Annotated in this window: 411 protein-coding genes and 13 tRNA genes (2 of these 424 only partly in view); 212 read left to right on the top strand and 212 right to left on the bottom strand. The window is 39.5% G+C overall.

Annotated elements, in window-relative coordinates:
• Positions 1–1,657, bottom strand: partial view of a translation elongation factor 4 gene (gene lepA / locus HW120_RS02570; protein ID WP_177730497.1) — the 5' portion only. Its footprint begins 140 nt before the window's first position; 1,657 of the gene's 1,797 nt are visible here — the first part of the coding sequence; its start codon is at positions 1,655–1,657; the stop codon falls past the left edge of the window.
• Positions 1,658–2,115: 458 nt separating this feature from the next.
• On the opposite strand from lepA, the gene dusB reads away from it, so the two are divergent.
• A complete protein-coding gene (gene dusB / locus HW120_RS02565; protein WP_177730495.1) occupies positions 2,116–3,108 on the top strand; it encodes a tRNA dihydrouridine synthase DusB in 993 nt (330 codons plus the stop codon).
• Between the two features lie 33 nt (positions 3,109–3,141).
• On the opposite strand, the gene HW120_RS02560 is transcribed toward dusB, so the two are convergent.
• From HW120_RS02560 to rbfA, 3 genes are all read right to left on the bottom strand, one after another.
• The gene (locus HW120_RS02560; protein WP_177730493.1) at positions 3,142–4,569 is read right to left on the bottom strand and encodes an MATE family efflux transporter; all 1,428 of its coding nucleotides are present in this window, start codon (positions 4,567–4,569) and stop codon (positions 3,142–3,144) included.
• A 161-nt stretch (positions 4,570–4,730) separates the two neighbouring features.
• Positions 4,731–5,930, bottom strand: a complete 1,200-nt coding sequence (locus HW120_RS02555; protein ID WP_177730491.1) for an ABC transporter permease — start codon at positions 5,928–5,930, stop codon at positions 4,731–4,733.
• Positions 5,931–6,323 carry a 30S ribosome-binding factor RbfA gene (gene rbfA / locus HW120_RS02550; RefSeq protein WP_177730489.1) on the bottom strand — a complete coding sequence of 131 codons (393 nt, stop codon included), beginning with the start codon at positions 6,321–6,323 and terminating at the stop codon, positions 5,931–5,933.
• 127 nt (positions 6,324–6,450) lie between these two features.
• Here rbfA and mce point away from each other — a divergent pair, with 127 nt between their 5' ends.
• The 3 genes from mce (at position 6,451) to HW120_RS02535 (ending at position 8,522) form a co-directional block, all read left to right on the top strand.
• Entirely contained in the window at positions 6,451–6,855 is a 405-nt protein-coding gene (mce, locus tag HW120_RS02545; protein WP_177730486.1) for a methylmalonyl-CoA epimerase, read from the top strand.
• 46 nt (positions 6,856–6,901) lie between these two features.
• Positions 6,902–6,975: transfer RNA gene (locus HW120_RS02540), tRNA-Ile, on the top strand.
• Between the two features lie 578 nt (positions 6,976–7,553).
• Positions 7,554–8,522 carry a DPP IV N-terminal domain-containing protein gene (locus HW120_RS02535; RefSeq protein WP_177730484.1) on the top strand — a complete coding sequence of 323 codons (969 nt, stop codon included), beginning with the start codon at positions 7,554–7,556 and terminating at the stop codon, positions 8,520–8,522.
• Positions 8,523–8,577: 55 nt separating this feature from the next.
• Here the strand turns inward: HW120_RS02535 and HW120_RS02530 are convergent, their stop codons facing one another.
• The 9 genes from HW120_RS02530 to HW120_RS17715 all read right to left on the bottom strand — a co-directional run bounded on the left by HW120_RS02530 (position 8,578) and on the right by HW120_RS17715 (position 19,573).
• Positions 8,578–9,282, bottom strand: a complete 705-nt coding sequence (locus tag HW120_RS02530; protein ID WP_177730482.1) for a hypothetical protein — start codon at positions 9,280–9,282, stop codon at positions 8,578–8,580.
• Positions 9,279–12,392 carry an Eco57I restriction-modification methylase domain-containing protein gene (locus HW120_RS02525; protein ID WP_177730481.1) on the bottom strand — a complete coding sequence of 1,038 codons (3,114 nt, stop codon included), beginning with the start codon at positions 12,390–12,392 and terminating at the stop codon, positions 9,279–9,281. Before HW120_RS02525 ends, HW120_RS02530 begins: the two co-directional genes overlap by 4 nt.
• 431 nt (positions 12,393–12,823) lie before the next feature.
• Positions 12,824–15,733: a type 2 lanthipeptide synthetase LanM gene (gene lanM, locus HW120_RS02520; protein ID WP_177730479.1), complete on the bottom strand. Its 2,910-nt coding sequence runs from the start codon at positions 15,731–15,733 to the stop codon at positions 12,824–12,826.
• A 156-nt stretch (positions 15,734–15,889) separates the two neighbouring features.
• A complete protein-coding gene (locus tag HW120_RS02515; RefSeq protein WP_177730477.1) occupies positions 15,890–16,216 on the bottom strand; it encodes a hypothetical protein in 327 nt (108 codons plus the stop codon).
• Between the two features lie 792 nt (positions 16,217–17,008).
• Complete coding sequence (locus tag HW120_RS02510) at positions 17,009–17,269, bottom strand: hypothetical protein (RefSeq protein ID WP_177730474.1); 261 nt, start codon at positions 17,267–17,269, stop codon at positions 17,009–17,011.
• Positions 17,270–17,275: 6 nt separating this feature from the next.
• The gene (locus HW120_RS02505) at positions 17,276–17,515 is read right to left on the bottom strand and encodes a ParB/RepB/Spo0J family partition protein (protein ID WP_177730472.1); all 240 of its coding nucleotides are present in this window, start codon (positions 17,513–17,515) and stop codon (positions 17,276–17,278) included.
• Between the two features lie 334 nt (positions 17,516–17,849).
• Positions 17,850–18,215 carry a hypothetical protein gene (locus HW120_RS02500; protein ID WP_177730470.1) on the bottom strand — a complete coding sequence of 122 codons (366 nt, stop codon included), beginning with the start codon at positions 18,213–18,215 and terminating at the stop codon, positions 17,850–17,852.
• A gap of 61 nt (positions 18,216–18,276) precedes the next feature.
• A complete protein-coding gene (locus tag HW120_RS02495) occupies positions 18,277–18,822 on the bottom strand; it encodes a hypothetical protein (protein ID WP_177730468.1) in 546 nt (181 codons plus the stop codon).
• 532 nt (positions 18,823–19,354) lie between these two features.
• On the bottom strand, positions 19,355–19,573 hold the full coding sequence (locus HW120_RS17715; protein ID WP_177730466.1) for a CPCC family cysteine-rich protein: 219 nt from the start codon (positions 19,571–19,573) through the stop codon (positions 19,355–19,357).
• Positions 19,574–20,240: 667 nt separating this feature from the next.
• Between HW120_RS17715 and HW120_RS02480 the strand changes: the two genes are divergently transcribed.
• Positions 20,241–20,753, top strand: coding sequence for an O-acetyl-ADP-ribose deacetylase (locus HW120_RS02480; RefSeq protein WP_177730464.1), 513 nt, complete (start codon positions 20,241–20,243; stop codon positions 20,751–20,753).
• 25 nt (positions 20,754–20,778) lie between these two features.
• On the opposite strand, the gene HW120_RS02475 is transcribed toward HW120_RS02480, so the two are convergent.
• The 5 genes from HW120_RS02475 to HW120_RS02455 form a co-directional block, all read right to left on the bottom strand.
• The gene (locus HW120_RS02475) at positions 20,779–21,057 is read right to left on the bottom strand and encodes a hypothetical protein (protein ID WP_177730462.1); all 279 of its coding nucleotides are present in this window, start codon (positions 21,055–21,057) and stop codon (positions 20,779–20,781) included.
• A gap of 4 nt (positions 21,058–21,061) precedes the next feature.
• A complete protein-coding gene (locus HW120_RS02470) occupies positions 21,062–28,282 on the bottom strand; it encodes a TreTu family toxin (protein ID WP_177730460.1) in 7,221 nt (2,406 codons plus the stop codon).
• Between the two features lies 1 nt (position 28,283).
• On the bottom strand, positions 28,284–28,736 hold the full coding sequence (locus HW120_RS02465) for a T9SS type A sorting domain-containing protein (protein ID WP_177730458.1): 453 nt from the start codon (positions 28,734–28,736) through the stop codon (positions 28,284–28,286).
• 441 nt (positions 28,737–29,177) lie between these two features.
• Positions 29,178–29,339: a hypothetical protein gene (locus tag HW120_RS02460; RefSeq protein ID WP_177730456.1), complete on the bottom strand. Its 162-nt coding sequence runs from the start codon at positions 29,337–29,339 to the stop codon at positions 29,178–29,180.
• Positions 29,340–29,415: 76 nt separating this feature from the next.
• The gene (locus tag HW120_RS02455) at positions 29,416–30,006 is read right to left on the bottom strand and encodes a riboflavin synthase (protein ID WP_177730454.1); all 591 of its coding nucleotides are present in this window, start codon (positions 30,004–30,006) and stop codon (positions 29,416–29,418) included.
• Between the two features lie 58 nt (positions 30,007–30,064).
• On the opposite strand from HW120_RS02455, the gene pdxA reads away from it, so the two are divergent.
• The 6 genes from pdxA (at position 30,065) to accC (ending at position 35,038) form a co-directional block, all read left to right on the top strand.
• Positions 30,065–31,114, top strand: coding sequence for a 4-hydroxythreonine-4-phosphate dehydrogenase PdxA (pdxA, locus tag HW120_RS02450; RefSeq protein WP_177730452.1), 1,050 nt, complete (start codon positions 30,065–30,067; stop codon positions 31,112–31,114).
• A gap of 70 nt (positions 31,115–31,184) precedes the next feature.
• Positions 31,185–31,718 (top strand): YceD family protein, encoded by a 534-nt coding sequence (locus tag HW120_RS02445; protein ID WP_177730450.1) that lies wholly within the window; start codon positions 31,185–31,187, stop codon positions 31,716–31,718.
• Positions 31,719–31,727: 9 nt separating this feature from the next.
• Positions 31,728–31,922 carry a 50S ribosomal protein L32 gene (rpmF, locus tag HW120_RS02440; protein WP_082482157.1) on the top strand — a complete coding sequence of 65 codons (195 nt, stop codon included), beginning with the start codon at positions 31,728–31,730 and terminating at the stop codon, positions 31,920–31,922.
• Positions 31,923–32,084: 162 nt separating this feature from the next.
• A complete protein-coding gene (locus HW120_RS02435; protein WP_177730448.1) occupies positions 32,085–33,083 on the top strand; it encodes a beta-ketoacyl-ACP synthase III in 999 nt (332 codons plus the stop codon).
• A gap of 27 nt (positions 33,084–33,110) precedes the next feature.
• Positions 33,111–33,596, top strand: coding sequence for an acetyl-CoA carboxylase biotin carboxyl carrier protein (gene accB, locus HW120_RS02430; protein ID WP_177730446.1), 486 nt, complete (start codon positions 33,111–33,113; stop codon positions 33,594–33,596).
• A gap of 92 nt (positions 33,597–33,688) precedes the next feature.
• Complete coding sequence (gene accC, locus HW120_RS02425; protein WP_177730444.1) at positions 33,689–35,038, top strand: acetyl-CoA carboxylase biotin carboxylase subunit; 1,350 nt, start codon at positions 33,689–33,691, stop codon at positions 35,036–35,038.
• A 51-nt stretch (positions 35,039–35,089) separates the two neighbouring features.
• Here the strand turns inward: accC and HW120_RS02420 are convergent, their stop codons facing one another.
• The 4 genes from HW120_RS02420 to HW120_RS02405 all read right to left on the bottom strand — a co-directional run bounded on the left by HW120_RS02420 (position 35,090) and on the right by HW120_RS02405 (position 40,944).
• On the bottom strand, positions 35,090–36,286 hold the full coding sequence (locus tag HW120_RS02420; protein ID WP_177730442.1) for a DoxX family protein: 1,197 nt from the start codon (positions 36,284–36,286) through the stop codon (positions 35,090–35,092).
• A 104-nt stretch (positions 36,287–36,390) separates the two neighbouring features.
• Positions 36,391–37,587: a C1 family peptidase gene (locus HW120_RS02415; RefSeq protein WP_177730440.1), complete on the bottom strand. Its 1,197-nt coding sequence runs from the start codon at positions 37,585–37,587 to the stop codon at positions 36,391–36,393.
• A gap of 443 nt (positions 37,588–38,030) precedes the next feature.
• Positions 38,031–38,738 carry a hypothetical protein gene (locus HW120_RS02410; protein WP_177730438.1) on the bottom strand — a complete coding sequence of 236 codons (708 nt, stop codon included), beginning with the start codon at positions 38,736–38,738 and terminating at the stop codon, positions 38,031–38,033.
• 355 nt (positions 38,739–39,093) lie between these two features.
• Complete coding sequence (locus HW120_RS02405) at positions 39,094–40,944, bottom strand: T9SS type A sorting domain-containing protein (RefSeq protein WP_177730436.1); 1,851 nt, start codon at positions 40,942–40,944, stop codon at positions 39,094–39,096.
• A gap of 204 nt (positions 40,945–41,148) precedes the next feature.
• Here HW120_RS02405 and HW120_RS02400 point away from each other — a divergent pair, with 204 nt between their 5' ends.
• From HW120_RS02400 to HW120_RS02390, 3 genes are all read left to right on the top strand, one after another.
• Positions 41,149–42,513 (top strand): T9SS type A sorting domain-containing protein, encoded by a 1,365-nt coding sequence (locus HW120_RS02400; RefSeq protein ID WP_177730434.1) that lies wholly within the window; start codon positions 41,149–41,151, stop codon positions 42,511–42,513.
• A gap of 98 nt (positions 42,514–42,611) precedes the next feature.
• A protein-coding gene (locus HW120_RS02395) for an IS3 family transposase (protein ID WP_394353019.1) occupies positions 42,612–43,837 on the top strand; the annotation gives its coding sequence in 2 pieces (ribosomal slippage) (positions 42,612–42,960 and positions 42,960–43,837; 1,227 coding nt in all).
• Positions 43,838–44,033: 196 nt separating this feature from the next.
• Positions 44,034–44,876, top strand: coding sequence for a T9SS type A sorting domain-containing protein (locus tag HW120_RS02390; protein WP_177730430.1), 843 nt, complete (start codon positions 44,034–44,036; stop codon positions 44,874–44,876).
• A 55-nt stretch (positions 44,877–44,931) separates the two neighbouring features.
• Here the strand turns inward: HW120_RS02390 and HW120_RS02385 are convergent, their stop codons facing one another.
• Together HW120_RS02385 and HW120_RS02380 are read right to left on the bottom strand one after the other, a co-directional pair.
• Complete coding sequence (locus HW120_RS02385; RefSeq protein ID WP_177730428.1) at positions 44,932–46,833, bottom strand: S9 family peptidase; 1,902 nt, start codon at positions 46,831–46,833, stop codon at positions 44,932–44,934.
• A 130-nt stretch (positions 46,834–46,963) separates the two neighbouring features.
• Positions 46,964–50,317, bottom strand: coding sequence for a GEVED domain-containing protein (locus HW120_RS02380; protein ID WP_177730426.1), 3,354 nt, complete (start codon positions 50,315–50,317; stop codon positions 46,964–46,966).
• A gap of 258 nt (positions 50,318–50,575) precedes the next feature.
• Here HW120_RS02380 and HW120_RS02375 point away from each other — a divergent pair, with 258 nt between their 5' ends.
• From HW120_RS02375 to mtgA, 5 genes are read left to right on the top strand one after another with little or no spacing between them, the layout of a single operon-like run.
• Entirely contained in the window at positions 50,576–52,075 is a 1,500-nt protein-coding gene (locus HW120_RS02375) for a dicarboxylate/amino acid:cation symporter (protein WP_246297023.1), read from the top strand.
• A gap of 38 nt (positions 52,076–52,113) precedes the next feature.
• Positions 52,114–52,800: a DedA family protein gene (locus HW120_RS02370; protein WP_177730424.1), complete on the top strand. Its 687-nt coding sequence runs from the start codon at positions 52,114–52,116 to the stop codon at positions 52,798–52,800.
• Complete coding sequence (locus tag HW120_RS02365) at positions 52,800–53,915, top strand: NAD(P)/FAD-dependent oxidoreductase (protein ID WP_177730422.1); 1,116 nt, start codon at positions 52,800–52,802, stop codon at positions 53,913–53,915. The genes HW120_RS02370 and HW120_RS02365 overlap by 1 nt, the downstream gene beginning before the upstream one ends.
• 4 nt (positions 53,916–53,919) lie before the next feature.
• Positions 53,920–58,692, top strand: coding sequence for a T9SS-dependent choice-of-anchor J family protein (locus HW120_RS02360; RefSeq protein WP_177730420.1), 4,773 nt, complete (start codon positions 53,920–53,922; stop codon positions 58,690–58,692).
• Between the two features lie 20 nt (positions 58,693–58,712).
• Positions 58,713–59,456, top strand: coding sequence for a monofunctional biosynthetic peptidoglycan transglycosylase (gene mtgA / locus HW120_RS02355; RefSeq protein WP_177730418.1), 744 nt, complete (start codon positions 58,713–58,715; stop codon positions 59,454–59,456).
• A gap of 76 nt (positions 59,457–59,532) precedes the next feature.
• Here mtgA and HW120_RS02350 read toward each other — a convergent pair whose 3' ends face one another.
• On the bottom strand, positions 59,533–59,973 hold the full coding sequence (locus tag HW120_RS02350; protein WP_218618737.1) for a DUF1842 domain-containing protein: 441 nt from the start codon (positions 59,971–59,973) through the stop codon (positions 59,533–59,535).
• Between the two features lie 214 nt (positions 59,974–60,187).
• Between HW120_RS02350 and HW120_RS02345 the strand changes: the two genes are divergently transcribed.
• The gene (locus HW120_RS02345) at positions 60,188–60,991 is read left to right on the top strand and encodes a TIGR00266 family protein (protein ID WP_177730416.1); all 804 of its coding nucleotides are present in this window, start codon (positions 60,188–60,190) and stop codon (positions 60,989–60,991) included.
• A gap of 86 nt (positions 60,992–61,077) precedes the next feature.
• Here the strand turns inward: HW120_RS02345 and HW120_RS02340 are convergent, their stop codons facing one another.
• From HW120_RS02340 to HW120_RS02305, 8 genes are all read right to left on the bottom strand, one after another.
• Positions 61,078–63,162: a prolyl oligopeptidase family serine peptidase gene (locus tag HW120_RS02340; RefSeq protein WP_246297073.1), complete on the bottom strand. Its 2,085-nt coding sequence runs from the start codon at positions 63,160–63,162 to the stop codon at positions 61,078–61,080.
• A 153-nt stretch (positions 63,163–63,315) separates the two neighbouring features.
• The gene (locus HW120_RS02335) at positions 63,316–63,891 is read right to left on the bottom strand and encodes a type 1 periplasmic binding fold superfamily protein (protein ID WP_177730413.1); all 576 of its coding nucleotides are present in this window, start codon (positions 63,889–63,891) and stop codon (positions 63,316–63,318) included.
• Positions 63,892–63,904: 13 nt separating this feature from the next.
• Positions 63,905–66,289, bottom strand: coding sequence for a TonB-dependent receptor (locus tag HW120_RS02330; RefSeq protein WP_177730411.1), 2,385 nt, complete (start codon positions 66,287–66,289; stop codon positions 63,905–63,907).
• Between the two features lie 78 nt (positions 66,290–66,367).
• A complete protein-coding gene (locus HW120_RS02325) occupies positions 66,368–66,715 on the bottom strand; it encodes a hypothetical protein (protein WP_177730409.1) in 348 nt (115 codons plus the stop codon).
• A 99-nt stretch (positions 66,716–66,814) separates the two neighbouring features.
• Positions 66,815–67,804: an aspartate-semialdehyde dehydrogenase gene (locus HW120_RS02320; RefSeq protein WP_177730407.1), complete on the bottom strand. Its 990-nt coding sequence runs from the start codon at positions 67,802–67,804 to the stop codon at positions 66,815–66,817.
• Positions 67,805–67,931: 127 nt separating this feature from the next.
• On the bottom strand, positions 67,932–68,309 hold the full coding sequence (gene mscL, locus HW120_RS02315) for a large conductance mechanosensitive channel protein MscL (protein WP_177730399.1): 378 nt from the start codon (positions 68,307–68,309) through the stop codon (positions 67,932–67,934).
• A gap of 83 nt (positions 68,310–68,392) precedes the next feature.
• The gene (locus HW120_RS02310; protein ID WP_177730397.1) at positions 68,393–70,828 is read right to left on the bottom strand and encodes a bifunctional UDP-N-acetylmuramoyl-tripeptide:D-alanyl-D-alanine ligase/alanine racemase; all 2,436 of its coding nucleotides are present in this window, start codon (positions 70,826–70,828) and stop codon (positions 68,393–68,395) included.
• Between the two features lie 3 nt (positions 70,829–70,831).
• Positions 70,832–71,449 carry a thymidine kinase gene (locus HW120_RS02305; protein ID WP_177730395.1) on the bottom strand — a complete coding sequence of 206 codons (618 nt, stop codon included), beginning with the start codon at positions 71,447–71,449 and terminating at the stop codon, positions 70,832–70,834.
• Between the two features lie 103 nt (positions 71,450–71,552).
• On the opposite strand from HW120_RS02305, the gene HW120_RS02300 reads away from it, so the two are divergent.
• From HW120_RS02300 to HW120_RS02275, 6 genes are all read left to right on the top strand, one after another.
• Positions 71,553–72,611: a hypothetical protein gene (locus HW120_RS02300; RefSeq protein WP_177730393.1), complete on the top strand. Its 1,059-nt coding sequence runs from the start codon at positions 71,553–71,555 to the stop codon at positions 72,609–72,611.
• A 73-nt stretch (positions 72,612–72,684) separates the two neighbouring features.
• The gene (gene rsmI / locus HW120_RS02295; RefSeq protein WP_177730391.1) at positions 72,685–73,389 is read left to right on the top strand and encodes a 16S rRNA (cytidine(1402)-2'-O)-methyltransferase; all 705 of its coding nucleotides are present in this window, start codon (positions 72,685–72,687) and stop codon (positions 73,387–73,389) included.
• A gap of 13 nt (positions 73,390–73,402) precedes the next feature.
• Entirely contained in the window at positions 73,403–73,825 is a 423-nt protein-coding gene (locus tag HW120_RS02290; protein WP_177730389.1) for an OsmC family protein, read from the top strand.
• Between the two features lie 33 nt (positions 73,826–73,858).
• Positions 73,859–75,556, top strand: a complete 1,698-nt coding sequence (gene recJ, locus HW120_RS02285) for a single-stranded-DNA-specific exonuclease RecJ (protein WP_177730387.1) — start codon at positions 73,859–73,861, stop codon at positions 75,554–75,556.
• Positions 75,557–75,623: 67 nt separating this feature from the next.
• Positions 75,624–76,637 (top strand): LLM class flavin-dependent oxidoreductase, encoded by a 1,014-nt coding sequence (locus HW120_RS02280; RefSeq protein WP_177730385.1) that lies wholly within the window; start codon positions 75,624–75,626, stop codon positions 76,635–76,637.
• A 161-nt stretch (positions 76,638–76,798) separates the two neighbouring features.
• Entirely contained in the window at positions 76,799–77,152 is a 354-nt protein-coding gene (locus tag HW120_RS02275; protein WP_177730383.1) for a hypothetical protein, read from the top strand.
• On the opposite strand, the gene HW120_RS02270 is transcribed toward HW120_RS02275, so the two are convergent.
• From HW120_RS02270 to aspS, 18 genes are all read right to left on the bottom strand, one after another.
• Complete coding sequence (locus HW120_RS02270; protein WP_177730381.1) at positions 77,149–77,586, bottom strand: LexA family protein; 438 nt, start codon at positions 77,584–77,586, stop codon at positions 77,149–77,151. The genes HW120_RS02275 and HW120_RS02270 overlap by 4 nt on opposite strands.
• Positions 77,577–78,845, bottom strand: coding sequence for a Y-family DNA polymerase (locus HW120_RS02265; protein ID WP_177730379.1), 1,269 nt, complete (start codon positions 78,843–78,845; stop codon positions 77,577–77,579). Before HW120_RS02265 ends, HW120_RS02270 begins: the two co-directional genes overlap by 10 nt.
• Before the next feature lie 142 nt (positions 78,846–78,987).
• Positions 78,988–80,355: an NADH-quinone oxidoreductase subunit N gene (locus HW120_RS02260; RefSeq protein WP_177730376.1), complete on the bottom strand. Its 1,368-nt coding sequence runs from the start codon at positions 80,353–80,355 to the stop codon at positions 78,988–78,990.
• A 15-nt stretch (positions 80,356–80,370) separates the two neighbouring features.
• Positions 80,371–81,804, bottom strand: coding sequence for a complex I subunit 4 family protein (locus HW120_RS02255; RefSeq protein ID WP_177730374.1), 1,434 nt, complete (start codon positions 81,802–81,804; stop codon positions 80,371–80,373).
• Between the two features lie 10 nt (positions 81,805–81,814).
• The gene (gene nuoL / locus HW120_RS02250; protein WP_177730372.1) at positions 81,815–83,701 is read right to left on the bottom strand and encodes an NADH-quinone oxidoreductase subunit L; all 1,887 of its coding nucleotides are present in this window, start codon (positions 83,699–83,701) and stop codon (positions 81,815–81,817) included.
• A gap of 6 nt (positions 83,702–83,707) precedes the next feature.
• Complete coding sequence (gene nuoK / locus HW120_RS02245) at positions 83,708–84,028, bottom strand: NADH-quinone oxidoreductase subunit NuoK (protein WP_136403880.1); 321 nt, start codon at positions 84,026–84,028, stop codon at positions 83,708–83,710.
• Positions 84,029–84,034: 6 nt separating this feature from the next.
• A complete protein-coding gene (locus HW120_RS02240) occupies positions 84,035–84,541 on the bottom strand; it encodes an NADH-quinone oxidoreductase subunit J family protein (RefSeq protein WP_177730370.1) in 507 nt (168 codons plus the stop codon).
• Positions 84,542–84,543: 2 nt separating this feature from the next.
• On the bottom strand, positions 84,544–85,089 hold the full coding sequence (gene nuoI / locus HW120_RS02235; RefSeq protein ID WP_177730368.1) for an NADH-quinone oxidoreductase subunit NuoI: 546 nt from the start codon (positions 85,087–85,089) through the stop codon (positions 84,544–84,546).
• 13 nt (positions 85,090–85,102) lie between these two features.
• Positions 85,103–86,134, bottom strand: coding sequence for an NADH-quinone oxidoreductase subunit NuoH (gene nuoH, locus HW120_RS02230; RefSeq protein WP_177730366.1), 1,032 nt, complete (start codon positions 86,132–86,134; stop codon positions 85,103–85,105).
• Positions 86,135–86,140: 6 nt separating this feature from the next.
• Positions 86,141–87,169 carry a 2Fe-2S iron-sulfur cluster-binding protein gene (locus HW120_RS02225; RefSeq protein WP_177730364.1) on the bottom strand — a complete coding sequence of 343 codons (1,029 nt, stop codon included), beginning with the start codon at positions 87,167–87,169 and terminating at the stop codon, positions 86,141–86,143.
• An 18-nt stretch (positions 87,170–87,187) separates the two neighbouring features.
• Positions 87,188–88,555, bottom strand: coding sequence for an NADH-quinone oxidoreductase subunit NuoF (gene nuoF, locus HW120_RS02220; RefSeq protein WP_177730362.1), 1,368 nt, complete (start codon positions 88,553–88,555; stop codon positions 87,188–87,190).
• 4 nt (positions 88,556–88,559) lie between these two features.
• On the bottom strand, positions 88,560–89,090 hold the full coding sequence (locus tag HW120_RS02215) for an NADH-quinone oxidoreductase subunit NuoE family protein (RefSeq protein WP_177730360.1): 531 nt from the start codon (positions 89,088–89,090) through the stop codon (positions 88,560–88,562).
• A 5-nt stretch (positions 89,091–89,095) separates the two neighbouring features.
• Positions 89,096–90,331 carry an NADH-quinone oxidoreductase subunit D gene (locus HW120_RS02210; protein WP_177730358.1) on the bottom strand — a complete coding sequence of 412 codons (1,236 nt, stop codon included), beginning with the start codon at positions 90,329–90,331 and terminating at the stop codon, positions 89,096–89,098.
• 33 nt (positions 90,332–90,364) lie between these two features.
• Complete coding sequence (locus tag HW120_RS02205; protein WP_177730356.1) at positions 90,365–90,886, bottom strand: NADH-quinone oxidoreductase subunit C; 522 nt, start codon at positions 90,884–90,886, stop codon at positions 90,365–90,367.
• Between the two features lies 1 nt (position 90,887).
• Positions 90,888–91,439, bottom strand: a complete 552-nt coding sequence (locus HW120_RS02200; protein WP_177730354.1) for an NADH-quinone oxidoreductase subunit B — start codon at positions 91,437–91,439, stop codon at positions 90,888–90,890.
• Positions 91,440–91,504: 65 nt separating this feature from the next.
• Positions 91,505–91,870: an NADH-quinone oxidoreductase subunit A gene (locus HW120_RS02195; RefSeq protein ID WP_177730352.1), complete on the bottom strand. Its 366-nt coding sequence runs from the start codon at positions 91,868–91,870 to the stop codon at positions 91,505–91,507.
• A 233-nt stretch (positions 91,871–92,103) separates the two neighbouring features.
• Positions 92,104–92,304 carry a cold-shock protein gene (locus HW120_RS02190; protein WP_177730349.1) on the bottom strand — a complete coding sequence of 67 codons (201 nt, stop codon included), beginning with the start codon at positions 92,302–92,304 and terminating at the stop codon, positions 92,104–92,106.
• Between the two features lie 171 nt (positions 92,305–92,475).
• Positions 92,476–94,230: an aspartate--tRNA ligase gene (gene aspS / locus HW120_RS02185; RefSeq protein ID WP_177730347.1), complete on the bottom strand. Its 1,755-nt coding sequence runs from the start codon at positions 94,228–94,230 to the stop codon at positions 92,476–92,478.
• Positions 94,231–94,460: 230 nt separating this feature from the next.
• On the opposite strand from aspS, the gene HW120_RS02180 reads away from it, so the two are divergent.
• On the top strand, positions 94,461–94,808 hold the full coding sequence (locus tag HW120_RS02180) for a toxin-antitoxin system YwqK family antitoxin (RefSeq protein WP_177730345.1): 348 nt from the start codon (positions 94,461–94,463) through the stop codon (positions 94,806–94,808).
• A gap of 133 nt (positions 94,809–94,941) precedes the next feature.
• Here the strand turns inward: HW120_RS02180 and HW120_RS02175 are convergent, their stop codons facing one another.
• From HW120_RS02175 to HW120_RS02160, 4 genes are read right to left on the bottom strand one after another with little or no spacing between them, the layout of a single operon-like run.
• Positions 94,942–98,115 carry an efflux RND transporter permease subunit gene (locus HW120_RS02175; protein ID WP_177730343.1) on the bottom strand — a complete coding sequence of 1,058 codons (3,174 nt, stop codon included), beginning with the start codon at positions 98,113–98,115 and terminating at the stop codon, positions 94,942–94,944.
• Between the two features lie 51 nt (positions 98,116–98,166).
• Positions 98,167–99,231 carry an efflux RND transporter periplasmic adaptor subunit gene (locus tag HW120_RS02170; protein ID WP_177730341.1) on the bottom strand — a complete coding sequence of 355 codons (1,065 nt, stop codon included), beginning with the start codon at positions 99,229–99,231 and terminating at the stop codon, positions 98,167–98,169.
• 15 nt (positions 99,232–99,246) lie between these two features.
• Complete coding sequence (locus HW120_RS02165; RefSeq protein WP_177730339.1) at positions 99,247–100,578, bottom strand: TolC family protein; 1,332 nt, start codon at positions 100,576–100,578, stop codon at positions 99,247–99,249.
• 14 nt (positions 100,579–100,592) lie between these two features.
• Positions 100,593–101,186, bottom strand: a complete 594-nt coding sequence (locus tag HW120_RS02160; protein ID WP_177730337.1) for a TetR/AcrR family transcriptional regulator — start codon at positions 101,184–101,186, stop codon at positions 100,593–100,595.
• 136 nt (positions 101,187–101,322) lie between these two features.
• On the opposite strand from HW120_RS02160, the gene HW120_RS02155 reads away from it, so the two are divergent.
• Entirely contained in the window at positions 101,323–102,297 is a 975-nt protein-coding gene (locus tag HW120_RS02155; protein WP_177730335.1) for a polyprenyl synthetase family protein, read from the top strand.
• A 22-nt stretch (positions 102,298–102,319) separates the two neighbouring features.
• Positions 102,320–102,670 carry a hypothetical protein gene (locus tag HW120_RS02150; RefSeq protein ID WP_177730333.1) on the top strand — a complete coding sequence of 117 codons (351 nt, stop codon included), beginning with the start codon at positions 102,320–102,322 and terminating at the stop codon, positions 102,668–102,670.
• Here the strand turns inward: HW120_RS02150 and HW120_RS02145 are convergent.
• Positions 102,654–103,199, bottom strand: a complete 546-nt coding sequence (locus tag HW120_RS02145; protein WP_177736137.1) for a hypothetical protein — start codon at positions 103,197–103,199, stop codon at positions 102,654–102,656. The genes HW120_RS02150 and HW120_RS02145 overlap by 17 nt on opposite strands.
• A gap of 114 nt (positions 103,200–103,313) precedes the next feature.
• Between HW120_RS02145 and HW120_RS02140 the strand changes: the two genes are divergently transcribed.
• The 3 genes from HW120_RS02140 to HW120_RS02130 all read left to right on the top strand — a co-directional run bounded on the left by HW120_RS02140 (position 103,314) and on the right by HW120_RS02130 (position 108,750).
• Positions 103,314–106,085: a 2-oxoglutarate dehydrogenase E1 component gene (locus tag HW120_RS02140; protein ID WP_177730331.1), complete on the top strand. Its 2,772-nt coding sequence runs from the start codon at positions 103,314–103,316 to the stop codon at positions 106,083–106,085.
• Positions 106,086–106,140: 55 nt separating this feature from the next.
• Positions 106,141–107,361 (top strand): 2-oxoglutarate dehydrogenase complex dihydrolipoyllysine-residue succinyltransferase, encoded by a 1,221-nt coding sequence (odhB, locus tag HW120_RS02135; protein ID WP_177730329.1) that lies wholly within the window; start codon positions 106,141–106,143, stop codon positions 107,359–107,361.
• A 171-nt stretch (positions 107,362–107,532) separates the two neighbouring features.
• Positions 107,533–108,750, top strand: a complete 1,218-nt coding sequence (locus HW120_RS02130; protein WP_177730327.1) for a TCR/Tet family MFS transporter — start codon at positions 107,533–107,535, stop codon at positions 108,748–108,750.
• A gap of 37 nt (positions 108,751–108,787) precedes the next feature.
• On the opposite strand, the gene HW120_RS02125 is transcribed toward HW120_RS02130, so the two are convergent.
• From HW120_RS02125 to HW120_RS02115, 3 genes are all read right to left on the bottom strand, one after another.
• Positions 108,788–109,618, bottom strand: a complete 831-nt coding sequence (locus HW120_RS02125) for a hypothetical protein (protein ID WP_177730325.1) — start codon at positions 109,616–109,618, stop codon at positions 108,788–108,790.
• 416 nt (positions 109,619–110,034) lie between these two features.
• Positions 110,035–111,627 (bottom strand): T9SS type A sorting domain-containing protein, encoded by a 1,593-nt coding sequence (locus HW120_RS02120; RefSeq protein WP_177730323.1) that lies wholly within the window; start codon positions 111,625–111,627, stop codon positions 110,035–110,037.
• A 61-nt stretch (positions 111,628–111,688) separates the two neighbouring features.
• On the bottom strand, positions 111,689–112,129 hold the full coding sequence (locus HW120_RS02115) for a retropepsin-like aspartic protease (RefSeq protein WP_177730321.1): 441 nt from the start codon (positions 112,127–112,129) through the stop codon (positions 111,689–111,691).
• A 65-nt stretch (positions 112,130–112,194) separates the two neighbouring features.
• Here HW120_RS02115 and HW120_RS02110 point away from each other — a divergent pair, with 65 nt between their 5' ends.
• From HW120_RS02110 to HW120_RS02055, 12 genes are all read left to right on the top strand, one after another.
• Positions 112,195–112,962: a TatD family hydrolase gene (locus HW120_RS02110; protein WP_177730319.1), complete on the top strand. Its 768-nt coding sequence runs from the start codon at positions 112,195–112,197 to the stop codon at positions 112,960–112,962.
• 64 nt (positions 112,963–113,026) lie between these two features.
• Positions 113,027–114,160, top strand: coding sequence for a 1-acyl-sn-glycerol-3-phosphate acyltransferase (locus tag HW120_RS02105; RefSeq protein ID WP_177730317.1), 1,134 nt, complete (start codon positions 113,027–113,029; stop codon positions 114,158–114,160).
• A complete protein-coding gene (locus tag HW120_RS02100; RefSeq protein ID WP_177730314.1) occupies positions 114,153–115,181 on the top strand; it encodes an asparaginase in 1,029 nt (342 codons plus the stop codon). Before HW120_RS02105 ends, HW120_RS02100 begins: the two co-directional genes overlap by 8 nt.
• Positions 115,182–115,241: 60 nt before the next feature.
• Positions 115,242–115,329 (top strand) — tRNA-Ser (locus HW120_RS02095).
• 449 nt (positions 115,330–115,778) lie between these two features.
• On the top strand, positions 115,779–116,459 hold the full coding sequence (locus HW120_RS02090; protein WP_177730312.1) for a MarR family winged helix-turn-helix transcriptional regulator: 681 nt from the start codon (positions 115,779–115,781) through the stop codon (positions 116,457–116,459).
• On the top strand, positions 116,456–117,949 hold the full coding sequence (locus HW120_RS02085; RefSeq protein ID WP_177730310.1) for a phytoene desaturase family protein: 1,494 nt from the start codon (positions 116,456–116,458) through the stop codon (positions 117,947–117,949). The genes HW120_RS02090 and HW120_RS02085 overlap by 4 nt, the downstream gene beginning before the upstream one ends.
• The gene (locus HW120_RS02080; protein WP_177730308.1) at positions 117,933–118,769 is read left to right on the top strand and encodes a phytoene/squalene synthase family protein; all 837 of its coding nucleotides are present in this window, start codon (positions 117,933–117,935) and stop codon (positions 118,767–118,769) included. The genes HW120_RS02085 and HW120_RS02080 overlap by 17 nt, the downstream gene beginning before the upstream one ends.
• The gene (locus tag HW120_RS02075; protein WP_177730306.1) at positions 118,766–119,239 is read left to right on the top strand and encodes a hypothetical protein; all 474 of its coding nucleotides are present in this window, start codon (positions 118,766–118,768) and stop codon (positions 119,237–119,239) included. The genes HW120_RS02080 and HW120_RS02075 overlap by 4 nt, the downstream gene beginning before the upstream one ends.
• A gap of 192 nt (positions 119,240–119,431) precedes the next feature.
• The gene (locus HW120_RS02070) at positions 119,432–119,887 is read left to right on the top strand and encodes a sterol desaturase family protein (protein ID WP_177730304.1); all 456 of its coding nucleotides are present in this window, start codon (positions 119,432–119,434) and stop codon (positions 119,885–119,887) included.
• Complete coding sequence (locus HW120_RS02065; RefSeq protein ID WP_177730302.1) at positions 119,887–120,573, top strand: lycopene cyclase domain-containing protein; 687 nt, start codon at positions 119,887–119,889, stop codon at positions 120,571–120,573. Before HW120_RS02070 ends, HW120_RS02065 begins: the two co-directional genes overlap by 1 nt.
• Before the next feature lie 269 nt (positions 120,574–120,842).
• Complete coding sequence (locus tag HW120_RS02060) at positions 120,843–121,100, top strand: hypothetical protein (RefSeq protein WP_177730300.1); 258 nt, start codon at positions 120,843–120,845, stop codon at positions 121,098–121,100.
• Positions 121,101–121,388 carry a hypothetical protein gene (locus HW120_RS02055; protein ID WP_177730298.1) on the top strand — a complete coding sequence of 96 codons (288 nt, stop codon included), beginning with the start codon at positions 121,101–121,103 and terminating at the stop codon, positions 121,386–121,388.
• 173 nt (positions 121,389–121,561) lie between these two features.
• Here the strand turns inward: HW120_RS02055 and HW120_RS02050 are convergent, their stop codons facing one another.
• The 4 genes from HW120_RS02050 to HW120_RS02035 all read right to left on the bottom strand — a co-directional run bounded on the left by HW120_RS02050 (position 121,562) and on the right by HW120_RS02035 (position 125,514).
• Complete coding sequence (locus tag HW120_RS02050; RefSeq protein ID WP_177730296.1) at positions 121,562–122,038, bottom strand: hypothetical protein; 477 nt, start codon at positions 122,036–122,038, stop codon at positions 121,562–121,564.
• 14 nt (positions 122,039–122,052) lie between these two features.
• A complete protein-coding gene (locus HW120_RS02045) occupies positions 122,053–124,089 on the bottom strand; it encodes a tetratricopeptide repeat-containing sensor histidine kinase (RefSeq protein WP_177730294.1) in 2,037 nt (678 codons plus the stop codon).
• Between the two features lie 123 nt (positions 124,090–124,212).
• Positions 124,213–124,464 (bottom strand): hypothetical protein, encoded by a 252-nt coding sequence (locus tag HW120_RS02040; protein ID WP_177730292.1) that lies wholly within the window; start codon positions 124,462–124,464, stop codon positions 124,213–124,215.
• Between the two features lie 300 nt (positions 124,465–124,764).
• Positions 124,765–125,514 carry a LytR/AlgR family response regulator transcription factor gene (locus tag HW120_RS02035; RefSeq protein ID WP_177730290.1) on the bottom strand — a complete coding sequence of 250 codons (750 nt, stop codon included), beginning with the start codon at positions 125,512–125,514 and terminating at the stop codon, positions 124,765–124,767.
• A 62-nt stretch (positions 125,515–125,576) separates the two neighbouring features.
• Between HW120_RS02035 and HW120_RS02030 the strand changes: the two genes are divergently transcribed.
• Both HW120_RS02030 and HW120_RS02025 read left to right on the top strand, forming a co-directional pair.
• A complete protein-coding gene (locus HW120_RS02030) occupies positions 125,577–126,251 on the top strand; it encodes a response regulator (RefSeq protein WP_177730288.1) in 675 nt (224 codons plus the stop codon).
• A gap of 76 nt (positions 126,252–126,327) precedes the next feature.
• Complete coding sequence (locus tag HW120_RS02025; RefSeq protein WP_177730286.1) at positions 126,328–127,032, top strand: porin family protein; 705 nt, start codon at positions 126,328–126,330, stop codon at positions 127,030–127,032.
• On the opposite strand, the gene HW120_RS02020 is transcribed toward HW120_RS02025, so the two are convergent.
• The 6 genes from HW120_RS02020 to HW120_RS01995 form a co-directional block, all read right to left on the bottom strand.
• Positions 127,027–127,641 carry a hypothetical protein gene (locus tag HW120_RS02020; RefSeq protein WP_177730284.1) on the bottom strand — a complete coding sequence of 205 codons (615 nt, stop codon included), beginning with the start codon at positions 127,639–127,641 and terminating at the stop codon, positions 127,027–127,029. The two genes, HW120_RS02025 and HW120_RS02020, sit on opposite strands and share 6 nt — an antisense overlap.
• 30 nt (positions 127,642–127,671) lie before the next feature.
• A complete protein-coding gene (gene rpoN / locus HW120_RS02015) occupies positions 127,672–129,135 on the bottom strand; it encodes an RNA polymerase factor sigma-54 (protein ID WP_177730282.1) in 1,464 nt (487 codons plus the stop codon).
• Positions 129,136–129,334: 199 nt separating this feature from the next.
• Positions 129,335–130,768, bottom strand: a complete 1,434-nt coding sequence (asnS, locus tag HW120_RS02010; protein WP_177730280.1) for an asparagine--tRNA ligase — start codon at positions 130,766–130,768, stop codon at positions 129,335–129,337.
• Between the two features lie 188 nt (positions 130,769–130,956).
• Positions 130,957–131,520 carry a ribosome recycling factor gene (gene frr, locus HW120_RS02005; protein ID WP_177730278.1) on the bottom strand — a complete coding sequence of 188 codons (564 nt, stop codon included), beginning with the start codon at positions 131,518–131,520 and terminating at the stop codon, positions 130,957–130,959.
• A gap of 24 nt (positions 131,521–131,544) precedes the next feature.
• Complete coding sequence (gene pyrH, locus HW120_RS02000; RefSeq protein WP_177730276.1) at positions 131,545–132,252, bottom strand: UMP kinase; 708 nt, start codon at positions 132,250–132,252, stop codon at positions 131,545–131,547.
• A gap of 131 nt (positions 132,253–132,383) precedes the next feature.
• Positions 132,384–133,163: a patatin-like phospholipase family protein gene (locus HW120_RS01995; protein ID WP_177730274.1), complete on the bottom strand. Its 780-nt coding sequence runs from the start codon at positions 133,161–133,163 to the stop codon at positions 132,384–132,386.
• Positions 133,164–133,271: 108 nt separating this feature from the next.
• Here HW120_RS01995 and HW120_RS01990 point away from each other — a divergent pair, with 108 nt between their 5' ends.
• Positions 133,272–133,871, top strand: coding sequence for a thioredoxin family protein (locus tag HW120_RS01990; RefSeq protein WP_177730272.1), 600 nt, complete (start codon positions 133,272–133,274; stop codon positions 133,869–133,871).
• A gap of 83 nt (positions 133,872–133,954) precedes the next feature.
• Here the strand turns inward: HW120_RS01990 and truB are convergent, their stop codons facing one another.
• Genes truB through HW120_RS01970 form a run of 4 tightly spaced genes read right to left on the bottom strand, consistent with a single transcriptional unit; the run spans position 133,955 to position 136,637 of the window.
• Entirely contained in the window at positions 133,955–134,644 is a 690-nt protein-coding gene (truB, locus tag HW120_RS01985; protein WP_177736134.1) for a tRNA pseudouridine(55) synthase TruB, read from the bottom strand.
• 10 nt (positions 134,645–134,654) lie between these two features.
• Positions 134,655–135,464, bottom strand: coding sequence for an undecaprenyl-diphosphate phosphatase (locus HW120_RS01980; RefSeq protein WP_177730270.1), 810 nt, complete (start codon positions 135,462–135,464; stop codon positions 134,655–134,657).
• Between the two features lie 11 nt (positions 135,465–135,475).
• Positions 135,476–135,730 carry a DUF3098 domain-containing protein gene (locus tag HW120_RS01975; RefSeq protein WP_177730268.1) on the bottom strand — a complete coding sequence of 85 codons (255 nt, stop codon included), beginning with the start codon at positions 135,728–135,730 and terminating at the stop codon, positions 135,476–135,478.
• Positions 135,731–135,761: 31 nt separating this feature from the next.
• A complete protein-coding gene (locus HW120_RS01970) occupies positions 135,762–136,637 on the bottom strand; it encodes a cell division protein FtsX (protein ID WP_177730267.1) in 876 nt (291 codons plus the stop codon).
• Between the two features lie 264 nt (positions 136,638–136,901).
• Between HW120_RS01970 and leuS the strand changes: the two genes are divergently transcribed.
• Complete coding sequence (leuS, locus tag HW120_RS01965) at positions 136,902–139,715, top strand: leucine--tRNA ligase (RefSeq protein ID WP_177730265.1); 2,814 nt, start codon at positions 136,902–136,904, stop codon at positions 139,713–139,715.
• 98 nt (positions 139,716–139,813) lie between these two features.
• Positions 139,814–140,509, top strand: coding sequence for a zinc metallopeptidase (locus tag HW120_RS01960; RefSeq protein WP_177730263.1), 696 nt, complete (start codon positions 139,814–139,816; stop codon positions 140,507–140,509).
• Between the two features lie 55 nt (positions 140,510–140,564).
• Here the strand turns inward: HW120_RS01960 and HW120_RS01955 are convergent, their stop codons facing one another.
• On the bottom strand, positions 140,565–141,035 hold the full coding sequence (locus tag HW120_RS01955) for an Lrp/AsnC family transcriptional regulator (RefSeq protein ID WP_177730261.1): 471 nt from the start codon (positions 141,033–141,035) through the stop codon (positions 140,565–140,567).
• Positions 141,036–141,123: 88 nt separating this feature from the next.
• Complete coding sequence (locus HW120_RS01950; RefSeq protein WP_177730259.1) at positions 141,124–142,476, bottom strand: saccharopine dehydrogenase family protein; 1,353 nt, start codon at positions 142,474–142,476, stop codon at positions 141,124–141,126.
• Between the two features lie 128 nt (positions 142,477–142,604).
• On the opposite strand from HW120_RS01950, the gene HW120_RS01945 reads away from it, so the two are divergent.
• The 3 genes from HW120_RS01945 (at position 142,605) to HW120_RS01935 (ending at position 145,290) form a co-directional block, all read left to right on the top strand.
• Entirely contained in the window at positions 142,605–142,991 is a 387-nt protein-coding gene (locus HW120_RS01945) for a DUF423 domain-containing protein (RefSeq protein ID WP_177730257.1), read from the top strand.
• A 79-nt stretch (positions 142,992–143,070) separates the two neighbouring features.
• Positions 143,071–144,684, top strand: a complete 1,614-nt coding sequence (gene pckA, locus HW120_RS01940) for a phosphoenolpyruvate carboxykinase (ATP) (protein WP_177730255.1) — start codon at positions 143,071–143,073, stop codon at positions 144,682–144,684.
• Positions 144,685–144,999: 315 nt separating this feature from the next.
• Positions 145,000–145,290, top strand: coding sequence for a hypothetical protein (locus tag HW120_RS01935; protein WP_177730253.1), 291 nt, complete (start codon positions 145,000–145,002; stop codon positions 145,288–145,290).
• 96 nt (positions 145,291–145,386) lie between these two features.
• Here the strand turns inward: HW120_RS01935 and HW120_RS01930 are convergent, their stop codons facing one another.
• Both HW120_RS01930 and HW120_RS01925 read right to left on the bottom strand, forming a co-directional pair.
• Complete coding sequence (locus HW120_RS01930) at positions 145,387–146,145, bottom strand: uroporphyrinogen-III synthase (RefSeq protein ID WP_177730251.1); 759 nt, start codon at positions 146,143–146,145, stop codon at positions 145,387–145,389.
• Positions 146,146–146,165: 20 nt separating this feature from the next.
• Positions 146,166–146,831, bottom strand: coding sequence for a DUF4271 domain-containing protein (locus tag HW120_RS01925; RefSeq protein WP_177730249.1), 666 nt, complete (start codon positions 146,829–146,831; stop codon positions 146,166–146,168).
• A 105-nt stretch (positions 146,832–146,936) separates the two neighbouring features.
• On the opposite strand from HW120_RS01925, the gene HW120_RS01920 reads away from it, so the two are divergent.
• From HW120_RS01920 to HW120_RS01910, 3 genes are read left to right on the top strand one after another with little or no spacing between them, the layout of a single operon-like run.
• Entirely contained in the window at positions 146,937–147,659 is a 723-nt protein-coding gene (locus tag HW120_RS01920; protein ID WP_177730247.1) for a polyprenol monophosphomannose synthase, read from the top strand.
• A gap of 15 nt (positions 147,660–147,674) precedes the next feature.
• On the top strand, positions 147,675–149,015 hold the full coding sequence (locus HW120_RS01915) for a dihydroorotase (RefSeq protein ID WP_177730245.1): 1,341 nt from the start codon (positions 147,675–147,677) through the stop codon (positions 149,013–149,015).
• A 4-nt stretch (positions 149,016–149,019) separates the two neighbouring features.
• A complete protein-coding gene (locus tag HW120_RS01910; protein ID WP_177730244.1) occupies positions 149,020–149,400 on the top strand; it encodes a DUF4296 domain-containing protein in 381 nt (126 codons plus the stop codon).
• On the opposite strand, the gene HW120_RS01905 is transcribed toward HW120_RS01910, so the two are convergent.
• A complete protein-coding gene (locus HW120_RS01905; protein ID WP_177730241.1) occupies positions 149,393–150,391 on the bottom strand; it encodes an NAD-dependent epimerase/dehydratase family protein in 999 nt (332 codons plus the stop codon). The two genes, HW120_RS01910 and HW120_RS01905, sit on opposite strands and share 8 nt — an antisense overlap.
• 125 nt (positions 150,392–150,516) lie before the next feature.
• Here HW120_RS01905 and tyrS point away from each other — a divergent pair, with 125 nt between their 5' ends.
• Positions 150,517–151,809 carry a tyrosine--tRNA ligase gene (gene tyrS, locus HW120_RS01900; protein ID WP_177730239.1) on the top strand — a complete coding sequence of 431 codons (1,293 nt, stop codon included), beginning with the start codon at positions 150,517–150,519 and terminating at the stop codon, positions 151,807–151,809.
• A gap of 32 nt (positions 151,810–151,841) precedes the next feature.
• Here tyrS and HW120_RS01895 read toward each other — a convergent pair whose 3' ends face one another.
• From HW120_RS01895 to HW120_RS01870, 6 genes are all read right to left on the bottom strand, one after another.
• Positions 151,842–152,822 carry a LuxE/PaaK family acyltransferase gene (locus HW120_RS01895; protein ID WP_177730237.1) on the bottom strand — a complete coding sequence of 327 codons (981 nt, stop codon included), beginning with the start codon at positions 152,820–152,822 and terminating at the stop codon, positions 151,842–151,844.
• An 82-nt stretch (positions 152,823–152,904) separates the two neighbouring features.
• A complete protein-coding gene (locus HW120_RS01890; protein ID WP_177730235.1) occupies positions 152,905–153,735 on the bottom strand; it encodes a T9SS type A sorting domain-containing protein in 831 nt (276 codons plus the stop codon).
• A gap of 152 nt (positions 153,736–153,887) precedes the next feature.
• Positions 153,888–154,895 (bottom strand): T9SS type A sorting domain-containing protein, encoded by a 1,008-nt coding sequence (locus HW120_RS01885; protein WP_177730233.1) that lies wholly within the window; start codon positions 154,893–154,895, stop codon positions 153,888–153,890.
• 110 nt (positions 154,896–155,005) lie between these two features.
• A complete protein-coding gene (locus HW120_RS01880) occupies positions 155,006–155,332 on the bottom strand; it encodes a T9SS type A sorting domain-containing protein (RefSeq protein ID WP_177730231.1) in 327 nt (108 codons plus the stop codon).
• Between the two features lie 111 nt (positions 155,333–155,443).
• Positions 155,444–156,631, bottom strand: coding sequence for a hypothetical protein (locus HW120_RS01875; protein WP_177730229.1), 1,188 nt, complete (start codon positions 156,629–156,631; stop codon positions 155,444–155,446).
• A 197-nt stretch (positions 156,632–156,828) separates the two neighbouring features.
• Complete coding sequence (locus tag HW120_RS01870) at positions 156,829–159,579, bottom strand: TonB-dependent receptor (protein WP_177730227.1); 2,751 nt, start codon at positions 159,577–159,579, stop codon at positions 156,829–156,831.
• Between the two features lie 183 nt (positions 159,580–159,762).
• On the opposite strand from HW120_RS01870, the gene HW120_RS01865 reads away from it, so the two are divergent.
• Entirely contained in the window at positions 159,763–160,446 is a 684-nt protein-coding gene (locus HW120_RS01865; RefSeq protein ID WP_177730224.1) for a response regulator transcription factor, read from the top strand.
• Positions 160,447–161,490, top strand: coding sequence for a sensor histidine kinase (locus HW120_RS01860; RefSeq protein ID WP_177730222.1), 1,044 nt, complete (start codon positions 160,447–160,449; stop codon positions 161,488–161,490). It begins immediately after the preceding gene.
• Here HW120_RS01860 and HW120_RS01855 read toward each other — a convergent pair.
• On the bottom strand, positions 161,455–162,531 hold the full coding sequence (locus HW120_RS01855) for a glycosyltransferase (protein ID WP_177730220.1): 1,077 nt from the start codon (positions 162,529–162,531) through the stop codon (positions 161,455–161,457). The two genes, HW120_RS01860 and HW120_RS01855, sit on opposite strands and share 36 nt — an antisense overlap.
• A 255-nt stretch (positions 162,532–162,786) precedes the next feature.
• On the opposite strand from HW120_RS01855, the gene trmB reads away from it, so the two are divergent.
• From trmB to HW120_RS01840, 3 genes are read left to right on the top strand one after another with little or no spacing between them, the layout of a single operon-like run.
• Positions 162,787–163,461, top strand: coding sequence for a tRNA (guanosine(46)-N7)-methyltransferase TrmB (trmB, locus tag HW120_RS01850; RefSeq protein WP_177730218.1), 675 nt, complete (start codon positions 162,787–162,789; stop codon positions 163,459–163,461).
• Entirely contained in the window at positions 163,462–164,100 is a 639-nt protein-coding gene (locus tag HW120_RS01845; RefSeq protein WP_177730216.1) for a LysE family transporter, read from the top strand.
• The gene (locus tag HW120_RS01840) at positions 164,100–164,432 is read left to right on the top strand and encodes an MGMT family protein (RefSeq protein ID WP_177730214.1); all 333 of its coding nucleotides are present in this window, start codon (positions 164,100–164,102) and stop codon (positions 164,430–164,432) included. Before HW120_RS01845 ends, HW120_RS01840 begins: the two co-directional genes overlap by 1 nt.
• On the opposite strand, the gene HW120_RS01835 is transcribed toward HW120_RS01840, so the two are convergent.
• Positions 164,429–165,790 (bottom strand): sensor histidine kinase, encoded by a 1,362-nt coding sequence (locus tag HW120_RS01835; RefSeq protein WP_177730212.1) that lies wholly within the window; start codon positions 165,788–165,790, stop codon positions 164,429–164,431. The two genes, HW120_RS01840 and HW120_RS01835, sit on opposite strands and share 4 nt — an antisense overlap.
• An 11-nt stretch (positions 165,791–165,801) precedes the next feature.
• Positions 165,802–167,154, bottom strand: coding sequence for a sigma-54-dependent transcriptional regulator (locus tag HW120_RS01830; RefSeq protein ID WP_177730210.1), 1,353 nt, complete (start codon positions 167,152–167,154; stop codon positions 165,802–165,804).
• Between the two features lie 147 nt (positions 167,155–167,301).
• Here HW120_RS01830 and HW120_RS01825 point away from each other — a divergent pair, with 147 nt between their 5' ends.
• From HW120_RS01825 to HW120_RS01755, 15 genes are all read left to right on the top strand, one after another.
• Positions 167,302–168,543, top strand: a complete 1,242-nt coding sequence (locus HW120_RS01825) for an efflux RND transporter periplasmic adaptor subunit (RefSeq protein WP_177730208.1) — start codon at positions 167,302–167,304, stop codon at positions 168,541–168,543.
• Between the two features lie 234 nt (positions 168,544–168,777).
• Positions 168,778–169,491, top strand: coding sequence for an ABC transporter ATP-binding protein (locus HW120_RS01820; RefSeq protein WP_177730206.1), 714 nt, complete (start codon positions 168,778–168,780; stop codon positions 169,489–169,491).
• Positions 169,492–169,509: 18 nt separating this feature from the next.
• The gene (locus tag HW120_RS01815; protein ID WP_177730204.1) at positions 169,510–170,253 is read left to right on the top strand and encodes a head GIN domain-containing protein; all 744 of its coding nucleotides are present in this window, start codon (positions 169,510–169,512) and stop codon (positions 170,251–170,253) included.
• A 165-nt stretch (positions 170,254–170,418) separates the two neighbouring features.
• On the top strand, positions 170,419–172,830 hold the full coding sequence (locus tag HW120_RS01810) for an ABC transporter permease (RefSeq protein ID WP_177730202.1): 2,412 nt from the start codon (positions 170,419–170,421) through the stop codon (positions 172,828–172,830).
• Between the two features lie 326 nt (positions 172,831–173,156).
• On the top strand, positions 173,157–174,287 hold the full coding sequence (locus HW120_RS01805) for an Mrp/NBP35 family ATP-binding protein (RefSeq protein WP_177730200.1): 1,131 nt from the start codon (positions 173,157–173,159) through the stop codon (positions 174,285–174,287).
• A 1-nt stretch (position 174,288) separates the two neighbouring features.
• Positions 174,289–174,528 (top strand): NifU family protein, encoded by a 240-nt coding sequence (locus HW120_RS01800; protein WP_177730198.1) that lies wholly within the window; start codon positions 174,289–174,291, stop codon positions 174,526–174,528.
• A gap of 179 nt (positions 174,529–174,707) precedes the next feature.
• Positions 174,708–175,766 (top strand): NAD(P)/FAD-dependent oxidoreductase, encoded by a 1,059-nt coding sequence (locus tag HW120_RS01795; protein WP_177730196.1) that lies wholly within the window; start codon positions 174,708–174,710, stop codon positions 175,764–175,766.
• A gap of 40 nt (positions 175,767–175,806) precedes the next feature.
• Entirely contained in the window at positions 175,807–176,139 is a 333-nt protein-coding gene (locus HW120_RS01790; RefSeq protein ID WP_177730194.1) for a 2Fe-2S iron-sulfur cluster-binding family protein, read from the top strand.
• Between the two features lie 94 nt (positions 176,140–176,233).
• Positions 176,234–176,596, top strand: a complete 363-nt coding sequence (locus tag HW120_RS01785) for an S-adenosylmethionine decarboxylase family protein (protein WP_177730192.1) — start codon at positions 176,234–176,236, stop codon at positions 176,594–176,596.
• Positions 176,597–176,599: 3 nt separating this feature from the next.
• Positions 176,600–177,832, top strand: coding sequence for a DUF4178 domain-containing protein (locus HW120_RS01780; protein ID WP_177730190.1), 1,233 nt, complete (start codon positions 176,600–176,602; stop codon positions 177,830–177,832).
• 6 nt (positions 177,833–177,838) lie between these two features.
• Entirely contained in the window at positions 177,839–178,021 is a 183-nt protein-coding gene (locus tag HW120_RS01775) for a hypothetical protein (RefSeq protein ID WP_177729786.1), read from the top strand.
• 18 nt (positions 178,022–178,039) lie between these two features.
• Positions 178,040–178,255, top strand: a complete 216-nt coding sequence (locus tag HW120_RS01770) for a DUF350 domain-containing protein (RefSeq protein ID WP_177730188.1) — start codon at positions 178,040–178,042, stop codon at positions 178,253–178,255.
• Between the two features lie 31 nt (positions 178,256–178,286).
• Positions 178,287–179,765, top strand: coding sequence for a polyamine aminopropyltransferase (locus HW120_RS01765; protein WP_246297022.1), 1,479 nt, complete (start codon positions 178,287–178,289; stop codon positions 179,763–179,765).
• Positions 179,743–181,368 carry an NAD(P)/FAD-dependent oxidoreductase gene (locus HW120_RS01760; protein WP_177730184.1) on the top strand — a complete coding sequence of 542 codons (1,626 nt, stop codon included), beginning with the start codon at positions 179,743–179,745 and terminating at the stop codon, positions 181,366–181,368. The genes HW120_RS01765 and HW120_RS01760 overlap by 23 nt, the downstream gene beginning before the upstream one ends.
• Entirely contained in the window at positions 181,346–182,362 is a 1,017-nt protein-coding gene (locus HW120_RS01755) for a hypothetical protein (protein WP_177730181.1), read from the top strand. The genes HW120_RS01760 and HW120_RS01755 overlap by 23 nt, the downstream gene beginning before the upstream one ends.
• 31 nt (positions 182,363–182,393) lie before the next feature.
• Here the strand turns inward: HW120_RS01755 and HW120_RS01750 are convergent, their stop codons facing one another.
• From HW120_RS01750 to HW120_RS01725, 6 genes are all read right to left on the bottom strand, one after another.
• Complete coding sequence (locus HW120_RS01750; RefSeq protein WP_177730179.1) at positions 182,394–183,179, bottom strand: DUF3050 domain-containing protein; 786 nt, start codon at positions 183,177–183,179, stop codon at positions 182,394–182,396.
• A gap of 94 nt (positions 183,180–183,273) precedes the next feature.
• Entirely contained in the window at positions 183,274–183,768 is a 495-nt protein-coding gene (locus HW120_RS01745; RefSeq protein WP_177730177.1) for a DinB family protein, read from the bottom strand.
• 96 nt (positions 183,769–183,864) lie between these two features.
• Entirely contained in the window at positions 183,865–185,043 is a 1,179-nt protein-coding gene (locus tag HW120_RS01740) for an acyl-CoA dehydrogenase family protein (RefSeq protein WP_177730175.1), read from the bottom strand.
• A gap of 263 nt (positions 185,044–185,306) precedes the next feature.
• Positions 185,307–186,014, bottom strand: a complete 708-nt coding sequence (locus tag HW120_RS01735; RefSeq protein WP_177730173.1) for a tRNA1(Val) (adenine(37)-N6)-methyltransferase — start codon at positions 186,012–186,014, stop codon at positions 185,307–185,309.
• 23 nt (positions 186,015–186,037) lie between these two features.
• A complete protein-coding gene (gene rimM / locus HW120_RS01730) occupies positions 186,038–186,568 on the bottom strand; it encodes a ribosome maturation factor RimM (RefSeq protein ID WP_177730171.1) in 531 nt (176 codons plus the stop codon).
• A gap of 17 nt (positions 186,569–186,585) precedes the next feature.
• A complete protein-coding gene (locus HW120_RS01725; RefSeq protein WP_177730169.1) occupies positions 186,586–187,131 on the bottom strand; it encodes a 30S ribosomal protein S16 in 546 nt (181 codons plus the stop codon).
• Positions 187,132–187,359: 228 nt separating this feature from the next.
• Between HW120_RS01725 and HW120_RS01720 the strand changes: the two genes are divergently transcribed.
• The 9 genes from HW120_RS01720 to HW120_RS01680 all read left to right on the top strand — a co-directional run bounded on the left by HW120_RS01720 (position 187,360) and on the right by HW120_RS01680 (position 198,862).
• Positions 187,360–188,043, top strand: coding sequence for a DUF6252 family protein (locus HW120_RS01720; RefSeq protein WP_177730167.1), 684 nt, complete (start codon positions 187,360–187,362; stop codon positions 188,041–188,043).
• Positions 188,044–188,111: 68 nt separating this feature from the next.
• Positions 188,112–189,554, top strand: coding sequence for a TolC family protein (locus tag HW120_RS01715; RefSeq protein ID WP_246297021.1), 1,443 nt, complete (start codon positions 188,112–188,114; stop codon positions 189,552–189,554).
• Between the two features lie 41 nt (positions 189,555–189,595).
• Complete coding sequence (locus HW120_RS01710; protein ID WP_177730165.1) at positions 189,596–190,636, top strand: HlyD family secretion protein; 1,041 nt, start codon at positions 189,596–189,598, stop codon at positions 190,634–190,636.
• A gap of 2 nt (positions 190,637–190,638) precedes the next feature.
• Positions 190,639–192,222: an efflux MFS transporter permease gene (locus tag HW120_RS01705; protein ID WP_177730163.1), complete on the top strand. Its 1,584-nt coding sequence runs from the start codon at positions 190,639–190,641 to the stop codon at positions 192,220–192,222.
• A 102-nt stretch (positions 192,223–192,324) separates the two neighbouring features.
• Positions 192,325–196,836, top strand: a complete 4,512-nt coding sequence (dnaE, locus tag HW120_RS01700; protein ID WP_177730162.1) for a DNA polymerase III subunit alpha — start codon at positions 192,325–192,327, stop codon at positions 196,834–196,836.
• Between the two features lie 149 nt (positions 196,837–196,985).
• Positions 196,986–197,303: a thioredoxin gene (gene trxA, locus HW120_RS01695; RefSeq protein WP_177730160.1), complete on the top strand. Its 318-nt coding sequence runs from the start codon at positions 196,986–196,988 to the stop codon at positions 197,301–197,303.
• Between the two features lie 108 nt (positions 197,304–197,411).
• Positions 197,412–198,338 carry a DUF58 domain-containing protein gene (locus HW120_RS01690; protein WP_177730158.1) on the top strand — a complete coding sequence of 309 codons (927 nt, stop codon included), beginning with the start codon at positions 197,412–197,414 and terminating at the stop codon, positions 198,336–198,338.
• Positions 198,339–198,424: 86 nt separating this feature from the next.
• Positions 198,425–198,501: transfer RNA gene (locus HW120_RS01685), tRNA-Asp, on the top strand.
• 284 nt (positions 198,502–198,785) lie between these two features.
• Positions 198,786–198,862, top strand: a tRNA-Asp gene (locus HW120_RS01680).
• Positions 198,863–198,954: 92 nt separating this feature from the next.
• On the opposite strand, the gene HW120_RS01675 is transcribed toward HW120_RS01680, so the two are convergent.
• The 3 genes from HW120_RS01675 to HW120_RS01665 form a co-directional block, all read right to left on the bottom strand.
• Positions 198,955–199,803 carry an EamA family transporter gene (locus HW120_RS01675; protein ID WP_177730156.1) on the bottom strand — a complete coding sequence of 283 codons (849 nt, stop codon included), beginning with the start codon at positions 199,801–199,803 and terminating at the stop codon, positions 198,955–198,957.
• 24 nt (positions 199,804–199,827) lie between these two features.
• Entirely contained in the window at positions 199,828–200,640 is an 813-nt protein-coding gene (gene dapB / locus HW120_RS01670) for a 4-hydroxy-tetrahydrodipicolinate reductase (protein WP_177730154.1), read from the bottom strand.
• 129 nt (positions 200,641–200,769) lie between these two features.
• Positions 200,770–201,483, bottom strand: coding sequence for a S24 family peptidase (locus tag HW120_RS01665; RefSeq protein WP_177730152.1), 714 nt, complete (start codon positions 201,481–201,483; stop codon positions 200,770–200,772).
• 123 nt (positions 201,484–201,606) lie between these two features.
• On the opposite strand from HW120_RS01665, the gene HW120_RS01660 reads away from it, so the two are divergent.
• The 5 genes from HW120_RS01660 (at position 201,607) to HW120_RS01640 (ending at position 207,856) form a co-directional block, all read left to right on the top strand.
• A complete protein-coding gene (locus tag HW120_RS01660) occupies positions 201,607–201,801 on the top strand; it encodes a hypothetical protein (protein WP_177730150.1) in 195 nt (64 codons plus the stop codon).
• 551 nt (positions 201,802–202,352) lie between these two features.
• Positions 202,353–203,822 carry a hypothetical protein gene (locus tag HW120_RS01655; protein WP_177730148.1) on the top strand — a complete coding sequence of 490 codons (1,470 nt, stop codon included), beginning with the start codon at positions 202,353–202,355 and terminating at the stop codon, positions 203,820–203,822.
• Positions 203,800–205,272: an RNA polymerase sigma factor sigma-70 region 4 domain-containing protein gene (locus HW120_RS01650; RefSeq protein WP_177730147.1), complete on the top strand. Its 1,473-nt coding sequence runs from the start codon at positions 203,800–203,802 to the stop codon at positions 205,270–205,272. The genes HW120_RS01655 and HW120_RS01650 overlap by 23 nt, the downstream gene beginning before the upstream one ends.
• A gap of 147 nt (positions 205,273–205,419) precedes the next feature.
• The gene (locus HW120_RS01645; RefSeq protein ID WP_177730146.1) at positions 205,420–206,862 is read left to right on the top strand and encodes a T9SS type A sorting domain-containing protein; all 1,443 of its coding nucleotides are present in this window, start codon (positions 205,420–205,422) and stop codon (positions 206,860–206,862) included.
• Between the two features lie 136 nt (positions 206,863–206,998).
• On the top strand, positions 206,999–207,856 hold the full coding sequence (locus HW120_RS01640; protein WP_177730145.1) for a DMT family transporter: 858 nt from the start codon (positions 206,999–207,001) through the stop codon (positions 207,854–207,856).
• Here the strand turns inward: HW120_RS01640 and HW120_RS01635 are convergent.
• Entirely contained in the window at positions 207,853–208,353 is a 501-nt protein-coding gene (locus tag HW120_RS01635; protein ID WP_177730144.1) for a DUF456 domain-containing protein, read from the bottom strand. The two genes, HW120_RS01640 and HW120_RS01635, sit on opposite strands and share 4 nt — an antisense overlap.
• Positions 208,354–208,458: 105 nt before the next feature.
• Between HW120_RS01635 and HW120_RS01630 the strand changes: the two genes are divergently transcribed.
• Complete coding sequence (locus tag HW120_RS01630; RefSeq protein WP_177730143.1) at positions 208,459–208,938, top strand: hypothetical protein; 480 nt, start codon at positions 208,459–208,461, stop codon at positions 208,936–208,938.
• Between the two features lie 9 nt (positions 208,939–208,947).
• Here the strand turns inward: HW120_RS01630 and HW120_RS01625 are convergent, their stop codons facing one another.
• Both HW120_RS01625 and HW120_RS01620 read right to left on the bottom strand, forming a co-directional pair.
• Positions 208,948–210,078 carry a glycosyltransferase family 2 protein gene (locus tag HW120_RS01625; protein ID WP_177730142.1) on the bottom strand — a complete coding sequence of 377 codons (1,131 nt, stop codon included), beginning with the start codon at positions 210,076–210,078 and terminating at the stop codon, positions 208,948–208,950.
• Positions 210,066–211,010, bottom strand: a complete 945-nt coding sequence (locus HW120_RS01620) for a lysylphosphatidylglycerol synthase domain-containing protein (protein WP_177730141.1) — start codon at positions 211,008–211,010, stop codon at positions 210,066–210,068. Before HW120_RS01620 ends, HW120_RS01625 begins: the two co-directional genes overlap by 13 nt.
• 23 nt (positions 211,011–211,033) lie before the next feature.
• Here HW120_RS01620 and ruvC point away from each other — a divergent pair, with 23 nt between their 5' ends.
• The 7 genes from ruvC to HW120_RS01585 all read left to right on the top strand — a co-directional run bounded on the left by ruvC (position 211,034) and on the right by HW120_RS01585 (position 215,631).
• The gene (gene ruvC / locus HW120_RS01615; RefSeq protein ID WP_177730140.1) at positions 211,034–211,588 is read left to right on the top strand and encodes a crossover junction endodeoxyribonuclease RuvC; all 555 of its coding nucleotides are present in this window, start codon (positions 211,034–211,036) and stop codon (positions 211,586–211,588) included.
• A 10-nt stretch (positions 211,589–211,598) separates the two neighbouring features.
• Positions 211,599–212,726 (top strand): radical SAM family heme chaperone HemW, encoded by a 1,128-nt coding sequence (hemW, locus tag HW120_RS01610; RefSeq protein ID WP_177730139.1) that lies wholly within the window; start codon positions 211,599–211,601, stop codon positions 212,724–212,726.
• A 135-nt stretch (positions 212,727–212,861) separates the two neighbouring features.
• Complete coding sequence (locus tag HW120_RS01605; protein ID WP_177730138.1) at positions 212,862–213,629, top strand: cyclase family protein; 768 nt, start codon at positions 212,862–212,864, stop codon at positions 213,627–213,629.
• Positions 213,626–213,988 carry a DUF4260 domain-containing protein gene (locus HW120_RS01600; RefSeq protein ID WP_177730137.1) on the top strand — a complete coding sequence of 121 codons (363 nt, stop codon included), beginning with the start codon at positions 213,626–213,628 and terminating at the stop codon, positions 213,986–213,988. The genes HW120_RS01605 and HW120_RS01600 overlap by 4 nt, the downstream gene beginning before the upstream one ends.
• A 1-nt stretch (position 213,989) precedes the next feature.
• Entirely contained in the window at positions 213,990–214,361 is a 372-nt protein-coding gene (locus HW120_RS01595) for an MmcQ/YjbR family DNA-binding protein (protein ID WP_177730136.1), read from the top strand.
• A gap of 99 nt (positions 214,362–214,460) precedes the next feature.
• Positions 214,461–215,192 carry a PH domain-containing protein gene (locus tag HW120_RS01590; RefSeq protein WP_177730135.1) on the top strand — a complete coding sequence of 244 codons (732 nt, stop codon included), beginning with the start codon at positions 214,461–214,463 and terminating at the stop codon, positions 215,190–215,192.
• 10 nt (positions 215,193–215,202) lie between these two features.
• Entirely contained in the window at positions 215,203–215,631 is a 429-nt protein-coding gene (locus HW120_RS01585) for a 3-hydroxyacyl-ACP dehydratase FabZ family protein (RefSeq protein WP_177730134.1), read from the top strand.
• 49 nt (positions 215,632–215,680) lie between these two features.
• Here HW120_RS01585 and HW120_RS01580 read toward each other — a convergent pair whose 3' ends face one another.
• From HW120_RS01580 to HW120_RS01555, 6 genes are all read right to left on the bottom strand, one after another.
• Positions 215,681–216,781 (bottom strand): DUF4407 domain-containing protein, encoded by a 1,101-nt coding sequence (locus tag HW120_RS01580; protein WP_177730133.1) that lies wholly within the window; start codon positions 216,779–216,781, stop codon positions 215,681–215,683.
• A 165-nt stretch (positions 216,782–216,946) separates the two neighbouring features.
• Complete coding sequence (locus HW120_RS01575; RefSeq protein ID WP_177730132.1) at positions 216,947–218,395, bottom strand: M56 family metallopeptidase; 1,449 nt, start codon at positions 218,393–218,395, stop codon at positions 216,947–216,949.
• Positions 218,392–218,763 (bottom strand): BlaI/MecI/CopY family transcriptional regulator, encoded by a 372-nt coding sequence (locus HW120_RS01570; protein WP_177730131.1) that lies wholly within the window; start codon positions 218,761–218,763, stop codon positions 218,392–218,394. Before HW120_RS01570 ends, HW120_RS01575 begins: the two co-directional genes overlap by 4 nt.
• A gap of 6 nt (positions 218,764–218,769) precedes the next feature.
• The gene (locus HW120_RS01565; RefSeq protein ID WP_177730130.1) at positions 218,770–219,189 is read right to left on the bottom strand and encodes a hypothetical protein; all 420 of its coding nucleotides are present in this window, start codon (positions 219,187–219,189) and stop codon (positions 218,770–218,772) included.
• Positions 219,190–219,267: 78 nt separating this feature from the next.
• Positions 219,268–219,816, bottom strand: a complete 549-nt coding sequence (locus tag HW120_RS01560; RefSeq protein ID WP_218618736.1) for a class I SAM-dependent methyltransferase — start codon at positions 219,814–219,816, stop codon at positions 219,268–219,270.
• 18 nt (positions 219,817–219,834) lie between these two features.
• A complete protein-coding gene (locus HW120_RS01555; RefSeq protein ID WP_177730129.1) occupies positions 219,835–221,223 on the bottom strand; it encodes a dipeptidase in 1,389 nt (462 codons plus the stop codon).
• A 134-nt stretch (positions 221,224–221,357) separates the two neighbouring features.
• On the opposite strand from HW120_RS01555, the gene HW120_RS01550 reads away from it, so the two are divergent.
• Both HW120_RS01550 and HW120_RS01545 read left to right on the top strand, forming a co-directional pair.
• A tRNA-Leu gene (locus HW120_RS01550) sits at positions 221,358–221,439 on the top strand.
• A gap of 142 nt (positions 221,440–221,581) precedes the next feature.
• Positions 221,582–222,124: an N-acetyltransferase gene (locus HW120_RS01545; RefSeq protein ID WP_177730128.1), complete on the top strand. Its 543-nt coding sequence runs from the start codon at positions 221,582–221,584 to the stop codon at positions 222,122–222,124.
• Here HW120_RS01545 and HW120_RS01540 read toward each other — a convergent pair.
• On the bottom strand, positions 222,121–222,516 hold the full coding sequence (locus HW120_RS01540; RefSeq protein ID WP_246297020.1) for a winged helix-turn-helix transcriptional regulator: 396 nt from the start codon (positions 222,514–222,516) through the stop codon (positions 222,121–222,123). The genes HW120_RS01545 and HW120_RS01540 overlap by 4 nt on opposite strands.
• Positions 222,517–222,588: 72 nt before the next feature.
• On the opposite strand from HW120_RS01540, the gene HW120_RS01535 reads away from it, so the two are divergent.
• Complete coding sequence (locus HW120_RS01535) at positions 222,589–223,197, top strand: FMN-dependent NADH-azoreductase (protein ID WP_177730127.1); 609 nt, start codon at positions 222,589–222,591, stop codon at positions 223,195–223,197.
• A gap of 88 nt (positions 223,198–223,285) precedes the next feature.
• On the opposite strand, the gene HW120_RS01530 is transcribed toward HW120_RS01535, so the two are convergent.
• Positions 223,286–223,723, bottom strand: coding sequence for a hypothetical protein (locus HW120_RS01530; protein WP_177730126.1), 438 nt, complete (start codon positions 223,721–223,723; stop codon positions 223,286–223,288).
• A 93-nt stretch (positions 223,724–223,816) separates the two neighbouring features.
• Between HW120_RS01530 and HW120_RS01525 the strand changes: the two genes are divergently transcribed.
• From HW120_RS01525 to HW120_RS01505, 5 genes are all read left to right on the top strand, one after another.
• Positions 223,817–224,497, top strand: a complete 681-nt coding sequence (locus HW120_RS01525; RefSeq protein ID WP_177730125.1) for a glycerophosphodiester phosphodiesterase — start codon at positions 223,817–223,819, stop codon at positions 224,495–224,497.
• Positions 224,494–225,705: a BaiN/RdsA family NAD(P)/FAD-dependent oxidoreductase gene (locus tag HW120_RS01520; RefSeq protein WP_177730124.1), complete on the top strand. Its 1,212-nt coding sequence runs from the start codon at positions 224,494–224,496 to the stop codon at positions 225,703–225,705. Before HW120_RS01525 ends, HW120_RS01520 begins: the two co-directional genes overlap by 4 nt.
• An 88-nt stretch (positions 225,706–225,793) precedes the next feature.
• Positions 225,794–228,361 (top strand): ligand-binding sensor domain-containing protein, encoded by a 2,568-nt coding sequence (locus HW120_RS01515; RefSeq protein WP_177730123.1) that lies wholly within the window; start codon positions 225,794–225,796, stop codon positions 228,359–228,361.
• A 102-nt stretch (positions 228,362–228,463) separates the two neighbouring features.
• On the top strand, positions 228,464–229,627 hold the full coding sequence (locus HW120_RS01510) for a T9SS type A sorting domain-containing protein (RefSeq protein WP_177730122.1): 1,164 nt from the start codon (positions 228,464–228,466) through the stop codon (positions 229,625–229,627).
• A gap of 220 nt (positions 229,628–229,847) precedes the next feature.
• Complete coding sequence (locus tag HW120_RS01505; protein ID WP_177730121.1) at positions 229,848–230,486, top strand: fascin domain-containing protein; 639 nt, start codon at positions 229,848–229,850, stop codon at positions 230,484–230,486.
• 31 nt (positions 230,487–230,517) lie between these two features.
• Here the strand turns inward: HW120_RS01505 and HW120_RS01500 are convergent, their stop codons facing one another.
• The 3 genes from HW120_RS01500 to HW120_RS01490 all read right to left on the bottom strand — a co-directional run bounded on the left by HW120_RS01500 (position 230,518) and on the right by HW120_RS01490 (position 232,554).
• Positions 230,518–231,039: a hypothetical protein gene (locus tag HW120_RS01500; protein WP_177730120.1), complete on the bottom strand. Its 522-nt coding sequence runs from the start codon at positions 231,037–231,039 to the stop codon at positions 230,518–230,520.
• A gap of 17 nt (positions 231,040–231,056) precedes the next feature.
• Positions 231,057–231,962 (bottom strand): OmpA family protein, encoded by a 906-nt coding sequence (locus HW120_RS01495; protein ID WP_177730119.1) that lies wholly within the window; start codon positions 231,960–231,962, stop codon positions 231,057–231,059.
• Between the two features lie 115 nt (positions 231,963–232,077).
• Positions 232,078–232,554 carry a TspO/MBR family protein gene (locus tag HW120_RS01490; protein ID WP_177730118.1) on the bottom strand — a complete coding sequence of 159 codons (477 nt, stop codon included), beginning with the start codon at positions 232,552–232,554 and terminating at the stop codon, positions 232,078–232,080.
• Between the two features lie 97 nt (positions 232,555–232,651).
• Between HW120_RS01490 and HW120_RS01485 the strand changes: the two genes are divergently transcribed.
• The 5 genes from HW120_RS01485 (at position 232,652) to HW120_RS01465 (ending at position 237,127) form a co-directional block, all read left to right on the top strand.
• Positions 232,652–233,737, top strand: coding sequence for a diphosphomevalonate/mevalonate 3,5-bisphosphate decarboxylase family protein (locus tag HW120_RS01485; protein WP_177730117.1), 1,086 nt, complete (start codon positions 232,652–232,654; stop codon positions 233,735–233,737).
• Between the two features lie 79 nt (positions 233,738–233,816).
• The gene (locus HW120_RS01480) at positions 233,817–234,755 is read left to right on the top strand and encodes a mevalonate kinase family protein (RefSeq protein WP_177730116.1); all 939 of its coding nucleotides are present in this window, start codon (positions 233,817–233,819) and stop codon (positions 234,753–234,755) included.
• Between the two features lie 66 nt (positions 234,756–234,821).
• Positions 234,822–235,742, top strand: a complete 921-nt coding sequence (locus HW120_RS01475; RefSeq protein WP_177730115.1) for a geranylgeranylglycerol-phosphate geranylgeranyltransferase — start codon at positions 234,822–234,824, stop codon at positions 235,740–235,742.
• Between the two features lie 79 nt (positions 235,743–235,821).
• A complete protein-coding gene (locus HW120_RS01470) occupies positions 235,822–236,721 on the top strand; it encodes a pseudouridine synthase (protein WP_177730114.1) in 900 nt (299 codons plus the stop codon).
• 43 nt (positions 236,722–236,764) lie between these two features.
• A complete protein-coding gene (locus tag HW120_RS01465; RefSeq protein ID WP_177730113.1) occupies positions 236,765–237,127 on the top strand; it encodes a nuclear transport factor 2 family protein in 363 nt (120 codons plus the stop codon).
• Positions 237,128–237,176: 49 nt separating this feature from the next.
• Here HW120_RS01465 and HW120_RS01460 read toward each other — a convergent pair whose 3' ends face one another.
• Positions 237,177–239,321: a M3 family metallopeptidase gene (locus HW120_RS01460; RefSeq protein WP_246297019.1), complete on the bottom strand. Its 2,145-nt coding sequence runs from the start codon at positions 239,319–239,321 to the stop codon at positions 237,177–237,179.
• Positions 239,322–239,465: 144 nt separating this feature from the next.
• On the opposite strand from HW120_RS01460, the gene HW120_RS01455 reads away from it, so the two are divergent.
• On the top strand, positions 239,466–242,306 hold the full coding sequence (locus tag HW120_RS01455; RefSeq protein ID WP_177730112.1) for an AsmA family protein: 2,841 nt from the start codon (positions 239,466–239,468) through the stop codon (positions 242,304–242,306).
• A 201-nt stretch (positions 242,307–242,507) separates the two neighbouring features.
• Entirely contained in the window at positions 242,508–243,506 is a 999-nt protein-coding gene (locus HW120_RS01450) for a hypothetical protein (RefSeq protein WP_177730111.1), read from the top strand.
• 58 nt (positions 243,507–243,564) lie between these two features.
• Here the strand turns inward: HW120_RS01450 and HW120_RS01445 are convergent, their stop codons facing one another.
• The 5 genes from HW120_RS01445 to HW120_RS01425 all read right to left on the bottom strand — a co-directional run bounded on the left by HW120_RS01445 (position 243,565) and on the right by HW120_RS01425 (position 249,840).
• Positions 243,565–245,322: a flavin monoamine oxidase family protein gene (locus HW120_RS01445; protein ID WP_177730110.1), complete on the bottom strand. Its 1,758-nt coding sequence runs from the start codon at positions 245,320–245,322 to the stop codon at positions 243,565–243,567.
• Positions 245,323–245,339: 17 nt separating this feature from the next.
• On the bottom strand, positions 245,340–246,536 hold the full coding sequence (locus HW120_RS01440; protein WP_177730109.1) for an FAD-dependent oxidoreductase: 1,197 nt from the start codon (positions 246,534–246,536) through the stop codon (positions 245,340–245,342).
• A gap of 312 nt (positions 246,537–246,848) precedes the next feature.
• A complete protein-coding gene (locus HW120_RS01435) occupies positions 246,849–247,754 on the bottom strand; it encodes a hypothetical protein (RefSeq protein ID WP_177730108.1) in 906 nt (301 codons plus the stop codon).
• Entirely contained in the window at positions 247,741–248,841 is a 1,101-nt protein-coding gene (locus HW120_RS01430) for an RNA polymerase sigma factor (protein ID WP_177730107.1), read from the bottom strand. Before HW120_RS01430 ends, HW120_RS01435 begins: the two co-directional genes overlap by 14 nt.
• Positions 248,842–248,844: 3 nt before the next feature.
• Positions 248,845–249,840, bottom strand: coding sequence for a hypothetical protein (locus tag HW120_RS01425; protein WP_177730106.1), 996 nt, complete (start codon positions 249,838–249,840; stop codon positions 248,845–248,847).
• 460 nt (positions 249,841–250,300) lie between these two features.
• Here HW120_RS01425 and HW120_RS01420 point away from each other — a divergent pair, with 460 nt between their 5' ends.
• From HW120_RS01420 to HW120_RS01410, 3 genes are read left to right on the top strand one after another with little or no spacing between them, the layout of a single operon-like run.
• Positions 250,301–251,335, top strand: a complete 1,035-nt coding sequence (locus HW120_RS01420) for a ComEC/Rec2 family competence protein (protein ID WP_177730105.1) — start codon at positions 250,301–250,303, stop codon at positions 251,333–251,335.
• A complete protein-coding gene (locus HW120_RS01415; protein WP_177730104.1) occupies positions 251,332–253,788 on the top strand; it encodes an RNA-directed DNA polymerase in 2,457 nt (818 codons plus the stop codon). The genes HW120_RS01420 and HW120_RS01415 overlap by 4 nt, the downstream gene beginning before the upstream one ends.
• A gap of 6 nt (positions 253,789–253,794) precedes the next feature.
• Positions 253,795–255,378 (top strand): DNA polymerase, encoded by a 1,584-nt coding sequence (locus tag HW120_RS01410; RefSeq protein ID WP_177730103.1) that lies wholly within the window; start codon positions 253,795–253,797, stop codon positions 255,376–255,378.
• A 122-nt stretch (positions 255,379–255,500) separates the two neighbouring features.
• Here HW120_RS01410 and HW120_RS01405 read toward each other — a convergent pair.
• Both HW120_RS01405 and HW120_RS01400 read right to left on the bottom strand, forming a co-directional pair.
• Positions 255,501–255,573 (bottom strand) — tRNA-Phe (locus HW120_RS01405).
• A gap of 126 nt (positions 255,574–255,699) precedes the next feature.
• Positions 255,700–258,003, bottom strand: a complete 2,304-nt coding sequence (locus HW120_RS01400) for a GH92 family glycosyl hydrolase (RefSeq protein ID WP_177730102.1) — start codon at positions 258,001–258,003, stop codon at positions 255,700–255,702.
• A 167-nt stretch (positions 258,004–258,170) separates the two neighbouring features.
• On the opposite strand from HW120_RS01400, the gene HW120_RS01395 reads away from it, so the two are divergent.
• The gene (locus HW120_RS01395; RefSeq protein ID WP_177730101.1) at positions 258,171–258,365 is read left to right on the top strand and encodes a hypothetical protein; all 195 of its coding nucleotides are present in this window, start codon (positions 258,171–258,173) and stop codon (positions 258,363–258,365) included.
• A 12-nt stretch (positions 258,366–258,377) separates the two neighbouring features.
• Positions 258,378–259,238 (top strand): AraC family transcriptional regulator, encoded by an 861-nt coding sequence (locus tag HW120_RS01390; RefSeq protein WP_177730100.1) that lies wholly within the window; start codon positions 258,378–258,380, stop codon positions 259,236–259,238.
• Positions 259,239–259,331: 93 nt separating this feature from the next.
• On the opposite strand, the gene HW120_RS01385 is transcribed toward HW120_RS01390, so the two are convergent.
• Positions 259,332–259,404, bottom strand: a tRNA-Phe gene (locus HW120_RS01385).
• 99 nt (positions 259,405–259,503) lie between these two features.
• Here HW120_RS01385 and HW120_RS01380 point away from each other — a divergent pair.
• From HW120_RS01380 to HW120_RS01355, 6 genes are all read left to right on the top strand, one after another.
• Positions 259,504–260,235 (top strand): type III pantothenate kinase, encoded by a 732-nt coding sequence (locus tag HW120_RS01380; RefSeq protein WP_177730099.1) that lies wholly within the window; start codon positions 259,504–259,506, stop codon positions 260,233–260,235.
• A complete protein-coding gene (locus HW120_RS01375; protein ID WP_177730098.1) occupies positions 260,232–261,503 on the top strand; it encodes an outer membrane protein transport protein in 1,272 nt (423 codons plus the stop codon). Before HW120_RS01380 ends, HW120_RS01375 begins: the two co-directional genes overlap by 4 nt.
• Positions 261,504–261,525: 22 nt before the next feature.
• Positions 261,526–262,080 (top strand): LPS export ABC transporter periplasmic protein LptC, encoded by a 555-nt coding sequence (lptC, locus tag HW120_RS01370; RefSeq protein WP_177730097.1) that lies wholly within the window; start codon positions 261,526–261,528, stop codon positions 262,078–262,080.
• Between the two features lie 3 nt (positions 262,081–262,083).
• Entirely contained in the window at positions 262,084–262,260 is a 177-nt protein-coding gene (locus HW120_RS01365) for a hypothetical protein (RefSeq protein ID WP_177730096.1), read from the top strand.
• Between the two features lie 20 nt (positions 262,261–262,280).
• A complete protein-coding gene (locus tag HW120_RS01360) occupies positions 262,281–263,537 on the top strand; it encodes a hemolysin family protein (RefSeq protein WP_177730095.1) in 1,257 nt (418 codons plus the stop codon).
• 112 nt (positions 263,538–263,649) lie between these two features.
• Positions 263,650–265,749 (top strand): peptidylprolyl isomerase, encoded by a 2,100-nt coding sequence (locus HW120_RS01355; RefSeq protein WP_177730094.1) that lies wholly within the window; start codon positions 263,650–263,652, stop codon positions 265,747–265,749.
• Between the two features lie 60 nt (positions 265,750–265,809).
• On the opposite strand, the gene HW120_RS01350 is transcribed toward HW120_RS01355, so the two are convergent.
• Both HW120_RS01350 and HW120_RS01345 read right to left on the bottom strand, forming a co-directional pair.
• Positions 265,810–266,727, bottom strand: coding sequence for a GYDIA family GHMP kinase (locus HW120_RS01350; protein WP_177730093.1), 918 nt, complete (start codon positions 266,725–266,727; stop codon positions 265,810–265,812).
• 5 nt (positions 266,728–266,732) lie between these two features.
• A complete protein-coding gene (locus tag HW120_RS01345; RefSeq protein WP_177730092.1) occupies positions 266,733–268,049 on the bottom strand; it encodes a hydroxymethylglutaryl-CoA reductase, degradative in 1,317 nt (438 codons plus the stop codon).
• Positions 268,050–268,258: 209 nt separating this feature from the next.
• On the opposite strand from HW120_RS01345, the gene HW120_RS01340 reads away from it, so the two are divergent.
• The 7 genes from HW120_RS01340 to HW120_RS01310 are packed head-to-tail and all read left to right on the top strand — an operon-like array spanning position 268,259 to position 278,089.
• Positions 268,259–270,430, top strand: coding sequence for a S9 family peptidase (locus tag HW120_RS01340; protein ID WP_177730091.1), 2,172 nt, complete (start codon positions 268,259–268,261; stop codon positions 270,428–270,430).
• Positions 270,431–270,465: 35 nt separating this feature from the next.
• Positions 270,466–272,142: a peptide MFS transporter gene (locus tag HW120_RS01335; RefSeq protein WP_177730090.1), complete on the top strand. Its 1,677-nt coding sequence runs from the start codon at positions 270,466–270,468 to the stop codon at positions 272,140–272,142.
• A gap of 23 nt (positions 272,143–272,165) precedes the next feature.
• On the top strand, positions 272,166–273,824 hold the full coding sequence (locus HW120_RS01330) for a peptide MFS transporter (RefSeq protein WP_177730089.1): 1,659 nt from the start codon (positions 272,166–272,168) through the stop codon (positions 273,822–273,824).
• A gap of 3 nt (positions 273,825–273,827) precedes the next feature.
• Complete coding sequence (locus HW120_RS01325) at positions 273,828–275,339, top strand: peptide MFS transporter (protein WP_177730088.1); 1,512 nt, start codon at positions 273,828–273,830, stop codon at positions 275,337–275,339.
• 24 nt (positions 275,340–275,363) lie between these two features.
• Positions 275,364–277,133, top strand: a complete 1,770-nt coding sequence (locus HW120_RS01320; protein ID WP_177730087.1) for a peptide MFS transporter — start codon at positions 275,364–275,366, stop codon at positions 277,131–277,133.
• A 15-nt stretch (positions 277,134–277,148) separates the two neighbouring features.
• Complete coding sequence (locus tag HW120_RS01315; RefSeq protein WP_177730086.1) at positions 277,149–277,622, top strand: thioredoxin family protein; 474 nt, start codon at positions 277,149–277,151, stop codon at positions 277,620–277,622.
• Between the two features lie 8 nt (positions 277,623–277,630).
• Positions 277,631–278,089, top strand: a complete 459-nt coding sequence (locus HW120_RS01310; RefSeq protein ID WP_177730085.1) for a thioredoxin family protein — start codon at positions 277,631–277,633, stop codon at positions 278,087–278,089.
• Here the strand turns inward: HW120_RS01310 and HW120_RS01305 are convergent.
• The 5 genes from HW120_RS01305 to surE are packed head-to-tail and all read right to left on the bottom strand — an operon-like array spanning position 278,086 to position 283,064.
• Entirely contained in the window at positions 278,086–280,116 is a 2,031-nt protein-coding gene (locus HW120_RS01305) for a ComEC/Rec2 family competence protein (RefSeq protein ID WP_177730084.1), read from the bottom strand. The two genes, HW120_RS01310 and HW120_RS01305, sit on opposite strands and share 4 nt — an antisense overlap.
• 42 nt (positions 280,117–280,158) lie before the next feature.
• The gene (locus HW120_RS01300; RefSeq protein WP_177730083.1) at positions 280,159–280,821 is read right to left on the bottom strand and encodes a C40 family peptidase; all 663 of its coding nucleotides are present in this window, start codon (positions 280,819–280,821) and stop codon (positions 280,159–280,161) included.
• A 44-nt stretch (positions 280,822–280,865) separates the two neighbouring features.
• The gene (lpxB, locus tag HW120_RS01295; RefSeq protein ID WP_177730082.1) at positions 280,866–281,978 is read right to left on the bottom strand and encodes a lipid-A-disaccharide synthase; all 1,113 of its coding nucleotides are present in this window, start codon (positions 281,976–281,978) and stop codon (positions 280,866–280,868) included.
• A gap of 23 nt (positions 281,979–282,001) precedes the next feature.
• Positions 282,002–282,277, bottom strand: a complete 276-nt coding sequence (locus HW120_RS01290; RefSeq protein ID WP_246297018.1) for a hypothetical protein — start codon at positions 282,275–282,277, stop codon at positions 282,002–282,004.
• A gap of 10 nt (positions 282,278–282,287) precedes the next feature.
• Positions 282,288–283,064: a 5'/3'-nucleotidase SurE gene (gene surE / locus HW120_RS01285; protein ID WP_177730081.1), complete on the bottom strand. Its 777-nt coding sequence runs from the start codon at positions 283,062–283,064 to the stop codon at positions 282,288–282,290.
• A gap of 186 nt (positions 283,065–283,250) precedes the next feature.
• On the opposite strand from surE, the gene HW120_RS01280 reads away from it, so the two are divergent.
• Together HW120_RS01280 and HW120_RS01275 are read left to right on the top strand one after the other, a co-directional pair.
• The gene (locus tag HW120_RS01280; protein ID WP_177730080.1) at positions 283,251–285,464 is read left to right on the top strand and encodes a carboxy terminal-processing peptidase; all 2,214 of its coding nucleotides are present in this window, start codon (positions 283,251–283,253) and stop codon (positions 285,462–285,464) included.
• Entirely contained in the window at positions 285,464–286,573 is a 1,110-nt protein-coding gene (locus tag HW120_RS01275; RefSeq protein ID WP_177730079.1) for an ABC transporter permease, read from the top strand. The genes HW120_RS01280 and HW120_RS01275 overlap by 1 nt, the downstream gene beginning before the upstream one ends.
• Positions 286,574–286,614: 41 nt before the next feature.
• Here the strand turns inward: HW120_RS01275 and HW120_RS01270 are convergent, their stop codons facing one another.
• Positions 286,615–287,133, bottom strand: a complete 519-nt coding sequence (locus HW120_RS01270) for a hypothetical protein (protein WP_177730078.1) — start codon at positions 287,131–287,133, stop codon at positions 286,615–286,617.
• A 92-nt stretch (positions 287,134–287,225) separates the two neighbouring features.
• On the opposite strand from HW120_RS01270, the gene HW120_RS01265 reads away from it, so the two are divergent.
• On the top strand, positions 287,226–288,044 hold the full coding sequence (locus tag HW120_RS01265) for a DNA/RNA non-specific endonuclease (RefSeq protein ID WP_177730077.1): 819 nt from the start codon (positions 287,226–287,228) through the stop codon (positions 288,042–288,044).
• Here the strand turns inward: HW120_RS01265 and rodA are convergent, their stop codons facing one another.
• The 6 genes from rodA to purH are packed head-to-tail and all read right to left on the bottom strand — an operon-like array spanning position 288,045 to position 295,106.
• On the bottom strand, positions 288,045–289,301 hold the full coding sequence (rodA, locus tag HW120_RS01260; RefSeq protein ID WP_177730076.1) for a rod shape-determining protein RodA: 1,257 nt from the start codon (positions 289,299–289,301) through the stop codon (positions 288,045–288,047).
• Complete coding sequence (gene mrdA, locus HW120_RS01255) at positions 289,301–291,163, bottom strand: penicillin-binding protein 2 (protein WP_177730075.1); 1,863 nt, start codon at positions 291,161–291,163, stop codon at positions 289,301–289,303. Before mrdA ends, rodA begins: the two co-directional genes overlap by 1 nt.
• Complete coding sequence (locus HW120_RS01250) at positions 291,160–291,666, bottom strand: rod shape-determining protein MreD (protein WP_177730074.1); 507 nt, start codon at positions 291,664–291,666, stop codon at positions 291,160–291,162. The genes mrdA and HW120_RS01250 overlap by 4 nt, the downstream gene beginning before the upstream one ends.
• A complete protein-coding gene (gene mreC, locus HW120_RS01245; RefSeq protein ID WP_177730073.1) occupies positions 291,659–292,486 on the bottom strand; it encodes a rod shape-determining protein MreC in 828 nt (275 codons plus the stop codon). Before mreC ends, HW120_RS01250 begins: the two co-directional genes overlap by 8 nt.
• Positions 292,487–292,497: 11 nt before the next feature.
• Positions 292,498–293,526 (bottom strand): rod shape-determining protein, encoded by a 1,029-nt coding sequence (locus HW120_RS01240; RefSeq protein WP_177730072.1) that lies wholly within the window; start codon positions 293,524–293,526, stop codon positions 292,498–292,500.
• Between the two features lie 53 nt (positions 293,527–293,579).
• Positions 293,580–295,106 carry a bifunctional phosphoribosylaminoimidazolecarboxamide formyltransferase/IMP cyclohydrolase gene (gene purH, locus HW120_RS01235; RefSeq protein WP_177730071.1) on the bottom strand — a complete coding sequence of 509 codons (1,527 nt, stop codon included), beginning with the start codon at positions 295,104–295,106 and terminating at the stop codon, positions 293,580–293,582.
• 309 nt (positions 295,107–295,415) lie between these two features.
• Here purH and HW120_RS01230 point away from each other — a divergent pair, with 309 nt between their 5' ends.
• Complete coding sequence (locus tag HW120_RS01230) at positions 295,416–296,666, top strand: ABC transporter permease (protein WP_177730070.1); 1,251 nt, start codon at positions 295,416–295,418, stop codon at positions 296,664–296,666.
• A gap of 67 nt (positions 296,667–296,733) precedes the next feature.
• Here the strand turns inward: HW120_RS01230 and fabD are convergent, their stop codons facing one another.
• The 7 genes from fabD to HW120_RS01195 all read right to left on the bottom strand — a co-directional run bounded on the left by fabD (position 296,734) and on the right by HW120_RS01195 (position 303,611).
• On the bottom strand, positions 296,734–297,609 hold the full coding sequence (fabD, locus tag HW120_RS01225) for an ACP S-malonyltransferase (protein ID WP_177730069.1): 876 nt from the start codon (positions 297,607–297,609) through the stop codon (positions 296,734–296,736).
• Between the two features lie 171 nt (positions 297,610–297,780).
• Positions 297,781–298,311 carry a YceI family protein gene (locus HW120_RS01220; RefSeq protein WP_177730068.1) on the bottom strand — a complete coding sequence of 177 codons (531 nt, stop codon included), beginning with the start codon at positions 298,309–298,311 and terminating at the stop codon, positions 297,781–297,783.
• A gap of 48 nt (positions 298,312–298,359) precedes the next feature.
• On the bottom strand, positions 298,360–299,082 hold the full coding sequence (locus HW120_RS01215) for a pirin family protein (RefSeq protein ID WP_218618744.1): 723 nt from the start codon (positions 299,080–299,082) through the stop codon (positions 298,360–298,362).
• Between the two features lie 265 nt (positions 299,083–299,347).
• Positions 299,348–299,923, bottom strand: coding sequence for a Crp/Fnr family transcriptional regulator (locus tag HW120_RS01210; RefSeq protein ID WP_177730066.1), 576 nt, complete (start codon positions 299,921–299,923; stop codon positions 299,348–299,350).
• A gap of 3 nt (positions 299,924–299,926) precedes the next feature.
• The gene (purT, locus tag HW120_RS01205; RefSeq protein WP_177730065.1) at positions 299,927–301,093 is read right to left on the bottom strand and encodes a formate-dependent phosphoribosylglycinamide formyltransferase; all 1,167 of its coding nucleotides are present in this window, start codon (positions 301,091–301,093) and stop codon (positions 299,927–299,929) included.
• A gap of 177 nt (positions 301,094–301,270) precedes the next feature.
• Positions 301,271–302,473, bottom strand: a complete 1,203-nt coding sequence (locus HW120_RS01200; RefSeq protein ID WP_177730064.1) for a pyridoxal phosphate-dependent aminotransferase — start codon at positions 302,471–302,473, stop codon at positions 301,271–301,273.
• Between the two features lie 43 nt (positions 302,474–302,516).
• Positions 302,517–303,611 carry a fatty acid desaturase family protein gene (locus HW120_RS01195; RefSeq protein ID WP_177730063.1) on the bottom strand — a complete coding sequence of 365 codons (1,095 nt, stop codon included), beginning with the start codon at positions 303,609–303,611 and terminating at the stop codon, positions 302,517–302,519.
• Between the two features lie 116 nt (positions 303,612–303,727).
• Here HW120_RS01195 and rsmG point away from each other — a divergent pair, with 116 nt between their 5' ends.
• Positions 303,728–304,357, top strand: a complete 630-nt coding sequence (gene rsmG / locus HW120_RS01190) for a 16S rRNA (guanine(527)-N(7))-methyltransferase RsmG (RefSeq protein WP_177730062.1) — start codon at positions 303,728–303,730, stop codon at positions 304,355–304,357.
• A gap of 57 nt (positions 304,358–304,414) precedes the next feature.
• On the opposite strand, the gene pruA is transcribed toward rsmG, so the two are convergent.
• The 5 genes from pruA to map all read right to left on the bottom strand — a co-directional run bounded on the left by pruA (position 304,415) and on the right by map (position 309,600).
• Positions 304,415–306,040: an L-glutamate gamma-semialdehyde dehydrogenase gene (pruA, locus tag HW120_RS01185; RefSeq protein WP_177730061.1), complete on the bottom strand. Its 1,626-nt coding sequence runs from the start codon at positions 306,038–306,040 to the stop codon at positions 304,415–304,417.
• A 104-nt stretch (positions 306,041–306,144) separates the two neighbouring features.
• Complete coding sequence (gene apaG, locus HW120_RS01180; protein WP_177730060.1) at positions 306,145–306,531, bottom strand: Co2+/Mg2+ efflux protein ApaG; 387 nt, start codon at positions 306,529–306,531, stop codon at positions 306,145–306,147.
• 78 nt (positions 306,532–306,609) lie between these two features.
• Positions 306,610–307,875 (bottom strand): type IX secretion system plug protein, encoded by a 1,266-nt coding sequence (locus HW120_RS01175; protein WP_177730059.1) that lies wholly within the window; start codon positions 307,873–307,875, stop codon positions 306,610–306,612.
• 79 nt (positions 307,876–307,954) lie between these two features.
• Positions 307,955–308,719, bottom strand: coding sequence for a class I SAM-dependent methyltransferase (locus HW120_RS01170; RefSeq protein ID WP_177730058.1), 765 nt, complete (start codon positions 308,717–308,719; stop codon positions 307,955–307,957).
• Between the two features lie 62 nt (positions 308,720–308,781).
• Positions 308,782–309,600 carry a type I methionyl aminopeptidase gene (map, locus tag HW120_RS01165; protein WP_177730057.1) on the bottom strand — a complete coding sequence of 273 codons (819 nt, stop codon included), beginning with the start codon at positions 309,598–309,600 and terminating at the stop codon, positions 308,782–308,784.
• 125 nt (positions 309,601–309,725) lie between these two features.
• Between map and HW120_RS01160 the strand changes: the two genes are divergently transcribed.
• A complete protein-coding gene (locus HW120_RS01160; protein ID WP_177730056.1) occupies positions 309,726–311,000 on the top strand; it encodes an acetyl-CoA hydrolase/transferase family protein in 1,275 nt (424 codons plus the stop codon).
• Positions 311,001–311,035: 35 nt separating this feature from the next.
• Here HW120_RS01160 and gpmI read toward each other — a convergent pair whose 3' ends face one another.
• Both gpmI and HW120_RS01150 read right to left on the bottom strand, forming a co-directional pair.
• Positions 311,036–312,568, bottom strand: a complete 1,533-nt coding sequence (gene gpmI, locus HW120_RS01155) for a 2,3-bisphosphoglycerate-independent phosphoglycerate mutase (RefSeq protein WP_177730055.1) — start codon at positions 312,566–312,568, stop codon at positions 311,036–311,038.
• Positions 312,565–314,994 (bottom strand): DUF5916 domain-containing protein, encoded by a 2,430-nt coding sequence (locus HW120_RS01150; RefSeq protein ID WP_177730054.1) that lies wholly within the window; start codon positions 314,992–314,994, stop codon positions 312,565–312,567. Before HW120_RS01150 ends, gpmI begins: the two co-directional genes overlap by 4 nt.
• A gap of 201 nt (positions 314,995–315,195) precedes the next feature.
• Here HW120_RS01150 and HW120_RS01145 point away from each other — a divergent pair, with 201 nt between their 5' ends.
• Entirely contained in the window at positions 315,196–315,906 is a 711-nt protein-coding gene (locus tag HW120_RS01145) for a murein L,D-transpeptidase catalytic domain family protein (protein WP_177736116.1), read from the top strand.
• Here HW120_RS01145 and HW120_RS01140 read toward each other — a convergent pair.
• Together HW120_RS01140 and HW120_RS01135 are read right to left on the bottom strand one after the other, a co-directional pair.
• Positions 315,895–317,487, bottom strand: a complete 1,593-nt coding sequence (locus HW120_RS01140) for a L,D-transpeptidase family protein (RefSeq protein WP_177730053.1) — start codon at positions 317,485–317,487, stop codon at positions 315,895–315,897. The genes HW120_RS01145 and HW120_RS01140 overlap by 12 nt on opposite strands.
• 46 nt (positions 317,488–317,533) lie before the next feature.
• Positions 317,534–317,989, bottom strand: coding sequence for a GNAT family N-acetyltransferase (locus HW120_RS01135; protein ID WP_177730052.1), 456 nt, complete (start codon positions 317,987–317,989; stop codon positions 317,534–317,536).
• A 170-nt stretch (positions 317,990–318,159) separates the two neighbouring features.
• Here HW120_RS01135 and HW120_RS01130 point away from each other — a divergent pair.
• Together HW120_RS01130 and HW120_RS01125 are read left to right on the top strand one after the other, a co-directional pair.
• A tRNA-Gly gene (locus HW120_RS01130) sits at positions 318,160–318,235 on the top strand.
• Positions 318,236–318,268: 33 nt separating this feature from the next.
• Positions 318,269–318,344 (top strand) — tRNA-Gly (locus HW120_RS01125).
• A gap of 44 nt (positions 318,345–318,388) precedes the next feature.
• Here the strand turns inward: HW120_RS01125 and pepE are convergent.
• Entirely contained in the window at positions 318,389–319,096 is a 708-nt protein-coding gene (gene pepE / locus HW120_RS01120; protein WP_177730051.1) for a dipeptidase PepE, read from the bottom strand.
• 166 nt (positions 319,097–319,262) lie between these two features.
• Here pepE and HW120_RS01115 point away from each other — a divergent pair, with 166 nt between their 5' ends.
• The 7 genes from HW120_RS01115 (at position 319,263) to HW120_RS01085 (ending at position 325,358) form a co-directional block, all read left to right on the top strand.
• Positions 319,263–320,009 carry a carboxypeptidase-like regulatory domain-containing protein gene (locus HW120_RS01115; RefSeq protein WP_177730050.1) on the top strand — a complete coding sequence of 249 codons (747 nt, stop codon included), beginning with the start codon at positions 319,263–319,265 and terminating at the stop codon, positions 320,007–320,009.
• 37 nt (positions 320,010–320,046) lie between these two features.
• Complete coding sequence (locus tag HW120_RS01110; protein ID WP_177730049.1) at positions 320,047–320,790, top strand: carboxypeptidase-like regulatory domain-containing protein; 744 nt, start codon at positions 320,047–320,049, stop codon at positions 320,788–320,790.
• Complete coding sequence (locus HW120_RS01105; RefSeq protein ID WP_177730048.1) at positions 320,780–321,574, top strand: peptidase associated/transthyretin-like domain-containing protein; 795 nt, start codon at positions 320,780–320,782, stop codon at positions 321,572–321,574. Before HW120_RS01110 ends, HW120_RS01105 begins: the two co-directional genes overlap by 11 nt.
• A gap of 15 nt (positions 321,575–321,589) precedes the next feature.
• On the top strand, positions 321,590–322,093 hold the full coding sequence (locus HW120_RS01100; RefSeq protein ID WP_177730047.1) for a DUF6702 family protein: 504 nt from the start codon (positions 321,590–321,592) through the stop codon (positions 322,091–322,093).
• Between the two features lie 23 nt (positions 322,094–322,116).
• On the top strand, positions 322,117–324,387 hold the full coding sequence (locus HW120_RS01095) for a M1 family metallopeptidase (RefSeq protein WP_177730046.1): 2,271 nt from the start codon (positions 322,117–322,119) through the stop codon (positions 324,385–324,387).
• Between the two features lie 111 nt (positions 324,388–324,498).
• Positions 324,499–324,792, top strand: a complete 294-nt coding sequence (locus HW120_RS01090; protein WP_177730045.1) for a Sec-independent protein translocase subunit TatA/TatB — start codon at positions 324,499–324,501, stop codon at positions 324,790–324,792.
• Positions 324,792–325,358 carry a phosphatase PAP2 family protein gene (locus HW120_RS01085; protein ID WP_177736113.1) on the top strand — a complete coding sequence of 189 codons (567 nt, stop codon included), beginning with the start codon at positions 324,792–324,794 and terminating at the stop codon, positions 325,356–325,358. The genes HW120_RS01090 and HW120_RS01085 overlap by 1 nt, the downstream gene beginning before the upstream one ends.
• A 355-nt stretch (positions 325,359–325,713) precedes the next feature.
• Here HW120_RS01085 and HW120_RS01080 read toward each other — a convergent pair whose 3' ends face one another.
• The 9 genes from HW120_RS01080 to HW120_RS01040 all read right to left on the bottom strand — a co-directional run bounded on the left by HW120_RS01080 (position 325,714) and on the right by HW120_RS01040 (position 335,359).
• A complete protein-coding gene (locus tag HW120_RS01080; RefSeq protein ID WP_177730044.1) occupies positions 325,714–326,391 on the bottom strand; it encodes an ABC transporter ATP-binding protein in 678 nt (225 codons plus the stop codon).
• 25 nt (positions 326,392–326,416) lie between these two features.
• Entirely contained in the window at positions 326,417–327,658 is a 1,242-nt protein-coding gene (locus HW120_RS01075) for an ABC transporter permease (RefSeq protein WP_177730043.1), read from the bottom strand.
• Positions 327,659–327,710: 52 nt separating this feature from the next.
• Positions 327,711–328,820, bottom strand: a complete 1,110-nt coding sequence (locus HW120_RS01070) for an efflux RND transporter periplasmic adaptor subunit (RefSeq protein WP_177730042.1) — start codon at positions 328,818–328,820, stop codon at positions 327,711–327,713.
• A 23-nt stretch (positions 328,821–328,843) separates the two neighbouring features.
• The gene (locus HW120_RS01065) at positions 328,844–330,160 is read right to left on the bottom strand and encodes a TolC family protein (RefSeq protein WP_177730041.1); all 1,317 of its coding nucleotides are present in this window, start codon (positions 330,158–330,160) and stop codon (positions 328,844–328,846) included.
• A gap of 122 nt (positions 330,161–330,282) precedes the next feature.
• Complete coding sequence (locus HW120_RS01060) at positions 330,283–330,648, bottom strand: DUF2147 domain-containing protein (protein ID WP_177730040.1); 366 nt, start codon at positions 330,646–330,648, stop codon at positions 330,283–330,285.
• Between the two features lie 381 nt (positions 330,649–331,029).
• Positions 331,030–331,794, bottom strand: coding sequence for a LytR/AlgR family response regulator transcription factor (locus HW120_RS01055; RefSeq protein WP_218618735.1), 765 nt, complete (start codon positions 331,792–331,794; stop codon positions 331,030–331,032).
• On the bottom strand, positions 331,791–332,789 hold the full coding sequence (locus tag HW120_RS01050; RefSeq protein WP_177730039.1) for a sensor histidine kinase: 999 nt from the start codon (positions 332,787–332,789) through the stop codon (positions 331,791–331,793). The genes HW120_RS01055 and HW120_RS01050 overlap by 4 nt, the downstream gene beginning before the upstream one ends.
• 313 nt (positions 332,790–333,102) lie before the next feature.
• On the bottom strand, positions 333,103–333,804 hold the full coding sequence (locus HW120_RS01045) for a VIT1/CCC1 transporter family protein (protein WP_177730038.1): 702 nt from the start codon (positions 333,802–333,804) through the stop codon (positions 333,103–333,105).
• Positions 333,805–334,717: 913 nt separating this feature from the next.
• Positions 334,718–335,359: an O-methyltransferase gene (locus HW120_RS01040; RefSeq protein ID WP_177730037.1), complete on the bottom strand. Its 642-nt coding sequence runs from the start codon at positions 335,357–335,359 to the stop codon at positions 334,718–334,720.
• Positions 335,360–335,438: 79 nt separating this feature from the next.
• Here HW120_RS01040 and rlmN point away from each other — a divergent pair, with 79 nt between their 5' ends.
• Positions 335,439–336,482 carry a 23S rRNA (adenine(2503)-C(2))-methyltransferase RlmN gene (gene rlmN, locus HW120_RS01035; protein ID WP_177730036.1) on the top strand — a complete coding sequence of 348 codons (1,044 nt, stop codon included), beginning with the start codon at positions 335,439–335,441 and terminating at the stop codon, positions 336,480–336,482.
• Positions 336,483–336,522: 40 nt separating this feature from the next.
• Here the strand turns inward: rlmN and HW120_RS01030 are convergent, their stop codons facing one another.
• Positions 336,523–337,362 carry a hypothetical protein gene (locus HW120_RS01030; protein WP_177730035.1) on the bottom strand — a complete coding sequence of 280 codons (840 nt, stop codon included), beginning with the start codon at positions 337,360–337,362 and terminating at the stop codon, positions 336,523–336,525.
• A gap of 113 nt (positions 337,363–337,475) precedes the next feature.
• Between HW120_RS01030 and HW120_RS01025 the strand changes: the two genes are divergently transcribed.
• The 5 genes from HW120_RS01025 to dnaG all read left to right on the top strand — a co-directional run bounded on the left by HW120_RS01025 (position 337,476) and on the right by dnaG (position 343,023).
• Positions 337,476–338,456: a polyprenyl synthetase family protein gene (locus tag HW120_RS01025; RefSeq protein WP_177730034.1), complete on the top strand. Its 981-nt coding sequence runs from the start codon at positions 337,476–337,478 to the stop codon at positions 338,454–338,456.
• A 138-nt stretch (positions 338,457–338,594) separates the two neighbouring features.
• On the top strand, positions 338,595–339,155 hold the full coding sequence (locus tag HW120_RS01020; RefSeq protein WP_177730033.1) for an RNA polymerase sigma factor: 561 nt from the start codon (positions 338,595–338,597) through the stop codon (positions 339,153–339,155).
• Positions 339,142–339,828, top strand: a complete 687-nt coding sequence (locus HW120_RS01015; protein WP_177730032.1) for a hypothetical protein — start codon at positions 339,142–339,144, stop codon at positions 339,826–339,828. Before HW120_RS01020 ends, HW120_RS01015 begins: the two co-directional genes overlap by 14 nt.
• A 35-nt stretch (positions 339,829–339,863) precedes the next feature.
• Positions 339,864–340,922, top strand: coding sequence for a hypothetical protein (locus tag HW120_RS01010; RefSeq protein WP_177730031.1), 1,059 nt, complete (start codon positions 339,864–339,866; stop codon positions 340,920–340,922).
• Between the two features lie 118 nt (positions 340,923–341,040).
• Entirely contained in the window at positions 341,041–343,023 is a 1,983-nt protein-coding gene (gene dnaG, locus HW120_RS01005; protein ID WP_177730030.1) for a DNA primase, read from the top strand.
• Here dnaG and HW120_RS01000 read toward each other — a convergent pair.
• Both HW120_RS01000 and nadE read right to left on the bottom strand, forming a co-directional pair.
• On the bottom strand, positions 343,020–343,649 hold the full coding sequence (locus HW120_RS01000) for a LuxR C-terminal-related transcriptional regulator (protein ID WP_136402182.1): 630 nt from the start codon (positions 343,647–343,649) through the stop codon (positions 343,020–343,022). The genes dnaG and HW120_RS01000 overlap by 4 nt on opposite strands.
• A 76-nt stretch (positions 343,650–343,725) precedes the next feature.
• Entirely contained in the window at positions 343,726–344,532 is an 807-nt protein-coding gene (gene nadE / locus HW120_RS00995; protein ID WP_177730029.1) for an NAD(+) synthase, read from the bottom strand.
• 165 nt (positions 344,533–344,697) lie between these two features.
• On the opposite strand from nadE, the gene gldB reads away from it, so the two are divergent.
• Both gldB and gldC read left to right on the top strand, forming a co-directional pair.
• Positions 344,698–345,657 (top strand): gliding motility lipoprotein GldB, encoded by a 960-nt coding sequence (gldB, locus tag HW120_RS00990; RefSeq protein WP_177730028.1) that lies wholly within the window; start codon positions 344,698–344,700, stop codon positions 345,655–345,657.
• The gene (gene gldC, locus HW120_RS00985) at positions 345,657–345,992 is read left to right on the top strand and encodes a gliding motility protein GldC (RefSeq protein WP_177730027.1); all 336 of its coding nucleotides are present in this window, start codon (positions 345,657–345,659) and stop codon (positions 345,990–345,992) included. The genes gldB and gldC overlap by 1 nt, the downstream gene beginning before the upstream one ends.
• Before the next feature lie 27 nt (positions 345,993–346,019).
• Here the strand turns inward: gldC and yihA are convergent, their stop codons facing one another.
• Both yihA and HW120_RS00975 read right to left on the bottom strand, forming a co-directional pair.
• Complete coding sequence (gene yihA, locus HW120_RS00980; RefSeq protein ID WP_177730026.1) at positions 346,020–346,637, bottom strand: ribosome biogenesis GTP-binding protein YihA/YsxC; 618 nt, start codon at positions 346,635–346,637, stop codon at positions 346,020–346,022.
• A gap of 72 nt (positions 346,638–346,709) precedes the next feature.
• Positions 346,710–347,474 carry an alpha/beta fold hydrolase gene (locus HW120_RS00975; RefSeq protein WP_177730025.1) on the bottom strand — a complete coding sequence of 255 codons (765 nt, stop codon included), beginning with the start codon at positions 347,472–347,474 and terminating at the stop codon, positions 346,710–346,712.
• Between the two features lie 412 nt (positions 347,475–347,886).
• On the opposite strand from HW120_RS00975, the gene mraZ reads away from it, so the two are divergent.
• The 15 genes from mraZ to HW120_RS00900 all read left to right on the top strand — a co-directional run bounded on the left by mraZ (position 347,887) and on the right by HW120_RS00900 (position 364,377).
• On the top strand, positions 347,887–348,357 hold the full coding sequence (mraZ, locus tag HW120_RS00970) for a division/cell wall cluster transcriptional repressor MraZ (RefSeq protein ID WP_177730024.1): 471 nt from the start codon (positions 347,887–347,889) through the stop codon (positions 348,355–348,357).
• Positions 348,332–349,240, top strand: a complete 909-nt coding sequence (rsmH, locus tag HW120_RS00965; RefSeq protein WP_177730023.1) for a 16S rRNA (cytosine(1402)-N(4))-methyltransferase RsmH — start codon at positions 348,332–348,334, stop codon at positions 349,238–349,240. Before mraZ ends, rsmH begins: the two co-directional genes overlap by 26 nt.
• Before the next feature lie 24 nt (positions 349,241–349,264).
• Positions 349,265–349,609 (top strand): FtsL-like putative cell division protein, encoded by a 345-nt coding sequence (locus HW120_RS00960; protein WP_177736106.1) that lies wholly within the window; start codon positions 349,265–349,267, stop codon positions 349,607–349,609.
• Complete coding sequence (locus tag HW120_RS00955; RefSeq protein ID WP_177730022.1) at positions 349,600–351,600, top strand: penicillin-binding protein; 2,001 nt, start codon at positions 349,600–349,602, stop codon at positions 351,598–351,600. Before HW120_RS00960 ends, HW120_RS00955 begins: the two co-directional genes overlap by 10 nt.
• Complete coding sequence (locus HW120_RS00950; protein WP_177730021.1) at positions 351,597–353,060, top strand: UDP-N-acetylmuramoyl-L-alanyl-D-glutamate--2,6-diaminopimelate ligase; 1,464 nt, start codon at positions 351,597–351,599, stop codon at positions 353,058–353,060. Before HW120_RS00955 ends, HW120_RS00950 begins: the two co-directional genes overlap by 4 nt.
• Positions 353,061–353,066: 6 nt before the next feature.
• Positions 353,067–354,299, top strand: coding sequence for a phospho-N-acetylmuramoyl-pentapeptide-transferase (mraY, locus tag HW120_RS00945; RefSeq protein ID WP_177730020.1), 1,233 nt, complete (start codon positions 353,067–353,069; stop codon positions 354,297–354,299).
• Between the two features lie 2 nt (positions 354,300–354,301).
• Positions 354,302–355,633 carry a UDP-N-acetylmuramoyl-L-alanine--D-glutamate ligase gene (murD, locus tag HW120_RS00940; RefSeq protein ID WP_177730019.1) on the top strand — a complete coding sequence of 444 codons (1,332 nt, stop codon included), beginning with the start codon at positions 354,302–354,304 and terminating at the stop codon, positions 355,631–355,633.
• Positions 355,634–355,682: 49 nt separating this feature from the next.
• Entirely contained in the window at positions 355,683–356,978 is a 1,296-nt protein-coding gene (locus HW120_RS00935; protein ID WP_177730018.1) for an FtsW/RodA/SpoVE family cell cycle protein, read from the top strand.
• Between the two features lie 4 nt (positions 356,979–356,982).
• Complete coding sequence (gene murG, locus HW120_RS00930; RefSeq protein WP_177730017.1) at positions 356,983–358,077, top strand: undecaprenyldiphospho-muramoylpentapeptide beta-N-acetylglucosaminyltransferase; 1,095 nt, start codon at positions 356,983–356,985, stop codon at positions 358,075–358,077.
• Positions 358,078–358,112: 35 nt separating this feature from the next.
• Positions 358,113–359,474, top strand: coding sequence for a UDP-N-acetylmuramate--L-alanine ligase (gene murC / locus HW120_RS00925; RefSeq protein ID WP_177730016.1), 1,362 nt, complete (start codon positions 358,113–358,115; stop codon positions 359,472–359,474).
• Positions 359,475–359,488: 14 nt separating this feature from the next.
• Positions 359,489–360,214 (top strand): cell division protein FtsQ/DivIB, encoded by a 726-nt coding sequence (locus HW120_RS00920; protein ID WP_177730015.1) that lies wholly within the window; start codon positions 359,489–359,491, stop codon positions 360,212–360,214.
• Positions 360,215–360,217: 3 nt separating this feature from the next.
• Positions 360,218–361,618: a cell division protein FtsA gene (gene ftsA / locus HW120_RS00915; RefSeq protein WP_177730014.1), complete on the top strand. Its 1,401-nt coding sequence runs from the start codon at positions 360,218–360,220 to the stop codon at positions 361,616–361,618.
• A gap of 12 nt (positions 361,619–361,630) precedes the next feature.
• The gene (ftsZ, locus tag HW120_RS00910; protein ID WP_177730013.1) at positions 361,631–363,613 is read left to right on the top strand and encodes a cell division protein FtsZ; all 1,983 of its coding nucleotides are present in this window, start codon (positions 361,631–361,633) and stop codon (positions 363,611–363,613) included.
• Positions 363,614–363,803: 190 nt separating this feature from the next.
• Complete coding sequence (locus HW120_RS00905) at positions 363,804–364,253, top strand: GatB/YqeY domain-containing protein (RefSeq protein WP_177730012.1); 450 nt, start codon at positions 363,804–363,806, stop codon at positions 364,251–364,253.
• A gap of 50 nt (positions 364,254–364,303) precedes the next feature.
• A tRNA-Arg gene (locus tag HW120_RS00900) sits at positions 364,304–364,377 on the top strand.
• A gap of 43 nt (positions 364,378–364,420) precedes the next feature.
• On the opposite strand, the gene HW120_RS00895 is transcribed toward HW120_RS00900, so the two are convergent.
• The gene (locus tag HW120_RS00895) at positions 364,421–364,672 is read right to left on the bottom strand and encodes a hypothetical protein (protein ID WP_177729784.1); all 252 of its coding nucleotides are present in this window, start codon (positions 364,670–364,672) and stop codon (positions 364,421–364,423) included.
• Between the two features lie 36 nt (positions 364,673–364,708).
• On the opposite strand from HW120_RS00895, the gene HW120_RS00890 reads away from it, so the two are divergent.
• The 6 genes from HW120_RS00890 to HW120_RS00865 all read left to right on the top strand — a co-directional run bounded on the left by HW120_RS00890 (position 364,709) and on the right by HW120_RS00865 (position 372,627).
• On the top strand, positions 364,709–365,362 hold the full coding sequence (locus HW120_RS00890) for a zinc-dependent peptidase (RefSeq protein ID WP_246297017.1): 654 nt from the start codon (positions 364,709–364,711) through the stop codon (positions 365,360–365,362).
• 175 nt (positions 365,363–365,537) lie between these two features.
• A complete protein-coding gene (locus HW120_RS00885) occupies positions 365,538–366,596 on the top strand; it encodes an efflux RND transporter periplasmic adaptor subunit (protein ID WP_177730011.1) in 1,059 nt (352 codons plus the stop codon).
• A gap of 48 nt (positions 366,597–366,644) precedes the next feature.
• Positions 366,645–369,722 carry an efflux RND transporter permease subunit gene (locus tag HW120_RS00880; RefSeq protein ID WP_177730010.1) on the top strand — a complete coding sequence of 1,026 codons (3,078 nt, stop codon included), beginning with the start codon at positions 366,645–366,647 and terminating at the stop codon, positions 369,720–369,722.
• A 2-nt stretch (positions 369,723–369,724) separates the two neighbouring features.
• Positions 369,725–371,026 carry a TolC family protein gene (locus HW120_RS00875; RefSeq protein WP_177730009.1) on the top strand — a complete coding sequence of 434 codons (1,302 nt, stop codon included), beginning with the start codon at positions 369,725–369,727 and terminating at the stop codon, positions 371,024–371,026.
• Positions 371,027–371,114: 88 nt separating this feature from the next.
• Positions 371,115–371,534, top strand: a complete 420-nt coding sequence (locus tag HW120_RS00870) for a CBS domain-containing protein (RefSeq protein ID WP_177730008.1) — start codon at positions 371,115–371,117, stop codon at positions 371,532–371,534.
• 73 nt (positions 371,535–371,607) lie between these two features.
• Positions 371,608–372,627, top strand: coding sequence for a T9SS type A sorting domain-containing protein (locus tag HW120_RS00865; RefSeq protein ID WP_177730007.1), 1,020 nt, complete (start codon positions 371,608–371,610; stop codon positions 372,625–372,627).
• Positions 372,628–372,685: 58 nt separating this feature from the next.
• Here the strand turns inward: HW120_RS00865 and rpe are convergent, their stop codons facing one another.
• The 3 genes from rpe to HW120_RS00850 all read right to left on the bottom strand — a co-directional run bounded on the left by rpe (position 372,686) and on the right by HW120_RS00850 (position 375,515).
• Positions 372,686–373,348, bottom strand: a complete 663-nt coding sequence (rpe, locus tag HW120_RS00860) for a ribulose-phosphate 3-epimerase (protein WP_177730006.1) — start codon at positions 373,346–373,348, stop codon at positions 372,686–372,688.
• Positions 373,349–373,612: 264 nt separating this feature from the next.
• Positions 373,613–374,476, bottom strand: coding sequence for a sigma-70 family RNA polymerase sigma factor (locus tag HW120_RS00855; protein ID WP_020212501.1), 864 nt, complete (start codon positions 374,474–374,476; stop codon positions 373,613–373,615).
• Positions 374,477–374,555: 79 nt separating this feature from the next.
• Complete coding sequence (locus HW120_RS00850; protein ID WP_177730005.1) at positions 374,556–375,515, bottom strand: hypothetical protein; 960 nt, start codon at positions 375,513–375,515, stop codon at positions 374,556–374,558.
• Between the two features lie 103 nt (positions 375,516–375,618).
• Here HW120_RS00850 and HW120_RS00845 point away from each other — a divergent pair, with 103 nt between their 5' ends.
• Both HW120_RS00845 and HW120_RS00840 read left to right on the top strand, forming a co-directional pair.
• Positions 375,619–376,404 carry an LA_2272 family surface repeat-containing protein gene (locus HW120_RS00845; RefSeq protein ID WP_177730004.1) on the top strand — a complete coding sequence of 262 codons (786 nt, stop codon included), beginning with the start codon at positions 375,619–375,621 and terminating at the stop codon, positions 376,402–376,404.
• Between the two features lie 3 nt (positions 376,405–376,407).
• Positions 376,408–377,016 carry a CDP-alcohol phosphatidyltransferase family protein gene (locus HW120_RS00840; protein ID WP_177736101.1) on the top strand — a complete coding sequence of 203 codons (609 nt, stop codon included), beginning with the start codon at positions 376,408–376,410 and terminating at the stop codon, positions 377,014–377,016.
• A gap of 92 nt (positions 377,017–377,108) precedes the next feature.
• Here HW120_RS00840 and HW120_RS00835 read toward each other — a convergent pair whose 3' ends face one another.
• The 8 genes from HW120_RS00835 to HW120_RS00800 form a co-directional block, all read right to left on the bottom strand.
• Positions 377,109–378,839 carry a hypothetical protein gene (locus HW120_RS00835; protein ID WP_177730003.1) on the bottom strand — a complete coding sequence of 577 codons (1,731 nt, stop codon included), beginning with the start codon at positions 378,837–378,839 and terminating at the stop codon, positions 377,109–377,111.
• Positions 378,836–380,014, bottom strand: a complete 1,179-nt coding sequence (locus HW120_RS00830; RefSeq protein WP_177730002.1) for a DUF4249 domain-containing protein — start codon at positions 380,012–380,014, stop codon at positions 378,836–378,838. Before HW120_RS00830 ends, HW120_RS00835 begins: the two co-directional genes overlap by 4 nt.
• 79 nt (positions 380,015–380,093) lie before the next feature.
• Entirely contained in the window at positions 380,094–381,272 is a 1,179-nt protein-coding gene (locus tag HW120_RS00825; protein WP_177730001.1) for a DUF4249 domain-containing protein, read from the bottom strand.
• Positions 381,273–381,289: 17 nt separating this feature from the next.
• Positions 381,290–384,067 carry a TonB-dependent receptor gene (locus HW120_RS00820; RefSeq protein ID WP_177730000.1) on the bottom strand — a complete coding sequence of 926 codons (2,778 nt, stop codon included), beginning with the start codon at positions 384,065–384,067 and terminating at the stop codon, positions 381,290–381,292.
• Positions 384,068–384,069: 2 nt separating this feature from the next.
• Positions 384,070–384,819 carry a hypothetical protein gene (locus HW120_RS00815; RefSeq protein ID WP_177729999.1) on the bottom strand — a complete coding sequence of 250 codons (750 nt, stop codon included), beginning with the start codon at positions 384,817–384,819 and terminating at the stop codon, positions 384,070–384,072.
• 605 nt (positions 384,820–385,424) lie between these two features.
• Complete coding sequence (locus tag HW120_RS00810; RefSeq protein WP_177729998.1) at positions 385,425–387,587, bottom strand: polyribonucleotide nucleotidyltransferase; 2,163 nt, start codon at positions 387,585–387,587, stop codon at positions 385,425–385,427.
• 154 nt (positions 387,588–387,741) lie between these two features.
• Positions 387,742–388,011 (bottom strand): 30S ribosomal protein S15, encoded by a 270-nt coding sequence (gene rpsO / locus HW120_RS00805; RefSeq protein ID WP_177729997.1) that lies wholly within the window; start codon positions 388,009–388,011, stop codon positions 387,742–387,744.
• 105 nt (positions 388,012–388,116) lie between these two features.
• Entirely contained in the window at positions 388,117–388,572 is a 456-nt protein-coding gene (locus HW120_RS00800) for a GAF domain-containing protein (protein ID WP_177729996.1), read from the bottom strand.
• Between the two features lie 69 nt (positions 388,573–388,641).
• Here HW120_RS00800 and xrtF point away from each other — a divergent pair, with 69 nt between their 5' ends.
• The 8 genes from xrtF (at position 388,642) to HW120_RS00760 (ending at position 396,461) form a co-directional block, all read left to right on the top strand.
• Positions 388,642–389,199 (top strand): exosortase family protein XrtF, encoded by a 558-nt coding sequence (gene xrtF / locus HW120_RS00795; RefSeq protein WP_246297016.1) that lies wholly within the window; start codon positions 388,642–388,644, stop codon positions 389,197–389,199.
• Entirely contained in the window at positions 389,174–389,617 is a 444-nt protein-coding gene (locus HW120_RS00790) for an exosortase F system-associated membrane protein (protein WP_177729994.1), read from the top strand. The genes xrtF and HW120_RS00790 overlap by 26 nt, the downstream gene beginning before the upstream one ends.
• Before the next feature lie 44 nt (positions 389,618–389,661).
• The gene (locus HW120_RS00785; RefSeq protein ID WP_177729993.1) at positions 389,662–390,519 is read left to right on the top strand and encodes an ATP cone domain-containing protein; all 858 of its coding nucleotides are present in this window, start codon (positions 389,662–389,664) and stop codon (positions 390,517–390,519) included.
• Positions 390,520–390,522: 3 nt separating this feature from the next.
• A complete protein-coding gene (locus HW120_RS00780) occupies positions 390,523–391,878 on the top strand; it encodes an MBL fold metallo-hydrolase (protein ID WP_177729992.1) in 1,356 nt (451 codons plus the stop codon).
• A 55-nt stretch (positions 391,879–391,933) separates the two neighbouring features.
• The gene (locus HW120_RS00775; RefSeq protein WP_273245129.1) at positions 391,934–392,356 is read left to right on the top strand and encodes an HYC_CC_PP family protein; all 423 of its coding nucleotides are present in this window, start codon (positions 391,934–391,936) and stop codon (positions 392,354–392,356) included.
• Positions 392,357–392,420: 64 nt separating this feature from the next.
• Entirely contained in the window at positions 392,421–394,664 is a 2,244-nt protein-coding gene (locus HW120_RS00770; RefSeq protein ID WP_177729990.1) for a TonB-dependent receptor plug domain-containing protein, read from the top strand.
• A 22-nt stretch (positions 394,665–394,686) separates the two neighbouring features.
• Positions 394,687–395,025, top strand: coding sequence for a heavy-metal-associated domain-containing protein (locus HW120_RS00765; RefSeq protein WP_177729989.1), 339 nt, complete (start codon positions 394,687–394,689; stop codon positions 395,023–395,025).
• A gap of 125 nt (positions 395,026–395,150) precedes the next feature.
• Positions 395,151–396,461, top strand: a complete 1,311-nt coding sequence (locus HW120_RS00760) for a hypothetical protein (RefSeq protein WP_177729988.1) — start codon at positions 395,151–395,153, stop codon at positions 396,459–396,461.
• Between the two features lie 41 nt (positions 396,462–396,502).
• Here HW120_RS00760 and HW120_RS00755 read toward each other — a convergent pair whose 3' ends face one another.
• The 19 genes from HW120_RS00755 to HW120_RS00665 all read right to left on the bottom strand — a co-directional run bounded on the left by HW120_RS00755 (position 396,503) and on the right by HW120_RS00665 (position 417,904).
• Positions 396,503–398,893: a hypothetical protein gene (locus HW120_RS00755; protein WP_177729987.1), complete on the bottom strand. Its 2,391-nt coding sequence runs from the start codon at positions 398,891–398,893 to the stop codon at positions 396,503–396,505.
• A gap of 98 nt (positions 398,894–398,991) precedes the next feature.
• Positions 398,992–400,623, bottom strand: coding sequence for a chaperonin GroEL (gene groL / locus HW120_RS00750; RefSeq protein ID WP_177729986.1), 1,632 nt, complete (start codon positions 400,621–400,623; stop codon positions 398,992–398,994).
• Positions 400,624–400,691: 68 nt separating this feature from the next.
• Entirely contained in the window at positions 400,692–400,967 is a 276-nt protein-coding gene (locus HW120_RS00745; protein WP_177729985.1) for a co-chaperone GroES, read from the bottom strand.
• Positions 400,968–401,108: 141 nt separating this feature from the next.
• Positions 401,109–401,510 carry a preprotein translocase subunit SecG gene (secG, locus tag HW120_RS00740; protein WP_177729984.1) on the bottom strand — a complete coding sequence of 134 codons (402 nt, stop codon included), beginning with the start codon at positions 401,508–401,510 and terminating at the stop codon, positions 401,109–401,111.
• An 11-nt stretch (positions 401,511–401,521) separates the two neighbouring features.
• The gene (locus HW120_RS00735) at positions 401,522–402,403 is read right to left on the bottom strand and encodes a tetratricopeptide repeat protein (RefSeq protein WP_177729983.1); all 882 of its coding nucleotides are present in this window, start codon (positions 402,401–402,403) and stop codon (positions 401,522–401,524) included.
• 18 nt (positions 402,404–402,421) lie between these two features.
• Positions 402,422–402,928: an LptE family protein gene (locus tag HW120_RS00730; protein WP_177729982.1), complete on the bottom strand. Its 507-nt coding sequence runs from the start codon at positions 402,926–402,928 to the stop codon at positions 402,422–402,424.
• A 14-nt stretch (positions 402,929–402,942) separates the two neighbouring features.
• Positions 402,943–404,211: a sigma-54 interaction domain-containing protein gene (locus HW120_RS00725; RefSeq protein WP_177729981.1), complete on the bottom strand. Its 1,269-nt coding sequence runs from the start codon at positions 404,209–404,211 to the stop codon at positions 402,943–402,945.
• 51 nt (positions 404,212–404,262) lie between these two features.
• Positions 404,263–405,708: a tRNA (N6-isopentenyl adenosine(37)-C2)-methylthiotransferase MiaB gene (gene miaB, locus HW120_RS00720; protein WP_177729980.1), complete on the bottom strand. Its 1,446-nt coding sequence runs from the start codon at positions 405,706–405,708 to the stop codon at positions 404,263–404,265.
• A gap of 151 nt (positions 405,709–405,859) precedes the next feature.
• Complete coding sequence (locus tag HW120_RS00715; protein ID WP_177729979.1) at positions 405,860–407,155, bottom strand: HlyD family secretion protein; 1,296 nt, start codon at positions 407,153–407,155, stop codon at positions 405,860–405,862.
• 29 nt (positions 407,156–407,184) lie between these two features.
• Positions 407,185–409,380: a peptidase domain-containing ABC transporter gene (locus tag HW120_RS00710; RefSeq protein WP_177729978.1), complete on the bottom strand. Its 2,196-nt coding sequence runs from the start codon at positions 409,378–409,380 to the stop codon at positions 407,185–407,187.
• A 173-nt stretch (positions 409,381–409,553) separates the two neighbouring features.
• Complete coding sequence (gene gwsS / locus HW120_RS00705) at positions 409,554–410,627, bottom strand: grasp-with-spasm system SPASM domain peptide maturase (protein WP_177729977.1); 1,074 nt, start codon at positions 410,625–410,627, stop codon at positions 409,554–409,556.
• On the bottom strand, positions 410,624–410,830 hold the full coding sequence (locus tag HW120_RS00700) for a hypothetical protein (RefSeq protein WP_177729976.1): 207 nt from the start codon (positions 410,828–410,830) through the stop codon (positions 410,624–410,626). The genes gwsS and HW120_RS00700 overlap by 4 nt, the downstream gene beginning before the upstream one ends.
• A complete protein-coding gene (gene gwsG / locus HW120_RS00695; RefSeq protein ID WP_177729975.1) occupies positions 410,823–411,791 on the bottom strand; it encodes a grasp-with-spasm system ATP-grasp peptide maturase in 969 nt (322 codons plus the stop codon). The genes HW120_RS00700 and gwsG overlap by 8 nt, the downstream gene beginning before the upstream one ends.
• Before the next feature lie 4 nt (positions 411,792–411,795).
• On the bottom strand, positions 411,796–412,806 hold the full coding sequence (locus HW120_RS00690; RefSeq protein ID WP_177729974.1) for a hypothetical protein: 1,011 nt from the start codon (positions 412,804–412,806) through the stop codon (positions 411,796–411,798).
• A gap of 63 nt (positions 412,807–412,869) precedes the next feature.
• Complete coding sequence (locus tag HW120_RS00685; protein ID WP_177729973.1) at positions 412,870–413,073, bottom strand: hypothetical protein; 204 nt, start codon at positions 413,071–413,073, stop codon at positions 412,870–412,872.
• A 553-nt stretch (positions 413,074–413,626) separates the two neighbouring features.
• Positions 413,627–414,517, bottom strand: a complete 891-nt coding sequence (locus HW120_RS00680; protein WP_177729972.1) for an ATP-grasp domain-containing protein — start codon at positions 414,515–414,517, stop codon at positions 413,627–413,629.
• Positions 414,511–415,467 (bottom strand): hypothetical protein, encoded by a 957-nt coding sequence (locus HW120_RS00675; protein ID WP_177729971.1) that lies wholly within the window; start codon positions 415,465–415,467, stop codon positions 414,511–414,513. Before HW120_RS00675 ends, HW120_RS00680 begins: the two co-directional genes overlap by 7 nt.
• A gap of 26 nt (positions 415,468–415,493) precedes the next feature.
• A complete protein-coding gene (locus tag HW120_RS00670; RefSeq protein ID WP_177729970.1) occupies positions 415,494–415,718 on the bottom strand; it encodes a hypothetical protein in 225 nt (74 codons plus the stop codon).
• A 620-nt stretch (positions 415,719–416,338) separates the two neighbouring features.
• Entirely contained in the window at positions 416,339–417,904 is a 1,566-nt protein-coding gene (locus HW120_RS00665; RefSeq protein ID WP_177729969.1) for a vitamin K epoxide reductase family protein, read from the bottom strand.
• 425 nt (positions 417,905–418,329) lie between these two features.
• Between HW120_RS00665 and topA the strand changes: the two genes are divergently transcribed.
• The 7 genes from topA (at position 418,330) to HW120_RS00630 (ending at position 427,968) form a co-directional block, all read left to right on the top strand.
• The gene (gene topA / locus HW120_RS00660; protein ID WP_177729968.1) at positions 418,330–420,849 is read left to right on the top strand and encodes a type I DNA topoisomerase; all 2,520 of its coding nucleotides are present in this window, start codon (positions 418,330–418,332) and stop codon (positions 420,847–420,849) included.
• 2 nt (positions 420,850–420,851) lie between these two features.
• Positions 420,852–422,003, top strand: a complete 1,152-nt coding sequence (locus tag HW120_RS00655; protein ID WP_177729967.1) for a formimidoylglutamase — start codon at positions 420,852–420,854, stop codon at positions 422,001–422,003.
• A gap of 142 nt (positions 422,004–422,145) precedes the next feature.
• A complete protein-coding gene (porK, locus tag HW120_RS00650; RefSeq protein ID WP_177729966.1) occupies positions 422,146–423,546 on the top strand; it encodes a T9SS ring complex lipoprotein PorK/GldK in 1,401 nt (466 codons plus the stop codon).
• 88 nt (positions 423,547–423,634) lie between these two features.
• Positions 423,635–424,285, top strand: a complete 651-nt coding sequence (porL, locus tag HW120_RS00645) for a type IX secretion system motor protein PorL/GldL (RefSeq protein ID WP_177729965.1) — start codon at positions 423,635–423,637, stop codon at positions 424,283–424,285.
• 41 nt (positions 424,286–424,326) lie between these two features.
• Entirely contained in the window at positions 424,327–425,871 is a 1,545-nt protein-coding gene (gene porM / locus HW120_RS00640) for a type IX secretion system motor protein PorM/GldM (protein WP_177729964.1), read from the top strand.
• Between the two features lie 53 nt (positions 425,872–425,924).
• Positions 425,925–426,836, top strand: a complete 912-nt coding sequence (gene porN / locus HW120_RS00635) for a type IX secretion system ring subunit PorN/GldN (RefSeq protein ID WP_177729963.1) — start codon at positions 425,925–425,927, stop codon at positions 426,834–426,836.
• Positions 426,837–426,903: 67 nt separating this feature from the next.
• Positions 426,904–427,968, top strand: coding sequence for an NAD(P)/FAD-dependent oxidoreductase (locus tag HW120_RS00630; protein ID WP_177729962.1), 1,065 nt, complete (start codon positions 426,904–426,906; stop codon positions 427,966–427,968).
• 4 nt (positions 427,969–427,972) lie between these two features.
• On the opposite strand, the gene HW120_RS00625 is transcribed toward HW120_RS00630, so the two are convergent.
• Positions 427,973–428,365, bottom strand: coding sequence for a DUF983 domain-containing protein (locus tag HW120_RS00625; RefSeq protein WP_177729961.1), 393 nt, complete (start codon positions 428,363–428,365; stop codon positions 427,973–427,975).
• A 65-nt stretch (positions 428,366–428,430) separates the two neighbouring features.
• Here HW120_RS00625 and HW120_RS00620 point away from each other — a divergent pair, with 65 nt between their 5' ends.
• Positions 428,431–430,341: an ABC-F family ATP-binding cassette domain-containing protein gene (locus HW120_RS00620; protein WP_177729960.1), complete on the top strand. Its 1,911-nt coding sequence runs from the start codon at positions 428,431–428,433 to the stop codon at positions 430,339–430,341.
• Positions 430,342–430,377: 36 nt separating this feature from the next.
• Here the strand turns inward: HW120_RS00620 and HW120_RS00615 are convergent, their stop codons facing one another.
• Both HW120_RS00615 and HW120_RS00610 read right to left on the bottom strand, forming a co-directional pair.
• Positions 430,378–431,526, bottom strand: coding sequence for a GNAT family N-acetyltransferase (locus tag HW120_RS00615; protein ID WP_177729959.1), 1,149 nt, complete (start codon positions 431,524–431,526; stop codon positions 430,378–430,380).
• Between the two features lie 66 nt (positions 431,527–431,592).
• Positions 431,593–432,075: a DUF1761 domain-containing protein gene (locus HW120_RS00610; protein WP_177729958.1), complete on the bottom strand. Its 483-nt coding sequence runs from the start codon at positions 432,073–432,075 to the stop codon at positions 431,593–431,595.
• 764 nt (positions 432,076–432,839) lie between these two features.
• On the opposite strand from HW120_RS00610, the gene HW120_RS00605 reads away from it, so the two are divergent.
• Positions 432,840–433,556 carry a DNA alkylation repair protein gene (locus HW120_RS00605; RefSeq protein WP_177729957.1) on the top strand — a complete coding sequence of 239 codons (717 nt, stop codon included), beginning with the start codon at positions 432,840–432,842 and terminating at the stop codon, positions 433,554–433,556.
• Positions 433,557–433,607: 51 nt separating this feature from the next.
• Here HW120_RS00605 and HW120_RS00600 read toward each other — a convergent pair whose 3' ends face one another.
• Together HW120_RS00600 and HW120_RS00595 are read right to left on the bottom strand one after the other, a co-directional pair.
• Positions 433,608–434,243, bottom strand: a complete 636-nt coding sequence (locus HW120_RS00600) for a response regulator transcription factor (RefSeq protein WP_177729956.1) — start codon at positions 434,241–434,243, stop codon at positions 433,608–433,610.
• Entirely contained in the window at positions 434,236–436,248 is a 2,013-nt protein-coding gene (locus HW120_RS00595; RefSeq protein WP_177729955.1) for a sensor histidine kinase, read from the bottom strand. Before HW120_RS00595 ends, HW120_RS00600 begins: the two co-directional genes overlap by 8 nt.
• A gap of 227 nt (positions 436,249–436,475) precedes the next feature.
• On the opposite strand from HW120_RS00595, the gene HW120_RS00590 reads away from it, so the two are divergent.
• The 3 genes from HW120_RS00590 (at position 436,476) to HW120_RS00580 (ending at position 438,168) form a co-directional block, all read left to right on the top strand.
• Complete coding sequence (locus HW120_RS00590; RefSeq protein ID WP_177729954.1) at positions 436,476–436,874, top strand: hypothetical protein; 399 nt, start codon at positions 436,476–436,478, stop codon at positions 436,872–436,874.
• 34 nt (positions 436,875–436,908) lie between these two features.
• Positions 436,909–437,532 carry a hypothetical protein gene (locus HW120_RS00585; protein WP_177729953.1) on the top strand — a complete coding sequence of 208 codons (624 nt, stop codon included), beginning with the start codon at positions 436,909–436,911 and terminating at the stop codon, positions 437,530–437,532.
• A 270-nt stretch (positions 437,533–437,802) separates the two neighbouring features.
• Complete coding sequence (locus HW120_RS00580) at positions 437,803–438,168, top strand: hypothetical protein (RefSeq protein WP_177729952.1); 366 nt, start codon at positions 437,803–437,805, stop codon at positions 438,166–438,168.
• 58 nt (positions 438,169–438,226) lie between these two features.
• Here the strand turns inward: HW120_RS00580 and HW120_RS00575 are convergent, their stop codons facing one another.
• The 7 genes from HW120_RS00575 to HW120_RS00545 form a co-directional block, all read right to left on the bottom strand.
• The gene (locus HW120_RS00575) at positions 438,227–438,673 is read right to left on the bottom strand and encodes a KTSC domain-containing protein (RefSeq protein WP_177736098.1); all 447 of its coding nucleotides are present in this window, start codon (positions 438,671–438,673) and stop codon (positions 438,227–438,229) included.
• 190 nt (positions 438,674–438,863) lie between these two features.
• Positions 438,864–439,793 carry a ClpXP adapter SpxH family protein gene (locus tag HW120_RS00570; RefSeq protein WP_177736096.1) on the bottom strand — a complete coding sequence of 310 codons (930 nt, stop codon included), beginning with the start codon at positions 439,791–439,793 and terminating at the stop codon, positions 438,864–438,866.
• Between the two features lie 515 nt (positions 439,794–440,308).
• Entirely contained in the window at positions 440,309–440,707 is a 399-nt protein-coding gene (locus HW120_RS00565) for a VOC family protein (RefSeq protein WP_177729951.1), read from the bottom strand.
• A 346-nt stretch (positions 440,708–441,053) separates the two neighbouring features.
• Entirely contained in the window at positions 441,054–441,596 is a 543-nt protein-coding gene (locus HW120_RS00560) for a hypothetical protein (RefSeq protein WP_177729950.1), read from the bottom strand.
• Between the two features lie 227 nt (positions 441,597–441,823).
• Positions 441,824–441,896, bottom strand: a tRNA-Met gene (locus HW120_RS00555).
• A 33-nt stretch (positions 441,897–441,929) separates the two neighbouring features.
• Positions 441,930–442,002: transfer RNA gene (locus HW120_RS00550), tRNA-Met, on the bottom strand.
• Between the two features lie 34 nt (positions 442,003–442,036).
• Positions 442,037–442,109: transfer RNA gene (locus HW120_RS00545), tRNA-Met, on the bottom strand.
• 117 nt (positions 442,110–442,226) lie between these two features.
• On the opposite strand from HW120_RS00545, the gene era reads away from it, so the two are divergent.
• The 10 genes from era to HW120_RS00495 all read left to right on the top strand — a co-directional run bounded on the left by era (position 442,227) and on the right by HW120_RS00495 (position 452,717).
• Positions 442,227–443,120 carry a GTPase Era gene (era, locus tag HW120_RS00540; protein WP_177729949.1) on the top strand — a complete coding sequence of 298 codons (894 nt, stop codon included), beginning with the start codon at positions 442,227–442,229 and terminating at the stop codon, positions 443,118–443,120.
• A gap of 77 nt (positions 443,121–443,197) precedes the next feature.
• Positions 443,198–444,508: a ribosome biogenesis GTPase Der gene (gene der / locus HW120_RS00535; RefSeq protein ID WP_177729948.1), complete on the top strand. Its 1,311-nt coding sequence runs from the start codon at positions 443,198–443,200 to the stop codon at positions 444,506–444,508.
• Between the two features lie 98 nt (positions 444,509–444,606).
• Positions 444,607–447,393 (top strand): outer membrane beta-barrel protein, encoded by a 2,787-nt coding sequence (locus HW120_RS00530; protein ID WP_177729947.1) that lies wholly within the window; start codon positions 444,607–444,609, stop codon positions 447,391–447,393.
• Positions 447,394–447,492: 99 nt separating this feature from the next.
• Entirely contained in the window at positions 447,493–447,993 is a 501-nt protein-coding gene (locus HW120_RS00525; protein ID WP_177729946.1) for a hypothetical protein, read from the top strand.
• A 90-nt stretch (positions 447,994–448,083) separates the two neighbouring features.
• Positions 448,084–448,371, top strand: a complete 288-nt coding sequence (locus HW120_RS00520) for a hypothetical protein (protein WP_177729945.1) — start codon at positions 448,084–448,086, stop codon at positions 448,369–448,371.
• Between the two features lie 341 nt (positions 448,372–448,712).
• A complete protein-coding gene (locus HW120_RS00515) occupies positions 448,713–450,203 on the top strand; it encodes a hypothetical protein (RefSeq protein ID WP_177729944.1) in 1,491 nt (496 codons plus the stop codon).
• Positions 450,204–450,231: 28 nt separating this feature from the next.
• Complete coding sequence (locus tag HW120_RS00510) at positions 450,232–450,879, top strand: DUF6705 family protein (protein ID WP_177729943.1); 648 nt, start codon at positions 450,232–450,234, stop codon at positions 450,877–450,879.
• Entirely contained in the window at positions 450,879–451,490 is a 612-nt protein-coding gene (locus HW120_RS00505; protein WP_177729942.1) for a DUF6705 family protein, read from the top strand. Before HW120_RS00510 ends, HW120_RS00505 begins: the two co-directional genes overlap by 1 nt.
• On the top strand, positions 451,490–452,101 hold the full coding sequence (locus HW120_RS00500; protein ID WP_177729941.1) for a DUF6705 family protein: 612 nt from the start codon (positions 451,490–451,492) through the stop codon (positions 452,099–452,101). The genes HW120_RS00505 and HW120_RS00500 overlap by 1 nt, the downstream gene beginning before the upstream one ends.
• A 121-nt stretch (positions 452,102–452,222) precedes the next feature.
• Positions 452,223–452,717, top strand: coding sequence for a DUF6705 family protein (locus HW120_RS00495; RefSeq protein ID WP_317168423.1), 495 nt, complete (start codon positions 452,223–452,225; stop codon positions 452,715–452,717).
• Positions 452,718–452,931: 214 nt separating this feature from the next.
• Here HW120_RS00495 and HW120_RS00490 read toward each other — a convergent pair whose 3' ends face one another.
• The 5 genes from HW120_RS00490 to HW120_RS00470 all read right to left on the bottom strand — a co-directional run bounded on the left by HW120_RS00490 (position 452,932) and on the right by HW120_RS00470 (position 456,229).
• Positions 452,932–453,741 carry a TPM domain-containing protein gene (locus HW120_RS00490; protein ID WP_177729939.1) on the bottom strand — a complete coding sequence of 270 codons (810 nt, stop codon included), beginning with the start codon at positions 453,739–453,741 and terminating at the stop codon, positions 452,932–452,934.
• On the bottom strand, positions 453,742–454,179 hold the full coding sequence (locus HW120_RS00485) for a TPM domain-containing protein (RefSeq protein ID WP_177729938.1): 438 nt from the start codon (positions 454,177–454,179) through the stop codon (positions 453,742–453,744).
• 3 nt (positions 454,180–454,182) lie between these two features.
• Positions 454,183–454,773, bottom strand: coding sequence for a LemA family protein (locus tag HW120_RS00480; RefSeq protein WP_177729937.1), 591 nt, complete (start codon positions 454,771–454,773; stop codon positions 454,183–454,185).
• Between the two features lie 149 nt (positions 454,774–454,922).
• Positions 454,923–455,252, bottom strand: coding sequence for a MerR family transcriptional regulator (locus HW120_RS00475; RefSeq protein WP_177729936.1), 330 nt, complete (start codon positions 455,250–455,252; stop codon positions 454,923–454,925).
• Positions 455,252–456,229 (bottom strand): M23 family metallopeptidase, encoded by a 978-nt coding sequence (locus HW120_RS00470; protein WP_177729935.1) that lies wholly within the window; start codon positions 456,227–456,229, stop codon positions 455,252–455,254. Before HW120_RS00470 ends, HW120_RS00475 begins: the two co-directional genes overlap by 1 nt.
• Before the next feature lie 267 nt (positions 456,230–456,496).
• On the opposite strand from HW120_RS00470, the gene alaS reads away from it, so the two are divergent.
• The 4 genes from alaS to HW120_RS00450 all read left to right on the top strand — a co-directional run.
• On the top strand, positions 456,497–459,124 hold the full coding sequence (gene alaS / locus HW120_RS00465) for an alanine--tRNA ligase (RefSeq protein WP_177729934.1): 2,628 nt from the start codon (positions 456,497–456,499) through the stop codon (positions 459,122–459,124).
• Between the two features lie 100 nt (positions 459,125–459,224).
• On the top strand, positions 459,225–459,977 hold the full coding sequence (locus HW120_RS00460) for a hypothetical protein (protein ID WP_177729933.1): 753 nt from the start codon (positions 459,225–459,227) through the stop codon (positions 459,975–459,977).
• Between the two features lie 164 nt (positions 459,978–460,141).
• Positions 460,142–461,101 (top strand): GSCFA domain-containing protein, encoded by a 960-nt coding sequence (locus HW120_RS00455; protein WP_177729932.1) that lies wholly within the window; start codon positions 460,142–460,144, stop codon positions 461,099–461,101.
• A 40-nt stretch (positions 461,102–461,141) separates the two neighbouring features.
• Positions 461,142–461,373: the 5' portion of a DUF4230 domain-containing protein gene (locus HW120_RS00450; protein ID WP_177736093.1), read on the top strand. Its footprint extends 416 nt past the window's final position; only the first 232 of its 648 coding nucleotides appear in the window; the start codon lies at positions 461,142–461,144; its stop codon lies off the right edge, out of view.

Raw genomic sequence — 461,373 nt, 5'->3', positions numbered from 1 at the left:
CGGTTACGTCTTTACGCAACGCTTTAATGGTTTCACGGGCGATAATTTTGGCGCCGATAGCAGCCTGAATCGGAATATCAAATTGCTGGCGCGGGATTAATTCTTTCAGCTTTTCACACATTTTTTTACCAATGTTATATGCATTGTCTTCGTGAATCAGCGCAGAAAGGGCATCCACAGAATTCGCATTCAGCAGGACATCCAGTTTTACTAATTTTGACGTACGCATTCCAATCGGAGAGTAGTCAAAAGAAGCATATCCTTTGGATACCGTTTTTAAACGGTCGTAAAAATCAAATACAATTTCGGCCAGCGGCATGTCGAAATTCAATTCCACACGCTCGGTCGTTAAATATGTCTGGTTGGTAATCAAACCACGTTTTTCAATACACAAAGACATTACGTTACCCACAAAGTCCGATTTGGTAATGATTGTCGCCTTGATATACGGCTCCTCTACACGGTCTAATTTTGAAGGCTCCGGTAAATCCGAAGGGTTGTTTACAATCAGCGCCGTTTCCGGATCTTTTTTGGTGTAAGCCAGGTACGAAACGTTCGGAACCGTTGTAATAACCGTCATGTTGAATTCACGCTCTAAACGCTCCTGGATAATTTCCATGTGTAACATTCCTAAGAATCCACAACGGAAACCAAACCCTAAAGCCGCCGAACTTTCCGGTGTGAACACCAGAGAAGCATCGTTTAGTTGCAGTTTCTCCATAGAGTTACGCAATTCTTCATAATCTTCCGTATCAACAGGATAAATACCGGCAAATACCATTGGTTTCACATCCTCAAAACCTTTAATCATGTTTTGCGTCGGCGTTTTGGCATCGGTAATAGTATCACCCACTTTTACTTCACGGGCTTCTTTAATTCCGGAGATCAAATACCCAACATCGCCTGTAGAAACAACCTGTTTGGGAACCTGATTTAATTTTAAAGTACCAATCTCGTCAGCATAATATTCATTGCCGGTAGCCATGAACTTGATTTTCTGTCCTTTTTTGATTTCACCGTTAATAACACGGAAAATAACTTCAATACCGCGGAACGGATTGTAAACCGAGTCGAAAATCAAAGCCTGAAGCGGTTCTTCTTTATCGCCTTTCGGAGCAGGGATACGCTCAATAATAGCTTCTAATATTTTGTCTACGCCAAGACCTGTTTTTCCGGAAGCCGGAATGATCTCGTCGTGTTTGCAGCCTAATAAATCTACGATGTCATCGCTCACTTCTTCTGGATTTGCACTTGGTAAATCCACTTTGTTCAGGACCGGGATAATTTCCAGGTCATTTTCCAAAGCAAGGTATAAGTTGGAGATCGTTTGCGCCTGTATACTCTGTGCAGCATCTACAATTAATAAAGCACCTTCGCAGGCAGCAATGGAGCGGGAAACCTCATAGGAGAAATCCACGTGTCCCGGAGTATCAATCAGGTTCAGGATATATTGTTCCCCTTTATAGGTATATTCCATCTGGATGGCGTGGCTTTTAATCGTGATTCCACGCTCACGCTCCAGGTCCATGTTGTCCAGTAACTGCGCCTGTTGCTCACGGGCCGTTACGGTTTGGGTGGCATCAAGCAATCGATCGGCTAACGTACTTTTTCCGTGATCGATGTGTGCAATAATGCAAAAATTTCTAATATGCTTCATCTTCGTTTAGTATCAAGTTTATTTGGGCGTATCCTGCCGGAAGCAGGCCAGGCTTTCCGCTGTATCTTTTGCTCACTTCGTGAGACAAAAGGATGCCGCTGCAATCCTTTACGCATCCAATCAGCAGCTTATACGCTCCGATTAGTCATCATTCACCATGGTCCAACATATAAAGGTAGTGAAATAATCGGCAAATATAATTTAAAGTTAAACAGTTACAAACGATTAATTTTTAAATCGGCACCTTTTTTGCCGCTAACCGTAAAAATAACGGCAGCATAACACTGTTTCGCCCGGATTTGCAGGAAAACTGCCCGGCTCAACGGAGTATTAAGGCTGTTTTTTATGCCTTCGGAAAGCGTTAATGCTTTCCTGTAAAGCAGCTTAAAAAAGCTTTAAACATTTCTTAAGAAAAAGAATCGCTGAAAAATTCGTAATTTTGCGCCAAAATGTAGAAGATGGTCAAGATTGGCAACATAGAATTACCCGATTATCCGTTATTGCTGGCACCTATGGAAGATGTGAGCGATCCGCCTTTCCGCAGGCTGTGCAAACTTCATGGCGCAGATTTGATGTATTCGGAGTTTATCTCTTCGGAAGGACTCATACGCGATGCAATGAAAAGCCGTAAAAAACTGGATATTTTCGATTATGAAAGACCGGTTGGGATTCAGATTTTCGGTGGTGATGAAGAAGCCATGGCACTTTCGGCAAAGATCGTGGAAACGGTCGAGCCGGATTTGGTGGATATCAATTTTGGATGTCCGGTAAAGAAAGTGGTATGCAAAGGAGCCGGAGCCGGAGTGTTGAAAGATGTCGACCTGATGGTGCGCCTGACGAAAGCGGTTATTAAAAGTACCCATCTTCCGGTAACGGTAAAAACAAGACTGGGCTGGGATGAAGATTCGATCAATATTGATGAAGTGGCCGAAAGACTACAGGATGTAGGCGTACAGGCGCTGACGATTCATGCCAGAACCCGTGCCCAGATGTATAAAGGGCATTCCGACTGGAGCCATATTGAACGCGTGAAAAACAACCCGAGAATTACGATGCCTATTTTTGGTAACGGCGATATCGACAGTCCGCAAAAAGCACTGGAATATAAAAACCGCTACGGATTGGACGGTATTATGATCGGGCGTGCTGCAATTGGATATCCATGGATATTTAACGAGATCAAACATTATTTTAATACCGGGGAATTACTGCCAACGCCAACCATACAGGACAGAGTGGAAGCAGCAAGAAACCACCTTACCTGGTCAATGGACTGGAAAGGGGAACGTGTTGGTATTGTAGAAATGCGCCGTCATTATACCAATTATTTTAAAGGAATCCACGGATTTAAAGAATACCGTCAGAAACTGGTAACTACCGATGACGGGGAAACCTTATTCCGGATACTGGATGAAATCCAGGAAGCCTATTCGGATTATCAGATGTTATAAAAAAGGAGCAACACAGTTGCTCCTTTTTGTTTGTTATACTTCAATGCGTTTCCAGCGCCCTTTTTTATACAAAATAATACTGGCAATCGTGATCGCGGTTTCCGATACCGGAATGGCGATAAAAACACCGGTAGGACCCATCTGGTAGTATTTGGCTAGCAAATAGGCCAGTGGGATCTGGAACAGCCAGAATCCGAAAAAGTTTACCCACGTTGGTGTCAGGGTATCGCCGGCACCATTAAAGGTGTTGATCAATACCATCCCGATTCCGTAAAATACATAGCCCAGGCAGATGATGTGCAGAGCTTCAACGGCGATGTCTTTTACCTGAATATCGTTTGTGAAAAAACCAATGATATAGTTGGCAAATAAAAACGTAACTACGGTAATCGTTACCATAAATATGACATTATATTTTGCGGTTGTTAAAACCGATTTTTCAGCACGTTCCACTTGCTTGGCGCCCAAATTCTGCCCTACCAGGGTAGCGGCGGCATTACTTAGTCCCCAGGCCGGAAGGATAAAGAACATCATGATCCGCAAAGCGGTCTGGTAACCGGCAGAGCCGTGATCGCCTCCGGTGGTTGCAACCAGCTGTGCTAAAAAGATCCAGCTGCAGGATGCAATTACAAATTGTAAAACGCCCGGAGCGGCGATTTTAACTAAAGCTTTAATCTGCTCAACATCCGGAATAAAATAAGACGGGATGATTTTTAAAATACCTTTTCCGCGGAATAAATGATACAGCTGGTATACAACACCAAGGCTTCTTCCGGTAGTGGTGGCAATAGCCGCGCCGGTTAATCCGAATGCCGGAATGGGGCCGAATCCGTTAATTAATATCGGGCATAAAATGATGTTGCAAATATTGGCAATCCATAGACTTTTCATTGCAATCGCTGCATTTCCGGCTCCTCTGAAAATACCGTTGATCAGGAAAAGCAGCATGATGCATAAGCTTCCGCCCATCATGATACGGGTGAAATTCACGCCATAGGCAGCCGCTTCTTCCGATGAGCCCATCAGCAGCAGGATCTCTTTGGCAAAAATAAAGCCTAAAATACTGATAACGGTATTGATCGTTACGGCAATAACAATCGCCTGCATACCGGCTTTGGCTGCGGCAACGGGATCTTTTTCACCAATACGGCGTGCTACCACGGCTGTGGCTGCCATACTGATTCCGATGGCTAACGAGTAAATAATCGTAATTACCGATTCGGTAAGACCAACCGTTTGTATAGCATAGCTGCTGTGCTCCAGGTGGCCAACAAAATACAAATCGACTAACGCAAAAACGGATTCCATCAGCATTTCCAAAACCATTGGAATGGCTAACAGGATGACTGCTTTTTTAATGCTTCCGGATGTAAAATCGAAAGTTTCGTCGCCTTTAACGGCTTGTTTTATAGTACTGAAAATTTTAGAGAATAAACCTTGTGATATAGGGGTTTCTGTCATAACAAATTAGGATTAATGATTAATGAGCCCTGAGAATAGGGCGGAAAAAACAAATCGGAATGTCCTAATCAGCAATGGATACCTTTAGGACTGTACAGAAACAATCATCGGCTTTCAATTTTGAGAGTGACAAATGTACGATTTATTTTGTACGGCAATAATTATTGCAGTAATTTTTTACTGACACGGCTCGAAGCGATTAATGATGCCAGGAAGCCTAAAACCATAATGGTCAGTAAAACAATAAGGATGTTGGTAAAGCTGAAAACAACCGGATAAGCCATGCTTGGTGTAACCATGATCAGCGAGAACTGCTTTTGGAGAATGACAATTATAATTCCTAAAAGAAGTCCGATAACGCCTCCTGTAAAGGTGAGCAGGCTGCCCTGTAACAGGAAAATGCCTCTCAGATGCCGGATTTCGGCACCCAGATTAAAAAGGGTTTTCAGGTTGCCTTTTTTATCGAGGATCATCATGATTAAGGCGCCGACCAGATTGAATAAGGCTACAACAATTACCAGTGTAAAGATGAGGTAAACGGCAATGTTTTCGGTGTTCAGCATTTTGTATAAACTGTCGTTTAGCTGCGCACGTGTTTTTACGGTGACCTTGTTTTTAAAGATGGTTTTTAATTCGGCTATAGCCGCATCATCCGTAGTATTCGGTTTCAGTTTTACTTCCATTGCAGAAACCTGGTTGGGTTTGTATTGCAGTAATTCCTGTGCCAGGCCAAGGTCGGCAAAAACATATTTGTTGTCCAGATCTTCGTTAATGGCATAAATCCCGATGGGTACCAGAACCGCTTTGTTGAAAGCGTCGTTCGGACTTTCGATAGTGCCTTTTCCGGGTTTCGGGACAAAAACCTCGAAAGGATTGTTGTAATCGAATAGTCCCATTGAAAGCTTGTTGGTGATCCCAAGTCCTACCACTACCTGGCTGGTATTTGGATTGAGCCATTGTCCGCCGTAGAATTTCTTGTCAAAAGGATTGATGCTTTTAAAAATACTGTCCACACCTTTCAGGTAAGCCACCTGTTCTTTTCCGTTAAAATAGAAAAGAACCCGTTCTTCCACAACTTTACTGTATAAGGCAATGGTTTTGGAGTTTTTAAGCTGTGTGTCCTGTTCCGGACTGATTTCAAATGATTTTCCGGTGGTGCCCGATATCTTCAGATCGGGATCGGTATCATTCGCAAAGGAAAGGCTGAATTCCCGCAAACCGCTAAATACGGATAGCACAACAAACAGGGACATGGCGCTGACAATAATGCCCAGCGACGCAATCCCGGTAATAATGTTAATGGCAGTACTCTTACTGAAACTAACCGTATAACGTTTTGCTATGTAAAACGGGAAATTCAATTATGATTTCTTTCTTTTGATTAAAAGTTCCGGGTTTTCAATCGGGTTTTCTTCTCCAGTAAGGGCTTTGTCTATCTTTTCGATATAGTCAAGGCTGTCGTCGATATAAAAAGAAAGGTTCGGCACTTTACGCAATTGTAATTTTACACGTTGTGATAAGTCGTGTTTGATTAAAGGGGTATTGGTGCGGATCGCATTTAAAAGTTCCGGTCCTTTTTCGGGCGGGAAGATGCTTAAATATACTTTTGCGATGGATAAATCCGTCGTAACGCTCACTTTTGATACAGAAATAATTAGATTGCTAATTCCGTTTTTACGCACTTCGCCCTGCAAAATATCTACAAGATCTTTTTGCAAAACGGTTCCTATCTTTTTTTGTCTATTTGTTTCCATGCTGCAAAAATACGATTTTTTGAGTAGTAAATTTTTAAAGTTGCAGCCGGATAAAGTTTTTTATCTTTGTTTTAAGAATAAAAGCAGAATCTCCGGCGGGATTTAAAGAAATTTTTGAAATATTCAGATGAGAAAAATTGAACATATCGGTATAGCCGTAAAAGACTTGGAAGTGTCCAATCTTGTTTTTGAAAAGCTGTTTGGAGCTCCGGCTTACAAACAGGAAGAAGTAGCCAGTGAAGGTGTAAAAACCGCTTTCTTTATGAACGGGCCCAATAAAATTGAATTGCTGGAAGCGACCAATCCGGATAGCCCTATTGCGAAATTTATTGAGAAAAAAGGGGAAGGCATTCACCATATTGCTTTTGATGTGGAAGATATCGTATCGGAAATTGCGCGGTTAAAAGCAGAAGGTTTTACGGTGCTAAACGAGATCCCTAAAAAAGGGGCCGATAATAAATTGGTAGCGTTTCTTCATCCTAAGGGAACGAACGGGGTTTTGGTAGAATTATGTCAAGAAATTTCGAATTAAGCTTGCACTAAATAAAAAATAATAGTAATATTGCAACCTCAAAACCGGTCCTATAGCTCAGTTGGTTAGAGCACCTGACTCATAATCAGGTGGTCCCTGGTTCGAGCCCAGGTGGGACCACATATTTAAGACGTAAGCCCTTGAAAATCAAATAGATTTTTGAGGGTTTTTTGTTAGAGCTCGAACATATGCTCAAACTTTCTCCGAAAGCCTTGCCTGTATTGGGATAGATTGGAATCGGTTTTTACAGAAAACACTTTTTGAAGTGAAGACGTGATTGTTGTTTCAGTAAACTACATTTACTGTTTTTTTTCATTGTTCTACTTTGTCTAAAGAGCTTAAAAATATTTCCGAATTCATCAACTGCATATTTCTAATTCAATATATAATGTAGTCCCTTTAATAAAACTTTTATGAGTAGAGATAGTCGTATTTCGCTTTATTTATCTGATTTGCCATTAGAATCAGTTGTGAAAAAATTAAAAATATACAATCTACATTTGAAGAAGAAATTGTAAAAGATTTTAGAATCCCACTTTATTTTGTGCCAAAAACTATAGATGAATATCAGAAATCAAAAAAAACGTTCTCTAAACTATGCACAAGGTCAGAATTTAAGCAAGAGGTTTTTAGCATTTTAAGGAGGTTTTATATGAACGTGATATAGAGTGTTTTTTTTAATAATTCTTTTAATATAAATGAAAAAAAATCTTTTTGGAACTTTTCTATTATCCTTAACATTATTCACAAGTTGTAGTAGTGATGATTCAAACTCTACACCTATCGACCCTGTTGGTCAGAACAGGAAAATCCTCTTTGAGGTATCCATTGGAAACAGTAATGATTATCATCTGTTTGTAATGAATACTGACGGAAGTAACGGAATTCAATTAACCAACTTTACAAATAGCAACGGAATTTATACAGGAGATGCCTCTTGGAGTCCTGATGGCTCTAAAGTTGTTTTTATAACAGGTAAAGACAATGACGGAGGTAGTGGCATCTACATTATGAATTCAAATGGTTCGAACATTACAAGAATAAATCACACATTTATCGGAGAGGGAGAGCAAAATCCAAAATATTCTCCAAATGGCAATAAAATCCTTTTTGAAACACAAATCGGAAATGATTCCCATATTTTTGTAATGAACACAGACGGAAGTAATGAAATTCAATTAACCAATTTTACTAATACTGACGGAGTTTATACAGGCGATGCTTCTTGGAATTCTGACGGTTCTAAAATAATATTCCAAACCAACAAAGACAATGACGGAGGTAGTGGTATCTATGTAATGAACTCTGACGGTTCAAATGTAGTAAGAGTAAATCATAGTACCGTTGGGGAGGGAGAGCAAAACCCGAAATTCTCACCTGACGGAACAAAAATATTATTTGAAACTCAAATCGGAGATAATTCCCATATTTTTGTAATGAATGTGGATGGAACAAATGAAATTCAACTAACAAACTTCACAGATAGTAACGGGGTTTATACAGGAGATGCCTCGTGGAATGCTAATGGTTCTAAAATTATCTTTATAACAGATAAAGATAACGATGGTGGTAGTGGAATTTATACAATGAATACAGATGGTTCAAATTTAACAAGAGTAAACCATAATTTTATTGGAAACGGAGAACAAAATCCTGTTTGGAAGTAAGGGAAATTCTTATTTTGATTGTCTTAACTAAAATCCTCTAAAAATGAGGATTTTTTTAATTTATTACTATTTCAGAATAGTTAAAAAATAGATGAAGAACAGTAAAGTCTGCATTGTTTTTCTTCTTATGACCAGATAAGTAAGAAGCATCAAAACTGTCTTTTAATTTATATGGTTCTAACTGCTTAATTGTTACTATTTCCGTATTTGATGAAAGATTTTCGTTGATTTTTTCTGAAATTGATATATGATTTAAAGAAGAATTTTCTACAAATCCTAACTGCCCCTCAAAAGGAAGTCTTAATTTCGTATAATCCCGTTCTGCAAACTTTTTTGTGTCTTTGACATAGTCCGATACAGATGACACGATTCTTTTACATTCAATTGCAAAATATGGTTTAGTATCTTTACCCCAAGATTCTTGTTGAGCTTTATCTACTATATGTATGTCAATGGGGTCGTTATGTAAAACATTATCAATTAAACTACTGTATTCTTCAGAAGTCTCTTTGTTTATAGTGAATCTCTCTGTTCCCAACTCCAAAGACCTAAGTTCAGACTCTAAATAATCATCTACCAAGCGATTTCTTAAAAAGTCTTCTTGTTTTATTTTCCCTCGTTTAGAATAATCAAACACAACTCCGTCAGAAATTATTTTTTCATAGCTGTTGATTACACATACCAAAACTTCTTTAATTCGCTTTCGTGATAAAGATAATTTTTGTCTGTTTTTTATATAATTTGAAGCATCCAAACTCATTCAGCAATTCCATTTAAGTCATTTATCTCTGCTTTTTGAATAGCTTCTTTGAATTCTGCCACATCATACCAAGCCATTGCACGATGCCAGCATTTATATTCATTTGGCTTAATTATATAAAAGGAATCCTTTTCAAAACCTTTTATGTCCTTTTGAATAAATAAGTTCTTATCCGTATCGTGAGTGCTTACTATTTCAGAAACACTTAATGTATTCGCCAACGTTTTTAAAACGCTTTCTATATCTTTATTTTTTGAATAAATTATGGCCTCATTAGGCTTTTCGTCCTTCATTACAAAATTCATTGCAATAAAGTGTTTCAAAGGGTAAACCTCGACCTGTATAAATTCATCTGAATAAATATCAGAAAACTCGGTTAAGTAAACATCTGCGTATTTTTTGAGGAAATCTAAATCTTTATCAATAGCTTTAGTGTATCTATTTTGTTCACTCTCTTTAAATTGATATCTTGAAACATTTAAAACATAATCTATTAAATCTTTTTCGTAATCTTTTATACTATATATATTATAGATTATATCATTAATTTTACTTAAAACATCTTGGTTTATAGAAGGGGTGCTATCTTTTTGATTAGGAGACGTTAATTCGAATTCTGATTTATCTTCTTTAAAAGAGTTCTTATAAAATTCCTTTAACGGGTTTAATAATTCATTTACTAAATTGATTAATTGGTTACTAACTTCTAAATCAATTTCTATTATTGGAAAAGCGAGGTATTCTTCTTTCCACCTTGTTTGAGGTCTCGTAGCTACACCCCACCCACTTGATATAGAAAAAATGTAATATGTATATATGTCTGAAATTAAGTATGAGAATATCTGCTTTAATAATTCTTCATTATTAGAGGATATTCCATTAACCCCATTTTTATATACAGCTCTATTATCGCAATAAGAGATAACCAATTGAGACCAATTTTTAGCCTGTTCTTTAATAAGAATCTTTTTATTTAAAAACAATTGTCTGTTTCTTCCACTCTCATACCAAACATCTTCAGGCAATAAAACTCTATTATTATTGCTTATAGGAGTGAAAAAACAATTAATATCATTGTTTTCTACTAATGGTAATCCTATTAATTCTTCTGCATAATCATTTCCATAATTAGATTTTATACCAGCACCTCCAAACAATGTCGTATTATTAATTAGCTTCTCAAGTGCTTTTCCTTGTTGAGAAATTCTGTTAAGAAAATGATAGTCTAAAGTATTGCCATACAAAGCAACTTTAAACATCCATTGATTGTCAATAAAATATTTCTGAGAAATCTCTTTTTGGTCAAACTTTTCAATAACCAACATTTTGAAGTTTTTCAAAAAAGAATTGACTTTCAAACTGTGATGTTTTACAATATTAGTTAAGTGTTCATTCTCTTTTGATAATCTAAAAAAGATAATGGATGTAGGACTTTCTTGTGTTTCAAAAAGAGACTGTTTAACAGCAGATAAGTCAAAAAACTTATCAATGCAATACGTATGTAATACCTCTTTTTTAAATTTTCGTGTTGGTAAAGAAACATTATAAAACATTGTGCTTGTTAAAATCAAAGCACTTTTTGATTCATCAGACATAAAATCCTTAACTCTCAACAAAAAAGATTGAGCAATTTCAAAATACCCTACAGTTTTATTGTTGCCTTTTATCCATTTGGTGTGAATTAGGTCATCTTTTTTGCTTTTCCATGGGGGATTCCCTAAGACAAATTTTGGTTTTATCTTCTTTATTATTTCTTCAAAATCAGCAGGTTGTAACTCATTTTTATCATTTAATTTCCCAAAGAAGTTAGATTCAAAAAGATTGTTATCTATGAGCTTCGGAAATTGGTATATATTAATGTCTGCTGGTTCCAAATAGTCTAATAAAGCAATATAAATAGAGAAACAGGTAACTTTTAATGCTTGTGGATTAATGTCAATTCCATAAAGATTCTTTTCTGCAAAACTTTTAATTTTCTCACTAAAAAGTATTTTATCTTTATTTCCGTTTAAATCAATTTCTTTCTCAATCATTCTTCGAAGAGATTGAACGAGAAATATCCCTGACCCCACAGCTACTTCAAAAACGGTACATTCTTCTGGACTATTATTTTTCAGATATTCATCAACAGTATCTTTTAAAATATAATCAACTAAAAAAGAAGGAGTATATACTGCCGAGTCTAATTTTCTTTTTTCGTCATCTATCAAAGATTCATATATGCCTGAAATTACCTCTACAGGAATTATAGAGAAGTCAAAGATTTCAAAGAAAAAATCCTTAAATAAAGAATTATCTCCGTCTAACTCTCCTGCAAAAACCCCCGCTAAATAATCCGATTGACTTTGTGTTAATACAAAATCATTTTCTTTAAACAAAACACCATTAAAGCGATTATTTAGTTTCGTGAAAAGTTCATTTAGTTTTTGGGGCTCTCTGATAAGTTGAATAAAACTTTTACGTCTGTCATTCAAATTTTCAACATCCCCTGGTATTAGTGTGTCATCTATTTTAATCTTTCTGTCAATCAGATAACGAATAAAAATTATTCTTAAAATTAATGAGTTAGATTCATTATCATTTAAATTTTCATTATTGGTTAAATAATTTCTAACCTCTTTTATATTGCTGAAAAGACGCTCGTTTACTCTTTTTCGATGTGTTTTCCCTTTTTGTTTTTCGATGTATTCTTTTTGAAACCACTTCCAAGTATTACCACTCTCTAATTCCCAAATATTAAACAGTTCTTTTATTTTTTTGTCTGATAAATTGATTGGTTCAAGAGTATTTTCTTCTTTAATATAGTTTAAAGCATTGAACACTTCAATACCTGTATCTTTTATAAGAAAAATAATTGAAGTGTTATCAAAAGACCAAACTTTTTTATATAATGTATTAATGTTCCGACTACTCTGAATAGTAAGGTCAAAAAATAAAATAAGAGGCTGAGAATTAAAAATATAAACAGCATCAGGCAGAATAGATTCAATTCTTTGTTTTATATCTTTATGAAAATCAACCGCATAGGTGTTTTTATCCTTATCTCTAAAGACAACTTTCTCTTCTAATTTGAGTTGAGATAAAAAAATATGTAATTGACTATTTTTCAAAAAAAAATTTTCACAAATTTATTCCTTTTTAAGGAACTTTTCCTCTTAGGTCGGAAATATCTTTGACATAAAATCTAAATATACTAAAAAATTTAATTCTCAAAAATGGCATAAAAATTTGAGAAGATAATACAATCAACGCTCAAACCCATCTACATCTATTTAACTCTATAGGACTATAAAGTTTTAAAAGTGTTGTGATTGATAGTATGAACAACCACAGATGGCTACAAATGAATACATTATAAAAGATACAGGTGGGACCACAGGTTTTTAATGGAAAGCGCTACATTACTGTAGCGCTTTTTTTGTTTTTTACGGCAGCGGTATTGCACCTGCTGCTATCTGGATCGAAAATAGAATATATATCAGTAAATCCACAACAAAAAACTTAAAATCAATTATGTTAAAGATCTCGTAGCGTTTCAGGATTATTCAAAAAACAAGACCGATTTAACGACATCCGGTTTAGCAGCCCGCATTAAGCTAAATGCCAGACTGGAAGAACCGGTAAATAGGGACGATGTTAAGGTGGAATAATGGCTGCAAGGCGATTTTGTTGCGATTGCTTTTACGGCATGCTCCAATGTTGCGTCTACATGATGATTACAGCAATGATGTTTCACTTCCAGCATGGCGTCAATTACGCCGGCCGTACCGCAGCACAAACCGGAGGAGACATCTTCCAGTACGTCTGTTTTTTCGGCCTGTATGGAATCGGAGATCATTGCGTTGCTTTCAAAGGGAATGCCCAGTGCCTGGGCAATCGATAATCGGGATAAAATAGCTCCGGAGCGGCCGTTGCACCAACTCCAGTTGGTTTTCTTGTCGTGGTCTAAATGAAGGAAACGCGCATCGTCCCAGCCTTTTTCTTTTTCATTCCAGAAGTTATCGTCAAACTGCATGGCTTTTAAAACAATTTGTGCAGCGGCATCATCGCCTCTCAATGCTGCCCATCTGGCTAAAGCCATTGCTATTCCGGAATTTCCGTGGCTTACGTGTGGAAGCGGTTTGCCGTTTGGAACCTGCCAGTAAGCCTCTTCACTGTTGCTAATGACGTTTCTTTTTAAGGTGATCGCAATGTCGTCTATTATTGCCAGTAAGCGGGCATTCGGGTTTACTTTGTATAACGACAATAAGGACAGCAGTAATCCGGCGCGACCATATAAAACCTCATTCAGCACCTCTTTTTCGTTGATTTCAGGAGCATATTGTGTGGCAATGGTAGTCGCGGTGTTTAAAAGCTGATCGCTGTCTGCCGACTGGGCAATTCTTGTCATCGAGTAGAGGAGACCGCCGAGTCCTCTGGCGATTCCGGCACCCCGATGGACGGCAACAGGTTTTTCGCCGTTTAGCAAAGGATCAAAAACATTTACAGCCAGTTGCTGCCATTCCCGCTGACCGCCGAGACGCCCGGCTTCGGCTAAAACTAAAGCCGTTCCGGCAGCTCCCTCATAGAGCGATTCCCGGTCAATATGTGCCATGGTTGCAGCAAAACCGGGGGCATAACTGGTGTATACCCAGTGTGGCGCTTTGTTTTTGGAAATAGCGGAATCATAAAGCGAAGCGGCTATTTCAAGGCCGTGTTGTAATAAATCCCCGGATTGAAATGCAGTGGGTTTGTTGGTAATAACATTCTTTTCTCGCTGTAATAATCGTTCCTTTATACTGGTAACCTGCAGCATTTTGTCGAAACTGTCCATAGCCTGCCATCGGCTTTTGGCACAGTCTAACGGAGTGGACAACAATGCCGATGCTTTGTATTGCAGTACATTGGAAGGCAGTTCAAAAAGAGGAATATCCCCGCCCAATATACTGTTCAGTTCGGTTTCCAGCAAGCCGTCTATAGTGTCCATTCTTTGACAGGATGTAATTTCCAGATCGGTTTTTATGAGCTCTTTACGGGCTTCATAGTCGTTTAAAACCTCCGGACTCAGGGAACGGGATAATATGTTGGTATAATCCATTGTTGGTCGTGCCAACATCCGGATTTTAGCGGTTTCGAAATTTTTTAAAAAGCCGTCATCGGAAAGAAAATCGTCTTTGTGCTGTTCCAGATACTCATAGGTAGCGGTAAAGCCATTGATGATTTCATCAAGATAATCTTTTGGCAGCTGAACGGTGCCGTTTAAATAAGGCAGGTTCGGAAAAGAGGAGGCTTTTACTTTGATAGGTCTTATTTGCAGGTCGTCGCTGTCTTTTGCGCAGGGAAGCATATCGTAAAAAGACTCCAGGCCGTAAGGAACCAAAGCTCCGATTTCATGCTCTGCCTGAATGTCTTCATTTTCTTCATTTTTTAATGGTGATTTCATGACCAAAGGAAGGATTCCCAATTCTAAAACGGATTCCTTTACGTCTAAACCTTCGAGCGACAGGTTTCGTTCGAATTTTAGCCGGTCTTCACCGCTTTGGGAAATGCCGAGGCGTGCGCGGAATAAGGGTTCGGCATCAATAACAACCGGATGAGCACCGGAAACGATGATGTTTTCATGATGCAGATCGCAGGTGCCGATCACGTGTGCGATAGCCAGGATGGCGCCGTATCGTTCGTAGCACAATTGTATCTCATCGGTATGGGAGCAGTCTTCGGAGCCGATAAACTCCATAAAGCCGTAACCATCGCCTTTGATGATCTTAGGGACAAGCACTGCTTTTTTCATCCGGGTATTCAGGACTTCGTTTACAATGGCATTCCAGCCTTCTTCTCCGTCAAGAGAACGGGGTTTGTATACTATTTTTCGATCGCCAAAAGACAAAATAGCGGCGGTTTGACCGTTATTGTGTGCGTCGGATATTCCGAATTTTGCCGATTTAAGATTTCCTAATGCTGTTGTTGTGATGCCCATCAGCCGGGCGATTTCTTCATGATGCAGTGCAATGCGTTCCAGCATTATGCGGGTGTTTTCCAGCCAGTTTTTCTTCGTCAGGGCGACTAAGCGGCCTAATTCGGGATACGGTCCTTCTGTTGAAAGTAATTTCAGGGTTTCTTCCCAGTTAATGTAAGCATCCAGAATGGTTCTGGAGCTCCCTGTTGCCGCTTTTCCGGGTGCTGCTTTCCTGGGTCTCCATAAAGGGTTTAACGCCAGGTGAAAACTGGAAAAACGCTGCAGGATGGTAAGATTGGTAAGCCGCGCCAGGTGCTGCTCGTAGCATAGGATAAAGTCGGGTAAGGCACTTTTAAATAACGCTGTAGAAATGCTTGTGGTGGCAACCAGTTCTTTTTCGGCAGTTTCCAGTAATTCCTGGAATAATTCCGGTACTATGGGAGATCGGGCCAGTACACCGGCTTCTTCCATGTCAATACAGGTTTCTTTTGGTACAAATTTTTTTGTAACAAGCATACTATAGGATTTTAAAAGTGAGTAAAGAGAAAGCGAATAAATGAGGTTGTTTTCACAATGGAAAACAACCTCATTTGAATACAATATAGATATTACGGAAAAGATTTTCTTTTCCGTGTTTTAGCTCAGGTATAATTAACAATGCGATGCCGTTAATTATGCACAAGTAAGAGAAGCTAAAGAACCTGCACAAATCGGAGAAGTTGGTGTACATGTAGTACATTCCCATGTAGAGGCATTGGATGCTTTTTGTAAAGGTGCTTTAGATAGATCGCTTCCTACAAATGGTAATAAAGCAAAAGTGTGGCTCTTATCGGTATCTTCAACAACATTTAGCGATACTCCAGCCGGAACGTCTATTCCTCTTTCTTTAAAAACAACTTCCGGCTCGCTTAATAAGCGTTTTCTTAATTGTCCGTTAGTTGCACTTTCGATTTTTAGTTTGTCTAATTCGGACAAAGCAATAGTTTTGGGCCAATTCATAATTGTTATTTTTTAATTGTTTTTACCTACTCTTATTAGCTTTTCGGTTTCCGCTTGTCAAAAAAATGAAGCTTCGGAATGACACTACTAAGTAAGGATTAAAAATGTGGTTAAAAAAGGGTGATATTACGGGTTTTAAAAACTAAGTAATTTTACCTTATAATGTTGTTAATCAGTATTTTGTTTGGTTGTTTTTGCCGGTTAACAGAGTGTAATGAAAGGCTGCTGTAAAAAGGAATAGCCCCGGATTCAGGCGGTTTTTAGGGCAGCTCGGATTTTATAACCTTTTTGAGATTTCTTTGTTTTGAATACGATAGTTGAAGTATTTGAAATAGATCTATTCAGTCTTGGATTAAGAATGTTAAAAGAGTTCTGAACATTTTCCGGATTTCAATAAGGAATTTGCCTTTAGTATTCGATAATGCATTCCGATTTTAAGAAAATAAATTTATTTGACAATAATCAGTGGAGTACTGGTTTGAGACTAAGTGGTTCCTCAGGTTTTTAATGAAAGGCGTTACATTACTGTATCGCCTTTTTTTGTCAATTTATTTTAGAGCGAGACATATAAAAAAAGCCCCGATTTATTCAGGGCTTTGACTTTTTTTATTTGGTTATACTTTCTTACTTGTGGTGCATTTTCTATTAGACTTCTTATTGATTCAAAATTTAAAGGTACAAGTTGTAATTCTTCATCCAAGACTATCAAGCCTTTTGAAATACAGAATTCTATTATGCTATTAAGAACCATCTCATAATCTGATGTGAAATTTATCCTGAAAGAAACAGATGTTACATCATCTGTTTTGCCATCAAAAAAACCTCAAAACAATTTGATTCCTGATTACCATATAAATCAATTTCCTCAGACCACGACTTACTTTTTTGCAATATGTTTCCTATTCTTTCAAAATAGGATTTGTTGAAAGGTTTAATCTGCCAATATGTTGTTTCATCAAACATATTATCATCCAAAGAAATTTTGAAGCTTTGAAAAAAAGCTTCAAAACTTTCTTTAGGTAAAATCTGAAATGTATATTGCCAAAGTGCCATACTTAGTTATTTCATAAAATTCCAAAATCCAGGATGCTTCCCTGGCTCCTTAATCAAATCCATTACACCCATATATCCACCATGTGGTAACTGAACCTGCTGAACAGGAATATTTTGTATTCCTAATCTTTGAGCAGCGTAAAATCTATGATGTCCATCAACGATATATTTAACACCATCATGTTCAACGTACTTTATAGATTCTTGAATACCGTTAGCACGAATGTCATTTAATAAAGCCTGCATCTGAGTTTTTGACTTTGTAATAAATGTGTTGGATTGAGAGAACATGTAGGAAGATTGCCTCCCCCCTTAGCGGCAACCAGATCGGATCTCACAGCCATCATTTTGCCGTCCGTAGTTGTTATTCTTACGAAGGTTCTTGAGTCGCTGGTGTTTTTAAAGCTAATGGTGCTTCTTGTACTTGTAACTCGGAGATTGTTGGTTGTAACGGTTGATGTCTGACTACGTCTTTGGGTTGAATGCTTACCGCATTTGCTTTTGGATGGACTCCGGTCCAAAAGCCATCGCCTTTGGTAGCGGAACTGGCACCACTAAAGACACCTCCGAAACTGCTGCTTTACAATTTGTCAACCTTAAAAGTTTTCGCAATAATTTTTATTTTTCCTCCTGTAGAACTTAATAAAACTTCATAAACATTAAGCTTTATATCATCCATATGACCATTCCATTTCAAATAAAAATTATTCAAATCATCATCGCTCTTTTGTAAGAGAAAGGCTTGAGCAATATTTTCGTTGGAAACAATTCCAAAATTTAAATCCATTTTTGCCCAATATACGTCTTCAAAAATAAAATTAACCCTTTCTTTATTTTCAGGCCATACAATTTCCATTTCTATCTCATCTCTAATACCAGGATTATTCCGATTTATTTTAATGTTTTTTATAATGGCGTCGTGCCAGTCATATTCGTTAAATTCCATAACTTGATTTATTTTTATTCCCACCACCATAACCAGTTTGTTAAATGTTTGCCACTTCCATTTAAATGAAAATGACTATAATTAGGGCCTTTAAAACCAGGAGCTGTTGGGGGTCTATTCTTAATTTCTCTACAAATTTTCCATTTTCAAGAATTCCGTAACTAGAACTTCTATAGGGATTTTGTATAAATTGACTTGGTATTTTTGCACCCTTAGGTAATACAACTCCCTCTTTGGTAACAGTGAAAACATTTTTCCCCACATTCGTTTCCGTTTTAGCGGCAACCAAGTCGGTTCTCACAGCCATCATTTTGCCGTCCGTAGTTGCTATTCTTACGAATGACAAAGGTTCTTGAGTCGCTGGTGTTTTTAAAGCTAATGGTGCTTCTTGTACTTGTAACTCGGACATTGTTGGTTGTAACGTTTGATGTCTGACTACGTCTTTGGGTTGAATGCTTACCGCATTTGCTTTTGGATGGGCTCCGGTCCAAAAGCCATCGCCTTTGGTAGCGGAACTGGCACCACTAAAGACACCATTAATGACACTTCCAAATACTGCTGCTTTAAAACCGGAACTCAAAGGATTCCCTCCTCCACCAGGCAGCATAGCTGTACCAAAACCAGATATAAACCCTCCAACAGAGCCTCCGATTGCACCTGAGATAAATCCACCTATACCAATCTTAGCTGCTACGGTTGCTGTAACAGCAGCGCCAACTCCGGCCGATACACCTCCAATTGCTGTGCCCCCAATTATTCCTACCCATGTGTCGCTGCTGGACCAGTTCCATTTGGTTGGATTCCAGCTTCAGTTACATTAACTGTTCAGAAATATTGTCCCTTTAGCAGCATTCGTCTTAATACTTGTACTCCACGCGCTATAAGTTACTACTTTTTCTTCATTTGGAAAAGAATTTTTAGAATGATTTTCAAAATCAAAAGAACTTGATTCAACTTCTTGAAAAAGTAAAACCGGAATTTCCTCTTATGGAAGATTCTATTTTTCCTATATTGGTAATGAGAATTGTAAGAATAAAGAGTAATATTTTTAAGAATAATTTCATCTGTCTTTTCTTTATTAAAACCAGTTGAAAGATTTGGTTGTTTTTCTTCTTCTAATGTAGGTCGAACATATTTTTTTATCTATTCTCGATTGCTTCAAAACGCTTAAAAATTTCCTTTGCTTGTATTAGACTAACCTGATTTGCTCCTCTTTCATAATAAGGATTATTAAATTGTACTCCATCATCTTCCCGGTAACATACTGGGCAAATTTGAAATGTATTATGAGCTTTATCATTCAAAGTATAAAAGCCGCAATATGGGTACTTATATTTTCCGAAAATATTAATGGCCATATAATTGTGCTTACTATAGATAATATGTAGGGCGGAAAAATATTTCTATGTAACCGTCAGTTCCCGTTAAAGCAAAACACCGTGTTGGTTTCGGGATAGATTTGCAACTTGGGTGCTTGTCATTGTGGAATGGACAGGGCACCATTTTGTTTTTGTTTGGTCAGATATCATAATGTTTCAATATGGTTGTGACACTTATTTGCTGTTTTATCTCTGCTATTTCCTTTTTTGCATTATTTTGAAATTATATTGTAAATATAATTTCAAAAAAGAACAATAAAGTGACTAAAACTGGTATATTGTAGTAAGTTTTTAGGCAACAATAGAACTTTACAGTATGAAGTTTAACGAGAAGATTAAGACTTTACGAAAGGCTTCCGGTATAAACCAACAGGACTTAGCCGACAAGTTGCATATACATGTTACACACCAGTCCAAAATGGATTAATATTGTATAAGGATTGATGAAGGTGTTTGCTGTGAGTGCCGATAACCTTTTGCATGATGATGAAGACAGCATGGTAGAGCTTAAGAACCACAAACTAAACGAATAGCTTATCTGATTAACCAACTTGATGAAGATAAAAAACGCGTTGGTTAAAATTATTAACTGAATGTTGGTCAAAAAAAGAATGAAAGATTTATTGGGTTAAAGTAAAGGTATAAAATGATTGAACTAATAAAAGGCGATATTACTAAAATAGAAGTTGATGCCATTGTAAACGCTGCAAATACATCTTTACTTGGCGGTGGTGGTGTAGATGGCGCAATTCATAAAGCTGGAGGTGAAGCTATACTTGAAGATTGTCAAAAAATCAGAAGAAAACAAGGCGGTTGCAAGGTAGGTGAGGCGGTTATTACTACTGCTGGAAAACTCCCCGCAAAATTTGTTATTCATACTGTCGGGCCTGCTTGGAATAATGGCAAAAGTAATGAGGAAAATTTATTGTCATTAGCATATTTCAATAGTCTTAAACTTGCATTAAACAATAAAGTAAACTCTATTTCATTTCCTAATATCAGCACAGGTATTTATAAGTTTCCTAAGGAAAAAGCGGCTAAAATTGCTATTCAAACTGTCACTAGTTTTTTAGCAACTACAGACAAAATAGAAAAAGTAATCTTTGTTTGTTTTGATGAAGAAAACTATAAAATTTATGATGAACTCCTAAAAAAATGAAGCCCCGATTTTTGGGGCTTCATTACTATAAAAACTCTTGTAATCTTTTAAAGGCATTTTCCTTTTCTTCTTCTTGATGTGGTTCTAAAAAAACATTCAAGAGTTCCTTCCCTTTTATGTAATCCACTAAATGAACTCCTAACCAACCAGTACTCCAAAAATCAATTTCTCCGCCCAGTTTTTCAGCATTAAATTCTACCTGATTTAATGAACCAAAATCCCCTTTCTCAAAGAATTTATATTTTATTTCGTAACCTTCTAAGTAAGGCTCTATCTCCTCCTTAAACCAATTTATATCTTTCATAGGATTACTTTACTTTAATAATTGATGATAGATTTTGTATTTGCGGAAGAACTTGTCCTCCTTGCTTTTGCAGCATAAATAATTGAGATTTACTTGCGTTAGGCCCAAGAATACTAAACCAATTAGATTGACCTCCTTGTATTAAACTATTGGTTGGAACTTGAAACTCTGCATATACTGAGCCTTTTGCAGCACCCGTAAATGAATTAAAACCTCCTGTAGCTACTGATGTTTTGCCTCCAGCGCCTTCAACCATTCGCCCTGTATTCTTCATTATATCATATTCAGCTTTTGACATCCAACGTCCTACAGTTGTCATTCCCGTTTTGCTTACAACCAGATCGGATCTCACAGCCATCATTTTGCCGTCCGTAGTTGCTATTCTTACGAATGACAAAGGTTCTTGAGTCGCTGGTGTTTTTAAAGCTAATGGTGCTTCTTGTACTTGTAACTCGGACATTGTTGGTTGTAACGTTTGATGGCTGACTACGTCTTTGGGTTGAATGCTTACCGCATTTGCTTTTGGATGGGCTCCGGTCCAAAAGCCATCGCCTTTGGTAGCGGAACTGGCACCACTAAAGACACCGTTAATGACACCTCCAAATATACCTCCGAATACTGCTGCTTTAAAACCGGAACTCAAAGGATTCCCGCCTCCTCCAGGTAGCATAGCTGTACCAAAACCAGATATAAACCCTCCAACAGAGCCTCCGATTGCACCTGAGATAAATCCACCTGCAAATCCGCCTATACCAATCTTAGCGGCGACGGTTGCTGTAACAGCAGCGCCAACTCCGGCCGATACACCTCCAATTGCTGCGCCCCCAATTATTCCTACCCAGGTGTCGCTGCTGGACCAGTTCCATTTGACTGGATTCCAGCTTCCGTTAGCAGCAACTCCTCCAAAATATGCACCGATTATAGCAGCACCGACTATAATTAATGGCGCAATTTCTCCCGATGGATCGCTAAATTTCAGAGGATTATTCCAAGCATACCCAAACCTGTTATAGCTTTGTGTATCAAATGCATCCGGGACATAATTGTCCGGAGAAAGGAATCGGTGTAATTTAGGATCGTATAAACGACCATTCATATTAATGATTCCGATACTCTGAATGTGCTCATGCCCGGTATATCCTCTGTCTAGAACGGTTAATCCTGCTAAAATATTGCCTTGGCCATCCTGAACTTTTACAATATTTCCCCAAGGATCAAAAAGACGTTTTTCAACGATATTGCCGGTTTGGTTAGAAATCGCTAAAATACTTCCCTGGTAATCACGATGTAAATACAGATATTCCTGAACGGTTCCATTGTCTTTATACACTACCGGAGCATCATAGGCATTACCACCAACAAAGAATATAAAGGTAGATTCTCCTGAGGTATTATTGGTAATTATTTCAGCACTACCATCATAAGAATAGTCTTTACGGAATTGACGTTGTGTCATGTCATTCTGTAGTCCTCCATAATGCATGGTTGTTCTAAGTTGATCCGGATTGTATTTAAAACTAACTTTATCGACTCCGGTTTCTTCAATTTTAAGAGGTTTTTTAAACATGTTGTAAACAATGTTTAATTCCCTTAGTGAAGTAGCCGGATTAGTAGTTTTTTTAATTCGGATATCGTCAAACCAAACATTTCCGGAACCATTATTGTCCAATCGGATGTTTAATTTTGTGATATGTGCCGGTACGTTGAATGTTTTTTCAACATATACCCATTGGTTTTTAGTGCCAACAAAGTAATTATCTACATTAGTGAAATATTCTGGTTCACCGTCTTTTTTCATAAAGAACTGTATCTGTGCATCCGGACCATCACTATATACCCAGCCAGAATAAGTATATTGAGTAGTGGCAGTATTACTTATAGAAATCCACTTATCCGTGTGAACCGATTTAAGGGAAGTTGTAGGGTTGTACAGTTTTAAAGAGTATTTCCCGGTTTTGGATTTGGAATCATCATATACCGGTTTGGTAAATATTTCCCAGCCTAATCCTAAGTCAGACCAACCTTTTTGTTCTTCCATTCCATCATTAAAGAGGCCTTCCCTGTTTTTGTAATAGACATCCGTTTCAGGGTTAAGATCAATGGACGTATTTTGATATGCTTTATTTGTATTGGTATAATTATATTGACCTAAGTTGTTTTCTGTGATACGGCCACGTTCATCATATTGTTGTGTTTCCGTAATCATTTTACCTACCCATAAATCATCAACATAGAAATTAGTAGCCGTGCCAACATCGTTACTGGTACCATCTTTATCAATGTTTAATGTAATATATGGATATTGAGAAACGGTATGCTCAAATTCGATGATTCCATTTTGGGCATATCCAATAAAAGATTCGTTACCAGCTCCATTGGCAGGGTTATATTCAACGATTAAAACACGAACTTTGTTAGTGGTTCCTTTATCTACTTTAACCCTAACGGATAAATTATCGCCTATTTTAGCCTGCGTTAAAAGTGTTTTTTTAACACCGGCATAGGCTTGTGTAGCGGTTACTTTTAATTGGCCGTTTTGGTTTGCTGTAGTTGCACCAAACTGTGTACCGAATTCTTCTGTCCCGGCATTAAAATTGGTATTGATAATGGAAACAATTTCTTTGTTCCATTTTACCAATCGGTCCTGGTTGTCGTACTCAAATGGTTCGTAAGTGTTGAACAAACTATTGGAACGATTGCTCAGATTTCCTCTGATCGGATCGAAATTGGTTGTGAAATTAAACAATGATCCTGTTTGATTTTTCGTTTCAAAAGCGGAAGGGAAACCATATTGGTTGTAAGTGTTTGACTGTGTTAAACCATTGCCAAAAGTACCTTGGGTTAATTGCCCGCGCTCATTAACACTATCCGTTGTCCAAAGTATTTGGTTAGAGGCATCGTCTAAAATTTGATATCTATCACCATTTTTATAAGTGTATCTAAATGTTTTAGTACTGGTTTTGTTATTTGTTAATGATTTAGCAGTCTGTTTTTCTTTTTCAATCCTACCAAAACTATCATATGTTAATTCCTTTGTAAATTCGGATGTCGAATTACCGTAAATAATTTTTTTCTGTCTTTTAAAGTTGTCGTATTCATAAATCTCAATGCTTTGGTAATCATCATGAATATAATCATCAGTGGCAATATTTGCTAAGCTACCATCTGCGTTGTATTCATAATAATAATACGGGGCTGTTCCGTCATTAGTCTCGATTTCTGTTTTGTAAATTCTGCCGAAATTATCCCGGAAATAGATGCTTTTTCCTTTTGGTGTGATTTCTTTAGTGGTTTCTCCGAATAAATTGTATTCGTATTGATGTATGCCTGCAGAGGGGTCTGTTAGTTTTGTTTTTCTTCCCCATCCATCATATTCAATAAAAGTTTTTACACCATCATAATTTGCTTCTTTGATACCACCATGGGCATAATATTTATAATTAATAGTACCTCCATTGTCAGTTGACGAGATGAGCTTGTCAATGGCATCTCTTGTTTTTATGGTTGTTTTAATTCCATCACTAATTGTAGTGGTCAATCCAGAATATGAGAAAGAATTTATTTTACCTGTAGGTTCCGTGATTTTTAAGATTCTTCCGTACTCATCATATTTTGTTGTAGTATACAGTGAAGGTCCAGAACTAATGCTAATATATGGTTCACTCACGCTTATCGGCCTGTCATAAATGTCATAATTAGTTTTTATATATGACCAGGACCCGTTTACATTATTTTCTCCTTTTAATATTTCTCTGTCTAAATCATCAAAATGACTGATACTTAGACTGTTATCTTCGTTAACTTTGAAAATGTAATAATAGAAAGGACTGTTTACAATCCAATTATATTGATATGTTATGTTCTTTCCTAAATAATCAGTCATCTTGATTTTTTTACCCCAGGAATCATAATTATATGTAGTAACCAATCCATAAGGATTCGTTTCGGTTGTTAATAAACCAGTACTGCTATTATATGTGTATTGATTGGTCGATCCGTCTACATTGGTTTTTTTTGTTAAAAATCTACCTGAAGAATCATATTGAAAACTAGTAATACGAGGTTCTAGGTTTGGAACCGTTAACTTTTTCTGTATAATATTGGCATAGGCATCATATTCGTTACTTTCAATGATGTATTCTGTATTATGAGCTTTCTTTTTTATTTGTGAAACTAAATGGTTCGGATTATAAAAGAACTGTTCCTCTGATGAACTTACATCCTGATCTGCTTGACCGGGATTAATAGTTGTCTCCACATTTTTTTGTTTAGGTAGTCCAATAATGTATGGAGAAGATAAAGGAGCTTCGTATGAAATGGTAACACTTTCAGATTCTTTGATAGCATTTCCTAATTTGGTTTTAGAAACGCTTGTTAGTGGATAGTTGAAAGAATCATAAGTAGTTGTTATTTCTTTTGATGTGCTATCTAGGCTGTTAAAGCTGGTAGATGAAGTATTTTTAATCTTAAATACCTTATTGCTTAATAACTGACTATCATAACTCATTGTGGATTTGACGATATAATCGGTCGGGCTAAGACTAATATCAAAAACAATATGTCTTGCTGAATATTCTTCTAAGACAGTACCTCTTTTTTGAACATCATATTTTGTAACATAGGAAGTAATTGGCTCGTCATCATTAAACCAATTTGTCTTTAGAATATTTCTGAACCCTAAAAAGCCAAGTCCTTCCACATTTGAAACAGCACCATGGTATGCAAATACCTGTTTGGCATAAGATGTTTGACTTCTTTTTTCGATTTTTGAAACGACATGATAAGTAGAAGAGTTTTTAATATCGAAGTTTGGATAGTTTTCTACTCCTGTTGAAGGCTTATAGAAGTTAATAACCTCTGTATCGCTTTCGGATAAATCGTCTAAGGGCTTATAACTTATAGTTTCAATAAGACCATTGCCTGTGGTAATGTGCTTTAAGAGTTTTTCTTTATTGGTGTTTTTTTGTGATTCAAATAAATGAATTTTATTATTATTGATAAAAGCAATATCAAACCCTTTGTTGGATTGTAATGGCGTAAAAAAGATAGGAACAGCAAACTTATCTATTTCTGCTTGATTGCCAGAAGAAGTAGAAGAATAATTGCCGGATGTTCTTTTAAAGGTTTCATTTTTGTTATAATAACATTCAACAGTTACAAATCCATAAGTATCATCACCGTATCTTGAGCAGGAGATATTAATTAAATCTGCTTTTCCGTCATTATCATAGTCAGTAGCTATCCAATGTCTTATTTGAAGATTTAAAAAAGAACTGGAATAAATTAACCCATTGAATTCCTGGCTTGTTCTTACAAATGAAGCTCCGGTTGCAATGTATTTATGCCAGAGTGTAGAATTTTCGGCATCAGGAATAATAAAATCCATTTTTCCATCACCGTTATAATCACCGAGTAAAGCAGGAAGATTAGTTCTAATATATGGATCGACATATGCGAATACCTGATATATTTGATTGTTCTCGTTTAGGGAATACACCCTAAGAGCTCCTTGATCAAAAACTAAAAGATCAGTTTTACCATCACCATTTACATCGGCTATATCTATTTTTGAATTTACTCCGATATAAGTTGATAGTTCACCGGCCAGATTAAAGTAATTGGGATTGTCTCTTTTTAAGTCAATAAAGTATACTTTTCTACTAGATAGTGTTATTGTGCTTCCTACACATTCATCATAAGGAGGAGTTTCACGGTATTCACGATAACTAATATCTCCACTGTCCACCACTAAGACATCTGTTAAGCCGTCACCATTAAAATCGCCTGAAAACGTTTTTTTTGGGAACATTACTTGTTCATACTGGTCGTAACCACAATATGAAGCGGTAGAAATTTGAACTGTTGGGAAAGTTACGGTTCTGTCATATTGAGGTTGAATTCCGGTAGAGCCTTTTGCGTAAATTGAAAAGGAGTATTGTGAATTGTTAACTAATTTGGTAACAGCCCATCCTTGATTTGGCATTAATTTATATCCATATGTAGCACTACCTCCTAACCAATTAACAGGAAATATATTTTCAAATTTTCCTGTATTGTGTTGAATAGGAAAGTTTGGTACATCTGAAGGCTTGATGTTATTGAAAAGATAATACGAGGATTTACTTCCTGAGCCAGTATTTGGATATAGAATGAAATCCAGTTTTCCATCACCATCATAATCGCCGGATACTATTGCTGAATTGTCTATTCGTATATTACTAACAGTTAAATTAGTATTAGACGAACTATATGCAATACTTGTAGGGGTGTATTCATAATTGAATACTGTAGGATTATAACTTTTAGAGTTGTCTCCATTTTTTTCGGTAATACTGCTTAATCTCTCATAGCCCATGTCTGTAGTAGTATGTGCTAAATAATAATTCCTAAATCCGGTAGAACTACCTAAAACTTTAACTTCACTTAAAATTACATTTTTGATGAAGTTGTATCCGTTTATATAAGCGCTTTCGGGGCGTAACCTGTTTTTGTAAACGAATTGAATTTCATTAATTGACGGGTTATTTCCTGTAGTTCCATATTTAATGCTGCTAATGCTTAAGTTATTGTTAGCGGCTGTGTAACTGTAATTGATACGAACACCTTGTGCGTTTTCCCAATAAGTTATGGCCCAGTCGTTTATTGTTCGGGAATTTACATTACTTCCATAATAAGCTTTTGAGCCATCGGGATATTCAACAGTGAAATACTCGGGTCCAAAATTAGTGCCATTCGGATGAACTCCATATGAGGTTATTTTTATATTAGAGTAATTTTCTGTTTCATAAACAGAGCCACTTAAGCCGTATCCTCCTGAAGTCCCATTTTTTATTACCAGACGTTGTCCGTCTAGAGCAAAACGATCTAAGTTGTCAAAATCTACTGCATCAATTTTTCCATCATGAAACATTGTTGAAGATACTCTTGTTATAACGGAAACTCCGGAGATATTCCATCCTAAACCGGCTAAACCATTAGAACTTTGACTATTGTAAACTAGGTTTATTTCTGGAGCGACATTGTTAATCCCTGGAGGTACCGAAATAGGAATTGAATAATTTGAGCCTCCTGTAAGAGTTACAGATAGTTCCCCTTTGGTTACTCCTACCTCTAGGGAATTGCCGGTTGGACTACCGGGTTCGAAAGGAGCTGATACTTCTGCAGTTTGTGAGTGGGTTAAATGGGTTATGAATAATAAGCTAAATAAAAAGTATAATTGCTTCATGCTATTTTTTTACAATTTTAATTGTTTTCTGTTCTCCGTTAGAGTAATAAAGTACTATAGTATAAATGCCTTCCGGAAAACTATAAAAAGCAAGTGTCTTTGTGTTTAATGAAGTTAAGTTTTTGAAACTTTCAACCAGTGATCCGCTTATAGCGAAAATGTCTATTGAAGTAACATTTTTGTTTTCAATGAGTTCCCATTTTAAAAATAATTCTTCTTTCACAGGGTTTGGATAATAGGAGATTTTATCCTCTGCACTGAATTTTAAAAGATCGCTGTCTTTTAAATCTGTAAACTCTTTAATAGGTGTATTGTCATTTTTGCTTGCACAATTAATACAATACTCTCTTTTTTTCTGATTTCCTGCTTCATCGTACTCAAATCGTATTTTTTGTTGAGAATAGACACTTAGACCTGCGAGGAGCAATATTAATAAAGTAAAGTTTTTAATCATATTAATGATTTTTTTCAAATTTTGGGCAAAAATATAAAATTGAAACAAATGTTTTAAAGAGATCTTGTTTACTGTCTGAAAATTAATACGATATCGGTATTATTGTAATAATTATAGAAAGTTTTTTTTGTTGAAATTATTGCTTTATTTGTGGTTTTATATTGAAAGTTGATAACAACTGTTAATTGTTTTGATGTAAATTGAAAAATGAAAATGTTTTGTGTTATTCAATAAGCCTTTAGTGTTGTTTGTGGATAAAAGATGTCTTTTTCTCTATTTTTTTTTAAAAAAACATTGTTTTGTTAAGAAAACTTGCTACATTCGTGTCCGATAGGTTAATTATGGCTTAATGTAAAAATATGAATAAGTTGGTGCTTGTGACTTAAGGTTAACATTAACTTATGAAAGATTTTGTATTCACATTAAGAATATTTTTTACTTTTACCAAATGAAAGACAGTGCATTAAAGATAGGAGTCGTTTCCTGTTTCGTTTTAAATACATTCACAATAATGGGAGCACCTGTACCGCCACCGCCGGCACAAGGAGCGCCGCCGCCGCCGGGAGCACCGATTGACGGAAGTGTGTATTTTCTGTTAGGCATTGGATTGATTTATGCATTCTATTACTTTAAAAATATAGCTATAAAAAAAGCGTCCCGTTAATCAGGACGCTTTTTTTTATTTTCGCAGCTCGTGCAGTCGGCTGACATATTTGCCGATTACATCAAATTCCAGATTGATTTTTGAGCCAACCTTGAAATTCTTGAAATTAGTGTGTGCCAGTGTGTACGGTATGATCGCCACGCTGAATTCATTTTCTTTTGAATTGACAACTGTAAGGCTTACACCATTAACAGTGATGGAACCTTTTTCGATGGTGATATTATTCTGCTTTGAATCGTATTCGAAAGTAAAATAATGACTTCCGTTAGCATCTTCAATGCTTTTGCAGATACCGGTCTGGTCCACATGTCCCTGAACGATATGCCCGTCAAGACGATCACCCAGTTTCATGCCGCGCTCTAAATTGATCGTATCGCCAATGTGCCACTCGCCTAAATTGGTCTTTTCAATAGTCTCTTTAATTGCGGTAACGGTATAGGTGTCTTCATTAATGGCAACAACGGTCAGGCAGACACCATTGTGGGAAACACTCTGGTCAATTTTTAACGCGCCGGTTATAGAAGATTTTACGGTAACGTGTATATTATCGTTTTCTTTTTGAATGTCCTGAACGGTGCCAAGAGTTTCAATAATTCCTGTAAACATAACTGATTTATTTTGCTAAATTTGCATATCCAAAAATAGCAATAAATAACTAGTGGACATGGTGAAAAAAGCAGAAAATATAATTGTAGGAATTTCTATTGGAGATTTAAACGGAATTGGGAGTGAGGTTGTATTGAAAACTTTTGAAGATACACGCATGTTGGAGTTATGCACGCCGGTGATTTTTGCAAATGTGAAAATACTTTCCTTTATCAAGAAAACCTTGCGGTTGAATTCGAATCTTCAGGGGATTGATAAATTAGAACAGGTAGTACCCGGAAAAATAAATGTACTGAATGTCTGGAGAGAAGGCGTTAATCTTGAATTTGGAGTGAATGACGAAACGGTAGGGAAATATGCTATTAAATCGTTTACAGCGGCAACTGCGGCATTAAAAGACGGTTTGATCGATGTGTTGGTGACCGCTCCTATTAATAAGTATAATATTCAATCGGAAGAATTTCATTTTCCGGGACATACAGATTATCTGGATCAGGAACTGGAAGGTGATGCGCTTATGCTGATGGTTCAGGACAATTTAAGAGTAGGGTTATTTACGGACCACATTCCGGTAAATGAAATATCCAGTCACCTGACGGAAGCCCTTATCCGGAAAAAAATCGAAACCGTACATAAATGCCTTATTGAAGATTTTGGGATCACAAAGCCGAAAATAGCCGTTTTGGGATTAAATCCACATTGTGGTGATAACGGCGTGATTGGTAAAGAAGATGATGAGGTGGTAAAACCGGCACTGAAAAAATTGTTTGATGAAGGTATCCTGGTTTTCGGGCCTTTTTCGGCAGACAGCTTTTTTGGACTGAGTCAATATGAAAAATATGATGCGGTTATTGCTAACTATCACGACCAGGGATTGGTGCCTTTTAAAACACTATCTTTCGGAAACGGAGTGAATTATACGGCTGGACTGAATAAAATAAGAACCTCGCCCGATCACGGAACGGCCTATGAAATTGCCGGAAAAGGAGAGGCGGATTATAACTCGTTTAAAGAAGCCGTTTATCTGGCACTGGATGTGTATCACAATAGAAATGAACACAAAGAGCTGGTTAAAAACCCTTTAAAAACAAAACAAAAGCAGTTATAAACAAAAAAATGTTTACAACTCGTTTGGATTTACAATAATTTTATATCTTTGCACGCTCAAAACTGTTGTTATGAACAATGATAAAGAATTTTTAATCCCGTTTGTAGGATTGAAGCAAGGTAAGCATCAGTTTGAATATCAGATAGATAAAAAGTTCTTTGAGAACTTTGATTTTGATGAATACAACGATGTCAATATCAAAGTAGATGTGGTTTTGGATAAGAAAAGCACGATGCTTGAACTCAGTTTTAAACACAAAGGCACTGTAAACGTTCCTTGTGATTTGACAAGTGAGGAATTTGATTTGCCAATAAAAGGTAAGATGAATTTGATTGTAAAATTCGGTGATACCTATAATGATGAGAACGATGAGTTGCTAGTGTTGCCTCATGGCGAATTTCAGGTCAACATCATGCAGTACATTTATGAACTAATTGTACTTTCCGTACCGTCAAAAAGAATTCATCCCGGAATAAAGGATGGAACATTAAAGTCGGAAGCAATTGAAAAATTGAATGAACTGGCTCCAAAAGAACAAAACAAAGAAGAAGAAAATATTGATCCCCGATGGGATAAATTAAAACAACTATTAACGGATAAATAATATAGTAAGATGGCACATCCTAAGAGAAAAACCTCGAAAACAAGAAGAGATAAGAGAAGAACGCATTATAAAGCGTCTGTTCCTCAAATTGCTACATGTCCTGTAACAGGAGAGGCACATTTATATCACAGAGCTTACTGGCATGAAGGTAAAATGTACTACAGAGGTCAAGTTGTAATTGATAAGCAAGAAGCTGTTGCTTAATCAAAGAAAATAATAGAGAAAACTCTCACTATGTGGGAGTTTTTTTTGTTAAAAACCCTTTGGAACGAATTAAGTAGCAATAAAAGAGGTTGGGTTTCGGATTTTTTTTGTAATTTCCACCACTTTTTTTAGCTAAAATTTCAAAAAGAAAAAGTAACCCTTATGACTAAAATTACAGCAGCCATTACAGCAGTTGGATCCTACGTTCCGGACTATGTTTTATCGAACAAGGTACTGGAAACTATGGTGGATACGAACGATGAATGGATTACCACTCGTACGGGAATTAAAGAAAGACGTATTCTCAAAGAAGAAGGGCAAGGCACTTCTTTTCTGGCAATAAAAGCAGCCCAAAATCTGATTGAAAAATCTGGAATTGATCCTAAAGACATTGATTTAGTATTACTGGCTACAGCAACACCGGATATGCCGGTGGCTTCTACAGCCGTATATACCGCAACACAAATTGGAGCGACAAATGCATTTGCCTACGACTTACAGGCAGCATGTTCCAGTTTTCTATATGGTTTATCGACAGCTTCCGCTTATATTGAATCCGGAAGATATAAAAAAGTATTATTAATAGGAGCCGATAAAATGTCTTCTATTATTGATTATACCGACAGAGCTACCTGCATCATTTTTGGTGACGGTGCCGGAGCGGTACTTTTTGAACCCAATACGGAAGGACTTGGTTTTCAGGATGAATTTTTAAGAAGTGACGGTGTAGGAAGAGAATTTTTGAAAATCGAAGCAGGAGGATCTATCCTGCCACCTTCGGAAGAAACCGTAAAAAACAAACAACACTTTGTACACCAGGATGGAAAAACCGTTTTCAAATATGCGGTTTCAGGAATGGCAGATGTAAGTGAGAAAATAATGGAACGTAACAATCTTTCCAAAGAAGATGTTAACTGGTTGGTTGCTCATCAGGCTAATAAAAGGATAATTGATGCGACGGCAAGCCGAATGGAACTCGACGAATCTAAAGTGTTGGTAAACATTCAGAAGTATGGCAATACCACTTCTGCAACGTTGCCATTACTACTTTCCGATTTTGAGAACTCTTTCAAAAAAGGAGATAATATAATTTTTGCTGCATTTGGTGGTGGCTTCACTTGGGGAGCGATCTACTTAAAATGGGCTTATAACAAACAATAAACTAACTAAATCAAAATTCCGAACAAGATGGATATTAGAGAAATTCAAAACCTAATCAAATTTGTAGCGAAGTCTGGTGCTACCGAAGTAAAATTAGAGATGGATGATTTTAAGATCACCATTAAAACTACAGAGGCAGGAGCAGCTGAAACAACATATGTTCAACATGTTCCAATGCAGGCTGCAGCACCTCAGGTTGCTGTACCGCAAGCTGTAGCTCCGGCAACACCTGTTGCTGTAACTGAAGCTCCGGCAGCTGATGAAAATGCAAAATACATTACTATTAAATCGCCTATCATCGGTACCCTATACAGAAAACCATCTCCGGATAAAGCACCATTCGTTGAAGTAGGAAGTACAATCAATAAAGGAGACGTAGTTTGTGTGATTGAAGCAATGAAATTGTTTAACGAAATTGAATCGGAAATTTCCGGTAAAATCGTTAAAGTATTAGTGGACGACGCTTCTCCAGTTGAATTCGATCAACCGTTATTCTTAGTAGACCCATCATAAGAAATTTTAAATGCTAAATTTTGAATGATGGTTTTTTTATGCCTCATTTAGAATGATTTAAAATTTAGAATCCAAATTTAAAGTTTCAAGAGATGTTTAAAAAAATATTAATTGCAAACAGGGGAGAAATTGCACTTCGTGTTATTAGAACCTGTAGAGAAATGGGAATAAAAACGGTTGCGGTTTATTCTACAGCTGACGCGGAAAGCTTACACGTTAAGTTTGCTGATGAAGCAGTATGTATAGGACCACCACCAAGTAATTTATCCTATTTGAAAATGTCAAATATCATTGCTGCTGCAGAAATTACAAATGCAGATGCGATTCATCCGGGTTACGGTTTCCTTTCTGAAAACGCTAAGTTTTCAAAAATTTGTGAGGAACACGGCATTAAATTCATCGGAGCTTCTGCAGAAATGATTGACAAAATGGGTGATAAGGCTACGGCTAAAGCAACCATGAAAGAAGCTGGTGTTCCAACTATTCCAGGTTCTGAAGGATTATTAGAATCGTTCGAACAAACTAAAAAACTGGCTAAAGAATTTGGTTACCCGGTAATGTTAAAAGCTACTGCCGGTGGTGGCGGTAAAGGGATGCGTGCTGTGTGGAAAGAAGAAGATCTTCTGAAAGCATGGGAAAGCGCCCGTCAGGAAGCTGGGGCTGCCTTCGGAAACGATGGTATGTATATGGAAAAACTGATCGAAGAGCCTCGCCATATTGAAATCCAGATTGTTGGAGATTCTTATGGAAAAGCCTGTCACCTTTCTGAAAGAGACTGCTCGGTTCAACGTCGTCACCAAAAATTAACGGAAGAAACACCTTCGCCATTCATGACCGATGAATTGCGTGAAAAAATGGGTGAAGCAGCCGTTAAAGCAGCCGAATATATTAAATATGAAGGTGCCGGTACAGTAGAGTTCCTTGTTGACAAACACAGAAACTTCTACTTTATGGAAATGAATACCCGTATTCAGGTAGAGCACCCTATTACAGAACAGGTAATTGATTATGACTTAATCCGCGAGCAGATTTTAGTAGCTGCGGGTGTGCCGATTTCCGGTAAAAACTATTTACCGCAATTGCACTCTATCGAATGTCGTATCAATGCGGAAGATCCTTATAACGATTTCCGTCCGTCACCTGGAAAAATCACGACTTTACATTCCCCTGGAGGACACGGAGTACGTTTGGATACTCACGTTTATGCAGGATATACCATTCCGCCAAATTATGATTCAATGATTGCCAAGTTAATTACAACGGCACAAACCAGAGAAGAAGCGATCAATAAAATGAAACGTGCTTTGGATGAATTCGTAATCGAAGGAATTAAAACTACCATTCCGTTCCACAGACAATTAATGGATGAGCCGGATTATGTAGCGGGTAACTATACTACAAAATTCATGGAGAGTTTTGTAATGAAAGATCCAACAGAATAAAAACAACTTGTTGTTATAAAAAAGCCTCACAAATTCGTGAGGCTTTTTGTTTTAACGGTTAAAAGGCGTTTCATTTATCCAATGAAATCCCCTGTTTGTAAGCAGGAAATCTTCTTTTGTTTTTAGCTTTAACTCTATTTTGACCGTATCTTTTGTGTTCAGTATTAAGCCGTCTTTGGTTTTCGTATACTGAAAGCTCACTTCTTTGGGCGTTACGGTGCTGTCCTTTTCAATAGAAAACAATTGGATGGTATGCGCAATACTGTCAATCTTTGAATTGAATTTTTGCTCTTCATTATTGGTATAGCGAATCTGTGCACCGTTATAGGTTTCAAAAACGAAACTCACATAAGGTACCGGTTTGTCGGAGGCCTTCACTTCATAGAACCCGAATAATTCCGGATTGTTTTCTTCCTGATTTGACATTTTTATATACGAAAGGGTATAGGCGGTAAAAATACCGGCAAACAATAATAATTTAAACCCTGTTTTTACCATTTCCAGGAGCTTCTCTGTTCGTTTGTCTTTAAGATTATAAGGAGCTTCGTATGCTACGGTTGGTTTGTTCTGTATAAAAAACGAAAGCAGCCGCTTGCGGTCATTCAATAACAGGATCAGGGCAGCAAGCAGCATGTGCATCGAATTCAGCTTTACCGGAATATCATAGCAGAAATTCATCATCACAATATTCGAAATAACTCCGGTAAGGATAACAGCGCCCAGTGTGACGGTTTTCCGGTGCAGCAACAGCAACCCTCCGATTATTTCTGCAAGGCCGGTAAAAGCCGTGTAATAGGGAGAATACTGCATAAAGGTCCAGGCAAGACCCATTGGTGACGATTCGCCATAAGGCTGCGCCAGTCTGAAATAATGAACAGGAGGAAATTGAAAAGGAAACACCTTGCTGAATCCATAAACAAGCATATAAAAAGCAAGGTAAACCCGAAGCAACACCAGGAAAAAATAGGCCAGTGCTTTATAGATATTCTTGTCCTTAAGCTGGCTGAGCTGCATGCTTAACGGAAAGGCCAGGATAAAACTCAGGCAAAGATGCCAGAACGTTTCAATGTATTTATAAGTATAATCACCGCTACCGTAACCTCTTGCCTCAAAAGTATAACCGATATGGAAAAGGTTTTTAGCCGACCAGAAAACGATTGGGTTTAAGACCAATGCAAACAGGAAGCTGAAAAGATGAAAAATGAAATAAATAAGCAAAAAACACAGGAAATATTTTTTTATCCGCATATACTAAAGTTTTGTATAAATATAACTGCATTTTTTTAGAATTAGTATTAAAGAAAAATCCCGGAGCATGCCCCGGGATTTTTCTTGATTGATGATGATAGTATTTATACTTTTAATTTTTTTGCGATAGCCGCCGGTAAAGCCGATTTGTGAACCATGAAGTCTGTAGTTTTGTATTTCACAAAATCTTTGCTCATATACAAATACCCTTTATAGTCATTGCTAACACCCCATGAATTTTTCACGATATAGTATTCTTTACCGTTCTGGTCTTTAGCGATTCCAACGATGTGCATACCGTGGTCGTCTGTAGTTGTATAATTGTCAAAAGCTTTCTGACGTAATTCCTCGGTAATTTTCATTTCCGGTTTTGGACCGTTAAACATGTCTGCTTTTTCTTCTGCTGTCATGTCTGCAAAGTTTTTCTCCGGTACAAAGGCAACACCATTTTTCCAGCTGAATCCTTTTTCGCTCACGTCACCAGCCCATGCAACAGTGTATCCTTTTTTAACAGCGTTGTCAATGATCTCTGTTAATTCGTCCATTTTAACATTGTAAACCTGGTCAAAAGCCCAGTTGTCCGGTACTAACAAAGTGAATTTAGTATAATAAGGATATTCCTGTAAAGAAGAGATTTCTACATAATCGTCAGGATTAATACCTACAACTTCTTTAGCGAAAGATTGCGGGGTATATTTTTTTCCTTTGTAATCAAAAGAAGCCGGAACCTGGCCTAAATAAGAATCTACAACAGAAGTATATGCTTTTTCCCAGTTTGGTGTTAATTCTCCGTTAGGATTCTTTACAACCGCCTGTAATACGCCTTCCATGATAGCGCTCATTTCTGAGAATTTATTTTTGTCAGTTCCGTAGTTTAACCCGGTATAAACACTTTGCGGAACAGCACCATATTTACGGTACATGTTCATAACATCGTGAAAAGCACCACCATCACCTAAAGTAACGGCACCATGCATACGAACATACATTTTTCCCTTTTCTACATACGCATTACGCGCAGAGAAAATCTGGGATAATTCAACCGGCTGTTTTCCCATTCGGATCATTTCTGATTCGATAAAAGAGTTAGCCGAATAACTCCAGCAAGTACCGGATGAACCCTGGTTCTTGATAGAAGTGTTCTCAAGATTAATTACGTCTGTAAATTTAAACGATTCTTTACTGTTTGAACTCGCGTTATTCTTTAAAGCATTTACTAAGTTGTCCTGTGCGAATCCGGAACTTAAACCCATCAGTAAGGCAGAAGCCAATACAACCGGTTTAATTGAAAAATTGTACATAATTTAATTTTTTTGATTTCTCTAATTGGAGTCCGAAATTATAATCTTGTTACACGGGAAACTAAAATTTAACAGTTATTTATGCTTTTGTTCACTTTTGTGAAAAGTATTTTCTTTCATTTAATACAACTGATAAAACGATAAAGTGATAACGCGATGCACAAGTTGCTTTTGATAATGCAATGATTTGCTGAGAAAGTGTATGAGAAAATGATAACAATGCACAACAATTTTTAGCAATGCAAGGAATGATTGTTTTTATGCAGCTGAAAGTTATGATGATGCATAACAATATCTAAATCATGTAAGTATTGATTAAGGGAATGTAGTGGTTTGTTAAAGAGAAGTGATGTTTTAGGTCAGGGATGCTTCCTTAAAAATATCCGGAAAACAAACTACCGGTAGTATCAGGAATACTACCGGTAGTTGTAACACTTTAAGAACTATATTTTGAATCCTTTAATGAGCCGGTATTCTGACTTTTGGGTTCCGTATTGTGCTTTAACACTGTCCTTGATGCCCTGTGCGGTGGCAGACAGTTCTGCATGGGCAGTAATGCGGTTCCTGTTTGCCTGACGTAGTTCGGTATAAACAGCCATCAGCAGGTTATTCGCTTCGGTAGCCTCAGCCAGTAGGTTTTTTAAGGCGGTAATGGACAAATTACTGTTGGAAGGCGTATAAGCCGCTCCGAAATTTTCAAGATTAACAATCAAATCAGAGAAGAACTGTGCCTGCGAACCAAACGATCGGTAAGACAGGCTGACGTTGTTTTCAATACTGCTCCTGTCAACATTGTAGGTTTTATTGGTTCCCCTGATTTTTGCAATGATGCTATTAATGTCATGTGCCTGTTTGGACGTTTTTCCAAAACTGGCCCGGATGGTAGCTCTGATAGGGGAAAGTAGTTTGCGGATGGCATTTTCGCCGCTTGTAAAAAGCTGCTTTCGGTTTTCGACCGCCAGCGAATAGTTTTGCCTTTTTTCGGCAACCATACGATTCTTTTCTTTTACAATCAGCAGTAACGCGCTGAATGCAGCAAAACCCTGGCCGGGCTTTTGTGGCTGATAGTTGTCAAAATACTGTAAGGCAGTTACTAACTTTTCGGCATTAGCCGCCCGGGCTCCAAAGCCTGATTCGGAAGATGATTTCATGGTGTATAGATTAAATATTAATATTCCGGCTTTTATGTTCTTCGTTTATAGTCTTTTAAATCAGAAAAGAGGTTTGTGTCCTTCCTGTGTTATTTGCGAGGGGCGCTGATAATGATATACAACCATGCTGTCCGTTTAACAGTGGATAAACGGATTAAAAAGGGAGCGGTTGTGTTGGTTGGGGGAGCGTTGCTGTGATCCGGTAATACCGGATGATCAACGCGATAAATATAGGAATAATTTTGAATTAACTATTCCGGAAAGTACTGTGTGCTTAGCTTTTTAAAAACGGAATATTTTGAAAGCCAATGCGGAGTACTGTATTCCGCATTGGCTATAGGCAGGCTGAAAGCCGTTATTTTTTGATGATTTTTTCGATTATACTTCCTCCCTGCCGGGTTAGCAGTTTTACAAAATAAGTGCCGGAAGCCAGATTTTGCAAAGAAATGCTTTGCTCATTTTGCGCCAGCGTATTGCTGTATAAACGCTGTCCTAAAAGATTGTAAAGTTCATAGCGGAGTATTGTTTCCGGGCTGTCAATATAAACCACATCAGTCGATGGGTTAGGATACAATGTTGCGGATGTTTTTCCAAACGCTTTACTGCTCAGCGGTACGCCGCATTCGGTTGCGGCCAGTTTTGCAAAAAAGAAATCGGTATAACTACCGGTACCGGCTGTGTTGAGTAATGTCGGGATACTATTCGGATTGTTGGAAAAAAGATTATACCGGAAATAACCGCCCACGGCATAGTTGCCGTCATTATCGGCAGTAACCGCTGTGATAGCGTCGTCAAACCCCGGCATACTCATAATATCGTGCAGGCCGATGACGTTTCCGTTTTGTTTGCTGAACCGGATCAAAACCGGATCTGTCCGGTGTCCCTGCGGTCTGTCAATAGAAAAAGCATCCCAAACCGATGACCGGCCATGAGTAGCCAGAGCAACTTCATTGCCATTCAGCGCTACTTCATAGGCAGCATGCCGCCCCGTTGCCACTAAAGGATCAATATAGGCACTCGGAACTTTACTCCATTGTACATCGCCGTTGCTGTTCATTTTTAAAATAAAAGGAATGTTGCCGGTAAGATTATTGCTGAGTGTATGCGTGCCGAAAAGCAAGGGCGCATTACCGGTATTAAAGAATTTACCGCCAATATAAATGTCATTATTCGAATCTATTTTAAGATCATAAATACGACTGTCGTCAAATTGCGTATCGGTAGTATTCATTTCTTTGCGCCATCTTTCGGAACCGTTTGCAGCATTTATAGCCAGTACATACGATCGGCCTTCTATAGTGATGTTGTTGTATGCCAGCGGCAGAAAAGTACCGCCACCATTGTTTCGGGTACCGGCTATATAATAGGTGTTCAGGTTTTCATTGTATCTGAAATCGGTATGGTAATCCAGAAAAGTACCGGCTGCCGGTAATACTATAGGACTTCCCTGCAGATTTCCCTGTGCGTCAAATTTTACAATATAGTACTGGTAGGTAGTGCTAAAGGTATCGGGAACGGTAATGGCGCCATTTAAATGAGTTCCTTTGCTATAGCCTACCATCAGGTGTAGGATGCCGTTGCTGTCAATCGCTACCTGGTAGGCATTGGCATTGCGGTTTTGGCTGTTTACGGCGCCCTGCAAATTTTTACGCCACAATAAGCTGCCGTCAGCAGCATTGTATTTTAATAGAAAACTGGTTTTCCAGGCCTCGCTGATCTGGCTGTTGTCAATCGGGGTGTAAGGCAGGCTGTTGTTGTCGCTAAAACGGGGTGGGAATAAATTGGAGCCTTCATAGGCGCTGTTCAGCACATTAACGGCTGTATAAATTCCGCCATGGTTGTCTACTGCCAGTTTATAGGCAGTGTCCTGCTGACTGCCGCCGATTATCCGGCTCCATAAATATTCCCCTTCACAATTCGTTGCGAATATTGCGATGTCATTACCGGCTACTGCGCCGTTGTATGTAGTAACAGGCTGACCGGCAATATGGGTATTGCCCTGTGAAATAGTTGCCAGGTAATAGTAATTGTTTTCACTATCGGTAATGATGTCGAAAATCTGTTCCGAAGATTGCCAGTAAGCATCCGGGGATTCGTTGAGGCCTCTGGCATTTCCGCCGCCGCTTTTCGCCCATTGCCATTGGTAATTTTGTGAAAAAGCCAGGGTGTTTAACAGCAAACAGCTACAGAGTAGTATTCTTTTCATTCATTTAAAATTTGATTGTTATAAGTGTATAGGTTGAAAATAAAAATGTATATAAAAATGTGAATATTGTGTCATTTTAAAGGAATTAATTCTTTTTTGTTGTGTAAAATAGTGATTTTATTTTTAAACATTGCATAATATGTAATACATTGCATAGCTTTTTTGTTAAAAAAGTACGAAGTGTAACCTTAATAACGATCGATTTTGAAAATAAAACTACTCTTATTATTAACGGCAACCTTTGCTGTCAGCGGGTATGCACAATGTGTCACAACGATATTTTCTTCGGATGAAAATTCTTTTGCTTTTCGGCCGGATGGCACGTTATGGACATGGGGGAGAAATCAGTACGGACAATTGGGTGACGGGACAAAACTGGAACGATTAGCACCCATTCAGGTTGTATCGGCTGTTGGCTGGAAAGAAATTGCACCGGCGCGTATGCATACTGTCGGGTTAAAACAGGACGGTACTTTATGGTCCTGGGGTAATAACGAAGTAGGGCAATTAGGAGCCGGTACTGCTCCGGAAGGGCTGGTTCCCGTTCAGGTGGGAACGGCAACAGACTGGAAAACGATATCCGGAGGAAACCTGCACACATTAGCACTGAAAAATGACGGTACGTTATGGGGCTGGGGCAATAACGGAGCAGGTGAATTGGGGAATTACCAGAATAATACCAATCTTTTTGCACCCACCCAGATAGGAACGGCAAATGACTGGAAGGCAATTTCAGCCTCCTATTTCCGTTCATTTGTCATAAAAAATAACGGTACTTTATGGGGCTGCGGCGGTAATCAGTTCGGTCAGCTTGGAAACGGGAATAATGGCTCTCAGTATGTGCTCACACAGATAGGAACCGATAATGACTGGTTGAAAATTTCGGCAGCAAGAGGAACTCATACGCTGGCATTGAAAACAAACGGAACCTTGTGGGTTTGGGGACAAAACGACCAGCGGCAATTGGGTGACGGAACCACGACTAATAGAAATACGCCTTTTCAGCTGGGTACAGATACCTGGCTGGATATTGCCAACGGTACATTTCATTCGGTTGCTGTAAAATCAGACGGGACCTTATGGCAATGGGGCAATACAATTGCTACCCAGAACGGACATAATTCCGTTAACTTACCGGTTCCTACTCAGGTTGGAACGGAGAATGACTGGAAAAGTGTTTCGGCTGGTAGCTTTTGCTCGTTTGCAATCAAAAACGATAACTCCCTATGGGCATGGGGCTATAACGGCAATGGCCGTTTTGGCGACGGAACGACTACAAACCAGCTGCTTCCGAAACTCGTGTTGGGATGTCCGCTGGGAACCGGCGAATTTACGGCTGCGGATCTGAATCTTTATCCGAATCCCGTTAAAGATAAATTGTATTGGGAAAATGCTCCGGCATGGCATCAATATGAAGTGTATTCGTTGCTGGGACAGAAAATAAAAGGCGGTGCAATCGCTTCCGGAGAACAGGCAATAGGACTTGACAATCTTTCTTCCGGGTTGTATCTCGTTACGTTTTATACCGAAAACGGACAATCTCAGACATTTAAAATACTTAAAGATTAAAATTGCCTGTTAAAGAAAAAAGCCTCAAAGGAACACTTTGGGGCTTTTTTCTTTATAATGTCCCGTCCTGAAATAAGTTGACACAAAATCGACTTATTATGAAAGACACAACAACAACGCGAGTTAAGCGTACTCAAAAGGATTATAATATGGCTTTTAAATTAGCTGTAGTTTCCCGAGTTGAACAAGGCGAAATGACCTATAAACAGGCTCAAACTGTTTACGGTATCCAAGGCAGAAGTACTGTTTTGGTTTGGCTTCGAAAATATGGTAACTTAGACTGGAGTAAACCAAATCTGTTATTTATGTCTAAATCTAAAGAAACCCCGGCTCAGATTATTAAACGATTAGAGAAAGAACTGGCAGATGAGAAGCTTCGAAATAAGATCCTCAATACGATGATCGACATTTCTGATAGTCAGTACGGAACCCAGATCCGAAAAAAGTTTTCTCCCAAACCATCTTCCGACTCCGGGAAGGAGCAGGAATAAGTTTGTCCAAAAGTTGCCGATTGTTTGGGATAAGTAGGCAAGCTATATATCAGGAACAAAAAAGAATCCTCGATCGGGAATCTGAGTTACTCAAAGTAAAGCATCTGGTTCTTTCTTTGCGATTGGAAATGCCACGTATAGGGACACGTAAACTATATTACCTACTTTCGAAGCAATTTGATCAACAGGGTGTAAAGATAGGTCGTGATGCCTTATTTGGTTATCTAAGAAGGGAGAAGTTACTTGTTAAACCAATGAAGAGTTACACTAAAACTACCTATTCTAAACATTGGCTACACAAGTACGAAAATCTTTTGAAAGAGTGTGAGATTAAACGTCCTGAACAGGTATATGTAAGCGACATCACTTATGTCAAATCATCCCGGAAAACCCATTATCTGTCTTTAGTTACTGATGCTTATAGCAGAAAAATAATGGGGTATAAGCTGAGTGATGATATGAGTTCTGAAAATGTGGTACAGGCATTAAAAATGGCTATACAGAATAGGAAATCAACATTACCCCTGATACATCACTCCGATAGAGGATTACAATATTGTTCTAAAATTTATCAGGAAGTATTAGCTAAAAACGGTATTACACCCTCTATGACTGACGGATATGATTGTTATCAAAATGCTTTAGCTGAAAGAATAAACGGAATTTTAAAAAACGAATTCTTGTTTTATAAATGCAAAGATGGTCAGACTTTAGGAAAGCTTATAAAAACAGCGATAGAAACGTATAATGCTAAAAGACCTCATTTGAGTTTAATGATGAAAACGCCTAATTTTATACATGAAAAAACCAGCCAGGTAAACCTGACTGGTTAATATATTTTTATTCTAAAATCTGTCAACCTATTTTAGGACGACTCATAAAAACAATGTTTTGGGACTATTCTTTAGAGTTTTGTGATTTTTGTGAATTGTTTTTTATTGATAGTTTATGAAAAAGTTTGTTTTTCTGTTGTATTATAAAAATTTTAATACATTTGAAATAATATTAATAAATTAAAAATCATTAATTATGAAGCAAAACTATCCCAAGCATTTGTTTTTTACCCCTTTCTTAAAACAGTGCAGCCTGACTGTTTTACTATTTGTTTTTACTGTTGCGGCGAATGCCCAGATTTCCACTTTTCCCTGGATGGAAACATTTGAAGACAGTTCGCCAACCCGCGGCAGCTGGACTCAGATTTATGAAGTGAATAATATGTCATGGACATTTGCTACCTCGCCTTCTACAGGCGGAACAGGAGTGAGTGCTTATGAAGGCGTGAAATTTGCCAATTACCCGGGAACTTCCCATCTTTTTGATAAGACGAAATTAGTGAGCCCGGTATTGAACTTATCCGGTGTGACAAACCCTACGGTAAGTTTCCATTTCAGAAATCCTTATTGGAATCCGGATCAAAACTGGTTGCGAATCTTTTACAGAACTTCTGCTACTTCTGCCTGGGTACAAATTGCAGAATTCCATTCTAATGTTACTGCCTGGACTTCTTCGGGAGATATTGCACTTCCGGATCCTTCTGCAACATATCAGATCGCTGTTGAGGTAGAAACCGATTATGGTTATTCGACTACAGTAGATGCTTTGGTGGTGAATGGTGTTCTTGCAACCAGCGAATTCGAAAAAGCAGCAGTCGTTAAATATTATCCGAATCCGGCAGAAAATGTATTGCATTTTTCCAGTCATGAAACGGTTTCAGACGTAGCGGTGTTTAACCTTTTAGGTCAAAAAGTACTTGAAACGAAAGTGAATGCTAATGAAGGACAAATCGACATTTCCGGTCTGGCCAGCGGTAACTACGTTGTTCAGGCAAATACCGGAGCCGGTAAAGAGACGTTCAAGATGGTTAAAAAATAGTTGAATACAACCTTAAAAAGAAATCCCTCAGGAATTACCTGAGGGATTTTTTATTTTATAATGTTTCTTTTAACCATTTAAAGAATTCACGCTGCCATACCAAAGCATTTTGAGGTTTTGTAACCCAGTGGTTTTCTTCCGGGAAATACATAAAACGGCTCTTAATACCTTTTAGCTGTGCTGCCTGGAAGGCTTCCTGTCCTTGTCCGATCGGCACACGGTAATCTTTTCCTCCCTGGATAATCATGATTGGAGTATTCCAGTTGTTTACCAGTTTTATAGGGTTAAACTGGTTGTAAGCCTTTTGTGCAACTACATTGTTTTCCTGCCAGTAAGGCCCGCCATGATCCCAGTTGTTGAAGAATACTTCTTCGGTGGTACCATACATGCTTTCCAGGTTGTACACACCACAGTGTGAGATGAATGTTTTAAAACGGTTTTTGTGAATACCGGCAAGGTAGAATACCGAATATCCTCCGTAGCTCGCGCCAACAGCTCCCAAACGGGTTTTGTCCACATAAGACTCTTTTGCCATATCGTCAATAGCCGAAAGATAATCGTCCATTACCTGTCCGCCCCAGTCTTTACTGATCTGTTCATTCCACTGCACCCCATGGCCCGGCATACCGCGACGGTTAGGCGCTACAATGATATAACCCTGTGAAGCCATCAGGGAGAAATTCCAACGGAAAGAATAGCTTTGTGTTAAAGCCGATTGCGGTCCGCCCTGGCAATATAATAACGTAGGGTATTTTTTAGTCTTGTCGAAGTTTGGCGGTAAAATCACCCATACCAGCATTTTTTTACCGTCTGTTGTGGTTACATAACGTCTTTCGGTTTTACCTAAAGTCAGTTTGCCATAAAGATCGTTGTTAACAGTAGTTAGCTGTTTCCATGTTTTTTTCTTTAAATCATAAGCATAAATTTCCGGCGCATGATTCATGTCGGTTCTCGTAACAATAGCATTGTTTCCGGAAACACCAATAAGTTCGCTAACATCGAAATCACCATTTGTAATTTGCGTCACGCGAACAGCGATTTTAGTCAGTCCCGGGAAGTTTACTTCAAAAAGTTGTTTGGTTCCGTCAACAGCGGCAATGAAATATACCTTTTTACCATCGGCACTCCATTTAAAACTGTCCACAGTTCCGTCCCAGGCTGCGGTTAAATTGATGTCTTTTTCTTTGTAGCGTACGATAATGTCATTTTTATCGGCCTCATAGCCGTCGCGCTTCATTTGCAGCCACGTTAAGTCACCATTTGGTGAAAGCATCGGATGCGTATCGTATCCCATGTTTTCATCGGTAAGGTTTCTTGTTTTTTTAGTGTTGATGTCATATTCGTACAGATCAGTATTGGTGCTGATCGCATAGTTGGTTCCGTATTGTTTTTTGGAAACATAAATGATTTTTGAACCGTCATGTGACCAGATATAATCTTCATCACCACCGAAAGGTTTTTGAGGTGAATCATACGGTTCGTCTTTCATGATGTCGATCGCTTTTGCCTTATCGGCATTTTCAGCATAAAAAACGTGGTTGTGTGTTCCGTCATTCCAGGTATCCCAATGGCGGTAATCCAGTTCGTTATAAATTTGAGCTTCCGATTTTTTTAGTTCCGGATAAAAATCTTTTCCTAATACCCGGGATACTTTTACTTCTTTGTGTGACAGGATGTATTTGCCATCCGGCGACAGGTTTTTGTCGGCAACCAGGTCTTTTACATCCGGAACTTCTGTTGCAACACCGCCATTAACAGGAATGGTGTAGTATTTAGCGTTGGATTTGTTCTCTTCAATAGAAGGAGTTGCCACTTTATAAACAATATTCTTCCCGTCTTTAGAAATCCCGATAGGGGAAAGTCTGCCTAATTTCCAGAGTAAATCCGGTGTTAAGGTCTCTTGTGCTGCGGCTGTTAGTCCCATCATACCAAGGGTTAAAATAAGGAGTTTTTTCATTGGGTATTTATTTTTTTAAAAAGAAACCTTAAAAGTAAACATTTTATTGCTATCCGAAAGGAGGTTGTGCCGTAAAAAAAAGCGACCTTATGTAGTTAAGGTCGCTTTCAGGAATCAATCGGTTTTAAACTTATCGCTTGATAAAACGTTTGCTGACAACAGTGTTGTTATCATTTATTTCCAGAATATAATTTCCGGAAGTGATGGTGTTCACATTAACAATGTTGTTGTTTATGCTTCCGTTCATTACTTCCTGTCCTAAAAGGTTGAAGATTCGGAACGTTGCTTTTTCTGAAACAGCTGTGATGTTTAAAATATCGCTGGTTGGATTCGGATACAGCTGGATGTCGGCTATGGTATTGCCTCTTCCGAAGCCGTCTTCTTTAGCCGCGTTTACGATATTCACCGTGTAATCTTCCACTTCTCCGTAAGAGAAGGCCTCGCAGGATGTTGGAACAGCATTGTATTTCATTGAAACACGCATTCTGGTCGCGCCGCTCAAAGCCGTAGCCGGAACGGTGAATGAACCGGTTGCCGGTGTGGCGGTAGAAGCGGTTTTGCTCCATACTAACTCTCCGCTGTCGGCAAAATCACCATCCTGATTGTAGTCGATCCAAACGGCATATCCTTCGGAATAAGCGGTACCGGTCCATGTTGGTGTTACCGTAATGGTATTGGAAGAACTTTTTACAAGATTTGTGGAAATGCTGGTGAAATCGGAATAACCCGTTCCTCCGGTCGAAGCGTTGTTGATGGTTCCTAGCTGCACACGTCCGATATATTCGTCGGAAACACTGTTTCCTTTAGAAGTACAATAAGTAACCGGTGTGGTGCCTCCGGTTTGCAGGTTCACGGTATAATCTTCCACTTCTCCGTATGAGAAGGCTTCACATGCTGTTGGAACCCCGTTGTATTTCATTGAAACACGCATTCTGGTTGCTCCGGTAATTGCTGTTGCCGGTATTGTGAAAGTTCCGGTTGCCGGTGTGGCAGTCGAAGCGGTTCTGCTCCAAACCAATTCTCCGGCATCGTCAAAGTCCTTGTCGCCATTATAGTCAATCCATACAGCGAAACCTTCCGCATAGGCCGTTCCGGTCCATGTTGGTGTTACGGTAATGGTATAGGCAGTTCCTTTTGACAGGTTTGTGGAAATACTGGTGAAATCGGAATACCCCGTTCCTCCGGTCGAAGCGTTGTTGATGGTTCCTAACTGCACACGTCCGATATATTCGTCGGCAACGCTGTTTCCTTTAGAGGTACAATACGCAGCAGTAGCCGGTAAGGTGGTTACGTTTACGATGTTGCTTTCTGCAGAGATATTCCCGGCTGCATCTTTTGCTTTTACGGAAAAAGTATAGGCCGTATTCGCAGTAAGTCCGGTAGCAGTATAGGTAGTTGTGGTTACCGTTGTTAACAATGTTGTTCCTCTGTAAACATCATATCCGGTTACGGCTACGTTATCTGTAGCGGCTGTCCAGGAAAGATTGGTTGTGGTTTGCGTTGTTCCGGAAGCGGCTAAGCTTGTTGGCGCAGTAGGAGCCTGAGTATCGCCGCCAGTGCCGCCGGTAATGGTAAAGTTTACATTGGAGATATCAAAGAAGATATGATTGGAGCCTTTTACCATGATCCGGTTTTGTGTTCCCGGATTATTCGGTACGGTGATGGCTTGTGTACCGTCGTTTGGTGTTCCTGCCAGTATTGTGATAGGGTAGGTATTACCGCCGTCTGTTGATAACAGGATGTCCACATTGGCAGCATTTACACCATTAGCGGTTGTTCCGGCTACATTCCAGGTTACGGTTTGTGTCGAACCGGCTGCCCAGGATACGGCTGTATTGGGTGCGCTTACGGTAAATGGTCCGGCTGTGGCATTAACGGTAACGACCATATCGTCACTGTTGTTTGCCGGTCCGCCGGCGCGATTGTCGCGAACGGTTAGACGGAAGTTCATTGTTCGGGCAACATTTGGTACTGCTTCCCATTTCCATGAGGTGGCTCCGGTTTTAACGGTAGACAGCTGCGGGAAATAACGTACGCCCGATGTGGTTGGTATAAATGATTTAAAGGCTGGTCCGGATGTAGCGGTTACACTCGGGTATGTTGTGGTTGAGGTTCCGGAATTCATTTGTTCCCAGCAGTAGGTCAAAGTGTCGCCATTGGCATCGGTTCCGGCTCCGGTTAGCATAAAAGGCGTTCCTTTCGGAATCGTATAGTCGGCTCCGGCATCGGCTGTAGGAACCGCATTTCCGGTTGCGGTATTGGTCTGACAGGTTGTTGTTTTGATATAATTGGTTACCTGCTGTATGCTTACGGCATGGAAGAACGGGTCGCTGTGTGCCTGTACATCGGTTGCTCCGGTAATTCCGGCATAGCCCATGATGGTGGTTCCGCTTCCCGGTTCGTTTTGTACACCGGTTCCTTCATTGCTGAATGTAAAGGTGTGGTTCGCACCAAACTGATGTCCCATTTCGTGGGCTACGAAATCAATATCAAAATTGTCACCCACCGGAATGGTACTGGTGGTAAACCCGCTTCCTTTATTGGATTTACAAACACAGCCAATACAGCCGGCATTACCGTTGTTTCCGATAGCCGACATTAAATGCCCGATATCATAATTGGCTGCTCCGATAACACTGGTTAGAGTGGATTGTAATTCAGAGTTGTAATTGGCATCGGTACTTCCGTACGGATCGCTGCCTGCACTGGTGTAGATTACCGCATCGGTATTGGCAATTAAAACCATCCGTACGCCGAAATCCATTTCAAAAACACCGTTCACACGGGTCATGGTGTTGTTAATAGCGGCTAAGGCCAGGGCTTTTGTTCCGCCGTGGTAAGTGGTGTATTCTCCGGTTACAGACATGGCCAGGCGGTAAGTCCGCAACGTGCTGTCGTCTGCATTAGGACGTAAAGCTTCTCCGGAGCCGCCAACTTTGGACATGGCATGATCCAGCACTTCACATTCAAATTTTGTAAATCCGGCTACTTTGTCGGAACGTTTGTAAATGGAATATGTTTTTAAATCGGTAGAAAAAGGCTCTATAAAAACCGTTTGCTTATCGGCAGCTGTTCGCATACTCTGGATGCCAAGTGGCGAAACGCTGATGCGGATAATGGCAGACGGATCGTCGACTCCCTGACCAATATATGATTTTATTTCCGGATAACGCGCGGCAAGTTCCGGTGCAAAAACGGAGGCTTCGGTCATGCGGAATCGCTCCAGTTCACCATCGGCATTTGGAAAGGCGATTATTACCGTTGATTTTGCATAGGTTAAGGATCTGTCCGGCGATTTTAACAAGGCTGTTTTTAGTCCGCTGACATCAAGATCAAACAAGTTTTTTGTAGGAAGTGGTGCTCTTTTTTCAAAAGTAGTCTGGCTACTTTTTTTTGAAGACACTTTCCAGAAAGAGTTTCCGCTTTGGGCAAAGGAAAAACTTGTTATTGCTAATAAAGCAAACGAAAGTAATTTACGCTTCATAAGTTGGTAGTGTTTTAGGTTAATTCATGGTATAACAAAGGTATTTTAACATTTTCATTTAATTAAAATAAAAAAGCGCATAAGTGAACCTTATCTTAATCTTATCTTTTTGTTTTGGTAAATTGGTATAGGGGGCTTTTTTTTAAATTAGTTGTAAAAAAAGAAGCCAAAAGAGGGTGTTAAATTCGCTTTTTATGAAAACAGGGGCGGAAAGTTTGGAAAAATATAACTATTTTCACGGACTAAAATTATCGGCACGTGAAAAGTAACAACAAACTGTTTATTGCGATTATCATATCATTAATATTAGGGATACTTCTGGGGTTTCTGGTAAACTCTTTCGGAAAAGGAAATACGCTGCGGTATACCCCTGCAAAACAAGGTGAAGATGAACTTGTTTTTTTAACAAATGATGGGGTAAAACATACTCAAAAAGTGTTTGTCGTAAAAGACAGTCTTGAATATAAAGAATTTCAAAAAACGCTTGCTCCGGATGCTGAGGTGATGCCTTTGGTGGTAACCGGAAAAAAGATCGCTTTTGTTCCTGCAATTCTGGCAAAGAACAACAATTTAAAATTAGATAAAACGTTTAAGTCAAAAAACGAATCGGTTACCGCAATCGATAATATTGATTCATTTTCTGAGAAGATAAAATTACTGGGAACGATCTTTATCCGCCTGGTTCAGATGATTATTGCACCGTTAGTATTTTCCACACTTGTGGTGGGGATTGCGAAAATGGGCGATATGAAAATGGTAGGCCGTGTAGGCGCAAAGGCAATGGGATGGTTTATTTCGGCTTCCCTGATGTCGTTACTGTTGGGGATGATCTTGGTAAACTGGCTTAAACCCGGGAAAGGAACATCCATTCAAATGGAGGACACTTCATCGGCGGGAGAGTTATTGGAAAAAACACAGTCTTTTTCATTGGAAGAGTTTGTGAAACACGTGGTTCCGAAAAGTATTTTTGAAGCGATGGCAACCAATGAGATTTTACAGATTGTAATTTTCTCGATCCTGTTCGGAATTGCACTGGCATCATTGGGCCGTGTGGCGAAACCGATGATCAAATCACTGGATGTTATTTCGCATGTTATTTTAAAAATGGTTACCTATATTATGTGGGTAGCGCCTTTGGGAGTTTTTGGAGCAGTGGCGGCGGCAGTAGCCAGTTACGGATTCGAGATCTTCGGGCTTTATGCCAAATATTTACTGGATTTTGCAATAGGAATAGCTTTACTGTGGGTAGTATTGCTAACCGTTGGCTATATTATTTTAGGAAAACGCCTTTGGGAATTACTGCGACGCATTAAGAGTCCGTTGCTGATTGCCTTTTCTACGACAAGCAGTGAAGCGGTTTTCCCGAAACTGGTTGAAGAACTGGAGCGTTTTGGCTGTCAGAGCAGAATCGTGTCTTTTACCTTACCATTGGGATATTCGTTTAATCTTGATGGTAGTATGATGTATATGACCTTTGCCAGTATTTTTATTGCCCAGGTTTATGGTATTGATATGCCAATAGAAAAACAGTTGACCATGCTTCTGGTATTGATGTTAACCAGTAAAGGCGTTGCCGGAGTACCCAGAGCATCCCTGATTGTGGTAGTTGCTACCTGTGCGATGTTCGGAATCCCGCCGGAAGGTATCGCATTGATCCTGCCAATTGACCATTTCTGCGATATGGCAAGAAGTATGACAAACGTATTGGGTAATGCCCTGGCTACTACAGCAGTAGATAAATGGGAAACAAGCGAATAAAACGAAAACGAATATTATAAAAAAGACACAAAAAAATTATGGAAGGCTTTAAGTGGACACAATTGTTGAACCCTGAATTTTATATTAACTTAGAAATAGGAGGGCATCACATTGGTATTTATGTAGTATTGTTTATCGTTTTTGCAGAAACCGGTTTATTTGCCGGATTCTTTTTGCCGGGTGACAGCCTGTTATTCCTTTCCGGAATTTACAGCGAAGTATTAATGAAAGAGCTTTTTGATATTAAAGGCGATTTTGCCAATGTGGCTCTGCTTTCTACTTTGGTAGCGATATCCGGAATTATCGGAAATATATTCGGGTATTGGTTTGGTGCAAAAAGTGGCCACTTCCTGTACTCTAAAGAAGATAACTTTTGGTTTAAGAAAAAATACCTGATTCAATCCCGTTTGTTTTTTGAAAAACACGGAGGAAGAGCAATCATATTTGCCCGTTTTTTACCAATCCTGAGAACATTTGCTCCTATTGTAGCCGGGATTGTGAGAATGGAGAAAAAGAAATTTATGTTCTATAACATCGTAAGCTCGGTGTTATGGTCGTTTGTACTGATCTTCTCAGGACATTACCTGTATCGTTATTTGCTGGACAATCACAACCTGGATCTGAAAGCGAATATTGAATACATCATCATCATCATTATTGTGGTATCGACGTCACCTTTGGCGATCAATTACTTTAAAAACAAAATAAAAGAGAAAAGAAGCTAATGCTTAACCTTAGTTATTGGGAAGTAAAGAACTGGTTTTCCAATGTGGATTATACCGTGGTAGGAAGCGGAATCGTTGGCCTTCATACCGCCTTACGGCTTCGTGAAAAATTTCCCGATAGCAAGATCATCATACTCGAAAAAGGGCCGCTTCCGCAGGGAGCCAGCACTAAAAATGCCGGTTTTGCCTGTTTTGGCAGCCTTTCGGAAATTATTGAGGATTTAAAAAATCATACCGAAGAAGAGGTTATCGGACTCATCCAAAAACGCTGGCAAGGGCTGCAAATGCTCCGCAAACGGCTGGGTGATTCCGTGATTGATTTTAAACCTTATGGCGGTTATGAACTCTTTTTACAAGATGATGAAGCTTCGTATACGGAATGCCTGCAAAAACTGCCTTTTATAAATGAGGTATTAAAACCGCTCTTTCGTGCGGATGTTTTTTCAAAAGAAGTAGACCGTTTTGATTTTAAAGGCATTCAGGAATACCTGATCTTTAACCCTTTTGAAGGGCAGATCGATACCGGTAACATGATGCAGGCACTGCTGAAAGAAGCCGTTGTAAACAATATACTTATTTTAAATTACCAGACGGTTTCCGGTTATCATGATAACGGAAACGGGGTTGAAGTGAACACGAATGACTTTGTTTTTACCACAAAGAAATTGCTGTTTGCCACCAACGGATTTGCCGGAACGCTCACTAACGGTGCCGTTCGTCCGGCAAGGGCACAGGTACTGATCACAGCGCCCATCCCGAATTTAGATATCCGGGGAACCTTTCATATAGACAGCGGTTATTATTATTTCCGGAATATCGGCGACAGGATTCTTTTTGGCGGCGGACGAAATCTGGACTTTGAAGGAGAGACTACCACGCAATTCGGGGAAACAGAATTAATTCAAAACCGATTGGAAACATTGTTAAAAAATGTAATTTTGCCCGGTCAGGAAGTCCGTATCGAACATCGCTGGAGCGGTATTATGGGAATGGGTTCCCATAAAAACCCAATAGTACAGCAATTGTCACAAAACGTATATTGTGGGGTTCGTCTGGGCGGAATGGGTGTCGCTATCGGCAGTTTAATTGATCAGGAATTAGCAGATTTAATATAAAAACATGATGAAAAAATACTTGGTCAGCAAAGCCTTATTTGCATTTTTATTTCTTTTTTCTCAAACTAATATGCAATCTCAGCATAATGCAGTATTGGATATTTCAGGGAATTATAAGGTAACTAACGTATATAATTTTTGGCAATTAAAATATAAACCAACGTCAGACTCTGTCTATACTCAGATTAATTCAAATATAAATAGTAATTCCTATACATTAAGGTTAAATCCATTTGTAAAAATGGATTTTTCTGTAAAGAGCCTGATGGCTTATTGGTGGAGTGAATGGTCGGAACCCGTTACGGTAAACGAAGAATATGATTTGATAAGTAAATCTACCGGATATAGCTATGATTTTAATTCTTCGGCTATTAGTGAAGGATGGAGAGGATACAGATTAGAAAATACAACGTCGATTAATGGTAGTAATATCTTAGAAACAAATTTTTTATATAATGGTACAGCCGGAAAATCATTATTTTATTCATGGAGTGGAGATCGTGGGTTAATGTTGGTGTCTCCGAAAATCACAGATTTGGCTACTGATAAGAAGTTTTCATTTTACGTGGCTACATCGAATAGTTCAAAAGTTATTTATGGGACAATAACCAATCCGTATGATCCATCGACATTTCATCCTTTAAAAACAGTTACGTATAATAATGGAAGTGCTTTTGTGAAGGAGACTGTATTTATGAATAATTATAATTCTGAAGACCAGTATATTGCTGTTAAAAGTTCAGGGAATAACGGAACGGTTTATTTTGATGATTTTAGTTATGAACAGTCTGTTAATTGTTTCGATCTTACAAATGTCAATGTTTCTGATATTTCACAGGATACAGCTCAATTAAATTTTACAGCTTCAGGACAAGATGCCCGGGAAGTAAGTTTAAAGAATTTAAAAAATGGGATCACAAATGTTTTCACAACGACTAATTATCCGGTTGTTCTTGAAAATTTATCCGGAAATACGAATTACGAAGTGAAAATCAGAGCTAATTGCGGAGGAGGTCTATATTCAAACTGGTCATCTGTAATTCCTTTTACAACGATATGTACTCCTTTGACAGAAGGATATTCAACTTCTTTTTTGGAAACGGAATATTTAGATCCATGTTGGACAGGTTTAACACAAGGGAGCGGCAGTATTAGTCAGATTTCGACAAATTTATATCTTTCTGTTCTGCCCAGAACAGGCAGTAAACTAATAAATATTAATATTGGTGGGTCAACAGCAGATCAAAAAGCTTACCTTATTACACCTTACATACAGGATTTAGATGATAATAAAAAAATAGCGTTCTATTTAATATCGAACGGATTTAATAATTATAATTCTCATCCTATTATCATTGGAACCATGTCCAATCCAAATGAAGAGACAACTTTTACTCCTCTTAAAACCATTGCGCCAGGTGAAATGAATGAAATAGGAGGGCAGCATAAGAACAGGTATTGGAAAAAGCATATAGTATATCTTGATAATTATAACAATGAATTGAATCATCATTATATCGCTTTGAAAGTAGGTATCGATCCAATGGACTATCTTAATTCAGGAGGTAATTTTTTTATCGACGATTTTGTATACGGGAATATTCCTGACTGTAAGGAGCCTACAAATTTAAATGTTACTATGACCGATTATAATTCTGCCATAGTAAAATGGGATGATTATGATAATCCGGTTCATGAATGGCAGATTGAGTACGGGCCGACCGGATTCCTGTCAGGGACGGGTACATTGATAACGGTGAACTCAAATCCGTTTCAGATCAATCAATTGTCAGGGAATACAGAATATGATTTTTATGTGAGAACTAAATGTGGTGCAAACTTTAGTAGTTGGTCAGATAGAGGTTATTTTAAAACAAGATGTGAAGGAATTGTTTCAGGATACAGTATTGATTTTGAGAATGATGATTTTGAAGTAAACAATTCTTGCTGGAGGAGATTGACACCACAATTTACGAATAGATACTGGAATGAAAACATATTTATAAAAGTAGCTCAGAATGTTCCGGGGCAACCCATAAGTACACATTCCGGAGTTAAGGCCATTATGCATAGAAATCAAATAAATGCACCTGATCCAAATGTCAGTGCGAAAAATATTCTGGTAACACCAAGACTAATTGATTTTGATAACTTCAAAAAAATATCCTTTTGGATGTATTGCAAACAAAATAGTTATGCCTTATTTAAAGGATTAACAATAGGAACGTTATCAGATCCGAATGATTATACAACATTTACGCCTTTTCGCGATATTTCAGGCACATTTGTTGAAAATCAATGGAAGGAATATACCGTTGATTTTTCAGGGTATAGCGGACAAGATAAATATATTGGAATCAGGCAAAAATCAACAAACGGAGATTATATAATATATTTGGACGATTTCAGGTATTATTCGGTTGAATGTGCTACGCCAACAGGCTTAAGAGCATATCAGTCGGGTAATAACAGTGTAAAGATGGAGTGGACTACTAATCAAACAGCTAATATAGATTCCTGGGAGATTGAATATGGTTCAATGGGATTCACTCCTGGTTCCGGAACGGTTATTTCTGTAAATTCAAATCCTTATCAACTGGAAGGATTGATACCATTCGCTAAATATGAGTTTAGAGTTAGAAATAATTGCGGAAATGGTATTTATGGTGATTGGAGTGAAAAATATGCTTTCAGAAATTCCTGTGCGGTTTCAACGCCTTTTTCCGAAAATTTTGATCAGTATAATGCTTCAGAGAATAATACGCCGTCTGGTATTCAAAATTTTTGTTGGACTCCTTCAAATGCTAATGTTGCCGGACTACTAAAATATGTTCCATTTGAAACTATTAATAGTAATCCTAATGCAGCCCAATTGAGTTATTATGGCAATAATGCAGCTTCCGGAATACATCATAAACCCGGAATGCTGTCATCTCCTTATTTAGCTGATTTTGGTAATGATAAGCGTGTTAAATTTTGGGCTAAAAGAGATGGCGGAGAAACAAATCTAATTGTAGGAACTATTGAAAATCCATTGGATTATACAACTTTTGAGCCTTATACAACTATAAGTTTGAATGATATTCCGCTTGTTGGAAAAGAATTTAATATTGATTTTTCTAATTATTCCGGAACAAATAAGCATATTACATTTTTACACGGAGGAAATGATACTTATACTTATATATTTATCGATGATATCTATTATGATGTAATTCCTCTCTGTTTAGAGCCTACTAATATTTTAGCAAAAAACGTAAATAGTGATTCTGCATTGATTGTTTACGATTATGTTCAGAATTCACAGATCGAATTTGGACCAACAGGCTTTGCTATGGGAACCGGAACAATAGTTTCCAATTCCGGAAGCGAGATACTTATTTCTGGGCTAATTCCTAATACCGGATATGATTACTATGTGAAAACAATATGCGGATTAACAGGAGAAAGTATTATTGTGGGACCTAAAAAATTTAGAACAACATGCGAAGAAGTGATTAGTCTGCCATGGGGAGAGAATTTTAATTCAATGCCTTCTTATGGCAATAATATCTTACCGAATTGTTTTAAAACGATAAATCCTGAATTTGTATCCATGAATGTTCCGCAACAACTCACACCTGGTTCAGGAGGTTACAGCTTTGATTATTTATTAACCGGTTATGGTGATACATCCTATATCTGGTTTAATAACGGAACCATCTCTCAGTATTTTTTCACGCCACTTTTTAGATTAACTGCAGGTACTACATACACATTTAGTATGAAAACAAGGGTTAGCTATCAATATGGGAATCATTTTTTATATTCAAGTGTTGGTAGAGGAAATACCAATGAAGCAATGGAAACTGAACTGGAAAAATCAGCATTAATGTATGAGTATGCATATGGAGACAATAAATTCGTATTTACTCCTATTGTTTCAGGAGACTATAGTTTTAAATTCAAATTCGGTATGAGTTCTAATAGTATAAATTGCGTAATGGACCAATTCAGGTTAGATGAGGGATATACCAATACAATAGTAACAAATAATGAATTTTTTGATTTCCAGTATGGAGCTAACGATAAGGTAATTTTAGAAAGTACAGAATATGCTAAAATATTAAATTCGCCCGATCCTGAAAATTCTTCAAACAAACTTTTAGTGATGAGAGGAAGTAGTAATCCGGCTGTATGGAAAACCGGACAGAATGTGTGGGAAAATAACGGGAGCAATATTACAAAGGTTAATATGAAAATTATTCCTAATGCCATGACGTCATTATATATGCGATTTGATTTAAAGCAAACCTATATTGATAATAATAATGAATCGATGTTCAGAGTGGTTGTTAATGGTAATGTATTAGGTAATGTTCTTAAACCGGTTACTGCAAATCAGGATAATTTCGAAACATTTGAATTTGATTTATCACCATATTTGGGTACAGATATTAAGATTTCTCTTCAACACATAGGAAAATCAAATGCAGGAACGGGAGATAATGCTTTGTTAGATAATCTGACTTTTTCACCATACACACTTTCTGATGAAAAATTCGCTTTTAAGGATTTGAAAGTTTTTCCAAATCCGACAAACAATATCCTGACGATTCAAAATAATGAAGTGCTAACCGGCATTGAAATTGTAAATATTAGCGGGCAGGTCTTATATGCTTCTAAATTTGATATGACAGAAGTTAAATTAGATTTATCAGACTATTCAAGTGGAGTTTATTTTGTTAGAATTACCTCAAATGAAAAAAGAAAACTAATTAAGGTTATAAAAAACTAATAATTGTTTTTAATAGAATAATGGCAGTAAAAAAAGCATCAAAAACAAATACCAGCACAAAGCCAAAAGGAGAAAAAAGAAGTTTTATGAATAAAGTAGTCCGTTTTTGTATCAAAGCGTTTCTATGGTTCTTCGCTTTATCCTTATTTTTTGTCGTACTATTTAAGTTCGTTCCGGTTCCTTTTACACCTTTAATGGTTATCCGGGCAATAGAGAATAAAGAATCCGATGCCAAAGTGGAGCACAGCCACGACTGGGTGCCGCTGGAAGATATTTCCGAAAATTTACAAAAAGCAGTTATTGCAAGTGAAGACGGTAATTTTTTAATACATAGCGGTTTTGATTTTAAGGCGATGCAAAAAGCATTCGACAGCAATCAGAAAGGACGTAAATTAAAAGGAGGCAGCACGATTTCGCAGCAAACGGCAAAAAATGTTTTCCTCTGGCAGGGAAGAAGTTACCTGCGAAAAGGACTGGAAGCTTATTTTACCGTATTGATAGAACTTATCTGGGGTAAAGAACGCATTATGGAGGTGTATCTGAACAGTATCGAAATGGGTAACGGAGTTTATGGCGCTCAGGCAGCATCGGAATTCTGGTACGGAAAAGATGCTAAAAACCTCTCTAAATATGAGGCCGCGGGAATTGCCGCGATTCTTCCGAATCCCCGAAAATTTAAAGCCTCTAATTCTTCTTCCTATATTAACAAAAGAAAAGACAGGATCGTAAGGGTAATGCGCCATATCGGCAAACTGGAATATTAGCATTATACCGCAAATATAAAAAAGCGGATGTTACCCTGGTAGCATCCGCTTTTTACAATTATTACAGCGTTGTTTCTTAGTTGCTCGCAGCAAATTCGTTTACTTTGATAATCGTTACAGCTGCGTCATTTACTTCATGCCAGTTTCCTTTGTCGTCTGCATAAGCGTAGTTTGCAGTACCGGATTGCCAGTCAGCTTCCAATACCATTCTTAATTTGGTGTTTGGTAAAATAACCGGACCAATTCCTGCATGTGGAGGGAAATTGAAATGAGGATATCCTTCTGCAACAACTAAAATATGTGTTTCTTTAGGCATTACAGTCATATAAGTAAAATCGCCGCGTAATTCTGTGAATACGTTTAACGGAGGATTAACCGTAGGATTGCGAACAACACCTTTTCCGGTAACGGATTTTCCCGGAGTGTTTACTGCTAAATGTACGTCAAATGTAGGAGCTCCAAGGTTAGGAGATGCGATACGGTACGATACGATAAATAAACCTGTTTCAGTTTTCATAATGTTATTGATTTGAGATTAGGATAACAAATTTCAGTTGTTTTCAAATCCCGTTTCAGCGTAAAAATACGGTTTGTTGTTTTTAGGTAAAAGCACGTAGTAATTGACTGGTATTAAAATTGTTAGGGAATTGTAAAGAAAAATGTTGCTATGTTTGATTGTAACATTTTTTTGAAGTGATCGTCTAATTATAAAATCAAAAAACGAAACAATTATGCAGGCACATGAAATCGATTACCAAATTTTTGGTGAAGAAATGCAATATGTAGAAATAGAACTTGATCCGCAGGAAGTTGTAGTAGCTGAGGCGGGCAGTTTTATGATGATGGACAACGGTATTAAAATGGAAACGATCTTCGGCGACGGTTCCGTACAGCAGCAGTCGGGCATTTTCGGGAAACTATTATCAGCGGGAAAAAGGGTACTGACAGGCGAAAGTTTGTTTATGACGGCTTATACGAATCAGAATAACGGAAAAAGCAAGATTTGTTTTGCCTCTCCATATCCGGGAAAAATCGTAGCCATTGATTTAATGAAATACGGCGGAAAATTCATCTGCCAGAAAGATTCTTTCCTTTGTGCAGCCAAAGGTGTTGCCATTGGGATTGACTTTTCAAGAAAATTAGGAACCGGACTTTTCGGAGGTGAAGGTTTTATCATGCAAAAACTGGAAGGAGACGGAATGGCATTTGTACATTCCGGGGGAACACTGGCACGAAAAGAATTACAGGCCGGTGAAATACTAAAAGTAGATACCGGATGTATCGTTGGTTTTACCAAAGATATCGATTATGATATTGAATTTATCGGAGGGATAAAGAACTCCATTTTTGGAGGGGAAGGATTGTTTTTTGCGACACTTCGCGGACCGGGGATTGTGTATGTACAATCGTTACCGTTTAGCCGTCTGGCCGACAGAATTATTGCTTCTGCCCCGAGAGCCGGAGGAAAGAGCAGGGAAGAAGGAAGCCTTTTGGGCGGATTAGGGAACCTGCTTGACGGTGATAACCGTTTTTAATACGGTCATTTTTTCTATTTATTTGGTTATATAATGAAAAACGCACTTCAATTGAAGTGCGTTTTTATTTTTATGGAATCCGCTTATTACTTTTTCAGGTTTGGCAATTTTGTGATGCCCATGTTGAAAAGGGTGAAAGCCTGGATGTCTACATTTTCCTGGATAGTAGCCGCTACCGATTTTCCGGCACCGTGACCGGCGTTAATGTCGATACGGATCAATACCGGATTTGTTCCGGTTTGTTTCTCCTGTAATTCTGCAGCAAATTTAAAGCTGTGTGCCGGAACGACACGGTCGTCATGATCACCTGTAGTAACCATAGTTGCCGGATATTGTACGCCAGCTTTTACATTGTGAACCGGAGAATATCCTTTCAGGTAATTGAACATTTCTTTGTTGTCTTCCGCTGTTCCGTAATCGTAAGCCCATCCTGCTCCGGATGTAAACGTATGATAACGCAGCATGTCCATTACACCCACAGCCGGTAAAGCGACTTTTATAAGGTCCGGACGTTGGGTCATGGTTGCTCCTACCAATAATCCGCCATTAGATCCTCCGCGGATTGCTAAGAAATCTTTAGACGTATATTTTTGAGCGATCAGGTATTCACCCGCAGCGATAAAATCGTCAAATACATTTTGCTTTTGCAATTTCGTACCGGCATCATGCCATTTTTTACCATATTCACCACCACCGCGTAAGTTTGGTACAGCATAAACACCGCCATTTTCCAGCCATACCGCATTGGCAATGCTGAAACTTGGGGTTAAGCTCACGTTGAATCCGCCATATCCGTAAAGGATCGTCGGGTTTTTACCATCCAGTTTTAATCCTTTTTTATGGGTGATGATCATCGGGATTTTAGTACCGTCTTTTGAGGTATAGAATACTTGTTTGGAAACATAGTCCTCACTGTTAAAATCTACTTTTGGTTTTTGGTATACCGTCGATTTTCCGGTGTTCGGATCGAAAGCATACGTAGTTCCCGGTGTGATATAATTGGTGAAAGAATAGTATAATGTTTTCGCATCTTTTTTGCCTCCGAAACCTCCGGCACTACCTACGCCCGGTAATTGTACTTCACGAACTAATTTTCCGCTGTAGTCGTATTGTTTTACAATAGAAACAGCATCTTTCATATAGTTGGCAAAGAAATAACCGCTACCAGTAGACGGCGAAAGTACATTCTCTGTTTCGGCAATAAAGTTTTTCCAGTTTTCCGGTTTCGGATTGTTAATGTCAACCGTTACAATACGTCTGTTTGGCGCGTTTAAATTGGTAACGATGAATAGTTTTGTTCCCTCGTTTTCAATGATGTAGTTGTCGCTGTTAAAGTTGTCTACTATAGTAACGATAGGACTGTTCGGATTTGAAAGGTCCTTAATGTATAATTCGTTTCCTGATGTAGATGTTGAAGCGGTAATTACTAAATATTTATCATCTTCGGTAACGGCACCACCTACATATCTTCTTTTCTGATCCAGTCCGAAGATCACTTTATCTTCTTTTTGAGAAGTTCCCAATTTATGGAAATACAGCTTGTGCTGGTCTGTTTTAGCCGATAGTTCACTTCCGGCCGGTTTGTCGTAACTGGAATAGTAGAAACCTTCATTTCCTCTCCAGGATACACCGCTGAATTTTACATCAACCAAAGTATCTTCAATTACTTTTTTGGTAAGGGCATCCATGATGATCACCTTTCTCCAGTCGCTTCCGCCTTCAGAAATCGCATAGGCCACTTTTGAGCCGTCTTTAGAAAAATCAAGACCACCTAAAGAAGTCGTTCCGTCTTTTGAAAAGGTGTTCGGATCCAGAAATATTTCTTCTTTACCGGCAGCATCTTTGCGGTACAATACCGACTGGTTTTGCAAACCGTTATTTTTATAGTAGTAAGTGTAATTTCCTTCTTTAAAAGGAGCACCTATTTTTTCGTAGTTCCACAATTTTTCCATTCTCGCTTTTAAAGCATTACGAAAAGGAATCTGCTCTAAATAATTGTAGGTAACCTTATTTTCAGCTTTAACCCATGCTTCGGTTTCGGCAGCGCGGTCATCTTCAAGCCATCTGTAAGGATCATTTACTTTAGTGCCGAAATACGTATCAACGGTTTCAACTTTTTTGGTTTCCGGGTATTTTAGCTTACCCGTACTTTTGGACGTTTGTGCATTCATAGATAAACTGCAAACCACAACTATGGCTGTTATTGTTTTTTTCATCAGTTTTTTTAACAAAAATAAGGAAACAATTGTTATCGTTTCGTTAAAATCAAAAAGTGCTGTTTTTAAGGCAGCACTTTTTTGGATGTTTTATAACTTTTTTTAAAATTATTGCACCGTTACCGGGAAAGTAACTTCAGCATCCGTTCCACCGGCAGCATTGGTAATGTCACCGCCAGAAACTCCGGCACCGTTTTTATTTGGTAAATGTCTTAAGGTAATGGTAACCGTTCCGGAAGCAGCATTTGTTGTGGTAAATACCGATTTTAATCCGATTGGTTTTCCGTTGCTGTCAAAATTATCAGCAGTAGCGGCATATTCGAAAGCATTTAAATTACCGGTTTTTCTATAGAAAATCTGGTGATCCACACCTTCTTCGATGATTTCCGGAGTGATATCTTCAGCCGGAGAGGCAGCTTCGTTCATAAAAGTAAGCGTACCGTTGTAGGTAGTATTGGCCTGGAAATTACCCGAAACCGTTACTACCGGTGCATTAGGACCGTCTCCGTCCAGATCACGGGACACTAATGTAATCACCTGTCCGCCGCCGGTAAATGTTGCCGTTACGGTTGTAATTACTTCTTCTTCGTTAACGGCCTGTGGCGCTGCATTGTCGTCTTTGGAACAGGAAGCGAAAGAAATGATGGCGATTATGGCTAAAGCGGCTATTTTGAAATTTTTCATGGTAAATGTTTTTTTAATAATTGAATTTTAATTGTAGTTGAAAATTTCTACCCAGTTCGTCGGCAAAAAAGCGCTGACGGTTCAGGTAGTCTCTATAGTTTGTGTTGAAAATATTCTGAACGGATAATCCGACGGTGGTCTGGATCCCTTTAAAGGCTTTTAATTTCATTTCGGAATTGAAATGCAGCAAATGATACGCTTTTGGCGGCGTACTGATGTCGACCAGCGTGGGAACAAATTGATTGTTTGCAATGGTATTGGTGATAAAGTTATTATCCGGATACTGGTTCTGACGGAAAACCAGCTCGCTCTTTAATTCCAGTTGTAAACGGTTCCACTCTTTTTTCGTAAAGCGCAGGGCATTGCTAATGTTTAACGGCGGCATGTCTATTAATGCCTTGCTGTTTGTAAGATCCCTTCCGTTTACGTAAGCCAGTGCAAAATCGTGTTCGAAATTCGAATTGATTTTCCAGTTGGAATGAACATCAATACCCAGCAGGCGGGCATTTGTCTGACGGTATTCCCAAACCAGGAAAGCACCGCGAATCGTTGTTTCCTGACCGATAGGAGTCAGGTACATAAAATCGGAAATGCTATTCAGGTATGGATTGATCTCAAAAGAGAAGGTTTCTCCTTTACGGGATAAAGCGGATGAAAATTTAAGCGCTTTTTCTTTTTTCAGGCGCAAATCTCCCAACTCGATCATACCGGTGGAATGGTGCAGTCCGTCGCTGAAAAACTCCGAAGGATTTGGATTCCGGGTCGCCAGGCTAATGTTGTTTAACCAGCTCCAGTGATCGCCGAATTCTTTTCGGGCTCCGATACTTCCGGATACATTATGGAAAGAAAAGGTCGGTTTTGTCAACCATTGGTTACCTTCTTCACCCACAATAATATTCTGGAAATCGTTGTTATAACCGCGTTCTTCCCAGCGGGATTTCAGGTAAAATTTGGTTGCTTCCACCCGTGAATAATCATAGCGAAGTCCACCTTCTAACGTGAAATCATCCGAAAAGGAATGGGATACGACAGCATAAGCACCCGCATCATATTTGTCATAATTTGGAATTAAGGGACGGATTCCGGTTGCAGGACTGGCATAATTTGTCTGATAGGCGGCATTTACGCCAATCTTTGTTTGCCAGTTGTCTGTTTCCCGTTTCCAGTCTGCCTGCAGCGCATGCGTTGTTAAATCCAGGTCGAGCGCTGCCTTGTTAGCATTGTCGCCACGACGCAGGTCATATTCCAGACGGTTGTTAAACTGATAGGCATATTGTACCTCCAGCTGGCTGTTGGGATCCAGTTTTTTATGGAAATTAATTTTAGCCAGGTGGTGTTCCACTTCCTGTCTGGGCGCATTGAGCGTATAGGTGAAATCCGCAATATAAGCAGGAGCCTGATTGTTGATACTATTAACCAAATCAGTACTATTTCCTATATGGGAAGCTCTTAAAATACCAATCTGGGCTTTATAGAAACTATAAAAACCGGTAATGGAATAATCGTCCCCGATATATTTCAGGTCGCCTGAAAAATTGGACTCCCGGTTTCCGGTATTGGACAGTACATAATCGGGCGCTTCTCTGTCGCCCAAATATTTAAAAGTACCTAAAACGTTCCATGCCCAACCTTTGCTGTTTCCTTTGTGCAGGCTGGAAGTGATACTCCCGCCGCGGCCATTGGAAACCATATTCACAATTGTTTTACCAAATAAAGTATCTTTTTTTACCGATAAAGGTTCGATAATAACAATTCCGCCCACGGCATCACCACCATATTGCAGGCTTGAGGCACCTTTAATAACGGTGATTTTCCCGGCACTATTAATGTCCATATTCGGGGCATGTTCTGCGCCCCACTGCTGGTCTTCCAGGCGGACATTGTTGTTGATAATCGGTACGCGGCTGCTGTGCAGCCCGTTGATTACCGGTTTAACAATAGTGCTTCCGGTTTTAAGAATGGAAACCCCGGCAACTTCTTTTAAGGCGTCCCCTAAGGTCTGGTTGCTGTACCGTTCGATGGTTTCACTCTTTATTTTCTGCTCGGAAGCGGTTGTTTTGGGCGCATTGCCTTTTTCCCTGATGACCACTTCTTTTAAAGCGGTAATGTCGGGTTTGAGCATAACGTTCAGTACCACATTGTCATTGATGTTGACAAGGGTATCCAGTGTTTTGTAACCCACATAGGAAATGAAAATCTTCTGATTACCGTCCGGTAAATTCCTGATTTCATATTCTCCCATAGGATTAGAGGCAGCACTTTTATCGCCTGCGTGAATATGTGCCCCGTTTAACGGTTGCTGCTTTTCATTGGTAACTTTTCCGGACAGTTTGTTCTGCGAAAAACCAAAGTGGCAAACAACTAAAAAACAGAGAACAAGGAAAGGTTGTGTTCGCATTTTTCCAGTTCAAAATAATACACAATAGGTCAAGAATCACGAGAAATGATCATGACAGTTTTTTAATAAACGATGTGATTATAATGTACCGGGAGGTGCACGAAGTGCAAAAAGGCTTCCTGAAAAAACAACAGGTTTTTCTGTTTTGGCAAAGCTATAGGCAATAGCTTTAAAAGTGTTTTTAAAGGAAAAAGAGAAAAATTCAGTAGGGATATAATTACTGAAAGAGAATTCGCAGGTAAAACAATGATCGAAATCATGATGCCCGTGTGTGAATTCTGTTTTGGTATGGTCGTATTTGTGGTGGCAGTGTTCGTGACTGAATTCGTCAACCAAATGCTCAAAGGAATGTATCGATTGGAACAGTATTGCGAACAATACAGCAATCATTAAAGAAAGGTTCAGTATGGCCAGTTTCTTTTTCATTCCCTGCAAATATAGAAAACCAAAAAAAGAAAACCGTTTTATTTTAACAAAATTTATGTTTTGCCAAAATAAAACGGTCAATATGTTTCAAAAGTGATATTATACTAACTTGTTCGCTACAAGGTATTCTGCGATCTGGATGGTGTTTGTTGCGGCTCCTTTGCGCAGGTTGTCGGAAACGATCCACATGTTTAGGGTGTTCGGCTGACTTTCGTCGCGACGGATTCTGCCCACAAATACATCGTCTTTTCCGTGGGCATATAAAGGCATTGGGTATGTTTTGGTATCCGGGTTGTCCTGTATCACCACACCCGGTGTGTTGTGCAGGATAGCGCGTACTTCGTTTATGTCGAAATCATTTTCAAACTGGATGTTTACCGCTTCACTGTGGCCGCCCACCACCGGAATACGGATGGCAGTTGCTGTAACAGCAATCGTTTTGTCGTCCATGATTTTCTGTGTTTCACGAACCAGCTTCATTTCTTCTTTCGTATACCCGTTTTCTTCAAAAACATCACACTGCGGAATGGCATTGCGGTGAATTGGATAGGGATAGGCCATTTCTCCCTGTATACCGGCAAATTCGTTTTCCAGTTGTTTTACGGCTTTTACTCCCGTTCCGGTAATGGACTGATAGGTCGAAACAACAACTCGTTTAATGCCGTATTTTTTATGTAAAGGTGCCAGGACCATCACCATCTGGATGGTCGAACAGTTTGGATTGGCAATAATTTTGTCTTCTTTGGTCAATACCGAAGCGTTGATTTCCGGAACGATCAGTTTTTTAGTCTGGTCCATTCGCCATGCAGAAGAGTTGTCGATAACGGTAGTACCGGCTTCGGCAAATTTTGGTGCCCAGGCTAAAGAGGTTTCGCCTCCGGCTGAAAAAACAGCAATATCAGGACGCATTTCAACCGCTGTTTGTAATCCTACTACAGCGTACTTCTTTCCCTTAAAATCAATCTGCTTCCCAACAGACTTTTCTGATGCTACGGGGATTAATTCAGTTACGGGAAAATTTCTTTCTGCCAGTAATTGTAACATTACTTCACCAACCATTCCGGTGGCTCCTACAACGGCTACTTTCATTTTGATATTATGTGTTTTAGTTAAATTTTTAGTATGACAAAAGTAAATAATAATGCGGTTAAAATAACAATAAATAAAAAAACCGTCCACACCGGGACGGTTTAGGTTAGAATATGTGTGTAGCGGATTATTTTTTCAATAAATCACGGATTTCAGCCAATAATTCTTCCTGAGTAGGACCAGCCGGAGCGGTTGGAGCCGGCGCTTCTTTTTTCTTGGAAGCATTGATTCCCTTGATTAATAAGAACAGCACGAATGCAACAATCACAAAATTAATGACAGCCGATAAAAACATACCGTACTTGACTCCTCCAAAAATGGTAAGCTCTTCAATTTTTGATAAATTAGCAGCTTCCAATGCCGGTTTTAACAGTAAAGGTGTAATTACATCATCGATAAATGAACTTACAATTTTACCGAAAGCACCACCAATGATCACCCCGATTGCAAGATCAACAACGTTGCCTTTCATGGCAAATTCTTTAAATTCTGATAGCATTCCCATACCTAAAATGTTTTAGTTAATAATTTTTGTTAGTACTAAAGTAGTAAAACGGATTAAAAATTTAACAATTTTAGTAGTCTTTTTTATTCTTTAAAGAAAATGCGTTTTACCCGGTGCGAGATGCTGGTCAGTATTTCGTAGGGTATGGTGCCAATGGTTTTTGCAATTTCGGTTACTCTTGGCTGCTGGCCAAAAATGATTACCGTATCGCCTTCTTTACAGTCAATACCGGTAATATCGACCATTAACATGTCCATGCAAATATTGCCGATTATGGGCGCTTTCTGGTTTTTAATCATCACATAACCTTTCTGATTGCCCCAGCTTCTTGGGATTCCGTCGGCATAGCCAATGGGAATTGTAGCGGTTTTAGTGGTTTGGGTTGCCATGAATTTCCGGCTGTAGCCCACACTTTCACCGGCCTGAATTTCTTTGGTTTGCAGGATAACGGTTTTTAACGTGCCTACATTTTCCAGGTGTTTCATTTCTTCCTCATCATTTCCTACGCCGTATAGTCCGATACCCAGGCGTACCATGTCGAACTGATAATCCGGGAAATTGTAAATTCCGGATGTGTTCAGGATATGGCGGATAGGGGTGATGTTCAGTTCCGATACAATTTTTTGCGACCATCGGTCAAACGTATGGATCTGCTGTAACGTGAAATCGTTGAATTCCGGTCCGTCGCTCGCCGAAAGGTGGGAGAAGATACTTTTAACGGAGACAAAATTGTTATTTTTTAAAACAGAGATCAGATCATCGAGATTGTTTTCCTCAAAACCCAGACGATGCATACCGGTATCCAGTTTGATGTGTATCGGGTAATTGGACAGGTTTTTCTGCTGGGCCAGAGTAATAAACGTTTTTAGGACAGTAGGCGAATAGATTTCCGGTTCCAGATGGTAGGCAATCATCGCCGAAAAAGCACTGTTTTCGGGGTTCATCACAATAATCGGCATTTCAATACCGGCGTTGCGAAGTGCAATTCCTTCATCGGCGAAAGCCACGCCTAAATAATCGACTTTGTGGTGGGCCAGTAATTTTGCAATTTCAAAACTGCCGCTTCCATATCCGAAAGCTTTTACCATGACCATTATTTTTGTGGACGGTTTTAGCTTCGATTTGTAGAAGTTCAGATTGTGGCTGATGGCATTCAGGTTGATCTCCAATACCGTTTCATGTGTTTTTTCTTCCAGCAGGGTTACGATTTCTTCAAAATGAAAGGTTCGTGCGCCTTTTATCAGTATCGTTTCGTTCTGAAAAGAAGCGGCATTGTATTGCACCAGAAAATCATGGGTGTTTTTAAAGGCAATAAATCCCGGAAAATCTTTCAGGTAACGGCTGATGGTTTCGCCAATCCCGATAACGCGTTCAATTTTATTGTTGGTTAACAGCCGGGCAACTTTGGCATATAATTCTTCCACCGGAAAACCGCTCTGGAAAATATCGGATAGTATTATTGTTTTCTGCTGATGGGTTTTGTGCTGCTCCAGGAAATCCAGCGCAATTTTTAGCGACTGGTAGTCGGAACTGTAACTGTCGTCAATTAGTGTACAGTTGTGAATACCGTTTTTCACCTGCAGGCGCATTTCCACCGGATACAGGTTGTACAGGCGTTCTTTAATGACAGCCTTGTCATACCCGAAATGCAGCAGTACCATCAGGCAGCTGATGGTGTTTTCAACAGACGCTTTGTCCTGAAACGGAAGTTGCAGCAGGAAAGGCTGTTGGCGGTAGTGTACTTCCAGTTCGTCAGGAGCCGTTTTGGTAATGAATACATCGGCAGTGCGGTCTTCAAAACTCCAGCTGAAAGTTGGGATATTTTTGTCCAGAAGGTCGTCAATTAGCGGATTCTTCTGGTAAATAAGAATTTTGGCGTTTTGGAAGAGTTTTATTTTTTCGGATATTTTTTGGGCTACGCTTTCGAAACCTTCGTCATGTGCCGCACCGATATTGGTTAAAATACCAATGGTCGGTTTGATAATGGCTTCCAGTTTGTCCATTTCGCCGACAGTGGAAATACCGGCTTCAAAAATCCCTAAGTTGTGTTTTTCATTGATCCCGATGATCGATAGCGGAACACCTACCTGGGAGTTGTAGCTTTTAGGGCTGCGGATGATATTGTATTCCGGGCTTAACAGGAAGTTCAGCCATTCTTTGACAATGGTTTTACCGCTGCTTCCGGTAACACCTATTACCGGGAAATCAAACTGCATGCGGTAATAGGCCGCAAATTTCTGAAGGCTGTGCAGCGTATCGTTAACTACCAGGAAGTTTGCCTTGCCTTCCAGCATGTCCGGAATGTGATTCACTACAAAATTCTGAACGCCTTTGGCAATCAGGTTCGGAATGTAATGATGTCCGTCGTGATTGTGTCCGACCAGTGCAAAAAATAAAGTTCCGTTGTTGTTTTGTAACGAACGGCTGTCGATGGAAACATTGTCTACAGGACATGTTTCATCAGTCCCTAACCATTTAGCGTGAATGACCGGGATAATATTTTTGATAATTAAACTCAAAGCTTATTCTTGATTTTTTTTGTTTCTGGACTCTTGTTCCTGCATTTCTTTCATAGCATTAAAATAGGCCGCACGGCTTAACGGTTCGTATTCTTCCGTTTCACCCAGTAAAACAAGATTGTCGTTGTGGGTTTTTCTAAAACTATAGTTGGCTAAATTTCCGGTGCGGGTGCAAACGGCATGTACTTTTGTAACATATTCGGCTGTTGCCATCAGGGCGGGCATCGGGCCGAAAGGATTGCCTTTAAAGTCCATGTCCAGTCCTGCTACGATAACGCGTACGCCGGAATTGGCAAGGTCATTGCAAACGGCAACAATCTCGTCATCAAAAAACTGGGCTTCGTCAATTCCGATGACATCACAGCCATCGGCAAGAATACGGATATTAGCCGCTGCCGGAACCGGAGTAGAGCGGATTTCATTAGCGTCATGAGAAACAACCATCTCATCGTGATAGCGGGTATCGATGGCCGGTTTGAAAATTTCCACTCTTTGTTTGGCAAACTGAGCGCGTTTTAAACGACGAATAAGTTCTTCAGTTTTACCGGAAAACATCGAGCCGCAAATGACTTCAATCCATCCAAATTGTTCTTTATGATTTACCGTATTTTCGAGAAACATTTTGTACTTTTCAGGCTGTAAACAGCGTTTTTTTCTGTTACTTTTGTAATGGAAACAAATTTATTAAAAAACCACCGCTTTACTCCATATAAAATCAAAAGTTATGAAGAAAAAATTAGAGGCCGAATTAATTAGTATTGCCCACCGCATTTTAAAATTAAAAAATAAATCGGAAGTGATTCAGTTACATCAGGAAACGCAAAAACTGTATGAGATATTATCGGTATTACGTTTTTATGAAGAAAATTTCGAAGCGGTAAAACCAACAATCGGCCTGGAAGAACTGGAAGAGAAATTAGACGGAGCTTTTGAAAACAAAGAAGAAGAAGAAACAGCGGTAGCAGTGCCGGAACCTGTAGTGGAAAACGAACCGGAACCGGTTGCGGAAGAAATAAATATTGTAGCCGAACCGGAAGATGCCGAATCGGAAATGGAGACGGAAACCGAGCCGGAGGAAGAAGAACTGATTATAGCCGCCGCTGAAACGGAAGCACCTGCTGTTGAGCAAGTTATTGAAACGGAACCGGAAGAAACAGAAGAAACAACGGAAGAACCGGTAGTAATAGCGGAAGAAGAAAAGGTGGTTGTCGGCCAGATTGATATTGATGAAAGCGAGCTGGATGAAGAAGAAATGACTCCGGAAGACGAAGAAGAACCAGCAGCACCGGCAGAAGCGATTATCGAAGAACCGGTTTTCGAACGTGTAAAAGAAGAACCGAAACAGGAACCAAAGCAAATCACTTTGGAAGAGTTGTTAGGGCATTCCTATAAAGAACCGGAATTTGTAAAAGTAAACGATGTGCCTGCCGATGTTGAAAAAGTGGCGGATATTGTTTTTGAACCGGCTGTGGAACCAATAAACGAAGAACCGGTACTTTCCATTTCATCCGAAAAAGAAGCCTATACCCGAAAAGCAACGGGCGATGCCCACAGTAAAGCTATCGCTTTGGGACTGAACGACCGGATTGCTTTCGAAAAGAACCTTTTTGGCGGAAGCGGTGAAGACCTGAACCGTGTTTTATCCCAGCTGAATACCTTTGATAATTTTGAAGATGCTCAGAATTTTATTGAAGATCTGGTAAAACCGGATTACAATAACTGGGAAGGAAAAGAAGAATATGCAACCCGTTTTATGGAGATTGTAGAGAAGCGATTCTCGTAGTCTTTTTATAAGTATAAATTACGCCAACCTGCATGAATTTTATTGATGCAGGTTGGTGTTTAAATTTTAGGATATGTCTAAATTGTATTTAGTACCCACACCCATCGGGAATTTGGAAGACATGACATTCAGAGCGATTCGCGTTTTGAAGGAAGTCGATCTGATATTGGCAGAAGATACCCGGAACAGCGGTAAGCTGTTAAAGCATTTTGAAATTGCTACACACATGCAGAGCCATCACATGCACAACGAACATAAAACAGTTGAGAATATCATCAGACGTCTGCAGGCAGGAGAAAGTATTGCGCTGATTTCCGATGCGGGAACGCCGGCAATTTCCGATCCCGGATTTTTGCTCACGCGTGCCTGTGTGGAAAACAATGTGGAAGTAGAGTGTTTACCCGGAGCGACGGCTTTTGTACCGGCATTGGTTAACAGCGGACTGCCAAACGATAAGTTCGTCTTTGAAGGGTTTTTACCGGACAAAAAAGGCAGACAGACCCGTTACCTGATCCTGGCGGAAGAAACCCGGACAATGATATTGTATGTGTCTCCGCATAAACTGGTTAAAACACTGGCGGAATTTGTGGAGTATTTTGGTGCGGACCGGCCGGTTTCGGTATCCCGTGAATTGTCAAAACTACACGAAGAAACGGTGCGCGGCACTGCGGAGGAAGTTTTAAAACATTTTGAAGCCAAACCACCCAAAGGTGAGATCGTGGTTATTGTTGGCGGGAAAGTGACTGCAAAAGAAAGTAAAAAAGAGAAAAGCGAATAAAAAGATACGATTTATGACACATCAGGTTAGTACAAAATGGTTGGGGAAAATGCAGTTTGAATCGACCAATCCCAGTGGCGATGTCATGACTATTGATGCCGGACCCGAAAACGGCGGTGAAGGAAACGGTCTTCGCCCGAAAGCGTTAATGCTGTCGGCGCTGGCTGGCTGTACCGGTCTGGATGTTGCTTCACTGATTGAAAAAATGAAGCTGGATGTAACCGGTTTTAAAATCGAAACGGAAGGCGATTTAACGGAAGAACATCCGAAAACCTATCACACGGTTCGTGTGGATTACCATTTTTACGGAAACAATCTCGATCCGAAAAAACTGGAACGGGCAGTAAATCTTTCCGTAGACAAATATTGCGGCGTTATGGAAATGTTCCGTCAGTTTGCCAAAGTAAATATTGCGATACACTATCATACCCTATAGGTACTTTTTTTATAATCCATACAAATTGTTATTATGCGCTGGACACTCAAACCCAAACCCGATTTACAAAAAGTAAAGCAACTGGCTTCCGAGCTGAATGTTGAAGAATTAATAGCCACTTTACTGGTGCAACGCGGTATTGAAACGTTTGAGCAGGCCCGGTCTTTTTTCCGTCCGTCATTAGACGATCTGCACGATCCGTACCTGATGCAGGATATGGACAAAGCCGTGGCACGGATAGAAAAAGCGGTTGCGCAGGGGGAAAATATCCTCGTTTTTGGCGACTATGATGTAGACGGAACGACGGCAGTTTCTTTAATGTCGTCCTATTTGAGAAGCTTTTATCCGAATGTAGCCACCTATATTCCGGATCGCTATGCCGAAGGATACGGTGTTTCATTCAAAGGGATTGATTTTGCCGATGATAACGGATGCTCGCTGATCATTGCGCTGGATTGTGGCATCAAGTCCATCGATAAGGTATTGTATGCCAAAGAAAAGAATATCGATTTTATTATTTGTGATCACCACCGTCCGGGTGATACCTTACCGGATGCGGTGGCTGTTTTAGATCCGAAAAGACAGGATTGCCACTATCCGTATAAAGAATTGTGCGGTTGTGGCGTCGGATTCAAAGTGATCCAGGCTTTGGCCCAAAACCGGAACCAGACCATAACGGACCTGCTTCCGTATCTGGATCTGGTAGCAACGGCGATAGCGGCGGATATTGTTCCGATTACCGGCGAAAACCGGGTGCTGGCAAAATTCGGACTGGAAGTAATCAATGCGAATCCGCGTCCCGGAATTAAAGCGCTGATCCAGAATATAAAAAAACAGACCTTAACAATTACCGATGTTGTTTTTGTGATCGCACCGCGTATCAATGCTGCCGGACGTATCAAACACGGCAACTATGCTGTGGAACTGCTGACGGAATTCAACCTGGAACAGGCAGCGGAGTTTGCATCACAGATTGAAATGTTTAATGCCGACCGGAAAGACCTGGACAAGCAGATTACCAAAGAGGCTTTGGAACAGATCCGGATAAAAGAGGAAGACAAGCGTTTTACCACCGTGGTGTATCAGGAAGACTGGCACAAAGGGGTTATTGGTATAGTAGCGTCCCGGTTGACGGAGACCTATTACCGTCCGACCCTGGTTTTTACCAAAAGCGGTGATAAACTGGCGGCTTCTGCCCGATCGGTAAAAGATTTTGATGTCTATAATGCTTTGGAAGCCTGTTCGGATTACCTGGAGCAGTTTGGCGGGCACATGTATGCCGCCGGATTGACCTTAAAAGAGAAAGACTACGAAAATTTTAAAAAGCATTTTGAAAAAGTCGTTTCGGAAACCATTCATCCCGATCTGCTGGTTCCGGAGATAAGCATCGATGCCGAAATGGAGCTGCAGGCAATTGATCCTAAGTTTTTCCGGATTTTAAAGCAGTTTGAGCCTTTCGGACCGGAAAATATGACGCCGGTTTTTATGGCCGAAAAATTAAACGATACCGGTTACGGAAAAACGATAGGTCAGGACGAAGAGCATTTGCGATTGTATGTCAAACAGCAGGGTGAAGAGCCGGGTTTTGCCGCTATCGGATTCGGATTAGCCGATAAAATCAACCTGACCGAAAACCGGAAATCCTTTGACGCTGCTTTTTCCATTGACGAAAACGAATGGAACGGCAACGTGAGTTTGCAGCTTCGCCTGCGCGATATTAAAGCGCATTAAGATTAACAGTTTCTTGGGTTTTCGGAAGCAAGTATTTCTCTAACTTTATTTTTTATAAATACGAGAAATGACTTCACACGATAATCCGCTCCACGGACTTAAATATTCCTTATTAGATTTAGCAGTTGTCTCCCAGGGAGATACGTATTCCGATACTTTTGAAAAATGCAGAACTCTGGCTCAAAAAGCGGAAGCTTTGGGTTATTCCCGTTTCTGGTTATCCGAACATCACAACATGCAGCATGTGGCGAGTTCTGCCACTTCTGTACTGATTGGCAATATCGCCGAACATACAAAATCCATACGCGTGGGCTCCGGTGGTATTATGCTGCCCAATCATTCGCCGCTTGCGGTTGCCGAACAATTCGGAACGCTGTCTACATTATATCCCGATCGTATTGATCTGGGATTGGGCAGGGCACCCGGAACCGATGGCGCAACGGCTATGGCACTGCGTAAAAACAATTATGACCTGAATTATAATTTTGAAGCCCATATTGAGGAGCTGCAAAAATACCTTAGTGCCGAAAACCGGTTTTCAAACGTGAGAGCCTTTCCGGGTGAAGGAATTGATATTCCCCTCTGGATTTTAGGTTCCAGTATGGAAAGTGCTGTTCTTGCCGGAAAAATGGGATTGCCGTATGCTTTTGCAGCCCACTTTGCACCGGCACAGTTTTATCGTGCGATTGAATTGTACCGACATTATTTTGAGCCATCCGATTATTTATCGGAGCCGTATGTACTGGCCTGCGTGAATGTTATAGGCGCGGATACCGACGATGAAGCGAATTATCTGGCGACTTCCTTATACCAGGCATTTACCGGGATTATTACAAATACCAGACGTCCTTTGATGCCGCCGGTAGACGATATGGATGAGGTCTGGTCCGGAGATGTGAGGGAAGCTGTGATGCAGATGACCGCATTTACTTTTGTGGGTAATAAGGAAACGCTGCAACATCACTTTAAGGAGTTTGCGAAAGCGACCAAAGTGAATGAGATTATGGCCATTTCGCAGATTTTCAGTCAGGAGGCGAAATTGCGTTCGTTCGAAATTTTTGCTTCTGTTTTTAATGAGTAATGCAGGATAGCCTATTAATGGTTTTTTGGATATAACCCTTATATTCTAAAGGTTGAGGTGTATAAGGGTTTGGCTATCCTATCATGATAAAATAAAAATTAACATTATTTTATTTAGAATGAATATAAATAATTATTTATATTTGTTTAAAATTGGAAACGATGCAACAGATAGAGCAGCTTTATTACAATGATTTCGGAGTAGCATTCTTTTGGATAAAAGAGAAGAAGGTTTTGCGCCATAAAGTACAATTGGTGTTTAAAGAAACAGGTTTTTATCTAACACCGGAGGAAATGCAGGAATTCTCGGAACTGATTGATCTATCCTGCGAGAAAGCTTGTTGCTCGGAATGCGAGATGCGTGGCCGCTGCCATAAATTTTTACTGAAAACGCCCTTTGAAGCCATCGAACTGGCGGTTACGGAAAAAGAGGTGTACCAGATTAAAGACCTGGTTCAGGGAACTTTATTCCAGCTGAATTTAAACAAGTACCTGCGCGAATTGTGTAAAAACTAAACGCTTTTCAACACATAGGTTACAATTCCCCAAATAATGAGTTCGTTTTCTTCCGTTACTTTTATCGGTTCATAATCGGAATTTTCCGGAACGAGATACACACAGTCTTTTTCTATTTTAATCCGTTTTACGGTAAATTCCCCGTCAATATAACACACGGCGATTTTGTTGTTTTTGGGTTCCAGACTTTTGTCGATTACTAATATATCGCCATCATCAATTCCGGCTCCGGTCATTGAGTTTCCTTTGGCACGGGCATAGAACGTTGCTTCCTGATTTTTAACGACAACCTTATCAAGGCTGATTTTTGTTCCGTCAAAATCGGCAGCAGGCGAGGGAAATCCCGCTTTAATACCGGCTGATATAAAAGGCAGTTCTAAAGCGTTTTCCGAATCGGGGATAAAAAAGCTGAGGTTCTTTTTTGCTAACGGCATACGACTTCCATGATCTCTTTAATGTTTGTTGTATAATTTGGCGACAGATGTTGCTGTTTCATTTTCCAGGTTTTCTGTAAATCCTGGCTACCCAGCCTGATTTTTCGTTCGCCGGTTTTCCGGTGATAGGCATCCATGACTTCCATCAGTTTGAGGTGTTTCGGGTTTTCATCTTCAAACAGGTGCAGCTGTTTCTGATCCTGCGGCAGGAGCTGGGTTACAATCACTCCGGCTTTCAGGTAAACTTCATTGGGTTCGTATAGTTTTTCCAGGATAGTGACCGCCATATTGCTGATCGTTATGTTGGAATTGCTGGCAAAGGACAGGTTTTCCATCTGGCTGTAATAGTATCGTTTGGTTTTGGACCGCTGTTTGTCTTTTACCAATAGTACAATTACGCTATAGCAGCAGGATTGCTGTTTGCGGAGTTTTTCGGCACAAACGGAAGCAAAGGTCGCGATGCGTTCCCGGATTTCCCGGTAATCGGATAGTTTCTTTTCAAAGCTCCGGGTTATGGCAATACTTTTTTTAGAGTCCTGATGTTCTTCGAGTTCCAAGACGGATCTGCCCAGCAGTTCACTGCGCAACCGCAGTCCGATAACGCCCATTTCCCGTTTAATCCAGGCTTCGTGCTGTGGTAAGGTAAAATCGTAAGCGGTATGGATATGCTGTGCTTTTACTTTTTTGATCAGCCGGTAGCCAATGCCCCAAACGTCTTCAATTTTAGTCCATTTGAGTGCTTTGATCCGTTTTTCGTCGTTATCTATCACATATACGCCACCGGTACGTTCCTGGAATTTCTTGGCAATCTTGTTGGCCACTTTAGAGAGGCCTTTGGTGGGTGCAATGCCAACGCAAATTGGGATACTGATCCATTTTTGTACCCGTTTTTTCATCTGCACGCCATAGTCGTGGTAATCGGCAATAGCCAGGCCGTCAAAGTTTAAAAAGGCTTCGTCAATACTGTATTCTTCCACATTGGGTGTAAACTGCCGGAGGATGTTCATTACCCGTTGGCTTAAATCGCCATATAAAGGATAATTGGATGAAAATACTTTGACGTTGAGTTGTTTCAGCTGGTCCCGTACTTTGAACTCCGGAGCGCCCATAGGGATTCCCAAAGCTTTGGCTTCTTCACTGCGCGAAATGATACAACCGTCGTTGTTGGATAAAATGACAACGGGTTTGCCTGCATATTGGGGTTGGAATACGCGTTCGCAGGAAGCGTAAAAGTTGTTACAGTCTACCAGTGCATACATGCTGTAAAATTACAGTTTTGTTGGTAATGGGAGTGATAGGGAAGCGTTAAAATTGTTTTTCGGGCAGTATCTTAAAAATGGTGTAAAAACAAAAAAGTCATCAATAACTGATGACTTTTTGATATGATAAGGGTATTGTATTTTATAACAGATCCATTAAAGCAGACGGGAATAAACCAATAGCAATGTTTAACCCGATGGCAACTACCGCTACGATATAGAATTCAAACGGAACCGGTTTTGCTTCTTCGGAAGCTTCTTTGGTGTACATGGCACTGATTACTCGGAAATAGTAGTAAACACTAATGATAGAGTTTATAATTCCGGCAATAACCAATATTAAATATCCTGCCTGTAAAGTCTGGTTCAGGATAAAGAATTTTGCAAAGAAACCGGAGAAAATCGGAATACCGGCCATTGATAATAAAGAAGCCGAAAGGATCATTGCCATTAGTGGTTTGGTTTTACCCAATCCGTTAAAGTTGTCAATGTTTTCATTGTCTTTACCATTACATACATAAAGGATTACAGCAAAAGCAGCGATTCCTGCCAATGTATAGGCTACGGTATAGTAGAATAAACTTCCCGTTGCACTGGTAAGGTTTAATAATGCCATTAGCATAAAACCGGCATGGGAAATACCGGAAAAGGCAAGCATTCTCTTAATGTTGTTTTGGCGTAATGCCATGATATTTCCTACGGTCATGGAAGCGATAGAAATGATTACAATAACCGTTTCATAAGCAAAGTTCATGTTGCCGTTCATTGCCAGATTCAATTTGAAGAATGTCGCCATGGCAACTACTTTTGCCAGGGTACTCATTGTTGCTGTAGTTAGCGACGGAGCGCCTTCATAAACATCCGGTGCCCAGAAATGGAAAGGTACAGTGGCGATTTTGAACAGCATACCTACGGTAATCATACATACCCCGATATAGAACCAGTCTACCGTAGTAGCAGAGTTTGACGCTTCATAAATCATGTTCATGTCAAATGACGCTACGGCACCATATATTAAAGCAATACCGAAAAGAATAATTCCGGATGCAAAAGATCCCATCAGGAAGTATTTCATACCGGCTTCATTACTTTTTAAGCTTACAGGGTTACTACCGGCAAGGATGTATAAAGAGATAGATAAGATCTCGATGCCTAAGAAGAACATTGCCAGGTTTCCGAAAGAAACCATAGCTACAGCTCCTAATAGCAGGAATATTTTTATTGCTACAAAATCGGATAATTTTGAAGGACGGTCTTTGTAAAAGTTATGACTTAACGTAACCAGAAATACGGTTAACAAAATGAATAAACTGGAGAACGTTACGGTAAAGCGATTCACAACAATCATGTTGTTGTAATAACTTTCCGTTACATTAAATTCAGCCACGGTAATACCCAAAATTGCCAATAACCCTATTACTGTTACGGGAACAATGGCTTTTCTTAAGTTGAAAATTTCAGCTATAAGGCAGATAATACCTAATACTGCAATTGCTATTATTGTACTCATTATACTGGACTAAATTTATTTAATATGTACTAAAATCTCTTGTAAACTTGGTGTAATCAATTCGATTATCGGTTTCGGATACAATCCGAAGAACAATAAGAATCCGATGATTACCACAAATACAATTCCTTCGTTAACACTAACATCTGCAAACGGTTTTGCATTAGTTTCTCCTAACATTACGTGCTGGAACATTCTTAACATATAGAAAGCTCCTAAAATAATTGTTGTTCCGCCTACGATAGCAAAAGCTAAATTAACGGTGAACAAGCTGTATAATACGGTAAATTCACCTACAAAGTTAAAGGTTCCCGGTAATGCTACGGAAGCTAAAACCAGAATCATGAACATGGACGCAAATTTAGGCGACTGTGTTCGGATACCACCCATATCATGGATTGTACGGGTTTCGAAACGTCTGTAGATTACTTCTACTGCGAAGAATAAACCAACAATTACAAAACCGTGGGCAATCATTTGTAAAACAGCTCCTCTGAAACCATCCAAAGTGAGCGTATAGCATCCTGCTGCGATTAAGCCAACGTGGGCTAAAGAGGAATAGGCTAATAATTTCTTTAAGTCTTTTTGTTTTAAAGCAACAATAGAACCGTAAATGACACCGGCAATACTCAATCCGATAATCGGATACAGCATTTCTTTAGCCGCATTTGGTGCGATTGGCAACTGCCAGCGGATAACGGAATACAATCCCATTTTCAGCATGATACCGGATAATAACATCGTACCTACGGTTGGTGCTTTTTGGTACACATTCGCCTGCCAGGTGTGGAAAGGAATGATTGGAATTTTAATAGCATAAGCAAAAAAGAACGCTAAGAAAATCCAGAATTCTTCTGTTGACGTTAATTCCAAAGCGTATAATTTATCCAACTGGAAACTTCCTGCTTTCTGGTATAAATAAATAAAACCAACCAGCATGAATAAAGATCCGGCAAAGGTGTAGATAAAGAATTTAATAACGGCTTTTTTACGTTCTGCGGCATCGCCATTACCCCATAGTAACGCGATAAAGTAGATTGGAATTAAAGAAAGCTCCCAGAAAATATAGTACAGGAAACCGTCGGAGGCTAAGAATGTCCCCACCATGGCGAATGACATAAACAGCACTAAGGCATAAAAATTTCTGGCATTGTTAAAGTTGTTTCCAAAAGAAGAAAGCAGGATCAAAGGCGTTAAAGCAGTTGTTAAAACCACCATTGCCAGTGAAAGACCGTCGGCTTTTAAGGAAAACAGTATGTTAGGATTCGTCATCCAGACAGCGGAAAAGCTACTGTCTGTACCCTGACTAAACTGGTTTAAAATCATAAGGGAAGCACCTAAAGCAACCACACTGAAAAGTAAAGCTACTTTTGAAGCATTTTTATTTCCGGAGAAATAGGTTGCTACAGCTCCTAGTAATAAAATTAATAATAATATAGTTACGTCCATTTCTAACAGATTATCGTAAAAAGAATAAATAAAACACTACCGAACAAAGTCCGAATACAAAGGCGAATAAATAGAAACCAATATTTCCGTTTTGTAATTTTTTACCTTGTAAAGCCAATCCGTCAGCAACAGATCCGAATCCGAAGATTATTTGTGATAATCCGGTTTCGATATAATCTCTGAAGAATTTAGCAAGACTGTAAATAGGTTTTACAATAACGGCCATATAAGTCTCGTCAACATAATATTTGTTGTACAATACTTTGGCAAAGCCTGTAATTTGTTCGTCTTCTGCAGGAACCTGCGCTTGTTTGATATATTTTGAATAAGCAATTCCGATACCGATTAAAGCTCCGATAACTGCAAAGGCCATCAACATATATTCTGTTGTACCCAAATGGTGTTCTACGTGAACTTTGTGTGCAAAAATAGGCGCTAAATAGTCGTTTAACCAACTGTTGCCCGGCAGGCTGATCGCTCCGCCAATAACCGAAAGGATCCCTAAAACGATTAACGGGAACGTGATTAATCCCGGACTTTCATGCAAATGGTGTTTTTGTTCTGCAGTACCTCTGAATTCTTTAAAGAACGTCAGGTATAACAAACGGAACATATAGAACGCAGTCATAATAGACGCTAAGGCTGCAATAACCCAAAGCGCTTTATTTTGATGGAAGGCAACCATCAGGATTTCATCTTTAGAGAAGAAACCGGCAAATGGCGGTATTCCGGAAATAGCCAATGTTGCTAATAGGAAAGTCAGGTAAGTCACTTTCATTACGCTTTTTAAACCACCCATTTTGCGCATGTCCTGTTCGCCGTGTAAAGCGTGGATAACCGAACCGGAACCCAGGAACAAACAGGCTTTAAAGAAAGCGTGTGTGATTACGTGGAAAACAGCAATTTCATAGGCACCCAATCCTAAAGCCAGGAACATTAATCCTAACTGGGAAACAGTGGAGTAGGCCAATACTTTTTTGATATCGTTTTGTACCAGTCCGATAGAAGCCGCAACCAGAGAGGTAATTGCTCCCACAACCGCGATGATGCTCTGAACATCCGGAGTTAGGTCGAAAAGGAAGTTTAAACGGGTGATCATAAAGATACCGGCAGTAACCATCGTAGCGGCGTGAATTAAAGCCGAAACAGGAGTTGGTCCAGCCATCGCGTCCGGTAGCCAGGTGTATAACGGGATCTGGGCACTTTTACCGGCAGCACCAATAAACAAGCACAATGTTGCAATGCTTAACCATGTTGCCATTTCCGGGTTAGAACCGGTTAATACCGCATGTTTGATGGTCATGAAGTCCAAAGAGTTGAACAGGTATCCGATGATAAAGATCCCCACAAGGAAACCTAAATCCCCGATACGGTTCATGATAAAGGCTTTTTTAGCCGCATCGTTATAGTCCTGATTCTTATACCAGAATCCGATTAATAAATAGGAACACAATCCAACACCTTCCCAACCGATGAACATGATCAATAAGTTGCTTCCTACAACCAAAGTGATCATAAAGAAGATAAACAAATTCAGATAGGCAAAGAATTTGTGCATGTTCTCGTCATCATGCATATAGCTGATGGAGTAGATATGGATTAACGATCCGATTCCTGTTACGAACATTAGCCATAACAAGGATAGCTGATCTAATAATATATCAAAGTTGATGTTGAATTTCCCTAAAGAAATCCAGTCAAATAAATGAACATGTATAGGTTGTTTGCTTCCGCTTACCTGAATGAAGAAATAGGAAGTAACCAGGAAAGAAACCACTACGGCAAGTGTTCCTAAAATTCCGGAACCGCTTTTACCCAGCTGCTTTCCAAAAAATATATTAGATAAAAACCCGACAAAAGGGGCCAATAATAAGAGTAAAACTAAACTTGTCTCCATTAGGGATTATCCTTTTAAATTCTTTAAATTATCAATATCGATCGATCCTAAGTTTCTGAAAATAGAAACTAAAATCGCCAGACCTACAGCTACTTCTGCGGCAGCTACTGCCATTGAGAAAAATACGAATACCTGTCCCGATGCATCCTGATGGAAAGTAGAAAAAGCTACTAACAAAAGGTTTACAGCGTTTAACATAATCTCAATTGACATAAACATGATGATGGCATTTCTACGTAAAAGAATTCCAAAAACACCTATGCTGAATAACAGAGCGGATAAATATAAGTAGGTTTCTACACCAATTTCTTTTAAAATATGTTCCATATCAAATTAGGCTTTTTGTTTCTCTTTTTTAGAAATTAATACTGCTCCAATCATGGCTACTAAAAGTAATACCGAAGCAAATTCAAAAGGAACCATGTATTCGTTTAACAATACCTGTCCAAGAACTTTAATAGACTGGAAATCTTCACCGGACTGGTAGTAACTTTCTACAACCGGTTTTGTTTTTAATAAAGCAGCTAATAATACTAATGCTACAAGGCAGAAGGCGATGGTAGCGGCAAAGATTATTAATTTAGGTTTATGCTTTTCGTGATCTTTGTTCAGGTTCATTAACATGATGGTAAATAGCATCAGGATCATGATGGCGCCCGAATAGACAATGATGTGTACAATTGCAAGGAACTGTGCATTCAGCATTAAATAATGACCGGCAATCGAAAAGAAACAAATAACCAGATAAATAGCACTGTGAATCGGGTTTCTGCTGAAAATTGTCAGAAGAGCAGTTCCCAGTGTAATGGTCGATAGTATATAAAATAAAACTTCAATCATGATTAACTTGCCTTATGCTGATTAGTATTTTGTATGGCCATTTCTAACGGCATAACCAATTTGTCTTTTCCGTAAATAAAATCCTCGCGGTTGCTGCTTGATTTTACGATTACTTTTGATTTTGTAAGGAAAATCGCTTCTTTCGGACAGGCTTCTTCACACAATCCGCAGAAAATGCAACGCAGCATGTTGATTTCATAAATAGAAGCATATTTCTCTTCTCTGTACAAATGTTTTTCTTCCGGTTTGCGTTCTTCTGCTTTCATCGTGATGGCTTCTGCCGGGCAGGATAGCGCACAAAGTCCGCAGGCGGTACAGCGCTCTCTTCCCTCGTCATCACGCATCAGCATGTGCTGACCGCGGTAAACGGGACTGAATTCACGTTTTTGTTCCGGATATTTAATCGTTACTTTTCTTTTGAATAAGTGTTTGATCGTAATGATTAATCCTTTGAATATCGCAACCAGATAAAGGCTTTCCCAAAAAGTCATCTTTTTGTTGGAAACCTCTTTTTTTCTTCCTGATAATGAAATTGTATCTAATGACATCTCTTTTATTATTTTATTGGAAAAGTAAGATTACTGCTCCTGTTATAAGAATGTTTATAATAGCAAGAGGAAATAACATTTTCCATCCTAAATTCATCAATTGATCGTATCTAAATCTCGGGATTGTCCATCTTACCCACATATAGAAGAAGATGAAGAAACAGATTTTGGCAAACAACACACACATTCCAATCACGTTTGCAGCGTTTACACCCCAGTTTTCAACAGCCCAGTCCATACCCGGATAGTTATAGGCTCCGAAATACAATACAGCTAAAATGGTTGAGGAAATAAACATACTCGCATATTCCGCGAACAAATAGAATCCCATTTTCATGGACGAATATTCCGTGTGGTATCCACCGATAAGCTCCGCCTCACATTCCGCAAGGTCAAATGGCGTTCTGTTCGTTTCTGCGAAAGAACATACCAGGAAAATCAGGAAGCCTAAAGGCTGGTAAAATACATTCCAGTTCATGCCGGATTGTTGTGCGGCGATTTCACGAAGGCTTAGGGTTTCGGTCATCATTACCAAAGCAATAATGGATAATCCCATTGCTACTTCATAGGAGATCATCTGGGAAGCGGCACGCATAGCACTCATTAACGAGAACTTGTTGTTCGATGCCCATCCACCAATCATGATTCCGTAAACACTCACGGATAATACGCCAAAAACGTATAAGATCGCTACGTCAATATCGGTAGCCTGCAGGATAATATCCCTTCCGAATAAGTGTAATTTATCGCCCCATGGAATTACAGCACTGGTAATTAATGCCATACTCATGGAGATTGCCGGACCAATCGTAAATAAGAATTTATTAGGGGTATTCGGCAGGAATTCTTCTTTTGAGAATAATTTTAAACCATCGGCAAGGGGTTGTAAAATACCTCCTTTACCGGCACGGTTAGGACCAACACGGTCCTGTAGCCAAGCTGCAATTTTACGCTCTGCTAATGTAGAATACATCGCCATTATCATGGTAATAGCAAAAACAGCTATGATAATGACACTTTTCTCTATGATAATTGGAGTCTCCATTGCAAATTATGATTTAGAATTTCCGTTGTTCTGTAAAGGAACATCCACCATACTAATTTTCTTTCTGTCCATTTCACGACCCTGAAGAATTTGTTTTTCAGTATCGATAACCACTTTATCCAGTTTGCGGGTATAGTTGTTCTGGTTGATAACCGAGAATTTCTCGAATTTACGAGGTCCTTCAATTACCCAGTCTTCTACGTTTTTGTGGTCGAAACGACATTCGTTACAGATAAATTCTTCCACTTCGTGGTAAATATCTTTACGGGCTGTAACACGCTGGATTTCGTTTCCAAACATCCAAACCGTAGTTTTTCCGCAGCATTTGTCGCAATTTCTATGAGCATTATATGGTTTGTTAAACCAAACTCTGGATTTGAAACGGAAAGTCTTGTCGGTTAAAGCACCCACAGGACAAACGTCAATCATGTTTCCGGAGAATTCATTGTCAATCGCTTTGGAAATACAGGTTGAAATCTGGGAGTGGTCTCCGCGATTCATAACCCCGTGTACACGTCCGTCCGTTAACTGATCTGCTGTCATTACACAACGATAGCAAAGGATACAACGGTTCATGTGCAATTGAATGTTATCACCGATATTTTCCGGTTCAAATGTTCTTTTTTCTTCAATAAAACGGGTTTCCGATTTTCCGTTGTTAAAGCTTAGGTTTTGTAAATCACATTCCCCTGCCTGATCACAAACCGGACAGTCTAACGGGTGGTTGATTAATAAAAATTCGGTAACCGATTTCCGGGCTTCTACAACTCTCGGGGAAGAGATACTTTTTACTTCCATACCATCCATTACACCTGTAACGCATGATGCCATTAATTTAGGCATAGGAGTAGGGTTAGCATCACTACCTTTGGATACTTCTACTAAACAGCAACGGCATTTTCCACCGCTTCCTTTTAATTTAGAATAATAGCACATTGCCGGTGGAACCGACTCGCCTCCAATCATTCTAGCAGCTTGCAGGATAGTGGTTCCTGGTTCTACTTCTATTTCGTGACCGTCTATAGTAACTTTCATAGTACGCGATTCTTGACTTTATACAGTTTGTTTTGAGATTAAATGTCTTACTTTTTCAAAAGGCTCGTTGACAAAGTGATCTCTGTTTTTTATTTTTTCTGGGAAACGAACGTGGAATTCGAATTCGTCTCTGAAGTGACGGATTGCCGCCGCTACAGGCCATGCTGCAGCATCTCCAAGCGGACAGATGGTGTTTCCTTCAATCTTGCTCTGAATGTCCCAAAGCAGGTCGATGTCTTCCATTCTTCCGTGTCCGTTTTCAATTCGGTGTAATACTTTTTCCAGCCATCCTGTTCCTTCACGGCATGGGGAACATTGTCCGCAGCTTTCGTGGTGGTAGAAACGGGAGAAGTTCCAGGTGTTTCGTACAATACAGGTCGTATCGTTATACACGATAAACCCACCGGATCCCAACATGGATCCTGTAGCGAAACCACCGTCACTTAATGATTCGTAGGACATTAAACGGTCTTCACCGTTTGCTGTTTTATTGATAAGGTGTGCCGGTAAAATAGGAACAGATGATCCTCCCGGTACTAATGCTTTTAAAGGTCTGTCGTCCATCATTCCACCCAGATATTCATCGGAGTTCATGAATTCTTCAACGCTTAGTCCTAATTCTATTTCGTATACACCCGGATTTTTGATATGTCCAGATGCAGAGATTAATTTTGTTCCTGTAGAACGTCCGATCCCGATTGTAGCATATTCGGCACCTGAATTGTTCACAATCCAAGGCACAGCTGCAATAGATTCTACGTTGTTTACCACCGTTGGGTTTGCCCATAAACCGCTAACCGCCGGGAATGGTGGTTTGATTCTCGGGTTTCCTCTTTTTCCTTCCAAGGATTCAATCAGCGCCGTTTCTTCACCGCAGATATAGGCTCCGGCACCGCAATGAACATGTAAGTCCAATGAGAAATCGGTTCCTAAAATATTCTTTCCTAACCATCCGGCAGCATAGGCTTCTTTGATGGCTCTTTCCAGAATTTTAAATACCCACATATATTCCCCACGGATATAAATGTAAGATAGGTTGGCACCCAATGCATAACTGGAGGTAATCATCCCTTCAATTAATAAGTGCGGAATATATTCCATCAGGAAACGGTCTTTGAAAGTTCCCGGTTCCGATTCATCGGCATTGCATACCAGGTGTCTTGGCTTGCCCGATTTTTTATCAATAAAACTCCATTTTAAACCTACAGGGAAACCAGCACCACCACGACCGCGAAGTCCTGATGTTTTTACTTCTTCTGTAACTTCGTCCGGAGTTAATGTTTTTAAAGCTTTCTCCACAGAAGCATATCCTCCGTTCTGGCGGTATACTTCATAGGTTTTGATACCTGGAATATTTATCTTGTCTAATAATATCTTTCTTCCCATGGTATTATTTATCGTGTAAGTTGATTTTACCTTCTCTGCAATCGGCAATGATTGCATCTACTTTTTCTTTTGTAAGATGTTCTTTGTAGAAATCCCCGATTTGCATCATTGGTGCATAACCGCAGGCTCCTAAACATTCTACACCAACAACGGTAAACATTCCGTCCACTGTGGTTTCCCCTTCCTTAATACCCAGTTTATTGCAGGTATAGTCCATTAAGTCTTCGGCTCCGCGAACGGCACAACAGGATGTTCTGCAAAATTCGAACATGTATTTACCGATAGGCTTCTGATTGAACATGGTATAGAAAGTGACTACTTCATACACTTCAACAGGCTGAATTTTTAAAATTTCAGCAACATTGTCCATTAATTCGTAGCTTAACCAATTCTCGTGAGCATCCTGTACTTCGTGTAATACAGGAAGTAAAGCGGATTTTCTTTTATCTTCCGGATAGTGGCTGATCAGTTCATTGATTCGGGCCATTAGTTCCGGGGTCATATTTATTTCTTGTTTGTATTGGGTATTTTCCATAATCATTATGCGTCTAATTCACCGGCAATTACGTTAAGACTTGACAAAGTTGCAATCGCATCGGAAAGCATTTGTCCTCTAACCATATCGTTATAAGCCTGATAATATATAAAGCATGGTCTTCTGAAATGTAAACGATAAGGGGTTCTGCTTCCGTCGGTAATCAAATAGAAACCAACTTCTCCGTTTCCTCCTTCAACAGGATGGTATACTTCCGTTAACGGCACAGGAACTTCTCCCATTACGATTTTAAAGTGGTAGATTAAAGCTTCCATATTGTGGTACACTTCATCTTTTGGCGGCAGGTAATAATCCGGTACATTTGCATGGTATGGTCCTTCCGGTAATTTTGCCAATGCCTGGCGGATGATACTCAAACTTTCCCAGACTTCTGCATTACGAACGCAGAAACGGTCATAAGTATCTCCGTGTTTTCCTACGGGAATGTTGAATTCGAAATCTTCATACGAGCTGTATGGCTGCATTACACGAACGTCATAATCCACACCGGCAGCACGCAGGTTCGGACCTGTAAATCCGTAGCTGATTGCTTTTTCTGCAGTAATGGCTCCTACTCCGATAGTACGGTCCATAAAGATCCGGTTTCGGGTTAACAGGTTTTCAAATTCTGTCCATATTGGCGGGAATTCTTCTAAAAAGTCGTTGATCTTTTTAAAAGCTGCCGGACTCCATTCTCTTTCAAAACCTCCGATTCTTCCCATGTTTGTGGTCAAACGGGCACCGCAGATTTCTTCGTAGATTTCATATATTTTTTCGCGGAACTGGAATACATATAAGAATCCGGTTAAGGCTCCTGTATCTACTCCCATAACCGAACTACAGATAATGTGATCGGCAATACGGGCTAATTCCATGATGATTACACGAAGGTATTGTACTCTTTTCGGCACTTCAATTCCAAGTGCTTTTTCTAAAGTCATCCACCATCCCATATTATTAATAGGAGCGGAGCAATAGTTCATACGGTCGGTTAAAACCGTAATCTGGTAAAAAGGTCTGTTTTCGGCAATTTTCTCAAAAGCACGATGGATGTATCCAACGGTACCTTCACCATCAAGAATGCGTTCCCCGTCCATTAAAAGGATGTTCTGGAAGATTCCGTGGGTAGCAGGGTGCGTAGGACCTAAGTTCAGTATCGAAAGCTCACTTCCGTCTTCATTTCTTCTGCTCTCAATAACTTTCGCATATCGATGCTCTGGTGGTAATAATAGATCTGACATTTTAGTTGTAAAAATATTTTTTTCAGGTTACTATTAGCAATTTTGGGTTGTTCTACCGAAAAATCGGTCGTCTTTATCGGTTCTTCCGCCGTCTTCCATTGGGAATTCTTTACGCAAAGGAAAAGATTCCATTTCATCCATGTTTAGAATACGCTTTAATTGCGGGTGTCCTTTAAATATGATTCCGTAAAAATCATAGGTTTCTCTTTCCTGCCAGTTCGAGCTTAGGAAAAGCCCGGTTACTGTATCGATTTCCGGCTGGTCGCCATTCAGATAGCATTTGATGCGGATGCGAACATTGTCCACCCAGTTGTGCATGTGGTATACCACGGCAAACTGACGGTCTTTGTCATAATCCGGATAATGGATGCCGCACAAATCGGTTAGGAAATTAAAACGTAAAGTAGCATCATCTCTTAGAAATTTCATAACTTCTATGATAGAGTCTGATGCTACTTCAAATGTGAAAATATCATGTTGTTGAAAGAAATCGGTTACTTTTAATCCGAAATTTTCAATCAATTTGTTTTGTATTACTGAGGTTTCTAAAGCCATTTTATTTGATGTTATAAGAACCTAATAAGTCTTTGTATTCGTCTGATCCTCTTCTTCTAACGGATTCGCTTTTTACAATTTCCTGTAAGCGCATGATACCGTCCAGAATTTGCTCCGGTCTTGGCGGGCATCCCGGAACGTACACATCCACAGGAATTACCTTGTCAATACCCTGAAGTACGGAATAGGTATCAAAAACACCACCGGAAGAAGCGCAGGCTCCAACAGCGATAACCCATTTCGGTTCTGACATTTGTTCGTAAACCTGGCGTAAAATCGGAGCCATTTTTTTAGCTATGGTTCCCATAACCAGCAGCATGTCTGCCTGTCTTGGTGAGAAACTCATACGTTCCGATCCGAAACGTGCCACATCATAATGGGCAGCCATGGTTGCCATGAATTCAATACCGCAGCATGATGTTGCAAACGGTAAAGGCCATAAAGAATTGGCTCTGGCTAATCCTACAACAGAATCTAATTTGGTAGCAAAAAATCCTTCTCCGGCAAATCCTTCCGGAGCGTCTACCATGTTATATTTAGAAGTATCACTCATCGTTATTATTTTTTTGGATTTTCAACGGGTTTCAAAAGTCCAGAAAACCGTCTACAATCAAATTCTTATTCCCATTCCAATCCTTTCTTCTTGAGGACATAAAAAAAGCCCACTACAAGAAGCGTCATAAAGATCCCCATTTTTAAGAATCCTTCTAAGCCCATAGCTCTAAAGTTAACGGCCCAAGGATACATAAATATCACTTCAACATCGAAAAGAACAAATAATATAGCGACTAAAAAGTATTTAACTGAGAAAGGAATACGGGCATTACCGACAGATTCGATACCGCATTCGAAATTTTTATCCTTGTTTTTCGAGTGCCTTTTAGGTCCTAAATAGCCTGAAATTATGATGGTAGTTACCACAAATCCGATAGCTAAAAGTGATTGCATCACTATTGGAATGTAATCAATTTGGTTTGTTTGCATGATTAATCTCTTAATTCTGGAAATAATTCACAAATATACATTCCTTAGCGGGATAAGCAACTTTAATTTTTAATGATTTTGGCGTGGTTTTCTGCTGTAATCGCAAAATATATTTAGACTAAATATAAATAATGAAATTTTATAAAAGAGTTTTTGTGTAAAATGCAGGTATAAAAAAACCGCTCTGAGAAGAGCGGTTTAGTCATTTAGGTAACCAAAAATTAATATATTTATTAGTCTTCGATAACTACTACTTTAGCAGCTACTTTACCTTTTCTTCCTTCTTCTTCTTCGTAAGAAACTTTATCACCTTCATTTAAAGTTTCAACTTTAATTCCAGTAGCGTGAACGAAAATGTCCTTTCCTGTTTCTTCGTCAGTAATAAATCCATAACCTTTGGATTCATTAAAAAATTTTACTTTGCCTGTTCGCATAGAGTAATAAAAAAAAATAATTAATAATTACCAAAGATAAACTTTTTTTTAACACAAACAAGTTTTTAGTGAAAAAAATAAGGTGATTATGTTTAATTTTTGATAAGTTTAAATTTCTGTTAAGATTGTTTTAATTCATTAAAAAAAGCGGACCGAAATCCGCTTTTTTATCTATTTTTTAAGGGCAACCCTAATGGATAATTCCTCCAGTTGCTTGTCGTCAATTACAGCCGGAGCATCGATCATAACGTCTCTTCCGGAATTGTTTTTCGGGAAGGCGATAAAATCGCGGATTGTTTCCTGGCCGCCTAAAATGGCTACCAAACGGTCCAGTCCGAATGCCAGTCCGCCGTGTGGTGGCGCTCCGTATTGGAAAGCATCCATCAGGAATCCGAATTGTGCTTTGGCTTCTTCTTCGCTGAAACCTAAATATTTAAACATCAGCTGTTGTGTTTCTTTGTCGTGGATACGGATAGATCCGCCGCCAATTTCATTTCCGTTTAAAACCATGTCGTAAGCATTGGCTCTTACTTTTCCGGGATCGGTTTCCAGCAAGTGCATGTCTTCCGGTTTCGGAGAGGTAAACGGGTGGTGCATCGCGTGGAAACGTTCGCTTTCTTCATCCCATTCCAATAGCGGGAAATCGACTACCCATAGTGGTGCAAATTCCTCCGGTTTGCGGAGTCCTAAACGCATTGCCACTTCCATACGCAAAGCGCTTAACTGGGAACGTGTTTTGTTTGCCGGACCGGATAAAACCAGGATCAAATCGCCCGGATTTGCCTGAGTTGCTTTTGCCCAGTTTTGTAGGTCTTCCTGGTCGTAGAACTTGTCTACAGACGATTTGAAACTGCCGTCGGCTTCATATTTACAATAAACCATCCCGGAAGCACCAATCTGTGGTCGCTTAACCCAGTCGATCAAATTGTCAATTTCTTTTCGGGTATAGGCAGCACCGCCCGGAACCGCAATACCCACAACCAGCTCGGCACTGTTGAATACCGCGAATTCTTTGTGCTGTGCTACAGCATTTAATTCTCCGAATTCCATCCCGAAACGGATATCCGGTTTGTCATTACCATAGGTTTTCATGGCATGATCGTATGTCATTCTCGGGAATTTGTCTACTTCAATTCCTTTGATCTCTTTTAGTAAGTGACGGGTCAATCCTTCAAAAGTGTCCAGGATGTCTTCCTGTTCCACAAATGCCATTTCGCAGTCAATTTGTGTAAACTCCGGCTGTCTGTCGGCTCTTAGATCTTCGTCACGGAAACATTTCACAATCTGGAAATATTTGTCCATACCACCCACCATCAGCAATTGTTTGAATGTTTGCGGCGATTGCGGCAGGGCATAGAATTGTCCTTCGTTCATACGGGAAGGTACAACAAAATCACGGGCTCCTTCCGGAGTGGATTTTATTAAATAAGGTGTTTCTACCTCGCAGAAATCCTGTGCGGAAAGATAGTTTCTAACTTCCTGTGCCACTTTGTGACGGAATAGCAAACTGTTTTTTACCGGGTTTCTGCGGATGTCCAGATAACGGTATTTCATACGGATATCTTCGCCACCGTCTGTTTCATCTTCAATCGTGAACGGCGGTGTAATGGCCGCATTTAATATGTTTAATTCGGAAACTAAAATTTCGATGTCTCCGGTTGGAATGTTAGCGTTTTTGGATTCACGTTCAATAACGGTTCCTTTAACCTGAATGACAAATTCACGGCCCAATGTCTTGGCTTTTTCAAAAACATCGGTATTTGTTCTGTTTGCATCAAAGATTAATTGTGTGATTCCATAACGGTCGCGTAAATCAACCCAGATCATGAATCCTTTATCACGTGTTTTCTGAACCCATCCGGCCAAAGTAACTTCTTTACTGATATCGGAAGCTCGTAATGCTCCACAATTATGACTTCTATACATTTTTTTAAAATTTAAGCGCAAATTTAAGTTTTTTGTTTCAAGTTTAAAGTCAAAGGATTAAAGTTTTGTATGGATTCTTTTGTAAAAAATGACCCTGTGTGTCATAAATGCCTGCTTTCCAATGTTAAGTTTTATCCAATGTTACTAAATTGTTAAGTAAAAGTTTTCTAATTGTAAATTTAATTTATACATTTGATATATAATTGTTAACCTATTTAAACTTTAAAGCTATGAAAAAGAACTTAATTGCAGGATTATTATTGTTTTCGGGAGTGTTGTTTGCACAAAATATAGAACCAAAATATGAGATTGTAGGAGGGTTAGTCAAAGCAACATACTATTACGATAATGGCCAGTTGAAGCAGGAGGGATTCTATAAAGATGCTAAGCCTCACGGAAAATGGGTTGCCTTTAACGAAGACGGATCGAAACAATCAATAGGCGAATATGCTGACGGTAAAAAATCAGGAAAATGGTTTTTCTGGAATAAAGCGACTTTAAGTGAAGTGGATTATTCCAATAGCAGAATTGCCGATGTGAAAAGCTGGAAACAGGAAGCTTTGGTAAACAGGAATTAATTATGGTTTGAACTTTCAAAAAAAGTTAATACTGTTCGCGCGGTCTTAATAGGACCAGCTTCTTAAAAGAGGAATGGCTGTTATAAATTTTATAACAGCCATTCTTAGTTTAAATTGTTTTGTTTGTTTTTGTTTACATTTTATGCGTTGGCGTAAAACCATCTTCGCTAATTTCATTCGCGACATAGTCTTCTACCATTAATTCGGCATAATTTGTGCTTTTACCTTTAGAGAATTTGTGAATAATTATCTCCATGATATCATAGATAACCGGTACGATTACTAAAGTAAGGAATAAGGAACTGATTAATCCTCCGATAATTACCCAGGCCAATCCGTTTTTCCATTCGGCTCCGGCTCCGGAAGCCAATGCGATAGGAAGCATACCGAATACCATCGCAATCGTGGTCATCAGGATCGGACGAAGACGCGCGTGGTTTGCCTGAATTAGGGCATCGTGAATGGACTCCCCGGCAGCACGACGCTGATTCGTAAAGTCAACAAGCATGATCGCATTCTTACATACCAATCCGATTAGCATGATGATCCCCAAAATGGTAAAGATATTTAAGGAGTTGTTTGTTAAACCTAAGGCTAATAACGCTCCGATAAAGGATAACGGTACCGAGAACAATACTACAAACGGGTGAACATAACTGTCATATAGACCAACCATTACCAGGTAAACCAAAATGATAGCGGCCAATAAGGCGAATCCTAACGTTCCGAAACCTTCTGTCTGGTTTTCCATATCACCACCCCAAACATAGTTTACACCGGTTGGTTTGTGTAATTTTTCGAAAGCCGACTGCCATTCTGCAGCAACAGTACCCGTAGGGCGACCTACTGTTTGTCCCTGAACGGTTACGGAAGCACTCTTGTCACGACGCTCCAGCTGGCTTGGTCCTGATCCTTCTTTTACCGTAGCAAATTGTGACAATTTGATTTGTTCTCCTTTGTCGTTAACAAAGTTCAGGTTGCTGACATCTTCAATGTTTTTTCTGTTGAAAGCATTGTATCGGATGTTGATGTCGTATTCGTACTCTCCGGCACGGTATTTTCCGTCGGTATTTCCGCTGAAAGCTGTTTGCATAGTCATACCAACCGTTTGTAAGGTCAATCCTAATGCCGCCATTTTATCACGGTCTACCTGAACATTTACTTCCGGGTTTCCGGTTTCTACCGATAGTTTAATCTCGGAAGCTCCTTTTATTTTGTACAATTCTTTCTCGGCCGCTTTTGCGAAAACCATAGCACTGTCCAGTGTTGTTCCGGTAATCACTAAAGCTAAAGGTGCTTCTTCTGCCGTACCCATGATACTCATACCTACGGTTTTGATTTTAGCGCCTACCAATACCTTTTGCAGTTTACGTTTTGTTTTGGCCGCATATACATAAGAATCGTCCTCACGGTCTTTCTGGTCAACCATTTTTACACGGATTTCAGATTTATAAGCCGTAGCCTGTGTTCCTCCGAATCCTTCACTGGTTTGACCTACCGTAGTGATCATACTCTTAACATCTTCTTCTTTTTTAAGGAAATCTTCCGCTTTTTGCGTCATAAAGTTCGTTTGTTCCAATGAAGCATCTTTCGGCATTTCGATTTGTACTAAGAATTCTCCGGCATCCGATCTGGCGAAGAATTCTCCACCCACATAACCACCGGCAACCATATATAAAGAGGAAACAAATAAAACCAAAACAACGGCTAAAGTTCTTCTTTTATGTCCTAAACACCAGGTTAAGATATTACTTACCCAGTTTGTAAAACGGGTTAGTAAGCTTTCAAATCCTAAAATGATTCTTCCAAACAGGTTTTTACCTTCAATGTGCTCCAGTTTTCCAAAACGGGAAGATAACCACGGAACAATCGTAAAGGACGACAGTAATGATAATAAGGTTGAGATAATTACGGTAACACAGAATTGCGTAATAATGTTGGATACCAAACCGGTACTCATCGCAATCGGTAAGAACACCACCACAATTACCAATGTAATCGATACTACGGTTCCACCAATTTCGGATGTAGCATCATAAGCGGCGCGTACCCTGTTTTTACCCATCTCCATGTGCCTGTAAATATTCTCCAGTACCACAATAGCATCATCCACAAGAATACCAACTACTAATGAAAGTCCTAATAAACTCATTAAGTTAAGGGTATAATCCAGGAATACAAACCCGATAAAGGTTGCGATCAAAGAGGCCGGAATGGAAACCATTACAATAAGTGAGTTACGGATACTGTGCAGGAAGAATAACATTACCAGAGCAACCAGGATTACCGCCAAAATTAAATCGTGGATAACCGAGTCTGCAGCTTCCAAAGTAAATACGGAACTGTCGTTGGCAATATTTAATTCTAACTGCTGTGCCTGATAGTCAACTTTTAATTGGCCTAATAATTTCTGAACCTGCTCACTTACATCAACCGCATTCGCATCAGATTGTTTGATAACCTGAAGAATAATCGCGTTTTTCTCGTTAACACGGGCAATTTTTTCAACATCTTTCTGGGCATCCTGAACATCGGCAATATCATCCAGACGAATCTGTATTCCGTTTTTGTCCGATACAATTAAGTTTCGAAGCTCCTGAACATTTTTGTATTTTCCGGCTAAACGGATTAATACTTTCTGGTCACGCGTCTGGATACTTCCTGTAGGGAAATCCAGATTTGAGGTTAAGATTCCCTGTTGTACCTGTGGAACAGATAGTCCGTATCCTTTCATTTTATCGGCATCCAGGTTTACCTGAATTTCACGTTCCTGTCCGCCAATCAGACGAATCTGTGCCACACCGTTTACACGGGAAAGGATCGGGCTGATTTTTTTGTCGATAAGGTCAAAAAACTGTGCTTCATCCATTTTGGCATTGGCAGCGATAGTCATGATCGGTAAATCACTCAGGGAGAATTTACTTAATGACGGCTGTTTTACATCGTCCGGAAGATCACTCAAAATGGCATTGATCTTACGTTGGGCATCATTTAAAGCAAAATCCACATTGGCATTGTTGTTTAACTGAATGGCAACAACCGATAAGCTTTCGTATGATTTGGAGTCGATTTTTTTAATGTTCTCCAATGAAGAAATCGCATCTTCTATTTTCTTTGTAACGGTATTTTCAACCTCACCAGGAGAAGCTCCGGGATATATGGTAGAAATACTGATTACGTTATTTTCAAATTTCGGGATTAATTCATAACCCAAAAGGCCGTAGCTGAATAATCCTCCTAATGTCAGAATCGTAAAGAGAACGACAATTAGTGACGGGCGTTTTATTGATATTTCTGCTAATTTCATATATTTTTTGAGTTTTAAGTTCTGACGTTGATTGTTTCAATCAGGTCCTAACTATTTTAAAACAGTCACTTTTGCACCATCGGTTAAGTTAATCTGACCACTGGTAATAACAATATCACCATTGTTCAGACCACCCAGGATTTCTACTTTTTCACCAATGATTCTTCCCGCTGTTACTTTTTTCATTTTAGCAGTACCGTTGTTCTCCATTACAAAAACTTCATTAGCGCTAACACTTCCTACAAATGCATTTCTCGGAACGATCATTAAAGGTGTTTTGTCCGATGACGGAGCAAATTGAGCCGTTCCATACATACCTGCTTTTAAATCGTTACCGGCATTGTTGGTAATTTCGATTTCTACAGGGAAATTCAGACTGCTGTCTGCTTTCGGAGCGATAAACGTAATTTTCCCGTTAAATTCTTTATCCGGATAAACGCTTGCTTTTACTTTAACCGGCGTACCGATTTTTAATCCGGCAATCTGGTTCTCGCTTACGGTTACTTTTAATTTTAACGTGGATACGTTTACTAATTCAAACAATGCCGTTCCCGGAGAAACTACAGATCCCGGTTCGATAAGACGTTTGTTAACGATCCCGTTGATAGAGGATTTGATGGTTGCATCGCCCAAAGTAATGCGCGCCTGAGCCAAATGTGCTTTGGCATTTGCCAGGGCTAATTTTGCCTGATCCAGTTGCTGTTTGGTAACCCCGCCGGTTTTAAAAGCACTTTCGAAACGCTGCGCATCGGTCACTGCATTCTGGTAGGATGCTTCAGCATTTTGAAGATCCACATTCATTTTGTCTGCTTTGATAACCGCTAACGTCTGTCCGATTCGAACCGCGCTGCCTTCGTCTACTAAAACTTTGGTGACACGTCCTGAATTTTCAGCAGAAAAGTTTAATTCCTGTGAAGGGTAAAAGTTTCCGTTAGCTATAAAATCCAACGAAACCGGTTCTGTTCTTACAGTATCTATTTTGACAACTACCGTCGCGTTAGTTTCCGCAACTACAGCCGTTTTTTCTTCATTCTTCTCTTTATTACTGCTTAACACATATCCTATCAGACCCAGTGAGCCCAATAAAACGATTGCTGTGATAATCTTTCTTTTCATATTGATTGATGGTTATTAATTTAAAAGTGTTTTTAATTCTCCCTGTGATTTGATGATCTGAATTTCGGCTAATTTGTATTCCAGTAAAGCGGATGTATAATTGTTTTTCGCTTCTGTTAAAGCATTTTCCGAATCCAGTAAATCGGTTAAAGTAGCCAGCCCGTTGATATAGTTGTTTTTCGTATTGCTGAAAACTTCCTGTGCCAGATTAACATTCTCTTTCTGATTGTTGATCGTGATTAAACTGTTGTTGATCTGCGATTTTGCATTTTCAAATTCCAGTCCTAACGACAATTCCCGGTCTTTCATATCTTCTTCGATTTTCTGAAGGCTGATATCGGCCTGTCTTACTTTGGAACGGGTTGCAAAACCGGTAAAGACAGGAATTCTAAGGTTTAGTCCTATAGCGGAATAGTCAGACCAGTACACACCGTCTGCCGGTTTGGCGCCAAGCGGTAATTTTGGTCCCTGCCCGATATAGTTATAGTTTGCCGTTAAAGAAAGTGTCGGATAATGCTCCGCTACAAACGATTGCTTCTGATATTGTAATAATTGTTTTTGTTTTTCTAACAACTGATACTCTGTTCTGTTGCTTACCGTTGGTGTTTCTTTCATAAAAGGTTTTACCTGAATGTCCTCTTTTACGATTTCAATTGGGGTAGCTGCCGGTAAACCGATTAAGAATTTCAATGAATTCTCCTGCATCTGAACACCGTTAACCAATTGTTGTCTGGTTGAATTCAGGTTGATGATTTTTACATTTACCCTGTCTAAATCGATTTTTTTCGCCAGACCGTTTTTAAACTGACCACTGATGATGTTTCGCACTTTGGTGGTGTTGTCCAGAGTACTGTCAATCGTAATCAGTTTTTGTTTCTGAACAAAAACCTGGTAGTAGGCATTCGCTACTTTTTCGATTACCTGTTCTTCCGTTAACTGTGCATTAACCTGGTAGAATTCTCTTGTGGATTTCGCCGCTTTTAAACCGGTGAAAATAGAATAATCAAAAAGATTCTGGGTTAAGGTTGCTCCGGCTACGGAATTCCATTTTTGTCCTAAAGGCGCTAAAATGGTCGAACCCGGCTGTCCGAAAAAGTCACCCGGTAATGCGTTTAACTGTAATATAGGGTTATAGGTTACATTACCGTTCAGGCTTATCTGCGGAAGCGCTCTTGAACGTACCTCTGCAATCTGATGACTACTGTTTTCGACATCCAGTTTCGCTTTTTTTGCATCAGATTTGTTTTCCAATGCATATTTAAGAGCGTCTTTCAGGGTCAGACGCTGAACTTGTGCCTGAGTGATTATGGCAAAAAATAATAACGCAATTGTTATTCCTGTTCTCATATAGTGGTTATTAATTATTTAAGTAATTTTTCTAATGTTTCAATTCCTTTTGGAGTGGCAATGCCTCTCACATGGTATTCCAGCAATTTTTCATCAAGTTCATTGCGGGTGTACATTTCTTCCGGGAACAATTCAAAATCCATAATGCTCATCGCACTGGCATAATAGATGCGCCCGATAAATTCTTCATCGATCTCAGGTCGGAACAAACCGGCTTTTTTTCCGCGATTCAGATTGTCAATAACACAGTGGTCCATTTTTTCAAACTGCATGGTTTTTAAACAGGCGTGTATTTTCGGATAGTATTTCTGCAATTGGAAAATTGGAGACGAATTCGGGTCTTTTAAATTATTCTGAACATACTCTTTAATATCAAACAGCTCTTCAATAGGGTTTTTTTCCAGCGAACAGATATGGTCTATTCCCGATGAGATTTTCTCATACAGGAAAAAAGTAGCCGCTTTTACTAATTCCAGCTTGGTGGCATAATGTTCGTAAATGGTTTTTTTTGAAATCCCCATCTCAGCAGCTATGTCATCCATCGTAACACTTTTGAAGCCCAGTCGTAAAAACATGTCGGATGATTTCTCTAAAATTTCGTTTTTCATTCTTAAAAAATTTCGGCAAATGTATAACGGAAACTTTTAATACTAAAAAAGTTTCCAAAGTTTTTACGATTATTTAACATTTTTTTTGGCTTTGATTGCGCTGATATTTGAACTATTTTAGCCGAAAATATCATCCATGCATTCAGTAAGTTATTATCAGACGCTTATTTCGGAATACTTTTCTACAATTTCTTTAGAGAAAGAACCTAAAAATTTATACGATCCCATTGCTTATATTTTGTCCTTAGGAGGAAAACGGATGCGTCCGGTTCTGACATTAATGGCGGCAGAAGTTTTTAACGCCGATGCTGAAAAAGCAGTTGCTGCAGCCACAGCGGTTGAGTTGTTTCATAACTTTTCGCTGATTCATGACGATATTATGGATGATGCGCCTTTGCGCCGCGGGAATGAAACGGTTCATGAAAAATGGGATGTGAATACCGGAATCCTGTCGGGTGATGCGATGCTGATATTGGCCTACCAGTATTTTGAGAATTATGAACCTGCGATCTTTTTAGCTTTGGCAAAACTGTTTAGTAAAACAGCGCTGGAAGTTTGTGAAGGACAGCAATGGGATGTGGATTTTGAACAGCGTGACGATGTAACCATTCCGCAGTACCTGAAAATGATCGAGTATAAAACCGCGGTTCTGGTTGGGGCTGCCATGAAAATGGGGGCAATTGTAGCCGAAACCACAACGGAGAATGCCGATTTGATTTATGATTTCGGACTGAATTTGGGAATAGCCTTCCAGCTTCAGGATGATTATCTGGATGCTTTTGGCGATCCGCTGACTTTTGGAAAACAGGTTGGTGGTGACATCATTGAAAATAAGAAAACTTATTTGTATCTGAAAGCGTTAGCGTTTGCTAATCCGGAAGCCAAAGCCCAGTTACTGCATCTGTTCTCGATTCAGCCAACGGATAATAAAGAGAAAATTGATTCCGTAAAAAGAATATTCGAAGAAACCGGCGCGAGCCAGGCGACTCAGAAAGCGATTGAAGAGTATACGCTGAAAGCTTTTGAAACGCTGGATAAAATGAATATTGAAGCGGATAAAAAAGAAGAGCTGAAAACTTTTGGCGAGAACCTGATGAAAAGAAAGGTATAGCTTTTATATAAAACCCAATACCATGTTTGTAGCACCACAAAATACCGATTTATTGCTCTCGGAAGCGCAAAAGGAAGATTTGTATCTGAAACTGATCGAACAGATCAATAAGGATTTTACGCTTGCTAATGAAAGTGTGGACTTTCCGGTGGCTATAACGCCGATCGATTTAAAGCTGCAGCTGCATGAAAAAATATACCGCCTGATTCAGTTTAAATTTGCCGAATATTTAAACCTGCTGTACATCATTGACGTACCGGAAGACCAGATTAAAAAATTAGACGGTTCCGACCTGGTTGACCTATCGGAACAGGTTGCTTTTTTGATTTTAAAGCGGGAATGGCAAAAGGTATGGTTTAGAAATAAATTCTAACAAAAGGCATAAAAGCATCGTGGTACACATTGTCTCTTTCTTTGAATAAAACATTATAACGCACCCCGACAGTTACCCCGTTAAAGTTATATCCCGCACCCAAAAATAAAGCTGTATTCCAGAAATTATCTTCAATTTCCGGTGTAAACTGTGTGTAGGTATTGTTAACGCGAAGTTGTTCAATTTCAGCCGATAACTGTACTTCGGGAATCGGGTTAAAAAGCCCTATAATACTGGCTCCGTAAATGTAGGAATCATAGAAATTTTTCTGCTTAACATAGCTGCCCTGTAAGCCAAGACCTATTGAAAAGTAAGGGTTTACGTCATAAATTGCACTTGGAGCAACCATGACATTGGTGAAATTATTCCCGAAATTAAGTCCTAAGCCGCCACCAAAGCGTACGCTGCTCCAAAATTCATTTTTTTGAGTGATTTGCAAGCGTTCTTGCGCTTTTATTGAAGAACTCGTCATTAAAAAAAATACACAACTCAAAAAGATTGTTAAAAAACTACGGATGCTTGATTTCATAATCATTTTTAGGAATATTTTATGATATAAAAGTATGAAAAACATTGAAAGATTATTACAATTATCGTACTTTTGCGAAAAATTTTCTAACAAAAAAGGTCTTTAGACAAAGTTATGGATAGGTTTTCCTTTTTAAACGCGGCACACACTGCATTTTTTGCAGACTTATACGATCAATATTTACAAAATCCTGATAGCATTGAACCAAGCTGGAGGAGTTTCTTCCAGGGGTTTGACTTCGCAAGCGAATATAACGAAGGTCCGGTAGAACAATTAACAGCAATGGCTGGTGGTCAGACAGACTGTTCTGCGGTTTCCGATAAACTACAAAAAGAATTTAACGTTCTGAAATTAATAGAAGGTTACAGAACAAGAGGACATTTATTTACCAAAACGAACCCAGTTCGTGACCGAAGAATTTTCAGTCCTTCTTTAGCGATTGAAAACTTCGGGTTGACTTCTGCCGATTTGAATACGGTTTTTGATGCTGCGAGAGTAGTAAACTTAAATCCGTGCTCGCTTCAGGAAATTCTGAATCATCTTAATAAAGTATACTGCGAATCGATTGGAGTAGAGTATATGTACATCAGAGATCCTAAAGTGATTGAGTGGATTCAGAAGCGTTTGGATATCAATGATAACCTTCCTGATTTTAATGCAGACCAGAAAAAACGTATCCTTAAAAAACTGAATGAAGCGGTTTCTTTTGAAAACTTCCTTCATACAAAATATGTAGGGCAAAAACGTTTCTCGTTAGAAGGATGTGAATCGGCAATTCCGGCTTTGGATGCATTGATTGAAACGGCAGCCGAAAAAGGAGTTGAGCAGTTCGTAATGGGAATGGCACACAGAGGACGTTTGAATGTATTGGCTAATGTTTTTGGAAAAGCGACTCAGGACATTTTCTCAGAATTTGACGGAAAAGACTATGATGATGACGCTTTGTTTGACGGTGACGTTAAATACCACCTTGGTTTAACCGCAACCCGTACCACACAGACCGGTAAAAATATTAATATCAACTTAGCGCCAAATCCATCTCACTTAGAGACTGTTGGTGCTGTGATTGAAGGAATCGCAAGAGCAAAACAAGACCGTTATTTCCCGGACAATACCTCTAAAGTATTGCCAATCGCCGTTCACGGTGATGCAGCTGTTGCCGGACAGGGTATTGTTTATGAAATTGTTCAGATGGCTAATCTGGATGGTTACAAAACAAACGGAACGATCCATTTGGTGATCAACAACCAGGTTGGATTTACAACAAACTATTTAGACGCCCGTTCGTCTACCTATTGTACCGATATCGCTAAGGTAACCTTATCGCCGGTATTACACGTAAATGCAGATGATGCCGAGGCTGTAGTGCATGCCATGTTGTTTGCATTGGATTACCGTATGGAATTCGGATCGGATGTTTTTATCGATTTATTAGGATATAGAAAATATGGGCACAACGAAGGTGATGAGCCTCGTTTTACACAGCCACAGTTATATAAAATAATTTCCAAGCATAAAAATGCAAGAGATATTTATGCTGAAAAACTGAAATCGGAAAACGTAATTGACGGCAATTATGTATCCGGATTGGAGGCAGAATACAAAGCAGGCTTAGAGGAAAATTTAGAAGCTTCCCGTAAAAAAGACCTTACGGTGATTACCCCTTTCATGCAGGATGAATGGAAAGGATTCGAGCAGGTTAGTGACGAAGGAATGTTGCAGCAATTTGATACGAAAGTTGATAAATCGGTGCTAACGGATGTTGCTAAAGTAGTAACGGAACTTCCGGCAGATAAAAAATTCATCAGCAAAATCCAGAAGCTGATTAACGACAGAAAAACGATGTTTTTCGAAACGGACAAGCTGGATTGGGCTATGGGAGAAATGCTGGCTTACGGATCGTTACTGACAGAAGGATATGATGTTCGTATTTCCGGACAGGATGTAGAAAGAGGTACGTTCTCACACCGTCATGCGGTAGTGAAAGTGGAAGATTCGGAAGAAGAAGTAGTATTGTTAAACCAGTTAAAAGATCAAAAAGGAAAATTCTATATCTATAACTCTTTGTTATCGGAATATGGCGTGGTAGGTTTTGATTACGGATATGCATTGGCAAGTCCGAACACACTGACAATCTGGGAAGCACAGTTCGGGGATTTCTCTAACGGAGCGCAGATCATGATTGACCAGTACATTTCGGCAGCAGAGGACAAATGGAACAATCAGAACGGTTTGGTAATGTTATTGCCTCACGGTTATGAAAACCAGGGAGCGGAGCACTCTTCGGCACGTATGGAACGTTATTTACAATTGTGTGCCAAACACAATATGTATGTGGCCGACTGTACAACGCCGGCAAACTTCTTCCACCTGTTGCGAAGACAGATGATCACAAAATTCAGAAAACCATTAATTGTATTCACACCAAAAAGTTTACTGCGTCACCCGTTAGCGGTATCTTCTATTGAAGAATTTGCAAACGGAAGCTTCCAGGAGGTTATTGACGATGCTTCGGTAAATCCTAATGACGTAAAATCATTGGTATTCTGTACCGGTAAATTCTACTATGATTTATTGGCAGAAAGAGAAGCGCAGGGCAGAACAGATGTGGCTCTTGTAAGAATAGAACAGTTGTTCCCGTTACCGGTAGCGCAAATCAAAGCGGTTATTGCAAAATACCCGAATGCTGACGATTATGTTTGGGCTCAGGAAGAACCTAAAAACATGGGTGCTTACGGTTATATGCTGATGAATTTTGAAGAAGTTAAATTCCGTTTGGCATCGCCAAAAGCGTATAGTGCACCGGCAGCCGGAAGTTATACCCGTTCTAAAAAACGTCATGCAAATGCAATTGCAATGGTTTTTGACAAGAATTTATTCAATTAATACGTATTTTTGATACTCATATAAAAATAACAACACCTTATAAAATTATATACCGATGATTTTAGAAATGAAAGTCCCTTCACCGGGGGAATCGATCACAGAAGTTGAAATCGCAACGTGGTTGGTAAAAGACGGAGATTATGTAGAAAAAGATCAGGCTATTGCAGAGGTTGATTCGGATAAAGCAACCTTAGAGTTACCAGCGGAAGCAAGTGGTATTATTACCCTTAAGGCGGAAGAAGGTGATGCAGTTGCAGTTGGTCAGGTAGTTTGTTTAATCGATACGGGAGCAGCAAAACCGGAAGGTGGCGCAGCAGCACCGGTAAAAGAAGAAAAAGCAGCTGAGGCTCCAAAAGCGGAAGCTCCAAAAGCAGCTCCGGCTCCGGCAGCAACTACGTATGCTACAGGAACTCCTTCACCGGCAGCAAGAAAAATCTTAGACGAGAAAAACATTCAGCCTACAGAAATTGTTGGTACTGGAAAAGGTGGAAGAATTACTAAAGATGATGCTGTAAATGCAGTACCGTCTATGGGAACGCCTACAGGTGGATCCAGAGGTTCTGAAAGAACAAAATTATCCATGTTGCGTCGTAAAGTGGCAGAGCGTTTGGTTTCTGCTAAAAATGAGACCGCAATGTTAACTACATTCAATGAGGTTGACATGAGCGCTATCTATGCTTTACGCGAAGAATATAAAGAAGCTTTTAAAGCAAAACACGGTTTAGGTTTGGGCTTTATGTCTTTCTTTACAAAAGCAGTTACAAGAGCATTACAATTATATCCTGATGTAAATTCAATGATTGACGGTCAGGAGAAAATTTCATACGATTTCTGTGATATTTCTGTAGCGGTTTCCGGTCCTAAAGGATTAATGGTACCGGTTGTTCGCAGCGCAGAATTATTAACGTTCCGTGGTGTTGAAGCAGAAATCAAACGTTTGGCTATCAGAGCACGTGACGGACAAATTACAGTTGATGAAATGACTGGCGGAACATTTACTATTTCTAATGGTGGTGTTTTCGGAAGTATGTTGTCTACACCAATCATCAACCCTCCGCAATCCGGTATTTTAGGAATGCACAATGTAGTAGAGCGTGCGATCGTTAAAAACGGTCAGATTGTTATCGCTCCGGTTATGTTTGTAGCATTATCTTATGATCATAGAATTATTGACGGTCGTGAGTCTGTAGGATTCTTAGTGGCTGTAAAAGAAGCGTTGGAAAACCCAATGGAAATCTTAATGGATAATAATCCTAAAAAAGCTTTAGAGCTTTAATCTAAGATAGACACAATAAAAAAACCACGCTTTTAGCGTGGTTTTTTTATGCCTTGTAAGCCAGGACGCCGCGGCATCCCGGATGTGATTTTTGTACCAACTTTAAAAAGAAAATTAACAAACGCAGTCAAAAAAAATTATTTTTGTGCTGTAATTATTAAGAAAAAATTAATGAAACAAAATAAAAAGTCGGCCGCTATTGGTTTTATTTTTATTACCATGCTTATCGACATTACGGGATGGGGAATTATAATTCCGGTTATCCCAAAGCTGATAGAGGAGCTTATTCACGGCGATATCAGTGTGGCTTCCAAATATGGAGGCTGGCTGACTTTTTCGTATGCCATAACCCAGTTTATTTTTGCGCCGCTCATTGGAAACCTCAGTGATAAATACGGAAGACGGCCAATTATCCTGTTGTCGCTTCTGGGGTTTGCACTGGATTACCTTTTGCTGTCCTTTGCGCCCACCATTACCTGGCTGTTTATCGGGCGTATTTTAGCCGGTGTAACCGGAGCCAGTATTACGACAGCTTCAGCCTATATAGCCGATATCAGTACCAGTGAAGACAGGGCAAAAAACTTTGGAATGATTGGTGCCGCGTTCGGATTGGGATTTATTATCGGGCCGGTTATCGGTGGTGTTTTGGGGCAATACGGTTCCCGCATCCCGTTTTATGCCGCAGCGGTTTTATGTGCCGTTAACTTCCTGTACGGACTGTTTGTATTGCCGGAATCCTTATCGAAAGAAAACCGCAGGGAATTCGACTGGAAACGGGCTAATCCGATCGGGGCGATTATGAACCTGAAAAAATATCCGGCTTTACTGGGACTTATCGTTTCGATGGTGATCCTGTATGTCGCTGCCCATGCCGTACACAGTAACTGGAGCTTCTTTACCATGTACCGGTTTGACTGGGATGAACGAATGGTTGGTATTTCTTTAGGTGTGATTGGTTTGCTGGTTGGTATTGTTCAGGGCGGACTGATTCGCTGGATCAATCCGAAATTAGGAAACGAAAAGAGTATTTATTTCGGAATGGTCTTGTATACCTTGGGGATGTTTTTGTTTGCCTTTGCTTTTGAAGGCTGGATGATGTTCCTGTTCCTGGTTCCGTATTGTTTGGGCGGTATCGCAGGACCGGCTTTACAATCGGTTATAACGAGCCATGTTCCGGCTACAGAACAGGGAGAATTACAGGGAACCTTAACGAGTTTAACGAGTGCAACCGCGATTGTGGGCCCGCCGTTAATGACCAATACGTTCTATTATTTTACACATGATGAAGCGCCGTTCCAGTTTGCGGGAGCACCATTTGTTTTAGGTGGTGTTTTGATGCTTATCAGTACAATCATTGCCTATATGGTCTTTAAGAAAGGCCAGTTGTAATATTTAAAAACCCCGTACATTTTTACGGGGTTTTTTATTAGACTTCCATTTTTTTCATCATGTCCTGTGAGACTTCTGTATTAAGGTTGTTGTAGTCCGGATTATAGTTGTCCCAAATGCGCCAGCTATCTCCCCGTTTTTTTATAAAATAGGTCTGACGGTTAATTTTATTGTAAACGTTGACAATCTCTCCCTGGTGGTTTCTCCATTCGAGGTTCCAGAATTCTTTTGCAGAAATAACAACAAGGGTGTCGTCAATACTGGTGATCCGGAAATCATAAATTTCAAAATTAGAACGGTTGTTTTCGTTGTTCAGCTGTAAGTCCAGTTTGGAGTACTTTTCTAATAAATCCGTGACGCGTTTTGTTAAGGGGCCATCTTCAAAGATGGAATCGGAAAGACCACTTAAATCGACCTGCGGGAGTTTTAAAAGACAGTTAAATTCGTCCTGGCAAAACTGATAAATCAGGTTTTCAAAATAACTGCTGAGCACATCTTTGGTTCTGTGTTCCTCAGCTATAGCAGCATTGTTCTCGCAGGATTGGTTTAGAATAAAACTGTTCAGAGAGGGAAACCCGATAAAAATAGCGAGTTTGTCTAAGGTTTTTAAAAAGCGTAAGTCGGTGTTTTCCTTGTTGGAATAATCATTGGTGAAAATCCGCTGTAAGGTCGTGCTGGAAATAGTTGTTCCTAATTCATTTTTTTTGACACCCTGCAGGTGTTCCGATTTGGATAGTTTGTGTGCAATAATTTCAGCCAATATAAGGTATTGGGCTCTTTTCCATGTTTTTACACTCGACAAGGTACTGTTAAGAACGGAAGGATGGGTTTGAATGCCTTTTTTTAGTTGTTCAATAATCAGTTTCATTTTTTAGTTAGTTAAGATTGGGTTAGATTTTTAGTTCTTTTTACATAGTGTCATTAAATTGAGTTAAACATGAGGGTTAGTTACGCATAAGTTAGTGTTAAAGTTTTACAAATTTTAACAATATTTTTGGATTAATAAAAATATTTAACACAAATAAATTATTAAAAACTGTTTTTTAATTCTTTTTCAAGAAAGTTGTTTTTTAGGGGATGGGTGGAGTAAAGAGCAAAAAGCAAAAAGCAAAGGGCAAAGAGGATTTTTACGTTAGAATCCGGTTTGCTGCTGCGGGATCATTTTATTGATAAAATCCGGACCTGTTGTTTTCGGGTTAAATGGGGCAGACCTTAAACGTTATCTATAAAAAAAACCAGCCAGGAAATCCTGACTGGTCATGTGTTTTGGAGAATTTATCGTTGTTAATTCTTGACGATCTTAAACGTTTTTTCCTGATTAGCGGCTTTTACTTTTATAAGGTAAATACCTTTTGACAGGCTGGAAAAATCCATTTCATATTGGTTTGTATTCAGGGATTTATTTACAATAAGCTGGCCCAGTAAATTGGTAACAGTAATGTTACTGAAATTCTCCTGGTTTGAAACAGTTAACGTATTGGCTACCGGATTCGGATAGTAAGCCAGTTTTTTAAAGGTGAAATCTTCGCTGTTTAAAGCAGTGGAGACTGTTATCGCTAAGCGGTCCGGGCTTTCAATACCGTTAATGGTTTGTGAAGCATAATAGGTAGTATTGTTTACTAAAACGGTTGATAGCGGTAATGTAGGCTCGGTTGTTAACCCGTGAGCAGCCGGATTTGCATACCATTGGATGTTTTGCCCGTTAACGGTAAGATGGGCTAATGTCTGTCCCGGTGTGAATGTCTGTGTCGGTTGTCCTAATGGAGCCGATGGTGTGGTCACGGTCACGGTTAAATATAGTGGGCCACAGCTGGAATGCGAAGGGATAATGGCTATGGAATGCGTTCCTAAAGCAACATTGGTAAAGATGTTACTGTTTTGTGCCGGCTCATTATCAATCTGAAATTGGAAATCACCCTGGCCGCTAACATTTATGGTTACCGTTTGGTTGGTAATCGCAGCAGTAGCGGTAGGAGCATTTGTTAAGCTAAGTACAATTTCGGAAGGCATTGAGGTACATCCATTAACAATATCGGTGGCTGTTACACTGTATACACCTTCTTGTGTAGCATTAAAAGTTGCGCCGGTGGCACCGGAAATAGGTGTGCCGTTCAGGGACCATACAAAAGAATGCAGGGTGCCGGACAGACCGGTTGAAATGGTATAAGGCGTTGTTGTACTGGTATTGGCATCAAAACAAATGAAACCTGATCCTGGCAAACTTACAACAGGTGAAGCATTAACGGTCAGGTTAAAGCTAATAACGCGATGACAGCCGGTTGCGGTATCGCTAACCCGTACAAAAATTACTTGTGAAAAAGGAGTTGTGTTGGTGTAGCTTTGAGGTGTGGCTATCGGATTGGCGCTGTTACTAGCATCCTGCATGGTTGTATAGTAGTCTACAGTATGTGTAGCCGGATTTAAGCCGTCTAATACAACCGGGGTTTGTGCCGTTAAATTAAAAAGGGCAAAACCGCTATTATTCATGCCGCATATTAATAAATTAGGCAGGCCATTGGCAGGTAAAGACATTATGGTGTTAAAATTTACCGGAGCAGACCAGTTGCTGTTTGTTGTTGGAGTGCAAATGGCTCTCACATATACATCATAGGAAGTACAAGGTGATAGCATCGTAACGGTATAAGGACTGGTTACCGATACTATTCCGGGAGTGCCAGGTTGTGGTGCAGGAGTACCAAGTGGCAAAATAATAACTTCCCACTGCGTTTCATTGTTGGAAGATGTCCAGCTAATGTTGGCGGTAGTCGCTGTAACATTGGTCACGGCAATATTTGCCGGAACGTTACAAGCCTGTCCAAACGAAGCGAAAGAGATCAGTAGGATAAGTAGTGATGTGATAAAGTAGTTTTTTTTCATGTGCTTTGGCTTTCAGTGATTTGAGTCTCAAAGCTAATGAAAAATGCACAAATAGCGAGGATTATTTTTTTAAATATAAATAATGGTTGTAGTAGTCAATGATTCCTTTGCCTTTTAGTAGTATATCTGCCCCGATTATTCCGTGTACCGGTTTTGCTTTGTATTGTTGTAAGGCCAGATTGACATGGCTCATGTCAAAAATAACCAGTGCAAAATCACTGGTTTTCCATCGGGAAAGCTGCAGCAGGTTATCCGTTGCCATTTTAGTCTGCATTCCGGTGGCGCCGGCTCCGGCAGCCATGGTGGGCGAATCCTGTGCGGCCAGTTTAAAACGGTCGATGCTTTCAAAGCCAATACAGCTATTGGATGCTCCGGTGTCTAAAATAAAACTGCCGGGAACGCCGTTGATTTTGGCTTTTATCAGTAAATGCTGTGTTTTTGATACTTTAAAAGGAATTTTAAGATAACCTTTATTTTTTAAGATCTCATGCAAGTTTTCCATAACTCAAAAATAGTTTAAAAAACGAACAACTTTGTACCTTTGCACTTTTAAAAGAAAAGATTATAATGACTTTAACAGATACGCATACCCATTTATATTCGGAAGAATTTGACCAGGACAGAACCGAAATGATAACCCGGGCAATTGCTGCCGGTGTTACACGTTTTTTTGTACCGTCCATAGATTCTGAGTATACTCAGAAAATGTACGACCTGGAAAAAGAATTTCCGGAAAATATTTATTTGATGATGGGACTTCATCCGTGTTATGTAAAAGAAAATTACGAACAGGAGCTGGCACATGTTGAAGCGGAGCTTAAAAAGCGAAAATTTCTGGCTATCGGAGAAATCGGGATTGACCTGTACTGGGATAAAACAACTTTGGCGATTCAGCAAACAGCGTTCCGCCGGCAGATACAATTGGCGAAACAATATAAATTGCCTATTAACATTCATTGCAGAGAAGCCTTTGATGAGATTTTTGAAGTGCTGGAAACGGAAAAATCAGCCGATTTATTCGGGATTTTCCATTGCTTCAGCGGAACCTACGAACAGGCATTACAGGCAATATCCTATAATATGAAGCTGGGAATAGGAGGCGTGGTGACTTTTAAAAACGGAAAAATCGACCAGTTTTTAAATCAGATTGATATCAAACATATTGTACTGGAAACAGATTCTCCATATCTGGCTCCGGTTCCTTACAGGGGGAAAAGAAATGAAAGCAGTTATACGAAATTAGTAGCCGAAAAGCTTGCGCTAATTTATGAGCTCCCTGTAGAAGAAGTTGCCCGGATAACAACGGAAAATTCTAAAGCAATTTTTGGTATTTAACAAAGAAATTCCGTTCAATTAATAAAATTTTCGTTCATTTGTGGATTGCTAAATAAAATAACTAATGTCAAAATTTGATCATATACGCCAGTTTTATGATTCTGAAGTAAATGAAGCTCTAAAAAGCATCATGCATCACCCCATGATGAAGGCCCTGATGAGCTTTACGTTTCCCGATACAGATGATGCGGTATGGATGGAACAATTGGAAAGAACGCACTCCATCAGAGATTTTCAGGTGAATTTTATTTATCAGTCAGTTCAAAGAGTTCTGGAAAAAAGTTCAGACGGGTTAACGGCTTCCGGATTTGAAAAACTGGAACCGAATACGGCTTACCTTTTTATATCGAACCATCGCGATATCATTTTAGATACTTCCCTTTTAAATGTCAGCCTGTTTGACCATGGGCAGATTATGACGGCTTCTGCTATTGGTGATAATTTAGTGCAGAAATCGTTTTTGCTGACCTTGTCAAAACTCAACCGAAACTTTTTGGTACAAAGAGGATTGCCGCCAAGAGAATTGCTGCAAAGTTCAAAACTGATGTCGGAATTCATGTATCATTTACTGACAAAAGAAAACCGGTCTGTCTGGATTGCACAAAGAGAAGGAAGAACAAAAGACGGTAATGACGCCACCAATCCGGGTGTGCTGAAAATGCTGGCGATGGCCTGCGAAGGAAAGAACGTTATCGAATTCTTTAAAAAAATAAAAATCGTTCCGGTTTCAATTTCATACGAATACGATCCTACAGATGCTTTGAAAATGCCGCAACTGATGGCTGAAGCAAATGATGAAGTGTATATCAAGGAGAAGAATGAAGATTTTATTACGCTGATCAGCGGTATTATCGGGCAAAAGAAAAGAATACACATTCATGTGGGCGATGTGCTGGATAAAGAACTGGATAAGATTGGAGCGGAGTTTGATAATTCCAATAAGCAGATTCAGGCTTTGGCGCAGGTTATAGACGATTCGATACTTTCAACTTACCGCCTGTGGCCGACCAATTATATCGCATACGATTTACTGCATAAAACCGATCGTTTTTCGGAACGTTATACGCAGAAAGAAAAACAGCTTTTTGAAAGACGACTGGAAATGAAACTGGGCGGAGAAGTAAAAACGCTGCGCGACGGATTCCTGGCCATGTATGCCAATCCGGTAATCAATAAAATGAAATACGAAAATGTCTAACAGACCCAACATTCTGTTAATATACACCGGTGGAACAATTGGTATGGTGAAAGATTCCGAAACAGGAGTATTGAAAGCATTTAATTTTGATGAATTACTGCTTCGTATTCCGGAACTGAAACTGCTGGATTGTGATATCGAAACATTTTCTTTTAAAGAGCCCATCGATTCTTCGAATATGAATCCGAAAAAATGGGTGGCGATGGCGAATGCCATTGAAAACAATTATGACAGGTTTGACGGATTTGTGGTATTGCACGGTTCGGATACCATGTCATATTCTGCTTCTGCCTTGAGCTTTATGCTCGAAAATCTGAGCAAACCGGTCGTGTTTACAGGTTCCCAGCTGCCAATAGGTGATTTAAGGACCGATGCTAAGGAAAACCTGATTACGGCCATACAAATTGCGACACTTCAAAATAAAAATAAACCGCTTATAACGGAAGTATGCCTGTATTTTGAATACAAGCTGTACCGGGGCAACCGGACGACTAAAATAAGCGCGGAACACTTTAATGCTTTTACATCGCCCAATTATCCTGCTATTGCGGAATCGGGTGTGCATTTAAAAGTGAGTGAGGAACTGCTGTTAAAGAGAAACGGAAACAAAAAACTGAAAGTAAACAAGGATTTTGACGATCATGTGGTGATTGTTAAAATGTTTCCGGGAATCAATGAAAGTGTTTTACATGCCGTTTTGAATATTCCGAATCTGAAAGGAGTTATACTGGAAACATACGGTTCCGGTAATGCGCCAACGGAGGAATGGTTTATTGCAATACTGGAAAAAGCCGTAAAAAACGGACTGCACATTGTTAATGTGACACAATGTTCCGGAGGAAGTGTGAATATGGACAAATATGAAACCGGATTAGAGCTAAAAAAAATAGGCGTTATTTCGGGCCGGGATATCACGACAGAGGCTGCAATTGCTAAGCTGATGTACCTTTTGGGGCAAAAAGTTTCCCCTGCAGTTTTTAAAACTATATACGAAACATCAATACGTGGAGAAATGACATAATATTTTTGTAAAAAGCATTGATAAAACAAAATAAAAGTCGTTAATTCGCAATCTGAAATTAGAGAGGTGGCCGAGTGGTCGAAGGCGCACGCCTGGAAAGTGTGTATACTCCAAAAGAGTATCGAGGGTTCGAATCCCTTCCTCTCTGCTTAATGGTATAAACCGCAGTAAATCATTGATTTACTGCGGTTTTTTTTATGATTTAAATTCTCTCGAACCTATATAGTCAAATGATGACAAATGATTGATTGATAGTAAATTAAATATTCTGCTCTTTATTGCTTTTATAAATTTAAATTTTATTTCAATTATCAATGCATACATACATTTCCTATCCGCTAAATGGTCAGGTACTTTCTTTATTTATTTTAGATGATATTTACATGAAGCACTCATCAAATAGTTAAATGATTATCGAGTAACTCAGTTTGCTAATTGGTAATAGATTCCGATAGTCAGGTTTATGGTAAAATGTATTTAAAGTTTGCCTTTCTCTTCTAAAATAAAACTTTATAAGCATTGTAAATGTGTCCTTTTTAGTATTTAATAATTCTTTTATTTTAAAAAATAGTATATTTACATACTAAAAAATGATTTATGAACTATCAACTTATTAAGGACGTTATTCAACTTGTAGAGAAATTTGAAAGGGACAATAACAGTGATGGTTATCCAAAAGATATAAAAGACTTTAAAAAATGGGTTTCTGATAATGAAAAGGAGACGAACTCTGATTTAAAAGAACCTGATTGGGAGGGTAAAATAGATGGCAGAAGTCCAGAGAGTGTAATCAGTACTTTATTGGTACACATGAATCGATATGCTAAAGCCTACTCTAAATCTGCTATTCACGGTTCTGAGTTTTCGACACAAGAAGATTTCGTTTATCTAATTAATTTAAAAGCTTTTGGTGCAATGACAAAGATGGAGCTTGTTAAAAAAAATATACAGGATAAACCAACAGGGATGCAAATCATTAACCGTTTGATCAAAAATGGCTGGGTAATACAGAGTGATTCAGAAACGGACAGGAGAAGTAAAGTAATTAAGATCACTCCCAGAGGTTTGGAATCATTAAGCGAACAAATGGGAAAAATACGCCTAGCAACTCAAATTGTTTCAGGTGATTTGTCTTATCCTGAAAAAATGCAGCTGATAAGGTTATTAAATAAACTGGATGATTTTCACCACCCAATTTTTTCCCAACATATAGACAGTCATGAGCTTTTGCAAAAAGTGAATGATGACTTTTTATTCACTAAAAAGACAAGTATATGAAAAAGAAAATCGCAATAATTGGTTCAGGTATTTCTGGTTTATCTGCTGCTTCGTACTGTGCTCAGGCAGGTAACGAGGTTCACGTTTTTGAAAAACAGGATCAACCCGGTGGAAGAGCCAGGCAGTTTCAAACAGATAATGGTTATACCTTTGATATGGGGCCAAGCTGGTATTGGATGCCTGATATTATTGAATCGTTCTTTAACAATTTCGGTTATCATGCTACAGACTTTTACAATCTTGTTGCCCTAAACCCACAGTTTGAAATAATCTTCCAAGATGGTAAGATTACAGTTCCGGAATCCTATGATGATCTTAAAGTTTTATTTGAAGATATTGAAAAGGGAGCAGGTGAGAAGTTGGATCTTTTTATGAAATCTGCTAAATATAAATATGATATCGGAATGAAAGAATTTGTAAATAAGCCCTGTCACAGTTGGCTGGAATTCTTATCTCCAAAGATTGCTGGTAGTACTTTAAAACTAAATCTGCTCACCAATTTTAGAAGTTATGTGGGGAAATATTTTTCCAATCATAAATTAAGAGCGCTTATGGAGTTCCCTGTTATATTTCTCGGGGCCTCGCCAACCAAAATTCCGGCCTTGTATAGCCTGATGAATTATGGAGGCTATGCTCTGGGAACCTGGTATCCGATGGGCGGTTTCTATCAATTGGTTCTTGCCATGCAAAAAGTAGCAGCAGAACAAGGCGCCTATTTTCATTTCAATCAAAATATTGATCAGATTATTGTTGAACAAGGTCAGGCCAAAGGATTAATTGTTAACGGAGAATTCCTGGCATTTGATTCGATAATAGCATCTTGTGATTATCACCATACAGAGACATTACTGGAACCCAACATGCGTAATTATGATGAAAAATACTGGGCTAGCCGTACTTTTGCTCCTTCCTGTCTGATTTATTATTTGGGTTTTAACGAACGGATTCCCAATTTAAAACATCATACCTTATTTTTCGAAAACGATCTGGACGAACATGTTGCCACCATTTACAACACCAAAAAATGGCCGGAAAAACCATTATTCTATGCCTGTTGTCCGTCAAAAACCGATCCATCGGTCGCCCCGGAAGGGTGTGAAAACCTTTTTTTATTAATACCCCTTGCCACTGGGCTTTCCGATGCGGAATCAATTCGGGAGAAGTATTTATACGAAATGTTGGAACGTATCGAAAAACATACCGGAACGATGAACCTGAAGTCAAAATTAGATTATAAAAAAAGTTATTGTGTCAGCGATTTTATAAACGATTACAATGCTTATGGCGGTAATGCCTACGGATTAGCCAATACGCTAAATCAAACGGCGGTACTAAAACCATCTATTAAAAACAAGCACGTAAACAATCTGTTTTACACCGGTCAGCTAACAGTACCCGGACCGGGAGTTCCACCCTCTATTATATCAGGCAATATAGTTGCAAAAGAAGTAAACAAACTCAAAATATCCAGGTATGAAAAAGCTATTTGACGAAGTATCCTATAAGGTTAGCAAAATTGTGACAGAAAAATACAGTACAAGCTTCTCTCTAGGCATTTTGGCTTTAAAGCCCGGAATCAGACCTGCTATATATGCTATTTATGGCTATGTACGACTGGCTGATGAGATCGTTGACAGTTTCCACGATTATGACAAAGCCGCATTACTGGAGCGTTTTCGAAATGAAACCTACATGGCGTTCCGGGAAGGGATTTCACTAAACCCAATATTGCAGTCATTTCAGGAAACAGTAAACCATTATAACATCGACCAATCATTAATTGCACAGTTTCTGCATAGTATGGAAATGGACTTGCATCAGGTAGATTATAATTCCGAGCGCTATCAGGAATATATTTTAGGCTCAGCAGAAGTGGTAGGACTTATGTGTCTTCAGGTATTTGTGAATGGAGACAAGTCTTGCTTTGAAAAACTAAAACCCTATGCGATGAAATTGGGGTCCGCTTTTCAGAAAGTAAACTTTTTAAGGGATCTAAAAGACGACTATCAGATTTTGGGACGTACCTATTTCCCAAATATCCAAATGAATCTTTTTAACCCAGAGATTAAACATCAGATTGAAACTGAAATTGCATCAGAGTTTGAAGAAGCATTGATCGGGATAAAAATGCTGCCAGCTTCTTCCCGATTTGGAGTATATTTAGCTTACAAATACTACTTATCGTTGTTTACTAAAATAAAGAAAACTCCGGCTGAGAAAATAATGTCCCAACGGATTCGTATTGCCAATAGTCAAAAGTTATCCCTTGCGATGAGTAGTTATGTACAATATAAAATAGCCGTTCTATGAAGTTATTAACGGTATTACTAATGTTTTTTACCTGTCTTATCACAGTAGCACATAATGATCCTAATATGGATATGGATTCCATACGTGCGAATTATGTCAAAGCAGTATCGGATAAAAAGCTGTGTAAAGCCATGTTAGCGCAATTACAGACTAAAAATGGAAATAGTGTTTATCTTGCTTACAGGGGGGCTTTCAGAACAATATGGGCCAGTCATGCCATCAATCCGATAGTTAAGCTTAATGCTTTTAATAAGGGTAAAAAGGATATCGAAAATGCTGTAAAAGAAAGTCCTAATAATATTGAAATCCGTTTTATCCGATTATCTATTCAGCAAAACTGTCCTTCCTTTTTAGGATACAACAACGAAGTAGAACAAGATTTGCAATTTATTCATGCTAACAAAAATAGGATAACCTCAATACCGCTAAAAAATATGATTGCTGCAGTCGTTAAAAAAGAAATACAATGATTACCGATTTAAACAAGAGTAATAATTAAATATGTAAATACCGCTTTTTCGATGAGAGACACAATGAATTATCTGTTAATGCTTTATTTTTAGGTGTTTTAGCAAGTTGCATATCTGTGAAAAACTGCAATATATACTTAACCGGCATTACCATGCATAGGAACAATTGTCTAATTAATCTTTCAAACCGCTATGAATTTTAGCATCGTTATTTTAACATTTATACTAATGGAAGGTGCAACCTGGATTATCCATAAATATGTGATGCATGGATTTTTATGGGTCTTGCATCGGGATCATCACGATCACACCAATAAAGGACCGCTTGAAAAAAATGATTACTTTTTTGTAATCTTTGCATTACCGGCCATTGCCTTATTATATTGGGGTTCTTTAAACAATTTTGATTACCGGTTTTTCATAGGTTTAGGTATTACCTTATATGGTATTGCTTATTTTTGGGTGCATGATATTTTTATTCACCAACGAATAAAAACATTGCAGAAAACACAAAACCCATATTTTCTGGCTATCCGAAGAGCGCATAAACAGCATCACAAACATACGGGCAGGCACGATGGAGAATGCTTCGGTTTTTTATGGGTTCCCTTAAAATATTTCAGAATGTATTTTAATACTAAACAATAATGAAACCGTATACTTATTTATTGATTAATTTGCTTACCGTAATTGTTTGCTTTATTTTTTCATTTGACAAAAGGATACAGTTCAACAAACAGTTTTCTGCCTTTTTAAAGGCCGGTATCTTGGTTGCAATACCATTTATAATATGGGATATCTTTTTCACAAAAATAGGAGTCTGGTGGTTTAATAAAGCCTATACCCTTGGTATTAGCATTTTCGGTTTGCCAATCGAAGAATGGTTGTTTTTTATATGTATTCCGTTTTCTTGCATTTTTACATTTTTCTGCCTCGACAAATTTTTTAACCTTGACTGGGCCAGGCCTTACAATAATATCATTGTATTCATCAGCGTGATTGTATGTGCCGTGTTTGCTTTATTATATACAGATAAGATTTATACTTTAGTTACTGCAATTATTACAATATTAACGTTAGTCTTTTTACATTTTATAGCTCGGGTAGATTGGATCGGAAAAGCTTCTCTGGTGTTTTCTGTATTAATGCTTGGTTTTTTTCCAGTTAATGGGGTGTTAACCGGTACAGGACTGGAATCTGCAATAGTCAATTATAATCCCGAAGAATTTTTAAATATACGATTACTTACTATTCCCATTGAAGACGCTGTTTACGGATATGCTCAATTTCTTCTTAATCTTTACTTCTTTAAGATGTTTCAAAAACGTAATTAGTGTTTTTGATATCTTATTTGCAAGTTGAAAATATAGGATACTATTGCTTATTATTATTTAGAACGATTTTATATTTTACCTGTAGTTGCTACAATTTAATCTGGCGAAACATTTTTACTGTAGTTTTGTGTTAAACTTAGCCTGATATCAAATATGAATTAACAAAAGTTATTCATGCATAATTGATTAATTGGCAAATCTGCCAGAAATAATTCTAAAAACTAGTGTGCAATGTAATTGCATAAAAGATAAAAGCTTGTATTCATAAGATGTATCATTTCATTAATTTTATTCAGGGAATTCCTTTAGCACAGCCATTAAAAGTTAAGGTGCTAAGGGAGAATGATGAGTACCTGTCTATTGTTCAGGATTTGAATTTATATGCAAAAGGTAATGATTTAAATGAAACCATTGAAGAGTTAAAGGAGGATTTGAAGAATCTATATCAGGATTTATTTAATAGTGATTACATCCCTTCAGGTAATGCAATGAGACTTAAAAGTGAATTTGAAAAAATATTAAAGTAAATGGGGAAATTTATAATATTTACCGAAAAGGAAGTTAATGTTGCTATTCGAGAAAAAATTCCAACGAAGGATATACATAATAATGGCAGACATGATACTGCAAAAATCGTTATAGGGAATAAATATTATGGTACGATAAAATTGCCTGATTTAAGCGATGAAAAATTTGGAGAAAGCAGAACTAAAATAACTATTAAGCAATTGGGATTAACATCTATTCAGTATAATGAATTTGTAAAAGGTATAATGAGTAAGAAGGAATATAATAGCATCTTAAGTAGTAAGTGATTTACATATTACAAGTTTTATAAAACAAAAAAGATACTAATCATAGTACTACTCTTTTTTTTACCTCACTTATGGAACGAAAATAATTAATGTAGATCAATTGACTCAGATTTTAAGGTAACGCTTGTGTCAAATATTTTTACCGGTAAATAGCTATTTAGCGAAACTGTAGTTTAGTCCTCTATATGGCCGGCTATGATGTTTTCACGGAACTTAGCCCAGTTTGAGTCACCTTTCCAGTAATAGCATTCGGACATCCGGTAATCATCAAGATTTAGCTGGTGGAATTCATTTGGTGTATTCAAAACTTCAACGCCTAATTGCTGCAGTACTATATTGATATCGCCTTCTGCTGCTTTAACGGCATTCCGGTATAATTCGCCATAATATTTGTAAGAGAGATAGGTAATTACATAATCCTCAAATCCTATTTCTTTGGCAAAGAGATGGACCAACTCCCCGCCAAATTGTAAGTCGTCATTATCAGTGCTGTAGTCTAAATGCAGTTTACGGCTCCAGTGCAAAAGGTGGTAGTCGTCCAGAAAAACAATGGCAAAATCGTTTTCGAAAGCTACAGCCAGTCCATAATATTGAATCTTTTCGAGATTAACAGGCGCTCGGCCGATCAAAGCATTGGTATCATGTCCCATTAGAGATATAGGTTTTAAATCGAAAAAACAGCCTCTATCTGGGTTCCTTTTCCAACATTCGATTTGATTTTCAGTTCTCCTCTTAAGGCAGTAATACGTTCGGTCATGTTTTTCAGTCCGATGCCTTTTTTGGACGATTTCAGATCAAAGCCCTTACCGTCATCACTAACCACTAGTTTTAGCGTATTCTCCTCAATCGGGGTGATCGTGATAAAAGCATTTTTAGCATTGGCATACTTGTTTATGTTTAAAATAGCCTCCTGGATAATGCGGTAAATGTTAATCTTGGTTGTGCTCGGAACTGTATCCCAATTGATACTTTCATCAATTTCATGATGGAAACTGGTACTGTTGATGTTTTCCTGACTTTTGATCAGGAAGCTGAGTAATTCGGAGAAATTGCGCTCTTCAAAGAAAGAGTTTTTCTTTAAATCATGGGATATCGTCCGGATCTCTTTTTCAATATTCTGAAGTTCCAGGATATACTCTTTTCTTTTTTCCGTTGCCTTTTCGTCGGCTTTATTGTTGAAAAAACCTAAATTCATACGAACACCATAAATCTTATTCATGATGTTGTCGTGCAGCTCCATTGCAATTCTCGATTTTTCTTCTTCCTTAGCCACATTTACTTTTTCCTGCTGTTCGATAAGTAAATGATAGATTTCTTCATTGGCTTCCTGTTGCTGTTGCAGTAATTGTAACTCTTTGTTTTTCGCTTTTAAGTGGCGGATGATCCCCAGGGCTGTTACCAGGAAAATAAAAAAGGCAGCACCAATCAGGATATAAAGATTTCGTTTTGTCAATACCTGGTTTTCTTCTTCCAGTCGTTCTGTTTCGTAGGCTATCCGGGCATATTTATTTCTCGTGGCTCTTTCTTTTTTCTGTAAACTGTCGCTAACGGCTATATAGACATTGGAATAGTGCAGGTTGTTTTGATTGTCAATTTGCGATAACAATTTTAAAGAACGCAGTATTTCATAGTAACTTTTAATATCGTTAGCCAGTTGGTAGCTCTCTTTAAAAATAGAAATGGATTTAGCAGTGTCTTTTTTCATCAGGTAGTATTCTCCTAACTGTATTTTACTGAACACCACAGCCGATTTTATATCAAGACTGTCCCGGATGTGCAGCGCTTCAAAGAACATATCCGGTAAATTCGAGAAGTTGCCGGTTTTCATTCGGGAATAAGCCAGGTTACTCAAAGAAGTGGCATACGAATCCGGAGATATTTTCCGCAGGTCTTTAATGGCAATTACTTTTTCAAATTGTTCGATAGCCTTATTGTGCTCACCCATTTTTTCATACAGGTAACCCATATTGTTTAAAGTGGGAGCCGAATAACTGATGATAATCCGCGGATCGGTTTCTTCCAGTTTTAGCTTTTCAAATTCCTTTAATGCCAGTTCGTGGTATTTTAATGCTTCCGAATCGTAGTTCAATCCCTGTAAATTGATGGCAAGCATGTTGTAGCAGCCGTAAATTAACCGGTGATTTTTTGTTGGTGTTAAAAAGTGCAGGGCATTACTAACTTCAATTTCGCTTTCGGTATAGTTTCCTTCGTTATATAAGATACCGCCTTTGTACAGATACATTCTGCCAAGGTTTTCATAGTCTTTTTTCTTGCTGTAGATTTTTTCTGCCTGAAGATAGTAGTAGAAAGCACTGTCTTTTTTGGTAGGCTCATAGCAGTCACCGATATAGTAAAGCGCTTTAGCAACAGCCAGAGTATCTTTTCCTTCTACTGAAAGCCGGTGCGCGATACGGCTGATGGTTTTGGAATTGTCAAAATCATTCTGACGGTAATATTCAGAAGCAAGCTGGAAATAATAATCCCGGGTAATAGAATCGTTTTTCCTTTTAGAAATATAATTGATGATGGAATCGTAGTAGATCTTTTTCTGTTCAACTTTCAGATTGGTATTACCGGCATCTTTAAATAATGATTTTATTTTTTTGTCAGAATCATTAATGGGGACATTTGTGTTATCTTTTTTACAGGCGAAAAAAAATAAACAGCAGAACAATAGTGTGGTGTTGCGTAGTAATTTCAAATCAAAACGAGTTGCGGATTATTTACCAAATGTAAGACTTTGATGTAATAAAGTAAAAAAAAGTTGGGCAATATGGTTAGTTAAAACCGTATTGCCCAAATGTAGGTTGCTTTAAAAGTTAAATTATCTTTTTGGTGGGATAATGGTTCCTCCGCCATTGTCGTCACCTTCAAGATTTGTACTTATCGGCTCAGTGGTCGTGTTGTTTGGTAAAATTGCTGTGGAATCGTTAGGGATCACACGCATTAAGTCACTTTCTTTATTAAATTGTTGTTTTGCGCTGGTTTCTTGTGAAGCATCATATTCGTCAGTTGAACAAGAGAAGGTTAATCCGCCAACAATAATAAGTGTCAAAATAAGAAGTACTTTTTTCATAAAAAATTTTTTTAATGTTAAGATAATGGGGTCGTTACAACATTTTTTATGATGTTGTGGTATTTGTTTTGTTTGTTGATCTGAAAGATGGGATTTCTTTTCAGTATTACTAAAGATGTCATTTGTAAATTATGATCCCTCATCCTAGTAATTGTTTAAAGCTTTAAATTGTTCCGTCATTATTACAGTTACAAAATTATATAATGTTGAATTTCTTTTTGTTATCATTGACTGCGTATTTAGTGGTTGTAAGGCGGTTGTTAGTAGAATGACTGTTTTTGCGGGTGAATAGCAGATTTACTAAGAAGAGATACGCCGGATAATGGTGTCAATGTTATCTTTATAAGACCTTGAGAAAGGAATCGAAATTTCATTATTATTTAAGTAGCATTTTAATTTCCCTAAATTAATTCTGGAAACATAATTAATATTTACAATTGAACTGTTGTGCACCCGTAAAAAATAGAAAGGTAATAAACTTTCAAAATGTTTTAACGTCTTGTAGGCACTAATTTTTTGCCCTGAATTCAGGAAGATATCAGTAGTGTTATTGTCTGCTTTTAAATGCGTAATGTCTTTTAAATGTACAAACTGATAATCACCGTATGATTTCACACAAATAGTTTCAGGCTCTTTGACCGGATTTTTTTTCTGGAAACGAAGTAAGCATTTTCGAAGCTCACTTTGACTCAGTGGTTTTAATAAATAATCCGAAACCCCTTTTTTAATAGCTTCAAACGCATGGCTTTCATTGGAAGTAATAACCACAAAATAGGGTAATTCCTCTAAAAACTCATTCAATTCCGATAAAATAGCGAAAGATAAATCAGAATCGGGCTTTTTTGAAGCAATTTCAATGAACACTAATTTCGGCTTTAACTCTAAAATCCTGTTTATGGCTTCCTCCTTGGTTTTGATGATACCAAGGCACAGGAAGTCTTCAAAATCTTCAAAAACATCTAAAATACTTTTGGCAACTTTCTCATCGTCATCAATGAGCAGAAACGGATAATGCACAGCTGAAATTTTAGTGCAAGCTATGATTTTCATACGATATAGTTTTACGGATATTCCGTACTTTTTGTTTAGATTTGTAATAGAAAATAAACGTTATGTCAAAAGAGATAAATATTCTGTTAGTTGATGACCATCCGATGACACTGGATGGCTATATTAATTTGCTTTCTGAGTTTAATACAGAAAATTTAGCGCTTAATTTTACGACAGCCCATAATTGTACCGCTGCCTATAATGCGATCATGAACTTTTTCAGATTAAAAAAGGCTATTGATTTTGCTTATCTGGATATCAGCCTGCCGGCTTATAAAGAGATGAACATGGAATCCGGTGTGGATTTGGCAATGCTGATAAGAGAGAAATTTCCAAATTGTAAAATTGCGTTGCTTACCATGCATAATGAACCGGTTTTGATCGACAAGATTATGAACAAGGTAAATCCGGAAGCTTTTATATCAAAATGTGATGTGAACTTCGAAATGTTTCCAAACGTTTTTGAAAAGATTTACAGCGGTGAAAATTTTGTGAGCCATACCATTTCCAACTCACTGAAAGAGCTGATGATGAAGAATATCAAATGGGATTCCATTGATAGCCAGATATTGCTCCTGATTTCTCAGGGTGTTAAAACGGCAGACCTTCCCAATTATATCCCGCTTTCGATGAGTGCACTGGAAAAAAGAAAAGCAAATATTAAAAGTCAGTTGCTCCGTTCCAAAGGCGGTGATAAAGAACTGATTGAAGAAGCAAAGAAAATCGGATTGATATAGGTTTTCAAAAGATTCGAAGGCAATAAACCAAAATAAAGCTAGTTTTTATTACTTTAGTACAGAAATTAAGCAAAGTATGATTAAAGTTAGCCTGCTATACCTTTTATTGATTTTTCCGGTTTGTATTTTTGCTCAGACAGAAGAAACAGAAAAAAAAGAAGAAGAGAAAAAAGTTGTTGTTGTAGACTCTTTGTATAGAGAAGATCAGTTTTATATCAGTATTGCCTATAATTTACTTCAAAACAGCCCGAGCGGTTTTTCACAAAACTCGTTTTCATTAGGGCTTAGCACCGGTTTTCTCCGGGATATTCCACTGAATAAAAAGAGAACTTTTGCCATCGCACCCGGAATAGGATATACTTTTAACAGCCTGCGCCAGAACATGAAAATCATGGAAGAGAACAATGTTGTGAACTATTCCATCAGTTCTGATTTTGACAGAAACAAACTGGAAATGCATTATCTGGATATTCCTGTTGAAGTGCGCTGGAGAACGTCTACACCGGAAAGCCATAAATTCTGGAGAGTATATTCAGGGTTCAAATTCAGCTATCTGATGTACAGCAAATCCGTTTATACCGGTAGTGACGGAAAATATAAAGTGACCAATAATTCCGATTTGAATAAAATCCAATACGGTCCTTATGTGGGGATCGGCTACAATACTTTTAATGCGTATGCTTTTTACGGTCTGAATCCGTTATTTAAATCCGGTGAAATTGAAGGAGAGAGAATTAAGATCAATGTTTTCAGCTTCCTGGTTATCTTCTACATCTTATAGCCAGTAATACCAAAGTGCGATTTGCGGTAAGGCACCAATTACAATGCCTGCGATAATTTCTTTCATCGAATGGGCATGCATATACAGCCTTGATGTGGCAACAGCACCTACAGCCATTATAAAAAAGGCAATCATGTTTACAAAACGGATGTGGTAATGCAATGAAATTCCCATGATAAAAAGGGTAAATCCGACCAATCCGATCATGTGCAGGCTGGCTTTGAAATGAAATAACAACAGCAGTAAAGCCAGTACGGAACTGATTAAGGCTCCCAGGAAAAAGTAATAGAGTTCGGGTATGGACAGCATCGCAAAGGAATGCTCAATCAATACCAGAAAAAACATAGCCTGGAAAGCCAGCGGTAACCGGCGTTCTTTCTTTTCAGAAAGCATAATACCGGAGCGGATTAATCCCAAAGACTTTAACAAAAAATAAGTGGAAACAGGAAGGAATACCGTTAAGATTATCACCTGAAAAAGTATCAGGTAAATTTCATGCGGATAGAAATAACTGCGCGTTACAAAAAAGTAAAATAAGGTAGCATAAACCGAAATAAACAGTGGATGAAATAAATAAGAAAATAAAGGAAAAATCTTCTTCAAATCCATTTTTGATGTATTGAGGTTAGGCAGAAACGGTTATATTTTCTTTCTCATCCGGGCTACCGGAATATCCAGCTGTTCGCGGTATTTGGCAATCGTTCTCCGGGCTATCGGGTATCCTTTTTCTTTTAAAATTTCGGCAAGCTTGTCATCCGGCAACGGTTTGCTCTTGTCTTCATCTTCAATGACATTCTGAAGGATCTTTTTAATTTCAATTGTCGAAACATCTTCTCCCTGGTCATTTTTCATGGCTTCCGAAAAGAAATCCTTGATTAGCTTGGTGCCATAAGGAGTGTCTACATATTTGCTGTTTGCCACACGGGAAACGGTGGAAATATCCAGACCGATCATGTCGGCGATATCCTTCAAGATCATCGGTCGCAACTTGGTTTCATCACCATCAAGGAAATATTCTTCCTGATAGTGCATGATGGCATTCATGGTTACAAACAGGGTTTCATTACGCTGTTTGATGGCATCAATGAACCATTTTGCAGAATCCAGTTTTTGCTTGATAAACTGTACGGCGTCTTTTTGGGAATTCGATTTCTCCCGGGACTCTTTATACGTTTGCAGCATTTCCTGATAATCTTTGGAAACGTGTAATTCAGGCGCATTTCGTCCGTTCAGGGAAAGTTCTAACTCACCTTCCACAATGCGTATTGAAAAATCGGGAACCACATGTTCGATCGCTTTGGTGTTGCCATCGAAAGAACCACCCGGTTTCGGGTTTAGCTTTTCGATTTCATCAATAGCTTTTCGAAGCTGTTCCTGAGTGATGTCGTATTTTTGTAATAACTTGTCGTAATGCTTTTTGGTAAAGGCATCAAACTGGTTTTCCAGAATGTCAATGGCTAATGCGATCGCTTCTGTTGGTGTTTTATGGCGCAGCTGTAACAACAGGCATTCCTGTAAATCTCTGGCGCCAACACCGGAAGGTTCCAGTTCGTGGATAATGTTCAGAATGCGTTCCACATTTTTATCATCGGTATAAATACCCTGCGTAAACGCCATATCGTCAACAATGTCCTGAATGTCGCGACGGATGTAACCCATGTCGTCGATGCTGCCCACTAAGAATTCGGCAATTTCCCTTTCGCTGTCGGAAAGTATAAAAGTATTCAGCTGGTTGATTAAATCCTGATGGAAGCTTACAGGAGCGGCAAAAGGCAGGCTTCTGTCTTCGTCGTCATCGCTGTAATTATTCGCCTGAAGTTTGTAGTCTGGCGTTTCATCATTGCTTAAATATTCATCGATATTGATCTCGTCAGCATCAATGCGCTCGTTATCATAATCATCATACTCGTCAAAATTATCATCAGCAAACTCATCGGCATCCATTTGTTCTTCCTTACCGGTTTCCAAAGCGGGATTCTCAACCAATTCCTCTTTAAGACGTTGTTCAAAAGCCTGTGTAGGCAATTGTATCAACTTCATCAATTGGATTTGCTGAGGCGATAGTTTTTGGGATAATTTAAGTTGTAAATGTTGTTTGAGCATTATATTGTGTATTCGGTTATTCGTTGATTTGGTTATTTGTCATTTCTGAATAACGTAATGATTGAACCTGATGAAATGTATATTCAAAAATAAAAAATTTTCAGCAAAGGTCACGTCTTCTTTAGTGATATAATCAGGATAAGAAAGCTATAATTTTCTTATCCTGATTTAAACCATAACCAAATTCACAAATTCTGGATTAGAATTCTGCGTTTTGAGGAGTTCTTGGGAAAGGAATTACGTCACGGATGTTTGTCATTCCGGTTACGAACAATACCAGTCTTTCAAAACCAAGTCCGAAACCGCTGTGAACAGCACTTCCGAAACGTCTTGTGTCAAGGTACCACCATAATTCTTTTTCATCAATTCCTAAATCGGCGATTTTTTGTTGCAATACATCCAAACGCTCTTCTCTTTGAGAACCACCTACGATTTCACCAATTCCAGGGAAAAGGATATCCATCGCACGTACCGTTTGTCCGTCTTCATTTAAACGCATGTAGAACGCTTTTATTTTTGCAGGATAATCAAATAGGATTACCGGGCATTTAAAGTGTTTTTCAACAAGGAATCTTTCGTGCTCACTTTGCAGGTCAGCTCCCCATTCGTCAATGATATAATTGAATTTTTTGTTCTTGTTTGGTTTGGAGCTCTTTAAAATGTCAATAGCTTCGGTATAGCTAACGCGTTTAAAGTTGTTGTCCATCACGAAGTTCAGTTTTTCTAATAAACTCATTTCGCTTCTTTCCGCCTGAGGTTTTGATTTCTCTTCATCAAGCAAACGCTGCTCCAGGAATTTTAAATCGTCACCACATTTGTCAACAGTGTATTTAATTACATATTTGATAAAGTCTTCGGCTAAATCCATGTTGTCTGCCAGGTTGTTAAAGGCAACTTCAGGCTCGATCATCCAGAACTCTGCTAAGTGACGGGAAGTATTCGAGTTTTCCGCTCTGAAAGTAGGTCCGAAAGTATAAATCTGACCCAGGGCCATAGCATACGTTTCTCCTTCCAGCTGTCCGGAAACGGTTAAGTTGGTTTCTTTTCCAAAGAAATCTTCCTTATGGTTTATTTTTCCGTCTTCTGTTCGCGGGGTACCGTCAAATGGTAACGTTGTTACTCTAAACATTTCTCCGGCTCCTTCAGCATCCGAACCGGTGATGATTGGTGTATTTACATAAAAGAAACCGTTTTCCTGGAAATACTGGTGCACTGCAAATGCTAATGTCGAACGGACACGCATGATAGCTCCGAAAGCATTCGTACGGATTCTTAAGTGAGCATTCTCACGTAAAAACTCCAAAGAGTGCTTTTTAGGCTGCATCGGATATTTTTCCGGATCGGAATCGCCTAATATTTCCAATTTGGTAACCTGGATTTCTACTGTCTGTCCGGCTCCTTTGCTTTCTACCAAAGTTCCTGTAAGGCTGACAGCAGCACCGGTGGTGATTCTTTTTAAAGTCTCTTCCGGAGTATTTTCAAAATCAACAACACACTGAATATTATTTATCGTAGAACCGTCATTCAACGCGATAAACTGATTATTTCTAAATGTTCTAACCCAACCTTTTGCTTTTACTTCATGCAATGTCTTTGTACCGTTTAGTAGGTCTTTAACTTTAGTGTGCTTCATTGTAATGATTTTTATATTGATTTTTAGTGAATATAAAGTTTTTAATGCCCGCAAAGGTAATAAAAAGCATGTCAAAAAGATAGCAATAAAGCTAATTTAAAGCGGGAATTGATTCGGACTGTAAAGCGGAGTAGCGGAATGCTGTGTGGGGAAATAAAAAATCCGCTGATTCAGCGGATTTTTTTGACTTATACTTTCATGATCTCGGCTTCCTTACCGGCCAAAAGCTCATCGATTTTTTTGATAAAGATATCGGTTAGTTTCTGAACGTCTTCTTCGGCAGTTTTACAAATGTCCTCAGAAGTTCCGTCTTTTTCTAATTTCTTGATATCGGTATTGGCATCCTTACGTACGTTACGGATACTGATTTTGGCATCTTCTGCTTCCGATTTTGCCTGTTTAACAAGGTCGCGACGACGTTCTTCTGTTAATGGCGGAACACTAATGATGATGTTGTCACCATTGTTCATCGGGTTAAAACCAAGATTAGCAATCATGATTGCTTTTTCGATAGGTTGTAACATACTTTTTTCCCATGGCGTAACGGTAATCGTTCTGGCATCGGGCGTGTTAACGTTTGCAACCTGAGAAAGCGGCGTTTGAGAACCGTAGTAATCTACAAAAACACCACCAAGCATTTGCGGTGTCGCTTTTCCGGCACGAATGTTCAGGAATTCTTTCTCCAAGTGCGATAAAGAACCGTTCATGGATTCTTTTGTGCTATCTAAAATAAAATTAATTTCTTCCGTCATGATACTAATTTTTATGATTCAAAATTAAATATTTACTGTTGTTCCAACTGTTGCGCCTTCGCACACTTTTAATAAATTACCTTCTTTGTTCATATCGAAAACAATGATTGGTAATTCGTTTTCCTGACTTAAAGTGAAGGCGGTTGTGTCCATTACATTAAGTCCTTTTTTCAATACATCTTCGAAAGTGATCGAATCATATTTTACAGCCGTAGCATCTTTTTCCGGATCGGCAGTGTAAACACCGTCAACACGCGTACCTTTTAAGATTACATCGGCATTGATTTCAACACCTCTTAAAACTGCTGCCGTATCGGTTGTAAAATAAGGATTTCCGGTTCCGGCTCCGAAGATAACAATTCTTCCTTTTTCCAGGTGGCGAACAGCTCTTCTTTTGATATACGGTTCTGCAATGGCTTCAATTTTTAAAGCAGTTTGCAAACGGGTCTGCATGCCGGCTTCTTCCAAAGCACCCTGTAATGCCATACCGTTAATCACGGTAGCAAGCATTCCCATATAATCTCCCTGAACACGATCCATCCCATTACTCGCTCCGGCTACACCTCTAAAAATATTTCCACCTCCAATAACAATAGCGATTTCAACACCTTTGTCATGGATTTCTTTTATTTCAGCTGCATATTCGGCTAATCTTTTAGGGTCAATTCCATATTGTCTTTCACCCATTAAAGCTTCACCGCTTAATTTTAGAAGGATTCTTTTGTATTTCATTGCAAGTTTTGTTTAGTGGTGCAAATATAGTTATTATCTGTTTTTTTAAAACTAACTCCGTAAATATTTCTTAAACAAAGCAATACTTTTGGTTAACAGGCAAATGCATACGCAGCGGAACGGGGTGTTATTTATAATTTGAGCTCCAGATAGGACTTTCTGGCAGCCTCATAGCCAATATTGAAAATAGATTCCATTCGCAGTTTGTTGGTTTCGAAAGTGCTGTAAATGGATAGTTCTTCCGGCTCGATCACCCAATCGCAGTTATTGAATTTCTGCATGTTGGAATTTGCAGAAAGCAAATCGAAAGCCCTGGTTGTTACCGCTTTTATGGAAGTAAGATCCCTGGCCTCTATTTTCTGGATAGGACTTACATACACACCGATTAAGGTGTCGCAGCGGCCTTGTAAAATATCGGTCGGAAAGTGATTCAGGATACCGCCGTCACTATAAATGCGTCCTTTTATCTCATAAGGCGACATAACACCGGGAAAAGAGGATGAGGCTAAAATGGCATCAACGATCTTGGTTTCCGGGCTGAAAATTTTCAGCTTCCCTTTTACCATATCGGTTGCGGTAATATGGGTGTGTATTTTGAGGTCGCCCAAAGTTGCGTCTTCAAAAATTGAGGTAAAATATTTTTTAAAAGATTCTGAATCAATTAAGCCGGCTTTTTTGAGTGTAAAATGCTTCCAGTGGAAAAAGTAAATGGATTTGAAGAATTCCAGAATCTGATCGGGCGATTTTCCCCAGGCATATAAAGCACCTATGATGGATCCGGCACTGGTACCGGCAATATGAACAGGGCGGATATTTTTTTCTTCTAAAAATTTAATGGCTCCGGCATGTGCTAATCCTTTTGTGCCGCCGCCGGAAAGAATTAAACCTATTGATTTTGTTTGTAAATCCATTTGTACTGTAAAAAGATAAAGTTACACTTTTTGTCCATTGGATTGTGACTTTTGTTACTTTTTAATCCTGTTTTTTGCGCTAAATTTGCACAGTATAATAAATAGAAAATGGAAAATTATATCGAAGACAGCCTGAAAAGAAGTTATACTTATCAGGAATACAGAAGCTTGGTGACAAAATTACTGAAAGAGGGGAAATCGACGGGTAATGAACAGTCTGATGATTTATTGCATTACAGTGAATTGAATGAAACCCGGATGAATCGTCTGGATAAAACAATTGCGGTACCGCAAAACATACAGGAAGGTTTGGCAGCTATCCGTAAAAAATATATCTGGCTGGTGCTTTCGGAAGGCTGGTGCGGCGATGCGGCGCAGATCTTGCCGATCTTGCACAAAATGGACGAGTATACAGAAAATATAACACTGCAGCTTGTTTTCAGAGATGAAAATGAGGAATTGATGCAGCATTTTTTAACAAACGGAGGAAGGGCTATTCCAAAAGTGATTGTTTTGGATGCCGATACTAAAGAAATACTGGCCGATTGGGGTCCGCGGCCACAGGGAGCCAAACAATTAATACTGGATTACAAAGCAGCACACGGTGTTGTTGATGAAACGGCGAAGACGGACCTGCAAATGTGGTACCTGAAAGACAAAGGACTTTCTACACAACAGGAACTGCTTGGTGTGATGGAAGGTTTGTAATTGAAAAACGTATCTGATTTATAAAGGCGGTATTGGGATAGCTAATGCCGTCTTTTTTGTGGCCTCTTGTATGGTATGATGGTTTAAGGCGTTACCGAATCTTCAAAGTCGGTAACCAGCATGGCATTGTCAACAGCATAATCTCCGATTTTAGTACGGCGCAAAGCGGTTAAGTGTGCGCCCGACTGTAAAGCCAGACCATAATCGTAGGCAAGAGAACGGATATAGGTTCCTTTACTGCAAACCACTCTGAAATCTACCTCCGGTAAAGCAATACGGGTAATTTCAAATTCGTGGATAACGGTTTTTCGGGCCTGGATTTCTATTTCTTCACCTTTTCGGGCATGTTCATACAATCGTTTGCCGTCTTTTTTAATAGCGGAAAAAATGGGTGGTTTCTGGTCGATTTCACCTAAAAAGGATGCTACTGTTTTGTAGATCAGTTCTTCTGTGATGTGTCCGGTCGGGAAAACAGCATCGATTTCCGTTTCCAGATCATACGAAGGTGTTGTCGCGCCCAGGTGAAAAGTTCCGGTATATTCTTTGATCATTCCCTGTAATTCCGGGATGCGCTTTGTGAATTTACCGGTGCACACAATCAGTAAACCGGATGCCAGCGGATCTAAAGTCCCGGCATGTCCTACTTTGATTTTCTTTAATCCCAGGTGTTTCTTCAGGGACCATTTAATCTTATTCACGGCTTGAAACGACGACCATTGCAAAGGTTTGTCAATCAGTAAAACTTGTCCCGTTTGGAAATCTTCGGCTGTAATCAAAGTGTAATTATTTAATATAGGTAAAGTAAATCAGAAGAGCTGTTCCGGCAATAATACGGTAATATCCCCACGGACGGAAACCGTATTTTTTAACCACGCCGATAAAAAATTTAATAGCGATAACCGCCACAATAAAGGCAACTACATTACCGATAAGGAACAATTTGATATTGTCACCGGATTGCAGTAAAAGTTCGTATCCTTTCAACTGGGAAACTTCATACGTTTTTAAAAACAGCGAATATACGGTAACGGCAAGCATCGTGGGAACGGCTAAAAAGAAAGAGAATTCAGCGGCAGCCTGGCGGGTTAAGCCCTGCTGCATACCACCAATAATAGAAGCGGCCGAACGGCTTGTTCCCGGCATCATTGCCAGACACTGCCAGAATCCGATAATCACGGCTCTCTTAATGGAAATATCTTCTTCTTTGTGAATCGTCGGGTTTTTGAAAAAATTGTCCACAAATAACAAAATAACACCGCCTAAGATCAATACAATCGCGATCGGAATAGGTTTTCCTAATACGGCATCGATCATGTCGTCAAAAATTTTGCCTAAAATCAAAGCTGGTACTACGGCGCAGGCTAATTTGATATAGAAATTGAATTTGGAGAAATCGAAAAACTTTTTCCAGTACAACGCCACAACGGCAAGGATGGCTCCGAACTGAATGGAAACCTGGAATAGTTTTACAAAATCGTCATTTTGAATGTCAAAATAAGAACTGGCAAAAATCATGTGGCCGGTTGAAGAAACAGGTAAATATTCTGTTAAGCCTTCAATAACGGCAAGAATAAGGGCTTGTAATAAATCCATTGAAACGGGTACTAGGCTTTAGTATCTTTTTTAGGGTTTTTGATAATCGAATAAATCGTAATTCCAAAACCGATTAAAACGATGGTCGGTGCCAGTTTGATTCTTCTGAAATTGAAGATATCTTCACTAAATACGTTCGGATCGGTACTGCCGCCACCCGACATTAATAAAAAACCTAAGGCAATAACACCAAGACCTATAAAAAGGATTTTGTAATTAACGTTTTCAAAAAGAAAGTCGTGTTTGTGTTTGTTTTCGTTCTCCATTGTATCGTGTTCTTACTATTATTTTAGATTCTTAATATAAATCGTCTGTTCTTAAATTTAAAAAGCGCTGGGTCGCAAAGAAGGTGCTGATCCAGGTAATGATAATGCCTACCAGCAATACGGCTGCCAGTACAATACCAATAGAAAGATAATCGGTTGCAATGCCTAAACTAGGAAACAGACCGTCTACATAGAAAACCAATCCTATTAAAGCAATAATAGCCAGTCCGGAACCAATTAGTCCCAGCTTGATGCTTCTCCAGATAAACGGTTTGCGGATAAACGATTTTGTTGCCCCGACCATTTGCATGGTTTTGATGATAAAACGGTTGGAATGAATCGATAAACGCAGTGAGCTGTTAATTAACAACATCGCTACCAAAGCCAGTACGGCACTTACGATTAAAATCCAAAACGTAATTTTCTTTACGTTCTCATTTACCAGATCAACCAGTTGTTTGTCGTAAATAACCTCTGTAACCATAGGGTTTTTACGAATATTGCTTTCAATTTCTTTAATACTGTCAGAAACAACATAATCTCCTTTCAGGTGAATGTCATAAGAATTTTGAAGCGGATTGAATCCTAAGAACTCCATAAAATCCTCACCGATGATATCTTTGTGTTTTTTTGCTGCATCGTCTTTGGAAACAAAAGTGTGATCCTTTACATAATTGGAAGCAACCAGTTGTGTTCCGAATGCTTTCAGAATACTGTCGTTGGCCTCACTGTTAAAGTAAACAGACATCGGAATGTTTTCTTTAAAATCGTTTGAAATCTTTCCAGAATTAATAACAAAAAGCCCTAAAGCGCCCAAAAGGAACAGCACCAGGAAAATACTCAAAATAACCGAAAAATAGGAAGAAATAAGTTTGCGTTTTTGATACTTTTCAAAAGATGAAGCCATAGAATCTGATTTAAGCCGTAAAAATAATAAAGAAAATTGTTTTTAGGGTTTATAACGTCCAAAGTTTTAACTTTCTTATAATATAATGTAAATTTGCCTGCCCAAAAAGAAGGTTTTTTGATTGGGAAACGAATCGTTTTGGGATTTTTTGGCAATCCACACCGGTTTTTCAGTATCTTTTGATGCGTGGAAACGGAACGATTCACGATAAATTAGTAGAAAACATACAGGAACGCAATTTCCGGTAACATAGAATTCAGAGCAATGAAGTACAATCCAAATGAAATTGAAGCCAAGTGGCAGAAATTCTGGTCGGAAGACCAAACCTTTAAAGCAGAAAATAATTCGTCTAAGCCTAAATATTTCGTATTAGACATGTTTCCTTACCCGTCGGGAGCAGGACTGCATGTAGGGCATCCGCTGGGCTATATCGCTTCAGACATTTATGCGCGATACAAACGTCATAAAGGATTTAACGTACTGCATCCGCAGGGATACGACAGTTTCGGATTACCGGCAGAACAATATGCCATTCAAACCGGTCAGCATCCTGAAAAAACAACAAAAGAAAACATTGCCCGTTACCGCGAGCAATTGGATAAAATAGGCTTTTCATTCGACTGGAGCAGAGAAGTGCGCACGTCAAACCCGGATTATTACAAATGGACACAATGGATTTTTATCCAATTGTTTAACTCCTGGTACAATATCGATACTGACAAAGCGGAAGATATCGCTACTTTGACAGCTGTTTTTGAAAAAGAAGGCAATGCCGGCGTAAATGCGGTTTGTGACGAGAATATAGCACCGTTTTCGGCAGCGCAGTGGAATGCCTTTACCAAAGAAGAAAAAGAAAAGATATTGTTGCAGTACCGGTTGACCTATCTGGCAGAAACCGAAGTAAACTGGTGTCCGGCTTTGGGGACGGTATTGGCAAATGATGAAATTATAAACGGTGTTTCCGAACGTGGCGGACATCCGGTTATCCGTAAAAAGATGACACAATGGAGTATGCGCATTTCTGCCTATGCAGAGCGTTTGCTACAGGGATTGGAAACCATCGACTGGAGTGAAAGCATCAAGGAAAGCCAGCGTAACTGGATCGGGAAATCCGTTGGAGCTTCCGTTACGTTTAACCTGAAAGACCATGATGCGGTTGTGGAAGTATTCACGACCCGTCCCGATACGATTTTCGGGGTAACTTTTATGACTTTGGCACCGGAACACGAATTGGTGGCTAAGATCACTACTCCGGAACAAAAAGAAGCTGTGGAGGCGTATGTTACGGCTACGGCAAAACGAAGTGAAAGAGAGCGTATGGCAGATGTGAAAACCATTTCCGGTGTTTTTACAGGAGCGTATGCAGAACATCCTTTTACCAAAGAACCGATTCCGGTGTGGATAGGGGATTATGTATTGGCAGGATACGGAACCGGAGCTGTTATGGCAGTGCCTTGCGGTGATGAAAGAGATTATGCCTTTGCCAAACATTTTAATATTCCGATTCAGAATATTTTTGAAGGAGTGGATATTTCGGAAGAAGCTTTTGGCGATAAAGAAAAAACCATCATCGGTAATTCCGATTTCTTAAACGGACTGAATTATAAAGAAGCTACAAAAAAAGCAATTGAAGCCCTTGAAAAATTAGGACAAGGAAACGGAAAGACCAACTACCGTTTGCGTGATGCGGTATTCTCCAGACAACGTTATTGGGGAGAACCGTTCCCGGTATATTATGTAAACGACCTGCCGCAAATGATCGAAGCACAATACCTGCCGATCGTATTGCCGGAGGTGGAAAAATACCTGCCAACAGAAGACGGACAGCCGCCGTTAGGAAATGCAACGGTTTGGGCCTGGGATACGCAAAACAATCAGGTGGTAAGCAATGACCGGATCGATCAGGTGACGGTATTTCCGTTGGAATTAAATACAATGCCGGGCTGGGCGGGAAGCTCCTGGTACTGGATGCGTTATATGGACGCTCATAATGCAGAAGCATTTGCTTCGGAAGAAGCTTTGAAATATTGGGAAAATGTAGACTTGTATATCGGCGGAAGCGAACACGCTACCGGCCACTTGCTATATTCCCGTTTCTGGAACAAATTCTTAAAAGATAAAGGATTGGCGCCAACCGAAGAACCGTTCAAAAAACTGATTAATCAGGGAATGATTTTAGGAATGAGTGCTATCGTTTATCGTGTATCCGGAACAAATAAATATGTTTCTAAAAATTTAAGAGGGGATTATCAGACAGAAGAAATAAGAGTTGATGTTAATTTGGTTAATGCTTCTGATGAGATCAGTATTGATGGATTGAGAAAATGGATACCTGAATTTGCAAATGCTGAATTTATTCTGGAAAATGATAGATATATTGTTGGAAGAGAAGTTGAGAAAATGTCGAAAAGATGGTACAACGTCGTAAACCCGGATGATATCTGTGAACAGTACGGAGCCGATACGTTGCGTTTGTATGAAATGTTCTTAGGACCGTTAGAGCAGGCAAAACCATGGAATACAGCCGGAATTACCGGAGTGTCAGGATTCCTGAAAAAACTATGGCGTTTGTATTTTGACGATAACGGTTTGATCGTTACGGATAACGAGCCAGGCAAAGAAGCCTTAAAAACGTTGCATAAAACCATTAAGAAAGTACAGGAAGATATAGAGAACTTCTCGTTCAATACTTCGGTTTCCGGATTTATGATCGCGGTAAATGAATTATCGGCGGCAAAATGCAATGAAAGAGCGATCCTGGAACCATTGGCGGTTTTAATTTCTCCGTATGCTCCGCATATCGCAGAAGAATTATGGAGTGCCTTGGGGAACGAAGGTTCCGTTTCAAAAGTGCCTTTCCCGGTATTTGATGCACAGCACCTGGTAGAAAGCAGTAAGGAATACCCGGTTTCTTTTAATGGAAAAATGCGTTTCAAAATTGAACTGCCCATGGATTTAACAGCAGAAGAAATTGAGAAAATTGTGATGGAAGACGAAAGAACAAAAGCACAATTAAACGGAAATGCACCGAAAAAAGTGATTATTGTTCCCGGAAAAATCATCAATTTAGTAGGATAAACCGGACTGACAAAATTGCAGATTCTGTTAAGAGAGTCCTAATTGGCTTGTAATTTGATGTTGTTTTAGTAATTTTAGAAAACTAAAAAGTAAAAACGATGTTAGGATATTATATTTTATTAGGAGGAATTGCTTTAGTAAGCTGGATTGTAAGCCACAAATTAAAGAGCAAGTTTGAAGAATATTCAAAGGTGCATTTGCGTAACGGAATGTCCGGAGCGGAAATAGCCGAGAAAATGCTTGCCGATAACGGAATTTATGATGTAAAGGTTATTTCGACTCCCGGAAGACTGACGGATCACTATAATCCGGTAGATAAAACGGTTAACTTAAGTGAGGCGGTATACAATGAAAGAAATGCAGCGGCAGCGGCAGTAGCGGCACACGAATGCGGACACGCTGTTCAGCACGCCACCGCTTACGGAATGCTGCAAATGCGTTCCAAAATGGTACCAATGGTGAGTGTTACCTCGGGTATGTCACAATGGTTAGTGGTTGGTGGTTTGATTTTAGGCGCTGCGGCAAAAGTTGGTTTCGGATTTTATATTGCCATATTAGGTTTGGTGTTAATGGGTGTAGCCACTGTTTTTAGTTTTGTCACCTTGCCGGTCGAATATGATGCCAGTAACCGTGCTTTGGCATGGCTGAAAAATAAGAACATGCTGAGCCAGCAGGAATATGCCGGAGCGGAAGATGCCTTGAAATGGGCTGCAAGAACCTATGTGGTAGCTGCAATTGGTGCTTTGGCATCCTTGGTATACTGGGCTTTCCAGGTTTTTGGAAGAAGAGATTAATCTGAAAATATAAAGTAAAAAAAATCCGGTGCGCAAGTACCGGATTTTTTTATGGTTATAATTGAATCTGCCGTTCGATCTGCTGGTCTAGTGAAATGAATGTTTCCGTACGGGAAACACCCTCAATTGCCTGTATCTTTTTGTTGAGCAACTGCATTAAATGCTCGTTGTCATGGCAGATCAGTTTGATTAAAATGCTCCAGTTTCCGGTTGTATAATGGCATTCCAGTACTTCCGGTATTTTTTTTAATTCCCTTACAGCTTCCGGATTCCGGGAAGCTTTATCCAGGTAAATACCAACAAATGCCATCGTACTGTAGCCTAAAATTTTCGGACTAACGGTAAAACGGGAACCGGTAATCACACCGGCCTGTTCCAGTTTTCGCAGCCGCTGGTGTATGGCCGCACCGGAAATACCAATTTTGTTGGCTATCTGTAAAATCGGTTTCCGGGCATCTTCCATCAGGTAACGGAGGATTTCCTTGTCGATTCCGTCCATTTCAATTTGTAAGGAATTTATCTTCATTGGTGATAATTTGAAGTTAAAGTTACAAAATGAAATGCTTTATTAAAGTAAAAAAGGCTGATTTGTTACAGTCAGCCTTTTTTGTTTTTTATTTGTATCCTTTGTAGGCTACTTCTTTTTCTTTAAAAATCACACCGTATTCTTCCAGTTCTTTCAGTATAGGAAGGTATACTTCTTTGTTGATCGGAAGCTGTACACCCGGCGTTTTAATATTGCCGTTCAGGATCTGAAGCGTTGCCATAGCAACCGGCAGTCCTACGGTTTTTGCCATTGAAGTGTAAGTCTGGTCGTCGCCGATGCAAACCATAGTAGCGTCAATCTGTTTCTTTTCGCCGTTTACCTCATAACCGATTTTGTGATACATGACAATCATGTCTTTGTCATCCGGTGCTAAAGTCCAGCTGTCCGTCAGGATCTTTTCAAGGATTTGCGCCGGAGTGGCGTTTTTAAGGCCGATAATTTTATTGGCGTTAAACAGGTCCAGTTCTAATAATTTATCCCATACAACATCGTCCTGGTCGATTTTAAGGACATGGCGAAGTTTGATCTCAACAGAATCTGTCGGGTGATATGGTAAAAACAAATTCACAAACTCCCGATAGCTCATGGTTTCGGTATTGTCAATAGTGTATGAATCGTCTGTCATTCCCAATTGTACAAACATATCCCAGGCTCTGGAATAGCCTACACGGCGAATGGTACCTCTAAAAACGGTTAAGGCATTGTCTAAACCGTAAACGCTTCTGTATTTAAGGGAATCACGGTTTGCATAACCTTCAAAACGGCCGTAACCTTCCACTTCCAGGAACTCTGTTCTTCGGAACAGTTTGTGGTACGGAATGTATTTGTAGGTTCCTTCCTGGATGAATTTAGCGGCTCCGCCCTGTCCGGCTAAAACAACATTACGGGGATTCCATGTAAACTTATAATTCCATAAATTGTTATCGGATTCCGGGGCAACTAATCCGCCGCAGAAAGATTCGAACAGGATTATTTTTCCGCCTTCTCCGCGAATTTCATCCAAAACCTTCATGGCACTCATGTGGTCAATACCCGGATCCAGTCCGATCTCATTCATAAACACAAGATTGTTGGCAATGGCGGCTTCGTTCAGTTCCTGCATGGCGTCCGAAATATAAGAAGCGGTTACCATGTGTTTTTTATAGGCAATACAATCTTTGGCAACTTCAATGTGCAGGTAAGCCGGCAACATGGAAATTACGATGTCTGCTTTCTGGATTTCGGTTTTACGCTGCGCATCATCAAACATGTCAAAAGCAATAGCCGTTGCTCTTGGGTGATTATTGGTCTTCTTTTGAGCTAATTCCAATGATAAATCGCCTATGGTTAAATGTAAATTTTCCTGTTCCGATTTATCTAATAAATATTTAATGAGCGACGAAGCCGAGCGACCGGCTCCGATGATTAAAATATGTCTCATTTTAGTTGTTTGTTTTAAAAAGTCTACGAAAATAGGAATTTGTTATATTCTTTAAAAACATAAAAGATGATTAATATCATTATTTAACTTTTTAAAATAATAGTAACTTTGAGCATAATTTTGAAAATATGGATAGAAAAATAGCCGGAGTAGCAGCTATCATGGGAGCTGTTGCAATAATATTGGGTGCTTTTGGCGCTCACGGATTAAAACAGGTTCTGGATGAAGCACAGCTGGCCACTTTTGAAACAGGAGTAAAATACCAGATGTATCATGCTCTGTTTTTATTATTTGTGGGTACCACGGCCATGCTTACGGAAAAAGCTAAAAAAACAATCTTCTATTTAGTGGTTACGGGAGTGTTATTTTTTTCAGGATCCATTTACCTGTTGGCAACAAAGGCTGTAACGGGCTGCGATTTTAAGGTGCTGGGACCTATTACGCCTGTTGGTGGTCTTTTACTGATATTGGCATGGGGAATACTCTTTGTACAGCTAATCAGGAAAAAAGCATAATATTTATTAAAAAAAAATTATTATAAAATTAAATTTTTACTTTTGCGTTCTTAAATAACAAACAACACATTTTTAAGTTATGAATGTTACTAATACAATTTCATTAGAGAAATACGGTATCGAAAATACGGTTGAAATTATTTATAATCCATCGTATGATTACCTATATAATGAAGAATTGAATCCGGAGCTAGAGGGATTTGAGAAAGGGCAGTTGACGGAACTGGGAGCTGTTAACGTGATGACGGGTGTTTTTACAGGAAGATCCCCTAAGGATAAATACATAGTTAAAGACGATATTACAAAAGATACTATTTGGTGGACATCAGAAAAAGCAGTAAATGATAATAAGCCAATTACAAAGGAAACCTGGGATGCTTTAAAGAAAACTACGGTTGACCAGCTTTCCGGGAAAAAATTATATGTAGTGGACACTTTCTGTGGAGCTAACGAAAACACACGTTTAAAAGTGCGTTTTATTATGGAAGTGGCATGGCAGGCACATTTTGTGAAAAACATGTTTATCCGTCCTACAGAAGAAGAACTGGAAAACTTCGGAGAGCCTGATTTCGTAGTAATGAATGGTTCTAAAACAAATTTTAAAGAGTATGCTGCTCACGGATTGAACTCTGAGGTTTATGTGGCATTCAACTTAACAGAAAAAATTCAGTTAATCGGCGGAACCTGGTATGGTGGTGAAATGAAGAAAGGATTATTCTCCATGATGAACTACTATTTACCATTACAGGGAATTGCTTCGATGCACTGTTCTGCTAATAAAGGTAAAGATGGTGATGTTGCGGTTTTCTTCGGATTATCCGGAACAGGAAAAACAACGTTATCAACAGATCCTAAACGTGAATTAATCGGTGACGATGAGCACGGATGGGACAATGAAGGTGTTTTCAATTTTGAAGGCGGTTGTTATGCTAAAACAATTGACTTAAGTAAAGAAAACGAGCCGGATATTTTCAATGCCATCCGTAAAGATGCGTTATTGGAAAACGTAACGGTTGCTGCCGACGGAACAATCGACTTTAAAGATGGTTCTGTAACACAAAACACACGTGTTTCTTACCCGATTTATCATATTGACAATATTGTAAAACCGGTTTCTAAAGCTGGTCATGCTTCAAAAGTTATTTTCTTAACAGCAGATGCTTTCGGAGTAATGCCACCGGTATCAAAACTGACTCCGGAACAAACGAAATATTTCTTCCTATCCGGGTTTACCGCTAAATTAGCAGGTACTGAGCGTGGTGTAACACAGCCGGAACCTACATTTTCTGCTTGTTTCGGAAAAGCATTCTTATGTTTGCACCCGACAAAATACGGAGAAGAGCTGGTTAAAAAGATGGAAGAGCACAACGCTACAGCCTATATGGTAAATACAGGATGGAACGGAACCGGAAAACGTATTTCTATTAAAGATACCCGTGCAATCATCGACAGAATCCTTGACGGTTCTATTGAAACAGCCGAAACGCAGATTGTTCCGATCTTTAACCTGGAAGTTCCTAAAGCTCTGGAAGGTGTAAATACCGAAATTCTTGATCCGAGAAATACGTATGCTGATGCTACAGAATGGACAAACAAAGCGACGGACTTAGGGAAGTTGTTTGTTAAAAACTTTGTTCAGTATACCGATAATGAAGAAGGACAAAATTTAGTTAAAGCGGGTCCGCAGTTATAATTAAATTTGCAATAATATTTTGAAAGCCATTCGTTTGAATGGCTTTTTTTTATGCGCTGATGTTATCTGAAAATTAGTTTTTTGTTATGTTAACTATTTATTGAATCCGTAACATAAATGTAAAAAAACCGTAATATTTGTTTTGGTTTTTGTTATAAATTAGAATGATTTTAAAAAAGACAGATTTTATTTTAATAGTTAGCTGAAGAATAAATATTTTAGGGGGCTATAGTGTTGAAATTCAGTTAACTATTAAAATATTTCGCTTTTGAATAAAAAGGATACATTTTAAAAAAAAATATATAAATAAAGTATATGAAACTGTCTGCAAGTGAATTGGAATTATTAAAAGCGAACTCGTTAAGCATGAGAAACGCAAGAGATATTGCCAAGCATATTGAATCGGATTATACGGTAGGCGGGATTTTTCCAAACGGAAAATCGGGTGATTTTGATACTCCGAATGTGGAGCGGTTTCAGTCGAAATGGTGTTCGTGGTGGCCTGTAGCCAGAATACTGTTAACCTTAGCCAAGATTTTTACAGGCGAAAAAGGAGATAAAGCAATTAACGCACTGATTGCACTTGGTGATACAGTGTGTGTTTAAGATAATTATCGGGTAATGTAAATTATATTCGATTTTGTTTTTTTGAGAGTTTAAAAAGAAAAAGCCTCCCATTTGGGAGGCTTTTTTATTTGAGGTTTATTTCTCTTTTGATTCTTTGTTGGCTTTAACAATGTATTTTTCTAAAGCCATGGTCATCGATGGTGTTTCCGGTGTCGGAGCCATGATGTCTACCCGTAGGCCGTGTTCCAGGGCTTCTTTTTGGGTGGTGCTTCCAAAAACAGCAATCCGGGTGTTGTTTTGCTGGAAGTCCGGGAAGTTTTTAAATAATGATTTAATTCCCGTTGGACTAAAGAACGCTAAAACATCGTAATATACGTCTTTTAAGTCCGATAAATCGCTCATTACAGTTCTGTAGAATGTTCCTGGTATCCAGTCAACTTTTAAGCTGTTCAGCGTTTGTGGGATATCAGCATTCAATTGATCGGAAGACGGTAACAGGAATTTTTCGTCTTTATACTTTTTGATTAATGGTGATAAATCAACAAAGTCTTTTTGACCAACATAAATTTTACGTTTTCTGTAAACTACATATTTTTGCAGATAGAAAGCGATAGCTTCAGATTGGCAGAAATATTTTAAATCTTCCGGAACCTTATAGCGCATTTCTTCCGCTACTCTGAAAAAGTGATCGACCGAATTTTTACTCGTAAGAATGATGGCAGAATAATTGTTTAAATCAATTTTTTGCTGTCTAACCTCTTTGGCAGGAACGCCCTCTACGTGAATAAATGGTCTAAAGTCGACTTTAATTTTCAGCTTCTGTTGAAGCTCAAAGTATGGTGAATTTTCTACTTTAGGTTCTGGTTGAGAGACCAAGATTGTTTTCACTTTCATATTAAAATAATTGTAATGCTCTAACTTTTCGTAAACCAATAATACATGAAATAATAGGGGGCTATTTCAAGTGTGCAAAGATACAAAATAAAATAGAACAGCTTGCCCAGTATTAAATTTTGATAAATTTTCAATGTAAACACATAAGTTGTTATGTTTATTATTAAAATAATAGAAATAACGCCTAATATTAGTTTTTTTGATGGGAAATTGTTGTAAAAGAGGAATAAATTGATGGGTAAAATGAGTAAACCGATGTAGGTTCGATAGTTAACTTTTTGTAAATTAAATTGCTCGTTGAACTCCTCAATGTTAAATGATGTCGCGATGATCTTTTCAATCAGGTATTTGGAAAGGATAAATACGCCCAGAAGCGTTACAATCTGTATGTAGGAAATCCAGTTGGTTTTGGTGGTATGGCCGTAATAGCTCAGGATAATCTGGATGAGAAAAGCAAAGGAAATCAGCTGGACAAAAAACATAGAGATCGTGAACCAGCTTTGCATGTTGCCGCTGTCCTTATAAATCTTTATGTATTTATCGGAAATACCGAGCCGGATGAACTCGTTAAAACGAACTTCAAAAACGGCCTTATTAATTGCAAGTAAAGCAAAGCAAACAACAAATAAAATTGTTGCCCAGTCTTTGTTTTCAACTACTCTCTCGTTAAATATTAAATCCATCATATCGTCTGTAAAAGTACTAATTTTTAAACGGAATATTTTTATTATACTTTTATTATGAAACAACCATCAGAAATAGTTTATTTTTGCAGGCAAATTTAAGTAAAAATGAGTTTAGGAGTAGTTGTCATTCCAACATATAACGAGATTGAAAATATAGAAAACATCGTGAGAGCTGTTTTCGAATTGGATGTCCCGTTTCATATACTTGTGGTTGATGATAATTCTCCGGACGGAACGGCCCGTAAGGTTGCCGAATTGCAATCGGAATACCCGGGTTTGCTGCATCTGGAAAACCGGCTCAAAAAATCGGGGCTGGGAACGGCTTATGTACACGGTTTTAAATGGGCTCTGGACAGAGGATACGAATACATTTTTGAAATGGATGCCGATTTCTCCCATAATCCTAAAGATTTAAAGCGTTTGTATGAGGCTTGTGCTGCCGGTGCGGATATGGCAATAGGATCGCGGTATATAACCGGTGTGAATGTGGTTAACTGGCCGCTAAACCGTGTTTTGATGTCCTATTTTGCTTCTGTTTATGTGGATATCATTACCGGAATGAAAATTCATGATGCTACCGCCGGTTTTATCTGTTACAAAAAACAGGTTCTGGAGCAGATCAACCTGGATAAAATTAAGTTTGTCGGGTATGCTTTTCAGATTGAAATGAAATACCGGACTTTCGTCAAAAAACTGAAGATTGTTGAAGTGCCGATTATTTTTACGGACCGGACAAAAGGACAGTCAAAAATGAGTAATGCGATTATAAAAGAAGCAATATTCGGAGTGATTACATTGCGATTGAAAAAAATGATAAACCGATTATAAGAGATAAGATTCACAATGAACAAGATATTAATAAAAAATGCGAAGATTGTAAATGAAGGCGTTATTTTTGAAGGTGATGTATTGATAGAAGGACAAATTATCAAGGAAATCGCAGAAAGTATAAGCCCTAAATCTTCTGATTGTAAAATTATTGATGCCGAAGGAAATTATCTTATTCCGGGTGCAATCGACGATCAGGTGCATTTTCGGGAACCGGGATTAACGCATAAAGGCGATATTGCTTCCGAATCGAAAGCTGCTGTTGCCGGAGGAATCACTTCCTTTATCGAACAGCCCAATACGGTTCCGAATGCGGTAACGCAGGAATTATTGGAACAAAAATACCAGATTGCAGCCGAAACATCCTATGCGAATTATTCGTTTATGATGGGCGGAACAAACGACAATCTGGAAGAAGTTTTAAAAACCAATCCGAAAAATGTTGCCGGGATAAAATTGTTTTTAGGTTCGTCAACCGGAAACATGCTTGTGGATAATGAAGAAGTTCTGGAAAAGATTTTTTCCAGTACGCCCATGCTGATTGCCGTTCACTGTGAAGATGAAGGGACAATCAAGGCGAATCTTGAAAAATACAAAGAGGAATACGGAGATGATATCCCGATGAAATTCCACCATTTAATAAGAAGTGAAGAGGCGTGCTACCTTTCTTCTTCGAAAGCGATTGAGCTGGCGAAGAAAACCGGGGCCCGTTTGCACATTTTCCATGTTTCTACCGCTAAGGAAACGGAATTGTTTACCAATAAAATCCCATTGGAAGAGAAGAAGATCACCGCAGAAGTTTGTGTGCACCATCTTTGGTTTACCGATGCCGATTATGAAAAGAAAGGGACATTTATAAAATGGAATCCGGCCGTAAAAACGGAAAAGGACAGGGATGAATTGTGGAAAGCCTTATTGGATGACAGAATCGATGTGATTGCAACAGATCACGCGCCGCATACATTGGAAGAAAAGAAAAATCCGTATACCAGCGCCCCTTCCGGCGGACCATTGGTTCAGCATGCAGTTGTGGCGATGTTTGAAGCGTTTCATCAGGGGAAAATTTCCGTGGAGAAAATCGTGGAGAAAATGGCACACAATCCGGCTAAAATCTTTAAAATCGAAAAAAGAGGTTTTATCAGAGAAGGATATTATGCCGATCTGGCTATTGTGAATCCGGGACTTCCATGGAGCGTGAAAAAAGAAAATATTCTGTACAAATGCGGATGGTCGCCTTTTGAAGGTTCGAATTTTAAATCACGAATTACCCATACGTTGGTAAACGGACAGTTAGTTTATGTAAATTCGAAGATTAAAGATATTCGTTGCGGAGAGCGTTTATTATTTGATAGATAAAATTATGAAAAAACTTCTTTTTCTTATCGGATTGCTATGTGTGGTTACTGCCTGTGAGCAACAGGTCATGAAAAAACCCGTGAATCTTATTCCGGAAGATACTATGGTCGAAATTTTATCGGATATTGCGATATATCAGGCTGTTGACGGCTATGATCCGCTGCGGATTTCCTCGAATAATCTAAAGCTGGATGATTATATCTTTAATAAGTATAAAGTCAATGCTAAAATAATTGAAGCCAGTAATAAGTACTATGCGTCCGATGTGGAAGGATATAAAAGACTGTATAACAAGGTGATTGAAAGATTGGATGAGCAGCGAAAAGCGGTAGGCGCAGAAATCGAGAAAACTACAGGTGTTCCGCCTACGGATGCAGCTAATTAGTATATTCTTTCCCTAGATTTAAAAGATATTCCTCCATGGAGGTAAAAGAATAGTTCAGTTCCTGAGCTATTTTTTTATTGCTGTAAATTTCCTGTGAATGGGAGGATTTTGATGTAGCTTTCGTGAAACTTCTGCTACGGAACAATAGTTTGGAAAACAACCAGTCCAGTCGCCAGACTATCGCTGTGAGCAGCGGACCGGCATAAATGGCAGGTCTTTTTTTACCCATGCCGTCGGCGATGGTAAACAATATTTTTTCCAAAGAAAGATTTTCTGCGACAAGCGTATAACGGTTTCCGGTAAGATCACTGTTCATTAAGGTGGTCATGATGCGGATAACATCTTCAATAGCTATAATTCCGGTTACGCCTTTTGAGTAGAATGGGAATCCGCCGGCAATTTTTTTAAAAATCTGGCCGCTGCCGTTATTCCAGAAGCCGCTTCCGAAAATGATTCCGGGATTAACAACAATTACTTTTAAACCTTCCTGAGCGGCACGCCATACTTCCATTTCGGCGCCAAACTTTGTAATGGCATAATCACCGTGGAGTTTTTCGGGGTTCCAGTCTGTTTCTTCGGTAATGAGTGTTTCGCCTTCTTTAGTGTCGCCTAAAGCAGCGATAGAGCTTACATAGCAGAGTTTTCTGACTTTGAAATCCAGTGCACAATTGACAACATTGGCAGTGCCTTCAATATTGGTTTTGCGAAGCAATTCTTCGTCGTCCGGATCAAAAGAAATTAACGCGGCACAATGGTACACATATTCCACGTCTTTAAAAGCTTTGCTTAAACGGGGAATATCGGTAATATCGGCTTCAAACCAGTCTATTTTTTCAAACAGGGCCGTTTGCCGGTGTTTTTCAAAAAGCTTTTTGGTGTTTTGGATATTGGAATGCGAACGGTAAATAGCCCGAACGGCCTCTCCTTTCTGAAGTAAGTCCAGAAGAAGATATGCGCCTACTAATCCGGTTCCGCCTGTTACTAATATCATAGTTACAAATGTAGTAATTATAGCAGCTTATGGAAGTAGGAATTATATTAAAAAATACAAAATTGTCAAAAAGGATACTTCATCAAATAGTTTAATTCGATTATCTTTGTGCAAATTGATTAAAAATGAAGAATTTTATTGAAGAAGTGACTTGGAGAGGAATGCTCCACGACGTTATGCCAGGCACGGAAGAACATTTGTTGGAGCAGATGCGTGTGGCGTATGTGGGTATTGACCCAACAGCGGATTCATTGCATATAGGACATTTGGTAGGCGTAATGATGCTGAAGCATTTCCAGTTGAGCGGTCACAAGCCTTTGGCTTTAGTGGGCGGTGCAACCGGAATGATTGGCGATCCGTCCGGAAAATCAAACGAAAGAAATTTACTGGACGAAGCAACGCTGCGTCACAATCAGTATGCGATAAAAGGACAGCTGTCCCGTTTTCTTGATTTTACTTCCGATGCTCCCAATGCTGCGGAACTGGTAAATAACTATGACTGGATGAAGGAGTTCACGTTTTTGGACTTTATTCGTGATGTAGGGAAGCATATTACGGTGAACTATATGATGGCTAAAGATTCCGTTAAAAAACGTCTTTCGTCAGAATCGGCAGAAGGAATGTCTTTTACCGAGTTTACTTACCAATTGGTTCAGGGGTATGATTTCTTACATTTATTCAAAGCGAAAAACTGCACCTTACAAATGGGAGGTAGTGACCAATGGGGTAATATTACTACCGGAACGGAACTGGTTCGCAGAAAAGAAAGCGGAAAAGCCTATGCGTTAACCTGTCCGTTGATTACAAAAGCAGACGGTACTAAATTCGGAAAATCAGAAGGTGGTAACATCTGGCTTGATGCTGCCAGAACATCGCCATACAAATTCTACCAGTACTGGTTGAATACATCCGATTTAGATGCTGAAAAATATATCAAGATCTTTACGTTTTTATCGAAAGAAGAAATTGAAACCTTAACGGAAGAACACCGAAAAGAGCCGCATTTAAGAATCTTACAGAAGCGTTTGGCGGAAGAGATCACAATTATGGTGCATTCAAAAGAAGATCTGGATAATGCGATTAAAGCGTCGAATATTTTGTTTGGAAATTCAACTTCAGAGGATTTAAGACAATTGGATGAGAAAACATTTTTAGATGTTTTTGATGGTGTGCCGCAAGCGGAGATTGCTAAAGCGGAGATTGCATCCGGTTTAGGGATTGTTGATGCTTTAGCCGGTAAATCGGGATTCCTGTCTTCTAACGGAGAAGCAAGGAGAGCTTTGAAAGAGAACTCGATCGCGGTTAATAAGGAAAAAGTAGGAGAGGATTATTCCATATCCGATACGGATCTGATTAACGGGCAATTCGTTTTGCTGCAAAGAGGTAAAAAGAATTATTTTGTTATCAGAGCAATATAATGAAAAGGGAGCTTTAAGCTCCCTTTTTTATTTTATAAAACCATCAGATTGCATCCGCGGATATCGGAATTGTCAAAACGGCCCAATACTTCGAAGGACTGGTTGGTGTATTTTTTTCCTAAATCCTGGGTGGCGATAAAGGAGCAGGAATTGATGTTTGCGAGGTCAATGACGTTAATGCCGCCGGTTTTTCCGTAGGTAATATACGATAAGGCGTCTTCGGTATCGCGGATCAGGATATCCATCCACGGCGGGCATTCAAAAACACCATCGCCTAAAGAATATGCCTGCGATAATAATTCGGTCATACCATATTCGGAATGGATCTTTGACACGCCGAATCCTTTGCATAGGATATCGTGCAGCTCTTCCCGGATGATTTCTTTACGGCGCCCTTTCATGCCTCCGGTTTCCATGATAATGGTGTTTTTCAGGCTGAAATCCTGCATTTCAATTAAATCCAGTAAAGCATAGGTAACCCCTATCAGGATGACATTCTGTCCCTGCCTGTCCAGAGTAACCAGTTTTTCAATCAGCTCGTTGTAATTGTTTAAATAGAAGCCGCTGTCAGGTTGATTGGAGGCCTGTATTAAATCTTCTACCATATAGATTAATGAAGAGCCTTCCCGTTCCAGATAGGATGGTAACAGGGCTAAAACAACATAATCTTCAATGTTGCCGTAAAATTGGGAAAATCCCAGCCGGAAACTTTCTTCATAGTACTGTAAGTCGGTTATCAGGTGGCGGCTGGTACTCATGCCGGTTGTTCCGCTGCTGGTAAACGTGGTCTGTATGGGTTCGGTTGAACTTAATACATCATGACTTTTAAAAAACTGTATGGGTAAAAACGGAATGTCTTGAATGCTTTTGACGTTGGTTTTGTCCTTTTTTAAAAGATTACAAAAATCCTGATAAACACTATTGTTATCATATTGATGGCGAAAAACTTTGAGCGTTGTTTTCTCAAATTCTTTTTTGGATGCAATTTGAAATATATCGGATGTTGAGATCAAGGGAAATTCTTTTTGGCAAAAATACAAAATAAAAAAGCACCAATAGAAATTGATGCTTTGCAAGGTTAAGGATTATGGAAGGCTATTTGATGATTAATTTTTTGGTCGCCGTTTTTCCTTCTTCAGTGACTTTAAGCAAATAAACGCCGCTGTTTAATTGGGAAAGGTTAACCGGGCTGTTGTTGTCGGTAGTGGTGTTTTTAACTTCTTTGCCCAGGATGTCATACATAAGAATGGATTTTGCAGCGCCGGAATCGGAAGTGATAAACAGGTTGTCATTGGCTGAAGCCGGATTGGGATATATTTTCAGTCCTTCAATAGTGTGATCGGCTGTTCCCATTGGAGTGTTGTTTACGATGGAGAAATCGTCATAATAAATATATCCGCCAACATTTGTTGCCGACTGTCTGTAGGTTCTTGCCTGAAATCTGAAATGTGTGGCGTTAGCCGGTGCGGTCAGGGTAAAACTGATCTGTACCCATTGTGCGTTGTTGCTGGAATAGGAGGTAGGATGCAAAACGTCTCTGTTGTCTGTAAGTTCCATTTCTACACCATTGGAGATGCTCACCCAGGAATGCCAGGCACGGGAACGTGCTTTGGTATCGTTATCAAGAAGCCAATAGGAGATGGTATAGTTGTTTCCGGCAATAACCGGGATCAGATTGTTAGGGCTTACGGTTTGGGTATCGTCCTGCGATTGATGTTTTACGGCAGACAGGCCATTTTTTTTAATGCCGGTTTCTTTTGCTATAAAATTGTTTGCAGAAAACGTTTCGGTATTTACCGGTGTAAAATTCGTTGGAGTCGTGTTGTTTGTCCAATTTTCAAAATCCCCATTTGGAATTAAATTCGTCTGAGCACTGCCCGTTAGTGCTGTTGCGATGCTGAATAAAGCGAAGTAGATTTTCTTCATGGTATTTTTATGGAAAGATACCGTATGAAAATTTGTTTTTAATGACGATAATGTAAAGCTATGTTTAAATTTTAGCGGTTTTTTGAAGATTGTACAGAAATAAAAAAAGCGCTGACATTGTCAGCGCTTTAAGAATATCTTGTTTGAAGAAATTATTTGATAACTAATTTTCTAGTTGCCGTTTTTCCTTCTTCAGTGATTTTAACGATATAAACACCAGCGTTTAAGTTAGAAACGTTGATTGCTGCTTCGTTCTCAACTTTAGTGTTGATTACTTGTTTTCCTAATACATCATAAACTGCAACTGATTTTACAGCAGTAGCGTCAGAAGAGATATAGAAGTTATTTCCGGAAACCGGGTTAGGGTATACTTTTAATCCAGCGATAGCGTTGTCAGTTAAGCTGGCAGTAGCTTGAGGAGTAACTTGAGCCCAGGTAGTACCGATTCTCATTTCGTCTAATTCAACATTTCCAGTACCGTTAGTAGCGTTTCCACCTTGTCTGATAACTAAACCATTGATGTTTGTTGGTGCAGCTGTAGTTCCTGTAGCATTAGTTACTGTAGCAGCAGGCTCAGCAGCTCCTGGAACCGGGTTTACCCATAGACTTGCAGTGTTAGATGCGATGTCATATTTAATAACGATGAATAATGATGTGTTAACAGGGTAATCTGTTGCGGCAAATGTAGGGGCAGCAGTACCACCACTATTGTTTAATACACCAAGATTTACAGTGTTAGCAGCTGAACCCTGACGGATGTATAATCTTCCTTGGAAAGCTGTTGTTGTAGCAGAAGCTACTGAAGTAGCTGAAAAGAAATAATCTCCTGCTGCACTGTTAAGGTGTAATGATGTTGTGTTTTGTACTCTGATGATTGTTGAGTAATAAGCAGCACCAGTAATAGCAGAGGTTGTAGCTTTGTTGATATCTTCATTATTTCCTGCAACGATGGAAACACGGTTTCCTGTTGAAGCTAATAATCCTGTGTAAGATAAACTTCCGGAAGTTGTAGTGATTTGTCCAGTAGTACCACCATGAGTAGTCCATCCGTTAGTAGCAGTAGCAGCTACTCCTGTGAAATTGAATGGCTCATATACAAACTGTGCAAATGAAGCTGCCGATGTAAAAAGCGCTAAAGATAAAATGTAAAGTTTTTTCATGTTTTGAATTGTTTTTTAAAAAGTGGACAACAAAGTTAATAAGTATTCATTAGTTATGAAAACTTTTAATGTAAAATTATGGTTAATTATTGTAAATTTTGTTGTGTTAATTATCTGATAATAAGCTTTCTTGTTGCGGAAGCTTCACCTTCTTTGATTTTTATGATATAAACGCCGGCATTTAAATTGGCAATGTTTAACTCTTTGGAATTAAGAGTGGCCTGCAAAATACGTTTTCCCAATACATCAAAAATTTCAACTTCTTTGTCCTGTGAAGACCGGGAAGTGATGTAAATCTTGTCTCCGTTTGTTGGATTGGGATAAATGTTTAACCCTTCAATTGTAGTACCAGAAGAACCTTTTGATTCCTGTGCCATCGCGGTTACAGAAAACAAAAAGAGGGAGAATAGGATAATATAAAAGTAATTTTTCTTCATGTGTACAAATATTGTATAAAGATACAAAAAAAGTTCAAAATTTATGCCAAAAAAAATATCCCTCTTAAAAAAGAGAGATATTTTTCTGAAAAAGATTATTTTTTATGTGGATTAGAAACCGATAGCCCATCCTGTTGCCCAGCTTGGTGCTGCTGTTCCGTTTCCAGCTCCTGTTGCAGTAGTTGAAGTTGTAAATACAGCACTTACATCTGCACTTGAAGCATCCGTTTTCTTACCTTTTGAGTTTGTTCCGATTCCGTCGAATTTAACGTTAGTAGCTTTTAAAGTACCGTTAGCAACGTAAGCGATAGTTTGATCGTGCTCTACATCGAAACCAACTTTGAAATCTTTTATAACCAGGTTGCTGAACATTCCTTTAGTTCCTCTTCTTAATTTTAAGGCCTGGTTTTCGGTATAGATGTTAGCATCTGCAGTGCTTCCAGGTCCGATTAAAGTAAGGTTAGCGATTGTAGGGTTAGAGTTTGGATTTGCATCAAAGTTGAACTCATAGTTGTCTGCTTCGATACCTCTGTTTCCTTTTCCGAAATCAATTTTACCATACCAGTTTGTGTTTGTTCCGTTCCATCCTTCTGTCCAGTCAAACTGATCGTCTTCGTTTCCGATAGATACTAAGTTTGAAGTGTTAACAGTTCCTCCGAAGAATTCGAATCCGTCATCAGCACCGTGGTAAACCTCTACATTTTCAACTACAGTTCCGGAACCTACACCGAAGAAAGAAATTCCGTTGAATTCTTTTTCTGTGTTAAAAGCAGCTCCAGAATATTCTACTCTTAAATATTTAATTACACCTGAATTATCAGTAGCAACTGTACCACCATAAGTTAAATCAGCAACTTCTGATTGTGCAGTAACAGTACCTCTGTTAATCGGAGCTTTACCACAAATTACTAAACCTCCCCAGTCACCTGCATTTTTAGTAGCTAAACCGCTGGTCATGATAACCGGGCTGCTTGCTGTACCTAAAACGTTGATTTTACCACCTTGAGCAACTGCGATATAAGCAGATGTTCCTCCAGTACCTTCAATTCTTGTTCCAGCAGGAATTGTTAATGTAGCACCGTTATTTACTTGAATTTTACCTGTAAGCTTATAAGTTACACCAGCAACTAAAGTTACCGTACCATCATTGATTACTCCTTTGAAATCGTTTGCATTAGCAACGAAAGAAGAAGATGGCTGGGAGTTATTGTTGTTATCGTCATCAGAAGAAGAACAACCTGTTAAGATCCCTGCAGTTACTGCGAAAATTCCAAATAATTTTACAATCGATTTTTTCATTTTTTTTCTAAATAATTTTTTAGTTATGTCTTGATGCAAAAGTGCTCTGATTTTTCTGGAAACAGGTTAAGCGATTATCAATGTTAGATTAACTTATTTTGTCCTAATTATTAAGAGAATGTTTCTTGTGTTAAGTAATCTTACTGCAAATAAAAAAGGAGCACGATCGTGCTCCTTTGTGTTTCTGTATTGTTTTCTTAAAACTGGTAACTAACGTTAAAACTCAGGTTCAAACCTTTAGTATAGGTTAATAACGTGATGTCGCCGTTATCGTTTTCCTGAACACGTTCGATTTTTGGATTCAACAGGTTTTTTGCAGTGAAACCAAAACCTAAGTTTTTGTTGATTTTGGATTTCAGGATAAAGTCCAGTGTGCCTACGGCTTTGTCAACCTGGTCGCCTCTGTAGTTTGTTCCGATAGCATAAATCCTGTCTGAGAAATACGAATAAGCCAGAGTTGTGGAAACATTCGCATTTTTATTATCCCATTCTTTTAAGAATGAAATATCAGCATTTAACAACAATGGAGAAGCTCCTGTAAAAGCGCTTTTAGCGTTTGTGAACTGTACCTGGTATCTTGTTTCGTTCTCAACCTTTGATGTATTCAGGTCCTGGGTTGTATACATATAAGAAGCGTTTACGCCTGCTGTCAGCTTTTTAGTGTTGTTCTCACCGGATTCAAAAATTAACTTTCTGAATTCTGCTTCGGCACCGGCTACATAACCTCTGTCTCCTGTATTGATAAAAGAAATATCGTTAGTAGAAGAAGCGATCGTAACTTCGTTGATAGGATTAACAATATATTTACCAAAAGCAGTGAAAGATAGTAACTCGTCATTTTTAGGGAACATTTCCCATTTTAAGTCTAAGTTATAGTTATCTGAAGGATATAAATCCGGGTTACCGATTTTTACCTCTGTAACATCTTCATAGATAAATAAAGCTCTTTCTTTAAATTGAGGAAGTGTGTAGGTTTTGCTTAATCCCAAACGAAGATTCTGCTTTTCGTTCAATTCGTATTTCATGATTAAATTCGGTAAGAAAGTCACTTTGTCGAATTCATCTTTGTCACCGGTCGGGTCAAGCTGTGTTTTCCAGTTTACTTTTTGGAAAATATACTCGGCACGTAAACCTAAAACTGCTGTAAGCTTGTTGCTGAATTTGTACTCGGTATTTAAGAATCCTCCGTGAATAATCTGCTCTCCGGAATATTTTTGAGGATCCAGGGCATTGCTGATTTCTGAGTTTCCAATGAAGGTACTCACGTTAAAGTAACCATTGTTCAGATTTTGCTGGTTGTAAAACAAATCCAGGTTGTCAGGATCAACAAGAGTACCCAGATAAGGACCTTCCGTTTTGAAGTTGAACTGTGTAGCTTTAAAATCTCTGTTTTTAAAACGACCGTTATACCCTAATGTGAATTTTCCTTTAAAATCACCTTCTCCGTCTTTTTTGAATTTATAGTCAACAGCGGCATTGGCAACGGTTTCATACTCTTTCAATCTTTGGAAATAACGGTGGTTGTCCGGTTTTGATTTACTGATCAGTACATAACCTTCGTCAGTCTTTTTAAAAGAATTGTACATTCTGTCCGGTGTATCGCCTGTGATGTTGTTTTGGGCTACACCCCAGTTGAATTTTGAACGGCTGCTGATCGTGTGCTCTCCCAATAACTGATTTACAAAAAGGGTGTTTTTAACATATTGGGAACGACGGATCAAACCATTTCCGGTATCTTCCAAATCGGCAACATATCCGAAATACTCATCTTTAACCTGGCTGGAAGAGTTGATGAACAGGGAGTTGAAACTGATTTTGTGGTTGTTGTTTATTTTGTAGCCAACATTTACCAATCCGGTGGTGTTGGTGTTGTAACCCATTGAAGTATAGGTTTTGAAATTTTTGTTGATCAAACTTCCGTCACCGCTAACGCTTCCTTTTGCGCTACCGTTTCTTTTGGAGGTATATTCATTGCTGAAAGATCCGGTTGCGAAAACGCTTAATTTTCCTTCTGCTCCGATGTCGAATGATTTACCTCCGGAAATTCCGAATGATCCGGCTACCGGAGTTTTACCTTCCAGCTGCCATGACTGAAAATCGTAGGCAGCAATTGTTTTCGGATTCGCCTGGTTGCTGAAGCCAAAGCTGTTTGGTCCTTTCTGCAGGCTGAAATTGTCCTCTGCCAATGCGTTCGTGTTCACATTAGAACCGATGTCCAATTTTAAAAACCCTTTTCCTTTATAGTCTTTCGATACGATATCTACGTTACCTCCGGCAAAATCTCCGGAAACTTTTCCGTTGTATACTTTGTCAATAGATACATATTCTACAATGTCTGTAGGGAAAATGTCCAGTTTGATATTCTTTTTTTCCGGATCGTTTGAAGGAATCGGCAGGCCGTTCATGGTGGTGGAGTTGTAACGGTCGCCCAAACCTCTCACATAAATATTCCCGGAACCTTCCTGTTTGGTGATCCCTGTGGTTTTGGTTACGGCTGTTGCCACATCGCTAACCCCTTTTCGGGATAATTCCTGCGCTCCGATACTCTGTTTTATCTCAATTGCTTTTTTCTGTTCTACTAATAAAGCACTTTCTTTTTGACGGCTGGTTTCTATTTTAAGAACAACATCTTCCAGTTGTACTCCGTTTGCACCAATTGCTTTGTCAATTGTTTTTGTTTCTCCTGAAGCTATTTTAAAAGGCACTTCAGTAGTTTCGTAGCCTAAGAAGGCAATCATCAAAATGTGATTTCCTTCCGGAACACTCAGACTAAAATTACCTTTTTCGTCTGTACTTGCTCCAATTGTTGTACCTTTAATTGTTATACTGGCAAAAGGTAACGGTTCATTGTTCATTTCTTTGTCTGTAATGGTACCCTTGACAGTTCCCTTTTGTGCGAAGGCAAAGACCGTGAACAATAATGTTGTTAATAATAATTTAAATTTCATTGTGTGTTTATTAAATTTTGTGCAAAGGAACTTGGTGAGCGTTAACTTGAGGTTAGTGACTTGTTATGCTTTTGTTGGGTATTTATTACTAAAACGTTAACAGATTAAATAATCGTTAACACATGTAATCGTTTTGTATTATCTTTACCTTTACAACCCGAAAACACACATACAGTGTCCATTATGAAGAAAAAAGACATTAAGATTTTATTGGTTGATGATGAGCAAGATATCCTCGAAATTGTAGGGTATAATCTATCACAGGAAGGTTATCAAATCGTGACAGCCAGCAATGGAAGAGAAGCGATTGCAAAGGCAAAAAAAGAAATGCCGCAACTAATCATTATGGATGTAATGATGCCGGAAATGGATGGAATGGAAGCGTGTGAGAACATTCGTAAAATTCCCGAATTAGCCAATGTTATTATTACGTTCTTAACGGCAAGAAGTGAAGACTATTCGCAGGTTGCAGGTTTTGATGCCGGAGCAGATGATTATATCGCCAAGCCAATCAAACCAAAAGTGCTTGTGAGCAAGGTAAAAGCCTTATTGCGCCGCTTAAAAGAAGAAGAGCAGCAGGGTGATGTGCTTAGAGTAGGTGAAATAGAAATCAACCGCGAAGAGTACAAAATCGTAAAAGAAGGTGAAGAGATTATCCTTCCCCGTAAAGAATTCGAACTGTTTTACCTGTTGGCTTCAAAACCCGGAAAAGTATTCAAACGTGAAGAAATACTGGATAAAGTCTGGGGTAATGAAGTAGTTGTAGGTGGAAGAACTATTGATGTTCACATTCGAAAACTAAGAGAAAAAATCGGCGACGAATTGTTTAAAACCATCAAAGGAGTAGGTTACAAATTAGAAATATAAATGTCCATAAGCTTTAAAAAATCATACAGATTTGCGGTCAAATCTGCACTTTATATTACCATTTTTTCAACTTTATTAATTGCAGGATTGACCTATTGGTTTTTTGAACTGAATTACAAATTCTGTATTGTTTTTGCTTTAGGCGTATACTTCTTTTCCTTTTTCGTTCTGCAATACCGTGTGGAACGCTTTATTTACAGAAGAGTGAAAAAAATCTATGACGATGTTTCGCTTCTGGATTCTTCCACACTCAGAAGTCAGCCGGTTACTACAGATATGGCGACATTAATGAACGAAGTGCAAAAATTTGCCAAAGACAAAAAAATTGAAATAGAAACCTTAAAAATTCGTGAGGAATACAGAAGAGAATTTCTGGGCAATGTTTCTCACGAATTAAAAACACCGCTGTTTACGGTTCAGGGCTACCTGCTCACGTTGCTGGATGGCGCGATGAACGATAAAACCATTCGTAAAAAATACCTGCAGCGTGCCGAAAAAGGAGTGGAACGCCTTATCTATATCGTAAAAGATCTGGATATGATTACCAAACTGGAAGCCGGGGATCTGAACCTTGAATTTACCGAATTCAATATTGTAGATGTTGTTCAGAATGTTTTTGACCTGCTTGAAATGCGTGCCGACCAGAAAAACATCATGCTGATGTTTGACCGCAAATACCCGAAAGCGATTAAGGTTTTTGCCGACAAGGAAAGAATTCAGCAGGTAGTGACCAACCTGGTTGAAAACTCCATTAAGTACGGAAAAGAAAACGGAACAACAGAGGTTAGCATTGAAGACCTGGTAAACAATAAAGTGATCATCCGTGTTACCGATAACGGTGAAGGAATTCAGAAACAATATATTTCGCGTTTGTTCGAACGATTCTTCCGTGTCGATAAAAGCGGAGCCCGTTCGGAAGGCGGTTCCGGTCTGGGTCTGGCTATCGTGAAGCATTTAATTGAAGCCCATGACGAGCGCATTTATGTGGAAAGCAAACTCGGCGTTGGCTCAGAGTTTTCCTTTACGCTCGAAAAGACTAAATAATTGCCTCCAGGTTATTTCCTGGGTAACATTCTTTAACCCTTTATACAGGGCCACCTGAAGCAGGTCGTCTGCTTTAAAATCCTCCTGTCTGGAATACGGGATCAGTCCTTTTTTCTTTAATTTCTTAGCCAGATACTCCTGTTCATATTGTCCGGGTGTGGGAATAAAAAAAGCTTTTTTGCCCAATTGTGCCAAATCCATGATAGTCGTATAGCCGGAGCGGCTCAATACGATTTTACTTTGGTTAAAAGCCATTTCAAGCTCTTCCGTATTCATAAAATTATAACAGGTGAAATTCAGTCGGCGGGTAATGGTCTGCTCTTCTTCGATCACGCCTCTGATAAAAATGATCTTGCCTTCAAAATATTTCAGCTCCAGTTTCAGCTTCTCTTCCAGCAGGGTGCGTTGCGGCTCCGGTCCGGAAAGGATAACCATAAGGTCATATATCGGCTCGACTGCTTTTTTGTGCAGACGGCTCAACGGGCCAATGTATTTCACGTTTAGTGAAGAGCTGTCCAGATGTCCTAATTTACCGGAAAGATTAGGTGTTCCGGCAATATCGGGAACCCAGCATTCATTAAACTTTTTAATAAACTGATGGTGTATTTTGGTTGTTATCCAGGAAGTATTTCCGGTCAGTACATTCAGCTGATGCGTTATAAACACCGTTGGGACCTTATTGGAATACAATCCCAGGCGATTGTCCGATATAATACCGTCAATCTCATGCTCATCGATCCAGCGTTCTATAGTGCTGTGCTCCGTGCGCATGGCTTTAACCATATTCGGGATCTGCGAAATAAGCTTCCATTTAAAATTGGCGCCGTTTTGGGCATACTGGATTTTATAGGAAGGCAATTCCAGTGTCTGCAAATGCGGAAACTCTTTTTCCAATAGTGATAAAGCAACACCATCGGAAGCGACTACCGGCTGATAACCGTTATTTTCCAAAGCCTCGATAATAGGAATGCATCGTGTGGCATGGCCTAATCCCCAGTTTAACGGGGCAACTAAAATTCTTTTTTTATGTACTTTATGCATTTTACAAATTTTCCAAAAGTTTTTCTCTTAATCCCGATAGCATTGGAAACCCTTTTTGAAAAAACAACCCAAATCAAACGCTGAAAGAACAAGTTTTTTCCAAAGATTAGCATGCATAACGGAAACTTAACGATTAAAATTGTCTGAAGTTTCGTTCAAAATAAGTATCTTTAATAACTTGTTTGATAAGTGCAAAGTAAAACTATTTTTGTTCTTGGATATTTCCGTAATTTTACCAAAATTTTAAGTTTAGTCGTGGGAAGTAAAAATAAATTAAAAAGATTTAAGGAAAACGAGACTTTCGGTAATGTTTTTCAGCCAACAAGAGAAGAGGTAGTAACGGATTCTTTTCCGTTAAAAGGAAAGTGGAATAAAGAATTTTTCAAAAACGACAACCCGCTGGTTTTAGAACTGGGTTGCGGAAAAGGAGAATATTCTGTAGGTTTGGCAGAACGTTACCCGGATAAAAATTTTATCGGTATCGATATCAAAGGGGCACGATTTTGGAGAGGAGCTAAAACAGCTGTAGCAAACGAATTGCACAATGTGGCCTTTTTGCGTACGCAGATTGAGCTAATCGAACATGTTTTTGATAAAAATGAAGTAGATGAGATCTGGATCACGTTTCCGGATCCGCAGATCAAATACAAACGTACCAAGCACCGCATGACCAATACGGAGTTTTTACAGCGTTATAAAAAAATACTGAAAAAAGACGGATTGATGAACCTGAAAACGGATAGCGAATTTATGCACGGCTATACGTTAGGATTGCTTCACGGAGAAGGACATGAGGTTATTTATGCGAACCACAATGTATACAAAAATGAAGGCGCTCCGGAAGTGGTAACAGCGATCCAGACCTTTTATGAAAAACAGTATTTAGAACAAAATAAAGCCATTACCTACATACAATTTAAAATTAAGTAGATGAACTATTTTATGCCGCTTATTCTGGGTTTTACAGCAGCATCCATCGGAATCACTCCGCCTGGATTGCTCAACATGACTGCTGCAAAAGTTAGCGTAAGAGATGGCAGAAATAAAGCCGTTATGTTTGCTTTAGGGGCGACACTCACTGTCCTTTTTCAAACCTATATGGCGGTTCTGTTTGCAAAATTTATAGACAGAAATCCCGATGTCATTAACCTTTTACAGGAAATCGGACTTGGGATTTTTGTTTTGCTGACGATTTACTTTTTTACAGCAGCCAACAAACCGAAAAAACAAAAGGAAGAATTAAAAATGAGGAGCAAGACCAGCCGGTTCTTTTTAGGAATGCTGCTGTCTGCCCTGAATTTATTCCCGATTCCGTATTATGTATTCGTGAGTGTATGGCTTTCCCGAAACGGGTACTTCTTTTTTAACCAGTCCTATATTTCATTATTTGTATTTGGAGCGGTTTTAGGTTCTTTCCTGGTATTCTATATGTACATACTGTTCTTTAAAAAGAAAGAGGAAAAAAAACCGTCTTTCCTGATGAACAATATCAACTACATTATCGGGTCCATCACCGGGCTGGTATCCGTTATCACTCTGGTTAAATTAATCAACAATTACCTGGGCTAATGATAGCCGTTAACGACAATTTTTTTGAAAAAGTCTATGCCGTTGTCCGGCAGATTCCCTATGGAAGAGTAACCTCCTACGGTGCTATTGCAAAAGCATTGGGTGCGGCACGTTCTGCCAGAATGGTAGGCTGGGCAATGAATGCCGCGCACGGAAAAGATGATGTACCGGCACATCGTGTGGTCAACAGAAACGGACTGCTTTCCGGGAAACACCACTTTGAAGGTACCAACCTGATGCAGCAATTGCTGGAAAGCGAAGGCATAAAAGTGAAAAACAATCAGGTAGTTGATTTTAAAAAAGTACTCTGGGAACCGGAGGTTACGTTTTAGGACGGCTCTTTCGGACTGTTCTCAATCAGGCAGATTATAAAAGTTGTTTTCTGCTCGTCACTCTGGTAACTCAGATAGCCTCCGTGTGCTTCAATAATATTTTTGGAAAGCGTTAAGCCAATACCGGCACCGTCTTTACGGGTGGTAAAAAACGGCAGGAAAATTTTATCCTTAATAGCCGCATCAATCCCAAAACCGTTATCGGAAATAGTCAGATAAAAACGATTGTTGCTAAACGATGCCGCCACTTCAATAAATCGATCTTCAGCATCGCTGTTTTCCAGCGAAAAAATACTATTCGTAAACAAATTGATAATAACCTGTTCCATTTGCTGTTTGTCAAGGTGCAGCTGTCGGTTAAAATCAACCGTATTGTGAAGGGTAATGCCGTTTTTCTTAAAAAGCGGGGCCATGACGGCAATGCATTCGTCAAGCAGTATTTTAAGTTCCGTTTTTGTTTTTTGAGGGGAAGGAAGCATTGCCAGTTTCCGGTAATTGTCAACAAAAAACTGTAACTGGTCACTTCTGTTCACAATGGTTGAAAGACTCAGGCGGATGTCCTCGAAATCTTCATTGGAAAGTGTGTCCTGGTTAACAATGTCCTGGAGGTTTTGCGATAAGGAACGGATGGGCGTCAGGGAATTCATCAGCTCATGCGAGATAACCTTCATCAGGTTGATCCAGGCTTCTTTTTCTTTTTTCTCAATAACCCGCTGAATGGAATCCAGCAGTATGATATAGTATTCTTTATTGTTTGCTTTACTCAACGAAGACTGAAGTATAAACGTTTGCGGGTCGCTGTTTTCGTTAACCCGTATTTGTACAGGAGCTTTAAGTTCCTCAAAATTATTGTCTTCAATGACCTTGCAAAAAGCTGGCAGCTGGTTTTTTAAATACAACCATTTGGACACCTTGGGCACCGTAAAATAATCGGAAAAATAGTCATTCATTAAAAAGATATTCCATTCGTCGCTTTCTTTTTCAAGAATAAGAACGCCGCTGTCAATATTGTTCAGGATGGACTGGTAAATGATCTCTCTGGAAGTCTGTTCCTGTGCTCTTGTTTTTAAAACGTCATACAGTTCGTATAGCTTTTTATAATTCCCGAACTGGTATTCTTTCGAATAACTGGACGAAAAATCATTCTGTAAAATAGCCGAAATGGTTTTGTCGTAAAAGGAAAATACATTCTTGAAAAAAAAGTAAAGCTCGAGCAAAAGCAGTACCAGCAGGCAGATACAGCAAAACAGGCTGTATGTGAGCCCTTTCTGAAATAAAAACAGGCCAAGCCCGGTTGTTAGTAAAATAACAAACAGCCGCAAAAACAAAGCATTATGAACTCTCCAGGATTTGGTCATCGAAACGGGATTTATTCTTTTACGTCAATTTTAAACTTCTCTATTCTCCGGTATAAAGCCGCACGGGAAAGCCCTAACTCTTCCGCAGTTTTGCTAATGTTGTTGTGATGTTTGGCCAGTATTTTTTCTATGGTAGCCTTTTCAATATCGGATAGCTGGATCTCCTCGGCAGCTGTTTCCACCGGTACAATAACGGTCAGATCCAGGTCGGTTGTGGTTATGGTACTGTTTTCACATAGAATAACAGCGCGCTCAATCCGGTTTTCCATTTCGCGGATATTACCGTTCCAGGCGTGTTTTTCGATGTTTTGAAGTGCTTTTTCAGCAAACGTAATACACTCGCGGTTGTACTTTGCCATCATTTGCGTCAGTAAAAAATCAGCCATCGGAATAATATCTTCTTTCCGGTTTCGCAAAGGCGGTAACAGGATTTCCATGGTATTGATCCGGTAAAACAAATCTTCCCGGAAATTTTTAAAAGCAACTTCCTGTTTTAAATCCAGATTGGTAGCGGTAATGATACGCACATCCAGCGGTCTTGGTTTTGCTTCGCCAAGCCGGGTAACCGTTTTATTCTGAATGATATGCAGTAATTTGGATTGCAGGTGCAGGGGAATGTTTCCGATTTCGTCTAAAAAAATAGTGCCGTTCTGAGCTGCTTCAAAGCGCCCCGGGGTATCGGTCTTGGCATCGGTAAAAGCCCCTTTGGCATAGCCGAAAAGCTCACTTTCAAAAATATTCTCATTTAAGGAACCCAGATCAACATGAATAAAAGGCTTGTCTTTACGATTGGAATTTTGATGAATATATTCGGCAAAAACATATTTTCCGGTACCGTTTTCACCCAGTACCAGCACGTTGGCATCCGTTCGGGCTACTTTTTCGGCAATGGCATACGCCTGTTTTATAGCGGCGGAACTACCGGTAAAAATAACTTTGTTTTTAGGGAGTGCTTCCGATTTTTTAGTTTCTTTCCGGCTCTTTAAAACGGCATTTTGCAATAACGAGATCAGCTGCTCGTTGTCCCAGGGTTTCATGATGTAGTCAAAAGCACCGCTTTTTAAGCCTTCCACCGCCGTTTCCACCTTGCCAAAAGCCGTCATTAAGATCACGATCGTATTGGGAGAAAGGGTTTTGATCTCTTTCAGCCAGTGAATACCTTCTCGGCCATCTTCAAAACCAATACGGTAATTCATGTCCAGCAAAACAACATCAATGGGGTTATCGGCAAGCAACTGCACAATTTTTTTAGGAGAACTTACCGTGAGGATGGTTTCAAAATGTTTTTTTAACAGCAGTTTTGCCGACAAAAGAATGTCTTCCTGGTCATCGATGATTAAAATTTGGGCTTGCATTTTTTTCATGGCTGTTCGATTTCGTACAAAAAGTGTCCGATAATGAACACTGCTTTATTTTGATTGATTGGGAAAGGCTTGATTTTTAGCAAGTTTTTGATTTATAAATCTATGGCACAAAATTGACTATGGATAATACAACAAAAACAAATAAAAATGGACACCGTTATTACCCGTAAAAATAGAAAAAATAGCTATCGTATCGGATTTATTTTGCTCTTTTTAGCGGCGGGTTATTTTGCTTATGCAATGATTACCAATGAAAGAAGTCTGAATATCAGCCAAAGTGAAATCATTGTAAAAACTGTAGAAAAAGAATACTTTGAAGATTTTATCGCCTTCCAGGCAAAAGTGGAGCCGTTGCATTCCATGCTGATAAATGTTGTTGAAGGGGGTTCCGTTCAGGAGATCTTTGTAGGAAACGGTGATAATGTTGAAAAAGGACAGGCTTTGGCAAAATTGTACAACCCGAATACGGAACTCAGTTACCTGACGCAGGAAACTTCCATTATTGAACAGATTAATAATTTAAACAAGGCACGTCTGGATATCCGGAATCAGGAACTGAACCTGGCAAAAGACCTTATTGCAATTGAGCACGATTACAATGCTGCCAAACAACTATATGATCTGAATGAAAGACTGTTTCGAAAAGAGATCATTGCTAAAAACGACTGGGAAACCACTAAGGAGAGTTTTCGTTTTCAGCAGGAAAGAAAAAACATTATCCAGCAGAGTATCCAAAAAGAAAAACAAACCAACCGCGTACAGATCGGCCAGATCAACCGGTCGATTGCAACAATGGAAAAAAGCCTCGAGATTTTAAGAAGCAACAAGAAAAACTTCCTGGTTACCGCCCCTTTATCCGGCAGACTGTCCTCTTTTGAACCTATATTAGGGAAAACCTATCAGGCAGGAGAAAGTATCGGTAAGATTGACGTGATGAAAGGATACAAGCTAATGGCAAAAATAGACGAGTTTTATCTGGAAAGAGTCGCTACGGGACAAAAAGGAACGATAGAATATAAGGACAAACAGGTGAACGTTATCATCTCAAAAGTGATTCCGGAAGTAAAAGAAGGCAAATTCCAGATTGAGATGAACTTTGAAAGTGAAAAAGATCTGGATTTACAGCAGGGATTAAGCTTTGGCGTAAAGCTGATCCTTTCCGAAAGAACTAAGAAAATTGTATTGCCCAAAGGCAATTTCAGTCAGGAAACTTCCGGGAAATGGGTTTTCGTGGTTCAGGGAAATAAAGCCGTAAGAAGATCGATAACACTGGGAAGGGAAAACCCGTTGTACTTTGAAGTGCTGGACGGCTTAAAAGCAGGGGAAAAAGTGATTACCTCTTCCTATAAAGATTATCAGGAGGTAACCGTATTAAATCTGGAAAAATAGCATCATTAAAAGAGAAACCGCCAGCAAAAGCAGCTTGTATAAAAGATAAAGCCGTAACTTTTGCAGTCGTGACGACTAAAAAACATATACATTTAGCAGCCGCTTTAAAGCAGGTAAAAGCAATCTGACAAGGGATGCCCAATGTGGAAAAAATAAAACAAACGGTGCTGTTTTACGAACAGGCCAAAAAAAAAATAATTAAGAAATCAATCATCAATCAATAAACGAACAGTTATGATAAAAATCGAAAATCTTTCAAAAGTTTTTAGAACGGAAGAAGTCGAAACAGCCGCCTTAAACGGAATATCCTTACAGGTTAATGAAGGCGATTTTGTGACCATTATGGGACCTTCCGGCTGTGGGAAATCGACATTGCTAAACATTGTAGGACTTTTGGACAGCGCTTCCGGCGGCAGTTACCTGATGCTGAATCAGGAAATCAACGGCTTAAAAGAAGTGGAGAAAGCCAAAGTGAGAAAACAAAACATCGGGTTTATTTTTCAGAATTTTAACCTGATCGATGAGCTTTCGGTGTATGATAACATAGCGCTGCCGCTGATTTATAACAATGTGAATGTTGCCGAAAGAAAGAAAAAAGTCGAAGCAATAGCGCAAAGACTGTCCATTTCACACCGTTTAAAACATTATCCGCAGCAGCTTTCCGGCGGACAGCAGCAGCGTGTAGCCGTAGCCAGAGCTTTAATTAACGACCCTAAAATTATCCTTGCCGATGAACCTACCGGAAACCTGGATAGTAAAAACGGAAATGAAGTAATGGAGCTACTGACAGATTTGCACGCAAAAGGAGCCACGATACTAATGGTGACCCACTCGGATTATGACGCTTCTTTCTCGCAGAAAACAATTTATATGAAAGACGGCACCATTCTTACCGAAAAAAACAATTCCAGAAATGTAGACGTCTTTGTTGACGCAAAAGAAAACTAACCTTAAACAGACACAACCATGATACGATTTATTATTACAGCAACGATAGGACTTGTAGGATTACTTTGTAATGCCCAGGTTTCCGAAAACAGAGCGATTGCCGGTTTTACCAAAATTGAAGTTTCCAAAGGTGTTCAGGTGTTTTTTACACAAGGGAATACCACGACGGTAAAAGTGGAATCCGATAATGAAGATAAATTAAAGCAGATAGTTACGGCCGTAAAAGGTGAAACGCTGAAAATCAGTGTACAGTCCAAAAAAGGCACAAACAATTTTCAGGTATTAAAAGTGTCGGTAACAGCACCCAATGTAGCGTCTTTTAAAATTGATTCCGGTGCCGGATTTTCGTCAGAAAACACCATTACGGTTAAAAAAGCGGTTGTTGATCTGGCTTCCGGGGCGGTATTTTCCGGAAACATAAAAGCTACAGAAGCGGTATTGAAACTCAATTCTGCAGCAACTTTTAAAGGAAATATTGAAACCAAAGATCTCGGTGCAAATCTTTCCGGTGCCTCCACCCTGAAAGTGACCGGCAAAGCCGAAAATATGAAACTTGAAACCGCCAGCAGTTCGTTTTGTAAAGCAAAAGACCTTGTGGTACAAAATGCTGTGGTAAAGGCAGAAAGTGCCGCAGTGGTTACGGTAAATGTAAAGAACTCACTGGATGTATCGGCTAATTCAACGGCTGTTGTTAAATATTACGGAACACCTAAAAATATAAGCCAGCAAAAAGCAACTTTGGGTAAAATTTCAGCCGAATAGGAAGGTTCAGAAAAGATAAAATGAGAACACTGAAAAGAACAATGGCTGTAGTACTGTTGAACACCCTGAATGCTTTTGCCCGGGAATGCAATTGTGAACAGGAATTTTGGTTTGTGAAACAGCACATGGCTGAGCAATAAGGTGTTTTTATAAAAATATAAAACTATGATTTTAAACTGGTTAAAAATATTTGTTTATCATTTTAAACAAAACAAACTGTTCTCAATACTGAATGTATTGGGGCTGAGTATCGGGATTTCGGGATTGATCTTTGCGATCCTGTACTGGAATGAGGAACATTCGTACAATGCCTGGAATCCGGAAAAAGAAAAGATATTTGAAGTGTTTAACGATATGGGCGATGCCGGTATCTGGGCCTCCAATCCGGCTCCGCTCGGACCGATAGTAATCAAGACGTCTAAGGATATTGATAGCTATTGCTATTACAATCCGTGGTATTATGAGGAAATTGTAAGCTACAAAGGCAAAAAAGAATTAATCAATAAAATTATTGATGCCCAGAGCAACTTCTTTTCTTTTTTTCCTTTTGAATTTGTCAAAGGAAGCCCGAAAACGGCTATACAGGATGGCAATAGTATGGCGATTTCAGAAAGCACGGCCAAGCTGCTCTTTAAAGAGGAAGAGCCGTTAGGAAAACAGGTAGAATACTCCGGAAGAATTTTTATGATCCGGGGCGTATACCGCATTCCCGGGAAATCGTCACTGGCACCGGAAGTTGTTACCAATCTGATCGCATCAAGCCTGCAGGAAAATAGCGACCAGTGGGGGAACTATAATTACGGACTGTTGCTGAAACTGAAGAATCCGGCAAAAACAGCTGCGGTAATCAAAACAATAGACAGGATCTATTATGAGAACACCACATTAAAAATGGCTAAAGAGCAGGGATTGAGCGGTCCGGAATTTGTAAAAAGATATGGTGCTACCAAATCCGGGCTCAGTTCGTTAGAAACGGCAAGGCTTAATGAGAATGTCAGTATTCTCCCGGAGAAAAAAGGAAACTACCAGTTTTTGGTAATCATGATCGGCTTATCGGTACTTATTTTAGTATTGTCCATCGTTAATTATGTAAACCTGACAACGGCAAATGCCATCAAAAGAGCCAAAGAAGTAGGCGTCAGAAGAATTATCGGAGCTACTAAAAAACAAATTATACAGCAATTTGTTTTCGAAACCATTTTAGTGGTCTGCTGTGCCGTGGTGTTGTCGCTTATGTTAGTGGAACTATCGCTGCCGTATTACAACTCCTTTTTAGAAAAATCGCTTGAGCTGGAAGGAAGCCAGTTTTATTTACAGTTACTGGGCATTGTGCTGGTTGTTATTCTGGTGGCCGGAATTTTTCCGGCAGTTTATGTATCCAATTTCGAAACCCTGAAAGTACTGAAAGGAAATTTCGGACGCAGTAAGAACGGAGTATGGCTGCGAAACGGAATGCTGATCCTTCAGTTTACGATAGCCACTTTTTTTATAATAGGGTCCTATATTGTTTACCAGCAGGTGAACTTCATGATGAACAAAGAACTGGGCTTTCAGGGAAATCAGGTTATTGATATTTCTTTTAGAAGAACCGGCAACGAAGGGAATTTTGAACGCTATGCCACCATCAAAAAAGAGCTGATGAAAATTAAAGGCGTGCAGGACGTTTCGGCAGGAACTTTCAATTTCAGCGGCAGCGGAGCAACCTCAACATCCGGATTTAACTATAAAGATGTGGCGGTCCAGGGACAAAATATGGCAATCGATTTTGGAATGCTGAAAATGCTTGATATCAAAATGCTGGAAGGCAGAAACCTGTCGCCGGGTATTGCATCAGATACGATTGATTCGGTGATCCTTAATAAAACAGCACTGGACCGGCTAAACGAGAAAGAACCGTTAGGAAAAGAAATTTCATGGAATGGCAACAAACTTAAAATAGTAGGAATTGCCGATGATTTCCACCTTTTCGGACTGCACGAAAAAATCCCGCCTATGGTCTTCTTCCATATTAAAACCATTCCATGGATGGGTAAGACCATGAGCCGGGTGTATGTTAAAATGTCACCGGAGGACATGGAAAAAACCATAGCAGCACTGGAAAAATTCTGGACCAAAAAAGTAGATACGGATTACCCGTTTAAATATGATTTTGTAAACAAGGAATTTGCCAGAACCTATGCCGCCTATGTCAAACAACGAAACCTGTTTGCCTTGCTAAACGGAGTGGTGATATTGATCGCGTTATTCGGATTATTTGCACTGGCATCCTATTCGATTGAAAGAAGGATGAAAGAAATTGCCATTCGCAAAACATTGGGTGCCGAAACCAAAACATTGCTGAAAGAACTGTCTTTGCAATACCTTATTTTCGGAATAATCGGATTTGTTGCAGCAACTTTCCCGGTTTATTATCTGCTCAATAAATGGCTGGAAAACTTTGCGTTCCGAATAACGATCGCGGTGAGTCCTTTCATTATCGGATTCCTGGTGCTGATGTTTTTAACACTGCTGATCGTCCTTTCGAAAGCCTATCAGGCAACGCGGGTGGATGTATTGCGATACCTGAAGTACGAATAGTATTGGCTATTATTATAACTACCTTTTGCTGTGACTGGATTTTTTCAGTCACAGCATTTTTTTTAAAGAAAGGGCAGTTTTGATGATAAAATGTGAACTTTTAAGTAGATTTTAATTGCCTGAAAATCTTTTCAACAGGAAAGGAGCATGGGGAAACAGCTGGTAACTATTGTAATTACGGTGGTTTTGGAGGGATAATGACCGGGGAGAAACAACTCTATCGCACTATAAACAAATACAATTCTTTATCTTTATTTTAAGAACTTTTCATCTTATCTTTGCAAGATAGAGTCAGTCTTAATAAACGACTTAAAGAAAATAATATAATGAAATTAGATAGAAAAGAAATTCTTAAAGCATTGGAGTCCATTTCCATAGCTGGAGAAGGTAAAAATATGGTTGAAAGTGGTGCTGTTCAAAATGTAATCACTTTTGGAGATGAGGTTGTAGTCGATTTATTGTTGCACACGCCGGCACTGCATATCAAAAAACGTGCTGAGGTGGATATCATGAAAGTAATTCATGAGCAGGTTTACGATAAAGCCAAAGTAAAAGTAAATATAAAAGTTGAAGCCCCTGAAAAACCGGAAATTAAAGGCAAATCAATTCCGGGAATCAGTAATATTATTGCGGTTTCTTCCGGAAAAGGAGGAGTAGGAAAATCTACTGTAACGGCTAACTTAGCGGTAACACTGGCTAATATGGGCTTTAAAGTTGGTGTCCTGGATGCCGATGTATACGGACCGTCGATGCCTATCATGTTTGACGTTGAAAAGGCCAGACCTATTTCTGTTGAAGTGGACGGCAAATCAAAAATGAAACCGATTCAGAGTTATGGCGTGGAAATACTATCCATCGGATTTTTTACAAATCCGGATCAGGCAGTAATCTGGAGAGGACCAATGGCTTCAAAAGCATTAAACCAGATGATTTTTGATGCCGATTGGGGAGAATTAGACTTTATGTTACTGGATTTACCACCGGGAACCGGAGATATCCATTTGTCCCTGATGCAGTCATTGCCTATTACCGGAGCGGTAGTGGTAAGTACGCCACAGGCAGTCGCTTTGGCCGATGCTAAAAAAGGTGTGGCAATGTTCCAGGCAGAAAGCATCAATGTTCCGGTTTTAGGAATTATTGAAAACATGGCCTACTTTACACCGGAAGAATTACCAGATAATAAATACTACATCTTCGGAAAAGAAGGTGCGCGAAACCTGGCAGAAGATTTACAGGTGCCGTTTTTAGGAGAAATTCCAATTGTTCAGAGTATCAGGGAAGCAGGCGATTACGGTCGTCCGGCGGCTTTACAGACCGCTTCTCCGGTAGAAAAAGCATTTGAAGACTTAGCGCGTTCCGTAGTACAGGAAGTAGTAGACAGAAATGAAAGTCTGCCTCCTACAGAAGCAATAAAAATTACCACGATGGCTGGATGTTCAGCTGTAAAAAAGAAATAAAATGACAACAGAAGAAATCAAATTAAACGTTGAGAAAGCACTGGAAGAGATTCGTCCCTTCCTGAATTCAGACGGAGGTGACATCACACTCATTGACATCGAAGATGATAAGCATGTGAAAGTCCGCCTTGAAGGCGCTTGTACAGCTTGTAGCGTGAATCAGATGACCTTGCGTGCCGGAGTTGAAACAACTATAAAAAAATATGCTCCACAGATCGAGACTGTGGTTAATGTAGCATAAGTTCAGGATATTTAAGTCTCAATTTTCGATAACAATATTGAAAATTGGGACTCTTTTTGCTTTCAGGATCCTATCCTGTATAGTTTTTTAATGCTTTCCATTGTTAGATTTCTTGATATTTGTCATAGAATGTGAAAATAATTCTAAGGACTTTTGTGTCCTTAAAAATCCATTAAATAATGATTGAAACAGATATACTAATTATTGGCGCAGGTCCCACAGGACTTTTCGCTGTTTTTGAAGCAGGACTTTTAAAATTAAAATGCCATATCATTGACGGTCTTCCGCAGCCCGGAGGACAATTAACAGAATTGTATCCTAAAAAACCAATCTTTGATATCCCCGGATACCCATCCGTTTTAGCGGGAGATTTAGTGAACAACCTGATGGAACAGATCAAACAGTTCCAGCCTGGTTTTACGCTGAATGAAAAAGCAGAAACTATAGAAAAACTGGAAGATGGTACGTTTATCGTTACCACCGATAAAGGAACGCAGCATCATGCAAAAGCCGTTGCGATTGCCGGAGGTTTGGGTAGTTTTGAACCGAGAAAACCAATCCTGAAAGATTTGGAATTCTACGAACAGGAAGACAGAGGCGTAGAATATTTTGTAAAAGATCCGGAAAAATTCCGCAACAAGAAAGTGGTTATTTCTGGAGGAGGCGATTCGGCATTGGACTGGAGTATTTTCCTGGCCGATGTAGCTTCGGAAGTGACTTTGGTTCACAGAAGAAACGAGTTCAGAGGTGCGCTGGATTCTGTGGAAAAAGTACAGGAATTGAAAAAAGCGGGAAAAATCAAATTGGTTACACCGGGAGAAGTTGTCGGATTTAAAGGATCGGAACGAGTTGAATCGGTAGATATCGAAATTAACGGTGCCCGAATGAATGTGGTTACGGATTACTTTATTCCGCTGTTTGGATTAACACCTAAATTAGGCGCAATTGCAAACTGGGGACTGGAAATCGAGAAAAACGCGATTAAAGTGAACAATGCACTGGATTACCAGACAAATATTGAAGGCATCTATGCTATTGGCGATATCAATATTTATCCTGGAAAATTAAAGCTGATTTTATGCGGCTTCCACGAAGCTACGCTGATGTGTCAGAGTGTGTATAACAAGCTGAATCCGGGTAAAAAATATGTGTTAAAATATACAACGGTTAGCGGTGTGGACGGTTTCGACGGTACCCGTAAAGAAGCTGAAAAAGCAGTTGTAAAATCGATAGATTAGAAATAAACGGGCTGTAGCCTGTTTTGTAAATAGAAAAGAAATGTCGCAGGATATAACGATAACAATTACCGATAGAGAAGGCGCTACGCACGAGGTTCAGGCACCCACAGACATGAATATGAATATCATGGAACTGGTCAGAGCCTATGAGCTGGCACCGGAAGGCACTATCGGGATCTGCGGTGGAATGGCAATGTGTGCCTCTTGTCAGTGTTATATCTTAAACGATGTAGCGGTCCCGGAAATGGGCGATGACGAAGAAGCCATGCTGTCGGAAGCATTTAATGTGAAGCCAAACAGCCGACTGGGTTGCCAGATTCACATCACCGAAGATTTAGACGGATTAGCGGTGGAATTAGCACCGGAATATTAAAGCGAAGATTTTTCTTCGCTTTTTTTTGTAACATTTTATAAAGTACTCCGTATAATTACAGTATTTATAAAATTTCCCTTTAGGGATTAAATTAATGATTCAAACTTCCTATTCACCCGGTTTACATAAACTGCTCACACTTTCGGTACAGGACGACGGTATCCTTAAAGATGCCCGGGGTTTTGCCGATTTTACCGAAAAAATTCTGGAAACCTATAACCTGGAAAAAGTAGGCCTGGTAACACATTCTTTCGAAAATAATAGTTTTACAATTGCAGTATGTCTGAAAGAATCCCATATTTGCATTCATACCTGGCCGGAGTTCCATCAGCTGACAATCGATATTTACCTGTGTAATTATCTTCAGGACAATTCCGGAAAAGTTAAAGATATTGCTAACGATTATATCAGTTACTTTCGTGCGGATATTATTAAAGATTTTGAAATTAACAGATAATTTATGAAAGTAACGTGTTATCAGTGTGATACTGCTACGGATATTGATGTGAATTTTGAAGTAGTGCAGTTTGTCTGTCCTGGCTGTAAAAGTGTGTACCTTTCCAATAAAGAGGGTGACTTTGTTTTTAGAAAACAATACAGCTACAAGCGGGAATATGACGGACTGAAAGTGGGGCAGAAAGGAACCTTGAAGAATGTCGAGTATACCATAACGGGTATTATTGTAAAAAACATACCCGAAAATTTCTTTTGGACGGAATATATACTAACGGATGCAGCCGGAAATTTCCGGTATTTATCTGAAGCAAACGGACACTGGATATTGCTGGAAGAAACGGAAGATGCGCATTTGGCAAGCACGAAACTGAAGCATATTACCTATAATGATGTTACGTATAGCCTGTATGAAAGTACCAGTGCTACAATTGCCTCGGCAGAAGGTTATTTTGATTTTGAATTGCCGGTAAAGACAATAAGAATGACAGAGCACATAGCGCCGCCTTATATTATTTCGAAAGAAAATATAAATAGTGAAAAAACCGTATTCACCGGCGAACATATTTCAAAAAGTAAAATAAAGAAGGCATTTAAAGCGGATTATGTGCCTGCAACCGTTGGCATTGGAATCGTACAGCCATTTGTTTTTAATATCCGGAACCTGGCGCTTATTTTGTGTTCCTGTATGCTGCTGATACTGTTAACCCATCTGTTTGTTTATAACGACAGGGAGGAAAATGTTGTTGTCAGTAAGGACCTTCACTTTAGTGAATTTAATAATAAAGAATTTATATCGCCTTCTTTTACTTTAAAAGGAGGAGCAGCACCTTTAACGGTTGCGGTTTTTTCAGAAGTAGATAACTCCTGGGCTAACGTTCAGGTAGCTTTGGTGAATGAAAAAACAAGTGAAGAAATTTACGCCAATAAAGATGTGGAATATTATCACGGCTATACCGATGGTGAAAACTGGTCTGAAGGAGATAAATCGGAGGATTTCAGTATCTGTGGTGTTAGTGCCGGACAGTATCACTTGACCATTACGCCTCAAAAAGCACCCGAAGACAATAGTAATACCTATATGAGGGTTACCGCTGTCTGGAATCAGGCCTCCATGTGGAATGTCTGGGTAATTGTAATAACAATCATTGTTTTTCTGGTTATCGTGTATTATTTAAGCGTGTATTTTGAAAAACAGCGATGGGCAGAAAGTGTGAATTCCCCTTATATAAACGATTAATTTCAGATGGATAGTATTGTAAGCTTTATAAAAAATAATAAATGGTCTTTGCTGGTTGCACTAGCCGTTTATCTGCTGTATTTACAGTTTATATTCTCCGGAAACAGGATCTGTGACTGTGTTGCAACAGAAAAATACGGAAGCAGTAACGGAAGCAGGGCACACGTTGGACGTTTTTATCATAAATAGTTTTAAAAATAAAAATATATGGATCTTATCACATTAAAACCGATTTTAAATTCTGTTGTTTTCTCACTATTAGGAGTACTGATCCTTTTGGGAGCCTATTTTGTCATTGAAAAATTAACCCCGGAAAACACGTGGAAAGAAATTGTTCAGAAAAATAATATTGCCGTTGCCATCGTTTTTGCGGCATTTATAATTGGAATATCAATGATTATTAGTGCAGCTATACATGGGTAAAAAGTACCTGAAATTTGAATTTCTGCTGCTAATGGCTGTATTTACAATTGCCACTTGCGGTCTGGTATATGAGCTGGTGGCGGGAACACTGGCCAGTTACCTTTTAGGAGATTCGGTTAAACAATTCTCGTTCATCATTGGAGTGTACCTTTTTTCAATGGGAATAGGTTCTTACTTCTCAAAATTTATCCGGAAAGACCTGCTCAATACTTTTGTAGAGATTGAGATCCTGGTAGGATTAATTGGCGGACTGAGTTCGGTAATCCTGTTTTTATTATTTGAAAGTGTCGATTACTTCCAGTTTATCTTATACCTTCTGGTATTTGTAACAGGATGCCTGGTTGGTCTGGAAATACCGCTTTTAATGAATATCCTGAAGGATAAGGTAGCCTTCAGGGATTTGGTATCTAATGTTTTCACATTCGATTATATAGGCGCTTTACTCGCTTCGATATTATTCCCTCTGGTTCTGGTGCCGCAGCTTGGCGTAATGCGAACCTCGCTGTTTTTTGGGATGATCAATGTTAGTATTGCCATCGTATTGTGTTTTGTTTTAAAAAACGAATTGAAACGCCCTTATCTCCTTAAAGCAAAAGCGATAGGCTCTTTCGTATTCCTGCTTCTGGTATTTCTTTTTTCGGAAGCGATTCTTTCTTTTTCGGAAGGGAAATTATACGGTGAAAATATTGTCTATACCAGTTCAACCCCATACCAGCGTATCGTATTGACACATAACAAAAGCGATTACAAATTATACCTCAATAACAACCTGCAATTCAGCTCTGCCGACGAATACCGCTATCATGAAGCACTCGTGCATCCGGTAATGGCTGCAGCAAAAAAAGTGGAAAATGTACTCGTTTTAGGTGGTGGCGACGGACTGGCCGTAAGGGAAATATTAAAATATAAAGAGGTGAAAAACATTACCCTGGTCGATCTTGACGAGGGCATGACAAAACTTTTTAAAACCAATAAAATACTGACCGGTTTCAATCAGCATTCCTTAACAGACGCAAAAGTTAAAGTGTTTAACCAGGATGCCTATATATGGACAAAGAACTGCAAAGAAAAGTTTGATGTGGCCATTATTGACTTTCCGGATCCGTCTAACTATAGTTTGGGCAAATTATACTCCTTAAACTTTTATAAATCACTGCACGATATACTTTCAAAAGATGCGCTCGTTGTAGTGCAGACAACGTCGCCTTACTTTGCACCCAAATCATTCTGGTGTATCAATAAAACGGTAAAAGAGATCTTTCCTCAGGTGGATGCCTACCATACCTATGTGCCTTCCTTCGGAGAATGGGGCTATACGATAGCTGCAAATAGCTTTGCAACCTCTTTTGATAAGGTAAACAGAAAAGTAAACGGATTGCGGTTCTATAACTATCAGTTTCATAAATTGAATTATTTTTCAAAAGATATGATTGCAAATTCGGTAGAAATCAATCGTCTTGATAATCAGATTTTAGTACGTTATTTCGATGAAGAGTGGGGGAAACTATAGTTCAAGAAGAACATTTATAAAAGGAATAGCGACATCCGTATTATTGGTTTCCGTTTTACAGTCCTGTAAAGAGAAAGTCATTAACTTCATGATCCGCCTTTCCGGGACAAACCATATTTTAGGACACCGGCTAAGGCTTAATGATTTTCCAAAACCGGTAAGAACGATTACAACTCCATATCTTATTATTGGCGGCGGAATAACTGGCTTAAGTGCTGCCCGGCAATTTGCTAAAAAAGGAATTACAGATTTTTTAATCGTTGAATTGGAAAATCATGTAGGCGGAAACTCGTCAAACGGTGAGAACAAATACTCAAAATACCCGTTGGGAGCACATTACCTGCCCCTACCTAATTTCAGTGATAAAGAATTGTTGGCATTCCTGGAAGAAGCACAGATTATTGTCCGTTATGATGAAAAGGGATACCCGGTATTTGATGAAGAACAATTAACGTTTTCGCCTCAGGAACGGCTGTATTATAAAAACAGCTGGCAGGAAAGCCTTGTTCCGAAATCAGGAAACACGACCGGAGAGAACACAGCATTTCAGTTGTTTTTTGAGAAAATGGATTTTTTCAGAACCGCAAAAGGATCGGATGGAAAATACCTTTTTGATATTCCGTTAGCGCAGTCTTCCAATGAAAAATATGCTAAGGATTTTGATAACATAACGATGAAACAGTGGCTCGGTGAAAACGGATTTACTGCCGGACCGTTATTAAATTATGTAGACTATTGCTGCAGAGACGATTTCGGATATGGAATTGAATTTGTTTCTGCCTGGGCCGGTATACACTATTTTGCCGCAAGAAAACACGATGCAACTTCTGATAAAGCCGAAAATGTACTAACATGGGCCGAAGGTAATGCAAGACTGACAGCTCATTTAAAGCAATATGTCGATGGAAAAACCTTAAAAAGACATCTGGCTCATAATATTACGATTCAGAATGATAAAGTTGTAACCAGGGTGTATGATGATGAAACGAAAGAAACAATAGAAATACTGGCAGATAAAGTTATTTTAGCCACCCCGCAATTTGTAAACCAGTATTTGCTGAAAGACAGAAAACCCATAGCGCAGGCTTTTCATTATGCGCCGTGGCTGCTGGCGACACTTGTTGTCAGGGAACTTTCAGATAATTACAGCTATCCGCTGTGTTGGGATAATGTGATTTATGGCGCTGAGGGATTGGGGTATATCTATGACCAGCACCAGTCATTACAGCAATTACAGTCCAGAAAGGTAATTACCTACTATTACAGTTTTTCTGCTTCCGATTCCGGTAAAAGTAGAAGGGAAATGTATAAGAAAAGTAAAGAATTCTGGAAACAAATGGTTATTAAGGATTTAAAAATTGCCCATCCTGATATTGAAGACAATATTGAAGAAATGGAAATACATCTTTTAGGACATGGGATGATAAGCCCGGTTCCGGGATTTTTGTTTGGCAAAGCCAAAGCAGCAGCAAAACAGCCAATCGAAAATAAGATCTATTTTGCCCATTCGGATTTATCCGGTATTTCAATTTTTGAAGAAGCTTTTCACCAGGGAATTAATGTAGTTAATACAATCATAGATGATGCAGCCCTGGATACATAGAGCTAAAACAGATACCATATTTATTTTAGCGCCCTCTTTTTTGGTTTTGGGTATTATTGTTTTAGGTCAGCAATGGCTGCTGGAAATAGAAGCGAAACACTCTTTTTATATCTGGCTTTTTCTGATCGTTTTTATTGACGTGGCCCATGTTTATGCCACATTATTTAAAACATATTTTGTTTCGTCTGAATTTCAGAAGCGAAAAAAACTGATGATAGGATTGCCGGTGCTGTGCTTTTGTATAGGGCTTGTCCTGTTCTCCTTTGGCAGCCGGGTTTTTTGGTCGGTATTGGCGTATGTGGCTGTTTTTCATTTTATAAGGCAGCAGTATGGATTTATGCGGCTATATTCCCGTAATGAACCCAGATTAAAGAGAAACAAATATTTTGACAGTCTGGTAATCTATACTGTTACGGGCTACCCGATGTTGTATTGGTTCTTTTCCCCGGAAAGAAACTTTAACTGGTTTATGCCAAACGAGTTTTTGCAGTTTGAAAATGAAGGTTTGCTGGAAATATTCCGGGTGTTCTACTTTTTAATACTAGTCGTTTACGTACTCAGTGTAAGTTATAAGGCATGGAAGAACCGTTTTTTTAATATCCCCAAGAATGCAATAATCGCCGGAACTGCCCTATCCTGGTATTTTGGTATAGTGTACTATAATAACGATCTGATCTTTACGATGCTCAATGTGGTTTCTCACGGCATACCATATATGGCACTGATTTTTTTGAAAGAAATTGACGGAAAAGGTACTGCTTTATGGGGAGCGATGTCGTATCTCACGAAATTTAAAGGCGTTGTTTTCTATTTGGGAATACTGCTTTTAATTGCCTTTCTGGAAGAATATATATGGGAAATAGCGGTCTGGAACGAACAGTTCTCGATGCGTGGAATGGACTTTACGGCGGCTCATTTTGTATTGGTACCGCTGCTTGCCGTTCCGCAGTTTACCCATTATGTACTGGACGGATTTATATGGAAATCAAAATAAAAAAAAACATCCCTTGGGATGTTTTTCTGTTTTATGTTGTAGCAAGATGCTTCTGGTGTATGTGTGCTTCGATAGCGTTCCATAAGCCGATGCGTTTTTCCAGTGCAAGTATGGAAACAGCTTCCACTTCTTTCCATTTCTGATTGTCTTCACCGCATAGTTCCGTAATCATTTGCATAGCCATAGGACCGTGATCGTCGGCATCCAGCTCAATATGTCTTTCAAAATAATAAATCAGTTTGGAAAGATCGGTAGTCGGGAAATTCGCCTGGAAATGTTTCAATATAGCGGTAAACATTCCCGGGATCAGATCTTCTCTTCCGAAAGTGAATGCAGCGGCAATTTCATGCGGCTTGCCTTCTTCGATAACACGGAAAGTAAAATCGAGAAATGCCTTTATATCAGCATGCAGATCGCTTTGTTTGATGGATACAAAAATATTCTGCGTACGGATCACATTGTCCAAAAAAGCATTAACCTGGCTGGTGTTTGCATTGCAGGCGTGCATCGCATCGAGATACATTTCAAAATGGCTCAGCCTTTTGCCGTCCAGAGATAAATCCGATTCTTCAGCAAGAACGATCTCGTTGATCAGATAGCGGGTCTCCGGATTTTTGGTCGCAAACCAGGGTGTGGTCGTACAGGTCAGTTTGGACTGTAATGCCTTTAATAATGACATAAAATCCCAAACAGCATAAACATGACCCTCAAGAAAACAATGTAAGTCATCTATGTTCTGGATCTGACTGTATAAAGGATGGCTCAATAAAATGTCCCTTTGTGGCTGTATTTTTTTGTTGACAGATTTTATATTCATGGTAAAAGTTTGCTACAAAAATAAAAAAGCTTCCCGTTTCGGGGGAAGCTTTTAACATTGATTTTATTAATTTAACTATAAACTATCGTGATTCTTAGTTTTCATCGGCTGTGGGTCCGTACATTCCGGGTACTTTGCCGCCAACGGATCGGATGTAGGTCGACATTTGCCCTCTGTGGTGAATGGTGTGGTTCATGACAAACATCCGGTAAACAGACATTTTGGGCAGGGTGAAATAAACCGTTTCACCGTTTCGCATGGTCCACTGTTCCTGAAACGTTTCATTCTGGGCTTCCTGGAGTAGTTTTTGGGCTTCTGCTACATTGGTATCAAAAGCTTCTAAAAGCGCTGCTACCGTTCTGTAGTTGGTCGGGGTATAGTTAAGCGTAGAGAAATCCAGTTCCGGTTGCAGTAACGTGATGGGAATCCATGTTGGTATTTCGGCAAGGTGATTGGCTAATTCCGCCAGGCTCATTGCTTTTTCGTGTGGTTTAAAATCCAGTTCGGCTTCGGGTAAGGCACTCAGCATTTTTCGGGTACTGGCCATTTCATGCTGAAATTCAGGCATTAAAAATTCGCTTAGATTCATAACTATTTGTTTTTTGTTTATTCAAAGCTATGAAGAGTTTGGATATAAAAAAAGAGTTCTTTCCGGAACTCTTTTTTTTATAGCATTGTATAACTACTATTTGAAAGCAGCATGACCGGTAATATCCATACCGGTAATCAGTAAGTGGATGTCATGTGTTCCTTCGTAAGTCACAACAGATTCTAAGTTCATCATGTGACGCATGATAGAGTATTCACCGGTAATACCCATACCACCTAACATCTGACGTGCATCACGTGCAATTGTTAAAGCCATATCCACATTATTTCTTTTGGCCATTGAGATTTGGGCAGAAGTAGCTCTTCCTTCGTTTCTCAATACACCTAATCTCCAGGTTAATAATTGTGCTTTTGTGATTTCGGTAATCATCTCAGCCAGTTTCTTTTGTTGTAATTGTGTTGCAGCGATTGGTTTGTCAAACTGAACACGCTCTTTTGCATAACGCAATGCCGTGTCATAACAATCCATAGCAGCACCAATAGCACCCCAGGCAATTCCGTAACGTGCAGAATCAAGGCATCCTAGCGGAGCACCTAATCCGGATTTATTGGGTAATAAATTTTCTTTAGGAACTTTTACATTGTCGAAAATTAACTCTCCGGTAGCAGAAGCTCTTAAAGACCATTTGTTATGTGTTTCAGGAGTTGTAAAACCTTCCATTCCTCTTTCCACGATTAATCCGTGAATTCTTCCGGTTTCATCTTTTGCCCAAACTACTGCAATATCAGCAAAAGGAGCATTAGAGATCCACATTTTAGCACCGTTTAATAAATAATGGTCACCCATATCTTTAAAATTGGTTACCATACCACCCGGATTCGAACCGTGATCAGGCTCTGTTAATCCGAAACAGCCAATGAATTCACCGGTCGCTAATTTTGGTAAATATTTCATGCGTTGCTCTTCATTACCGTATTTCCAGATAGGATACATTACTAATGAAGACTGAACAGATGATGTTGAACGAACACCAGAATCACCTCTTTCAATTTCCTGCATGATTAAACCGTAAGAAATCTGATCTAATCCGGCGCCACCATATTCAACAGGAATATAAGGTCCAAAACCTCCGATTTCTGCTAAACCATTAATTAATTGTTTCGGAAATTCTGCTTTTTGAGCATATTCTTCAATAATAGGTGTCACATCACGTTTTACCCATGCCCGTGCTGCATCACGAACTAATTTATGTTCCTCCGTCAATAAATCGTCTAATTGGTAATAATCAGGAGCTTGAAATAAGTCTGGTCTCATTTTGTTTATAATTTTGGTTGACAAAAGTAAGGAAACAAAATCAACTATTCAAGTGACAGTATTGTTATAATTATATATTCAATCGAAATTTAAGACTCTTAACGAAGGAATAATTGACAGAAGTTGTTTTAAAAAACAGTATTTGTGATAATCGGTATTTATTGTGTTATTTGTCACAATAATAAGTCGTGCCGCGAATGCAGTACCGGTATGCTGAATATGTTTGAGGTGATGGTCGCCGGTATAATAAGGCTGAAAAGGAATTACATTTTCAGGTAAAACGCTTTCGTCAGTTCGGTGTATTCCGGAGTATAATTGTGACGGGAAATTTCAATAACCAGTTCGTCTGTGCTTAAGGTTGTTTCCGGATTTCTGCTAAAAGCAATCAGGCTTCGTTTAACAGCGGTTGCCGGTGTGCCTTTAACACGGGTAATTTTAAAAGGATGCAAGTCGCAGTCTTTTGCCAGGGCAATAAAACGTTCTTCTTCCTTAAAAGGAATGATTACGGAAAAAATGCCGGTTTCCGAAAGCAGCACTGCGGCAGCTTCAACGAGATCCTCAAAAGGCATTGCGTCTTCAAAACGAGCGGTGTCGCGTTGTTCGTTCTGGGAATAATAATCTTCCGTATAAAAAGGGGGATTGGAAACAATCAAGTCGTATTCGTCTTCAATTTCCGCAACAAATTCATCCAAAGCAGCGTGGTAACAGAATAAACGATCGTTCCACGGACTGTTCTCAAAATTTTCAACAGCCTGTTCGTAGGCTTCCTCATCAATTTCAAGGGCATCAACCTGTTCTGCAAAAGAACGCTGTGCGAGCATAAGAGCTATTAAGCCGGTTCCGGCGCCAATATCGAGTATGCTGAAAGGATGGTGTTCAACGGGAGTCCAGGCACCTAATAAAACACCGTCTGTACCTACTTTCATAGCACATCTGTCCTGTTCTATTTTGAACTGCTTGAATTCGAACATAATAATAAGGTGAGGGGTGACGTTTAGCTGTTCAGATATAAATCGACTAAACCTTCAGGGATATTCATGACTACTTTACTGTTCTCACGGTCAATTTTAACAATGAAATTATCAATCATTGGTACTAAAATCTCCGTTTCGCCATTAAGAATTTCAAAAAGCGGCTGTGCGGTACTGTCATTGATCGATACGATTTTACCAATAACGCCCAAACGGCTGTCTTCCACATCAAAACCGATTACTTCATGAAAGTAAAACTTGTTTCCTTCCAGTTTCGGAAGCATGGTTAACGGAAGGTATAATTCGCAGCCCAGTAGTTTGTCTGCTTCTTCTTCGCTGTTAATATCTTCAAAGCGGATACGCAGGAAATCGTTTTTGTGCAGCGAACTGCTTTCAATGAAAAATGGAACCAGGTTTTTGTTGAATTCAACAAAAACCGATTCCATATCTTCATACATCTCCGGTTCGTCCGTGTCTAAATAAGCCAGAACTTCCCCTTTGAAACTAAATTTTTTAGCGATTTTACCTAAATAGAAACAATCTTCTTTACGCATAATAATCGCTAACTGAATTAAGCTTGAGTTTCTTCGTTGTTTTCTTCAACAGCTGGAGCCTCTTCAGTAGCCTCTTCAACAACTTCTTCAGTTGCAGCTTCAGCAGCCTTAGCAGCTTCTTCAGCAGCAGCTAAACGCTTAGCGTTAACTTCTTGTTCTGCTTTGAAAGCTTTAGCTTTAGCATCAGCTTGTACTTTGCTTAAACCGTCTTTTTTAGCATTAACTTTTACTGCTTTCTCCTCTAACCATGCAGCTAATTTAGCATCAGCTTGCTCTTGTGTTAAAGCACCTTTACGGATACCTCCGTCTAAGTGGTGTTTCAATAAAGCACCTTTGTAAGAAAGGATTGCTCTTGCAGTATCAGTTGGTTGAGCACCATTGTGTAACCATTGTACAGCGCTATCAAGGTTTAAGTCGATAGTAGCAGGGTTAGTGTTTGGATTGTAAGTTCCGATTTTCTCTAAGAATTTACCATCTCTTTTTGAACGGGCATCAGCCGCAACGATCCAGTAAAAAGGTTTTCCTTTTTTACCGTGTCTTTGTAATCTAATTTTTACTGACATAATCTTGTGATTAAATTTTGAGGTTCTCGACCTCTGTTAATTAAGGGTGCAAATATAGTAAACTTTGACATACAAAATAATTTTGCACAATAAAAAAGTATAGGTATCGTTTTGAAAATGGGAATATTAAAGGTCTTTTGTGATTTTTTATGATTTTATTAGCTTATTATCTTTAAAAAACTATTTTTGTAGAAATAAAGTATCCAAACATTTAATTGCGAATTGAAAATGAAAAAAATATTTTCTCTGATAGTTCTTATGGCAGCTTTCTCTTCCTGTGAGGAAGATGTTAAGTTTAATAATCCGTCACTTCAGGGTGAAAAGAACTATAACTTATGGAGAGCTTCCGATGCACATGCAACTATCGGACCGGACGGTTCGGTAACTATCGAAGGAATTACGACAGATGAAGAGGTGATCTTAAGAACATCTTCTTTTGAAAACGGAGTTTATGCTTTGGGAACAACAAATCAAAATAACAGAGCTAGTTTTATCTCTACGTTTGATGGTGAAGAATCTGTATTTACAACAGGTGTTTTTGTAGGACCTGCCAGTAAAATAACACTGCAAAGCGGTGGAACAGGATATACAGCTGCCAATTCGGCACATACATCCGGTGGTTCCGGTTCCGGATTACAGGTTAGAACTACGGTTGCTGCCGGTGTGATCACTAAAGTAATCATCACTTTGAGAGGTACAGGATACCTTCCGGGAGATATTGTAACGGTTGATGGTGGTGACAATACCGCTAAATTCAAAGTTGAGAATGTTTATGGTAGCGATGGTGAAATCAGAATTGAAAAAATTGAAGACGGAACAATGACCGGTAAATTCAAGTTCAATGCAAAAAATGCTAACGACAGTATTGTAACCTATCAAAACGGGGTTTTCTACAGAATTCCGATTTACTAGATAAAACACAAATAAAAAATTAAACCACTCATTTTGAGTGGTTTTTTTGTTTTCAGCAAATGGCTGAAATGAATAAATATTTGGCTTTATGTAATTTTAACACATCGGGAAAACACCGCAACTTTGCCTCATATTTTATTGATGAAATTATGCACCTTAACAGGTTGGTTTATCGAAACCACATAAAGAGCAGCTTTTCCGGAAGCATATCTTTAATTTCTTTTCTTCTATTTAGTGTTGGTACCGCAAGTGCACAACACGGCAGCAAGCTAACACTGGCAGACGCTTTGCGCGTAGCAAAAGAAAACAATATCGCGATTCAGAAACAGCAGCTTGAAACACAAATTGCCAGGGAAGAAATCAGTGAGAAAAAAGAACTGCGCCTGCCGGAAGTGGAATTTCATTCGTTATACTCCAGGATTACGGATCTGACGGAATTTAATAGCGGCTTCCTGCAGGATAAACAGGTTACGAAAACCATACCGGAAATTTACGATGTTTCTGCATCGTTCCGCATGCCGCTGTATGCCGGTAACAGAATCAATAATGCCGTAAAAAAAGCCGGACACGAATCGGAAATAGCATTGCTGAAAGCCGAAAAAACAGAGAATGACGTCAGATTAAGTATTATAGCCTCCTTTTTAGGAATCTATAAAATGATGGAATTACAAAAAATTATAACCCAAAGTATTCAGGAAGAGCAGGAGCGGTTAAAAGAAGTTAAGTCCTTTAAAGCCCACGGTACGGTGACTAAAAATGAAGTATTGCGCGCCGAATTGCAGTTATCGGACCGGGAACTTAACGCACTGACCAATCAGAAAAATACCGCGATTGCTCTTCATAATCTTAAAACCCTGTTGCAGTTACCGGAAGATGAAACCATCGCACTGGATACGATGCATATTATCGCTGCTTTGCCGGCTGCTGAAAATTATGATCATTACCTGAAAGGAGCGCTGCACAACGAAGAGATGAAAATCGCACAGCAGGAAATCGCCATCGGGAACCTTGAAAGAAAGATCGTAAAAGCAAATTATTATCCCACGGTCAGCTTTTTTGGAAACTACAGCTTTAAGTATCCCAACTATATGTTCTTTCCGCCCAATCCCTATTTGTACTCCCTCGGGCAGATAGGCGTTGAGGCGACTTTTAACCTGTCTGGCCTTTACAAGAATAAGACCCGGATGCATATCGCCGACAAAAAAGTTGAAGTACAGAAAGTAACGGCAGCACTCGTTAAAAACGAAATGTCCGATAAGATTTTTAAGGAGTACACCCAATACCATGAAATTCTGGACCGGCTTCCGGTGACCGATAAAGCACTCGAACTGGCGGAGGAAAATTATCGCATCGTAAAATTAAAATACCTGAACCAGCTGGTGCTGATCACCGAAATGATCGATGCGGATAATACCTTGCTGGAAGCAAGATTTAAAAAAATTGCTACAAGAATAGATGCGGCAATGAAATACTACGAATTGCTTCATACGGCAGATATGCTTCACGAATAATTTTCTGATTTAACACACAATTCTTAAATACGTTTCATAAGATGGGAACACAAAAGGCACATCGCTCTTTTCACACATTTATTACCGTAATGGCTGGTATTATTGTTTTTTGCGGCATCGTTCTGGGTATCTGGTTTTTAATTTTCTACAACAACCATGAAGAAACCAATGATGCGCAGGTAGACCAGTATGTCACACCGGTTATGGCGCGGATAACCGGTTATGTGCAGGAAGTCCGTTATGAAGAAAATCAATTTGTGAACCGGGGCGATACGCTCGTTATCATAGACAACAGGGAATATAAAGCACATCTGGATATGGCAGCAGCCGAAATGGATAACGCTAAAAGAACCATCAATGTACTTGAAAAAAATGTAGCCACAACAGCAAATGCCGAAACGGTTAGAAAATCGCAATTGGCAGCGGCAAAAACGGAAGTCTGGAAAACCAGACAGGATTACCTTCGTTATGCGGCATTGCTAAAAGAAGAAGCGGCCACCGAGCAGCAGTTGGAAAGAGTAAAAGCAGATTATGAATCGGCAAAAGCACATTATGAGGAAATATCCGGAACAATCCAAACGGCTGCTTTAAGCACTTCGGAAGCTTCCGCTAAAATACCAACGGCTGAAGCGGTGATTGCCTCCAAAAAAGCACAGGCTGATAATGCCTCACTGTTTTTATCCTATACGGTTATCACGGCACCTTATGATGGCTGGGTCGGAAAAAAAACAATTCAGCCGGGACAGCTTGTCAAAGAAGGGCAGGCATTGGTTGCCATCGTCAGCAAAGAAAAATGGATCACGGCAAACTTTAAAGAAACCCAGCTGCAATATCTGGCAGTCGGGCAGGAAGTCACGCTAAAAGCAGATGCTGTAAAAGGTAGAGTTTTTCGCGGAGTTATCGAATCTCTGTCGCCGGCAAGCGGAGCCCGTTTTTCATTATTGCCGCCCGATAATGCTACCGGAAACTTTGTTAAGATCGAACAGCGGATCCCGATCCGTATCAAACTTGTCGACATCGATTCGCAGACCGACTTTTTAAGAGCCGGAATGAACGTTATTGTAGTAGCGGAACACCAGTAAACATGTCCGGAGTAAGCGTTTTTAAACCCTGGGTGCCCAATTGGGCGGTCATCGTGATACTGATATTCTGCATGCTGCATTCCATGGTGCTGTTAGGGGTTTATACCTCAAATGTGACCTATTCGGCAAGTTTTTTAGATGTGGATGTGGAGGACCTGCAATTTTCATTGTGTGTGACCTATGGCGCCTTTCTGGCGACGATAATGATTGAAAGCAGGCTGTTTAAATTTTTTCCAACCAAAAAATATTTCATTGTTATTTATTGTCTGGCAGCATTAACCTTTATGCTGTCGGCTTATACAAACAATTATTCCCTTTTTATCATCCTCAGAATGGCCGAAGGAATCCTGATGGCCCTGCCGTGGATTCCCCTCCGGCAATTGCTGATCACCCGTTTCAAATCTAAAAATGCGGTGATCATAGGATTTACCTACAATTATGGCGCACTGCTGCTGGCTTCTCCTTTTATCATGAATATAGCCGTCTGGCTGCTGGAAAATTACGACTGGGCCTATATGGCTTACGGCTCGGCATTATTCCAGATCCTTTGCGTGGCACTGGTGCTGCTCACGTTTAACAACAACCGTTTTCATAAAAAGATCCCGCTGTATCAGGTGGACTGGGCAAGTTTTATCTTAGTGCTGACCGCCATACTGAGCGGTTCCTTTTTCTTTATATACGGCGAACGGAAATACTGGTTCGACTCGCCGCAAATCATCATTGCTTTGATTGTAACGCTCATTACCGGAGGTCTTTTTATTGTCCGGCAGCAATTGGTAAAGCGCCCTTGCTTTGACATGCAGGTATTTCGATACACTAACCTGCGAACCGGATTTTTCCTGTTTGTGGTTTTTTATATCGCCAGAGCAACGCTGAATATTTGTCACAGCGCGATGTTTACAGTGTGGAACTGGGAACCGTCCAGAGTGGCACACGTGCAGTACCTCAATGTGCTGGGCAATATCACGGGACTTGTACTGGCAGGGATCTTTCTGGCAAAAGCGGTGGCAATGCGCTATATTTTTATGCTGGGCTTTCTCATTTTTGCAATCTATCACCTGTGGTTTACCTTTCTTTTTGTGCCCGATGTGGCATTGACGGATATTATGATTCCGTATATATTGCAGGGTGTTGCGGTGGGAATATTATTTGTACCGTTAGTATTGTTTACGGTTTCGTCTGTTCCGGCACACTATGCTCCTTTTTCGGGAACCATTGGCGTTACCGGGCGTTTCTGGGGAAGTACCGTCGGTTTTTGTATCATGCAAAATGCACAGGTTTTGCTGCAAAATACCCATTTTACCAAACTGCGCCGGTTTGTAGTGCCGGAAAGTCCCGAAACACAGGCGCGGATGGAAAAAATTGCCCGGGGTTTTATTGCCAAAGGCTATACCGTGGATGAGGCCCATAAATTATCGGTACAGCAAATCGTCAATACTGTTTCCAGACAGGCGGTTTTGCTTTCGGATATGGAAATTTTTACCGTTGTGGGGTATGCCTTACTTTTTTTAGTAGGGTTTCTTTTAATCAACCGGCATCTGAAACAAACTTTCGACATCTTTAAGAACAGAGTCTGGGGAAGTTAGCGCTTGTTAACAACTTCTGCTGAATTTTTTCTCTAAAAAGCAGTACATTTGACAATTACTTTTTTTGAAATTCTACGGATTTTAAAATTCTGATTTTTAGCTATGTACTTGATTTTTGATACCGAAACAACGGGTTTGCCACGAAGTTGGTCCGCTCCTATTACCGATACTGATAACTGGCCCAGATGTATTCAAATTGCATGGCAGTTGCATGATGAAATGGGAAATCTGGTAGAACATCAGGACTATCTTGTTAAGCCTGAAGGTTTCAATATTCCCTATGATGCAGAGCGTATTCACGGTATTTCTACCGAGCTGGCCATGGAGCAGGGAATTTCACTGCAGGAAGTATTGGAAAAATTCAACATTGCTTTATCCAAAGCAAAATATATTGTTGGTCAGAATGTAGGATTCGACGTCAACATCATGGGATGTGAATTCCACCGAATGAACGTCGCTTCCGATATGGCTAGCATGCCCGTTCTGGATACCTGTACCGAAGTAACGGCAGAACTGTTAAAATTACCCGGAGGACGTGGCGGAAGATTCAAACTTCCTACACTGACAGAATTACACCAGTATCTTTTCGGAGTTCCGTTTGCAGAAGCGCACAATGCTACTGCCGACGTGGAAGCGACAACGCGCTGTTTCCTGGAATTGATCAAAAGGGAAGTCTTTACAAAAGAAGAACTGGATGTAACGGAAGACTATTTCGATAAATTCAGAGAACAGAATCCGCAGGAAATTCAGCTGATCGGATTAAAACATATTAACCTTAAACAGGCATCAGATGTTATTCGTGCCCGTTTGGCGCAGATTCAAAAAGAAGATAACCAGACAAGCGTTTCCGAAGAAGCCAGAAAAGATTTAAAAGAAGCGGCTTTTGCCCATCTTCACAACCATTCCCAATTTTCGGTATTGCAATCTACCATTGGAATAAACGATCTGGTAAAAGAAGCGGCAAAATACAAAATGCCGGCAGTTGCAATGACCGATACCGGAAACATGATGGGAGCTTTCCAGTTTGTAAGCTCGGTATTCAATCATAACAAGGCAGCAGCAGCTAAAAACAAAGAAGCAATTGAAAATGGGGAAGAACCAACCGAAACGGAAGTGATCCCGATTGTAGGCTGTGAATTCAACATTTGCGAAAACCATAAAGATAAAAGCAAAAAAGACAACGGTTATCAGGTTGTTCTTTTGGCTAAAAATAAAAAAGGCTACCACAATCTGGCAAAAATGTCTTCCATCGCCTATACCGATGGTTTCTACTATGTGCCCAGAATTGATAAAACGGTTGTCGAGCAATATAAAGAAGATATTATTGTCCTGTCCGGAAACCTCTATGGGGAAATTCCGAGCAAGATTTTAAATATTGGTGAGAATCAGGCGGAAGAAGCTTTGATCTGGTGGAAAGAACAGTTTGGTGCCGACTTCTATCTTGAGGTGATGCGTCACAATCAGGAAGATGAAAACCGGGTAAACCAGACGTTGCTTGCCTTTTCCAAAAAACACGGGGTAAAAATCGTAGCGACAAACAATACTTATTATACCACCAAAGCAGATGCCAATGCCCACGATATTTTACTTTGTGTAAAAGACGGTGAAAAACAGGCAACCCCTATTGGTAGAGGTAGAGGATACCGTTACGGATTGCCTAACCAGGAATACTACTTCAAATCGGTGGAAGAGATGAAAAAAATCTTTGCCGATTTACCGGAAGCGATTGTTAACATTCAGGAAATTATCGATAAGGTTGAAGCCTATTCGCTGTATCGTGATGTACTGCTTCCGAAGTTTGATATTCCGGAAGAATTTGTTGTGCCGGAAGATGATGAAGATGGCGGAAAACGCGGAGAGAATAAATTCCTTCGCCATTTGACCTATGTGGGAGCGGCAAAGCGCTATACGGAAATTACAGAATCAATTCGCGAACGACTGGACTTCGAATTGCAGACGATTGAAAAAACCGGATACCCGGGATACTTTTTGATCGTACAGGATTTCATCGCCGAAGCCCGGAATCTGGATGTTTCGGTAGGTCCCGGACGTGGATCGGCGGCGGGTTCTGCCGTTGCCTACTGTTTGGGGATTACCAATATTGACCCGATTAAGTACGATTTGCTTTTTGAGCGTTTCCTGAACCCGGATCGTGTATCCATGCCCGATATTGATATTGACTTTGACGATGAAGGCCGTGGCCGTGTTATGGACTATGTAATCAATAAATATGGTTCCAATCAGGTAGCGCAAATTATTACCTATGGTAAAATGGCAACCAAATCGGCAATTCGTGATACCGCCCGTGTATTGGATTTACCGTTATTTGAAGCCGACAGGATTGCCAAATTAATTCCGGGGATGATGCCGTCCAAATGGAACCTGGCACGTTTCCTTTCGGAAGATGAGGACCTGGTTAAAAAAGCACTGAAATCGTCAGATGAATACGATCGTGTCAAGGAACTGATCGCCATTGCGCGGGAAGAAGACCTGGCGGGAGAAACCATTCAGCAGGCAAAAATGCTGGAAGGCTCTTTGCGAAATACCGGTATTCATGCCTGTGGGGTAATTATCACACCGGATGATATCACGAACTTCGTTCCGGTTACCACGGCAAAAGATTCCGATTTATATGTAACCCAGTTTGACAACTCCGTTGCCGAAAGTGCCGGATTGCTGAAAATGGACTTCCTGGGTCTGAAGACCCTTACACTGATCAAAGACACGGTAAAACTTGTAAAATACAGATTGGGCATCGAACTGGATCCGGAGAATTTCCCGATCGACGATGTCAAAACATACGAATTATTCCAGAGAGGGGAAACGGTTGGTATCTTCCAGTACGAGTCACCCGGAATGCAGAAATACATGAAGGAACTGCGACCGACGGTTTTCGCCGATTTAATTGCGATGAATGCCTTGTACCGTCCGGGACCTTTGGAGTACATCCCTTCCTTTATCCGGAGAAAAAACGGGGATGAACCAATTACGTACGATTTGGATGCCTGCGAAGAATATCTGGGGGAAACCTACGGAATTACCGTTTATCAGGAGCAGGTAATGTTGCTGTCGCAAAAACTGGCGAACTTCTCTAAAGGTGATGCCGACGTATTGCGTAAAGCGATGGGTAAAAAACAAAAAGACGTACTGGATAAAATGAAATCCAAGTTTATCGACCAGGCAGTTGCAAACGGACATGATGCCGTTAAACTCGATAAGATCTGGAAAGACTGGGAAGCCTTTGCGAGTTACGCCTTTAACAAATCCCACTCGACCTGTTATGCCTGGATTGCCTATCAGACAGCTTATCTGAAAGCACATTACCCGGCCGAATATATGGCAGCGGTACTGTCCAATAACATGAACGATATTAAACAGGTATCCTTCTTTATGGAAGAATCCAAAAGAATGGGACTGGTTGTATTGGGGCCGGATGTAAATGAATCCTTTTATAAATTTACCGTAAACGAAAATTATGCGGTCCGTTTTGGTATGGGTGCTATTAAAGGAGTTGGAGGCGGAGCGGTGAACACCATTGTAGAAAACCGTAAAGACGGTAAATACAAATCCATCTTCGACCTGGCAAAACGTATCGATTTGCGTGCGGCTAATAAAAAAGCATTTGAAAACCTTGCTCTGGCAGGAGGATTTGACTGTTTTGCAACCACACACAGAGGGCAGTATTTCCATTCAGACGGCGATAACCTGACGTTTCTGGAAAAAGCAATCCGTTACGGTTCCAAATTCCAGGAAAATGAAAACTCCTCACAGGTAAGTCTTTTCGGGGAAAGCAGTGATGTACAGATTCCGGAGCCGGTTGTACCGCCATGTGAAGAGTGGAGTACGATGGAAAAACTGGCTAAAGAAAAAGAAGTTGTAGGAATTTATATCTCCGGACATCCGCTGGACGATTATAAATTTGAAATGAAATACTTCTGTAATGCCAGTCTGGATGCGCTGAAAAACATGGAACAGCACCTCGGGAAAAACCTCAGTTTCGGAGGGATAGTAACCGGAGTGGAGCACCGTGTGGCTAAAAACGGAATGGGATTTGCCAGTTTTAACCTTGAAGGATATGACGAAAGCTACCGTTTTTCGATGTTTAGGGAGGACTATCTGAAATACCGCCACTTTTTGGTTGCAAACTATTTTATGTACTTTAAGATCAATATTAAGGAAGGCTGGGTAAATAAAGACGGAAAACGTACGGAACCGAGAATTCAGTTCCTGGATGTCAAACCGCTGCAGGATGTACTGTCAACGTTTGCAAAAAAACTGATTATCCAGATGAACATTGCCGAACTGCAGCAGAATATGATTGCAGCACTGCATGAAATATTCCAGTCCAACCGCGGGGAACACAGCGTTACTTTTGAAGTAATGGAAATTGAAAGAGTCAAAAAAGCGCTTGAAATTGCCCTTTCGCCGGCAGATGATGAAGCCGCTGCGGGTGACGATATCGCAGAAGAAACGGAAATGGAAATCCCGGAAGAAAAAGAAGAATTAAGAGTGGTAACCAAGCTCAGTATGCCAAGCCGGAAATTAAAAGTAAATATTTCTACAGATTTATTACAGGAGCTGGAAAAGATGCAGATTAACTTTAAATTGAATTAAGGCGTTGATAATTAGTAATTTGATTGCGAAATGTTAAAAAGAACATAAATCAATTTTAACAATTGAGGCATAATCAAAACTGATTTCAAGACACTTCAATAATTAAAATAAAAGTCTATTTTTGTATCATAATTATAAAAGAAAATAAAATGGCACAAGCAATAACAGATGCTACTTTCGATGAGGTAGTATTGAAATCAGACAAACCGGTTTTGGTTGACTTTTGGGCAGCATGGTGTGGTCCTTGTAGAATGGTAGCTCCTATCATTGATCAAATCAGTGAAGAATATGCTGGGAAAGCCGTGATTGGTAAAGTTGATGTAGATGCTAATCAGGAATTTGCTGCAAAATATGGTGTTCGTAACATTCCTACTGTTTTGGTATTCCAAAACGGAGAAGTGGTAGGACGTCAGGTAGGTGTTGCTCCAAAGCAAACATATACCGATGCAATTGACGCATTACTATAATCGGAATACGATTATATCAATATAAAAAGCCCGGCTATGCCGGGCTTTTTATATTTTAAGGCCTGTAAAATTTTAAAATCATCAAATTATCTCATTATCTTTGAGACTATGAAGATTGACGATCAAATAGCAAAAATATCCAGTTTTCAGCATCTGGAACTGCTGGCAAACCAGATTGTGGAAGGATTTATATCCGGAATGCACAAAAGTCCCTTTCATGGCTTTTCTGCCGAGTTTGCCGAACATAAGGTTTACAATACCGGAGAAAGCACCAAACACATCGACTGGAAGCTTTTTGCAAAAACCGACCGGTTATACACCAAACGTTTTGAAGAAGAAACCAATTTAAGATGCCATCTGATTATTGATAACTCTTCCTCAATGCATTATCCGAAACTGGCAGGCGGACAGCTTTTCTATGAAAATAAAATAGGATTTTCCGTGCTGGCCTCGGCGGTACTGATGAACCTGCTTAAAAAGCAAAGGGATGCGGTAGGACTGAGTGTTTATTCCGATACATACGAATACTATGCACCCGAAAAAGGCAGCGAGCGCCATCACCGGATGCTGCTCAATGTGCTTGAAAACGTATTGCAGGCATCGCAGCAGTCTAAAAATACGGATACCATTACCTTTTTACATCAGATAGCCGAAAAGATCCACAGACGTTCCATGGTGATTTTGTTTACCGATATGTTTCAGGGAGAAGATGACGAACGCTTGTTTAAAGCCTTGCAGCATCTCAAACACAACAAACATAAAGTGGTCCTTTTTCATGTTATTGACCGGAAAACGGAATTTCAGTTTGATTTTGACAACGCTCCGAGAAAATTTATTGACATGGAAACCGGTGAACAGGTCAATCTTTTTGCGGAAAATATTAAAAACGACTATGAAAAGCTGGTGCAGGACTACTTTGATAAAGTGGCAAACACCTGTGCTTTGTATAAAATCAGGTATGTTCCTGTTTCTGTAGATGAAAAATTTGAAAAAATTTTAATGACATACTTGGCTGAAAAACAAAAGTTTGGCTGATTAAGGAAAATAAAAACGGATTTTTTTTATAAAAACATTTGGAGAAATGGAAAAGGGTTGTATATTTGCAACCGCAATAAAGCACTGGTTTGGTAGTTCAGTTGGTTAGAATACATGCCTGTCACGCATGGGGTCGCGGGTTCGAGTCCCGTCCAGACCGCCAGTAAAGAGGAAGCCTTTCGAAGAGAAAGGCTTTTTTGCCCTCTTAAAATATTTAAAATTAGTTGTGTTGTTTAGGTACGTAAGTACCAGGTTTAGTAGTTAGACCAATGAAAAGCTTTCCAATGTTTCTGAATGTTCAGAATCCGGAGGGCTTTTTTGATTTACATGTTTCTGAATATCGGAAATATTGGCAGTCAGAAGCTTAACAAAAAACTTACTTTTTTTACTGAAAAATGTTTGCAAATGAATAAAAAAGTTCTACATTTGCACTCGCAATAAAGCACTGGTTTGGTAGTTCAGTTGGTTAGAATACATGCCTGTCACGCATGGGGTCGCGGGTTCGAGTCCCGTCCAGACCGCCAGTAAAAAGGAAGCCTCTCATATCGGGAGGCTTTTTTATTTTCTGATTATTGGTAATAACCTTCTTATACGGTTATGGTGATTCGTAATATCGTTACTTTTTTGAAAAAAGGGTGGCGCCTATACTTGCTGTGATCACACAGCCAATGGAAAGGCATTGCAGCAGGCTTAACTGCTCTTTTAGGAATAACAACCCGGAAAGAGCGGCAAAAGCCGGATGCAGGCTCATCAGGATACTGAATGTCTTGGCTGGTAAATGTTTTAAAGCACCCATGTCGAGTGTAAAGGGGATTGCGCTGGTCAATAAAGACACGGCGGTGCCCAGAAGGAGTAGGTGTCCGTTTAGAGCCAGCAAATCGCCGCTAAAAAAGCCAAACGGCATGATGAACAGGGTAGCGAAGACCATACCGATCGTAACCGCCTCTCCTTTTTCCATTATTTTTGAAACTTTTCCGCCCAATACAATATATCCCGCCCAGAAAGCTCCGGCCAGAACCGCTAAAAACATACCGAATAAATCGATATGGTTGCCATGAAGCGGGGCGATCAGGAAGATCCCTAAACCGGCTAATGCCACCCATAAAAGATCGCTGATCTTTCGGGAACCTAACAGAGCAAGTACCAGCGGACCGATAAATTCGAGTGTAACGCCTAAACCTAACGGGATTCGCTTGATGGCAAAATAAAACACCAGATTCATAGCACCCAGACAGGCGCCATAGGCAAGGCCGGCCAGCCATTGCCGGCGGCTGAACTTCCGGAAATTGGGTTTAAAAAACAAATAGAGCAATATAGCCGAGATACCCACGCGTAAGGTTGCGGTACCGCCAATTCCCAAAGAAGGAAATAACTGTTTCGCAAGTGAAGCGCCCATCTGTATGCTCAGCATGGATAATAAGACTGCCGGTATGGGCGGCAGGGAAAACTTTTGTTTGAATGACATTATTTTTTGGGGACTGTTTAAAATTTAAAAATCCATAACCTGGTCAAGACCTCTTTTTAACCCGGTAAAGGTGTTTACCTTCCGGATGGCTAACAAGGCGCCTTTTACATAAGGTTTGGCACTGTCGCCGGCTTCGTGCTTCAGGATCAGCTTTTCACTCTCCATTCCGAAAATGGTTTCCAGGGAAATAACATAACCCGGCAGCCTGACAGCGTGTACCTGCGTTCCGCCTATATTGGCTCCGCGGGTTGCTTTTTCACCCTGTACGGTTTCGGTAGGAATCGTAATGACCGCTTGTTGTTTCGATAAACGATTGGCAAGTTCCAGGGCGCTTCCGCTTGGAGCATCAACCTTGGTATCGCTCGCATAATCGATAATTTCCCAGTGCGGCATGTATTGGGAGGCCATTTCTGCAAATTTGTTTAGCAGTACAACACTGATTGCGAAATTGCCCACGGCAAGTACCGGTCGGTGCTTTTCGGTTGCGAGCCTGCCTATTTCGTCATAATCGGCATCGGATAAACCCGAAGTGCCTACCACTACAGCTACTCCTTTGTGAAGCGCGGTGAGGATGTGGTGCCTGGCGATTTCCGGAGCGGTATAATCGATCAGGACGTCACACGGGATTTGCAGGGCTTCTTCCAGTGTACTGAAAATCGGGATATTTTTTTCGGATGTAAAACCCAGAACCGTATTCAGGTTTTTTCCGGCGGTTTTCCGGGCCACGGCAGCAACCAACTCAAGATCGGTTGTGGCGGCAATGCCTTTTGATAATTCGGAAGCGGCCCAGCCGGTTGCGCCGGCTACACAGACGCGTATTTTGTGTGATGGTTCCATATTAGTGCGCTTTAATAGGTCAGACAGGAATTCGTATAATACTGCTAAAATAAGGGAATAGCATAGCGGTAAAGTGAGTATCTGCAGGATAACACTTTAGGAAATACTTTCCGGTATCTGGACTTTTTATTATTCGTTGTGGATGACACCCACAATTATGGCAATGGCGTTTAGTTCACTTTTGTTTAGTTGGAACGGTTCAAATTCCGGATTCTCAGAAACAATAAGAATGTGGTTGTCGTCTTTGCCTTCGCGGACTCTTCTAATCAGGGAACCTTGCGTGGTGCTCAGCACATATACATTATTCCATTGCAGGAAAGAATCAAGAGGCACTCTTTTACAGGCTACCAAATCACCATTGCTATATTTGGGAATCATGGCGTTTCCTTTGATGCTGATCAGAAATTCCGCTCCCTTGAATAAAGGCACGTGGTATTTCTCAATTTCATGATCCATGGAAATGATGCCGCGGTATTTTATTCTTGCGAAAGCCTCTTCCGGAACCAGCGGAATCAATTCGGCATTTCGGATAAACATTCCGTCATAATACTGTTTTTTGCTCTCGCTGTTACCGGTTGGATTGTCACTGGCAACATCATCCGGATTGGTATTTTGATAAGGTGTTTCTTTTCGGAACATGGTCCCTTTTCCGGTTAATAGCCATTCGGCAGAAATATCCGGGAAAGCTTTTAGAATGTTGTTTAAAGTGTCGTCTTTCAAATTGGCGACTCTTTTGATGGCAGTCTGAATGGAGTTGTTTGACATCTGTGTTCTTTTTTCAAAAGCACTGATGGATAAGTTGTAAAACTTGATTATTTCCTTGACACGTTCTATTGGCTTCATAACTGAAAAAGGTGTTAAAATTATAAACAATGTTCATGGATATTTAGAATATTGTTTTAATTTTAGAATAAAGTTTATATATTTGTTTTGTGTTCCGAAACAAACGGAGCAACAAACAAAAATATGGAAAAAAATAAGCAAAACAAGTATAACACGCTTGTAATTAATAAACTCGTTGAAAAATATGGGTTTACAGGCTATTATATTCGGCAATGTTTGCGGGGTGACCGCAACAGTATAACCGCAGATTTATTGCGAAAAGAGTATAACGGTCTCAACAAGGCCATCAAGAAACTGCTTGATGAACAAGGAACCTGAATTCCGGCGAAACAAAATTGATAATCTGCCTGAATGAAAAAATCACAACAGTTGAATTGAATAATGCTGTATGACACCCTTGGCATTTTTTAACAACATAAATCTCTATCTGCCAGTTATCCAGGCAGCTATAGTATGGAATAAGCGTGATTTTTTGGTAAAAAACGATTTTTCAAATCTGCTATGGTATTTTTTTTGTGATAACAGTATTTTATTTCTTAAAATTTTAAAGAATAAAATTTTGAAAACAGATAAAATAATTTATTTTTGAACAGTTGAGAATAATATAGCGGTCTTTTTAACAAATGTGCATTTTAATGGTTGTTAAACAGATTTGAATTATTCATTCCGGATGGAGAACATCCTGAAGAATAACTATATTTTTTACCCTTCCCTTTTTTTGTCATTTATAGCTTCCGTTTTCAAACGAGAGGTATAATAAAAATGATATATCGACATCTTCCCTAAATGCCGGTATGATTACTGGATTGCCTGCAATCCTGAACAGTCATATTGTGACTACTAAAAAAACCTATTAAATATTAATTGCTATGAAAAGAACGCAGCTTTTCATCCTGCTGTTCGTATTTACAAGTGGGATTTCTCAGAACAAGAGAAATAAAATTGACAGCCTGTTGCGGCATGCGGTAAGTATTGGGGAAGAAACACCGGAACTGGCTATCCGTGAAGCGTTAAAAGGAATTACACTGTCTGCCGGATTAGGGTATAAAAAAGGAATTGTTGTTGGCAGTCTTTTTATTAGTGAAAGCTATAGAAGGAGTAAAGATGATGGTGAGGCACTTTTTTATGCAGTAAAGGCAGATAAAAACTGTCGGGCTTCCGATAGTTACTATAAGTCCAAGGCACTTCGCTTAAAAGGGATCAGCCTGGCACGGCTGGGGTTTTATAAAGAGGCAGAAAACCTTTTAAATAAAGCGCTCTATTTTGCCAATAAAATCAAAGACAAGAATAATAAATACAGAAGCCTCGGCTTTATTTATGCCAACATCGCGATCAACCATGACGATAATGGCGGATCGAAAGATCTGGTCGCTGATTATTTGCAGAAAAGCGATGCCAGTTTTAGCAGTATGGATGTGACTGATGTTCATAAAAAGCGCTGTATGGCCTTTGCCTATCTGAACTGGGCTGCTTTTCATATTCGGGGAAACCGGCTGGATAAAGCCCGTTTTTATCTGGACGAGTCAATTGCGGCATCACAGCGGCTTCACCTGGACTATTTAACGATTGAGCAGGACTATTCCCTGGGAACCTTATCCTATTGCAAAGGGAACTTTGAAGCCGCAAAAAAGCAGTTTTTAAAAGCCTTATTGCTGAGTAATGCGAACGGAAGGATTTTCTATAAAAAGGATTTGTATTACAGCCTTTTTAAAACATACGAAGCACAGCGCCTTCCGGACAGTTCCCGCTATTACAGAGCGCAATATATCGTACTAAACGACAGCCTGAACGGCCTTTACAAAAAAGCTATAAATACATCGCTCAATCTTTTTGTAGAAGAGGAATGCAGTGAATCGCTGCTAAAACTGGAAAAACAACTTTTAATTATTGGCATCAGCTTTTTGCTGATGGTGCTGGTGTATCGCTATACAAAAGTGTACCGAAGGAAATGGCATAAAGCCCAAAAGGAAAAAGAAGCGATAAATCGTTACCTGCAACGGCAAAGCGAACTGCTCCGGCAACTGAAAAAAGGAAGCAGTCATTCCAGAAACCGAACCCAAAAACTATTGCAGCTCGTCGCTACCGGAAATCCGGCGTTTCTTTCTGAATTTAAAGAAACATATCCCGATTTCTGTCCGCGGATAATTGAAATATCCCCGGGTATTATTGGCAATGAACTAAAATTCTGCGCGATGCTAAAACTGAATCTGACAACATCGGAGATTGCCGAATATACCAAAAGTACGCTGCGGGCAGTCGAATCGAAAAAATACAGAATACGAAAGAAACTAAACATACCACAAGATAAGGAGCTATATGAATGGATTTCAAGATTATAATATGATGAAGAAGATCTTCTTTGCCCGCTTTTTTGCATTGTCATTAACCATAACATGTACAGCACAACAATACTCGAAAGCGAAAATTGACAGTATGCTCACCACTTTGGTGAACATGCATGACAGTATACCGGGCAAAGTACTGATGAAAGGCAAGACCTGCTATACCTATGCTGAAAAAATAGACTATAAAGAAGGAATGATTAAAAGCGCATTGGTGATAGGGGAGAGTTACCTGACGATGGGGCAATATGATATTGCGCTGGAATTTGCAAATAAAGCCGAAAAGAACGCTGTGGGCATAAAGAACAATGAATTACTGTCGGAAGCCTTCCGGTTAAAAGGACAATGTTATGAAACCCTCAGTTTTTTTGATATAGCGTTTGAAGAATTTGGAAAAGCCCTGAAAGCGGCCGGCAAAATGGAAGCGAGCAATGATCGTTTCCGGCAGGAAGGCTATATTTTTAGTGATATGGCTGATTGTCTCAGCCAGAATAAAAAGAACACCGATTCGGTAAAAGCTTACTACAGGCGAAGTGCCTATGCTTTTAGCAAAATGAAGGATGACCGCATCAAAAGAAGAAACCTTTCGCTGGTTAATGCCAATATCGGAGCCTGTTTTATCGCCGGAAAGCAATATGATTCGGCGGCCATTTATATTGAAAATGCGGTGCGGCTTGCCGAAATAACACAATGCGATAAAGCACAGCTGCAGGCGTCATTTAATATGGGCAATCTTGAACTGGCAAGGGACAATATGCAGGAAGCGATAGTACAGTACAATTATGCGCTGGCTATAGCCAATAAGTTCCAGAGGAATGCGTTAATGTCGACGATGCATTCCAACCTGTCTAAGATTTATGACAAACTGGGAGATAAGGAAAAAGCAGATTATCATTTTCAAAAACTGATCTCCGAAAACAGTATTGTAAAACAATCCCAAAAGAAAGGCCTGGAAAAACCAACGAAAGAACTGGTGCGGAATACCACGCAGAAATTCCAGCAGTATAGTCAGGGAGCACTTATCAGCACCATTTCATTTATTGTTCTGGCGGTGTTGCTGCTGGCAAGGGTTGTCCGGTTTTACAGAAGAGCAGAAGAAGAAAGACAGGAAATAGACAAACAGAAAGACCGCTTGAAAAGCAAAGAAGAACTGCTTGAAAAAGCCAAAAAGATAGAGCCGGTTTGCCTGGAAAACGTTATCAGGCTTGCCCAGAATAATGACGACAGCTTTTTATTTCAGTTTTCGGTGCTGCATTTCGATTTCTATGAAAAAATTACGGCATCCATACCGGCTTTAAATCTGGAAGACCAGAAAGTATGCGCCTTTTTGAGGCTCGGATTCCAGATAAAGGAAATAGCATTGATTACAAATGTTACCGTTCGTTCTGTAGAAGCCAGAATATACAGGATCCGGAAAAAGATAAACATTTCTTTCGATGAAGGGTAGCAGCAACAGCCGTTGTTTGTAATAGTAACAATACGTTACTTTTTTCCGGAATAAAAAACTGTTCTGTGAAATAGTTAAGGCTTTGTTTTTTAGTATTTTAAAATGATTATTTTTATACGATAATCGCAAAGACCGAAAACCAGACGTATGGCAAAAAAATACTATTTACTGTTATTCCCTTTTATAATCAATACCCTGCAGGCTCAGGAATTCATTATTAAGGAAACCCCTTCCGTTATCAATGTTCAGTACAGTTCCGTTGCCTTTGCAGATGTCAACGGCGATGGATTTGCCGATGTCCTGGTAGCCGGAGCGGATGGTGGTTATAACCTCCGGTCCAATTTGTATTTTAATGACGGTCACGGAAATTTTACACTTTCCAATAATCCGAACCTGCTGGTAATCCGGGAAGGTGCTGCGGCTTTTGCCGATATTGATAATGATGGTGACCAGGATTTGCTGATCACCGGAATTACGGAAGTAACCTCGCCCAGCGGATCGTATGGTAACAGAACGAAACTGTACAGCAATGACGGAACCGGGATTTTTACCGAAATACAGGATCACGGAATAGAAGCTTTCAGCAATAGCGCCATGGTGTTTGAAGATGTGGATAACGACGGCGATAAAGATTTGATTATAGCAGGATTCAAAGGCGGGAACAGCACCACAAATCTGTATCTGAATAACGGAACCGGAAGTTTTGCTTTGGCAAATGCCAATATAAACGGACTGATAAACATAGCCCATCCGGCAATTGCACTGGCCGATATTGACAACGATGGCGATAAGGACCTGTTACTGTCCGGCATTGACCATACGGATTATCAGATAAAAATGGGATTGTATAAAAACGGAGGTTCCGGAACGTTTACCAAAGTAAACAACCCCGGAATTGAACCGATCTTTACCGGAGGAGCAGTTTTTGGCGATATCGATAATGACGGCGATATTGATTTGCTGATGGTGGGAGCCGATCCGGTATATGCCAAAGTCGCCAAACTCTATACAAACGACGGAACCGGTACTTTTACACCGGTAGCCGATACCCCTTTTATCGGAGCGCAATACGGCAGTGTGAAATTAGCCGATGTGAATAATGACGGTTTTAAAGATGTACTGATTACCGGGTATCGGAATCCGAATATGCGGGCTGACCTGTATATGAATAATGGCAGTCTGGGGTTTACCCCGGCGGCAGATATGCCTTTTATAGGCATGTCCAATAGTGCTTTTGAATTTGCCGATGTGGATAATGATGCCGATATGGATGTGCTGATAACCGGGCAAAACAGCCCCTTGGGGACGCTTACAAAATTATATATCAATCAGACAAATACTTTGAGTGCTGTCGAACGGGAATTAGTAGCCGTAAAACTATACCCGAATCCGTCCGGCGGTAAAATCAGGATTGCATTGCCGGAGCATATTGCGGTAAATAAAATAGAAGTGTATGATACGACCGGTAAAAAGGTGTGGACGCCTCAGCCGGCATCGCTGATAGACATAACGGCATTGCCGGCGGCTGTTTATATTGTCAGGATTTATACCGATAAAGGGATACTGATTCGAAAGATCATAAAAAACTAAGGAATTGTAAAAGATTAGCGGCGAAACAGGATGCGATTAAACGGGTATCCGGGTATTTAACGGAGGATTCTCAATAAAAGCAAAAGCATTTTAAAATAGGGGTATTAATGATATATTTGCCCTTAATCCGAGAGTCATGAAAAATCCCCGCATTGCCTTACTGACAGGTATAATCTGTATCTCTATTTTCCCGATTTTAGTAAAATGGACTCCGGTTTCAGGGTTGTCATCGGCTTTTTATAGAATGGCAATCGCTACGGCATTGGCATTGCCGTATGTATTGCTCCGTAAAAAACTGGAAAAACCCGATACCAAAACACTTTGGGTAATTTTATTGTGCGGGATCTGTTTCGGTTCCGATATTGCGGTATGGAATATTTCCATCCAGAAATCAACCGCAACACAGGCAACCTTACTGGCAAATTTAGCTCCGGTCTGGGTTGGGTTGGCGATGTATCTTTTTATGCCGGATAAACCCACCCGCAATTTCTGGATAGGAGCCTTTTTTGCGATACTCGGCATGGTTATCCTGGTAGGTTTTGATACGTTTTACAACCTGTCGTTCGATATCGGATTTGGATTTGCGATGCTTTCAGGATTGTTTTATGCCGCCTATATACTGATGAGCAAATATGCACTGAACCAGATGGCACCGATTAGTTTTATGGTGTACAGTATGGCGGTTTCCAGTGTTTTCCTGGGGATTATATGCCTGTTGCTGGACCAACCGTTTCAGGGTTTTTCCAATACCGTTTGGGGGGTATTGTTTGTTCAGGGAATTTTATGCCAGCTAATCGCCTGGTCGCTCATTAGTTTTGCCACCCAAAAAATGGAAGCAAACAGGGTTTCCTTGAGCCTGTTGAGTCAGGTGATCTTTACCTCTTTTTTAGCGTGGCTGCTTTTGGATGAAAAAATTACGGTTCAAATGGTTATTGGCGGTCTGATCATCCTGATCGGAATCGGGATTACCTTCTACAAAAAGCAGGGAACCTAAAACCAGATAGCACGGTACTGCCATACCGTGACGATAAAAAGTGCTAAATAGACCATACAAACCAGGAATTTGATAAAGGTAGAAGCCAGGAAGCCGATAAAAGAACCGGTAGCCGCTTTTACAGCCCGGTGGTGATCTTTGCTGTCATAAATAAGCTCGCCGACCAGGGCACCTACAAAAGGACCAATGATAAAACCGAATGGAACAGGAGCGATCAGCCCCACTATCAAACCGATATTGGTGCCCCAGATACCGTATTGACTGCCGCCAAATTTTTTTGTACCTTTTGCTGGAATGATATAATCCAGAATAGCGACCGCTAAGGCAATGAGTAACGTAATGCCTAATATCCAGTAGCTAAAAGGAATTCCTTTGGTAAGGTATAACAGCAGTAATCCGACCCAGCTAATGGGCGGACCGGGTAAAATGGGAAGGAAACTGCCCAATATGCCCACAAGCATACAAATAAAACCGATTATCAATAAAAAGTATTCCATAATTTTTTTAGTACTTTTGACGACTTAAAGTTACGATTTATCATTTATGTAATCAACGAAAGGAACAACAGGATGTTAAAGTTCCGGACATAAGAACAATAAATAATGAAAAAATATTTGCTATCACTCTTTTTACTTGTTGCGGTGACCTCTTGTCAGCTGTTTGATAAGAAAGTACAGTCGGAAGAAGAGTTACTGCAAAAAGAACTTAAAAAGATAGACTGGAAAAAAGTAGATGCCTTTCCTACGGTTGATGCCTGTGAAGTAATTACAGATGAAACCCAGCGCAAGCAATGCTTTTTTGAATACCTTACCCAGACAATTCAGGAAAAACTGAATGTAGACACACTTTCCATTTTATATCCGGAAATCGATACCATCGAAGTAAAGGTAACCGTATTTCCCGATGCCAGCATTAAATTTGAACCGCAGTTCCCCAAAGACAGTGTTGCTTACGACAAAGTAAAAATTGACAGCATCCTGCACAGCCGTCTGGTTGACTTTCCTAAAATTAATCCTGCCATCAAAAGAGGCATCCCGGTAAAAACACAATTTGTACTGCCGGTGATCATTAATGTGGAATAAAAAGAATCGTTACGCTTTAAACGTTCTCCCTTTCCACGAATACCTTCCTATCAGCGAATAGAGCGCTACTTTTACACAAAAGAAAGGATAAAGAATACTGCTGATAATCACGGAAATCATAGCCATTTTAAGAAACCGGTTGGCCTGGAACATCAGGATAAAATCGACGGTGAACTTTAACAGGTAAAAAGCAAGTAAATAGCGCCAGTCCATCCAATGGCAGATAACAAGCCATAAGGAAAGTACTAAGCACAGATTGGTCAGGAAAACAACTAAGGCAAGTCCTTTTGGAAAATCGGTCTGATAGGCCGCCGACTTGGAAGCCCAGCGTACCCGCTGAAAAAATAATGCCCACCAGCTTCGTAAAGGTTTGGTTGTAACAATGGCTGCTTCCGATTTTAAATAACACACTTTTTCAGGAACGGCACGGATAGCTTTTTGCAATAAAAAAACATCATCGCCGCTTGCCAGGGCAGTATTACCTTCAAATCCTTTTAGATCGTAAAACAGTTTTTTGGAATAGGCAAGATTAGCCCCGTTGCACATAAACGCTTCGTCCAATCCGAAACTCCCAATAGTAGCACCCTGAAGGCTGAGGATATCCATTTGCTGGAAATGGGACAGCAATCCGGATTTTTTCTGAAAGGTAACGGCACCGGCTATCAGTTCGGCATTATTTTGCTGAATGCAATTGTCAAAAGTACTGAGCCATTCCGCGGGAAGCATACAGTCTGCATCGGTAGTAATGATCCAGTCTTTTTTAGTAACGGAAACAGCACGGGTGATCGCATCCTTTTTAGGCGCATTGGTGGTGCGTACGTTATCCAGGATCGTAACGTGAAAAGCCGTATGTTCCATACGCCAGTTGTTGATAATGCGCACCGATTCATCTTCGGAAGCATCATCGACAAAAATAATTTCGAACAGCGCTTTCGGATAATTTAAAGCCGTTAGCGAATGTAATAAATCCGGTAAATTTCCGGCCTCATTCCGGAAAGGAACCACTATTGAAAATGTAGTCCGGACAGGCAGCTCCTTTTTTTGAAACGATTGTACTTTCGAAAAACCATAAACAAGCAAACCGATAAAAAGAGTATAGTCTATAAAAACCAGACAGAAAAATAAGATCAGGATTTCCATTGCGATTTAAAATTTAAAACAAAATAGCTGCCGATGATCACAGGGAGCACCACATTTAAAAACCACATTAAAGTACTAATAAAAACGACAATCCATTCGTTTACACCCAATAATCCGAAAAAATAGACGGCTACACTGCCTTTTACCGCAAAATCCAGGAACTGGAAAGTAGGCAGGGAAGACGCCAGAAAATAAACGCTTGTTATGGTTGCCATTAACAGGAAATAGGATAAATCGACATCAAAAAGAAGGAATAAAAAATAATACTGATGTGAAAAAACCAGGTAACGTGCTACCGCCAGCAGTATGTTTTTCCGGTGTACTTTTTTAGGGATTCCGTTAATTTTATGAATCAGCTTTTCAATCGAATAACCTTTAATCGTAATTTTCTTAACAGAGAACAGTATGCCGAAAAGCAATAACAGCAGTCCGAACAGTATCAGCACGGTTTGTGAGGTTATCACATTATAGACCGTATTAAAATAAAGCAGCCCGAAAATTCCGAATACAACGGTCAGCACCATTTGAATGCCATTGCAGATCAGGTTCAGGAAGACAATTTTTTTCGTTTGCGATTTTTCAAAAAACAAAGCTTTCCCGGCATATTCGCCAATTCCATTTGGAGTAAATATGGCTGCGGTTAACGCTCCCAAAACCTGTTTTGAAGCGGCTCCTACCGTAATTTTAGCAATAACGCTCACTAAATTCTGCCATTTCAGGATCTCTAAAAACCGGTTCAGGAAAGACAGGAATAAAATAAAGGCAAAAGCGCCAAAAGACTGTTTGCTTTTTACCAATGCTATGAATTTTTCCCAATCCAGCTGGTCATTATGCATCAGTTGGTTGTAAATAAAATAAAAAGCGCCTCCCACAATCAAAAGTTTGATTACAAGAACGAGGAATTGTTTAGCTTTGTGGGGTACAGAAATCATCGCTGCAAAATAACAAATTAAAATTGGCAAACGAACGCATCATATTAGGAATTGACCCGGGAACGACCATCATGGGTTTCGGATTGATAAAAGTCATCAATAAAAAAATGGAATTTTTGCAGTTAAACGAATTGCAGCTATCCAAATATGATGACCATTATACCAAACTGAGAATCATTTTTGAGCGCACCATTGAATTAATCGAAACACATCATCCCGATGAAATTGCGATTGAGGCACCTTTCTTTGGGAAAAATGTCCAGTCTATGCTGAAATTGGGAAGAGCACAGGGTGTCGCCATGGCGGCCGGTTTGTCGCGCCAGATCCCCATTACGGAATATGAACCCAAAAAAATAAAAATGGCCATTACCGGAAATGGTAATGCGAGCAAAGAGCAGGTTGCCAAAATGCTGCAGCAATTGTTAGGACTGAAAGAACTGCCTAAAAACCTGGATAGTACAGACGGACTTGCCGCGGCAGTTTGCCATTACTTTAATTCCGGTAAAATAACCATCGGTAAAAGCTATACCGGCTGGGATGCCTTTGTAAAACAAAACGAAGACCGAGTAAAAAAATAAACCACACACGTTGGCAGGAATTTATATTCATATCCCATTTTGCAAGCAGGCTTGTCATTACTGCGATTTTCATTTTTCGACGTCACTGAAGAAAAAAGACGGGATGGTTTTGGCTTTAGCCAAAGAAATCCGGCTGCGTAAACATGAATTTGAGCAGGAAACCGTTGAAACGATCTACTTTGGCGGCGGAACACCCAGCATCTTAGCGGTTGAAGACATTCGCCTGTTAATCGATACGGTTTATCAAAACTACAAGGTTGCCGATAATCCGGAAATTACCGTTGAAGCCAATCCGGACGATTTATCCGAAAAGCGGATTGTGGAACTGCATCAGCATAACATCAACCGTTTGAGTATCGGGATCCAGTCATTTTTTGAAGAAGACCTGAAACTGATGAACCGTGCGCATAACGCGGCAGAAGCCAAAAAGTGCCTGCAAATAGCAAGGCAGTATTTTGATAATATTTCCATTGATCTGATTTACGGAACTCCGGGCATGGACAATAACCGGTGGCTCGAAAATATCCGGACCGCTTTGGAACTGAACATACCGCATATTTCCAGTTATGCTTTAACGGTCGAGCCGAAAACGGCTTTGCAGAAATTTATCACGCAGGGTGTTATCCCGCAACCGGACGATGAGGTAGCACACGAGCAATTCTTAATGCTGGTGGATGCGCTGGAAGCCAACGGATTTATTCACTACGAACTTTCCAACTTTGGAAAAGAAAACTATTTCTCCCGGAATAACTCGGCCTATTGGCTGGGGAAAAAATATATCGGTATCGGACCATCGGCACACAGCTATGACGGAGTACACCGGAGCTGGAATATTGCGAACAACAGCCTTTATCTTAAATCACTGGAAAACGATAGCCTTCCAAGTGAGGAGGAAACCCTTTCCAAAACCGACCGTTATAACGAATACATCATGACCGGACTGCGAACCGTCTGGGGTGTATCGCTGGACAGGATCCGGAACGAATTTGGCGAAGATTACCAGAAAGCACTGCTACAGCAGGCACAGCAATACCTGGATAATGGTAAACTGGAAGTATCGGAGCATGTGTTGCGGACTACCCGGAAAGGAAAGTTTTTCAGCGATGGTATTGCCAGTGATTTGTTTATCCTGAACTAATCCGGAAATCTTCAAAAAACAGCTTAAATTACAGTCGTAGAATTTAAGAAAACTGCCATATCCTGAATTAAAAGATTTATATTTGGATGTATAAAAGCATTTCAATAGTAGGAGATGCCGGAAATTTCAGTACGAATGAAAACAAGCATCAGTCACAAACAGCAAAATTTCGAAATCGATTTATCAAAACCTATTGATATCTCCATCCCGTTAACCAATACCGACAGTAACCCGATAGCCTGGTATATCGAAAAACCGGTTATTGAGCCGGTACGGTTTGGCGACTGGATTGGTAAAGTCAGCGAAGGAAAATCGTCGACAAACTTTAATAATATTTTCTTCAACCCGCATGGACATGGTACGCATACCGAATGTCTGGGGCATATTACCCGGGAGTTTTACAGCATCAACCAGGCGTTAAAACAGTTCTTCTTCACTGCCGAACTGGTTAGTATAAAACCACACCAGCAGGATGAAGACCTGGTGATTACCAAAGAACAGCTGGAAAAAGCACTGCATGGGAAAAAACTGGAAGCGGTTGTTATCCGGACATTGCCCAACGATACGGTAAAACAATCCACAAACTACTCGAATACCAATCCGCCGTATTTAGATGAAGCGGCAGCAGTATGGATCCGGGAAACGGGTATCGACCACCTGTTAATCGATTTGCCAAGTGTTGATAAAGAACACGACGAAGGAAAATTACGCGCACACAAAGCATTCTGGAACGTTAAAGATGTGAACCAGCTAAATGCAGATGCGCGGATGAATGCCACCATAACCGAAATGATCTTTGTACCGGATACGGTAATTGACGGAAGTTATTTCCTGAACATTCAGATCGCCTCTTTTGAAAACGATGCCTCTCCGAGTAAACCGGTTTTATACAGCATACAATGAAAACAATACTCAAACTGGAAGAAGTAATACAATTTCTGGCAGGCTTGTTGCTGTTCCTGCAAACGGATTATGCCTGGTGGTGGTTTCCGTTACTGCTTTTTACGCCCGATTTTTCAATGCTGGGATATGCCTTCGGGAACAAAGCGGGTGCTTATGCTTACAACCTGTTTCATCATAAAGGCGTAGCAGTTTTAGTGTATCTCTGCGGCATGTACACGCTGAATGAAGAACTGAAATTAGCCGGAATCATACTATTCAGTCATTCCTGCCTGGACAGGGCTTTAGGATATGGTTTAAAATACAACGAAGGATTTTCAAAAACACATTTAGGAATAATAGGAAAGGATAAAACACAATAAAATGGATATTCAGGCGTATTATGAGTATTGTCTGTCAAAAAAAGGAGTAACCGAACATTTTCCTTTTGATGAAGACACTTTGGTATTTAAAGTAGGCGGCAAAATGTTTGCGCTTGCCTCGTTAAAAGAGTGGGAAAACGGAAATCCGTCCATAAATTTAAAATGTGATCCGGAAAGGGCACAAGAATTGCGGGGGCAATATGACGACATCAAACCGGGTTTTCACATGAGTAAAGTGCATTGGAATACGGTTGCCGTCAATAAGGAACTAACCGATAAGTTTGTAAGGGAATTAATTGCACATTCCTATGATTTGGTATTTAACAGTCTGACAAAGAAAATTCAAAGTGAAATTAATCAGGCTGAAAATTAGATAATTTCAAAAGGACTTTGCAACTTTACAGCCTGAAAATGAATTCAAAACAAATTGCCTGAAAGGGCAGACAGCACAAGATTAAAAAGTAACGATTATATGAAAGATCAAATTAAAAAATTTTTAAACGAAGATCAGGATCCTAAAGCGATAGAGAAAATCACCTCCAAATTACAGGATTTGTTGATGAAAAATGAAGAAGTAGGATATATAGGAGTACAGAAAAAACCGGCCATAACGGTATTTCCGGATAGTATCGTGGTAACGAATAAACGGATTATTATGTGCCGTCCTAAAAATTTAGGATTATCCATGGATTTTGTAGATTATGACTGGGACGATATAACCGGAACATTTGTAAAAGAAAACATCCTCGGGTCGGAATTCTCGTTTGCAACCAAAAGCGAACTGACCATTTCGATTGATTATATCCCGAAAAACCAGGCACGCAAACTGTATACTTTTGCCAAAGAGCAATTGGATGCTTTAAAAACGAATACTGTAAATGCCCAATCGGTTGCCCCAACGGCACCAGTAGTGGAAGATGCGGTTATCATTGAACCGGTACAGGAAGAAGAAGAAGTGGAAGAAATGGAAGCAGAAGAAGTAACCAGCTTTGCCGAAATAATGCCGGTAGCTCCGGTTACGTTTCAGGAACCTGTAGCAGAACCGGTACCTGCGCCAGCGGCATCGGGTGACAAAAAACTGAGTGAATTGTCCAAAGAAGAGCTTTTCGAAAAGCTTCAAAACTATAAGAAACTATTGGACAACGGATTGATCCTTCAGGGAGAATATGATGCTTTTAAAAAAGAGATTTTAACCTATCTGTAAACTGTATGTTATGGAAAAACCTAAGAACGTCGAAGAACTGATACCGCACCGGGCTCCGTTTTTATTTGTAGACGAGATCCTTTCGGCAAACGAAAAGGAAATTACCGGAGTGTATACCTTTAAAGAAGAGATGAATGCTTTTCTCAAAGGAAGTTTTCCTGCAATGCCCTATATTCCTGCAACGATTCTTGTTGAGTCAATGGCACAATGTGGCGGAGCGGGTGTACGATTATTAGGTGTTTCGAAAGGTGTTTTTGCATTAGCACAGATCGAGAGTGCGCAGTTTTACAAAGGTGTGCAGTATGGCGAGCAGGTAAAATATATCATTGCGATACAGCGAATGAGTGAAAAGATCATCAAACAATCCGGAAAAGCTTATGTAGGGGATAACCTGATACTGGAAGCATCCTGGATGTCCATACGGATCGAATCGGCCTGATCTGATGATATAATAATAAAAAAGCTCCTTATTAAAGGAGCTTTTTTATTTACATTACTTTTTTCTGTTTTTCAACATAGGTGTCGGCCTGTAACTCTAAAAGTTCCAAAGCCCGTTTCTTTTTATAATCGTAGATGCCTTTCTCATCTTTAATATCGGCATAAACCTTGTCATAAATGGAAGCATCCGTCTGTTTTTGCAGACTGCGTTGGTAGTTGTTCTGCTCGATATGCGTTTTTAAAGCCGTTTCGTCGTCTTCCAGTTTAAAATCATATTCACCTTTAGGGGATAATAGTTTGGCGATAATAGGAGAGGTTTCGATGGCTAAAAACAATAACATGATAAATAAAGAAGGAAGGCTTGGCAGTTTGTTCAACGCATTGATACGAGCCATTAAACCGTCAAAGCCGTCAATTATAGGCTGTGTTTCGGTTACTTTTTTATCCAGATCCGCCTGCAGCGTTTTGGCTTTTGCTTCCTTTTCGGCAATCTTGGCCAGATTACCTTTGCGCAAATCGTCCAATGCCTTTAAAGCGGCATCGTGTTTCTCCCTTTTCTCTTTATAAACAGGACCTTTGCCCAATTTCATAGTGCCTTTTGTACCTTCGGCTTCCGTGATATAGGTCGCATAAAGCGCATTTACCTCTTTTTCTTTTTTAAGTATTTCCGACTTTAAGCTGTCAATTCCTGCCTGGTTTTTGGTTACATCTGTTTGATAATAATTAGCAACCTCTTTTTTATTGGCCAATGCCATTGCATTCTTTTCCTTAAGCAAAACCGTATTGATCTCCTTCTCAAATATCTTGATCTCCAATGGTTTTGAAATAACAATAGCAATAATCATTGCCAGGATAATTCGGGGTGTTGCCTGCAAAAATTCGCTCCAGAAACGCTCTCTTTTCCTGATGGTCGACACAATAAAACGATCCAGGTTAAAAATCAGCAATCCCCAGACCAATCCAAAGAAAGTGGCGGTGTAAATGTTGTCGAAAACAGTGTAAAGGGCATAACTGCTGGCAATAACGGCCATTACTGCGGTGAAGAATACCGTAGCGCCTATTCCGGCATACTTGTTTTGTTCGCCATCGCTACAGGTAGCAATAAGATTTTTGTCTGCACCGGAGCACAGGATAAAAAAACGTTTTAACATGATTGATGATTTTGATTGATGATGATTGTGCAAATTTAACGCCAAAAAGTATAGATTGTTGTAAAAAGCTGATTTATTTTAGGTTACAAAAAAGAAAATCCGCTTCAATCGAAGCGGATCATACTGTTTATCGCAACCTGTGTTACGACAAACCGGCCTGTTCTCTTATTTATGTAGCACCATTAACGGCAGATAGAATTCACTTCTTATCGCTTTCCCTTCTGATTTTCCGGGCACCCATTTCGGACTGCTTTCAATAAGGGCGGTAATCGATTCTTTCATTATATTGGTCGGGTCTTTAACAATCGCAACATTGGAAGTACTGCCATCTTTTTCGACCACAAACCGAACAGCGATACGTTGCGGAGTATCACTTTTTGGAAAGTTTTCCGGTATTTTAAGATTCTTTTGCACATATACATTCCAGGCAGTCATGCCGCCCGCAAACTCCGGAATTGTTGTTCCGGGAGCCGGTGGTGACGGGAACTCATTTAATGCCGTCTTTTTAGGCCTTGGTTCGGCTGGTGGCGGTGGCGGTAATAGTTTGTCTTTGCCGTTGTTTGAGGTCGTCTTTTTAGAACTTTCCCGTGGCGGTGGCGGTGGTGGCAGTTCTGCTTTACCGTTTTTCGATGCTGCTTTTTTGGGCCTTGCTTCAACAGGTGGCGGCGGTGGCGGCAACTGCGGGGCTGGCGGCGGTGTAGGTGGCGTAGATGGTGGTAAAGGTTTGCTGCCATTGTTTTTTGTGGTCTTGGCAGCTGGTTTCTCCTGAGCCACAACTTTAGTGCTGAAAAGGAATACCATTCCGGACATTAACGGAATCATGCATAACTTGATAAGGGTCAGCCGGAGCGGGGGCGATGTTTTGGTCATCATAATGAAACGTTTTTTGGTTACTAAATAGGCTAAATTACTGGTGAGTGCCATAGGCTTTTCGGTAGCAACCTTGGAAAGAATTAAATTCTGATAATCGGTTACTTCGGTATGCTTTTGCGTTACCGCTTCATCTGCCAGGAACTCATGATTTAAGCGGATGGCTTTTTTATAGAAATACAATAATGGCTGGAACCATAAAAAGATCTGAAGCAGCTCGATAAAAAGAATATCCAGGCTGTGCATTTGTCTGGCATGTGCTGTTTCATGAAGCAGTAATTCCGGTTCAATCTTGTTTTTACGGATTTGCTTTTTATTGATAAAAATATAATGCAAAAAAGTGAATGGCAGCACTTTATCCGGAATCAGGACCAGTGTCCGGGAATCCTGTTTGATCTGTTCGCCGGATCGTATTTTTCGGAATAAGGAGTTGAGGTTCATCGTAAAACGAAAGAACAGTAAGCCCGATACAAACAGGTAAACCGCTATAAGCCCGTTTTCTAAATTCAGGAAAGAATCATCGGCTATCGCTCTGGCATATAATGCCGCTGTGACTACCGGTGTTTTGGCTGCAGCCGAAACGGTTTCCGTCAGGGTATTGAAAGGGATTAAAAGGCTGAATACAATAGCTGTTAACAGGTAGAAACGGTTAAAGTGATACATCTTTTCTTTGCTTAACAGAAAATGATAAACAACTAATAAACAGCACAGGCACAGGCCGGATTTGATGAAATGCGGTGTCATTTTTTCTTTTTTTGAAGTTCCTGATCTACGATTTTCTTTAGTTCTTCCAATTCTTTTTCCGTCATATTGGTTTCTTTTGTGAAAAAAGAAGCAAACTGAGCGGCCGAATTGTTGAAGAAGTCCTTAATGATGTTGTTGACATGTTTGGAGAAATAATCCGTTTTTTTTACTAACGGATAATACTCCCTTGATTTTCCGTATTCTTTGTAAGCCACAAAGCCTTTGTCGGACATTCGTTTTAAAAGTGTTGCAATCGTGGTCGTTGCCGGTTTCGGCTCAGGATAGGCTTCCAGCAGGTCTTTCATAAAAGCCTTTTCCTTTTTCCACAGATATTCCATAAGTTGTTCTTCGGTTTTTGATAATTGCATTTCTTTTTATTTAATGATTAATTCGTTCACTTCTTCTCCGTTCTCGTAAGTGCGGATGCTTTCCAGATTTCCTTCTCCGTCATAATATTTCCAGTCGTCATAATAAAACCAGTGTACCAGTTTGTCGGTTATGACCATCCGGGATTTTCCTCTTGCCATTACGGTACCGTTCTCATTATAAAACGTCGTAAAACAGATTTGCTTGTTGTACAGCTGTTTTTTGACTAGTTTGTTACCGGAAAATTGTTTCCATGTTCCGGTTTCCAGGCCTTTTCGGTAGTATCCTTTTGTGGTGTAATGTTTTCCGCCAAAAGTGTCTTTAAAAATCCATTTACCGACCCGTTCGTTTTTGACAACCCGGTTGGTTTTACAACTCACGATTAGCAAACCTATCAGCAGCAGTACTATAGCCGATGAAAATTTCATATTCTATGTTTTTAGAGCTAACTCTACAAATGTAGAATAAAAAATTAAAAAGGGGATAAAAAATTAAAAAAAGTGAATTTATTTTTTACAGGTGAAGATAAAAGCAGGCGGAATATTTAAAAAAGTGAACTCAATGGTTACACTCGAAAAGATTTCTTTTAATTTATTAAGGGCATTCAGCGAGTATTGAAATTGAATATACTTTCCTTTTAAAGCCAGGCAGCACTTCGAAGTGGTCAGTATGGCATTGACCAGTTCATCCGGCAGGACGGCCAGCGGTAAGGAAGAAACGATATAATCGGCTTTTTCCAGCTTATATTCAATAAGGTATTTTTCTAATTTTTCTGCACCGTCATTGATAATGATCAGTCGGCTGTCGTTTATTTTTTTCAGCTCTTCACAAAACTCTTTGTTGATTTCAAAAACCATAAGTTTTCCGTTCGGGCTGAGTTTTTCCAGTAGTTTTACGGTAAAAACACCGGTTCCCGGACCGAATTCAACAATGCATTGTGCCGATTTGAAGTCAATGGGCTTCAGCATTTTTTTAGCCAAAAAAGAGGAACTTGGTGACAAAGCACCAATAGTTCCTCCTGATTTTATGACTTCTGAGATGAATTTTGTATCCAAATCAAATTTTGTAAAATATTACTTATTCAGTTCCGTAAAGTATTTGTAAAACAAAGGAATGGTCTGGATTCCTTTAAGGTAATTAAATACTCCGAAATGCTCATTAGGCGAGTGAATAGCATCACTGTCTAATCCGAATCCCATTAAAATAGTCTTGCTTTTTAATTCTTTTTCAAACAAGGCTACGATCGGGATGCTTCCTCCGGAACGAACCGGAATGGGCTGTACGCCGAAAGTTTCGTGATATGCTTTGGCAGCAGCCTGATAGCCAATGCTGTCAATAGGGGTTACATATCCCTGTCCGCCATGATGCGGTTTTACAACCACTTTAACAGATTTAGGAGCGATATTTTCGAAATGTTTCTGGAATAATTCGGTGATCTCTTTCCAGTCCTGGTTAGGAACCAGACGCATGGATATTTTTGCAAATGCTTTGCTGGCAATAACGGTTTTGGCACCTTCGCCGGTATAACCGCCCCAGATTCCGTTTACATCCAGTGTTGGACGAATGGAATTTCTTTCGTTTGTAACATATCCGGTTTCGCCGTAAACATCATCAATGTTCAGCGCTTTTTTATAATTTTCCAAAGAGAAAGGTGCTTTGGCCATTTCGGCTCTTTCTGCAGCAGAAAGCTCTTCTACCTTATCATAAAATCCCGGAATGGTAATATGATTGTTTTCATCGTGAAGCGAAGCAATCATTTTGGCCAGGATATTAATCGGGTTCGCAACAGCTCCGCCATATAATCCGGAATGCAGGTCACGGTTAGGTCCGGTAACTTCCACTTCCACATAGCTCAGACCTCTCAATCCGGTGGTAATGGATGGCTGGGTATTGGAAATCATTCCCGTATCGGAAATAAGAATAACATCGTTAGCCAGTTTTTCCTGGTTGCGTTCCACGAACCAGCCCAAACTTGCCGAACCAACTTCTTCTTCTCCTTCAATCATGAATTTAACATTACATGGAAGCGTATTGGTCTGTACCATATATTCCAAAGCTTTCACATGCATAAACATCTGTCCTTTATCGTCACAGGCACCACGGGCAAAAATAGCTCCTTCCGGATGAATATCGGTAGTTTTGATTACCGGTTCAAATGGAGGAGAGGTCCACAACTCGATCGGATCTGCCGGTTGCACGTCATAATGTCCGTATACTAAAACAGTAGGTAATTTCGGATCAATCATTTTTTCTCCGTACACAATCGGGTAACCGGGAGTCTCGCAAAGCTCTACAAAATCACATCCGGCTTTTTCCAGACTTACCTTAACCGCATTAGCAGTGTCTATAACATCTTGAGAGTAAGCACTATCAGCACTTACAGAAGGAATCTTTAATAAATCAATTAATTCATTTATAAAACGTTCTTTATTTTCCTGAACGTATTGCTTTATACTATCCATTATAATTTAAATATGATGAAAGCCAAAAGTACAAAAAAAAGAAACAAAAAATTTTTTCGATTTTTCTTGGATGATAAGAACTAATGCGTATATTTGCACCCGTAATACTGAAAGAAACACTTTCAATTTGTGCCGCGGGTGTGGTGAAATTGGTAGACACGCCAGACTTAGGATCTGGTGCCTCACGGTGTGTAGGTTCGAGTCCTATCACCCGCACTTTAAAAGCCTATTTACTTCAAAAGTAGATAGGCTTTTTTTATTACCTTATTTTTAGAACTGCTATTTGTTTGATTTTTAAAGAAATCCGGTAGTTTTCGTTCAGATAAAGTATCTTTGAAGGAGAAGCATTGGTAACAATATGGCACATTACCTGATTAAAAAACCGGACGAATTAACAGTTTCCGAGATAAAATGCATCTTGGAAGCCTGGTCGGTTTCCGAATGGCTGCAGCTGGATGCGGACGGTTTCAGGAAACAATTCAGGCATTCCGAATTTCATTTACTGCGCGATGATACCCAAAAAATTGTTTGCCTGACCCGGATAAACCGCAATTTTACCGTTCAGTTTGTCAATACTACCTATACGATTCCGGAATTGGTCGGTTTGGTATCCTTACAGGAAAGAAAAGGTTATGCAAAACAACTATTAAACGAAGTTGTTGCCAACCTGAACAGCAGAAATCTGGAATGTGTTGGTTTTTGTGCTAAAGACGTCCGCACATTTTATGAAAAATCGGGTATCCCGATATACTACAACCAGGCGAAGTTTTTAATGGAAAAGGAAAATGACGTGTCCGATCCGGTAACCGATGATGACATTCTTGCTGTTTGTCTTTCTGCGGAAACGGCGGTTTTGTTTCAAAACCTGAGCAGTGCTTCGCCGGCCTACATTGTAAATTAGTTCCCGATAATTTTTTTACGGTGCAGCAATCCCCATTCTCTTAACGCTTCGATTACTTTGGTCAGTGTCTTGCTGTGTTCGGTTGAAGCATATTCTACTGTTGGCGGGAAAGTATCATAAACCGTCCGGGTAACCAGTTGGTGCATTTCCAGCTCTTTTAATTCTTTCGACAGCATTTTGTCGGTAATACCGTTTATCTCCCTTGAAATTTGTTTAAAGCGTTTCGGCCCGGATGATAGCGAGATCAATATCGGCAATTTCCATTTCCCGTTTAAAACTTCCAGGGCATCCCTAACCGGAAGCAGTGCACCGGTACATTCCTGTGGCGTGTGAATTTTTTCTGTTGTTTCCATACTGTTTTCATTACTATCCGTTTGGATAGTGCTATCCAAACGGATAGTAATATATTTTAGATAGCGAATGTAGATAAGTTTGTATTGTAAAACAAAAAGATATCTGAAACAATGAAAAAAATATTGCTGATTACTTCAAGTGTAAAAGGAAAAGACTCTTTCAGCATCCGGTTATCGAATGCGATTCTTGAAAAACTGACAGCTGCCTATCCGGGAAGCAGTGTTTATACCCGTGATTTAACGGTAAACCCGCTGCCGCATCTGGACGAAACGCATCTGGGTGCTTTTTTTACGCCAAACGAATTACTGACGGAAACCCAGCAAAAAGCGATTCAGTATTCCAATCAGGCAGTACAGGAGTTAATGGAAGCCGATATAGTGGTAATAGGTGTTCCGCTTTATAATTTTGGTGTTCCGTCCACATTAAAGGCCTGGGTGGATCATATCGCCAGAGCCGGAGTGACGTTTAGTTATGAAGACGGTTTCCCGAAAGGACTTGTCCTAAATAAAAAAGTGTATCTGGCAATCGCTTCCGGAGGTGTTTATTCGGAAGGACCGCGAAAAGGCTATGATTTTTCCGATCCGTTTTTGAGAGCGGCACTTGGATTCCTTGGTATAACAGACGTTACCACTTTTCGTGTAGAAGGAATTGCGATGCCGGAACTTCAGGACAGCGCTTTCCCTAAAGCACTGGACACGCTGGATGCCTTTGCTTTTTAAGGGAGCTTAACCGCTGGCGTTCCTCAGATCCTGTTGTACCCGATTTGAGGAACGTTCTGTTTTTAAGGAATTGCCGGTTTTCGTTCCGTTACATAGGGCGAAGCGTATTGCTATAGGTGATTTTATAAGGATTTTTTGCTGCTGCATTGTCCTTCATCACATAGATGAATTTGTATTGCTTTGCCTTTTTACTTTCAATAACGGCTTCTTTACTGCTTATTTTATCGGTAATCGTCGTGTTTATCGTGTTGTCTATCCGTAAAGTATGGGCAATGCCATTGCCAAGGTTGGTAATGACCGTACCTTTATATAGGGTACCTTTTTCGTTAAAAACCGTAACGGATTCCCCTTTAAACCCTTTTGTGAGTACTACCACGGCATAATTGGTTCCGTTTGCATTGAGCTCATTCAGGAACTTCTTTTTCTGAGCATCGGAAGCCGCCCGGAAATCGTCCCGGTATTGCACGTTTGAAGTGCCGCACATCGTAAAAAGCGCTATAAAGAAAACCAAAAGTATTTTTTTCATAATCGTATTTCTTGAGTCTGTTCTATAAAATTAACGAATTTCAAGCCAATTCTATTATATCTTTGTGTAGTTAAATAAAAGTCAAAATCAGCAATGATTCAAAAAATCGGACATAGAGGTGCAAAGGGATTGCTGGCAGAGAACACGCTGGAATCGTTCCGGAAGGCACTGGATCTGGGAGCTACAGCTATCGAGCTGGATGTTCATGTTACTGCTGACGGCGCAATTGTGGTGATTCACGATTTTACGGTAGACCGGACGACAAACGGTTTTGGTGAAGTCCATAAAATGACGGTAGCGGAACTGAAAAAACTGAAAGTGGAAACACTGTACCGCATTCCGTTACTGGAAGAGGTGTTTGACCTGATTGACCGGAAATGTTTGATAAATGTAGAATTAAAAGGTCACGAAACGGCCGGACCGGTCGTAAAACTGATCGAAAAATATGTTGCTGAAAAAGGCTGGACTTATGAAGATTTTATCGTTTCCAGCTTTCAGAAAGACGAGCTGAAAAAAGTAAAAGCGTTAAACCCTGAAATAAATCTGGGTGTACTCACGCAGGCCAGTGTGGAACAGGCTTTGGAATGGGCACACCAGTTATCGGCGAAAGCCATCCATCCGCATTTTTCACTGCTAACGGCAGATAATTGTAAAGAAGCCCGTGAAAAAGGCTATAAAGTTTTGACCTGGACGGTTAATAATGAGGAAGATATTCGCAGAGTCATCGCTTATGGCGTAGACGGAATCATCTCCGATTTTCCCAATAGATTATGAATTCCAATTTTGATGTAGTTATAATAGGTGGCGGTGCTGCCGGTTTTTTTACGGCAATTAATATCGCGGAAAACAATTCCCGATTAAAAATCGCGATCCTGGAGCGGGGAAAGGAAGTGCTTTCGAAAGTGCGTGTTTCCGGCGGCGGACGTTGTAATGTAACGCATGCCTGTTTTATCCCGAACGATCTGGTTAAGTTTTATCCCAGAGGCGAACGGGAATTAAAAGGACCGTTTCATCAGTTTTGTTCCGGCGATACGATTGAATGGTTTGAACGGCATGGCGTGGAACTGAAAATCGAGGAAGACGGAAGAATGTTTCCGGTTACCGACAGTTCGCAAACCATTATCGACTGTTTCCAGAAAGCGGTTAAACAACTGGGCATTCAGGTGCTGACCGGGCAAAGCGTGCAGTCGCTTTTTAAATCGGACGATTTCTGGAAAGTGGAAACCAATCAGGAAACGTTTGTAACGTCAAAAATAGTTATGGCAACCGGAAGCAATCCTAAAATATGGGAAGTGCTCAAAAATATGGGGCACTCAATTGTAGAACCGGTTCCGTCTCTTTTTACCTTTAATATCAAAGATACCCGTATTAAAGACTTAATGGGGGTTTCGGCTTTTGCTGCGGTTAAGGTTAAAGGAACCAAACTGAGCGCTGCGGGACCGTTGCTGATTACCCATTGGGGAATGAGCGGTCCGGGAATTTTACGACTTTCCGCCTGGGGCGCCAGAGAACTTTTTGCTAAAAATTACCAGTTTGTTTTACAGGTTAACTGGCTTAATGACCAGGATACCGAAGCAACACTGGAACTGCTGAAAACGCTCAAACTGGAACAGGCTAAAAAGCTGGTCGTGAAAAAATCACCGTTTGATTTTCCAAACCGTTTATGGGAAAGTCTGGCTTTTGCTTCCGGGATTTTACCGGAAACCAAATGGGCCGATTTGTCTAAAAAACAACTGAATGATCTGGCAAACCAATTAACAGACGGGCATTTCCAGGTAAACGGCAAAAGCACCTTTAAAGAAGAATTCGTTACAGCCGGCGGAATCGATCTGAAGGGAATCAATTTCAAAACCATGGAAAGCAAGGTGCATCCCAATTTGTATTTTGCAGGCGAAATCGTGAATATTGATGCGATAACCGGAGGGTTTAACTTTCAAAATGCATGGACGGGCGGCTATCTGGTAGCGCAAAACTTCGCGTAATGACATTTATTTGAAAATCTTGTTAAAAATTATGGGATTTTATTTTTATTTTAGTGCATCATTAACAATGCAGTAGAATAAAATATGTATGCCCTTTAAATTTCTTTTCTGCCAATTGCTATTTTGTGTGCTGTTTGGCCAGCAGCTTGCATCCCAAAATTACACGCTTAAAAACTTTACCCAAAAAGACGGCTTGTCCAGTAATGAGGTTTATGACGTTATTCAGGATAAAAACGGTTTTATGTGGTTTGCTACAGACAGAGGGCTTACCCATTATAACGGAAATGAATTCAAGCGGTTTGAGCCTAAAGATGGCCTGACCGATATTACCATATTTGATTTCTTTAAGCAGGATAACGGCCAGATCTGGTGCATTACACTCAATAATAAGCTTTTTTATATTCAGGACGGGACGGAAAAATTTATTCCCTATAAATACAATGCCGTCATCGAACGGTTTGTTAAGGAAAGAAGGCTTACGGCTTTTTTTATTGCAAACCTGGCTGTCGATCACAATAGCACGCTGCATCTTTTTATGACGAACGGGCATTATATCACGATTGATGCGAAGGGCAGGCTGGTTATCGAAGCTGATGTTGATGCGAAAAAAAGACCCAGTGAGCGGTTAGGTAAATTCTTCCGGTCAAAGAAGATCAACAGGCACCAGGAAATCAATTATTTTACCAATACGCCAACAGCGTTTCTCAGAACCGGGGAAATGCGGGCGATCCGGCGTATTTTAAGTTCCGGAAATGATTATATGGTTGTAATGACCGACGGATCGGTGTTTATACAAAATCGTCAGGGAGCAATCACCACGATTACCTACCCTAATTTTGAACCGATAGAAGGCGGAATTTATGACGAGCATCATTTCTGGATCGGGTATCGCGGTAAAGGAATGTATGTGTATGACTATAAGGGAACACTAAAAAAGAAGTATCTGGAAAAACATTCCGTAACCAAAATTTATGAAGACAGCTTTGGCGGATTATGGTTTTCGACTATAGATTCCGGAGTCTTTTTTCTGAAAAAAGAACAGATCAACAGCAATCTTTTAAAAGGGATTTATGTCAATTCCCTGACAAAGGATAACGACGGAAATTTATACACCGGCTGTTTTAACGGTGACATTTATAAAATTTCAGCTAAAGGCGATCTGGCGAGGGTACACACCGGATTGGTAAACAAACCGGCAATTGTGCAGTTTAATCCTGCCGAAAACCAGGTGTATTATGCTACGGATAACGTTCTTTTTACGTCATTTGGAAACCGTCTGGAATACTGCGGGGTACTAAAAGTTTCGGACGATACCAAAAAGATCATTGCTTCCCGGTTCGGGGTTTATAATGTTTTCGAAAATGAGAAAGAATTGTTTGCCGATACGCTTAACGTGAGGATTCAGGACATTTCGGAAGTCAACGGAAAATACTATATAGCCACTTTAAAAGGGCTCAAAATTGTCGATAAGGGCCGGCTTGTGGATAAGAAAGGCAAATTAGCCGATTACCGGATAGACGATGTGGATTATGAACCCGGGAAACAGCTTTTTTACCTGGCCAGTATGGGAGCCGGCGTTCTGGTTTATAATCCTAAAACCGAAAAAGTAATCACGATTGATAAGTCGGACGGACTATCCAACAATCTGGTTACAGAAGTGTATATAGAGGACAAAAATACCATCTGGGCGTGTACGAATTATGGTTTGAACAGGATACGGTTTCAGGAAAACGGCAGTTATACAATACAGTATTTAACTGCAGCCGACGGTTTGCCTGAAAACCAGATACGGGATGTGGAAATTATTGATGAAGTGATTCATATCGCGACCACCAACGGATTGTGCAGTTTGTCCAAAGCAGATTTTGAGCAGATCTTTTCGAAGCGGAATTATTTTTTGCGCTTAAAGACCATCGCCATAAATGCGGTCAAGCAGGTAACACCTCAAAAATTACTGGACTTATCCTATAATGAAAACCAGCTCGATTTCTGGATTGAATCCGTGTCCTTTAAAAATAAAGAACAGGTGTACCGATACAAATTAAAAGGACTGCATGACAAATGGAATTACACTAAGGACAGGAAAGTTTCGTATGAATTCTTACCGCCGGGAGATTATGAATTTATCGTTCAGATTTTGGAGGATAACCGCCTGTTTTCGGATGAAAAGATCATTTTACCAATACATATCAGCGAGCCGTTTTGGAAAAGAAGTTGGTTTATCTGTCTTATTATATTCTTAACCGCTGCGCTGATCTATGCTTTTTTTAAGATCAGGATACTAACCTATAACCAGGATATAATCCGGGAATTGTTACGACTGTGGGTGCGAAAAATAAAAAAGAAAGAAAAGTATTTTACTTTCCGGGAACAGGGTAAAGAAATCCGGATCAAGACCGATACGATACTGTATGTCAAATCATCCGGAAACTATATTGATGTCATCACCCGGGAAAGATCCTATACGATACGGTGTAAAATAGGAGAGTTTATCACCAAGGTGCCGGATTCTTTGGAATTTTTAAGAGTACACCGGTCGTATATTGTCAGAATCGACCAGGTTGCACAAAAAAATAAAAAAGCGGTATTTGTGAATCAGCAGGAAATTCCTGTCGGGGAAACCTATCTTGATGAACTGGATAAAATAGTTTTTTGATTTGTCACTTTTTTAAGTTATTTCGTCACAAAATGCGATTTTATTGGTAGTTCTGATGGGAATAAAAATAGTTTTGTGTTGTTAACTTAAAAAACACATAACATGAAAAAAATTATTTTTAATCTAAAAACAAGAGTTGCTTTTTGCTGTCTGTTTTTAATTTCTGCCTTTGCAGTGAATGCACAAACCCTTAGTCTGGGGACTACTAATGCCGTTAGTGTGTCGGGACCAACTATTTCCGGAGGAGCCTATAACTACAATGTTGTAATTCCTTTTTATGCAACCGATCTTACCGGGACATTCAGTTTAACTTATGCCAGCACTTATACTTGCGGACAGGGGTATTTTAAATACATCACCCTGAATAAAAGTACCGGAGCATTCGTTGCCAATTCCAGTAACAGTAATTCGGTTAGCATCGTGCCGGGAAACATGCCGGTTGGAACAAACAGCTATGTGATGCGTGTGTATTGTGCCAATGGAGCACCGGATCTGCCGTCAATACTAAAAGCAACGTTAAACATTAATATAACGGTAACAAAAGAGGCGACCCCTGCTGTAAACCTGTCATTTGCTCCTTATTGTAAATATGTAGCCCATTCGAATCCGCAGGTATACAGCGGTTATATCGGATTTAATGTTTCCGGGAATTATGCCAATGCTTCCAAGTTATATTTAAGAGTAACGAATACAGCTTCTGCCTGCCCGACAGCAGATTATCCGTTAACCTATTTAAATACGTCCGGTTCCGCAACGGCTACGGTTGGACCGGGAATGAGCTTCTATGATTGTGCTGCCAATACGGCCTATACGATTCAATTGGTCTACAAGAGCGGAGCAACCGTATATGTGATACCAAGCGGCAGTTACGGATGGACCAATTATACCTGGACCAAAACTTTTAAAAACTGTATGAATGTATTACAGCCGGATCCGGGACCATTTGAGCCGGCATTCGGGAAAACGGCTGCTACAAACGAAATGGCAATTACCGATCCTAACGATCAGAACAGAACCAATAAAAAAGGTAAATACAGCCTGTACCCAATTCCGGTTACCACTACGTTGAGTGTACTTCCTGTAGAAGATGGCAAGCTTGTTAGCATCCGCGTTTACGATTTTAACGGCATCGCTCAGGTGTCTAAAGTGTTGGATAGCAAAGCAGGTTTGCAGCAGCTGGATGTTACTGCGCTGAAGCCGGGTATTTATTTTGCACAAATAGAAACCAGTGAGGGTGTTTTTGTAGAAAAGATCGTTAAGAATTAAAGATAATCCTGTGAAAAAGGCGGTTCATACGAACCGCTTTTTTATGAAACAAGCATAGTAAAGAGTTTTAGGGCAGTTGGTGCACGATTATTTTTTTAACAGGAAAAAACAAAACGTTTTTCGTCACTATTTTATATGGTATTCATCACAAAGCATTGATTTTAAAAGGATTTTTGTGTTTTTGAAAATAGTTTTGCAGCATTAACCTTAAAAACATTTTATGAAAAAAATTTCAAAATTATTGCTTGTTTTAGCCGTAGGACTTATGGCTTCCTGCCAAACAGAGGATGTAACTTCTGTACAAAATGATGAACTTTCCGGGACACAGGAAAAAACAGGAAGCCGTTACATGAGTTATGGCGATGTGGTGACAATAAACTACAATCTTACCCGTAAATTTCTTACGGCGGAATCCAATGGGGATGCTACGATCAATAAACTATGGAATACCACAGCACCGTGGCTGAACGATGTTTGGATGCCCTGGACAAAATTCAAAATTGTAAACCCGAATAATGTGAATTCTACAGCCGAAGTGAAAACCGGGGATGAAGTTGCGTTCCGATCTTTGCAGAATAATATGTATTTAGTAGCAGAATCAGTAGATGATGATGTGAATGTAAACAGAACGGCTATAGGACCATGGGAAAAATGGAGAGTATATCCGCCGAGTAATGTAACCACAGGAAAATCGGTTTTCTACAGTTCGGTTGGTTACCTGGCTTCGGTATCGCTTTTATCGGTTTGGGATAAATATTTGCGTCCGGATGCTGCTAATAATGCTAAAGCAGGTGCCGGTTTTGACCCGACGGTTAGTGTATTGGCAAATGCCAATTGTTTTACACTATCGAAACAATAATTGAAAAAGGCTGTCAAACGACAGCCTTTTTTTATTCTTTTCCTCCATCCAGCTGTTCCTGCCAGTCTTTTAGTTCCTGCCATTTTCCTTCATAGGCCATACGTGCCTGACGCGGCCAGGTAGCAGGATTGTGAATGGCGAAACGTTCGCCGGCTTTGTGTAAGATCTCATTGCACCGGTCTACCGATATTTCGGAAAGTGCCTTCCAGGAAAATATGCCGGAAGTGTTGAATAATTCTTCTATTTTCGGACCGATGCCTTCAATTATTTTTAAGTCGTTTTCCACTATTTTTCTTCCGAAAACAGTAGCGGCCACAGTACCGTCAAAAGGTACTATAGCAGCGGCAAAGCCCATGGACGAACCGGTTCCTTTTGCTTTTAAAGCTTCCAGTTCGGCGGAAAGATTTACGGATTTTGTACGGCATTTGTCTAATTCATGCTGTAATTGCTTAGTGTTATCGTTTTTTGAAGCGCTCACTTTTCCAAGTAAATAGCCTAATAATGCGCAGATTAAGCCTACTAAAATCGGGATGATTATACAAGGTGTATTCATAGTTTATAAATATTAGGTTAGTTAATTTTTACAACAGTTCGTCTGTTTTTTGCCTGTCCTTCTTTAGTGGCATTATCCATTAAAGGATTATCCGGGCCTTTTGAGGTGCTGTTTATTTTTTCGGCAGCAATGCCGTTATTTACCAGATAGCTTTTGGCAAAATCGGCGCGTTTTTGTCCCAGATGGATATTGGTTTCCCTGTTGCCGACATTGTCGGTATAGCCCACCACATCGAGTTTGGCATTTTCCACATGATCAATATAGTGGAGCATGTCGGCTACTTTCTGACGGTCTTCTGCCGTTAAATCAATCTGGGTTTGCCCGGTATTGAAATAAAGCGTTAACGGGCTGGCGTTGATTTTCTCTTTTAAAGCCTTCCAGTCTGCTGCCGGAGTGGCGGTTGCTGCTGCCTGTTCCAGAACGGTAAAAGCAACCGGGCCGAATAAAGTGTCGTTCGTGATGCTTAAATCGTCTTTTACTTCACCGTTTATTTCAATTTTGGCCGATGAAATGCCTTGGGCAACAAAATAATTCTTCACATCATTTGCGCGGGCGAAACCTAAATTAGGGAACATGGAGTTATTGACTTCGTCTTTTGTGGCAAAACCGGTAATTTTAAGGGTATTTCCACCCTTGTCAAAGAGTGTTTTGAGGGACGTGATCCCTAAGTTGATCGAGTCGTTTACCGGAAGTAATTTTTTAAAATCATTCTTTAAAAAGTTGAAATTGCTTTGGGTGGTAAAGTCTATTCCGTTGCCTTTTAATAAAAATGGAGATGTAGGAGGTAGATTGTCCTGAACTGTTGCAACGTCTTTTTTACAACACGCCCGGTCACAATTCATACAGCAAAGTCTGTGATATAAGAAACAACCGATAATTATGGTTGCCAGTATACCGAGAAGATAGGTGGCTTTTTTTGACATATCGATTAAATTTGAATGTTTAAATCAAATTTAACAAAAAATACCCATTATGTTTTAAATAAAAGTTAAAAAGATAATTTTTTAATTATTTTAATCCTTTGAAGTTGAATATTTTTTATTTGTTCAGCAGCCATATATTGGCATTTAAAACGCCTGCAAAAGTAACCCAGGCTAAATAGGGCAATAATAAATAGCCGGCAATTTTATTGATTTTCTTAAACTGTATATAGGTTTCGTAGATCATCAGCCACAATAAGATCAGCTCTACCATAGCGAGAAGGATGTTGTGCAACCCAAAAAACAGGTACGACCATAAAGCATTCAGCGCGAGTTGGATCGCAAAAAAGATCAAAGCCTTTTTAACGGCTTCTTTTTCAAAATCAATCCGGTTCCATACTAAACCGGCTGCAATGCCCATCATAATATATAAGGTTGACCATACCGGAGGAAATAACCAGTTGGGCGGATTGAAAGATGGTTTTACCAAAGTAGGATACCATGTTTCAATACTGGCGCGGGTAACAATGCCGGAGAAATAACCGATAACCAGACAGGTAACAACAACCATTAAGATGCGGGTGATTTTTTTCATGATGCAGATTTTGAGCTTCAAAAATAAGCTAATTCTGTCGAATTTTTCCAATTAAAGAATATCTCAAAAAAAGTATCTTTGCCTAAATTTTTGATTTATGTTTTTAGAAAAGGATTTTGTTTATCACGCTGCGTTGACAACAATTGATAGTGGAAGTTTTGAGTGGAGTGCACCCAGTAATATTGCTTTAGTGAAATATTGGGGGAAAAAGGACAACCAGATTCCGGCCAATCCTTCAATAAGCCTAACCCTTAACAATTGTAAGACGGTAACCAAACTGGCTTTTGCAGTAAAAGAAGACAAAACAGCTTTTTCTTTTGACTTGCTGTTTGAAGGAGCGGTAAAAGAAGCTTTTAAACCGAAAATCCAGAAATTTTTTGAGCGTATCGAACCGTATTGTCCGTATCTGAAAAACTTCCATTTCACAATAGATACCTTAAATACATTTCCGCACAGTTCCGGTATTGCTTCTTCCGCATCGGGTATGGCCGCTTTGGCGATGAACATCATGAGCCTTGAAAAAGCCTTGAATCCGGAAATGAACGACGATTATTTTTACCGGAAAGCCTCTTTCCTGGCGCGATTGGGTTCCGGAAGTGCCTGCAGAAGCGTAAAGGGAAGTGTTGTGGTATGGGGAGAACAAAAAGATATTTCCGAAAGTTCCGATTTATACGGAGTGACTTTTCCTTCGGAAGTTCACGACCATTTTAAAAATTACCAGGACACGATTCTTTTGGTGGACAAAGGCGAGAAACAGGTTTCCAGTACGGTAGGGCATGACTTAATGTTCGGGCATCCGTATGCCGAAAGACGCTTTGAACAGGCGCATACCAATCTGTCGTTAATGAAAACCATCCTGGAAAACGGCGATGTGGCAGAATTTATTAAAATTGTGGAAAGCGAAGCATTGACGCTGCATGCGATGATGATGACTTCGATGCCGTATTATATACTGATGAAACCCAATACGCTGGAAATTATTAACAGCATCTGGAAATACAGGAATGCTACCGGTATTCCGGTTTGTTTTACGTTAGACGCCGGTGCAAATGTACACGTGCTTTACCCTCAGAATGTAAAGGAAAAGGTGCTGGAATTTATTACCAAAGAATTAATTGGCTATTGTGAAAACAGTCAGTACATTTGTGACGAAATTGGAACGGGATCCGAAAGGATAAAATAAACCATTTTAATAAAACTTTTTCAGTACCTTTATACTAATATTTCATTGTATAGCGTTACTAAAAGCAGGAAACAGAACTATGAAAGGACCACTTTTTTACTCAAAAATTTTACTCTTCGGAGAATACGGAATCATTAAAGACTCTAAAGGCTTATCTATTCCTTATAATTTTTACAACGGAGCTTTAAAAGTTGCTGAAAACCCAACGGAAGAATCTGAAAAATCCAATGCAAGCCTGAAACGTTTTGCATCTTATCTGGATGATCTGCAGGAAGAATATCCGGAATTGGTGACCTTTAATATAGCGGCTTTAAATGCCGATGTGGAACGCGGTATGTACTTTGATTCCAGTATCCCGCAGGGATACGGAGTAGGAAGCAGCGGTGCTTTGGTAGCGGCGATTTACGATAAATATGCCCATAATAAGATAACGGTTCTGGAAAACCTGACCCGTGAGAAACTATTGCAGTTAAAAAATATCTTTGCCCAGATGGAATCGTTTTTCCATGGCAAAAGCTCCGGTCTGGATCCTTTAAACAGTTATTTGAGCCTGCCGATTTTAATTAACTCAAAAGACAATATCGAACCAACGGGAATTCCGTCGCAAAGTACGCAGGGCAAAGGTGCTGTGTTCCTGATTGATTCCGGAATTGTAGGCGAAACTGCCCCGATGGTGAATATCTTTATGGAAAACCTGAAAGATCAGGGATTCCGAAAAATGCTGAAAACACAATTTGTAAAATATACCGATGCCTGTGTGGAAAACTTCCTGCATGGCGATATGAAATCCTTGTTTTCGAACACCAAAAAACTTTCCAAAGTGGTGTTGAATAACTTTAAACCGATGATTCCGGAGCAATTCCACCAGGTATGGCAAAAAGGAATCGATACCAACGATTACTACCTTAAACTGTGTGGTTCCGGCGGTGGCGGTTATATTTTAGGATTTACACAAAATCTGGAAAAAGCTAAAGAATCCTTAAAAGATTATAAACTAGAAGTGGTTTACCAATTCTAATTCGTAACTTTTTTGCGTTATTTGGAAGACGTTCCGAATATCGAGAACTTTAACTGCTAGCCTATAATGCTTACCCGTAAATCCAAATTGACTTTAATGAAAATCCTCAGTTTGTTTTCTGTGGTACGTGGTTATAATATTCCTGTAATAGTTTTAGCACAATATTTATCGTCAATTTTTATACTCGCACCCGAAGAACGGGCGCTGGACATTATATTGGACTGGCGGCTGTTTATCATTGTGTTCGTGTCGACGTTAAGCATTGCTTCCGGTTACATCATCAATAATTTTTATGATGCCCAGAAAGATTTAATCAACCGTCCCAACAAATCCATGCTGGACCGTCTGGTAAGCCAGAAAACCAAACTAAAGGTTTATTTCGGACTTAATTTCCTGGCAACCGCTTTGGCTTATATTGTTTCCTGGCGTGCCGCATTTTTCTTTGCAACCTATATTTTCCTGATCTGGTTTTATTCCCACAAGCTTAAAAAATATCCGATAATCGGGAACCTTACGGCAGCATTACTGGCCGTATTGCCGTTTTTTGGAATACTCCTGTATTTTAAAAACTTCTACCATGTGATCTTCGCCCATGCCGGCTTTTTGTTTTTACTGATGCTGATCCGGGAAATGATCAAAGACCTTGAAAATATCAAAGGCGATGTCGCTTCGAACTACCAGACAATACCGGTTCGTTTCGGAGAAAAAATATCCAAACAGATCATTACCGTATTAACGATAGCCACAATTTTACCGGTTTTTATCCTGGTTGAAAAATATGATGTGGGTTATATGGACATCTATTTTTATGTAGCCCTGATCATTCTGATGTACTTTATCCGGCTGTTATGGAAATCGGAAACACAGCGCCAGTACATCCAGCTGCACAATATTTTAAAATCACTTATTGTGGCAGGAGTGTTCTGTATTGTGCTGATTGATCCTACCGTTTTGGTCAATGGGAAGAAACTGCTTTCCTGCCTGTAAACCCTATTTCCATCTTTAAAACATACTTTTTCAGTACACAACGAGATAAATACTATCTTTGCAAAAATTTTTTAGCGAAATGAATAACGGAAAAGGAAATAATAAAAGAGGTACTTCATCGGGAAAACCAAGTTTCGGGCCTAAAAAGGCTAAGCCATCGGGAGGTTCTTCTTTTAAGAAAGATGATAAGAAAGGTGGTTTTTCAAAACCAAAACCTTCTTTTGACAGAAAACCAAAGGCACCTAAAGCTCCAAAAACACCAGGTAATCCGGACGAAATACGTTTAAATAAATACATCTCTAATTCCGGAGTTTGCTCCCGTCGTGATGCGGATATTTATATCCAGTCCGGAAACGTAAAAGTTAACGGTGAAGTGATCACAGAAATGGGATACAAAGTGAAACTGAATGATGTGGTGAATTTTGACGGAACGGTAATCACTCCTGAGAAAAAAGAATACATCCTGTTGAATAAACCAAAAGGATTTACAACAGCCGGCGACGGTGATGTAAACACCAGCAATGTACTGGATTTGGTGCGTAATGCTACAAGAGCAAGATTGCAGGCGGTAGGGCGTATGGATAAAACAACCACCGGTTTGTTATTGTTTACCAATGATACCGACATGGTTCGTAAATTCACGATCCCGAACCAGCGTTCTTCAAAAGTATACCAGATCTCATTAGATAAAAACCTGAAATACGAAGACCTGGAAAAAGTGGCAGGCGGACTGACAATAGAAAATCACCGTGTTTTTGTAGAAGAGATCTCCTATATTGAAGAACAGCCAAAGAGTGAAATCGGGTTAAAAATGAAAACATCCAACGTAAAAGTAGTACGTTCTATCTTCGAACATTTGGGATATGATGTTTTAAAAGTGGACCGTGTTGTTTTTGCAGGATTAACGAAAAAGAACCTGCCAAGAGGAAACTGGCGTTTCTTAACAGAACAAGAAATTATCAATTTAAAGAATATATAATGATAAATCCTGAAGCGCGCTTCGGGATTTTTTTACACCTTTTATGACATCTGAAACATTACAATCGATTGCTTTTCGCTGGTTTGAAGCTTTTAATACCAAGCAGCTTGACAAATTGTTATCCTTATATGACGACGACGCAAAACATTTCAGCCCGAAATTAAAGATCCATCAGCCGGAAACCAATGGTCTGGTGGTAGGAAAAGAAGCAATGCGTGCCTGGTGGCAGGATGCTTTTGACCGTTTGCCAGGTCTGCACTATAAAGTAACATCGCTTACGGCCAATACCGACAGGATTTTTATGGAATACATCCGACAGGTAAACGGAGAAGAAGATATGCTGGTTGCAGAAGTACTCGACGTTAAAAACGGAAAAATAATCGCTTCCCGTGTGTATCACGGATAAAACATAAAAAAAGCCCCGGATATCCGGGGCTTTTTTTATGACTGCTTTCTTAGTTCTTTAATAACTTCGCGCCATTATTAAGACCTCTTTTGTTTAATAAAGGAGTAATATTAGGCTCTTCACCTCTGAATTTTTTATACAAAATCATCGGATCTTCCGTTCCGCCTTTTTCAAGGACATATTTACGGAACGCTTTTGCTTTTTCCTGGTTGAATAATGTCGTGCTTTTAAACGCTTCAAAAGCATCCGTGTCCAACACACCGGACCAGATATAGCTGTAATATCCTGCCGAATATCCGCCGGAGAAAATATGACTGAAGTAGGTACTTCTGTAACGCGGAATGATCGCACCGGTCAACCCGATTTTTTTCATTGCATTGGCTTCAAAAGTATTGGCATCCTGGCTGATATTCCCGGTTTGGGTATGGTATTCCATGTCCAGTAAAGAAGCTGCTAAATATTCTACCGTAGCAAAGCCCTGATCAAAAGTTCCTGACTTTTGTAATTTTTCGATCAAAGCATCCGGGATTACCGCTCCGGTCTGGTAATGCTTCGCATACATTTTTAATACTTCCGGTTCGGCAGCCCAGTTTTCCATTACCTGCGATGGTAATTCTACAAAATCTCTCGGTACCGCAGTTCCTGCCATACTCTGGTAGTTCACATTCGAAAGCAATCCGTGTAAGGCATGTCCGAATTCATGGAAAAAAGTAGTTGTTTCGTCAAAAGTTAACAAGGTAGGTGCATCTCCCACCGGTTTGGAATAATTGCAAACAATGGAAATTACCGGAGGAATACGTTTGCCGTTTTCCATGCGCTGCGGACGGTATGAAGTCATCCAGGCACCGCCGTTTTTAGAAGAACGGGAATAGAAATCCATATATAAGGTACCCACTTCCGTGCCGTCCTTTTCCATAACTTTCCATACCGTAACATCGTCATGGTATTTTGGAACATCTTTCAGTTCTTCAAATTTTAAACCGTATAGGTTTTCCGTAACCTTAAAAATCCCTTTCTGAACATTGGCTATGCTGAAATACGGTTTTACTTCCTGTTCATCCAGGTTGTAACGCTCCTTGCGGATTTTTTCGGTATAGTAACGCCAGTCATACGGCTGTACCTCACCGGAAACACCGTCGGCAGCCATCATTTTTTTAATATCTGCCGTTTCCTGTTTGGACTTCTCCAAAGCCGGTTTCCATAACTTGTTCAGCAATTCTGTCGCTTTTTCAGGTGTTTTGGCCATACTTTCTTCCAGTACGTAGGCTGCATGGTTTTTATAGCCCAATAAGCGTGCTTTTTCACCGCGAAGATTTGCCATCTGGATCACGTTCTGTTTGTTGTCAAACTCATTGTTGTTGTTACCGCGATTCTGGTATGCGGTCCAGATTTGTTTGCGCAGTTCGCGATTGTCTGCATATTGCAGAAATGGCATTACGCTGGAATTGCTCAGAGTGAACACCCATTTGCCTTCTTTTCCGGCCGCTTTAGCCTTGGCAGCAGCAGCAACGATTAATTCATCCGGCAATCCGGCCAAGTCTGCTTTTTTGTCGATAACCAATTCGTAAGCATTGTTTTCTTTCAGGATGTTGTTTCCGAATTTTAACGACAATAGGGACAGCTCACTGTTGATCTTACGCAGTTTTTCTTTATCGGTTTCCGATAAATTAGCGCCGCTTCTCACGAAGGCTTTGTATTTTTTCTCCAGTAAACGGGTTTGTTCCGGAGTGAGTTTCAAGGTTTTTTGAGTATCCCAAACTGCTTTTACACGCGCGAATAATTTTTCGTTCAGGTAAATGTTATCGTTGTGTTTGGAAGAAATAGGCGCCATTTCCTGGGCAATGGTCTGTAACTGGTCGTTTGTATTGGCAGAACTCATGTTGCCGAAAACGGTCGCCACCCTGTTTAATAACTGTCCGGCATTTTCAAGTGCCAGTATGGTATTGTCGAAAGTCGGTTTGGCCGGATTGTCTGCAATGGCATCGATCTCTTTTTGATGCACTTTGATACCTTCCAGCAATGCCGGTTTGAAATGTTCGTTTTTTATTAAATGAAACGGAGGAACTTCATAGGGAGTGTTGTAGGCTGCCAAAAGCGGATTGGTCGGGTCTCCGTTTTTTTCAGACCTATCGTCATTCCCCGAAAGCAGGGACATTCCTACGGTAGTAAGAATCAGAACAGTTTTTGTAATCATGAGGATTATTTTGATTAGTTTGACATGTAAAAATAACAGAAAAAGCCATAAGAGCAGATTCTCCAACATTTTGTTAACGAATTTTTATGAAGTCAATAAGGAATATTCTGTTAAAATTTCAAAATTAGATAGTACTTTTGCAGTATGAAAAGCAACATTAAAAATATAGCCCTCAAGACAGTAAAGATTACAGGGATAACCATTGTAAGTATATTACTGCTTTTATTTTTAATTCCGTTATTATTTCCGGGCACCATTGCCGAACAGGTAAAGAAAGCTGCCAACGAAAAACTGGATGGGGAACTGGACTTTAAAGAAACACATTTGTCTTTCTACAAGCATTTCCCGTCGCTTACGGTTTCGCTGGACGAATTTTCGTTAAAAGGCTCGGCACCGTACAGAAATGAAACATTGGTTGCGGCCAAAGAGGTGGCTTTCGGGATCAACCTGAAACGTCTTATTTTTGACAATCAGGTTAGTATTGATGAGATCTATCTGTCCGATGGACTTGCCAATATTATGGTTGACGAAAAAGGACGGGCGAATTACAATGTTTATATTTCCAATGCACCGAAAACAACTTCCGATACGACTTCTGCTTCCATCCGCCTGGACAGAATCGAGATAAAGAATGTTCACTTAAAATATACCGACCTTTCTGCCAAATTAGCCATTGAGGCAAAAGACTTTAATTATATCGGAAAAGGCGATTTGGATAAATCCATATTCGACCTGACGACCAAAGCACGGATCGGCTCACTGGATCTGGCTTTTGACGGGGAAACCTATCTGAAAAACAAAGTGGTTAACGCCGATCTGTTAACCCGTATCAACACCAATTCCTTATCGTTTGTATTCCAGCAGAACAACCTGAAAATTAATAAACTTCCCGTCCAGTTTATCGGGAAACTGAATTTCTTAAAAGACGGATACGATATCGATATCCATGTGGAAACAAAAGACAGCAAGCTGAACGACCTGTTTACCGCTTTGCCGCCGGCTTATGTTACCTGGCTGGAAAAAACAAAAGTGGAAGGGCAGACCGATGTGCTGTTCACCTTTAAAGGGATTTATAATGCTTCGCAAAACAAAAAACCGGATCTGGGTCTGGATGTGAATATCCGTGACGGTTTTATCGCTTATAAAGACACGCCGTTTCCAACATCGAACATCTTTTTAAAACTAAAAACCCGATTGCCATCTTTGGATCCGAACCTGTTGGAGATCGACATGGATTCCATCCATTTTAATGTCGGGAAAGATTTTATGAAAGGAAAACTGTATTCGAAAGGAACTAAGAGCATCGCTTTGGATACGGATATAAAGGCCAAACTGGATTTGGAGAAACTGAATCGTGCGTTGGGTCTGGAAAAAGTAGAATTAAAAGGATTGCTTACTTCCAGCATAAAAGCCAAAGGCGATTATGATGCCGCTAAAAAGCTGTTCCCGGTTACCGATGGTTTTATAGCTGTTCAAAGCGGAAGGCTGAAAACACCATATTACCCGAATCCGATTGATTCGATCCGGATCAATGCAAGAATAAAAAATACGACCGGAAGCTATAAAGACCTGATGGTTAAAGTAACGCCGGCATCGTTCCATTTTGAAGGAAACCCGATATATGTGGCTGCCGATTTATACAATTTTGAAGACCTGGCGTATAAAGTAAAAGCCAAAGGCGAAATTGATGTGGCAAAAGTATACAAGGTCTTTAAGCAGGAAGGACTGGATGTTAAAGGATATATCAAAGCCGATTTGTTTTTACAGGGGAAACAGAGCTATGCAACTTCCGGGCAATATGGTAAAATGAACAACAAAGGGACGTTATTGCTGCGGGATATCAATGCGAAATCACAGTTTTTCCCGAAACCGTTCCTGATCAAAGAAGGACAGTTCAAATTTGACCGCGATAAGATGTTTTTCAATACATTCCTGGCAAGTTACGGACAGTCGGATTTTGCGCTGAACGGACAGTTGCAGAACGTTATCAATTTTGTACTCAATAATAAGAGTGTACTGAAAGGAAATTTTACGGTTAACTCCGGTTTGTTAAATATTAATGAATTTATGGCTTATAATCCGGAAGGCAATAAAAGCAATAATTCGAAAGTGAGCGCGAAACAGGCACCGCCAAAACAAGCTACCGGTGTTGTTATGGTGCCGTCCAACCTGGATGTTTCGGTTACTGCAAATGCTAAGAAAGTGGATTATGACGGCTTGTTACTGGACAATATGACCGGGAAAGCCATCGTTCGGAAAGGAAAGCTGATATTGCGCAATGCCGGTTTTGGAATCATTGGCAGCCGGATGGCTATTGACGGGGTTTATAATGCGGTAACAGCCGATAAAGCCGATTTTAATTTGCATTACCGCGCCAAAGACTTCGATGTACAGCGTGCTTATAAGGAAGTGAAATTATTCCGTGATCTGGCTACCTCTGCCGAAAAAGCAGAAGGAATTATCGGAGTGGATTACCGGTTACGGGGTGTGCTGGATAACAGCATGCAGCCGATAATGCCTTCGTTAAAAGGACAGGGAACACTGTCTGTCCGGAAAGTGAAGATCAGCGGACTGAAACTGTTTTCGGCTATCAGTAAGAAAACAGGTTCTGACGGTATCGATAATCCGGATCTGAGCGAAGTGGAAATCAACTCAAAAATTAAAAATAACGTTATTACGATTGATGAAACATTAATCAAAGTAGCCTTATTCCGATTGAAATTTAAAGGGGAAACCAACTTTGCCGGACAGATGAATCTGAAAATGCGTCTGGGACTGCCGCCATTCGGATTAATCGGTATTCCGGTAGTGATTACCGGTAATAGAGACAATCCAAAAGTGAAAGTGTTTAGCAAAACCGGAGAAGACGTACAGGAAACGGAATATAAAGGCAATGTGCCCAATACACCAGTTACGCCGGGCGAACCGAAAGCACCGAACAGCAATGATGCGAAAGAGGTAAAAGATACCCAAAAAGAAAATTAAACAGCAGCCACTCGAATGAGTGGTTTTTTTGTGGCATAATGAATAGGTGAGAATGATCTTTTTATTAAGTTTACAGAACCACAATTTTAATAAGCTTAGAATTACAAAATGATTTTTTTGAAATAGAAAAAGCAAAATTCCCAAAAGAAAACAGATTTCAGATTATTTAGAGGATTTTAAAATGCTATAAATTGATATTGAATGGAAAAATCAGCCCCAAAACCGGTAAACAGGATCAGCCATTTCATCTGGATGGTATGGGTCGGAACCTTGATTTTAACATCCTGTTCCGGAGTTCAGAATACCCGGTTAAGATCCCAGCTATACACGAGCAACTGCAACCAGCAGAATGTGTATAATTATACCGTTGCAGCGATGCCCAAACCGATACACACCATCGAGGTGGATACGGTACTGAAATCCCGCTTCAGCTTTAAAAGCCTGAATGCGGCAAATGCCATCGGAATTTTGGACCTGGTAGCGGAATATGTGACGGCACAAAAAAAGTACAGCGAAAATAAAAGCATCGAAAACAGGCTTTCCATCCTGGAAATGTCGCAAAAAATAAACCAGCGGATCAATATGGCATCACTGGAAGTTTCGGCAGTTTCTTCGGAGATGGATTGTGAAGAGGAACGTACGAGCCAGATTGCCGACTATCTGAGCGGAAAAGAGGATGAAACGGAAAGTAAGCTAACAGTGGGCGCTATAGTAGTGGGCGCAGCCGGAGCCATCGCTTCGGGTTTGCTGATTAATGAGGGAAATGTCGGGGATTATATCGGTATCGGAACCGGGATTACCGAAGCAACTTTCGGATTCCTGATCTTGCGGAACAAACGGAATATCGAGTTTTACCATTCCCGCAATGCCCTGAAAGATATCTGGGAAGGCGGACCGACCTCTGTGATTTTTCCGCCGGCAGTATGGTATTACTTGAATTATCACAATCCGAACGAACCGGACAAGGTTTCTTTTCGCCGGGAAATTATTGAGAAATGGATGAATTTCGGACAGATCGAATATGAGCGTTCCAAAAAGAAAACACAGTTGATCGAACTGTATTTTGGAAAAGGCGGTAAATATTCGGCACAGGAACTGGACAATCGTGCCAATATGTATGACCAGCTGGAATCGCAGATCAACCTGATGAAACAGGATTTAAAAGCCCTGTCAATGGAACTGGAAAACCTGAAAATATAAAAGGTATAAATTTCTTCGGAAGCGGGTTTTTTTTACTTCCGAAGAAATCAGCATTATACTACCATCCTAAATAATATTCCGGACTAAGCCAAAACGGACGTTCCATTCCGAAATATTCCTGAAGCATTTTTTCGGCTTCACAAAATGCGCCTTCAACCCATCCCTGCTGGTCGGAATAAGCTTCTCCGCAAATATGGATCTGCTCGTCAGCCTTTGGTTTACGCATATACGGCATCACGTGTTTTACTGAATAACCGGCTTTCCAGGCGTGGTAACCGGCACCGAAAGGATCGTCTGTCCAGTCTTTAAAATAGGTTACATACGGTTCCGGTATGGTAACATCGTCGCCGTGTAGCTCGCGAAGCTGGTTCATTACTTCACCCACCATCATTTTGGTTGCCTGCACATCATTTAACTGAAGCAGTTCTTTTAATGATGCCGATTTTGCCGGTTTAACCTCAAACAGTATTTTGTCGTCAGAAAGGGCTTTCCAGAACGTTTCCGTTTCCATATCGCCATAACTGCCCAATAGCATGGAGTTATCGTTATTAGGATCGGTGCCGAAATAGTAACACTGGCGCATTGGTAAATCGGTAATGGAGTGGCCGGAATCTATTCCCAGCTCTTTCCACCACGGATAAGGGAAGCCCATTAATATTTTAAAGGACGGTTCCATAATTACCGAACGGATATTTTTGTTGAGCACCTCATTTTCATTAATGTCAAAAAAGAAATTTTCCTGATCCAGAAGTTCCAGGGATCTTCTCGGCATTGCCAGAACCAGCGTATTGGCATATACTTTCCATTGGGTGTTGGTTTTCAGATTCAGGAACGTAAGCTCATATTTGTGAGTGCCGATTTTGTGGTTTTTGGTAAACGTTATTAATTTGTTTTCCGACCAGATGCAGGCACCGTCATTTTCCATATAAGTATTGGCAAGGGCATAGGCAATGCTGTCGTAACCTTCTTTAATGGTTTTGTAAACCGGGTTTGAAGAAAAGTCACCAACCATATACGGAAACGCTTCGGCCGAATTCCAGTTGATCGTATTGGAATAATAACCGCCGGCATTGGCTAAAAACTCATAGCCTTCCTGGGAAACCTGATCCTTGATTAAATTCCAGAAACCGATATCGTTTACTTTTCGTTTATTATACGGGGAATTGTCAAAAAGGTAGGTTAATTCCGGTTTGATATCATCCCATTCGCGGCTGGTAATTTTAAACGAATAGTCGTATTCGGAAGTTTTTTCAACCTTGTCGGAATAATTCTTAACAAACCAGGGATCGGCCATTAAAACATCATAAATGATTTTATTGAATAACTGATCCGAACTGAAACCGAAATCGTCTTCATTTAAATAATAACGGGTCTGCAGTTTTTTGCCGGCATCCTGAGCCACATTCCAGGCATCCTGTTTGCAGCGCTCTTTTCGCAGATACATCAGTAATTTGGATGGATCTCCCATTGGGAATGGTTCCGGTGTCATGGTGCCGGACAATATCGGGATGCGTTTGGTTACACCGCCTTCGGTAACCGGATAACCTTCAATCAGGGTGGTCACAATGTCTTGTGAGGTCAGGTAGCGCATGCCGCCTAACTCTCCCCAGAAATCCATTCCGGGCAGAACTACCGATTCCAGTCGGCCGCCCAGTTTGCTGTTCATATCAAAGATCTGTACCTGATCGGCTTTGAATTTTTTATCCTGTACCAATCGGTAAGCGGTGTATAAACCGGAAGTTCCGGCGCCTATAACGGCTACTTCTATTTTTAAATCGGGATGCTTACCCGAATTTAAAGGGGTGTTTTTATTCATGGATATTAGCGGTTAAGTTAAAATGCTTTAAAAAATCGATCTCCTAACTGGAAAGGAGAAATGTCGAATGCGGTAGTGCCGTCCAGGGCCATATCGGACAAAATTTTACCCAGGAAAGGCGTGAATTTCGCGGCCCATCCGGTTGCGTAGACAACAATGTTTTTATGATTGGGGACATAATACGGGGCAAAATCGATCAATAACTCTTTATTCGGGATTTTACTCAGGGCAATCAGACAGGTGGATGTATAGTACGGTTCCGGATCTAATCCCGTCATGTGATCTTTAATCCATTGGGAAGTATAGGCAAGCTCCTGTTCGTTAGGAATAAAGCTCCTGTCGTTCGGTTCCGGAATATCGTTGATAACGAAATCGGGTGCAACCCTGATGTATTCCGGGTGATCCCAGTCTACTTCCGGGAAGCCGTAAAACTGGTTGCCGTTTTCTCCTTCCGGATTCTGGAATACAAACCAGGTTGGGTACTGTATGGAAGGATCGGTCTTTTTAAAATAGGCAGATGCCATATTCCAGTAAGTTGCCTCTATCGTAAAATGCAGTAAATTAATAATGCTGTTTACATAAGGTCCCGGTACCACTACAATTTTTTTGGAAATATACACGCCGTTAGGAGTGGTGACTTCAAACAAATGGTCGGCCTGTTTGATTTTAATCACCGGAGACTGCTCCTCTAAGGTTGTATGAGGATCTTTCTTGCAAAGTTCCAATAACGTTTCTATCGTAGCTTTAAAATTGATACTGGCGCCGTCCGGCTGGAACAGGCCGGTATAGGTTTCCGGTAAATTTTTAAAATGGTATTTTTCTTCTATTTCTTTTGACGTTAGCGTTGTGTAAGGCACGTTCAGGGCTTCCAAAGCCTTTTCGGCTTCGGCAATATTGCCTTCGGTAGAATGAACAGCCGGATCGCCAAACCAGAGTGTGCCAACCTTGTCACGCAATGGTACGGAAGTATGACTTTGCAGTTCTTCCCAGAAAGGTTCCGAGTCCAGAGCCATCTGTACCATATATTCTTCCGGATACGGAATTCGGAACTGACGCGAAACCCCGGCAGAACTGCCTTGCTGGTTCACAAATGTAAATTGCTCTAAAACCAGTGTGCGGGCTTTTCGTTTGCCCAGGTGATAGGCTGTAGCCAGGCCCATAGCACCACCGCCCATGACAATCACATCATAGTGGTTGTTTGTATTTTCTTTCATAACGATATTTGTTGTGTGGTTTGGTGTTATCGCTTTCAAAAGGAATACAGTCTGTATTGCCTTTTGAAGAGGAATAGCGTGAAGCTATCCGTTTCAATATGAAGATAAAATTAGGGGCAAATTTTAAAGCGTTTGCCAGTATAAACACCTGTTTTTAACACTTTCCGGCTACGAAGAAAATGCTGTTTGGCAATAGAAAGTACGCGGTTTAATGATCGCAATGCAGACAGTTGTCCGGTAACTATTTATAGCAGGACTACAGGAAAAGAGGTAGATTTCCGGGTGTTTTAGGAATGGTGTTCCGGGAGTATTTTATAAGCTATAAATGAGCTGCAATAAGAATTTGTTTTCGGTAAATGTATTTTTGGTTTTAAAGAATTGATTTTTATCATCACTCTTGCTGAAAAATAAATGATTGGATTTTCCGGAGTTAAAATGCAGGGCAACCGAAATGTGGCTTGATATGGCATACTGCAATTCAATAAGGTAGCCTATCTGTAGTGCTTCGGCTTTAAAACGCTGTGTCTCGTCAAAGATTAAAGGCAGCTTTCCGGAAGAACCGATAAACTGGGCTTTATAAGTGCTTGTGCTGGCAAACGCCCCTATGGAAGGCGTGAATTTGTTTATTCTGTAATAGAGTTGAACCGGAAGCTGTAGCTGGAAATTTTTGTTGTCAATAGCCTGGAAAAGTTTAGGAGCATTATTGTTTGTAAAATAATAACCGTTAAGGATACCGTCATTTTGTGAGGCATTGAACGAGAAGGAGCCCATCCAATAAAAGGCGTCAATTCCTATTCCAACAGAAAAACTGGAATTAAAAAGGGCTTTCCGTGTCCAGATGCCCAAACCAATACCGGTAGTATTCGGAGCATTCATTTCTTTAAAAAGACTGTTGCGGGCGATACCAAGATGCAATTTCCCGCCAAAAAACCAGGTTTGTTTTTTCTCTTTATCCATTCGTTTTTTATCGGTGACCAGAATAAGAGTGTCGATTGTGACCTGGAATTTTTTTCCGTTTTGAACCAATTCCAGTTTGTCTTTTTTATTGGTTTCCGAAGTAAAAACGGCTTTGTCTATTTTGGTAAACGGTTTTTCTACAAAAACTGTGTCGTATACAACAACCTCTTCATAAACAAAAATAGTGTCTGTTTTTTTGTCCTGCGAAAAAGCAAAACCGGTAAAGGCTAATAAAAAGATCAGGATTTTATCTCGTAACATAAATAGTGTCTTTTTTTACAATTTGTTTCTTAATGACAACTACTTTTTGAGGTTCTTCTTTTATCGAATCTTTTTGTGTTGTAACTATTGGGTTTGCCGTAGTATTCGGAGCATTATTTTTTAAAACCGTTGCTTTTTCCGGAGTGGAAACGGCTTTCGTTCTATCTGGTTTTGGAGTGTTGGTAGTTTTGTTTTGTACGGAATCTGTTGTGTTTACCGGTAATTGATTTGTAGTGGTGTTTTTTACCGGTTTCCTATTGGATTCCGGTTCATTTTTTGGTGAAATAGTTTTATGGTTGTAGGTATAAGCATAAAAAATAACCCCGATTATCCCCGATAAAACAATGCTTGCAGCTATGGTCTTTGATGCGGAAGCTATTTTGGGTAAACCGATAAACTCGTTTGGAATGAGTGATTTTTCCGGATTTAATTCTAATTTTTTCTGTGGTTTTATTTCAAAATCCCGGAACTGTTTTTGGCAATAATTGGCAAACATCTGGTTTCCGAATCCGAGGAAAAGTAAAAAAGCAATGCGGCGTTTCTTTTTCTTGTCAACCGGTTTTCCCTGTATTTTTTCGAGTAAAAATGCCTGAATCGCTTTCCGGGCTCTGGACAGATGTGATTTTGAAGTGCCGGTTGAGATATGGAGTATTTTGCCAATTTCACTATGCGAAAACTGGTCGATGACATATAGGTTAAAAACGGATTTATGATGTTCCGGCAATTGATCGATCGCTTCTAAGATGTCATTTTTTTCTAAATCAGAAGTCAGAAGGATGCTTTTGATATCGGTTTCTAAGGTGTTCATAAGTGTAGTTGAATCAACAATTTCACAGTCCTGATCGGTTGAGAAGTTTATTTTTTTGGTCTCTTTTAAATGATGGATAGCCATGTTAATCACGATTCTGCTTAACCAGCCATTTAAAGCGTTTGCGTCTTTCAGCGTGTTTTCCTTTTGGATCGCCACAATAAAAGAATCCTGGATAATATCTTCGGCAGTGGCAAGATCTTTTATATACCTGCGACAAATCCCCAGTAATTTTGGGGATGTGCTGATGTAAATTTCATTCCAGTTGAAGGTTGCCATATTCTAATTTTGAACCACAAAAACCGACATAAATGTGCCATCGGAGTCATTTATATGCATCGTTTCCACGCCGTTTACAATTAAATAGCTGCTATAGCCATCTCCTAGTGCTGCCTGTGTTATCTTGTAGGCACCATTGTTTTGAATTTTAAAATCGACAATACCTCCCAACTCCGGCTGACTGTTGTCGAATACAACGCTGTTTTTGTAAATGGTGTTAGAACCGTTTGTAAGATACATGTCATTTGCAAAATACATTTTTGTAATTCCGTTTATGGGTGCCGGAAGTGAGGTTTCGGAGTTGGTGTTTATGTTTTTATAATAACCGGTATTATTCAATACTCCGTAGGCAAATGCTTCGTTGTTGCTTACGGCCAGACCGTTTATTATGGCATTTGGAATCTCGTTAAAAACGCTGTTTGCATAATAGCCATTAATTGTTTCGTTGCCGCTGCCTGAAGCCGTTATATAAACATTGCTGTTTAGTACTTTTATTTTAGGCAGGTTATGCACGTGACTGCCATAATTGCGAACGCTTGTTTTAACACCGTTTTTCCAATAGGCAAGCGTATAGTCATCAAAAGTTATGATCGGTTTTTTTGTGTAGCCAACAAAATAAACATCATTTCCGATTATTTCCATATCAGTAATGCTCACCACCTGTTCCTCATTTGTGCTTAAGCTGGTTTTCAGATTTGTGAAAACCCCGTTTTTCCAAAACATAGGAACTGTTTCGAGAACCGTTGTTCCAACGCCTATACCCAAAACATAAACATTGCTGTTTGCTACGATCACTTTGTTTGCCATAGTGCCCGAATAGCCTCCGGAATCTAATGTATTAGGCTGGTTGTTTTTCCAATAACAGGCCTGACTGTCTTTTTGACCGGCAACATAAACCTCTGCAGCATTGGTGGCTGTCGAATTAAAAACCAGGTCCTCACTACAGGATGTTTGTAATAAACCGGTTGCCAGGATTAGAACAAGTAGTATTTTTTTCATAATAAAAATAAATTAGGTTAATATACTTTAAATTTATTATAAGAGTGAAAAATCAATAAGGGTTGCAGTAAATAAATAAAAATAAAGCAAAAAAACAGCTCCGGATATAATGGAATCGGAATTGCCGATCTTGATTTTAATGTAAAGCAGTAGTTTTTTGAGAAGTATATAAGAGTGCAGGTATTGCTAAAAAGACAAAACGCTTTGACGTGTTGTTTCTAATGTAATCTAAACTCCAATAGCTACTTATAGCTATCAATAAATATTTGACCATTTTTAAGAGTTGTGAATCTTATGAAAGAAAAAAAGCGGTTAATGTAGGTTTATGAGAGTTTAGGATGGTATAGTGTATATCATATTAAACTGTAAATGACTTAGAGGAGAGTACGTAATATGATTGGTGGTAATATTCTTAATTAAGAAAATATTTGTATTATATTTACTTAATTAATAAAGTTGTATGGGTAATACTTTAAAAATTCTTAAAGCTGGAAATGGAGATTCTTTGATAATAAGATTCCTTGGAAATGACGAAAAGTATAAAAATATTATTATTGATGGAGGAAATAAAAAATCTGAATATGAAGCTTTTCTGAAATCTGAAATTTTAGAAATAAGGGATAGAAATGAGAATATCGATTTATTGATATTAACTCATACAGATCAAGATCATGTGAAGGGAATTCAATATTTGCTAAATGATAGTTCAATAGATAATAGTTTAATCAAGTGCATTTGGTTTAATTCTTTTGAAGAATCAAATTTTCAAGACAACAATGATATAAGTTATCTTGAAAGTTGCAAAATTCAAGGTTTAATTAAGGACTCTAATATTCCCAGAAAAAACAACATAATTATAAATGAATTTGAAGTCTTAAAATTCTTTGGGGCTCAAATTTCATTATTGTCTCCTCTTGAGGAGGATTTAAACAAATTGATTGATAAAAACTCACATGACATTTCTTCTGAAGCCAACGATTATGATTATACAGTGGAGGAATTGATTAATAAAAACCCTGAGATTTTCAAAAATAAAAATGAAGAGTTAGATTTTACAATTGAAAACAGAGTCAGTATTGCTCTCTTGATAGAAGTAAATAATAAATCAATATTTCTTTTAGGGGATGCCAATCCTGATGTTGTCGAAAATTCAGTTAAAAAGCTTATTAAATTAAGGGGAATAGAAAGATTAAGAGTTGATTTAATAAAATTATCACATCATGCAAGTAAGAGAAGCTTAAGCTTGCAACTTATGGAAATGATTGATTCAAACTACTTTATTGTCAGTACGAATGGAAAAAAATCAAACCTTCCAAATAAGTTGACATTTGCAAAAGTGTTGAATAGACCATATAAAAATGGAGAAAAAGACTTTTTTATTTTCAACTATGATGAAGTTGTAGATAATTTGAAATTTACTAACAATGATTTTGAAAGATATAACTTCTCTTGTTTAAAACCTAATTACAAAAACGGATATATAGTAGACTTATGAATGAAGAATCTATATTAAATGATAACCAAGCAAGTTTGTTAAAAGCCAATACTGTGAGACTTGAGCCCATGTTTAATGGTTCAACCGAAAAAATTATTGGTACAGGTGTTATCTATAAAACAAATAATACGTGTAATACCCACTATATTTTCACAGCTTTACATTGTTTATACGGAAAGAGAGATGGAGCAAAATACTTAAATGAGGGTAATCTAAAAGAGGTTGCAGTCTATTGGCAAAATGAGAATGGTGATTATGATGATTATACTGTTAAAAGTGATAAAATTATTCCCATATATGAGCAAGATTTAGCAATTATGCTTATAGAGTATAAATCTGAAAACCTGAGAGAGCTTATTTTGGGAGGTGATATTAATCATAATGGTTATTTTAATTCTTACGGTTACCCTAAATTCAAGCAAAACTCTCCTTACGAATTAAAATTTAAAAGAAAATTATCGGCAAACAATTTAAATACGTTTGACATTGAATGTCTTTCATCTATTAGTGATGAAGAAGCAAAAGAAAAAATAGCTGGCTATTCTGGAGCTGGTTTGTTTTATTCTAATCGTTCAGTTTTAGTTGGTTTAATCACGCAGATTTCTGATTCTAATGGTTTTGCAGGAGCAATTGTTGTAAAAAAAATTAATCATAATTTAATAAATGAAAAAATAAGTGCCTTTGATTCTTCTTTGGAATATGTCAAACATATTAATCATACTCTTAAGATAGGGTTGAAGGAAGCTGATGGTAGTATTATTAATTATGAGAAAATCATAATTAATAATTGTGAATTAAACATTTGGAGAGCAATAGAAAGATTGAAAAGTGATTTGAAAGATGATTGGTTTCAGGATCCGATAAATTTCAGATTTTTATTATCTAAGACATTTTTTTATAGAAGAGTTGAGAAATTAATAAATGAGAACAAACTATATAAACCGTCTTCGCTTGCTAAACACTTTACAGTTCCAAAGTCGGGATATTCAACAAGACCGGCCATTGAAACAAGTTTTATTGATAGAATTGTTTATCAAGCTTATGTTGATAGATTGTCTGAAAATCTTGATAATGTATTACATCCACAAGTTTATTCATTTAGGTGTAATTCGGGAAAATCGAATCATAAATATATGTTCCATTACTCAATTGAGCAATGGAAAAAATATGTTTATCAAACAAAATCTGTTTTGACAGAAGGTAGGCCTTTTTTGGTAGTTGCCGATATAACTAACTTTTTTGAAAATATCAACACTACTTTATTATCAGAATATTTAAAAAGTTTAATTCATGATTATGCAGAGAATAGTATAAAAGATGAACTATCTAGGATTGTTGATGGTATCGGGGAATTGATAAAAGAATGGAATGATAAGCAGATAAATTCTGAATTTGGAATACCTCAAAATAGAGATGCTTCCTCTTTTTTAGCTAATATTTTTCTTAATAAGATTGATAAAATAATGATTTATTCTAATAACCATAAATATTACTATAGATATATGGATGATATTAGAATTGTCTGTGAATCAAAGGCTGAGGCTGTTAAAGCAATTTATGATTTATCGATAGCAATGAGAGATTTAGGATTGAATTTAAATTCATCTAAAACTACAATATTTGATTTAAAAAGTGATGAAGATATTATAAAAGAGTTTTTGCCGGAGTCGTTAGTCGAAATTGATCAAATAAATAGTTTATTAAGTGCAAAAAGGAAAAGAGATGTTCAGAAAGCTGTACATATGACTTATAAATTATTTGTGGAGGTGGTTGGTAATACTAATGACGAAGAAAAATTTTTAAAGAAAAGGAAGCTAGGATTTTGTATAAATAAGCTACAGCTTTTTGCAAGAACAAAAGGTTTGCAAAATATAATTGATTTTTCAAGAATAATTGAATATGTCTTGGCGGAATTGGATAACCAACCGTGGTTAACAACATCATTTGTAAAGTTATTAATGTCTATAGATAAAAGTTATTTTAGGCAGGAAAACTTTAATGAGATTAAAAAAATAATTAAAGATAATCTTAAAAATATTTACGAAAGTCAAACATATTATCTATGGTTATTTTTGAGTTACATGAAGCATTCTGATGACGATTTAATACAGATTGCTCTATCAAATATTAAAAGTACAAATCAGCTAAATCAAGCGAATACCGCAGGGTCATATATTTACTTAGCTTCAATAGATTGGAGAAACTACAAACATGTAATGTTAAGTTCTTTTAATAAAGGTAATTTGTCAAATAACTACTTTTTGCAGAGAAATGCTCTAATTGCTTTAAGAAATGTTTCACCCAACGAGATAAATACGAATGTTATATTAAAAGATTTGGAAGACTTGCATGTGAAGTTGTATGATGAAAAGAAAGAAGTGTTTGTGTCTGATCTACCCAAACTTAAAATATCTCAGGTAATAAATGATGTGCCAACATTAATATCGTTATAATAAAGAATGGAAATAATAGTACTTAAACATGTATCTTATAATAAAGGGAATAAACATATTTCGTTCTTTACGAAGCAAATCGGTCAAAAGTTTAAAATTTGTAATGAATTGAATTTTTTAAATGGAAATGGTAAGACAACAATAATTTCATTTGACTATGTAAATCTTATTGATGAGATTCCTTTAGGGGAAAATTTAGCTTTTATAGATGTCGAAAATTTAAAGCGCCAACTTATTGGAAGATCTAAAAATGAATATAAAAGAGAAGATAGGCCTTGGCTAATTTGGAACCTTATGAGTGGTTTGAATCCCAATGATTATGGTTTGAGCATAAATGAATTTCAAAAAAAAGTTGAAAAAGCGAAGGCTGTAGTGTTGGGAATTAATTCAGGTGAAATTAATGTGATGACGGTTTATTCGTTTATGCTTGATTGTATTGAAAATATATATATAGGGATAAAAAATGAACTGTTGGAATCACCTGAAAAGGAAAGATTTGAAAGGATAGAAAGTAAATTGAATAACATTTTATTTGAGTGTTATAACAACGGTATCCGAATAGATTCAAAGAAAACAAAAAAGTATATTGAGCAAGTCAATATTGAGCTATATGAGGTGAAAAATAGACTTCAGTTAGAATTTGGAGTTTTTTCATTGTATGATTATGAGAATATTCAGAGCAAAATTGTTAAGGATTTTCCATGGTTTAAAGAAATAAAAGTTAACTCAAAAGAATTTTGGGACGCAATAAAACTTCAGAAAAATAATTCGAAATTTATTAATCTACTTTATTTAGAAAAAAAACTAACAAAAGACAAAACTATTCTTATGAGGATAGGGGCTTTGGATGTAGGTTATATCAATCCTCTCTTGGATTATTTTGGGACAATTACAGGGAGAATTTTAGCTACGTCACCTTCATTGCAGCAGTTAAATAAAAAGTATAGAGATATTATTATTCCAAAATCAGAAATGGAGTTGGTATATATTGATTATAGTCAATTTGAAGCAGGTATTTTGGCCTTTGAGGCAAAGGATTTGAAATTGATTGAAATGTATAATAATAAAGATATCTATAATGAAATTAGCAATAAGCTAGGAAATGAAACTGTGCCAAGAGATTTAGCAAAGAAAATATTTTTTTGTTATTGTTATGGGATGAGCAAAGAAAATATTCTGAAGTATAGCGGAAAAAATCTTGATTTGTTTTTTAAGGAATTTCCTAATTTAGAAATTTTTGAAACTACAATTTTTGAAAAATTTAAAAGAGATGGTTTTATAGAAACTACTTTAGGGAATAGAAGGTATAAAAGTTTGATAAATAGTGAAAATAGAACGGAGGGATGGCTAATTAGCCAAAGAATTCAAGGTACAGCGTCTTTGATTTTAAAAGATGTCATTATTGAGATTTATTTGAAGAGCAAGGAAGTTGAATTTTTATTACCAATGCATGATGCAGTATTATATCAGGTTCCAAAAAGTAAGGTTGTCGAGTTGACTCAGTTAATTGAAGATTCTTTTAAAAGTGTGTTTAAAAAATATTGTCCAAGTTTAGAGCCAAAGGTGTCTAATAAGTCCTTTTGTGAATAATTTCTAGGATAATATTTTGTAGAAGTTCTGTTAATATTGATTTAGCGAATAATATTTAACCATATTTAGGAACTGGAAACAAAAAACCCTTGAATCTTTGGGATATCAAGGGTTTATTTAAGTGGTGCCTCCAGGAATCGAACCAGGGACACATGGATTTTCAGTCCATTGCTCTACCAACTGAGCTAAGGCACCGTCCTTATTGCGGGTGCAAATATAGAATTGTTTTTTTGTTTTCCAATGCTTTTTTATGAAAAAATGTAATAAAAAACGTAACTGCTTAGTGGGTAATGTTTTAGTTTTTTGGAATTATGGCATCACTTATCGCTTTGGTTTGCTGCTTAGGTAAAAAGTGATTTCACTATTGTCATAAACTTCACTGTGCAGTAAATAATTCCGGTCAATTTCGTTACCGTTTAAAGTCACTTTCTGTACATATACATTTTCCGGAGCCTGGTTAACGGTCTTTATTTTTAAGGTTTTTCCGTTTTCAAGCTGTAAGGTTGCCGCTTTAACCATCGGACTGCCTATCGCGTACTGGTCGGAGCCGGGCAGTACCGGGTAAAATCCGAGCGCGCTAAAAATATACCAGGCACTCATCTGGCCGGCATCGTCGTTGCCGCACAAACCGTCAATAGAATTGGAATACATGGTATTCATAATCATACGAACGCGTTCCTGGGTTTTCCACGGTTTGTTTGTCCAGTTGTACAGGTACGGAATGTGGTGTCCGGGCTCGTTTCCGTGTACATAACTGCCAATGATACCGTCGCGGGTAATGTCTTCATTTTTTTCGATATACTTATCGGCAAGCTTGATTGTAAAGATCTGGTCCAGATGGTTGGAGAATTTGTTTTTCCCGCCCATCATTTCGATCATGTCGTCAATTTTATGCGGAACATACAAGCCGTAATTCAAGGCGTTGCCTTCAATGAAGCCCTGTCCGTGAGTGTCTAACGGATCGAAATTTTCCCGCCATTTTCCGTCACTTAATTTCGGACGCATATAGCCAATGGAAGGATCGTAAACATTCTTGTAGTTTTCGGAACGTTTGGTAAATGTTTCATAGTCTTTGGTTGCATTTGCTTTTTTTGCAATTTGCGCGATACACCAGTCGTCATAAGCGAATTCCAGTGTTTTGGAAACGGAGTTGCCGCTTTTGTTTTCCGGAACATAACCAAGCTGCATATAGCTGTCCAGGCCGTCGAAATACGGAACGGTCGCAGTATTTTTTCCGGCGGTCAGGGCGCGGTTAAGGTCGATGTCGGTAGTGTTTTTGGCAATGGCATCGGCAATAACAGAAATGGAGTGGTAGCCGATCATGCACCAGTTTTCGTTGGCATAATGGCTCCATACCGGAAGCATTTTGTGAACGCTTTGGTCGTGATGAGCCAGCATGGACTTGATCATGTCGTTGTTGCGTTTCGGCTGGATGATGTTGAATAACGGGTGTAAAGCCCTGTAGGTATCCCATAAGGAAAATACGGTGTAATTGGTAAATCCTTCCGATTGGTGGATGTTCTGATCCAGTCCGCGGTAGTTTCCGTCTGCATCTTCATATAGAATAGGTCCCAGCATGGTGTGGTACAGTGCGGTGTAGAACGTTTCTTTCTCTGCGGGAGTAGTGGTTTCAACGGTAACTTTGGCCAACTCTTTATTCCATTTCTGCTGGCTTTCCTGTTTTGTTTTTTCAAAGTTCCAGCCCGGAATTTCCGTTTTTAGGTTTAATAAGGCTCCGGCGGTGCTCACGGAGGACAGTGCGAATTTTACACCGATTTTTTCGTTTTCATCCGTTTTGAAATTAAAGTAAGCGCGGATATTTTTCCCAGCCATTTCAGGGAAATTTTCTTCTTCATTAAAACGTCCGTAAAAACCTTTATACGGTGTCTTGTCATATTTCTTGTGACCGTAGGATACAAAGGGTTTGGAAAACTGCATGGCAAAATACACTGTGCGTGTTCTTCCCCAGCCATTGGTCTGGCGGTAGCCGGTCACGGTGGAATCGTTTTCTACGCGAACAAAGACCCAGGTGTTTTTATCGTCATAGTTATAGATGTTGTACATCAGGTCCAGCAGGATGTGTGCCGAATCGGATTTTGGAAAGGTGTATTGGTGATATCCTACGCGGTCGCTGGCGGTTAATTCTGCTTTAATGTTGTAGCTGTCCAGCTGTACTTTGTAGTAGGCCGGTTTGGCCACTTCGGTAGTGTGGGAAAATGTCGAAAAATAACCGCTGCCGGGTTCGTTGGCTTTGCCGGGATTTAACTGTAGTTTTCCGGTTGTGGGCATAATCAGGAAATCGCCCAGATCGGCATGTCCGGTTCCGCTGAAATGAGTATGGCTGAATCCGAAGATTGTGGTGTCGTCATATTGGTAGCCGGCACAATATTTATAAGTGTCGGGATTGTATTTGCCATCTGCAAACATGTTTACATTGTTGGTTTCCGGACTTAGCTGTACCATACCGAATGGGGTTGTGGCACCCGGAAAAGTGTGTCCCATTTTGTGTGTTCCGATCATTGGATTTACAAAGTCGATCATTTGATGAGCGGTTTGGTTAGGATTGTTTTGTCCGAAACAAACAGTTGTTACGGTTAGTAGTAAGCCTGCTATTTTTGAGTTCATGTTTTGGGAATCAGATTGGATATCAAAGATAAAGATTTCAGTGCTATTGTAATAGCAGGATGTGGTGTTAAATGTTTATGAAAAAAAGGATTGTAATTTAGCAAGATAGGACAGGTGTAAAAGACCGCTGCGTTATACTTTTGAGGAAACAAATAAGCCTATTGAATATGGTAAAAACAGAATTGTTTGTCCGGTTTTCGCACTTTATCATGACGTTCAGTATTGTCTTTAATGTGTGGTATGTTTCAGGGAATAACGCCGGTAAGGTTTTGGGAACCGGATGGCTTGTCAATATACTGATTGTGATGGTTTTTATTGCCGGGGTATATGCGGCAGAAATAATAAAGCTTTTAGGGTTATAATATAAAGAAAGTATGGAACAGCGAATAGCAACGATAGCAGAATATAAAAAACAGATCAATGTAATTGTGGAATACATTAATAATCATCTGGATGAACCGGTTGACCTGGTAAAACTGGCGGCAATAAGTCACTTTTCGCCGTATCATTTTCACCGCATAACCCGTGCTTTTATCGGAGAGCCCATTGGGAGTTATATTGTCCGGGTACGGCTGGAAACTGCTGCAAAACTAATACGGTATACAGATTTTTCCATTTCGGAAATTGCTTATAAAGTGGGTTATGAAGTGCCTACTTCGCTTTCCAAAGCATTCCGGCAGCAATATGGTATTTCGCCATTGGATTACAGAACTAATAAAGAATATAAGATTATGAAAACAGTAGAAAAAAATGTACCGTTAAATATTACCGGTTTTAAAGTAATGGATATTGCGGCCAAACAGCTCATTTATATCAATCTCTCCGGTCAATACGGAAGTCTGGATTTTGCAGGGTCCTGGCAGCGTTTGTGGCAGTTCGTAAAAGAGCATAAACTATTTTCGGCCGGAATGGAGCATCTGGCTATTTATTATGATGATCCTAAAGTAACAAAAAGTGAGAAGCTGCGTACGGATATTTGTCTTGCCGTTAAAAAGGAAGCGAAGCCGCAGGGCGATATCGGCGTGAAAGAAATTAAAGGCGGGAAATTTGCCGTGTTTCTTTATAAAGGGCCTTATCATAATCTGGATGCGGTTTACGACAGGATTTACGGTACACTTTTACCGGAGAAGAATCTTCAGTTAAGGGATTATCATTCCTTTGAGAAGTATTGTAATAATCCGGACAAAACGGAACCGGAAAAACTAAAAACGGAAATTTATATACCTGTTGAATAATACAGGAGGCTGCCGGATTGGGCAGTGGATTTACCGCAAAATAAAACCCCTGAATGATAAATCCAGGGGTTTATTTGCTTTGCGATTTTCTAGTGGTGCCTCCAGGAATCGAACCAGGGACACATGGATTTTCAGTCCATTGCTCTACCAACTGAGCTAAGGCACCTTCCTTATTGCGGGTGCAAATATAGGGGCATTTTTTATTTATCCAAAACAATTTGATAAAAAAATCTATTTGTATCTTTGAAATCTAATTAAAGAAAGAATGCTTTTAGCTATAGATGTTGGAAATACAAGAATAAAAGCGGCTGTATTTGAGGGGGATACCTTTGTTCTGGATGCGGTTTTTGATAAAAAAGAAGCGGTTGAAAAACTGGAAAATATTTTCCGGCAGTACCCGGTAATTACAAAGGCAACGCTGTCCAGGGTCGGTTTTTTGGATGAAACGGTTCTGGAATGGCTTGAAAAGAGAGTAGAGTTGTATAAAATAACGTCCGATAGCAGCATGCCTTTTGAAAACCGCTATGAAACACCTAAAACCTTGGGTGTAGACAGAATGGTGCTGGCAGCCGGAGCGGTTTTTAAATACCCGAAGCAAAACCGGCTGATTATCGATTCCGGAACCTGTATTACCTATGATTTTGTTGATGCAGACGATAATTATCTGGGCGGAGCCATTTCGCCGGGATTTCGCCTCCGCTATGAAGCCCTGCATAATTATACGGCAAAACTGCCGTTATTAACTCTGGAAAGTCCTGAGGGTTTTATTGGTGACTCCACAAAACAGGCGATACATTCGGGTGTGGTGAATGGGGTTTTACAGGAAATCGACGGATTTATAGAACGCTATCGTGAACAATATCAAGTTTTAACAGTAATTTTAACAGGTGGTGATACGGATTTTTTGGCGAAAAGAGTAAAAAACACCATATTTGCCAATCCAAATTTTCTATTGGAAAGTTTGAACCATTTATATCAATATACAATCAACAAATGATTAAAAAGATAATTCTAGGCATTAGTTTGCTTTTTTCTTCTGTGATTTTTGCGCAGGAAGGTACCGCTTCACCTTATTCGTTTTACGGTATTGGCGATGTTAAATACAGAGGAACGCATGAAAACAAGGCAATGGGAGGTTTGGGTATATTACCGGATAGTATTCACCTTAATCTGCAAAACCCGGCATCACTTGCCTCTTTAAAGCTAACCGCTTTTACAGTGGGAGCCACTACTAAGAATACGACTTTTAAGAACGAGACCCAGAAAGAAACAGCCAGCAGAACAACTTTTGATTATCTGGCTTTAGGATTTCCGATCAGCCCGAAAATGGGAGTGTCTTTTGGTTTGATGCCGTATTCCTCTGTAGGATATAAAGTGGATCAGAAAACAACAACCTCATTATCTACCGGAGAAACAGCAAATATTGATAAGCGATTCACAGGTGAAGGAGGCGTTAACAATGTGTTTTTAGGATTAGGATATAAAATTACTTCAAAATTGAGCATCGGAGCTGATTTTCAATATAACTTCGGAAGAGTGGAAACAAAATCGGTTGGATTTGTTGAAGATGTTCACTTAGGAAAAAGAGAGATCAATACGTCGCGATACAGTGGTGTTGCTTTTAATACCGGATTAATCTATCAGACAAAATTAAATAAGAAATATGACTGGATCAGCAGTTTAACGTATTCACCTAAAAGCACGCTGAAATCGGATAACACCGGATCGGTAGCAACCATTACCTATTCGGCTAACGGATCGGAACTGGTTTCGGATACTAAAGATTATGATCCTACAAGAACCGATTTCGAACTACCGGCTAAATATGCTTTGGGAACCGGTATCGGAGTTACTAAAAAATGGTTTGTGGGAGCAGAAATTACCATGCAGGATAAAAGTAAATTCTTAAACCGTTTTGACGAAATCACGAATGTGGAATTCGAAAAATCACAGCGATATGTTATCGGTGGGTACTTCACACCTAAATTTAACTCTTTTACAAGCTATTTTGACAGAGTTACCTACAGAGCCGGTTTCCGATATGAAAATACAGGATTGGTAATCAACAATCAGTCCATTAAAGATTACGGGATCAATGCCGGTTTCGGATTCCCGATCGGAAAAAGTTTGTCGAACCTGAATATTGGTTTTGAATACGGAAGCAAAGGAACGACAAGCAGTAACCTTATCAAGGAAAACTATTTCAGCGTTTATATCGGTCTTTCCGTAAACGATTTGTGGTTTAAGAGAACAAAATACGAATAGTATATAACCTGATTGTAAGACGATGAAGGTCAAGTCTAAAAAATATCTTTTACATGTAGTCACAGTTCTTGCTGTGACTCTGTTTTTTTCATGCGAAAGCAATTTCAAAGAGGTACAGCGAATTAATGCCGTTCCGTTTTCTCCCATTGGCGAAGCGGAAAACGTTAATTTGAAATATACCGATTCCGGAAAGATAAAAGCGATATTGGTAAGTCCGAAGCTGCTGGATTTCTCAAATTTAAAATATCCTTATACTGAATTTCCAAAAGGAGTGTTTGTAACGCTTTTTGATGAAAAAGCACAAAAAAGCTATGTGGAGTCGGATTATGCCATTACCTATGCCAAAACAGATATTATTGATTTGCAGGGGCATGTAAAGATTACATCCAGTGACGGCAAAGTACTGCAGACGGAACAATTGTATTACGATCAGAAAAATGAATGGTTTTTTACCGAGAAATACTTTAAATTTACAGATGCCAATAGTTATCTGGAAGGAAAAGGAATCGATTTTAGTAAAGATTTTTCGGTTATGAATGCCCAACAGAATAGAGGAGAAATATCAAAATTGGAATAAATTATGGGAGTTTTAAAATATGTTCATTATCTGTATATCGTTGTTGCAGTATTGTTTATTTATGAAGGTGTAACGCAATTACAGGCAGGAGAAAATTATATCATCAGTTTTCTTTTTGCGGCAGCGGCACTTTTTATGTTCTTCTTCAGACGCCATTTCTCCGATAAAATGAAAAGGTAGTACCCCAAAAAAACAAGTATATGGAAATTGCGATAATCATAAGCTGTTTAATACTTTCCGCCTTCTTTTCTGGAATGGAAATCGCTTATATCGCTTCCAACAAAGTTTATCTGAGCATTGAGAAAAAACAAAATACCTTTTTCTCGAAAATACTGTCCAGACTAACCGAAAAACCGTCCCGATTCATCGCCTCGATGCTGTTGGGCAAGAGCATTGTTTTTTCTATTTACGGTTATTTTTCCAGTGCACTTGTGGTTCAGCTGCTGCGGGAGCAGGGCGTGGCATTCACTCCTTTTGTAATGCTCATAATGCAGGTGGTGATTGCAACACTGCTGATTTTGCTGACTTCCAGTTTTTTGCCCAAAGTGATCTTTCAGATTTACCCGAATACCTTAATAAAAGTACTGGCACTGCCGGCCTATGGATTTTACCTGCTTTTTTCCGGGATTTCAAAAATTATTGTCGGCATAGCCGATAAAGTAATCGTTTGTATTTTTAAACTGGAAAGCGATAAAGAACAGCTGTCTTTTAATAAAGGCGAACTGGGGACCTATATCAGCGAGCAGATGAATGCGGCCGAAAACCAGGAGGAAATAGATACCGAAATACAGATATTTCAGAATGCCCTCGAATTTTCCGATTTAAAAGTCCGCGATATTATGACGCCCAGAACGGAGATTTCGGCAGTGGAAATTGAAGATCCGGTTAGCGAATTAAGAGAATTGTTTATCGAAACCGGATATTCCAAGATCGTGGTCTATAACGATACCCTGGACAATGTGGTCGGATATGTGCACTCTTTTGAACTGTTTAAAAAACCGGTGGATATTAAAACCGTCATGATCCCTATAGAATATGTGCCGGAAACGGTTTTAATAAAGGAAGTTCTGGATATACTGACCAAGAAACGGAAAAGTATGGCGGTAGTAATGGACGAATATGGTGGCACGTCGGGTATCGTTACCGTGGAAGATATCATTGAGGAGCTTTTTGGTGAAATTGAAGACGAGCACGATCTGGAAGAATTGATCGAAGAAAAAAGAAAAGATAATTCCTATTTATTTTCGGCCCGGTTAAACGTAGAATACGTTAATCAGAAATACAGTCTGAAAATTCCGGAGAGCGATTCCTATGTTACCCTGGGAGGCTTTATCGTGCACGCTACAAAGGAAATCCCGCAGGAAGGACAGGAATTGAACCTGCACAATTTTAAAATACTGATTCGGGAAGCATCCAATAAAAAAATTGAACTAATTGAGGTTCGCATCCGGGAATAAAGAAATATCCCAATAAAAAAGTAAAAATAATTGAAAATATAGCGACACATCTTTTATTATTAAATAGATAATTGTATTTTCGCCCACTGAATAAAAAAAATAATCATATAAGATGGCAGTTTTATCAAAAATTAGACAACGTTCGATTCTTTTAATTGGGGTTATCGGATTTTGTTTGTTAGCATTCGTAGTTGGTGACGTTATCAACAGCGGAGGGTTTAGACAAAGTTCACGTAACGTGGGGAGTGTTAATGGAGTAGATATCTCAGCTCAGGAATTTTTGCAGAAAGTAGCAATGGCCGAAAAAAACGGTCAGGGAATTACGAATACGCAAGCTTCAAACGGAGTTTGGGATCAGGAAGTTAAGCAAATCCTTCTAGGTGCTGAATTTGAAAAATTAGGATTGAAAATCGGAAAAGACCAAATGGTTAATGTTATCAAACAAAACCCGAATTTCGCACAGGATCCAAGATTCTTAAATGCTGCCGGTCAATTTGATAATAATAAATTCAACGAATTCGTAGCGAGCATCCGTTCGTCTCAGCCGGATCAGTGGAAAAACTGGTTGGATTATGAGAAACAATTGGAGCAGATGGCAACCGAGCAAATGTACTATACCATGATCAAAGCGGGTCTTGTAGTTACTAAAAATGACGGTAAAGAAGCTTACGGAAGAGAAAATAACAAAGTTAACTTTGATTATGTAGCCGTTCCTTATACAACAATCAATGACGATCAGGTGAAAGTTTCTGATACTGAAATCATGGATTATGTTAAGAAAAACAGCAAAAAATATAAATCAGACTTTTCTCGTGAAGTGGAGTATGTTTTCTTTGAAAACAAACCTTCAAAAGAAGATGAGGCTGAAATGAAAACAACAATTACCGGATTATTATCAGGTAAAGTGGTTTACAATGAAAAAACTGGTACTAACGATACCTTACCTGGATTCAAAGGTGCTAAAAACGTAGAAGAGTTTGTAAATGCAAATTCGGATGTAAAATTCGATTCTTCTTATGTAGCTAAAAAAGACCTTCCTTTAGAAAACCAGGAGCAATTATTCAACCTTCCGGTTGGAGAAGTTTTCGGACCATACATTCATGACGGTTACTACTGTCTTTCTAAAATGATGGGGAGAAAAGGAAATGCTACTGCAAAAGCAAGCCACATTTTAGTTGGATTTGCCGGTAAAATGCCAGGTATTACAAGAACTAAAGAAGAAGCAAAAGCAAAAGCAGAAGACTTGTTAAAACAAGCTTTGGCTAATCCTGCAAACTTTGCAATGTTGGCGATGACCAATACAGATGATCCGGGTTCTAAACAAACAGGTGGTGAGTATGACAACATCAGACCGGGACAAATGGTAAAAACATTCAACGATTTCGTTTTCAACAACCCGGTTGGAAAAATCGGATTGGTTGAAACAGAATACGGATACCACGTTATCAAAATCACCGATAAATATGATGCGGTTCGTTTAGCGACAATTGCACAAAAAATCGAGCCGTCTGAGGCAACTGCTGATGCGATTTACGTAAAAGCTACAAAATTAGAAGCAGAAGCTGCTGATAAAGATTTTGACAAAGTAGCTAAAGAAATGGGATTAGCGGTAGTACCGGCTATGAACGTTAAAGCTACAGACGAAAGCTTACCGGGAATTCAAAATCAAAGACAAATCGTACTTTGGGCTTTCAATAAAGATACTAAAGAAGGAGCGGTTAAGAAATTTGACAACTTGGAAGGACACATCATTGCGAAATTGAAAACTAAAAACGAAACAGGTTTCATTGGTTTAGAAGAAGCAAAACAAGTGGTAGCGCCAATCTTAAGAAACCAGAAAAAAGCAGAATTGATCAAAGCTAAAATGACTGGTTCTACTTTAGAAGCAGTAGCTCAGAAATCGGGCGCAACTGTTGGACTGGCTACTAATGTAACACTTGATAACCCAAGTATTCCAAATATCGGTCAGGAGCCAAAAGTTGTTGGTACGGCATTTGGATTAGGAAACGGTAAAACGTCAAAATTAATTGAAGGACAAATGGCTGTTTTCATGATCAGAACAAAAGATGTAGTGAAAGCTCCGGCTTTACCAAACTACTCTTCTTATATCACTAAGATCAAGACACAAACACAGGGAGCTTCTACTTACAGAGTTACTGCTGCACTTAAAGCTGCTGCAAAAATCGAAGACGAAAGAGCGAATCTGCAATAGTCAAATGAGCATATACAAAAAAGGCATCCGATCGGATGCCTTTTTTTATGGTTTGTTTTTTTATAAAATCATTTCAGAATAAGGAATGATAACCGGAAAACCTTTGTCTTTAAAATACTCTTCCGGATTGTTTTTGGAAACCGCCAGCACAAAATCGCCGCCCCAGGCGCCAAGACTTTTAAGGATACCTTTAAAATCATAGAAGAAACGTTCTTTTACCGTTTCCATTTCTAAAATATCACTCAGCAGGATCTCGTGTTTTTCAAGCAGCGTTCCAAATTGCTGCAAATCGTTAGTGGCGGCTATAGCCGTTGTAATAGCGTCAATTTTAGGGATCATCGTGTCAATCCGGTGCTGTTTGTTGTAATAGCTCATGATAGCTGATTTACTGCTTTGCTTGTGGTTGAGATACACAAAGTACAGATTGCCGGTAAAGTCCGGATTAAAATCCAGCGCAGTAACGACCGGTGCTTTATCGGAATCCAGCCGGTATAAAATTGGCGTATTGTGCTGTGCACAGGCAATATCGTATCCGCTTCCGCCAAAACTGGCTTCCAGCAGCTTGTAAGCGTCAATGTTGAGCCATTGGGCAATATTGTTAATCAGGGTTGAAGAAGTGCCTAATCCCCACAAACGCGGAAATGTAAGCGTAGTGGTAATGGTATAGCCGTTTGCATCGTTCAGGAAATCCGGATTCAGGATGTTCGCTTCATGCAGTATGTCAATAAGCGTATTCTTAATGCCCGCTTCTGTACCGGCATGCTCTTTCCGGATAATGCTTTCAAATGAAATATCATCTTCAAACCATACGCTCGAATCGTTGTCGTAGCTTTTCCAGGAAATCGTTTGCTTTTTACCTTCTTCAATTTGAAGGTACTGCCCGAATTTTGTAGGCAAAGCAATGGCTGTTGCGCCATCGAGCACCATATATTCTGCGGTGAGCAAAAGCTTTCCGTTACTGTAAAAAGTTTTTTTCAAAGTAATTATGATCTTAGTTGTGCTAAATAATCCACTACAGCAGAATGACTAACCGTATGGTGCTCAAAATGAGCGACTACGTTTTGACGTTCTGCTTCGGTAGCATTAAACTGGTTTAAAATATTCATCAGGTGCATTTTCATGTGCCCCTGTTGGATTCCGGTAGTTGTTAAGGAACGCAAAGCGGCAAAATTTTGTGCCAGTCCGGCAACCGCTACCACCTGCATTAACTCTTCGGCAGTAGGATTTCCTAATAATTCCAGCGCTACCTTTACTAGCGGATGTAATCCGGTTAAACCGCCAACGGTTCCCAAAGCCAGTGGAATTTCCATCCAGAAGGTAAAAATCCCGTTTTCAACTTTGGCATGCGAAAGACTGCTGTATTTTCCGTTTCGGGAAGCATACGCATGAACGCCGGCTTCCACTGCACGGAAATCGTTTCCGGTGGCAATTACAACCGCATCAATACCGTTCATGATCCCTTTATTGTGGGTAACCGCACGGTAAGGCTCGATTTCGGCGATCTGTACGGCACGGATAAATTTTTCGGCAAACTCTTCCTGCGAAATGTGTTTGTCTTCTTTCAGATCCGAAACCGGGCAGGACACTTCGGCACGAACAATGCAGTTCGGTACGTAATTGGACAAGATGCTCATCACAACCTGAAGCTGTTTTTCGGTTTCCGAAAATAAAGCATACGTTAGCGCTTCTTCTTTTAAGGTCTTGGCAAACTGTTCCAGGCAGGAGTTGATAAAATTGGCTCCCATGCTGTCTTTGGTGTTAAAAGTAGCATGCAGCTGGAAATAATGTTCCAGTTCGGCTGTTTTGTCGCGCAGGACGATGTCTAAAATTCCGCCGCCCCGTTTTTGCATGTTTTTGGTAATGCTTTCGGTGTCGGAAAAGAATTTTGGTTTGATATCCTGAAAGAAAGTTTTCAGTTTTTGGGTATCTCCTTTATAGATAAAATGAACCTGGCCTATTTTTTCGGTGTTCAATACCGTAGTTTTAAAACCACCGCGGTTGGACCAGAATTTTGCTGCTTTTGCAGCGGCAGCCACAACAGAACTCTCTTCGATGGCCATCGGGATCGTTGTGTTTTTCCCGTTAATCAGGAAATTTGGCGCCACGCCCAGCGGAAGATAAAAATTGGAAATGGTATTCTCGATAAATTCATCGTGAAGCTTTTGTAAAGCAGCATCGGAATTCCAATATTGGGTAATGATCTGTTTCGCATGTTCAGGATTGGCAAAATGGGTATTGGCAATCCAGTTTATTTTTTCGTCTTTCGATAACTTCGAAAATCCAGCAATAGCTTTCGTCATTTTTTCTTCTTCTTGAATTCTACTGCAAAGATATGATTTCGATAATGCAATTGAAGATAATTTTCAGAAGGCTTTTTTGAAGGAAATATAATTGTAAAATCTTAAAATATAGCACTCAAAATGGAATTGAAATTTTGCTTTTAACACAATAAGTTATGGCTAATTGATAAATTTTCACTAAAATTGGAAGTTTTTTACCATTTGACAAAATGAAACACTTTAAAAAATCGTTATTTTTGTTGTTACTGACTTCATTATCAGTAGTTGCTCAGCAAAAAATCACCTTAGAAGAGATTTGGGGTGGGGCTTTCAGGACGCAGGGAATGACTGCTTTAGAAGCCATGAAGAATACTAATCAGTATACTGTACTTAATTTTGACCGGAGTACAAAATCATCACAAATAGATTTGTATGATTTTGCGACTTTAAACAAAGTTGCGACATTAATTGATTCTAAAGACTTCAAAGAATTACAGGGAATTGACAGCTATACGTTCAATGCCGACGAAAAGAAAATTTTAATTGCAAACAATTCCGATCAGATTTTTCGTCATTCCTTCGTAGCAGATTATTTTATCTACGACACTGCTGCAAAAACACTAACCAAACTTGCCGATTATAAAGTACAGGAGCCTACTTTCTCTCCGGACGGAACTAAAATCGGATATGCTTACGGAAACAACCTGTATGTATATGACCTGGCAACTAAAAAACACACTCAGATCACAAAAGACGGAAAGAAAAATCATATCATCAACGGTATTACGGATTGGGTATATGAAGAAGAATTTTCTTTTGTGCGTGCTTTCGACTGGAATGCCGGAAGTGATAAAATCGGATTTATCCGTTTTGATGAAACAGAGGTTCCGGAATTCTCCATGGATATGTACAACCAGGGATTATACCCAACGCAGGATGTTTTTAAATATCCGAAAGCAGGAGAGAAGAATGCAGTGGTTTCCTTACACATCTACGATGTAAAATCGGGAACAACTAAAAAAGTTAACTTAGATAACTATAACGATTTCTATATTGCCCGTATCAAATGGACCAATGAGACCAATACGTTAAGTGCCCAGGTACTGAACAGACACCAGAACAATCTGGATCTATTGTTTGTTGATGGAAATTCGGCAACGGCAAAAGTGGTGTTGAATGAGAAAGACAAAGCTTATGTGGATGTAACGGACAATTTAACGTTCTTAAAAGACAACAGTTTTATCTGGACAAGCGAAAAAGACGGATTCAATCAGATCTATCACTACGCTAAAACCGGAAAACTGATTAACCAGATAACCAAAGGAAACTGGGAAGTAACCAACTACTACGGATTTAATGAAAAAACCGGAACCATTTTCTACCAGTCTACAGAAAACGGATCGATTAACAGAGACGTTTACAGTGTTAAACTAACCGGAAAAGACAAAAAGCGTTTAACGGAACTAACCGGAACAAACAGCGCTACTTTCAGCCCGAACTTCGAATACTTCATCAACTCTTTTTCGAGTGCTAAAAACGCGCCGAAACACACACTGCACGAAACAAAAACCGGTAAGCTTGTTAAAACGATCGTATCCAACGAAGCTTTGGAAAGCAAACTGGCGAAATATGATTTGCCAACAAAAGAATTTTTTGTTTTAACAACAGAAAAAGGAAACCAGCTGAATGCCTGGATAATCAAACCAAAAGACTTTGACCCGAATAAAAAATATCCGGTATTCATGTACCAGTATTCTGGACCGGGTTCCCAGCAGGTAAACAACGACTGGAACGGAACGGATGATTATTGGTTTATGATGTTAACCCAGCAAGGCTATATCGTGGCTTGTGTGGACGGACGCGGAACCGGTTTTAAAGGAGCAGAATTTAAAAAATGCACCTACAAAGAACTGGGTAAATTTGAAGTAGAAGATCAGATTGATGCTGCAAAAGTAATTGGAAACTATGCTTATGTAGACAAAACCAGAATCGGTATTTTTGGATGGAGCTACGGTGGATTCATGTCGTCCAACTGTATTTTCCAGGGAAGTGATACTTTCAAAATGGCTATTGCCGTTGCACCGGTTACCAGCTGGAGATATTATGACAGTGTTTATACAGAAAGATATATGCAGACGCCTCAGGAGAATGCCTCAGGATATGACAACAATTCACCTATTAACCATGTGAGCAAATTAAAAGGAAACTTCCTTTTGGTTCACGGAACTGCCGATGATAATGTGCATGTACAAAATACCATGAAAATGGTAGAAGCTTTGGTACAGGCAAACAAACAATTTGACTGGGCAATTTATCCGGATAAAAATCACGGTATCTACGGTGGAAAAACACGTTTGCAGTTGTACACTAAAATGACCAACTTTATCAAAGAGAAGTTATAATATAAAACCAAACCAAAAAACCAAAAACAATACAAATGAGCGAAAAGACAGTAAAACAAGGACATCCAAAAGGACTTTGGGTATTATTCGGAACCGAAATGTGGGAGCGGTTCAACTTCTATGGAATGAGAGCATTGTTAACCTTATTCCTGGTTAACTCGTTAATGATGAAAGAAGAGGAAGCTTCCTTAATTTATGGTGGATTTCTTGGTTTATGCTATCTGACACCAATGTTGGGCGGTTTTATCTCCGACAGATTTTTAGGAAACAGAAACTGTATCATGCTGGGCGGGTCTTTAATGGCTATCGGACAGTTATTGCTTTTTACCAGTGCAACCGTATTCCCGTCTAACTTAGAGTTGGCAAAAACATTGATGTATGCTGCATTAGGTGTTATTATTTTCGGTAACGGATTCTTCAAACCGAATATTTCCAGTATGGTGGGAAGTTTGTATCCAAAAGAAGAAAAAAGCAAATTGGATACGGCTTTTACGATTTTCTACATGGGAATCAACATCGGAGCATTTTTAGGACAATTTATCTGTCCTATTGTTGGTGACGTTAAGGATGCAGGCGGAATGAGGGATATCCATGCGTTTAAATGGGGATTCCTTGCGGCTGCATTAGCAATGGCAATTGGTACCGCAGTATTCTTCTTCCTTAAAAACAAATATGTGGTAACGCCGGAAGGAAAACCGTTAGGAGGATTGCCTTCAGGACATAATGCGGCTGACTTTGAAGAAGGAGAAGCACAAAAAGCAGAATTCTCTTCCCTGTCATTAATCATTGCCGTTATTGCATTTGTAGGATTAGGATTTTTCTTCCATTATGTATTTGGACAAAACGTAATTTACTCGTTAATCTATTCCAGTGGTTTAACATTGGCAGGATTGATTTTATCGGATAAATCATTAACTAAAATTGAAAGAGACAGAATTTTAGTAATCTATATTGTTTCTTTCTTCGTGATCTTCTTCTGGGCTGCTTTCGAACAGGCAGGTTCTTCGTTAACCTTTATTGCCGATAACCAGACCGACAGAAACTTCTTCGGATGGCAGATGCCGCCGTCAATGGTGCAGATTTTCAACGGTTTATTCGTGGTGATGCTTGCAGTACCATTCAGTATCCTATGGGATAAATTAAGAGCAAAAGGAAACGAGCCGATTTCGCCAATGAAACAGGCTTTCGGATTAATGCTGATCGCAGTGAGTTATTTTATCATTGCTTACAATGTAAAAGATTTAGGAAACAGCGGATTGTTAGCCATCAAATGGTTAATCTTATTATACCTGATCCAGACGTGTGGGGAATTGTGTTTATCACCAATCGGACTATCATTGGTAGGTAAATTATCGCCAAAACGTTTTGCATCATTATTATACGGTGTATTCTTCCTGTCAAATGCTTCAGGATATGCTTTAGCAGGAACATTAGGATCTATTTTGCCGGCTACCGGAGACAAATTCAAAAAAGCAGAGGAGCTTGGAATCGACCTTCAGGCAGTATTGGATAAAACCGTTACACCAACGGCTGAGCAGTTAAAATTATTAGCAGACAATCAAATCAGCGCACAATACCGTGTTTTTGCCGGATTTGAGATCCATAACCTATTCGAATTCTTTATGGTATTCGTGATATTGTGTGGTGCTGCATCTGTTGTTTTATTCTTATTAACTCCGGTTCTTAAGAAAATGATGCACGGAGTAAAATAATTTTAATGCTTAAATAACAATATATGTGGAATAAACATCCCAAAGCTTTACCGTTTTTATTCTTGTCAGAAATGTGGGAACGTTTCGGCTACTATTTAATGATCGGAATTTTTACATTGTATTTAAAAGATGTAGAAGCCGGCTTTGCAATGACCGAAAAAGAAGCTTCTGATTTATACGGAACTTTTATTGCTTTAGTATTTCTTACTCCATTTATAGGTGGATTAGTAGCAGACCGCTACTTAGGTTACAGAAAATCAATTATCATAGGCGGAATATTAATGGGAATAGGGTACTTCCTGATGGGAGTACACTCCATTACCGTCTTATATATAGCCATGACACTGGTTATTTTAGGGAACGGTTTCTTTAAACCGAATATCTCGACCTTATTAGGGAACTTCTATTCCAAAGAAGAATACAAAGACAAAAAGGACGAAGGCTACAATATTTTCTATATGGGAATTAATGTAGGTGCTTTTATCTGTAACTTCTTTGGTGCTGCTTTGCAGATCCTTTTAGGGTGGCATTGGGCCTTTATGGCTGCCGGAGTGGGAATGTTTATCGGAGTATTGATATTCATGTCCGGAACCAAACACTATATAGGTTACGATCAGAAAAAAGGAGTACAGGAAGGCGACATGCCGTTCTGGAAAATTATACTGTTCATCCTGGTACCGTCTGCGGTATTTGGCGTAATCGGCTGGTTGTTGAAAGGCGTGGCTTCCGATGCGAATCCGGACAGCTATATCTTCGGTTCCGATAGCACCGATGCCTTTATCTTTGCGTGTATTCCGGTTGTATTATTTTATGCCAGTTTGTATTTCAAAGCAAAAACAGAGGACAAAAGACCAATTGCAGCACTTTTAGCGATTTTTGGTGTGGTAATCCTGTTCTGGGCAGTATTCAAATTAAACGGATCGGCACTGACTACCTGGGCAGACCGTTATACCGACAGGCAGACAACCGAAACAACCGCAAATGTGTTTAACGGGTTGAAACTGGCAAAGCAGGTTGAATTTAAAAAAGACTCTGTTGAACTATACGACGACCAGTTCCGACTGCAAAAAGAAAACGGCGTAGTCAAAAAAGAAGTAAACTATCCGTTATATTTTAGAAATGTAGCACCGGAAAAACTGCCTCAGGAAGGTTCCACAGTAAGCTTGTGGGCGACCAACTTAAGTCAGTCCATAAATCCGGGATGGGTTATTATTTTAACACCGTTAGTGGTTGCATTCTTTACCTTTTTAAGAAACCGTAAAAAAGAACCGTCAACACCAACCAAAATTGCTTTCGGATTATTGATCTCCGCCTTATCGGTACTGGTAATGATTGCCGCGGTAAAAATGGGGAACAACGGAACCGAAAAAGTAAGTGTTTGGTGGCTGGTTGCCAATTATGGTATTATTACCATCGGAGAATTATTCTTAAGCCCTATGGGACTATCGGTAGTGTCCAAACTGAGTCCTACCAACATTACCTCGTTAATGATGGGCGGCTGGTTTTTGGCAACATCTATCGGAAATAAACTAAGTGGAGTATTAGCCAGTATGTGGGATACTTATGAAGATAAAACAGATTTCTTCTGGGTAAATTTCAGTCTTTTATTAGTGGCATCGTTAATGATGTTTGTACTGTTGAAATGGTTGAATGCGATTATGAAAGAAAAAGGAATTAATTAAACTATGAATACAAACTCGACTTTAGAGGAAATACAGAATTTTAAAGGCAAGTACCCCAAACAATTGTGGTACTTGTTTTTTAGTGAAATGTGGGAGCGCTTTAGCTTCTACGGAATGAGAGGGATGCTGGTTATCTTTATGGTAAACCAGTTAACAATGAATGAAACGGTAGCCAACCTGCAATATGGCGCTACCCAGGCTTTTGTTTATGCCTTTACCTTTATCGGCGGTTTGTTTGCCGATAAGATTCTGGGGTACCGCAAATCCCTTTTCTGGGGTGGACTGTTAATGATCGTCGGAAGTATTATTCTGGCGGTAGATCCCAAACAATTCTTCTTCTTCGGAATCAGCTTTACCATTGTAGGAACCGGATTCTTCAAACCGAATATCTCCACGATGGTCGGAAAACTGTACCGTGATGACGACAACAGAAGAGATGCCGGATTCTCCCTGTTTTATGCAGGAGTGAATTTAGGAGCGCTGATAGGCGGTTATATCTGTATCGCTGTGGCAAATGGAAGCATGTTAAGCTCTTTTATTCCGGAACACCTGAGATGGAATGTAGCATTCGGATTTGCATCAATTGTGATGATTATCAGTTTGCTGACGTTTACACAAACTCAGAAAAGTCTGGGTGAAATAGGACTGTCGCCATTGCTGAATCTGGAAACGTCTAAAAGAAAAATGTATGAATATGCGACTTATATCGGTTCCTTACTGATATTGCCGATTATCATGACCATGGTTTCCAAAACAGAATATACCGATATTTTTATGTATATCATCGGACCGTGTTCTTTATTGTACCTGTTCTATGAAATGAAAAATTATTCCATAGCAGAAAATAAAAAACTTTTGGCGGCTTTGGTATTCATTATCTTTTCCATTTTCTTCTGGGCATTTTTTGAACAGAGCGGTGGTTCTTTGAGCCTTTTTGCAGCCAACAATTTAAATAATACCGTTCTGGGCGTGAAACTGGATCCGAACGGGGTAAACAACTCTTCCAACTCCTTTTTCGTAATTACGTTTGCTGCTTTGGTAGGGATGGTGTGGTTATGGATGGCTAAAAAGAAAATTGAACCAAATACCATAGTGAAATTCGGATTAGGATTCCTGTTTTTAGCCGGAGGTTTTTATGTGTTTTACTATACCAAGTTTTTTGCAGATGCTAACGGGATGACTTCTTTAGACCTGTTTACTCTGGGATGGTTTGTAATTACTTTTGGAGAACTGTGTCTGTCGCCGATTGGAATGTCGGCCATGACAAAACTTTCGCCGCAGAAACTACAGGCAGTTCTGATGGGAATGTGGTTCCTGGCGAGTGCCTACGGACAGTATTTTGCCGGATTATTAGGAGCTAACATTGCCAGCGCTTCGGAGCATGCCACCAACCTGGAAAAACTGACGATCTATGCAGACGGTTACAAACAACTGGCACTGTATGCCCTTATTGCGGGAGTTGTATTAATTGCCATTTCGCCTTTGGTGAAAAAATTAATGCAGGAAGTAAAATAATAATATTAAAATAGAATTGCTATAATGTCGACTGAATCTGCCAATCCGGATTTTTTCAAATCAAAAGTTTTAGGACATCCTTCGGGATTATTTGTACTGTTTTTTACAGAAATGTGGGAACGCTTTTCGTTTTATGGAATGCGGGTACTGCTGGTAAACTTTTTAACGATGGCTGTTGCCGGAGTGGCAATGCCGGGTTGGGGATGGAGTAGTGAAAATGCCGGAGCTTTATTCGGAACCTATGCCGGTTTGCTGTATCTGACCCCTATTCTGGGCGGAATGATCGCCGACCGTTTTATCGGGTACCGCTGGGCGGTAGTTGTCGGTGCCGGAATCATGACACTGGGACATGCCGCTATGGCCATTGAATCGGAATTCATGCTGTATTTCGGATTGGCTTTGCTGGTAATCGGAACCGGTTTTTTTAAACCGAACATGACGTCCATTATCTCCGAAATGTATAAAGACCTGCCGGAGAAAAAGGACGGTGCCTATACCATTTTTTATATGGGGGTAAATGCCGGAGCCTTCTTCGGAATGATGCTTTGCGGCTACCTGGCCGAAAAAGTAGGCTGGAGCTGGGGATTCGGACTTGCCGGAATCTTTATGCTGTTAGGAACGTTGCAGTTCTGGATGGCCAAACCGCTTTTCGGAACAATTGGTGAAGTGCCGAAAAAAGAAAAACGCGAAGCCGCGGCAGCAGCTGCCGAAAAAAGAAACCCTTTTACGACTTTAGATAAAATTCTGATTCTTTTAACATCCGTTATCGGAGTTTTATTTATTTTTAATGACCCGTTATCAAAAATAGGCAATATCAATATCTTACCGCAGGAATTTATTGTTTCCAAAGAAACATTAGCCGGACCATTAGTGGTTATTCTGATCGGATTGGTCTTGTTCCTGTTCCTGATCGTGGGAAGGATTTTACGATATGACAGAATTGTAAGAGACCGGATGTTTGCGTTTATCGTATTTGCATTTTTCACGGTTTTCTTCTGGATGTCTTTTGAACAGGCAGCGACTTCTTTGGTGTTGTTTGCAAGAGATTTCACAGACAGGGCACTCGATGGAAACTCGCTGGTTATTTTCAATACGGTCAATGCCTTGCTAACGATTATTCCGTTAGGGATTATTACCTGGGTATTGGTACTGTTGTTCAAACAAACCAAATCGGTAATTTTAAAATCGAACATCACGCTTTTTGTTTGTTTCGGCTTAATGTGGGGAATTGTTTTGTGGATGCTGTACCGGGAATTTACAAGTGAAAACTCTGAAGTGACCGTTTCGTGGTTCAGTACGCTGAATTCGTTCTTTATCATTGTTTTTGCATCGCTATATACAAAATGGTGGGATAGCAAATACAACCCGAGTGCTGCCGTAAAATACGGATTGGGATTAATCATCATGGGACTTGGTTTTGCAGTGCTGGCTTACGGCTCTTCGGCTATACCGCAGGGAGCAGTGGCAGGAACGGTCAGAGTGAGCATGATCTGGCTTATCCTGGCCTATTTACTGCATACCCTTGGCGAACTATGTCTGGCTCCTGTAGGCTTGTCCTATGTGAGTAAACTGGTTCCGGGCCGGATGATTGCTTTTATGTTCGGAATGTGGTACCTGGCGATTGCCATCGGGAATAAGCTTGCCGCAAGTGTTGGAGGAATGATTGACGATATTGTGAGAGATTATGATATGTCTACCTTCTTTTTAATTTTTACATTTGTACCGTTGGTGGCCGGTGGTATCGTGATACTGTTGAACCCGGTATTGAAAAAATTAATGCACGGCGTAAAATAAATTAAGACCTGATATATGAAAAAAATAGGATTAGTATTGGTTTTTGTTTTGGTAAGCTTTTGGGCTAATGCGCAGGAAGCGGCAACATTAGAATGGCATACCGATGTTAAAAAAGCGGTACAGTTATCGGAAAAAGAAAAAAAACCGCTGTTCTTATTTTTTACAGGAAGTGATTGGTGCGGATGGTGCATCCGCTTGCAGAAAGAAGTTTTTTTACAACCGCAGTTTGTAAGCTGGGCAAAAGAAAATGTTATTTTAGTGGAGCTGGATTTTCCAAGAAGAAAAGCACTGGCACCGGAAGTACAGCAAACAAACAACCAGTTAATGAACATGTTTGGTGTTCGCGGTTATCCTACAGTATGGTTTGTAAAAGCCACTGAAAAAGACGGGAAAATTAATTTTGAAAAATTGGGAAGCTCCGGTTATGTTGCCGGCGGTCCCGCTGTTTGGTTAGAAGGAGCAAATCAGATAATAAAGAATATTAAATAAAAAAGAACATGAAAAAAATACTATTAATGTTATTCCTTACCGTTGGAGCAATAACGGCTCAGGCACAGGAAATCAAATGGATGACATTTGACGAAGCTATTAAAGCACAAAAGAAAAATCCGAAACCGATCTTTATGGACGTGTATACCGATTGGTGCGGGCCATGTAAAATGTTAGATAAAAATACCTTTAGCGATAAAGAAGTAGCCGATTTTGTGAGCAAGAATTACTATGCTGTAAAATTTAATGCAGAAGGAAATTCGGAAGTAAACTATAAAGGTAAAAAATATGCCAATCCGGGTTTTGATCCGAACAGAAGAGGCAGAAACGGTGTTCATGAATTTACCATGTTTTTACAGGTTCAGGGCTATCCGTCTATGTTTATCTTAGATAAAAAAGGGGAGTTAAAAGCACCACTTGTTGGTTACAGAACTCCTGAAGAATTGCTAAAAGATTTAAAAGGTTAATTTGTATTAGCAATTTTATAAAATCCCTTTTTACTCGTAGCGTAAAAAGGGATTTTTGTTTTTTCGCAGCTTTTCTCCCATCGTTTTACATCCGATTTATAATTAGTACCGTCTGCAATAACCAGTTCCGGCTGTAAGGCTGCCATAACTCTTTCCAGATTGATTTTCGGAGAACCCGTCAGGATAATCACATCCGGTTTTCCGCCAACAGCATACAACCCGGAATGATCGATAATAAGGATCTTCCGGTTCCCGTAAAAAAGCAGCTGCTGTAACGGAAAGCAACGCACTTCCGGATTAAACAAACCTTTACGGTACATTTTAAGATTGTAATTGTCTTCAATTAAACTGTCGTTGCTGAAAGCGCGAACGCCGGCCTTTTGTTTTACAGTAATCAAGGTATGCTTCCGGTTGTTAAAAATAACCAGTTCGTCTTTCTGCCGTATATTCGTCAGGGTCACCATATAAACTAACTGCAAAACCATCACGGTAACCAGCCACCCGGCAAACCGGGGAAAGCTCTTTTTCCGCAGCCAGAGCAAAAAGAAAATAAGGCTCAGGTACAGGCTGATCATCAGCAAAAAAGTAAATGGAATATCTTTGATAACAAAATCTTTAAAAGAGGCAACCCAGGCAATATAATCATTCATCACTTCAATTAAAAAAGAAAGCAGGCGCCCGAAAAATACCGCAACAGCAGCAGAAACAAAATTCAGAACCAGGACGAATATTCCCAGGATCAGGATAACCGTAGAAAGCGGTATCACAACCAGATTGGCCAGCAGGAAGAGTGACGGAACCTGGTTAAAGTAATACAAACACAGTGGCATCACACCAATTTGCGCGGCCAGAGAAATAAGGGCAGTGTCCGTAAAATAATGGAGGATCCGGTTTTTGCCAAACTTTATTTTCCGGTAAAATGGCTGCAGCCAGACAATAGCAAAAACGGCAATATAGCTCAGCTGAAAACCAACATCGAAAAGAAAATCCGGTTTAAACAGCAGCAACAGCAATACGGATACCGCCAGCGAATTGTAAATATTAGCTGTCCTGTTCAGGAATAGCCCGAAACTAATGATGCTGAACATCGTCACGGACCGGACAACAGATGCCGAAAGTCCGGATAGTATGGCAAAGATCCAAAGAAAAGAAAGCACGGATACTAATTGCAGGATATTGCCCTTTTTGTGCTTTTTAAGCGGTTTAATTATAAAAAGCAGCATTCCGTATAAAACGGCAATATGAAGTCCGGAAATGGCAAGGATATGCACCACGCCGGCATCGGTATAACTGCTCGATGTTTCTTTTTCCATATCCTGTCGCTGTCCGAGAAGTAAAGCGTCAATAACATGCTGCACTTCCGGCCGGAAATGATGTATGGAAAAACCGGAAAGCAGTTTGTCGCGGTAGCGGGCAGTATAAAAATCAAAATTTCTTTTTTGGCCGGTCTTTACAAAATTACCGCTATCCAGGTGCAGCTGGTGGAACACATTTTGCTTTTCCATATACGCGGCATAATCAAAATGGTAAGGATTAATGGCTCTGGGAATGAGGGTTACAGGACCGTTGAGCAACAACACATCACCAATGGCCGGCTGTTCTATGGCAGTTGTTTTCGGGATGTTTAGCAGTAACGTTCCGAAAACCGGATGCCGGTTTATTTCGGTAATGGTAAAATAGTACTTTTCGGCAAAAGCGTTGGGTTTTAAACGTTCGGAAAGTGTTCCCCGGATTTCATTACGGTCTTCTTTCAGATAACGGGTATAATGCCGCGGGTGATTTGGTTCATAATGAACATGATGCACGAAGCTTCCGGCAGCAAAAGAAAACAGGCAGAGCGTTAAGCCGAAATAATTTTTCTGTAAAAAATCTTTTTGTGAAAAATAATAGCTCAGGCAGAAGATAAAGCCGGAAACACTGCAAAACAGCAGCAGGTTGTTTGTGTCGGGCTTCCGGTAAAAATCATAGAGTATGCCCGATACAAAAAAGAATACAATCGCTATTATGGGATATCGCAATACCTTCATAAATTCTAAGGTATTGAAAAATAGCGGTATATGAAAATTATTTTAGTTCACCATTCGGTTGGCCTGTACAAAAGAACGCTCATAATAAGGCTCTTTTGTGGAAGAAATAATAACACCGCTGGAGGTAGAAGAGTGGATAAATTTAATTTCATCTTCCATAACTTCCACAACAAGTCCTACATGGTTGATAATGCGCTTACCGTTGGTTCTGAAAAATACCAGGTCACCGCGTTTAATGTCTTTGAATTCCAGTCGTTCTCCCACTTTTGCCATATCGTTGGAACTGCGGGGCAGCGATAGATCAAAAGAACTGAATACAGCAGTTACCAGTCCGGAACAATCCATTCCTTCACGGGTCGTTCCGCCACCGCGATAGCGAACACCCAGGTAGTCCATAGCGGTATTGGTTAACTGTTCTGCAATATAGCTGTCGCTTCCGTCACTTACAATAATATCGTTTTCCGGTTCGTCTTTTTCAACCAGTTTACGTTTTTTACGATCGGTTTTCCGGGATTCTTCTTCCGCTTTTTTATCAGCTTTAGAAGATTTTGAGGAGGAAGCTATAGTTTTTGATCTTTCTTTCTGAGTGTAGGAATAGAGTCCTTTTTTTTCGGCTTCTTTTTTAGAAGTAATAATTGTTGGTGCTGTAGATTTACAGGAAACCACTAAAAATAATAAAAAGAATACTTGTATAACCTTTCTCATGATCAATCGCTTTTGAACAAAAATAGGGAAATATTTTCGCCGGCTTATGTTAAATTATTTATAATTAACTGTGCTGTTTTCTCGCTCGCGCCTTCGCCACCAAGCTTTTCTTCCAGTAAATCATATTCTTTCAACAGCTTAGCGCGGTGATTCTGTTCTAATAATTTAGAGAGTTCCTGTTTGATTTTTTTAGGATTGCAATCGCCCTGAATCAATTCGGTAACCACTTCTTTATCCATGATCAGGTTTACAAGCGAAATGTATTTTAAGGTAATGATACGCTTGGCAATCTGGTAGGAAATCCAGTTCCCTTTATATAAAACAACTTCGGGAACCTTAAATAAGGCAGTTTCCAGTGTTGCCGTACCGGAAGTAACCAGGGCGGCATGTGCCACGCTTAACAGATCGTAGGTTTTATTGGAAATAAAGTGTACCCTTTTGTTGGTCAGGAATTGCTGGTAAAAAGAAAAATCCTGACTTGGTGCCCCGGCGATCACAAACTGGTATTCGGGAAAATCATCCACTACAGAAAGCATTTCCGAAAGCATTTTGGAAATTTCCTGCTTTCTGCTTCCGGGCAGCAGGGCAATAATCGGTTTTTCATCCAGATCGTTTTCCTGTCGGAATCGTGCCGTATCGGTTTTTTCGCGATAGTGAATCGCGTCGATCAGCGGGTGGCCTACAAAAGCTACCGGGAAATGGTGTTTCTTTTCGTAAAAATCTTTTTCAAAAGGCAGGATAACATACATTTTATCCACATCCCGCTTGATGGCATTGATACGGTTTTCTTTCCACGCCCAGATTTGCGGGGAAATATAATAATGGGTTTTCATGCCCAGCTCTTTTGCCCATTTTGCAATGCGCATGTTAAAACCGGGATAGTCAATGAATATCAGCACGTCCGGCTGAAAAGCCAGTATGTCGGCTTTGCATATTTTAATATTGTTAAGGATCGTTTTAAGATTCATAACCACTTCCGCAAATCCCATAAAAGCAAGGTCGCGATAATGTTTAACTAAAGTGCCTCCGGTTTTTTGCATCAGATCGCCACCCCAAAAACGTATTTCGGCATTCGGGTCGTGTTGGTAAAGGCGCTTCATTAAGTTCGAACCATGAAGGTCGCCTGATGCTTCTCCGGCTATAATGTAATATTTCATCGCTTGTTGATTTCTGTGTACTGTTATAGGATAACGGTTAATATTGCTAAAACGATAGTGGCCAGGATAACGCCACGTGCCATTTCTTCCTTGCGGAATTTTAATAATAAAAAGAACGAGATCAGGTTGAAAACAGCGCCAAGGGTAATGACCTTTCCGGATAAGTTTTGCTGACGGATAAATTTCAGACCCTGAATGGTGTGAATGTCTGTAAACAATAACAGGAACAGGCAGGAGCCAAGGCCTGCGGCAAGTATTCCGATTATAAATCCTATTATTAAATCTTTTGTACGCATCATCGTTTTAATCTTAATTGTTCAGATTCCAGGTGTTCAGCTGCTGGATGGCATGGTGTGCGGTAAGGTCGAACTGAACCGGCACAACGGAAATATAACCATTGGCCAAAGCCCACTCGTCTGTATCTTCTCCTTTATCCTGGTTGACAAACTCACCGGTAAGCCAGTAATACTCTTTTCCCTGCGGATTTGTTCTTTTGTCAAAACGCTCTTCCCACATGGCTTTTGCCTGACGGCATATTTTGATTCCCTTGATTTCCTGAGCAGGAAGTTTCGGTAAATTCACATTCAGAATAACGCTGTCCGGCAGGCCTTTTTCCAGAACCTCCAGGGTGATTTTTTTGACAAATTCCTTTGCCGGCTCAAAATCGGCATTCCAGCTAAAATCCAGTAAAGAGAAACCAATGGCGGGAATCCCTTCAATACCGGCTTCTACAGCGGCACTCATGGTTCCGGAATAAATAATATTGATAGAAGAATTAGAACCGTGGTTGATGCCCGATACGCATAAATCCGGTTTGCGCTTCAGGATTTCATGAACGGCAATTTTAACACAGTCTACCGGAGTTCCGGAGCAGCTGTATTCGGTATCCAGATCGGCATCAATGGTAACTTTCTCTACATGCAGCGTATTGTTGATGGTGATAGCGTGTCCCATAGCCGATTGCGGACTGTCCGGAGCGACTACCACAACTTCCCCGATTTCTTTCATTACACTAATCAGTGCTCTGATTCCCGGTGCCACAATACTGTCGTCATTTGTAACCAATATTAAAGGTTTCTTACTCATTTTGGGGGTATTTTTTTAGTTTCGCTAAAGTAAGCAATTTCTAAATTTGTCCTGGTACAATTTTTGATTTTTAAAGTTTTGGAATATCTGTGATAATTCCGTAATGAAAAGAAACCTTTAACAAAAAATTATCCGTATATTAAGAGAGTAACATCCTTTTTTATGTAATTTAGTTGAAAAATAGTAATGAATACTTTTTGGCAATTTATGAAGAGAAATTATAAGATTGTATTGGTGATAACCGCTTTGTCAGCAATACTTTGGAGTTTTATGCCTAACAAAAAAGCAGATCCTGAAAAAGACAAGCTTTTGCTGGAACTGTTGACATTTGTTTTAGAAAAAGGGCATTATGATCCTGTGGCGATGGATGACGCATTTTCAAAAAGTGTTTATAAAGAATATATTTCTGCCTTAGATCCTTCGAAACGATTCTTTATTCAGTCGGATCTGGATGAGTTTTCCAAATATGAAACGCAGATCGATGACATGATCAAAAATAAAGATCTGACCTTTTTTGATCTGACTTACCAACGTTTGATGGAACGTATGGCGGAATCAAAAAAAATCTATAAAGATGTACTGGACAAACCATTTGATTTCAATACAAATGAGGAAATCAGCGTGGATTATGACAAACAGCCGTTTTCTAAAAACAAATCGGAACTGAGAACCCGTTGGGAAAAACAGTTAAAACTGAATGTCTTGTCTTCGGTTACCGACAAGCTGAAATTACAGGAAAAAGAGAAAGAAGGTACAGCAGATAAAAAAGGAGCGGAAGGAACTAAAAAAGCTGCTGATTCCAAACCAAAAACAGTTGAAGAATTAGAGAAAAGTTCCCGTGAAACGACTTTAAAATCGTTAGACGAATATTTCGGATTCATTCAGGAATTAGACCGTGAAGACTGGTTCTCTGTTTATCTGAATGCTATTGTAGAGCGTTTTGACCCGCATACTTTCTACTTTGCTCCGGATGATAAAGAGAAATTCGATATCAGCATCAGCGGAAGCCTGGAAGGAATCGGAGCCCGTTTACAAAAGAAAAACGATTTCACCGAAATTACAGAACTGATCCCTGGCGGACCAGCCTGGAGAGGAAAACAACTGGAGCAGGGTGACCTGATCATGAAAGTAGCGCAGGGAAATGACGAACCGGTTGATGTGGTTGGAATGCGTCTGGACGATGTGGTGAAAAAAATTAAAGGTAAAAAAGGAACGGAAGTTCGTTTAACCGTTAAAAAAGTGGACGGAACTATTAAAGTGATTCCGATTGTCCGTGAAGTGGTTGAAATTGAAGAAACATACGCAAAATCGTCTTTAGTTAAAAAAGGGGATGCGACTTACGGCGTAATTTATTTGCCGAAATTCTATATTGATTTTGAAAATAAAGATAAAAGAGATGCCTTTAAAGATGTAGCACAGGAAATCGAACGATTGAAAAAACAGAATGTTCAGGGAATCGTAATGGACTTGCGTGATAACGGCGGTGGTTCTTTGCAAACCGTTGTGGACATGGTAGGGTTGTTTATCGATCAGGGACCGGTGGTACAGATCAAATCGGCTAACGGTAAAAAAGAAGTACTGTACAACAAACAGTCAAAAGTACACTGGGATGGTCCGCTTGTGGTAATGGTGAATAACTTCTCGGCTTCGGCATCAGAGATCTTTGCAGCAGCTATCCAGGATTATAAAAGAGGTGTAATCATCGGAAGTAAACATACTTATGGTAAAGGAACCGTTCAGAATGTAATCGACCTGAATCAGTTTATCCGAAGCAATCCTTATGGTGATTTAGGTGCCTTAAAAACGACTACTCAGAAATTCTACAGAGTAAACGGTGGTTCTACACAGCGTGAAGGGGTGTTGAGTGATATCGTGATGCCGGATCGTTATTCTTATATCGATATGGGCGAACGTGATATTGACAATGCAATGCCTTGGGACAAAATTGATCCGGCAAATTACCAACCGGTAAAAGGACTTGATTTTTCAGGAACTATTGCCAAAAGTAAAGAGCGAATGGCAGATAACGAGCAGTTTAAACTGATCGATGAAAATGCGAAATGGATCAGCTCCCGTAAGGATATGAATGTGTACAGTCTGAATTTCAAAAAATTCAAGGCAGAAGAATCGGCAGTGGAAGCGACCGCTAAAAAATTCAAAGCTTTGGCAGATTATAAAAACAGTCTGACCTTTACATCATTGCCATACGAAATGGAATTGTTCAAAAACGACACCTTGTTAGCTCAGAAAAGACAGCGTTGGCACGAGAGTTTAAATAACGATGTGTATGTTGATGAAGCCTTGAATATCTTGACGGATATGAAAAGCATGAATGCCAATGTGAAAGGAACGATAACGTTAAAAGACAAAAAAAATAAAATTGTTGATAAAGTAAATTAATGAGTTTATCGAATCAATCTCTTACAGCTTTAGCGCTCCGGAAGTTTAGAAAAAACTTCTGGGGCGTTTTCAGTTTTGTGTTTATTGCAATATTAATCTTTGTAGCCGTGTCCGGCTATTTTATTGCTCCGGATAATTCCAAATATGCCAACTGGGGTGATTTGGCAATACGTTCCAAAGAACCCGGTTTTAAAGTAACCATACTCCATATTCCGCTGGAAACACAGCCGGAAAGCCATTGGTGTGATTACTTTACAGGACATCCGGATTATTTTACCAAAAAACCGGTTAACGCTTATAGAATAGCAAACGATTCCCTGTATTTTGACGAATACTCGGAAGACAAGAATATCGTTATCACCGATAAAATTCCGCTTTCCGCTTTCGGGAAAGAAAAGGATCCGGAAATGCTGAAGACAAAATACATAGTGGAGAAAACCTTTCTTTTGGGAACGGACAACCAGGGGCGGGACTTACTGAGCCGCCTGGTCATTGGTTCGAGAGTTTCAATTGCGATTGGTTTTGTCGCGGTACTGATTTCTCTGATTGTGGGGATTTTCTTTGGTGCCATTGCCGGTTATTATGGCGGTAAGGTCGATGCGTTTGTCATGTGGCTTATTAACGTGATCTGGTCTATTCCTACCTTGCTGCTGGTTATTGCGATAACACTGGCTTTAGGAAAAGGTTTCTGGCAGGTATTTGTAGCGGTCGGATTAACGATGTGGGTAGAAGTGGCCCGTGTGGTCAGAGGGCAGGTTATGAGTATCCGGGAAATGCAGTATGTAACGGCAGCCCGGGCATTGGGTTATAAAAACAGCCGTATCATTTTCAACCATATTTTACCCAACAGTATGGCGCCGGTAATTGTAATTTCGGCAGCTAATTTTGCTTCGGCCATATTGGTGGAAAGCGGACTGAGCTTTTTAGGACTGGGCGCACAGGTTCCGGTTCCGAGCTGGGGTTCCATGATTAAGGATAACTATAATTATATCATATTGGGAAAGCCGTATCTGGCGATTATCCCGGGAGTAGCGATGCTGCTGCTGGTATTGGCCTTTATGATGATAGGTAATGCGCTCCGGGATGCCCTGGATGTAAAAGCATCATAAATAGCAATAATAAAAAAGCCATCGTGAAGATGGCTTTTTTATTAGGAATTAGGATTCAGGTTTTTTAATGCTAATTGCGCTTCCTGTAATTCTATTTTTCGTTCTTTATTTTTATTGGCAAGCTTTAAAAGCTTCTTTTTCCATTTGATGTCGTCTTCATCAGTAAGCTTGTTGCGGTCTTTCAGATTTCGGTATTTTTCATTTTGTTTGTCCAAATCTTTCTGACTGCTCTGAACCCTGTCGGTTGCTTTATGCACATTCTTTTGTGCTTTTTCAAGATTGGCATGTGCTTTTTCGGCTTTCTTTAATTCTTTAGCCAATCTTTTTTGTTCCTTTTCGGCTATTTTTCGCTGTTTTTCGGCTTCCTTAAGTGCCAGCGCTTTTTCATTGTCGAGCTTTTCTTTTTCAATACGCTCTTTTTCTTCTTTGATTCTTTTTAATTCGTCCTGTGTTTCTTTAATATGTGTTTCAGCATTGGTTGTTGTTTCTTTAGCGATTTCCTGTCCAAAACTAAATTGTGTTGCCATAATCAACACAGCCAACATTAATTTCATTCTCATAAATTATACTTTTTTGAATTGTAAAATGCGTTATAACTATTTGCTATCTTTACAAATGTAACAAAAATTATACCATATACTGATTAATTGCGATGAAGAGTATTGTAATCCCGATAAAACTGGCTCTCCTGATTTTTTTGCTGCATTCGTGCCGTCAAAACACTGAAAATACAGTGGTAATCAGTAATGAACACCCGAAAGAGAGTATTGTATCGCCGGTAAGTCCGGTTCTGAAAAATGGGTTCGATTATTATCCGACCTCTACTACCGGTGTGGTTATTACCCACAACAGTTATACGTTTTCGTATGCCGAAGATTATGAGCAATCGGAGTGGGTAGCCTATACGCTAACGAAAAACGACTTTTCAAACAGGGATTACAAACGACCTTTTTTTATTGAAGATAATGCGGTAAAAACGGGTTCTGCCAGTTGGAAAAACTATAAAAATTCCGGTTATGATAAAGGACATTTGTGTCCGGCGGGCGATCGGAAAAAGGATTATGAAATGTATCAGGAAACATTTTTAACGTCCAATATTTCGCCCCAGCGGCATGATTTTAACGATGGTGTCTGGAACAGGTTGGAGCAGAAAGTACGCTACTGGGCTACAAAATACGACGGACTTTATGTTGTGACCGGCGGTGTATTGTCGGATAACCTGAAGACTATCGGGAAGGAGCAGGTAGCGGTTCCGAATTATTTCTACAAGGTTTTAATGACTAAAAAAGGCGATAAGATGATCGGTTTCCTGGTGCCGCATGAAGCCAGCGAGAAACCGCTTTACGAATTTGTTGTGGATGTGGATACCATCGAAAAATTAACCGGCATTGACTTCTTTCCGCAATTACCGGATGCCGTAGAAAACAAATTCGAAAAATCGAGTGATTATAAAGGATGGAGTTTTAATTAACTACCATTCGTTTACCTTATTCGCATCCATTTTCAGGAAGATAAACAGTAAAATCGTAAAGGCCCACAAGCTGGAACCACCGTACGAGAAAAAGGGCAGTGGTACTCCAATGGTCGGGAACATTTTAATTAGCATCGAAATGTTTACAAAGAAGTGGGTAAACAGGAAAGTGGCCACACAATACCCGTAGACACGGCTAAACTTTGTTTTCTGATGTTCGGCCAAATAGATGATCCGCAGGAATAGCGTCACGAATAACGCGATAACAACTGCAGCTCCGGCAAATCCCCATTCTTCACCAACAGTGGTAAAAATATAATCCGTATGCTGTTCGGGAACGAAACCGCCTTTTGTCTGTGTTCCTTCCAGGTAGCCTTTTCCGATCCAGCTTCCGGAACCAATCGCAATCATGGACTGGTTAAGGTTGTATCCTTCTTTCTGCATGTTGACATCTTTACCCAAAAGTACATTGATCCTGTCTTTCTGGTGCGATTCCAGTACATTTTCATATACATAGTCCACTGAGAATACAAAACCGGTAATCAGTACGAAAATGATACCGTACACGAGCGGATTCCGGTTAATTCGCCGGTTAAAGATATAGTGTATAATCATGATCATCAGCGCCAGGATTACAATGAAAACAGGCTTGATAATCAAGGCAAGGACAAAGAGTATAATCGCGATAAATCCGGTCCATAAATACCAGCTTGGCAAACCTTCTCGGTAAAGTACGAATACCAGTGAGATAAAAATCATGGCACTACCGGCATCGGGCTGGAGCATGATCAGGATAACCGGAAAGCCAAAAACGGCCAGTGCAAGTACCTGATGGCTGAATTGTTTGATGTTTATCTGGGTGTCGCTCAGTAGTTTGGCGAGTAGTAAGGCTGCTGCGGTTTTCACAAATTCCGAGGGCTGGAAACCGAAACCGCCAAACTGATACCAGTTGGTCTGCCCTTTAATGGTTTTACCAAAGGCGAAGAGTCCTAATAACAATACGATACCGAGGGCGTAAAAGACGACGGCATATTTCTCGAAAATCTTGGCATCCACAGATAGTATTGTGAAGATCAACGGAATTGCCAGAAGAATGAACAGCATCTGTTTTCCGTAAATCTGACTCAGGTCAAATATGGACGTTTGTTCCAATGGTAACGAAGCAGAATAGATATTCATCCATCCCATGGCAACTAATACAATATAAATAAGTATTGTAATCCAATCGATATTACTCGCTACACTTTGGTTCTTCATTATTTGTTGTTAATTGTAAAAGGTAATCCGCTGGTAACCTTGTCATATTCGTGCTGTAAGCTTCCTTCCAGCATTCTTTTTTCTAAATCTGTTCGGGTAATGGTACCTTTGAGGTATTTTTCAATCATTAAGCTGGAAATAGGTCCTGCCCAACGCGCACCCCAATATCCGTTTTCGACCAATACCGCAATAGCGATCTTAGGATCGTTTCTGGGCGCAAAAGCAACGAACACGGAGTGGTCAGTAAGCTGAACACGTTTTCCGTTAATCTTGGTAAAGTTTTCGGCAGTACCGGTTTTACCGCAAATTTCAATGCCGTCTACGCGCAGGCTTCTTGCCGTTCCCATATTGTACACGTCAAAAAGACCGTCAATAACCGGACGGAAATATTGTTTGTCAATAGTGGTAACGTGTTTGGTCGTGAATTTTTTATCGATCTTATGCTTTTCAATCTTTTTAATTACGTGAGGAGTGTAATAATACCCTTCATTCGCAATGGTAGCCATCATGCTGGCTAACTGAATAGGTGTCATGGTAACCTCACCCTGACCGATAGAATTGGAAATAATGGTTGTTCCTTTCCATCCGCCGTTTGGATACCAGCGATCATAATACCTTGATGTCGGAATATGTCCTTTTCTTCCCGGAGGTAAGTCGTAGCCCATAAAGTTACCCAATCCGAAACTTTTCAGATGGCCGCTCCAGGCGTCAACTCCAAATCTCGGTTTGCTGTATTTTTCGATCGTTCTTTTGTAAACATTGGCAAAATAGGCATTACAGGATTTGTAAATACCGTTGTGAAGCTGGATGTTTCCGCCCGGGCAGTGGCATTTCATAAAAGCACCTCTACCATAAGAAAACCCGTGATGACAAACAAATGAGGTGTTTTCATCGATCACTTCTTCCTGTAAACCGATCAATCCGGTAAGTATTTTAAACGGTGATCCGGGAGGATACTCGGCTAGTAAACCCCTGTCATATAACGGTTTTGCGATAGAATCGTTAAACAGCATGGTGTAGTTTTTTGAACGCTCGCGACCCACTAAGATAGCCGGGTCATAGGACGGGGCGGTTACCAGTGCCAGAATCTCACCGCTTTTCGGATCGATAGCCACGATACCGCCTCTTTTGTTAACCATTAAGGATTCGCCGTATTTCTGAAGCTCGGCATCAATGGTTAGTGTAATGTCTTCTCCCTGTATGGCGATCGTATCATAGATACCGTCTTTATAAGGACCGATATCCCTGTTGAAACGGTCACGCTGGATGTATTTTACCCCTTTGGTTCCTCTCAGGATGTCTTCATACATTTGTTCGACACCCTGCATACCAATCAGGTCCCCGCTTTTATAGTACGGGTGTTTTTTGATAATGTTGTCGTTAACCTGAGTAATGTAACCAAAAATATTGGCACCAACATTTACCTGGTAATCCCTTAGCGAACGCTTTAAAATTTCAAAACCGGAGAACTTTCTGATTTTTTCCTGAAAAGCCGCATATTCCATCTTATTCAGCTGTGCGATGAACACAGAAGGAAGCATTGGACTGTACACGCGGGCTTTCTGTATTTTTTTAATGAATTCTTCTTTTGTGATGTTTAACAGGTTGCAGAATTCAAGAGTATCAATATTTTTAACGTCTTTTGGGGTAACCATAATGTCATAAGACGGCTGGTTAGCAACCAAAAGCTGTCCTTTACGGTCGTAGATATAACCGCGTTCCGGATATTCATATTTAATTTTAATCGCATTGTTATCCGATTTCTGAATATACGAATCATCTAAAATTTGCAAATAGAAAAGCCTTGCCATTATCAGCAGTGCTGAAATAACAATCAAACCAGGTAATAAAAGTTTTCTCATCGTTTGCTAGGCTTAATTAAATAAATAATTATGATGCAAAGTAGTAAAGTAAATATTGTGCTTAGTAAAGTTCGTAATAAAATATCCCAAATAAAATTAAAACGGAATATTTCTAATAAATAGAGTACCAAATGGTGGGTTACCACCGCTATTAGTATAAATGAGAAACGCTCGGGGGAGAGCTTATCGGTTATTTTGACGGTTTGGTATTCGTAACTCACTCCAAATGAAAACCGGAAGAAAGCCGGTCTGAAATAAGCCAGTGTAACGCAGGCTGCCGCATGTACGCCTCCCGAATTGGAAAACATATCCATGATAAGACCCAGGAAGAAACTGGCCATCAGTAATCCTGCTTTATTTCCGTTAACCGGATATAAAATTATAAAAAGGATATACGGATAGGGATTGATAAAACCCAGAAAATTGATGTTGTTAAAAATAACAACCTGTATGGCAAGTAGCATTACAAACCGTAAGCTATTTGTAATAAACGTGCTATTCATTTTTTGTTTCTTCTTCTAGTTTCTGGATTTCTGCTCTTTTCAAATTTTCAATTACATACACATGACCTAAGTTTGTCATGTCGTTGAATAACCGAACATTAAGGGTGTAATAATTGGTCGCCTTATCGATATATACTTTGTCAATCGTTCCGATAGGGATGTTTTCCGGGAAAATTTCCGAACGCCCACCGGTTACGATGGTGTCTCCTTTTCTAACGGAAGCCAGTCGGGGTACATCGATTAACTGTGCAAAACCAACATTACGTCCGTTCCAGATCAGGGAACCGAAATGGTTGGACTTTTTGATTTTCGCATTGATCTGCGATTTGACGTTTAAAACACTTTGTACAGTCGAATAACTGGACGATGTCTTTTCGATAATCCCGACAACACCTAAGCTGTTCACAACGCCCATATCGGCTTTTAAACCGTCTTTTTCACCGCCCAATAACGTCAGGTAGTTTTCTTTACTGTTAAAAGTGTTGTTGATTACTTTGGCATTATATACTTTAATATTCTCCAGGCCGGACGGTTTCGGCATCGAAACGTTAGTGCCCAAAGAATCCACTCCGTTGTAAAGCAGTTTTTTCAGTTCTGCATTTTCGAAAGCCAACTGGTTGTTTTGCTCGCGAAGATTCAGGTATTCTTTTACATTATTGATTTTTTCGTAAACAAAACCGGTAAATGTATTTGCCGAACTGATATAACGGCTTCTGTGATATGAGTGCGATTGTATCGTTAAAGATAAAGAAATGCCCAAAAGCAGCAAAAACAGTAACTTGTTACTGTTTTTTAATATAAAGTTAAAAATTTGCTGCATGAATTATTTCTTTATTTGATAAGTATCCCTTTAAATTTCTGAATGTTTTTTAATGCCATTCCGGTTCCTCTAACTACAGCCCGCAATGGATCTTCAGCGATGTAAACCGGTAAATCAGTTTTTTGTGAAATTCGTTTATCAAGTCCTCTTAGCATCGATCCTCCACCGGCAAGATAAATTCCGGTATTGTAGATATCTGCTGCTAATTCCGGAGGTGTCTGCGATAAGGTTTCCATAACGGCATCCTCGATACGCTGAATGGATTTATCCAAAGCTTTTGCGATTTCACGATACGATACATCCACCTGTTTCGGTTTTCCTGTTAACAGGTCACGTCCCTGTACAGACATGTCATCCGGCGGCGTATCCAGATCTTCTGTCGCAGCTCCGATAGCAATTTTAATTTTTTCAGCCGTGCTTTCTCCAACGAAAAGGTTGTGCTGGGTTCTCATATAGTATACAATATCGTTCGTGAAAACGTCACCGGCAATTTTAACCGATTTGTCACATACAATACCGCCCAAAGCAATAACTGCAATTTCTGTTGTTCCACCACCGATGTCTACAATCATGTTTCCTTTCGGTTGCATAATGTCTACACCAATACCGATAGCCGCAGCCATAGGCTCATGGATAAGATATACTTCTTTCCCGTTTACTCTTTCGCAGGATTCTTTTACCGCACGCATTTCCACTTCGGTAATACCGGAAGGGATACAAACCACCATTCGCAAAGCCGGTGTGAACATTCTCTTTTTAAGCGCAGGAATACTTTTAATGAACAAACTGATCATTTTTTCCGACGCATCAAAATCAGCAATTACACCATCCTTTAAAGGACGTATGGTTTTAATGTTTTCATGAGTTTTACCCTGCATCTGGTTTGCTTCTTTACCAACGGCAATAATTTTCCCAGAAACACGATCACGAGCAACTATAGATGGACTATCAACGACAACTTTGTCATTGTGGATTATAAGGGTATTTGCGGTACCAAGGTCAATCGCAATATCCTCAGTCATGAAATCAAAAAATCCCATACAAAAAAGGGTTTAATATATTTATAAATAATTAGCCTACAAAAATAATAAAATTAATGTTTAAAATGACGAACACCCGTAAATACCATTGCAACTTTATTTTCATTGCAATAGTTAATGCTTAATTCGTCTTTAATAGAGCCACCAGGTTGAATTACAGCTGTAATACCAGCATTTTTTGCTAACTCAACACAATCCGGGAACGGGAAAAAAGCATCGCTTGCCATAACCGCTCCGTTTAGATCAAAATGAAATGAATTGGCTTTTTCTACTGCCTGGCGTAACGCATCAACACGTGATGTCTGACCGGTTCCGGAAGCACACAATTGTTTGTTTTTAGCAAAAACAATAGTGTTGGATTTAGTATGCTTACAAATTTTAGAAGCAAATAGTAAATCGTCAATTTCTTGCGCTGTAGGTGCTGTAAAGGTAACGGTTTTTAAGTGCTCTTTATTGTCTGTAATGTTATCTTTATCCTGAATTAACATTCCGTTAAGACATGTTCTTACCTGTTTTGTAGGTAATTCCACCTCATTCTGAATCAGGATGATTCTATTCTTCTTTTCTTCTAAAATCGCAATTGCTTTTTCGTCATAAGCCGGAGCAATTACCACTTCACAAAACAGCTTGTTGATTTCTTCGGCAGCCGCTTCGTCAATTTTTCCGTTGGCGATTAAAACACCTCCGAAAGCAGAAGTCGGATCACCGGCTAAAGCATCCAGGTAAGCTTCTTTCATCGTGTTTCGGGTAGCAATACCGCAAGCGTTGTTGTGTTTTAAAATGGCAAATGTAGGATTGTCATTTTTAAACTCGTTCATCAGGTTTACAGCAGCATCAACATCCAACAGGTTGTTGTAAGAAAGTTCTTTACCGTGTACTTTGGTGAACATTTTATCGAATTCGCCAAAGAAATATCCTTTCTGGTGCGGGTTTTCGCCATAACGTAAAACCTGACCGTCTGTAATACTTGCTTTATAGATGGTTTCGTCTGTGTTGAAATAATTAAAGATCGCTCCGTCGTAATGCGATGATACATGGAAAGCTTTAGTGGCTAACAAACGTCTGTTTTCAAGAGTGGTAGCACCGTTTCCAATAGTGATCATTTCTAAAAATAAAGCATACTCGTTAACGGAAGGAACAATAACAGTATCCTTGAAGTTTTTTGCTGCTGCACGGATTAAGGAAATTCCGCCGATATCGATTTTTTCAATGATATCCGCTTCACCGGCTCCGGAAGCAACCGTTTTTTCAAAAGGATATAAATCTACAATTACCAAATCAATTTGAGGGATTTTGTATTCCTCCATCTGCTGCACGTCACCTTCGTGATCCTGACGGTTTAAAATTCCGCCAAAGATTTTTGGGTGAAGCGTTTTTACACGTCCGCCTAAAATAGAAGGATAAGAAGTAACATCTTCTACAGGAACTACAGGAATACCCAGGTTTTTGATAAAATCTTCGGTTCCGCCCGTTGAATAAATGGTTACGTTATGGTCGTGTAATTTTCTAACGATAGGTTCTAATCCGTCTTTATCAAATACTGAAATTAAAGCAGATTGAATGGTTTTTGTAGTGTTCATTGTGTTGTTGTGTTTTTAAAGGTGCAAAAGTAGTTATTGTTACTTTAACATTCAAGATAATAGGGGTTAGATTTTGATGTTTTTTTATTTTTTTTCATTGTTTTCGTTACGATTAACAGCTTTATTTAGAGTGCTACTTTAGGCTTTGGAGTTTACTTGTGCCGCTGCCGGTAAAAGTGTGATTTTCGTTCTGTTAATGCCTGTGGATATTTGTCTTGTTTTTCTGTAACATTTCCGGTGTTTTAGGTACTAATTGTTTAGGATATTATTGAAAAAATAAAGAATTTTACAAAAGTCAAAACAGACACTATGCTTTTATATTTAAGACTGTTAAAAGAAAGCCTGAGTTTTGCACTCAATGCTTTGCGAAATAATAAGCTGAGAACCTTATTGTCCCTGTTAGGGGTGACCATAGGGATTTTCTCGATTATTGCAGTTTTGGCGGCTGTGGATTCTATGGACCGGAAAATTAAGAATGATTTAAGCGGTTTGGATAAGAACACGGTTTATTTAATGCGTTTTTCTTTCGGGCCTACAGATATCCCGCAATGGAAACGCGAGCAGTTTCCGGATGTTACCTACGAAGAGTTTGATTATTTAAAGCGTTCGCTGAAAGAGATGGACAAAATTTCGTTCAATCTTTTTACCCGTGCCGAAAATATTAAATATGAATCGAACACCGTTAGCGGCATCAGTATTAATCCGTGTACAAACGAGTTTGTCGATATTGAAAAATTAAAATTTGCCAAAGGAAGATTTTTTACCGAATCGGAATCCAACTCCGGAACACCGGTCATCATTATCGGAAGTGAAGTGGCGGCGGGTTTGTTTAACGGTATCGATCCTTTGGGTAAAAAGATCCGCTTATACGGACAGCGGTTCACGGTAATCGGAGTTCTGGATAAAGAAGGAGCCAGTACGTTCGGGAAAAGTAAAGACATTTCCGCTTTTTTACCGGTAAACTTCCTGAGAAGACTGTATGGCGATAACAGCGATATGCTAACGCCTGCCATTCTTATCCGTCCTAAAAAAGGAGTGGATATTGATGCGTTTAAAGGAGAGCTTACGCAGAAACTGCGAACATTCCGCGGTTTAAAAACCAGTGAAATTGACAATTTCTTTATCAATGTATTGTCCGGTTTCACGGATTTTATTGATAGTATTGTCGGGCAGATGAATGTCGTGGGCTGGATTATCAGTGGATTCTCGCTATTGGTTGGCGGTTTCGGAATTGCGAATATCATGTTTGTTTCCGTAAAAGAACGAACGAACCTGATCGGGATTCAAAAAGCATTGGGCGCTAAAAACCGTTTTATATTATTCCAGTTTTTGTTTGAAGCCATTATCCTTTCCGTTATCGGCGGATTGGTAGGGATGCTGTTGGTCTGGATAATCGCAATGGTGATGTCCAAGGTTCTGGATTTTGAATTTGTCCTGGGATTCTGGAATATTCTCATCGGAACCTCCTTAGCCGCTTTTATCGGTTTGATCTCCGGGATTATTCCGGCTATATCCGCATCAAAATTAGATCCGGTAGAGGCCATCAGAAGTGGAATGTAATAAAAAATACAGCTATAAAAAATCCGGAAGCATTGCTTCCGGATTTTTGTTTTATATAAGGTGCAGACTATGCAGAAGCGGTAGCCACCTCTTTATTGATTTTATTTACCAATCCGATCAATACTTTTCCGGGACCTACTTCTGTAAAAGAAGTGGCACCGTCAGCAATCATCTGTTGTACGGACTGTGTCCATTTTACCGGAGCGGTTAACTGAATGATCAGGTTCTTTTTAATTTCGTCCGGATTTGATACGGCATTGGCAGGAACGTTTTGATAAACCGGGCAAATCGGATTTGAAAACGTTGTCGCTTCAATCGCTGCCGCCAGTTCTTCACGGGCCGGTTCCATCATTGGCGAGTGGAAAGCACCACCAACCGGTAAGATCAATGCGCGTTTTGCGCCGGCTTCTTTCATTGCCTCACAGGCTTTTTCAACCGCTTTTAATTCTCCTGAAATAACTAACTGCCCCGGGCAGTTATAGTTGGCAGCCACTACGATACCGTCAATAGCCGCGCAAACGTCTTCCACAACTTTATCTTCAAGACCTAAAACAGCAGCCATAGTAGATGGTGTGATCTCGCAGGCTTTTTGCATGGCTAAAGCACGTTGGGAAACTAATTTCAGGCCATCTTCAAAAGAAAGCGCTCCGTTAGCGACCAAAGCAGAAAATTCACCAAGAGAATGTCCGGCAACCATTTCCGGTTTAAAATCGGCTCCTAATGTTTTTGCTAAGATAACCGAATGTAAAAAAACTGCCGGCTGTGTTACTTTGGTTTCTTTTAATTCTTCGGCAGTTCCTTCAAACATAATGTCGGTAATGCGGAAGCCTAATATCTCGTTTGCTTTTTCAAATAATTCCTTTGCTAATGCTGAATTTTCATATAAATCTTTACCCATTCCGGTGAATTGGGCACCCTGACCCGGAAATACATATGCTTTCATATACTATTCTTTGTTGGTTTTGTTTGTTTATTGTCCGGACAAAAATAGTACTTTTTAGATTAAGATAATGCGGGTTGCTTTGCTGACTGCCGGTTTGTAAAAAAAATATCCCTGGAATTCATTGGAATTCCAGGGATAACTTACTTAACCAAAAAAATAATGATTACCAGATTATTGTTTTAATAATTGTAATTCTATATTCAAACGAACATCGTCACTCACTAAAACACCACCGGTTTCCAGTGCAGAGTTCCAGTTTAGCCCCCAGTCTTTACGGCTTATTTTTCCGCTAATGTTTAAACCGGCTTTTGTATTGCCCCATGGATCTTTCATCAATCCGCTGAATTCTACCGGAAGGGTTACAAATTTTGTAACACCTCTTAAACTTAAATCACCGGATAATTCATAGTTCTCATCATCAACTTTTGAAAAAGAAGAGGCTTTGAACGTTAATTTCGGGTGGTTTTCCGCATCGAAAAAGTCAGCACTTTTCAGGTGGTTGTCTCTGTCGGTGTTACGGGTGTCTACAGAATTAACATCTGCTGTAAAGCTAATGTTTGCATTTTCAAAATTGTCATCTTCAGTAGTGATGGTTGCCTCATAGTTTTCGAATTTTCCGGAGACATTTGTAAACATCATGTGTTTAACTTTAAAACCAATTTCGGAGTGTGTCGGGTCAATTGCCCATTTTGTTGTTGCCATAATAATGTTTTTTTAAATTATTGAAATAATATGTTGTTTTTGTTTTATTTACAGGTTCATGTTCATCGGAACATCCATCAATAAGAATTCAGCATCGGTGGCAGCCTTAATGTTAACGCTGTCAATATCCCAGATACCAAAACCGTCTCTGGTGTTTAGTTCCTGTCCGTTTACGGTAAGGCTTCCTTTCAGTACAAAAACATACAAACCGTTGCCTTCTTTTTTTATACGGTATTGGGCTTCGGTATTCTGGTCAAATTTTCCCATGTGAAACCAGGCATCCTGATGGATCCATACACCGGCATCGTCAGGGTTAGGCGAAAGGATCTGCTGTAATTTATTGTGTCTTTCTTCTTCGTTTAAAGCAATCTGGTCATAGCGCGGACTAACATTCTTTTTGTTCGGGAATACCCAGATCTGTAAAAATTTTACTTCTTTATCGCTGTTTTTATTGTATTCGCTGTGTTTTACACCGGTTCCGGCACTCATGACCTGGATATCACCTTTTTTAATAACGGTTTTGTTACCCATGCTGTCCTGGTGTTCCAGGTCGCCTTCGAGCGGGATACTGATAATTTCCATATTGTCATGCGGATGCGTTCCAAAGCCCATTCCGGCTGCAACAGTATCGTCATTCAATACTCTCAGTACTCCGAAGTTTACTCTTTCGGGATTGAAATAATTTGCGAAGCTAAAAGTGTGATAACTTTGTAGCCATCCGTGATTAGCGTTGCCACGGGTATCTGCTTTGTGTAATACTATATTTTCCATGATCTTTGAGTTTGTGTTTTGAATATGATTGAATCCTATTGTTTCTTCTGTATTTGAAAGGGCTTCTTTTGCCAGTGCCGATCCGGTGATAACTGCTCCGGTACCTAATAAACTTTTTCTGATAAAATCTTTTCTATTCATAACGGTTATTTTGATATGTCAAAGATACAACCACTTGAAACAGAATGTACTTAACCTAGATTAAGAAATAATTATCCCCGTTAGTGTTTGAAAACTAACGGGGATATATGTAGTAAGCGAGGTGCTATTTTTTGAGCATCCGGGCTTTCATTTTGCTGAAAAATTCCGGCGTTACTCCTATATAGGATGCAATTTGCTTTTGCGGAAGGCAGTGGATCAGGTCGGGGTGCTTTTTAGTGAACTTGTCATAACGGGCCTCGGCTGTAAAGCTGAGGTTGTCAATGAGTCGCTGCTGGTTTGCCACAAGTGAGTTCCCGATCAGGATTCTGAAAAAGCGCTCTATTTTAGGGACTTTATCGTAAAGAAGCTCCTGATTTTCTTTGGATAGCAGTATTACTTCGGCATCTTCATTGGTTTCAATAAAGAGCTGTCCGGGACGCTGTGATAAAAAACTGTACATGTCGGCTATCCACCAGCCCGGTGAGGCAAAACTCACCACGTGTTCCACACCGTTTTCATCCACGGTATAACTGCGCAGGATGCCATGGGTCACAAAATAGGAATACAGGCATACTTCTCCTTCTTTTAATAAGACCGTTTTTGCTTTATAGCTTTTCGATTCGGTTAACGACAACAGCAATTCCTGCTCTTCCGGTGATAGCGAAACATGTTTGGCAATATTGGTAAGGAGAAGATTCATTATTTAGGCATTTACGGTTACTAATGCGGCTGTTTTTTTAGCTCTGTCGGTAATTTCCTCTATAGCGGTATCGGTAGTGTCACTGGTGAGTACAACTCCCATTCTCCGGTAAGGTCTTGAGGTTGGTTTGCCAAAGATTCGGAAATCGGTTTTGGGTAAAGCAGCAACCTGTTCAATTCCGGTGTAACCGGGTTTTTCAGAATTTTCGGTTGCTAAAATTACGGCACTGGCACCATTTTTTTCCAAAGTAATTTCGGCAATCGGTAAGCTTAAAATAGCACGCAAATGAAGTTCGAATTCATTGAAGTTTTGCGTTCCGGCTAAAGTTACCATTCCGGTATCGTGCGGACGAGGGGAAAGTTCTGAGAAATATACGCCTTCGTCGGTCAGGAAAAATTCCACACCAAATAATCCGGCGCCACCCAAAGCTGCGGTCACTTTTCCGGCCATATCCTGTGCTTCGGCTATGTCTTTATCGGAAACACGTGCCGGCTGCCAGCTTTCCTGATAGTCGCCGCGTTCCTGGCGGTGCCCGATTGGTGCACAGAATAGCGTAGGGTTGTTGTTCTGGGTTACGGTTAATAAGGTAATTTCCGAATGGAAGTTTACAAAAGCCTCTACGATTACTTCAACCACATCACCACGGGAACCTTCCACGGCATATTGCCAGGCTTTTTCAATATCTGCTTCCGATTTGATGGTGGACTGTCCTTTGCCGGATGACGACATTAAGGGTTTTACCACACATGGGATTCCGATTTCTGAAACGGCTTTTTGCAATGTTTCGGCTGAGGTTGCATAACGGTAGTTGGCGGTTCGCAGTCCCAGGTCTTTAGCGGCCAGGTCACGGATCGCTTTTCTGTTCATTGTAAAGTTTGCTGCTTTGGCAGACGGAACAACCTGTATACCCTGTTTTTCATAATCGTAAAAACGTTCGGTACGGATGGCTTCAATTTCCGGAACAATAAAATCCGGATTGTGTTTGGCAACGATACGGTCTAAAGCGTCACCGTCCAGCATGTTGATCACTTCAAAACCGTGGGCTACCTGCATAGCGGGGGCGTTTTCATAACTGTCTACTGCAATTACGGTCTGGCCGATGCGCTGTGCGGCGATAACAAATTCTTTTCCTAATTCTCCGGAACCGAGTAATAGTATTTTCTTATTCATTGTGTTGTGTTATGGTTTTAATAGTTTGTTTTCGGGTTAGTCCGGCAGCCACCGGCCGGGTGAAGGCGGTGCCTGTATTGCAAAGGTGAAAAATACGATAATTATCACGAATTTAAAAAGCAGGACCGGACTACAGGGATAGTAAAAAAAAGCCCCAGGAAAACCTGAGGCGTACATTTATGCTAAAACTTCGGAAGATGCTACCGCCTCTTTAATTCGGCGCAGCGCTTCTTTTAGTAGATCTTCACTTGTTGCGTAAGAGAAACGGATGCAGTTCGGGTTTCCGAAAGCATCACCGGTTACCGTTGCCACATTGGCTTCCGATAAAAGGTACATGGAGAAATCATCGGCATTGTTGATCTGGATTCCTTTTAATGTTTTTCCGAAAAATGCGGAAACATCAGGGAAAACATAAAAAGCACCTTCCGGAACATTGATTTTCATTCCCGGAATTTCTTTAATCAGCCCTACTACTAAATCTCTTCTGCTGTGGAAAGCCTGTACCATGTGTTTTAGTACGGAAGGATCGGCATCTACTGCCGCGATGGTAGCGCGTTGTGCAATAGTATTGGCACCGCTGGTTACCTGGCCTTGCATTTTGGTGCAGGCTTTGGCGATGAATTCCGGTGCTCCGATATAACCGATTCTCCATCCGGTCATGGCAAATGCTTTGGCCACACCGTTAACGGTTATGGTTCTGTCTAACATACCCGGGATAGAAGCAATACTGCAATAGGTCCCTGTAAAATTGATGTGCTCATAAATTTCATCGGCAACAACATAAATGGAAGGATGTTTTTCCAATACCGCTGCTAATGCGGTAAGTTCTTCTCTGCTGTAAACGGAACCGCTTGGGTTGCAGGGAGAGCTGTACCATACCATTTTTGTAGCAGGTGTGATCGCTGCTTCCAGTTGCTCCGGAGTAATTTTGAAATCGTTTTCAATACTTGTCGGAACTTCTACCGGAATACCTCCGGACATTTTGATGATCTCATAATAGCTAACCCAGTAAGGAGCCGGAAGGATGATTTCATCACCCGGATTGATCATTACCTGGGCAATGTTGTATAACGATTGTTTTGCTCCGGTTGAAACTACAATTTGTGACGGTTTATAGTCTAAATTATTATCTCTTTTGAATTTTCTACAAATGGCTTCTTTTAAGTCTAAATAACCTTCCACAGGAGGGTAATTGCTGTAATTGTCGTGAATAGCCTGAATGGCAGCTTCTTTAATAAAATCAGGAGTATTGAAATCGGGTTCACCCAAACTTAAACTGATAATATCTTTTCCTTCAGCTTTTAATTCTCTGGCTTTTGCAGCCATAGCTAAAGTTTGTGAGGTCGATAAATTATTAATTCTATCTGAAAGCGGATTCATAAAAAAAGGTTTGTTGTTAAAAATTGTGTTTTAGTAGTATCGTTTAAGCAGTAGCGGGTTTTTGCCCCATTTCTTTTAAATGTCTGAAGTGGGAAACAATCGCCATGCGCATGCTTTTAAATTCATAATACGGTAAGTTGCATTCCTCGGCCGTTTGTTTTACAATTTCACCAATCTTGCTGTAATGAATGTGACTGATGTTTGGAAAAATATGGTGTTCAATCTGGTGGTTCAATCCACCGGTGTACCAGTTTACAATTCTGTTTTTAGGCGCAAAGTTAGCGGTAGTGTACAATTGGTGCACAGCCCAGGTATTTTCCAATTCTCCGTTTTCGTCCGGTTGCGGATGCTGGGTGTCTTCTACTACGTGTGCCAGCTGGAATACCACACTAAGGATTAATCCGGCGGTATAGTGCATGATGAAGAAGCCAAGCAGTACTTCCCACCATACAATGCCTAAAATAATAGGCAGGATGATCCAGATGGAAAAGTAAATGATTTTTGTAATTACCAGAGTTGTCCACAATTTAAAAGGACTTGGGAATTCGCCATAAGACAGTTTTCTTTTGATATAACGTCTCATTTGTTTGAAATCGGTAGTAATGGCCCAGTTAAACGTTAGTAATCCGTAAAGGAAAATAGAGTAGTAGTGCTGGAATTTATGTGCCGGTGACCATTCTGCGTGTTTGGTAAAACGAATGATTCTTCCCGCTTCCAGATCTTCATCGTGTCCGTGGATGTTGGTGTACGTGTGGTGCAATACATTGTGCTGTACCTGCCAGTTGTAAACATTTCCGGCAAGGATATACATACTGCCGCCCATTATTTTATTCAGCCATGGTTTGGAAGAATAGGAACCGTGATTCCCGTCGTGCATCACATTCATTCCAACGCCTGCCATCCCGATGCCCATTACAATGGTCATTAAAAGATGGATCCATAACGGCATGCTTATGGTTAAAATCAGGAAATACGGAGCAAAGAAAAGACTGAACATGATCAGTGTTTTTAAATGCAGCTTCCAGTTGCCTGTTTTTTTGATATTATTTTCCTTAAAATAATCATTAACTCTCTTATTTAGTGTCCTGAAAAATTTTAAACTATCGGTTTTGGAAAAAAGCGGAGTCTGTTTTATCATAAGTTTATTAAAATGCAAAATTTTCGCTCAAAGGTAATTATTAATCAATTTGCAATAGGTTAAAAATGCAAAAAAAACTACCATAAAATGTTTACTTTTGCATAAAATTTAGAATAATGCAGGATATTGTAAAGTATTTTCCTAACCTTACCGAAAATCAGGTATTTCAGTTTCAGCAATTGGAAGGATTGTATCAGGATTGGAATGCCAAAATTAACGTGATTTCCAGAAAAGATATTGAAGAACTCTATGTAAAACACGTGCTTCATTCTTTAGGGATCGCTAAGATTCAGGAGTTTAAGCCGGGTTCCAAGATCATGGATGTGGGAACCGGAGGTGGATTTCCGGGGATTCCTCTGGCGATATTGTATCCGGAAGTAGATTTCTATCTGATCGATGTAATTGCCAAAAAAATCCGTGTGGTTAATGAAGTTGCGGCAGCCCTGGGATTGAAAAATGTGAAAGCAGAACAAAAGCGTGCAGAGCTGGTAAATGAAGACTTCGATTTTATTGTGAGCCGTGCGGTGACCAATATGCCTGATTTTGTAAAATGGGTAAAAGATAAGATTGCCAAAAAGCAGCAGCACGAGCTGAAAAACGGTATCCTTTATTTAAAAGGAGGCGATCTGACCGAAGAGCTGCAGGATTTTCCAAAAGCGACACAATATGATTTGTCGGACTTTTTTGAGGATCCGTTTTTTGAAACGAAAAAGGTGGTTCACCTTCCGTTGAAGTATAAAGTGTAATACCATCAGTAATAAAAAAAGGTCCGTTATATAACGGACCTTTTTTGTTGTATACTGTTATCCTAAGAACGGATATTTATAATCTGTTGGCGGAACAAATGTTTCCTTGATTGTTCTTGGTGATACCCAACGAATCAGGTTCAATACCGAACCGGCTTTGTCGTTAGTTCCCGAACCTCTTGCACCTCCAAACGGTTGTTGTCCTACAACAGCTCCGGTTGGTTTGTCGTTGATATAGAAGTTTCCGGCTGCATTTTCCAACGCTTTGGTTGCTTCTTCAATAGCATAACGATCCTGGCTGAAAATAGCTCCTGTTAAAGCATATTCAGAAGTTCCGTCTACTAAAGCAAGTGTTTCTTCCCATTTAGCGTCTTCGTAAACGTAGATGGTTAAAACAGGTCCGAATAATTCGGTTTCCATGGTTTTGTATTTCGGGTTGGTTGTTACGATAACGGTTGGCTCAATGAAGTACCCTACAGATTTATCATAATTACCTCCGGCAATAATTTCAGCATCGCTGTCTTTTTTAGCCTGGTCAATAAAACCGGCTAATTTATCGAAAGAGCTTTCAGAAATAACAGCAGAAACGAAGTTGGAAGGATCTTCCGGCGATCCCATTTTCATGGATGCTAAATCGGCTACTAGAACTTCTTTGATGGCCGGCCATAACGATTTTGGTAAGTAAGCTCTTGAAGCAGCAGAACATTTTTGTCCCTGGTATTCGAAAGCACCTCTTGATAAAGCGGTAGCCACTTGTGCCGGAATAGCAGAAGGGTGTGCCAGAACGAAATCTTTTCCTCCGGTTTCTCCTACGATTCTTGGATATGTTTTGTATTTGCTGATGTTTTGTCCGATCTTAGCCCACATGTCGTTGAATACGCCTGTAGAACCTGTAAAGTGAATACCGGCAAAATCAGGACTTGCCAATAACGTATCGGAAATCATCGCTGAGTTTCCATACACTACGTTGATAACACCATCCGGTAAACCAGCTTGTTTGAATACCTCAACAATTACATTTGCCGAGTAGATTTGTGTTGCACTTGGTTTCCAAACCACAACGTTCCCCATTAATGCCGGAGAAGCAGGAAGGTTACCGGCGATAGCCGTAAAGTTAAACGGAGTGATCGCATATACGAATCCTTCTAACGGACGGTGCTCCAAACGGTTCCAGATACCTTCAGAAGAGATAGGCTGTTCTGCATATACCTGTGTCATGAACTGAACGTTGAAACGTAAAAAGTCGATTAATTCGCAAGCAGAATCAATTTCTGCCTGGTGAACCGTTTTTGCCTGAGCAATCATGGTTGCTGCATTGATTTTTGCACGGTAAGGACCTGCTAATAAATCGGCAGCTTTTAAGAAAATAGACGCTCTGTGTTCCCATGAAAGGGCAGCCCATTTTTTCTTAGCTTCCAAAGCAGTTGTAATCGCTTTTTCAATATGCTCTTTTTCTGCTTCGTGGTATTGTCCTACGATATGTTTGTGGTCGAATGGAGGCGTTAGGTTTTTTGTTTTTCCTGTACGGATTTCTTCTCCGCCAATATATAAAGGTACATCAACATTTGCGCTGTACATTTTTTTGAAAGTAGCTAAAACTGCCTCTCTTTCCGGAGTACCGGGAGCATAAGATTTAACGGGTTCGTTAACTGCTTTTGGTACATTGTATATTCCTTTTGGCATAATAATCTGTATTTTGTATTGATCAAATTTTTCGCGTAGCGAAGATACAAAATATTCACTAAAAAGGATTTTTTTGTTGTGTTAATGCTTTGATAAATTATCGGTTAGTTCAGCGCGAAAGGGGCACTCAGCCGGAATGTAGGAATAATGACACGGAAACTTCTGGTCGTTGTAAAATTGACCATATTAAAATAACCGCGCATTGCGCCAAATGGCGATGAAAGAAGGCAGCCGGAGCTGTAAGTGTGTTTTTCTCCCGGTTTTAAAACCGGTTTTTTACCAATAACACCTTCGCCGTCTACAATTTCAATATCGTTTAACGAATCGTATATTTCCCAGTGGCGGGAGTTTAACTGTACGGAGTCTTTGCTCTGGTTTTCAATCGTGATCTCATAACTAAAGGCAAAGTGAATTTTGTAGTTTTTGAAGTATGTACCTTCAAAACTAGTCAAGACGGAAATTTTTATGCCTCTCGTTATTTGTGAAACCATATTTTCGATTGCTTTTTAAAAGAAATAAGTCCAAAAATAATAAATATTTGTATCTATTATGTTAAATTTAAAACTTTTTTAGTTAGTGATATTTTCTGAAGTAGCAAATCCACGTCCGATGATTTTGTCATAACGGTCGTTGTTTCCGCGGTAATATACAATTACAAAGTAGTTGTTTTCGGTTTGGTAAAAATTGCCGTCAAAAGCATTTTCATTGTCTACTTTTCCTTTGGCATCCACCGTTACATACTGGTAGTTGACAAACCCCTGCTTGAGCAGCATGGCTTTTTCATAAACCCCTTTTTCGGTATTAAAATCCATTTTGTTTTCTGAAGACAGGGCATAGTTGTTAAACATACCGTTTACATAAATATCTTTTCTGGTCAATGTGGTTTGCGGTATCAGGGTGAAATATACCCAGGCATAATCCGCTTCCGTTTCCCCATTGTCTGAATTGATGTTGCGAATGTAAAAGCTGCCGTTAATATCCGGATTATAGGTATATGGCCTGTCGGCTCTCGAAGAATTGGCATACAAAAGAGAATTGTAAATTTCTCCGGAAGTTACTTTGCCCACATTGTTTCCGGGATTTCGGATGTCTTTGTTGTCAAAATATAAAAACTCATTTCCGCCCCAGAATTGTGTTTCCTTGTTATAACGGTAAATCAGGTCGGAACCTAAAGTGTATTGCGGTTTGATATTCATGATGGCATTGTCCCATCTTCCGTTTTGCAATAGTGCTACTTTGACATTCTGTATCGGATTTTGCAGGTTGTTATCGCCCATTTTAATGGTGAAATCCATATTCTGCTTTTTCTCAATTGTCGCCAGGTCACGGGAACGTTTTATTTGCAGCGGTACGCTCACGGTTTCTTCATAAATGATAAAGCGTCTTGAAAAAACCAGTTCCTGGTTGTCGTTAAAAATCTTAACCATATAGTTACCGGTTAGTAAAATACGGTTAAAACGGTTGGGGAATGCCTGTTTGTAATGGGAATAGATCTGTAAGGTATTAAAGGAGTTCTGATAGGTCATAATCCTTTGGTTGTCCATGCCCTGCAAATATTCAGACTTTGCCAGTATCGTAGGCGTCCAGTCGTAATTGTATTGCGTGATGGTGTAATAATAGTCGGCTTCATTGCCAAACAAATCGTCAAACTGGAGTTCAAAAGTATCGCCCAGACGAAACATCGGAATCGTGTTGGCGCCGCTTTGTACAAAGGAAATCGTTTTAATGTTGAATGGCGGATTTACTTCGGTTTCAACCTGTGAAAAAGCAGAAACAGTACTTAGAAATACACAATATAGCAGCGTTAAGATTCGTAGTTTTGTATGAAATAGCATAGTCTGTTGAAATTGTCTGAAAGGTAAAGATAATCAATTCTCCTAAAACAATTCATACAACTATTGTTCCAAAAAGCTTTTATTTATAGCAAACCGGAATAATTTCACCTTTGGCCAGGCAATAGCGTTCTACTAGATCGGGTGCAATTTTTTGGGTGTAATCTTCTTCCACAACGGTAAAACCAATGTTTCTTAACTTGTCGAAATAATCCCTTCCGTAAACGCGAACGTGGTCGTACTGTCCGAAGATACGGGCACGTTCTTTAGGATCGGTAATGGAATCGTCTTCAAAAGTTTCGGCTCTCGATAAATCCTGCGGGATTTGAAAAATGCCCATGCCGCCCGGTTTTAAAACACGGTATAATTCCTGCATGGCTTTGGTGTCGTCCGGAATGTGTTCCAAAACGTGATTGCACAATATCAGATCATACGAATTGTCTGCAAAAGGCAGGTTGCAGATGTCGGCCTTTACATCGGCTAACGGCGATAATAAATCGGTAGTGGTATATTCCAGGTTTTTCTGGTTCCGGAATAATTTGTAGAAAGCCTGCTCCGGAGCAAAGTGCAGTACTTTTTTGGGAGCGGTAAAGAAATCGGTTTCATTTTTTAAATACAACCACAATAAACGGTGTCTTTCCAGTGAAAGCGTACTGGGAGAAAGAACATTGTTGCGCTGCGTGCCGTAACCGTACGGAAGGAATGTTCTGAAACTTTTCCCGTCTATAGGATCGGTAAACGCATTTCCTTTTAAGGCTAAAGCCAAAACAGGTCGTGCAACATAACTCAACCTTATTAATAAAGGTCTTGGGATGGTATTCAGGATAAATTTGAAAGCGGATTTCATTTACAGATTTTTGAAATACAAACGCTGCAATTTTTAGGGATTACAGCGTTTGCACTTTATATTTAGAGTACTAAAGCTTCTTTTCTAAATTCTTTTTCTTCATCAGATTGAATGCCTAAAACCTGATAAATATATTCGAAAGTGGATAATAATTCCGGTTTCCCGTCCACGATAGCCACATTGTGTTCAAAGTGAGCACTTGGTTTTCCATCGCGGGTAACAATCGTCCATCCGTCTTTTAAATGTTTGATGTTTTTGGTACCCATGTTAATCATCGGTTCAATAGCTACAACCATTCCTTCTATAAAAAGTTTACCGCGGCCTCTTTTTCCGTAGTTTGGCATTTCCGGTTCTTCGTGCATTTTTTTGCCTAAACCGTGACCTACCAATTCACGAACCACTCCGTAGCCATGTGCTTCGGTGTATTTCTGAATGGCATTTCCAACGTCTTCCACGCGGTTCCCGATTTTGAATTCACGGATACCAACATATAAGGATTCTTTGGTTACCTGAAGTAACTTTTTCGTTTCGGGAGCTACCTCGCCAATCTCGAAAGTATAGGCATGGTCACCATAAAATTCATTTTTAATAGCACCACAATCTACCGAAACAATGTCGCCTTCCTGGATTGGTCTGTCGGTTGGTAAACCGTGAACAATCTGGTCGTTAACACTTGTCAGTAAGGTGGAAGGACAGCCGTATAATCCCAGAAATCCGGGAATCCCCTGATGGTCTCTGATGAATGTTTCGGCTAATTTATCAAGTTGAAGCGTGGTAATACCAGGTTTGATTTCACTGGCAATCATTCCTAAGGTCTTAGAAACCAATAGGGCACTCTCTCGCATTAATTCTATTTCTTCTCTTGTTTTGGGAATAATCATAACATTGAATTTCAAACCGCAAAAGTACAACATTCTGTTGATTATTCATTAATTGAAATTTCCACATGAGTTTCGTCATATTTTCGTAACTTATGTGGGTTTAATTTTACATAAAAATTAGAGGTATGAGTAAATATGTTTCTGCAGCAGAAGCTGTAAAGATTATAAGGTCGAATGACAGAATTTATGTACAGGCAGCGGCTGCAACGCCCACTGTTTTAACAAAGGCACTGGCCGAAAGAGCCTCCGAACTGAAAAACGTTGAAGTATGCCATTTGCATACGGAAGGAGAAGCTCCTTATGCAAATCCGGAACTGGCGGAAAGTTTTCATGTGAATTCCTTTTTTATCGGTCAGAATGTACGGCACACTTTGGCGGCCGGAAACGGTTCCTATACACCGGTTTTTTTAAGTGAACTGCCGCATTTATTCCGTAAAAAGGTGATTCACCTGGATGTGGCTTTTATCCATGTATCGCCACCGGACAGCCACGGTTATTGCTCTTTGGGTGTTTCGGTAGAAGCGACTATGGCGGCAATTGAAAACTCCAAAACGGTTATCGCACAGGTCAACCCGAACATGCCGAGAACTTTTGGCGACGGAATCCTGCATATTTCCGAAATTGATTACCTGGTTGAGGTAAATGAGGTGATTCACGGGCACGGTTCGAAAGAGATCAGCCCAGTGGAAGCAAAAATCGGGGAATTGGTTGCCGGATTGATCGAAGATGAAAGTACACTTCAAATGGGAATTGGTTCCATTCCGAATGCCGTTTTAGCGAAACTCGTAAACCATAAAAATTTAGGATTGCACACCGAAATGTTTTCCGACGGGGTAATTGACCTGATCGAAAATGACGTGATCAATTGTAATTATAAAGGAGTAAACCGCGGAAGGGCTCTGGCTACTTTTTTAATCGGTTCCCAGCGTTTGTATGATTTTGTAGATGACAATCCGTTTATTGAAATGCGGGAATCGTCTTATGTGAATGACACGTCTGTTATTCGCAGAAATCCCAAAATGATAGCGATTAACTCGGCGATAGAAGTGGATGCTACCGGTCAGGTTTGTGCCGATTCGATCGGGGCGAAAATGTATTCCGGTGTGGGCGGACAGATGGACTTTGTGCGGGGAGCCTCTTTAAGTAAAGGCGGAAAAGCCATTATTGCGCTGCCATCGGTTACCAAAAGAGGGGAAAGCCGTATTGTGCCGTATCTGAAACAGGGTGCGGGAGTGGTAACAACACGTTCACATGTACAGTATATCGTAACGGAATACGGAATTGCCGATCTATATGGGAAAACATTAAAGCAGCGTGTTCAGGAGCTGCTTCGGATTGCGCATCCGGATCATCAGGAATGGATCGAGAAATCGTATTATGACATCAGTCGTTTTAAATAAAAAAAAGCTCCGGATAAGGAGCTTTTTTTATGGGTTTATTTTTCAAAAGGTCTTAAAAGAGAGTGCTGTGTCATGACAGCCGGTTTTTCAATACCCATTAATTCTAAAATAGTAGGAGCCAAGTCGCCTAAAATTCCGTTATCGATATATTTCAGGTCTTTGTCCACTAAAATAATCGGAACCGGATTTGTTGTATGGGCGGTGTTTGGCGTGCCGTCCGGGTTGATCATGGTTTCACAATTTCCGTGGTCGGCAATAACAATCGTGGTATAATTGTTTTCCAAAGCGGTCTCAATAACTTCTTTTACGCAAATGTCAACCGCTTCACAGGCTTTGATTGCTGCTTCCATAACACCGGTATGGCCTACCATATCGCCGTTGGCAAAGTTCAGGCAAACAAAATCCACGTCGCCTTTTTTAAGTTCCGGAATCAGGGCATCTTTTAAGTCAAAAGCGCTCATTTCGGGTTTTAAATCATAGGTGGCTACCTTTGGCGACGGACATAACAGGCGGCTTTCTCCAACAAAAGGAGCTTCGCGCCCGCCGGAAAAGAAGAAGGTAACGTGCGGGTATTTTTCGGTTTCGGCGATACGGATCTGTTTTTTACCGTTTTTCTCCAGTACTTCTCCCAGTGTTTCGGTGATGTTGTCTTTGTCGTAAATCACATGAACATTCTGGTAGGTATCATCATAGTTTGTCATGGTTACATAATACAGATCCAGTTTGTGCATGTTTTGCTCGTGCAGGTCTTTCTGCGATAAAGCTTCGGTTAGCTGACGGCCTCTGTCGGTTCTGAAATTAAAGAAAATCACAACATCCCCGTTTGCTATTGTGGCAACCGGCTGCTGATTGTTGTCCACAACAACTATCGGTTCAATAAATTCATCGGTAATATTGTTGTGGTAACTGGCCAGTACACTCGAAACAGGATTTTGGGTAGGAACACCTTTTCCGTTTACGATCAGGTCATAGGCAAGTTTAATACGCTCCCATCTTTTGTCACGATCCATGGCGTAGTAACGGCCAACAACCGAAGCCAGGCGGGCCGATGATTTGTGAAGGTAGTTTTCTAGGTCTTCTATATAGTGTACCCCCGATTTTGGATCAACATCACGTCCGTCGGTAAAAGCATGTACAAAAACATCTTTCAGTCCGAAATCCTGAGCCGCATCCAATAAGCCTTTCAGGTGTGAAGTGTGGGAATGCACCCCGCCATCAGAGAGCAGTCCTAAAAAGTGTACTTTTTTATTGTTGTTTCTGGCGTATTCAAAAGCATCCCGTAAAACCTTTTCGTTGTTTAATGTTTTGTTTTGTACCGCCAGGTTAATTTTTGCCAGGTCCTGGTAAATGATCCTTCCGGCACCCAGATTCATGTGACCCACTTCGGAGTTGCCCATTTGTCCTTCGGGTAAGCCTACATTTAAGCCGTCCGTTCGCAGGGAAGCATTTGGATATTGGGTATAAAGACTATCTATAAAAGGAGTATTGGCATTGTCAATTGCAGAAACTTTTGGGTCGGGAGATTTTCCCCAACCGTCCAAAATCATTAAAATTACTTTCTTTTTCATGTTTTAAACCATTTTTTTGCATTGTTGTAATCAATGTAGTAACGAAAACTAATTGAAAATGTGTTGTTTAGATTATTGCTTAAAGTGTTGTCTAAATTATCAATAATATTTTTATTTAAGTGCTTTTCGTTGTGAATTGCATTATTCCGGTAAAGAACCGAAAGCTGGCTGCCGGGTGCGAACCACCAGGAGTAGGATAAATCGAAATTCCAGATTTTAAAATTGGAGTTTTTGTCCTCGTTATAACCGGGATTGGGTGTGAAATGTCCGTCGTTTGTCAGTGAAAGAAAATTCAGGTTTTCGGCATACGACCAATAGTAACGGGCTTTCAGGTTGAAGGTCATTTTGTTGTTAAGCGAAAATTTCCCAACGATGGTATTTTCAATGGTATTCCGGTTTCTGTTGGCAAAAATAATCGCATCCTCATCAAAATCTACCCAGCCTTTATCGTCATTCTGACGGGTCCAGTCAATAGCGTAAACCAGGGTTAGTTTGTCGTTAAAACGATAACGCGGACTCAGGCGGATGCCATAGGTATGCCTTTTGTCCTGATCGAAAAGATCGAGGTAAATATTGGCATCCAAGGCAAAAGGGTAGTTGTAATTGGAAGAAATATCAAGCCACGTACTGAAATATCTGGGATTGTACACAAAACGTCCTTCCCGGCGCGGCTGGTAAAAATCGTAGGTTTCAAAAGGAGATAAGCCTAGGCCTCCGCCGATATAATGATTTTTTTTACTGTCGGAATCCAGGGTCAGCTCAAACGTAGCTTCCTGCAAACGGCCGGTGGTATTCTGGATTTCGATATAATTAATCGTACTTATCTTGAAAGAATTAAAGGTGGTGTTCGGATTCAGGATACGGTAATTCCCGTTCACATAAAAGTTGTGGTAATTGGTTTCAAAAATGATTCCCATATCATTAATATCGTAGTCTTTCGAGATATAGGTAGTGTTGGCACTAAAACGGTATTTGCCGCTGGTTTTACTAAAGTTCAGATAGGTGGTATACCCGTTTTGCGGTTTTTCGGCAGTGTTGAGATGGCTGTATTTTGCGTTTCCGGCAAGGTTGTAAGTATTGGCTTTGGTGTTGAGGTCGAACAGTACTGCCGATACATTTGCATCCCGGAAATTTCCGTTGCGAAGCACGCTGGTATTCACCAGGGATACAGAGGAATTTTTCCGGAATCGCTGGTCCAGTACCAGGATATTATAGTTCGTTAACGGTTCGACAACTTCAGTCCGGGTAGCCCCGGTAACGGTATTCCGGACGGTGGCTTCGGTTTTTTCGGTAATGGCATTCATCACGCCTATGCCCAGTCCTTTGGATGTTCTTCCGGAAAGTTTTAAGGCATTCAGTAAATTAACCCTGCCCGGAAAATGGGTGACTTCCTCGTCTTCAGTGGTGGTTGGAGTAGTGGAAGGCTCGCCTCCGATTCTGCGGGAATACAGGAGTTTTCCTTTGTTGAAAAGATCGGTACCTTCCGTAAAGAAAGGGCGGTTTTCGTTGAATTCCTGTTCAAAAGGCCCCAGGTTCAGGATGACATTGTCGAAAGCCGTCTGGCCGAAATCGGGTACCAGAATGGCGTCCAGCGTAAAAGAATCACTGAGCCCGTATTTGATATCCATTCCGGCTTTGAACTCTGTTTTGGTACCGTCATCATTATGGTTCAGATATACGGAAGAATAAGGAATCAGGAACAACCGGGTAGGCGGTTTTATATTGGCAATGCCCTTTAAAATACCGGCCTGCGTGATGGTGGCGCCAATTTTATTGTCAATATGGTTCCAGGTATATTTTTGGCGGTCACGCCGGATTTCCCTGAAAAAGTTCACACCCCAGATCTGGTCTTTCTGTTCGGAAAACCGTATGGCGGCATAAGGAATTTTCATTTCAACTGTCCAGCCAAAGTCGGTAATGCTGACGCTGCTGTGCCAGATGCCGTCCCAGGTATAATCTTCACCGCCTGCGGTGGCAATGCAGTCCAGCTGTGTGCCGGCAGTAGTTACAAAAAAGCGGAAATCCTGCTGCCCGTCGTTATAGCCGTTAATAAAAATACCAAAGAAATCGGAGGTTCCGAATTTGTCCCGTTCGGTAATTTCTTTTACAATTTTGGCAGGATCATCATAAAGCATGGCGCCAATATAGATACCGTCATCGTCATACAATACACGGACTTCGGTGCGTTTTTCCGGACTAACAAGGCTTCCGTTATCGGGCTGATAGGTGATAAAACCGGATGCTATTTCCGCTTGTTCCCATGCGGTTTCCTGCAGCTTTCCGTCAATCGTTACAGCGGAAGAAGACAGCCTTGCATTGAGTATTTTTTTCCGGATTGCAATTTTTTCAAGTTCATTATTTATTTCCTGACCGGAGAGAAAAGTTGTGTTCAGGATAATAAAAATGAATAAAACTGCGTTTTTCATATAGTTTTTCGCATTAAAATTAACAAATGTACTTTTTTGAAGTGTTTTTTGTAAGAATTAGCAAGGTATTAAATGTTAAAATTTAATAAAAAGCGATTAAAATGTTAAAGTTAGCCGATTAATGTCAAAAAAAATTTGGTCGTTTAAAATTTATATATATTTTTGGACTCAACACACAGTAATATAATGAATAGATTATCAATGGTTTACAGAATTTTCCCGGTTTTGTTTCTTTTTTTATTGTCTTTTAAGCCAGTTTCAATCAAGGAAACAGACCCGCCAAAGTTAGTAGCAGCCAATGCGAAAGCCTCATTTGAATTAAAAGTTAAAAGCTTATATACAACCCTGAATACCAAATCCTACTCGATGCCGAAACTGGAAAGTTTTACAAAAGCTTTGGAAGGTTTCTATCAGTTAAAAGAACAAGGCGTTATCAAAAAAGATATTTTGACTTTAATAGATTTTAGTCTGTCCTCCACTCAAAAAAGACTTTGGGTGATTGATATGGCTACGAACACTATCTTACTTCAGTCTGTGGTTTCCCACGGGAAAAACAGCGGAGATGAATTTGCCAACCAGTTTTCCAATGAAACCAATTCGTTCAAAAGTAGTTTAGGATTCTATGCTACCGGAGAAGTTTATCAGGGTAAACACGGAATGTCCCTACGTTTGGACGGACTGGAATATGGCATCAATGACAATGCAAGAAACAGAGCAGTTGTGATGCACGGTGCTGATTATGCTAATGAAAGTTTTATTTCTTCACAAGGAAGACTGGGAAGAAGTCAGGGTTGTCCTGCTGTTCCTGTTGCACTTCACAAGGAAATCATTAACCTGATAAAAGACCAGTCGTGCCTTTTTATCTACCATCCATCACGCAATTACGAAATGAAATCAAAATTAATCTCGTAATTTGCTGTAGAGCTCTAAATCAAGATCGTAAATATCGTTTCTGAATACCAGCCCGTCTTTGTCCATCCATGCTGTCCAGTACAGCTGATGTACAAAGGTGGGCTTTTTCAATACAATGCTCTGCGTTTTATTGGTCGCAATCATTTTATCTACTTTTTCCTTAGTCCAGTTGTTTTCTTCATTATCCAGAATATAGCCGGATAATTTAAAAGGATCCTCCACCCTGATACAGCCCGAACTTAAAGCGCGATTGTTCAGTTTGAAATAATCGCGGTGGTTTGTATCATGCAGATATACCAAATGCTTATTGCTGAAATTAAATTTGATTAATCCCAGGGAGTTGTTGCTGCCCGGTTTTTGTACATAACGGTAGTTGTTCGACTTGTTGGCATTCCAGTCTCCCGGACTCACCACATTGCCTTTCATGTCATATATAGTAATCCCGGTATTGGCAAAATAGTTTCTGTTTTTGCTGGCAGAAGGTGTCAGGTCCTCTTTTAAAATTGTTGGCGGAACGGTCCAGGTAGGATTAATAATCAGATTGCTGAATCGGGACGAAAGTACCGGCGTTCTTCTTTTGGCACGACCAACGACTACGCGGTGATTCTGAACCGTGTCGTTATCTTTGACTACATACAGGTTAAAATCGGGGATGTTGATAATCACATAGCTTTCGCCCAGATCTCTCGGGAACCATCTCCAGCGTTCTAAATTGGCAATAATCTGTTTTTTCCGGGTCGCTTTGGAAAAGTTTAAAGCGCTAACGGTACCTTTTCCGATAACGCCATCGGCTGTTAAACCATGTCGCTTCTGAAATTTTTTGACCGCGCCGGCTGTTTTTTCATCATATACCGATGTAAGCGAATCCTCTTTTTTATAATCACCCCAGTAAGCCAGTCGTTTTTTTATCGTGACCATGGCCGCATTGGTGTCATTCAGCACAATTTTGTCACTCACTACGATGTCTTTAACATTGTCTTTCGGCATGTTTTCAATCTTTTGCAAAGCATCTTTTAAACGCTTGTAAACAATGTGATCGGGCTTTAAAGAATCCAGACTTTCCTCGATGGTATGGTGCTTTAACGCATTTTGCAATTTGGCGTTAAGATTGATCTCTTTCGGATACAAATCCCAGTCGCTGTATAATTTGGTCGGGACAACTTTTCCGTTGTATAAATGATTTGCCAGCTTGTAAAAAACAGCTGTTTGCAGAATATCATTCGTGATCAGCTCTTTTTCAGAAAGGGTTTTGTGACCGGCTTCCTGTTTTTCAATGGAACCAATGGAATAATCGTCCGGATTGAGGCCGTCAAATTCACTGTTTTTAATTGCTGCTGTCAGCGCCTTCCGGTCTTTTTCGATGGTCCAGACCGTTTTGTACAGGTTGTTTTTGTAAAACTGTTTTACTTCTTCAGGATAATCTGCAAAGTAAGCGGTGTCAATAGCGATAGCTTCCGGAAAAGCAAGGGGAGTTACTTTTATGTTATCTTTCTGAATGATTTGTTCGGCAATAACCGCCTTTTCTTTTTTACAGCCGAAAAGGAACATGGGAACCAGTAATAAATAGTAACGATGTAGCATAATTTGTAAAAAATTAATAGTAAGGTACGAAAAATAAACAGCGTTTTTAATCCTGTTTAACGTTTTGTACACATTTTCGCATTACAAAATGCGTGCCGATTGTTGGAATCTCAAATTTTTCTCCCATAACTTCGTAACCCATTTTTTTGTAAAAGGCAACAGCAATTTCCCGTGCATTAAACCAGATAACAGTACCGTCCTGTTCTTTAATATATCTTTCGGCTTCATTTACAAGGCGTTCGCCATATCCTTTCTTTTGAAAATCTTCTAAAACCGCCATTCCGCGAAGCTGATATTGCTCTTTTTCCGGAAAAGCGGCGTTGCTTGTCCTGAATATGGAAACGATTCCGGCTAAAATACTGTTGTTATACAGGCCTAAATGTGTTGTAGTTTCCAAATCATCGCCGTCAAAAAAACAACTTTCAACAGGTTTTCCGGGTCTTAAAACCGGCTGACGAACTGAAAAAGTTGTTTTGGCATCAATCTTTTTTATAAAAACCATAAATTTTCGGTAATCAAAGTATTCCTGAAATAAAACCTAACGTTTTAATAATAAATAATTTATACTATAGATGCAGTAAAACGGGAATAGTTGCTTCAAAAAAACTACTTTTTTTTCAATAAAAAATTTGCATGTAAGGAAATTTATTAGCTATATTTGCACTCACAAATGCGGAAGTAGCTCAGTTGGTAGAGCTCCAGCCTTCCAAGCTGGTTGTCGCGAGTTCGAGCCTCGTCTTCCGCTCCAAAAAACTTGATGGAGTTTTAAAAAACCATTCCTGCGGAAGTAGCTCAGTTGGTAGAGCTCCAGCCTTCCAAGCTGGTTGTCGCGAGTTCGAGCCTCGTCTTCCGCTCCAAAAGAAAACCCGAAACTTAGTTTCGGGTTTTTTGTTTTATAGTCTTATCGTAAATGGCTTAAATCGCTTCCTGTTGCCATTTCTTCCGGCTGCTGGTTGCGTCGGAACAAACGGGCCGTTAAGTCACCTTTTAATGTAATGGTGTCGTTGTTTACAACAAGCCAGCTTCCTTCTCTTAATCCCAGTACCGGTTGGGTATTGAAATGATGAAATTCATTAATCCGGGTTTCGCGGGTTTCACCCATATGTGTGGAATTTACATCCGGATCGAGATAATGCGGATTGATGTTAAACGGAACAAAACCCAGTGTTTTGAAACTTGGCGGATAAACAATAGGCATGTCATTAGTGGTTCCCATTGTTAAACCGCAGATATTGCTTCCTGCCGAAGTGCCTAAATAGGGTGTGCCGTTTTTTACGGCTGTCTCAAGAGCGCCGATAACTTTGGTCTGGTATAATTGGCTTACCAGTAAAAAGGTATTGCCGCCGCCGGTAAAAATTCCTTCTGCTTTTGCTACGGCTTCGATGGGATCTTCAAATTCGTGTAGGCCTTTTACCGCTATATTGATTTTTGAAAAAGCCTCGCTTACTTTTTGGGTATAATCTTCGTGAGAAATACCGCCTGGCCTTGCGTAAGGGATGAAAAGCAGTGTTTTTACGGCTGTAAAATGCGATTGAAGCGCAGGAAGCAGGTATTCTAAATAGCTTCCGCTGTGCAGCGTTGAGGTGCTTGCAATTATTATTTTCTTCATTGTTGTGAGTTCTAAACATTCAAAGATACGTTTTATTAGAAATCGGTGCGAATTCGAAATTCGTATAATTAACATAATTTTACCAAGTTGTTGGCAATAAATTTTGAGAATAAGCCGATACTTTTACCCTGTTAACCGCTATTTATTGCATATTATAAGAATCTGAATGAAGCAACCATTACTCCTTTTTTTACTGTCCTGTTCGTCTTTAGTCTTTTCTCAGAATGAAAAGGCGCTTAAAGGAAAATTAACTGCCGGGAAAGCAGGCGAACTCGAAGGAATTACGATTGCGAATAAACAGACTAAAAAAACGGTTATGTCCGATAAGAACGGCTCTTTTACGATTCGTGGAAATGTAGGGGATACCCTGTATATTTCTGCTGTTCAATACCAGGATCAGCGGTTGGTCCTGCAGGCAATAGACTTTGAAACAATACCCTTTATAGTGCCCTTGACTGTGAAAGTCAGAGCGCTCGATGAGGTAGTGGTAGCAAAACAGACCATTACCTCGGAAAGCCTGGGACTGGTTTCGCCGGGGCAAAAAAAATATACTACGGCGGAAAGAAGGCTGAAAACGGCCGGCGATTTTAAACCAATACAGCTGTTGGGGCTTTTGGGCGGACAGCTGCCTTTTGATCCTATTTTGAATGCTATATCGGGTAAAACAACAAGGCTTAAAAAAGAGTTGGAAGTGGAAAGGCGGGAACTCCTGACCTTAAAACTGCAGTATTGGTTTAAAGAAGATTATCTGGTTGAAGAACTGAAAATTCCAAAAGAAAATATCGACGGTTTCTGGATATATACCCTGGATGATTTGCCGTTTAAAAATGCCGTGAAAAGCCAGAACAAAACCCTGGCAACGTTTTTGGTTACAGAACTGGCTGTAAAATACCTGAAAATAATCGCTGAATAAGTTGTTGCCCGCCGGATTTTTTTTCCTGATACTCAATATGAAAAGAATATTTCCTTTGTTTTTGTTGCTATTTTCTGTAACTTCATGGTCGCAGAGCCAAACCGTTCTGAAAGGTAAGATCATGGCGAATTATACCGATCTCGATGGGGTGCATGTGATTAATAAAAATACGGAAAAGGCAGTAGTAACAGAGAATGGAGGATATTTTGCCATTCATGCCCAGCCTAACGATACCCTGATAATTTCTGCCGTTCAGTTTAAAGGGAAAAAGATTAAACTGGAAGAAAAAGATTTTAAGGAAACCGTTTTTTATATCAAACTGGAAGTAATGGTGCGGCAGCTGAGTGAAGTGGTAATTAATCCTTATGGAAAAATTACTTCCGAAAGTCTGGGACTGGTTCCCAGAGGACAAAAAAAATATACTCCGGCAGAAAGAAAGCTAAAAACCGCTTCCGGTGTGGATGCCCAGCTGGGGTTAAGCAGTTCGGCTTCCCTGGATCCGCTGCTTAACTGGTTTTCCGGCAGAACATCAATGCTGAAGAAAGAACTGGAAGTAGAGAAAAAAGAAGTATTCCGGAGCAGGCTGGAAGGCATGTATGAAGAAGATTATTTTGTGAATACCTTGAAAATTCCGGAAGAATATGTACAGGGATTTATTTTTTATGCCGTAGAAAACGAACGATTTACAGCGGCCATAAAAGCAAAGAATAAAACATTGGCCACCTTTTTATTAAACGAGTTAGCTGTGCAATACAAAAAAATAATCACCGATGAAAAATAAGCTGCTTCTGATTTTATTGTTCTGCTCCTTTTTAGGATTCTCCCAGAATACCGACAGAGAATTGCTAAGAGGGAAAATTTTTATTGACAGCCTGGATGTGGATAACATCACGGTCTTAAATACAGCAACGAAAAACAAGGCAGTGACCGACAAAGCCGGTGCCTTTCAAATTTATGCCAGGGCAAAAGACACACTGGTTTTTACCAGTCTGTCGTTTAGTCCGCTGCTCATAGTACTGGAAAAGCGGGATTTCGATCTGGAAGAACTGAAACTGAAACTACAGGTGGAAGTTAACCAGCTGAATGAAGTGATTGTAAAACGGCTTTCGGGCGATCTGGAGCGCGATACCCAGAAACTGAAAGACCGGAATGTGAAGGTTGCTGTAACCCAGAAAATGCTGTTTGATACCGACTTTAAACCCGATTATCTTTCCAAGCCGGCAGAAGCTCCGTTAATTACACACCTGAGCCCGCTAACGGGAGTCGACTTTATAAAAGTGGGTGCTTTAATAGGTAAACTGTTTAAAAGTACCCGGAAAGAAGGCAAAAAAGAAACACAGTTTATTACCGATAAGATTTTTGCGGATGCCGTCAGGGAAAAGCTGTCTGATAGTTTTTTTACCAATGTCCTGAAACTTAAAAAAGAGCAGATCGGGCCATTCCTGACCTACTGTGATGCAGGCGACGCGAACAGGGCGCTTTTAGCCCCTCAGAAAGAGTTTGAACTTATCGACTTTTTAATCAGTAAGAGTAATGAGTATCGTTTGTTGCAGAAAAAGAATTAATTCTATCTTTGAAGCATGATAAAAATGCTGCGATACGGACTTTTGATAGTACTTTTTACAGGACTCAGCGCTATGAGCCTGCATAAATTCTATGTTTCTATTTTCCAGATGAATTATGTCCCGGAGAAAAAGACCATGCAGATTACGGCAAGGATTTTTACAGATGATTTAGAGAAAGCGCTGGAGAAAAAAAGTAAAAAGAAAATTTACCTGGCAACGCCTAAAGAAGCCCCGGAAACAGAAGAATTACTAAAAAAATACCTGGCTGAAAAGGTGCGCATCAAAATCAACAATACCGAAAAAACAATCCGGTTTTTAGGAAGAGAAACAGAAGACGATGTGGAGATCTGTTACCTTACGGTGCCGGTATCTGAAAAAATAAACACCCTGGAAGTTTACAATACAGTGCTGACGGAAATTTTTCCGGACCAGCAAAATATAATTCATACCAGTGTTAACAGTAACAAAAAGAGTCTTTTGCTTACTAATAGTAAACCAAAAGAACTTATCGAATATTAGAACTTAATAAAGTGATTCAGATTATGAAAAAATCGACCTCTATTTTTTCAATATTGGCATTAGCAATTCCGTTAATTACTATTGCTCAGGAAACAAAAAATACAGACAAGAAACGGGAGCCGGGGCATTATGACACGAATAAGTTCAGTCAGATGTACACACAAATGGCAACCCCTAATATGTTCCGAACGGCTTCCGGTGCACCCGGACCGGCTTACTACCAGCAGCAGGCAGATTATAAAATGAACATTGAGCTGGATGATAAGAATACCAGGCTAAGCGGTGAAGAAACCATCACGTATTATAACAATTCTCCCGATCCGTTAACGTATTTATGGGTGCAATTGGATCAGAACGAAAAGAAACCGGATTCCAAATCCCCGTTAGTGGCCGATCAGCGAATGAACGGTGCGCTGACTCCTGACGGTTTTGCCAAGAATTTTTTACAGGAGCCTTTCCAGGGTGGTCATAACATCGAGTTTGTTAAGGATGCCAAAGGAAATCCGATGAAATACATCATCAACCAGACGATGATGCGTATTGATCTGGACAAGCCTCTTAATAAGGGAGAAAAGATCTCATTTTCCATCAAATGGTGGTACAACATTAATAACTACCGCGTTGACGGTGGTCGTTCCGGATATGAACATTTCGAAAAAGACGGGAATAATCTGTATGTAATTGCACAGTTTTACCCGAGAATGGCGGTTTATAACGATGTGGAAGGATGGCAGAACATGCAGTTTTGGGGAGAAGGGGAATTTGCATTGCCTTTCGGGAATTTTGAAGTGAATATTACAGTACCGGCCGATCATGTCATGGAAGGAACCGGTGATCTGATGAACAGAAAAGAGGTTTTAACGGCAGAACAGTTGCGCAGGTATGAACTGGCGGAGAAATCGTATGACAATCCGGTTGTAGTGGTCACCCAGTCGGAGGCTGAACAGCGTTCCAAAACCTTTTCCGATAAAAAGAAAACCTGGAAATTTAAAGCGACGAACGTAAGGGATTTTGCTTTTTCGACTTCGAGAAAGTTTATCTATGATGCGATGGCCGTTAAAATAGGCGGAAAAAATGTAATGGCAATTTCCTTATATCCGCCGGAATCCAATCCGTTGTGGGAACAATATTCGACCAGAGTGGTAGCCCATACGCTAAAAAGCTATTCCAGCTATACTTTCGATTATCCGTATCCGAAAGCCGTGTCTATCTCGGCAGAAGACCAGGGAATGGAATATCCGATGATTTGCTGGAACTACGGACGTCCGGATGAAAAAGGTTATGTGAGTGAGCGTATCAAATATGGTATGATGGGTGTTATTATCCATGAAGTAGGACACAATTTCTTTCCGATGATCGTCAATTCCGATGAGCGGCAATGGACCTGGATGGACGAAGGGTTAAATACCTTCCTGGAATATTTAACAGAACAAAGCTGGGATAAAAATTTCCCTTCGAGCAGAGGTCCGGCAGCGAAGATCGTACCGTATATGAGCGGCGACCAGAAGTTCCTGGAGCCGATTATGTCTAACTCGGAAACGATCCATCAGTTTGGCGCTAACGCCTATGCCAAACCGGCTACAGGCTTAAACATACTGCGGGAAACGATTATGGGAAGAGAATTGTTTGACCATGCTTTCAGAACGTATGCCAACCGCTGGAAATTCAAACATCCAACGCCGGAAGATTTCTTCAGAACCATGGAAGATGCCTCGGCAGTAGACCTGGATTGGTTCTGGAAAGGATGGTTTTATTTGACCGATTATGTGGATATCGGAATCAAAGAAGTAAAACAATTCTATGTTTCAGATGTGCCAACGAAAGAGATGAAAGATTTTGCAGCAAAAAGAGGACGTTTCCTTCAGGACAACGGACCGTTTGTATATATGGTTTCGGATAAGAGCGAAGACTTTAAAGCCGATATGAAAAAACCGTTTGCAATACAGGATGTGAAACCTTTAAGCGATTATGTTGATGGCTTGTCGGCAGACGAGCGAAAAGCATTAAAAGCTCCGAAATATTTCTATGAGGTAGAATTTGACAAACCGGGCGGAATGATGATGCCAATCATTGTTGAATTACAGTTTGAAGACGGGTCCAAGGAGCTGCACCATTTCCCGGTTCAGATCTGGAGAAAAGGAAATCAGACAGCAAAACGTGTTTTTGCAACCGGAAAACCCGTTAAAAAAATACAGCTGGATCCGAAGCTGGAAACAGCAGATATTGACGTTAGCAACAATGTCTGGCCAAAAGAAGAAGTCAAATCGAAGTTTGATGAATTTGAAAAAAAATAAAAAAAGCACTCGTCAGAGTGCTTTTTTGTGTTAATAAAAATCAAAAACAGGGGAGTTAAACTAATCTAACTTTGTAAATTTGCTACTTTATAACTTTCAAACCGGAAAAAAATGTTTGGTATAGGAGGCGGAGAAATTTTCTTCATAATATTAGTGGTCTTGATGTTGTTTGGTTCTGATAAGGTTCCTGAAATTGCGCGTACGCTTGGAAAAGGTATGGCACAGATAAAGAATGCTACGAACGATATTAAAAACGAAATTCAGAAAAGTGCGGAAGAGAACGGTATAACGAAGGATTTGGATTTTACGAAAGACCTGGATTTTACAAGCGGCATTACAAAAGAAATTGAAAAAGCCAAAGAAGATATTGAAGATATTTCCGGACCTATCAAAAGACAAATGTAATCTTGGAGCATATAATTGAGCTGGACAAGCAACTTCTCGTTTTTTTAAATAGCCTTGGCTCCGAAAACTTTGACGGACTCTGGCTGATCATTACCAAACAATTGTACTGGACACCCATCTTCCTGTATGTGTTTTACCTGCTGCAAAAGAAACTGGGATGGAAGCACTTACTATTGGTAATCGTGTTTTTAGCTTTGCTGATCGCTTTTACAGATCAGGTTACCAATCTGGTGAAGAATAGCGTACAGCGTTTGCGTCCTTGCAATGACCCGGAAATTAAAGACATTATCAGAGCGGTAAAACCAAGCTCGTCATTTAGCTACTTTTCAGGGCATGCTGCTAACTCTATAGCGTCGACAACCTTTATTGTGTTAATCCTGAGAAAGTACTATAAATATGCCTTTTTGTTCTTCCTGTTCCCGCTGATATTTGCATACAGCAGAATTTATCTGGGACTGCATTTTCCGGGTGATATCCTTTCCGGATATATTTTCGGAATCTGTACCGGGTATTTGTTTTCAAAAGGGTATGAAGCCTATAGAAAGAAGTATTTTCCGGATATTTGATATGAGATACAATATCGTAAATCAAACTTCAAATTTAAGGGGCAATTAGCAAGGGGTAAAAGGCAAGCCTTGTATTGCGGAAGCTGATAGCTGTAAATTATATGTATGATATAAGATATATGAAGTATGAAGTACGCCTATCGTATATCAAACTTCAAACCTCAACTTTAAGAGGCAATTAGCAAGGGGTAAAAGCAAATCTTGATTGCGGAAGCTGGTTGCTGTAAATTATATGTATGATATAAGATATATGAAGTATGGATATCGTATATCAAACTTCAAACCTCAACTTTAAGGGGCAATTAGCAAGGGGTAAAAGGCAAATCTTGATTGCGAGCTGGTTGCTGTAAATTAGTTATAACGGCATTATTTTTCCATCTACCATTTCAATAATTCGATCACAGTTGGCAGCAAATTCCTCATCGTGGGTGACGGCTATAATTGTCTGCCCTCGCTCTTTTGCCAATTGTCGGAAGATATCGAAAACAATCGCTGTATTTTTTGAATCCAGATTGCCGGTAGGCTCATCGCCCATAATGATTGCCGGTTCATTGATCAACGCTCTGGCGATAGCCACTCTTTGTTGCTGACCACCGGATATTTTAGAAGCTTTCTTTGTTTCGTGTCCTTTGACATCCAATAAGGTTAAGAGTTCCATTGCCTTTGCTTCTATTTCTTCCTTTGATTTTTTCCCGAGCTTCAATGCCGGTAACATTACATTGTCCAGTACAGAGAACTCCGGTAACAGATAATGAAACTGGAACACAAAACCGATATGTTCGTTTCTGAACCTTGAGAGTTGATTTTGTGTAAGCCCCGTTACTGTTGTTCCATTAATGGCAATGTTGCCCTCATAATCGGTATCCATTGTGGAAAGCAGGTAAAGCAGGGTGGATTTGCCAGAACCGGATTTTCCAACAATGGCAACAAACTCACCCCGCTCTATTTCAAAACTCACGTCCTTTAATACCTGAAATGTTTCAGGCTCGTGGAAATATTTGTTTATTCCTTTTGCTGACAAAGCTATATTCATTTCCTTAAGATATTGGTGTTAAGCATTAACCTCTGAGTATTTCCACAGGATCTACTTTCGAAGCTTTTTTGGCAGGGATATATCCGGCGATAAATGTAATGATCATCCCAAAGACCATCGCCATTATATAATCAATCGGACGATAAGAAACCGGTAGTGTATCAAATGACGCTATGCTGAAAGGGATGTGGTCAACAATGAAAGCAATACTAAACCCTAATAACAAACCAACAAAGCCTCCTATAAAACCGATAACAATGGATTGCATCAGGAAAATCCGCACAATGTCTTTGCCATCGAACCCTATGGCTTTTAGTATCGCTATTTCACGCATTTTCTCGTTGACGGTCATACTCATAATATTATAAATTCCAAAACCGGCTACAATTAATATGGTGAGTGAAACAGTAATTGCCATGGTATCCCGCAGAATATTGGCTGATTCCAATTGTCCGTTACCTTCCTGCCAGGCTTCCGTTTTATAACTGATATAAGGACGAAGCGTATTGGCAACAATTTGGGCATCATTGTAATTCTTTATATTGGCTAATACTTCTGTTGCGTAACTTTTATTCTTTGACAACAACTGCCTTGCTGTATTGATGGATATCATTGCCCGGCTTTTATCTACATTGCCCGAGCCGGTCTGTATCAGGCCAATCACTTTAAGTATTTTGTTAACTCCGTCCGATGTTGAAAGCATAACATTGTCTCCTACCGCTGCATTAAGCTTTTCTGCCAACCCGGTTCCCAATACTACAGCATCAGAACGTCTGTCCAGTTCGTACAAATCCCCCTCAGTCATATACTGTACACTATTGAACATCTGAATTTCATTAGTCACATCTATACCCGAAAGGGTACTGCTTATTTTGGTTACCCCATTTCTGAAAAACACATTCTGGTTCACCTGTTCGGTAACAGCAACAATTTCCGTGTTTTTTTGCAGTAACTGTTTTACCTCATCCGCATTCCTTATTCCTTCAGTATAATTGATGTGTTTGACGTTACTTACATTACGGATGGTATCATCGCTGCTATTCAATAGAAAAGCTTTTGAAGGAGATCCCCCCAGATCATTATACACCTTTATATGGGCCATTGACGTAAACGTAATTTCAGTTTGTGCGCTGTTTACGCCGTTCATGAAACTATTCATAAAAATGTACATTGAAATGCCAAATGTGACGCTTAGTACTGCAACAATCAGTTGTCTTACTTTTGAGGTAAGATGCACCCAGGATATTTTTGTATTTACGCTCGTCATTTCTTTTCTTTTTAATAAGCTTTCGCTACGGTTAGCCAAGTATCCGTACCCTTTATTTTGTCTTTTTTTCCTTTGGTAAAAGAATAATATCCTGTTCGGTTAGCCCTGATTTTACCTCTACCCAACTTCCTAAATTTTGCCCGGTTTTGATGGCTCTTTCTGTTCCGTCCTTTAGCTCTACAAAACGACCTCTCACCAGAGCTGATGATGGAATGACCAAAACATTTCTGATAGTTGCCTGATTAATATTTGCCTGCAATTGTGTTCCCGACAGCAGCAGTTTCGGTGGATTCACAAATACAGCTTCTGCAATATAGGATTGCTCTGTCTGGTTGAATTCGGGAAGTATTCTGATAATGGAAGCCGTGAACGTGGTGTCCGGGTAATTATTCATTTGCACGATAACCTGTTGCCCGATATTGATCTTGGTAATATCATCTTCTGCAACAAAGAGCTTCAGGATATGTTTACCGCTGCCAATCTTGGCGATCACCTCGCCTTTACCTACCAATTCCCCTTTCTTTTTAAAAACATCTAATACAATACCCGGTTTATCTGCTTTGACCACATACTCGCTTAACATCGCCTGTTGTGTTTTGACCTGTTGCAAACCTCTGTTAGCATTTAATCGAAGAGCATTCTGTATCTGAATATAATTCTTCTCCAATATCTGAAGGTTAGCTTGCGAAGTTTTGTATTGTAGTTCGGCCTTTTCAAGATCAAGCGGTGATACTGAATTTTTCTTTCTTAAAGCAGCATAACGCTCGTAATTCAGTTTGTCCTGATTAAGCTGCTTTCTGGCGATATCGATCTGTGACTGAATCTGTAATAACTGTGGTGCATCCGGAGTTACATTTTGCAGGGCATCATTGTATGCAATCTGTGCATCCCGCAATTGTGCATCCTGTACGTCGCTTTTTATGCGCACCAGTATCTGGTCTGCCGTCACATTATCCCCTTCATGAATATTCAGCTCCCTAATAATCCCATCCGCCGTACTCGCAATAACGTATTCATTTTCCTGTTCCAGGTGTCCACTCGCAAATACAGCTTGTTGCAGGCTTTTTCTTAAAGGATGCATTTCCTCTTGCTTGTTACATGCCGTAAAGCTGAGGCATATTAACAGCAACGGTATAATGGTTATGATGCTATTTGCTTTCATTGTTTATGGTTAAAAATTTAAAGTTAGAACAGCTTTCGGATGTAAAGCGTATAATAATTGATGTAATAATTACTGAGATTCTGCATATACTGGTTTTGCTCCTGAAGTAAATCCTTGAATTTATCCAACCGTTCATCCAGCCCGATAATGCCACTTTCGTACCTGTTTTTTGAATGGTTGTCATTCCTGTATTGGAGTCTCAGAATTTCCTCCTGCTTCTTTAAATCTTCAGTACTCTGCCTGAATTGTATCTTCAGATTGTCGTCTTCCTTTTGGGCTGTAAGTTTCTTGTTGTCCAGCACTTGCTGCTGCTGACGATATTGTATCCGGGATTGAACAACTTTTTCTCTTGTGGACAGACCATTGAAAACAGGAATATCCAGTTTGACATTCCAGAAATGCTGGGGTAGATTATTAGCGCTGGAAAGGTCAAACATTTTATCCATGGCCCAATTCCGGTTGAATTGGTAACCTATTGTAAATGTAGGATATTGCATTGATCTTGCTCCTTCCAGCTGCCGTCTGTTCAGTTCCAATTGGGCTTGCTCTATCTGCACATCCGGAGCGACAGTACTAATAACTTCTTCCTGCTCTAAATCGGGCTGAACTGCAGAAAGCTCATCCGTCAGAATAAGACTATCTGTAGAATTCAATTGGGACTGCAATTGATTATACAATTGCCCTAAAGAGGAAGAAAGACTGCTAACCTGCTGTTCCGTCTGCATTTGCTGGATTTTGCTGCGATTGAGGTTTTCTTCAGTAAAGATTCCTGCTTCATATTTATCTTCTGCAATTTTATAGATACTGTCTGATGCTGTAATATTGCTTTCGCATATTTTTATATACTTCTTGGTAAGTAAAATAGAATAGTAGGTTTGCGCAAGCTGGTTATACGTCTGGTATCTTGCCTTGACGGTATTGGCCTCATTTAGCTTTTGTGTCGCTTCCGTCGTTTTTATAGCAAACCACTTTTGAAAGTTGACGATATCCCAGTTTGCCTGCACGCCTGTGCTGTACATGTATTTTTTACCGAAAGTGTACTCATTGAAAGTCCCCGCAGGAGCACCCGGGTTAAACAGGTTTGCAGGAACCAGCGTAGGCTGGAGAATGATGTTGTCATTAAACCCGGCAAAACCATTAACCGACGGTAGTAAAGCCGCTTTCGTTGCCCTGCTCTTTGATTCTGCAATTTTTTCCTGGTGCATGGCACTCTGTATGCTGATTGCATTTCGATCAGCATAGTCCAATACTTCCTTTAATGTAGAAAATCGTAATTGTGCCTGGGTGTTAAGGCCACCGGCACAGATCAAAAGGATTATAATGAGTAATTTGGATTTCATCGCTATTCCGTTACGCTATTTTTGCTTTAAATATAAAAATGAAGAATGGAGGGTAATTTTGGACACGGTAAAAAACGAAAAAGAATGGTAAAGCCTTCGTTTAAAAGTTTTTTTGTTTTCTTCTATTTTATTCTTGTCCATATTTGCGATTTGTTTATGAATCCAATCTTTACCGTCAATTCAATTGAACCATCGTTTTTTATCCTGAGCCTGCAAGGATAGCTTTTGCCCTTTTTAGGGAAATTCACCTTCCCATTGTATATGCCATTGCTATAGATAATATCGGTAATCTGATTTTTACCAACAATGCTCTCGTCGGGGGCTTTCCGGATTATGGCATTATAACTGATACCAGTGTTTACAAATTCCACAACGCGGGTTTTGTCTTCATTTGTCCATTTTCCCAAAACAGCATCCCGACTGTTTTGTGTCTGTTTAGGAACAAAAAATGTGGCAATAATAAAGACTGCCAGATAGAAAGTTTTCATTGCTTCCTCATTTAAAATATGATGCAATTTGGGTATTCTATTATATTTCTTAAAGCGGTTATTGGTCAAAGCAGGCAAACTGCTCTTTGAGGCAGGCATTACAGGTAAAAAAAATACCATCGTACTTACTTTAGAACTGCATTTGCCGGGAAGTGTTAATGATCATTCTTATTTGTAGTAATAGGCAATAAATCAGTGTGTTATTCTTGTATATGTCAATTCTGGTTGGCTGCATTGATGTCCACGATAATACTGTAGGGAGAGCAGTAGTGGTGAAAAGGTTGTCTTCTTTATTTTTTGATAATTTTAAAAATGGACGATTACAAGCTATACCAGGTGTTTGTTAATTTATCCATAAAAATGAGCAGTCAACATAATGTTTTAAGCTCTCTCCAGCCAATGTAAAAATTCAGCTGCTTTAGCTTTGCTTACGACGATGTCTTCCGGGGTTTTTACCGTTAGCTTGATGACCAGTTTCCGGGCAAAGAACCTTTCAGCATTTGCAACGGCGGCCCTGTTAATCAGAAACTGGCGGTTGGCCCTGAAAAATACTGTCGGGTCCAGCACTTTGTTAAGTTCCTCAAGTTTTCCGGAAAGATAATATCGCTGGCCATTTAGGGTTGTGATGTTCACTATTGTTTTATCCAGGTAAAAGAACGCAATGTCTTTTACCTGTACAGGTATTATTTTCTCCTTTTGATATACTAACAGGGCTGTTTTGTACTGATGCTTAATCTGTTGAAGTAAACCCGTTAGTTTTTGCCTTTCCTGCAGGGTTTCAAAGGCTGATTTCAGTGAATAGAATTTATCCAATGCTCTTTCAACCTGATTGCGGGTAATGGGCTTTAACAGGTAACTAACCGCGTTGGTATCAAAGGCATTTATCAAATACTCATCAAAAGCTGTACAAAAGATAACAGGACTTTTAATGTCAATCTGGTTGTAAATGTCAAAACATAATCCGTCGGCCAGCTGAATATCCGAAAAGATCAGGTCAGGCTGTTCATTTTCGGCAAACCAATTGAGTGCCTGCTCTATGGAATCCAATGTGGCTAAGATTTGTATGTCGCGGTCTATATGGCCTATCATATTGGCAAGTTCTCTTGCTGATTTGGCTTCGTCTTCGATAATTAACACGTTAATCATATAAGTGGTAATTTTATGGTAAACACTGTATCTTTCTTTTCTATTCCGATTTCCTTACCAAAGAGAAGGTGATAGCGTTGCATCACATTGGCCAGCCCGATACCAGTGGTATGTTGTACGGATGTCTTGGGTTGCAGGTTATTGGTTACTTCCAGCAAATCATTACCGGTATTTTTTATAGCAATCCTCAGTTTTCTTGTTGGCGAAGCAATATTGTGTTTAATAGCATTTTCAACCAGAAGCTGGAGCGTGAGCGGTGGTATTTTCTTATTAAAGACCTGCTCATCTACATTAATAGCTATCTCAATAGCATCTTCCAGCCGCATTTTAATGATATAAAGATAAGAGTCTATAAAATTAAGCTCCTGTTCTATGGTAGCGGTATCAATATTCTTATACCGGAGTACATAACGGTACACATTTGCCAACTCAGAAACATATTCTTTTACACTTTGTTCCTGTGTGAGGGTACTGAGTGTATTGAGCGTATTGAAAAGGAAGTGCGGACTCAGCTGCTCTTTCAATGAGGATATGTTAGCTGCCAGTTGTGCCTGTTTAAGTGCCGCGATCTCAAGCATATTCCGCTGCTTTTCTGATAGTATATGGAGGTAGTAAATAATGAAATAAAATAACCCGCTGATTACTATTCCCCGTAACAGCAATATATATAATCGTTTGCCTCCTTCAGCATCGGGTAATAATAAAGGGTTATCACTTACCAGAGAGAAAATCATATCCAGTAAAAAAACAAAACTACTGACCACGACAATGGAAAAGGCAGCAATTACCCCATTATTGATATTAAATTGTTTCGATTTACTTAATATAAACTGGTGCGCTAACCAGCAGAAAATACAAAAAGTAAAATTATAACCAACGCTTATTATAATAGGATGAAATTCAAACTTTTCCATACGAATCACTCTGGGGAGTGCTGCAATGAGCGACACACCCAATGATACGATCAGGCCGGGAATCCAGTTTTGTTTTTTCACAATAACAAATATAAAGCTTAGTATGCTAATGATACTGCAGGCAAACCGTAGAGCAGGCAAAAACGCATATAAAGCAGACATCTCGCTGCTTATATCTTACGTAGCCTCAATAACGGTTACATTCTTTCAGTATTGATGTTGTATGCATAATAAAGCGTCCGTTTAATCCGGGAATATATAACCACCGAAAGCGGGCAGGCACCATTGTTGCCGAATTGCCACCTCAGAGCTTTCTATCTAATTTTTACATATAGAGTTGGGGAGATTGTCGGTAAATACCAATGTACTCCGTTTATATGACTATATTTTTAAATTAAAGATTTACACCAAAAAGATAGCCTGCAAATGCGGAAAGTCCCATTGCAATTGTTCCCCAAATGGTGATTCTTATCATGGCTTTTAAGGGGCTTGAGCCACCTGTTTTTGCAGCGGTAATCCCTAAAATTATAAGAAAAATGATAGTAAATCCATATAGCCAGTATTCCATGCCTTTTACCGGTGCAAAAAGAATTACTAATAAAGGTAATAGACCGCCACCTGTAAAAGCTGCCCCTGATGCTAATGCTGCCTGTATGGGTTTTGCCTTACTGATTTCGTTAATACCCAGTTCGTCTCTGATATGTGTCCCTAACGCATCTGCTTCTGTTAACTCTATTGCGACCTGCATCGCTGTTTCCTTCTTTAAGCCTCTTCTTTCATAAATTTGAGACAATAGCTTCAGCTCTTCTTCCGGCATCTCTTTAAGCTCTTTTCTCTCTCTTTCAATGTCACCTTTCTCAATATCAGTTTGAGAACTAACAGAAACATATTCACCTGCCGCCATTGACAATGCACCCGCTACAAGTCCGGCGACTGTTGCCAGAACAATGGGCTCCCTTGCTGTACTTGCTGCTGCAACACCGATTGCAAGACTGGAAATGGAAATAATTCCGTCATTTGCTCCAAGAACGGCTGCCCGTAACCAGTTACTTTTGTGGATGTAATGGTTGTCTAAATAGTTATCTATAGTGATCATGGTATCAGGTTTAGTATATTAAAAGTACTCATTTTAATGATACACCCTAATTAAAAACGAGAGGTAAAAGGCAAGTTTTGATTGTGGAAACTGATTGCTGTAGATTATATAAGATATATGGATGTCGTATATTGAACTTTTAACCTCGTATATCAACTTTAAGGGGTAATTGGCAAGAGGTAAAAGGCAAGAGGTAAAAGGCAAGAGGTAAAAGGCAAGCTTTGATTGCGGAAGCTGATTGCTGTAGATTATATAAGATATATGAATGTCGTATATTGAACTTCAAACCTCGTATATCAACTTTAAGGGGCAATTAGCAAGAGGTAAAAAGCAAGTCTTGATTGCGGAAGCTGATTGCTGTAAATTATATAAGATATAAGGAGTATGAGGTGTGAAGGGATATCGTAAATCAAACTTCAAACTTCGTATATTAATTTTAAGGGGCAATTAGCAAGAGGTAAAAGGCAAGTTTTGTATTACGGAAGCTGATTACTGTGAATTATATAAGATATAAGAAGTATGAGGTGTGAAGGGATATCGTACATCAAACTTCAAACTTCGTATGTTAACTTTAAGAGGCAATTGGCAAGAGGTAAAAGACAAGTCTTGTATTACGGAAGCTGATTACTGTAAATTATATAAGATATAAGAAGTATGAGGTGTGAAGGGATATCGTAAATCAAACTTCAAACTTCGTATATTAATTTTAAGGGGCAATTAGCAAGAGGTAAAAGGCAAGCTTTGATTACGGAAGCTGATTGTCGTAACTCCTAATATTATATAAGATATAAGAAGTAGGAGGTGTGAAGTAATACATCGTAAATCAAACTTCAAACCTCATATATCAAACCTTATAATTGCCTTTTGCTATTTGCCAATTGCTTTTTCGCCAATTGCCAATTGCTTCTTGTTCTTATAAAACGCGGCTCACCGTAAGCCCGTCGCGTATGGGTAATAAAACCGTTTCTACACGCGGATCGTCTTTCAGGAGCTTGTTGTAGTCCAGTAATATCTTTGTGCTTTTGTCGTTTGCTTTTAAAGGCTCCAGTACTTTTCCGGACCATAAAACGTTATCCGATAAAATAATACCGCCTTTATGCATTAACGGAACGATCATTTCAAAATAATGAATGTAGTTTTCCTTATCGGCATCGATAAATACCAAATCAAATTTTTTATTTAAGGTTGGGATGATTTCCAGAGCATTGCCTAAGTGCTGGTGTATCTGGTCTTTCCATTCCGACTGGTCAAAGTATTTTCGCTGGAAATCGTAGAGTTCCTCGTTGATGTCAATAGTATCCAGAGTGCCGTTTTCCTGTAAACCTTCCGCCAGGCATAATGCCGCATAACCGGTATAGGTTCCGATCTCCAGTATGGCATTGGGACGGATCAGTTTGGAAAGCATGCTCAGGACACGCCCCTGTAAATGACCGCTTAACATGCGGGGCTGTAATATTTTCTGATGGGTTTCTTTATTTAATGCCGCTAATAATGCCGGTTCATTTTCCGAATGCAGGGCTACATAATCTTCTAAAGTTTCCGATATAAAATGCATAAGCTTAAATTTTTTACAAAATTACAAATTACCAAACGCATAAATTACCAAATACATAAATAGTTACTAACTTTGCGCCATGCAAACGGAGAAGAAAGACATAAGAGCTTTAAGTAAAGAGCAGTTACGTGATTTTTTTGTTGCCAATGGTGACAAAGCCTTTAGAGGGAATCAGGTATATGAATGGTTGTGGAGTAAAGGCGCTCACAAATTTGATGACATGACGAATGTGGCTAAACCCACAAGACAAATGCTGGAAGAGAATTTTGTGATCAATCACATCAAAGTAGATCAGATGCAGCGCAGTTCGGATGGAACGGTTAAAAATGCCGTGCGTTTGCATGACGGACTAATTGTGGAAAGCGTGTTGATTCCAACCGAAACCAGAACAACGGCCTGCGTGTCCAGTCAGGTTGGCTGTAGTCTGGACTGTAACTTCTGTGCAACAGCACGGTTGAAACGGATGCGTAACTTGAATCCTGATGAAATATACGATCAGGTTGTGGCTATTGATAATGAAAGCAAACTGTATTACAACAGACCGCTGTCTAATATTGTATTCATGGGAATGGGCGAACCGCTGATGAACTACAACAACGTGATAAAAGCGATTGAAAAAATCACGGCACCGGAAGGTCTGGGAATGTCGCCGAAAAGGATTACCGTTTCGACTTCCGGAATTCCGAAGATGATTAAAAAACTGGCAGACGATGAGGTAAAATTCAAACTGGCCGTTTCGCTGCACTCGGCTATCGATGAGATCCGCTCCGGAATCATGCCGTTTTCGGAAAACTTCCCGTTAAAGGACCTGAGAGAAAGCCTCGAATACTGGTATTCCAAAACCAAAAGCAGGGTGACCTACGAATATGTGGTCTGGAAAGGAATCAACGACGATAAAAAATCGATTGATGCGTTGGTGAAATTCTGTAAATACGTTCCGTGTAAAGTAAACCTGATTGAATATAACCCGATTGATGACGGGGAGTTTCAACAGGCTGCTCCGCAGGCTATAGAAAATTATATCACGGCTCTGGAACGAAATGATATTGTGGCCAAAGTGCGCCGAAGCAGAGGAAAAGACATTGATGCGGCTTGTGGCCAGCTGGCTAATAAAGAAGCTTAAAAAAATAAAAAAAGCCCCGGATCCGGGGCTTTTTCAATGGTTAAAAACCATCTAGGGTAATAATCGAAGTTTCGCCGTTAATAGTCATGGTGGCCTGGTTGTCGCAAGTTCCGTCACCATAATCAATAGTTGCCGTATTGGCATTTCTGATAATTGTAATCACTCCCGCCACGATATAGGCACAATCCCTTTTTATTTTCAGAGGTGTTGTTATCGTAGTGCTGTTTACATTTCCGTTAGGGAAAGTAGTGCTCCAACTTCCTGTGATTAAAAAGACATCATCGCTGATGCCGGGAGTATCATGACCTTCACTCCATTCTTTGGTACGGGTACCGGTTCTGTGGTATACGTCCCCGTTCGGATACGTGATTGTCATGTCTAATGACATGCTTGTTTCCGGATTACCGTTGGCATTCGCGTGAGTACGCGTCATGGTGCGGTTGCCGGTAATGGCAATATCATTGTAATAAAAATTCTCGAAAGTATACGTTATCGTATGCGACATTGTTTCAAAATCATTTGTAAAACTAATAATGATTTTTCCTTTTAAAGTAGCGCCCATAAAAGAACAGCCCTCTGTTCCAAAATCAATACTCACATTCCAGGTATTGTCAATAATTGCCGAAGTAGTAACAACACATCCGGGTAACATTTGTGCCGTATTGGTCATTTTACCGGAACCATTTTGCGGTAGGATATAACCGTTTTCTACTACTGTAGCAACATCATCCACCATTTTGTCAATCTTTGCATCCGTTCTAAACTCCTCCTTTGTAATTGGAGTTGAAGACGTAGCACCTGAACCATCACTGTCTTTGTCACAGCTTCCTGTAAAAACTAAAGCTAAAAACAGTCCTAGAAAAAACAGACTTTTTTTCATATATAATTGATTTTTAGTTTAGTAGGTAGGCTATTATAAACGGTAAAACAGTTTGGTTTAGTATGTGAATTATGATTTTTTACTTTCCTCTCAAATTGGTATATTTGAAACCAATGAAAATCGTAGAGCAAATAAAGCAGCCCATAGTTAAGGAAATGGAACTTTTTGAAAAGAAGTTCCATGAATCAATGTCATCTAAGGTTGCATTGCTTAACAGGATTACATACTATATCGTTAACCGGAAAGGAAAACAAATGCGTCCGATGTTTGTTTTTCTGACGGCCAAAATGGTTTCCGAAGGAGTGGTAAACGAAAGAACCTACCGCGGAGCGTCTGTTATCGAATTAATCCATACCGCAACTTTGGTACACGATGATGTGGTAGACGACAGCAACCGCCGCAGAGGCTTCTTTTCCATCAATGCCTTATGGAAAAATAAAATTGCCGTTTTGGTAGGTGATTATTTGCTGTCCAAAGGACTTTTGCTGTCAATTGATAATAACGATTTTGATCTGCTGAAAATTATATCGGTTGCCGTTCGTGAAATGAGCGAAGGGGAACTGCTTCAAATTGAAAAGGCAAGGCGTCTGGATATTACCGAGGATGTTTACTACGAAATCATTCGCCAGAAAACAGCAACGCTAATCGCAGCCTGCTGTGCATTAGGTGCCTGCGCAGTGAAACCCGAAGATACCGAAGTCGTGGAACGAATGCGGAAATTCGGCGAACTGATCGGAATGGCATTTCAGATTAAAGACGATTTGTTTGACTATACGGATGATGCCATCGGTAAACCTACCGGGATCGATATTAAAGAGCAAAAAATGACATTGCCTTTAATCTATGCCCTGAACAACTGTACTTCCAAAGAAAAAAGCTGGTGCATCAACTCCATTAAAAACCACAACAAGGACAAAAAACGTGTTCGGGAAGTTATTGCATTTGTAAAAGAACGCAACGGACTTGTTTACGCCGAAGGAAAAATGGTCGAATTCCAGCAGGAAGCCCTTCAGCTTCTGGAAAATTTCCCTCCCTCTCCCTATAAAGAGGCACTGATCCTGATGGTTAATTACGTTATTGAAAGAAAAAAATAATTTTTTTTCGATAATTTTACTGTTGTAATAAATTGTTTTTCAGTGCTTTAATTTGAAAAGTGATTTTTTTTGCTATGGCAATACAACCATTTCCATACAACGCTCGTCTATACTAATAGAAACATCTGAATAACGATTTTGAAAGTAATCAACTTACATCAGGAAGAAAAGGAGCTTATTGCTTTGGCGGTCGAAAACAATCGGCATGCACAGCATAAGATATACTCCCAGCATGCTCCCAAAATGTTAAGTGTGTGCCGTCAGTACTTAAAAGATGTTCATCAGGCTGAAGATGTCATGATAACCGCTTTTATGAAAGTATTTACCGGCTTAAAGAATTTTGAGCACAAAGGCAGTTTTGAAGGATGGATCAGAAGAATCATGGTGAATGAGTGTATCTCACACATCAGGGTTCAGAAGCCAATTAAGTTTAGTGAAGAAGAAACCTTTTTAGAAGGGGGATTTAACAATATTGAAAGCCGGTTATCTGTAGAAGATATTCAGTTTTTAATAGATAATTTACCCGATGGCTACAGAATGGTATTCAACCTGTATGCTATTGAAGGGTATAAACACCAGGAAATAGGAAAAATGCTGGGCATAAGTGAAGGAACATCCAAGTCGCAATTATCCCACGCCAGAAAAATGTTGCAGGAACAAATTAACAGACAAAAAAATTATCAGAATGGAACCGAATAAAAGAGAAGAAGATTTCAGGATAAAACTGAACTCCAGAACGCTTCAGCCTTCTGAGACGGCATGGGACAGGCTGGATGCGATGCTTTCGGTAGCCGAGGAGAAAAAACCGAAGCGCCGTTTTACATGGCTGTATATCGCAGCGGCTTTTATCGGGTTTGTATTTGTGGGACTTTTTTTATTTGATCAGCAAAAAAACAATGTTGAGCTAAACGAAAACACAACCACCATAGTAGAAAGCAATCCGGTTCAGGAACAAACTGAAGCCTCAGCGCCGGAAGCAGCGCCGGAAAAGTTACCGGTTTCGGTAACACCGGTAAAAATAAAAGAAGCTGTTGCAATGACGAATACCGGAAAAGCGACCGGAAATCCGGAAATCCGTGTGGAAAAAAACATGGCGAAAGAAAAAATAAATGAAGAAATGATCGCTGTTGTACCTCAGAAAAGTATTCAGAAAAACAGAGTTGCTGTAAATGTGGATGAACTTTTGGCAGCTGTCGATGGCAACCAGCCCAATAGCGAACTTAAAAAACAAAATGTAACGGTAGATGCCAATTCCCTGCTGTCAACAGTGGAAGGAGAGCTGAACACGACCTATCGTGAAAATACTTTCCAGACCATAAGCAGGAACTTCAAAACCGTAAAATCTGCGGTTGCCAATAGAAATAAAGAGTAAATCAATCAAAAATCGAACAGTTTAAATTTTAAATTATGCAAAAAATTATTTTTTATGTAGTGGTATTGCTATGCCTTGTAGTCACTAAAATACAGGCTCAGGAAACCTTTGAACAGCGTGCTAAAGTGATTGCTGAAAACATTGAGAACATCACAAGAGAAGAAAAGAAAATATTAAAAGACAAGGTGGATGTGATCAATACGCAGCTGGAAAACAAAAGTATCACAAGAGAGGAAGCCGATAAAATGAAAATAGAAGCGGCAACGTTTCATGCGAAAAGAATTGAAGAAAGAGTAGCCTTTGAAGAATCCCGTTTGAATACACTAATCAAGGAAAAAGTAGACGGGAAGATCCAGGAAGCAAGTGCTGATTCTGTGACCAGCAAAAGAGTGAGCATCATAGAAGTGCGCTACAGAAAAGGGAACGGTAACGGAAAAAGAAAAGAAGTGATTGAAAAAAGAACCACATCACAACTGGTTCTGGCCGGAGGAGTGAATAACCTGGTAACCGGAGGAGCGGTAGCAAATTCAAAATTCAGATACTGGGGTTCACATTTTTACGAATTCGGATTGACATTCAATACCCGTATCATGAAAAATAACAACCTGTTGCATGCAAAATACGGAATGTCTTTAGTGTATAATAACCTGCGTGCGGTAGACAACCAATATTTTGTAAAGAATAATGATCAGACGGAACTGGTTACTTCTTCTACCTGGTTAAGCGAATCCCGTTTGCGAAATATCCAGCTGATTTTTCCGGCACATTTGGAATTTGACTTTACCCCTAAAAAAGTAAATGAAAAAGGCGAAACAAGATTCAGAACCCACAGAAGCGGCCGGATCGGAATTGGAGGATATATCGGAGCCAATTTACAAACCCGACAGTTTTTGGAATACCAGCGTGACGGATTTGAAGTGGAAGAAAAACAAAAAAGCAATTTTAACACTAATGGATTTGTGTACGGATTGAGTGCCTATGTGGGATATCGTTCAACAAGTTTGTACCTGAAATACGATTTAAATCCATTATTTAAAAATAATTCTGCCGATCAGAACAATATTTCGCTAGGATTGCGTTTTGATTTAAATTAAAGTTTGGTTAGTTATATACTTTTTTTAGAAGGTGTTCGTTACAGAGCACCTTTTTTATTTCCGGGAATGGATTTTATTTTTGTACAAATCCTATTCCCCTTTGTATCTTTGTCTTCGTATGATTGCACAAAATTCTATAGAAACTGTTTTTGAAACCGCCCGTGTTGAGGAGGTAATCGGTGATTTCGTTCAGCTAAAACGTGCCGGAAGCAACCTCAAGGGGTTGAGCCCGTTTGTTGATGAAAAATCCCCTTCGTTCATGGTGTCGCCGGTAAAACAGATTTGGAAGGATTTTAGCTCCGGAAAAGGAGGGAATGTGGTTACTTTCCTGATGGAACACGAACATTTTTCCTATCCGGAAGCCATTCGCTACCTGGCGAAAAAGTACAATATTGAGCTGGAAGAAACGGAGCAGTCGCAGGAGGACAAACAGGAAGCGAATGAAAAGGAAAGCATGTACCTCGTGTCGGAGTTTGCCCAAAAGTACTTTCATAACGTGCTGCTCAATTCGGAAGAAGGTAAGGCTATCGGTTATTCGTATTTTAAAGAAAGAGGATTCTCCGGTGAAACCATTAAAAAATTCGGACTGGGCTATTCTCCGGAATCTTGGGATGCTTTTACCAAAGAAGCTTTAGGGAAAGGTTATAAGCTCGAATACCTGGATAAAACCGGATTGACCATCGTTAAGGAAGATAAGCAATTTGACCGCTTTAAAGGGCGTGTAATGTTCCCGATCCAGAGTATGTCCGGAAGAGTTTTAGGCTTTGGCGGACGTATACTGACGAATGATAAAAAAGCCGCCAAATATTTAAACTCGCCCGAAAGTGAGATTTACCATAAAAGCAAGGTTCTTTACGGAATATACCATGCAAAACAGGCAATTGCCAAATTAGACAATTGCTATTTGGTAGAAGGCTATACGGATGTGATTCAGTTTAACCAATCCGGAATTGAAAACGTTGTAGCGTCATCCGGAACCGCTTTAACGGCAGATCAGATTCGTCTGGTTAACCGGCTGACAAAGAATATTACGGTGCTTTTTGACGGCGATGCAGCTGGTTTGCGGGCTTCAATCCGCGGGGTAGACCTTATCCTTGAAGCCGGGATGAATGTAAAAGTATGCTCTTTTCCTGACGGGGAAGACCCGGATAGTTTTGCAAAGAAAACACCTTATGAAGAACTGGTGCAATATCTGGAAGCCAATGCCAAGGATTTTATTCAGTTCAAAGCTTCCCTGTTAATGAAGGAAGCAAACAACGATCCGATTAAAAAAGCCGATCTGATCCGGGATATGGTTAACAGTATTTCCAAAATTCCGGACAGGATTAAACGGGAAATATACATTCAGGAATGTTCCCGTATTATGGATATTTCAGAACAGGTACTGGTTAACACGCTGGCACAGCTGGTGCAGAAAGATATCACGGATGCCGGTAAAAAACAAAAGCAGGAACAGCAGAAAGCTTCTTTTGAAGTTGTCCGCAATGAAGAAACGGAAGCGGTTTCCAAAATTGATATCCTGTATGAACTGGAACGTAAAATAATTGAAATCCTGTTGCTTTACGGCAGTGCTGTAGAAGAATTTGAAGATGTGTTGCTAAAAGCGAATGAAGAAGGAGAAATGCTTGAAGTCAGCGAAAACAATAGCTATAAAGTTTACCAGCGCATTTATATGAGCTTGCAGGAAGATGAGGTCGAGCTGGCCAATGAATCTTTCCGGGCTATTTATAATAACCTGATCAACTATTACCATCAGAATGAGAAATTCGAAATAGAGCAGTATTTGATGCGTCTGGAGCCGGAACTGGCAAGGGAGGTAACGAATATCCTTATGGAGGAGGAGCGCGAGTCGCTGCACAACTGGGAAGTGCAGCAAATCATAGTCAAACAAAAAAACCAAACGATAAGTCAATACGTTTCCGAAACAATACTGACTTTACGTTGGTTTCTTGTTGATCGAATCATTAATGAACTTAAGAACTCAATAAGCCCGGAACCTTCAGTAGACAATTCCGAAATCTTAATGATGGCTGTTGATTATCACAAGCTGATTAATTCTTTTTCAAAAAAATTAGGCCGTGTGATGTCGCGTTACAGCTAAACGATTTCCAGTGTTTTGGCTTTGTTAACCAGGTCAACCAGGTTAGTAACATGAAGTTTTGTCAGCAAACGCAACTTGTAAGTACTAATCGTTTTTTCATTCAGGTTCAGTAATTTGGCAATCTCTTTGTTTTTCTTTCCATCGCTTAAGTAGCGTAGCACTTCAATTTCACGAGAAGACAATTTGCGGTACAGTCTGTCAGTTTTACGTCCTTTATTTAATAAAGCTAAGTTTTTCCTTACAGCCTCGCTAAAAATTATATTTCCGACAAAAACACTTTTTATGGCAAACTCCAGCTCCTCTAATTTCGAGTTTTTATGCATATAAGCGGATACTCCTGCTTTTAATGCATTGGGTGCATAAATTTGTTCAGCTAAGTTTGTGAAAATAACAATCTTCGTGTTTGGATATTCCTTAGTTAAGGTTTTCACAGTACTGATACTGGTTAAACCATCCAGCTCCAAATCCAAAACAACAACATCTACGTTTTTTTTCCGTAGTAATTCTTCCAGGCCGTATAAATTACTAACAACTCCGACAAAATTGATCTCCGAATTATCCTTGAAAAAGGACTTCACCCCATATTGAACGACGGGGTGATTATCTGCTAAACAAACTTTTATCATTTCAATAGGTTTTTAATAGTAATTATCTGTAAAGTTACTAAAAAAATATAAACTATTGATAATCAGTGAAAGAAATTTATTTCAAATCTTTTGGGATCAGACAAACCGGTATTGGGTTCATTTTGTGTTGGTTAGCAGCGTTTAATTTACGGTAAATATTGAAGACTTCCAGTGCTCTGCCCTCAAAATCATTTGCTGTCCGGCCATTTTCGTATGCAAGCATAGCAAATTCCAGTTCGTCATAGCTCGCACCCAGCTGATCCTCATCACTTCTGTCGTCTCCAAACAAACCGTCTGTAGGTTTTGCCGTAATAATGCTTTCGGGAACATCCAGATAAGCGGCAAGCAGGCGGACTTCCGATTTCATTAAATCGGCAATCGGGCTGAGATCGACACCGCCATCACCGTATTTGGTGTAAAAGCCTACGCCGAAGTCTTCTACTTTATTGCCTGTTCCGGCAACAAGGGCGCTGTTTAAGCCAGCAAAATAATACAGGGTAGTCATTCGTAGCCGGGCGCGGGTATTGGCCAGTGTGAGGTTTAAAATCGCTTCATCGTCCGAAGAAGGAACCATCGCCTTAAAAGTTTCAAAAGCCGGAGTTAGATCGGCCAGAGCGCTGCTCACATTGGCAAAGCGGGATTGCAGCTGCGCAATATGCTCTTTTCCTCTGGAAACCTGGCTCGGAGCCTGGTGTATCGGCATTTCCACACATAAAGTAGGCAGTCCGGTTTGCGCGCACAGCGTTGAGGTTACGGCAGAATCGATGCCGCCGGAAATCCCCACAACAAAACCTTTTACTTTTGCGTTAGTGGCATAATGCAATAACCAGTTTACAATATGGGCGTTAATTTTTTCGATTTGGATTGTGTTCGAATTAACCATGATAAATTATGAAGATTTTATAAAACCGTAGTGTATATTTGCAAAAATTATTTTGGATAAAAATAGAAAATTTTAGCTAACAAATTTGGAGTCGCTTCTATTTTAAAATAGACCATCGGTTCGCAGGAACAATTGGATGTGCAGCGATTAAAACAAATGAACGATATGAAAAAATATTTACTTGGAATAGCAGCTGTTTTCGTGTTGTTTTCATGCAAAAAAGAAGATAAGGTTGCAGAAGCTGTCGCGGCAATACCGGTGAAAGTGGAAATTGAACGCTTTGATAAAGTGTTTTACGAATCGCCGGTAACGGACTTTCCTAAAATTAAAAAAGAGTTCTCATATTTCTTCCCTGCAGGTAATCCGGATACGGTATGGACCAATAAAATGCAGGACCCGCTTTACCGGGAACTATATGGTGAAGTAAAAAAGAAATACCCGAATAACGATGCTTTTGAAGGTGATCTGGTAGCGCTCTTCAAACACATTCAATACTATTTCCCGGAATATAAAACGCCAAAAGTAGTAACGCTGGTTTCGGAAATGGACTATGAGAACAAAGCGATTTTTGCCGATAGCCTGGTGATTATTTCACTGGATATGTATTTGGGAAAAACGAACAGATTATATGAATTTCCGGAATATTACAAGCAGAATTTCGAGCCTTCCCAAATGATGCCGGATATTGTGGCTAGTTTTGCAGCCGGAAAAATAAGTGCTCCGAAAGACCGCGCCTTATTGTCGCAGATGATTTATTTCGGAAAAGAATTATACCTGAAAGATTTATTATTGCCGGATGATTCCGATGCTGTTAAAATAGCTTATACCGAAGATCAGTTAAAATGGTGTCAGGAAAACGAATCGGAAATGTGGAAGTTTTTTATCAATGAGAAAATACTCTATGATACGAACCCGAAGCTGATGCAGCGTTTTATATCGACGGCTCCTTTTTCAAAATTCTATCTTGAAATTGATGCCGAATCGCCGGGTAGGGTGGGTACCTGGATAGGCTGGCAGATTGTCCGGTCGTATATGAAAAACAACCCGAATGTGAATGTACAGCAGTTGCTGGTTACCGATGCCAAAGAAATATTTGATAACTCAAAATACAAACCTAAAAAATAATGTCAAAGACTATTACATCTGAAATAAAATTCCTTGTTGAACTGGATGAAAACAGAGTTCCTGAGAAATTGAGCTGGACAGCGCAGGACGGCGGAGTGAATGCAGAAGAAGCGAAAGCAATGTTGTTGTCAATCTGGGATAGTAAAGCTCAGGAAACCCTGCGTATTGATTTGTGGACCAAGGATATGCCGGTGGATGAGATGAAAGTATTCTTTCATCAGACCTTAGTGGCTATGGCGGATACTTTTTACCGTGCTACGGACGACGAGAAAATGACGGCAACCATGAAAGATTTCTGCGATTATTTTGCAGAGAAACTGGAATTGAAAAAATAAAAAAGAGCGGTTATAAACCGCTCTTTTTTATAGATTGTTATTCTTGAAAATACCGTCGTTCACTTCGTCAATAAAAGCTAACAGCTGCTCTCTTCCGGTCGCTTCCAGGGAGGACGTTACAAAATGCTGCGGCATTTCTTCCCAGTTGTTGGCTAATAACTGCTTTCGGTAAGCGGCAATATTCTGCTCTACTTTTCCTTTGCTTATTTTGTCGGCCTTTGTAAAAATAATACAGAACGGCACTTCAATTTCACCTAAGTAATTGATGAATTCCAGGTCGATTTTTTGCGCTTCCAGCCGGATATCGATCAATACAAAAGCACAAACCAGCTGTTCTCTTTTTTCGAAATAATCGGTAATGAACTTCTGGAAAATTTCTTTAGTTTTCTTAGATACACGTGCATAACCATAACCCGGTAAATCCACTAAAAACCAATTGCTGTTAATCTTAAAGTGATTGATTAATTGCGTTTTTCCAGGTCTTCCCGATGTTTTTGCTAAATTCTTGTGATTGGTCAGCATGTTAATCAGGGAAGATTTGCCCACATTGGAACGGCCGATGAAGGCATATTCCGGTAAAGGATCTTTAGGGCATTTGCTCACCTCGGAATTACTGATTATAAATTCGGCGGTATTGATTTTCATTGTATCCGGGATTTCAGTGTTTGTAAAAATAGAATTCGGTACTGTTTTTTACAAAAGTACCGAATATATAAGTTATAAATTTGCTTTTTTCAGCCATTCCAGCATCAGGCGGTTAAACTCATCGGGATGCTCCATCATGGCGGCGTGTCCGCATTCGTTTATCCAGTAAAGATCGGAATTGGGCAAAAGCTTGTTGAACTCTTCTGCAACATCCGGCGGTGTAACTTTATCGTTTTTTCCCCAGATAATACAGGTTGGTGTTGTCATTTTTGGTAAATCCTTTGCCATGTTGTGACGAATGGCACTTTTGGCAATAGCTAACGTTTTTAACAGTTTCATGCGGTCGTTTACCGTGGCATAAACATCGTCAACAATTTCTTTAGTAGCTACTTTAGGATCAAAGAAAACGTCTTCTGCTTTTTTTCGGATATATTCGTAGTCGCCTCTTTTCGGGTAACTTTCACCCATGGCGCTTTCATAAAGACCGGAACTTCCGGTAATGACCAGACCGGCCATTTTTTCCGGATACATTTTAGTGTGGTACAGGGCAATATGACCGCCAAGAGAATTTCCAAGCAGTATTACCTTGTCGTAACCTTTATACGTGATAAAGTCTTTTACAAACTTTGAAAAAGCCTTTACATTGGTTTTTAAAATGTTGTTGGTGTAAAGCGGCAATTCAGGGATTACAACTTTGTACCCGTATTGCGGGAAAAAATTTGCAACTCCGTCGAAATTGCTCAATCCTCCCATAAGTCCGTGTAAAATAATGATAGGCGTTCCTTCTCCTGCTTCAAAATAAGAGTATTTGCCTTCTTTTTTTAACGTGTGCTCCATGTATTATGATACGGTTTCAAATTCTCACAAAGATAGGACTTTCTCCATAAATACGAAGTTTTGAAATGTAAAATCGAAAATACTTTCCGTTTAATTTTAAGTAAATTCCTATTTCGGTTATAAAGTGCTAATTATCAGTTGTTTTAAAGTGAAAATAATCGTACCGGGACGGCTTTTTATTTTTTTGGTATTTATTGAAAATAAATTGCGAAAAGCCTCTTTTTTTGAGGATATTATTGTGTTTGATTGAAAACAGTGAAATATTGCTAATTGTTCGAAATGAGAAGATTAGATAGTTTTCCTACATTTTGACTTTTGAGTGGAAAAACTTATCAACAAAGTGGGTATTTGTGGTAAAAAGTGGTAAAAAAATCTGTACTTTTGCTATAAATCAAATCAAAATCACCGGATCTTGACAAACATTATCGGGACATATGAGTGTAAAATAGATTCAAAAGGAAGGCTTATGGTGCCTGCGCCTTTAAAGAAGCAATTGCCTTCTTTAGAGGCTGGATTTGTTCTAAAACGCTCTGTTTTTGATCAGTGTGTCGAGTTGTGGCCAAAATCGGAATGGGATTTAATGATGGTGAAAATCAACAAGCTAAACCGCTTTGTGAAAAAGAATAACGACTTTATCCGAAAGTTTATGGCTGGTGTGAAAATGGTGGAAATTGATGATGCCGGGAGATTATTGATTACAAAAGATTTGATTGAATATGCTGGGATTTCGAAAGATTTGGTTTTGACCTCAAAGGTAAATATCATTGAGATTTGGGACAAGGATTTGTATGAAAAATCAATTTCAGGAGATGATATGGATTTTGCAGATTTAGCAGAGGAAGTAATGGGTAATTTAAATGACGACGACAATGGAATATCATAATCCGGTATTATTAAAAGAAACAGTTGATGGTTTGAATATAAAACCGGACGGTATTTATGTGGATGTAACGTTTGGCGGCGGCGGGCATTCGAGAGAGATCATGAGCCGTTTGGGGCCTGGCGGAAAGCTGTTTGCTTTCGATCAGGATCAGGATGCGCTGGCAAATGCAATCGATGACGCACGTTTTACCTTAATAAATGAAAATTTCCGGTTCATTAAAAGATTTCTGCGCTTTCACAATGTAAAACAGGTGGACGGGATTCTGGGAGATCTTGGTGTTTCTTCACACCAGTTTGATGTGGCAGAAAGAGGATTTTCGACCCGTTTTGATGCAGAGCTGGATATGCGAATGGATCAAAAAGGATCGGTGAGTGCCTATAATGTGGTAAACGAATATGATGAAGCAGACCTGAGAAGAGTATTCTTTGATTATGGAGAACTTAAAAATGCAGGAGCACTGGCGAATACTATCGTTACAGCAAGAAAAGAAAAACCGATAAAAAATACCGAGCAGCTTAAACAGGTGTTGAGCCGTTTTTTGCCGGCTCATAAAAGTAATAAGATACTGGCACAGATTTACCAGGCAATCCGGATTGAGGTAAACCAGGAAATGGATGTGCTGAAAGAATTTTTAGAGCAGTCATTGGAGATTCTGAACCCGGAAGGACGTTTGAGTGTGATTTCATACCACTCTTTGGAAGACAGGCTGGTAAAACGTTTTATGAAAAACGGCATGTTTGAAGGAGAGCCGGAACGTGATTTTTTCGGACGTTTTGAAGTGCCTTTTAAACTAATAGGAAAACTGATTGTTCCAACGGATACGGAAATCGCAATTAATAACAGAGCCAGAAGCGCGAAGTTGCGCATCGCAGAAAAACGATAATATAAAGAAGTAGCCATGGCAATGATGAAAGAAGGGGTATATAGTCTGTTAAAAGCAAAGTTCCTGATTAGTGACGATGCTTTAAAAAACTGGCGGTTTATTGTTTTCCTGATTTTACTGGCGATGATAATGATTGCAAATTCACACCGGTACGAACAGAAAACATTCCAGATCACAGAGCTTACCAGTGAAGTGAAAGAGTTGCGGTCGGAATTTGTAGACAGGAGATCGGAGCTGATGGAGCTGAAAATGGAATCTACGATATCGGCAAAAATGGAAGAAAAGGAAATCTTTCCCTCGTCGGTTCCGCCAAAGAAGATAAAGGTTAAAGAAGAAGAAAAGAATATTCTGAAAAAAATATGGCAGTAGAAGATAAAAATATCTCTTACAGAATTTACATTGTAGCCTTCGCGATTTTCGTGATGGCTATTTTCGTTGCTATAAAACTCACCAATATTCAATGGGTGGAAGGAGAATATTACCGCAAACTGGCGAAAGAACGTACGGTAAGAAACTTTGTAATCCCGGCTAATAAAGGAAATGTATATTCTGCAGACGGAAGCTTGCTGGCTACCTCCATCCCGAATTATACCGTTCGTTTTGATGCTGTAGCTTCTAAAAAAGAAGACTTTGAAAAAAATGTAAAACCGCTTGCCGATTCGCTTTCCGAACTGCTGGGAAAATCATCCGGTTATTTCCAGACGGAGCTGAGAAGAGCAAGAGCTAATAAAAACCGCTACTACCTGCTTGCCCGTAAGCTGAGCTATACGCAATACATGAGAATGAAAAGTTTTCCGCTTTTCAATCTGGGAGCTTACAAAGGCGGGATGATCACCGAACAAAAAACCGTTCGTGAGCATCCTATCGGGAAAATTGCAGAACGAACAATCGGATACGAACGTCAGAGTGAAGGCGGACAAGAGACCAGAGTAGGGATCGAAGGCGCTTTCGGGGCGTATCTGAACGGAAAAGACGGACAGCGATTGATGCAGAAAATTGCCAAAAATCAATGGAAACCGATTAGTGATAACAACGAAGTGGAGCCAAGAGACGGTTATGACATTATCTCAACGATAGATGTGTACATCCAGGATATTGCCCACCACGCACTGCTGAAACAACTGGAGCTTTATGAAGCCGATCACGGTTGTGTAGTGGTAATGGAAACGACTACCGGCGAAATAAAAGCGATTTCCAATTTGGGACGCACCAGCGATGGCGGCTATTATGAAACCATCAATTATGCCGTTGCCGAATCGCATGAACCGGGTTCGACCTTTAAGCTGGTTGACTTAATTGCCTTACTGGACGATAGAAAAATTGATACCAGTAAAGTATTTGATTCAAAAGGTGGTGATATAACCTATTATAACCGACATGTCCGCGATTCTAAAAAAGGCGGATACGGAAAAATATCACTGGCAAGAGGATTTGAAGTTTCGTCGAATACCGTGATGGTACAGGCGGTATATGATAACTATAAAGACAACCCGAGACAGTTTGTAAACAGGCTGAATAATCTGGGACTGGACAGACCGTTAGGCCTGCCGTTTAAAGGAGAAGGAAGACCATTTATTCCGCAGCCGGGAGAAAAAGGATGGTCGGGTGTTGCCTTGCCGTGGATGGCTTTTGGTTATGGCGTTTCGATAACACCATTGCAAACCTTAACCCTGTATAATGCCGTTGCCAATAACGGTGTCATGGTAAAACCACAATTTGTAAGAGAAATAAAAGAATGGAATAAAACCATTAAAAAGTTTGATACGCAGGTTTTAAACCCGAAAATATGCTCCGATGATGCTTTGAGAAAAGTACAGGCTGTTTTGGCCAATGTGGTTAAAAGAGGAACCGGTTCGAAACTGTACTCCAAAGACTTTTCGATGGCAGGAAAAACCGGAACCGCCCAGGTGGATTATCACAAAGGCGACGGAAAAATGTATTATGCCTCTTCGTTTGCAGGATATTTCCCGGCAGACAATCCGAAATACTCCTGTATCGTGGTGGTACACAAACCGAATACTTCCAAAGGCTTGTATTATGGTGCGGATGTAGCCGGCCCGGTTTTTAAACGAATTGCCCAAAAGATATTTACCGATGTGCCTTCGACCAATGAAGTGAAAAAACTGAACCGTAAAATACTAAACCAGGAGCAGAGTTATGCGGCATATTATGATAAAGTTCAGAACAAACAAACCATCGTTCCGAATGTAAAAGGAATGGCGGGAATGGATGCCGTTGCGCTTTTGGAAAATTTTGGAATGAAAGTGAGAGTAAAAGGAATAGGAAAAGTAAAACAACAGTCCATTTTGCCCGGACAGGCATTTACTAAAAATCAAATTATAACATTAGAATTATCGTGATCGCTTTAAAAAACATATTATACAAAGTAGCCATCGAAGCTGTAAAAGGTACAACCGATATCGCTGTGCATAAAATCGAATTTGATTCCAGAAAAATCGAATCCGGTGATGTTTTTGTTGCGATAAAAGGAACACTTTCTGACGGTCATGATTATATTGAAAAAGCCTTAAGTCTTGGTGCTAAAGCAGTGATCTGCGAGCATTTTCCGGAAACGGCTGCCGAAGGCATAACCTATGTTCAGGTTCAGGATACCAGTTTAGCCTTAGCTTTTATGAGTGCTAATTTTTATGGCAATCCGTCAGAAAACCTGAAACTCGTTGGCGTAACAGGAACAAACGGTAAAACAACCATTGCTTCCCTGTTATACCAATTGTTTAAAAAAGCAGGTTTTAAAGTAGGATTATTATCCACAGTTAAAATCCTGGTAGATACTAAAGAATACAAAGCAACCCATACAACACCGGATTCCCTGACCATCAATCATTATTTGAATGAAATGGTAAATGAAGGCTGTGATTATTGTTTTATGGAAGTGAGTTCACACGGAATTCACCAGAAAAGAACGGAAGGACTGCATTTTGTTGGCGGTGTTTTTACAAACCTGTCACACGATCACCTGGACTATCACCCAACGTTTGCGGAATACCGCGATGTGAAAAAATCGTTTTTTGACAACCTGCCCAAAACCGCCTTTGCCTTAGTGAACAGCGATGACAAAAACGGCACGGTAATGCTGCAAAACACCAAAGCAAAGAAACTGACCTATGCTTTAAAATCGTATGCCAATTACAGAGCACAGATATTGGAAAACCAATTATCCGGATTGCTGTTAAAAATCAACGAACAGGAAGTGTGGGTACGATTGATCGGCTCTTTCAATGCCTATAACCTGTTGGCGATTTACGGCGTAGCGGTAGAATTAGGATTGGAAAATCAGGAAGTATTGCGCCTGCTGAGTGAATTGGAAAGCGTTTCAGGACGTTTCCAGTTTATTGTTTCCGAAACCAATATCACGGCTATTGTGGATTATGCCCATACGCCGGATGCTTTGGACAATGTGTTAAAAACGATAGCCGATATCCGCACCAAAAACGAACAGCTCATTACGGTTGTGGGATGTGGCGGCGACAGGGATACAACAAAAAGACCAATCATGGCCAATATCGCTTCAACCATGAGTGATAAAGCCATTTTTACTTCCGATAATCCAAGAAGCGAAAAACCGGAAGCCATTATTGAAGCCATGGAAAAAGGAGTGGAGCCGCAAAACTTCAAAAAAACACTTTCCATTGTCGATAGAAAACAGGCCATAAAAACCGCCTGTCAGTTAGCGCAGCCAAATGACATCATTTTGATTGCCGGAAAAGGACACGAAACATATCAGGAAATTCAGGGCGTACGTCATGATTTTGATGATATGAAAATTGTAAAAGAATTATTAGAACAACTCAATAAATAATAAGATATGCTGTATTATTTCTTTCAATATTTAGATAAAACCTTAGATATTCCAGGAACTGGAGTTTTCCAGTATATCACATTCCGTTCAGGGTTGGCTATAATTCTTTCACTGATGATCTCGACTATTTTCGGAAAAAGAATCATCAACTTTTTAAGAAAACAACAAATCGGGGAAACCGTTCGTGAACTGGGATTAGAAGGACAAAAAGAAAAAGCAGGAACACCAACAATGGGTGGTCTGATCATTATCATGGCTACGTTGATTCCGGTATTATTGCTGGCAAAACTGGATAATATTTATGTGATGTTGTTAATCGTAACCACCTTATGGATGGGAACCATCGGTTTTGTGGATGATTATATCAAAATATTCAAAAAAGACAAAGAAGGATTAAAAGGGAAATTTAAAGTTATCGGACAGGTTGGATTGGGAATCATTGTAGGTTCTGTATTGTATTTTCACCCGGCAGTTACCGTTAGAACCGATACGGCTACTAAAAATATTTTCAATGTAGGAAGCGCTACGGCAACAATAGCGCCGGCTTTGGCAGAAGAAAAATCGACGGCTACAACAATCCCGTTCTTTAAAAATAACGAATTTGATTATGCCGAATTATTGGCATGGACCGGTGATAACTATGAAAGCTATGCCTGGTTGATTTTTATCCCGGTAGTGATCTTTATCATTACGGCAGTATCAAACGGGGCAAACCTGACCGATGGAATCGACGGTTTAGCCGCCGGAACCTCCGCGATATCCGTGCTCACGCTCGGTATTTTTGCATTCGTTTCCGGTAACATCATTTTCTCCAATTACCTGAACATTATGTATATCCCCAATTCGGGAGAAATGACGGTCTATATCTCCGCGTTTGTTGGAGCACTGATCGGGTTTTTGTGGTACAATACCTATCCCGCAACCGTGTTTATGGGAGATACCGGAAGTCTGACCATTGGAGGGATTATCGCAGTATTGGCAATTGCTGTTCGTAAAGAACTGTTGATTCCGGTATTGTGCGGTATATTCTTAGCAGAAAATTTATCAGTAATGCTACAGGTAGCTTACTTTAAATATACAAAAAAGAGATTTGGCGAAGGAAGAAGAATATTCCTCATGTCGCCGTTGCACCATCACTATCAGAAAAAGGGCTATCACGAAAGTAAAATCGTAACCCGTTTCTGGATTGTCGCAATCTTGTTGGCTATTTTCTCATTGGTTTCATTAAAATTAAGATAGGTATGAGGCTGGTAGTATTAGGAGGAGGAGAAAGCGGTGTTGGAACTGCGATCTTAGGGAAGAAAAAAGGATATGAGGTATTCTTATCCGATTTCGGAAAAATCAGGAACAATTATAAAGAAGTACTGATTCTGAATCAGATTCCCTGGGAAGAGCAGATGCACACGGAAGATTTGATTTTAAATGCCGATGTGGTAATGAAAAGTCCCGGTATTCCGGATAAATCGCCCATCGTAAAAGAAATAATGAAAAGAAATATTCCGATTATTTCGGAAATAGAATTTGCCAATCAGTTTACCGATGTCGTAACGGTCGGTATTACCGGAAGCAACGGTAAGACCACGACCACGATGCTCACCCATCATCTGCTGAAACAAGGCGGTTTGAATGTGGGTCTGGCGGGAAACATCGGAAAAAGTTATGCCTGGCAGATCGCCGAAAACAAATTTGAAGCCTACGTACTGGAGTTAAGTAGTTTTCAGCTGGACGGAATTGTGAATTACAGACCGCATATAGCCGTGATTACGAATATAAGCCCGGATCATTTGGACCGGTATAATTATGATTACAACCTGTATATCGAAGCGAAATTCAGAATAACCAAAAACCAGACAGAAGACGATTATCTTATTTATGATGCCGATGATGAAGCAATAACGGACTGGCTTTCCAAAAATGAGATAAGAGCAAAAAAAGTCCCTTTTTCACTGACAAAAACACTGGAAGAAGGCGCCTTTATAAAAGACAATACTATTAACACGAACATTAACAACCAAACATTTATCATGCCTATAAACGAACTATCACTTGAAGGAAAACATAACGTAAAAAACGCAATGGCAGCAACAACAGTAGCGCAATTAATGCGTATCAGAAAGGCAACGATCAGAGAAAGTTTATCCGATTTTCAGGGAGTGGAGCACCGTTTGGAAAAAGTGTTGAAAATTCAGAATGTACAATACATCAACGATTCCAAAGCAACGAATGTAAACGCTACATTTTTTGCTTTAGACAGCATGAATACACCAACGGTTTGGATTGTAGGTGGTGTTGATAAAGGAAACGACTATGCGGAATTAATGCCGCTGGTTCGTGAAAAAGTTAAGGCAATTGTTTGTTTGGGTGTTGACAATTCCAAAATTATTGAAGCATTCAGTAATGTGGTGGATGTGATGGTAGAAACAACAAGCATGACCGAAGCAGTTAAAATAGCACAAAAAATGGCCGAAAAAGGAGATACGGTTTTACTTTCTCCGGCTTGTGCCAGTTTTGACCTGTTTGAAAGCTATGAAGACAGAGGAAAGCAATTTAAAAATGCCGTTCAAAGTCTGTAAGGAATTTAAAATAAAAAACAGATGGGCTGCCATCGTTTAAACATAAAAAATGAAAGCATTATTAACCAATTTAAGAGGCGATAAAGGAATCTGGGCATTCGTGTCCTTATTGGCTTTGTTTTCTTTTATGCCCGTTTTCAGTGCCAGTACGAATCTTGTTTACGTTGTAGGTAAAGGCTCTACTATTGGCTATCTGATGAAACATTTGGTTCATATTTTCATTGGATTTTGCCTGATCTATTTTGTACATAAAACACCCTATCACTATTTTAAAGCCATCTCAAAAGTAGCCTTGCCCATAGTGGTACTGCTGCTGGGCTATACAATGGTGCAGGGAACGACAATCGGGGGTGCAAATGCCAGCCGCTGGATCCAGGTTCCGTTTATCGGGGTGAGTTTTCAAACCTCTGCATTAGCGCTGATTGTACTGATGATTTATGTAGCGCGGTACCTTTCAAAAATTGAAGAAAAAGAATATACATTTCAGTCGTCACTTTTTGAGCTTTGGTTGCCTGTTTTCTCAGTAATAATCTTAATTTTGCCGGCCAATTTTTCCACAGCGGCCTTGATATTTTCAATGGTCTGCATGCTGGTTTTTGTCGGGAAATACCCAATGAAATATTTAGGGGTTATTATAGGAGTAGGATTGGCAGGCTTAATCATGTTCGTACTGGTTGCAAAAGCCTTCCCGGATGCCATGCCCAATCGTGTGGATACCTGGATGAGCCGTATCGAACGCTTTAGCTCGGATGAGCCGAATGAAGACGATTACCAGATAGAAAAAGCCAAAATTGCAATTGCTTCGGGTAAAATTTACGGTGTTGGTCCCGGTAAAAGTGTTCAGAAAAACTTTTTACCGCAATCCTCTTCCGATTTTATCTTCGCGATTATCGTGGAAGAATACGGTTTGTTAGGCGGATTGGCGATCTTGTTTTTATACCTGATGCTGTTTTTCAGATTCCTGATTACGGCACACAAAGCGCCTACACTGTTTGGAAAACTGCTTATCGTTGGCTTAGGGTTTCCAATTGTCTTTCAGGCATTGGTAAATATGGGTGTTGCGGTAGAACTGTTGCCTACAACAGGACAAACGCTGCCGCTGATCAGTAGCGGGGGTAGTTCCATCTGGATGACCTGTATCGCGATCGGGATTATTCTTAGTGTGACCAAAAAAGAAGAAGAAATTGCGCTGGAAGAAGAAGAAAAGAAACAAAGGGAAGAAGCGTTACAACGCATTATTGACAGACAATTAGAAGAAGAAAATAAAGAACTGGCAGCAGTGGAAGACTATTCGATTGAAGATGTAGGAGATAATCCGATGAATGCTGTTCTGAATAAAAAATAATAAAATGAAAGAGAACCCTAAATTCATAATTAGTGGCGGCGGAACCGGAGGACATATCTATCCGGCTATTGCTATTGCCAACGAATTAAAAGTTCGCTTTCCAAAAGCAGAAATCCTTTTTGTTGGTGCTCAGGATAAAATGGAAATGCAAAAGGTGCCGCAGGCCGGTTACCCGATAAAAGGACTTTGGATTGCCGGAATTCAGCGAAAACTGACCTTGCAGAATGCCATGTTTCCATTCAAGCTGATCTCAAGCCTGGCAAAATCCTATGGGATTCTGAAACAATTCAAACCCGATGTTGTCATCGGGACTGGTGGATTTGCCAGCGGAGCCGTTTTAAAAGTGGCTTCCGGTATGGGGATTCCAACCGTTATCCAGGAGCAGAATTCCTATCCGGGAATTACAAACAAGCTGCTGGGTAAAAAAGCAAATGCCATTTGTGTGGCCTATGAAAACCTGGAAGCCTTTTTTCCGAAAGATAAAATGAAGCTAACCGGTAATCCGGTGCGTCAGGATCTGATTTCGGTGGCCTCCAAAAAAGAAGAAGCGATTGCGCACTTTGCGCTGGATGCTCATAAAAAAACACTGCTGGTTTTAGGTGGAAGTTTAGGTGCCCGGAGAATCAACCAGTTAATTGCAAAAGAGCTGGAATGGCTTTTAGCGCAAAACATCCAGATAATCTGGCAATGCGGGAAACTGTATTTTGAGGAATACAAGCATTTTTCCGAAAAAGAAAATGTGCAGGTAGTGGCCTTTATTGATCGTATGGATCTGGTATATGCTGCGGCAGATATCGTGATTTCCCGTTCGGGAGCCTCGTCGGTATCGGAATTGTGTATCGTTGGGAAACCGGTTGTTTTTATTCCGTCGCCCAATGTAGCCGAAGACCATCAGACCAAAAACGCCAAAGCCATTGTGGATAAAAACGGAGCTTTGCTATTGAAAGAATCCGAATTGGAGGAACAGTTTGAAACGGTTTTTAAAAACCTGTTGGACAACGAAGGAATGCGAAACCAGTTGAGTGAAAATATCAAACAACTGGCCTTGCCGGATGCGACGAAGCAAATCGCGGATGAAATTGTAAAATTGATAAAATAAGCCGGGGCTGGCAACGGCCGGGCAAACAATATAAAATGAACTTAAACCAGATACATAACGTCTATTTCATCGGAATCGGAGGCATCGGAATGAGTGCCTTAGCGCGCTATTTCAAATACATTGGAAAAAATGTAGCGGGTTATGACAAAACGCCGACGCATCTAACCGGGGAATTACAGGAAAGCGGTATTGCGATCCATTTTGAAGACAATGTAGCGCAAATTGGGGAAGCGTTTTTAAATAAAGAAAATACATTGGTGGTTATCACGCCGGCAGTGCCCAAACAGCATGCCGAGTGGAACTACTTTCTGGATAACGGATTTGTGGTGAAAAAACGGGCAGAAGTTTTAGGCATCATTACCAAAGATACCTTTTGTTTTGCAGTTGCCGGAACGCACGGAAAAACAACGACATCCAGTATTTTAGGCCACGTTTTATACGAAAGCGGCGTGGATGTAACGGCATTCCTGGGCGGAATTGTAGAGAATTACAACTCCAATTTAATTGGCAGCGGAAAAACGGTAACAGTGGTGGAAGCCGATGAATTTGACCGTTCTTTTTTACACCTGCATCCCAATATTGCCTGTGTGACCTCAATGGACGCCGATCATTTGGATATTTATGGCGATAAAGCTTCCATTGAAGCCTCGTTTATTGAATTTGCGAATAAAGTAGAAGATAAAAAGCATTTGTTTGTCACAAACGGATTGCCATTGGAAGCTATCACGGTTGGTGTAAATGATGATTCCCTGTTTGTAGCGAAAAATATCAGAATTATTGACGGATGGTATGTGTTTGATGTAAGCACGCCAACCGAAGAAATTAAAGATTTGAAATTTGGTTTACCAGGGAAGCATAATTTGACTAATGCATTGCTGGCTTTGGCGATGGCAAAAACATACGGTACCCCAACGGCTGACATTGCCAAAGCTTTTTTAACATTCAAAGGAGTGAGAAGACGCTTCTCGTTTCAGATCAGAAAACCGGAATTTGTGTATATCGATGATTATGCGCACCATCCGACAGAAATAAATGCCGTGCACCAGGCAGTAAGGGAGTTGTATCCCGGACAGAAAGTGCTTGCCGTGTTTCAGCCGCATCTTTTTAGCAGAACCCGCGATTTTGCAGATGATTTTGCCAAGAGCCTGTCACAGTTTGACGAGATCTTTTTAATGGATATTTATCCGGCAAGAGAACTGCCAATGGAAGGAATTACCTCGCAATGGCTGCTGGATAAAATCGAGAATCCGAATAAGAAATTAGTATCAAAAGAAGCATTGCTTGCATTAATGCAGGAATCGGATGCTCCGGTGATGGTAACAATAGGAGCCGGTGATGTGGGAGAGATGGTTCCGGAGATAAAAACAGCATTGAAAACCGCTAAAAAAATAGATTAAAAAGGATAAAAACGATGAAAAAAATTAAATGGACAGATGTAAGATTGGTACTCATGATCGGGGTAGTGATTTTCCTGTATTCCTTTTCATCGAAACGGAATGAAAGCCGCCATTTGGTTAAATCGGAAGTCCGGTTTTTAGGGGATAATAATCTTTTCATAACGCCGGAAACGGTTGATAACTTGTTAATACAAAATTTTAACAAGGTTACGGACATAAGGAAAGATAAGCTAGATTTGAATAGATTGGAGCATATTCTCGATAGTAATGAAATGATTGCAAAAGCAGAGGTGTTTGCTACTATTGACGGGACTCTAAAGGCTGTCGTAACACAAAAGACCCCTATTGCGAGAGTAGATAGTGAAGGAAGTTCTTATTATATTGACTATGAGGGTAATCAAATGCCTTTGTCGGATAATTTTACAGCAAGAGTTCCTTTGATTTCAGGTGAAATAACCACTGAAAACAAGAAACAGCTGACCGATGTTTTCAGAAAAATACATGACGATGAATTTCTGAAAAAAAACATCATCGGGATAGAAATTTCACCAACCGGTGGCCTTATCATGACGAACAGAAATTATAATTATCAGATTCTTTTCGGAAGAACAATCAATGTTGACAAGAAGTTTGATAACTATAAAGCCTTTTTTCAACACGCGATAAAGGATACCCTGATTGGAAATTATAAAACAATAAATCTGAAGTTTACACAACAAGTAGTGTGCACCAAAAATTAGAATATGGAAAAAGAGAGTATTGCAGTAGGTTTAGACATTGGAACAACCAAGATTGTTGCAATGATTGGCAAGAAAAATGAGTACGGAAAATTAGAGATTTTAGGAGTAGGAAAATCCAAAAGCCTTGGTGTGGCTCGTGGAGTTGTGAATAATATTACACAAACGATTCAGTCTATTCAGCAGGCAATTATTGAAGCTGAAGCAGATTCGGGATATAAAATTAATGATGTGGTGGTAGGTATTGCGGGACAACATATCCGTAGTATTCAGCACAGTGATTATATCAGCAGAAATAATCCGGAAGAAGTAATTGGTGATGCCGATATTGATTTACTGATCAATCAGGTACACAAATTGGCGATGTTGCCGGGTGAAGAAATTATCCATGTATTACCGCAGGAATTTAAAATCGACGGACAGTCGGAAATTAAAGAACCTATCGGGATGTACGGAGGAAGACTGGAAGCAAGTTTTCACGTTGTGGTAGGGCAGGCTTCTTCCATTAGAAATGTGGGCAGATGTATCAAGAGTTCCGGACTGGATTTATCCGGTTTAACTCTGGAGCCGCTGGCTTCTGCCGATGCGGTTTTAAGTCAGGAAGAAAAAGAAGCAGGTGTTGCGCTAATCGATATAGGAGGCGGAACAACTGATCTGGCTATTTTTAAAGACGGCATTATCAGGCATACTGCTGTCATTCCTTTTGGAGGAAATGTGATTACAGACGATATTAAAGAAGGCTGTTCGATTATTGAAAAACAAGCCGAATTGCTGAAAATAAAATTTGGCTCTGCCTGGCCGGGAGAAAATAAAGACAACGAAATTGTGTCTATCCCGGGATTAAGAGGAAGAGAGCCGAAAGAAATTTCACTAAAAAATCTGTCCAAAATTATCCATGCGAGAGTAGTGGAAATTGTAGAGCAGGTTTTTGCCGAAATCAAAGCGTACGGTCATGAAGATCCAAGAAAAAAACTGATTGCAGGAATAGTATTGACCGGAGGCGGAGCCCAATTGAATCATATCAAACAATTGGTCGAATACATCACCGGAATGGATACCCGGATCGGATACCCGAATGAGCATTTGGCCGGAAATTCGGATGAAGAGATCTCCAGTCCGTTATATGCAACAGCAGTGGGATTGGTAATGAACAGTATCCGAAACAACACCAGAAGTGCAACACCACTGGCGGAAATAAGAGTGGAAACGCCAAAGGTTGAAGTAAGACAGCCGGTAATACGAGAGCCGGAAATTGAAGAAGAAGAGATAGTACAGGAACAGGAGCCAGTTAAGCCGGTTTATAACGCCAAAGATGTTGATGCCGAATCAACGAAGGACAAAATAAAAAGAGGCTTTTTTGACAAGTATATAGATAAGATTAAAGAATTTTTAGATAACGCAGAATAAAACCGATACGATATGAATAGCAACTCAGAATTTGGAAGCATTTCATTTGATTTACCAAAAAATCAATCAAATGTAATTAAAGTTATTGGTGTAGGTGGAGGTGGTAGTAATGCCATCAATCACATGTTTAAACAAGGGATTAAAGGAGTGGACTTCGTGGTTTGTAATACAGATTCACAAGCTTTGCAAAGCAGTTCGGTGCCTAATAAAATTCAACTTGGCGTTAGTTTGACAGAAGGTCTTGGAGCCGGGGCAAATCCGGAAGTAGGACAGCAATCGGCTTTAGAAAGTATAGAGGAAATTGAGAAAATGCTGGATACGAATACTAAAATGGTATTCATTACAGCCGGAATGGGTGGTGGAACAGGAACAGGTGCTGCACCGGTTATTGCCCAGTTATCCAAAGAAAGAGATATCCTGACAGTTGGTATCGTGACGATCCCTTTTCAGTTTGAAGGGAAAGTACGTCAGGAGCAGGCGTTGTTAGGAGTGGAAAGACTTAGAAAACAAGTTGACTCTTTAATCGTTATCAACAACAATAAATTAAGAGAAGTATACGGAAACCTTGGCTTTAAAGCAGGATTCTCGAAAGCGGATGAAGTATTGGCAACCGCTTCAAGAGGAATTGCAGAAGTTATTACGCATCACTATACGCAGAATATTGACTTAAAAGACGCGAAGACAGTATTGTCAAACAGCGGAACAGCTATAATGGGATCGGCAATGGCGAGCGGTGAAACCCGCGCTAAAGACGCTATCGTGGATGCTTTGGATTCGCCTTTATTGAATGACAATAAAATTACAGGCGCTAAAAATGTATTGTTGCTGATTGTATCCGGAACAAACGAGATTACGATTGACGAGATCGGAGAAATCAACGACCACATCCAGATGGAAGCCGGTCACAATGCGAATATCATTATGGGGGTTGGTGAAGACGAATCCTTAGGTGATGCAATTGCAGTGACTATTATTGCTACCGGATTTAATGTAGAGCAACAGGCGGATATCGTGAATACAGAACCTAAAAAGATCATCCACACTTTAGAGGGTGAGCAAAAAATGGTTCAGGATTTAACAAGCAAACCGTTTTTACCATCATTTGATTTTTCATCACCAATTGAAAGAGAAAATGCTCAGGCAATACTTGCGGAAGCAACGTCGCAATTGCCGGTAGAAGAAAAAATCGTTTTCTCTTTAGAAGAAGAAACAACAGAGGTTTTTGAAAAAAAAGAACCGATAGCAGCGGTTATTGAAGAAGAATTGCCAACGGCAGACTTTATCAATAATTTAGATGTGTTTTTTGAAATCGTTTCTCCGGTAAAAGAAGAAGCTCCAGTAGCAGCTGCTCCGGTAATGAGAGATGTGCGTGAAATTGAAGTTTTTGAACCGCAGTTTGTGGTGCCGAAAACAGAAGAGCAGATCACGTTCTCTTTTGATTTGCCTATCAGCAACACCGCTGCTTTTCACCAGGAAAGAGTATCGTATGAGCTGAGCAACGAAACAAAAGAAATTAAAGTGAATCAGCCGGTACAGGTTGTTCCGGTTACCGAAGTGAATAAGTCGGGAGTAGTAAAATACTCTCTGGAGGACTATATGGAGAAAGAGAATGAACTGATCACGTCCAAACCGGTTGCTGAAATCAAAGAAGAGCCCATCGCGGAAGAACTGAACTTCACAATGAAAAAAGTGGAGCCGGTAGCGCCAAATACCTCTTTTGATGAAATTTCTCCTGTGGAAATGACAATTGAAGAAACACTTCGCATGCGGGCTGAAGAGCGTAAAAGAAAAATGAAAGAGTTCAATTATAAATTCAACAACAGTGCTTCACGTGTTAATGAATTGGAAAAAGAACCGGCTTATAAAAGAATGGGCGTTGATTTAAATTCGGCACCTGTAGATAACAGCAAATCACGGATGTCTTTAGGGATGGATAGTAACGATGACTTACAGTTGCGTTCCAATAATTCCTTCCTGCACGACAACGTAGATTAACTAACCTAATTTTGAGAAACCTTTAACCCGAAATCAAATTTGATTTTGGGTTATTTTTTTTATCTTCGCAAAGCCAATTCAAATCGGGAGCAAATGCTGTCCGATGCTGAGGATGCTTAAAGAGTCTTTAGGCTGTTTAAGAGGCTTTTCCGGATCATCCGGAGAACAAAACAATTAATATTCAAAAAAGATGAGCTTACAAACACAAATCATGGACGAGATGAAAAACGCCATGAAAGCAAAAGATACTGTTGCTTTAGAAGCTTTACGAGCGATTAAATCAGAAATATTACTGGCGCAGACTTCTTCAGGTGCTAAAGAAGATATCTCGGCAGAAGATGAAATAAAATTATTGCAGAAACTGGTTAAGCAGCGAAAAGACAGTGCTGCGATATTTTCGGAGCAGGGCCGTGCAGACCTGGCAGAGCCGGAATTGGCTCAGGTGGCGGTAATTGAAAAGTTTTTACCGGCACAATTATCGGAAGCAGAAGTAGAAGCAGTAGTGTCTAAAATTATTGCCGACGGTGGTTTTTCAGGAATGGGAAGCATGGGTCAGGTAATGGGAATGGTATCAAAAGAGTTGGCTGGAAAAGCTGACGGGAAAACTATTTCAACAATTGTTAAAAAGCTTTTGGCATAATAGTATAAAAATTCAATTCAGATTGTTTACTTTGCAACCTGAAATGAAATGACCGCGTAGTTCAATTGGATAGAATATCAGATTTCGGCTCTGAGGGTTGGGGGTTCGAACCCCTCCGCGGTCACAATTAAAGTTTAAATACTTGATTTTTATTGTTTTGTAATTAATTACACGTTAATTGCTCCTGCTGTTTTCCTGGAAGTACAATGGGAAACAGTCCTGAAACGGGTGTTTTTAGTAATTTTTAGCTGGTATAAATGGGTGTACTCTTTCTTTTGCTTGTTCAAGATCATAAGAATGACACCCCGGAAGGAAAGATGATTCTGGTCTTTTTTTTCCTGATGATCCTCCTGATGGTCCTTGTCCGCTTTACGGAACCCCTTTATGCTTATATCTTCAAGAAACCGTTTTATGTTCATTTTTACCCTTTTCCAAGGCGGTTAAACTATGAGCGGTTGTTTATCCTTCAAACGAAATTTTCTTTTTACCAGAGATTACCCGAAAAGCAAAAAAGCTATTTTGAACATCGCGTTGCTGTTTTTATAGCAAAATACCGGTTTATCGGGAAAGAAGGACTCGTGGTAAGCGAAGAGATGAAAGTGCTCATTGCAGCGACTTCCACAATGCTCACTTTCGGAATGCGGCAGTACCTGTACCGCTTTTTTGATAAAATTATTATTTTTCCAACACGGTATTATTCGACGTCTAAAGGCGAATATCACAAAGGCGAATTCAATCCGGCCGTAAAAGCAATCGTGTTTTCATGGGAAGACTTTGTAGAAGGATACCTGTACGAAAACGATAACCTGAATCTCGGGCTTCACGAATTTACACATGCCCTGCATTTTCAGGGATTGAGAAGCAACGACATCAGTGCTGTTATTTTTGCCGATATGTGCGCGAAAATCATAGAAGAAGTGAAACACGAACCCAACCGGAACAGACTGCTGGCATCCGGTTATTTCCGGAATTATGCCTTTACCAACGAATTCGAATTCCTGGCTGTAATTCTGGAATATTTTTTTGAAACCCCCGAAACGTTTAAGCAGTATTTCCCGGAATTATACAGCAATGTAAAAAGGATGATCAATTTTAAGGAGCATTACTGATTGCTTGAAAAAACAACAAATTTGCCGGTAAATGTTGCAGCTTGATTGTGATAAATTTAAATTTCTAAAAATATTGTTAAATAAAATTTAATGATTGAAGAAATACAGTTTTTAAAAATTAGCTTTGTTTCGTATAGCAAAAACTTACTATAACACTACATTATAAAAAATAACTATGAAAGTTAAGAATATTGTATATCTCGTTCTGATAGTAGCTTTAGGAGGATTGATAGCATATCGTATATCTGCCAACAAAGAAAAAAATAGTGAAGGAAAAGGAAAAGGCGATGGTAAAAAAGCCGCTATGGTTGCCGGAATAGTCCTGAAACCACAGGTTTTCTCCGATAATTTATCCCTTTCCGGTTCCATTGAAGCCAATGAACAGGTTGAAATCAGAAGTGAAGTTTCCGGAATAGTGGAAAGCATTAACTTTAATGAAGGCACACACGTTACTCAGGGACAGGTACTTTTTAAGATTAACGACCTTGAATTAAGAGCACAGCTTTCACAGGCAAAAACCAAACAGGCTCTTGCTTCGGAAAACGAAAGAAGAGCAAAATTACTACTACAAAAAGAGGCCATCAGCCAGGAAGAATACGATATTGCCAGCGCCGATTTCCGTTCGGCTCAGGCACAAACCCAGCTTATTCAGGTACAGCTTGCCAAAACGAGCGTTAAGGCTCCGTTTTCAGGGAAAATAGGATTGCGTTCCATTTCAAAAGGAACCTATGTGACGCCCACTACAGTAGTGGCAAAACTGGTAAACATGAACCAGGTGAAGATCACTTTTTCGATTCCGGAAAAATATGCCACACAAATGAAAGTAAATGCTACCCTTAGCTTTACGGTAGCCGGTTCCAAAGAACAGTTTAAAGCAAAAGTTTACGCGGTCGAGCCGGAAGTGGATGTGACTACCCGTACCCTTCAGATGAGAGCGGTTGCAGAAAATCCGGACGGAAAACTGTTGCCGGGAACGTATGCAAACGTAGCGTTGCCATTGGAAAACATCAATGATGCCCTTCTGGTACCTACGGAAGCGTTGATTCCAATTCAGAACGGTAAGAAAATATTTATTTCCGAAAACGGAAAAGCAAAAGAAATTGTTGTGACAACAGGGGCCAGAACCGATAAAAATATTCTGGTTACTTCTGGTTTGAAAGCAGGAGATACAGTTCTGACAAGCGGAGTGATGACCCTGAAAAATGATGCTCCGGTAAAAGTGACCCTAAAATAATATTTAAGACCTGTCCGCAGGCCTTAAAGTAATGCATACAACATCAAAATGAGTTTATCTACTATAAGTATCAAAAGACCGGTTCTGACGATAGTAATCAACTTAATGTTGATACTTTTCGGAGTAATTGGTTATACCTATCTGGGAGTCCGCGAATTCCCGTCTATTGACCCGGCGCAGATTTCGGTACGAACAAGCTATGCCGGCGCGAATGCCGATATTATCGAATCGCAGATCACCGAACCGCTTGAAAAAGCAATCAACTCGATTGACGGTATCCGGAATATAACTTCCTCAAGTAACCAGGGAAGCAGTAATATTACCATTGAGTTTAACCTGGATAAAAACCTGGAAGAAGCGGCGAATGACGTGCGTGATAAAGTTGCCCAGGCTGTAAGAAGCCTGCCGCAGGATATTGATGCGCCGCCGGTAGTTTCGAAAGCAGATGCCGATTCGGAGCCCATCATCACGATGACGGTGCAGAGTGACAACAAAAACGTACTGGAATTAAGCGACTATGCCGATAATGTTATCGCACAGCGTTTGCAAACCATTCCCGGAGTAAGTAGCGTACAGATCTGGGGACAGCGCAAATATGCAATGCGGCTTTGGATCGATCCGGTAAAACTGGCTTCATACGGCTGTACCGTTTCGGACGTGCGGGATGCACTGAACAAGCAGAATGTCGAATTGCCATCGGGTAAACTGACAGGTGAAAATACAGAGCTGACGGTAAAAACAATTGGAAACTTATCGACGGAAGAAGAATTCAACAATATTATTGTCCGTGCAGCTGGTGATAAAATTGTCCGTTTAAGCGATGTTGGAAAAGCATCCCTGGAAGCGGAAAACCTGGAAACAAAATTAAGCGACTCCGGTCAGCCAATGGTTGGTATGGCTATTATCCCGCAACCGGGAACCAACTATCTGGATATAGCCGAAAAATTTTATGTGCAGTACGACCAGTTAAAAAAAGACCTTCCGAAAGACTTTAAACTGAATATTGCCATTGATAATACGGTTTTCGTAAAAAAAGCGGTATTGGAAGTAGCGGAAACCCTGTTAATCTCGGTTATCCTGGTAGTATTGATCATTTACCTTTTCTTTAGAGACTGGGCCATTGCCTTCCGTCCGTTAATTGATATTCCGGTTTCGTTAATTGCGACCTTCTTTATCATGTATATCTTCGGATTCTCGGTAAATGTACTGACCTTGCTGGCAATTGTACTGGCAACGGGATTAGTGGTCGATGACGGGATTGTGGTAACGGAAAATATCTTTAAGAAAGTTGAAGAGGGAATGAGCCCTATTGAAGCTGCCGTAAAAGGATCGAATGAGATTTTCTTTGCCGTAATTTCAATTTCAGTTACACTGGCTGCGGTATTCTTACCGGTGATTTTCCTGGAAGGATTCGTAGGACGACTGTTCCGGGAATTTGGAGTGGTTATCGGGGCTGCCGTATTGATCTCAGCCTTTGTGTCCCTGACGTTAACCCCTATGCTGAATGCCTACCTGATGAAAGGCGGCGAACAGAAAAAATCGAAGTTTTACAACCTTACCGAACCCTATTTTGAAAAACTGAATAAAGGCTATGCCAATTCATTAGTAGGTTTCTTAAAAAGAAAATGGCTGAGTTTCCCGATCCTGATAGGCTGTATCGGTTTAATTGCTTTGTTCTTTACCATCATTCAGAAAGAAACGGCACCTTATGACGACAGAAGCTTTCTGAGTCTTAGGGTAACGGCTCCGGAAGGGGCAACCTACGATTATATGGACCGTTTTATGACGGAACTAACGGAGCTGATTAACGATTCGGTACCGGAAAAGAAAGTGAGTTTGATTATCACCTCTCCGGGATTTGGTTCGTCATCGGTGAACAGTGGTGTGGCGAGATTGTCACTGGTAGAGCCTAATGAAAGAAAGAAAACCCAGAAGCAAATCGCAGATGATTTGTCAAAATGGACAAAACAATATTCGGAAGCAAAAGTCGCTGTTTCGGAATCGCCTACTATTGCGGTAAACAGAAGAGGCGGATTGCCGATTCAATACATCATTCAGGCGCCGAACTTTAAAAAATTGCAGGAAAAGATTCCGGAATTTATGGATGAAATATCGAAAGATCCTACCTTCTCCATTACCGATGTGAATCTGAAATTCAATAAACCCGAAATTTATGTGAGCATTGACCGGGAAAAAGCCCAAAGCCTGGGTGTTTCGGTAATTGATGTGGCACAGACCTTACAGTTGTCTTTGAGCGGCCAGCGTTTCGGATACTTTATGATGAACGGAAAACAGTACCAGGTAATGGGACAGTTTGATAAAAAAGACAGAAGTGCTCCGATGAATTTAACATCAATGTTTGTGCGTAATAAAGACGGACAGTTGATTCAGCTGGACAACCTGGTAACGATTGAAGAGCAAAGCAGTCCGCCGCAATTGTACCACAACAACCGTTATATGTCGGCTACCGTTTCGGCTGGTCTGGCACCGGGGAAAAGTCTGGGGGAGGGTATTGAGGCCATGGAGCGAGTACGTGCGAAAGTACTGGACGATAGTTTTACAACCGATCTGGGAGGAGAATCCCGCGACTTTGTGGAAAGTAGCTCGAATACTTCCTTTGCTTTCGGTTTGGCCCTGCTCCTGATCTTCCTGATCTTAGCGGCACAGTTTGAAAGTTTTATAGATCCTTTTATCATTATCCTGACCGTTCCAATGGCGGTTGCCGGAGCCTTATTGTCGCTTTGGCTGTTTGGTCAGACCTGGAACATCTTTAGCCAGATTGGGACCATTATGTTAATTGGTCTGGTAACGAAGAACGGTATCTTAATCGTGGAGTTTGCCAACCAGCTGAGGGAGGAAGGAAAAGATAAATATGAAGCAATAGTGGAAGCTGCCGAATCGCGTTTGAGACCGATCCTGATGACGAGTTTGGCGATTGCTTTGGGTGCACTGCCAATTGCGATGTCGCTTGGAGCTGCTTCACAAAGTAGAATGGGTATGGGAATCGTTATCGTTGGAGGTACGATATTCTCATTGGTGTTGACATTATTTGTTATTCCGGCTATTTATTTAATGTGGTCCAGAGCCCGTAAACATCGCCCGGAGTTTGATAATATTAAGGATTAATTATGAAGAGTTATCTATTTATTTTTATAGCGGTATTATTTGTCGGAACGGTTGATGCGCAGGAAGTTTTAACGGCGCAGGGAGCTGTTGAAATTGCGCTGAAAAACAATTACGATATTTTAATAGCAGCGAATCAGGCTAAAATAAGTGAAAAAAATGTAGGCATTGCCAATGCCGGAATGCTGCCCAAACTGGACGCCACATTAACCCAGAACAACAATATCCAGAATTCGACGCAAACACAGGCGGACGGAACGGAAAGAAAACTGGATAATGCCAAAAACAACAGCTTGAATTATGGCGTTACGTTAGGCTGGACCGTTTTTGACGGATTTAAAATGTTTGCCCGTTACGATCAGCTGAAAGAACTGGAAAAGCAGGGTGAAGCACAATTAAAATCGGCTATAGTAACCAAAATTGCCGATGTATTATCCATGTATTATGATCTGGTACAGCAACAGCAACAGCTGGCAACGCTGGATACCACTATCGTTATTTCAAAACAAAGACTGCAAACGGCAGATAACCGTTTTAAAATTGGGAAAGCATCCAAACTGGAAGTGCTGAATGCACAGGTGGACCTGAATACGGATGCGTCAAATTTACTGCGCCAGAAAGAACTTTTTGCCAATACAAAATCGGCTTTAAACGAATTGCTGGCAAGAGCGGTTACCACCGATTTTAGTGTGGTGGAAACCGTGAAAATTGATGACAAGCTGGTATTGGTCGATTTGATCGCTTTAGCCGACAAACAAAACCCGGATGTACAAATAGCCATTATTAATAAAAGAGTGGCGGAACTCGATTTAAAACAAGTGAAATCGAGCCGTTACCCGGTGGTGCGGGTCAATACCGGTTATAATTTTTCGGAAACGGAATCCAGTTTAGGTTTCGTGACCCAATCCTCTACAAAAGGACTGAATTACGGATTGAGTGCCACGTTGAATATTTTCAATGGTTTTTTACAGCACCGTAATGAGAAAATAGCCAATTTGCAGGTTGAGAACTCAAGCTTTCTGCTGGATAAACAAAAGCAGAATCTGAATGTTCAGCTGGCAACGGTTTACCAGTCGTATTTAACCAATCTGGAACTGTCCAAACTGGAAGAAAAGAACGAAGAAATTGCCCGGCAGAATCTGGAAATTACTTTGGAAAAATTCAAAATCGGTACCATCACTACTATAGAATTCCGTAATGCACAATTGAACTATATTACGGCACGTACGCGTCATAGTGCGGCAAAATTCCAGGCAAAAATTTCAGAAGTGGCTTTAAAAGAATTAACCGGATCGGTGGAATTTTAAGCAAGAACTTTCTATTTAAACATGATTTTTGTCAATGTTTTTGTAACTTTATTAGGCTAAATTAGCTCATAATCAAAAACATAAAGTTATGAAACATCGTGTTCCGGTATCGTCCATTATGACTAAAAATGTGGTTAAACTCAACGTGTCTGATGATTTAACCAAGGCGGAGTTACTCTTTAAAAAAAATAACATCAGGCATATTCCTGTAGTTCGCGGCAGCGTTATTGTAGGGATGTTAAGTTATACCGATTTGCTCCGCATTTCTTTCGTGGATGCAGTAGACGACGATGATGAAATTGTCGATACTACCGTGTATAATATGTTTACTATTGAACAGGTAATGGCTAAGAAATTAGTAACGATTTCGCCGGATAGTACCATAAAAGAAGCAGCCGAAATTTTAGCGAACAAAGAGTTCCATGCCTTACCGGTAGTGGAAGGCGACCTGCTTGTAGGTATTGTAACGACTACAGATCTTATTAAATATTTGGTTAGCCAGTATTAATATTGTTATCATAGTGAGTAATATTCAAATTAATTGTTAATTTTAATGCTGAAAAACAATTAATTTGAATATTATGAAGAAAACTACTCAAAAGAATGTGTTGGCCGCATTATCTTTGGCCTTATTAGGAGTGACTGCTTCCGCGCAGAATTTCTACAACAATGGTGCTGTGAGCACCGGTACCACTACATCAAACGGTACTTCAACATCGCCGGCAGGCTACACCTGGAGTGAATTACAGAGTGTGGGCGGAGTTACCAATACCACTTTGGGATCCGGAGGTATTTTCAACACGGCTGGTACCAGTAACTTCCGGTTAGCGGATAATTTCACAATTACCTCGGCGTTAAATGTCACTTCTGTTGACTTTTTCTGTTACCAGACAAGTTATACGGGAACAACACCGCCAATTGACCAGTTAAGAGTTCAGATATGGAACGGCGACCCGTCTGTAGGAACTTCAAGTATTGTTGCGGGAGATTTGATTACAAACGTTTACAGCGCTGCAAACAGCGGAGATGCGTTAATGTATCGGATTGGGAATAACAATGCCGGTACAACCCGTAAAGTTTGGCGTGTAAGCGGTAACATCACGGCTAACCTTGCTCCGGGAACCTATTGGGTAGATTATCAGGTTCATGCTACCAATGATTCGTCTATTTTCTTTCCTGCTGTAACGATTCCGGGAACGGTGAATTTACCGGCATGGAATGCAAAACAGCACAGTGGAACAGCATGGGCAGCATTGGCAGACGGAGGTTCGGGCTTGTCGGTGGATATGCCATTTATCATTAACTACCAGGCATTCTTGGGAACAGAGAGTTTTATTTCAAATAATAAAGTTTCCCTTTACCCGAATCCGGCTTTGGAGTCTTTTAACTTAAGAGTAAATTACAATGCCACGCAGGCTGTGCCGGGACGTGTTGAAATTTATGATTTAAAAGGTGCAAAAGTAATGGATCAGAAACTGGTTGTTGCAGATGCAGACAATTATCCGGTTAATATTTCCGGATTAAATAAAGGAGTGTATCTGGTAAAAACGTTTGATGTTGACAATAATGAAATTGTTAAAACCAAATTGATCAAAGAATAAGGAATACCTATATAAAACAAAAAAGCAGTCCGGATGGACTGCTTTTTTTATGTTCAAACTATAAGGTTGTGATCTTTTTTAAATCGGCAATGGTAGCGATCGGGTCTGTAGCTTTAAATACAAAACTTCCTGCAACCAGTACATCGGCACCGGCTTCCACCAGCTGTCGCGCATTTTTATCGGTTACACCACCGTCAATTTCAATAATGGTCGCCGCATTGTTACGGGTGATGATCTCTTTTAACTGTTTTACCTTTTTATAGGTGTTCTCAATAAAAGACTGACCTCCAAATCCCGGATTTACGCTCATGATGCATACTAAATCGATGTCGTTAATCACATCTTCCAGTAAAGCGACATTGGTGTGCGGGTTTAGGGCTACACCGGCTTTCATACCTTCTGCTTTTATTGCCTGAAGGGTTCTGTGCAGGTGCGTGCACGCTTCGTAATGTACGGTAAGGATATCCGTACCCAGATCTTTAAAGGTTTTGATATAACGATCCGGATCTACGATCATCAAATGTACATCGATTGTTTTTTTAGCGTGTTTGTTGATTGCTTCAAGAACCGGCATTCCGAAAGAGATGTTCGGAACGAAAACGCCGTCCATAATATCAATATGAAACCAGTCGGCCTGACTGTTGTTAATCATTTCTATATCGCGTTGCAGATTAGCAAAATCAGCAGCCAGTACAGAAGGAGCTATAATACTATTTTTCATTATGTTGTGTTGTGTTTGTGCAAAGATAGTTATAATGTTAAAATTATCAGGAACAGAAGTGCATAAGAATTGTTAAATCCGGCAGCCGGCTTCTGTTGACAGGACTATGAAAGCTGCTATAAAAATAAAACTCCGGTAATCAGCCGGAGTTTCAATCATCAATCAAAAAACGAACAGTTATTGAAACTGTTGTTACTTTAAATATTTTTAGCTTAAATGTTCAAGTTATAAAGATATAATAAACATTTAATTTTCATATAAAATTTATCCTAAATAAGTTTTTAGAATCTTACTTCTGGAGGTGTGTTTTAATCTTCTGATCGCTTTTTCTTTAATCTGGCGTACACGCTCACGGGTTAAATCAAAAGTTTCTCCGATTTCTTCCAATGTCATCGGGTGCTGATCACCTAATCCGAAATACAATCTTACTACGTCAGCCTCACGAGGTGTTAAGGTTTCCAAAGCTCTTTCGATTTCTGTACGTAAAGATTCATGAATCAGTTCCCTGTCTGGATTTGGTGATTCACCGGAACGTAATACGTCATAAAGATTAGAGTCTTCACCTTCCACTAACGGAGCATCCATGGATAAATGACGACCGGAGTTTTTCATACTCTCCTTAACATCATTAACAGTCATGTCCAGTTCTTTTGCAATTTCCTCAGCAGAAGGAGCACGTTCATTAGATTGCTCTAATAAAGCATACATCTTGTTGATTTTATTGATAGAGCCAATTTTGTTTAATGGTAATCTAACAATACGAGATTGTTCTGCCAAAGCCTGTAAAATAGACTGACGAATCCACCAAACCGCATACGAAATGAATTTGAAACCACGTGTTTCGTCAAAACGTTGTGCAGCTTTAATTAACCCCAAGTTACCTTCATTAATCAAATCGGGTAAAGTTAAACCTTGATTCTGATACTGTTTAGCAACCGATACCACAAAACGCAGGTTGGCCTTTGTTAATTTCTCTAAGGCTCTCTGGTCTCCGGCTTTAATTCTTTGTGCTAATTCTACCTCTTCATCGGCGGTAATCAAGTCAACTTTTCCAATTTCTTGTAGGTACTTGTCTAAGGAAGCAGTTTCACGGTTAGTTACCTGCTTGGTAATTTTAAGTTGTCTCATTTAAGAATCTCCTCTTTTTAAGTATTCAGTAATTATACGTAACAGGTTATAAAAAAGTTACATTAATTTAAAAAATATTTTAAAAATCTATTTTGATCTCGTTTTTAAGACGCTCGATATAAAAATCTATTTTGTGTAAGGATTTGTTAAAGAATTGCTTACGATCCTTAGTGCCGGACTGTTTGAGTGATTTTGAATTCTGGATCTGGTGTGAAAAAAAGCGTTGCGTGCCGGAACAGGTTTCGGCATCGTCCGTAATAAAATAGCCCAGCATGGTATATGGGATAAAAAGCGCCTGCCGGTTACCATCAGTTAACAATACATTATTGTTTAAGATAAGCAGTTCGTTATAATAAAGGTTATATAAGGGGTTTTTAGCACATTTTTCTTCTGCTTTATTCAGTATGGCTTTTAAATCGTCATATAATACGATCGCATTCTGAAAGGTGACCAAACCGGCTTCAAAAAAATATAAGATTTGCTGCAGGCTGCTGTTTATGGTCGTGTCGTTCCATATTTCATGTACTTCAACCGATTCGTACACTTTTTTCAGGATCTGGGTATATTCGGACAACTGTCCGTCAATTGAAAATTTCTCAAAGGATTCCTGGTTTTTATTGCCGTTCAGAAGGTTCATCCACACATATAGTTTGAATTTAGACAGCAACGTACCATCGACAGTATAGAAAAGCGGGATGTCTTTTGCCGAATAAAACATTTTTGTTTCGGAAAGTGCCGTGAACAGTTGTAATTTTTCGGAAGAGTGTTTGAAATATTCAATCATGTCATCCATCGAATTGATTTCCTTCGTTTTCTCTACGATTACTTTCCGGTTTTGGAAAAATAAGGTATCCATAGAGATCTTATAATGCCGGCAAAGGGCTACAGTTTCTTCTATGGTGAATTTGCTTTTTTGGGAAATGCGGCGATGAGCGGCATCATAACTTATGTTTAAGACTGCGGAGAGCTCGTTAATCAGCGAAGTATTGTCCGGAAGCTGTTTCCGGATAGCTTTTAAAAGGATTTCCTGTTCTTTCATAATTTGCGATAATCACAAATTTAAAACTTTTAAATATTATTATACACAATTTTACATGTGAAAATTGCAATAGGTTTGGATGGTAATTCTAAACAGGAACATTATGAAACTAAAATTCGTTGCTTTTTTTATGCTGCTGCTTTCAAACGCTGTTTTGTCGCAGGAAACGGCAAAGGTTACAACTGATGAGCAGTTAGCTGCAGCTGTTGGTGACGGGCATAGCACGGTGTATGCTAAAGAACTGTCTGAAAAGGGTAGTCGGGCAGACAGTGTCCGGATATTCAGTTTGTCGCCAATTCACAGTAGGGTCAATAAGGTAAACGGATTGACTTTAGGTGTGGGACATTATAGAAACAGTAAAATAAAATTTCAGGAAGTGAACGGTTTAAATATCGAAGCCAGCCCGATAGCAGTCGGGTTATTTACTTTTGGACTGGGTATTGCATTTGAAAGTCTTATTGTTGGAGCAAGAAAGGAGCCTTATGACAGTTTTTCTTTAAGGAGGACCTTTTTAAAGCGGGATGACGCCATAATACATACCCGGATTAACGGATTGAATGTGAGTTCGGGGGGCTTTTTGACAGGAGCACAGGTTAACGGACTGAATATTTGTGTTGTTTCTGTGATGAATAAAATGAACGGTGTTTCTGTTACCGCGGCAATCTTGAGTACCGAAAATATGAATGGTATTTCGGTTTGCGGGATTGCCAACATGATCAATACCGGGAGCGGTTTGCAGCTGGCTGTTTCAAATGTATCCCGGGAGTATCGCGGCGTACAGATCGGTTTGTTTAATAATGCTAAAAACCTGAGAGGGGTTCAGCTGGGATTGTGGAATACGAACGGCAAAAGAAGGCTTCCTTTTGTGAACTGGCAATTTAAAAGTTAGATGATGAAAAGAATCCCTATTGTACTCATCATATTCAGGCTTCTTTTGGGGCCTGTTATGATCGCGCTGACCTATCGTTTTGGAGCAGCAATACGTTTTGAGCTGGTTGTCCTGATGGTTTTAGGGCTGCTGTCGGATATTTTTGACGGCATCGCAGCACGAAAAGCAGGCGTGTCGTCGCCGCAATTACGGCGGATGGACAGTCAGACGGATCTGGTTTTCTGGCTGTGTGTGGGCTGGTGCTCCTGGCTGTTAAATCCGGAAGTTATCCTGGCCTATAAAATTCCGATAACGGTTGTTTTTGTAATGGAAGCGATGACTTATGTGGTCAGTATTGCAAAGTTTGGAAAAGAAACCTGTACGCATGCCTTGCTGTCCAAACTATGGGGACTGACTTTGCTCGCGGTTTTTGTTGCGATAATCGGTTTCAGTTATGGCGGCTGGGCGATGAAAACAGCGGTGTTTTTTGGACTAATATCCCATCTGGATGTTTTTCTGATCATACTGTTATTGCCCAAATGGACGTATGATGTTCCCAGTTTTTACCATGCCTACCTAATCCGGAAAGGGATACCATTTAAAAGGAATACTCTTTTTCATGAATCGGAATAAGTGAAAAAAAAGGCTATTACCATGGTAATAGCCTTTTAAAGTTTGTTGTGCATTTCAGAATCAAATATTCAGGATAATGCAGCGGTTAAAAATTATTGCACTTCTATATAATCTCTCAGGGAAACCGGTTTGCCGTTTTCTGTAAAACCTTCCAGGATTACTTCAAAAGTTCCTTTAACATCGGAAGTGTAAAAAGAAACGTTGGCAGGTTCGTTGGCAACAGCCAGCTCCGGCAGCCATAATAACTGGTATCTGTAGTCCGGAATTCGTTCCAGGTTGTGGCTACCGTCATATTTAGGGCTGTGGTATTTTTTGTTTTTTACAGGTCTTGAAATCTCCGTTTTTTTGATAAAATCACCCGAAGCTTTGGTCTGGTAATCATAACTTTTGGTAATGATACTGATGATGCCGCTAAAAGACATCGAACCATAGATATACGGTTTGCTGATAATCGAGATTTTATAAATATTATTCGTGTTATAATTAAAAAGCTCGCTGTTGTCCTGAATCATTAACCCGTCCACCATAACCAGCGGAATGTCTAATGAACCGTCATTGGTTGTGTTGTTTCTGATGTGCAAAGAATATTTGCCGTTTTTCTCTCTGTAAAATAACTCTCTTGTGATTTCAATAATGGTTTCTTTAAAAGAGCTGAATCGTTCGTAATCGTCAAGGATATAGTCTTTTTGCAGCGGATTGTAAAAAGGCAGTTGCTTTGGTGCTGCTTCAAGACTGTCTCTTTTTCTGGTATAGTAAGCATTTTCGATCTGATTAGCTGTAGAACGGTTTTCTATTGCTTTTTTATAATTTGCGTTTAAACTGAAGTTTGGAGGAAAGTTTAACTGCGAAAGATCAAAGCCTTTCCAATTTTCCATTTCAATAGCATAATCCTCGCGGTTATCGGCCACCACCTGAATAATAACACCGGAAGTGTTCGGATGTTCATCAAGCGTAAAAATAAATTTACCGGATTTATCCGTATTCACGATTTTAAACCCAAAAGATTTTCCGGGAACAGACAGGGCAACGGATTTGTCGTAAACATCAGTTGTTTTACTTTTTGAAACTATTTTTCCGGTCAGTACTTCTCCCCGGTATTCCGGAATATAAAAAACATTGGAAGCTGTTGCCGCCGGATGGTTTTTATTTTGTGAAAGCAGCTCTTCAGTACTTTTTCTGGCAGCCATTTCTAAGGCATCAATTTTTCGTACAGACAGGGAATAGTTTCCTTTTATGTTTGCTGCCGGCTTTACCGTAATGTTCACCTGCTCTCTGCTGGCAAATGTTTTCTTACTGGTTTCAATGGCTAAAACATCGTTGGAAGTTTTTTCAGGATTGCGTTTTTCAACCGGAAAAATACTGTTTAGTTCCTGGTTTGAAAATTCTTTCGAAGGCTGGAACGGATTGATGATCGCAATGTCTGTCTGAGAGATTTCAGACGATGCTCCGTTCAGCATCCAGTTCGTGTAGGCAACCAGTTTGTAATTACCGGTTTTAAGTGTTGTCGGGATAAAGAAATCGCCCTGGGCAATCCCTTTTTTAAGGAGCACTTTCTGTTTTAGAACACTGGTACGACCGGCATCGATTAATTCAATATAAGCGATTTTGCTTATAGGACTTGCAGTATAATTATTCATATTCACACAGTACAAGCTGTAGTAAAAGGATTCCCCAGTTAAAAGCGTTGTTGTGTTAGCGTGAAGATATACGGTTTCTTTAGCGGTAGCAATCAGATTGCTGCTTTTTGAACTGCCTTGACTGGCTACATTTTGTGTAAAAAAGCAAGACGTTAATAGTGCTATATATAAGATATTTTTTTTCATTCCCAAAAAGGAGGTATTAAGTTAGACGAAAATGAGGTGCAATCAGCACATGGAGTGGGTACTAAATGATATTTAGGAGCTTCTTCATCATCATACACACACATTAGATTATTATAGAACCAGTTCATCATCGGTGCACCGTTACAACCGGGACCGGGGGTAAAACAAAAAATTTGTTTTATTCCGTCGCAATTAATTTTATAAGGTGGCAGATGTTCGCCCGGAAAAAGGTCGGTATAATTGAAGAAAATCCTTTTGCTGGAAACGGATGATACATCAAAAAAACCAATTACTTTTTCGTTAGGGTTGTTTACACATTTAATATTACCACTTAAAAAACCGGGTTGGTTAGGCGAAAATATACTTCCGGTTCCGGATATTTTTTTTAGATATTTATAATAATTGTAAGCATTCAGATTCTGGACATACTGGCGTACTAAAACGCTGTAGCGATGACTGATGATATAATTCTGGTCACTGATAAAACGAAACGCAAAGTCTACACGGGCTTCTTCACTATCATCAGTGCTGAATAGAATAATATCTGTTGACTTGTCTGTGCTATAACATGTTTGTGCTTCTTCAGTTCTTGGAACAAGTTCAAACGACTGAGGACCGGTAATAAGGATTTTGTATGATCGCCATCTGGGTGCTACAATTTTATAGGTTTCTTCATATTCGTATCGGTAATATTTCGCACTGTTTGTAGGATCGAAACATTGTGCTTTAATTTCAACACCTCTCTTTTGATCCCGTGTTTCTACACTTGCAGTTACACTTTCTATATTGTTAACGGGCGATAGCATTTCCTGATCGGAAACATATTTTTTACCATCGCTGGTAATTACCGTTAATTGATATTGTTTTCCGGGAACTGCCTGGAATGCATTTGCGGAAGCATAAGCTCCGTTTTCTTCAACAAAATTGTACAGGTTTCCATCGCTATCCGTCATAGTTACCTGAGCGCTTTGTTCAAATACAGGTCCGTTATCCTCAAAACGATAGGTGCGGGATACTTTGATAACCTGTTTTTGTAAAACATTGGTTATTGTAGCCTCTATAACTATAGCCTCTTCAAAGGTATCCGTTTTCATCTGATACGGATCTGTACAGCTTAATATGCCTAAGCACATCAGCAGAAGCGACATCAGTTTGAGTATTTCTTTTGTTTTCATAAAATTATAATTTTCTATAATCCGATGTAAGAAATGGTAAGTAACAGCTATATATCCTTAAAGCCTTATTAATACATTTCTATTCCCAAAACGGAGGTATTACATTCGAAGAAAACGAGGTGCAATCAGCACAAGGTGTCGGTACAAGAACATATACCGGAGCACTCATATATTCATATACAGCCATGGTGTTGGAGCCTAAATAGGACATAATGGAACCACCATGACAGGTCGGGACAGGACTAAAGCACAAATTTTGTTCCATCTCGTTACAGTTCACCTTAAACGGAGGCAGTTGTTCGCCAGGAAAAAGATCGGCATAATTGAAGAAAATTCGTTTGCTGGAAACGGATGCTACATCAAAAAAACCAATTACTTTTTCGTTAGGACTGTTAACGCATTTAATGTTACCGCTCAGAAATCCGGGCTGATTCGGAGAGAGTATATTTCCGGATCCCGATATTTTTTTCAGGTTTTTATAGAACGTGAAAGCATGTAAATTCTGAACATACTGACGTACTAAAATACTGTAACGATGACTGATGATGTAGTTTTTAGCACTAATAAAGCGTACTGCAAAATCGACGCGGTCTTCCTGAGTTTCATTTGTATTTACTAAAATAATATCGGTTGATTTATCGGTGCTGTAACACGTTTGTGCCTCTTCCGTTCTCGGAACGATTTCAATTTCCTGCGGACCGGTTATGACTGCTTTATAAGGTCTCCATTTAGGAGAGATAATCTTATAGGTTTCTTCATATTCGTAGCGGTAGTATTTGGAACTGTTCGTAGGATCGAAACTTTTTACCCGGATCTCAACACCTCTCACATTGTCCTGCGTTTGCACGCTGGCCGCAACACTTTCAATATTGTTTACAGCCGGTAAGATTTCCTGATTGGACACATATTTTCTGCCGTCGCTGGTGGTAACGGATAATTGGTACTGTTTGCCTGCAACAGCCTGAAAGGCAGTTGTGGACACATACGTTTCGTTTTCTTCAACGAAGTTGTACACGTTGCCGTCACTGTCAGTAACGGTAACGGTTGCGTCTTCTTCAAATACAGGTCCTGCATCTTCAAAACGATAGGTACGGGATAATTTCAGGGTTTGTTTTTCCAGTACATTCGTTATTGTCGCTTCAATAACAATGGCGTCTTCAAACGTATCGGTTTTCATTTGATACGGATCCGTACAGCTCATTATGCTCAGGCAAACAAGAAGAAATGAAACGAGTTTTGTTAAAATGGATGTTTTCATCGAATTCTTTTATGCTGTTAAAATTTGAAGTTATAGGTTACCGTTGGTACCGGAATAGAGAAAATAGAGGTTTTGTAAGCCTTGATCTCTCCTTCTTTGGTAACAAAATAAACAGAGTATGGGTTATTTCTTCCTAACACATTATAAACGGATATGTTCCAGAAACTATGTGCAAATTTTTTGATTTTATGATTTCCTTCAATATTCAGTCCGATATCCAAACGGTAATAATCCGGAATTCTGAATTTGTTTCGGTCACTATACAGGGTATATTCTGCATTTCCGTAATGGTAAGTTCCTACCGGATAGGTAATTGGTCTTCCGGTCTGGTAAATAAAGTTCATCGACAAACTGTAACGCTTGGTAAATTTATAATTTAAAACAGCGCTAAAGTCATGTGGCTTGTCAAAATTGGCAGCAAAATAATCCCCGTTATTCACTTTTTCCTCGTCAAACTGACTGTCTAACTTGATAAAAGTTCTGGAGTAGGTATAGCCAACCCAGCCGTTTAATTTTCCGGTAGTTTTCTTTAGTAATAATTCCACCCCGTAAGCTTTTCCTTTACCCTGTAACAGTTCGGTTTCGATATGTTCATTTAATACCAGTTCGGCACCTACTTTATAATCCAGGATATTGTTCATCTTTTTATAATAACCTTCCAAGCTCACTTCAAACAAGCCTTCGCTCAGTGTTTTGTAAAAACCTAATGAGAATTGTTGTGCATTTTGCGGTTTTACATTGATGTCTGATAATTTCCAGCTGTCCATTGGCGACTGTGTCGTGTTGCTGGATAGTAAATGCATGTACTGGTAGGTTTTGTCATAGCTCACTTTTGCTGAAAAATCTTCGGTAAATGAATATTTAGCTGAAATTCTCGGTTCAAAACCACCATAGGTTTTTACAACTTCATTGCTGCCAAAAGCCTGTACTTCCTTAACGGTAGCATCGCTTTTCGGTAAATTGTCTTCGTATATTCTTTGCGATGAAGCACCTAAAGCGGCAAAAATAGAATAACGTAAACCAATGTTGAATAACAACTTGTCTGTTACTTTAAAAGCATCACCAACAAATAAAGCCGATTCCAATCCTTTTTCACTGGCTATAGTAACCGGTAACAGTGGTGACTGCGGGTTTTTAACCGACAGGTATCCCGGGTCGATTCCGTATAATTTACTGGACAGTCCGTAGCTGAAAGTATGCTTTTTGTCACGGGCATATTCCATTTTTAACTGTAACTGCGTTTCGTTGATTTTATAACCATAATCAAACGATTTTAAGGTTGTGTCTTCATCAAAATCGATGTTGAACTTGTATTGGGTATTGGTTAAGATCAAATCCCCTTTGTGCTTTTCATTGAACTTGTGATTCCATTTCAGAGAAGCCAGTCGGTTGCTGTATTTGTATAGTGAATCCGACGTGATGCTGAAGGAATCATGACTGTAATAAGCCGTTGCTTCAATACTGTTGTTATCGTTGATCTGATGGCTGTATTTTAAAATTCCGTCATAAAAACCGGCTTTACTGTTTTTTAAAGATTCTTCATTCAGTGATTTTAAAATCCAGTCTGAGTAAGTAGCACGTACGCCGGCCAATAAACTCGATTTTCCTTTAACGATAGGGGTACTAACGGTCACATTGCTGGTCACCGGACCAATTCCTGCTTCACCGGTTACTTTGTTTACATCGCCTTTTTTAGTGCTGATGTCAAATACAGACGATAGTCTTCCTCCGAATTCTGCCGGGATACTACCTTTATAAATATCTGCTTTATCAATGGTGTACGGGTTGATTGCCGAGAAAAAACCAAAGAAGTGAGACGGATTATACAGGGTAGCATTGTCTAAAAGGAATAAATTCTGATCTTCTTTTCCTCCTCTGACATTTACTCCGGACGATCCTTCACCGGCTGTTTTGATTCCTGGTATTGTTGTCGCGATCTTAAGGATGTCTCTTTCTCCCAAAACAGTAGGGACATTCTTTAAATCTCTAAGATTGATCGTGGTCACACCGGCAATGTTGCCTTTTGCTCCTTCACGTCTTTTTCCGCGCACATTTACTTCCTCCAGCTGGGTTACATTCTCGGTTACACTCATATTTAGTGTACCGTTGTTGTACATCATTACTTTTCGGGAAACTTTTTTGTGTGTAAAAGATTCGATTTCAACAATGTTCAAGCCGGAAGGTACCTGCATGCTATAGTAACCCTTTTCATCGGTAATTGCGGTAGCCTCATTGTTTTGAGTCTTAACAACAACATTCGATATCGGTTCTCCGTTTTTGGTGTTCTTGATATAACCGGAAAGTTCAAATGTTTTCTTTCCTGTTTTTTTGCCTTCTTTTCCAATTAAAGATACAGAATTGCTTCGCGTGTCAGGATTTCCCTGCGCATCGTCATATTGCTGATAAAAAACAGGATCACCCTGGATCACCACTTCATTTGGATTTGATTTTGTGGTATTTCCAAAATAATTGTCCACCAGCTTGTCATAGATGATGCTGTTGTTGGTCAGGATGATGTTTTTATTGTCTATAAAAAAGTTTAGATCCGTATTGGCAAAAATATCGCTTAAGATTTCGTCTACAGCGGTGTCTGTATAGCTTTTAGTAATGGGTGTTTTGTATGCGTCCAGCCAACTGCTGTCAAAATAGAACTTATAATTAGTGGTAGTTTCAATCTTTTTTAAAGCAGACTGAATATCAGTATTGTTGAATTCTATTGATAATTTTTGTTTTTCCTGGGCAAACAATAACTGGCTAAAAGTTATAATAAATAGGGTAAGTAGAAATTTCCTCATTATTAATGGGTTTTATTTTCGAGTAAATTGTTTATTTTTTGCATTAACTCTTCAAAGAATTGTGTTTTGTCTTCTTTTTCGATGGATTTGTTCATGCTGTAGATGTCATTGATTTTTTTCTTGAGATCAGGAAATAATGCGATAACATCACTTTTTGAAGCTACTTTGTGGAAATTATTGTCTCTGTAAACATAATATTCATCATTGTTTTCAAATTCATTGTAAATCCTTGTTCCGGTTACAGTTTCACGGCGGTCTTTATGACGTTTGATATAAAACGTAAAGTTTTTACCGCTGATGTTTTCTTCATAATAGCCTTTGATAAAAGTGAACAGGGGAGAAACAACCTTGTTGAGATTGACAAAGCGTTTGCCGTTAATGAGAAAGGCATTGACATTTTGCGGAATCAGTTCAATTCCCACATTGTTGGTTTCACCTACGGGTTTGAAGATTAAAATATCATTGTAGAGATCGTATTTAACATCGATGTCATAATAATACTGGTCATTGTAAATGACGGTTCCTTTTTCGAATTTATCGGAGCGAAAATACCTGTATTTACCGTTTTGAACGGGATAAGGATTGGAGTGGATCAGGCCGTTGCTAATGCTGAGGCCCTGAATTCCTGCAATGCTGTCATACGCTTTTGCCAATTGTATTTCGCCGGATTGGGCTTGTAATTGTAAAAAGCTAAGAAATAAAGAATATGGCAGTATAATGCATAATGGTTTAAGTGGGTTTTTGAATATCATTTATAAAAATAGTGGATTGATTGATAAATTGATAATGAACAAAGGCGTCAAAAGTATAAATAATATCCTATAGAAAATGCTTTTTGAAAAAATTAACATTTAGGAACAGTGTTAAATTTTAAGAGGCAAATTGAGAGGCGGTATTATTAAAGAAATCCTTAATGATGCTATCCGCATGTTTGAAGTAATAAACTTTTAACTAACGGCTGTTATTCGTCATAGATTTCCGGTATTCCTGTTCAGCCGGCTGTTCTGTTCATGGTGGAGTGGTCCCGGTCTTGGTTAGTTCTCTTTCTGTAAATTGGTCATAAGTTCCGGTAGGTTTTGGTGGGTTTTTAGGTTTTTGGGTTTAGTTAGTTTAACTGTGAAACGTACAGTTGGTAAAAACTTTTGCTCTATGTTTTTAGAGTTGTTTCTACAAATGTAGAATTTAAATTTAAAAATGAAAGAAAAAAACTAAAAAAGTGAATTTGTTTTATAAATGGAAATAAAAACAGGGGCACTCAGGGGAAATGGTTCCGGTATAAAAAGATGTGCAGGTTAAAATTTAAAAGCCCCGTCTCAGTTAAGAAACGGGGCCTTTTATGAATTAATTTCTATAAAAATTAACCTTGTTGAGTAGTGTCTTTTTTATCCTCCTTTTTGTCTTCTCTTGGAGGTCTTGGCAATAAAGCTTTTTTAGAAACTTTAGCTTTTTTGGTTTTTGGATCAATACCCATATATTTCACGTCAAAAACATCACCAACTTTAATAACGTCAGCTACGTTTTCAATACGTTTCCAGTCAATTTCCGAAACGTGAAGTAATGTTTCTTTACCAGGAACAAATTCTACAACAGCTCCGAATTCTAAAACTTTAACAACCTTAACGTTGTATGTTTCACCTTCAACAGGAGAGAATATCGTATTCTGGATAGCGCTGATTGCTCTGTCCATACCGGCAGCATTTGTACCTAAAATTTCAATAATACCTAAATCACCTTCTTCGTTAATAACGATAGTTGTTTCGGTTTCTGCCTGTAGCGCCTGAATGTTTTTACCTCCAGGTCCGATAACAGCTCCGATGAAATCTTTAGGGATTTCAACTTTGATGATTTTTGGTGCTTTTGGTTTAACAGTTGCATTTGGTGCTGCTAATGTTTCCGTTAGTTTTCCTAAAATATGAAGACGTCCATCACGAGCCTGCTCTAATGCTTTCTCCATAATATCGTATGCTAAACCTTCAATTTTAATATCCATCTGACAAGCAGTGATACCGTCAGCTGTACCGGTAACTTTAAAGTCCATATCTCCTAAGTGATCTTCATCACCTAAGATGTCAGACAATACCGCCCAACGTCCTGTTTTGTCATCGGAAATTAATCCCATGGCAATACCGGAAACCGGTTTTGAGATTTGTACTCCAGCATCCATTAACGATAATGTTCCGGCACAAACCGTTGCCATCGAAGAAGAACCGTTAGATTCCAATACTTCTGATACCACACGGATAGTGTAAGGACAATCTGCAGGAATCATGTTCTTTAAAGCACGTTGTGCTAAGTTACCATGTCCTACCTCTCTTCTGGAAGTTCCTCTTAATGGTTTTGCTTCACCTGTAGAGAATGGAGGGAAATTATAATGTAAATAGAATCTTTCTTCTCCCTGCTCTGATGGTAAATCAATGATATTAGCTTCTCTTGATGTTCCAAGAGTTACAGTTGCTAATGCCTGAGTTTCACCTCTGGTAAATATTGCCGATCCGTGAGTCGATGGTAAATAATCTACTTCGCACCAGATTGGACGAATTTCTGTAGTTTTTCTACCGTCTAAACGTAGTCCTAAATCTAAGATTACATTACGAACCGCTTCTTTTTGTGTTTTTGAAAAGTATTTCGATACTAGATCGCCATTTTCAGCTAATTCTTCTTCTGTAAATAAAGCTTTTACTTCTTCTTTAACGTTGGCAAATTTCTCGCCTCTTTCTTGTTTGGAAGTACCTTCTTGTGCAATAGCATAGCATTGTGCATAAGCCGCTTCTTTTACTTTGGCATAAATAGCCTCGTCATTTTTCTCCTCTTCATAAGTACGTACTTCAGTTAAACCTAAAGCTTGACGTAATTTCTCCTGTGCTTCAACCTGTAATTTGATCGCGTCGTGAGCAAATTTAATTGCTTCAACCATTTCCTTTTCGGAAATTTCTTTCATTTCACCTTCAACCATCGCAACAGAATCCTTAGAAGCACCAATCATCATGTCGATGTCAGATTGCTCTAATTGTTCTTTACTTGGGTTGATGATTAATTTTCCGTCTACACGTCCCACACGAACTTCAGAAATATAAGTTGTGAACGGGATGTCAGAAACTGCCAATGCTGCTGATGCTGCTAATCCGGCTAATGCATCCGGCATCACATTTTCATCATGCGACATTAACTGAATCATTACCTGTGTTTCGGCATGATAATCATCCGGGAAAAGCGGACGTAATACACGGTCTACTAAACGCATCGTTAATACTTCGCGGTCACTTGGACGTGCTTCACGTTTAAAAAATCCGCCAGGGAAGCGACCAGCTGCAGCAAATTTTTCGCGATAATCTACAGTTAGCGGTAGAAAATCAATGCCTGGACTGGCAGTACGGGCAGATACAGCAGTAGCTAAAAGCATTGCATCGCCCATACGAACCACGACAGAACCGTCTGCTTGTTTGGCTAGTTTTCCTGTTTCGATAGAAATGGTTCTACCATCTCCTAAATCGATAATTTCTTGGGTAACCTTAGGAACCATAAAATTAATTTTAATTCTTAATTAGACAAATGGGTTTTAGTTGTGTTGTTGTCGTTGTTGTTGTGTAGTTGTCTAATACCCAATGAAAAACCAAACTTTTTCTGTCAAAATATACAAAACAAAAAGAGGCGCGCGGGCACCTCTTTTCTTGTGATTATTTTCTGATGTTTAATTCTTTGATAATCTCACGATATCTGTTGATATCTTTTTTCTTTAAGTAGTCAAGAAGGCTTCTTCTTTTACCTACTAAAAGAACTAGTGAACGCTCTGTGTTAAAATCGTGACGATTTTTTTTCAAGTGCTCAGTCAAGTGGCTAATTCTGAATGTGAATAAAGCAATTTGCCCTTCAGCCGAACCTGTGTTAACAGCGTTTCCACCATGTTTTGCGAAAATTTCCGCTTTAACTTCTTTAGTTAAATACATGCTAATATTGTTTAAATGATTATTATGTAGTGAATTAGGATTTTCCTATTCGTGTGCAAAGGTAGATTTATTTTTTTAATTGACAAATAAAATGACCAAACATCGTTAAAAAAGTTTTGCAACTTCTTGATTTACAAACTCCAGAAAGCGTTCGTCGGCCGCTGTAAACGGATCAAGTACGTTGGAATCAATGTCAATCTGCCCGATATTCGCGCCATTTACAAATAAAGGAACCACAATTTCCGATTTTACTGTAAAACTGCAGGCAATGTAATTGTCCTGTGCCTGTACATCGGGAACCACAAAATTCTGGTTTGAAACGGCAACCTGACCGCAGATGCCTTTTCCGAAAGGAATTACCGTATGGTCTGTAGGCGCACCTACATAAGGTCCCAGAATCAATTCTTCTTTTTCACCGTTGCGGAAGTAAAAACCAACCCAGTCATAATAATCGACATTGTCTTTGAGTAACTGACAGATGTTTGTTAACTTTTCCGCTCTGTTAAGTTCCGTTTGCGAAACGATAGCGGTTATTTTTGGTTCTAATTCTTGAAATTTCATAACATTCTTTTTGCAAAAGTATTTATTTGAGGTCTTTTAATTTTTATATTTTTGTTAAAAATAAACGGTTTGAAAAATCTATTGCTACAATACAAACCCTTTTTTATCTTTTTGATAAAATTCCTACTCCTATATATAGGACTCACGGTTGGCTACAAGTGCTATCTGAGTCAGTATGATGCTCAAAACAGAGAAACAGACGGCATTACAAAAGCGGTTGCTTCCCAGGTGGAAAAGACCTTGCTGTTCCTTAACCAGGAGGCTTCTGCAAAACCCAATCCAACGGAAGCTTCGGTCAATATTTTACTGCACAACAAATCGGTAGTGCGGGTAGTGGAAGGTTGTAATGCCGTTAGCATTATGATTTTGTTTGCCGCCTTTATCTTCGCCTTTTCGTCCCGATGGCTCAAAACAGGACTTTATATTGTAATTGGAATACTCCTGATCCACATCCTGAATGTTATTAGAATTGCACTCATTACGATTGCTTTAAACAGCTATCCGGAGCAGGAACATTTATTGCATGGCGTGATTTTTCCGCTTTTTATTTACGGAGTAGTTTTTGTGTTATGGGTATTGTGGGTTCAAAAATTTTCAGGTTATGCTAAAAAAACTATCGGAAAATAAAGGAAGATGGCTGGTTGTTGCCGTTTTGATTTTTTTACTGGTTTGTATCCGGGCTTTTGAAGCCGCACTTTTTTATGATCCGTTCCTGGATTTTTTTAAAGGAGAATTCCAGGCAGCCGTTTTGCCGGAATACCATACCGGAGCCTTATTCGGAGGGCTGTTTTTACGGTACTTTTTAAATACGGTACTTTCCCTGCTCATTATTTATTTTATCTTTAAAGACGTGTCATTGGTAAAACTGGCCGCTCTTTTATACGTTTTCTTTTTGGTAGTACTTCTCACGGCATTTTTTGCGGTACTGCTCAGTTCGGATAAACCGGATTATATGCTCCTTTTTTATATCCGGAGGTTTTTGATTCAGCCGTTATTCCTGGTTTTGTTTATTCCGGCGTTTTATTATCAGCAGAAAAATTCATAATATTTTTTGTACCTTTAAGGAAGTAACCAAACTTTTTTAAAAGGATGAAAGTTGTAAAGCAGTCCGGGGATATTGTAAAATTTGACAGTGAGAAGCTTCGGAAATCACTTCATCTGTCGGGTGCCGGTACAGAGAAGATAAATGAAATCCTGAACATTATCGAACAGGAGATCTACGATGGTATGCCCACCAAAAAGATATACAGACTGGCTTTTCAGTTACTCAAAAAATCATCCAAAGTACATGCGGCGCGCTACAATCTGAAAGCGGCGGTTCAGGCTTTGGGTCCGGCCGGTTTTTTCTTTGAAAAATATGTGGCGTTACTTTTCGAAACAGAAGGATATACAGCCAAAACCAATTTGATACTTAACGGGAAATGTGTGACACACGAAATCGATGTGCTGGTAAAAAAAGACCTGAAAGTAGGTATGGTGGAATGTAAATTTCACAGCCGCAACGATGTAAAATCCGATGTTAAAATACCCATGTACATCCTTTCCCGGTTTAATGACCTGAAAAATAAAACCCATTCCGTATTCAGTCAGAGTGACACGATCAGCAAATGCTGGGTGATTACAAATAACCGGTTCACTTCGGAAGCTTTGCAGTTTGGCCGCTGTTCCGATCTGAAAATGATCAGCTGGGACTATCCGGATAAGGAAAGTCTGAAATATAAAATCGAGCAGAGCGGATTGTTTCCGATAACCTGCCTGACGACACTCACGCAGGCCGAAAAAGAAAAACTACTGATCAGTAATGTATTGCTGGCATCCGAACTTATCGAGAACAGCCAGCTGCTTTCGGATATTAATGTCCATTCGAACAGAATCAGAAATATTATAAGGGAAGCTTCCGAGCTGTGTGAATACATCGGAAATAAATGTGTAATTTTTAATGATTAGACTATGAAAATTCAGTTTTTAGGAGGTGCAGGAACCGTTACGGGATCAAAAACTTTGATTGAGAGCAACGGAATCCGGATATTGGTGGACTGTGGTCTTTTTCAGGGCGAAAGAGCGTTGCGGGATTTAAACTGGAACCCGATATCGGTGTTGCCATCCACAATAGATTATGTACTGCTCACACACGGACACCTCGATCACTGCGGCTGGTTGCCGCGGCTGGTACACCAGGGATTTGAAGGGCAGATATTTTGTACCAATCCGACCAAAGATGTCAGCCGGCTGATCCTTTTAGACAGTGCGAAGATTCAGGAAGAAGAAGCCGAAAAGGCAAACGAAGAACATTATTCGAAACACAATCCGGCAGAACCGCTTTACACGGTTGAACAGGCCGAAAAAGTGTTTCCGCTGTTTCGTACCGTTTACATAGATGAACCGTTTACATTAGAAGAGGATATTTTTGTCGAGTACAGCTATGCCGGTCATATCATCGGAGCCTGTTCGATAGCCATAACGATAGAAGGGAAGAAGCTGGTTTTTTCCGGAGATATAGGGCGGGATAACGATGTGCTGATGTTTCCTCCGGTAAAACCGAAACAGGCCGATTATGTTTTCCTGGAAAGTACTTACGGTAATAAACTGCATCCGGATAACGATCCTAAAGCAGAACTGGAAGCCTGTATTAATGATACATTTAACAAGAACGGCAATGTGGTGATTCCCAGTTTTGCAGTAGAAAGGGCGCAAACCATCATGTTCCTGATCTGGCAGCTGAAAAAAGAAGGAAAAATTCCGGATATGCCTTATATTATTGATACGCCTATGGGGCTTAAAGTCCTGGATATTTTTACCGAAAATACGGCATGGCATAAAATGAAGCTGGAAGAAAGTGCAGAAATGTGCAGTATGTTTACGATGATAACCGAGTATGAAGATACCATTGAAGCCATTTATGACAACCGGCCGAAAGTGGTTATTGCCGCCAGCGGCATGATAACCGGAGGCAGGGTGTTGAGCTACCTGGAACGCTATATTGAACTTCCGGAAACAACCGTTATTATTGTGGGCTATCAGGCAGAAGGTACCCGCGGACGGAAATTGCTTGAAGGCGAAAAAGAAATTAAGATACACGGGAAATATTACCCGGTTGCGGCCCGGATAATAGAAATTGAAGGATTGTCGGCCCACGGCGATCAGGAAGACCTGATCAACTGGGTATCGGAATTGAAAGACAAACCCCGGAAAGTATTCTTAATGCATGGCGAAGCAGACGGATTTACCGTGCTGAAAGAAAAAATAGAAGCAAAATTACATCTGGAATGTGTCATCCCCGAATTGGAGCAAATAATTGAATTGTAAAAACCTTAAGACTATTTTGGTTTGCAGGATTAAAAAAAGTACTATTTTTGCGTTGATGAAAATAAACAGGCACATAAGTTTACTGTTAGCGATGCTGATATTGGTTTCCAATGTCGGACTGGCTTTTAATGTGCATTACTGTGGAGGAGAAATTGCTTCCGTTTCATTGGCTTACAAATCGGAAGTACCCTGCGTAAAAATTGCAGAGGAGGAAAACTCCTGTTGTGCTGCTACCGGGAAAAAAGACGACTGCTGCTCAAACAGCAAAGTCGATTTAAAGAAAAATACTACCGATAACATTATTGTTAAGAGCTTCCAGCTGGATTTGGGAGCCTTCACATTTGCAGACAGCTGGAAACCGGAAATTACGGAAGCTGTGGAAACGGCTGTGGTAAACAGTGACGCTCCGTCTTTTTACTGTGACAGCAATGCGCCGCCGCTCTTTAAGCTCTATTGCCAGTACATATTCTACGCCTAATTTTTAATGCTTTGAAATTTTTGCCTTTGGCAAACCGATTATTCAAACATTAAAAATTAAAATCATGCATAAATACTTTATGGTTTTTCTTTTGCTGTGTGTAAACATCATGACAGCACAAGAGAATGTAACGGGTACTGTAACAGATGAACAGAATCTGCCCGTAATTGGAGCTTCCGTATCATGGAAGAATACTACTATTGGTGTAACCACCAACGAAAATGGCTTTTTCACCCTGCCTTTTTCAAAAGAAAACAACCAGCTGCTCATCAGTTATATCGGTTATGAAGCCGTAACGCTGGAAATCAATGCGCCTCAAACAATCAAACAGAAAATAAAACCTTCCAAAACATTGGGAGAGGTTGTGGTTACCACCAAACGAAACAGTCTGCAAAAATCCTATGTAAAAACAGCCAATGTGGTTACGATGAGCAGCAAAGAATTGCTCAAAGCAGCCTGTTGTAACCTTTCGGAAAGTTTTGAAACCAATCCTTCGATCGATGTGAATTTCTCCGATGCGATTTCCGGAAGCAAACAAATCAAAATGCTGGGATTAACCAGTCCGTATATTTTAATTGCGGAAGAAAACATCCCTTCGGTTCGCGGTGCTTCACAGGCATACGGACTGTCTTTTACCCCGGGAACCTGGGTGGAAAGCATTCAGGTAACGAAAGGCGCCGGAAGCGTTATTAACGGATATGAAAGTATCTCCGGACAGATCAATACCGAGTTGATAAAACCGGCAAACGACATTCCGTTCTTTTTAAATGCTTACGGTTCTACAGACAGCCGGTTTGAGCTGAATACCCATTTTAATAAAAGAATATCCGATAAATGGAGCAGCAGTCTTTTCCTTCACGGAAATGCGAGAGTGGCCAAAAACGACATGAATCACGATGGTTTCTTGGACAATCCGTTGGGAAAACAAATTAACGTGCTGAATCGCTGGCAATATAACAATGCCGAAAAAGGCTGGGTGAGTTTTATCAATTTCCGGTATATGAGAGATGAGAAACAAACCGGGCAGGTGGATTTTGATCCGGACCGGGACAAGTTCACTAAAAATTACTGGGGTTCCGAAATTAACACCGATAAAGTGGATGTTTCTTCAAAAATCGGTTATGTGTTTCCCGATATGCCTTACCAGAGCATCGGATTCCAAAACTCCTTTAATTATCACAAACAGGAATCTTATTTTGGGTTAAACCAATACAACATCCAGCAGAATAGTTTTTATTCGAACCTGATTTTCAATTCGATCATCAGCAATACGCTGAATAAATTTTCAACGGGACTGAACTTTACGTCCGATGATTATAACGAATATGTAAATGTCGGTTCCGCAATGGACGTGAGCAGAAGAGACAACTCCGTTGGAGCCTTTTTTGAATATACCTATGACAATACCGATAACTTTAGTCTGGTTGCCGGAGCCCGTTTTGATGTACATAATCGTTTGGGATCTTTCTTTACACCGCGATTGCACATGCGATACAATCCATGGGAAAAAGCGGTTATCAGGGCTTCTGCCGGACGAGGAAAACGCAGCGCAAATATCTTTGCAGAAAACCAGCAGCTTTTTGCGACATCAAGAGCTTTCCAGATCCTGAATACCGGAGGAAAAATTTATGGTTTGGATCCGGAAATTGCGTGGAATTACGGTTTGAGCTTTATGCAGGGATTCACCCTGTTTGGAAAAACAGCCGAAGTGAGTCTGGACTTTTACCGGACCGATTTCCAAAATCAGGCAGTTGTCGATTTGTATGCCAGTCCGCAGCAGGTATTGTTCTATAACCTGGACGGAAAATCATACGCAAACAGCTTACAGTTGGAATTTAATTATGAATTCATCAAACACCTGAATCTGCGTACGGCCTATAAATACTACGACATCCAGACAGATTACCTTAGCGGGCCGAAAGAACGTCCGTTGCAGGCTAAGCACCGTGTGTTTGCCAATCTTGCCTATGAAACCCATATAAAAGAGAAAGGGCAGCAATGGAAATTCGATTTTACCTATAACTGGATGGGAGCACAACGACTACCCAATACAGCCGACAATGCCTTGTTGAGAGACCGTTTACCGGATTATTCACCTTCTTTTTCGGTAATGAATGCGCAGATTACGAGAACATTTTCCAGTACCTTTGAAGCCTACGTTGGTGGTGAAAACATCGGAAACTACAAACAGAGTAAAGCAATATTAGGTGCCGAAAACCCTTTTGGCCCGTCATTTGACAGTTCCATTATATATGCTCCGGTATTCGGACAGATGTATTATGCCGGAATACGATTTAAAATTAAATAAGAACATTAAAAAACGAAATACGATGAAAAAAATACTTTTAGCCTTTATCATCACCTTAATAGGTTTTGCTGTTCAGGCACAGGAAAAGAAAAACAAAAATGCGAAATACGACATTGAAGTAAAAGGAAATTGCGAGATGTGTAAAAAGCGGATTGAAAAAGCGGCTTACGCAGTTTCGGGAGTGAAATCGGCTGTTTGGACTGCCGATAATCAGTCGCTGCATTTGTTGCTGAATGAAGAAAAAGCCAATCCTTTACAGGTACAGGAATCCATTGCCAAAGCAGGACATGACACCGAAAAAGTAAAGGCAAACACCGACGATTATGGCAAACTGCACAGCTGTTGTCAATATGAAAGGTAAATAAAAATAAAAAACCTGATTTTGAACAATCAGGTTTTTTTTTAAAAGGCAGTGCGCCGCAGGTCCTATCGTAAAAAGCAAAGCAGTATTTGTCTGTACAAGAGCATAAAATCAATTTTTTTATCATGAGAATAACTACATTTTTAGCAGTAACGTTAATGCTGCTGGGATTATTTACACCGGAAAGAGCCCAGGCTCAGGATTTTTTTAAAGACAGGAAATTATATTTAAACGAAGACGGGTCTAATTATGTGAAGTTTACCTTTATGGCTCAGGCCTGGTTGCGCAATCAGGATTATAATCCGGGAACAACTGTTAACGGTGTTCCGCAGGACAACGGGACAGATATTGGTATTCGCCGTTACCGGGTTCAGATGTATAGCCAGCTAACAGACCGTGTATTCATTTATACACAGTTTGGTGAAAACAATTTCAACAATGTTTCCGACAGAAAACAGGGTTTTTTTGTGCATGATGTAATGGGAGATTATGCGGTGGAGAAGGAAAAACTGTCCTTAGGGATGGGATTGTCCGGATGGAGCGGACTGGCACGATTTGCCGCGCCTTCTGCCGGAACGATACTGGGTGTGGATGCCCCGCTTTTCCAACAGTCAACAAATGATGTAACCGATCAGTTTTTAAGAAAATTGTCGGTGTTTGCGAAAGGTAAATTAGGGAAACTAGACTACCGCATTGCGATGGCAAAGCCAATGGCAATACAAAAATCAGCCAATTATAATCCGGCAGTTACTCCAAATGCTACGTTCTCAGCCGATCCGCCGGACATGCAGTGGAACGGGTATTTTCAGTACCAGTTCAAAGACCAGGAGTCCAACCTGACTCCTTATATGACCGGAACGTATCTGGGGAAGAAAAAAGTATTCAATATCGGAGCCGGATTTATCTACCAGAAAGATGCGATGTGGCATTTGGGTACAGCTAACGATACAATTCGGGAGAATATGGTTCACCTGGCTGCCGATATCTTTTATGATGCGCCAACGGGTGACCGGGGACAGGCAATCAGTGCCTACGGGAATATCACGCATTATGATTTTGGCAAAAACTATATCCGTAATGCAGCAGTTATGAATCCGGCTACCGGCAGTAACAATCCGGCGATTTTAAACGGAAGCGGCAACGGGTTTCCAATGTATGGAACGGGAACGGTTTTATACGGACAGGTAGGGTATAAGTTAAAGGATAACCTGATTGGTAAAACAACAATAATGCCCTATGTAGCCATGCAGCATGCCCAATACGACCGCTTAAACGAGTCTATGAAATTTTATGATATAGGCGTGAACTGGCTTTTGGCAAGCCATACGTCAAAATTGACCCTATCCTATCAGAACCGTCCGGTTTATAACACTACCGGGGACCAGATTGAGCGAAAAGGGGCTTTCATTGCCCAGTATCAGGTCTTTTTTAATTAAGACCATAAAAAAAACCGAAGCAGATGCTTCGGTTTTTATTTTTAAAAGGCAATTGTTTTTTCTTCTGAAATGAGTTCGCCGTTGGTGCCGATTCCCTCGATTTTTATTTTAACCGATTGCTGGCTGTAATTCGGGATTGAAAAACGGAAAGCACCGTCCTCATCGGTTTCTACCTCAGGTAGCCAGTAAATTGTACCGTAATTGTAGAAGCCGGGGGAATTATAATCGGAATATCCCGGGTTTTTAAAGCTTTTGGGCGCCTGAAAACCGTTGGTAATTAAGAACTGCTGGGATTTAACCCTTATAGCACTGGCTCCCGGGTTTAATACTTTTTTAGTGTAGATCCTGATGGTACCGTTAGCACCGTCCGATCCCATACCGAAACCATGCCTGTTAAGGTAGATTTCATCAACAAATTCAAGACTCATGCCTTGCAGCTGATTCAGGTCGGTTACCGGTATGTCGTCAATAAAAACTGCCGGAGACGCACCGCCTCTTAAAGATTTTCTGATCCGGCCACTGATATAGACACTGCCGTTTACATAACCAACATCATAACCGTGGGCACCTATAAAAGGCAGGACTTCTCTGTAGGAAGCAAAATCACCTTCACTGATCTTGAACTCCCGGGCCATATTGTTGGAAAACTTTCTGTTGTGGTTTAGTTTGGGTTCTTTTTTCTTTGCTTTTACGCTTACACTATCCAGATGGATCATTTTCATCTTTGTAAAGTAAGGCAGTTCCTCGGTTTTGTCAGGGGTGCCGGATCCGGCAGTTGCGTTTTCCGGACATTGTAATACCGGTTTGCGAAGCGGTTTTAAAAAAGCGGTATTGTTTTTTATAACCTGCGGATACATTTTCAATTCCTGTCTTTTCCCGCTATTGTTAAATAACGAAAAATGCATCACGGTGGAATCGGCGACAATTAAATTTTTAAAGTAAAATTCATTCTTTTCGTTAATTTTTGATTCTTCCGTGATTTTATAATACAAGGAACTCATCTCGACAAGATAGTTGTTCCGGTCTGTAAGTTCTTTATTAATGGTACCCTTAATGGCTATTCCTGTTTCAAATTCGAATTTGTTTTCCGGTTTTGTGGTTAATATCGTGCTGAGGTCATATTTTGGCTTTTGTGTAATCAGGTAGGTGTCCAGTTCGTAATGTTTATTTTTGGTGAAATTATTCAGGTAATAAGTAGCATCTTTAGTATCGGTATCCGTATAGGGAGAAAAGATAAACGCATCATATATGGATTTGCTGTCGTTTGCGGCAATGGTTTTTTCAGGCAAAACAGAGATGCTTAAGCTTCCCAAAACAATATTGGATTTTCCGGTAATATGAATAGAATCCTTCCGTGTTTTGGTCACGGAAAGGTCGAGTTCCTTTTTGATGTTGTACGGTTTGAAGATCATTCGTTCCGCCAGTTTTACCGCATTTTTGTCGGTCAGAATAAGGTTGTTGATCCCTTCGTTGAAATGGTCGCTGTTAATGGAAAAAGTATCTTCCCTGATGTTCTTTTTAAGGATAAGATCAATAAAAGATACGGCATCATCCTGTTGAATGATTAACAACAGCGGCGTATCGGTTAGTGTGGGCGTATTTGTTTTTATTTTGATGATGGTTTTGTCGCTAAAGGTATAGTTGTTTACCGTGAATGACGTTCCTGCCGGGGCTGCCGGCGGAAGGTTAAAAATCATCTCTTTGTTATTGATGGTGGTAACAGCTTTGTAAAGCTGGCTGGTGGTTTGCAGCAGATCAAATTTACCGATACCGAATGCATTGGTCGAAAAATTCGTTACTACGGTTCCTTTGGCATCTTTAACGGCAGCATTTTTAACGGCGATTCCTTTTCCGTTACAGTCGGTAATTCGAACGGCTATGGTGTTAGAACTGTTTTCTAAAAAAACACCGCTTTCCGGATAAAAAGAAGCGCTTACATTATTGTAGTCAATGGTATTCCTGTTTTTATAATCCGTATCTGTCGGATTTAAAACGGTAATAGCATATACACTGGATTCGTCTTCCTTAAAGTTGTTCATAAAATTGGTGTAGACCCGGATGTAATAGCTACCGGATGGTAAACCGGCAGGAAGGTTGATATACCCCTGCAATACGCTGTTTTGGGTATAGCATAACTGGGTTGCAATTTTATTGGAATTGCCGTCAAACAAGTCTACGTAAACATTAGTGGTTTTCAGGAAAGGTACTTTTAGTTTTTCTTCAATGATATAGCCTTTAAACCAGACGGATTCTTCGGTCAGATAGGTTGCTTTATTTAAATGCAGGTGAATTTTTTCACGGTCTGCTTTGAAATAATTTTCAAAATGGTTCGTGATGTTTTCCTGCAGTTTGTCATTGCCTGCCTGTGCAAAGGTGTAATGTGGTGTGAAAAACAGTACGATGATTAGAAAGGAAAGTATTTTTTTTATCATAGCGAAAATCATTAATGCTCAAAAATAGCTTTTTATAGTTATAAAAAAAACCGCCTGAGATATTTCAGGCGGTTTTGAGTATACTTGAGTAGGTGATATTACATCATCCCAGGCATTCCGCCTCCCATTGGCATTCCGCCTCCGGCATTTTCTTCTTTAATTTCGATTAAAGCGCATTCTGTAGTTAAGATCATCCCCGAAACCGAAGCTGCATTTTCAAGGGCAACACGGGTTACTTTTTTAGGGTCGATGATTCCGGCTTTCAGCATGTCAACATATTCGTCTGTTTTAGCATTGTAACCGAAGTTTCCTTCACCTTCTGCAACTTTAGCCACAACAACCGATCCTTCTAAACCTGCATTTTCTACAATAGTTCTTAAAGGCGATTCCACTGCACGGGATACAATCTGAATACCGGTAGCTTCGTCAGCATTGTCTGCTTTAATATTGGTTAAAACCGATTTTGCTCTTAGTAAAGCAACACCTCCACCGGCAACAATTCCTTCTTCTACTGCTGCACGGGTAGCGTGTAAGGCATCATCCACACGGTCTTTTTTCTCTTTCATTTCCACTTCCGAAGCAGCACCTACGTATAATACTGCAACACCTCCGGCAAGTTTTGCCAAACGCTCCTGAAGTTTTTCTCTGTCATAATCAGATGTAGTAGTCTCCATCTGTGCTTTGATCTGGTTTACACGGTTTTTAATCATGTCTGCCTCACCAGCACCATTAACGATAGTCGTATTGTCTTTGTCGATCGTTACTTTTTCACAGGTACCCAACATTTCTAATGTTGCATTTTCAAGAGTGTATCCGCTTTCTTCCGCGATTACTGTTCCTCCGGTCAGGATAGCGATGTCTTCCAACATGGCTTTTCTTCTGTCTCCGAATCCGGGAGCTTTAACAGCAGCGATTTTTAAAGCACCTCTTAATTTGTTTACAACTAATGTCGATAAAGCTTCTCCGTCTACATCTTCAGCGATGATCAATAACGGTTTTCCGGATTGAGCCACCGGCTCTAATATTGGTAACAACTCTTTTAGAGAAGATACTTTTTTGTCGTATAAAAGGATATAAGGTCTTTCTAATTCCACTTCCATTTTTTCCGGATTGGTCACGAAGTAAGGCGATAAGTATCCTCTGTCAAACTGCATTCCTTCCACAACGTCCACATAAGTATCGGTTCCTTTTGCTTCTTCCACAGTGATAACACCTTCTTTTCCAACTTTACCGAAAGCAGTAGCGATTAAATCACCAATAACGTCGTCATTGTTGGCAGAGATAGAAGCTACCTGTTTGATTTTTTCGGTAGAACTTCCCACTTCCTGTGCCTGTTTTTGTAAATCGGCTACGATAGCTTCAACAGCTTTGTCGATACCTCTTTTTAAATCCATCGGATTTGCTCCGGCAGCTACGTTTTTCAAGCCTTCTTTAACGATGGCCTGTGCTAATACCGTTGCTGTAGTTGTTCCGTCACCGGCTAAATCATTGGTTTTAGAAGCAACTTCTTTAACCATCTGAGCACCCATGTTTTCAAGAGTGTCTTTTAATTCTATTTCTTTTGCAACCGAAACACCGTCTTTTGTTACGGTTGGTCCGCCAAATGATTTGCTGATGATTACATTACGTCCTTTTGGTCCTAATGTTACTTTTACAGCATTTGCCAATGCATCAACACCACGTTTTAATCCGTCACGTGCTTCAATATCAAATTTTATATCTTTTGCCATTTTTTAATCTCTTTTTAGTTTGTTGAATCCTTTATTCAGGGGATTTAAGGGTGATTTTTGTTAAGGGATTAGATGATCGCAAGGATGTCATCTTCTCTCATAATCAGGTAGTCTTTACCTTCAAATTTTAAATCAGTTCCAGCATATTTTCCGTATAGAACCGTGTCGCCTACTTTTACGGTTAAAGGCTCATCTTTTCTACCGTTTCCTACAGCTACCACAGTACCTTTTTGAGGTTTTTCTTTGGCTGTATCAGGAATGATGATTCCGGAAGCTGTCTGCGTTTCTGCAGCTGCAGGTTCCACGATAACGCGGTCTGAAAGTGGTTTAATGTTTAATGCCATAATTATATATATTTTATGTTATTATTGTATAGATGCTGATTACTTTTCAGAAAGTATGCCAATCAAAAAAATGGCAGGTTTTTGTCAAAAAAAAATGCCAGCACTGACAGGCTGACATTTTTTATATACTGTTTATAGTAATTATTTTTTTGCTTCTTCAGTCGCTGCCGGTGTTGTAGCTGCTGCGTCAGTTGTAGCTGGCGTCGCTGCACTTTCTGTAGCCGGAGCTGCTGTTCCTGTTGCTGCAGCCGGTTTTGTTGCCGGAGCCGCCGGAGCAGGTGTACTGTTGTCAATAAGTTTCGATCCGTTATCACCCATACTTCCTGTGAAGCTTAAGCTGGATAATAAAATCAATACAATTAATAAAGTTGCTAATGTCCAGGTACTTTTATCAAGAAAGTCGTTTGTTTTCTGAACGCCTCCCATCATTTGCGAACCACCAATGCTTGAAGATAAACCTCCACCTTTAGGGTTTTGAACCATGATTACGATGATAAGTAAAAAACATACAATTGTTATTAATACTAAAAAAACTGAAAACATATTATAATTTTTTAATTGTTATTTTGTTGTAATATCTTAATATCCGAAATTCGGTCTGCAAAGAAATGACTTTTTTCTGGATATTTCAAAATTAATATTTCATAAGCTTGTATCGCTTTTTGATATTTTTTTTGTTCGAGATAAACTTTTGCCAAAGTTTCGGTCATTAAATAGGAGTTGTCCTGGGGCGTTTTCTCAATATTTAAAGGCGTTACAGGAGAATTCCGGTTCGGAACTATTTTCGGATTGGCTTCAATAAATTTATCAATCAATTCTGATTTTTTCTTTTTTTCTTCGTCAATTTCTTCTTCACTAACGGTATTTTCACGGTCAATCGGGCTGAATTTTGCCAATTGCAGCCATTCCTGGAAAGAATGTTTCTCCTCTTTGGAGAATTCTAATGGTTTTCCGATTTCCAGTTTTTCTTCCACAGTTGCCGTTGGAATTTCCGGCTGTACCGGTTCCGGAAGTGTTGCTTCAGGTTGTTCCGGAGCCTTCGGTTCGGCTACTTTAATAGAGGTTAGGATAGACTGTTCTAACGGATCTACTTTCGGAAGCGGTTTCTCTTCTTCCGGTATAACCACTTTATGCTGGTTAACGATAATGTCGTTAATAACGGCTTCTTTTTCGTCAAAGAAAGCCTTCTGGATAGCCGTGAAGTTCGTTGATGTGATAAATTCGAACAGGATGCTTCGGTCTGTTGTATAAGCAGCTGTTTTCTTTAATTCGTAATTGTAACGAAAACTGTTTTCATTGTACAGTCCTTTCAGGTGAATGGCTCTTGCCGACTGAAAATAGGGGAATTGGTGCAAAATACCCTCTAAACTGATGGTTTGCTTACCGCCTATGGTTTCCGGCTTGTTGAGTAAATAGGTTAAATCGTTTACGTTCAAATCGTCTGAATTAAAGGTTTACCATTTTGCTAAGGACTGATTAAAGATATCCTGTGTTATTCTTTCGAAAATCACCGTTAAGGCTTCTGATAATTTGGCACCGATTAATTGTGTATCGGCCGGGTAATCATAATAAAAAGAGAATTTCTTGTTCTCAAAATCATCATCAGCTTTGTTTTTGTTGGTAAAACGTACATTTACGGTAATGGAAAGCCTGTTTTGCGAAGCACGCTGATCGGCAGTTGAACCCATTGGCGTAATCCGGTAATCGGTAATTTCCCCTTCATAAATCAAATCACCTCCGGTATTGGTAAGACTCAGATTGGTCTGGTTCTGAATGATTTTTTGTAGCTCTAATGTAAACGTTCTTTCAATTCCCGGTTCTACCAATGCGGCATTGTTCTGGAAATAATTTACCTGAAATGTTTTGGCGTCAATCTTTCCGGTTCCGGTAAAATTGTACACAGAACAGCTGCTTAAAATCAGTACTAAGGAAAGGGTGATGATGTATTTTATATTTTTCATACGGGCGTTATCAATTACAAATCGAATTGTTTTATTTTTCGGTATAAGGTTCTTTCGGAAATGCCTAATTCGTCTGCGGCAGCTTTTCTTTTTCCTTTGTTGCGTTCCAGTGCTTTTTTGATGAGTTCGATTTCTTTTTCGTCTAAACGCAGGGAATCTTCTTCTTCAACGGTTTCGGCAAAAAGATAATTCTGGTCGTCATCGTCATCGTCAAATTCTTCCTGAATGTTTTGTACCGGCACAGGAATCGCTTCGAGGCTTGCCTGGCTTTCAAACGGAATTTCTTCCTCTTCTTTGGAGCCGTAAATGCGCTGAATCAGGTTTTTATTGCTTTCCTGTACTTTGTTTGAGTTGCCGTTTTGCATGAGCTCTAAAGTGAGCTTTTTTAAATCATTCAGATCGCTTTTCATGTCAAAAAGGATCTTATACAAGATTTCCCGTTCGGTACTGAAATCGCTTTCGGATTTTTTTTCCTTTATTACCGAAGGCAGGTTGTTGCCTTCCATTGGCAGATAGGACTGTAAGGTTGCCAGCGAAATGTCGCGGGATGTTTCCAATACAGAAATCTGCTCGGCTACGTTGCGCAGCTGACGGATGTTACCGCCCCAGCGGTATTTCATAAGCCATTGTACGGCACCATCGTCCAGTTTTAACGGCGGCATTTTGTATTTATGGGCAAAATCGGAAGCGAATTTTCTGAAAAGAAGATGAATGTCCTCTTTGCGTTCCCGCAAAGGCGGCAGCATGATCTCTACAGTGCTTAAACGGTAATATAAATCTTCCCGGAATTTTCCTTTTTCGATGGCATCAAACATGTTTACGTTTGTTGCGGCAACGATACGGACATTTGTTTTCTGTACCTGGGAAGATCCCACTTTAATGAATTCTCCGTTTTCCAGAACACGCAAAAGACGTACCTGGGTGGTTAACGGAAGTTCTCCGACTTCGTCCAGAAAAATGGTTCCGCCATCGGCTACTTCAAAATATCCCTCGCGGGTTGAAGTCGCTCCGGTAAACGCCCCTTTTTCGTGACCGAAAAGTTCACTGTCGATGGTTCCTTCCGGAATGGCACCGCAGTTTACGGCAATATATTTTCCATGCTTTCTGTGAGAAAGGGAATGGATTATTTTAGGAATACTTTCTTTACCAACACCACTTTCTCCGGTTACCAGTACTGATATATCCGTCGGGGCAACCTGAATGGCTTTTTCAATGGCACGGTTGAGTTTCGGATCGTTTCCGATAATCTCAAATCGTTGTTTTATGGCTTGAATACTTTCCATGGTAATAACAGTGTTGTTTTGGGTGATAGTTTGGGTCGGGCGGGCTGTGGTTTAATTCATCTCTGAATAACCTACCGGCTCGCCAATTAGTGTGGCTGTAGTACAGCTGTTGATTTTAACCATAACGAAATCACCTACTTTATAATGCTCTTTAGGGAAAACCACCACGGTATTTTCCGGGTTTCTTCCGGACCAATGGGCATCGGATTTCTTGGAAGGCTTTTCGATTAATACTTCCACGGTCTGATCTAAGAATCGGGAAGTTCTCTCGTAGCTTAATTCCTGTTGTAAATCAACAATTTCCTGTAAACGGCGTTTTTTAACTTCTTCCGGAACATCGTCTTCCATTTTTCTGGCAGCAAGGGTTCCCGGTCTTTCCGAATAGGAAAACATATAGCCGAAGTCGTATTGTACATAGCGCATCAGGCTCAGGGTATCTTTGTGATCGTCTTCCGTTTCTGTAGGGAAACCGGAAATAAGATCCTGCGATATGGAACAACCCGGAAGGATTGTTTTAATTTTATCAACTAAAGCCATATACTCCTCACGGGTATGCTGGCGGTTCATTTCTTTCAGGATTCGGGTGCTTCCCGATTGTACCGGAAGGTGAATATAGTTACAGATGTTGTAATGCTTGGCAATTACGTGCAGTACTTCTTCGTGCATATCCTGAGGATTGGACGTTGAGAAGCGGAAACGCATTTTCGGATGCGCCGTAGCACACATGTCCAGCAACTGTGCAAAATCTACAGCGGTTGCCTTTTGCATTTCGGTTGCTTTTTCGAAATCTTTTTTCAATCCGCCGCCATACCATAAATAGCTGTCAACGTTTTGACCTAAAAGTGTTACTTCTTTAAAGCCGCGGTTTGCCAGGTCGGCTATTTCTTCTAATATACTTTGCGGTTCACGGCTGCGTTCGCGGCCACGGGTAAACGGAACGACACAGAAGGTACACATGTTGTCGCATCCTCTGGTAATGGAAACAAAAGCGGTTACCCCGTTGCTTTGCAGACGAACAGGGGAGATGTCGCCGTAGGTCTCATCTTTGGATAAGATTACATTGATGGCGTCACGGCCTTCTTCGACTTCTTTTAAAAGGTTTGGCAGATCTTTATAGGCATCCGGACCAACAACCATATCAACGATTTTTTCTTCTTCCAGGAACTGACTTTTCAGACGTTCGGCCATGCAGCCCAAAACACCCACTTTCATTCCCGGATTAATCCTTTTTACGGCATTGTATTTTTCCAGACGTTTACGAACAGTCTGTTCTGCTTTATCTCTAATCGAACAAGTGTTTACCAAAACCAAATCGGCTTCTTCCAGTTTCTGGGTCGTATTAAATCCTTCGTTAGCTAAAATTGACGCGACAATTTCGCTATCGGAAAAATTCATCGCACAACCGTAACTTTCGATAAAGAGCTTTTTTGTATTTCCTTCTTTTTGTTCTAAAACAAGACTGGTACCTTGCTTGTTTTCTTCAATAACCTTTTCCATATATCGCTATAAGAGTGTAAATCTTCTAATCGGCAAAGATACTATTAAATTTTGTTTTCTGACAAGATGACAGCTTTGTTTAACATCAATTTTAATCTGATTTTTGCTGTTGGCGAAGCTTTTAAAAAAGGATGAAAAGCGCTTTCGGGGATCAGGAACGTTTGAAGATGTCCCGGAACTGGTACAGCAATCGTTCCAGTAATCGTAGATCTTCCGTGATAATATCTGCCGTTCCGCTCATTTCCTGCTGGAAGATGATCTTCTTTTTATAGGATGTTTCCAGTCCTTTTGGTAGCGAGACATCAATTAAAAGGAAACCTTCTTTGTCCGGCGTTAAGGAAATGGATTTTACTTTTCCTTTTACAATCCCGAATTCGCGGTCCGGATAGTTTAACAGGCGGATGTTCACGTTCTGGTTGATTCTCAGTTTACCGGAATTGGTTGTTCTGGCTTTTACTTTTCCGATATAGCGGGATTTGGAATCCGGGATAACGGTAAAAACATTGTCGCCGGTTGTGATGGTCTGGTTCTCTTTCCAGATCTGTAAATAGGACACTTCTCCCGGAATGGAAGCACGAAGCACATAGGCCAGTTCCCAGTCGCTAATCGCTTTTTTCAGCTGATTGTACGATTGTGCCATGTTTCTAAAGAAGGTGATCTGGTCTTTTGTTTCGTTTATTTTGGTTGTTTTGTTGCTTCGGTTCAATTCATTTAAGGAGGAATGAATCTGGGAAATCTGGGAATTCAGGCTTTTGATGTTTTTCTCATTCTGAAGGTAATCAATGTTTTTGGTTTCCCATTCCTGTGAGGCAATAACGCCATTTTCGTACAAACGTTTGTAGCGTTCCAGTTCTTTTTTCTTCAGCTGCAATTCGGTTTGGGCAATAGAAACCTGCTGGGTTAAAAGTTCCATGCGTTCTTTTAGCTGCACCGATTCAAATCGCTGGGCAGTGTCTTCCACACGGTAAGGCTGTAAGTCTTTGTTCAGTTCGTAGGTGGCATAGTCTTTTTCGAATATGGCAAACACGCTGGAAATGTCACCCAACTGCAGGGCGGTTAATTTTTCGAACGGAAAGCTAAAGCTGTTGTTCATCTTCAGGGAATCCGTGATGCTTTTTAAAAGGAATACGTCCTTATAATTTGCAGTGTTTTCAATAACTGCCAAAGGCGTATGCTGTTTGACCATTTTGCGGTTTTCAATGAATATCTTTTCAATTTTACCGGTAGAACGGGCAATCAGTTTTTCAGGCGGTGTTTGGGTGGTTATCGCGATTTCTGTTGTAATAATGTCCGGATAACGGATAAACCATGCCAGTATGATTAACAATACAATAATAGTAAGTATAACGATATTTCCCCATCGGATCATCCAATGTGGTACTTCAGACAGTATTTCCTGTACTTCTTCGCTTCTTAATTCTAAATCGGTTCTCTTTTTTTGAGGCATTGTGTCTTTTTGTTTGTTGCAATATCTTTTTATGACCCTAAATGAAGCTGGTTTCTTACCAGTTCAAAATAATTGCCTTTTAAGCTGACTAATTCTTCATGGGTTCCCACTTCGATGATCCGGCCTTTGTCTAAAACGACAATCTGGTCGGCGTTCATAACGGTACTCAAACGGTGGGCAATAACCACTACCGTTTTATCTTTAAAAAACACATCCAGTTTTTCCATGATTACTTTTTCGTTATTGGCATCCAATGCCGAAGTCGCCTCGTCAAAAAAGAGCATTTCCGGATTTTTATATACGGAACGGGCGATTAACAGACGTTGTTTTTGCCCGGTACTCATTCCGATACCTTCCATCCCGATTTTAGTATTGAAACCCAAAGGAAGTTCGTCAATAAAATCCCTGATATTGGCAACATCGGTTGCGTATAATAATTTTGCCTTGTCGACCTTGTCCGCCCCCAAAGCAATGTTATTGGCAATAGTGTCATTGAAAATATAACCTTCCTGCATTACCGCGCCAATATGTGCCCGCCATGTTTTTTGTGACATGTTTTTCAGGTTGGTTCTGCCCAGTAATATTTCACCGCTGTTTGGCTCGTAGAATTTCAGCAGTATTTTCATTAAGGTTGTTTTACCACTTCCGCTGACCCCTACAATGGCCGTTACTTTTTTAGCCGGAATGGTTAAGGTGACATCTTCCAGTACCGGCAGGTCGGAACCGGTATATCGGAACGACACGTTTTTAATGGAAAGGGTTTCGTCTTTCGGGAAGTCATGTGTTTTTTCGTCTTCATCCTGCGATTCGTCTTCCTTGTCATGGATTTCCGATAAACGCGCCAGCGATATTTTGGCATCCTGCGCTTCCCGGATGAATCCGATCAGCTGTACGATCGGTCCGTTAAGGTTTCCTACAATAGAACTTATTGCCATCATCATCCCCAGAGTGATCTGTCCGTCGATAACTAATTTAGCCGACAAAAAGATAATCAGGATGTTTTTTAATTCGTTGATAAAATTGGAACCGATACTCTGCGTTTGTTCCAGCACCAGGCTTTTCATTGAAACTTTAAACAAACGTGCCTGTATGTATTCCCAGCCCCAGCGTTTTTGCTTTTCGGCATTGTGCAGTTTGATTTCCTGCATCCCGTTGATCAGCTCAATTACTTTACTTTGTTCCTGGCTCACTTCCGAAAAGCGTTTGTAGTCCAATGCCTCACGTCTTTTCAGGAATAGGATAACCCAGCCGAAATAGAAAAAACTGCCGACAAAGAATACCATAAAGATTGTCAGGTTATAATAGGCCAGAACGGCACCCATGATAAGCATGTTGATAAACGAAAATAACACACTCAAAGAGGAGGTGGTCAGTATTCGTTCAATCCGGTGATGGTCGCTGATTCGCTGCATGATGTCTCCGGTCATCCGGACATCGAAAAAGGAGATCGGCAGATTCATCAGCTTGATGAAAAAGTCGGATATTAAAGAGATATTAATACGTGTCGATAAATGGAGCAAGATCCAGCTTCGGATAAATTCCAGGGCAGTTTTTCCGAAGAACAGAAAGAGCTGCGCGATTAATAACAGGTAAATGAAGTGGATGTTCTGGTTCTGAATACCAACGTCCACGACACTTTGTGTCATAAAAGGAAAAATCAGCTGCAGGATACTGCCAGCCAGTAATCCGATAATCAGCTGTAATAAAAAGGATTTATAGCGAAGGACATAACGCGACAATAAGCCAAAGCCAAAAGCGCTGTTGCTGTCGTTGGTGTCAAATTCGGTATTGTAAAACTTAGGAGTCGGTTCGATTAACAGCGCAATCCCTTCTTCTGTTGAAGGTGTTGCATTATTGCCGATCCAGAATTTTAAAAACTCTTCGTTGTCATATTCTAATAAACCGTGTGCCGGATCGGAAACATAAAGTTTGTTTTTTTTGACTTTATACAGTACAACATAATGGTTGTTATTCCAGTGCAGGATACAGGGAAGCGGAACTTCCTGCAGGCGCTCCAGTGAAATTTTAACCCCTAAGGTGCGAAATCCGATTCTTTCTCCCGCATCACTCAGCGACAAAAGATTACTTCCTTCACGGGTTGTTTCCGCTAATGTTCTTAATTCCTGAATGTTGATGACTTTCTTGTAATACTTGGCAATTATTTTAAGACACGTGGGACCACAGTCTTTGGAATCGGCTTGTTTGTAGAATGGGAATTGCGACATTATTTATTAAAATTAGGGCTAATGGTGCATAATAGGATTACAATTGTATTCATTTTGTGGATAATTCTATACTCACAAATATATAAATATTGTAAAGGAAAGTTTTTAAATTTATTTTTTTATTGAAAAAAAATACTACAAAACTTTAAATATTAACTTTAAGAGTTAAACTTTTATAAGCCGTAATAATGTATCGCTTTTTGCTTTAATAGATTGGAACTCCATTCTGACCATTCATTTGTATAGGGATTGTATCCGCATTTTAACGGTTTTGAAAAAGGATTTTCAGGATTTTCAATATAAGCACGGCAATCGGTACAAATGTGACGAAACTCACAGTCTTTGCATACATCGATACTATCCTTATTGATTTGCCAGTATTTTTTAAAATCAGGGTTACTGAATACTTTTTTCAAAGATGTATTTTTAACGTTTCCGAAACTATCGTTCATGGACGGGCAGTTTTTTATATTACCCTCTTTGTCAATAGCTAATTTCCGATTCAGACAGGTATTGTTTTTTTGGGATTCGGTAAAGGTTTCGATGTTTATACTGAAAGTACTATGATGAATTATTCCACAGTGGTTTTCGGATGTGATTTTTTGTTTGATGGCCACTACAACACTAAAGCCGTAGTTTTCGTTTTGTATGATTTTATTTTCAGGTGATGAATGAATAGTTAGACTCCTTATTTTTTTATTATTGAAAACCCATTTAGCGAGTTTCTCATAAGAGAAATTATTAGAATTTTTGATGATTAAATCGATTGCTTTGATAAAACTACTATTGATGTCATGGATGATTTTGTCTAAAAAGAGCATGTCTACTTCATCAAAACAACGTATTTGGATATATCTGCAATTTGCAGGGATAAAAAAAGTATTGATTATTGCTTTTAAATCATGTCGGGAGTTTTTATCGAAATCCAATATTGCGTTTGAAATCGTAGCCGGATAATCGAATTCAAGACTTAATGCTGGAAAACGGGCTGCTTCATTTTTAGTACAATCAAATATAAATTCATGAAACTGTAATAGTTTTAAATAGTCTTTAAAAATCGCGAAATTATCGTTATCAAGCTTACTCCTTATCGTTCTCAAATCGAGTATTCCCTGCCGGTTGAATAAAGAAGCCAGACTGATTGGGATAAATACATATTTGATTCTTTGAAGGTCACAAATAATTGCCCTGTTTTTCCCCATTACAATCTGACAGTCCGTAAACAGTTTTATATAGTCCTTTTTCATTGTAATTTTGATAAATCAATTATTTTAGAAAATGGTTTGTAAAACGGTACAGCATTAAATGCTTTAGTCCCAAAGTGGCCAAATGCTATACTATGGGTTTCTTTTTCTGTTATAAGTTCAATATCCCAGTATTTTGCAATAAAGGGATATTTTTTTGGATTTTCTTTTATATCTCTTAATAGCTCTTTTTTAATTTTATCCATCAATAAGTATTTTTTTAGCAATTAAACGTTCTATGTAATAATTACAATGTCTGCTTAGCCATTGAAATTGTCCAATTGGATTGACTTCCAGAAAATAATACTCGTTTTTTGGAGTGCATATAATGTCAAATGAGCCGCAATTCAGGTTCAATTTTTTCATTAGCTTATGAAGTTTCTTTTCTAAATTGTCGGGTAATTTATAGGGAATACATCTGTTGGGGCGGATATAATCGTAGTTTCTGAAATCAATTTTTGTTTTTTCATTTTCCTGGCTGAATATCGCCATGCTTTTAAAAACTCCGTCAAGATAAAAGGATCGGATTTCATATTTTTTATCAATATATTTTTGAAAAAATGAAGGCATAAAATAAGAGGTGTTCTTAGGGATGTCTTCTATGGTAATTAATTTCGAATGTGTTGAAAATTTGACTGTAAAATTTCCGTGAATAAAATTTATAAATGGATTTTTTATTGGTTTGGTAATTACCGTAATATTATTGGAAACAAATTCGAATAATTCGGTTGATTTTTCAGTAATTAAAGTGTTAGGGATTTTAATATTCAATGATAAAGCCAGATAGAGCATATCAAGTTTGTTTACAAAATTATCTTTAAATCTATTAATCGTATTTGTAGTACTGTTGCTTTCTAAGAACTCCCGTATTGGCTGCATGGTTTCCTTGTGAACTTTACTTTGAATATTAGAGTAATTACCGGTATCTTTAAAAGGGGTGGTTAACTGGCCTCTCCTGTACCAAAAACAGTTTTGCTGGTCAAGATTTAGGGCATTGACAGTTATGGATAATTTGTTTTTATTACTCATTTCAAGGCTCAGTGAATTGATGGGGTAACTGTCGAAAAGGGTATTGACTATTAAATTGCGATCAAGATAATACAGCCAGGATAGTACATCATCTGTACTATAATCGTCACGCTCTGATTGAATTAAAATTTGTTTCATAATTTTATCGGCAGTCCCAGAAACCTGAAAAAAGTTTAAAGCCATATTTTATCTCATATTCTTTCTTTTTGTCATCAACCATTGTTGAAACAATAAACATTTTTTTTCGCATTGCATTTACTTCATCCAGGTTTATGTTTTTGAGGTATTCTAAAGATGCAGGATTTAAAAGATAAGTTCCTTTTAACTTTATTTTGTCGCAGTAATAGGGGAAATCTCTGTAGCGGTATGCATTGTCATGAATAAGGGCAACATCTCTTGGGTGAATATTTCCCTTTTTAATTTCGTTTAATAAAGTTTCTTTCATAAGATAAAAAGAACAGGGGTTGTGAACAAGAATGACTTGTGGCCATTCTGTTGATAAACTTTGTTCATCAGAACCCATATAGAAGAGTTCTTTATGTCTTTTTCGCTGTGGATATAAATCCAGATAAGATTTTCCAATTTCCTGAAATATGGTACTGTCCGCAATTCCGATTAACCTGTCTCCGGGAAAGCCCTTGTTTTTTATATATTCCTGAAGTTTTTGTGTTGTTTTATATACCGTATCTATATATTTTGGTTTTCGTTTATCTAATTGGTCTTTAATTGCGAGATAGTAAATGTCATTCAGATAATCAAAGTCAATTCTTGAAATATACTTTTTCCTGTTTTGGATATATGTTTTTTTGAGTTTAGGGTCTTTGTTTAATTTTTGTAACTCTTTTTTAAATAGAGGATAATATTTTAAATGTGCTATTTTTAAGCCTTGCTCGAATCCTTTTTCAATGTAAAAGCGATATGGCTTTTTTTCAAAAAAAGCTATTTGGGCGGCATTAATCAGGTCTTTAGTATATATAAAGTCATAATCTTTAAAAACCTGATTGTAAAAAAACAGGGAGCTATCCGTTTTGTGTTCAATAAAGTAAAGCTCCTCAGCTTTATTGATCAGCTTATGATAGTCTGTGTAATCCTTGGCTTGTGAGAAAACCAGGCAAGAGTAAAGACTAAGCAAGAATATTACTTTTTGTTTCATAAACAAGATATTTGAACAGGCAGTGTTAATGATCGTAACACTACCTGTTAATAGCTAAACGGATTAACAATCCCTATACCAAAAATCTCTTGGTGTACCTCCTCCGTCAACGGATCCTGTTTCATTTGTGCGGTAATCATAGCAGTCTGGGCTACCACCAATTGTCGTTGCTACTTTTACACCTCCAATAATGTTAAAAGCATTTTGGATTTCATTTTCTTTAAAGGATTGGAATTTATCCTGCCTTAAACTTTCTAATTTTTTCATGGTCTAAAAATTTTAATTAAACATTTTTTAAATAGGTTGGCTAGTACTAATCCTAAAACAACAATTAAAACTTATATATCTTTGGAAATGAATAAGTTTTGATCATAATTGTATGCAAATATGAATGTTAATTTTAATATATTTATGAAAATAGACTACTCAAAGACACTCAGTTAAATTAAAAAAAACAAAAAAGTACTAATGAGTATTAATGAGGTAGGAAAGAATTGTTTTTTTGAAAAGAAAAAAGACCAAAATAGCAACCATTATTTTGAATACACGGTCAAAATAGTGACATACTTTGCTAAAAAGAAATCATAGTTTTTACAAACCATTGATGAAAAGCTGGATCAACTAAGAAGGTGTTGATTTGATTAGGAAGGGAGGTATAATACCGGTCAAGAGAAAAAAAGTAACTGAAAGATAATGAGGATAAAGGGAGAATCATACATGCCCTATAGTGAGTATGATTTGAAAGTTAAAATTATTGAGGGATGCAGAAGAATTTATTAATTCTGGTACAAAACAGGATAATTATTATATTAACCTAAATTTAGATATTCATCCATATATCGGTATTTATTTTTTTTACTTTTTTTAGATCTATTGAAAAACCAGTCTTATTACTGATTACCCCAATTTTTTCTAATGATTTGTAATCTTTATCACCTTTCCATTTGGATATATACGGAGGTGTTCTGTTCGGTTTGTCCTTGTTATAGTTTCTGAAATCTACTGATGTTTTAGGGTCATTTTGAGAAAATATTGCACTTGAATAAAAGGTACCCATTAAGTAGAAAATCCTTAATTCAAATATTTTACTAATATGCTCCTGAAATAGGCTATAGGAAAATTCTTCTGGTAATATGTCGAATATTTCTTTGGTAACAATATTCGTTATTGAATTAAAAGATTTGTTTTTATTATAAATGAAAATTCCTTGAGAAAAATTTTTAGTAATAATTTTTGAATGTTTTCTCATAAAATGGGAAACCGCAATTCTTTTAGTGGTTATTAGGGTATCAGGAATTTTTAAACCAATAGTAGTCGCTAATTTCAAAACTTCTAATTTGTTTATGGATATGTCATTGTAATTATTGATTGATTTTTCTCGAATATAATTAGTAAAGAGTTTGTGAATTTCATTTGTTTCAACTTGTAAGTGTTTGTTAATCTGTTTAATGATTTTATTGTTTCCAACAATTTTATTGATGAAAATATTGTAATGACTTCTTCTATACCAGAAAGCAGTGAAATCGTATAGATAGTAGCTATTTTCATTAACCATAAACTCTATATTAAACTCAAAATCACTAATAGAGACCGATTTATATTTAATAATGTCATTAATCGAGATTCGTAAGAAAGAGATGTTATAATACCTTAACCAGTCAATTACATCATTAGTTGAAAAATCATCGGGAGAACTTAAAATCATTACCATCTAAATTGGGATTTAATTTTGTTCATAAAATCGGGGTCTTTCACTGGAATTTCATTATTGTTTTTTTTGAAATACTCAGGTATATCTTTAATATTGATCAAACCGAAAACTTGAAAACCATAATGTAGATATGAGAAGTTGTCGTAATTTCTAAAAATTATATAGGTAATCTGTTCTTTTAAATATGCCTTTTTGTAATATTGATAAAATAATTCCCAATAGTTATTGTAATTATCCTTAGCCTGTAAATTGTGAATTTCAATTATCCCGAAACTATTTTGAATCAAAGCGAAAGATTTACCATTTGGATAATTATTGTTTTTTTGAGTTATATTATATAAATCGACTGCGTTCTTGTAGAAGTATTTGGAAAGTATTTTTAATGTTTCCTTTTTTTGAATTGAGTCTAAACGAGGTATTTGAGAAATTTCAGCAGCAAAACCATTTACAAGCTGATCTTTCATTGCCAGCTCATTTAGTTTTCGCAAATCAAGCTGTTTTTCAAAATTATTTTCTAACCATTTTAAATGATATTTTAAAAACATTTTCTTAAACCATTTTGATAGATCACCGGTCATTATTGAATTATAGTATTTTTCTTTTCCGGTCATATAGGCTACATTAAATCCGAATTTTTCGACTAATATTGTCATTTCCTTTTTAAAATAAAGAATGTCGCCATGTTCAAAACTTTTGTTTAAAAAACGATACTTAATATCAGGTTCATAACCACTTAATAATTCTAATTTTAAAATATTGTTTTTGAGTTTAGAATATTCATTTTCATTGACATTGAGGTTGTTTAAAACATTTAAAATAGAATCTTGTATGAATAAATCTCTTTTATTTTGGCCTGCTGAATAAGACCAAATAAAAAATAAAAGTGTTATTTTGCATATGTTTTTCATCAATCTTGTAAAAAATAATGAAGAGGAAATCGTCCTCTTCATTTGTTAAATTTAACATTATAACGTTATTAGTTACAACCATCTTGGCCTACTTGTGTAGGTGTTGAATCGGTAAATACATCAGTGCTTCCAACATTGTCTCCACAATCTTGCCCGCCCATGGTACACTCCGTATCTCCAGTTGCTGCCGATTCTACCGATCCAAAACGACCGCCATTAATCTTTAGTTTAGATTGTTTAACAATTACTGCATCTTCAAATTTTTCAAATAATTTAGAACCAAATTTTTCCATAAATTATAAATTAAATTAATAAATACTACTTAGTTGAATTTAACTTATTCAGCAAATATCTTATAAGTTGTAGAATCATTTGAACGCTGTAATTCATCAACTCTTTAACTTAAGTATTGACTAAGTGCTAATCCTAAAAACAAGAACTAAAACTTATATATCTTTGGAAATGAATAAGTTTTAATCATAATTGCATACAAATATGCATGTTAGTTTTAATATATTTATGAAAATAGACTACTCAAAGACACTCAGTTAAATTAAAAAAAACAAAAAAGTACTAATGAGTATTAATGAGGTAGGAAAGAATTGTTTTTTTGAAAAGGAAAAAGACCAAAATAGCAACCATTATTTTGAATACACGGTCAAAGTAGTGACATACTTTGCTAAAAAGAAATCATTGTTTTTACAAGCTATTGATAAAAAGCTGAATCAACTAAGAGAGTGTTAATTTGATTAGGAAGGGAGGTATAATACCGGTCAAGAGAAAAAAAGTAACTGAAAGATAACGAGATATAAAGGGAGAATCATACATGCCCTATAGTGAGGTATGTATGATTCGAAAGTTTGTTGATTTTTCTTGAAATGGAAAGGGGGTGTGGTGTCAGATATACTTGTGTTTAATTCTGATAAACCAAAACCGTGTCTTCACGAAGCTGTTCGATCATTTGCTCGGCAAATAAAGAAAACTCCTGTAAGGTATATTCGGCAGGATAATGGTAGCCGTTTATAAAAGTTGCCGGTGTATAATGAATACTGTGGTTGTCACACCAGGTTCGATGCGCGGTCAGTAAATCCAGTGTGTGCTGATGAACCGGTACAGATCTGTTCTCCCATTGCGGAATATCTTTTTCATCAAACCATTCTTTTAAAATGGAGAGTGCGGTGTCTTTATTACCGGAATAGGCTTCCGAAAAACTGGCTGCGATTTTTGTCGCGACATTATCCGTTCGTTCAAACGGAACACTGAGAACAAAATTGATCTGAATATCGTTTCCGTGTTTTTCCAAAAGATTGTAATATGCCTTAAAGGCATCCGTACAATAGCCGCAAAGCGGATTGGTAACGGCGTTTATGGTTAATACCGGGTTTTTTGACCCAAAACTTAAAATATACTCCTGCGGAATACTGTTGTTCTTTTCCAGTTGTTTCTTGTGGAGTAAAGTGGAAAATAAACCCTGATTTCGTTTGAATTTCAGGAAATCGATTTTTGTTTTCTTAAGTGCAATACTTTTGGTTAAAAGCGCTTTGGTATAAAAGACCCCTAAATAGGTAAGTGTTATAATAAGGAGTGCTTTAAGAATATAGCTGCTATTAATCTCAAAAGGAGCGATGTTGCTAAAAACGGTTGCAATTTCGGCCAGTAATATTAAAACAATACCCAGGCACAAAGCACACCATTGTTTTAGAATAAACGCCTGACTGTATAGCGAAAAAAGCAATACCGGTATGGAGGAAAGTAAAAGTGCCGTAAAAAAGATACTGTCAAAACCGGCAAAAAGCAATATGAGGAATTGTGAAATAAAGAAAACCGCTGTGGCATTACTCAGTGAAATCACCCCTAAAAATTGTACCGATGAGGTAATGATCTTGGAACAGCTTCCTTTCTCGTTAAGGGAACTGCATATTCTGGAAGACAGGTTATCGTGAATTCCGAGTTCTTCCTTAATAATAAGGACGCTTAAAAAAATACCTAAAGCAGAAAGTACCCCTAATGCTGTAACCGGTAAGGAAAACGGAAAGGCAAATAATAATAAGGACAACACCAGCGCACAGCCGAAGGCAAGAAGTGTAGACGTTTCTCTTTTGGATTCCGGTTTTTCGTTTTTTTCAACAGCGATTATCGTTCCGGGCCAGATCTTTTTAAAATCGGGATAACTGTAGGCCGATTTTTTACCGTCGGCACTTTTGCATTTAATATGGCTTTTGGTCTTGTGAATGGAAACAATAACGTCTTTTTTGTCCACGTTGATTAAAGCCATAAAATATTCCGGTAACTGTTCCAAAGCATCCACCGGCACATTGGCTACCAGATTTTCTATTCCGAAATAGTCGAAAGTGTCGGAAACCGAACGAAAACTCGGATAATCTTCATGGGATAACAACTGAAGGTTTAAATCCTCTTTGTCTAAGAAATGCAGATTTTTATTTAGGAAATCATTTATAAGATTTAAAAAAGAGTGCATATCGTGATTATTTTAGTAATAAGTGAGAATTGTTTTATCAAAAATCATCATAAAGTGCGTGGCTCCAAAATTTTAAATGTTAATTTTTTTGATTATTTCTGTATATTTTAGAAATAAGAAACGAAAAAGACCGTGAAAAACCAGGTCTGGATGCGGTTTTTACAGTGGGAGAAATTGGATTGTAACAGTGCTTTTTAGATTTATACTGTTGGAATATAGTGTTTTATTGGCTAATGTCGGCCGGTGGAAACGATGCCTTAAAAACCGGGTTTGCTTTAAGACAGAAGCCGTAATTTATTTCTTAAAGAAAAAGAAGATTATGCCTGTTACAGGTGTTGTATCCCCATAAAATAATTGTGTTTTAGAAAACCAAAAATGTAATATTTAAAAAAATCATATACTTTTGCCGGACAAACAGTAGAAGTATGGCAAAGAATTTAGTGATCGTTGAGTCGCCTGCAAAGGCAAAAACTATAGAAAAATTTTTAGGAAAAGATTATCAGGTAGAATCAAGTTACGGGCATATAGCCGACTTGCCTTCTAAAGAAATTGGGGTGGATGTTGAAAATAATTTCAAACCAAAGTATGAAGTTTCTTCCGATAAAAAGGCTCTGGTTAAAAAACTTAAAGATCTATCGAAGTCGGCAGAAACCGTTTGGCTGGCTTCCGATGAGGACCGTGAGGGAGAAGCTATTGCATGGCATTTGGTAGAAGAATTGAAATTGGACCAGAGCAAAACAAAACGTATTGTTTTTCATGAAATTACCAAAACGGCAATACAAAAGGCAATTGAGAACCCAAGAGGTATTGATTATAACTTAGTGAATGCCCAGCAGGCGCGAAGAGTTTTAGACCGTTTGGTAGGATATGAATTATCGCCTGTTTTATGGAAAAAAGTAAAAGGAGGACTATCTGCCGGACGTGTTCAGTCGGTTTCCGTACGTTTAATTGTAGAACGTGAGCGTGAAATCCAGGGCTTTAAAGCCGAAGGATCGTATAGCGTTACTGCCGAATTTGCAAACGAAGCCGGAAAAACCTTTAAAGCAAAATTACCACACAACTTTGCAACAAAACAGGAAGCAGAAGCTTTCTTAAAACAAAATATCGGTTCCCAGTATAAAGTATCGGATCTGGAAACAAAACCGACTAAAAAATCACCAACAGCTCCTTTTACCACGTCAACATTACAACAGGAAGCGGCAAGAAAGCTGTATTTCCCGGTTGGTGTTACAATGATGATGGCGCAGCGTCTGTATGAGGCCGGATTAATTACCTATATGAGAACGGACAGTGTGAACCTGTCGCAGGAAGCGATGGCTGCTGCAGAAGCGGAAATCATCAAATCGTATGGTAAGGAATACAGCAAGCCCAGAAATTACGCTAACAAAAGCAAAGGAGCACAGGAAGCGCACGAAGCTATCCGTCCGACGGATATGTCGCGCCATACTGTGAATATTGACAGAGACCAGGCACGTTTGTATGATCTGATCTGGAAAAGAACATTGGCTTCCCAGATGAGTGATGCGCAATTAGAGCGTACGAATGTGAAGATCGAAGCAGGCAATCATAAAGAAATATTCGGGGCAATCGGAGAGGTATTACTTTTTGAAGGATTCCTGAAAGTGTATCTGGAAGGACATGACGATGAGGAAGAAGAACAGGAAGGGATGTTGCCGGCTTTAAAAGTAAATGAAAAGCTGACCAACAATTATATCACTGCTACGGAGCGTTTCACCCGTCCGCCGGCACGCTATACGGAAGCTTCGCTGGTTAAAAAACTGGAAGAGCTTGGCATTGGACGTCCGTCTACCTATGCGCCAACAATTTCTACGATTATTAATAGAAATTATGTAGAAAAAGGAAGCTTTGAAGGTCAGGAGCGTAAATATGCCCTGTTAACCTTAAGAGCCGGTGAGGTAAAAAGTCAGGAATTAAAAGAAAACTTCGGTTCCGACAAAGGGAAACTGGTTCCTACCGATATCGGTATCATTGTAAATGACTTCCTGGTTAAGAATTTTGAAACCATTTTAGATTATAATTTTACGGCAAAGGTAGAGCAGGACTTCGATGAGATTGCTGCCGGAAATGAAGACTGGGCGATGATGATGCGTGATTTTTATAATCATTTCCATCCTACCGTTAAAAATGTAGAAGAAAACGCCGAGAGAGAATCCGGGGAACGAATCCTGGGAACGGATCCGAAATCCGGTAAACCGGTGAGTGTTCGTTTAGGGAAATTCGGGCCGATGGCTCAGATTGGCGATGTTGATGACGATAACAAACAATTTGCAAGCTTGCGTCCGGAGCAGAATATCGGAAGCATAACGCTGGAAGAAGCGCTTAACCTGTTTTTACTGCCTAAAAATTTAGGTACCTATAAAGGAGAAGAAGTAGAGGTAAATAACGGTCGTTTCGGACCGTATGTGCGTTTCGGAAGTGCTTTTATTTCGTTGCCAAAAGGCGAAGAACCTTTGGATGTTACGTTAGAGCGCGCTATGGAACTGATCAAAGAGAAAGAACAGGCAGATGCTCCTATCGGGACGTATAAAAATGAGCCGGTACAAAAAGGAGTGGGCCGTTTCGGACCTTTTATCAAGTGGAACGGTATGTTTATCAACGTTAATAAAAAATACAATTTTGATAATTTATCACAATCGGATCTTGTGGAGCTGATTGAAGAGAAATTACAGAAAGATATCGATAAGGTAATTCACAATTGGGAAGAAGAAGGGATCCGTGTTGAAAAAGCAAGATGGGGACGTTCTGTAATCCTGAAAGGAAAGGTTAAGATTGAGCTTTCCAAAGATGTCGATGCCGGAAAAATGACACTGGAAGAAGTGAAGGAGTTGATTGAGAAGAAAGCACCGGCTAAAAAAACAGCAGCGAAGAAAACGACTGCGGCGAAAAAACCGGCAGCTAAAAAAACAACTACTAAAAAGAAATAAAAATGGCATTTGATTATATTCAGCCGGTTGATGCTGACTTTTTAGAATTTATTCAGGGCCTTAACGTGCAAACGTTGGGGAGAAAAGTGGTTTTTCATACAGAAACGGATTTTCCGAATATTGAAAACGCTGCCATTGCCATTATCGGAGTGCATGAAAACAGAGGCTTTGAAGGTCATAATGAACATACGGATCTGACTGCTATCCGAAAAGAATTTTACAGCCTTTTCCCGGGAAACTGGGATGCACAGATCGTAGATTTAGGAAATGTGGTGGCAGGAAGTTCTTCTGAAGATACTTATTATGTGCTGCGTACTGCGGTGGCACATTTGATAAAAAACGGCGTTATCCCGATCGTTATAGGTGGTTCTCAGGATCTGACCTATGCCATTTACAGAGCCTACGACCAGTTGGAGCAAATGGTAAATGTAGTAGCAATTGACAGTAAGTTTGATTTTGAAAAAGATGAAGAGCAATTAGCGGCGCATTCTTTTCTGACCAAAATGATCGTGGAAGAGCCTAATAATTTGTTTAACTATAGTAATGTCGGTTATCAGACCTATTTTAACTCACAGGAAGAAATTGATCTGATTGAAAAACTGTATTTCGATGCCTACCGCCTGGGTGAGATTTGCAATAACTCAACCATTGCAGAACCTGTTTTCAGGGATGCCGATCTGGTGAGTTTGGATCTTACATCGGTAAAATCAAGCGATTCCGGGAACTTCACACAGTTTATTCCAAATGGATTTAACGGTAAGGAAATCTGCGTGCTTTCGCGTTATGCGGGAATTAGCGATAAGGTAACTTCTTTTGGTGTTTTTAACCACAATAATTCGAAGAGTGAAGCCGTTCTAATCGGACAGATTATCTGGTATTTTATTGAAGGATTTCACTACCGTTCGAAAGAATATCCTTTTGGCAGCCGTGAGGACTATTTGAAGTATATCGTGCCGCTGGAAGACGAAGAGTTAATCTTCTATAAAAGCGATAAAACGGAGCGTTGGTGGATAGAAATACCTTTTTTAACAAGTTTTAACAATAAATTAAAAAGAAACACGTTATTACCTTGCACATATGAGGATTATCTAGGTGCCACAAACCATGAGATTCCAGAGCGTTGGTGGAAGGCGCAAAAGAAAAATATGGTATAATTGTTTAAAAAACGGTTATTTAAAGCCTAAATTGTGTTTTATTGTTTTTTTTAAGTTTTTTTTAATAAAATCTTTGTTTTTTAGAAAATAAATAAATAGGTTTACGCCCTTAAAAATATAAATACTATTAACCCAAATTTATATGAAGAAGTTCATTGCATTAACAGCTGTTGTATCATTGTTTTTCAGCTGTGGTTCTAACGACAGAGGTGAGCTGGTAGGAGTTAAAGGAAAGAAATGGCATCCGGAAAAGCCGTATGGTATGACTTTAGTTCCTGGTGGCGCTTTTATCATGGGTAAGTCAGATGATGATTTAGCTAACGTTCAGGACGCACCGACAAAAACGGTAACAGTTCGTTCCTTTTACATGGATGAGACGGAAATTACGAATAGTGAATATCGTCAATTTGTCGAATGGGTAAAAGATTCTACAATCCGTGTGAGATTGGCTATTTTAGCTGATGAGCAAGGGATGAAGCCAGGTACTGGTGGTAACAAAGGAGGAAGCATCGGTGACTTTGCTTTCAGTGACCAGGATCCTGCAAAAATGTCTGCATACGACAAATATATGTATGAGAATTATTACAGCGTAGGTACGGATGAAGATCCGTATGCTGGAAGACGTCTTAACAGAAAAGTGAAGTTGCATGCTGACCCTCAGAAATACCCGGATGAGTATTATGTTGAGGTAATGGATTCACTTTATTTACCAGCGAGTGAATCATACAACGGTTTGAGAACTTTCGACGTGTCGAAGTTAAAATTCCGTTATACCTGGATGGACATTCAGGCGGCTGCTAAAGATAAGAGCACTACAAGCAGCAGATCTAAAAGAGGTAAATTCATTAAAACAGAAAACCAGTTGATTTATCCGGATACAACCGTTTGGATTAAAGACTTCGCGTATTCTTATAATGAGCCAATGCACAATGACTATTTCTGGCACCAGGCTTACGGGGATTACCCTGTAGTTGGAGTTAGCTGGAAACAGGCTAAAGCTTTTTGTGCTTGGAGAACATTAAATAAAAACTCTTATATCAAAAAGAAAAAAGGAAGAGATCAGGTAAACTCTTTCCGTTTACCAACTGAAGCAGAGTGGGAATACGCTGCAAGAGGTGGTCTGGAATCTGCAGCTTATCCTTGGGGTGGACCGTATACTCACAATGATAGAGGATGTTATTTGGCAAACTTTAAGCCAAGCCGTGGAGATTATGCAGCAGACGGTGCTTTATACACTGTTGAAGCTAAATCATACGAGCCGAATGATTTCAACCTTTACAACATGTCTGGTAACGTAGCCGAGTGGACAGATTCATCTTATGATGCTGCAGCTTATGATTACGTATCGACAATGAATCCAAATGTACCGGATGCTAAAAACCAACGTAAAGTGGTACGTGGTGGATCCTGGAAAGATGTTTCTTACTACTTACAGGTAGGTACCCGTAACTTCGAATATGCAGATACGGCAAGAAGCTACATCGGATTCAGAACAGTTCAGGATTACATGGGAGCTCAGGCAACCGGAAACAGACCCAACTAATTATCAGAATCATTCAACTTAACTCAATTTTAAAATTTAACCAATTTTTAATTATAATTAACTTAACTAACTAAAATTTTATTTTATTATGGCTTTATTGAACAAAAAAACAATGAACTTTCTTTATGGAATGGGGGCTGCAGTGGTAATCGTTGGAGCATTATTCAAATTGATTCACTTTGAAATCGGTCCTTTAACAGGAAGTGTTATGTTGACAATTGGTCTGTTAACAGAGGCTTTTATCTTTGCGTTATCGGCTTTTGAACCGGTGGATAAAGATTTAGATTGGACATTAGTGTACCCTGAATTAGCAGGTGGGGAAGCAAAGAAAAAAGACGTTAAAAAAGCAGAAAACCCAACAGAAGCTCAAGGTCTTTTATCTCAAAAATTAGACAACATGTTAAAAGAAGCTAAAATTGACGGTGAGTTAATGTCTAGCTTAGGAAACAGCATCAAAAACTTCGAAGCTGCAGCTAAAGGAATTGCTCCAACAGTTGATTCAGTTGCTTCTACTAAAAAATATGCTGAAGAAATGTCAATGGCAGCTGCTCAAATGGAATCTTTAAACAGTATGTATAAAGTTCAGTTAGAAAGCGCTACCCGTAATGCTGAAATTAATAAAGAAGTTGCTGAAAACAACTTGAAATTAAAAGATCAGATGCAATCATTGACTGCAAACCTATCTTCATTAAATAATGTGTATGGCGGAATGCTTTCTGCAATGAGCAACAGAAACTAATTAGTTGCATTTATTAATCTATTAAAAACTAATTAGAAGAAATGGCAGGAGGAAAATTAACCCCTAGACAGAAGATGATTAACCTGATGTACTTGGTTTTCATCGCAATGTTGGCATTAAACATGTCAAAAGAAGTTCTATCAGCTTTTGGTTTGATGAACGAGAAATTCGAAACAGCTAATTCTGCTGCAGTAGAAACAAATTCGCAAATTTTAAGTGCACTTGGCACTAAAGCAGCTGATAACCCGTCTCAATTCGGCGCTGCAAAAAAAATGGCTGATCAGGTAGCTGTCATAAGTAAGAATTTTTATGATTATATTGGGAAGCTTAAAACTGATTTAGTTGCAGGAGTTGAAAAAACTGAGCAGGGAAAATTACCTTATGAAGCAATGGATAAAGGTGATGCTATTGATCAATCTTGGTTTGCCGGTGATGGATATTCTGCAAAAGGTAAAGAAATTATCAACACCATTGAAAAGTATAAAGCTGATATGAAAGCAGTACTTGGAAATGATGCTAAATATAAGGCTATTGTTGGTGAGATTGACTCTAAATTCAGCACTGCTGATGTTAAAGATAGCGAAGGGATTACTAAAAAATTCTTAGATTATCATTATAAAGGATTCCCATCTATCGCTTCATTGACAAAATTAACAGCCATGCAAAATGATGTTAAAAATGTTGAAGCAGATTTATATAATGCTTTCATGGGTAACACTGCAATGGCAGCTGCATCTATGAAAAACTATAAAGCTTTCGTAATGATGGATAAATCAGCTTTCTTCCAGGGAGAGCAAGTTACAGGACGTGTAGTATTAGGTCGTTATGACGAGTCTACAGTTCCAAAAGCAGTTTCTGTAAACGGTGCTTCAACATCTATCGAAAATGGTTCTGCTATTTTCAAAATGGCTGCTGGTAGCGTTGGTGAAAAAGATATCAAAGGTAAGTTTACTTTCATGGAAGACAACAAACCAGTTGAAATCGAAATTGCAGGAAACTACGTTGTAGTTCCAAAACCAAACCAGGCAATTGTATCTGCTGACAAAATGAAAGTTGTTTACCGTGGTGTATCGAACCCTATTTCGGTTTCTGTACCAGGTATCTCTTCTGATAAAGTTAAAGCATCTGCACCTGGAATGGCATCTACTGGAAAACCAGGTCAATATAACCTTACACCAGGAGCTGGAAGCGATGTAACCATTAATGTTAGCGCTACTATGCCTGATGGAAAATCTTTCAGTAGTAAAGAAGTTTTCAGAATCAAAGGTTTACCTGCTCCAACTGGAAAAATCCGTGGTGAGGTTGCTGCTAAAGGAGCTAAATCGAACTTAGAGGTTTGTACAATCTCTGCTGAATTAGAAGATTTCGATTTCCCGGTTTCTGTTAACGTAACACAATTTAACATTAAAGTGCCAGGTCAGCCTACAATTGTAGTATCAGGTAACAAAATGGATGCAAGAGCTAAAGCTGCTATTGCTAAAGCTGGTAGAGGTGATATCGTAGTTATCTCTGAGATCAAAGCTAAATTCGTTGGATTAGATCAAATGCCAAAAAGAGTTGCACCTTGTACATTTGAAGTACAATAAAAACGACCAAGTTTGAGTTTATAATTACTTTAATAGTTTATAAAGAATAAAAAATGAATTGGAGAAATTTTTCATTAGTAATTGCATTTACTTTTAGTTCTATTGCAACTTATGCACAGTCTAATCTTTTGAATGCAAAAACCCCGGCTGATATCGGTAAAAAAACCGCAGCACAATTAAACGCTGATAATGACAAGCCGTTACCTTATGGTTATGTTGATGATCGTGATGTTTTAATGGGGAAGAAAATCTGGGAAATTGTTGACCTTGATGAAAGAGTTAATTTTCCTTTATATTATCCTGTAGATGGAAATTTAGGACCGGACAGAAAACCGCTTTATGAGGTTTTGGTTGACGGAATTAAAAACAACAAGCTTACTGAAATCTATGATGATAGTTATTTTACAACTAAAAAATCATTAAAAGATATCGAAGCTTCCCTGTTTAGAATTGACACTACTGATGCCGGTAAAGAGCAATACAACACCTTTACCGCAAAACAGAAAAAAGCAGGAGCGAAAATTTCGGAAGAGTATATCAACAAAACCGAAATCAGACCAAGTGACGTTTCTGATTATAAAATTGTAGGTTATTGGTATTTTGATACCCGTCAAGGTGAATTAAAATACAGAATGTTAGGAATCTGTCCTATTGTACCGGATGTTTATACGATGGACAAAGAGGAGAAAGAATACATCGAATTATTCTGGGTTTACTTCCCGTCTGCAAGAGATGTGTTACATGCAAACAAGGCCTTCAATGATAAAAACTCAGCAATGCCGATTACGTTTGATCACCTGTTAAACTCAAGACGCTTTAGTGGAGTAATCTACAGAGAAGAAAATGTTTACGGCGATAGACAAATTGAAGAATATGTAAAAGAAAATGCTCAAATGCAGTTATTGGAATCTGAGCGTGTAAAAGAAAAAATCCGCAACTTTGAACAAGATATGTGGAATTACTAAAAAATAATTTCTCCAATTTTATGAAAAACTCTTACCTTCCTGGGTAAGAGTTTTTTATTTTTGTACTATGGTAGATTATTTGATTGTTGGCTCCGGTATAGCCGGAATTTGTTTTGCAGAAACCGCCTTGCAGCAGGGTAAAACCATTATGGTTTTTGAAGATAACTCTTCTTCCTCTTCACGGGTGGCCGGAGGCTTGTATAACCCGGTTATTTTAAAGCGATTTAGTGAGGTTTGGAATGCTAAACAGCAATTGGATTACGGATTGCCTTTTTATGCGGCTATAGAAGATAAAATAGCGGCTAAATTTGACTTTAGGATTCCGATCTACAGGAAGTTTGCTTCCATTGAAGAACAGAACAACTGGTTCCAGGCTGCCGATAAGCCAAATCTGGCACCATTTCTTTCCACAACAATAATACATCGGGAATACCAGTCCATTACCTCTCAATTCGGTTTTGGGGAAGTGTTAATGACCGGTTATGTCGATACCAAAGTACTATTGGATTCCTACCTGGAGTTTTTAAACCGGAACAATTGGGTGCGGAAAGAACGTTTCGACTATTCCCGAATTGAATTCCTGGAAGAAGGTGTTTCCTATAGCGGTCTGAAAGCAAAACATATCATTTTTGCTGATGGCTTCGGATTGGTTCATAATCCGTTTTTCAAACAGCTGCCATTGGATGGAACCAAAGGAGAACTACTGCTCATTAAAGCACCGGATTTAAACCTTGACGTGGTTTTAAAATCCAGTATTTTTATCCTGCCTGTAGGGAATGATCTTTTTAAAGTGGGCGCCACCTACAATTGGGAGGATAAAACCGATTTGCCTACAGAAGCCGGTAAGCAGGAATTACTGGATAATCTGAAAGAACTGATTGACTGCGATTTTGAGATTGTAGAACATTTTGCCGGTGTTCGTCCTACGGTAAAAGACCGGCGTCCGTTAGTGGGTACTCATCATATTCATAACAATATTCATATCCTGAATGGCCTGGGCACACGTGGCGTGATGCTGGGGCCTGTTTTGGCAAAATCCTTATATGATGCTATCGAAAACAACATCCCTTTGGATGCGCAGATCGATATTAAACGCTGCTATAAAAAATTAGGAATCCGTCTGGATTCCTAAAATATTATGAATGGATGTTGTTTTTCCAATCTTTGTCATAATGCACAAAAAAGTTAATCCAGATATTCCGGGACAACCGCATAATGACAGGCATAAAAACAATTAAAGTAGCAATGATTGCTATAAATGCCGTTTTCAGGCTCAGACCTAAAAAAAGATAGGTGATCACAAAAGCGGCCACTCCAAAAGCAATACCCACTCCATAGCTCACATACATGGCTCCGTAAAAAAATGAGGGCTCTATTTTATAATAGGTGCCGCAGTGGCTGCATTTATCATGCATTTTAAATACGCTGCTCAATTTATACGGGTTTTTATCCACATACATGCTTTCTTCCTGGCATTTAGGACAACTTCCTGTTAAAATACTATTGAGTTTGGATCCTTTTTTTAACATTTGCATAAATTTTAGTAAAGGTACATCTTTTAAAAAATTACCTTTGTAACATTTGTAATAAAATTATGCTAAATATACACAATTTATCAGTTTCTTTTGGGGGTACTTATTTATTTGAAGAAGTAACTTTCCGATTGGGAGCGGGGGACAGAGTAGGACTTGTTGGAAAAAACGGAGCCGGTAAATCAACGATGCTAAAAATTCTCTCTCGGGAGCTGGCGCCGGATTCCGGTAGCATTGCTACTGAGAAAGAAGTAAAAATAGGATTCTTAAAACAGGATATCGATTTTGTAAAAGGAAGAACGGTTCTGGATGAAGCGTATCAGGCTTTTGAAGAGATCAAGCATGCCGAATTCAAGATGGAAGAAATCAACCATCAGCTGGCAACGCGAACCGATTATGAAAGCGCGGAATATTCGGAATTAATAGAACAATTAAGCGATGTTACCCACCATTATGAAATATTGGGAGGGTATAACTATATTGGCGATACAGAAAAAATCCTGTTAGGACTGGGGTTCAAACGGGAGGATTTTGACAAGCTGACGGATACTTTTTCCGGAGGCTGGAGAATGCGTATCGAACTGGCGAAGCTGTTATTGCAAACAAACGATATCTTATTGCTGGATGAGCCAACGAATCACCTGGATATTGAAAGTATCATCTGGCTGGAAAACTTTTTACGAAGCTTTCCGGGAGTAGTGGTGATCGTTTCCCACGATAAAATGTTTTTGGATAACGTAACGAACAGAACCATTGAGATTTCGTTAGGAAAAGCCTACGATTTTAATAAGCCATATACGGAATACCTGGTTTTACGTCAGGAAATCCGCGAGAAACAATTGGCTACACAAAAAAACCAGGCTAAAAAAATAGAGGAAACCGAAAAACTGATCGAGAAATTCCGTGCCAAAGCTTCCAAAGCTTCGATGGCGCAGTCTTTAATCAAGAAATTGGATAAAGTGGAACGTATCGAAGTGGATGAGGACGATAACTCTGTAATGAGCATTTCCTTTCCGGTTTCGATGATACCGGGCAGAGTAGTGATTGAAGCGGAACATGTTACGAAAAGTTACGGTGAGAAAACCATCTTAAAAGAAATATCGCTATTGGTAGAACGGGGCAGTAAAATTGCCTTTGTTGGTCAGAACGGACAAGGGAAATCCACTTTTATCAAAGCCATCGTAAATGAATTTGAATATGACGGAACCATCAAATTGGGGCATAATGTTCAGTTGGGGTATTTCGCGCAAAATCAGGCAGAGTATTTAGATGGTGAAAAAACCTTATTGGATACCATGACGGAAGCGGCAACAGATTCCAACCGTTCCAAAGTGCGTGACATGCTGGGAGCTTTCCTGTTTAGAGGCGATGATGTGGAGAAAAAGGTAAAAGTACTTTCCGGAGGAGAAAGAAACCGTTTGGCACTTTGTAAATTACTGTTACAGCCTATTAATGTGCTGGTAATGGATGAGCCTACGAATCACCTGGATATTAAATCCAAGAATGTACTGAAAGCCGCTTTACAGAAATTTGAAGGAACCCTGTTATTGGTATCGCACGACCGTGACTTCCTGCAGGGAATGTCTAACATTGTTTATGAATTTAAAGACCAGAAGATCCGCGAATATTTAGGCGATATCAACTTCTTCCTGGAACAGCGCAATGTACAGAACATGCGGGAAGTGGAGAAGAAAGATGTGGTAAAGGAAACGGTTCAGAAAGAAAATAAAGCACTGTCTTACGAAGAACAGAAAAAGAATAAAAGCCTGCAGAATAAGCTGAGTAAAATTGAAAGCCAGATTCAGCAGCTGGAAAAAGAAATCCAGAAAGATGATAAGGCACTGGCGGATAATTATGAAAAATTAATGCAGGATGCTTCCTTTTTCGCAGCCTATGAGAAAAAGAAAAAAGATCTGGACCAGTTCCTGGAAGAATGGGAAAAAGTACAGGAGGAAATAGAAGTGAACTCTTAAAAAAAACAGAAGAGGTTGTGCAAACAGCCTCTTTTTTTATTTAAAAGGATTTCGTTCCTGCCAGAGGGTTTCCGGCTCCAGCGATTTGAAAAGACGGGCGATATGGCGGTTTACCAAAGGATTGCTGTGCCTGATATAGCCATACATTTCCTGAGGTTTGGCACCAATGGAACTTTTGATCTCCAGGGCAGTCCGCGCAAAAACGATTTTTGAGAACCCTTTGTTAATGGAATAGGCTACCATATCATAAAGCATGTTCAGATACAGCATTTTTTCCCGTTGATGCTCTTCGTCATAACCCAGGAAATAGGTGTCTATTGCAGTTCCGTTTTTAATCAGCGTATTAAAACCGATCAGCTTGTCGTCAAGGAAATAACCGTAAAACAGGAATTGATCTTTGAGTAGTTTTTTCAGCTTATAAAAATGATTGTCAGCCAGAAAGAACGTATTAAAAGGAGCATTTTTGGCCACATTTTCATACAGGCGGTTAATAACCGGATTATGAGCCTGAATATCGTCCAGTGAAAATTTCTTTTTTTGGATTGCTTCCGCCTTTTTGTGAGATCGTTTGTACTGGTCCCGGTATTTTTTTGTCAGCGCCTGGATATAATCGGTTTCATGCTGCCAGGATTCCGGAATATCAAAAACCATATTCGGCTGGGTCGTAAAACGATAAAAAGAAGCGAAATCCGGGGTCTTAAAATATTCCGTTTCCGTTTCGGAGAAATCTTTAAAAACCGTTAAGTGAATTTTTAAGCGCTTTTTGCGGAAGATCTCTTTCAGTGCTTCCGATGCCTGGAAGAGCAGTGCAACAGCGTCTGTATTGCTAATTGTATCAAGCAAAGCGTAGGCATTCTGCCCGGTGAGCATATTGTTGCCAATGAACAATACATGTGAGCTGAAATTTTTAAAAACAAAATTCCGGACGGAAGTTTTCAGGCAGTTATCCCTTTCTCCGAATGAACCTACCTTATTGAGATCTAAAAACTGGGAAAGCGCAATACCTACCAGTTCTTGATTCTGAAACAAACCGATATAATGGCAGATCATATTTGCCGGAGCCGATTTTTCCAGTGCTTTTAAATAAGCAGTAGAAAGAAATATATTGGAATGGGCAATAGTATCCCAGTTTGTTGGGACTTCTGAAACAGCCGGATAAATTTTGTACGTAGTGTCTGTATTCACAAAAGAAAGAATCGCTCCACAAATGTAGAGCGATTAGTATTAAAATAAATGTTAAAACAAAATTTTCTATTTCATAGCACAAACAATACCACCCATAATCATACAGCTAATTACCCAAAAACCTCCGGCAATTAACGTGTAGCGCCACGAGCGTCTTTCAAATAAGGCACCGGTTCCGACAACCGGAAGTGCAAAAAACAGTCCGGAAATAAAACCGTGCAGCATGCCGTGTTTAAAAGTACGGAAAGCATCCCCGTAATCGGCCATAAAAGCATGGTAAGAAGGTTTGGCAAGGCTGGGGTCTCCACCAACCATTCCCAGTGCGCCATACTGATGAATTGTAAGGATTTGTAAAATAAAAGAAATAAAGAAAGCATATACAATTGCCATTCCGAAAATAACAAACATATTGGCTCCTTTCATCTTCTCTTCGGTCATTCCGGCCTCTTTCATCCATATCGTACCAAATACTTTAGGGTTGTACCAGATAAATCCAACAACAAGTGTGGATAGTGCCGCTAAGACTAATGCTAAAAAATTAATTTCCATGTTTTTTGTTTTTTGGTTAGTCAAAGTTAAAAAAATTAACAATGCTATTTGTGTTTTGATAAATAATGCTTCTTTTTTTGACTATAGTGTTGATTTTGTGTAATGCTATTGCGGATTTGCTTTTTAAGAAATACCTGAAAAGCAGCAATTCCAATACGCAAAAACACGCAAATCCATACGCGGACACGCAAATCTGAGAAATGTTCGTTTTGTATATGTTTGATAAATAATCAATTGTGTTTTTTTAAGGGTATTGCGTATAAATGCGTACCGGACAGGTATCCAAATTAGTCCATTTTGCTTTTACTTTGAATCGTTCTTCAAGTGAAAACAGGTTAATTGCGTTAAGTGAAAAGTAGTATGGTTTTCCTGTTTTCCTTACATAAGGTAATTTTTTGTTAATGTTGATGCTCCTTGATTTGTTAAGGAATTAAAGGAGCTATCAACTGAAAAATTTGAAAATGCTCATAGTTTTTTTTCATTTGGATTTTTCGGAATGTGGTTCTGAAAAGTGACATGGCCAATTTATTGGTTTTAGTATGTTATGAGGTACCTTACGGATAAAGATAGATACAAACAGTGAGGGTCTTTCTCAACTTAAGGGTGGTGTTTATTATTGTCTGGCTAATTGGGGAGTTAGTTCAGGCGGGCGGGGTACCTCAGCATGATTAGAAAAGAGTGTCGGAAGGCACTCTTTTTTATTGGGTAGCAAAGGATAATCGGGGCTGTAGTTTTTATATATTTGAAAGCGATACTACAAAGCGATGCAAAACCAGACAGCAGCAGACTTTATAACCGCGTTACAACTTCACCAGTCGGATGTGGAAAAAGAAAAATTACAGCGGTATTTTAAAACCGGAGAAGGAGAATATGGTGCCGGTGATGTTTTTATGGGCATACGCATGGGAGAACTCTTTAAAATTGCAGCGGCCTTTATGACTATGCCGCTGGACGAGGTGGAGCTGTTGCTGGACAGCCCGATACATGAAATCCGGGCAGGAGCATTGAGCATTATGGATAAAAAGGGACGGAGTAAAAAAACAACCGAACCGGAAAGAAAGGCGATGTTTGAATTGTATTTACGCCGCTTGGACCGGATCAATAACTGGGATCTGGTAGATGTGAGCTGCCAGTATGTAATCGGGCGCTATCTTGAGGATAAACCAAGGGATATTCTATACGAATTAGCACAGTCGGACGATAGGTGGGCAAGGCGTACGGCAATAGTGAGCACCGCTTACTTTTTAAGAAATAAACAGCCAGACGATACTTTTGCCATTGCCGCTATTCTGGTTAACGACCGGGAAGACCTTATTCATAAAGCGGTGGGCGGATGGCTCCGGCAGGCCGGAAAAACCGATAAAACCCGGCTGAAACGCTTTTTAGACGTACATGCGGCGGCCATGCCCAGAACGATGTTGCGGTATGCCACCGAACATTTTGATATCGCGGAAAAAGAATATTACCGGCAACTGAAATAATACTGGACAGGAATGCGTTTAATTCTTGCCTTGTTCAAACAAAAGCGGCTTTTAGAGCAGCTTGTACTCCACAGCCATTTTAATGAGTTCTGCTACATTTTTAGCGCCAAATTTCTGCAACAGGTTTCTGCGGTGTGTTTCTACCGTTAGCGGGCTCACAAAGAGTGCTTCGGCAATGGTGGCGGTGGTTTCGCCGTTTGCAATTTTTTCCAGAATCTGTTTTTCCCTTTTAGTAAGTGTCGGAATGGCCTTCCATTCGTTTTGGGAAGGTTTCAGCATGATTTCTTTGGCTTCCTTGCTAAAGGTCAGTTTGCCTTCCAGCGCTTCAGCAATACAATCCAGCAATTCGCCGGCATCGGCATTTTTAAGCAGGTAACCGCCGGCACCGTTTTGAAGCAACTGCATCATAATGCTGCGTTCGGACTGGTTGCTCAATCCAAGTATTACCGTTTCGGGAGCCGCTTTCTTTATTATTTTACACAGCTCAATACCGTGATAATCCGGAAGCATAATATCAAGTAAAACAATATCGACCTTATTGCTTTGTAAAAAGTCAAGAAAAGACGCTCCGTTGGTAAAGCTTACAGCGGTGATATTTTTTTCTCCTTTGAGTAGTGTTTTTAACCCTTCAATAACGATAGGATGGTCGTCAACAATGGCGAGTATTATTTTAGCGGGTTCAGACATATAGTTCTACATTTATTGCGGTTCCTTCGTTTGGAGCGGTATTGATCTCCATTTTTCCGCTAAGATATTTGATACGGTTTTCAATATTGGTAATTCCGATGCCCTTTTTATGTTCCAGTATGCTGCTGTCAAACCCTTTTCCGTTGTCTTCCACGGTAATAAAAAACAGGTTGCCGTTCTGGCTGCATTGTACCAGGATAACATTGGCTTCCGAATGGCGGATAGCATTCGACAACGCTTCCTGTACAATCCGGTAAATAATAACCTGGGTAGAAAGCGTCATATTGCTGTCGATATTAAAGGCTTCATAATTAATAGTGCAGGAGCTGGTTTGCAGGGATTCGCAAAGGTCTTTTAATGCGGTTTGCAAACCAAAGCGCAGTAGTGTTTCCGGCATCATGTTGCGGGCAATGCGGCGAAGCTCGGTAACGGCATTGTCGAGCTGTCCGGTAATTTTATTCAGTTCATCCGGATCGGGTGTGCGGTCTTTGTGAGCAGTTGCACCGGACAATTTGATTTTGACTCCGGCCAGCATACCGCCCAGACCATCATGTAAATCACTGGCCAGCCGGCGGCGCTCCCGTTCTTCGCCTTCCAGCATGGCTTCTGTATTGGAGAGCAACTGTTGCTGCTTCAGTTCTTTTAGCTGCTGTAAATGGTTGATCTCTTTTTGTCGGGAAAGTCTTTTCTGATTTTTGTAAAAAGCAAACGAAAGCATTGCAATGACCAGGAAGAACAGGGAAATGGCAGCCAGTAACCAGCTAAACAAACGATGGTTTTTGGCAGACAGGGCCACCTGTTTTTTTTCTGTTTCCAAAGCCGTAATCTTCTTTTGGTTCTCGGCGTTGTGGAAGCGGATTTCCATTTCGTTAATTCGCTCTTTCAGGTTGCTTTCGTTAAGACTGTCGCTTAATTTGCTGTATTTTTTTTGCCACAGATAAGCTTCGCCCATATCATTGAGGTACTCATTAACGGTTGCCAGCTGGGTATAAAACATTTTGCGATTGTTCACATCGGCAGCCAGAGTTCCTTCTTTTAATACGGAAAGGAGTAACTGCTTGGCATTCTTAAACTCTTTCTGCTCCAGATAAATGTTATACTTTCTGAAAATAAGCATTTGTAACAGCACTTTCTGGTTGTTGTTTATTGCAAGCCGGATACCGTTGTCCAGACTTTTCAGTGCGCTGTTGTAATATGTTTTGGCAGTGTAATACAGCCCTTCTGTATAGTAGTAGTTCGGATAATGGGACGATTCCGGATAAGGCTCCAGTATCTTTTTGGCTTTGTCCAGCATTATTTTCGCTTCATCAGTGTTGGCTTTGTAGATATAGTTGCTGGCGGCACCCAAATAGGCAAGCATTAATACGGTCGATTTCGGATGTTGGGTTGCCAATAATCCGATGGTTTTGTTAAAATAGATTTCCGCCTTGTCAAACTGGGCATTATACATGAGGAGCGTTCCCAGCTGCGAATAATAATGTGCTGTTTTTTCCGGTTTCCCGGATTGGGTAGCTAACGGAATGGATTTTTCGAGTAATGTCTTGATCAAAAAGCTGTCGCCTTTTTCATTCCGGACTGCAATAGCATAGTTATACCAGGCGGCAGCCTCGATTTCTTTACTGAAAGGGACTTTAAAAACAGCTAAGGCCTTTGTAGCTTTTTGTAATAACAGTTTGGCTTTTTCCGGATTCAGGCTGCTGTAATACTGGCCTTCGTAAAAATAAGCTGCTGCTTTGAGTACAGGATATTTAGCCGACAGGCGTTTTCCCGCTGTGAGGTAAGATTTGCTTTTAAGGGTGTCTTTTGCGCGCCAGTAATCGGAAAGTAAAAGATTGGCATTTGCCCGGATGCTGTCGGTTGTTTTGGACTGTATAATATGGGAAAGGCTGTCGGCATACGTTTTTTCATTTACAGGTAATAGCTGCTGGGCTCCTAACGGCGATGAAAAATACAACCAGAGACCAATAAAGAATATTATTTTTTTGAGAGAAACAATCCGGCTCATGATAAAAAATTAAGGGGTAACAAAATACAAATTTCCTGTGGGCAGCACTTTTGAAAAATGGATTTCCAGTCAAAGATTACAAAAAAACAGGGGAATTTATAAGCAGCTATTTAAAAATACCGGAAAACCAGTAGAAAAAATTACTCGTTTTCTGCGATTGTGACACTTTTGACAAGCCGCTACTTTTGTTAAGTAAAAGATTGTTAAACCATTTATAACTGTAAATTATGAAAAAGAAAATATTTTCAACATTGGTATTCGTGTTAGCGTTAGGTCTTTCGGTAACTTCCTGTGGAGGCAGCGACGACGGACCGGCTGCAACAACGGGAGGCAACAGGGTCGTAAAATACAAAGCATTTACGTCTGATAACGCCTTAATTTCAACGGTAATTCATACGAACGCACAGGGTGATCCGCAGTTAAATTCTGCTGTAAACGCCACCACATGGGAAAGTCCTGAAATAAACATGCCTTCCTCTGTTCCGGCAGTTACATTTGGAGCAAACGGACATGTTGTGACATCCGGACAAACCGGAACGCTTACGGTACAGATTATTGTAAACGGAACTGTGGTAAAAGAAAACGTATCAACAGGAGAAGCATTGTCTTCAACAACATCACATTAAAACCAAAGAGAAAGTGGTTGCTAAAATATTGAGCATGAAAAAAATTAATGCCCTGTTATTAATCACCCTGCTGGTTTTGGGATGGTCCTGTAGTGCTGTAAAAGAGGCCGACCGGAAAGCCAATAAAAATAAGATCACAACCTTATATCCGGAAGCTGTTTTTGACAGTATCCAGGCTAAAAAAGCAATTGGTTATGGCAAGGCGACAATTAAAGGCGTGTTGTTTACCAGGCAAAAAGGTGCTTATGGGATTAAACCGCTGATGGGCGGGAAAGTATACGGAACTAATCTGACGGTGTCGCTTTTCCCGGTAACCCCTTATTTTGAGGCCTGGTATGAAATGCGGAAATCAAAGGAAAACAAAAAAACGTATGTGTATATGTCTGATGCGGCATTTCGCTACCGTATTGATGCTAAAACAGATGAATACGGACGTTTTGTTTTTGAAAAAATGAAACCGGGTAAATATTTCCTGCAGGCAATGATGTCGGCAACATTTGCGCGGAACGGTCAGGAATATACCGGAACGGGTTATACGCCGTATGGGAATATTAATTATTACAGAAATAAGACCTATTACAAAGATCAGCATGAGCGAATGGAAAAGTTTATAGAAGTCGAAAAAGATGGAAGCGTGGTAGCGGTAAATTTGCGATAAGTATTACTACGATGACAACCCGATTCAATGCCGTAAAAAGCAGGAATCGGGTATCTTTTTTTTTAAAACCCTTCGTTTTTGTGAGAACAATTTTAAATAACAGGTTTCCTGCAATGTTATCGCGATTTTACCGTTATCTATCTGATTGATTTTAATGAAATTGAAAAAAAAGCGTCATAATGTGATGGAAATACATCAGATTTGCGATATTTGAAAATATAAACAATTAAAAAACAATAGGATATAACGTAAAACACCCCGGATAGCAATATGGATATAACAATATTTGATAGTTTGGAATCAGCAGCGGATACCAGTAAAGTAGATTTTATCGCAGTATTAAAATACCGGACAACCGAGCATGGAGACCGGACAACTGCAGCAGCATCGGGATACAGGCCGCAGGTTAAATTTGATTTTGCAGAAAAACAGACTTCCGGTGCGCAGTATTTTATCAATAAAGAATTGGTTTTTCCGGGCGAAAGGGTAGATGCAGCTATTAAGGTAGTGGCTGTCGACTTTTTTAAAAACGCACTGACGGAAGGAATGGAATTTGAATTTTGTGAAGGAGCCGTGATTGTGGGAGTAGGGAAGATCAAACAAATTGTCAATCCGGAATTGCAGAGAATCAGCTGATAGGATCAGTAAATAATATAAAAAAACCTCCAACAGTTGTGGAGGTTTTTTTTATAGGTTATTCTGCAGCCACTAATTTGCTGGCGCTTCTGTATAAAAACTCATTATAGATATGTCTTCTGGCAAAACGGCTTGGCGATTCGGCATTAATCATTTTGATATAGGTCGCTTTCGGAACACCAAAATATTCAAACTGACTTCCGTCTAAAAAGTTAATGTACAAAACACTGTTGTCCATATAGAACTCTAAAATGTTTGAAGTGCTGGTTGTTTTAATATATTCCGGTTTGTCTTTTTCCTGTGTTTCCGGAGCAATACTTACCAGAAAATGATAGGCCGCAATAATTTCTTTACTTCTTTCTTCGGCAGCAGCCAGTTCTTCATCATTACTGAATTTATCAGGATGACAGTCTTTCATGCTGTTTCGGTAAATGGTTTTCAGCTCTTTTAGCGTAGCGGTTTTGGTAACGTCAAGTAACTTTCTGTACTCAACAATTTTTTTCATGTTCATAAGTGACAAAATAAAAAACCATTCGTTATTGGAATGGCTTTTATAATAGTGCGCAAAGATACTATAATTATCGGTTGCTGAAAATAGTTTTTAGGAAACCTGTTAAATTGTTGGTATTTAGTGGATAATCCGGTTCTGAATGTGGTGCGTCCGGTATGCTGAATATCTTAACGGGGAATTTTTTTTAGCGATTGGTATTATTGATTATCCAGAGATTTCCGTTTTTAGTGACGATCTTATTTAACGTCCCTTCATTAGTCAGCTTTTGCAATAGCGTTTCGCTTTCTGTTTTTGATGATCCGGACAGTTCCGAAAATTCCCGGGTTGTCAGTGTGGGGTATTTGCCGAATAAACCGGTCCAGGTAGTATCATAATTCATTTTCGCTGCCTTTGGAAAAGCTTTCAGTACTGCGGCTTCAAATGCTGTATAGGGCTTAAAACCGTATACCGTTTGCGGATTGTTTGAGCTGTCCATAAAAAACAAGGTCGGAAATCCTCTGACGCCAAGTCGTCTGGCCAGTTCCAGATCTGCCTGAAACAGTTCTTTTGCTTTGTTTTCATAGTCTGTTTTGAGCTGTACGGTGTTCAATCCGGTTTCGGTAGCAGCTTTGCTGATGTGTTCCCATTTTGTGATGTTTTTCTTTTCCAGAAAGACCATTTCCCTGATTTTTCTCATGAAGGCAACAGCTTTCTGTTCATCCTGCATTTGGGCTGCCTTAAAAGCAATAGACGGCGGATAAGAAGAGTTTAGCGGATCTTCCAGCCATACATTTCCGTCAATCGGCATGTCATAATACGCGCTGACTTCATCCCAGTGATGCGCTACATCCGATGGTTTGCTGATACCGCCGCTGTTATAGTTCCAGTCGGGCAAAAGACCGCCCATCCGGTATTCGATTTCAATATTGTTTCCGTATTCCAGTTTGAGTTTTCTCAATTGCGGCTCAATACCCCAGCAGGAAGAACAGATAGGATCCGTGAAATAAATGATTTTTACCGGTTTTTGCTGCTCCGGTGCATAACCATTGTGCTGCTGTTGTGTGCTGCTGGGTATTTCACAAACACCGGTTTCCGGATTACACAAAAGCGGATTACTGTTGTTGTTTTCGTTCATTTTTTTATTGGTTTGTGACTGACAACCAAAGTTGGCAAGCAGGATTATTAAGATTAAAAAAGGTTTCATGTAGCTATTGATTGGGACTGCTTTTCGGTATAAACTATCCGGATGTTGATTGATAAGATGAACAGCAAAGTTCGGTATAAATGAAAAGCCAGTCAATTAGTCAAAAAAATATGACTGGAAAATAGGGGATGGCATAACGGGGAAGGGCAGTTAAAACAGTTTCAGAAGGAAGGTAGCCGTTTTAATTTTAAAACAACCCGTGTTAATTCCGGTAATGATTTTACCGCTATTTAAGCAGGAAATAATAAATCAGGATCCAGATTACTGTAAAAGCTAACCCGATATACAAAGTGGTTAGATTCTGTTTTAAGTCTTTTTTTACCAACAGTCGGTATAAAATCCAACCGATAAAAACGGCGAAAAAAATAATTGGGATATAAACTCGTAGCATAACTTGTTTTTTTATTTGTTAGATGTTTGATGCGGTTTACAAAAGCAGGCCGGTTTTACATTCCCGGCCAATATAGAACATTGAATTTGTGATTATCCGGGTCGGCAAAACCAAAGGTGTAACCCTGTTCAAAATTTTGGGGTTCGGAAAATAGGGTACCATTGGCAGACCTGACTTTTTCAACCCATTGCTCAACTTCTTCTTTACTGTTAGCAGATAAAGAAAATATGATTTCATTTGCATTTTTTGGAATTGAAAGACCGCCATTCATTTGTTGTGATAAACGTTGCCCGGTAAAGAAATTGATAATAAAATTATTCTGTCCGAAAACAAAACTGACCAATTCTTGATTGTCGCCATGGTCATTTCGTTTAAAACCAAGAGCGGAATAAAAAGCAGCGGTTTTCGCCAAATCACCGGAGACTAAATTTGCCCATATAAACCTTGTTTCCATAACCTTTTTATTTCAGTATATTAAAGGTAATGAATTTTAATATAAGAAAGCGGTGGCGATTTGTCCATTCATTTCCATTGCTGCCAAATCAAAAAACAGTATCGCTATACCTGGAAACAAGAGGGCAGTCCTAACGGTTGGAATGGTAATGAAATAATGGGTTAATCTGAGGAGGTAAAGGAGATTTTTGTTAATCTCATATTTCTATGTTGGAAAGTTACTGCTAACGTTCGGCGGCTTTGCGCTGTAGCGGTAAATTTAAGAAAAATATTCTGCGTGATGAAAAATTTCAGAAAACCGTTAGGTTTTCGGCGCAGCATTTAATAGCTATTGCGCGAAACCTCTGTTATGGGCTGTCTTTGCTCTCAAGATATAAGTAATGCGGGAAGATTGAATCTTTCTCAGTTTCGTTTATTTTCTTCACCCATTCCGAAAACTTGTAATTCACTTTGATAACAGAATCATTCACCAAACTATACTCACAAAAACTGTCGCCATTTTTCGGATATTTTTTCACGCCGTTTGAGTTTCTCAAAAACTTCATGTCAAGTAAACAATCTGTTTTATAAGTCCAAAGAAGTTCTATTTTGTCAGTTCCTGTGTGATAATGATTTGTGAAAAACCAATACAAACACTGACCATGAAATTGATAAACGGCGAATTCTTTTTGGAAAACAACCCTTACCCAATATTTTGCCGTGTCACGTTGTTTGGCTGCCCAAAAATAATCTTTATTGTCGGACATATAATCGCCAATTCTTTTCGGCTTACTTTCTGTATTTCTTTCCGGTAAATTTCCGTTGGCTTTCGGTTGTGATTTTTCTACAGGATTTTCCTTTTTACAACTTATTAAAAAAACAATAAGAAATGAAATTGCAATTTTTTTCATGTGAAGTTGTTTAAAGGTTGCCCATAACTTGTTAATAGGTGTGATAACATCATACATATATGTCTGTTTTTGGTTAGATACATATGACAAGAGTCATGTTTATTAACTAAAATAAATAAAAGTCACAAAACTTAAAAATCATAGAAAATTAAAAAATAAAATTTCATTATTTTTCTGAAGAGTTAGCATAAAAAAAAGCCCCAACAAAATGAAGGGGCTTTTTTTAGTAGCGGGAACAGGACTCGAACCTGTGACCTTCGGGTTATGAGCCCGACGAGCTGCCTACTGCTCTATCCCGCGATGTGCGTTTGTAATTTTCAGTCTGTAACTTAGTAGCGGGAACAGGACTCGAACCTGTGACCTTCGGGTTATGAGCCCGACGAGCTGCCTACTGCTCTATCCCGCGATGTGCGTTTTGTATTTTCAGTATGTCTACTTAGTAGCGGGAACAGGACTCGAACCTGTGACCTTCGGGTTATGAGCCCGACGAGCTGCCTACTGCTCTATCCCGCGATGTTTCGAGTGCAAAACTACGACGAATAGTTGGAATAACAAGTATTTTTCGAAAAAAATAAAATATTTATTCTTATTCGCTTGATATCCCTACCTTTGTAGGCTAAATTTTTTACTATGTCACACAAAGCAGGTTTTGTTAACATCATCGGTAATCCAAATGTTGGAAAATCAACATTAATGAATGCCTTTGTTGGAGAACGCCTTTCGATTATAACTTCCAAAGCTCAAACAACCCGTCACAGAATATTAGGGATCGTAAACGGAGACGATTTCCAGGTATTGTTTTCAGATACACCCGGAATCATCAAACCCGCTTACGAATTGCAATCGTCTATGATGGATTTTGTAAAGTCTGCTTTCGAAGATGCCGATGTGCTGATCTATATGGTAGAAATAGGAGAGAAGGAATTAAAAGATGAAGCCTTCTTTAATAAAATCATCCATGCCAAAATTCCGGTATTGCTGTTGTTGAATAAAATTGACAAATCCAATCAGGAACAATTGGAAGAGCAGGTAAACCTTTGGAAAGAAAAAGTGCCTAACGCAGAGATCTTCCCGATATCGGCATTGGAGAACTTTAATGTAAGTACGGTTTTCGACAGAATACTGGAATTACTGCCGGAATCGCCGGCATATTATCCAAAAGATGCGCTGACAGACAAACCGGAACGTTTCTTCGTAAATGAAACCATCCGTGAAAAAATCCTTTTAAACTACGAAAAGGAAATTCCGTATGCGGTGGAAATTGAAACGGAAGAATTCCTGGAAGACGATGATATTATCCGGATCAGAGCCGTTATCATGGTAGAACGCGAAACGCAGAAAGGAATCATCATCGGACATAAAGGTGCTGCTATTAAAAAAGTAGGTATTCAGGCACGTCAGGATCTGGAAAAATTCTTTGGCAAACAAATTCATATTGAAATGTTTGTAAAAGTAAATAAAGACTGGCGAAGCAACAGCTATCAGCTGCGCCGATTCGGATACAATCAAAATAAAAATAATTAATTAAAGATTTTGCCCGGGCGTATTTTTGAGCATGCTAAAATCAAAAAACGTACTTTTGCAAAAAATAGAGAAGAAAAATGAATAATATCGTAGCCATAGTAGGAAGGCCAAATGTTGGAAAATCAACTTTTTTCAACCGGTTAATCCAACGCCGTGAAGCCATAGTTGACTCTGTGAGCGGAGTAACGCGTGATCGTAATTATGGAAAAAGTGAGTGGAACGGAAAAGAATTTTCGGTTATTGATACAGGAGGATATATTAAAGGTTCTGATGATGTTTTTGAAGGAGAGATCCGCCGTCAGGTAGAACTGGCCATTGATGAGGCAGATGCCATTATCTTTATGGTGGATGTAGAGGAAGGAATCACCCCAATGGATGATGAAGTGGCGAAGCTGCTTCGAAAAGTAACCAAACCTGTTTTACTGGTTGTTAATAAAGTAGACAATGCGATGCGTGAAAAAGACGCTATCGAATTTTATAACCTTGGCTTAGGCGAATATTTCACTATTGCCGGAATGAACGGAAGCGGAACGGGAGAATTGTTAGATGCTCTTGTACAAACGCTGCCGGATTTGCCGGAAGTAACTGAAGAAGTGAACCCGTTACCGCGTTTTGCTGTAGTAGGACGTCCGAATGCCGGGAAATCATCTTTTATCAATGCCCTGATCGGCGAAGACCGTTTTGTGGTAACCGATATCGCCGGAACTACCCGTGATGCAATTGATACCAAATACAACCGTTTCGGATTTGAATTTAATCTGGTGGATACGGCCGGAATCCGTAGAAAAGCGAAAGTAAAAGAAGATCTGGAATTCTATTCTGTAATGCGTTCTGTTCGGGCTATCGAACACAGTGATGTTTGTATCCTGATGATCGATGCTACCCGCGGATTCGAAGGACAGGACCAGAGTATCTTCTGGCTGGCAGAAAAAAACAGAAAAGGAATTGTGATTCTGGTAAATAAATGGGACTTGGTGGAAAAAGATACCATGTCAACCCGTGATTACGAAGCGAAAATCCGCAGAGAACTGGAACCGTTTACCGATGTGCCAATTTTGTTCGTATCGGCCTTAACCAAACAACGTTTGCTGAAAGCACTGGAAACCGCTGTTGAAGTATACGAAAACAGAAAACAGCGTGTAGCCACTTCGAAATTTAACGAATTGATGCTGCCGATTATCGAGCACACGCCACCACCGGCATTAAAAGGAAAATATGTTAAGATCAAATATTGTATGCAGTTGCCGACACCAACACCACAGTTCGTGTTCTTTGCAAATCTGCCACAATATGTAAAGGATCCTTACAAACGATTTATTGAGAATAAACTTCGCGAAAACTATAATTTTTCAGGAGTTCCTATTGATATTTATTTCAGACAGAAATAGTTTGTTAAACTTTTTCTAATGAACGAATAAATTAAAGACGAAATCATTTCTTTTGCGGTTATTATGTTTACATATTAACCGCAATTTTTTTTAATGTAATGCAAAAAACTACCTTACTTTTTGCGTTTTTGTTATTAAGTTGCCTTTCATTTGCGCAAAGCACGATCAATGTAAAAGGCAAAATTATCGACAAAAACACAAATCTGCCGATTGAATCGGTAACGGTTTATTTATCTGCCGTAAAAGATTCCTCCTTGATTGACTACACGATTACCAACAAAAACGGTGTTTTTGATCTGAATGTAAAGAAAGTCAGCCAACCCGTTTTTCTGAAAGCCTCCATGATAGGTTATCAGGATTTTAAACAGGAAATGAAAGAAATTACGGCTTCAAAAGATTTGGGTACGATTGCTATGCTGGCTACAGCCAAAGCGCTGGATGAGGTTATTGTAAAAGCGGAAGCGCCGCCCATCCGTATTAAAAGCGATACGCTGGAATTTAATGCAGCCTCCTTTAAAGTGCGTCCGGATGCCAATGTGGAAACAATGTTGAAACAATTGCCGGGAGTAGAAGTAGACACCGACGGGAAAATTACCGTAAACGGTAAAGAAGTAAACCAGATATTGGTTAACGGGAAACCGTTTTTCGATAAAGACGGGAAAATAGCTTTGCAGAGCCTTCCTGCCGAGATTATCAATAAAATACAGGTAACGGATACCAAATCTAAAAAAGAAGAGATCTCCGGCCAGAAAGCCAGTTCGAATAACACGACGATCAACCTGACCATAGATGAGGATAAAAACAAAGGATTCTTCGGTAAATTTATGGGTGGTTATGGTACCGACAGCCGCTATGAAAGCAGTGCTTTGGTAAACTACTTTAAAGGAAAACGAAAGATCAGCTTTTTGGGTTCGTCCAATAATATCAATTCCACCGGATTCTCGATGAATGAAATCTTCGATAATATGGGCGGCGGCCGGAATACTTCGATGAGTTCCGGCAGCGACGGCAGTTTCGGGGTTAACGGAATGAGCTTCGGTGGCGGTAAAGGAATTACACAATCGGATATGATCGGGATAAACTATGCCGATGAATTTTTTAAAGGTTTTGATGTGAGCGGAAACTATTTCTACAGGGATGCGACCTCTAAAAATACCAACCGGTCCCGCAGCCAGAATTTCCTTCCGGACAGAACGATCATTACGGAATCCAACGGAACAACCCGTGATGACAGGTATGCTCATAACGGAGGTATCAATATTGAATATACTATCGATTCCACCACGACGGTATATATAGCGCCCCGTTTTTCCAAAAGCAATGCAGTCAATAAAAGCCAGTCGGCAGAATTTACCACCGGAGAAAATAATAAGCTGTTAAACGATAGCAACAGTAACCTGTATAATGAAAATGACAGCAACAGTTTCAGTAATTCATTAAACTTCTATAAAAAGCTGAATAAGAAAGGAAGAGCGTTGAATTTCAGTCTGGATAACTCGAATGCCAAGAATACCGGAAGTGCTTTGAATCAGTCGAAAACCCGGTTTTATGATCCGAACGGTGACCTGCTCAAAACAGACAACAGGGACCAGATTCGCTACAACCGTAACTTTAATGACAAAATAGATGTGGGACTGGAATATTTGGAGCCCATAGTGGATTCAATACGTTTAAAACTCGCTGTCGACTACAACTGGAACAAAACGCTGGAAAATAATACCGCATTTAATTTTGACGGCGATACGCAGCTGTATGACATTCAGAACGACAGCCTGTCTAATTTTTTACGCACTAAAACCATTACGGTGAATCCGAAAGCGGGAATTAATATTGAAAAGAAAAATATATATTTAGGAGCCTATTTCGGGACTTCGATAACCCGATTGAATAACGAATCGTTTTACCTGTATAAGGACACCAAACTGATCCGGGATTATATGCTGCCTTCAGCAGAATTTCACATGAGTTATAAGCTGTCCAAGGCTAAATCCATCTGGACGAGTTATTCCTATCAGGTTTCTTTCCCGTCGGCTACACAATTGCTGCCGGTTGAAGACCTTTCCAGTGCTTTGGTGAGTTTTACCGGAAATCCGGATCTGAACCCCAATAAAAGCCACTATGTATATTTGAGTTATAGCAATTATGACTATGCTTCGCGTTCGGGTTATAGCTTTTATACCGGAGGACAATATTATGACAGCCAGATAATCTCGTCAACGGTTTATGACGAAAGTGCCAAAAGAACCACCAGCTATGAAAATGTATCGGGTGTTTTTAATACCTGGACAGGACTCAACTGGAACAAATCGTTTAAAAGGGAAGTACACTCGTTTAGAGTGAGTGCCGGTACCGGAATGAATTTTAATAAATATAAAGGCTATACCAATGCCGAAATGTATGATGCATTTAATTACAGGTTCCGGGCAAGAGCTAACTTTACATGGGATTACGGCGAATTGTTAAGCGTTAATCCATCCTATAGCTATACGTATAACGATACGCAATATACCAACTATAGTATCAATTCCGCATCGACCTACCAGCACCAGATCAACCTGCAAACCACCAGTTACTGGCCAAAAGGACTGGTTATTGGTAACGATTTTGGATACACCTATAATTCGGCTATATCAGACGGGTTTAAAAAAGACTTTTACCTCTGGAATACCAGCATCGGATACAATTTCTTTAATGACAGGATGAATTTTAAAGTAAAGGTCTACGATTTGCTGAATCAGAACCAGAGTACGATGAGGAGCATTACCGCAACCAATATTCGCGATGAGGAAAATGTAGTACTGAAACGATATGCTATGTTTTCCTTGACCTATAAAATTGAAAAATTTGCCGGGAAAGAGAAAAAAGGCGGTAAAAGACAATTTTAAAAAACCATACTAAAAAAGAAGCTGTGCAAACAGCTTCTTTTTTGCAAAAAAACAAAATACATTTGCAAACTAATTAAAGACAACCAAGCAAAAAACAGCATGAAATATTTTTACGCAGGCATAGTGCTTTCAGCCTTAATGGGTTGTGAGTCCGAAAGAAAAACATTATACGATGTAAAAACACTACCAACAGAGTGGGTACGGCTAACCAAAACCAGTGAAGGCTTGGTGGTTTACAATACCTGCGATGCCGGAAACCTGTTGCTGACGATTACGCATACCGGGAAAAAATCGGAGATTTTCCTTCACGGACAGCAGGAAGACCAGGAATTTGAAATTCTAAATGCCTACCAGACCAAAAACGATACGATTGTTGTAAAAACAAAATGGAAAGGTACCCGGACAGCTCAGGATTTTAAATTCATTCCTGCCGAAAAAGAAAAACATTTGGGCCGCTGGATAACGACTTATCCTTCGGGAATGACCTCAAACAATATATTTGTCACTACCGAAAAACAAATGCACTATCCTAAAATAGACCAGCCTTGTAAGGAATGCTGGGGGGAGGAATGTGATGATGAGGTGAAGAATGAATTGTAGGAAGGGTAAGAGGCAAGGGGGAAAAGCAAGGAGCAAAGGGCAAAGGGCAATGGGCAATTGTGAAATTAACAAATAGTAATTGACATACGGATGATGATTATAGCATTATTACTTTTATTCATACCAATCGTTTTTCAGCTTGTTTACGGAAACAAAGCGATAAAAGAAAGCATTACAATGGATCTGTTTACGGTTAGTATGATCAGTCTGGGAAGTCAGTTGGTGATTCCGGTGCTTGCCGCGCTGATAGGTTCAATAGGCTTTACAGGACGTTGCGGACTACCACTTGTCGGTTTAGCTGTTTCCGGATACATGCTGTACCCTGTTTTACTGGTTATTATCGGAATACAATGGTATGTGAAAAGAAGTTACCGGTAGTTTTAACAGACCTTGATCTTAAAATAGCAAAGCGGAGTAATTACTCCGCTTTTTTTTAGGGTCATAGCGGAATAAAACCGTTTTTAATTAGAATTAAATACTACTTTTTCAAACATTATTCTAAATTTTATTTGTATATCTCAAAATAAAGTTTTATGTTTATCCTATTGTAATACAACAACATACACTCCCCATTAAAATAACATACGGTTATCGTTCCCCATATAACCGAAACAAACAGCAACAGGAATAGCCTTTTGCTGCACCGGCTGTTTTTTGTGTAAACCCACAAAAGTTCTAACCGGTAAACAGGTAATATTTGTAAATCTAAAAGCGAGATTATGAATCAAAAACAAATTAAAACCATTTGTTATGCCGTATTGTTTATACTTGGGGGATTGCTCACCGGATGCGAATTGGAAGAAGACGTTATTCAGAAGAATGCTTACCGGGAACGGCTTGCCATCCGCAACAGCACTTTTGACGCGCTCTCAAAGGAACAGCCTTTTGTACAGGCACTTTCCGGCTTAAACAAAGGCAAGCACGGCAAAGGCAGCTTCTCCAGAACAATCATGGAAGCCCAATACGGCTTTACGATTTTACCGGATAAAGCGGTTGTGATCGAAAAAGAAGGGAAAACCTCCTATACCTTTCAGATCGTCCGGGAAACACCGGACAGCACCTGTTTTGAAAACCTGGTGATCCATACGGATAATCCCGGCTCTACCAGGGCTTTTATCGTAAAATACACTCCGGAAGTCCCCATCGTTCCGAGTGTCACACACGAATCCTTTTATTTTAGCGGAGCAATCCGCATCACACCGATTGAATACAATGCTGAGCTGGCAGGGAAAAAAATAGTCTGTGTTACGGCAACGGTGATGATGTGTGACCAGTCCTGGTCGGGAAGCGGATCGACCACACCGCATGTGGCGACTCAGTATTGTAACAACCCGAATCACTTGTTTGAGGTAACCACCACGACCTGCGATATGGTGGCCGGAGGCGGCAGTTTTGGCGCCGGCGCCGGACAATACTCCGGTGGTGATGGTATGGGCGGTACCGGAGGTGGCGGCGGTGATGGCGAACCCGGAAATGATGATGGACTGACACCGCCGAATCCTTGTCCGCGTTGTCCTGATTTTACAACCGTTCCGGTGTTGGAAGATGATCCTACAGAACCTTCAGCACCTCCCACACCTTGTTATCATTTAAAAAGATTGACCGATAATCCGTCTGTTAAGCTATCTTTTGCGACACTTGAAGCAAGAAAAAATCAACCGGGCGAGTGGGGATTTGCCTTTAGAAATTTTGACAGTACTTCTACTTCCATTATGGCACCAACAGTTATAGAGGCATCCAGTCAGAATCCTAATATATTAAACATGGCAGCTTATATCGGAGGGAATTATATAGGAGCAGCACATACCCATCCTCCTCCGTCTTTTGGATATTATCCTATGTTTAGTTTTGATGATCTTGAATATTTAATGAGAGTAGCGCTTAAACATAATAATGGAGGCCAACCCAAAGACTGGACCCAATATGTATTAACACTGACTACTTATGATGGTGTTTTCGCTATAAAAATTAAAGATCCTTTGAAGTTTTACACTAATTTTAACCTGAAAAGGGCATTCATAGAAAATCAGATTGAAAAGGAGTATCGTAAAATAAAGCCTGGAGGAAACATGGATAAATTCAAACTGGCGTTATTAAAAATTATTGAAGATTTTGACTTAGGAATGGGGTTATACGAAGCAACTGATAATGTTACTAAGTGGGGTGAATTGGAAAATATTAAAGGCAAGCCTAATTTGAAACCATGTTAAGAATAATTCTTATTTAATATTCATAAAAATGAAAAAATATATTTATTTAATACTTGTCCTAATCAGTTTAAACATTTTTGCACAAACACCAATCATTGGTATATATGAGGCTGAATACTATGGAGGAGTAGCTGGCGCATATTATAAGGATATTGGTGGATTCCACAACCAATATGTTGGTACCTGGGTTTACACAAACAGCAATACAACATTTAAGATTACGTTTGTGAAAAAAAATAGTTTTCATGTAACGAATGACGTTAGAGACTATTATGTGGATTTTCTTATTGGAGAATTTCAGTACATTGATAATGGAGTTGAAAAGGTAAATACACTGTCGTATATTAACCAATCACACAGTAATATATTTGACTACAATCTTGTCAGTGTTGTGCCCTATGATAAGTCCATTTATCCTCTTTGTCCTGAATGCAGTGAGAATGAATTACGCTTATTAATGCGTTTTAACGAACCTTCCCGTAGAAATATTTGGGGAGGTATAAGTAATAAGTTTGTGATTAGAAGATTTATGCAAAACGGACAAGAAAAATTAAAAGTTCAATTTGTTTATACCGGTAATGGGCTTGAATCTTTGAATACTATAGACGGACCTCCAGCAAATGTAAATAGCTTTAGTGTGCCTTACGGTGAATATGTTTTGACAAAACAGCCGTAATGAAAAGCATATTCATAACAGTGTTAGTTTCTTTCTTTTTATCCTGTAAAGCACAGGTTATAGTACCTCTTGCGGGAGATAGTGATTTGGCGTTTACAAACGGAACTTATAATAAAGATGTTGACAATGATTTTGATAAATATGTGGGAACCTGGAAGTTTCAGCAAGGAAATACATCTTTAACAATTCGTTTAAAAAAAATGGTTTATAATCACTATTCTTCTTATAAAAACTATTATCAAGACTTAATAGTAGGCGAATATAGTTATATAGAAAATGGAATAGAAAAAGTGAATACAATGGAACAGATGACTTCTCCCCCTGCTAAAGCCGGAGAGCATAATATTTGGGGTAATCTTATCTGGTCAAAAAATCTATACCCAAAGTGTGTAGAATGTGCGGAAAATGAGAGAAGAATTAAATTGCGAATAAGAGATTCTCAGAGGAGCTATCTTTCAAGTGCTATTATTTTACGCTATAAAAATGAAAATGGTACAGAAAAGATAATTGCTAAAATCTATAAAAATGATAGTTCGTATATGCCGCCGGATAATGCTCCGGATGAGATGCGTATTCCTTATGGAGAATATGTTTTGATAAAACAGCCGTAATGAAAACTATACTCACAATACTATTAGTTTCTTTCTTTTTATCCTGTAAAGCACAGACAATTATTCCTATAGCAGGAGAATATAATCCTCAGAAATACAAAAGTGGAACCTATAATAAGGATGTATACAATGATTTTGATAAATATGTTGGAACTTGGAGATTTCAACAAGGTAATGCTTCCTTAATAATAGTGTTTAAGAAAATAGTACATGATTATTTTGCAAAAGGAAATTTTTATGAAGATTTATTAGTTGGCGAATATCAGTACATTATCAATGGAGTAGAAATAGTTAATACTTTAGATAGGATAAATATAGTTTTAGGTCAAGATGATGTGAATAATATTGAAGGAAATCTTATTATTCATCGTGGAGTATATCCCCAATGTAGCGAATGTTCATTAAATGAAAAACGAATTAAGCTGCATATCAGGGATTCGGAAAGAGAATACTTGGATAATGCAATTGTATTACGATATAAAAATGAAAATGGCACAGAAAAGATAATTGCGAAAATCTTTAAAAATGGTACTTCATTTATGCCGCTAGATAATGCTCCGGATGAAATGCGGCTTCCTTATGGAGAATATATTTTAGTAAAACAGCCGTAATGAAAAAGATAATTCCATTACTATCACTATTGGCTTTTCAGTTCTGTGCTGTTAAGCAGGGAATAGAAGTGAAATTAAAGGAGTATTATACTATAGATAATCAACATAGTAAGAACTTTAAATATATTATTATAAAGACGTAAATAATTATTTTATCCCATTTATAGGTACATGGACCTATATAGACGGTGATAAAACTTTTGTGGTAAAGCTTTTAAAAGAAACAAAGGTGCCTTATCTCTCCAAAAAGCCAAAAATGTATCGAGATGAAATAAATGGTCATTATAAAATGGTTCAGAATTATGGGCAACCTAATGAAACTGTTTTATATACCTCACAAATTAATATTGGCACTTCAATCACACCTTGGCAAACCGTTATTCTTGCTTCAGCTATAAATAATAATATAATGAGCGGAGTTATTTTTGATGTTGCAGGGGTTTTAAATACGTCCTACCCAACTGGAGTAAGAGGACAGTTAGTAATGACTATAAATGATTTTACAAATCCTTTAACTGCACATTGGAAAGTAACTTTACCTATGGGTATGCGGGGAACAGATGAACCAACAACTTTCACAACACCAACCGATATAATATTGACTAAAGTGAATTAGTAACGATGGGAATCTATATAGCAATTATTTAAGGGCAGGAATGAGTATAAATATTATGTTGAGAATGGTGTCAAGAAGTTAAAAGTAGGATTAGCTGACAGGAAGCGGTAATGCTACAGCTTCACAGAACAATCTCTTTTGAAGCGATTATACAAAAAAAACGGATAGGTTATAAAAACAAAATCGGGGCAATTGCCCCGATTTTAATATTGTTTTACCAACTTCCGCCGGCACCGCCGCCGCTAAATCCGCCACCGCCGAAGCCGCCACCGAATCCACCGCCGCCAAAACCGCCACCGGAGCTTCCTCCTCCAAAACCGCCGCCACCGCCGCGACCCATACTGCTCAGGATAATCATATCCAGGATGCTTGGTCCGCCGTTAAAGCCGCCGTTTCCACCACCGCCACGATTGTTTTTACTACGGGCAATAATGATAATAATGATGATGACAACGAAAATAAAAAAGAAAATACCACCGATACCGCTGTTCGACTGATCCGGTTTGCGGGTTCCTTTATATTTTCCTTTCAGTACCTCAATGATGGTATCTGTTCCTTTGTCTAAACCGTTGTAATAACTACCGGCTTTAAACTCCGGAATAATAACATTACGCGTGATTTCACCCACTATGCCGGCTGTTAAGCGGTCTTCTACGCCATAACCCGGAGAAATCCAGATACGGCGCTCCTTTTGAGCCAGCAGGATAAAAACACCATTGTCTTCCTTCGCCTGTCCGATGCCCCATTGCTGTGCCCATTTTGGCGTCAGGATACCGATGTCCTCTCCCTGCAGGGAAGCAATCGTAACCACAACGATTTGTGTGGAAGTGGAATCCGAATACCGAACGAGTTTTTCTTCCAGACTTTGCTTTTCCTGCGGACGCAGCATGTTGGCATAATCGTAAACACTCGTTTGTAAACTCGGTTTTTCCGGGATATTAAATTGTGCAGCAACCGGCTGCAGCAGTAAAAAAAGTACCGGCAGCAACAGGTTTCTGATGATTTTTGAAATAAAATGTGTCATTTATCCTTTGGATATTTCGTTCGATAATTCATTGGTATCGTCACTTTCAAAAGGAAAATATTTTTTCAAACGTTCTCCGGCTCTTATGATACCATCCACAAGACCTTCTTTGTATCGTTTGTTTTTGAAATGTTCAATTACAATGTCTTTGGTGCAGTTCCAAAAGTCTTCTTCCACCATATTGTGAATGCCTTCATCCCCAATGATAGCAAAAGTATGATCGGATACTCCCACATAAAACAATACACCGTTACGGGCTTTTGTCTGATCCATGCCTAAAGTATAAAAAACCTCCTGAGCCCTTTCGAGCGGAGGTTTTTCAGTATGATTTTCGATATGAACCCTAATCTCGCCGGAAGTGTTTAATTCTGCAAGCTGAATGGCATTTACAATGGCATTCTCCTCATCGGCGGTTAGAAAATCTTCGGTTACAGACATGTGTTAGAATTTTACTTCAACAGGTTTCTCTGCACCTTCAACAGCATTGAAATAAGCTTTTTCCTTAAAGCCGAATATCCCGGCAAAAATGCTGTTAGGGAATGTTTTGATATGGCTGTTATACGCTTTAACCGATTCGTTAAAACGGGTTCTTGCCGTTAGGATCTGATTTTCAGTGCTGGCTAATTCGTCCTGTAATTTCAGGAAGTTTTGGTTTGCTTTTAAATCAGGATACTGCTCTACAGTTACCAGTAAACGGGATAAAGCCGAAGAAACACCGCTTTGCGCTTTGTTGAACTCTGCTAATTGTTCCGGTGTAATGTTGGAAGGATCAATGGTTGTTTTCGTAGCTTCCGAACGTGCTTTGATCACTGCTTCCAATGTGCTTTTTTCGAAATCGGCAGCACCTTTTACTGTGTTAACAAGGTTGCCGATAAGGTCGTTTCTTCTTTGGTAAGAAGTCTGTACATTACCCCATGCTTCTTTGGAAGTCTCATCCAGAGTTACAGCAGTGTTATTGATACCTTTTGCCCAGCTGTATAGAATAACGATGATTACAACAATTATACCTACGGGAATTAACCATTTTTTCATATTTCTCTAAGTTTAAAGTTTTTTATTGTTTTAAGTGATTATTTTTTATTTGTTTCGGCAGACGAAGTCACCACCTCATTTGCCCATTGCCTTTTACTCATTGCCCCTTGCTTATTACCTTTTACTCTTTGCCTCTTGCCTTCCCCCAACTACAACTCATTTTTCATATTACCAAGCTGCACTTTGATTGCTTCTAATTTACGAATGATTTCGAATTTATCGAGTGTTTTTTTCTGCCCTTCCTTTAAATGAATTTTGGCGCCTTCCAGTGTAAACCCCCTTTCTTTTACCAGATGGTAAATTAACTGCAGGTTTTTAACGTCTTCCGGGGTAAACATCCGGTTGCCTTTAGCGTTCTTTTTGGGTTTCAGAATATCGAATTCTTTATCCCAAAAACGAATTAGCGACGCATTCACATCAAATGCCTTGGCAAGTTCGCCTATACTGTAATATCTTTTTTCAGGTAAGTCTAAATGCATTAGTCGAGCGATTGATTTTCTTGATTAGCTAATTGTGAAATTAAAACATATTCTTTGGCAGATATCGAACCGTAATAGAAATTTAACGGATTGACCACTTCACCGTTTTTGTGAACCTCATAGTGTAAATGGGGAGCTTCCGAACGTCCGGTACTGCCCACATAGCCTATAATATCCCCTCTTTTAACGCGCTGCCCCGGCCGTACATTGTATTTGCTTAAATGGGCATACAGTGTTTCATAGCCATAGCCGTGGGTTACTTCAATATGATTTCCGTAACCGGATAACGAATTGTCTGCTCTTTTTACCACGCCGTCACCGGTAGCAAAAATAGGCGTGCCGGTTTTAGCGGAAAAATCCATTCCGGCGTGAAACTTACGCACTTTTGTAAACGGGTCGCTTCGGTATCCGAAACCGGAAGCCATATGCTTCAAATCTTCATTTTTAACCGGCTGTATGGCAGGAATAGCCGATAATAACTTTTCCTTGTCTTTGGCCAGTTTTAATATTTCATCCAGTGAACGGGACTGAATTACCAATTGTTTGGTAATAACATCCACCCGTTTGGTCGTATTCAGGACCAGTTCCGAATTGTTAAAACCTTCCAGTGCCTTATAGCGGTTAATTCCGCCAAAACCGGCTCTGCGTTGTTCGTCGGGTATCGGCGAGCTGTTAAAATAAACACGATACAAATTGTTGTCACGTTCTTCCAGATCACTTAAAACCTCGTCCAGCTGGTCCATTTTTTTATTTAGAATGGAATAATTAATCTTTAAATTTTCTATTTCCCTTGCCTGTAACTTGTCCTTTGGTGTTTCAAAAAACGGCGTATTGATCAGGACAATAAAACACAAAAAACCGAATAAAGCAGCGGAAACAATAAACAGTCCTGCATACCCTAAACGACGTCCTTTTTTAGGTTTTATTTTCTGATAGGCTAATTTTTCAGAATCGTAATAATATTTTACCTTCGACATTTTCTAAAATATGCTATTTTTGCACCTTATAAAAAGTTAAATGGCAACCTTTTGTAAGGTTAGACGAACAAATTTAATAAATGTTTCATTAAATTGTTTTTTTGTAGGGAAACATTTAGCTTATTTGTTGGTAGTTAGGGTAGGGTATGTTAAGTGTAAGTTCATGATAACGAGGATGCCCGGCATGGAAAAGCCTTATTTAACGGTTGTAAATAAATTAATAAAATACGGGCGAAAAGCAATTCGCATCAATAATAAATGCAGTATATGAAATCACAAGACGTCAGAAAACAGTTTCTCGACTTTTTTCAAAGCAAAGGACACTTGATTGTGCCTTCGGCTCCTATCGTTTTAAAAGACGATCCTACTTTGATGTTTAACAATTCCGGAATGGCTCAGTTTAAAGAGTTTTTTCTTGGAAACGGAACACCAAAAAGCGCCCGTATAGCCGATACGCAAAAATGTCTGCGTGTATCCGGCAAGCACAATGACCTGGAAGAGGTGGGTATCGATACATACCACCACACCATGTTTGAGATGTTAGGGAACTGGAGTTTTGGAGATTACTTTAAAAAAGAAGCGATTAACTGGGCTTGGGAATTACTGACAGAAGTTTACAAAATCGATAAAGACATCTTGTATGTTACCGTTTTTGAAGGCAGTAAAGAAGAAAACGTGCCTTTCGACCAGGAAGCGTATGATATCTGGAAAACCCTAATTGCAGAAGACAGGATCTTATTGGGAAATAAGAAAGATAACTTCTGGGAAATGGGAGATCAGGGACCATGCGGACCGTGTACGGAAATTCACGTCGATATCCGTTCGGCGGAAGAAAAAGCATTGGTTGCCGGTAAAGACCTGGTAAATGCCGATCACCCGCAGGTAGTGGAAATCTGGAACAACGTATTCATGGAATTCAACCGTAAAGCGGACGGATCCTTAGAAAAATTACCGGCACAGCACGTGGATACCGGAATGGGATTTGAACGTTTGTGTATGGTATTGCAGAACGTGAAATCCAATTATGATACGGATGTTTTTACGCCGCTTATCCAAAAAATTGAAAGCCTTACCGGTGGGAAATATACAATTAAAGCTAAAGACGAGGAAGAAGAGAAAGTTAATATCGCGATTCGTGTTATTGCCGATCACGTACGTGCGGTAGCGTTTGCAATTGCTGACGGACAATTGCCGTCCAATAACGGAGCCGGTTATGTGATTCGCCGTATTTTACGTCGTGCGATTCGTTATGCCTTTACTTTCCTGAACAAAAAAGAACCGTTCATTTACGAACTGGTAGCGGTATTAAGCGACCAGATGGGGGCTTTCTTCCCGGAAATTACCTCTCAAAAAGGATTGGTTACCAATGTGATTAAAGAAGAAGAAGCTTCTTTCCTGAAAAAGTTGGATCTGGGATTGCAATTATTGGAAAATGTAATTGCAGGAACGGAAGGAATCATCGTTTCCGGAGCAAAAGCATTTGAATTATACGATACTTTTGGTTTCCCGATCGATTTAACAGCCTTGATTTTAAGAGAAAGAGGTTATAATCTTGACGAGGCCGGATTTGATGCGGCCATGCTGGAGCAAAAAACACGTTCCCGTGCCGCTTCAGAAGTTTCAACAGACGACTGGACTATATTAGTAGAAGGTAATATTGAAACATTTGTTGGATATGACCAAACGGAAAATGACGTGAAAATCACCCGTTTCCGTAAAGTAGACAGTAAAAAAGATGGTAAATTATACCAGTTAGTACTGGATAACACCCCGTTCTATCCGGAAGGAGGAGGACAGGTTGGTGATAAAGGTGTTTTGGTGTCGGCAAACGAAACGATTGAGATCGTGGATACTAAAAAAGAAAACAACCTGATTTTACATTTTGCGACCACACTGCCGGAAAATGTGAACGCTACCTTTGTAGCGAAAGTAAACAACGATTTGCGCTTACATTCGGCAAGCAATCACTCGGCAACACACTTGTTGCACCAGGCATTGCGTTCTATATTGGGAACACATGTGGAGCAAAATGGATCGTTGGTAGCGCCAAATTATTTGCGTTTTGACTTTTCACACTTTGCAAAAGTAACCGATGAGGAATTGAAACAGGTTGAAGATTTTGTAAATGCAAGAATTCAGGAGCAACTGCCGTTAATCGAAAGAAGGAACATTCCTTTTGCGCAGGCAATTGAGGAAGGTGCTATGGCTTTGTTCGGTGAAAAATACGGCGATAATGTTCGTGCGATTAAATTTGGTGACAGTATGGAGTTGTGCGGTGGAATCCACGTGAAGAATACGGCAGATATCTGGCAGTTTAAAATTACCAGTGAAGGAGCTGTTGCTGCAGGAATCAGACGTATTGAAGCGATTACAAACGATGCTGTAAAAGCGTTCTATGCTTCACAGGAAAATACGCTGAAAGAGATCAAAGAAAAGTTGAAGAATCCGCAGGATACAATTAAAGCGGTAGTTTCTTTACAGGATGAAAATGCCAAACTGAAAAAACAGGTTGAAGCTTTGTTAAAAGAAAAAGCGAAAAACTTAAAAGGAGAGCTAATTTCCGAAATACAGGAAATCAATGGAGTGAAATTCTTGGCAAAACAGGTTGACCTGGATCCGAACGGAGCAAAAGACCTGGCTTATGAATTGGGGAACATCGGAACAAATCTGTTCCTTCTATTGGCTACAGCCGAAGAAGGGAAACCGATGCTAACCTGTTATATTTCTAAAGAACTGGTTGCCGAAAAAGGATTGAATGCCGGTTTAGTGGTTCGCGAACTTGGAAAATATATCCAGGGCGGCGGCGGCGGACAGCCGTTCTTTGCAACTGCCGGTGGTAAAAATCCGGGAGGAATCAACGAAGCTTTGGAAAAAGCAATTGACTATGTAAAATAGACAGAACCTAAATAAGATAGAGAGCCCAAAGTAATTTTGCTTTGGGTTTTTTATTTAAGAAATAATTGTTTTTTTTGTGGGAAAATTAATCCACTGAATTATGAAGAAAATTATTGCCGGAGCACTTACCTGTTTGTTGGTGCTCGCATCTTGTACAAGCGAATCAACAAGTGAATCAACGCCAGAAACACCACAACAAACAGTATTGTTAAAAAAGGTTATCGCAACATATAATAACGGGCAAAGCATCACATTTAACTATACTTATAATGGGAGTAAGCTTGATAAAATTACGGCGACAGATGGTTCTGTTGACAAATATTCGTATGAAGGAGATTTGATAAAGAAAGTCGAGTTCTTTAATCCTGATGGATCTCCTAACAGTACAGAAAGCTATCTGTATAATACCGATAACAAGCTTATTAAGAAAGTTAATTATTCGTATGATGTAAATGCTACACAGGAAACGAGTTATATTTACAATAACGATGGAACAGTTACAAGTGAGCTTCCTTATTCTGCACAAACAATCAGAAGAGAAAAAATGACTTTTCTAAATGGAGAAGTGGTTAGTTTGCAGGAGTATAGTCATCTTGACGGGACACCTTCATTTAGCTGGAATTATAGCTATGATAACGGGAATAAACCAACAAAAGGGATTCGTGGTTTTGATAAAATATTCTTTAAAAGCTTGTCGCTAAAAGGATGTAACAGAAATCTGGTTTCTGCAGTCCGTACAGATGGAGTTAATAGTATTCAGAATGAATATACCTATTATCCGGATGGTTTTGCGAAAACGCAAAAGGAAACGTATAACAGTACCGTAACGAATTATCAGTATTTCTACGAATAAAACCAGTCTGAAAACGGTTTTTGTTCAGTTAAGAATGAATTTGTAAAGAGTAGTAAAACATGCTATGTTATAACAACCCAAAGTAATTTTGCTTTGGGTTTTTTATTTAAAGCGGGACATTCTTCAAATAATAAAATCCCTAAGTTTGTAAAAACAAACGGATCATGCAGTTCAGAACCCAAATACCTGTTTTAAAAAGTAAAAATCCAATAGATTATACTTCCGGAGTAGTGTCTTTGGGTTCCTGTTTTGCGGTCAATATGAGTGAAAAACTCGACTATTTTAAGTTTCAGCATTACTGCAATCCGTTTGGAATACTGTTTCATCCACTGGCCATTGAAAAACTGATTGACGTTGCTGTTTTCAGGAAAGAATTTACAGCGGAAGATGTCTTTTTTCATAACGAACAGTGGCATACATTCGACGGGCATTCCGATTTGAGTGAAACCGATCGGGAAGTGCTGCTTCAGAACCTGAATGCTATTGCCGCAACAACGCATGATAAAATAGCGGCAGCAACCCACGTTATAATCACTCTGGGAACGGCCTGGGTGTATCGAAAAACAGAAGATGGTAAAATAGTGGCGAATTGTCATAAAGTCCCGCAAAAGCAATTTAATAAAGAATTATTAGGTATTCCGGTTATAAAAGAAAGTCTTGCCAGTATTATCTCGAAAATTCTCCGGCTGAATCCGGAGGCGCAGCTCATTTTTACCGTGTCGCCAGTGCGCCATATTAAAGATGGTTTTACGGAAAACCAATGGAGTAAAGCGAATCTGATCACTGCGATTCACCAGGCCATAGCCGAATTTTCGGAAGAAGCCGTTTTTATAGACTATTTCCCGAGTTATGAGATCATGATGGACGAACTACGCGATTATCGCTTTTATGCAGAGGATATGATCCATCCCAATGCGGTAGCAATAGAATATATCTGGAAGCGTTTTTCTGAAAGCAGGATTGCCGAAACCGCTTATCCTGTAATGGATGAGGTGGAAAGCATCCGGAAAGGACTGGCGCACCGCTCTTTTAATCCCGATTCGGAACAACATGCAAAGTTTTTAAAAAATCTACAGCTAAAGATTGCTACATTAGCAGTACAATATCCCAATATCACTTTTTAATATGGCAAGGAAAACATCGGACGAAACGAATATCAAAAACATGCTGGTTCCGGTAGTGCAGGCACTGGCGCGTTCCGGAAAAATAATCTACCTGCTGATTTTTATAATCATCGGGTTCGTGATTTATAAGTTTGTGACTTCCGAAAAAGCAACCACCACTACGGAATACAATACCGATCTGATCCAGCAGCAAATCAGGAATGTGGGGAAACTGGTGGTGACCGAAGGACATTATGCGCAGGTAATGACCTATAAAGACCAGCAGAAATACC

This window comes from Flavobacterium inviolabile (assembly GCF_013389455.1).
Taxonomy (GTDB): Bacteria; Bacteroidota; Bacteroidia; order Flavobacteriales; family Flavobacteriaceae; genus Flavobacterium; species Flavobacterium inviolabile.
This window is presented reverse-complemented; position numbering and strand designations above follow the sequence as displayed.

Bases quoted from the DNA above. Each gene is read 5' to 3' on its own strand.
- HW120_RS01635 (WP_177730144.1), bottom strand. From the start codon at position 208,353: ATGGAATACTTTTTATTGATAATCGGTTTTATTTGTATGCTTGTGGGC.
- HW120_RS00790 (WP_177729994.1), top strand. From the start codon at position 389,174: ATGCTAAAAAAACTATCGGAAAATAAAGGAAGATGGCTGGTTGTTGCC.
- HW120_RS00715 (WP_177729979.1), bottom strand. From the start codon at position 407,155: ATGCCTCAAAAAAAGAGAACCGATTTAGAATTAAGAAGCGAAGAAGTA.
- HW120_RS02300 (WP_177730393.1), top strand. From the start codon at position 71,553: ATGAAGAAAAAATTAGAGGCCGAATTAATTAGTATTGCCCACCGCATT.
- accC (WP_177730444.1), top strand. From the start codon at position 33,689: ATGTTTAAAAAAATATTAATTGCAAACAGGGGAGAAATTGCACTTCGT.
- HW120_RS02320 (WP_177730407.1), bottom strand. From the start codon at position 67,804: ATGAAAGTAGCCGTTGTAGGAGCCACCGGAATGGTTGGTGAAGTAATG.
- nuoF (WP_177730362.1), bottom strand. From the start codon at position 88,555: ATGGGAAGAAAGATATTATTAGACAAGATAAATATTCCAGGTATCAAA.
- HW120_RS02150 (WP_177730333.1), top strand. From the start codon at position 102,320: ATGTTTGTAGCACCACAAAATACCGATTTATTGCTCTCGGAAGCGCAA.
- HW120_RS01360 (WP_177730095.1), top strand. From the start codon at position 262,281: ATGGAAATTGCGATAATCATAAGCTGTTTAATACTTTCCGCCTTCTTT.
- HW120_RS02280 (WP_177730385.1), top strand. From the start codon at position 75,624: ATGACTTCACACGATAATCCGCTCCACGGACTTAAATATTCCTTATTA.
- murG (WP_177730017.1), top strand. From the start codon at position 356,983: ATGAAAGAGAACCCTAAATTCATAATTAGTGGCGGCGGAACCGGAGGA.
- HW120_RS01515 (WP_177730123.1), top strand. From the start codon at position 225,794: ATGCCCTTTAAATTTCTTTTCTGCCAATTGCTATTTTGTGTGCTGTTT.
- HW120_RS01740 (WP_177730175.1), bottom strand. From the start codon at position 185,043: ATGAGACCAGACTTATTTCAAGCTCCTGATTATTACCAATTAGACGAT.
- miaB (WP_177729980.1), bottom strand. From the start codon at position 405,708: ATGGAAAAGGTTATTGAAGAAAACAAGCAAGGTACCAGTCTTGTTTTA.
- HW120_RS01835 (WP_177730212.1), bottom strand. From the start codon at position 165,790: ATGACCAAATCCTGGAGAGTTCATAATGCTTTGTTTTTGCGGCTGTTT.
- HW120_RS01070 (WP_177730042.1), bottom strand. From the start codon at position 328,820: ATGAAAGCAAATAGCATCATAACCATTATACCGTTGCTGTTAATATGC.
- murD (WP_177730019.1), top strand. From the start codon at position 354,302: ATGAGGCTGGTAGTATTAGGAGGAGGAGAAAGCGGTGTTGGAACTGCG.
- HW120_RS00685 (WP_177729973.1), bottom strand. From the start codon at position 413,073: ATGAAAAAATTAGAAAGTTTAAGGCAGGATAAATTCCAATCCTTTAAA.
- HW120_RS01510 (WP_177730122.1), top strand. From the start codon at position 228,464: ATGAAAAAAATTATTTTTAATCTAAAAACAAGAGTTGCTTTTTGCTGT.
- HW120_RS00895 (WP_177729784.1), bottom strand. From the start codon at position 364,672: ATGAACATAAAACGGTTTCTTGAAGATATAAGCATAAAGGGGTTCCGT.
- HW120_RS00595 (WP_177729955.1), bottom strand. From the start codon at position 436,248: ATGAGCCGGATTGTTTCTCTCAAAAAAATAATATTCTTTATTGGTCTC.
- HW120_RS01525 (WP_177730125.1), top strand. From the start codon at position 223,817: ATGATTCAAAAAATCGGACATAGAGGTGCAAAGGGATTGCTGGCAGAG.
- HW120_RS01920 (WP_177730247.1), top strand. From the start codon at position 146,937: ATGAGTTTAGGAGTAGTTGTCATTCCAACATATAACGAGATTGAAAAT.
- HW120_RS00810 (WP_177729998.1), bottom strand. From the start codon at position 387,587: ATGGTTCCTAAGGTTACCCAAGAAATTATCGATTTAGGAGATGGTAGA.
- HW120_RS01800 (WP_177730198.1), top strand. From the start codon at position 174,289: ATGACAACAGAAGAAATCAAATTAAACGTTGAGAAAGCACTGGAAGAG.
- HW120_RS00905 (WP_177730012.1), top strand. From the start codon at position 363,804: ATGAGCTTACAAACACAAATCATGGACGAGATGAAAAACGCCATGAAA.
- HW120_RS02275 (WP_177730383.1), top strand. From the start codon at position 76,799: ATGCAACAGATAGAGCAGCTTTATTACAATGATTTCGGAGTAGCATTC.
- HW120_RS00690 (WP_177729974.1), bottom strand. From the start codon at position 412,806: ATGAAACAAAAAGTAATATTCTTGCTTAGTCTTTACTCTTGCCTGGTT.
- HW120_RS00765 (WP_177729989.1), top strand. From the start codon at position 394,687: ATGAAAAAAATACTTTTAGCCTTTATCATCACCTTAATAGGTTTTGCT.
- HW120_RS00850 (WP_177730005.1), bottom strand. From the start codon at position 375,515: ATGAAAGAACAGGAAATCCTTTTAAAAGCTATCCGGAAACAGCTTCCG.
- HW120_RS00490 (WP_177729939.1), bottom strand. From the start codon at position 453,741: ATGACACATTTTATTTCAAAAATCATCAGAAACCTGTTGCTGCCGGTA.
- HW120_RS02225 (WP_177730364.1), bottom strand. From the start codon at position 87,169: ATGAAAGTTACTATAGACGGTCACGAAATAGAAGTAGAACCAGGAACC.
- HW120_RS00760 (WP_177729988.1), top strand. From the start codon at position 395,151: ATGAGAATAACTACATTTTTAGCAGTAACGTTAATGCTGCTGGGATTA.
- HW120_RS01735 (WP_177730173.1), bottom strand. From the start codon at position 186,014: ATGTTCGAATTCAAGCAGTTCAAAATAGAACAGGACAGATGTGCTATG.
- mreC (WP_177730073.1), bottom strand. From the start codon at position 292,486: ATGCAGCAAATTTTTAACTTTATATTAAAAAACAGTAACAAGTTACTG.
- HW120_RS00470 (WP_177729935.1), bottom strand. From the start codon at position 456,229: ATGTCGAAGGTAAAATATTATTACGATTCTGAAAAATTAGCCTATCAG.
- HW120_RS00585 (WP_177729953.1), top strand. From the start codon at position 436,909: ATGAAAAAAATTAATGCCCTGTTATTAATCACCCTGCTGGTTTTGGGA.
- nuoI (WP_177730368.1), bottom strand. From the start codon at position 85,089: ATGTCATTAGATACAATTTCATTATCAGGAAGAAAAAAAGAGGTTTCC.
- HW120_RS01420 (WP_177730105.1), top strand. From the start codon at position 250,301: ATGGGTAATACTTTAAAAATTCTTAAAGCTGGAAATGGAGATTCTTTG.
- der (WP_177729948.1), top strand. From the start codon at position 443,198: ATGAATAATATCGTAGCCATAGTAGGAAGGCCAAATGTTGGAAAATCA.
- HW120_RS02210 (WP_177730358.1), bottom strand. From the start codon at position 90,331: ATGTCAGATCTATTATTACCACCAGAGCATCGATATGCGAAAGTTATT.
- HW120_RS02370 (WP_177730424.1), top strand. From the start codon at position 52,114: ATGGAAGGCTTTAAGTGGACACAATTGTTGAACCCTGAATTTTATATT.
- HW120_RS00725 (WP_177729981.1), bottom strand. From the start codon at position 404,211: ATGGAAAGTATTCAAGCCATAAAACAACGATTTGAGATTATCGGAAAC.
- HW120_RS01160 (WP_177730056.1), top strand. From the start codon at position 309,726: ATGAGTAAATATGTTTCTGCAGCAGAAGCTGTAAAGATTATAAGGTCG.
- HW120_RS01500 (WP_177730120.1), bottom strand. From the start codon at position 231,039: ATGAATACACCTTGTATAATCATCCCGATTTTAGTAGGCTTAATCTGC.
- HW120_RS01325 (WP_177730088.1), top strand. From the start codon at position 273,828: ATGAATACAAACTCGACTTTAGAGGAAATACAGAATTTTAAAGGCAAG.
- HW120_RS01725 (WP_177730169.1), bottom strand. From the start codon at position 187,131: ATGTCAGTAAAAATTAGATTACAAAGACACGGTAAAAAAGGAAAACCT.
- HW120_RS00845 (WP_177730004.1), top strand. From the start codon at position 375,619: ATGAAACTAAAATTCGTTGCTTTTTTTATGCTGCTGCTTTCAAACGCT.
- HW120_RS01910 (WP_177730244.1), top strand. From the start codon at position 149,020: ATGAAAAAACTTCTTTTTCTTATCGGATTGCTATGTGTGGTTACTGCC.
- pckA (WP_177730255.1), top strand. From the start codon at position 143,071: ATGAATGTTACTAATACAATTTCATTAGAGAAATACGGTATCGAAAAT.
- groL (WP_177729986.1), bottom strand. From the start codon at position 400,623: ATGGCAAAAGATATAAAATTTGATATTGAAGCACGTGACGGATTAAAA.
- HW120_RS01930 (WP_177730251.1), bottom strand. From the start codon at position 146,145: ATGAAAGTGAAAACAATCTTGGTCTCTCAACCAGAACCTAAAGTAGAA.
- HW120_RS01805 (WP_177730200.1), top strand. From the start codon at position 173,157: ATGAAATTAGATAGAAAAGAAATTCTTAAAGCATTGGAGTCCATTTCC.
- HW120_RS00580 (WP_177729952.1), top strand. From the start codon at position 437,803: ATGGATATAACAATATTTGATAGTTTGGAATCAGCAGCGGATACCAGT.
- HW120_RS00960 (WP_177736106.1), top strand. From the start codon at position 349,265: ATGAAAGAAGGGGTATATAGTCTGTTAAAAGCAAAGTTCCTGATTAGT.
- HW120_RS01795 (WP_177730196.1), top strand. From the start codon at position 174,708: ATGATTGAAACAGATATACTAATTATTGGCGCAGGTCCCACAGGACTT.
- HW120_RS02020 (WP_177730284.1), bottom strand. From the start codon at position 127,641: ATGGATTTGAAGAAGATTTTTCCTTTATTTTCTTATTTATTTCATCCA.
- HW120_RS01945 (WP_177730257.1), top strand. From the start codon at position 142,605: ATGGATAGAAAAATAGCCGGAGTAGCAGCTATCATGGGAGCTGTTGCA.
- HW120_RS00560 (WP_177729950.1), bottom strand. From the start codon at position 441,596: ATGAAAAAAATTGCAATTTCATTTCTTATTGTTTTTTTAATAAGTTGT.
- HW120_RS02510 (WP_177730474.1), bottom strand. From the start codon at position 17,269: ATGGCACTTTGGCAATATACATTTCAGATTTTACCTAAAGAAAGTTTT.
- HW120_RS02145 (WP_177736137.1), bottom strand. From the start codon at position 103,199: ATGAAATCAAGCATCCGTAGTTTTTTAACAATCTTTTTGAGTTGTGTA.
- HW120_RS01640 (WP_177730145.1), top strand. From the start codon at position 206,999: ATGAAAAATCCCCGCATTGCCTTACTGACAGGTATAATCTGTATCTCT.
- HW120_RS00475 (WP_177729936.1), bottom strand. From the start codon at position 455,252: ATGCATTTAGACTTACCTGAAAAAAGATATTACAGTATAGGCGAACTT.
- HW120_RS02255 (WP_177730374.1), bottom strand. From the start codon at position 81,804: ATGGACGTAACTATATTATTATTAATTTTATTACTAGGAGCTGTAGCA.
- HW120_RS02455 (WP_177730454.1), bottom strand. From the start codon at position 30,006: ATGTTTACAGGAATTATTGAAACTCTTGGCACCGTTCAGGACATTCAA.
- HW120_RS02080 (WP_177730308.1), top strand. From the start codon at position 117,933: ATGAAAAAGCTATTTGACGAAGTATCCTATAAGGTTAGCAAAATTGTG.
- HW120_RS01075 (WP_177730043.1), bottom strand. From the start codon at position 327,658: ATGACGAGCGTAAATACAAAAATATCCTGGGTGCATCTTACCTCAAAA.
- HW120_RS01230 (WP_177730070.1), top strand. From the start codon at position 295,416: ATGCTTTTATATTTAAGACTGTTAAAAGAAAGCCTGAGTTTTGCACTC.
- rodA (WP_177730076.1), bottom strand. From the start codon at position 289,301: ATGAAGAACCAAAGTGTAGCGAGTAATATCGATTGGATTACAATACTT.
- HW120_RS02460 (WP_177730456.1), bottom strand. From the start codon at position 29,339: ATGCCTAACAGAAAATACACACTTCCGTCAATCGGTGCTCCCGGCGGC.
- HW120_RS01375 (WP_177730098.1), top strand. From the start codon at position 260,232: ATGATTAAAAAGATAATTCTAGGCATTAGTTTGCTTTTTTCTTCTGTG.
- HW120_RS01210 (WP_177730066.1), bottom strand. From the start codon at position 299,923: ATGAATCTTCTCCTTACCAATATTGCCAAACATGTTTCGCTATCACCG.
- lpxB (WP_177730082.1), bottom strand. From the start codon at position 281,978: ATGAAATATTACATTATAGCCGGAGAAGCATCAGGCGACCTTCATGGT.
- HW120_RS01415 (WP_177730104.1), top strand. From the start codon at position 251,332: ATGAATGAAGAATCTATATTAAATGATAACCAAGCAAGTTTGTTAAAA.
- HW120_RS01770 (WP_177730188.1), top strand. From the start codon at position 178,040: ATGGATCTTATCACATTAAAACCGATTTTAAATTCTGTTGTTTTCTCA.
- purH (WP_177730071.1), bottom strand. From the start codon at position 295,106: ATGAACACTACAAAAACCATTCAATCTGCTTTAATTTCAGTATTTGAT.
- HW120_RS00570 (WP_177736096.1), bottom strand. From the start codon at position 439,793: ATGAACGAAAACAACAACAGTAATCCGCTTTTGTGTAATCCGGAAACC.
- apaG (WP_177730060.1), bottom strand. From the start codon at position 306,531: ATGGTTTCACAAATAACGAGAGGCATAAAAATTTCCGTCTTGACTAGT.
- surE (WP_177730081.1), bottom strand. From the start codon at position 283,064: ATGAGTAAGAAACCTTTAATATTGGTTACAAATGACGACAGTATTGTG.
- HW120_RS01750 (WP_177730179.1), bottom strand. From the start codon at position 183,179: ATGAATATAAAATCTGTCAACAAAAAAATACAGCCACAAAGGGACATT.
- HW120_RS01055 (WP_218618735.1), bottom strand. From the start codon at position 331,794: ATGATTAACGTGTTAATTATCGAAGACGAAGCCAAATCAGCAAGAGAA.
- HW120_RS00700 (WP_177729976.1), bottom strand. From the start codon at position 410,830: ATGGATAAAATTAAAAAAGAGCTATTAAGAGATATAAAAGAAAATCCA.
- HW120_RS01755 (WP_177730181.1), top strand. From the start codon at position 181,346: ATGATGCAGCCCTGGATACATAGAGCTAAAACAGATACCATATTTATT.
- topA (WP_177729968.1), top strand. From the start codon at position 418,330: ATGGCAAAGAATTTAGTGATCGTTGAGTCGCCTGCAAAGGCAAAAACT.
- HW120_RS01425 (WP_177730106.1), bottom strand. From the start codon at position 249,840: ATGAAAAAAATACTACTTGTTCTAATCCTGGCAACCGGTTTATTACAA.
- HW120_RS01275 (WP_177730079.1), top strand. From the start codon at position 285,464: ATGAGTTTATCGAATCAATCTCTTACAGCTTTAGCGCTCCGGAAGTTT.
- yihA (WP_177730026.1), bottom strand. From the start codon at position 346,637: ATGAAAATCAATACCGCCGAATTTATAATCAGTAATTCCGAGGTGAGC.
- rsmI (WP_177730391.1), top strand. From the start codon at position 72,685: ATGTCTAAATTGTATTTAGTACCCACACCCATCGGGAATTTGGAAGAC.
- HW120_RS02405 (WP_177730436.1), bottom strand. From the start codon at position 40,944: ATGAAAAGAATACTACTCTGTAGCTGTTTGCTGTTAAACACCCTGGCT.
- HW120_RS00840 (WP_177736101.1), top strand. From the start codon at position 376,408: ATGAAAAGAATCCCTATTGTACTCATCATATTCAGGCTTCTTTTGGGG.
- HW120_RS00825 (WP_177730001.1), bottom strand. From the start codon at position 381,272: ATGAAAACATCCATTTTAACAAAACTCGTTTCATTTCTTCTTGTTTGC.
- HW120_RS00590 (WP_177729954.1), top strand. From the start codon at position 436,476: ATGAAAAAGAAAATATTTTCAACATTGGTATTCGTGTTAGCGTTAGGT.
- HW120_RS01760 (WP_177730184.1), top strand. From the start codon at position 179,743: ATGAAGAGTGGGGGAAACTATAGTTCAAGAAGAACATTTATAAAAGGA.
- tyrS (WP_177730239.1), top strand. From the start codon at position 150,517: ATGAAGAATTTTATTGAAGAAGTGACTTGGAGAGGAATGCTCCACGAC.
- HW120_RS01950 (WP_177730259.1), bottom strand. From the start codon at position 142,476: ATGAGACATATTTTAATCATCGGAGCCGGTCGCTCGGCTTCGTCGCTC.
- HW120_RS02330 (WP_177730411.1), bottom strand. From the start codon at position 66,289: ATGCGAACACAACCTTTCCTTGTTCTCTGTTTTTTAGTTGTTTGCCAC.
- accB (WP_177730446.1), top strand. From the start codon at position 33,111: ATGGATATTAGAGAAATTCAAAACCTAATCAAATTTGTAGCGAAGTCT.
- HW120_RS00520 (WP_177729945.1), top strand. From the start codon at position 448,084: ATGATGATTATAGCATTATTACTTTTATTCATACCAATCGTTTTTCAG.
- HW120_RS00625 (WP_177729961.1), bottom strand. From the start codon at position 428,365: ATGTTAAAAAAAGGATCCAAACTCAATAGTATTTTAACAGGAAGTTGT.
- HW120_RS01630 (WP_177730143.1), top strand. From the start codon at position 208,459: ATGAAAAAATATTTGCTATCACTCTTTTTACTTGTTGCGGTGACCTCT.
- HW120_RS00875 (WP_177730009.1), top strand. From the start codon at position 369,725: ATGAAGAGTTATCTATTTATTTTTATAGCGGTATTATTTGTCGGAACG.
- HW120_RS01775 (WP_177729786.1), top strand. From the start codon at position 177,839: ATGGATAGTATTGTAAGCTTTATAAAAAATAATAAATGGTCTTTGCTG.
- HW120_RS00775 (WP_273245129.1), top strand. From the start codon at position 391,934: ATGAAAATAAACAGGCACATAAGTTTACTGTTAGCGATGCTGATATTG.
- rsmG (WP_177730062.1), top strand. From the start codon at position 303,728: ATGCAGGATATTGTAAAGTATTTTCCTAACCTTACCGAAAATCAGGTA.
- HW120_RS02345 (WP_177730416.1), top strand. From the start codon at position 60,188: ATGCAGGCACATGAAATCGATTACCAAATTTTTGGTGAAGAAATGCAA.
- HW120_RS01650 (WP_177730147.1), top strand. From the start codon at position 203,800: ATGAATGGATTTCAAGATTATAATATGATGAAGAAGATCTTCTTTGCC.
- HW120_RS02305 (WP_177730395.1), bottom strand. From the start codon at position 71,449: ATGTTTCTCGAAAATACGGTAAATCATAAAGAACAATTTGGATGGATT.
- HW120_RS02350 (WP_218618737.1), bottom strand. From the start codon at position 59,973: ATGAAAACTGAAACAGGTTTATTTATCGTATCGTACCGTATCGCATCT.
- HW120_RS01975 (WP_177730268.1), bottom strand. From the start codon at position 135,730: ATGGAGAACGAAAACAAACACAAACACGACTTTCTTTTTGAAAACGTT.
- porL (WP_177729965.1), top strand. From the start codon at position 423,635: ATGGCTTTATTGAACAAAAAAACAATGAACTTTCTTTATGGAATGGGG.
- HW120_RS00505 (WP_177729942.1), top strand. From the start codon at position 450,879: ATGAAAAGCATATTCATAACAGTGTTAGTTTCTTTCTTTTTATCCTGT.
- rpoN (WP_177730282.1), bottom strand. From the start codon at position 129,135: ATGCTCAAACAACATTTACAACTTAAATTATCCCAAAAACTATCGCCT.
- HW120_RS01390 (WP_177730100.1), top strand. From the start codon at position 258,378: ATGGAACAGCGAATAGCAACGATAGCAGAATATAAAAAACAGATCAAT.
- HW120_RS02165 (WP_177730339.1), bottom strand. From the start codon at position 100,578: ATGAGAACAGGAATAACAATTGCGTTATTATTTTTTGCCATAATCACT.
- HW120_RS02515 (WP_177730477.1), bottom strand. From the start codon at position 16,216: ATGAATTGGCCCAAAACTATTGCTTTGTCCGAATTAGACAAACTAAAA.
- HW120_RS01705 (WP_177730163.1), top strand. From the start codon at position 190,639: ATGTCCGGAGTAAGCGTTTTTAAACCCTGGGTGCCCAATTGGGCGGTC.
- HW120_RS01320 (WP_177730087.1), top strand. From the start codon at position 275,364: ATGTCGACTGAATCTGCCAATCCGGATTTTTTCAAATCAAAAGTTTTA.
- HW120_RS02390 (WP_177730430.1), top strand. From the start codon at position 44,034: ATGAAGCAAAACTATCCCAAGCATTTGTTTTTTACCCCTTTCTTAAAA.
- HW120_RS02090 (WP_177730312.1), top strand. From the start codon at position 115,779: ATGAACTATCAACTTATTAAGGACGTTATTCAACTTGTAGAGAAATTT.
- mscL (WP_177730399.1), bottom strand. From the start codon at position 68,309: ATGGGAATGCTATCAGAATTTAAAGAATTTGCCATGAAAGGCAACGTT.
- HW120_RS02030 (WP_177730288.1), top strand. From the start codon at position 125,577: ATGTCAAAAGAGATAAATATTCTGTTAGTTGATGACCATCCGATGACA.
- HW120_RS01015 (WP_177730032.1), top strand. From the start codon at position 339,142: ATGGAACCGAATAAAAGAGAAGAAGATTTCAGGATAAAACTGAACTCC.
- HW120_RS01660 (WP_177730150.1), top strand. From the start codon at position 201,607: ATGGAAAAAAATAAGCAAAACAAGTATAACACGCTTGTAATTAATAAA.
- HW120_RS01265 (WP_177730077.1), top strand. From the start codon at position 287,226: ATGAAGAGTATTGTAATCCCGATAAAACTGGCTCTCCTGATTTTTTTG.
- HW120_RS02535 (WP_177730484.1), top strand. From the start codon at position 7,554: ATGAAAAAAAATCTTTTTGGAACTTTTCTATTATCCTTAACATTATTC.
- HW120_RS01845 (WP_177730216.1), top strand. From the start codon at position 163,462: ATGAACTATTTTATGCCGCTTATTCTGGGTTTTACAGCAGCATCCATC.
- HW120_RS02050 (WP_177730296.1), bottom strand. From the start codon at position 122,038: ATGGGACATGATACCAATGCTTTGATCGGCCGAGCGCCTGTTAATCTC.
- HW120_RS01915 (WP_177730245.1), top strand. From the start codon at position 147,675: ATGAACAAGATATTAATAAAAAATGCGAAGATTGTAAATGAAGGCGTT.
- porM (WP_177729964.1), top strand. From the start codon at position 424,327: ATGGCAGGAGGAAAATTAACCCCTAGACAGAAGATGATTAACCTGATG.
- HW120_RS01300 (WP_177730083.1), bottom strand. From the start codon at position 280,821: ATGAGAAAGGTTATACAAGTATTCTTTTTATTATTTTTAGTGGTTTCC.
- HW120_RS01430 (WP_177730107.1), bottom strand. From the start codon at position 248,841: ATGGCAACCTTCAACTGGAATGAAATTTACATCAGCACATCCCCAAAA.
- HW120_RS01065 (WP_177730041.1), bottom strand. From the start codon at position 330,160: ATGAAATCCAAATTACTCATTATAATCCTTTTGATCTGTGCCGGTGGC.
- HW120_RS02085 (WP_177730310.1), top strand. From the start codon at position 116,456: ATGAAAAAGAAAATCGCAATAATTGGTTCAGGTATTTCTGGTTTATCT.
- HW120_RS02505 (WP_177730472.1), bottom strand. From the start codon at position 17,515: ATGCAGGCTTTATTAAATGACATTCGTGCTAACGGTATTCAAGAATCT.
- HW120_RS01340 (WP_177730091.1), top strand. From the start codon at position 268,259: ATGAAACACTTTAAAAAATCGTTATTTTTGTTGTTACTGACTTCATTA.
- HW120_RS02200 (WP_177730354.1), bottom strand. From the start codon at position 91,439: ATGAGTGATACTTCTAAATATAACATGGTAGACGCTCCGGAAGGATTT.
- HW120_RS01090 (WP_177730045.1), top strand. From the start codon at position 324,499: ATGTTTGGTATAGGAGGCGGAGAAATTTTCTTCATAATATTAGTGGTC.
- HW120_RS01765 (WP_246297022.1), top strand. From the start codon at position 178,287: ATGGCTGTATTTACAATTGCCACTTGCGGTCTGGTATATGAGCTGGTG.
- HW120_RS01355 (WP_177730094.1), top strand. From the start codon at position 263,650: ATGGCAGTTTTATCAAAAATTAGACAACGTTCGATTCTTTTAATTGGG.
- HW120_RS01145 (WP_177736116.1), top strand. From the start codon at position 315,196: ATGGTTTACAGAATTTTCCCGGTTTTGTTTCTTTTTTTATTGTCTTTT.
- HW120_RS01925 (WP_177730249.1), bottom strand. From the start codon at position 146,831: ATGATGGATTTAATATTTAACGAGAGAGTAGTTGAAAACAAAGACTGG.
- dnaG (WP_177730030.1), top strand. From the start codon at position 341,041: ATGATTGCACAAAATTCTATAGAAACTGTTTTTGAAACCGCCCGTGTT.
- HW120_RS01310 (WP_177730085.1), top strand. From the start codon at position 277,631: ATGAAAAAAATACTATTAATGTTATTCCTTACCGTTGGAGCAATAACG.
- HW120_RS00600 (WP_177729956.1), bottom strand. From the start codon at position 434,243: ATGTCTGAACCCGCTAAAATAATACTCGCCATTGTTGACGACCATCCT.
- porN (WP_177729963.1), top strand. From the start codon at position 425,925: ATGAATTGGAGAAATTTTTCATTAGTAATTGCATTTACTTTTAGTTCT.
- HW120_RS01810 (WP_177730202.1), top strand. From the start codon at position 170,419: ATGATTTTAAACTGGTTAAAAATATTTGTTTATCATTTTAAACAAAAC.
- nuoH (WP_177730366.1), bottom strand. From the start codon at position 86,134: ATGGAGACTCCAATTATCATAGAGAAAAGTGTCATTATCATAGCTGTT.
- HW120_RS01380 (WP_177730099.1), top strand. From the start codon at position 259,504: ATGCTTTTAGCTATAGATGTTGGAAATACAAGAATAAAAGCGGCTGTA.
- HW120_RS02380 (WP_177730426.1), bottom strand. From the start codon at position 50,317: ATGAAGCGTAAATTACTTTCGTTTGCTTTATTAGCAATAACAAGTTTT.
- HW120_RS01200 (WP_177730064.1), bottom strand. From the start codon at position 302,473: ATGAATCCGCTTTCAGATAGAATTAATAATTTATCGACCTCACAAACT.
- rsmH (WP_177730023.1), top strand. From the start codon at position 348,332: ATGACGACGACAATGGAATATCATAATCCGGTATTATTAAAAGAAACA.
- rpmF (WP_082482157.1), top strand. From the start codon at position 31,728: ATGGCACATCCTAAGAGAAAAACCTCGAAAACAAGAAGAGATAAGAGA.
- HW120_RS00675 (WP_177729971.1), bottom strand. From the start codon at position 415,467: ATGAAGAGGACGATTTCCTCTTCATTATTTTTTACAAGATTGATGAAA.
- HW120_RS01445 (WP_177730110.1), bottom strand. From the start codon at position 245,322: ATGAATAAAAACACCCCTTTAAATTCGGGTAAGCATCCCGATTTAAAA.
- HW120_RS00480 (WP_177729937.1), bottom strand. From the start codon at position 454,773: ATGAAAAAATGGTTAATTCCCGTAGGTATAATTGTTGTAATCATCGTT.
- HW120_RS00610 (WP_177729958.1), bottom strand. From the start codon at position 432,075: ATGGAAATTAATTTTTTAGCATTAGTCTTAGCGGCACTATCCACACTT.
- rpe (WP_177730006.1), bottom strand. From the start codon at position 373,348: ATGAAAAATAGTATTATAGCTCCTTCTGTACTGGCTGCTGATTTTGCT.
- HW120_RS01480 (WP_177730116.1), top strand. From the start codon at position 233,817: ATGAAAGGACCACTTTTTTACTCAAAAATTTTACTCTTCGGAGAATAC.
- HW120_RS01450 (WP_177730111.1), top strand. From the start codon at position 242,508: ATGGAAAAATCAGCCCCAAAACCGGTAAACAGGATCAGCCATTTCATC.
- HW120_RS01710 (WP_177730165.1), top strand. From the start codon at position 189,596: ATGGGAACACAAAAGGCACATCGCTCTTTTCACACATTTATTACCGTA.
- HW120_RS02130 (WP_177730327.1), top strand. From the start codon at position 107,533: ATGAAACAAAATAAAAAGTCGGCCGCTATTGGTTTTATTTTTATTACC.
- HW120_RS01580 (WP_177730133.1), bottom strand. From the start codon at position 216,781: ATGTTAAAACGTTTTTTTATCCTGTGCTCCGGTGCAGACAAAAATCTT.
- gpmI (WP_177730055.1), bottom strand. From the start codon at position 312,568: ATGAAAAAGAAAGTAATTTTAATGATTTTGGACGGTTGGGGAAAATCT.
- lptC (WP_177730097.1), top strand. From the start codon at position 261,526: ATGAAGGTCAAGTCTAAAAAATATCTTTTACATGTAGTCACAGTTCTT.
- HW120_RS01305 (WP_177730084.1), bottom strand. From the start codon at position 280,116: ATGAAGGTATTGCGATATCCCATAATAGCGATTGTATTCTTTTTTGTA.
- purT (WP_177730065.1), bottom strand. From the start codon at position 301,093: ATGAATAAGAAAATACTATTACTCGGTTCCGGAGAATTAGGAAAAGAA.
- HW120_RS01545 (WP_177730128.1), top strand. From the start codon at position 221,582: ATGGCACATTACCTGATTAAAAAACCGGACGAATTAACAGTTTCCGAG.
- HW120_RS02055 (WP_177730298.1), top strand. From the start codon at position 121,101: ATGGGGAAATTTATAATATTTACCGAAAAGGAAGTTAATGTTGCTATT.
- HW120_RS01010 (WP_177730031.1), top strand. From the start codon at position 339,864: ATGCAAAAAATTATTTTTTATGTAGTGGTATTGCTATGCCTTGTAGTC.
- gwsG (WP_177729975.1), bottom strand. From the start codon at position 411,791: ATGAAACAAATTTTAATTCAATCAGAGCGTGACGATTATAGTACAGAT.
- HW120_RS00530 (WP_177729947.1), top strand. From the start codon at position 444,607: ATGCAAAAAACTACCTTACTTTTTGCGTTTTTGTTATTAAGTTGCCTT.
- HW120_RS01820 (WP_177730206.1), top strand. From the start codon at position 168,778: ATGATAAAAATCGAAAATCTTTCAAAAGTTTTTAGAACGGAAGAAGTC.
- HW120_RS01175 (WP_177730059.1), bottom strand. From the start codon at position 307,875: ATGCTATTTCATACAAAACTACGAATCTTAACGCTGCTATATTGTGTA.
- HW120_RS01815 (WP_177730204.1), top strand. From the start codon at position 169,510: ATGATACGATTTATTATTACAGCAACGATAGGACTTGTAGGATTACTT.
- HW120_RS17715 (WP_177730466.1), bottom strand. From the start codon at position 19,573: ATGGCCATTAATATTTTCGGAAAATATAAGTACCCATATTGCGGCTTT.
- leuS (WP_177730265.1), top strand. From the start codon at position 136,902: ATGAAGTACAATCCAAATGAAATTGAAGCCAAGTGGCAGAAATTCTGG.
- HW120_RS01880 (WP_177730231.1), bottom strand. From the start codon at position 155,332: ATGAAGAAAAATTACTTTTATATTATCCTATTCTCCCTCTTTTTGTTT.
- HW120_RS01690 (WP_177730158.1), top strand. From the start codon at position 197,412: ATGAAGATTGACGATCAAATAGCAAAAATATCCAGTTTTCAGCATCTG.
- HW120_RS02360 (WP_177730420.1), top strand. From the start codon at position 53,920: ATGATGAAAAAATACTTGGTCAGCAAAGCCTTATTTGCATTTTTATTT.
- HW120_RS01605 (WP_177730138.1), top strand. From the start codon at position 212,862: ATGAAAACAAGCATCAGTCACAAACAGCAAAATTTCGAAATCGATTTA.
- dapB (WP_177730154.1), bottom strand. From the start codon at position 200,640: ATGGAACCATCACACAAAATACGCGTCTGTGTAGCCGGCGCAACCGGC.
- HW120_RS01780 (WP_177730190.1), top strand. From the start codon at position 176,600: ATGAAAGTAACGTGTTATCAGTGTGATACTGCTACGGATATTGATGTG.
- HW120_RS02240 (WP_177730370.1), bottom strand. From the start codon at position 84,541: ATGATTGAAGTTTTATTTTATATACTATCGACCATTACACTGGGAACT.
- HW120_RS01715 (WP_246297021.1), top strand. From the start codon at position 188,112: ATGAATAAATATTTGGCTTTATGTAATTTTAACACATCGGGAAAACAC.
- fabD (WP_177730069.1), bottom strand. From the start codon at position 297,609: ATGAAAGCATATGTATTTCCGGGTCAGGGTGCCCAATTCACCGGAATG.
- HW120_RS02065 (WP_177730302.1), top strand. From the start codon at position 119,887: ATGAAACCGTATACTTATTTATTGATTAATTTGCTTACCGTAATTGTT.
- HW120_RS02495 (WP_177730468.1), bottom strand. From the start codon at position 18,822: ATGCTGCCTGGTGGAGGAGGGAATCCTTTGAGTTCCGGTTTTAAAGCA.
- HW120_RS01885 (WP_177730233.1), bottom strand. From the start codon at position 154,895: ATGAAAAAACTTTACATTTTATCTTTAGCGCTTTTTACATCGGCAGCT.
- rlmN (WP_177730036.1), top strand. From the start codon at position 335,439: ATGCAAACGGAGAAGAAAGACATAAGAGCTTTAAGTAAAGAGCAGTTA.
- HW120_RS00935 (WP_177730018.1), top strand. From the start codon at position 355,683: ATGAAAGCATTATTAACCAATTTAAGAGGCGATAAAGGAATCTGGGCA.
- murC (WP_177730016.1), top strand. From the start codon at position 358,113: ATGAACTTAAACCAGATACATAACGTCTATTTCATCGGAATCGGAGGC.
- mrdA (WP_177730075.1), bottom strand. From the start codon at position 291,163: ATGAGAAAACTTTTATTACCTGGTTTGATTGTTATTTCAGCACTGCTG.
- HW120_RS01290 (WP_246297018.1), bottom strand. From the start codon at position 282,277: ATGATGCGTACAAAAGATTTAATAATAGGATTTATAATCGGAATACTT.
- HW120_RS01215 (WP_218618744.1), bottom strand. From the start codon at position 299,082: ATGGAAAATATAGTATTACACAAAGCAGATACCCGTGGCAACGCTAAT.
- HW120_RS01440 (WP_177730109.1), bottom strand. From the start codon at position 246,536: ATGAAAGAAAATACAAACAACCACTATGATGTGATTGTCATGGGCGGT.
- HW120_RS02205 (WP_177730356.1), bottom strand. From the start codon at position 90,886: ATGGCTTTAGAAACCTCAGTAATACAAAACAAATTGATTGAAAATTTC.
- HW120_RS00780 (WP_177729992.1), top strand. From the start codon at position 390,523: ATGAAAATTCAGTTTTTAGGAGGTGCAGGAACCGTTACGGGATCAAAA.
- HW120_RS00575 (WP_177736098.1), bottom strand. From the start codon at position 438,673: ATGAAAAAAATTGTTGAGTACAGAAAGTTACTTGACGTTACCAAAACC.
- HW120_RS02560 (WP_177730493.1), bottom strand. From the start codon at position 4,569: ATGACAGAAACCCCTATATCACAAGGTTTATTCTCTAAAATTTTCAGT.
- HW120_RS01785 (WP_177730192.1), top strand. From the start codon at position 176,234: ATGATTCAAACTTCCTATTCACCCGGTTTACATAAACTGCTCACACTT.
- HW120_RS01195 (WP_177730063.1), bottom strand. From the start codon at position 303,611: ATGATAAAACAGACTCCGCTTTTTTCCAAAACCGATAGTTTAAAATTT.
- gwsS (WP_177729977.1), bottom strand. From the start codon at position 410,627: ATGAAAAAGGACTATATAAAACTGTTTACGGACTGTCAGATTGTAATG.
- HW120_RS01030 (WP_177730035.1), bottom strand. From the start codon at position 337,362: ATGAAAAAAAGTCTGTTTTTTCTAGGACTGTTTTTAGCTTTAGTTTTT.
- HW120_RS01590 (WP_177730135.1), top strand. From the start codon at position 214,461: ATGAAAGATCAAATTAAAAAATTTTTAAACGAAGATCAGGATCCTAAA.
- HW120_RS02325 (WP_177730409.1), bottom strand. From the start codon at position 66,715: ATGAAAAAGAAACTGGCCATACTGAACCTTTCTTTAATGATTGCTGTA.
- HW120_RS01955 (WP_177730261.1), bottom strand. From the start codon at position 141,035: ATGAAGATAAATTCCTTACAAATTGAAATGGACGGAATCGACAAGGAA.
- HW120_RS02420 (WP_177730442.1), bottom strand. From the start codon at position 36,286: ATGCGGATAAAAAAATATTTCCTGTGTTTTTTGCTTATTTATTTCATT.
- HW120_RS02100 (WP_177730314.1), top strand. From the start codon at position 114,153: ATGTCTAACAGACCCAACATTCTGTTAATATACACCGGTGGAACAATT.
- HW120_RS02140 (WP_177730331.1), top strand. From the start codon at position 103,314: ATGGATAGGTTTTCCTTTTTAAACGCGGCACACACTGCATTTTTTGCA.
- ftsA (WP_177730014.1), top strand. From the start codon at position 360,218: ATGGAAAAAGAGAGTATTGCAGTAGGTTTAGACATTGGAACAACCAAG.
- odhB (WP_177730329.1), top strand. From the start codon at position 106,141: ATGATTTTAGAAATGAAAGTCCCTTCACCGGGGGAATCGATCACAGAA.
- HW120_RS01470 (WP_177730114.1), top strand. From the start codon at position 235,822: ATGAATAACGGAAAAGGAAATAATAAAAGAGGTACTTCATCGGGAAAA.
- HW120_RS01045 (WP_177730038.1), bottom strand. From the start codon at position 333,804: ATGATCACTATAGATAACTATTTAGACAACCATTACATCCACAAAAGT.
- HW120_RS00755 (WP_177729987.1), bottom strand. From the start codon at position 398,893: ATGATAAAAAAAATACTTTCCTTTCTAATCATCGTACTGTTTTTCACA.
- HW120_RS02445 (WP_177730450.1), top strand. From the start codon at position 31,185: ATGAACAATGATAAAGAATTTTTAATCCCGTTTGTAGGATTGAAGCAA.
- HW120_RS02105 (WP_177730317.1), top strand. From the start codon at position 113,027: ATGTCAAAATTTGATCATATACGCCAGTTTTATGATTCTGAAGTAAAT.
- rpsO (WP_177729997.1), bottom strand. From the start codon at position 388,011: ATGTATTTAACTAAAGAAGTTAAAGCGGAAATTTTCGCAAAACATGGT.
- HW120_RS00770 (WP_177729990.1), top strand. From the start codon at position 392,421: ATGCATAAATACTTTATGGTTTTTCTTTTGCTGTGTGTAAACATCATG.
- HW120_RS02410 (WP_177730438.1), bottom strand. From the start codon at position 38,738: ATGAAATCATCTTCCGAATCAGGCTTTGGAGCCCGGGCGGCTAATGCC.
- HW120_RS01935 (WP_177730253.1), top strand. From the start codon at position 145,000: ATGAAACTGTCTGCAAGTGAATTGGAATTATTAAAAGCGAACTCGTTA.
- HW120_RS02480 (WP_177730464.1), top strand. From the start codon at position 20,241: ATGATTGAACTAATAAAAGGCGATATTACTAAAATAGAAGTTGATGCC.
- HW120_RS01825 (WP_177730208.1), top strand. From the start codon at position 167,302: ATGGACACCGTTATTACCCGTAAAAATAGAAAAAATAGCTATCGTATC.
- HW120_RS01970 (WP_177730267.1), bottom strand. From the start codon at position 136,637: ATGGCTTCATCTTTTGAAAAGTATCAAAAACGCAAACTTATTTCTTCC.
- lanM (WP_177730479.1), bottom strand. From the start codon at position 15,733: ATGCTTGTTACAAAAAAATTTGTACCAAAAGAAACCTGTATTGACATG.
- HW120_RS02260 (WP_177730376.1), bottom strand. From the start codon at position 80,355: ATGAGTACAATAATAGCAATTGCAGTATTAGGTATTATCTGCCTTATA.
- HW120_RS00835 (WP_177730003.1), bottom strand. From the start codon at position 378,839: ATGAAAAAAAATATCTTATATATAGCACTATTAACGTCTTGCTTTTTT.
- HW120_RS00605 (WP_177729957.1), top strand. From the start codon at position 432,840: ATGCAAAACCAGACAGCAGCAGACTTTATAACCGCGTTACAACTTCAC.
- dusB (WP_177730495.1), top strand. From the start codon at position 2,116: ATGGTCAAGATTGGCAACATAGAATTACCCGATTATCCGTTATTGCTG.
- ftsZ (WP_177730013.1), top strand. From the start codon at position 361,631: ATGAATAGCAACTCAGAATTTGGAAGCATTTCATTTGATTTACCAAAA.
- HW120_RS01455 (WP_177730112.1), top strand. From the start codon at position 239,466: ATGAAAAGCAACATTAAAAATATAGCCCTCAAGACAGTAAAGATTACA.
- HW120_RS01150 (WP_177730054.1), bottom strand. From the start codon at position 314,994: ATGAAAAACGCAGTTTTATTCATTTTTATTATCCTGAACACAACTTTT.
- HW120_RS02215 (WP_177730360.1), bottom strand. From the start codon at position 89,090: ATGGAAAATACCCAATACAAACAAGAAATAAATATGACCCCGGAACTA.
- HW120_RS01720 (WP_177730167.1), top strand. From the start codon at position 187,360: ATGAAAAAAATATTTTCTCTGATAGTTCTTATGGCAGCTTTCTCTTCC.
- HW120_RS01395 (WP_177730101.1), top strand. From the start codon at position 258,171: ATGGTAAAAACAGAATTGTTTGTCCGGTTTTCGCACTTTATCATGACG.
- HW120_RS01565 (WP_177730130.1), bottom strand. From the start codon at position 219,189: ATGAAATTTTCATCGGCTATAGTACTGCTGCTGATAGGTTTGCTAATC.
- HW120_RS02265 (WP_177730379.1), bottom strand. From the start codon at position 78,845: ATGTATGCACTGGTAGACTGTAACAACTTTTACGCTTCCTGCGAACGC.
- HW120_RS02415 (WP_177730440.1), bottom strand. From the start codon at position 37,587: ATGTACAATTTTTCAATTAAACCGGTTGTATTGGCTTCTGCCTTACTG.
- HW120_RS02465 (WP_177730458.1), bottom strand. From the start codon at position 28,736: ATGATTAAAAACTTTACTTTATTAATATTGCTCCTCGCAGGTCTAAGT.
- HW120_RS01620 (WP_177730141.1), bottom strand. From the start codon at position 211,010: ATGATTTCTGTACCCCACAAAGCTAAACAATTCCTCGTTCTTGTAATC.
- mce (WP_177730486.1), top strand. From the start codon at position 6,451: ATGAGAAAAATTGAACATATCGGTATAGCCGTAAAAGACTTGGAAGTG.
- HW120_RS01280 (WP_177730080.1), top strand. From the start codon at position 283,251: ATGAATACTTTTTGGCAATTTATGAAGAGAAATTATAAGATTGTATTG.
- HW120_RS00800 (WP_177729996.1), bottom strand. From the start codon at position 388,572: ATGAAATTTCAAGAATTAGAACCAAAAATAACCGCTATCGTTTCGCAA.
- HW120_RS01570 (WP_177730131.1), bottom strand. From the start codon at position 218,763: ATGCAATTATCAAAAACCGAAGAACAACTTATGGAATATCTGTGGAAA.
- HW120_RS00865 (WP_177730007.1), top strand. From the start codon at position 371,608: ATGAAGAAAACTACTCAAAAGAATGTGTTGGCCGCATTATCTTTGGCC.
- HW120_RS00815 (WP_177729999.1), bottom strand. From the start codon at position 384,819: ATGATATTCAAAAACCCACTTAAACCATTATGCATTATACTGCCATAT.
- HW120_RS02115 (WP_177730321.1), bottom strand. From the start codon at position 112,129: ATGGAAAACTTGCATGAGATCTTAAAAAATAAAGGTTATCTTAAAATT.
- HW120_RS01840 (WP_177730214.1), top strand. From the start codon at position 164,100: ATGATAGCCGTTAACGACAATTTTTTTGAAAAAGTCTATGCCGTTGTC.
- HW120_RS00975 (WP_177730025.1), bottom strand. From the start codon at position 347,474: ATGGAGCACACGTTAAAAAAAGAAGGCAAATACTCTTATTTTGAAGCA.
- era (WP_177729949.1), top strand. From the start codon at position 442,227: ATGTCACACAAAGCAGGTTTTGTTAACATCATCGGTAATCCAAATGTT.
- HW120_RS02365 (WP_177730422.1), top strand. From the start codon at position 52,800: ATGCTTAACCTTAGTTATTGGGAAGTAAAGAACTGGTTTTCCAATGTG.
- HW120_RS01025 (WP_177730034.1), top strand. From the start codon at position 337,476: ATGAAAATCGTAGAGCAAATAAAGCAGCCCATAGTTAAGGAAATGGAA.
- HW120_RS02155 (WP_177730335.1), top strand. From the start codon at position 101,323: ATGCATTCAGTAAGTTATTATCAGACGCTTATTTCGGAATACTTTTCT.
- nuoK (WP_136403880.1), bottom strand. From the start codon at position 84,028: ATGGAACATATTTTAAAAGAAATTGGTGTAGAAACCTACTTATATTTA.
- asnS (WP_177730280.1), bottom strand. From the start codon at position 130,768: ATGAAGCACACTAAAGTTAAAGACCTACTAAACGGTACAAAGACATTG.
- HW120_RS02170 (WP_177730341.1), bottom strand. From the start codon at position 99,231: ATGAAAAGAAAGATTATCACAGCAATCGTTTTATTGGGCTCACTGGGT.
- HW120_RS00515 (WP_177729944.1), top strand. From the start codon at position 448,713: ATGAATCAAAAACAAATTAAAACCATTTGTTATGCCGTATTGTTTATA.
- HW120_RS01250 (WP_177730074.1), bottom strand. From the start codon at position 291,666: ATGAATAGCACGTTTATTACAAATAGCTTACGGTTTGTAATGCTACTT.
- HW120_RS02500 (WP_177730470.1), bottom strand. From the start codon at position 18,215: ATGGAATTTAACGAATATGACTGGCACGACGCCATTATAAAAAACATT.
- HW120_RS01595 (WP_177730136.1), top strand. From the start codon at position 213,990: ATGGATATTCAGGCGTATTATGAGTATTGTCTGTCAAAAAAAGGAGTA.
- HW120_RS00880 (WP_177730010.1), top strand. From the start codon at position 366,645: ATGAGTTTATCTACTATAAGTATCAAAAGACCGGTTCTGACGATAGTA.
- HW120_RS01960 (WP_177730263.1), top strand. From the start codon at position 139,814: ATGTTAGGATATTATATTTTATTAGGAGGAATTGCTTTAGTAAGCTGG.
- dnaE (WP_177730162.1), top strand. From the start codon at position 192,325: ATGTACTTGATTTTTGATACCGAAACAACGGGTTTGCCACGAAGTTGG.
- nuoL (WP_177730372.1), bottom strand. From the start codon at position 83,701: ATGGAGACAAGTTTAGTTTTACTCTTATTATTGGCCCCTTTTGTCGGG.
- HW120_RS00955 (WP_177730022.1), top strand. From the start codon at position 349,600: ATGGCAGTAGAAGATAAAAATATCTCTTACAGAATTTACATTGTAGCC.
- HW120_RS00745 (WP_177729985.1), bottom strand. From the start codon at position 400,967: ATGGCATTAAACATTAAACCACTTTCAGACCGCGTTATCGTGGAACCT.
- HW120_RS01520 (WP_177730124.1), top strand. From the start codon at position 224,494: ATGAATTCCAATTTTGATGTAGTTATAATAGGTGGCGGTGCTGCCGGT.
- HW120_RS01980 (WP_177730270.1), bottom strand. From the start codon at position 135,464: ATGGATTTATTACAAGCCCTTATTCTTGCCGTTATTGAAGGCTTAACA.
- HW120_RS02110 (WP_177730319.1), top strand. From the start codon at position 112,195: ATGACTTTAACAGATACGCATACCCATTTATATTCGGAAGAATTTGAC.
- HW120_RS01365 (WP_177730096.1), top strand. From the start codon at position 262,084: ATGGGAGTTTTAAAATATGTTCATTATCTGTATATCGTTGTTGCAGTA.
- HW120_RS02025 (WP_177730286.1), top strand. From the start codon at position 126,328: ATGATTAAAGTTAGCCTGCTATACCTTTTATTGATTTTTCCGGTTTGT.
- HW120_RS01040 (WP_177730037.1), bottom strand. From the start codon at position 335,359: ATGCATTTTATATCGGAAACTTTAGAAGATTATGTAGCCCTGCATTCG.
- HW120_RS01790 (WP_177730194.1), top strand. From the start codon at position 175,807: ATGTCGCAGGATATAACGATAACAATTACCGATAGAGAAGGCGCTACG.
- HW120_RS01745 (WP_177730177.1), bottom strand. From the start codon at position 183,768: ATGAATCTAAGCGAATTTTTAATGCCTGAATTTCAGCATGAAATGGCC.
- nadE (WP_177730029.1), bottom strand. From the start codon at position 344,532: ATGGTTAATTCGAACACAATCCAAATCGAAAAAATTAACGCCCATATT.
- HW120_RS01890 (WP_177730235.1), bottom strand. From the start codon at position 153,735: ATGAAGAAAATCTACTTCGCTTTATTCAGCATCGCAACAGCACTAACG.
- HW120_RS01110 (WP_177730049.1), top strand. From the start codon at position 320,047: ATGAAAAGAATATTTCCTTTGTTTTTGTTGCTATTTTCTGTAACTTCA.
- HW120_RS00655 (WP_177729967.1), top strand. From the start codon at position 420,852: ATGGCATTTGATTATATTCAGCCGGTTGATGCTGACTTTTTAGAATTT.
- HW120_RS01105 (WP_177730048.1), top strand. From the start codon at position 320,780: ATGAAAAATAAGCTGCTTCTGATTTTATTGTTCTGCTCCTTTTTAGGA.
- recJ (WP_177730387.1), top strand. From the start codon at position 73,859: ATGCGCTGGACACTCAAACCCAAACCCGATTTACAAAAAGTAAAGCAA.
- rimM (WP_177730171.1), bottom strand. From the start codon at position 186,568: ATGCGTAAAGAAGATTGTTTCTATTTAGGTAAAATCGCTAAAAAATTT.
- HW120_RS01460 (WP_246297019.1), bottom strand. From the start codon at position 239,321: ATGATTACAAAAACTGTTCTGATTCTTACTACCGTAGGAATGTCCCTG.
- HW120_RS01905 (WP_177730241.1), bottom strand. From the start codon at position 150,391: ATGATATTAGTAACAGGCGGAACCGGATTAGTAGGCGCATATCTTCTT.
- HW120_RS02175 (WP_177730343.1), bottom strand. From the start codon at position 98,115: ATGAAATTAGCAGAAATATCAATAAAACGCCCGTCACTAATTGTCGTT.
- HW120_RS02530 (WP_177730482.1), bottom strand. From the start codon at position 9,282: ATGAGTTTGGATGCTTCAAATTATATAAAAAACAGACAAAAATTATCT.
- gldC (WP_177730027.1), top strand. From the start codon at position 345,657: ATGTCAAAGACTATTACATCTGAAATAAAATTCCTTGTTGAACTGGAT.
- HW120_RS01495 (WP_177730119.1), bottom strand. From the start codon at position 231,962: ATGTCAAAAAAAGCCACCTATCTTCTCGGTATACTGGCAACCATAATT.
- HW120_RS02475 (WP_177730462.1), bottom strand. From the start codon at position 21,057: ATGAAAGATATAAATTGGTTTAAGGAGGAGATAGAGCCTTACTTAGAA.
- HW120_RS00565 (WP_177729951.1), bottom strand. From the start codon at position 440,707: ATGGAAACAAGGTTTATATGGGCAAATTTAGTCTCCGGTGATTTGGCG.
- HW120_RS02180 (WP_177730345.1), top strand. From the start codon at position 94,461: ATGAAAAAGAACTTAATTGCAGGATTATTATTGTTTTCGGGAGTGTTG.
- HW120_RS01345 (WP_177730092.1), bottom strand. From the start codon at position 268,049: ATGACGAAAGCTATTGCTGGATTTTCGAAGTTATCGAAAGACGAAAAA.
- HW120_RS01575 (WP_177730132.1), bottom strand. From the start codon at position 218,395: ATGACACCGCATTTCATCAAATCCGGCCTGTGCCTGTGCTGTTTATTA.
- HW120_RS00670 (WP_177729970.1), bottom strand. From the start codon at position 415,718: ATGGAAAAATTTGGTTCTAAATTATTTGAAAAATTTGAAGATGCAGTA.
- frr (WP_177730278.1), bottom strand. From the start codon at position 131,520: ATGACGGAAGAAATTAATTTTATTTTAGATAGCACAAAAGAATCCATG.
- HW120_RS01115 (WP_177730050.1), top strand. From the start codon at position 319,263: ATGAAGCAACCATTACTCCTTTTTTTACTGTCCTGTTCGTCTTTAGTC.
- HW120_RS01555 (WP_177730129.1), bottom strand. From the start codon at position 221,223: ATGGATAGTATAAAGCAATACGTTCAGGAAAATAAAGAACGTTTTATA.
- rbfA (WP_177730489.1), bottom strand. From the start codon at position 6,323: ATGGAAACAAATAGACAAAAAAAGATAGGAACCGTTTTGCAAAAAGAT.
- HW120_RS02120 (WP_177730323.1), bottom strand. From the start codon at position 111,627: ATGAAAAAAAACTACTTTATCACATCACTACTTATCCTACTGATCTCT.
- HW120_RS00630 (WP_177729962.1), top strand. From the start codon at position 426,904: ATGGTAGATTATTTGATTGTTGGCTCCGGTATAGCCGGAATTTGTTTT.
- HW120_RS02340 (WP_246297073.1), bottom strand. From the start codon at position 63,162: ATGAATGCACAAACGTCCAAAAGTACGGGTAAGCTAAAATACCCGGAA.
- HW120_RS01170 (WP_177730058.1), bottom strand. From the start codon at position 308,719: ATGAAATCCGCTTTCAAATTTATCCTGAATACCATCCCAAGACCTTTA.
- HW120_RS00455 (WP_177729932.1), top strand. From the start codon at position 460,142: ATGCAGTTCAGAACCCAAATACCTGTTTTAAAAAGTAAAAATCCAATA.
- HW120_RS01645 (WP_177730146.1), top strand. From the start codon at position 205,420: ATGGCAAAAAAATACTATTTACTGTTATTCCCTTTTATAATCAATACC.
- HW120_RS00730 (WP_177729982.1), bottom strand. From the start codon at position 402,928: ATGAAAAATATAAAATACATCATCACCCTTTCCTTAGTACTGATTTTA.
- HW120_RS01625 (WP_177730142.1), bottom strand. From the start codon at position 210,078: ATGGAAATCCTGATCTTATTTTTCTGTCTGGTTTTTATAGACTATACT.
- HW120_RS01330 (WP_177730089.1), top strand. From the start codon at position 272,166: ATGTGGAATAAACATCCCAAAGCTTTACCGTTTTTATTCTTGTCAGAA.
- mraY (WP_177730020.1), top strand. From the start codon at position 353,067: ATGCTGTATTATTTCTTTCAATATTTAGATAAAACCTTAGATATTCCA.
- HW120_RS00885 (WP_177730011.1), top strand. From the start codon at position 365,538: ATGAAAGTTAAGAATATTGTATATCTCGTTCTGATAGTAGCTTTAGGA.
- HW120_RS01585 (WP_177730134.1), top strand. From the start codon at position 215,203: ATGGAAAAACCTAAGAACGTCGAAGAACTGATACCGCACCGGGCTCCG.
- HW120_RS00785 (WP_177729993.1), top strand. From the start codon at position 389,662: ATGAAAGTTGTAAAGCAGTCCGGGGATATTGTAAAATTTGACAGTGAG.
- HW120_RS01530 (WP_177730126.1), bottom strand. From the start codon at position 223,723: ATGAAAAAAATACTTTTGGTTTTCTTTATAGCGCTTTTTACGATGTGC.
- HW120_RS01335 (WP_177730090.1), top strand. From the start codon at position 270,466: ATGAGCGAAAAGACAGTAAAACAAGGACATCCAAAAGGACTTTGGGTA.
- pruA (WP_177730061.1), bottom strand. From the start codon at position 306,040: ATGCCAAAAGGAATATACAATGTACCAAAAGCAGTTAACGAACCCGTT.
- HW120_RS00855 (WP_020212501.1), bottom strand. From the start codon at position 374,476: ATGAGACAACTTAAAATTACCAAGCAGGTAACTAACCGTGAAACTGCT.
- HW120_RS01240 (WP_177730072.1), bottom strand. From the start codon at position 293,526: ATGGGATTTTTTGATTTCATGACTGAGGATATTGCGATTGACCTTGGT.
- trxA (WP_177730160.1), top strand. From the start codon at position 196,986: ATGGCACAAGCAATAACAGATGCTACTTTCGATGAGGTAGTATTGAAA.
- HW120_RS01600 (WP_177730137.1), top strand. From the start codon at position 213,626: ATGAAAACAATACTCAAACTGGAAGAAGTAATACAATTTCTGGCAGGC.
- HW120_RS01830 (WP_177730210.1), bottom strand. From the start codon at position 167,154: ATGAAAAAAATGCAAGCCCAAATTTTAATCATCGATGACCAGGAAGAC.
- alaS (WP_177729934.1), top strand. From the start codon at position 456,497: ATGAAATCACAAGACGTCAGAAAACAGTTTCTCGACTTTTTTCAAAGC.
- HW120_RS00680 (WP_177729972.1), bottom strand. From the start codon at position 414,517: ATGGTAATGATTTTAAGTTCTCCCGATGATTTTTCAACTAATGATGTA.
- HW120_RS01655 (WP_177730148.1), top strand. From the start codon at position 202,353: ATGAAAAGAACGCAGCTTTTCATCCTGCTGTTCGTATTTACAAGTGGG.
- gldB (WP_177730028.1), top strand. From the start codon at position 344,698: ATGAAAAAATATTTACTTGGAATAGCAGCTGTTTTCGTGTTGTTTTCA.
- HW120_RS01400 (WP_177730102.1), bottom strand. From the start codon at position 258,003: ATGAACTCAAAAATAGCAGGCTTACTACTAACCGTAACAACTGTTTGT.
- HW120_RS01140 (WP_177730053.1), bottom strand. From the start codon at position 317,487: ATGCTACATCGTTACTATTTATTACTGGTTCCCATGTTCCTTTTCGGC.
- HW120_RS00620 (WP_177729960.1), top strand. From the start codon at position 428,431: ATGCTAAATATACACAATTTATCAGTTTCTTTTGGGGGTACTTATTTA.
- HW120_RS01665 (WP_177730152.1), bottom strand. From the start codon at position 201,483: ATGAAGCCAATAGAACGTGTCAAGGAAATAATCAAGTTTTACAACTTA.
- HW120_RS02290 (WP_177730389.1), top strand. From the start codon at position 73,403: ATGACACATCAGGTTAGTACAAAATGGTTGGGGAAAATGCAGTTTGAA.
- aspS (WP_177730347.1), bottom strand. From the start codon at position 94,230: ATGTATAGAAGTCATAATTGTGGAGCATTACGAGCTTCCGATATCAGT.
- HW120_RS02195 (WP_177730352.1), bottom strand. From the start codon at position 91,870: ATGCAAACAAACCAAATTGATTACATTCCAATAGTGATGCAATCACTT.
- HW120_RS01535 (WP_177730127.1), top strand. From the start codon at position 222,589: ATGAAAAAAATATTGCTGATTACTTCAAGTGTAAAAGGAAAAGACTCT.
- HW120_RS01485 (WP_177730117.1), top strand. From the start codon at position 232,652: ATGTTTTTAGAAAAGGATTTTGTTTATCACGCTGCGTTGACAACAATT.
- HW120_RS01410 (WP_177730103.1), top strand. From the start codon at position 253,795: ATGGAAATAATAGTACTTAAACATGTATCTTATAATAAAGGGAATAAA.
- HW120_RS00870 (WP_177730008.1), top strand. From the start codon at position 371,115: ATGAAACATCGTGTTCCGGTATCGTCCATTATGACTAAAAATGTGGTT.
- HW120_RS01270 (WP_177730078.1), bottom strand. From the start codon at position 287,133: ATGAGAATGAAATTAATGTTGGCTGTGTTGATTATGGCAACACAATTT.
- secG (WP_177729984.1), bottom strand. From the start codon at position 401,510: ATGTTTTCAGTTTTTTTAGTATTAATAACAATTGTATGTTTTTTACTT.
- HW120_RS01060 (WP_177730040.1), bottom strand. From the start codon at position 330,648: ATGAAAACTTTCTATCTGGCAGTCTTTATTATTGCCACATTTTTTGTT.
- HW120_RS01855 (WP_177730220.1), bottom strand. From the start codon at position 162,531: ATGCATAAAGTACATAAAAAAAGAATTTTAGTTGCCCCGTTAAACTGG.
- HW120_RS02160 (WP_177730337.1), bottom strand. From the start codon at position 101,186: ATGAAAAACGAAATTTTAGAGAAATCATCCGACATGTTTTTACGACTG.
- HW120_RS01135 (WP_177730052.1), bottom strand. From the start codon at position 317,989: ATGGTTTTTATAAAAAAGATTGATGCCAAAACAACTTTTTCAGTTCGT.
- pyrH (WP_177730276.1), bottom strand. From the start codon at position 132,252: ATGAAATACAAAAGAATCCTTCTAAAATTAAGCGGTGAAGCTTTAATG.
- HW120_RS02270 (WP_177730381.1), bottom strand. From the start codon at position 77,586: ATGCCGTTAGCAAAAAAGAACCTCAGCTTTTTTATCCCCGATTCGGAA.
- pepE (WP_177730051.1), bottom strand. From the start codon at position 319,096: ATGAAGAAAATAATAATTGCAAGCACCTCAACGCTGCACAGCGGAAGC.
- HW120_RS01990 (WP_177730272.1), top strand. From the start codon at position 133,272: ATGGAAAATTATATCGAAGACAGCCTGAAAAGAAGTTATACTTATCAG.
- HW120_RS01875 (WP_177730229.1), bottom strand. From the start codon at position 156,631: ATGAAAAAATCGATTGTAAAATTATTTGGAATTTTCGCAGTAACTGCA.
- HW120_RS01475 (WP_177730115.1), top strand. From the start codon at position 234,822: ATGCTTACCCGTAAATCCAAATTGACTTTAATGAAAATCCTCAGTTTG.
- HW120_RS01490 (WP_177730118.1), bottom strand. From the start codon at position 232,554: ATGAAAAAAATCACCCGCATCTTAATGGTTGTTGTTACCTGTCTGGTT.
- HW120_RS00525 (WP_177729946.1), top strand. From the start codon at position 447,493: ATGAAATATTTTTACGCAGGCATAGTGCTTTCAGCCTTAATGGGTTGT.
- HW120_RS01220 (WP_177730068.1), bottom strand. From the start codon at position 298,311: ATGGCAACAACAAAATGGGCAATTGACCCGACACACTCCGAAATTGGT.
- HW120_RS00665 (WP_177729969.1), bottom strand. From the start codon at position 417,904: ATGCACTCTTTTTTAAATCTTATAAATGATTTCCTAAATAAAAATCTG.
- HW120_RS01675 (WP_177730156.1), bottom strand. From the start codon at position 199,803: ATGTCATTCAAACAAAAGTTTTCCCTGCCGCCCATACCGGCAGTCTTA.
- HW120_RS00820 (WP_177730000.1), bottom strand. From the start codon at position 384,067: ATGAGGAAATTTCTACTTACCCTATTTATTATAACTTTTAGCCAGTTA.
- HW120_RS00510 (WP_177729943.1), top strand. From the start codon at position 450,232: ATGAAAAAATATATTTATTTAATACTTGTCCTAATCAGTTTAAACATT.
- HW120_RS02060 (WP_177730300.1), top strand. From the start codon at position 120,843: ATGTATCATTTCATTAATTTTATTCAGGGAATTCCTTTAGCACAGCCA.
- HW120_RS02335 (WP_177730413.1), bottom strand. From the start codon at position 63,891: ATGAAAAATTTCAAAATAGCCGCTTTAGCCATAATCGCCATCATTTCT.
- mtgA (WP_177730418.1), top strand. From the start codon at position 58,713: ATGGCAGTAAAAAAAGCATCAAAAACAAATACCAGCACAAAGCCAAAA.
- HW120_RS02035 (WP_177730290.1), bottom strand. From the start codon at position 125,514: ATGAAAATCATAGCTTGCACTAAAATTTCAGCTGTGCATTATCCGTTT.
- HW120_RS01080 (WP_177730044.1), bottom strand. From the start codon at position 326,391: ATGAATATAGCTTTGTCAGCAAAAGGAATAAACAAATATTTCCACGAG.
- HW120_RS02075 (WP_177730306.1), top strand. From the start codon at position 118,766: ATGAAGTTATTAACGGTATTACTAATGTTTTTTACCTGTCTTATCACA.
- HW120_RS01315 (WP_177730086.1), top strand. From the start codon at position 277,149: ATGAAAAAAATAGGATTAGTATTGGTTTTTGTTTTGGTAAGCTTTTGG.
- HW120_RS02190 (WP_177730349.1), bottom strand. From the start codon at position 92,304: ATGCGAACAGGCAAAGTAAAATTTTTTAATGAATCCAAAGGTTATGGA.
- HW120_RS01995 (WP_177730274.1), bottom strand. From the start codon at position 133,163: ATGGATTTACAAACAAAATCAATAGGTTTAATTCTTTCCGGCGGCGGC.
- map (WP_177730057.1), bottom strand. From the start codon at position 309,600: ATGATTATTCCCAAAACAAGAGAAGAAATAGAATTAATGCGAGAGAGT.
- HW120_RS02435 (WP_177730448.1), top strand. From the start codon at position 32,085: ATGACTAAAATTACAGCAGCCATTACAGCAGTTGGATCCTACGTTCCG.
- HW120_RS02040 (WP_177730292.1), bottom strand. From the start codon at position 124,464: ATGAAAAAAGTACTTCTTATTTTGACACTTATTATTGTTGGCGGATTA.
- HW120_RS00710 (WP_177729978.1), bottom strand. From the start codon at position 409,380: ATGTCGCAATTCCCATTCTACAAACAAGCCGATTCCAAAGACTGTGGT.
- HW120_RS01505 (WP_177730121.1), top strand. From the start codon at position 229,848: ATGAAAAAAATTTCAAAATTATTGCTTGTTTTAGCCGTAGGACTTATG.
- HW120_RS00485 (WP_177729938.1), bottom strand. From the start codon at position 454,179: ATGTCTGTAACCGAAGATTTTCTAACCGCCGATGAGGAGAATGCCATT.
- HW120_RS01095 (WP_177730046.1), top strand. From the start codon at position 322,117: ATGAAAAAATCGACCTCTATTTTTTCAATATTGGCATTAGCAATTCCG.
- HW120_RS00460 (WP_177729933.1), top strand. From the start codon at position 459,225: ATGAAGAAAATTATTGCCGGAGCACTTACCTGTTTGTTGGTGCTCGCA.
- HW120_RS01860 (WP_177730222.1), top strand. From the start codon at position 160,447: ATGTCCATAAGCTTTAAAAAATCATACAGATTTGCGGTCAAATCTGCA.
- HW120_RS00830 (WP_177730002.1), bottom strand. From the start codon at position 380,014: ATGAAAACAAAAGAAATACTCAAACTGATGTCGCTTCTGCTGATGTGC.
- HW120_RS01465 (WP_177730113.1), top strand. From the start codon at position 236,765: ATGACATCTGAAACATTACAATCGATTGCTTTTCGCTGGTTTGAAGCT.
- HW120_RS01865 (WP_177730224.1), top strand. From the start codon at position 159,763: ATGAAGAAAAAAGACATTAAGATTTTATTGGTTGATGATGAGCAAGAT.
- pdxA (WP_177730452.1), top strand. From the start codon at position 30,065: ATGGTGAAAAAAGCAGAAAATATAATTGTAGGAATTTCTATTGGAGAT.
- HW120_RS02470 (WP_177730460.1), bottom strand. From the start codon at position 28,282: ATGAAGCAATTATACTTTTTATTTAGCTTATTATTCATAACCCATTTA.
- HW120_RS01870 (WP_177730227.1), bottom strand. From the start codon at position 159,579: ATGAAATTTAAATTATTATTAACAACATTATTGTTCACGGTCTTTGCC.
- HW120_RS01100 (WP_177730047.1), top strand. From the start codon at position 321,590: ATGATAAAAATGCTGCGATACGGACTTTTGATAGTACTTTTTACAGGA.
- HW120_RS01000 (WP_136402182.1), bottom strand. From the start codon at position 343,649: ATGATAAAAGTTTGTTTAGCAGATAATCACCCCGTCGTTCAATATGGG.
- HW120_RS01435 (WP_177730108.1), bottom strand. From the start codon at position 247,754: ATGTTACGAGATAAAATCCTGATCTTTTTATTAGCCTTTACCGGTTTT.
- HW120_RS00500 (WP_177729941.1), top strand. From the start codon at position 451,490: ATGAAAACTATACTCACAATACTATTAGTTTCTTTCTTTTTATCCTGT.
- HW120_RS02070 (WP_177730304.1), top strand. From the start codon at position 119,432: ATGAATTTTAGCATCGTTATTTTAACATTTATACTAATGGAAGGTGCA.
- HW120_RS02385 (WP_177730428.1), bottom strand. From the start codon at position 46,833: ATGAAAAAACTCCTTATTTTAACCCTTGGTATGATGGGACTAACAGCC.
- HW120_RS00920 (WP_177730015.1), top strand. From the start codon at position 359,489: ATGAAAAAAATTAAATGGACAGATGTAAGATTGGTACTCATGATCGGG.
- porK (WP_177729966.1), top strand. From the start codon at position 422,146: ATGAAGAAGTTCATTGCATTAACAGCTGTTGTATCATTGTTTTTCAGC.
- HW120_RS02125 (WP_177730325.1), bottom strand. From the start codon at position 109,618: ATGAAACTGATTATTGAACAACTAAAAAAAGGCATTCAAACCCATCCT.